The following is a 461,373-nucleotide window of genomic DNA, read 5'->3' as shown; positions in this document are numbered from 1 at the left end:
GGTCTGCACGATCGCGCCGAATGTGCGCGTGCACCTTTGCCCGAAGCAGGCCTTTCCGAACACCGCCGGTCGGACCTACCGCGTTGAGATCGTCGGCTACCCGACCGAGGCTGCGGGCGGGCAGATCTGCCTCGACATGATCGGCTTCAATGCCGACTATGCCGGCGCGGGGCTGAACCTGACGGGCGAATATGGCCGCCCGGTGCAAACGCCGCTGACCAGCTACAAGCTCGACTATACCTGCGATGGAAGCCGCGCGCTGCTGCGGCCGCGGTTGGTCTGCTATGACGATCGCCGGGGCAGCTTCAACGTCGTGTCGTTCACGATCGAGGACGTGACCAGCGAGAAGGCCGCGGGCAACTCCGCCACGGCCGCCTCGACGTCGGCGGCCTCGGCCGCGGCATCGAACGACCAGGCGGGGCAGAAAGCCAGTGCCGCAAACCAGAGCGCGACCAACGCTGCGACCAGCGCCGGCAATGCCAGCACGTCGGCAGGGCAGGCCGCGACCAGCGCGTCGACCGCAGCCGGCTCGGCCAATTCGGCGACCTCGAGCGCGAACCTTGCCGCCAGCGCCCAGAGCGGCGCCGTAGGAGCCCTGCAATCGCTGCGACCGACCTCGCTCGCGCCCGACGCGCGCAGCGCCTGGTCCTACAACGGCAAGATCGTTGGTCCCGATAGCAACTGGCCGACGCCGTATCTCACGCAGGTCGACTCCGGGCAGCAGAACTTCGAGAGCTATGTGCGGCCGAACAAGCCGCTGCCGAACGTACCCGGCCGTACCTATCGCCTGACCGCCTATGTCTTTTCCTATGGGACCAACGTGCGCTTCTCACTGGCCGGCTATGACGGTCCGAATGAGGCGACGATCAACGGTTTCATGGGCTTTGCGGCTGGCGCCGAGCAGTCCGTTACGCCGCAGTCGACGGGCTTCCGCAAGATCACTGGCGAGCTGACGGTCAGCGAGGCCAACCAGGCGTGCATCTGGCCGAGCGTCGTCATCAACTGCGACGGTGGACCGAACAACGGGGCCTATCATTGCGGCGTTCTCGAGATCGTCGATATCACCTCGGAGAAAGCCGCGCAGGGTGCCGCCAACGCGTCTGCGTCGAGCGCCTCCGCTGCGCAGGCGTCGTCGACGAGCGCCGGTCAATCGGCCTCCTCGGCGACGCAAAGCGCGAACACCGCCACCACGGCAAACGGGCAGGCGCAGCAGGCGGCATCGGCGGCTCAAGGCTCTGCCGCGGCAGCCAACGCCAGCGAGGCGTCGGCGCGCACCTTCTCGACGATCGCCTCGAGCTATTCGGCCAACTCGAGCAATAAGAACGACAAGTTTGCCGCATGGCCGGACGGCGCTGCCAATCCTGATTCCTGGAGCACATGGGTTGCCGAGGGGAATTACCGTACCGCACGCCAGGCCGGGATCGGCAGCCAGTATGCCATCCAGACACTGAACGACACGCAGGATGCGGCAAGCGGGTTTGTGCAGAGCGTTCCGGTGTACGACGGCTATTGGATGATCGAAGCGACGGTCCGCCTCGACGCGAACGTCTGGGTCGGCGCCGGCGTCACGCTGTCCGGGGTGCCCGGCCTCAGCCTCAGCTTCTCGACCGAGGTCGACAGCAACCAGGTGATCCGCGCCGATGGGCAGGGGATCACGCGCAGCTGGTCCAAGATGGTCAAGATCAGCGGGCAGACCACGTTGAGCCTGCACGGCATGCATGGCTGGGGCGGCTTCGGCGTCGGTATCGCCGCCAAATATCTGACGTGGTTTCGTCTGAGCCTGCGGCCGGCCAATGCCCAGGAGATCGCAGCCGGTCGCGCGCTCGATCTCGCCAACGCCAACACGGCCGCGATCTCGCAGGAGGCCAGCACCCGAGCGGCGGCAGATAGTGCCGCCGCAATCACCGTGCAGAACCTCACCGCGCGGGCCAGCGGCCTTGAGGGACGTATGACGACGACCGAGGGCGTCGCGGCCGATGCCGCGCGGAAGGTGTCGTCCGCCTGGTCGGAAAAGACGGCGAGCGTTCCTGGCGCCACGGCCGCGCTGATCTTGCGGGCATTGAACGACAACGGCGTTGCGACTTCGGACGTCGCGCTGGTGGCGTCGCAGATCGCGCTGCTCAACGTTGCCAACGGCAAGGTCATCCCGGCGCTCGCGGTACGCGACGGCAACATCTACATCGCCAACGACCTGATCGGCGGCGCCGGCCGGATCGTCATGAAGTCGGCAACGCACATGAAGGTGATCGGTACGGGGTTCGGATCGAGCAACCAGTTCGTCGAGTGGTTCGGCCCGGTGAAGAACAGCCTGGCGGAATGCACCGAGGCGCAAGCGATCTCCTATCAGCGCACTGACGGGCAGGAATATCGCGGCGGCCTGGTCGGCGAGGGCCAGCTGCGCAGTCAGAAGACGACGTTCGACACCGGCTTGTCACAGGTGGCGATCGGGCCCTTCGTGACCAACGGCAAGCAACGGTTCTTCGTCGTCAGCATGTCGTTCCAGAGCAGCGGTACCCGCACGTCGAGCTATCAGGACAGCGGCGCGGCCACTGCCAGTTTCATCCTGGAACGCCTCAAGTCGGATGGCACCTGGACGTCGCTCGGCACGGGGCAGCTCGGCGGATACCGCTACGAAAGCGGCAACAACGGCTATGCCAGCGCCAGCGAGCCGGCGACTTTTACGAAGAGCGCAACCGGCACGATCCAGATCACCGACACGACGGGCGGCACCGATCCGATCCAGCTGCGCACCCGCATCACCGCCATCAATACCCCCGGCGTGACGGGTACCGCCCCACGCGCCGACCAGGTCACGCAGATCCTCCAAATCACCAGCTACGAACCGTGAAGGAAAAAGACATGGCTGACGCACAGAACGACATGGTCATCACCTCTGACGAGCAGGCGGCTGCAATGGAGCGCGCTGCTGCGGCATACCGTGCCGAGAAGGCCGCGGCGGAAAAGGCGGCTCGCGACGACAAGCTCGCACCGCTGCGCGCGATTGTGAATGGCGACGGCTATGCGGCCGTCGTCGACGGGCTGGCCGCGATCGTGCGCGCCGGCACGTTCGCGGACGACGCCTCGATCGACGTCCACCTGCGCGCCGTCGCGCAGATCATGCCGAACCTGAAGTCGGCGGTAGCCTGAGGTGAGCCGCAACCGTGACCGCGAGGGCCTCGACCTGAACGACATCGCGTCGCTCATTGCCGCTACTCGCCCGCCTACCGCCCATGTTGAGGAACGCGGACTGGCAAAACACGCAGCGACGATCGTCGTCGCGATCATCCTGGCGCTATGCCTTTGGGTCGGCGCCAGCGTCAGCTCGCTCGGCACGATCGTGACGCGCATGTCGGCCAATGTCGACGCGCTGCAAAAGGGTATTGCCGACCTCCAGGCGAGCCAGGGTTCGGCATCGCTCCAGCTGTCCGATACCAAAGCGACCAATGCGCGCCAGGACGCCCGCGCAGATGCCATGGAAGCCGACGTCGTTCGTGTGAAGGAACGCGTCCGGATGCTCGAAGGCCAGCGGCCAATTCATATTCCGGCGCCGAACGCCGAGTAGTCCGCCGGCGGCCGGCTGCCGCCATCTCCGGAGAATATCATGAACCTGATTCCGAACTGGCGCCATGCGTGGCGCCTGGCGTCGGTGCGCGTCGCCGCGATCGGCGCGATTGCAACCTCCGCTGCGGCCGCTTCGCCCGATACCGCGCTGTCGATCTGGCAGTCGTTGCCCGAGGAGCTCCGGGCGATCGTGCCGGGCCCGGTCAGCCGGTGGGTAACGCCGGCGCTCTTCGTCGCGACGCTCGTCGCACGGATCCTCAAGAAACGGGATGCTACCGATGGCGAATAAGAAAACGCTCGCCAGCGTGATCGGCTCGGTCGTCGCGGCCGCGGCGCTGTTCGTCTCGATCCCGGCTGAGGAGAGCGGCCGCAAGGTTGAGGCGACCGTGCAGAAGGACGGCTCGATTGCGGTCCGCCACATAGCCGGTCGCCAGTATCTGAAGGCGTATCTCGACATCGTGAAGGTGCCGACCGCGTGTGACGGGGTCACGAAGGGCGTTCGGATGGGCATGACCTTCACGGAAGCGCAGTGCAATGCGAAGCTCGAGGAGGAGCTGATCGCGCACGCCGAGCCGATCATCAAGTGCATCCCCAAGCTCTACGGCCGATCGAACCAGACAATCGCGGCGGTCGGCCTTGCGTACAACATCGGTACGGCCGGCGTCTGCGGATCGAGCATCGCGAAGCTTTGGAATGCCGGCCAATGGCGCGCGGGCTGCGAACGCTTCCCCTTGTTCGTGAAAGCCGGCGGGCGGGTAGTCGCCGGTTTAGTGAAGCGCCGCGAGCGTGAGCGGGTAATCTGCCTGAAGGGGTTGCCCGCGTGATTCTGGCCGTGGCATAGCTCGGGCGCTGCTCCGAGCATAGGTTAGCTGATCATCCGCAACAGGTCTGCGCGATCAGCTTAGTGCTTTGACTCGGAAAACCCCGCCATCTTCGTGCTTTCGGGTATGAAGGGGCGGGGTATCGCCTACCTAAAATCGGGGTACATGCCCCGCCGAAACTCGCGGAAATGCGTCGTTGCGGCGGAGGGTTTCTCCGCCGCGGCAATGTCTCATCTTGGTGGCTAGCTGCCGTCCGTGAACAGTGGCTTGTCGGCAGAGAAAGGAACCATGCTTCGGGGTTCAGCTCCCTCTGACCTACGCTGATACTCTTCTGCCATATCTGCGTGGATTTTGCGTATCGCCGGGTCTGATGCTTCGGAAGCCGATATGCGTTCCGTCGCGGCACGTCGAGCAAAGTAGGCGCGGTCCTGGGCATCGAACATGGTAACCTCCTAACACCCAAATTTCACCATTGCGGTCAGTCTGTTGTCAAGAGGCCCTCCGGAGCGGGCATTCTGGCCGCTTTTGGGCGAAAGCCGCCGGGGTATCGACCGGTCAAATCGGAGGTATCGTCGCGGTTAGAACCGGCAGGATAGCGTCACTGCGGCGGAGGGAACCTCCGCCGTCATCAAGCTTTGGCCTGTTTCGGATTAATCGGGCGAAGCAGATCCATAATTTCGTGTAAACGAGCAGCGACGAGCTCCATTTCTAACCTATCGGCTTCTACGGCACCGCTCTCAAGGATACTTAAAAGCTTGGCTGCTCGTGACAAAGGCGTTCTTTCCATCAGCGCTTCTCACTGTTTACACTTGATCCGTCGACAACCGTTATGGGTCGTCAAAATACAACCTGTGTTAAACTGAGCCACAATTACGGGTCGACCACCTATCGCCGAGTTGGCCGGTGCGAGCGGCGAAGCGTTCGACTCAATGCAAGCTAGTAGAGCGTTTGTCGTCGTCGACCGCAGAGCTCAAGGCGTCCAGCATGAGCGGAAGCACTCGCTTCATCTCTGAGATTAGAGCGGCGTCAGCGCGATCCTGGCTATGCGGCGATCCGCTCATGATCATGGCGATGGGGTGATCGCCGCTATCATCGGCGTCGATATAGATCGTGCCATCAACTTCCGCGACAGCCCAATCGCCGGGCGTAGCTGCGCTCAATAGATCCCGCAGGCGCTTGATTTGCGGTCCTAACTTTTTCCTGTCTACCATCGGAGCCTCCTATGCTGACCAACGCCGCGGTGAAAGCCGCGCGGCCGCGCGCGGCCGCCTACAAGCTGTTCGACCAGGGCGGCCTGCACCTCTACGTCGCGCCGACAGGCCGGAAGTCTTTCCGGATGAAGTTCCGCCTCGGCGGGAAGGAGCAGCTGCTGACGATCGGCGCGGTGCCCGAGGTGACGCTCGATGCCGCCCGGGCCCGGTGCAACCAGGCGCGCGAGCAGCTCGGCCGCGGCGAGGATCCCCGGACCTGCGATGTTGCGCAGATCGGCAAGGCTCGTGCTTTCGAGCACGTCGCGCGCCAGTGGCACACCCACATGCGCCCGCGTTGGACGGAAGTGCATGCCGGCGACGTCCTCGGCAGCCTAGAGCGTGACGTGTTCCCGGCGATCGGCGCGATGCCGATCGGCGCCGTCACCGTGCCCGTGATTCTGAACGCGCTGCGCGTCATCGAGGAGCGCGGCAGCCTGGTCACCACCGGTCGCGTACGTCAGCGAATCTCGGCCGTGTTTGCCTATGCGATGGCGGAGGACCTGGTCGACCAAGATCCGGCGGCGATCGTCAGCCGCGCGCTCACCCCGCCCGCGCCGGCACAGCATCATCCCGCGTTGCTCGAGATCGAGGACGCGCGCGCGCTGCTCGCCGCGGCCGAGCTGGTCGACGTCGCTCCGGTGGTGAAACGTGCGTCGCGATTCCTGGCATTGACCGCGGTCCGTTTCGCCGCGGTACGCGGCGCACGCTGGGAGGAGATCGAGGATCTCGACGGCGCCGCGCCGCTTTGGCGGGTACCGGCCGCGCGGATGAAGCTGGCGGCAGCAAAGAAGCTCGATGCGAAGAATGATCATTTGGTGCCGCTGTCGCGCCAGACGGTCGAGCTGCTGCGCGAATTACGCGGGGATATGCATCAGGGCGGCGAGAATATGTATCAGCGCGATGCAAATATGCATGATCTGATCTTCGATTGCGGCGGGGGGCGGATGATCGGCGAGAAGTCGATTGGCGCCCTCTACGATCGCGCGGGGTTCGAGGGGCGGCATGTCCCGCACGGCTGGAGGGCGTCGTTCTCCACGATGATGAACGAGAAAGGGGCAGACGGCGCCGATATCGAGCGGGCTCTGGCGCATACGCCGAAGGACAAGGTCAAAGCGGCGTATGATCGAAGCGCTCGCCTTCAGCGACTGCGCGACCTGTTCCAGGAGTGGGCGGATCTGTTGGTCGACATTTGATCAGCGCCGCATACGCAACGCAAGAAAAGAACAACGGCTTTCGTTCACTCCCCCCTCGACAGCCCGGGGCGGCGCAAGCCGCCACGTTCCGACAGCCGGGTCTTGGCGGTCGGGTCTTTGAGCCATGCCGTTTCGGCTTTGGGGGAGAACAAATTTACGCCGGCTTCGCGTTCAGCGAAGACGTTCCTTGTTCATTATAAACCTAGAAGCTTTCATACTCGGGCACGATGTCCGTCTGAAGCAAGAAGGGAGGCGCCGAAGCCGGCAATAGTGCGGCGAAGTTCAGCGACGTCCTTTGACGGAGCGGGCTGCACGGCCTGCTCAGGCTTGGCAGCGGCCTTGGTGATCCCGAACCGCAGGCGCCGTCGATCGCGCAACTGGACGAAGCGCTGGTAGACCCGTTCGGCCATCCGCTTCTTCAGGTCGAGAAAATACGCGTGGCTGGTTTGCATCCGCTGCTTCACCGCGGGATCGCTCCGCCGCGACTTCGTAGTGCTGCGGCTGATCCAGGCGAGCAGGCCGTGATGCCCGAGGCGGCGCAACGCGCGACCGACGCTCTTCTCACAGCACCGCGCGGCGTGCGCGATCTTCGCCCAGGACGGAAACCAACGTCCCGAGCCCGCGAAGCACAGGAAGTTGAAAACCGCCTCGTACACCGCAACGTCAGTTCGGGTGATCCCAAGCGAATGCTTCTCGAGGTCCGCCTTTATCGCGGCCAGCGCGATCCGGATAGCGGCGGGGCGGCCGATCGGACGATCGGCGGCGGGGCGGCCCATCAATTCCTCCAGCTCAGCTGATAGCATCTTACGATCATGCTTGAGCTTCTGCTTCGTGCCCCGTGGAAATTCCGCGGCATGTTCCGCCTGCAACTCCTTCGCTACCGCCACCAGGGACTCGACGGTCGAGATCCTTTCAGCGGTCGACCCGAATCGGTTGCGCTCCCACGGTTGCGCTGCTGGCGCTGCCTCATCGACGCAGCCGCGGCGAACCTGCGCGTCGGGTCCGCGATCGCGGACTGATCCGTCCGCAGCTTTGGCGATGGTGCCTGCGATCTGGCCGAAGCCCCGCAGCGTAGGTGTGGAAGAGAAGGTAAGCGACATCGTGTCGGCTCCCGATGGGAAGTCGATGGGCGCACGAAAGCGCCAGCTGAATCGGTGTTCTCAGCCGCGCGGACGTGTTTTGGGGTGGTGGTGCGCCCGTCAGAACGGGCGCTGGAGCCTCATCGGGCTGGCCATCGGAGGGCGGAGCACGCGCGACCCGACGGCGCCGTGCTGTGGCACGACGGCGGAACGGGCGGAGAACAGAATGTGCCGCCGACTGTGTCGGGGCGAACCGTGGCTTGTCGCGCGTTTCGCGCTTTGCGTAGGACCAGTTTTTGGCGGAAATCCGCGGAAAAGCTGGTGCCCCCGGCGAGATTTGAACACGCGGCCTACGGTTTAGGAAACCGTCGCTCTATCCGGCTGAGCTACGGGGGCATCGGGTCGCGCAATACCGCGGTCGTTGGCGACTATCAAGCGTGGGGCAAGCTTGGGGATCGCGCGGACGTTAAACCGGGCGCGAGTTGGTCAGGGTCGGATCGACCCGGTATCAAGGGCGGCGGGTATCGCGTGAATCCCCGCCGCCGCTTGTCGTGCAGTGCCGGCGGTTAGGCCTTGACGTGCTGCGAGATGTACTTGTTCATCTCGAACATCGTGCACTTGTCACGCCCGAAGACCTTCTTCAGCTTCTCGTCCGCGAGGATCTCGCGCTTGTTCTCAGGGTTCTGGAGGTTGTTGGCCTTGATGTAGACCCACACCTTGCTGATCACTTCGCTGCGCGGCAGCTTGTCGTTGCCGACGATCTCGCCGAGCTCGGGAGAGGGCTGAACGGGGGCGTGGATGCCGCCGGTCTTGGGAGCTGTAGCCATAAGCATTCCTTCCTGTTGCGCGCGTGCGTTTGGCACTGCGCGCGTGGTCACGCCTTGGAGAGCGCGTCCGCCTTGTGCGCTGCCTTGCCGCCCTTGTCACTCTTTACGATGAACTGCGGCTCCTCCTTGGAGGCCTTGACGGTGTGGCCCTTGATCGTCGTGTCGCTGGTCTGTTTCTTTTCGACGGTGCCGTGCGCTTCGCCGCCGTGCGATTTCCAGGTCACCTCGTCGCCCTTCTTTGGATCCTTCATCGTCGCATCTCCTTGATTTGCAACGATCAACCGCGGGACTGCGTGATTGGTTGCATCGGCGGCGGGTTGCGAAGGGGCGAGCCGCGGGGCATCAGGGCGGCAATCAAGGAGACCGACCGATGAAGACCCGCGCCGCCGTTGCGTTCGAGGCAAAAAAACCGCTCGAGATCGTCGAACTCGACCTCGAGGGACCGAAATCCGGCGAAGTTCTCGTCGAAATCATGGCGACGGGCATCTGCCACACCGACGCCTACACGCTCGACGGGCTTGATTCGGAAGGGTTGTTTCCGAGCGTGCTGGGCCATGAAGGCGCCGGCATCGTGCGCGAAGTGGGCGCGGGCGTGACCAGCGTCGCGGTCGGCGATCACGTGATCCCACTCTACACGCCCGAATGCCGCCAGTGTAAGTCGTGCCTCAGCGGCAAGACCAATTTGTGCACCGCGATCCGCGCGACGCAAGGCAAGGGCCTGATGCCCGACGGCACGACGCGGTTCAGCTACAAGGGCCAGCCGATCTTCCATTACATGGGCTGCTCGACCTTCTCGAACTTCACCGTGCTGCCCGAGATCGCGGTCGCCACGATCCGTACCGACGCGCCGTTCGACACCAGCTGCTATATCGGCTGCGGCGTGACGACGGGGGTCGGCGCGGTCGTGCACACCGCCAAGGTCCAACCGGGCGATACCGTCGTCGTGTTCGGGCTCGGCGGGATCGGGCTGAACGTGATCCAGGGCGCCAAGCTGGCGGGCGCCGGGATGATCGTCGGTGTCGACATCAACCCCGACCGCGAGGAATGGGGCCGGCGCTTCGGCATGACGCATTTCGCCAACCCGAAGGAGGTGGGCGATATCGTCCCTCATATCGTCGCGCTGACCGACGGCGGTGCGGACTTCACCTTCGATGCGACCGGCAACACGACCGTGATGCGCCAAGCGCTCGAGGCGTGCCATCGCGGCTGGGGCACGTCGATCGTGATCGGCGTGGCCGAGGCGGGCAAGGAGATCTCGACGCGGCCGTTCCAGCTCGTCACCGGGCGCAACTGGCGCGGGACCGCGTTCGGCGGCGCGCGCGGGCGGACCGATACGCCCAAGATCGTCGACTGGTACATGAACGGCATGATCGAGATCGACCCGATGATCACGCACCGTCTGACGCTCGACGAGATCAACAAGGGCTTCGACCTGATGCACGCCGGCGAGAGCATCCGCTCCGTCGTGATCTACTGAGGAGCGGCCATGTTCACGCACATCATGCTCGGTGCCGACGATATCGCGGCATCGAAGGAGTTCTACGACGCGGCACTCGGCGCGCTGGGCGTGCCGGCGGGTGTTACCGACGAATGGGGGCGGGTGATCTACGCGCATGACGGCGGCCGCTTCCTGCTGACCAGGCCGATCAATGGCCAGCCGGCCAGCCACGGCAATGGCAGCACGATCGGGTTCGCCGCGGCCTCGACCGACGCGGCGGACGCGTGGCACGCGGCCGGCCTCGCGCATGGCGGTACCGCCTGCGAGGATCCGCCGGGCGTGCGCGAGGCGACCGGCGGGCGGAAGCTGTATCTGGCGTATCTGCGCGATCCGTCGGGCAACAAGATCTGCGCGCTGCACCGGGTCGCGTGATGAAGACCGTCTCCACCAGCAAGGCCTATGGCGGCACCCAGGGCGTGTACCACCACGCCTCGACCGCGACCGGCACCGACATGACATTTGCCGTCTACGTCCCGCCGCATGACGACGGCGCGCGGTTGCCGGTGCTGTGGTTCCTGTCGGGGCTGACCTGCACGCATGCCAACGTCATGGACAAGGGCGAGTATCGCCGCGCCTGCGCCGAGCTCGGCGTGATCCTGGTCGCGCCCGATACCTCGCCGCGCGGCGACGACGTGCCTGACGACGAGGCGTATGACTTCGGCAAGGGTGCTGGTTTCTACGTCGACGCGACTGAGGCGCCCTGGGCGGCCAATTTTCGGATGCGGTCCTATGTCGAAGACGAACTGCCCGCGCTGATCGCGGCGCAGTTTCCGATGGCGGATATGGGTCGGCAGGGGATCATGGGGCATTCGATGGGCGGCCACGGCGCGCTGACGATCGCGCTGCGCAATCCGGATCGGTTCAGGAGCGTCTCCGCGTTCGCGCCGATCGTGGCGCCGTTGCAGTGTCCGTGGGGCGAGAAGGCGCTTGGCGGGTATCTTGGGCCGGATCGGATGGCGTGGCGATCGTATGACGCGTGCGCGTTGATCGCGGATGGCGCGCGGGTGGCGGAGATCCTGGTCGATCAGGGGGACGCGGATGGTTTCCTTGTCGAGCAGCTCAAGCCGGAGTTGCTGGCGGACGCGTGCGCGGCGGCGGGGATCGAGCTGACGCTTCGAATGCAGCCGGGCTATGATCACAGCTACAACTTCATCTCGACGTTCATGGGTGAGCATGTTGCCTGGCATGCCGAGCGGTTGGCGTAGCGGCGGGTCGGGCTGAGGGCTTGGGGTAGTCCTCGGGCCATTTGCAGCCCCACTCCGTCATCCTGACGAAAGTCAGGATCCAGAGCCAAGCAGCGCAGCATGCGTAACCCTGGATCCTGACTTTCGTCAGGATGACGAGGAGGCAGTGGCGTAAATCCTCCCCCGCCAGGGGGAGGTGGCTGGCTCTTGCCAGACGGAGGGGGAGGGTAGGGAAACCCCCGTTGCGTGTCCGCCCCCTCCGTCGTTTCGCGCCACCTCCCCCTGCGGCGGAGGATAGTCAGCGGTTTGAGCGGTTGCTCCCTCCCACTCCGTCGTCCTGACGAAAGTCGGGATCCAGAGCCAAGCAGCGCAGCATGTGTAACCCTGGGTCCTGACTTTCGTCAGGATGACGAGGGGGCGGTGGCGGATGATCCTCCCCCGCTAGGGGGAGGTGGCTGGCGCTTGCCAGACGGAGGGGAGGGCAGGGAAACCTGCGTTGCGTGTCCTCCCCCTCCGTTGCTTCGCGCCACCTCCCCCTGGCGGGGGAGGATTGTTAGAGCCGCAGCCGGCGGGCTTGCACCGTCAGAACTTGAACCCGGCCGCTACGCCATACCGCCGCGGTTCGATCGTGAAGATGTTGGTGAACAGGCCGGCCGACTGGTCGGTGACATATTGGCCTGTCGTCGCGTTGTTGTTCGCCAGGTTCTGCACGAAGCCGCGGACGTAGAACCGGTCTTCGCGCGCGTTGAGCTGGATCTGCATGTTGACCACCGCATAGCCCGGGATGCGATCGACCGCGGTGTTGAAGATGCTCGCCGCGAATCCGCCCGTATAGTTGAGGTCTGCACGCGGGACGAGGTTCACGCCGTTGGCGAAGTCGATCGTGTACTGCGCGCCGACCGACCATTTATAGGTGGGCGCCTGCGGCAGGCGGTTGCCGCGGATGTTGGTGGTCACGCCGTCGAGCACCGATACGCCGCTCGCCGCCGCATTGGCCTGCAACACGCTGCAGATGCCGAACGCGCCGGTCGCCGCGACCGTCGGGATCGCGGTGGGTGCGCGCAGGCCGACCGCGCGATTGACCACCGCGACATAGCCGTTCGACAGCGCTGCATTGCCCGCCACGTTGGGCACGACGACGCAGTTCGATGCGTTGGTGATGTCCTTGATGATCACCGCGTCCGCACGCCCGCCCGATACGTCGCGCGGGTTGACGAGGAACTTGTCGCTCGACACCTTCGAATGCAGGTAGCTCGCATTCATGTTGACCACGAACGCCGGGATCGGGCTCATGATCGCCTCGGCTTCGACACCGTAGATATCGGCGTTGACGTTGTCGTTGACCGAGGTTCGCGCGACGATCCGGCTCAGCTGCAGGTTCTTATACTGGTAATAGAAGCCGGTGAGGTTGAGCCTGAACTGGCCGCCGCCAAAGGTGTTCTTCGAGCCGATCTCGTACGCGTTGACCTGTTCCGGCTCGAAGGTGCTGCTGACGTTGAACAGCGGCAGCAGCGGCGGGTTGATCCCGCCCGATTTATAGCCGCGCGAATAGGACGCGTAGAGCAGGTTGTTCTCGGTGATCCGGTAGTCGAGCACCGCACGCCCGGTCAGCCGCGAGAAGCTGACCTGCGCATTGGCGAATTCCTGCCGGCCGGGCAGGTTGGGGTCGAAATCGACCGTGCCGTAATTCAGACCCTGCTCGATGCCGGTAGCGCCGATCGGCGTCAGCACGTTGAGCGCGAGGTTGCGCGCCTGGTCGGTCTTCTTGTCGTGATTGTAGCGCAGGCCGACGGTCAGCTTGAGCGCGTCGGTGAACTTGAAATAGGTCTCGCCGAAGATCCCGTACGACTTCAGGCGGAACTCGGTATCGCTGTTGCGGTAGAACGGCGTCGACAGGAAATAGCCGTTGCCCGCGGGCAGCCCGAGCCCCGCGGCGTTCGCCGAGCCGAGGATGCCCGAGGCGTAGTCGAGCCCGAAGGCGTTGACGAAATAATCGGTGTTGGTCGATTTGCTGTCGACATAGATGCCGCCCAGCAGGAAGTTGAACATCCCGTCGAAGCTGCTGTCGAGATGCGCCTCGGCCGAATATTGGCGGTTCTTCTGTCGCGAGCGATCGAAGTCGAGGCTCTGGGCGTAACAGCCGATCGAATTGCCGCCATAGACGCCGACATTATCGGGGTCCGCCGCCGACTGGCAGACGCCGCCCGCGGGGCCGTTGGGGATCAGCGTCTGCCGCACGCCGTTGAGGAACGCGAATGGCGAGCCGGTGCGGGCGAGCGCGTTCAGCGTGGCGAGCCCGGCATTGTTGGTGAGCGAGTTCTCGACCGCAAGGTTGTAGTCGGTGCCGCTGTCAACGACGTTGCGCGTATAGCCGCCGGTGAAGTTCAGGCTGACCGGGCCGAAATCGTGGAAGATCTTGGCGGTATATTGCTCCTCCTCGGCGAAATAGGTCGGGCTGTAGTCGAGCGATACGGTGCGGACGTCGGCCGGGTTGACGACGCCGGCATAGGTATCCTGGCCGTAGAGGCTCTGCAGGCCGAAGCGCGCGAGCGCGGGGTTGTTGACCGCGAAGAACTCGCTCGAACTGAGCACCGCGGCGAGCGTGGCATTGCCGTTGGCGGTTTCGTTGGCGAGCCGGTCGGGCAGGCAGCCGAGGATCCCGGTCGGGTCGCGGTGGCACAGCTGCTTCTGCAACCGCGAGCGATCGTCCTTCTCGCGGAAATACGACCCGATCAGGTCGATCCGGGTCGCGCTGGTCGGCTCCCAGGACAGCGTACCGCGGACCGAATAGAGATCGCGCCCATCGATGTCGCGGCCGTCATACAGGTTCTTGGTATAGCCGTCGCGGTTGAGATAGGTGCCCGCGACGCGGATGCCGAGCGTGTCGGTGAAGGGCAGGTTGAACATCGCCTTCACGCGCTTCGAATCATAATTGCCATATTCGAACTCGGCCGCCGAATGGATCGCGGAGAGATCGGGCTTGGCGGAGATGAAGTTGACCACGCCCGAGGTCGCGTTGCGGCCGAACAGCGTGCCCTGCGGCCCGCGAAGGACCTCGATCCGTTCGAGATCGAAGAACTCGCTTTCGAACAGGCGGGTCGTCACCAGCGGCATGTCGTTGACGTGGATCGCGGTCGCGGTGTCGCAGGTCGCGCCGGTGCACAGGTCGCCGATCCCGCGGATCGTGAAGCTCGACGTGGTGAAGTTGGTCTTGGTGAAGGTGATGTTGGGCAGCGTCTGCTGGAGCGCGCTCGGGTTGACGATCTGCTGCTTGGCGATGTTGTCCGCGGTAAAGGCACTCACAGCAATCGGAACGTCTTGCAGACGCTGCGATTGGCGTTGCGCGGTAATCACGATATCCTGCGAGGCGTAGGCGCTGGATGGGGTGTCGGCCGGGGCGGTCTGCGTGGAGGGGGCTTCCTGCCCCGGACCGTTGGTGGGCGCGGTGTTTTCAGCGGACGTGGTGGTCGCGGTCTGCGCCATTGCCGGCGCAATCGACAGGAGTATCATCGCCGATGCGGCGAGCAATTCGAACTTTGCCATGGCAGTCCTCTCCCCGATCGTGCCGGTCTTTGCCGATTCACGATTTAGTTTTTCAGGTATGGCGAAGTAACGACTAAAAAAATCAGCCGTCAACGCTTTTTGAGGCCTGTTTTACGGGTATTTACGCGGCGTTGCTCAAATGAAACAGTTGCAAAAGAGGACCCATTTTCCGATGTTTGGGTATGTAGATAAAGGGTGTTGCGATGCGGGATGAAACGGACGGGACGGAGGATTGGTCCGCAGTCGCCGGCCAAGTCGGTCCCGATGGCAAGCCGATTGTGCCCGAAGACGTAGCGTCGGCGATCCGCACGCTCATCCGCTGGGCGGGGGACGATCCGACCCGCGAGGGGCTGCTCGATACGCCGCGGCGTGTTGCACGTGCGTGGAAGGAATATTGCGCGGGCTATGGCGATGATCCCGCCAGGCATCTCGAACGCGTGTTCGAGGAAGTCGGCGGCTATGACGAGATCGTGCTGCTCAAGGACATTCCGTTCCAGTCGCATTGCGAGCATCACATGGCGCCGATCATCGGCAAGGCGCACATCGCGTACCTGCCGAAGAACCATGTCGTCGGCATCTCGAAGCTCGCGCGCGTGCTCCACGGCTTTGCGCGGCGGTTGCAGGTGCAGGAGCGGCTGACCGCGGAGGTCGCGGATTGCATCTGGGACAATCTGAAGCCGCAGGGCGTCGCGGTGGTGATCGAGGCGACACATGCGTGCATGGCCGCGCGCGGGGTGCGGACGCCGGGGGTGACGATGGTCACGAGCCGGATGATGGGCGTGTTCCGCGACGATGAGCGCAGCCGCAAGGAAGTGCTGTCGCTGATGGGCGCGCGCGCGTGAGCCGAACCGTCTTGGTGACGGGCGGGGCGAAGCGGCTGGGCGCGGCGATCGCCCGGCGGCTGGCGGCGGACGGGCATGCGGTGGTCGTGCACCAGGGGCATTCGCCTGGCGAGGCTGCGGCGCTGGTCGACGAGATCGTCGCGACCGGCGGGCGGGCGGCGGCGGTCGAGGGGGATCTGGGCGATCTCGGCGCGATCGGCGACCTGTTCGCGGCGGCGCGGGGTGCGATCGGGGGGCCGATCGACGGGCTGGTGAACTGCGCGTCGAAGTTCGAGTTCGACCGGCCGCCGGCGGTCGATCCGGTGCTGTTTGCGGAACTGGCCGCGATCAACTGCGGGGCGCCGGTGCTGCTGGCCTCGGCGTTGGCGTCGCAGGAGGACGTGCGCGACGGCGCGATCGTGAATTTGCTCGACCAGAAGGTGGCGAATCTCAATCCCGACTTCTTCTCCTATAGCTGCGGCAAGATCGCGCTGGAGGGGGCGACGGTGATGCTGGCGCAGGCGCTGGGGCCGCGGATCAGCGTCAATGCTGTGGCGCCGGGGCTGACCTTGCCGAGCGGCGACCAGACCGATGCCGAGTTTACGGCGGTGGCGAGCGACAATCTGCTGCGGCGGCCGGTCGGTGCGCAAGCGGTGGCGGACGCGGTCGCGTGGTTGCTGGGCGCGCAGGGCGTGACCGGGCAAACGGTGTTCGTCGATTGCGGCCAGCGGTTTCTGGTGCGTGATGGCGACGTGATGTTTGAGGGGCGGCATGGCTGAGTTCACGACGATCCTCGACGGGCTCGAGGTGATGATGCGGCTGGGGATTCATCCGCACGAGGTGGCGCCGCAGCGCGTGGTCGTCTCGGTCGAGATGACGGTCGTGTATCCGGGGCCGCTCGGCGAGGATACGATCGGCGAGGTGCTCGATTATGATTTCGTCCGCGAGGGGATCCTGGCGATGGCGGCGGAGCGTCCGTTCGCGTTGCAGGAGACATTGTGCGAGGCGATCGCGGCGCTGTGCCTTGGTGACTCGCGGGTGAGGCGGGTCGAGGTCGAGACGATGAAGACCGATATCTACCCCGACGCCGCGATCGGGTGCAGGATCGTGCGGGAGCGCGCGATCTAGTCGAAGCGATAGTCCCACGACCGGACGTATTTGGTTTCGGTGACCGGCGCCGATCTCAGGGCCGGTTCGTTCCCTCCCCATACCCCCCCTTATCCGGAGACTTATGGTGAACATTCTCGTCGTTCTCACCTCGCATGCCGATCTCGGCGATACCGGCCACAAGACCGGATTCTGGCTCGAGGAGCTTGCCGCACCCTATTACGTGTTCAAGGACGCGGGCGTTGCCATCACGCTCGCCTCGCCGGCGGGTGGCCAGCCTCCGCTCGATCCGAGCAGCGCGAAGCCCGACGCGCAGACCGATGCGACTCGGCGGTTCGAGGCGGATGCGGAGGCCAGCGCGGCGCTCGCCGACACGCGGAAACTGTCCGAGATGAAGATCGCCGATTTCGACGCGGTATTCTATCCGGGTGGTCACGGCCCGCTCTGGGATCTGGCCAACGACCCGGCGTCGATCGCGCTGATCGAGACGACCATCGACGCGGGCAAGCCCGTCGCGCTGGTCTGTCATGCGCCCGGCGTGTTGCGCGACGTGAAGGCGGCCGATGGCTCGCCGCTGGTGAAGGGGAAGACGGTCACCGGCTTCACCAATACCGAAGAGGCGGCCGTCGGGCTTAGCGATATCGTGCCGTTCCTTGTCGAGGACATGCTCACGCAGCAGGGTGGCCGCTATTCGAAGACCGCGGACTGGGGCGTGCATGTCGTCGAGGACGGCTTGTTGATCACCGGGCAGAACCCCGCCTCGTCGGAAGACGCGGCAAAGACGTTGCTGGCGAAGCTCGTCTGAGAGAACGGCCACCGGCTTGCCCGGTGGCCGCCTTTCTGGGTGTCAGGCGCGGTTGGCGGCGCTGAGGACGGCGCGGACCGAGGCGGTCGCGATGTCGGTGTCCATGCCGACGCCGAACACCGTTTTGCCAGCCGCGGTCCGGCATTCGACATAGGCTGCAGCCTGCGCATCCGCGCCGTGGCCGATCGCGTGCTCGTTGTAATCCACGACGTCGAGCGTGGGACCGGTCGACTCGGCGATCGCCGCGATCACGCCCGAGATCAGGCCGTTGCCCCGGCCGGAGATCGACCGTTCCTCGCCATCGATCGCGACGCGGCCGATGAAGACGCGCTGGCCCGCGGTGCCGCTTTCCTCGTAATCGCGCAAGGTCACCCGGTCGTCAGCCTGCGGCATGTAGGTGCGCTCGAACAAGCCCCAGATGTCCGCCGCGTTCAGTTCGCGGCTGGTCTCGTCGGCATAGGCCTGGACGTGGCGGCTGAAGTCAGCTTGGAGGCGCTTGGGCAGTTTCAGCCCCTTGTCCTGCTCGATCACCCAGGCAACGCCGCCCTTGCCCGACTGCGAATTGACGCGGATCACCGCCTCGTAGCTGCGTCCCAGATCGGCGGGGTCGATCGGGAGGTAGGGGACTTCCCACAGCGTGTCGTTCTTCGCCTCCTGCGCGGCGAATCCCTTCTTGATCGCGTCCTGGTGCGACCCCGAAAACGCGGTGAAGACGAGGTCGCCCGCGTAGGGCGTGCGCGAGTGGACGGGGATGTTGGTGCAGTAGTTGACCGTGTTCACGACGCCGTCGATGTCCGACAGGTCGAGCTTCGGATCGACGCCTTGCGTGTACATGTTGAGCGCGACGGTCACGAGATCGCAATTGCCGGTGCGCTCGCCATTGCCGAGCAGACAGCCCTCGACGCGGTCCGCGCCCGCCATCATGCCGAGTTCGGCGGCGGCGACGCCGGTGCCGCGGTCGTTGTGCGTGTGCAGGCTGATTGCAACTGAATCGCGGTTGCGGATGTGGCGGCCGAACCATTCGATCTGGTCGGCATAGATGTTCGGCGTCGCGCACTCGACGGTGGCGGGCAGGTTGAAGATGATCGGGTTCTCGGGCGTCGGCATCAGCACGTCCATCACCGCCTCGCAGACCTCGAGGCTGAACTCGAGCTCGGCGGTCGAGAAGGTCTCGGGGCTGTATTCGAACTGCCAGCGGACGTTCGGCTGTTTGGCGGCCTCATCGCGGAGCACCTTGGCGCCGTCGATCGCGATCTGCTTCACCTGCGCGCGGTCCATGCCGAACACGATCTTGCGCCAGGCCGGCGAGACCGCATTGTAGAGGTGGACGATCGCGGTCTTCGCGCCGACGAGGCTGGCAAAGCTCGTCTCGATCAGGTCGCGGCGCGACTGGGTCAGCACCTGGATCGATACGTCGTCGGGGATGCGGCCGGTCTTCACCAGGCCGGAGATGAAGTCGAATTCGGTCGCGCCGGCGCTCGGGAAGCCGACCTCGATCTCCTTCAGTCCAACCTTGCAGAGCAGGTCGAAGAAGCGCGTCTTCTTCTCGGCATCCATCGGGTCGATCAGCGCCTGGTTGCCGTCGCGAAGATCGGTCGACAGCCAGCGCGGCGGCTTGACGATGGTCTTCGACGGCCATTGGCGGTCGGGCAGGTCGATTTGCGGGAAGGGTCGGTATTTGGTCGATGGGTCGCGCAGCATGGCTCGTGTCTCTCGTGATCGGGAGCGTTCGGGTCAGCCCTTAGGCGCGAGGCGCGGGGGCTGGCCACCACGCAAACGATCGGCGCGCCTAAGGGCGCGTAAGTCGAAGCAGCAGGAGGCGACCGTGAGACATTGCGTCTTCCCTATCGCGCGGACACGCTAAATGTCCAGCGCGATAGGGCAGGGTTACGTATTATTGCGCAGCGAAGGCCGCGTTGATCGTCAGGTCGACCCGGTCCGACACCACCGGGGCATAGGCACCGATGTTGAAGTCGCTGCGCTTGATCGAGGTGGTCGCACGGAAGCCGAAGTTCAGCTTCTTGTTCATCGGGTTGGCGCCTGCGCCGACGAACGTCGCCTGCAGCACGACCGGCTTGGTGACGCCCTTGAGCGTGAGGTTGCCCGTGATGGTCGCCTTGTCGCCGGCCGCGACGACCTTGGTCGAGACGAACTTGGCGGTCGGATAGGTCGCGGCGTCAAAGAAATCCTTCGACTTCAGATGGCCCGCGAACGGCGCCGACGTGACCGACAGCTGGTCGATCGCGAAGTTGACTTCGACCTTGGTCGCGTTCGGCTTGGCGGGATCGATCGTGATGCTGCCGCCCGACGCGCCGAACTGCCCTTCGAGCATCGAGAAGCCCATGTGGTTCACCTGCCACGTCACCTGCGTGTGGTTCGGGTCGACTGCATAGGTGCCGGCGGTGACGCGTGCCTTGACGGGAGCGCCGGGGACGGCGGCGGTCTGCGCCAAGACTGGCGCGGCGGTGAGGGCGAGGATCGTGGCTAGGACTAGGCGCATGCGGGGTCTCCTGTTTGATGCGCGATGCTGGCCGAGCGGCTGCGCTGCGTCAAACGGCGTTATGCCAACGCTGTGTTTCGGATTTGGGTCGGTGGGGGGGGGAGCTTGTTCCCCCGCGGATGCGGGGGCCCAGCTAAACCACGATCACCGTCCGAGACCCTGGGCCCCCGCCTTCGCGGGGGAACTAGAGTGCCTGGGGAAGAGGGTAGCGGGAGCGAGGGTAGCAGGGAACGGGCGTGGTGTAGGAGGAGGCGGAGTGCAGGAGCGGGAGTGGTGGGGGAGAGGAGCGCTTACCCCCAAAACGCCACCACCCCGGCGAAGGCCGGGGCCCAATTGGGGGACGTCGGTAACGGAGGATCATTCTCCGTTACTACAACCTTTCCAATTGGACCCCGGCCTTCGCCGGGGTGGAGTGAGGGTCTTGTGGCGAGCAAAGCGCGTTCTCCACGCCCGCCCGTCGGCCACGGCGAGGCCGCGCCCTGTGGGCGGGCTCCGTCGTGCCGGCCGCGCTCACGCGCTATCGCGCGTTCGCGTTAGTTCTTCGCCTTGTCGACCAGAGCATTCTTCCCGATCCACGGCATCATCCCGCGCAGCTCGCTGCCGATCTTCTCGATCGGATGCGCCAGCGCCTGCTTGCGCGCCGCCTTCAGCTCGGGCTGGCCGGCGCGGTTGTCGAGGATGAAGTTCTTCACGAAGCGGCCCGACTGGATGTCGGCCAGCACGCGCTTCATCTCGGCCTTGGTCTCCGAGGTGATGATCCGCGGGCCCGTGGTGATGTCGCCATATTCAGCGGTGTTCGAGATCGAATAGCGCATGTTTGCAATGCCGCCCTCATAGAGCAGGTCGACGATCAGCTTGGTCTCGTGCAGGCACTCGAAATAGGCCATTTCGGGCGCGTAGCCGGCTTCGGTCAGCGTCTCGAACCCGGCCTGGATCAGGTGCGTGATACCGCCGCAGAGCACCGCCTGCTCACCGAACAGATCGGTCTCGCATTCCTCACGGAAGTTGGTCTCGATGATGCCCGAGCGACCGCCGCCGACGCCCGACGCATAGGCGAGCGCGATGTCGTGCGCGTTGCCCGACTTGTCCTGGTCGATCGCGATCAGGCAGGGGACGCCGCCGCCGCGGACATATTCGCTGCGCACGGTGTGGCCGGGGCCCTTGGGTGCGATCATGATGACGTCGAGATCGGCGCGCGGCTCGATCAGGCCGAAATGGACGTTGAGGCCATGAGCAAAAGCAATGGTCGCACCCTGCTTGAGGTTGTCGTGCAGGTCGGTCGCGTAGATCGTGGCCTGATGCTCGTCGGGCGCGAGAATCATGACGATGTCGGCCCAGGCCGCCGCCTCGGCGTTCGACTTGACCGCGAAACCCGCCTCGATCGCCTTCTTGGCGGTCGGCGAGCCTTCGCGCAGCGCGATCGCGACGTCCTTGACGCCCGAGTCGCGCAGGTTCTGCGCATGCGCATGCCCCTGCGAGCCGTAACCGACGATCGCGATCTTCTTATCGGTGATCAGGTTCAGGTCGGCGTCGCGATCGTAATAGACACGCATTGGGAGAGTCCTTTCTTGAAGCGTTGCATTGGGAAGCGTCGACGCCCGCACATCCGTCATACCAGCGAACGCTGGTATCTCATGCGGCTCTTGGGGGACAGGAGCCGCATGAGACCCCAGCTTTCGCTGGGGTGACGGAGTGGGGGCGGCGCGCTTCGGTAAAACTCGTGGGGTAAATTCAGGCCGGTTCTTTGCCGCGGGCGATCGCGACGATGCCGGTGCGGGCGACTTCGATCAGACCGACTTCGCCCATCAGCTCGACGAACTTGTCGATCTTGTCGATGCCGCCGGTAACCTCGAACACGAAGCTCGACGTCGTCGCGTCGACCACGCGCGCGCGGTAGACGTCGGCGAGGCGGAGCGCCTCGATCCGATGGTCGCCGGTGCCGCGCACCTTGACCAGCGCCAGCTCGCGCTCGACATGCGCGCCCTGTGCGGTCAGGTCGGTGACCTTGTGGACGGGGACGAGCCGGTCGAGCTGCGCGAGGATCTGCTCCATCGTCGCGGGCGACGCGCTGGTGACGATCGTGATGCGGCTGACCGCCTTATCGGCGGTGATCTCCGACACGGTCAGGCTCTCGATATTATAGCCGCGTGCGGTGAACAGCCCGGCGATCCGGGCGAGGATACCTGGTTCGTTGTCGACGATGACGGCGAGCGTATGCCGCTCGGCCTTTTCTTGGGAAATATGCATGGTTTAGTCTCCCCCCCTACCGCTTGCGGGAGGGGGTAGGGGGTGGGCCCGCAGATGACCGCAAGCGATGCCGGTCGGGGTTGAGCGCGAGCCCACCCCCGGCCCCTCCCGCATGCGGGAGGGGGGAAGAAGTGACCCCGCCATCACACCAGCGCCTTCGCTTCGTCGTCCATCGTGCCCGACACTTCGTTCGCCTGCAGGATCATGTCGGTATGCGCAGCCCCCGACGGAATCATCGGGAAGCAGTTGGTCAACTGCGACACGCGGCAGTCGACGATCACCGGGCCGTCAGAGGCCAGCATCTCGGCAATCCCGCTGTCGAGCTGGTCGCGCGTCTCGATTAGGATGCCCTTCCAGCCATAAGCCTCTCCCAACCGGACGAAATCGGGCAGCGAATCCGAATAGCTCTCGGCATAACGGCTCTCATAGGTGAGCTCCTGCCACTGGCGGACCATGCCCATATACTGGTTGTTGAGGATGAAGATCTTCACCGGCAACCGGTATTGCGAGGCCGTCGCCAGCTCCTGGATGTTCATCTGGATCGACGCTTCGCCGGCGATGTCGATCACCAGCGCGTTCGGGTTGCCGAGCTGCGCGCCGATCGCGGCGGGCAGGCCATAGCCCATCGTGCCGAGACCGCCGCTGGTCAGCCACTTGTTCGGCTTTTCGAAGCCGAAATGCTGCGCGGCCCACATCTGGTGCTGGCCGACCTCGGTCGTGATGATCGGGTTGCGCGCGTGCGTCGCGTCGAACAGCGCCCGGATCGCGCGCTGCGGCATGATCTCGTTCGGGTCGTTCTCAGGGAAGTCGAGGCACTTGACCGCACGCCAGCCGGCGATCCGCCGCTGCCAGTCGGTGGTGTCGGGCTTGGGATGCTGACGGCTCTTCCAGATCCGCACCATGTCCTCGAGCGCATGGCCGACGTCCGCGATGATCCCGAGATCGACGCGCACGGTCTTGTTCACCGACGAGCGATCGATGTCGATATGCACTTTTCGCGAGTTCGGGCTGAACGCGTCGAGCCGGCCGGTCACGCGGTCGTCGAAGCGGCTGCCCAGCGCGACGACCAAGTCGGCTTGGTTCATCGCCATATTGGCCTCGTACGTGCCGTGCATGCCGAGCATGCCGAGCCACTGCTCGCCGCTCGCCGGATAGGCGCCGAGGCCCATCAGCGTCGACGTCACCGGTGCGCCGGTGATGCGGACGAGTTCGCACAGCAACTGGCTCGCGGCGGGGCCCGAGTTGATGATGCCGCCGCCGGTGTACAGGACCGGGCGTTCGGCCGCGGCGAGCATGTCGACGAGCTGCTCGATCTGGCTCTGGTCGGCCTTCACCTGCGGGCGATAGGTCTTGTGCTGGATCGGGCCGGGCTTGGTGTAGCGCGCGGTGGCGACCTGCACGTCCTTGGGAATGTCGACGACCACCGGCCCCGGGCGCCCCGAGGTGGCGATGTGGAACGCCTCGTGGATCACGGCGCCCAAGCGGGCGGGGTCCTTCACGAGATAATTATGCTTCGAGCAATGGCGCGTGATGCCGACGGTATCGGCCTCCTGGAACGCATCGGTGCCGATCAGCGCGGTCGGCACCTGGCCGGTGATCACGACCATCGGGATCGAATCCATCAGCGCATCGGTGATCCCGGTGACCGCGTTGGTCGCGCCGGGGCCCGAGGTGACGAGCACCACGCCGGGCTTGCCGGTCGAGCGGGCATAGCCCTCCGCCGCGTGCGTCGCAGCCTGTTCGTGGCGCACCAGGATGTGCTTGATCCGGCCGCTGCGAAACAGCGCGTCGTAGATCGGCAGCACGGCACCACCCGGATAGCCGAAGACGACCTCCACGCCGAGATCGCACAGCGCCTCGATCAGGATATCGGCTCCACTCTTCTCGGTCATCACGTCAAAATCCTTTCGAATGCGCCGCCTTTAGCGCCTCGTGGAGGGGGCGGCTACCGATATAAAAGATGCGTGTCAAACATCATATGAGCAATATAGTTTCAAATTGCTGCAGGCGCGTTGGAAAATCGAGTGCCTCGGTGCGCGTCCAGCCGGCCGGGGGCTGGTGTCGGAGCCACGTATATTGGCGCTTGGCGTAGCGCCGCGTGGCGAGTGATCCGGCGGTGATTGCGTCGGTCTCCGACGTCTCGCCGCGGACGAGCGCGGCGATCTCGGGGACGCCGATCGCGCGGCGGATCGGCGCGTCCTGCGGGATGTCGGTGCGGGCGAGGAGTGCGGCGACTTCCGCTTGGCTGGTCTCGGCCATCTCGGCGAACCGCTGGTCGATGCGCGCGTTCAGCCAGTCGCGGTCGGGGATGAGGATGAGCGCGCGGACGTCGAGGCGGTCGCCGATCCCGCCAACGCGTTCGGTCTGCCAGTCGGCGAGCGTGCGGCCGGTGCCGCGGACAACTTCGAGTGCGCGGGCGACGCGCGTGGTGTCGGCGGCGTTGAGTCGAGCGGCGGCGGGCGGGTCGAGCTGCGCGAGCGCGGCATGTGCCTCGGCGACGGGGAGCGCGCGGATCTGCTCGCGAAGGGCCGGATCGATTGCGGGGACGGGGGCGATGCCGTCGAGCAGCGTGCGGACGTAGAGGCCGGTGCCGCCGACCAGGATCGGCAGTCTGCCCTCGGCGAGCGTGGCGTCGATCGCGTCCGTCGCCTCGGCGCCCCAGCGCGCGGCGGAATAGCTCGCGTCGGCGGCGTCGACATGGCCGAACAGGCGGTGCGGGGCACTCGCCTCCTCTTCGGCCGAAGGACGCGCGGTGAGGATGCGGAGATCGGCATAGACCTGCGCGGAATCGGCATTGATGACGACGCCGTCATGGCGCGCGGCAATGGCGAGCGCGAGCGCGGACTTGCCGCTCGCGGTCGGCCCTGCGATGAGCGCGACCTTCGGGAGATTATTCATGTTCACGGCAACGCTTATAGCCTCGGGCACGCTGACCGCAGGCGATATTTCGACCGCGATGGACCGGCTGCGCGATGCCGGCTGCGCACCGGGCGCGAGCGGCTGGATCGACGAGGGCGATGCCGCCGACCTGATCTTCGGGATGGCGCCGGATGCGGCTCGCAGCGCGCTCGAGGGGGCGTTCGCGAAGACCGATGTCGTCGTGCAATCCAGCCTCACGCGGACCAAGACGCTGCTGGTCGCCGACATGGATTCGACGATGATCACCGTCGAGTGCATCGACGAACTCGCGGATTATGCCGGCATCAAGCCGCAGATCGCGGAGATCACCGAACGCGCAATGCGCGGCGAGCTCGATTTCGAGGCGGCACTCGATGCGCGCGTGGCGCTGCTCAAGGGGCTGGCGGAAAGCGACATCGAACGGTGTCTCGCCGAGCGCGTGACGATCATGCCGGGCGCCAAGGCGCTGGTGCGGACGATGCGGTCGCGCGGGGCGCTGGCGGTGCTGGTGTCGGGCGGGTTTACGCGGTTCGCGGAGCCGGTGGCCAAGGCGATCGGCTTCGACCGCGCGATCGCCAATGTGCTCGAGGTTGCGGATGGCGTGCTGACGGGGACGGTGACGAAGCCGGTCGTCGGGTCGGCCACGAAGCTGACGACGCTCAACGCGGCGATCGCGGAGCGGGGGATTGCGGTGGAGGAGTCGCTCGCGGTGGGCGACGGCGCGAACGATCTGGCGATGATCGGGGCGGCGGGGTTGGGCGTCGCGTATCACGCGAAACCGATCGTCGCGGCGGCGGCGGCGGCGCGGGTGGATCATGGCGATCTCACCGCGCTGCTCTTTGCGCAGGGTATCGCGCGGCGGAACTGGATTGTGGACTGAGGCCGGTCATCCTGACGAAAGTCAGGATCCAGAGCCACGGACGAGGTGCTGCGTGGCTCTGGATCCTGGGTCGAGCCCAGGATGACGATAGAATGATGCGTCAGTGCTGGGTATCGGCGTTAGTCAAGAACGCCGATTACATGGCCTCAACCCTTGGCCAGCGGCGTGCCGCTTGCTGCGCAGACATAGGTCGCCAGTTCCTCGCGCAGTGGCAGGCCCTTGATCGGGCGTAGCGGGCCGTCATGCGCGATGTTGGTCTCCACCAGCGCGCGGTTCGGGCCGACTCCGAGGACGTGGAACAGGCGGTTTGCACAATCGGTCTCGGTCCGCGCATAGGCGACCTTGCCGTCATGCTCCTGGCGCAGGATCGCGATGATCGTGCCGCTTGCCGCTTTCCGCTCGCGCAGCAGGAAGTGGCGCGACGTCGGGTCGGACGGGGTGGGGATCAACCGGCCCTTGACCGTCAACTGCTCGGGCTTGGGGACCGCGACGTCGGTGTCGGCGAGGTTGCGCAGCGAGACGCCATTGTCCGCCAGTGTGTCGGTATTGGTCGTTGCAGACTGCTGGCCAGAACAGGCGGCCAACAGAGTTGCGCCGGCAAGTGCCAGCGCCAAGGTCTTCGAAATCATCCATCTAGCTCCCGGTCGATGTCGAAACGAAACGACCGGTTCGGCTATTTGATCCCTGCCACGGCGTATCCGACTTTGGCCTCGGGGGGCCTTCGGGCTTTCTCAGCGCGCTTTCTTGTCGGTGGTTCGGTCCGGACGCGCCGGGCTTCTGGCCGGCACGCAGATGCGGCGCGTCGACTGGCAGGCGATGCCCACCGTCGAGCAGGCGCCCGCGCTCCCGCCGGTCGGGCAGGCGCGACATTGCTGCTTGATATCGGTGCAGGTCGGCGACGCGGACGCCAGGGCCAAGATCAGGAACAGCATGCGGACATCCTCATCAGGAGCAGTCGGCTACGCGACCATGCGCCGGTCCTGGCGCTTGCAGGTCAGGGCGCGATGATCACGCAAGGGACGCGTGCTGCCGAGCAGGCGCGTGTAGCGTCCGCCTTGGAGGCGAACCCGCCGGCCTGTAGCCGAGTCACGCCGCCGGCCTTGGGGTAGAAGGGCTGGGCGCCGCGAAGCTTGCCGCGGACCGTGTTCCACAGCGTCTCGGCATTGTTCTGATCGCGGAATGCGCCGAGCTGGACTCGCCAGTTGCCGGTGGCTTTGACGGGGGCAGGCTTGGGGGCGGGCTTTGCCGCGACCACCTTCGCGGGGGCTGGCTTTGCGGGAGTTGGCTTGGCTGGCACAGGCGTCGCACTCGGCGACATGCGCGTCGGCCGCGGCGTCTCGGCGATCCGCGAGGGGGGCACGTCGATCCGTCCGCTCGCCTGTCCACCGGTCTTCGCCGCCGTCTCGCGCGGCGGCGTGGCCGAACTTGCCTGCAACGCGTAGCGCTGCGCGAGCGCGGTGCCCTTTTCGCGATCGGTGGGCGAGATATACTGGTCCATCTGCGCCAGCGTCTGCGCGGCGGATTGCAGGCCCGATGCCGAGGCGCGCGTCATCAGCGCATAGGCGCGGGGGAAATCGCGCGGGATGCCGTCGCCGTTGAACAGCATCGTGCCGAGCACCAGCTGCGTGCGCGGTTCGCCGCGTGCCGCGGACTTTTCGAGCCAGGGCAGCGCATCGGTCTTCTTGCCTGCCTGGAACAGCGCGAGGCCGTAATTGTCGCCGGCCTGGAGATGGCCCTGCAACGCGGCCTTGCGGAACCAGCTTTCCGCGAGCGCGGGATCGAGCGGAACGCCGCGGCCGAGCTTGTACGCCTGCGCCAGGTTGAACTGCGCATCGGGATCGCCGGCGATCGCGAGCGGGCGCCATTCGGTGATCGCACGCGGGAAGTCGCCCTTGGCCCAGGCGTCGACGCCGGCCTTGACGTCGGCCAGCGCGGGAGGGGCGACCAGCGCCCCCGCCACCGCGATCGCACCCAGGAAAAGCTTGCCAACCGTCATCATTCCAACCCCATCGCGCCCGCCGCCATCAACTCGTCCACACCATGCCGTCGTTCGTCGCGCAAGGCAAAGGTCACGGCACGCTCAAGAACAGACGTGGGTATCGCGACGCCGTCCTACCGAGACACCGCCGCGCGCACATCATGAAGCGCCGTTAACCGGTTCTTAGACCACCGCATGGCACATATGCGTCGATTGCCAGGGGGTTGGGGACTTATGCGCGTTCTAGCGTTCGCATCGCAGAAGGGGGGATCGGGGAAGACGACCCTGACGGGTCATCTCGCCGTCCAGGCGGAGCGGGCGGGGCATGGACCGGTGGTGCTGATCGACATCGATCCGCAGGGCTCGCTGTCCGACTGGTGGAACGAGCGCACCGCCGAGGAGCCGGCGTTCGCGCAGACCACCGTCTCGCGGCTCGCGGCGGATCTCGAAATCCTTCGGCAACAGGGCTTCAAGCTGGCGATGATCGATACGCCGCCTGCGATCACGATGGCGATCCAGAGCGTGATCCAGGTCGCCGAGCTGATCGTCGTGCCGACCCGCCCGTCGCCGCACGACCTGCGAGCGGTCGGTGCCACCGTCGACATGTGCGCGCGCGCCGGCAAGCCGCTGATCTTCGTCGTCAACGCGGCGACACCCAAGGCGCGGATCACCGCCGATGCGACGCTGGCCTTGTCGCAGCACGGCACCGTCGCACCGGTGATCGTCCACCAGCGCACCGACTTCGCGTCGTCGATGATCGATGGCCGGACGGTCATGGAGCTGGACGCGAGGAGCAAGTCGACCGCCGAGATCGAGGCGCTGTGGACCTATGTGTGCGACCGGCTCGAGAAGAATTTCCGCCGGACCGTGTTCAGCGTGCCGACCGCGGTCGGGCAGCGGCCTGCCGCCGGTGGGTTCGGCCGCCGCGTGGTCGGCTGACGTCATGGCGCAGCCCAAACGCACCGTGTCGCTGACCTCCTCGCTGCTGGCGCGAAAGGGCACTGCGCGCCCGGCGATGCGGCCGCAGGACCTGACCGTGCCATCGACCGATGCGCTCGACGATCTTGGCTGGAACGACATGGGCGCTGCGCCGCCGCCGGTGCTGGTCGAGCGCGCCGCGCTGAAGGTCGAGATCGAGCGCCCGGTGGCGATCGCGCCCGTGTCGGCGGCGACCGCGGCACGGATCGGGCGCGAGAGCCTGGCCAAGGCCAAGGGCGCGAAGGTGGCGTTCACCTTGCGGCTCGAGACCGAGCGGCATCTCCGGCTGCGGCTGGCGAGCGCGGTCACCGGCCAGTCTGCGCAATATCTCGTCACGCAGGCGCTCGACGCCTTTCTGAACAGCTTGCCGGAGGTCGATGCGCTGGTTGCGCAGCTGCCGCCGGCCAAACGCAAATGTTGAAACAGGGATACTCCGCGATGAACACGCGCGCACTTCTCCTCGGCGGTATCTCCGCCCTTCTCCTCGGTGGGACGATGGTCGGCTGCGCCGCCAATGGCGGCAGCCTCGCCTCGGCCGGCGACCGCAGCGGCGTGGCGGCGGCCAAGGGCGCGGCGACCAACGCGGGCAAGGCACAGACCGCGCTCGCGCGGCGCGATGGCGGTGCGGCGATCGGCTATGCGGAAGGCGCGGTGGCGCTGATGCCGCAGTCGGCGGAGTATCGCATGCTGCTCGGCCAGAGCTATCTGCAGGGTGGGCGGTTCGCGTCCGCCTCGCAGGCGTTCGCCGATACGCTCGCGCTGTCGCCGACCAGCGGCAAGGCGGCGCTGAACCTTGCGCTGGCACAGGTCGCGACCGGCGACTGGCAGGCGGCACGACAGACGCTGGCGACGCAGGCGGCGATCATCCCGGCGCTCGATCGCGGGCTCGCGCTGTCGCTGGCGGGTGACACCGCGGGCGGGATCGCGCTGCTGACCGAGGTCGCGCGGTCGCCCGAGACGAGCGTGAAGGTGCGGCAGAATTTGGCGCTGAGCTTCGCCCTGGCGGGTCGCTGGCAGGAGGCGCGCGTGGTCGCGGCGGCGGACATGGCGCCGGGGGATGTCGATGCGCGGCTCGAGCAATGGGCGCTGTTCGCGCAGCCGGCCGCGGCATCGGACCAGGTGGCGAGCCTGCTCGGCGTGCGGGCGGCGGCGGATTCGGGGCAGCCGGTGGCGCTGGCGCTGAATGCGGCGCGGGTCGCACCGGGCGTTCCGGCGCAGGCTTTGGCGTCGGCGGATCCGGTCGAAGCCGCCCCGGTCGAGCTCGCCTCGGCGCCGGCCGCGGGCTTTTCGAAGGTGACGTTCGGACCGCGGCAGGAGGTCGTCCAAGCGCTGCCGGCGATGATGCTTCGCCCGGCTGGGGGGGCGATCAAGCTCGCAGCGACGTCCGCGCCGGCGGCTGCCTATCCGGTGAAGGCGCAGGCGACCGGCAGCTGGTACGTGCAGCTCGGCGCATTCGAGAGCGCGGGCGTGGCGAAGGATGCGTGGGGCCGCGCGTCGCGCCGGTTCGCGGTGCTTGCCGGCCATGCGCCGAACGGGATGAGCTTCAAGGCCAAGGGCGAGGATTTCTACCGCCTGTCTGTCGGTGGATTCAGCCGTTCGGCGGCGGACTCGATGTGCCGTCAGTATCGCGCGAAGGGCGGGTCGTGCTTCGTTCGCCAGGGCGCGGGTGACATGATGGCGCAGTGGCTGCGCAGGCCGGGCGTGCAGATGGCTTCGCGGTAAGCGGGGGCGGACATCCGGTCCAGAGCTACCACCCCGGCGAAGGCCGGGGTCCAAGTGGAAAGGTCGGCGTGACGGAGGGGAGCGCTAAGTCGGCGACGTTTCCCAATTGGGCCCCGGCCTTCGCCGGGGTGGTTGGGGTAAAAGACTAGCGCCTTACCGAACCTCGCGCCCACCCTTCCACAATCGCAGCACGCGGCCCTGCACGGGCAGTCCGTCGAACGGCGTATTGCCCGCCTCGGCCTTGAAGTCGTCGCCGACGATCTGCCACGGCGCCTGGCTGTCGAACAGCATCAGGTCGGCGGGCTTGCCCACCTCCAGCGTCCCCGTATCGAGTCCCAGCACCCGCGCCGGGTTGCACGCCAGCAGCGCGAACAGCCGTTGCAGCGTCAGATGCTCGTCGCGCACTAGCATCAGCGCGAGCGGCAGCAGCGTTTCCGCGCCCGCCATGCCGCTGGTCGCGTCGGTGAACGGCAGCCTTTTCTCCTCCGGCCCGCGCGGTTCGTGGCCCGAGCACAGCACGTCGATCGTCCCGTCGGCGATGGCGTCCAGCGCCGCGCGGCGATCGCTGTCCGCGCGCAGCGGCGGCGACAGCAGCGCGAACGAACGGAAATCGCTGACCGCGATCTCCGACAGATGCAGATGCGCGGGCGTGATCCCGCACGTCACGGCGACGCCGCGGCGCTTGGCCGCGCGGATGAGGTCGAACCCGGCGGCGGTCGTGACCCGGCGGATGTGCAGCCGCGCGCCGGTATCCTCGGCGAGCATCAGGTCGCGCGCGATCGCCAGCGCCTCGGCGACCGCGGGCGCGGCGGGCAGGCCGAGCCGCGTCGCGGTCTCGCCCTCGGTCGCGACCGCGCCGGCGGTGAGCCCGCCATCCTCGGCATGCGTGACGACCGTCACGTCGAGATCGCGCGCATAGGCGAGCACGCGCCGCATCACGCCGCTGTCGGCGATCCAGTGCCGTCCGGTGCCGACCGCCTTCGCGCCCGCCGACAGGCAGATCGCCATTTCGGCAAGGTCGTGGCCTTCGAGGCCGCGCGTGGCGGCGGCGATCGGGTGGATCCAGAGGTCGGGCTTGCCGATCAGCGCGGCGCGCTGGACGATGCCGGGATCGTCGAGGACGGGCGACTGGTCGGGCATCAGGCCGATCCGGACGATGCCGCCCGCGCGGAACGCGGCGCGATCGACCTTCGCCACGCCGAGATCGACGATTCCCGGCGCGACGGTCTTGCCGCCGCAGTCGACGACTTCGGCATTGGAGGGGACGTCGACGATCCCGGTCGCGACGATCACGCCGTCGCGGACCAGCAGAGTGCCCGTCGTCACGCCGCCGACCGGGCAGGCGAGCGTGGCGTTGGTGAGCGCGAGGATCATGCCCAACCCTCCACGCCGCGCGCTCTTCGCGTCAGCACGTCGAGGCACGCCATCCGGACCGCGACGCCCATCTCGACCTGTTCGGTGATCGCCGAGCGCGCATGATCGGCGACCGCCGAGTCGATCTCGACGCCGCGGTTCATCGGGCCGGGGTGCATCACCAGCGCATCGGGCGCGGCCTTGGCCAGCCGATCGAGCGTCAGCCCGTAGCGCAGCCGGTATTCGCGCGTGGAGGGAACGTACGCGCCGTCCATCCGCTCGTTCTGGAGCCGAAGCATCATCACCACGTCCGCCCCCTCCAGCGCCGCGTCGAAATCGGTGAAGGCGGTGACGCCCATCCGCTCGATCATTGCCGGCATCAGCGTCGATGGCGCGCAGACGCGGACCTCGGCGGCCAGTGCGGTGAGCGCGAGGATGTTTGATCGCGCGACGCGGCTGTGCAGCAGGTCGCCGCAGATGACGACGCGCTGGCCGGCGATCGCACCCTTGCGCCGCCGGATCGTCAGCGCATCGAGCAGCGCCTGCGTCGGATGCTCGTGGCGTCCATCGCCCGCGTTGAGCACCGGGCAGCCGACCTTGTCCGCGATCAGCCGCACCGCGCCCGACGACATATGCCGGATGACGATGACGTCGGCGCGCATCGCGTTGAGCGTCATCGCGGTGTCGATCAGCGTCTCGCCCTTCTTCACGCTGGACTGCGCGGCGTGCATGTTGACGACGTCGGCGCCGAGCCGCTTGCCCGCAATCTCGAACGAGAGGAGCGTGCGCGTGCTGTTCTCGAAGAACGCGTTGATCTGCGTGAGCCCGGCGAGCCGCTTGTCGGGCGTTGCATGCGTGCGGTTCGCCTCGACCCAGGTTTCCGCCTCGTCGAGCAGGAACGCGATCTCGTGCGGCTGGAGCCCGTCGATACCGGTGAGGTGCCGGTGCGGGAAGACGGCGCCGCCTTCGATGAGGGCGGCGGGGCGGTGATCTGAGGTGCGCATTAAAAGCGCGGAATAGTGGCGGCGGGGGCGAGGGGCAAGCGTCCCGCCACACTTCGCGTCGAACCACATGGTTAACCTGAATTTAGCGCGGCCATGCGATGCCCTTTGCGGACAGGGGGAACGATGTACGAGGCGGGAGCGAAAACGGTAGACTGTCAATGGTGGGAAACGCCGTGGTTTGCCCTGGTGATGATCCTTGCCGCCGCCGTCCCGCTGCTGTGGCCGGCGCTGCCACCTCTTAGCGACCTGCCGGGGCACATGGGCCGGTGGCACATCGCTACGGCGTTGCCGACGTCCCCCGATCTCCAGCTTTATTACGCCTATCAATGGGCGCTCGTGCCCAATCTCGGCATGGATTTGCTGGTCCCGGGGCTGGCGCGATGGCTCGGCCTCGAACCGGCGACCAAGGTAGCGGTGACTGCGATCCCAATGCTGACGGTCGCCGGACTGCTGTGGACGGCGCGCGAAGTGCACGGTCGGATACCGCCGACCGCGATCTTCGCGCTCCCGCTCGCCTACGCATGGCCGTTCCAGTTCGGCTTCGTGAATTTCGCGCTGTCGCAGGCGTTGGCGTTCTGCGCGTTCGCACTGTGGATACGCCTCGGGCGACAGAATCGAGTGCTGCCGAAAGCGGTCCTGTTCATGCCGATCGCCTTCGTGGTGTGGATCGCGCACAGCTTCGGCTGGGGCATGCTTGGACTGATGGCTGCAGCGGCGGAACTGGCGCAGATTCGCCGCGACGGACGGCGCTGGCTCCCTGCGTTGGTGACGGTGGCGGTTCGCTGCCTGCCGCTGGCGTTGCCGTTGATCGTCATGATCGTCTCGGCATTGCAGGCACCTGCCGGGGGCGGAGCGGTCGGGCTGGGTGCGGCCAACTGGTTCGACGGAACCGCCAAGCTGCTTTGGGCAATCTCGATCCTGCGAGATCGCTGGCTGCTGTTCGATGTCGCCTCGGTCATGCTGTTCGTCGCGGTCTTGTATGTCGCGGCACGTAGCCCGAAACTGAGCTTTTCCTCGGTACTCGGTTGGCCGGCGCTTGCGTGCCTCGCGGCGTTCGCGATACTGCCGCGACTGATGATGGGCGGCGCCTATGTCGATATGCGAATGGCCCCCGCGGTAGTAATGTTGGCCGTTCTCGCCATCATGCCGCCAACCGGCGACTTGCGATTCGCGAAAGCGCTGGCGATCGCCGGAACTGCATTCCTGGCGCTACGGCTGGTTGGCACGACCGTTAGTTTCGTCGAGCGATCGGGCGAGCAGCAGCGCGAACTCGCGGCGATCGCGCGTATACCGCACGGAGTGGCGGTCCTTTCGCTGGTCCAGCGGCCGTGCGGTAATATGTGGTCGGATCTGCGACGCGACGCGCTGCCGGGCATGGCGATCGTCCGCCGCGACGTCTTCACCAATGCGCAATGGGCGTTGGAGGGGCAGCAACTCCTTCACATCCGCTACGTACCGGCCGCGCCGTACCTCGCTGATCCCTCGCAGATCGTGTTGCCGAAGCCGTGCCGCACGTTCGGATCCGATTTCGACGCGGCCATCGCCCGTTTTCCACGCGACGCGTTTTCGTATGTGTGGACGATCGGCTTTCCGCCTGGCGCGGCGAAGGCTTCCGACTTGCGCGTGTCATGGACCAACGGCGAGTCGACGCTCTACCGGGTGGTACGCTAAATCTGCGCGGTTACCAGCGCATCGATTGCGCCCTGGAGGATGTACGCCGCCGCCATCTTGTCGACGAGTTCGGCGCGCTTGGCGCGGCTGGCGTCCTGTTCGATCAGCGTGCGTGTGACGGCGACGGTCGACCAGCGTTCGTCCTGGAGCAGGATCGGCAGCCCCATGTCCTTGAGGTTCTGCGCGAACGCGCGCGTCGATTGCGAGCGCGGGCTTTCGCTGCCGTCGAGGTTGATCGGCAGGCCGATGACTAAGCCGACGACGGCCTGCGCCTTGATGATCTCGGCGAGCGCGGCCTTGTCCTTCTGGAACTTGGTGCGGCGGATCAGCAGCGCGGGGCTCGCGAACGACCAGCCCGCGTCGCACAAAGCGGTGCCGATCGTCTTGGTGCCGACGTCGAGGCCGATCAGCCGGCCGCCATCGGGAAGCGCGTCGCGGAACTGCGCGGCGGAGAGCGTGATCATTGCGCGAAGGCCTTCAGGCGGCGGTTGGCATCGGCGCGGACGTTCGCCCAGAACAGGCTATAGTCGTAGACGTGGTAATTGTTGCCCGGCAGCACATAGGGCCCGAGGTTCGGGCCGTCGCCGATCAGCAGGAAGCCGCGGTCGGCGCACCGTGCGGGCACGCTGCCGACCGCCATCGTCGCGGTCGCGAGATCGGCGGCGGGGACCAATGTGCCGAGGTTGGCGGTCGCGGGTGCGGCGGCGTCGGCGGTGCCGGTCAGCGGGTTGGTGCAGACGATCGGCGTGCCCTTGCGCGGGCGGCCGTCGAACCCGATCGTCGCGTCATAGGCGTCGACGATCAGCGATGGGTCGGCGGGCTCGGCGAAGCTTTCCCAGGACAGGATGCAGCCGGTCTGCTCGGCCGTGCGGCATTCGGGCAGGCCCATGCGCGGCAGGTCGGTGGTGCGCGAGACGGGCCAGCCGACGACATAGGCCGCGACGATCCGTGCACGCAGTGTCGGGTCGGTGGCGATCCGGTCGCGGAGCAGGCGGGTGAGGTGCGCGCTACCCTGGCTATGGCCGGCGAGGATGATCGGGCGCGTCGGGCCGACTTCCTTGAGGAAGCGGTCGAATGCCGCCGACACGTCGCCGTATGCGAGCGCGAGCGCGCGTTCGCTCTCGGCGGCGCTGGTCAGGAACGCGCCGAACGTCGCCTGGCGATAGCGCGGCGCCCAGATGTCGCCGGCTTCGTTGAACGCGCTCGCCTGGCCGCGGAGGAAGAGTTCTGCGCGCGCGTTGGTCTCCGGATCGTCGATCGGCGCGTTCCAATGGTCGCGGTTGATGTACGATGTCGGGTGGATGAAGAAGATCGCGGCGCCGGTGCCGCGCGGGCCGGGCGCGTAGCCGGGGGGCGTCCAGAGCGCGGGGTTGCCGGGCTTGTCGGGGCGCGCGAGCCACAGGATCTTGCGCGCATAGATGTTGCGCGGGGCTTCGCTTTGCGCCTCGAACGACGCGCGCGGGACCATCGCCATGCGGATCATGTCGGTCCCGAACAGGCGGTAGGCGAGCAGCGCGGCGATCGCGAGGACGATCATCACGGCGACGAAATAGAGGAATTTGCGGGCCAAGCGGGACCTTCCGTGCAGGCGGTGTGGCTCCCGTGCCGCAAGCCGGGGGCGGTTGCAACGGGCGCGTTTCGTCGAAGTCCGCGGTTCCCCCGCGGAGGCGGGGGCCCAGGGTCTCGAGCGGCGGCGCCCGTAATCCTGGACCCCCGCCTCCGCGGGGGAACTAGAGGGCGATCAATCCTCCCCCGCCAGGGGGAGGTGGCAGGCGGTAGCCTGACGGAGGGGGAGGAAAGGGAAACGCCTGTTGCGTGTCCGCCCCCTCCGTCGCTGCGCGCCACCTCCCCCTGGCGGGGGAGGATTAGATCTCGCACGGGAAACATATTGCGCGTCCGCGCCGCGCGGTGCTAGCCGAGCGGCATGTCCGTAGATACTGCAACCGTGAAGCGGATCGCGAGCCTTGCGCGCATCGCGATCACCGACGAGGACGCCGCCCGCATGGCGCCGGAACTCGGAAACATCCTTGGCTGGATCGAGATGCTGGGCGAGGTCGATACGACCGGCGTCGAGCCGATGACCGCCGTCATCCCCAACACGCTGCGGCTGCGCGACGACGTCGTCAACGCCGACCCGCTGACCGGCGGCAATATCCGCGAGCAGGTCCTGGCCAACGCGCCCGTAGCTGAACACGGCTTCTTCGCCGTGCCCAAGGTGATCGAATAATGACCGACCTTACCGATCTCGGCATTGCCGGCATCCGCGACGGCGTGCGCGACGGCAGCTTCACGGCGCGCGACGTCGCCGACGCGTTCATCGTCAAGGTGAGCCAGGCCAAGGCGCTCAACGCGTTCCTGGTCGAGACGCCCGAGCATGCGATCGCCGCCGCCACCGCCGCCGATACCGCGCGCGCCGCCGGCGAGACGCTCAAGCCGCTGGCCGGCGTGCCGATTGGCATGAAAGACCTGTTCTGCACCAAGGGCGTCACGACGACCGCGGCGAGCCATATCCTCGAAGGCTTCACGCCGACCTATGAGTCGACCGTCTCTCAGAACCTGTGGGATGCGGGCGCGGGGATGCTCGGCAAGCTGAACATGGACCAGTTCGCGATGGGGTCGTCGAACGAGACCTCCGCGTTCGGCAACGTCATCTCGCCGTGGAAGCGCAACGATGGCGGCAACGCCTCGCTCGCACCCGGCGGGTCGTCGGGTGGCTCCTCGTCGGCGGTCGCCGCACGGCTGTGCCCCGGCGCGACCGGCACCGACACCGGCGGCTCGATCCGCCAGCCCGCCGCCTTCACCGGCATCAGCGGCATCAAGCCGACCTATGGCCGCTGCTCGCGCTGGGGGACGATCGCGTTCGCCTCGTCGCTCGACCAGGCCGGGCCGATGGCGCGCGACGTGCGCGACTGCGCGATCCTGCTCGAGGCGATGGCCGGGTTCGATGCGAAGGACGGCACCTCGCTCCAGCTCGACGTGCCGAAATGGGAAGCGGGTCTGTCGGCCAGCCTCGCCGGCCTGCGCGTTGGTATTCCCAAGGAATACCGCGTCGACGGCATGCCCGAGGAGATCGAGGCGCTCTGGCAGAAGGGCATCGACTGGCTGAAGGATGCCGGCGCGACGATCGTCGAGGTCTCGCTCCCGCACACCAAATATGCGCTGCCCGCTTATTACATCATCGCACCCGCCGAGGCGTCGTCGAACCTCGCGCGCTATGACGGCGTGCGCTACGGCATCCGCGACCTGCCCGCGGGCTCGGGGCTGCAGGACATGTACGCCGCGACCCGCGCCGACGGCTTCGGCCCCGAGGTGAAGCGCCGCATCATGATCGGTACGTACGTGCTGTCGGCCGGCTACTACGACGCGTACTATACGCAGGCGCAGAAGATCCGGACGCTGATCGCGCGCGATTTCGAAAAGGCGTGGGAGACGTGCGACGTCCTGCTCACCCCGACCGCGCCTTCCGCGGCGTTCGCGCTCGGCGAGAAATCGGCCGATCCGATCGCGATGTATCTGAACGACGTCTTCACCGTGCCGTCGTCGCTGGCGGGTCTGCCGGCGATGTCGGTGCCGGGTGGTCTCGACAAGCAGGGGCTGCCGCTCGGCTTGCAGATCATCGGCAAGCCGCTCGACGAACAAGGCGTGCTGAACGCAGGGCTCGCAATCGAACAGCGGGCAGGATTTACGGCACGGCCAGAGGCTTGGTGGTAACATGAGCGATTACAGAATCCAGGGCGAAACCGGCGAGTGGGAGGTCGTGATCGGCCTCGAAGTCCATGCGCAGGTGACGTCGAACGCCAAGCTGTTCTCGGGCGCGGCGACCGCGTTCGGGGCTGAGCCCAACACGCAGGTCAGCCTCGTCGATGCGGCGATGCCCGGCATGCTGCCCGTCCCGAACCGTGAGTGCATCCGCCAGGCGGTGCGCACCGGCATGGCGATCGAGGCGCAGATCAACAAATGGTCGCGGTTCGACCGTAAGAACTATTTCTACGCCGATCTGCCGCAGGGCTATCAGATCAGCCAGCTCTATCATCCGATCGTCGGCGAGGGCGCGATCGATATCAGCCTCGACGAGAAGAACCCCGATGCCGCGGGCAAGCGGATCGGCGTCGAGCGCATCCATGTCGAGCAGGATGCGGGCAAGCTGATGCACGACCAGCATCCGACGCAGAGCTATGTCGACCTCAATCGCTCGGGCGTCGCGCTGATGGAGATCGTGTCGAAGCCCGATCTCGCATCGCCGGCGGAAACGGGCGCGTATCTGCGCAAGTTGCGGTCGATCCTGCGCTATGTCGGATCGTGCGACGGCAACATGGAAGAGGGCTCGATGCGCGCCGACGTCAATGTCAGCGTGCGCAAGCCCGGCGACGAACTCGGCACGCGGACCGAGACGAAGAACGTCAATTCGGTGCGCTTCGTGATGGCGGTGGTCGAGCAGGAGGCCAAGCGCCAGGTCGAGGTGCTCGAGGCCGGCGGCAAGATCCAGCAGGAGACGCGGCTCTACGATCCCGACCGCAACGAGACTCGCTCGATGCGATCGAAGGAAGATGCGCATGATTACCGCTACTTCCCCGATCCGGACCTGTTGCCGCTGGTGCTCGACGATGCGTTCCTCGAGGAATGCCGTGCGTCGCTGCCCGAACTGCCTGACGCAAAGCGGGCGCGGTATGAATCGCTCGGGATCACGGCGTATCAGGCAACGGTGCTGACCGCCGAGGTCGAGGCGGCGCGCTGGTTCGATGCGTTGCTCGATGCGGGCGTGAAGCCGGCGGCGGCGGCGAACTGGACGACGTCGGAGCTGTTCGGTGCGCTCAACCGGACGGGCAAGGATATCGCCAACTCGCCGGTGTCGCCTGCGCAGGCGGCGGAACTGCTGGGGCTGATCGCCGACGGTACGCTGTCGGGTAGCCTTGCCAAGCAGGTGTTCGAGGTCATGCTCGAGACCGGCGATGGCGCGGCGAAGGTCGTCGAGGATCGCGGGTTGAAGCAGACCAGCGATACCGGCGCGATCGAGAAGGTCATCGCCGAAGTGATGGCCGCGAATGCGGACAAGGTCGCCGATTACCGTGGCGGCAAGGACAAGCTGTTCGGATTCTTCGTTGGGCAGACGATGAAGGCGATGGGCGGCAAGGCGAACCCTGCCGTGGTGAACGAGGTGCTGAAGAGCGCGCTCGGGGAGTCGGTGGCGCCGTAAGGCCTCTGTTCTCCCGCGAAGGGGGGAGCCCAGGGTAACGGCGCGCAGCGCTGCTTGATTCCTGGGCCCCCGCCTTCGCGGGGGAACGAGAACGTTCGGGAGCGTCAACAATGCCACCACCCCGGCGAAGGCCGGGGCCCAGTTGGGGGACATTGCTGGTCAGGGCGGTGCGTCCCGTTACCTCGACCTCCCAACTGGACCCCGGCCTTCGCCGGGGTGGTATGGTCGTAAGCGTTACACGCCCACCTTCTGCGGATGATGCGGGACGAGGATCAGGACATTGTCTTCGACCCGCCACGACGCGAGTCGCGACAGGAAGTTCATCCCCAGCACGTTCGTGTCTCCAAACGCAGGCGACACCACCACCTGCAGGTCGCGCGCGACGATCGCGCCGAGCTTCAATTCGCGGATCCGGCCCGATTGCGCGGGGATCGCGCCATTGGCGGTCTGGAGCACGATCGGCACGACGCTGGTCCGCGCATCGATCCCTGCCGCGTCCGCCGTCTTCGTCGACAGCGCGGTGATCGTCGCGCCGCTGTCGATCAGCAGCCGGCGTTCGATGCCGTCGATCCGAGCCCGCGCCCAGAAATGGCCGTCTGCCGCCATGCGGATCCGGACCTCGCCGCCGACGACCTGCTGGTCCTCGATCCGCAGCAGTTTGGCGATCTTGCCGAGATAGGGATCGAACTGGCTGCGCTGGCCAATCGCCACGAAGAGCAAGCCGACGAGCACCAGCGTCATCGCGAGATTGACGAGCGTCCGGACGATCGGGATCCGCTGCGCGATGACGAACACCAGTACTGCGACCCCAAGCGCCACGTACAGAGTCTGATGCTGGGCCAGGTCGGGGAGCAGCTCCGAAAGCGGGGTGCCGGCGGGCGTGGAAATGGGCGGTTCCTGCAGGAAGGGGGTGGACAGCCTATGCTATCCGCCCCCGGATTTATGGTTGCTGACCGGTGCTGCTTACTGAGCGTCGCCGTCCTGGTTTTTCGTTACGCCACCCGTGCCGCCGACGCCGTCCGGCATGCCCGTATCGGTAAACGTCTGGGGCTCGTCACCGCCTTCGCCGCGCTCGACCGCATCGGAGCGCGACTGCACCGCCTGCTCAATGTCGCTGCGCGGGTCCGCGTCACGATCCTCGGGACGCGTTTCGGGATTGGTGCCTGCATGGGGATCGCTCATCGTCACACCTCCGGCTGGATGGGAGCGGGATCGGTCGAGGGGCCGCTCGGATCGGGATAATCCACGTCGGGTGCGGGCGGATTAAACTCCGGCGGGGGCGTCGTCGGCTCGGCAGGCGACGAGGGCGTCGGGAATTCTGCGGGGGGTTGGGTAGCCATGATGCTCTCTCCTTCTCCCGCATCAACGCGTGCGATCACGTGTAGTTGCCTTGCGTGCTTGCCCCGGCATACAACGTTGGTATAGACGCGCCCGCTACGGCGATGTCCTGTGCGGGCGTGGCGGAACTGGTAGACGCAGCAGGTTTAGGTCCTGCCATCGCAAGATGTGGGGGTTCGAGTCCCTTCGCCCGCACCACTCCGCCGCTCGGGCGGGGCGACACCCAGACGAATTTTTCCCGAATGCTCTTTTAGACAAAGGCCGGACATGCAGACTGTCGAGACGTTGAACGAGGGCCTCAAGCGCGCCTACACCCTCACCATCACTGCGAAGGATATCGATGCGAAGGTCGATGTCGAGCTGAAGCGCCTCGCGCCGCAGATGAAGATGCCGGGCTTCCGTCCGGGCAAGGTGCCGGCGAACCTCATCCGCAAGATGCACGGCCCGGCGCTGACGCAGGACGCGGTGAACGCGGCGATCCAGGAGGGCGTCCAGACGCTCGTCGCCGAGAAGCAACTGCGCCCCGCGATGCAGCCTTCGGTCGAGCTGGAAGACGGCTACGACATCGGCAAGGATGCGGTCGTCAAGGTCGAGCTGGAAGTCCTCCCGCAGGTGCCGGCACCCGCGATCGACGGCCTGAGGCTCGAGCGCCTGACCGTGCCCGTCGCCGACGAGGCGGTCACCGAGCAGCTCCAGAAGTTCGCCGACCAGCAGAAGAAGTGGGACGACGCCGCTGACGATTACGTCGCGCAGATGGGCGATCTCGTCACCGTCGATTTCGTCGGCAAGACCGCCGACGGCGTCGCGTTCGACGGCGGCACGGGCACCGACATGGGCGTCGAGCTCGGCGCAGGGCGTCTGATCCCCGGCTTCGAGGATCAGCTCGTCGGCGTGAAGACCGGCGACGACAAGGTCCTGAACGTGACCTTCCCCGAGGAGTATCAGGAGAAGTCGCTCGCGGGTCAGCCGGCCACGTTCGACATCACCGTCAAGTCGGTAAAGACCGCGGGCGAGAGCGCGATCGACGAGGATCTGGCCAAGTCGCTGGGTCTCGAGAGCCTCGAGCAGCTCACGGGCCTGCTCAAGGGTCAGATCGAGCAGGAGCATAACGGGCTCACGCGCACGCACATGAAGCGCAAGCTGCTCGACCAGCTCGCCGAGGGTCACGACTTCGAGGTTCCGCCGTCGATGGTGGAAGCCGAGTTCAACCAGATCTGGCAGCAGCTCCAGCACGAAGCCACGCACGAAGCCGATCCCGAGGCCGCAATGGCCGAGATGGAAGGCGAGCGCGACGATTACCGCAAGATCGCCGAGCGTCGCGTGCGTCTGGGCCTGCTCCTGTCCGAGATCGGCCAGGCGAACGGCGTCGAGGTTTCGAACCAGGAAATGCAGCGTCTGCTCGCGCAGGCTGCGCAGCAGTATCCGGCCGAGCAGCGTCAGCAGTTCATGCAGTATGTGCAGTCCGAGCCGATGGCCGCTGCCCAGCTGCGTGCGCCGCTGTACGAGGACAAGGTCGTCGACTTCCTGTTCGAGAAGGCCGAGATCACCGATCGCGAAGCCACCCGCGAGGAGCTGGAAGCTGCGATCGAGAGCGAGGATGGTTTCGCGAGCGGCACGCACGTGCATGACCACGACAACCACAAGCCCAAGAAGAAGGCGGCTGCCAAGAAGGCCAAGCCTGCGTCTGACGACGCTGCTGCGGACGAGACCGTGACGGACGAGGCGCAGGTTTCGGACGCGGCGGACGAGGCCAAGCCCGCCAAGAAGGCGCCTGCCAAGAAGAAGGCGGCACCGGTCGAGGCCGAGACCGCGGTGACCGAGTCGTCGCCGGTCGCGGCCGAGAATGCCGAGGGCACCGAAGCCGCCGACGCACCGGTAAAGAAGCCGCGCGCCAAGAAGGCGCCGACCAAGACCGAGGCGTAACGCCGATCGGAGTGCCTCGTCGCTGAGGCACTCGCCCCGTTTTCGGGACACCTCCCCGGCGGAGGCCGGGGTCCAGTTGGAAAGGCTACTATAACGGCGCGTAAAGCTCCGTTATGGACCTTCCCCGACTGGACCCCGGCCTCCGCCGGGGATTTGCGTTTCAGGGGGTTCGGTGGCCGAAAATAGCATCTGCAAGGCAGCCTCCGGCACGATAGGGCAGGGCATGACCGAACCGAGAATCGCCGTCCTGCTGCCGTGTTACAACGAAGCGGCGGCGATCGCGCAGACGGTGGCCGGGTTCCGCGCCGCGCTGCCGGGCGCCACCATCTACGTGTACGACAACAACAGCGCCGACCAGACGGTGGAGGTCGCGCGCGCGGCGGGTGCCGTGGTGCGGACCGAGCGGATCCAGGGCAAGGGCGCGGTCGTCCGCCGCATGTTCGCGGATATCGACGCCGACATCTACGTGATGGCCGATGGCGACGCGACCTATGACGCGGCCTCCGCCCCGGCGCTTGTCGCACGTGTGCTCGACGAACAGTTGGACATGGTGGTCGGTTCGCGTATCAGCCAAGTGCAGGAGAGCTACCGCCGCGGCCACCGGTTCGGCAACGCACTGCTGACGGGGATGCTCGCGCGGCTGTTCGGGCGCAGCTTTACCGATATCCTGTCGGGCTACCGCGTGTTCTCGCGGCGGTTCGTGAAGAGCTTCCCCTCGCTCTCCGCCGGGTTCGAGATCGAGACCGAGATCAGCGTCCACGCGCTTGAGCTCAAGATGCCGATCGGCGAGGTCGAGACGCCCTATTATGCGCGGCCCGAGGGATCCGAGTCGAAGCTCAGCACCTATGGCGATGGGTGGCGGATCCTGCGGACGATCATGACGCTGTACCGGATCGAGCGGCCTTTGTGGTTCTTCGGGGTGATCGGCGGCGCGTTTGCGATGCTCGCGCTGATCCTCGGTATCCCGTTGGTACTGACCTATATCGAGATCCACCAGGTCCCGCGCTTCCCGACTGCGATCCTGATCACCGGCCTCGGCATCTTCGCCGCGCTGAACGTCTTTACGGGGCTGATCCTCGATACGGTCGTCCGGGGGCGGCGCGAGGTGCGTCGGCTGGCGTATCTCGCCTATCCCGCACCGGGGATCTGAGTCCCTCTCCCCATCGGGGAGAGGGAAGGAGGAGCCGTAGGCGACGGGAGGGTGAGGGGCGGTTGGCGGATCCCAACTGCCCCTCACCCTCCCACCCGCAAGTGCGTGTGGGCCCCTCCCTCTCCCCGGAGGGGCGAGGGGAAGCGTCGGATGGGCTTGAACTCCCCGTTGCGAGCGCCGATGTTGGCGGCTCACTGGGGCATAAGAGAGATTTCCATGCACAATCCGTTCGAGACCGGCGACTTTGCTAGCCCATTGGCCAGCGCCGGGCTCGGCCTGCAGCAGACGCAAGCAGGCCTGGTTCCCATCGTCATCGAGCAGTCGAACCGCGGCGAGCGCTCGTTCGACATCTTCTCGCGCCTGCTCCGCGAGCGCATCATCTTCGTGACCGGTGGCGTCGAGGACGGCATGGCCTCGCTGATCACCGCACAGCTGCTCTTCCTCGAGTCCGAGAACCCGAAGAAGGACATTTTCATGTACATCAACTCGCCGGGCGGTGTCGTCACGGCGGGCATGGCGATCCATGACACGATGCGGTACATCCGCCCGCGCGTCGGCACGGTGTGCATCGGCCAGGCCGCCTCGATGGGCAGCTTCCTGCTCGCGAGCGGCGAGCCCGGCATGCGTGTCGCGATGACCAACGCACGCATCATGATCCATCAGCCATCGGGTGGTGCACAGGGCATGGCCAGCGACATCGAGATCCAGGCGCGCGAGATCCTGCGGATCCGCAAGCGCATGAACGAACTGTACGCGCAGTATACCGGCCAGCCGATCGAGGAGATCGAGCGCCGGATGGACCGCGATACGTTCCTCGAAGCAAACGAAGCGAAGGATTTTGGCCTGGTCGACGAGGTGTTCGACAAGCGTCCCGCCCCTGCGGACGACACGGCGAAACCTGCGTAAAGCCCGCTCAAGCGGGGCCGGCACGGGGCGAATCGTAAATCCCGCCGGTTTATTTGATTGTAGGAACTCCGGGGTACGTTACGGTAGCGGCCCCGGAAACGGCACGTGCACCGACATGCGCGAGAGGTGATTGAATGACGAAGCTGAGCGGTGGCGACTCGAAGAGCACCCTCTATTGCTCGTTCTGCGGCAAGTCGCAGCACGAGGTCCGCAAGTTGATCGCCGGGCCGACGGTCTTCATCTGCGACGAGTGCGTCGAGCTATGCAACGACATCATCCGTGAGGAGACGAAGTCGGCGCTGGTGTCCAAGAAGGACGGCGGCGTGCCGACTCCGCAGGAGATCTGCGACGTCCTTGACGATTACGTTATCGGCCAGAAGCGGGCCAAGCGCGTCCTGTCGGTGGCGGTGCACAATCACTACAAGCGGCTCAACCACGGCGCCAAGGGTGCCGATGTCGAGCTGTCCAAGTCTAACATCCTGCTCGTCGGGCCGACGGGTTGCGGCAAGACCCTGCTCGCGCAGACGCTCGCTCGCATCCTCGATGTGCCGTTCACAATGGCCGATGCGACGACGCTGACCGAGGCCGGCTATGTCGGCGAGGATGTCGAGAACATCATCCTCAAGCTGCTCCAGGCGTCGGACTATAATGTCGAGCGGGCGCAGCGCGGGATCGTCTATATCGACGAGATCGACAAGATCAGCCGCAAGGCCGAGAACCCGTCGATCACGCGCGACGTGAGCGGTGAGGGCGTGCAGCAGGCACTGCTCAAGCTGATGGAGGGGACGACCGCTTCGGTTCCTCCGCAGGGCGGTCGCAAGCATCCGCAGCAGGAGTTCCTGCAGGTGGATACGACGAACATCCTGTTCATCTGCGGCGGCGCGTTCTCGGGTCTCGAGAAGATCATCGGCGATCGTCTGCAGGGCAAGTCGATCGGCTTTGGCGCCTATGTCGCCGGGCCGGACGAGCGCAAGACGGGCGAGACGTTGAAGTCGGTCGAGCCTGAGGATCTGCTCAAGTTCGGTCTTATCCCCGAGTTCGTCGGTCGTCTGCCGGTGATCGCGACGCTCGAGGACCTCGACGTCGACGCGCTGGTGAAGATCCTGAAGGAGCCGAAGAACGCGCTGGTTAAGCAGTACCAGAAGCTGTTCGAGATGGAGGACGTCGCGCTCGGTTTCACCGACGACGCGCTAGTCTCGGTCGCCAAGAAGGGCATCGAACGCAAGACCGGTGCGCGCGGGCTTCGTTCGATCCTCGAGAGCATCCTGCTCGACACGATGTTCGACCTGCCCGGCATGGACGGCGTCGACGAGGTGATGATCGACAAGGACGTAATCGAGGGCCGCAAGGAGCCGATCCGCGTCTATGCCGAGAAGAAGAAGACCGGCGACGCGGCTTAAGGTTTAGTCGGTTCGAGATTGGGAAAGGGCGTCGAGCGATCGGCGCCCTTTTTCGTTTGGGGTGAAACTCGCCGCTTAAACCCCCTCCCGTCATCCTGACGAAAGTCAGGATCCAGAGTACCGAGCGTCGGTCTTTGGGCTCTGGATCCTGACTTTCGTCAGGATGACGGTGGGGGCAATGGTGGTGAATCGGACCCTTACCGCCTTGGAAAGGGTGGGGACGGGTTGGCCGCTAGGGTTGCGTGGCCAGCAGCCGGATCCGCTCATAGTCCTTCGGACGCCCGAACAGCCTGAGTATCTTGGCCAGTTCCACGCGGTCCGGCACATAGATGGTGGCCTCTTCCACCTCGATCGGCACGCGCGTTTTCGGAAGCACCTCCGTCCACCCCGCCGGGGTCGCGACATGAAACCCCGCCATGATCTCGACCATGAGTGGCGGCGCCGTCCACTGGCCGAACACCGTGGAACGGAACATCGGGCTGGCCGACTGCTTCGCCGGCCCCACTCCCACTCGTGTCATCGTGCGCCGAGCATCCGCGATGCTCGTCACCACGTCGACGTCGGCGACGGTGATCGGCACCACCCCGTGAAGCGCGACCGCCGCGCTGGAAATCACCCACCACGGATCGCGTGCGTCGCGCATCGCCTGCGCCACCATGACGAGCGTTTGGCGGAGATCGGGGGGCAGCATCCGGCCAATCTACCCGAACCCGGCCCCTGCACAATCGCCCGCACTCGGACCCTTATCGGCCGTCACGCATTCGTTGGGTAAGTGAAACGAGGGAGCTTGCATGACGATCGAAGTGGCCGACCGACCGAACGCAGACGTGACGGAGACGATGCCCGACCGTCTGGCGCTCCCGATCTGGACGCTCGTCGCGCCGGGGCTGGGGCTCGTCGCGATCCTCGTCGGGCTGGCCAAGATGGGCGCGCTCGGCACGGCCGCCGCGGTGATCGTGCTGATCGGCAGCGTGCTGGCGGCGGTGCATCATGCCGAGGTGATCGCGCACAAGGTCGGCGAACCGTTCGGCACGCTCGTCCTGGCGATCGCGGTCACGGTGATCGAGGTGTCGCTGATCGTCTCGTTGATGCTGTCGAATGCGGGCGACGCGACGACGCTCGCGCGCGACACGGTGTTCGCGGCGATCATGATCATCCTGAACTTCATCATCGGCCTCTGCCTGCTGGCGGGCGCGGTGCGGCATCACGAGCAGCGCTTCACGCTGAAGGGCATGACCGCCGCGCTCGGCGTGCTCGCCGCGATGGCGGTGCTGTCGCTGGTGCTGCCGAACTACACCTCGTCGACCTCGGGTCCGACCTATGCGGCGTCGCAGCTGATGTTCGTCGCGGTCGTCTCGCTGATCCTCTACGGGACGTTCGTGCTGGTGCAGACGGTACGCCACCGCGACTATTTCCTGCCCTCGACCGACGACAAGGACGATCACGCCGCGCCGCCGTCGCGGCGTGCGACGGGGATCGCGTTCGCCGCGCTGCTGGTGGCGCTCATTTCGGTGGTGCTGCTCGCCAAGACGCTGTCGCCGACGATCGAGGCGGCGGTGCTCGGGGCCGGCCTGCCGCTGACAGTCGTCGGCGTAGTGATCGCCGCGCTGGTGCTCGCACCCGAGAGCCTGGCCGCGTACAAGTCGGCGCGGCGCAACCGGTTGCAGACCAGTCTCAACCTCGCGCTCGGCTCTGCGCTGGCGACGATCGGGCTGACGATCCCGAGCGTGGCGATCGTGTCGCTGGTGCTCGACCTCCCGCTCGCGCTGGGGATCGACGCGAAGAGCATGACGCTGCTCGCGCTGTCGCTGTTCGTCGCGACGCTGTCGCTCGGCACGGGGCGGACGACGGTGTTGCAGGGCGTCGTCCATCTCGTGATCTTTGCCGCGTATCTGTTCACGACCGTGGTGCCGTGATGCGTCAGGGCCCCTGCGTCGCCAGATAGGCGATGACGTCGGCGCGGTCCTTCGGGTCGGCGAGCCCCGCGAACCCCATCGTCGTGCCGGGGACCATCCGGCGCGGGTTGGCGAGCCATTGGTCCATCCGCGCCGCGTCCCACGTTCCGCCGAGCGCCTTCAGGCCGGCGGTATAGGCGAAGCGCGGGCGGCGCTCTCCGACGGGGCCGCCGAGTACGCCGTAGAGATTGGGGCCATCGGTATCGCCTGCATAGCGCCCGATCGTGTGGCACGCGGTGCAGCGGCGGAAGACGCGCTCGCCGCGCGCGATCTGGCTGGTCGAGGGCGCATCCGGCGTTGACCCGCATCCTGCGAGCGCCAGCGCGAGCAAGGACCAGCCCGCGGTTCTCATGGTCTTTGCCGTGCCGCCAAGGCGAGGCCGGCGGCGATCTGCACGACCGCATAGAGGCGGCGACGGCCGGGGCGGTCCACGAAGGGCGACACCAGTTTTTCGGTGCCTAGCGCATCGTCTTTCCAGAGATCGACGTGGCGGCGCGGCTGGAGCAGGCCGATCAGGCCGTCGCCGACCATGAAGATCGCAGCCATCTCTGCCGCGCGGGCTGGCCAGATGTTCTCCTGCGCACGCAGGAGCCCAGGGTCACGCGCGTTGGCGTCTGTGAGCCTAGGGGCCCCGCCTTCGCGGGGGAACGCGTTCTGGTCGGTCATTGCGGTTTGCCCTTTGCGGCTTGCGCGGCTTTCCAGGCGGCCACGTCTTCGAGCGCGAGACTGCGGCGGAGGACCAGCGCGTCCGGGTCGATCACGACATGCGCACCCGCCGGGACCGACAGGCTCGCCTTCCCGCCGGTCATCGGGAGCGTCCGGACCTTGCCGTCGACCTGTACCTCGACCGGCAGCGGGAACGCGCCGTTGCCCGGCACCTTCCACGCCAACGTCAGCATGGTGCCGGTCCGCGTCTCGACCAGGTCGGGGAGGGCCGCCTGGCGCAGATACACTTCGAAGAACCAGCCGTAATTCTTCCCCGTCACTTTGCGGACGAGCGCTTCATACTCCTTCGTCGACCCGAACCGCGGCTTGAAATTCCCCGGCTTGGGGTCCGCTCGCCCGTATACCGCCAGCCGCGTGACATCGAAAAACGCCTTGTCGCCGATCAGCGACCGCAGCGTGTGGAGCATCCACGAGCCCTTATAGTAAATGTCCTGGCCCGCGCCGCCCTTGTCGAGTTCGTACACCTCCTCCTCGGTGGTGACTCGCTGCTGCGTGATGGGCTTGAGGTTCATGATCGAGGTCCGCTCGCCCTGCATCATCGCCGCATAGCGCGCACGCCCCTCGCGCCATTGGCCGTAGAGCGGCTGCATGTACGTGCCATAGCCCTCGTGCAGCCAGTAATCGTCCCAGTTCGCCGCGGTCAGCTGATTGCCGAACCACTCATGCGCGAACTCGTGCTGGAACAGCCAGTCGAACCCCTCGGGTGCCTTTGCGTATTCGTTGCCATAGGCATTGATCGTCTGGTGCTCCATGCCCTTGTGCGGGGTCTCGACCACGCCGAGCTTCTCGTCGCCGAACGGGTAGGGACCGATCATGCTCTCGAAGAAGTCGAGCGTCGGCGCGAATTCGGCGAACAGCTTTTCCGCCTGCGCTTTTTCGCCCGGCAGGTACCAGTAATGCATCGGGATGCTGTTGCCGTAGCGGCTCTTGTACGTGTCGCTGATCTCCTCATACGGCCCGACGTTGAGCGCGATGCCATAGGTATTGGGATGCTTGGCGCGCCAGTTCCACGTCGTCCGGCCGTCGGCCAGCGTATCGACGCCGAGCAGCACGCCGTTCGACGGCGCCTTCAATCCCTGGGGCACGGTGATGTGCAGCGTGACCAGCGCAGGCTCGCCGGTCGGGAAATCGAGGCACGGCCAGAACAGGTCGCAGCCATAGCCCTCCGCGGTCGTCGCGAACCAGGTGCGGCCATCGGGCGTCTTCGACCAGACCATCCCGTCGTCCCACGGCGCCTTCACCGCGACATGCGGCGTGCCGCCATAGGTGATCTTCGCGGTGACCTTCCCGCCGGCCCCGACCGGCCTGGGGAGCGTGATCGTCAACCGCCCCTCGGGATTGGTCCAGGCCGAGGGCGGCAACGGAGTCCCGTCGATCATGATCGCGCTGACGGGCAGGTTGCGGTCGAGGTCGATCGGCAGGCGGGTGAGAGGGGCCTTCGCGGTGAAGACCAACGTGGCGACGCCGTTCAGGCTCTGCGTATCGGGAAGCACCTCGAACGCAAGGTCCGCGCTGTCGAAGGTGAGCGCGGTCTGCTCGGCGGTCAGCACACCGCCGGACCGCTGCGTCTGCGCGGTGATCGCCGGTTCGCCCTTCTTCGGGAGCGGCGCGGCGGCGAGGAGCGCGGTGGCGCTGGCGGCGAGTAGAAGACGCGAAATCATCCGTCACTCTCGCGCCGGACGCCGTCCGTTACAACCCCGCGGGCCTGGGCAGCGTGATGCGACGGAGGGCTAAGGTCAGGCTTACGTGCGCGATGTTCGTGGCTCCGGCCGTCCGCGCTTGCGCGAAATGCCCGGACTTGGCGCGAAGCGACACCGCTTAACCGCACCAACCAATTGATGGACGCTTCATCCTCACCATATAAGACTCAATAATGCCCTCCATGCAGGCACCCACCGGAGCGTTCATGACCCAGTACCCCGTCCTTCCCCTTCGCGACATCGTCGTCTTCCCGCACATGATCGTGCCGCTGTTCGTCGGTCGCGATAAGTCCGTTGCCGCGCTCGAAGCGGCGATGGCGGCGGACAAGGAGATTTATCTCGTCGCGCAGGTCGATCCGGCCGAGGACGATCCCTCGCGTGACGACCTGTACTCGATGGGCGTCACCGCCACCGTGCTGCAGCTGTTGAAGCTGCCCGACGGCACCGTTCGCGTGCTCGTCGAGGGCAAGCAGCGCGCGACGCTGGAGACGCTGGACGAGAGCGGCGAGTTCCTGACCGCGACTGTCGAGCCGGTCGCCGATGCCGAGGTCGAGGGCGCCGAGGTCACCGCGCTGATGCGCTCGGTCGTCGACCAGTTCGAGAATTACGCCAAGCTCAACCGCAAGCTCGCGTCTGAGACCGCGGTGCAGATGTCGGAGATCGAGGACGCGTCGAAGCTGTCCGACGCGGTCGTCGCAAACATCGCGATCAAGGTCGCCGAGAAGCAGGCGATGCTGCTCGAGACCAACCCGTCCAAGCGTCTCGAAATGGCGATGACGGCGATGGAGGGCGAGCTAGGCGTCCTGCAGGTCGAGAAGAAGATCAAGAGCCGCGTCAAGCGCCAGATGGAGAAGACGCAGCGCGAATATTACCTCAACGAGCAGTTGAAGGCGATCCAGCGCGAACTCGGCAACGAAGATGGCGAGGGCGAAGGCGACGAGATCGCCGAGCTGACTCAGAAGATCGCGACGCTCAAGATGAGCAAGGAAGCGCGCGGCAAGGCGACCGCCGAGCTGAAGAAGCTCAAGACTATGGCACCGATGAGCGCCGAGGCGACCGTCGTGCGCAACTATCTCGACGTGCTCCTCGGGCTCCCCTGGGGCAAGAAGTCGAAGATCAAGAAGGACATCGCCGCCGCGCAGGGGACGCTGGACGAGGATCATTACGCGCTCGAGAAGGTCAAGGACCGGATCGTCGAGTATCTTGCGGTGCAGGCGCGCACCAACAAGCTGAAGGGGCCGATCCTGTGCCTCGTCGGCCCTCCCGGTGTCGGCAAGACCTCGCTCGGCAAGTCGATCGCCAAGGCGACGGGGCGCGAGTTCATCCGCCAGTCGCTCGGCGGCGTGCGCGACGAAGCCGAGATCCGTGGCCATCGCCGCACCTATATCGGCTCGCTGCCGGGCAAGATCGTGACGAACCTGAAAAAGGCCGGCACGTCGAACCCGCTGTTCCTGCTCGATGAGATCGACAAGCTCGGCCAGGATTTCCGCGGCGATCCGGCATCGGCGCTGCTCGAGGTGCTCGATCCGGAGCAGAACGGCAAGTTCCAGGACCATTATCTCGAGGTCGATATCGACCTGTCGGACGTGATGTTCGTGTGCACCGCGAACTCGCTGAACCTGCCGCAGGCGCTGCTCGATCGCATGGAGATCATCCGTCTTGAGGGGTATACCGAGGACGAGAAGGTCGAGATCGCCGAGCGCCATCTGGTCGAGAAGCAGATCGAGGCGCACGGGCTGAAGCCGGGCGAGTTCACGCTGACGCAGGCGGGGCTTCGTACGCTCATCCAGCAGTACACGCGTGAGGCCGGTGTCCGTACGCTCGAGCGCGAGATCGCCAAGCTGTGCCGCAAGGCGTTGCGCCAGATCCTCGAGAACAAGACGACGAGCGTCACGATCACGCCTGAGAATGTCGGTGAGTATGCCGGCGTGCAGAAATATCGTCACGGCCTTGGCGAGACCGAGAATCAGATCGGTGCGGTCACCGGGCTCGCCTGGACCGAGGTCGGCGGAGAATTGCTGACGATCGAGAGCGTGACGGTCGCGGGCAAGGGCCAAGCCAAGCTCACCGGCAAGCTCGGCGACGTGATGAAGGAATCGATCGAGACCGCATTCAGCTTCGTCAAGGCGCGCGCGCCGAGCTACGGGATCAAGCCGAGCCTGTTCGCGCGCAAGGATATCCATATCCATCTGCCCGAGGGTGCGGTGCCGAAGGACGGCCCGTCGGCGGGGATCGGGATGGTCACGTCGATCGTCTCGACGCTGACCGGCGTGCCGATCCGGCGCGAGGTGGCGATGACCGGCGAGGTCACGCTGCGCGGCCGCGTGCTGCCGATCGGCGGCCTTAAGGAGAAGCTGCTGGCCGCGCTGCGCGGGGGAATCGAGACGGTGCTGATCCCGGCGGAGAACGAGAAGGACCTCGCGGAGATCCCGGCGAACATCAAGGAAGGGCTGAAGATTATCCCCGTTTCGCATGTCGACGAAGTGCTGCGTCTTGCGCTGACCGAGCCGCTTGAGGCGATCGAGTGGACCGATGCGGACGAGCTTGCGGCACTGCCGCCGGCACCGATCGCACCCGTCGGGGGCAGCCTGCACCACTAATCCATGTTTGGATTCTCTGCGGTGATGCGGCGGTTTCGTTTGACAGCAGACGAGGCCGCCGCATTATTGCGCGCTGACTGCGGCCGTGATTCTATCGCGGCCGAATTGTGACTTTCTCGGGGGATTTTATGAACAAGCAGGAGCTGATCGCGACGGTCGCCGACACGTCGGGGCTCGTCAAGGCCGACGCAGTAAAGGCGGTCGAGGCGGTGTTCGACGCGATTGAGGCATCGCTGAAGAAGGGCGACGAGGTTCGCCTGGTCGGCTTCGGCACGTTCTCGATCTCCAAGCGCAAGGCGTCGACGGGCCGCAACCCGCGCACCGGCGAGCCGATGACGATCAAGGCCTCGACCCAGCCGAAGTTCAAGGCCGGCAAGGGCCTCAAGGACGCGGTCAACTAAAGCCGTCTTTGATCCGCTCCCGTGAGGAGCAGGATCGAAAGGGCTGGACAGGCGGGCGCTGTCTGCCTAAAGGCCCGCTTCCGAACGAGTTTCGGGCGCGTAGCTCAGCGGTAGAGCACACCCTTCACACGGGTGGGGTCACAGGTTCAATCCCTGTCGCGCCCACCAGATTTACGCCGGTTTCTTCGCAGAAGAGGCCGGCGTTTCTGTTTTTGGCGACCATCCGACGTCGCGATGTTCCCGCACGCGGTAATCCAAATACGCTGGCATCCTGACGAAAGTCAGGATCCAGAGCCACGCAGGATCAAGGCTGATTACCCTGGATCCTGACTTTCGTCAGGATGACGGCTCGCGGGTGATAGCTAACGGATGACAGCGGGCGGCAGCGATTTGGTACGTGTCGCAGATCATGACGTTTTGTTCATTAGGCCCGTTCGTTCGATCGAACTAAACGCCGCCGCGTGGTCCAGTCCCGACTCCTAGACATCGCGATCAGCGAATTCGGCGCCAAGGGCCTCGAAGGCGCCAGCACGCGCGGGATCGCCGCGGCTGCCGGCACTGCGATGTCGTCGATCACCTATCATTACGGCGGCAAGGAGGGGTTGTACCTCGCCGCCGCCGACCGGATCGCCGAGCGCATGGCTGCGGTGATGGGCGAGCCGATCGACCTGTCGCCAGAGATCGCCACCGACGACGCGGCCGGTGCGCGCGCGCGGATCCACCGCATTCTCGGGCGGCTGGCAGACAAGATGGCGAGTGCCGAGAGCGCCGACTGGACGCTGTTCGTGCTGCGCGAACAGATGAAGCCGAGCGAGGCGTTCGAGCGGATCTATGGCGGCGTGATGGGCCAGATGGTCCGTCAGCTCGGCGATCTCGTGTGCATCGTCACCGGGCACCGCAACGTCCGCTCCGCGCGGATCGCGACGATCACGCTGCTCGGGCAGGTCGTGGCGCTGCGATCGAGCCGCGCGACCTGCCTCAAACTGCTCGAGCGCGACACGCTCGAGCCTTCCGACATTCTCGATATCAAAGCGCGGATCGACGCCAATATCGACGCCATTCTCGATTCGATGCGTGCTGAAGAACAGGGCCAGGCATGACCGACCAGACGAACCATTCCGACACCGACCATGACGACGAGGACCGCAAGCGCGATCCGAACGGCGAGGATCAGCAGTCCGATACCGAACAGCAGGATGAGTCCGACGAGTCCGACGACGACAAGAAGCCGTCGGTGTTCCAGAAGCCGCTGTTCTGGATCATCCTCGTCATCGTCGTCGGCGCGCTGATCATCGGCGGCGTGTGCTACTGGCTGCATGCGCGGCAGTTCGAATCGACCGACGACGCGTTCGTCGACACGCACATCGTCCGGCTCGCGCCACAGGTTGCGGGGACGCTGGTGCAGGTCGCCGATATCGACAACCGTCATGTCGAGGCCGGCCGGCTGCTCGCGGTGATCAAGGCGTCGGGTCGCGACGCACAGGTCGCCGAGGCGCAGGCCAACGAGCAGCAATCGCGCGCGCAGTTCGCGCAGGCGCAGGCGCAGGTCACCGCCGCCGAGGCGCAACGCCAGCAGGCAGCAGCGCAGGCCCGCGTGCCGATGGCGGCCGCGGTAAAGGCGCAGCAGGATCTCGCGCGCTACGAAGCGTTGCTGCGGCTGGATCCGAGCGCGGTCGCAGGCCAGCAGCTCGATCAGGCACGCGCCACCGCCCGCCAGACCGCGGCGGATGCAGCACAAGCCCGCGAGCAGATCGATACCGCGACCGCGCAGATCACGGTCGCGCGGAAACAGGTCGGCGCGGCGAAATCGGTGATCGACGCCAAGCGTGCGCTGGTCGATCAGGCGAACGTCAGCATCAGCGACCTCCGCCTGACCGCGCCGGTCGCGGGGCAGGTGGTCAACCGCTCGGTCAATATCGGTTCCTATGTCGCGCCGGGCACGCAGCTGATGGCGATCGTTCCGGACACGATGTGGGTGACGGCGAATTTCAAGGAAACGCAGCTGACGCTGATGAAGATCGGCCAGCCCGTCGATATCAAGGTCGACGCGTATCCGGGCGTTGAGTTTAAGGGCCATATCGATTCGATCCAGCGCGGCGCAGGCCAGGCGTTCGCGCTCCTCCCGCCACAGAACGCCACCGGCAATTACGTGAAGGTAGTCCAGCGCGTCCCCGTGCGGATCGTGTTCGACGTCAAGAACGGCCCCGATCCGAAGCGCTATCCGATCGGCCCCGGCATGTCGGTGGTGCCGACCGTCAAGGTCCGCTGAAGTGGCAAAGGCCGCTAAGGTCGATGCGGGCGGCGGTCACACCTGGTCGCCGAGCCGGTCGGCGGCGGGCAAGTACAGCCCGTGGCTGATCGTCGCGATCATCTCGATCCCGACCTTCATGGAGGTGCTCGACACCTCGATCGCCAACGTCGCGCTCGATCATATCTCGGGCGGGCTGTCGATCACCACCGATCAGGCGACCTGGGTGCTGACCAGCTATCTCGTCGCCAACGCGATCGTCATCCCGATCTCGGGCTGGCTGTCCGACGCGATCGGGCGGAAACGCTATTTCCTGCTCTCGATCGCGCTGTTCACCTTCGCCTCGCTGCTCTGCGGCCTGGCACCGAACATCGGGACGCTCGTCGTCGCGCGCGTGCTGCAGGGCATAGGCGGCGGCGGCCTCGCGCCGGTCGAGCAATCGATCCTCGCCGATACCTTCCCGCCCAAGCAACGCGGCATGGCGTTCGCCGCGTTCGCGATCGTCGTGGTCGTGGGGCCGGTGCTCGGGCCGACGCTCGGCGGGTACATCGTCGAATATTCGAGCTGGCACTGGGTGTTCCTGATCAACGTGCCCGTCGGCATCCTCGCCTGGTTCCTCGTCGAGGCGCTGGTCGACGAGCCGGACCAGGTGAAGAAGGACCGCGACGAGCGCTTCAAGCACGGCCTGACGATCGACTATATCGGCGTCGCACTGGTCGCGCTGGGTCTCGGCTTCCTCGAACTCACTTTCGATCGCGGCGAGCGCGAGGACTGGTTCGCCAGCGGCTTCATCGTCATGTCGGCGATTATCGCCGCGGTGTCGCTGATCAGCCTCGTGGTCTGGGAATTGAACCACAAGGACCCGGTGATCGACCTCAAGCTGCTGAAGAACCGCAACTTCGCGCTGACGATCGGCGTGATGGGCGTCACCGGCATGATCCTGTTCGGCACGACTCAGCTGATCCCGCAGATGCTGCAACAGGTTCTCGGCTACAGCTCGCTCGACGCCGGGCTCGCGCTGACCGCGGGCGGTCTGGCGACGCTCGTCATGGTGCCGTTCGCGGGGCGGTTGAGCGGGCTCGTCGACGTTCGCCTGCTGCTGTTCCCGGCGTTGCTCGTCCAGGCGTTCGCGCTGTGGAACATGAGCCATCTGAGCGCGGACATCGCGTTTTCGGATGCGGCGTTCGCGCGGCTGTTCCAGGCGATGGCGCTGCCGTTCCTGTTCGTGCCGATCAACGCGATCGCCTATGTCGGGCTCAAGCAGACGCAGACCGCGCAGGCGTCGAGCCTGCTCAACGTCTCGCGCAACCTCGGCGGGACGATCGGCATCTGCTTTGCGCAGACGCAGCTTGCGGGCGGGTTGCAGCGGCACCAGTCCGAACTGACGCAGACGCTCAACCCGCTCGATCCGAACTACAACGACTGGATGCAGAAGGCGGCGGGCGCGTTTGCGGGGCAGGGCGATCCGTCCACCACGCCGCTCGCGGTGCTCTACAGCCAGATGCAGCGGCAGGCGACGATGCTCGCTTTCCTCGACGTGTTCCGCGCGATGATGGTGGTCGTGCTGTGCGTCGCGCCACTGGTATTATTCATGCGCTCCGGCAAGACCGGCGGCGCCCCCTCGGGAGGGATGCATTGATGCGTGCGCGGTTCATGGTGGTTGCGGTCGCGGCCCTGCTCGCGGGGTGCACCGTCGGCCCGAATTACGTCGCGCCCGAGATGGCGGTGCCGCCGGCGTTCGTCAGCCCGCAAGCCACGGTCGGTGCGACCGTCGATCCAGCGCGCTGGTGGTCGGCGTTCGGCGATCCGCAACTCGATGGCCTCGTCGAGCGCGCACTGAAGGGCAACCCCGACATCGCGATCGCCGCCTCGCGCGTGCGCCAGGCGCGGTTACAGGAGATCGTCGCGCGGTCTCAGGGGCTGCCGAGCGTCAATGCGAACGCCAGCCCGAGCCATGTCGAGTTCAGCAAGAATGCGGGCCTCTCGCAGATCGCACGCGCGTTCAGCGGCGGCACGGGGGCGGGCGGGACCGGCTCGACCGGTGGCATCGCGTTGCCCGGTAGCGGGATCACGACCTATTCGGTTGGGTTCGACGCGAGCTGGGAGCTCGACCTGTTCGGCGGCGTCCGGCGCAGCACCGAGGGTGCGCGGGCGCGGACCGAGGCTGCGGTCTGGTCGAAGCGCGACGCCGCGGTGACGCTGGCGGCCGAAGTCGCACAGGCCTATTTCGCGCTCCGACTCGACCAAGTGCAGATCGCGACGATCGAGAGCGAGATCGCCAACCAGCGCCGTGCGCTGACGATCGCGGGCAACATCGCCAAGGTCGGCCTCGTTCCGCCGATCGACGTGACGCGCCAGCGCGCGTCGATCACCTCGACCGAGGCGCGCGCCGAGCCGGTCCGCGCCGATGTCGATGTCCGCATGCACGCCTTGGCGATCCTGCTCGGCGAGCCGCCCGCGACGTTGATGGCCGAACTCGCTGCACCGTCGGTTGCGCCACTGGGCGTGCCGACGATTCCCGCGGGCTTGCCATCGGAGCTGCTGCGCCGCCGCCCCGACGTCCGCGCGGCGGAGCGCGATCTCGCGGCCTCGACCGCGGATATCGGCGTCGCGGTGGCGGACATGTATCCCAGGTTCAGCCTGACCGGGATGGGCCAGCTGATCTCGACCGCGCTCGGCAATCTGTTCTCGGGCGACAGCCTGCAATTGACCGCGAGCGGTGCGGCGCAGTTTCCGCTGCTCGACTGGGGCCGCCGCAAGGCAACTGTGAAATCGCGCGAGGAGGACCGCGAGCAGGCGTATCTGCGCTATCGCTCGACGGTGTTGCAGGCACTCCGCGACGTCGAAGACCCGCTCGCGCAGATCGCCGCCGAACGCCGCCGGAACGCAGCGCTGCAGCGCGCGGTCGTCGATGCGCAGAGCAGCGCGCAGGCCGCGCAATCGCAGTACCGGACCGGGTTCGTCGCGCAGGATACCGTGCTGAACACGCAGACCGACGTGCTCGCCGCGCGCGAGCAGCTGGTAGCGAGCGATGCACAGCTGCGGCAGCTGACCGTGGCCTTGTTCAAGGCGCTCGGCGGGGGCTGGGACCAGGCGGAGTGACGGGGGTCGACCTCGGGCGTAGCTTCCTCCCGACGCGGCGCGCCAACCTGCATTAAATTATCGTCACGTCCGTTCCGACATATCGCTGCAACATATCGGCGCGAAAGAGAGTGCGTCGCCGCCCCTCTCCCCCTGTGGTCGGCGACCTGACCGGGTCTCCCCTGTCCCGGTCTTCTCCCTGAACTACGGGGCGACCATCGAGGTCGCCCCGCCTTTTTCGGTTCGGGAATAGCGCGCCACGTGCCGCGCGGGGATCAGTCTCGAATATCGCCGTCCAACCGATCCTCCCCCGCCAGGGGGAGGTGGCAGGCACTTGCCTGACGGAGGGGGAGGTTAGGGAAACCGCCGGTCCGTGTCCGCCCCCTCCGACGCCTCCGGCGCCACCTCCCCCTGGCGGGGGAGGATCCAATACACGTCATCCCAGCGAACGCTGGGATATCCCTCGTGGTGGGCGACATGGGCCTCACGGGGATATCCCAGCTTTCGCTGGGATGACGGTAGTGTTGGGACGTCGGTAAAGCTGGGACGTCGGTAGCTTGGGTCGCTGAAGGCAGCCCCGTCGTCCCGGATCGCTCCGGGACGACGCCAGTCGCTTACGCGGCCAGCTTGCGCAGGACGTACTGGAGGATGCCGCCGTTGAGGAAATATTCCAGCTCGTTGACGGTATCGATCCGGCACTTGGTCTCGAACGTCTCGCTCGTACCGTCTGCGCGGGTCATCTTGACCGTCACGTCCTGACGCGGGCGGATGCTCGCCACGTCGAGGATCGTGAACGTCTCCGAGCCGTCGAGGCCGAGCGTCTTGCGATCGGTGCCCTCGGCGAACTGGAGCGGCAGCACGCCCATGCCGACCAGGTTCGAGCGGTGGATACGCTCGAAGCTCTCGGTGATGACTGCGCGCACGCCGAGCAGGTTGGTTCCCTTGGCCGCCCAGTCGCGCGACGAGCCGGTGCCATATTCCTTGCCCGCGACGATCACGAGCGGCGTGCCGTCCTGCTTGAAGCGCATGGCGGCGTCGTAGATCGCCATGACCTCGCCGTCATACTTCGACATGCCGCCTTCGACGCCGGGGACCATCTCGTTCTTGATGCGGATGTTCGCGAAGGTGCCGCGCATCATCACGTCATGGTTGCCGCGGCGTGCGCCATAGCTGTTGAAGTCGGCCTTGCTGACCTGATGCTCCTGGAGGAAGCGGCCGGCGGGGCTGTCGGCCTTGATCGAGCCTGCGGGCGAGATGTGATCGGTGGTGATCGAATCGCCGAGGATCGCGAGCGGCTTGGCGTCGATGATGTCCTGCACGGGGGCGGGGGTCATCGACAGGCCGTCGAAGTACGGCGGGTTGGCGACATAGGTCGACCCTGCACGCCACTGGTACGTGTCCGACCCCGTGACGTCGATCCCGCGCCACTTCGAATCGCCCGCATAGACGTCGCCGTAGCGTGCGCCGAACATCGACGCGTCGATATTGGCGTCCATCGTGCTGCGGACTTCCTCGTTGGTCGGCCAGATGTCGCGCAGATACACGTCCTGGCCGTCGGAGCCCTGACCCAGCGGCGTCTCGATCATGTCGGTCGTGACGGTGCCCTTGATCGCATAGGCGACGACGAGCGGCGGCGAGGCGAGGAAGTTGGCGCGGACGTCGGGCGAGACGCGGCCCTCGAAGTTGCGGTTGCCCGAGAGGACCGAGGCAGCGACGAGGTCGTTCTCGTTGATCGCCGACGAGATCGCCGGCGCCAGCGGGCCCGAATTCCCGATGCAGGTCGTGCAGCCATAGCCGACGAGGTTGAAGCCGAGCGCGTTCAGGTCGGCGGTGAGGCCGGCCTTGTCGAGATAGTCGGTAACGACCTGCGAACCAGGCGCCAGCGACGTCTTCACCCAAGGCTTCGACTTGAGGCCGAGCGCGTTTGCCTTGCGGGCGACGAGACCGGCGGCGACGAGCACCGACGGGTTCGACGTGTTGGTGCAGCTGGTGATCGCGGCGATCACGACGTCGCCGTCGCCGATGTCATGCTCACGACCCTCGACTGCAACGCGGGCGGGCTGCTCCTTGTGGTACAGCTTGTGGAGGTCGCTGTTGAACACCTCGTCGACCTTGTTGAGGCTGACGCGATCCTGCGGGCGCTTCGGACCGGCGAGCGATGCGACGACCGAACCCATGTCGAGCTCGAGCGTGTCGGTGAAGACGGGGTCCTCGGCATTCTCGTCGCGCCAGAAGCCGTTGGCCTTGGCGTACGCCTCGACCAGCTCGACATTCTCGTCCGAGCGCGCGGTGAGGCGCATGTAATCGAGCGTCTTGTCGTCGATCGGGAAGAAGCCGCAGGTAGCGCCATATTCCGGCGCCATGTTGGCGATCGTCGCGCGATCGGCGAGCGTCATCGACGACAGGCCGGGGCCGAAGAACTCGACGAAGCGGCCGACCACGCCCTTGGCGCGCAGCATCTGCGTGACGGTGAGCACGAGATCGGTGGCGGTGATGCCCTCGTTCAGCGCGCCCGTCAGCTTGAAGCCGACGACTTCGGGGATCAGCATCGACACGGGCTGGCCGAGCATCGCGGCCTCGGCCTCGATCCCGCCGACGCCCCAGCCGAGCACGCCGAGACCGTTGATCATCGTCGTGTGGCTGTCGGTGCCGACCAGCGTGTCCGGATACGCGATCATCGTGCCGTCGCCATGGTCGCCCGAGCTAGCCGACGACCAGACGGCCTGGCCGATATATTCGAGGTTCACCTGGTGGCAGATGCCGGTGCCGGGGGGGACGACCTGGAAATTGTCGAGCGCCTTGCTGCCCCACTTCAGGAACTCGTAGCGCTCAATATTGCGCTCATATTCGAGGTCGACGTTATCCTCGAACGCCTTGGGCGTGCCGAACTCGTCGACCATCACCGAGTGATCGATGACGAGGTGGACGGGGACCTGCGGGTTGATCTTCTCGGGGTTGCCGCCGAGCTTGGTCATCGCATCGCGCATCGCGGCGAGATCGACGACGCAGGGCACGCCGGTGAAATCCTGCATCAGCACGCGCGCGGGGCGATACTGGATCTCGCGGTCGCTGCGACGCTCCTTCTGCCAGTCGACGATCGCCTGGATGTCGTCGCGCGTGACGGTCACGCCGTCCTCGAAGCGCAGCAGATTCTCGAGCAGCACCTTCATCGAGAAGGGCAGGCGGCTGATATCGCCAAGCTGCTCGGAGGCCTTGGCGAGGCTGTAATAGTCATACGACTTGCCGCCGGTGGAGAGGCTCGTGCGGGTCTTTAGGGTGTCCTGGCCGATGGCAGTCATAGGGGTCCTTCCCGTGGGCGTCGGGCCACCGGGCGCCGAGGGGAAAGCGGCCATATAGGCCACGCGGGCGCACCGGGAACCGAGCAAAAAATGCTGTTACCGAGGGGGCCTTAGCAAGGGGGAGCGGATCGGGGAAGGGCGCGGGTGGCCCGGCGGCGCGGATAACTGCGATTGCAGCCGGCCGGGACGGCGCAGGTCGACCAAATCCGCCTGTCGCGGTCGCCGGAACAGGGTAAGACGGACGGATGACGAACCCCGATCCCGACCTTCGCGCTGTCCGCCCCGCAGCCGCCCGGCTCTTTGTCGGTACCTATGCCGGCGGTGGCGGCGAGGGGCTGTATCCGCTCAACCGCGACGCCGATGGCGGGGAATGGGCGATGCATGCGGCGGACGGTGCGGGGCAGAACTGCTCGTTCGGCGTCTATGCCGGGCGGACCGGTCTTCATTATCTCGTCGACGAGCATGGCGGATCGGTCGGGGTGTTCCGCGACAGTGGCGACGAAAACGACGGCTGGACGTGTCTTGCGCGATGTCCGGCTGGCGGTGCTGCGCCCTGTCACATCGCGCTCGATCGCAGCGAATCCTGGTTCGCCGTCGCCAATTACGCGGGTGGCAGCATCATGCTGCAGCGGCTCGATCCGCAGACGGGGTTGCCGCTCGATGCGCCGATCGTACGCGCCAATGCCGGGTCGGGGCCGAATCCCGATCGGCAGGAGGCGCCGCACGCGCACTGGGTCGGGTTCAGTCCGGACAATCGCTGGCTGTATGCGACCGATCTGGGCACCGACCAGGTGCTGGCCTTTGCCTTCGATGCGGGAAACGGCACGCTCGGCCCGCCGATCCTGGCGTTCGACGCGCCGCCGGGATCGGGGCCACGCCATCTGCTGTTGCATCCGCATCGGCAGGGGTTGGCCTATCTCGCCTGCGAATTGACGAGCGAGCTGATCCTGCTCGATGTCGCAGGTCCGGCGTTCGTCGCGCGGACGATGGTGTCGACTCTTCCTGCCGACGCGGCGGCGGGGTCGATCGTGGCGCATATTGCCGCCAATGCCGCGGGCGACCGGGTCTATGTTTCGAACCGGGGTGACGACAGCATCGCCGTCTTCGCGCTCGATGATCGCGGCGAACCGCGTCTGATGGAGCATGTCGCCAGCGGCGGTGCGTCGCCGCGCTTCTTTCTGCTGCTCGAGGACGAGAAGCAGATGGTCGTCGCGCATGAACGCGATCACCGCGTGACCCGGCTCGATATCGGGCCGGACGGTACGCTGTCGCCTACCGACACCGGAATCGTGGTTCCCGGCGCGGCCTTCGTGCTCGACGCGCGGCCTCGGTCGCGCGTCGAGCCAGCAGTCGGCTAGCTCACGCTGGCGATCAGCAGCGTCAGTTCTTCACGAACCGGGTTCCGCTCGATCCGGATCGGCCGAATGGCGCGGCGCTTGCCCGGATAGGCGGCGCGGACGGCTTCGCACAGGTCACTGACGGGGACGCGGATGCACGCCCCTTCGTCGCAAACGAGTCGCGGCCTGACGGCGGCGGTGCCGCAAACCGGCCCCTCGCCGGCGAACGCCGGTGCGGTAGTAAGGAAGAGACATGCGGCTGCAATCCGCAAAACGGGTGTAGTATTCTTCATAGGTCTGGCCCCCCACAGGCGTTTGAACTTGGTAAGTGGATCGTTAGGCTCAAAAAGTTTCGGTATCGTTTCGATCGCGGGCCGGTCGACACGAAAGCCGCGGAGGATCCGCGACCCCCGCGCCCCTGGCCGATTGTAAGGGTCAACTATTGGCCCCTCTCGGGCGCTCCGCGTAAGATTAAAACCAACATGATCTTAATGGAGATGCTGTCCGGCAAATGATGAGTTGCCGAAGGGTGCCGGATCACGTCTGCGATACTGTCATAGGTGACGGCAGTTGAAGCATCGCAATACTTTAAATCGCGCTGGGGGGCGGGGTGATGACGGGGCTGCTGAAGGGGGAGGCGCGAATACTGCCGTTGTCGCGGACCGCGGCATCCGCACTTCGTACGCTGGCGATCACGTCGGAAGGGCTCGAGGCGCTGTTCGACCGCTTCGGTGACGGCCCGTTTCGCGATGCCTTCGAACGGCTGGTGCAGCAGATCTATCGGCTCCGCGGGCGCGTGATCGTCACGGGCATGGGCAAGAGCGGGATCATCGGCCGCAAGCTGACCGCGACGCTCACCTCGACCGGCACCCCCTCGATGTTCCTGCACCCCGCCGAAGCGGGGCACGGTGATCTCGGCATGATCACCGACAAGGATCTGGTGCTGATGATCACGCTCTCAGGCGAGAGCGCCGAGCTTGCCCCGATCATCACCTATTGCAAGCGGTTCGGTATTCCGACGGCGGCGATCACCTCGCGTGGGCAGAGCATGGCGGGGCGGGCGGCTGACGTGCTGCTCAACCTGCCGGCCGTCCGCGAGGCCTGCCCGATCCAGCTGACGCCGACCACTTCGACGATGCTGCAACTCGTGCTGGGCGATGCGCTGGCAATGGCGCTGGTCGATCTGCGCGGATTTTCGGCGGACGACTTCTACAAATTCCACCCCAATGGCCGGCTCGGCGCGCAATTGCTCAAGGTGCAGGACTTGATGTCGACCGGCGCGGACGTGCCGAAGGTCCGCCGCGACGCGACGCTGCTCGATGCCACCACCGAAATGACCCGCGCACGGTTCGGCGGAACCGCGGTCGTGGACGCAGACGACCGGCTGGTCGGCGCCTTTACCGATGGCGATCTGCGGCGGACGATCACCGGTGGCGGCAACATGGGCGCGCGGGTGGGGGCGTGGATGACGCCCAACCCGATCGAAATCGCCCCGAACGAGCTCGCGTCCGAGGCGCTTCGCAGGATGCAGGCAAACAGCGTGACGATGATGTTCGTCGTCGAAGCGGGCTATCTCCTTGGCGTCATCCACATGCACGATACGTTGCGCGCGGGGATCGCCTGACTATCCTGGTCGCCATTCCGGCCCGCGGCGGCTCCTCGCGGCTGCCGATGAAGCCGCTGCGGACGATCGCCGGTCTCAGCCTGCTCCATCGGACGATCGGGCTCGCCCGCCGTGCGATCGCGCAGCTGGACGATGTCGCGCTGGTGGTCGCGACGGATACGCCGGAAATCGCGGCGCATGCCCGCGCAATCGGGTGCGAGGCGGTGATGACGCGGGGGGCGATCACGTCGGGATCGGGACGCGCGCTCGCCGCCGCGCTGGCCGCACGGCCGCGGGGGAGGGGCCGGCCCGGAATCGTCGTCAATCTCCAGGGTGATGCGCCGTTTCAATCGCCCGGCTCGGTGGCCGCGGTCGTATCCGCGCTGTCGGCGGGCAGCGCGGATATCGCGACCTCGGTGGTGCGGCTCGACTGGTCCGCGCTCGATGCGCTGCGTGTGCACAAGCGCACCGCGCCGTTCAGCGGCACGACCTGCGTCCGGACGGCCGCGGGGCGCGCGCTGTGGTTCTCGAAACAGATCCTGCCCGCGATCCGCGACGAAGCGACGGTGCGGTCGCAATCGACGGCGCTCTCTCCGGTGTGGCGTCATACCGGGCTCTACGCGTACCGGCTCGCGGCGCTGCAGGCGTTCGAGGCTGCGGCGCAGAGCGATCTCGAACGCTATGAAGGGCTTGAGCAGCTGCGGTTGCTCGAGCTTGGCCTGACGATCGACGCGGTCGAGATCGCGCCCGCGCGGTTCGACATATCGGGGATCGATACCGAGGCCGATATCGTCCGGGCCGAGGCGCTGATCGCGGCGCATGGCGACCCGCTGGATGATCCATGATGGCGCGCGTCTTCGTCGTCCGGCATGGCAATACGTTCGCCGCGGGCGATGCGCCGCGGCGGATCGGCGGTCGTACCGATCTGCCGCTGGTGGTCCACGGCCGGGATCAGGCGCGCGCGCTCGGCCAGGATTTTGCGCGGCGGGGGATCGTCTTCGACCGCGTGGTCTGCGGTCCCTTGCAGCGGACCCGACAGACCGCGGACATCCTGTTGGCGGCGGCGGGGCAGAAGTGCGCGGTGACGATCGCTGAATGGCTCCGCGAGATCGACCATGGTCCCGACGAGGATCGCTGCGAGGCAGCGGTCGTTGCGCGGCTCGGGCAGCGGGCGCTCGATGCGTGGAAGACGGATGCGATCCCGCCCGCCGGCTGGCGGGTCGATGCCGATATGCGGCGTACCGCCTGGCGCGAGACGCTGGCGAAGGCCGTCGGCACGCTGCTGATCGTCACCAGCAACGGCAGTGCGCGGTTCGCGCTGCCCGACGCCGCACCACTGCGCACCGGTGCCTATGGAACGATCGCGGTCGCGGCGCATGCCCCGCCGGTGGCGATCGCGTGGGACGTGCGTCCGTAGCGCGGCTAGCCCTTCACGACCGCGTCGATCGCGACCAGCTTGGCCAACAGCGGCGCGATCCACTCGAGCGGCAGCATGATCGCGCCGTCCGACGGCGCGTTGGCGGGATCGTCATGCGCTTCGGCGAAGATCGCGGCGACCCCCGCCGCGACGGCGGCGCGTGCGAGCACTGGCGCGAAGCTGCGGTCGCCCCCGGAGGAATCGCCAAGGCCACCGGGCGCCTGTACCGAATGAGTCGCGTCGAACATCACCGGATAGCCGGTCCGCGCCATGATCGGCAGCGCGCGCATGTCCGACACGAGCGTGTTGTAGCCGAAGCTTGTGCCGCGGTCGCACAGGACGATCCCGGTGTTGCCGGTCGACTCGATCTTCGCCGCGACTGCGGTCATGTCCCACGGGGCGAGGAACTGGCCCTTCTTGACGTTGATCACGCGCCCCGTTCGCCCCGCCGCGAGCAGCAGGTCGGTCTGCCGGCACAGGAAGGCGGGGATCTGGAGGATGTCGACCACGTCCGCCACCGCGGCGACCTGATCAACCGCGTGGACGTCGGTGAGCACCGGGCAGCCAAACGTGTCGCGAACATCGCCAAGGATGCGGAGTCCCTCGTCGAGGCCGATGCCGCGCCGGCCGAGCCCCGAGGTTCGATTCGCCTTGTCGTAGGATGCCTTGAACACGAACGGTACGCCGGCGGTTCGCGTCGCGGCGGCCAGATGCTCGGCGAGCCGCAAGCTGTGGTCGCGGGATTCGATCTGGCACGGTCCGCTGACGAAGACGAACGGAAGGTCCGCAGCGAACGTCACCCCGCCGACGGTCACACGCCGGGCTGGAAGCGCTGCGGTCATCACGATGGTGCCTTCACGAAGCGCCGCAGCATCTGCCCGCGCCAAAGCCAGCAACCTGTATGGTAGTTGAAGAAAAACCAACCAAAGCCGAGACATACGATCAGTGTCGGAAGCGCCATCGGGTCCTCCTGCTCGCGCATTCTTCGGTAAAGTGCAGTATCGGCAGCCCAACGAACCCGTTCACTACCGCCTCCGGCAATACCATACGCATTGTCGTGCAATTGGCAGCTGCGATTGCGATTATATTTGCGGTGGTCCAGGAAGTGGCAATAGTTTCGCTCGGGCGGTATCTGGTCGGTCGGCATACGGGAAGTAGGCGGCGATCGTGACGACATTCAAGCGTAAAGTCTTTTACCTAGGTGGGTTTGACCCGCGCGGTGTGCGATTTTATTACAATCTCGCCAAGGAACAGCTTGGTCGCTACGCCGACAAGACCGGCGAGACCGTCATTGTCTCACCGCGCAGCAAGTCGTCGCCGATCCGCAGCGACTGGACGGTGCGCAACGACACCGCGGACGTGACCACCGACTATAGCGTCCTGCGGTGGGAGGACATCGTCCGGCAGGCGTGGATCCGCAATCCTGTGCAACTCGGGATCCGTGCCGCGCGCGTGTACCGCGATCACGCACGGCTGTACGATTTCGCGACTGTCAGGGCGCTGGCGATCGGCCCGTTGGTAACGATGCTGTATCCGCCGATCCTGAGCTTGGTGTTGCCGCTGCTGCTCGCGCTGCCGGTGGTCCTGGTCGCGCTGGTCTGGCTGCCGTGGTGGCTCGCGCTCGGTCTTGGCCTCGTCATCGGCGGTGCGGGTGCGATCCCGGTGCTCGACGCGATCCGCGCGCCGTGGCTGCTGCGGTTCGCCGTGTTCAACGGCGAGTTCGGCGACGGCGAGGGCAGCCCCGCGCTCCAGGCACGGCTCGATGCATTCGCTGACGAGATCGCACGCGATCTACACGCTGATCATCACGAGGTGCTGCTGGTAAGCCACAGCAACGGCTCGATTCTCGCGATGCTGCTGATGGCGCGGCTGCTCGAACGCCATGGCGGTACGCTGCCGGCGAATTTCGTGCTCGTCACCTATGGCCACTGCATCCCGCTGATCGCCTGCCGCCGCGATGCGACGGGGTTCCACGCAACGCTCCGCTATCTGTCGGCGCAGGATTTCCGCTGGATCGACATCGGCTCGCCACCCGACGGGGCGGCGTTCTTCGGCGCGAACCCGCTGCTGCTGGTCGGCCCGTCGCCGCGCCCGCGGATCGAAATGCTCAGCCCGCGCTTCCACCGCTTCTACACGCCCGAAACCTATCACAAGGGCTGGCGCAACAAATACGAGATCCACTTCGATTACCTGCGCGTCGGCGATCGGGTGAGCCCGCTCGACCTGCCGAGTCTCACCGCCTCCGCGCGCGGCATCGAGGCCTCGGTCCTTGCCTTCCGGGCGATCGTATGACGGTCCGCTTCACGCCGCCCTATCCGCAGCCGCACGCCACCCGATCCTCGCTGCTCAAACGCTTCCTGCGTGGCTGGAATTCGTGGATCCACGTGCTGTTCGACAAGAGCTACACGATGAAGATGGGCGAAATGCATCTGCCCGCGCTATCGTTCTACATCGCTAACGAGCCGCCGCTGGTCCGCCGCATCCTCGAGACCGATGCGGAGATATTTCCCAAGCACGCCTTTCTCCACGACCTGCTGGATCCGCTGATCGGCAATTCGGTGTTCTCGTCGAACGGGCAGGACTGGCACGACCAGCGGGCGATGGTGAACCCGGCGTTCAGCCATACCGCGCTGAAGCGCGTGTTCCCGATGATGGCCGCGGCGGTCGACGATCTGCTCGCGACGATGCGCGCGCTCGATCTGTCGCAGCCGGTCGCGATCGACCCGTTGGCGACGCATGTCGCGGCTGACGTGATCTTCCGGACGATGTTCTCGCGTAAGCTGGATGCCGATGGTGCGCGCGAGATCTTCGATGCGTTCCACGAGTATCAGAAACAGGCGCAGCGCCATTCGATGCTCCGGCTCTATCGCCTGCCGGGGCTCGGCTATCAGGGCCGGGCGCGTCGCGCCGCGCGACGGATCCACGCGGTATTCGCGGGGATCGTCGCCGCGCGCTATGCCGCGACGCACGAGCGGGGCGAGGATATCCTCCAGTCGCTGATCGATGCGCGCCATCCACAGACCGGTGCGGCGTTCACCGAGCGGGAGGTGATGGAGCAGATCTCGACGATCTTCCTCGCCGGGCACGAGACCGAGGCGAGCGCGATCACCTGGGCGTTGTACCTGCTCGCGCGCGACCCTGCCTTGCAGGACGCAATCCGCGCCGAGGCGGGCGATACACCGCTGACCTACGACTCGCTCAAGGGGCTGACCGTCACGCGCAACGTCTTCCGCGAGACGTTGCGGCTGTATCCGCCGCTCAGCTTCCTCGTGCGCAGCGTCACTTGTCCGGTCGACATGCGCGACAAGCATCTCGAGCCCGGCGCGATGCTGGTCGTCTCGCCGTGGCTGGTGCAGCGCAACCGCGACAATTTCCCCGAACCGCACGGCTTCGATCCGGATCGGTTCGACGACCCGGCGCAGGCGCAGGCCTGTCGGCATGCCTATCTGCCGTTCGGCAAGGGCCCGCGCGTCTGCATCGGCGCGGGGTTCGCGCAGCAGGAGGCGCTGCTGACGCTGGCGGGGATCGTCGCCAGCTTCGATCTGGCGACGATCCCCGGCGACGATCCCGAGCCGATCAGCCGGCTGACGCTGCGCGCGGGCAACGGCGTGCGGCTGCGGCTGACCCGGCGATGACCCGCCTCAGTCCGCCGCGATCGGGCCCTTGGGCGGATCGGGCCGGCGGGTGAACCAGACCAGCACGATCAGCGCGAGGCACAGCCATGACGACAGCCGGAACAGGTCGGTCGAGGCGAGCAGATAGGCTTGCCCGACCATCTGCCGGGTGATGACCGCTGCCGCTTGCACTTCGGTCAGCCCCATCCGCGCAAGCCCCTCGCGTGCCATCTGATAGGGCGACGCTGCGCCGACCGCGTCCGACAGCCGGCTCTGGTGCAGAGTCTCGCGACGGTCCCAGGCGGTAGTGATCAACGATGCCGCGAAGCTGCCCGCGGTGATCCGGACGAAGTTCGAGATGCCGGTAGCCGACGGGAGCCGTTCGGCCGGGATGCGATCGAACGAGATCGTCAGCATCGACAGGAAGAAGGTGCTCATCGCGATCCCCTGCACCAGCATCGGCAGCATCAGATCGTAGAAGCTCGCATAGGTGGTGTAGCCCGAGCGGAGGTAATAGGAATAGCCGAACGCCGCGAACGCCACGCTGGCGAGGATGCGCGCGTCGAACTTGCCCGCGAGCTTGGCGACGAACGGCGTCAGGATCACCGCGACCACGCCGCTGGGCGCCGCGACCAGCCCGGCCCAGGTCGCGGTATAGCCCATCTGAGTCTGCAGCCAGAGCGGCAGCAGCAGCGTGTTGGCGAAGAACACCGCATAGCCGAGGCAGAAGGCGGTGGTGCCGATCGCGAAGTTGCGGTTCTTGAACAGCGACAGGTTCACCGCGGGGTTGGCATCGGTCAGCTCCCAGATCAGCCAGCCGACAAAGCCGATAGCGGCGACGATCGTCGCGATGACGATCCGGTCCGCGGCGAACCAGTCGTCGTTCTTGCCGAGATCGAGCACGATCTGGAGCGCGCCCACCCACACCACCAACAGGATCAGCCCGACCTGGTCGATCGGCAGCTTCCGCGTCGGCGTGTCGCGCTTGCCCAGCTTGTTCCAGCACACGAAGCCGCAGAACATCCCGAACGGCACGTTGATCAGGAAGATCCAGCTCCAGTGATAATTGTCGGAGATGTAGCCGCCGAGGATCGGCCCCATGATCGGCGCGACCAACGTCGTCATCGACCAGATCGCCAGCGCGGTGCCGCGTTTGTGCGCGGGGAAGATCGCGATCAGCAGCGCCTGGCTGCCCGGGATCATCGGCCCGGACACTGCACCCTGCAACACGCGAAAACCGATCAGCGAGGGCAGGTCCCACGCGATGCCGCACAGGAACGAGGCGATCGTGAACAGGACGACCGAGGTGCAGAACGTCTTCACGACGCCGAACCGGCCCATCAGCCACCCGGTGAGCGGTACCGCGACGCCATTGGCGACTGCGAAGGCGGTGACGATCCAGGTCGAATTGTCGCTGCTGACGCCGAGATTGCCCGCGATCGTCGGCAGCGACACGTTGGCGATCGTGGTGTCGAGCACCTGCATGAACGTGCCGAGCGCCAGCGCGAACGCGGTCAGCGCGAGCGATCCGCCGACGAGGGGGGCGGGGCCGCTGGTGGAGGGGGCGGCCATTAGTTGGCGGTCCGTAGGGCGGAAAATAGTCCCACCAAGGCACCACCCCGGCGGAGGCCGGGGTCCAGTTGGGAAACGTTGCTAATGGGGGACAGCACGCTGTTACGACCACCTCTCCATCTGGCCCCCGGCCTCCGCCGGGGTGGTGTTAAACAACCACTCCGGCGCTCCCCCATGGCCCTACCTAACCCCGCGATCATCACCGGTTCGCCGCGATGATCTGGCGGATCTTCGCCTCGACGGCGGCGTCGCCGGTGCCCGTCGCGAGCCCCTTGTACGCAGCCTTGGCGGGCCGGCCGACCATCGTGCCGGACGTGTCCGCGGTTTCGACCGTCGCGGTCACCGACAGTCCGACGCGCAGCGGGTTGCGGCGCAGTTCGCCCTTGTCCAGCGCGATCCGGACCGGCACACGCTGCGTGATCTTGATCCAGTTGCCGCTCGCATTCTGCGGTGGCAGCAGCGCGAACGCGTTGCCGCTGCCAGCCCCCAGGCCGACGACATGACCGTGATAGACCAGATCGTCGCCATACATGTCCGCGGTAACCGTCGCCGCCTGTCCGATCCGCAGATCGCGTAGCTGCGTCTCGCGGAAGTTCGCATCGACCCATACCCGGTCGAGCGGCACGACCGCCATCAACGGCATGCCCGCCGACACCTGTTGGCCGAGCTGCACCGTCCGCTGCGCGACCACGCCGTCGATCGGCGCGACGACATGCATGTGGCTGCGCGTGATCGCCGCGCGACGATAGGCCGCGATCGCCGCCATCACCGCGGGGTTGTTCGACACGGTGGTGCCCGCGACGCCGCTGCGCGACTGCGCCTGCTGGCTGCGCGCGAGTTGCAGCGTGGCCGCGGCCACCTTCACCTGATCCGCCGCATGGCTCAGCTCCTCGCCCGAGATCGCGCCCTCGGCCGCCGCACCCCGCCTGCGCGAAAGGTCGTTGCGCGCGCGCGCCAGCTCGGCCTCGGCCTGCACGACCGCGGCCCCGGTCTCGTTCACCCTCGAAAAGTCCGACCGGGTCGAGCGCACCGCGCGGGCGAGCTCCGCCTCTGCCGACGCGACGCCGACGTCCGCGGTTGCCGCGTCGAGGTCGATCAGCGGCTGGCCCGCCTTCACGACCTGCGTGTTGTCGGCATGGATCGCGGTCACCTGGCCCGGATCGCGCGCGGTGATCGCGACGACGTCGCCCGCGATATAGGCGTCGTCGGTCTCCTGCTCGGGTGCTGCGAGCAGGAAATGGAACACCGCCCACACCATCGCGCCGATCGCCACGATCACGCCGAGGATCGTCAGCGCGCGCTTGCGGCCCTGCGGATTGCCGGAGGGCGCATGCTCGGGGGCAGGGGTCTGCGTATCGGTCATCGTGTCATATCCTGAAAATCAAAGCCGCCGCCCAGCGCGAGCACGAGCTGGACCCGCTGTTGCGCGGCATCCGCGGCAAGATCGGCATCGGCCTGTTCGGCTGCGAGCAACCGCACGTCGTTGTCGACAAGGTCGAGCCGGCTATCGAGCCCGCTCGACACGCGGATCGCGTTCAGCCGCCCGGTCTCGGCATAGCCGCGCACGACCTCGCCTTGCCGCGCGCGATCGGCGTCCAGCGCGCCGATCCGCGCCACCGCATCCGCTGCCTCGCGCACCGCGCCGACCACGCGGTCGTTGTAGCTCGCGGTGGCGAGATCCAGTGCGGCGGTCGCGCCCGCCAGATCCGCCTTCAGCCGGCCATTGTCGAACAGCGGCAGATGGATCGCGGGTCCGACGCCGATCGTCCCCGCATCGAGCGACAGCAGGTTGCCGAGCCCGACCGCTTGAAACCCCGCCAGCGCGGCGAGATTGACGTTGGGATAGAAGGCGCGCCGCGCGACCTGGCGCCCGGCCGCCGCCGCCTCGATCCGTGCCTGCGCCGCCGCGATGTCGGCGCGGCGCGCGAGCAGGTCGGCGGGCACCGTGGCGGGCAACGGCAACACCGCATCGAGCTTCAACGCGGTCGCGTGGATCGTCGCGGGATAGTCCACGCCCCGGCCCGCCAGCGCAGCGAGCGCGTTCTTGGCGAGCACTTGCCCGGCCTGCGCGCGCAGCAACGCTTGGCGCGCCTGTGCGAGCAATGTCGTCGCCGCCTGCGCATCGAGCTTGCTGCCGAGCTTGTTGCGGATCCGCACGTTGACCAACCGAAGCGTATTCTCACGCGTTGCGATCGTCCGCGTGGCGATCCCCGCCTGCGCTTCGGCGCGTTCGAGATCGATATAGGTCTGGACCACCGCGCCCGCGAGCGCGAGCCGCGCCGCCGCCACATCGAGCGCCGCCGCGCGCACCGACGCGCGTGCGCCCGCGATCGCCGCCTTTTGTCGGCCGAACAGATCGAGGTTCCATGACAGGTTCGCCGCCGCGGTGCCGACGAACCGGGTTGTCCCGGCATAGGGCGGCGGGATTGTGTAGCGCCCGCTCAACCGCGCGACCTGGGCCTGCGCGTCGAGCGTGACATCGGGTCCTAAGTCCGCCCGGTTGGTCGACAGCACCGCCTGCGCCTGCGTGACCCTTGCCAGCGCGGCATCGAGCGACGGGTTGCCCGCCACCGCATCCGCGACCAGCCGGTCGAGCTGCGGATCGCCGAACCCTCGCCACCAATCCGCGGCGATCACCGTCGGGCGGGGATCGGACAGGCCAAGCGCCGGCGCTGCGATCGGCGTTACCGTCGTTTGCGACGCGGGCACGGCACAGCCGGCGAGCAATCCCGTCGCGACCAATGCGGCCGTCGTCGTCGCGGTATGCGGTTTCATGCGGATCATGCCCCTCGGTCCTCGATCGCTGCCGATTCGAGAGTCCCGCGCAGCTTCTGCATCAGCGCGATCAACGTCTCGACGTCGCTGCGATCCCAGTCCGCCAGCACGCGGTTCCAATAGTCGATCGCCAGATCGCGACACTCCAGCGTCACCGCCGTGCCCGCGGGGGTCAGCATCAACTTGACGACGCGCCGATCGTCGGTCGCGCGGGTGCGGGTGAGCCAGCCCTGCTGTTCGAGCGTATCGACGAGCCGGGTCGTCGCCCCCGGATCATGCGCGAGGTCGCGGGCCAGGTCCGCGCTGGTGCTCGCCCGTCCGAACCAGATCGACACCATCGCCGACCACTGCGTCATGGTCGGCCCGGCCTCGGCGAACAGCGGCTCGAGTGCGCCCTGTACGCCTTGGTGCAGACGCCGGGCGAGAAACCCCAGCGAGCAGTCGGGGCCGAATGCCTCTTTCGTGTAAAAGTCCATATCACTGCATTGGCAATGATTGCCTAGGCAGTCAATATCGCGCCGGTTCCGGTAAGGATCACACGCTTGCGCAACCTTCCGCCACAGCTATGGTATCGGCGGGGGTGTAGCGCTGGCCGGCAACCGTCTCACCGGCCTGATCGGACACGCGGGGGCGGGAAGGCCTGACTATCGGAGCGTTCCGGACCGGCCGGAACCGCGCGCGTGCGAGTTCGACCGCCTCATCATCTGCGCCACCAAGAGGCCATCCGAACTATGACCGTCGAGACCATGTTTATCGATTCCGGCGTCGTCGTCGCCGGCAAGATCGTCCTGACTGGGTGGACGGTGGGCGAGGACGATCCGGTGACCTTTCGCTTGGAGACCAGCGATGGTCGCGTCGGCGAGGCCAGGGTCGAATGCTGCGTCCGGTTCGACCGCGCCGACGTCGCCGAGCTTTACGGCCATGCGGCGATCGATGTCGGTTGCGCGATCGGTATCGCGGTCGAGCCGTTCGCGGGGCTCGATCTGTTCGCGGCCCCACTGACGCTGACGGTGCTAGATGCAGCGGGCGACGTCGTCCACGTGCAAGCGTTCGCGATGGCGAGGCTGGTGGTGGGGGCTGATGGGGTCGCTGCCGACCAGCGTTGGCCGATCGACCTCGTCATCGGCGGCGCGCTGTTCGCGCCCGCCGTCGCGCGCGCGCTGCAATGGGGACTGGACGGCGGTAGCGCGGTCGAAACGCCGCATGCCTTCCTCGATAGCTGGGCGCGGGTCGGTGGCGGCGTGATCGTCAGCGGCTGGATCGAGAATGCCGGCACGCGGCAGCTCGTCGTCGTCACCGACACGCTCGACGCGGCACGCGCGGGCAGCGATCTGGCGACCTTCGACCGTCCCGACGTCGCGGACGCGATGCGACGCCGTGGGGCGGCGGTCGAGACCTCGCATCACGGGTTCCTGACGACCTTGCCGCTGGTGGATCGCGAGAACGCGCGGCTGTTCGTGCTGTCCGACGATGGTGGAAGGACGCACCCGCTCGGCGCGCTCGCGCTGGGCGCCGATCGGATCGACAGCGTCGAGAACGCCTTGAACAATTTCACCACCCATTTCGGCGGCGGCGCGCTGCCGTCGCCCGCGGTGATGGTGCGGCATGTCAGGCCGTTGCTGACGGGCCAGTCTGCCCCGGCCGTCACGCATGAGGTGCTGTGCCTGCGCGAACCGACCGAGCTGCCGCGGCTGTCGGTGATCGTGCCTCTATACGCGCAGCCGTTCCTGCTGCGCGCGATCCTCGCCAACCAGGCCGCCTATCCGGCGGGCACCGAGTTCATCTATGTCAGCGACGATCCGCGCCAGCATCTGGTCGTCCGCAATTACCTGGTCGACCGACGGGGCCTGATCGATCGACCGACGACGCTGGTCATCAACGGCGGCAATTACGGGTTTTCGGTCGCCAACGCGATCGGCGCCAGAGTCGCGTCCGCGCCGCTGCTGCTGTTCCAGAACTCCGACGTGTGGATCGAGGACGGGCAGGCCCTGATGGTCGCCGCCGCCGATCTGGACGAGGGACGATTCGGGATCGTCGGGTTCCGCCTGCTATACGAGGACGATACGCTGCAACATGACGGGATGGTCGTGCGCAGGGGGCGCCACGTGCATGACCTGTTCGCCGCCGAACATCTGGGCAAGGGATTGCCGCCCGAGCCGATCGCGGCGGACGCGGCGATGACGATCGGCGTACCCGCGGTCACCGGGGCGATGATGATGATCGCGCGGGACTGGTATGATGCGCTAGGCGGGTTCGATCCGGGCTATGTCCGCGGCGATTTCGAGGATGCGGATTTGTGCCTGCGGTCCGTCGCGGGCGGTCGTCCGGTCGGTCTGGTCCGGACCGGTGGGATGCGGCACCTCGAACGCCAGTCGCTCGTCCACAGCGGCGGCGACGCGCTGCGCAGCGCGATCACCTATCTGAACTGCATCCGCTTCAACGCGCGCTGGCACGAGGATCTTGCAGCGTGACGATGCGTGTATTGATCCTCGCGCACGGGTATCCCGCCTTCTCCACCGGCGGCGGCGAACAGGCCGCGCACGCGCTGTATGCACGCCTGCTGGAACGCGACGACGTTGCGCCGGTGCTGGTCGCGCGCGCACCGCGCAGCGCGATCGGTCACGATGCGTCGTTCGGGGCGTTTCAGGGCAGTCCGACCGAGATCCTCGCCGATCCCCCCAAGCAGGACCATTTCTCGCTGGAAAGCACGCAGTTCGCGGTGCTGGAGGCGATGGTCGGGCAGTTGCTCGAGCGCTTCCGCCCCGACCTCGTCCATATCGAGCATCTCGCCTATTGGAGCATCGACATCGTTGAGCTTCTCGCGCGGGCGGGCGTGCCGATCGTGCTGACGCTGCACGAATTCCTGCTGATCTGTCACCATGACGGGCAGATGATCAAGACCGACGGCCGGCTCTGCAGCGCCGAGTCGCCAGCGGCATGCGCGGCCTGTTTCCCGCACCACAGCGCGGGCGAATTCTATCTGCGCAAGCGGATGATTCTCCAGCGCCTCGCCCCTATCGCCAGGTTCGTGTCGCCGAGCGCGTTCCTTGCCGACCGCTTCGTCGCCTGGGGTCTCGACCGCGCGCGCATCACGGTCATCGACAACCCGCTCTCGCCCGATGTGATCGCCCAAGGCAACGCGCCCGATCGCGGGGTGGCGGATGACGAGAATCGCCCGGCGATCCGGGTCGGGTTCTTCGGACAGGTCAATCCCTACAAGGGGTTGGACGTGCTGCTTGGCGCGGTCTCGCAGATCCCCAAGCCGCTGCGCGCGTCGCTGTCGGTCGGGATCCACGGCGCGAACTTCGATGCACAGGGCGGCAATTTCCGGGCGAAGATTGCCGCATTGCTCGAGGCGAACGCCGACGTGGTGGCTAATGAGGGGCGCTACGCCAATGGCGATGTCGTCGCGTTGATGCGCCAATATGACTGGATCGTGGTGCCCTCGATCTGGTGGGAGAACTCCCCCGTCGTGATCCAGGAGGCACTGGTGGCGCGCCGACCGATCCTGTGCAGCGCGATCGGCGGGATGGCGGAGCGGGTCGCGCAGGGGGTCGGCGTCACGTTCCAGCCGGGCAGTGCGGTCGATCTCGCGCGGACTCTCGTCGCGATCATCACCGGGCGGATCGTCGCGCCCGATATGACGGCGGCCTATGCGCCCGACGCCGAGGAAGCGCGTGTCTCCCAATATGTTTCGTTGTTTGCGACGGCACTCGCTGCAGGACACGCGCCGGCGGAGTGAAGGGGACGGTCGTGCGGAACGCCACGTTCCCATCCTCCCCCGCCAGGGGGAGGTGGCTGGCTCTTGCCAGACGGAGGGGGTGGTAAGCGACGTCCAGCGTTGCTCTGAAGGTGGCACGCGGCGTCCGGTGTTGCACGTCCTCCCCCTCCGTCGCCTTCGGCGCCACCTCCCCCTGGCGGGGGAGGATGGGTGCTCGTCTCGACCAAACACGCAAAAAGGGCCGGGATCGCTCCCGGCCCTTTTCGATTTCAGCGGCGGGACCGGAGTAAATCCCGTCCTCGTCGGTCGCGGTTGCCCGCGCCGGCCGGCCTGTCGCCGCACGTGGCTAGCGTTCGCTAGCCACGTGCGGCTCGGGCTCAGGCGCCAGCCACTTCGGTCGTGTCGACCTTGATGCCTGCACCCATGGTCGACGAGATCGCGACCTTCTTGACGTACTTGCCCTTAGCGCCGGTCGGCTTGGCCTTGACCACCGCGTCGACCAGTGCGTCGAAGTTCGCGCGCAGATCTTCCGCCGGGAACGACGCCTTGCCGATGCCCGAGTGGATGATGCCGGCCTTTTCGACGCGGTATTCGATCTGACCGCCCTTGGCAGCTTCGACCGCGGCGGCGACGTTCATCGTCACCGTGCCGAGCTTCGGGTTCGGCATCAGGCCCTTCGGACCCAGCACCTTACCGAGGCGACCGACGATGCCCATCATGTCCGGGGTCGCGATGCAGCGATCGAAATCGATCGTGCCACCCTGGATGGTTTCCATCAGGTCTTCCGCGCCGACGACGTCTGCGCCAGCGGCGAGCGCCTCTTCAGCCTTCGCGCCGCGGGCGAACACGCCGACGCGGACGGTCTTGCCGGTGCCCTTGGGCAGCGTGACGACGCCGCGGACCATCTGGTCGGCGTGACGCGGATCGACGCCCAGGTTCAGCGCGACTTCGATCGTCTCGTCGAACTTCGACGTGGCGCCCGACCGTGCGAGACCGATAGCCTCGTCGATGCCGTGCAGCTTGACGAGGTCGACCGTGATGGCCTTCTGCTTCTTGCTCAGCTTAGCCATGATCTCAGCCCTCCACCACTTCGAGGCCCATTGCGCGGGCGCTGCCTTCGATGATCTTCGTCGCAGCGTCGATATCGTTGGCGTTGAGGTCCTTCATCTTCGTCGTGGCGATCTCGCTCAGCTGCGAGCGCTTGATCTTGCCAGCGACGACCTTGCCCGGCTCCTTCGAACCCGACTTGAGACCAGCGGCCTCCTTGATCAGGTACGAGGCAGGCGGGGTCTTGGTCTCGAACGAGAACGAGCGATCCGCATAGACCGTGATGACGGTCGGGATTGGCATGCCCTTCTTCAGTTCGCTCGTGCCGGCGTTGAACGCCTTGCAGAACTCCATGATGTTCACGCCGCGCTGACCCAGCGCAGGCCCGATCGGCGGCGCGGGCTTTGCCTCGCCTGCAGGCACCTGCAGCTTGATGTATCCGGTAATCTTTTTAGCCATGTCACTCTCTTTATGTGAGCCTAGCGGTGATGGCGGCCATCTCGCGACAGCCTCCCGCAATTCCAACAGTGAAGGTGGAAGCCGGCGCGCATAGCCGAAAACGTGCGGAGCGGCAACACCCTCCTGCGCCGCTATCCCGTAGTGATACCCGCCTAGTGATACCCAATCGTCACACGCCGTCGCACAAATTAAAACTGTAGCGAAACGGTCACCCGACTGTCGCCGCGCCGCCATAGGTGCCGCCCCGGGGAGTGATGATCGACCGATCTCGCTAGGGGTTTTCAAGAATGACGATGTTTTCTCGTACCGCCGCACGGCTGTTGTGTGGCGCTGTCGGCCTGGTCGCGGTCGGGTTCGTACCGGCCGCCGTGTCGGCGCAGTCGCTGGTCGCCAAGGACGCCGAGCCCGGCTCGCCCGCGCCGGTCGCCGCGCCCGAGCCCGTACCGGCCGCCGGTCAGGACGACACGATCGTCGTCACCGGTACCGCCACGCGCTCGGTCGCGCAGATCAGCGGCGTCGACATGCAGAAGATCCTCCCCGGCGTCAGCCCGCTCAAGGCGTTGCAGACTCTGCCGGGCGTGACGTTCCTGACCGCCGATCCATGGGGCAACAACGAACAGAACATCTCGCTGTTCGTCCACGGCTTCAACGCGCAGCAGCTTGGCTACACGCTAGACGGCCTGCCGCTGGGTGATCAGAATTACGGCAATTACAATGGCCTGTCGCCGCAACGTGCGATCATCTCGGAGAATGTCTCGCGCGTGACGCTCGCCAGCGGCGCGGGCGATCTGGGCACCGCATCGACCAGCAACCTCGGCGGCACGATCGACACCTTCTCGAGCGATCCGCGCAAGGACCTCGGCGTGCAGGTCGACCAGACGCTCGGCAGCCATTCGACCTCGCGGCTGTTCGCGCGGATCGACAGCGGCACCTTCGGCAACGGCAACAGCTTCTACATCTCGGGCTCGCGGCAGAAGGCGAAGGCGTGGGATTTCGACGGGATCCAGGGCGGGTATCAGGCCAATGCGAAGTTCGTCCATGACGATTCCAACGGCAAGCTGACGCTCTACGCGGCCTATTCGGACAAGACCGAGCCGAACGAGGATTCGACCGTCATCACCACCGCGACGCAAGCCACCGCGCCGTATGTCCGTCCGTTCAAGTTCCCCGATTTCCAGGGGATGCTCAATTACCTGAACTCGGGCGCGTACAAGGCCGACGGCTCCAACTACAGCAACTATTACGGCGTCGCCGCGCGGACCGATTATCTCGGCTACGTCAAATATGACTGGAACGTCAGCGACCGCGTGAGCTTCTCGAACCAGGCCTATTACCATCACAATGACGGCGTTGGGATCATCGGCGGCCCGATCGACGTCGCCGGCCTGCCCAAGCTGTTCTCCTTCTATTATCCCGGGCAGAACCTGACGACGGTGTTCGGCGGATCGGGCCTGGCGACGCGCACGACCGAATATCGCATCGCCCGCGGTGGCCTGGTGTCGACGGTCGGCATCGATCTCGGTGCGCATCACATCGAATTCGGCGCCTGGTACGAGCATCAGAGCTCGTCGGCCTATCGCCGCTGGTATGCGTTCCCGGTCAACGACCCGACCACGCCCTATCAGCGCCCCCGCGACTCGCTGACTCCGCTGATCACGCAATATCATAGCGAAGTGCGCGTCGACGAATATCAGGCGCACATCCAGGACAGCTGGAAGGTGCTGCCGACTCTCACGCTCCAGGGCGGCGTCAAGAGCACGTTCCAGAACGCGTCGCAGCGCGTACCGACGCAGCCGATCCCGGGCTCGTTCACCGGTTCTGTCGCGCTGCCGGTCGGCAAGATCGACACGCACAAATATTTCCTGCCGCAGCTCGGCGCGCTGTGGGATGCGACCGACACCGAGCAGGTGTTCGTCAACGTCCAGAAGAACATCCGCCAGTTCCAGACCAGTGCCGCCGCCGGCCTCTCGCCGTTCGCGCTCGGCAGCCAGGCCGCGTTCGATCTGTTCAAGGACGATGTCGAGCCCGAGACGAGCTGGACGTACGAGGCGGGCCTGCGCTCGCATCACGCGCTCAGCCTTGGCCCGATCACCGGGTTCGAGGGCCAGATCAGCGTGTATCACGTCGATTTCAGCAACCGCCTACTCGGCATCAGCCCGACGCCGGTGGTCACCGCGGTCGTCAGCGGTGCGGCGATCATCCAGAATGTCGGCGCGGTGAAGACGGACGGCGTCGATGTCGCGGGCACGATCCGGTTCGGCCCGCACTTCTCGTTCTACGATGCGCTGTCGTACAACAACTCGCGCTACGAGCAGGACTATGTCAGCGGCACGACCACGGTCGGCACCGCGGGCAAGAAGGTGCCGGGCAGCCCGGATTGGCTCAACAAGTTTACCGCATCGGCCAATTACGACATTTTCGACGCGCAACTCATCGGCGATTATATCGGCAAGCGGTATGCGACCTATACCAACGACCTTTCGGTAAAATCCTACTTCACGCTGTCGGGCCGGATCGCCGCGCGCGTGCCCTTGTCGGAAGGGCAGATCGTCAAGACCGCGACGGTCAGCCTCAACGTGACGAACATCACCAACAAGCGCGCCGCCTCGACGCTCAGCATCGGCGCGGCGAGCGGGACGTTCAACCAGTTCCCGGTCGCCCCGCGCCAGGTGTTCGGCACGATCAGCGTCGGCTTCTGATCCCGGTCGAGTCCTCCCCGGGGCGGGGAGGGCTCGACACTGCGGTGCAGCCGCGGCGGGTCGATCACGAGGTCGCAGAGGCGTGCCGGTCATGGGGGCATGACACCGGCAGGTATCGATCAAACCCGATCCAATAATCTCCGAGTGCGAGCCATATTGTCGGCTAGCATCGACCGCGATCGGATCGAGCATCCGACGATATCGGGGGGATCATGCTCAAACCATTTCGCACGCTGCTTGCCGCGTTGTGCCTGTCGCTGCTCGCCGTTGCGCCTGCCTTTGCGCAGGAGAAGACCGGTGCGAAGCCCGGCTTCGTGCTCAAGCCCGGCACTGCGCGAATCGTGCTGATGCGGCCGTCGATCCGGGTCGGCGCGCAGTCGACGGGTGGGATGTTCGAACCCAATGCCGACTGGACCGATCAGGCGAAGGAAAACCTCGCCGCCGCGCTCGCCACCGCGCAGACCGGGCTCGGCAACAGCGTAGTCGCCTATGCAGAGCCGGTCGGTGCGGACTCGGCGCGGGTGGCGGAGTATCAGGAGCTGTTCGACGCGGTCGCGTCGTCGGTGATCGAGTATCAGTTCTTTGCGGGAAACCGCCTGCCGACCAAGAAGCGCAAGGACCAGTTCGAATGGGGACTCGGCCGCGCGGTCGGCGCGCTGCCCGGCCTGGCCAATGCGGACTATGCGCTGTTCATCTCCACCGAGGATCATTTCGGTTCGACCGGGCGAAAGGTCTTGCAGGTCTTTGCCGCGATGGCGCGCATCGGCGTCACCGCGGGCGTGCACAAGGGGTTTGCCGGGCTCGTCGACCTGCGCACCGGCGACCTCGTCTGGCTGAACGCCGACATGCAGATGGGCGGCGACGTCCGCGATGCTGCGGGCGCGGGAAAGCGTGTCCGGCAGTTGCTCGAAGGCTTTCCGGGCAAGCCGGTGGAGGCGCCCGCCGCCGCCGACCCCGCTGCGGTCCGCTGATATGCGCGCTCTCATGGCAGCGCTGCTGCTAGGCGCGACGGTTTTCGCGAGCGGCGCTGGCGGCGCGGCGGTCGCCGGCGAGACGGGGCGGCTTGCGCTGCCGACCTATTCGCAGGCCTATGCCCCGACCACGGTCGATGAACGCGGGGCCTGGATGGAGGCGGACGAGGACGAGCGAAGGTTGCGCGAATCCCCATCGGTTATCAGGGATCCAGCGCTCAACGCCTATGTCCGCGGGGTGCTGTGCCGCACCGTGGGGGACGATCGCTGCCGGTCCGTGCGGATCTATATCGAGCGGGTTCCCGCGTTCAACGCATCGATGAGTCCGAACGGGACGATGATCGTCTGGTCGGGGCTGCTGCTCCGCGTGCGGAACGAAGCCGAGCTCGGCGCCATTCTGGGCCATGAATTCGGCCATTTCGAGCTGCGGCATAGCGTGCTGGGCTTCAAGAACCAGCGGAGTGGCACCGATCTGATGGCATGGGCGTCGATCCTCATCCGCAACAGCGGCGACATCCAGTACGCGACGATCGGCCAGATCTACGCCTTCAATCGCGCGCAGGAGCGCGAAGCCGACCTGATCGGATTCCAGTATCTCGCGCGGTCTTGCTATCCGGGCTCGGCCGCGGCCGACGTCTGGGACCATATCATGGGCGAGTCCGACGCGACCGCGCTGGGGCGCAAGGGCAGGGCGCAGCACAAATATGTCGCGGGCTTCTTCGCCTCTCACCCGACCGAGCTTGCGCGGGCCACCTATCTGCGCGCTGCATCGCTTGCCGTCGCCGAGGCCAAGCCCGTCGTCGTCGATGCGCATCAGGCGGCGATGGCGGCGTGGTTGCCGATTTTCCTCAACGACCAGATCAAGCTCAACGATTTCGGCGGCAGCGAATATATCCTGGCGAACCTCGCCGCGGGTAGCGGCTGGACGACGCCGCTGCTCTACGCGCGCGGCGAACTGTACCGTGAACGCGGCAATCCCCGCGATCTCGTCAGCGCGGCGCAATTCTACCAGGAGGCGATCGGTCGCGGCGATGCTCTGGCCGAAGCGTATCGCGGGCTCGGCCTCGCGCTGCTGCGCAACCAGCAGTCCACCGAGGGGCAGGCCGCGCTCGCCACCTATCTCCGCCTAAAGCCGGCTGCGCCCGACGCCGCGCTCATCGCCACCCTGGTCTCGCAATGAGGAAGATCATGTCCATCACGCATCGCACCGCGCTCGCGGCCCTGGCCGTGTTCGCGTTCGCCGCCCCCGCCATGGCCGGCAACACGCTCATTCCACCTGGCGCGCGAGTCGCGGTCGCCAAGTCCGCGATGACAGTGGTGCCGAGCATCGAATGGAACAAGCTGGGCGCGCGTCCGGGGCGCAATTCGGAAAGCTGGACGCAGGACGGCGACGATTTGAACGACCTCACCTTCTACGGCGGGATCGAGGCCGGCCGGCCGCTGTTTCGCGAGATCGACAAGAAGAACCAGCCCCTGCCGAAGGTGTCGGCGACGATGCTGATCACCGACATCCCGGTGCTGCTCGAAAACAGCTACCGCGTCGCGCTGGGTGCGGCGTCGTTCAAGGTCGACCTCGTCGAGCCACTGGCCTTTGCCGGCAGCAAGGGGGTGCGTTTCACCTACAGCTTTTCGAAGCAGAACGAGACGCTCCAGCGCCGTGGCGAGGCGCGCGGGGCGGTGATCGCGGGCAAGCTTTACCTGATCACCTATGAGGCGCCGGGGCTCTATTATTACGATCGCAGCGCCGCGGCGTTTCGGGCGGTGGCGGAGAGCGTGAGGCTGTAACGGGCCGGGTCGAGGCGGCCTGGTGCGGCCCGCCTACTAAGGCCCTATTGGCGCGGCCCCCAGACGTGCCGGCAGTACCATCCGCTCTGTAGCTAACTGCGGACTACTCGGCGCGCATCCCGCCTCCCGTCATCCTGATGAAAGTCAGGATCTCAAGCAGTTAGGGACGGTGTCAGAGGTGCAGGTATGTACTGAGCCGCGCCGCGAGCGACAACGCCCGACGCGGGAGTAAATCCCGCGTCGTCGGCCGGGCCGTTGGCCCGCCGGCTGGTCGAGGCCGTCTCAGGATTAGCTCGCGCCGATCCTGGGCGGCCGCAAGTAACGCTTTGCGCGTTACTTGCTTCTTTCGACCTGCTCGAACTCGAGCTCGACCGGCGTCGCACGACCGAAGATCGACACCGACACCTTGACTCGGCTGCGGTCGAAATCGAGTTCCTCGACCAGGCCGTTGAAGGTCGCGAACGGACCGTCGAGAACCTTGACCTGATCGCCGATCTCGTAGTCGACCTTGACCTTCTGCTTGGGCGCCGCGGCGGCCTCTTCCTTGCTGTTGAGCATCCGCGTAGCTTCCGCCTCGCTGATCGCCTGCGGCTTGCCCATGCTGCCGAGGAAGCCGGTGACCTTGGGCGTGTTCTTGACGAGGTGATACACGTCGTCGTTCATGTTCAGCTTGGCGAGCACATAGCCCGGCATGAACTTGCGCTCGACCGCGATCTTCTTGCCGCGGCGGGCCTCGGTCGTGGTTTCGGTCGGGACTTCGATCTGCTCGACGAGCTGTTCGAGACCCATGCGGGTCGCCTCGGCCATGATCGAGTCGCGGACCTTGCCCTCGAAGCCCGAATAGGCGTGAATGATGTACCAGCGCGCCATGACGGAACCTTGCTTACTGAGCGAGTTTGAGGAGGGCGGAGACGATCGCTTGCAGGATCGAGTCGACGCCCAGGAAGAACAGCGCGAGGATCGTCGTCATGATCACCACCATCACGCCGGTCATCACCGTTTCGCGACGCGTCGGCCACGTGACCTTCGCGGTCTCGTTGCGGACCTGCTGGATGAATTCGAGAGGGGACGTTTTCGCCACGATGTTCTTCGAACCCGCTGATTGAGGAAATTGAGATGCGAGACATAGACCCACTAGCCGCTCCCTGTGAAGGGACGCGGCGGCAGGTCCGTCCTCGCTGTCGGAAGCGCCGCAGATAGCTTTGGTGGGCGGGTAAAGCAAGGGTGGGCCGGGAGAGGGCTATAGCACCTGCCGCGAGACCCTGAGATGAACCGGTTGGGCGGCGGCTGGAGAAGTGGCGGGGGAGAGCGCTTGGGTCGCTCGATCCCCCGCACGATCGTCTTGCCGGTGCCGGTTTCACCGGCGGCTCCGCTCCCACGGTTTCTATTTATCGTTCGGCCCGACGACAGCGTCCGATGTGTACGCGTAACGCAGGCGAAAAAAAAGGCCGGTACGAGACCGGCCATGAAAGTTTTTAGGAGAGGATGCCTGAAAGGCCTGATCGTTGTGCATCGCAGCACTCGATAGGGCAAATGCGAAAATTGCATTATCAAATGCAACTTCTGCAATCGTAGCGGACGCAACAAAGCGCCGGTCAGGACGCTGCCGGTGTTCAGACGATCAAATTCGAATTTAAAGGGGGTGGCAGGAGTGCTCGGATTCGAACCGAGGGCCTTCGGTTTTGGAGACCGACGCTCTAACCAACTGAGCTACACTCCTACGCGGTCGCGCCCCATACCCAGCGGTTTCGAGAAGGGCAAGCGTCTTGCGCGGATTTCGTCGACATAAGGATGATACATTGCGTCCCGTGGCGCGGGCCCGGTATCTCGCCCGCTAGGCCTTGGCCAACCAAGTGCATGTTAGAAAGCGTAATGATATGAAGGCAGGACTGTTGCTGGCGCTTCCCATCGCCGCGCTCTTGATGGGGGCGGGCCCCCTCCCGCAGGTGCCCGATCTTGGCCCGCAGCTCGAACGCTTCACCTATCCCTGGCCCGTGCAGACGATGGAGGTCGATATCGTCGGCGCGCCCGCACAGATGGCGTTCATGGACATCGCGCCGCAACGGCCCAACGGACGCACCGTCGTTCTCCTGCACGGCAAGAACTTCTGCGGCGCGACCTGGGGCAGCACTGCGCGGGCGCTAAGCGAGACCGGCTACCGGGTGATCGTTCCCGACCAGATCGGCTTCTGCAAGTCGTCCAAGCCGCGTGCGGCGCAATATAGCTTCGAGATGTTGGCGACGTTCACCAGGCGCCTGCTCGAATCGCGCGGCATCACGCGGGCGACGATCGTCGGGCATTCGATGGGCGGCATGTTGGCGATGCGTTATGCAATTCTCTATCCTGCGTCGGTCGAGAGGCTGGTGCTGGTCAACCCGCTTGGCCTGAAGGATCGCGGTGAGGAAGGTGTGCCCTACACCGATGTCGACACGCTATGGGCGAACGAGAAGAAGACGAGCTACGCGTCTATCAAGGCGTACCAACTCGAGAATTACTATCACGGCGTGTGGAAGCCATCCTATGATCGCTGGGTCTGGATGCAGGCGGGCATGTATCAGGGGGCAGGGCGCGATACCGTGGCGCTCGCGCAGGCCAAGACCAGCGAGATGATCAAGACTCAGCCGGTCGCACACGAGCTCTACCGGATCACCCCGCCGACGACGCTGATCGTCGGGACGCTCGACAAGACCGCCTTCGGCCGCGCGCAGGCCCCGGCGAACTTGCGCAAGTTTCTTGAACCGGTTCCGATGGTCGCGCCGCGGGCGGTAAAGCAGATGCCGAATGCGACGCTCGTCATGCTCGACGGGCTGGGTCATTCGCCGCAGGTAGAGGATCCCGCTCGATTCGAGAGGGCGTTGCTGGCGGCGATCGGCCCGCGACCGCGCTAACGGGGGGGCGCCGCAAACCGATTCCGGCCCGTTGACCCGAGCCGCGTCCTGGCATATAGGCGCGCCCTGTTCTTCGGGAGTCTTTCCCGCCGGGCATGCTTGAACATTGCTGGATGCATTCCAGGGCCTGAGGAGCGGTTTCGCTTCCTAGGGTCCTTTTTGTATTCTCAGGCGCCTCAATGGCTCCAGCAAAGTAACCACTTGAAAGGTGAAGGCTTCAATGCCGACGATCAACCAGCTGGTCCGCAAGGGCCGCGATCCGCAGAAGGCCAAGTCGAAGGTCCCTGCGATGGAAGCAAATCCGCAGAAGCGTGGCGTTTGCACGCGCGTCTACACGACGACCCCGAAGAAGCCGAACTCGGCTCTGCGCAAGGTGGCCAAGGTTCGCCTGACCAACCAGCGCGAAGTCATCAGCTACATCCCGGGCGAGGGCCACAATCTTCAGGAGCATTCGGTTGTCCTGATCCGTGGCGGTCGTGTCCGCGATCTTCCCGGTGTTCGCTATCACGTCCTGCGCGGCGTGCTCGATACACAGGGTGTGAAGGACCGGCGTCAGTCGCGTTCCAAGTACGGCGCCAAGCGTCCGAAGTAAGCCGGTCGATGCCAACCGACGCAAGTCGGCACTGGTATGATTCGATCACTAAGGCTGAAGTTTAGAAGGAATATAAAATGGCACGTCGTCGTCGTCCCGAAAAGCGGGTCATCCTGCCTGATCCCAAGTTCGGGGATGAGGTTCTGTCGAAGTTCATGAACAGCGTCATGCTGGACGGCAAGAAGTCCGTCGCAGAACTGATCGTGTACGGTGCATTCGAAACCGTCGAGCAGCGTGCCAAGCGCGACCCGATCGGCGTTTTCCACGATGCGCTGAACAACGTGAAGCCGGGCATCGAAGTCCGTTCGCGTCGCGTCGGTGGTGCAACCTACCAGGTTCCTGTCGAAGTGCGTCCCGAGCGTGCACAGGCGCTGGCGATCCGCTGGCTGATCGGTGCGGCACGTTCGCGCAGCGAGAACACGATGGCCGCACGGCTGTCGGGCGAGCTGATGGATGCTGCCAACAACCGCGGCAACGCGGTCAAGAAGCGCGAAGACACGCACCGGATGGCCGAAGCCAACCGTGCATTCTCGCACTACCGCTGGTAAAAGCGGGCTTCGAAGCCTAGCATTGGTAACCGTGTCACGGGTGGTCTTTCGCCCGTAACGCAAACACCTATATATTGGGGAGCCGGCACGTTCGGCTCCCCATATCCTTAAGGAAGCACGATCATGGCCCGCAGCCATCCGCTCGACCGTTACCGCAACATCGGCATCATGGCGCACATCGACGCCGGCAAGACGACGACGACCGAGCGCATCCTCTATTACACCGGCAAGTCCTACAAGATCGGCGAAGTGCACGAAGGCACCGCGACGATGGATTGGATGGAGCAGGAGCAGGAGCGCGGGATCACGATCACGTCGGCTGCAACCACCTGCAAGTGGCGCGCCGAAGAAGGTAAGGGCGAAGAGCACCTTATCAACATCATCGACACCCCGGGCCACGTCGATTTCACGATCGAAGTCGAGCGTTCGCTGCGCGTCCTCGACGGCGCGGTCGCGTGCTTCGACGGTGTTGCCGGCGTCGAGCCGCAGTCCGAGACCGTGTGGCGTCAGGCCGACAAGTACGGCGTGCCGCGCATGTGCTTCGTCAACAAGCTCGACCGCACCGGCGCCGACTTCTATTTCTGCGTCAACTCGATCATCGATCGTCTCGGCGCGCGTCCGGCGGTCCTGTACCTGCCGATCGGCATGGAAGGCGGCTTCAAGGGCCTCGTCGACCTCGTTGAGAACCGTGCGATCATCTGGCTTGAAGAGAGCCTGGGCGCGAAGTTCGAATATGCCGAGATCCCCGAGGACATGGCCGAGAAGGCTGCGAAGTATCGCAGCGAGCTGATCGAGATGGCCGTCGAGCAGGACGATGCTCTGATGGAAGCCTATCTCGAGGGTAACGAGCCGAGCGTCGCTGACCTCAAGAAGCTGATCCGCAAGGGTACGCTCAGCATGGCGTTCGTGCCGGTTGTCTGCGGTTCGGCGTTCAAGAACAAGGGCGTCCAGCCCCTGCTCGACGCCGTGGTCGACTATCTGCCTTCGCCGCTCGACGTTCCCGCGATTCAGGGCCTGAAGCTCGACGGCGTGACGCCGGACGAGCGTCCGTCGTCGGACGAGGTTCCGTTCTCGGCACTGGCGTTCAAGATCATGAACGATCCGTTCGTGGGCACGCTGACCTTCGCCCGCATCTATTCGGGCAAGCTGGAGACCGCATCGCAGGTCACCAACTCGGTCAAGGACAAGAAGGAAAAGGTCGGCCGCATGCTGCTTATGCATGCGAACAGCCGTGAGGACATCCAGGAAGCCTTTGCTGGCGACATCGTCGCGCTCGCAGGCCTCAAGGATACCACGACGGGCGACACGCTCTGCGCGATGAACGCGCCGATCATCCTCGAGCGGATGGAATTCCCCGAGCCCGTGATCGAGCTGTCGGTGGAGCCGAAGACCAAGGCCGATCAGGAGAAGATGGGCGTCGCGCTCAATCGTCTTGCACGCGAGGACCCCTCGTTCCGCGTGTCGTCGGACCCCGAGTCGGGCCAGACCATCATCAAGGGCATGGGCGAGCTCCATCTCGAGATCCTGGTCGATCGCATGAAGCGTGAGTTCAAGGTCGAGGCCAATGTCGGCGCTCCTCAGGTCGCGTATCGCGAGTATCTGAAGAAGCCGGTCGACGTGGACTACACGCACAAGAAGCAGTCGGGCGGTACTGGCCAGTTCGGTCGCGTGAAGGTCAAGGTCACGCCGGGCGAGCGCGGTTCGGGCATCACGTTCAAGGACGAGATCAAGGGCGGCAACATTCCGAAGGAATATCTGCCGGCGATCGAGAAGGGCTTCCGCGAAACCGCTGCGTCGGGTTCGCTGGTCGGCTTCCCGATCATCGATTTCGAGATCGTGCTGTATGACGGCGCGTATCACGACGTCGACTCGTCGGCACTGGCGTTCGAAATCTGTGCACGTGGCGCCATGCGCGAAGTGGCACAGAAGTCGGGCATCACGCTGCTCGAGCCGGTCATGAAGGTTGAGGTTGTCACCCCGGAGGATTATCTGGGCGACGTCATCGGCGACATGAACAGCCGTCGTGGCCAGATCCAGGGCACCGACAGCCGCGGCAACGCGCAGACCGTCGAGGCGATGGTGCCGCTGGCCAACATGTTCGGTTACGTGAACTCGCTCCGCTCGTTCACGCAGGGCCGTGCGCAGTACTCGATGCAGTTCTCGCATTACGACGAAGTGCCGCAGAACGTCGCCGACGAAGTGAAGGCGAAGCTGGCCTAAGGCGCACGGAGCCAGGGCAACCTGGCTCCGAGACGCCGAAAGGCCGGCCGGCTTCGGTCAACGACCGAAGTCCGACGACGCGGAATTTACTTCCGCGTCGGCCTCTCCGTAAGGCAGGGGCTGGCGCAACGCTTTAACAGCCGCTATTGGGCCGCGTTCGCGCGGTTCCCGGGGTGGCACCGGAATACGAATCAGAAGGTAGGAAACAATGGCCAAGGCAAAATTTGAGCGGAACAAGCCGCATCTCAACATCGGCACCATCGGTCACGTCGATCATGGCAAGACGTCGCTCACCGCTGCGATCACGAAGGTTCTGGCAGAGACGACCGGCGGTACCGCTGTCGACTTCGCCAACATCGACAAGGCTCCCGAGGAGCGCGAGCGCGGCATCACGATCTCGACCGCACACGTCGAGTACGAGACGGCCAACCGTCACTACGCGCACGTCGATTGCCCGGGCCACGCCGATTATGTGAAGAACATGATCACCGGCGCAGCTCAGATGGACGGCGCGATCCTTGTCGTTTCGGCGACCGATGGCCCTATGCCGCAGACCCGTGAGCACATCCTGCTCGCACGCCAGGTCGGCGTGCCTGCGATGGTCGTGTTCATGAACAAGGTCGATCTGGTCGACGACGAGGAAATCCTCGAGCTGGTCGAGATGGAAATCCGCGAGCTGCTCAGCTCGTACGACTTCCCGGGCGATGACATCCCCGTCATCAAGGGTTCGGCAACCTGCGCGCTGTCGGGTTCGAACCAGAAGCTCGGCGCCGACGCCGTCACCGAGCTGATGCAGGCTGTCGATGACTACATCCCGCAGCCCGAGCGTCCGCTCGATAAGCCGTTCATGATGCCGATCGAGGACGTGTTCTCGATCTCGGGTCGTGGTACGGTTGTCACCGGCCGCGTCGAGACCGGCATCGTCAAGGTTGGCGAGGAAGTCGAGATCGTCGGTATCCACCCGACCGTTCGCAAGACCACGGTCACGGGCGTCGAGATGTTCCGCAAGCTGCTCGACCAGGGCCAGGCTGGCGATAACGTCGGCGCGCTGATCCGCGGCGTTGCACGCGACGAAGTCGAGCGTGGCCAGGTGCTCTGCAAGCCGGGCACGATCAAGCCGCACACCGACTTCAACTCGGAAGTGTACGTGCTGTCGAAGGAAGAGGGTGGCCGTCACACGCCGTTCTTCGCCAACTACCGCCCGCAGTTCTACTTCCGCACGACGGACGTGACCGGCACCGTCGAGCTGCCTGAGGGCACCGAGATGGTCATGCCAGGCGACAACGTGTCGCTCGGCATCAAGCTGATCGCCCCGATCGCCATGGACGTGGGCCAGCGCTTCACGATCCGCGAAGGCGGCCGTACCGTCGGTGCAGGCGTCGTGAGCCAGATCGACAAGTAAGCATCTTCTCCCTCGGGAGATGATCAAAAAGAGCCCGGCTTCTCGCGAGAGAGGCCGGGCTTTTTCGTGTTTGGAGCGGGGCGGATAGTCAGACCATGCCGGTACCAACCGCTACGCCAGCTTGCCAGCATCCTCCGTAGTCTTAGGCGACGCGAACCGAACCGTGCTGATTGAGAGGCTCGTGAGCGTGCGGAAGCGCTGGGAGTACCTAATCAGGGTCTGTTTCCCACCCGAGCGCTGCCGTCCTTCCGACTGCTGGCGCGTTGTGGCATAAGGTCGATGGAGAAAGCATCATGGCATCCATCAAGATATCCCTGCCCGAATCGGTGCACGACTATGTGCAGGCGCGGGTCGATCGTGGACAATACGCCAGCGCCAGCGAATATGTTCGGGATCTGATCAGTCGCGATCAGGGGGGCGTCGAGAATGAACAGCGCTGGTTACGTGAGTTAGACCTGTCGGTATCCGATACGCTTGCGGAGATGAACGCGGGCGGGGGCGTCGACCTGGATACGGCGTGCGATGCTGCATGCGCCGACATCGGTGGGCTGGCAAGGTCGTCTCGCGTTTGAAGGTCGTTCTGTCGTCGCGTGCCGCGGACGATCTCAAGCAAATCTCCGGCTTTATCGCTTGCGACAAGCCGGTCCGTGCCGTCTCTTTCGTTGGCGAACTGCGCGAGGTCGCATTGCGACTCGCTGACATTCCTCTCGGCTACCCCTTGGTCCCTCGTTACGAAGTGCACGGTATCCGCCGACGATCATGGAAAGGGTACGGGATACTGTACTCTGCCTTGCCAGGCCGTGTGTTCGTCCATCGCATCCTCGGCCCCGGTCAGGATTATGACCGCGCGTTGAGCTTGGTCTGATCTGATTGGGGTGGGGAGGGGCGGGCACTATCTGTGCGCGTATGTTGCACCCGGTCTCCGAAAACCAGCAACCGCCGGTTGCATTTCACCCGACTCTCCCGTAATGGCCCGCCTTCGGTTTAAACATCAACCAGCAAGAGCCCGGAAACGGGCCCGCTCTTTCGCATCGGTAGGGACTATGGACAGCAATATCCGCATTCGTCTGAAGGCGTTCGATCACCGTGTGCTCGATCAGGCCACTGGCGACATCGCCGACACCGCACGCCGCACCGGCGCGCTCATCCGCGGTCCGATTCCCCTTCCGACGCGCATCGAAAAATTCACCGTGAACCGCGGCCCGCACATCGACAAGAAGTCGCGCGAGCAGTTCGAGGTGCGCACGTACAAGCGTATGCTGGATATCGTCCAGCCGACGCCGCAGACGGTCGATGCGCTGATGAAGCTGGACCTCGCCGCTGGCGTTGACGTCGAGATCAAGCTCGCCTAAGGGCGAGCGCGGCGCGGTCGACCGGTAACGGTCCCGCGCCGTTCGACATTGGGATACCGCCGTCGGTGCAAACCGACGGGGCAGCGTCCCCCGTCACGCTCCCGCATTCGCAGGAGCACCAGCCCGGGACGGGGGCGTTTCGTATTTACCGGGTTGATCCGACTCCATTCAGGGCTTTGGCCGGGAATGGGGTCAGGTGGATGCATCATGGAGCTTGCTCCGGACATGGTCCGCAAGCCCCCGAGGAATAGTCCGACGGGGCCTCTGTCTAGGAAGGGACAAGATCATGCGTACTGGCGTGATCGCGAAGAAGATGGGGATGACCCGCCTGTTCCAGGAAGATGGTCGGCACGTGCCGGTCACCGTTCTGGCACTCGAAGGCAATCAGGTCGTTTCTGTTCGCGAAATGGATCGTGACGGCTACACCGCCGTCCAGCTTGGTGCAGGTGTTGCCAAGTCGAAGAATGTCGCAAAGCCGCAGCGCGGCCATTTCGGCAAGGCCGAAGTGGAGCCCAAGGCTGTCGTCCATGAGTTCCGTGTGAACGCGGACGGCCTGCTCGACGTTGGCGCCGAGATCTCGGCCGACCATTACGTCGCAGGCCAGATCGTCGATATCCAGGGCAAGACCCAGGGTAAGGGCTTCCAGGGCGGCATGAAGCGTTGGGGCTTCGGCGGTCTGCGGGCAACCCACGGCGTGTCGGTCTCGCACCGTTCGCTCGGTTCGACCGGTCAGCGCCAGGATCCGGGCAAGGTCTTCAAGAACAAGAAGATGGCCGGCCACATGGGCGACAAGTATCGCACCCAGCAGAACCTCGAGATCGTATCGACGGACGTCGAGCGTGGTCTCCTGTTCGTCAAGGGTTCGGTTCCTGGCTCCAAGGGTGGCTGGCTCTTCGTCAAGGACTCGGTGAAGGTCGCGCGCCACGCCGACGCACCGTTCCCCGCCGGTCTCAAGACCACCAACAGCAACACTGCAGCAGACACGCCGGCCGAAACGACCGACGCACCTGCGGCCGACGGCCAGGAGGGCTGAGCGTGAAGATCAAGGTTTCATCTTTCGCCGGTACCGACGCTGCGGACATCGAGCTCAACGACGAGGTCTTCGGCCTCGATCCGCGCGCCGACATCCTGCACCGTGTCGTCACCTGGCAGCTCGAGAAGCGTCGCGAGACGGCTCGCGGCACCCGTGAGCGCGCAGACGTTGCGCGCACCGGCAAGAAGTTCGGTCGCCAGAAGGGCGGCGGTACGGCTCGTCACGGCGATCGTCGCGCACCTGTGTTCATCGGTGGTGGTAAGGCACACGGCGCCCGCGTCCGTGACTTCAACCCGTCGCTGAACAAGAAGGTTCGCGCGCTCGGTCTGCGGATGGCGCTCAGCAGCCACGCCAAGGCGGGTTCGCTGGTCATCATGGACAGCCTGGCTGTCGAGGGTGGCAAGACCAAGACGCTGCTCGGCGATCTCGCCAAGCTCGGCTTCGGCAAGCGTGCGCTCGTCATCGACGGCGACATGGTCGACACCAGCTTCGCATTCGCTGCGGGCAACCTGTACGAAGTGAACGTGATGCCGGCAGCCGGCGCCAACGTTTACGACATCCTGAAGCATGACACGCTGGTGCTGACGCGCGCCGCTGTCGAAAAGCTGGAGGCGCGCTTCCATGGCTAAGAAGCAGAAGGCGGGCATCGATAATCGTCATTACGACGTTATCCTGGCCCCGCACATCACCGAGAAGACGACGACTCTGTCGGAGCACAACGCGGTGGTGTTTAAGGTGTCCAACGACGCCACGAAGCCCGAGATCAAGGCGGCCGTCGAGGCGCTGTTCGACGTGAACGTCGTCGGCGTGAACACGCTCGTCCAGAAGGGCAAGACCAAGAAGTGGAAGGGCACGAACTACTCGCGCTCGGACATGAAAAAGGCAATCGTGACGTTGAAGGACGGTCAGTCCATCGACGTGACGACGGGGATCTGAGGCCATGGCACTCAAGCATTATAATCCGACATCGCCGGCACGCCGCGGTCTCATTCTGGTCGACAAGTCGTCGCTCTGGAAGGGTCGCCCCGTCAAGGCGCTGACCGAAGGTAAGCACAAGACCGGCGGTCGTAACAACAAGGGCCATGTGACCTCGCGCGGCATCGCCGGCGGTCACAAGCAGAAGTACCGCTACATCGACTTCAAGCGTCGCAAGTGGGACGTCGAAGGCACCGTCGAGCGGATCGAGTATGATCCCAACCGCACCGCGTTCATCGCCCTGGTCAAGTACCCGGACGAAGAGCTCGCCTATATCCTGGCGCCGCAGCGTCTGGCGATCGGCGACAAGGTGATCGCGGCCAAGAAGACCGACGTGAAGCCAGGCAATGCCATGGAACTCGGTCAGATGCCGGTCGGCACCATCGTCCACAATGTGGAGATGAAGCCGATGAAGGGTGGCCAGATCGCCCGTTCGGCCGGCACGTATGTGCAGGTCGTCGGTCGCGACAAGGGCATGGTGATGGTCCGCCTGAACTCGGGCGAGCAGCGCTACATCCGCAGCGATTGCATGGCGACGGTTGGCGCGGTCTCGAACCCCGACAACCAGAACCAAAACCTGGGTAAGGCCGGTCGTTCGCGCTGGATGGGTATCCGTCCGCTGACGCGCGGCGTCGCCAAGAACCCGGTCGACCATCCGCACGGCGGTGGTGAAGGCCGTACCTCGGGTGGCCGTCATCCGGTTACGCCTTGGGGCAAGCCGACGAAGGGTGCGCGTACGCGTCACAACAAATCGACCGACAAGATGATCATCCGGTCGCGTCATTCGACGAAGAGGAAGGGCTAACATGGCTCGTTCAGTCTGGAAGGGCCCCTTCGTGGACCTTCATCTGCTCAAGAAGGCAGAAACCGCCCAGGACACCAACGCGCGTTCGCCGATCAAGACCTGGTCGCGTCGCTCGACGATCCTGCCGTCGTTCGTGGGCCTCACGTTCAACGTGTATAACGGCCGCAAGTTCGTGCCGGTCTCGGTCAACGAGGACATGGTCGGGATGAAGCTCGGTGAGTTCGCGCCCACGCGCTACTTCCCCGGCCACTCCGCCGACAAGAAGGGCAAGCGCTGATGTCTAAGCAAGTCAGCCCGCGCAAGGTCGCGGACAACGAGGCGCTTTCGGTCGGTACGCAGATCCGCGGTTCCGCTCAGAAGCTCGGCCTCGTCGCTGCGCTCATCCGTGGCAAGAAGGTCGGCGATGCGATGAACATCCTCGCCTTCTCGACCAAGGGCATGGCGATCGAAGCCCGCAAGGTGCTGGCCTCGGCCATCGCCAATGCAGAGAACAACCACAACCTCGACGTCGACTCGCTGGTCGTCGCCGAGGCATCGGTTGGCAAGTCGATCACGATGAAGCGCTTCGCTACCCGCGGCCGCGGCAAGTCGACCCGCATCCTCAAGCCATTCAGCCGTCTGCGCATCGTCGTGCGCGAGCAGGAAGAAGCATAATGGGTCAGAAGAGCAACCCCATCGGTCTGCGTCTGCAGATCAACCGTACCTGGGATAGCCGCTGGTACGCCGAAGGCGCCGACTATGGTCGGCTCCTGCTCGAGGATCTCAAGATCCGCGCATTCATCATGAAGACGCTGCCGCAGGCCGCGATCTCCAAGGTGGTCATCGAGCGTCCGGCCAAGCTGGCCCGCATCTCCATCTTCGCTGCACGCCCCGGCGTGATCATCGGCAAGAAGGGTGCGGACATCGAGAAGCTGCGTTCGACGATCGGCAAGATGACGTCGTCGACCGTGTCGCTGAACATCGTCGAGATCCGCAAGCCGGAAGTCGATGCGCGTCTCGTCGCGCAGGGCATCGCCGATCAGCTCGAGCGTCGTATCGCTTTCCGTCGCGCCATGAAGCGTGCGGTTCAGTCGGCGATGCGTCTCGGTGCCGAAGGCATCCGCGTGAACTGCGGCGGCCGTCTTGGCGGCGCCGAGATCGCACGGTCGGAGAGCTATCGTGAGGGTCGGGTTCCGTTGCACACGCTGCGCGCGAACATCGATTATGCCGAGGCTACGGCGCACACGTCTTACGGCGTTTGCGGCGTGAAGGTCTGGGTCTTCAAGGGCGAGATTCTCGGCAACGATCCGACGTCGTACGACCGCATCATGATGGAGGCTCAGACCTCCGGCGTGCGGCCGCAGCGCGACGATCGTCGCTAAGGGGCAGGAACAGACATGCTGCAACCAAAAAAGACCAAGTTCCGGAAGGCCTTCAAGGGCAAGATTTCGGGCGATGCCAAGAGTGGCTTCTCGCTCAATTTCGGCTCTTACGGCCTGAAGGCCATGGAGCCCGACCGGATCACCGCACGTCAGATCGAGGCGGCTCGCCGCGCGATCACGCGTCACATGAAGCGCCAGGGGCGTTTGTGGATCCGCATTTTCCCAGACCTTCCGGTCTCGGGAAAGCCAGCCGAAGTCCGCATGGGTAAGGGCAAGGGCGCGCCGGAATATTGGGCCGCTCGCGTCAAGCCGGGTCGGATCCTGTTCGAGCTCGACGGCGTCGACGGCAAGATCGCCGCCGAGGCGTTCGAGCGGGCGGCCATGAAGCTGCCGATCAAGGTAAAGGTCGTTGCCCGCCTGGGCGACACCTCGCATCTGGGAGGCGAGTAAGATCATGGCTCGTATCGACGACATGAAGACCAAGAGCGACGACCAGCTGTCGGAGTCGCTCGGCGAACTGAAGCGCGAGCAGTTCAACCTGCGCTTCCAGGCCGCCACGAACCAGCTCGAAAAGCCGAGCCGCGTTCGTGAGGTCCGCCGCGACATCGCTCGCATCAAGACCCTGCAGGCTCAGCGCACCAGCGCTGAAGCCGCGAAGTAAGGAACACATCATGCCGAAGCGCGTGCTGACCGGTCTGGTCGTGTCCGACAAGGGCGACAAGACGGTGGTCGTGAACGTCGAGCGTAAGGTGAAGCACCCGCTCTACGGGAAGATCATCCGTCGCTCGAAGAAGTATCATGCTCATGACGAGAGCAACGAGTTCAAGCAGGGCGAGACCGTGCGGATCGAAGAGACCGCACCGATCTCCAAGCTGAAGACCTGGAAGGTGATCGAGCGGGTCAACACCCACGCGACGCCGGAACGGGCTTCGGCCGAGGGCTGAATCAAACATGAGGGCAGGGGGGCAACTCCCTGCGCTCTTGTTTTCGTAAACGGGAACGGCTAAGCGGCCGCTCCTCCCCGTTGCGGTTCTGCCGCGGCGGGGTGATTTTTTAGGCGGGGTTCGGTCGGTATCGACCCCAAAGAGAGAAGGGATACGGATCCATGATCCAGATGCAGTCCAATCTCGACGTCGCTGACAACAGCGGCGCGAAGCGGGTGCAGTGCATCAAGGTGCTTGGGGGTTCCAAGCGTCGTGTTGCAGGCGTTGGCGACATCATCGTCGTCAGCATCAAGGAAGCGCAGCCACGGGGCCGTGTGAAGAAGGGCGACGTTCACCGCGCGGTGATCGTGCGTACCGCCAAGGATATCCGCCGTGCAGACGGTACGGTCATCCGCTTCGACGGCAACGCCGCGGTGCTGGTCAACAAGAACGAGGAGCCGATCGGCACCCGTATCTTCGGCCCAGTCGTTCGCGAGCTGCGCGGCAAGAAGCACATGAAGATCATCAGTCTCGCGCCGGAGGTGCTGTAATGGCTAGCCAGCGTATCAAGAAGGGCGACAAGGTCATCGTCCTGTCCGGTAAGGACAAGGGCAAGACCGGCGAAGTCACCATGTCGATGCCGAAGGCCGACAAGGTCGTCGTCTCGGGCGTCAACATCGCCGTGCGCCACACCAAGCCGACTCAGGGTGACCCGCAGGGTGGCCTGATCCGCAAGGAAGCACCGATGCACGTTTCGAAGGTCGCGCACGTGACCGTCGACGGCAAGCCGACCCGCGTCCGCTTCGAGGAGCAGGACGGCAAGAAGGTCCGCGTGGCCGTCAAGACCGGGGAGAAGATCAATGGTTGATCAGAACACTGGCGCTGAGAACACCGGCACCGAGGTCGCCTACACGCCGCGCATGCGGAAGATGTACGACGAGACGATCATCAAGGCGATGGTCGACAAGTTCGGCTACAAGAACGTCATGGAGATCCCGCGGATCGACAAGATCGTTCTGAACATGGGCGTCGGCGAGGCCACGCAGGACAAGAAGAAGGTCGACCAGGCTGCTTCCGAAATGGAGCTGATCGCCGGCCAAAAGCCTGTCGTGACGAAGGCCAAGAAGTCGATCGCGCAGTTCAAGCTGCGCGAGGGCATGCCAATCGGCGTGAAGGTTACCCTTCGCCGTGAGCGCATGTACGAGTTTCTCGACCGTTTCATCACGATCGCTCTTCCCCGCGTCCGCGATTTCCGCGGGCTCAACCCGAAGAGCTTCGATGGCCGTGGCAACTATGCCTGCGGTATCAAGGAGCAGATCGTGTTCCCAGAAATCAGCTATGACCGGGTCGACAAGGTCCGCGGCATGGATGTGATCGTGACGACGACCGCAAAGACCGACGACGAGGCTCGCGAGCTTCTGCGTCTGTTCGGTTTCCCGTTCCCGATCGAAGACGACGCTGCCGACGAGAAGAAGGCAGCTTAACTACCAACCGCCGCCCCTGACCTCGTGTCACGGGCGGCGCTTCAGGAAAGAAAGAACTTAAGTCGATGGCGAAACTGAGTTCAGTCAACAAGAACGAGCGCCGCAAGCGCATGGTCAAGCAGTATGCCCCGAAGTACGCGGCACTGAAGGCAATCGCAGCGGACAAGACGCTCGACGATGGTGAGCGTCTGATCGCTCGCCTCAAGATGGCGGCACTGCCGCGCAACGCGAACCCGACCCGCATCCGTAACCGGTGCGAGCTGACCGGTCGCCCGCGCGCTTATTACCGCAAGTTCCGGCTCTGCCGTATTCAGCTGCGCGATCTGGCCAACAAGGGCCTGATCCCCGGCGTCACGAAGTCGAGCTGGTAAGGACTAATCATGGCAGTGACCGATCCCCTGGGTGATTTGCTCACCCGTATCCGTAATGGCCAGCGCGCGAAGAAGGACTCCGTCCTGACTCCGGCGTCGAAGCTGCGCGTCCGCGTGCTCGACGTTCTGCAGCGCGAAGGCTATATCCGTGGCTATAGCGAAGAGCAGATGGGCCCCGCGGCCGGCCTTCGCATCGAGCTGAAGTATTTCGAGGGCCAGCCTGCGATCAAGCATGTCGCGCGCGTCTCGAAGCCCGGCCGTCGCGTCTATTCCGGCTCGCAGGAACTCCCTCGCGTCCGTAACGGCCTCGGCATCACCATCGTCTCGACGCCCCGCGGCGTGCTTTCGGATTCCGAAGCACGCGAGCAGAACGTCGGCGGCGAAGTCCTCGCGGAGGTGTTCTGATGAGCCGTATTGGTAAGAAGCCGGTTTCGGTACCGGCCGGCATCACGCCGACCATCGCGAACAAGCAGCTGACCGTGAAGGGCCCCAAGGGCACGCTCACGATGCCGCTGCGCGAAGAGATCAGCTACACGATCGAAGACGGCGGCATCTCGGTGCAGCCGGCCAACGATACCAAGCGCGCGCGCGCGTTCTGGGGCATGCAGCGTACGATGGTGCAGAACCTCGTCACGGGCGTGTCGGAAGGCTTCACCAAGAAGCTGCTGATCACCGGCGTCGGCTACCGTGCCGCTGCCCAGGGTCGTAACCTCAAGCTGCAGCTCGGCTACAGCCATGACGTGAACATCGACGTGCCGGAAGGCATCGAGGTGAAGACCCCGGACAACACCACGGTCGAGATCTCGGGTTCCGACAAGCAGAAGGTCGGCCAGCTGGCCGCCGAAATCCGTCAGTGGCGCAAGCCCGAGCCTTACAAGGGCAAGGGTATCAAGTACGACGGCGAGTTCATCTTCCGTAAGGAAGGGAAGAAGAAGTAATGACCAAGGGTCTCTCTCTTTTCGCAAAGCGGCGTCGCCGCAATCGTACCGCGCTCCGCGCACGTGCAGGCACCCGTCCGCGGTTGTCGGTGCATCGCTCGGGCAAGCACATCTATGCCCAGGTGATCGACGATGCCGCTGGCACGACGGTCGCTTCGGCCTCGACGCTGGAGAAGGACGTGCGCGGCACGTCCGGCGCCAACATCGACGCGGCGACCTCGGTCGGCAAGCGCGTCGCCGAGGCTGCCAAGGCAGCGGGCGTGACTCAGGTCGTGTTCGATCGCGGCGGCTTCCTCTACCACGGTCGCGTGAAGGCTCTTGCCGATGCCGCGCGCGAAGCCGGATTGGAGTTCTAAGACATGGCTGACGAAAACAACACGCCAGCGGTAATCGCACCCGAGACGACCGCACAGGACGTCACGGCTCAGAACGTGCCGCAGAGCACCGGGTACCAGGGCAACAACGGCGGTGGCCGTGGTCGTCCCGGCGGCGGCGGCGGTGGTCGTGGTGGCCCCGGTGGCGGTCGCAGCGGTGGCCCGGGTGGCAACCGCGGCGGTCGTGACGGCGGTCGCGGTGGTCGTGACAATCGTGGCGGTCGTCCGGGTTCGGACGATGGCGGCGAAGAGCTGATCGAGAAGCTGGTGCACATCAACCGCGTCTCGAAGACGGTCAAGGGCGGCAAGCGCTTCGGCTTTGCAGCACTCGTCGTCGTCGGCGACGGCAAGGGCCGTGCAGGCTTCGGTCATGGCAAGGCGCGCGAAGTGCCGGAAGCCATCTCGAAGGCGACGGCTGCTGCAAAGAAGAAGATGGTTCGCGTTCCGCTCAAGGACGGTCGCACGCTGCATCATGACGGCAACGGTCACTTCGGTGCCGGCAAGGTCACGCTGCGGTCGGCGCCTCAGGGTACGGGCATCATCGCCGGTGGCCCGATGCGCGCCGTCTTCGAGTCGCTGGGCGTTGCAGACGTCGTGACCAAGTCGGTCGGCACGTCGAACCCCTACAACATGATCCGCGCAACGTTCGAAGCCCTTGGCGAGCAGACCTCGCCCAAGGCCGTCGCACAGCGTCGCGGCAAGAAGATCGCCGACCTGCTCGGCCACGGTGGGTCGAAGACCCCCGAGGCAGACGCAGCTGCGATCACGGAGTAAGCGATCATGGCTACCATCAAGATCACGCAGACCGGTTCGCCGATCCGCCGCGAGAAGGACCAGCGCGCAACGCTGGTCGGTCTCGGCCTCAACAAGATGCACAAGACCCGCGAGCTGGAAGACAGCCCCGAGGTCCGCGGTATGATCCGCAAGGTGCAGCACATGGTGTCGGTCGAAGGCTGAGTCTTCACGACCCACGTGACAAATACGGGAAAGGGGGCTAACGGCCCCCTTTCTTATTCCAGAATCCGTTTCCACAGCGCGTAACAAGCGAAAGCGAGTGCATTACCATGAAGCTCAACGAACTCCGCGATAACGAAGGTGCCCGTAAGTCCAAGATGCGCGTCGGACGCGGCATCGGCTCGGGCAAGGGCAAGACCGGCGGCCGCGGCCAGAAGGGCCAGAAGAGCCGCGAGGGCGTGTCCATCGCCGGCTTCGAGGGCGGGCAGATGCCGCTCCACATGCGTCTGCCTAAGCGCGGCTTCAACAACATCTTCCGCAAGGACTTCGCAGAGGTGAACCTCGGCGCGATCCAGCTTGCGGTCGATGCCGGCAAGATTGAGGCGAACGCCACGCTCGACCACAACGCGCTGAAGGCCGCTGGCCTGGCACGCGGCGGCAAGGACGGCGTCCGCCTCCTCGCCAAGGGCGAGCTGACCACGGTCCTCTCGTTCACCGTCGACGGCGCGTCGAAGGGCGCGATCGAAGCGGTCGAGAAGATCGGCGGCAAGGTCGAGGTGATCCACTTCGTCCCCGCGGCCGAGAAGGCTGCCGCCAAGAAGGGCGTGAAGTACAAGGAGCGTGCGGCGCACAAGGCGTCGTTCAAGGCCTGACTTTGAAAGGGGAGGGGGCGCCAAGTGCGCTTCCTCCCTTTTTCGTAGCTCGACCCCCTTCGTCTTCCGTTCGCCCTGAGCGAAGTCGAAGGGTGCTTCCTTCTCGGCGATGTCCTTTGACTTCGCTCAGGACGAACGGGATAGGTGGCGACCGGGATCTTGTTGGGCTCCGATAACCACGTCTCCATTAGACAAGCGCGCTCCTGCGCCTATATGAGCGGCGGGGGCGGTCATAACGCATCCCGCCTTCTTTGTTTCCAGGACGATCACACGCATGGCATCCGCAGCCGACCAGATGGCGCAAAGCATCAGCCTTTCGAAATTCGCGAAGGCGACCGACCTCAAGAAGCGGTTGTGGTTCACGATCGGTGCGCTGATCATTTTCCGCCTGCTCAGCTACGTGCCGCTGCCGGGTGTCGACCCGACCGCGCTCGGCCTGCTCTCGCAGCAGACGCAGGGTGGCGTGCTCGATTTCTTCAACACCTTCTCGGGTGGTTCGCTCAGCCGCATGTCGCTGATCGCGCTCGGCGTGATGCCCTACATCACCGCCTCGATCGTGGTGCAGCTCGCGACCTCGCTGTCGCCGACGCTCGCCGCCATCAAGAAGGACGGCGAATCGGGCCGCAAGCGCCTCAACCAGTACACGCGCTACGGCACCGTCGGCCTGACCGCGGTGCAGGGCTATTTCATCGCCGTCGGCCTTGAGACGCTCGGCGCGGCACAGGGCATCCAGGCGGTCATCGAGCCCGGCATGATGTTCCGCGTCGCGGCCGTCATCTCGCTGATCGGCGGTACGATGTTCCTGATGTGGCTCGGCGAGCAGATCACCAGCCGCGGCATCGGCAACGGCGTCTCGCTGATCATCATGGCGGGCATCGTCGCGCATCTGCCCGTCACGCTCGTCAACCTGCTCGAGGGCGGCCGTTCGGGTTCGCTCGATCCGATCAAGTTGATCGGCATCGTCGTCGCGGTGGTCGTGCTGATCCTCTTCATCTGCTTCATGGAGCGCGCACAGCGCCGCATCCTGATCCAGTATCCCAAGCGCCAGACTCAGCGCGGCATGCAGGCCGATCGCAGCCATCTGCCGCTTAAGATAAACACGGCAGGCGTCATCCCGCCGATCTTTGCGTCATCGCTGCTGCTAATGCCGCTGACGATCTCGCAGTTCGCGGGCCAGCGCGTCGCGGGTGAATCGAAGTGGGGCGATTTCATCATCACCCTCAACCAGTATCTGCAGCACGGCAGCCCTGTGTACATGCTGCTGTACGGCGCCGGCATCATCTTCTTCTCGTTCTTCTACACCGCGGTCGTCTTCAACCCCGAGGAAACCGCCGACAATCTGAAGCGCAATGGCGGGTTCATCCCCGGCATCCGCCCGGGCAAGAACACTGAGAATTACTTCGATTACGTGCTGACTCGCATCACCGTCATCGGTGCGGCGTATCTGACGATCATCTGCCTGTTGCCCGAATATCTGGTGACCGCGTTGCAGATCCCGTTCTACCTTGGCGGCACCAGCCTGCTGATCGTCGTCAACGTGACGATGGACACGGTGACGCAGATCCAGTCGCATCTGCTGGCCCACCAGTATGGCGACCTGATCAAGAAGGCGAAGCTCAAGGGCAATCGACTTCGTTAAGTTGCGGGGCTAACCCGGTTTAATTCCTGCACGAACGAGGGGAGTGCGTTTCGTGAATATCATCCTTCTTGGACCGCCTGGCGCGGGCAAGGGCACCCAGGCCGCCACGCTCGTCAGCGAGCGCGGCATGGTGCAACTTTCGACCGGCGACATGCTGCGTGCAGCGGTCGCCGCCGGAACCCCGGTCGGTCTTCAGGCGAAGTCGGTGATGGAATCGGGCGGTCTCGTTTCGGACGAGATCGTGTCGGGCATCATCGGTGAGCGGCTCGACCAGCCGGATACCGCGAACGGCGTCATCTTCGACGGCTATCCACGGACTGCGGCGCAGGCCGAGGCGCTCGACGGCCTGCTCGCCGATCGTGGCCGCACGCTCGATTACGTGATCGAGCTGGGCGTCGACGAGGCTGCGTTGATCGACCGCGTCGTGGGCCGCTACACGTGCGCCAAGTGCGGCGCGGGCTATCACGATCGGTACAAGAAGCCGGCCGTTGCGGGCGTGTGCGACGTGTGCGCTTCGACCGAGTTCAAGCGTCGTCCCGACGACAATGCGGAGACCGTCCACAACCGCATGTCGGAATATCGCGCGAAGACGGCGCCGATCCTGCCGATCTATGACGCGCGGGGGCTGGTCCACCGTGTGGATGGCATGGCCGATATCGCGCATGTCGGTGCGGCGATCGCGGGAATTCTCGACCGCAAGTGATCTGTTTCCCCGCGAAGGCGGGGGCGCAGACTGGGGTCCGGCCTTCGTGGGGGAGCAAGACGTCTGGGTCGGCGATCTAAATCGACCTGACGCCTGCCGGTCGGGTTAACGCCTCCGCCTGCTAGCGTCCCCCCCCTCCGTCATCCCGGCGAACGCCGGGAGCCACGGACGCGGCGGACCAGGCGAGGGCGTACAATCACCACCTGCTCCGCAACCATGGGTCCCGGCGTTCGCCGGGATGACGGAGGAGGGTGTGTATGGGTATCTCCACATTGCCCTGGAAGATGCGTGAGTCCCGTGCGCAAGCTTGGCTTCCGCTCTCCGTTGCGCTCATCACGAAACCCACACCAACATGACGCAATTGTCACCCGTCGGTCATCGCGCTGACCCCTGCCAGATCCTAGAAAGACCCCGTGGTCAGCAACGGCCGCGCGACTTTCCAGAGATCGGTGCCCGTCACTCCCGGGGGTACCGTGGGGGCCGGCGGGAAGACTTCTTTCCGCCGGCCTTTCCGTTTATGAGGACAGGAGATAGTGACCGATTTCGGTGGCAGGGAAGGTGATAGCGCGTTGAGCCGCAAGATTTTAATCGTCGAAGACGACGCCTCGACGTCCGCCTATCTTGCCAAGGGCCTGGCCGAAGCCGGTCACGCGATCGAAGCATGCGCCGACGGCCGTGACGGCCTGTTCCTCGCCAGCGAAGGCATCTTCGATCTCATCATCGCCGATCGGATGCTGCCCGGGCTCGACGGCTTGTCGATGGTCAGCGCGATCCGCGCCGCCGGCATCGCCACCCCGGTCCTGATTCTTTCCGCACTCGCCGCGGTCGACGACCGCGTCGATGGGCTGAAAGCCGGCGCCGACGATTATCTGTGCAAGCCCTTCTCGTTCGCCGAACTCTCCGCGCGAATCGAGGCGCTCGTCCGCCGCTCGGACCGCGCCGCAACCGAGCCGCAAAAGACCAAGCTGTCGGTCGGCGATCTCGAAATCGACCTGCTCGCCCGCGCCGTCTCGCGCGCCGGTCGCTCGATTCCGCTCGGCGCGCGCGAATTCAACCTGCTCGAATTTCTAGCGCGTCATGCAGGGCAGGTCGTCACGCGGACGATGATGCTCGAGAAGATCTGGAACTATCATTTCGACCCGGGCTCGAACGTCGTCGACGTGCATATCGGCCGCCTCCGTCGCAAGCTCGAGGACGGGTTCCCGACGCCGATCCTCCACACCGTCCGCGGTGCCGGATATCGTCTCGCCGTTGAGAACTGATTTGGCGGCGTGATTCGCCTTTCGGTCACGGCGCGGATCGCGCTGCTCTCGATCTCGCTCGCGCTGGTGTCCAACCTCGCGCTGGTCGGCTTCGTCTGGAAGACCACCAGCGCCGACGCGATCTACGCGATCCGGCGAGAGACGACCGAACAATCCGAAGCCTTGCGTGCGGTGTGGCGCAATGGCGGCCTCCCCGCGGTTCGGCAGGCGATCGATAGCGCGGTGGTGCCCGGCGACGTCTCGCTGGTGCTCGCGGTGATCGATCCCAAGGGCCGCGCGGTCGTCGGCATCTCGCCCGCGCGACTCGCCGTACCGCTGCGCGTCACGCAGTTCCGGATTGCGCGGCTTGGTTCGGACGAACTCTGGTCCGCGCGCGAGACGGGCTATGCGCTGCACCCGCTCGGCGATTACTGGCTCCTCACTGGTCGCAACCTCGACCTGATCGCGGCGGAAGAACGCGCGATCGAGCGCGCGCTCGCGGTCGCGGTCTTCCTCTCGCTAGCGCTCGGCGTGTTCGGCGGGCTCGTGCTGACCCGCTATGTCGGGCGCCGCCTCGACGGCATCGCCAAGGCGATCGAGGCGGCGGGCGAGGGCGACCTCTCCCGGCGCGTCGATATGGTGGCTGGCGGGGGTGACGCTTTCGACCGCCTTGCCGCACGGCTCAACGTCATGCTCGGCAAGCTCGAAGGCGTGATGGCGGAACTGCGGATCGTCACCGACAGCCTGGCGCACGACCTGCGTTCGCCTTTGGCCCGCTTGCGCACCAAGACCGAGCAGGCGGTGCTCATCTCCGACCCGGACGCGCGCGAGGCCGCGCTGGGCGGACTGCTCGTCGAGACCGATCTCGTCATGCGGATGCTGACGATGGTGATCGAGATCAGCCGCTCGGGCTCGGTCTCGCGCGATCGCTTCATCGAGGTTTCGCCGGCCAATCTACTTGAGGAAATTGGCGAACTCTACGCCCCCGTCGCCGAGGATGCCGGGCTCGTCTTCACGATCGCGATCGACGATCGCCCGCCGCCGATGAAGCTCCACCGTGAGCTTATCAGCCAGGCGATCACCAACCTGATCGACAATGCGCTACGCCACGGCGCCAGCGGTGGCGAAGTCACGCTGCGGATCGTCCACCGCACCGACGGCGTCGCGATCCAGGTCGAGGACCGCGGCCCCGGCATCGCCACCGCCGACCGTGCGCAGGCGCTGAAACGATTCGGCCGCCTCGACAGCGCGCGCTCCACCCCTGGTGCGGGCCTCGGCATGGCGCTGATCGAAGCGGTCGCGCGGCTGCATGACGGGCATTTCGAGCTGGCGGACAACGCGCCGGGCCTGGTCGCGCGGATCGTCCTCCCGATCTGATCCTCCCCCGCCAGGGGGAGGTGGCTGGCACTTGCCAGACGGAGGGGGAGGTCCGCGAAACGCCTGTTCCGTATCCTCCCCCTCCGACGCCTGCGGCGCCACCTCCCCCTGGCGGGGGAGGATTGGGGGCGGCAATCGGTTGACCGCAATCGTCGGTGCGGCGATGCCGTGCAGATGACGACCTTAGCCTCCAACCGCCGCATCCTCGCCGCCAGCCTGGTCGGCACCGCGGTCGAGTTCTACGATTTCTACATCTATGCGACCGCCGCCGCGCTCGTGTTCGGGCCGTTGTTCTTTGCCGGGCAGTCGGACTCCGCGCAGTTGCTGCTGAGCTATGCGACGTTCGGGCTCGCCTTCGTCGCACGCCCGGTGGGGGCGATCGTGTTCGGGCATTTCGGCGACCGGGTCGGGCGCAAGTCGACGCTGGTCGCGTCGCTGCTGCTGATGGGCGGATCGACCGTCGGGATCGCCTTCCTGCCGACCTATGCGCAGGTCGGCTGGATCGCGCCGGCGTTGCTGTGCCTGATGCGGCTGGGGCAGGGGCTCGGCCTCGGGGGCGAATGGGGCGGGGCGGCGTTGCTCGCAGTCGAGAACGCGCCGCCGCACCGCAAGAACACGTGGGGGATGTTTCCGCCGCTCGGGGCGCCGGTCGGCTTTCTCGCGGCGAACGGGCTGTTCCTGGTCATCGGCCTCGTGCTCGACGAAGCGCAGTTCGTCGCATGGGGCTGGCGCATCCCGTTTCTGTTGAGCGCGATCCTCGTCGGGCTGGGGCTGTGGGTGCGGCTGAAGCTGACCGAAACGCCCGCCTTCCTGGAGGCCGAAGCGACCGAAGCGCTGCCCAAGGTGCCGATCGCGACGTTGCTGACGCAGCATCTGCGCGCGACGCTGGCGGGGACGTTCGGGGTCATCGCGTGCTTCGCGCTGTTCTACCTCGCGACCGCGTTCGCGCTCGGCTACGGCACCAAGACGCTGGGCTATTCACGCGAGGCGTTCCTGGCGGTCGAACTGGTCGCGATCTGGTTCCTCGCGGGTGGCGTGATCGTCGCGAGCGTGCTGGCGGACCGCCATTCCGCCGCGCGGATGCTGGCGATCGGGTTTGCCGGATGCATCGGCGTCGGTGCGCTGATGGGGCCGATGCTGGGTTCGGGATCGCTGTTCACGGTGTGGCTGTGGCTGTCGGGCGCGCTGTTCGTGATGGGGTTCGCATACGGCCCGCTGGGTGGCTGGTTGCCGAGCCTGTTCCCCGCGGGGGTGCGCTACACCGGCGTGTCGATGACGTTCAACCTTGGCGGCGTGCTGGGCGGTGCGCTCGCGCCGATCGTGGCGGAGGCGCTGGCGCCGCGTGGCCTGTGGCTGGTCGGCGGGTATCTGATGGCGGCGGGCGTCTTGAGCCTTGGCGGACTGCTGATCCTCGGCCGCATGCCACACCGATAGAAATGTTCTCCCGCCTCCACGGGAGAACACCGGATCAGAGCGGACGGAGCAGGGTCAGTCGCGCCTTGCCGTGGACGCGAGTCGCGTCGACCTCGAAGCCCGCCAGTTCGACGACCTCGGCCTTGGCCGTTTCGAGGCTGATCCACGTCGCGGGACCGACCCAACCCAGCCGCGACAGCTTGTCGAGCGCAACCAGCCCGGCGCCGGTGTTGTACGGCGGGTCCATCAGGATCACGTCGAGCGGTGCGGGCGCGGGCCCGAGCGCCATCACCGAGGTTGCACGGACGTCGCCGCGAATCTCCAGCTTGGCGAGGTTGGCCTTCAGCGCATCGACCGCCAGCTTGTCCGATTCGACGAACATGCACGTCGCCGCACCGCGCGACAGCGCCTCGATCCCGAGCGCGCCCGAGCCCGCGAACAGATCGGCGACCGCGAGGCCCTCGAAGCTGCCGACGCGGCTGGTCAGCATCGAGAACAGCGTCTCGCGCATCCGGTCCGCGGTTGGACGGGTGGAGTCACCCTTGGGCGCGACGATCGGGCGTCCGCGCCATTGGCCTGCGATGATCCGCATCAGCGTTTCCCTCCCCGTGGTGCACGGGGCGGATGACCGCGCCCTCCCGACGGACCCTTGCCGGGTGCGGCGGGACGCGTGCCGCGTTCAGGCCGGGCGGGCGCATCGCGCATCGGCCGCGGCTCTGCGCCGGGACGACCGGCAGCACTGCGCGCGGCGCGCTTGTCGAGCGATCCGCGACCGCGCGAATCATCCGCCTGAGGACGGAAGCCCCGCGGCTGTTCCTGACGCTGCGGCGTATCGGCGCGGCGCGGCGTGGTCACCCCACCAGCCCCGACCCGTGACGGCGCGGCACGGTCGCGCGGCGGCTTGGCGGCGCGGAAATGCTTGATCTTGGGGCTGGTGCTTAGCTCCTCGCCGCGATCTGCCCGCTCCTGGCGCGCATAGGGCTTGGACGTCTCGCCGCTGGTGGGTCGGGCGTGATACGTCCCCGTCGGCCGAGCGGCATTGCGCAAATCCGGCCGCGCCCAGGGATCGTTGACATCACCGCGCTGCATCGCCGCGGTCGGGCGGATCCGCTCGGGCCGTGCAGGCCGCGACGAGCGCTCGGCCGGTGCGTTGGTGCTGGCGAAACCCGAACTCGCAGGCGCGCTGTACGGGGTGCGGGCAGGCGTACGCGCGCCGCCGGGCGCAGGCCGTGCGCCAAATGCCGGCCGCCCCGTCGACGCGGAATGCCCCGTCGATGCAGGACGGGCGGCGTTGCTCCCGCGCTGGCTCGATCGCGCACCGATCCCGGCCCCCGCGCCGGCACTCGCGCTGATCCCGATATTCGCCCGCGCGCCTGGACCCTCCGGGCGCCCCTTGGCGAGCTCCTTCTGGAACGCGACGACGTCATGCTGGAGCACCTCGCCGATCTGGCCGGGGGGCAGGTCGCCGAGTACGAACGGGCCATAGCGGGTCCGGATCAGGCGCGAGACCTGCAAGCCCAGATGCTCGAGCACGCGGCGGACTTCGCGGTTCTTGCCCTCGGTCAGGATCATCTCGATCCATACGTTGGCACCGGTCCGACGCTCGATATTGGCGTTGATCGAGCCATAGCGCACGCCCTCGATCTCGATTCCCTCGATCAGTTCCTCGAGCTGCGGCTGCGTGATGTTGCCATAGGCACGTGCGCGGTAGGCACGCTCGACACCGGTCGCGGGCAGTTCGAGCTGGCGCTTGAGCCCCCCATCGGTGGTCATCAGCAACAGTCCCTCGGTGTTGAGATCGAGGCGACCGACCGGCACCAGCCGCGGCAGATCCTGCGGGAGGCGATCATAGATCGTCGTGCGGCCGGCAGGATCGCGCTCGGTCACCAGCAGTCCAGTCGGCTTGTGGTAGAGGAACAGCCGCGCCGCGCTGGGCGCCTCGACGGGATCGCCGTCGACCGTCACCCCGGCAAGATTGCGCAGGATCGTCGCGGGTGTATCGAGCGTCGAGCCGTTCAGCGCGACGCGGCCCTCGGCGATCATCCGCTCGATATCGCGGCGCGAGGCGATCCCTGCGCGGGCGAGCAGCTTGGCGATGCGGTCGCCCTTTACCGGAGTGGCGGGGGTTGCAGGCGCGTCGTTCGACGGGCTGGCAGTCGGGTTATCGTCTTTTGAAGTCGTCATGGCGGGGCTGATACTATGGATCGGCCGCCAGCGCGAAAATATTTGCGACCGTTCGTGCACCGGCGCGTTAGGACCCGAGAGCGTAACGACCATTTCGCGCGCGACCGGGGGCCTTTCGGTAATGTTGTTCGGTAAGAAGAAGCGGCAGATCGTCCGGCTCCTCGTGGTCGAGGACGAGCCATTGGTAGCGTTCGACACCGAATATTTCCTGGCAGAGGCAAAATTCACGATCGTCGCGACGATCGACCGGGTGGCCGACGCGCTGCCCATCCTCGCCAGCGACACGGTGATCGATCTCGTGCTGGTCGATGTGAACCTCGCGGACGGTTCGGGGATCGACGTCGCGCGCGCAGCGCAGGCGCGCGGCGTGCCGGTGATGTTCGTGACGGGCAGTTGCCCGGTCGAGGCGACGACTCTCGCCGCCGGATGCCTGTCGAAGCCCTATGCCCCACGCGACCTGATTGCGGCGATCGAGGCGATCGAGGCCACGCGCGGCGGCATCACGCCGAAGCGCGTGCCCTACGGGTTCAAGTTGTTCGACGCGAAAGTCTGAGGTTTCCGACGGTCCATCGCCTGACGGGTAGCGCGTTTGCGATTTCCCGTTAGGGTTCGCGCAAGCGAGTGGGAGCGTAGGTGTAATGGATCGAACCGAAGACAAGCGGTGGAGCGACGGGTTCCGGCCGTATGTCGAGAAGGCGCCGCTGGCCGCTCTCGCGCTCGGCATCTCCTCGGGATTCCCGTATGCGATGATCGGCGCGACGCTCACGACGCGGCTGGCGGCGAGCGGTATCGACAAGAAGACGGTCACGGCGTTCAGCCTCGCCTTCCTTGTCTATAATCTGAAGTTCTTGTGGGCCTGGGTCGTCGATGGTGTTCGCCTCCCCGTGATCGGGCGGCTCGGGCAGCGCGTGTCGTGGCTGATCGTCACCGCCGCGCTGGTGGTCGCCGCGGTCGTCAATCTCGCCCTGGTCGATCCTGCGGCCAGCATCGCTGCCACCGCGACCGCTGCGATCCTAGTCGGCGCGGCGGGCTCGACCTTCGACATCGTCATCGACGCATTCCGCATCGAGACGCTCGAACCGCGCCAGCTCGGCGTCGGCTCGGGGATGAGCCAATATGGCTGGCGGATCGGGTCTGCGGGCGCCGGCGCACTCGCGCTCGTCGTCGCGGAACGCGCGGGCTGGAGCACTGCCTATCTGGCCTGCGCCATCTTCGCGCTGCCCGCGGTACTGGCGGGGCTGGTACTGGGTGAGCCCCAGCGCCGCCGCCCGCCGATCGAGCGCCGCGGTCTTGCGGAGGGGTTCCGGGCAATTTCGGGTCCGTTCGTCCAGTTCTTCTCGCGCGAAGGGGCGTTTGTCGTTCTCGCGTTTATCCTGATCTTCAAGGTCGGCGATACGCTCGCCAACCTGACGTTGCGACTATTGTTCGACGACCTCGGCTTCACCGGCGACGAGATCGCGTTTTACGATGTCGGGATCGGCTTCTTCGCGTATCTGGTCGGGATCTTCATCGGCGGCATCCTGTATGCGAAGATGGGGATGAAGCGCTCGGTGCTGTTGTCGCTCGTCCTGATGGGCGTGTCGAACCTGTCGTTCGCGGCGCTGGCGGCGGCGGGGCACTCGAACTTCGGGATGGCGGCGGCGATCGGCTTCGAAAACGCTGCCAGCGGGTTCGGCGGCGTTGTCGTGATCGCGTATTTCTCCGCCTTGTGCGATCTGCGCTTCACCGCGGCACAGTTCGCGCTGATCTCCGCCGCGGCGAGCATCGTCGGACGGATCGTGACGGGCACCACGGCCGGCGCCTTGATCGAGGCGATCGGCTATGTCGACTTCTACCTGCTGACGACCGTGCTCGCGCTGCCCGGCGTCGTGCTGTTCTGGTGGATGAGCCGGTCGGGAATGATCGATCGCTCGATCGGCAGTGCGGGCGTCGAGGGGGAAGGCGACGCCCGCGCCGGGGATCCGGTTTAACAGCGCGGCTACATCGTGACCGGTCGTCCTTCGTCGGCAAACGCGGCGGCGAGCGCCGCGGCGCTGGCGAGGACGCCATCGACCCGGCGAACGCCAAGCAGATCGACCATCAGATAGCGTGCGGTCTCGGGCGCGGTCTCGATCCGGGCGAGGATCGACAGCATCGCCGATTCCGCGGGCGTCATCCGGGCGCAGCAGCACGGCGCGATCGCGATCGTCCCTGCCGAGGTGGCCGCAAGGTCCGCCATCAACGCGCGCAACAGGACCAGCGGGCGGCGGAAGCTCTGCCCGAACGCGGTGAACATCGTGTGCGCCGCGCGCGCATCGGCAAGGCCGTTCGCGCCCATGCGGCGCATCGCGAACAGCGCGATCCGCGCGTTTTCACAAGGCGGTAGCGGATGCGGCAGCAGCGTCGTTGCGCTGGTGAGCGCATGGGCCGAGGCGGGCGTCGAACTGGGGCGGGTATCGGTCATTCACGCGACTCCGTGGTGGTGCCCACAAACTCGCCTGTTGGTTATTGATAGTCAATAGCAATAAGAAGTCAGTCCGGCGGCTGGTCGTTCGCGGCGAGCACTTCACCGGCGAGGTAGAGCGATCCCGCGATCAGCACGAGATTGGGCTGGTCGCTGCCGGCCGCGATCCGGTCGAGCGCGTCCGCCGGGGAGGGCGCGGTGTCCGCGGTCGTCCCGCAGCTCCGCGCGATCGCGGCCAGCGCCTCGGGCGCATGATGCGCGTGGCCCGGCACCGGGATCGCGATGACATGCTCGATCGAGGGCGAGAGGATCCGGATCACCGCGTCCGCATCCTTGTTGGCGAGCATCCCCAGGATCAGCGTCACCGGGCGGCGCTTCGCCAGCGTCCGCAGCGCGCGCGCGACGGGTTGCGCGGCGTTGGGGTTATGCGCGCCGTCCAGCCAGAGCTCGCTGCCACGCGGCAACCGCGCAAGCAGCGGTCCGTCGGACAGGCGCTGCATCCGCGCCGGCCAGTGCGCCCAGTCGGCGGCGGCGCGCATCGCGGCTTCGGGGACGTGCAGCGCGCCCTGATGCCGCAGCATCGCGATCGCCAGCGCAAGGTTGCGCGACTGGTGCGCGCCGACCAGCCGGGGGCGGTTGCTGACAAGCGAGAAACCCTGGTCCGCATAGCGCATCGTCGACCGCGCGGTCTCGCTGGTCCACGCCGCGCCGCGCGCAACGACAGGCGCACCGGCCGCCGCGGCGACCGCGGCGATCTTCGCGCGCAAGGCCTTGGGGTAATCCATCGTGACGAGCGGTACGCCGGGCTTGGCGATCCCCGCCTTCTCGCCGGCGATGTCCAGCAGCGTGTCGCCGAGGAACGCCTGGTGGTCGATCCCGAGCGCGGCGATACCGGTGACGACCGGGTTGGGGATCACGTTGGTCGCATCGAGCCGCCCGCCGAGGCCGACCTCGACGATCGTCGCGGCAGCGGGCGTGCGCGCGAACGCGAGGAAGGCGGCGGCGGTCGTGACCTCGAAGAAGCTCGCCTGCAGGTCGGCGGCGTGGTCGAGCACCTCTTCCAGCAACGCGGCGAGCAGGTCGTCCTCGATCAGCGATCCGGCAAGGCGGATGCGTTCGTTGAAGCGGACGAGGTGTGGGCTCGAATAGACGTGGACGCTGTGGCCGGCCGCCTCGATCGCAGCGCGCAGGAACGCGCAGGTCGAGCCCTTGCCGTTCGTCCCCGCGACGTGGAACACCGGCGGGAGCGACAGATGCGGATCCCCGAGGCGGCTCAGGAGCGCGCTGATGCGCTCGAGGCCGAGGATGTCAGCGCCGGGCGACAGCATGGTCAGCCGGTCTAGCTGAGCTTGTACGGCGGGCGAGGAGGAAACGGCGTGGTCGGGCATGCTAGCTCCCTCTCCCCTCCGGGGAGAGGGCTGGGGTGAGGGGCTGTTCCAGGCGCAGCATGGCTGGGCGGGGGGGGGGGGGGCCCCCCCCCCCCCCCCCCCCGCCGGGGGGGGGGGGGGGGGGGGGGGGCCCTGTTCCAGGCGCAGCATGGCTGGGCTGCCCCTCACCCCGACCCTCTCCCCAAAGGGGAGAGGGGGCAGAGATTACGCCGCTTCGCGCGCGCTCAGATAGCCGATGACGGTGCCGAGCTGCTCGCGCAGGTCCTTTCGGTGGACGACCATGTCGATCATCCCGTGCTCGAGATAATATTCCGACGTCTGGAAATCCTCGGGCAGCTTCTCGCGGATCGTGCTCTCGATCACGCGGCGGCCGGTGAAGGCGAGCGTCGCCTTGGGCTCGGCGATCTGCACGTCGCCGAGCATCGCATAGGCCGCCATCACGCCGCCCGACGTCGGATCGGTCAGCACGACGATGTAGGGCAGCCCCGCATCGTGGAGCATCTGGATCGCCACCGTGCTGCGCGGCATCTGCATGAGGCTGAGAATACCCTCCTGCATGCGCGCGCCGCCGCTCGCGGTGAAGATCACGTAGGGCACGCGGTCCTCGATCGCCGCCTCGACGCCGCGGACGAAGGCTTCGCCGACCGCGAGGCCCATCGAGCCGCCCATGAAGCCGAAGTCCTGCACGCCGACGACGACACGGTGGCCGTCGATCGCGCCGCGAGCGTTAATCAGCGCATCCTGCTCGCTATTGTCGGTGCGCGCGGCCTTGAGGCGATCGGTATAGCGCTTCTGGTCGCGGAACTTGAGCGGGTCCTCGGGGACCTTCGGCGCCGGGAGTTCGCTGCAACTGCCCTCGTCGAATAGCTGCGCGAAGCGGACCTTCGGCCCGATGCGGTCGTGATGATCGCATTTCGGGCAGACGTAGAGATTGTCCTCGAGCTCCTTGGTGAAGACCATCTGCCCGCAGCCCTTGCACTTGTGCCAGAGATTCTCGGGCGTCTCGCGCTTCGCGACGAAGGGCAGGACGTTGCGGACGCTGTTGAGCCAGCTCATGCGGGAACCTTTCGGGCCGAACCGACGGCGTCGGCGAGGGACTTGATATAGGCGCGGACGGGCTCGGCCGCAGCGGTGCCGTGCTGCGCGACGAGTTCGACGATCGCCGAGCCGACGACGACGCCATCGGCGACGCGCGCGACGTTGGCGGCCTGTTCGGGCGTGCGGATGCCGAAGCCGACCGCGACCGGGATGTCGGTCTGCGCCTTCAGCCGCGCGACGGCGTCCTCGATCGAGCCCTGCTGCGCCTGTTGCAGCCCGGTAATCCCGGCGACCGAGACGTAATAGAGGAACCCGCTGGCGCCATCGAGCACGGTCGGCAAGCGTGCGGCGTCGGTCGTCGGCGTGGCGAGGCGGATCAGGTCGATCCCCGCGGCGCGCAACTGCGGTCCGAGCGCATCGTCCTCCTCGGGCGGTACGTCGACGCAGATCACGCCGTCGACTCCGGCGGCGGCGGCGGCCTGCGCGAACCAGTCCGCGCCGCGGCGGAGCATTGGGTTGCCATAGCCCATCAGCACCAGCGGCACGTCCGGATGCCGCGCGCGGAACGCGGTGGCGATCGCCAGGATGTCCGCGGTGCGGGTCCCTTGCGCGAGGCTGCGGATGTTCGCGGCCTGGATCGCGGGGCCGTCGGCCATCGGATCGGTGAACGGCATGCCGAGCTCGATCGCATCCGCGCCGCCCGCGACGAGCGCGTCGAGGATCGGGGCGGTGGCGGCGGTCGAGGGATCACCCGCGGTAACGAACGCGACGAGCGCGGCGCGGCCGGACGCTGCGGTGCGCGCGAAGGTGGCGGCGAGGCGGCTCAAATCGCCACCCCGAGCGCTTCGGCGACGGTGAAGATGTCCTTGTCGCCGCGGCCGCACAGGTTGGCCAGGATGATCTGGTCCTGCCGCATCTCGCGCGCCTTCTTCGTCACGGTGGCAATGGCATGCGATGGTTCGAGCGCGGGGATGATGCCCTCGGTCCGGCACAGCAGCTGGAACGCGTCGAGCGCCTCGGTGTCGGTCGCGCTGTCATATTGCACGCGGCCGATGTCGCGCAGCCAGGCATGCTCGGGGCCGATCCCCGGATAGTCGAGCCCGGCCGAGATCGAGTGCGCCTCGGTGATCTGGCCGTCCTCGTCCTGCAACAGATAGGTCTTGTTGCCGTGGAGCACGCCGGGGAACCCGCCCGCCAGGCTCGCCGCATGTTGCTTGTCGAGCCCGTGGCCCGCCGCTTCAACGCCGAGCATCTGCACGTCGGCATCGTCGAGGAACGGATGGAACAAGCCGATCGCATTCGATCCGCCACCGATCGCCGCGACCAGCATGTCGGGCAGGCGACCGGTCCGCGCGAGCACCTGCGCGCGCGCCTCGGTGCCGATCACGCTCTGGAAGTCGCGGACCATCTCGGGATAGGGATGCGGGCCCGCGGCGGTACCGATGATGTAGAAGGTGTCGTGGACGTTGGCGACCCAGTCGCGCATGCCCTCGTTCATCGCGTCCTTCAGCGTGTGTGCGCCCGACGTCACCGGGCGGACTTCGGCGCCGAGCAGCTTCATGCGGAACACGTTGGGCGCCTGACGCTCGACGTCCTTGGCGCCCATGTAGATCACGCAAGGGAGGCCGAAGCGCGCGCAGACGGTCGCGGTCGCGACGCCGTGCTGGCCCGCGCCGGTCTCGGCGATGATCCGCGTCTTGCCCATGCGGATCGCGAGCAGAATCTGGCCGATGCAGTTGTTGATCTTGTGTGCGCCGGTGTGGTTCAGCTCGTCGCGCTTGAACCAGATTTGCGCGCCCATCCCCTCAGGGGCGGATTCACGCAGGGCCTCGGTGAGGCGTTCGGCGTAATAAAGCGGGCTCGGGCGGCCGACATAATGTTCGAGCAAATCGTCGAACTGCGCCTTGAACGCAGGGTCGGCCTTGGCGGCGCGGTAGGCCTCGTCGAGTTCGAGGACGAGCGGCATCAGCGTCTCGGCGACATAGCGTCCGCCGAAGTCGCCGAAATGGCCGCGCTCGTCGGGCTGGGCGCGGTAGGAATTGGGGGCGAGGGGAGCGTTCATGACTGGGCGTTTAGCACTTCCGAAATCGCTGTCACCCCTTCGGTTTCCGATACCTACCCCCGCGGCGAAGGCCGGGGCCCAAGTGGGAAGGTTTTAGTGACGGAGGGAAGGGGCAGTCACGGCCGTCTCCCAATTGGGCCCCGGCGTTCGCCGGGGTGGTGCTAGCGCGTGGCGACAGCCTTCAGGAACGCCGCGATCTTGGTTTCATCCTTCGTGCCGGGCGCGCTTTCGACGCCCGAGGATACGTCGATCAACGCCGCCCCCGTCCGCCGGATCGCCTCCGCGACGTTCGCCGGATCGAGCCCGCCCGACAGCGCCCAGGGCAGGGGGTGCTTGAACCCGTCGAGCAGGTCCCAGTCGAACCTGAGCCCCATGCCGCCGGGCAGTGCGGCCGAATCGGGCGTCTTCGCGTCGTAGAGAATGCGGTCGGCGATCCCGGCAAACCCGTACGCGGCGTCGAGGTCGCCGCGCGTGCGGACCGCGACCGCCACCCAGGTCTCGATCCCGAACTTCGCGCGGATCGCGGCCGCGCGCGCGGGCGTCACCTTGTGGAGTTGCAGCACATCGAGCGCCGCCGACTCGACCGCCTGTTCGAGCATCTCGTCCTCGGGATCGACGAACACGCCCACCTTGGCGACGTGACCTGGCACGCGGGCGGCGAGTTCTGCGGCCTTCGCGAACGTCACGTGGCGCGGCGAGGCGGGGAAGAACACGAAGCCGACATGGCTCGCCCCATGGCGGATCGCGGCGTCGAGCGTTGCGGGGGTGGAGAGGCCGCAGATCTTGGCGGTGGTCATGATGTTCCTTTGATGCTCTCTGCGAAGCCGGCGCAAGCTTTCCCCGCAACCCATCCGTCATCCTGACGAAAGTCAGGATCCAGAGTAACAAACGCCAACCTTTATGGCCCTGGATCCTGACTTTCGTCAGGATGACGGTGAGGGGGGCAGCCCGTCAGGACGGCGCGTCCCTACAGCGTCGCGCCGATCGCGCGGGCGGCGGTGTCGGGGTCTTCGGCTTGCGTGATCGGGCGGCCGACCACGAGGATCGAGGCCCCCGCGTCGAGCGCCTGGCGTGGCGTGACGACGCGCTTCTGGTCGCCGATCTGTCCGTCGGGCAGCCGCACACCGGGCACCACGAAGAATCCCTTGGGCCAGATCGCCTTCGCCGCCGCAACCTCCGCACCCGAGCACACGATGCCGTCGACGCCCGCCTCGCGCGCGAGTTCGGTCAGGCGAGAGACCTGGTCGTGCGCGCTGCCGGTAATCCCGGTGGCGGCGAGATCGGACGCGTCGAGGCTGGTCAGCATCGTCACCGCGATCACCTTGGTGCCGATCGGTGCTGCTGCCTTGGCGTCCTCGAGCATCGCCTGCCCGCCGCTCGCATGTACCGTGAGGATCGCCGGTTTCAGCGTTCCGAGCGCCTGCACCGCCTTGGCGACGGTATTGGGAATGTCATGCAGTTTGAGATCGAGGAAGATCGGCAGGCCGAGCTCGGCCATCGCATGGACGCCGGCCTGGCCGTGCGCCGAGAAGAATTCGAGCCCGAGCTTGATCCCGCCGACATGATGGCGAACGCGCGCGGCGATCGCCTTGGCGCGCGCCAGATCGGGCGTGTCGAGCGCGACGTAGATCCGGCTGCTCATGACGCGATCCCTGCCGGTGCGACGACGGGCGTGACGGGCACCGTCATCGGCGACGTCACCGATGGCTCGGCAGGCGCGACCGCAACTGGCTCGGGCCGTGGCGTCCGCAGTTCGGCCAGTTCGCGCTCGCACGTCGACAGGCGTTGCCGCAGCCGCCACCGGATCGCGTGATTGTACAGCATCGTCGGCACGAACCCGATCAGGAAGGTGACGAACAGCAGCAGCGGCAGGTTCACATCGGCGATCAGGCCGCCCCAGAGCTGGATCTGCACGGCATTCCAGTTCGAGATCGTGAAGACTGCGGCGATGAACGCCGACAGACACCAGAACAGGATTTTCAGGAACTGCATGCGGCCACCTCTATCGTCTCCCCCGATGCCGAAGCGCCGATGGGTGTGCCAGAGCTACCGCCAAGCGGCCGGTTTGGCCAGTCTTGTGCAGAACAAGCGCAGCGTCAGCCGATTTCGGTCCTGATCTGCGCGATCAGCGGGAGGATCGCGGTCAGCCGGGGCTCCTCCTCGTCGAGGATCGCGAGGAACGCCGCGCGCTTGATCGCCGCGACCCGCCCCGGCTTCATCCGCACGGTCTGCGGCAGCGTGGAGACGGTGATGTCGATCATCCGCTCCGCCCCGTGCAGCCGCCCCCAGAGATAGTCGTTCTCGCGATAGGCGCGGCTGAAGAACGCGCCGAACGTACCGAACTGGATCCCCTTCAGCGTCGCCTCCGCGCCCCCCGACCGGATCGCGGTCGCATCGTCGGGCGCTATCCGGTCGACCTTGATCGGATCGAACTCGTCGAGACCCTCGCCCTGCAACAGCGGCAGCGTCGCGGTGTCGAAATAGGGGAAGCCGAGATAGGCGAGCAGCAATGCGCGCCGTGCGGGTTTGGCCAGCGCGGCGAACGCGTCCGCCAGCCGCTGGTCGGTCTCCGCATCGAGCTGTTCGAGCGCGAACGTCTCGCCGAGCGTTTCGAGCACCGCGGTTGCATCGCCCTTCATCGCGCGCACCGCGTCGTGCATCCCGGCGTGCATCTCTCCGCGCAGCCGATCGAGATAGGGCGACAGCGATTCGTAGATCGCGTCGCGCATCGGGGCGAGTTCAGGCTCGTCGGCGGCGGTCTCGACCTCCGACAGGCGCCGCGCCATCAGCCGCAGCCGGCGGATGCGAAAGCCGATGTCGAACGTCCGCAGGAACGCGATCGACGCGGGACTGGCGCCGCCTGCAAACCCCGAACCGAGGCCGTCCGCGCCCGTCGCCACGACCCGCGCGACGATCGCGGCGCGGATCTGCACCAGTCGCCGCGGACTGTGATGCCGCCCCGCCTCGTAGAGAAGCGCTGCGATCGTCTCGATCACCGCACTGCGTTTGAGATGCCCATAAGCGACGAAGCCATAGCCCGAACTCGCCGCGGCAGCCTTTTGTGCGCGCCGACGCCAAGCGATCAGCCGCGGCGCGGTCGGCCGGTCGAGGAACAGCGTGTGGCCGAACAGCGATTCGACATCGGCCTCTACCTCGGGACGGATCGCGGTGACGATCCCGCGCATCCGGTCGATCCGGGCAGAGCGTTCGGCGATCGCCTCCAGATTGTCGCGGATCGGTTGCTGGCGCGGAATGTCGCTGATCGCGCCGATGATCGTCTGGAAGAATCCGGGCGTGCCTTCGGCGCGGTTGAGCCGCAATTTGATCCCGGGGGAGGGGTCGATATAGATGAAACGCCGGTCGATCTGGCGGCGCGCAGGGCGGTCCTTCAGCGCGTCGAGCGCGGGGCGGAACGGCGCGTTGGCGAGCACCGACCCATCGATCAATACTGCGCCTTCGGCCGCGTTCGCCGCGGTATGGCGGGGCAGCACCCGCGCCAGGAACCCGCTGCGTCCCGGCCACACGATCTTGCGTTGCGCCAGGACGCCGTCGAGTTCGGCGACGGTGAACGGCGGGAACGCGCCCGGAAAGCTCGACGTCGCGCGCGCCGCGAAGGCCAGTTCCGCAGGCGGCGCCAGCGTGTCGCAGGCGCTGCTATTCTCGGTGAAGTCGACCACCAGCCGGTGCTCGGTCTCGACGACTTCGGCGGGCGAATTGAGCTGAAGGCGCTCGGGATGCCCCGAAAAATCGGTCACCGTCACGAACAGGTCGAGCGGCTGGCCCGGCGGCAACAGCCGCGGCCCGCGCTCGCTCGCCGCCATCGCGTCGAACGCGTCGAGCAGCAGGTTGGTAAAGGTCTTCCCCCCGAACGGCGGCTCGAACCAGCGCGAGCGGATGAAATGCGACAGCTTGGTGCGCACCTCCTCGCGAGTCGGATCGTCGAGCGCGTCGACCTTGTCGGTGCTGCGTCCCGCGGCCATCCACGCCAGCGGCATCGCCCAGGCCTTCGAGAAGCGCGATTTGGGTGCCGCCTCGGTATCGATCAGCGCCTCGACATCGGCGGACGTCATCCACAGGTCGGTCAGCGGATCGAGGCTCTGGCCGGTCGCGATCGCCTGCGCGAGGAAGATGCCGTTGATCCCGCCCGCGCTCGCACCCGCGACGATATCGGCGAGCACGCGAACGCGGATCGCCGCGTGCGTCTCGATCTCCTGGAGCAACGCGTGATACACGCCCTCGCTGCCGGTCTTCGGTGCTTCACCATCGTGGAACGCCCGGCTCGCACAGACCAGCCGCCAGATCTCCTTGGTAATCCCGTGCATGTAGACCGCCAGGCTGATCCCGCCATAACAGACGAGCGCAAGGCGCAGCTCCTTCTCGCGCATTCTACATCCCGTCCTGCATTGTCGTTGCGGCGATTATGCGGTTTCCTCGATCATCGGCTCCAGCATAGCCCAGATCGGCAGATGATCCGATGCCTTGCGCGCCGCCGGGCTCGTATGCACGCCGCATTCGACCACGCCGAGCTCGCGCGACACCATGATCCGGTCTAGCCGTGCGATCGCGCGCCGTGAGTGAAAACTCGGCCCCGTCTCGGCAAACGCATAGTCACGGCCGAAATCGCGCAGGCAGCCCGAGCCCGCGCTCCATTCGTTGAGATCGCCCATCATCACGGTCGGATGCCGGTCCGCGCAGGTATCGACATGCGTCATCACCGCCGCCGCCTGCTTGCGTCGCCACAGCCCCGACAGGTCGAGATGCATGCCCAGCACGCGGATCGTGCCGCCCCGCAGCCTTACGTCCGCCATCACCGCGCCGCGCGGTTCGAGCGCGGGCAGGTGGATCGCGGTGCACCCCAGGATCTCGGCGGATTTGCGGACGAGGATGACGTTGCCGTGCCAGCCCATGCTGAGCGAGCGCAGGCCGAAATCGACCGGGACCCAGTCGCTATGCTCTTCGAGAAGATGGTGCGGGAGGACGCACGCCTTGGCGCCGAACCGGCGATCGGCCTCCTGCAAGGCAATGACATCCGCGTCGATCTCGCGCAGCACTTCGACCACGCGCTCGGGGTTGCGCCGACGGTCGAGCCCGATGCCCTTGTGGATATTGTAGCTGGCGACCTTGATCATGCGTGCGGCCTATAACGCCGCGGGGCGATCCCGGTTGCGGCCGGGCCGTTTATGGCCGGTCATTCGCTGCCGATCGAGCAGGCACGTATCAGTTGGCGTAGCATTTCTGCATGTTGACCATGCGGCCGCGGCCATCGGTGTGCGTCGCGTCGCCGGGAAAGTCGCGCATCGTCGCGCCGAGCTTGGCCAGATCGTCGGGCGACAGCCAGCCCTGGATCTTGCCCTGCTCTACCGCCCAGCAATCGGCGGCGGCCTCGCCCGGACCGAAGATCTGGTGCGCGCATTCATGCGTGTACCAGAACAACTGCTGCGCGCGCGGCAGGTTGAGAACGCGCGGGTGGAGGATGATCCGGCCCTTATAGGCAGCGGCAATATCGTCGATCGGCTGGATCATCGTATCGACCGGGCCACAGGTCGCGCGGTAGCCCGCGAGCAGCAACGCGCCGGGGAGGATGAGGCGCTGGGCAGCGGCCGGTTGCGGAACGAGGGCGAGCAGCGACGCCGCAGCGCCTGCGAGAATATTTTTGAACATGGAGATCCTGGCCCCGCGAAACGCGAGGACGAGCAAGAGTGTTGCGCGACGATCGGTCGCGAACTGGTCAGTGGCGCGGCGGGCTATGCCGGTGGGCGCCGCTACCCGAAATACAGGTACAGGAGGCCGACCCAGATCAGCGCCGACACGAGTGCCGCGGCCGCTGTCAGGCGTGGTGCATGATCCGGGCCGTACAGGGCGGGGGTCAGAGCGAGGCTCAAGGCAAAGGGGTTCGGATGCATGGTCTGTCTCCGCCGATATCGGTCAAATCGCGTCATTCGGTGCGCTCGCCGGCAGCGGCGCAGGGAATGTTTCCGAACTCTTTGGCTTGGTGCGACTTAGCGCATCCAAAAAAGCGGGGTGGTGGCGAAATTCGCTCAACCGAGCCTAACCTATGTTGGTCGTACTTGATATACGCATGATAGGCGATAAGGATGCGTCAACTAAAGATATAAACCTAGGATAAGTTTCTTATTTTCGGATACTATTGGCCCGGATGAACGAAGTGACCAAAATATGTCTGAATTTCTAGATACTGGCGCCTGGTCGACCGGCGGAACGCAAACCGCTCCGCCGCAAGCACCATCCTTGTCCGCGCTCGATTTGCGCGACGGCTATATGGAAGCATTGGGGCGTTCCGACTCCGCGGCGCGGGTTCGCGAACGGATCGTGCACTATCCCGGCGCCGTCCGGATCCCGGCAAGCGATGTCGAGCTCTACATCGTCCGCAACTTCCTATCGCTCGAGGAATGCGCGGCGCTGGTCGCGCTGATCGATGCCGATCGCGTGCCGTCGCCGGTCGTCGCCGACGACCCCGTGCCGTCCTATCGGACGAGCGAGACCTGCTATCTCTACCCCGGCCCCGATGCGGTGGCGGTGGTGGAAAGCAAGCTCGACGAACTCACCGGGATCGAATCGATCTTTGGCGAGCCGCTGCAGGGGCAACGCTATGCGGTGGGGCAGGAATTCAAGCCGCATCACGATTTCTTCGACACCACGCAGCATTACTGGCGAAACCAGGTGCCGATCGGCGGGCAAAGGACGTGGTCGGCGATGACGTTCCTCAACGAACCCACCGAAGGCGGTCGCACGAATTTCCCGACCGCCGGTGTGGTGATTGCGCCCAAGGCGGGCAATCTGGTGATCTGGAACAACATGGATGTGCTCGGCCGGCCAAATCCGGGCTCGCTGCATCAGGGCATGCCGGTCGAGCAGGGTGTCAAATACGTGCTGACCAAATGGTATCGCGAGCGGCCCTGGGGCTAGTGCCGATCCGCGGCTGAGCGCCTGAGTCTATCCGCTCGCTCCGTCTAGTTCGCGGCACCCGTCGGGATCGCGAAGACGCTGCGCAACGGCTTGGTCTCGGGCAGGATGTAGACAATCCCGACCGTGCCGGTGAAGAGCGGCTTGACCACGCCGTCATAGAAGCTGGGTGGCACGTTGACGCAGCCATAGGAGATCCGGTTGTCGCTCGGCGTCGGCGAGGCGAGCCGTCCCGCGCGGTTGTCGACCCGACGGCCGACGATCACCCGGTGGAGCGACAGCGCGGCGTCATAGTCGATCCACAATATGTCCTGCTCGAAATCATGGCCGAGCGAGGCCTTGAACCGACCCGCCGGGGTGGTGCGTTCCGCAGGCAGGATGGTGGCGAGCTTGCGCTGGCCGATCCCGGGTACGCTCGCATCACCGTGCGCCATGCCGAGCAGCGCGGGCGCCGTCCCGCGCAACCCGCCGCTGCCGTCAAACGCGAAGACGACCGCGTTGACCTTGTCGATGACGAGGAACGGCAGGCTTTGGTTGTCGTGCGACGTCGCCACCCAATCGGCGGTAGCGCGCGCGTCGTCGGAAACAATATGGGTCCCGAACCGTGCAGGCGTTGGCGCGGGGGCAGACGTGGGCGCGGGCGCAGACGTTGGCGCGGGAGCAGACTGGGCAGCGCCCTGGGACGTCGTTGCCAAGGCAACGAGTCCCATCGCCAGCGCCCTGCGCCACGGCCTACCGATCATATCAATGCCGCGCCTGCTTGCGGGGATAGTTGGGCACCGCCGGCGCATTGGGCGGTGTCGGCTGCACGAACGGACGATCGGGCACGGGCTGCACGGTCTGCGGCGGGACGGGAGTTTCGAAAACGGGTTGCACCGTCTCTGGCGTGCCCGGGTTCTCGACGATGACCGTGCCCGGACGGACGGGCGGCGGGAACAAGACGCCACCCTCGACGACATCGACCGGCGGCGGTGACGATACCCGCAGGGGAACGGGCGGCACCTCGAGGAACGGGCGCGCTGCGGTCGGCAGGTTGGGCACGGGTGTCGGCGTGACCACGATGGGCGTCGTAGGCGTCGGCGTAGGCGTCGGCGTCGGCGTTGGGGTTGGGGTTGGGGTTGGTGTTGGCGACGGTGACGGTGCCGGTGCTGGCGAGGGGGCCGGAGCCGGTGCAGGCGCTGGTGCCGGAGCCGGAGCGGGCGCTGGTGCCGGGGCAGGTGCCGGAGCGGGCGCAGGAGCCGGGGCAGGCGCTGGTGCCGGAGCGGGCGCTGGAGCCGGGGCAGGCGCTGGTGCCGGAGCGGGCGCTGGTGCCGGGGCAGGCGCTGGAGCCGGGGCGGGCGCTGGTGCCGGAGCGGGCGCTGGTGCCGGAGCGGGGGCAGGAGCCGGGGCAGGCGCTGGTGCCGGAGCGGGCGCTGGTGCCGGGGCAGGCGCTGGAGCCGGGGCGGGTGCTGGTGCCGGTGACGGAGCCGGCGCGGGTGCCGGTGAAGGCGCAGGTGCCGGAGCCGGTGCAGCGGTAATCGTCCCGGTCGTGCGGAACCCGGCGACGCAGCATGAGCTTGCCAGCGCATATTGGTCGGCGTTCGCGCCGGTCAGCGTGTAACCGCTATAGCTGACACCGATCCCGGAGCCGGCATCGGTGCTGTCGAACGTCGCGGTCGCGTTGGTGCCGGCGACCAGCGACACGCCCGTCGGGCTGCCCGAGGTGGACGTCGTGTTGAACCCGCTCAGCACCGCCGCATTGGTGCCGTCGGCCACCTTCTGCGCGGTCGGGAACAGCAGCATGCGCTGCGTGATCGCGGCGCCCTCGGTCAGGACGAACTCGGTCGAGAAGTCGGTGGGCGTGGTGTACGAGACGGGGTTGTAGTTGATCGACACCGGTGCCGCGGTCACCGTGGTCGGCGGCGACAGCGCGGAGAACACGATCGTGCCGCCGTTGACGCCCGGCCCGGTGCCGTCCGACCCGGCGATCAGCGTCAGCCCGACCGGCAGGCCCAGGCTCTGCGCGGGGATCGTCGTGCCGCGAGTGAGCGTCACCGCCGCGTCGATCATCACGTCGTGCCCTGCGCACAAGGCGATGTTGCCGTCGGTCGTCGTGATGGCGTGAAACACCTGCACGTTGCGCCCGGCGTTCAGCAGGATGCTGCCATTGGTCGTCGTCAGATCGGCGTTGACGTTCACGTCTCGGCCGCAGCACGCGACGATGTTGCCGTTGGTCGCCGTGATCGGCGCATTGATGTTGACGTCGCGGAAGGCGTTCATCGTCAGCGTCGTCGGCACGCCCGACGCGGTCCACGCGACCGCGTCGTTGACGAAGATATCGCCATTGCCCGTCGTCGTGTCACCCGCGGCGGGGATCGTGCTGATAGTGATGCTGGTTGTCACGAGCTGTGCCGACAACGTCGAGCCCGAGATGTTGCCGCCTGCACCGATCACGTAATCCTGCGGATCGATCAGCCACATGCCGGTCGCACCCGATGGTGCGAAGGTCGAGACCTGCGTGCCGTCGGCGACGTTGACAGTAGCGGCCGACGTCTCGACGAAGCCGCCATTGCCGCCCACGGGGGCGCTGGCGTCGAGCGTGCCGGCGAGGCTGAGCGTGCCGGTCTTCATGTCGCCTAGCAGCAGGATCGTGCCGCCGCGGTTCTGCAACGTGCGCGCCTCGACGATGCCGGTGTTGTTGACTGCGGTGTGGAGCAGGTCGCCCGCACCTTGCGCGGTCATCACGACCTTGCCGCCGTCCGCTCGGATCAGCCCGCCATTGCGGACCAGCGCGCCGACCGCGCCCTTGTCGACCGCGACGTTGAGCAGCCCGTCACCGGCCACGTCGAGCGTGATCGCCTCGCCGCCCGCCAGCACGACCGTGCCGAAATTCGCCTTGATCGTGCCGCCATTCCCGACGTTCGCGCCGAGCAGCGCGACATAGCCGTTCTTGGCGTTGATCGTGCCGTCATTCTGGACGCTCGCGCCGCTCGTGCCCGCAAAACTGTTTTTGCCGGCGAGGAAATTAGCATCGGAGATGTTCAGCGTCGAGGCGACCAGCCCGCCGACATTCACGTTCGCCGTCTGCCCAAACAGGATGCCATTGGCGTTGACCAGGAACACCTTGCCGTTGGCCGACAGGTTGCCGAGGATCACCGACGGGTCCGTGCCGAGCACGCGGTTCAGCGCGACCGAGCTGCTGGTCGGCTGGTCGAACACGACGCTCTTGCCCTTGCCGATCGAGAAGGACTGCCAGTTGATCGCCGCGCGGTCGCTGGTCTGCGTCACGGTCAGCGACTTGCCGCCGGTCGCGATGCTCGCCTGGCCCGCCACGACCTCGCCGCCGGTCGGCAGCGTCTGCGCTTCGACCGGACGAGTCGCCGCGGTGCCGGCCAGGCTGAACCCGATCAGCCAGGCGAACCGCGCAAGCCCGGTGGTGCCGAACAGACCGCCACGCCGCGTCCGCGAGATTGCGGGGACGGCAGGCGCCGATGCGGCCGCGGGTCGGCGGGTATTTCTGATCGATGACGGGATGGCGGTCATGGGCGGTATCCTCGGTAGCGGCGTCGGGCCGCAGAATTTGGTGTGGCCAGCAAACCTGGCAGCGCGGTCAGAAGCTTTTCGAAACCTGGAACCAGGCGCGGCCCGACTTGTCGGGCGCGGACGTCGCATCGGCATCGCCAAGCTTGCGCGCATAGGTTGCGCGGACCGTGAAGTCGTACGGTGCGCTCCACGCCAGGCCGGCGCCGTAGGCGCTGCGCTTCGCGTGGTTCGAGCCGGTGAAATACGGATGCTTGACGTAGTCGACCTCGCCGACATCGACGAAACCGAACAGCTGGAGCGCACCCGGCACGATCTGCGGCAAGGCCACCCGCGCTTCGGCGGTCGCGACATAGCCCTGGTCGCCGTAAGCCTCGCCCTCGGGATAGGCGCGCACGGCATAGGCACCGCCCAGCTCCATCCGCTCGGAGATGTCCAGGTTGCTGAACGCGATCTGCCCGCGCGCCGAGGCGAACAGCGAGAGCGGGCCAGCGATCGTCTGCAACCGCGCGAAGCTGAACTGCAGCTTCCCATAGCTGCCGTCGGTACGTGCGGTCAGCGCGTCGATCGACCGTTCATACGCACCGCGGATGTCGAGATTGCCGACCGAATAGCTCAGCGAATAGGCGCTCCAGCCGCCGCCAAGCAGCGTGTCGTGCTCGTCGCCGCTCAGCCCTGCGGTGATGACCTGCGCACGGCGATAGCTGGTCGTGTCGACGATGCCGATCCGATCGTCGAACCACTTCACGTCGCCGCCAACAGTCACGTACAGGTTGTTGTTGCGCGAGCGGATCAGCGGATAGCTTGCGTAGACGCTGGCGACATCGGCATTGCCGCTGCCGTCGAGGCTGTCGAATTCCTTGCCGAGCGAATATTCGAGATGCGCATAGGCGACGCCCAGCGTGACCTGGCCGATCGGCGCCTGATAGGCTGCGCGGCCATAGGCGAGGCCCGTGAACGACGTCAGCGCACGCAGGCTAAGCACGTCGCCCGAGCCGGTCGGGTTGTTCCAGTTGACCACGCCGCCGACGCGGTAGGCGCCAGTGTAACGGTTGCCGGCGTTGTCGGCATCGACGCTGCCGGTGATGCTGCGGCCTGGCGCGACGTTGACGAGCAGGTCGGATGTCCCGACCGCGGTGCCGGGGCTGAGTGTCGAGCCGACGCGCACGCCCGGCAGGTCCGACAGCATCAGCAGGCGGCGTTCGAGCGGCGCGGCCGCGACCGGATCGCCGACGTCGAGCCCGGCGAGGATTCCGTTCGCGACACGATCGGACAACCGCGATTCATTCTTCACGCCGATCGCGCCGAAACGCCCCTCGACGACCGCGAGCGTCACGGTGCCGCTCTGCACGTCCTGTTCGGGAAGATAGGCCTGCGCGACGAAATAGCCGCGGCTGGCATAATAGGCCGTGATCCGAGCGGCGAGCGTCTTGAGGTCGGCCAGATCGAGCTCGCTGTTCGGCGTGAATCCGGACGCAGCGATCAGGTCGGCTTCGGGAAACAGCGTCGCGCCGCTCACGCGGAGCGAGCGGACAAGCGTCTTGGGGCCGCCGGTTGCCGGAATCGCGACCGGCGTCTTGCGCTCGAACCCGAGTTCGGGCGCGGGCTTCTCGACGAGTGGAGTCGGCGGAATCTGCTGGAGCTGTCCGCCGGCACCGATGGGAACCTGCGCCTCCGCAGCCTGGGCCGAAACCATCAGGGCAGCCGGGCTCACAGCCGCAAGCGCGGCCGCCCATAGGGTCGACTTGAACATGAACACCTCGAAAGTCACCGCGGATGGAAGGCACGGGTCTCCCATCCGCAGCAGCGGGAGCCGTTAGAAGAAGGGTAGTGCGCCCGAAGCGAGGACGAAGCCTTAACGGATCGCAGCGGCCCGATCTGCGTCGAACTGCGCTGCCATCGAAATCAGATGGTCGAAGCGTGAATATCAGGCCCAAGCCCGTCGCGTTGAGTCGCGCTGGATAGGCTAACGTTGCGCGCTTAACCTATGTAAGTCTTCCATAATTAATACAAGATGGAAACATGCGATCGTTGTGAAAAAATCACACGTTAGCGGATATTTAACCAACTTAGTACCATATGTTACAGAGTAGCCCGCCGTGATGGATTCGCATGCGTGCGGTTTGACGGGTGAAACTGGATAACATCTTACGCCGTTACGATTATCTGTTCGGTGAAGACTCGCGCCGAGCCAGGCTGTTTCGAACCCGGTACGGATGGCATCATGGGTGCACCGAGCAGGCAATAGTTCGGCTAGGGGGCAGGGGGCGCCGGTATCCGCACTTGCTGTCCCGCATGTAGGTAATCCGCCGAGAAGCCGGCAATGTCGCGAAGGCCGTGCCAGTCCGCAAACCGGACGTGACGCCAGCTTCGCTCGACCAGCCCGGCGGTGTGGAGCGTCTTGAGCATCCGGTTGACATGGACTGCGGTCAATCCGGTCGCCTGCCCGATCTGCTCCTGCGACATCGGCAGTTCATAGCCGTCGTCGGGGGTACGGCCGGCGGCGTCGCTGCGTACCGCGAACTCGCAGAGGAAATGCGCGACGCGGCGTAGGCCGTCGCGCGCGCCGATATTGACCATCCATTCGCGCGTGATCGCGTGGCGGATCGCCTGATGGACCCCCAAAGCCTGCGCGATCGCCGGGCGGCGCGCGGCGATCTGTCGCACTACCGCCAGGGGAACGGTCGCGACGTCTACGGCGGTTAGCGCACGCGTGTCGTGATCTACCGTTCGCAAATAGAGATGCTCGAGCCCGATACTATCCCCGGTGATCGCCAGCGAGACGATCTGAGACTTTCCCTCGCCATCATCCTTCTGACCGTAGCAATATCCGTTCAGCACGATCGACAAGGCATCGCCCCGGTCGCCCTGGCGCATCAGATAGCTCGCGGCTGGATAGGTCTTCCGGGCGAACGGCAATTGGAACAGGTGATTCCGGTCGTCCTCATCTAGCGAGGCGCCGGTGGCAAGCGTGTCGAAGAAACGGGCAAGTGTCGTATCGATGTCGCAGTGTCTCTAAAACCAAGCAGGTTGGACTGACGGTCTAGATCGACGCCGCCACGCATATCCCGCCGAATTAGAGGCAGATACTGATCCTAATATTACGACATTACGGCTGTATTGGGAAGATAAGTTGTAAATATGTGCTTCGGGGGTAACGCTATGAATAGTTTACGTTTCCGTTTAGGTAAATGGCCGATGCGGGCATGATCGCCAGCGGATCTTGCGATCCGCCGGCTCGAATGCCGCGCCGTACCGCGCTACGATCTGGCTCGATCATGTCGCGGTACGGCCGTGCTCAGCTCGAGCGCGCCTGGCGTCCGTCGATCGCGATCGTACCGGCGCGCGCCTGCATGGGCACCGTCACCGTTGCGGTCGCTGCAGCGTCGTCGTTCACGACGGCGACGCGTGTCGTCTTCGCCGTCGCCGCGCCGGCGCCGGTCCAGTTATGAACGGTTACCGCGATGCTCTTCCACCAGGGCTTGAAGCCGCCCTCGGGCTTGGCGAAGTCGATCGACAGGCCGGTCGGCGTGATCGTGCAGCGCACCGTCTGGCGGAAATAGCCGCGGCGCGTGTAGGCCAGGCTTCGGCCATCGTCCTCGTAGAGCGTCCCCATGCAGTCCGCGCCGGGATAGACGTCGAGGCGCAGCGGACCGTTCGGGGTTTCGCTCGTGCTCTGGACCAGCGGCTGGCGGGGCAGGATCGTGCCCGCGCGCACGAACACCGGCAGGTGATCGAGCCGCGGCGTCTCGGTCACGCGGTCGCCGAGCGTCCGCGCGGTGGGTACCGCCTGCGTCGCCGACTGGATCGGCCCGGCGGCGGCGGGTTCGGGCGTGCCGACGCGCTGTCCGGTCCAATAGTCGTACCAGCCACCCGCGGGCAGGCAGACGTCATAGGTCTGCGGCGATTCGGGCTTCGGCGGCGGCGCGATCAACAGCGACTTGCCAAGCGTGAACGCCATCGACTGGTCGCACGACGCGGTTGCCGCTGCCGGATAGTCGTAGAAGACCGGGCGCATGATCGGATCGCCCAACCGCGCATTCTGATCCGCCAGCGCGTAGAAATACGGCATCAGCCGATAGCGCTCCTCGATGAAGCGGCGGCGGATCGCGAGATGGTCGGGGCCGTCGACCCAGGGCTCGACGCGCGGCGTGCCCGTCGCCGAATGGTTGCGGAACACCGGCGTGAACGCGCCGATCTCGGTCCAGCGCGTGAGCAGGTCGGGGCTGGGTCCGCCCGCAAACCCGCTGACGTCGGCGGCGCTGTAGCCGAAGCCCGACAGGCCGAGGTTGATGATCTGCTGCACCGACAGCTTCAGATGATCCCAGGTCGCGCTGTTATCGCCGGTCCAGGTCACCGCGTAACGCTGCCCGCCGGCGTAGCTGGCGCGCGTCATCACGAACGGGCGCTCGTCGGGGCGCAGCTTGAGCAGCCCGTCATACGTCGCGCGGGTGTTGAGCATGCCGTAGACGTTGTGCGCCTCGCGGTGATCGGTGATCCGGCCTGCGAAATCGTCGCTGTCGATCCGGTGGCGCGTGTCGAGCGGCATCGTCTTGGTCGGCGTCTCGAAGATCGCCGGCTCGTTCATGTCGTTCCAGAAGCCCGCGATCCCGGCATCGAGGAACCCCTTATACTGCTCGCCCCACCATGTCCGCGCGGCGGTCTTGGTGAAGTCGGGGAACACCGACGGGCCGGGCCAGACCGGCGCGACATAGGGGGTACCGTCCGCGTTCTTGATGAACGCATCGGCCTTCATGCCACTCTGGTACGGCGCATAGCCCTGCTCGACCGCGGCGATGTGCAGATCGGTGATCGCGACCAGCTTGATCCCGTCCGCCTTCATCTCGGTCGCCAGCTTGGGCAGATCGGGGAAAGTTTTGGCGTCGGTGGTGAAGGGGCGGTTGCGATCCTGATAGCCGATGTCGAGCCAGATCACGTCGGTCGGCACGCGGTCGCTGCGCAGGCGGGCGGCGATCTGGCGGACTTCGTCGGCCGAGCCATAGCTGTAGCGCGACTGCTGATAGCCGAGCGCCCATTTCGGCGCGAGCGGCGCATGGCCGGTCAGGTCGGCATAGCGCCGCGTGACCTCCGCCATCGAGGGGCCGGCGATGAAGTAATAGTCGATCGCGCCGTCGGGGCCGCCGAACGACAGCGTCTCGGCATCGCGGTGGCCGAAATCGAACCAGGTGCGATAGGTGTTGTCGAGCAGGATGCCGTAGCTGCCACCTGCACCGCCGCTGCCGATGAAGAACGGGATCGACTTGTAGATCGGATCGTCCGCGCTGCTGAACCCGAACGCATCGGTGTTCCAGTCGACAAAGCCGTGGCCGCGGCGGTCGAGCCCCTGAGTCTTGTCGCCGAGACCGTAGAAATGCTCGGTGATCGGCAGCGTCTTGGCGATCGTGAACGCCTTGCCGTCGGTGCTGACGGGGGCGGCATCGGCGGAGATGATCTTGCCGTCGAGCGTTTCGAACGTGATCGCGCCGCCCGCACCGATGCGGACGCGGACGCTGGCGGTCGTGAAGCCGTCGGGGGCGGCGGTCACCTTGGTTGCCTGCTTGCGGGTCGCAGCCGTCACCGCCCAGCTCGCATCCTCGGCGAACGCGCCGTTCTTGGCGACGCGCACGCGGACGAGCCCGTCGGTCATCGCGGTGATCCGCGTCGTCATCGCGCCGGCACGAACCTCGACGCCGTCATGGCGCGGGGTGAGCGTGCGGGCGGCGAGCGTGGTCGTCTGCGCCTGGACGGGGACGCTGCACAGGCCGGCGGTCGCGGCGAGCAGGAGGGCGAGATGTTTCATGCAATATCCTTGAGGTCCGCGAGGCGGAGACGAGAGGCGTGCGACCCGAAATTCATCGCGCATCGGGTCAGGAAATCGTCGATCCGGGTCATGTCGACCGGGTCGATATCCGCACCGGGCGGGATCAGCCGCGCAGGCTCGGGGAAGGTGCCGTAGCCCGCGAACAGGCAGTGCCAGCTGATCGCGGAATAATAGCGGGCAAGCCCGGCGCGATCGATCGCCGCGACCATGTCGGCGCCGGTGAACCAGGCGGACATCAGCGTCTTCAGGTCGTCGGACAGCGCTTCGATGCCGCGCGCTTGTGCCCAATAGCCGGTCGGATCGTCGTGGCGCTGGTTCAGCCGGTAATGCGCGACGATGTAATCGCGGACCCCGTCATAGCGTGCGGCGATCCGCGTGTTGAACGCGCTGCGCACCGCATCCGTCGCACCGCCCGCGTCCACCCCGTCGAGGAACGCCTCGACCGTCGCGATCACCAGATGCAGCGCGGTCGCCTCGAGCGGTTCGAGGAAGCCCTGCGCCAGCCCAACCGCGAGCGCGTTGTGCGACCAGCTGTCACGCACGCGACCGACGCGCATCTTGAGGTGGCGAGCTTCGCCGGCCTCGGTCCCGACATGCGCGCGCAGCTCGGCCTCGGCCTGCGCTTCGGTCAGGTGGCGGCTGGAATAGACATAGCCGTTGCCGTTTCGGCTGGTCAGCGGGATGTGCCACGCCCAGCCCGCCGACAGCGCAGTCGCGCGGGTCTGGCTGGGGATCGGCGCGCCGGGGGCGTGGGCGGTCGGCATCACCACCGCGCGGTCGTTGAGCAGCGCGTCGGCATAGCTAACGAACGGCACGTCGAGCGCCGCGAAGACCGTGCTGCGAAACCCGCTGGCGTCGACGAAGAAGTCCCCTTCGATCCGCAAGCCGTCGGTATCGATCAGCGCGGCGATTCTGCCGGTCGGGATGCGCTCGACGCTGGCGATCCGGCGCTGGAGATGGTCGACGCCGAGCGTCCCGGTCGCATGCGCGGCGAGGAACGCACCGACCTTGTACGCGTCGAAATGATAGCCGTAGCTCACCTCGAACGGGAAGCTCTCGGCGGGCTGTGGCGCGCAGTGCGCGGCGGCGAGGCGGGCGGGGAGCAGGAACCGGTCGGGATGCGCCTCGACATCGCGGCCCGTCCGAAGCGCGCGCGTGTTGTAGAAGAACTGCGACGCGGTGTGGCCGTCGAGCGCGGTGGGGAAGGGGTGGAAATAGCGCTCGTACCCCGCGCGGTCCGACCAGCCCTCGAACCCGATCCCGAGCTTGTAGGTCGCGTCGCACGCCGGCATCCACACGTCCTCGGCAATGCCCAGCGTGTCGAAGAAGTGCTTGAGTTGCGGCGTCGAGCCTTCGCCGACGCCGACGATGCCGATCTCCGGGCTCTCGACCAGCGTGACCCGCATGCCGCGCGCACGCCAGCGATGCGCGATCAGGCACGCGGTCATCCACCCGGCGGTGCCGCCGCCGAGGATGACGATGTGCTGGCCGAGCCCGTCGATCACCGCCGCAGCACCAGCCCCGACAGCGGCGGCAGGACGGTCGTGTCGGCGCCCTCGGTGGCGAACAGACAGTCGCCATCGGTCGCGATCCCGGTCGGCCAGTCGCGTGGCTGCTCGCCCAGATTGAACGCGCAGAGCAGGGTCTCGTCGTCGCATACACGCTCGAACGCGATCAGGACGTCGTCGCTGTGGACGATCCGCAGGTTGCCCGTCCGCAGCGCCGGATGCGCTTTCCGCGCCGCGATGAGTGTCCGCGTCCAGTGCAGCAGCGACGCCGTGTCTGCCTCCTGCACGTCGACTGCGATGGCCCGGTGATCCTCGCCGAACGGTAGCCAGGGCTGCGTGCTGCCGAATCCGAGATCCGCTGCCGCGCCGATCCATGGCATCGGCGTGCGCGCGCCGTCGCGCGACAGCGTCAGCGGCCAGTTGGCGATCGCCTCGGGATCGAGCAGGTCGGCAAACGCGATGTCGACCTGCGTGAGCCCCAGTTCCTCGCCCTGGTACAGGAAGATGTTGCCGCGCAGCGCGACCAGCAGCAGCATCTTCATCCGTGCGAACGCCTCGCGCCGGTCTGGCGTCGTCCAACGCGAGATCGCGCGCGGCGCGTCGTGATTCTCGAACGCCCAGCTCGGCCATCCGAGCCCAGGCGTATCGGGCCAGTTGCCGACCGCATCGACGATCAGCTCGGGCGTCAGCCGGTCCGCATACAGGAAGTCGAATCCGTATGCGCTGTTCAGCCGTCCGTTGCCGCCGGTGAACAGCTTCATCTCGCGGTCGCTGTCATCGCCGCCGACTTCGGCGACCGTGAACCCGGTGCCGTGTTCGTCGAGCATCGCGCGGATCCGCTCGATGAAGCCGACGATGTCGGGGTGGCTCTGGTTGTGCAGCTTCAGCTGGAAATCGAACGACCGCGTGCGCGCGCGATTGGTCGCGGGCGCGGGCGGATTGTCGGTCAGCGCCGGGTCGTGCATCGCGAAGTTGATCGCATCGAGGCGGAAGCCGTCGACGCCGCGATCCAGCCAGAACTTGGCCGTGCCGATCAGCGCGTCCTGCACCGCAGGGTTGTGGCCGTTGAGCTGTGGCTGGTCCTTGAGGAAATTGTGCAGGTAATATTGCCCACGCCTGGCATCCCAGGTCCAGGCCGGGCCGCCGAACACCGACTGCCAGTTCGACGGCGGCGTGCCGTCGGGCTTGGCATCCGCCCAGACATACCAGTCCGCCTTGTCGCTGCTGCGCGACGCGCGGCTCTGGCGGAACCAGTCATGCTCCTCTGACGTGTGCGAATAGACCTGATCGATGATGATCTTGAGGCCCAGCGCGTGCGCGCGCGCGATCAGCGCGTCGAAATCGTCGAGCGTGCCGAAGATCGGATCGACGTCGCGGTAATCCGACACGTCATAGCCGAAATCCTTCATCGGCGAGGTGAAGAACGGCGACAGCCACACCGCGTCGACGCCGAGTGCGGCGACATAGTCGAGATGCGCGGTGATGCCGTTCAGGTCGCCGATCCCGTCGCCATTCGCATCGGCGAAACTGCGCGGATAGATCTGGTAGATCGTGGCGCCCTTCCACCAGGGCGTCGTCGGTGTCTGGGTAGCGGTCATCGGTCTCGATCGTAGAAGGGGGGCGTCGGCGACGGTCATGCCGCAAGGCTCGGCGCGGCGGCGCAATGCTGGGCGACGAACGCCGCATGGTCCTGCATCTGGTTTGCCTCGCGCGCGTTCAGCTTGTCGATCGTGTCCATGAATTCGCCCAGGTCCGCGGTCGATATCGCGTCCGCCAGGGGGTGATGGCCGTCCGGCACGATGCCTTGCCCGGCCAGCACCTGCAGCCAGCCGACCTCGGTGAACAGCTCCTCATGCTCGCGCACGATGTGGCCGTTGCCGCGCCACAACGCGATCTTCGCGGCCAGCGTATCGGGCACAGCCATGTCGCGGCACTGGCGCCAGAACGGCGTGTCGTCGCGCGTCGTCGCCTTGTAGTGGAGGATGATGAAGTCGCGGATGCGCTCGTATTCGAAGTCGCTCTGGCGGTTGAACTCGGTACGATCGGCCTCGGCGATCACGCGGCCTGGCAGCAGCTTGAGCAGTCGCGCGATCGCCGACTGGATTAGGTGGATGCTAGTCGATTCGAGCGGCTCCATGAACCCCGCCGCCAGTCCGAGTGCGACGACATTGTGGTTCCACATCCGCTTGCGCCGACCGGTGCGGAACGTGATCGTGCGGGGATCGGCCATCGCCGGCGTGTCGAGCCCGCTCAGCAGCGTCGCGGTCGCCTCGTCCTCGCTCATATGCGCGCTCGAGAAGACGACGCCGTTGCCGGTCCGGTGCTGCAACGGGATCCGCCACTGCCAGCCAGCAGCGTGCGCGGTCGAGCGCGTGTACGGCGTCACCGCTTCACTCCGCGCCGACGGCACCGCGATCGCGCGGTCGCACGGCAGCCAGTGCGTCCAGTCCTCGTACCCCGTGCGGAGCGCCTCCTCGATCAGCAGCCCGCGAAACCCGGTGCAGTCGATATACAGGTCGGCGGCAACGGTCGTGCCGTTCTCGAGCACGAGCCCGGACACATCCCCGCTCTCGCCGTCGCGCGTCACGCGGACGATCTTCCCCTCGATCCGGTTGACGCCGCGCGTTTCCGCATACCGCCGCAGATAGCGCGCGTAGAGAGCCGCATCGAAATGATAGGCGTACGGCATCGACGCCAGCGCGCGGGACGTGCGTGCAGGCCCGCGCTGCATTCGCCCGGCCATCGCGGCATGCGTGTTGAGCGAGTAGGCACCCAGATCGCCGGCAAGCCCAAGCGACCGCGCGCGCAGCCAATATTGGTGGAACGGCAAAAGGCCGACGTCGCGCCCGACATCGCCGAACGCGTGCATGTAGCGATGTCCCGGCTTGAACCAGTCGACGAACTCGATGCCCAGCTTGAACGTGCCGCCGGTCGCGCGGAGGAACGCGTCCTCGTCGAGCCCGAGCGCGTCGTTGAACAGGTGGATCTGCGGGATCGTCGCCTCGCCGACACCGACCGTGCCGATCGCGTCGGACTCGATCAGGTCGATCTCGTATCCCGTCTCCAGGAAGCGGGCGAATGTCGCCGCCGCCATCCATCCGGCGGTACCGCCGCCGGCGATCACGATACGCAAAGGGTGATTGGCCATCGTCTGCGTCCCCGCCTCGAAACCGTCAGGTGCCGCCACTGCGGAGCAAGCGCGGGGCGGCATCAACCGCCCCGCAATCGGCATCAGAACTTGTAGGTGATGCCGACATAGTAATCGCGACCATAGCGCTGGTAATCGATAACCTGGCGCGGATCGTCGTTCTGGTACGTAACAAACGGCCGGTCGGTGAGGTTCTTCGCCTGCGCCAGGATCGCGAAGTTCGCGAGCGGCCCCGACTGGAACTCATAGCCGATCTGCGCATCCAGGATGCCCTCCGACCGCGCGGTGCGGTAGGTCGGGTTCGCCGACAGACCCGCGACCTCGGCGAGGAAGCTCGAGCGGTAGCGATAGTTCGCGCGCGCCTGGAAGCCCCATTTCTCGAAATAGATTGTGCCGCTGGCGGTGTATTTGGACAGACCGGGCAGCGTGATCGCCTCGGTCGGGTTGCTGCCATATTTGATCGTCGACTGCGTGTAATTGCCGCTCGCGAACATGCCGAACCCGTCGAGCGCGGACGTGATCGCCTTGAATGGCAGCGACAAGGTCGCCTCGACGCCGAGCACTTCGCCGCGACCGGTATTGGCGGGCGAGGAGACGTTGCCGGTCGTCTGGCCCGCCGCGATCACCTGCGCCTGCTGCGCCGCGGTCAGTGCGGGGAGCAGCGCCGAGAAGTCATAGGGCAGCGAGTTGTTCGGATCGACGAAGTCGGTCAGGTGCTTGAAATAGCCGGACAGCGCGACATAGCCGCCCCCTGCGAAATACTTCTCGAACGACAGATCGACGTTGGTCGACTGATAGGGCTTCAGATTGACGTTGCCGCCGGTCGAGGTGAACACCGGGAACAGGCCGGCAGGCGTCTGGCCAATATTGGTCAGGTTGATCGCGACGTCCTGCGTGACCCGCTCCTGATCGAGACGCGGACGCACCATCGTCTGCGACGCGCCGACCTTGACGAAGCCCAGCGGCACCAGTTCGACCGACATCGTCGCGGAGGGCAGGAAGTTGGTGTACTTCACCGACTGCGTCACCGGTGCGATCGTCACCGCGCCGCCGACGACGCTGGCGATCTGCCCGGTCGAGCTCTGGTCCGAATGCACCACCTGCGCGCCGATCGAGCCCTTGAGCGGTTTGTCGCCGACCAGGCCGTCAATCGTGACCTTGGCATAGCCGGTCCAGATCTTCTCGAGCACGACGTTGTCGCGGACGAGCGCTGAGGGACGGCCATCGAACGCCGAGGTCAGCGACTGGTTGTAGAGGTACAGCGGATCGAGCGTCAGCATCTGCGGGATGCCGAGATAGTCGAGCGCCACATTCGAGCCGAGCAGCGCCTCGCTGGGGACGTTGCCGCTGAGCGGCGTCCCGCTGGCGACGGTGCAGTTGGTGCCGCCGCCGCTCGGGCAGAGGAAGTACGAGGTGTACGCGCTGGTCTTCTTGCGCTGGCTGTAATTGGCGCCGGCTTCCCAGCCCTTGACGACGCTGTCCGAAAACTCGCCGTTGAGGCTGGCGCGCAGCGACTTCAGATCGTCCTTGAAGCTCGGCCGGTTGAGGAAGCCCGTCTGGACGACCGGCTGATTGCCGTTGTTGCCCCACCCCTGCGGATCGGTCAGCTTGAATATGTTGGTGTTGGTGTAGTCGAGCGTCGGCGCGAAGGTGTAGGTGCCATTGCCGTTCTGCTTGACCGTGACGGTGTCCGCCGCGCCGCTCTTGGCAAAGCCGGTGCCGGTGTTCGTTTCGAGCAGGAAGTCGGTGCGGTCCGCACGGCTCCAGCTCGCATCGACGTTGAGGTGGATCGTATCGGTCAGCTTGAGGTCGTTGTTCCAGCCGAACGAGTAATTGTCCGCCTTGCGCTGGTTATAGTCGTTGCGCTGCACCGCGAAGACGTTGCTGAACGTTGCATCCGTGGCAAAGCCGTTGCTGACGGTCACCCCGGACACGGTCGTGCCGTTAGGCGACGTCGGCGTCGTCAGCTGGCCAGCCAGCGGGAATTCGATGCCGCGCAGGATCTGCGTTTCCTCGAAATGCGAATACAGCGCGTCGAAGGTCGAATGGAACGTGTCGGACGGCTGCCACTCGATCGTGGCGACGCCGCCATAGCGCTTCAGCTTGTTCGACTGGACATAGGGCTTCGCGCCGTTGACGAGGTACGGGTCGCTCGCGGTGCCGGTGCCGCTATAGCCCCACGCATTGTAGCGCTCGTTCTGCGACGGCGTCTGCGTTGCGGATACGCCGATCGCGATGCCCAGCGTGTCGTTGGCGAACTTGTCGACATAGGTCGCCGACGCACGATAGCCGTAGCGCGTGCCGTCGGGATTGAGCTTGTCGATGCCGTTCATCTGCGCGCGTGCGCTGACCGCGATGACCCGGTGCGCCTGGTCGAGCGGACGCAGCATGCGCAGGTCGACCGTCCCGGCGACGCCCGCCGCGATCAGTGACGCATCGGCCGACTTGTAGACGTTGACGGTCTTGAAGAATTCCGACGGATACTGGTCGAACTCGACGCCGCGATTGTCGCCGGTCGTCACCTGTTCGCGGCCGTTGAGCAGCGTGGTCGAGAAATCGGGGCCGAGGCCGCGGATCGACAGGCGCTGGTCACGGCCTTCGAGCCGCTGCGCGGTCACGCCAGGCAGACGCGCGAGCGAATCTGCGATCGACACGTCGGGCAGCTTGCCGATGTCCTCGGCCGACACCGAGTCGACGATCAGGACCGACTGGCGCTTGATCTTGGCGGAGGATTCGAGGCCGGCGCGGATGCCGGTGACGACGATCTCGCCGCCGCCCGGTGCGTCGTCCTGCGCCACTGCCTCGGGTGCCGGTGCGTCCTGCGGGGCGGCCGGCACCGCGTCGGCGGGCTGCGGCGTCGGTTCGGCGGCGGTGGTCACCGCGTCGACCTGCGCTGCTGCGGTCGGGTTGGCGTTCGCAGTCCCCGGCGTCACGCTCGTCGGCGCGACCTGGGCGAAGACAGCCTGGCCGGGCAGGATCAGCGCGGCGGCGAGCGCGGTGGCGCTGACGCGGAGCGCAAGGCGCGTGTGCGTCGTCGGGCCGAACGTCGCGAGAGCGCGGTATGATTTAAAATTGCTCATGAAATCCCCTTCGGCGAGACGGGTCCCGCGCATCCTCAACGCTGTTTGTCAGTGTCCTCGACGTCGTTCAGGCGCGTCGATTGTCCTGGGGATGCTGTACCGCCCTCGGGGTCGTAACAGAAGAAACCAGCATACGTATTCACAGCGATGTCAGCGCTGTACGCGGCAGCGCTGCGCGTGACGTGGGCGCCCGCGCCCTCAGTCGTCGAACAGGAACAGGTTGAGCGTCAGCCGCCCCGCCAGTGGATCAGTGTGCAGCACGACCTCGGGCGGCAGATAGGCGCAGTGCAGGGTGTTCCCCGCATAGACGATCGCGCGATTGAAGACCGCGGGCTGCACCGCGATCCGTTCGTACAGCGGCGTATCGTCAGCGATATAACCTGCGTCGGGCAGACCGTGTGTCCGCACATCGGTATCGAGCGCGGCCCTGTACCGGTCGAGGCGCGATGCATCGACGGTCTCATAGCCCGTCGCGCGTTGCCGGTAGAAGGCGGTGCCGCCCTGTTCGCCGTGGCCGAGGAACAGTAGCACCGCGATGCGGCGCGGCTCGACTCCATCGAAATGCGGTAGCCGCTGGATCGGCGCGAGGTCGGCAGGGGCGGTGGTGACCAGCGAATAATAGCTTTCCGACACCGCCGGCGCGGGGTCGAGCGCGAAATGCTCGGCCAGCAGCGGCGCGATCCGCCGGCGCATCGTCTCCGCGAGGCGAGGCGGCACCGCCGCGCGGACGCCGGGATAATGCGGCCCGATGCTGGTCATGCGCAGGCTTGCGGCATCCTCGCGCAACGCTTCCGGATCCGGCCAGAAATCGTCGATGGCGATCAGCGGGCGTCGCTCGGTGCCCTGGTGGTGGATCGTGAACTTGGCGGCGTCGGTCATCGGCGTACCCATGCCGCTGTCGCCGGGCGAGGCAAGGGGGAAAGACGCAGTGCCGTCCCGTTCGCTGGCAACATCCGGACGGCATCGCTCGCCGCCGCGGTTCCAGCGTTGCGGCGGTGGCGAGCGTGGCCTAGATGTCAGAGGCTTAGCGACAATCGAGGCAGCCTTGACCGATACGACCGACACTGCTGCCCAGAACCCCCCGATCCTGACCGCCGATGCCGAGCGCATCGCGGCGCAGGTGCTGGGTCACGACGTCGGCACCGATCCGTTCGTCGCGGCGGTGCGGGCGACGCGGATGCCGATGATCATCACGAATCCGCGCTTGCCGGACAATCCGGTGGTGTTCGCCAATGACGCATTCTGCCGGTTGAGCGGTTATACGCGCGAAGAGATTCTCGGGCGCAACTGCCGGTTTCTCCAGGGGCCTGAAACCGACCCCGCGACGGTCGCCACGATCCGCGACGCCGTGCACCAGGTCCAGTCGCTCGAGATCGACATCCGCAACCACCGCAAGGACGGCGAACTGTTCTGGAACCGGCTGTTGCTGGCACCGGTCTACGATACCGAGGGCGTGCTCGCCTATTTCTTTGCGAGCCAGGTCGATGTGACGATCGAGCGCGACAAGATGCGCGGGCTCGAGACCAGCAACGCGTCGCTGATGGCGGAACTGACCGATCGACTGCGGCTGCAGAAGGAGCAGGAGCGCGAATTGTCGTTCACGCTCCGGGCGGCGCGGTTCGGCACCTGGACGCTCGACATCGTCAGCCACCAGTTGATCGCGTCGGAAACCTGCAAGGAGATCTTCGGCCGCCCGATCGACCAACCCTTCACCTATGAAGATCGGTTGCAGGCGATCCATCCCGACGACCGCGAGAAGAGTGCGGAGGAAGCGCGTCGCTGCATCGCCGAGGGCAATGACTATGACGTGGTCTACCGGATCCGCCGCCCGGACGGCGAGGTGCGCTGGATCGCGTCGCGCGGCCAGCCCTTCTACAATGCCAAGGGCGAGGCGTTGCGGATCGCGGGCGTCTCGACCGATATCACCGAACATCAGCGCAACGAGGTCATGCGCGCCGGGCTGGTCGAGCTGGGCGATGTGTTCCGCGATATCGACGAGCCCGACGACATCGCGTTCGCGGCGGCACGGATCATCGGCGGCACGCTGGAGGCCAGTCGCGCGGGCTTTGGCGAGATCGATCTGACCGCCGAGACGGTGACGATCGTTCGCGACTGGAGTGCACCGCAGGTCGCGCCGCTGACGGGTACCTTCGCGCTGCGCAGCTATGGGTCGTACATCGACGATCTGAAGCGCGGCGAGGAGGTGTGCGTCGAGGATGCGCGTACCGATCTCAGAACCGTCGCGACCGCAGCCGCGCTCGAGTCGCTCGACGCACGCGCGATCATCAACATGCCGGTTATGGAAAACGGCGCGCTCGTCGCGATGCTGTATATCGGCTCCGCCAGCGCGCGGCGGTGGCGGGCGGACGAAGTCGTGTTCATTCGCGAAGTCGCCGAACGGACCCGGATCGCGACGCAGCGGCGTCGATCGGAACGGGCGCTGAGCACGCTGGCCGCTTCGCTCGAACAGCAAGTCGCGGCGCGCACGAGCGAGCTCCAGACTGCGGAGGACGCGCTGCGCCAGTCGCAGAAGATGGAAGCGGTCGGCCAGCTGACCGGCGGCGTGGCGCATGATTTCAACAATCTGCTCACCGTGATTCGTTCGGCCACGGATCTTCTCAAACGCCCCGATCTCAGCCCCGAACGGCGCGAGCGGTATATCGACGCGATCTCCGATACCGCCGATCGCGCGGCCAAGCTTACCGGCCAGCTGCTCGCCTTCGCACGCCGTCAGGCGCTCCAGCCCGAGGTGATCGATGTCGGTCAGTCGTTGCGCGTCATTTCCGACATGCTAGGTACGCTGACCGGATCGCGGATCGTCATCTCGATCGATCTCCCCGAAACGCCGTGCTTTACCAGCGTCGACCCCAGCCAGCTCGATACCGCGCTCGTCAACATGGCGGTCAACGCGCGCGATGCGATGGACGGGGCCGGGCGGATCGATATCACGGTGCGCTCGACCGGGCTGATCCCCATGGTCCGCTCGCACCCCGCGGTCGAGGGCCGCTACGTCGCGATCGCGATATCTGACAGTGGCTCGGGGATCGAACCCGACGCGCTCGAGCGGATATTCGAGCCGTTCTTCACCACGAAGATGGTGGGGCAGGGAACCGGGCTGGGCCTCAGTCAGGTGTTTGGATTCGCCAAGCAATCGGGCGGCGACATCACGGTCGAGAGCGAGGTTGGGCGCGGTACGGTCTTCACGCTCTATCTACCCCAGGTCGATCAGGCGGCGCCGGCCGAGGTTGACGCTGCGGGCGAGGGCCTCGCCGATGGGCACGGCACCTGCGTCCTGGTGGTCGAGGACAATGCCGAGGTGGGCACCTTCACGACCCAGTCGCTCGCCGAGCTTGGCTACACGACGGTATGGGCGGCGGACGCGCAGGAGGCGCTCGCCGAACTCGCGGTCGATGCGACCCGGTTCGACATCGTCTTTTCGGACGTGATGATGCCGGGCATGAACGGCATCGAACTCGGCAAGGCGATCCGCGAGTCCCATCCGACGCTGCCGGTGGTGCTGACTTCGGGCTATAGCAGCGTGTTGGCGCAGGACGGCACGCACGGGTTTGAACTGCTGCACAAGCCCTATTCGGTCGAGCAGCTTTCGCGGATTCTCAGCCGGGCTGCGGGCTGATCGTCGGTGGAGATGCGGTGAACCGTCCCTAATCCGGATCGTTCGCGGATCGTAATGACGCCCGCGACGTTACCGACACGCTGCATCCCCGAACGAAGCTTTTCTAATCGAAGCTTTTTCGGCCCGTTAACATTCAAGGAGACGATCTATGAACACCGACACGCTCGCAGGCGCTGCAACCGATTTCGGCGGCAAGGCCAAGGAAACGCTCGGCACCGCAACCGGCGATACGGCGCTGAAGAGCGAAGGCGTCGCGGATCAGCTGAGCGGCACGGTTCAGAAGACCGTCGGCCAGGCCAAGGACGTCGTCGAAGAGAACGTTCGTCCGATGGTCGACTATGTCCGCCAGTTCTCCAAGGAGCGTCCGTTCGCGGCCGCTGCGGTCGCCGGCGTGCTCGGCATCGCGCTGATCAACACGCTTCGCGGCAAGTGATCGTGCGGCCGGCGGGGGATGTCCCTCGCCGGCCCGTTCGATACGTTAAAGACCGGTGATGCCGGGTGCCAGCGAGGCGCCGGACAATCGCCCTACCGCCGCGGAAAGAGGCCGCCCCGGATGGACTATAGCGACTACGACACGGAATTGGACGAACCCCGCCACCCGCGCGCCGACGAGGACTGGGAAGGCGTATGGGGCTCGGATGACCGCCCCCGCGAGCGGTCTCACGCGGCCGGATTGGCAATCGCGCTGGTCGTTGCCGCTGCCACCTTCGCGATATTGCGCACCGGATGGCGTGGCATGCCGTCTCGACCCGACCCCGTCGTACCCTCCGCGGCCGACATCTTCGTGCGGCCACCACCACCGCGTTGATCGCCGTTATGTCCCCGGGTTTTCATCCCGCACTGCGAGATCGGGATAGCGGTCGAGGATCGCGCTGGCGACGCCGTTGGTCCAGCCAAAGCCGTCCTGCACCGGATACTCGCCGCCGCCGCCGGGCGTGCGCTGTTCGATATTATATTTCTCCAGCATCTTGCCCGTCTCCGCATAGGCCGCGCCGACTGTGCCGATCCAGCGGCGCGCAATGTCCTTGGCGAGTGCCGGTTCGTCATTGGCGTCGAGCCCCGCGATCGCGATCCATTGCAACGGCGCCCAGCCATTGGGTTCGTCCCATTGCTGCCTGGTCTTGAGCGTCGTGGTGCGCAGCCCGCCTTCGGCAACCAGCGATCGTCGCACCGTCTTCGCAACCGCTTTGGCCTGCGCCGGTGACGCGAGCCCGACGAATAGCGGGTGCAGCATCGCGGCGTTGACGCTCGCGGTCGGCTTGCCGGTGGACAGGTCCCAGTCCGCATAGCGGGCGATCGTCGTCTGCCAGAGATAGCGGTCGATCGCGGTTCTGCGCTGAGTCGCGCGCGCTGTGAACGCGGTGGCGCACGCCACGTCGCCTGCGGTGCGGCAACGCACGGCGATCGCCCGTTCCATCGCGAACATCAGGCTGTTGAGATCGACGGGGACGATGTCGGTGGTATGGATTGTCGTCAGTGCCTGTGGATCGCGCAGCCAGCGCGAGCTGAAATCCCACCCGCTCTCCGCCCCGGCGCGAAGATCGCGCTGCGTTTCCGCGGCAGGGCGGGGTGCTGCCTTGGCGGCGGTTGCGACGTCCTCGGCATAGGATTCGTCGCGCGGCGTATCGCGGTCGTCAAAATAACGGTTGAGCACGCTGCCGTCGGGCATCCGCACGACGCGCAGGCATGCGCGCCTGCCGGTCGCGCAGGTTTCGCCCTTCATCCAGAAGGCGTATTCGGTGCGCAAGGCCGCCAGCCGCCGCTTCGCGATCGCCGGATCGGTGTTGGTCGAGAGATCGAGCATCAGCGCGTAATAAGGCGGCTGCGACCGACTGAGATAATAGGTCCGCGTCCCGTTCGGGATATGCCCGTACCGCTCGATCAGGCTCGTGAAATCTTCGAGCATCGATTCCACGAGCGGTTGCTGGCCATCGACCTTCAGCCCCAGCATCGTGAAATAGCTGTCCCAGTAATAGATTTCGCGAAAGCGCCCGCCGGGCACGACATAGGGGGCAGGCAAGGGCAACGCGGAGCTGCCCGCGACCGGTGCGACCGGATCGCGTACCAGTTGCGGCCAGAGCGCGCGGACATGCGTCCGTAGATCGCCCGAGCCGCGATCATTCTCGCCCGGCACGACGAAATTGGCGAGCACGAACGCCTTCAAGGCGGGGCCGTCAGGCTTGGCCCGCGCATAGGCTGCCATGATCGCGTCCGTTGCGCGCTTGGGCACGGCATCGACGAACGTCTTGCCGTCCGCGAAAATATGCTGCTGCTGCACCGCGCGGAACAGCGCGCCGTACACGTCCGCCGGTGATCGCGCGGTTGCAGTCTCCGCCGCAACCTTCGGTGCGAATACCGTCTGCGCCGGGGCCATCGCCGCGACCGAGGTGAGGGCGGCAAAACGGCAAAGAGTCTTTATCACGTCGCGATCATCCCGGGAGAGCGACCGATCTCGCCAACGCGGCGCGAACGATCGGCAAGGCGCATATCAGAAGTCGGTCGGGGTGCCGAACCCGATCGACCGTCCGCCGCCGTCAGCCGGCGACGGCGGTGCCATGGTCCGTTCCGGATCGGGCCGATACGCCAGTACGAAAGCGATCACCGTTTCGGCCGGCATCTCGCACGGGCGCAGCACCGGCCCGTCTGCCAGCCGATAGAGGTTGAAGCTCACCCGTCCGGTCCCGCCAAGCTGCTCGCCCCACAGCCAGCATCGCCGGCGATCCGCCGCCATGTCCAGCGTCACGCCCCAGCGATGCCCCGCATATCGGCCTTCGCTATAGCCGATCGGCAGCCGATCGAGCGCGGCGAGAAACTGGTCCACGGCGCTGTGCCTCCAGTCTCAGAGCGTGTCGAGCACACCGCCATCGACGCGCATCGCGGCGCCCGTGGTGGCGGAGGCGAGCGGCGAGGCGAGGTAGACGACGAGGTTCGCGACCTCCTCGACGGTCGCGGCGCGGCGGATGATCGAACTCGGGCGGTGCGTCTGCACGAACGCCGCGGCAACCTCGTCGATCGGTTTGCCCGTCTTTGCGCGTTCGTCCTCCAGCATCGCCTCGACGCCTTCGGACAGCGTCGGCCCCGGCAGCACCGAATTGACGGTGACGCCGGTGCCCGCCATCCGCTTGGCGAGACCGCGCGCCAGTGCGACGTCGGCCGTCTTGCTGACGCCGTAGTGGATCATCTCCACGGGCACGTTGAACGCGCTTTCGGACGACAGCAGCAGCAGGCGACCCCAGCCGTTTGTCGCCATGCCCGGCAGATAGGCGCGCGCCAGCCGCACACCGGCCATCACGTTGACCTGCCAGTGCCGATCCCAGGTCGCGTCGTCGACGTCGAAGAAATCGGCGGGCTGGAAGATTCCGAGATTGCTGACGACGATATCGGCGTTCGGCACCGCAGCGACGAGCGCGTCATGGCCCTCGACGTTGCCGAGGTCGGCCGCCACGCCGCGCGCATGCCCGCCGAGCTTTTCGACCGCCGCATCGACCTTCGCCTGGGTGCGGCCATTGACGATGACGGTCGCGCCCGCCTGCGCGAGCCCCTGCGCGATACCGAAACCGATGCCTTCGGTGGAGCCGGTGACGAGTGCGGTCTTGCCGGAAAGATCGATGAGCATGGCGAACTCCTGCTGCATGCGCACGCGTCGTGCGCGCGCAACTTGGCAATCAAATCCCCGAACGCGACAAAAGTGTCCGCGGGTGCCGCGCCAGCGCAGGGGTCAGGCCGGTGCCAACTCGACCATCACCACGTCGTGATCGCGCATCGGCAGGTCCAGCGTCGCCGTCCCGTCGGCACGGACACGCACCGTGCTGGTCATCAGCGGATCCAGCGTCGCCGCCTGCAGCCGCGCGAGTTGTGCCTTGGTCAGTACTGTCGGACGGCCCATCTCGAGATACGCGGTATAGGCGTCGTTCTGGCGAAAGCCCGTGCGGCGTACCGTCACGCGGTACGATCCGGGCTTCAGGCCGCGGACCTTCATATCGATCGGCGCCGCGCGCGCGGGAACGCGGACCTTGGAAAAGAACGGGCGATTGCTCACCGGCTGGTCGGGCAAAACGTCGCGCCACGCGAGCAGCTGGATCGTCCGCCCCTTGATCGCCGCGATGCTCTGGTCGTCGCCGGTCGGCAGCTCGCGGTCGCCCAGTTCGGCGAGGTATTTATACGCGAACCACGTCGCCTTGCGCACGCCCTGCGGCGTCATCAGCCCGAAGCCGCCCTCGAACGGTTTGGTCTGCGGGCCGGGTTCCTCGAACAGGTCGCTGAACGTCCAGTAGCTCATGCCCTGCGCGATACCTTCGGTCCGCTTCAGCTTGCCCAGGATATACGCCGCGCCGAGATAATCGTCGTGGATCGGATCGCGTGGATTGTAGCTGGTGCTCCACTCGGTGAAGAACAGCGGCAGCCCGGGCCGACCGGCGGCATCGATCTGCGCGCGCACCGCACGCACGTCCTTCACCACCGCATCGGGATCGCGTGACAGCTTGTTGTCGCCTTCGCCCTTCTCGTCGAGAAAACCGCCCTCGACGCCGTAGGTGTGCGTGCTGACGAAATCGACCGGCAGCGCCTGCGCCTTCGCATAGGCCAGGAATTCGGGGACCCAGGCGGCCCCCGCGGTCGAGGGGCCGCCGACGCGCAGCGCGGGGTCGATCGCCTTGATCGTGCGCACGGTCCGTCCGTAATAGTCGAAATAGGCGGCCTGGTCGCCATCCTGCCAGAAGCCGGCGAGATTGGGTTCGTTCCAGAATTCGAAATACCAGCTGCGGACTTCCTTCGCGCCGTAGCGGTCGACCAGATGTCGCGTGAACGCATCGACCAGCGCGGTCCATTTTTGGGGCTGCGGATGCGACGTATTGCCCTTCCAGTAGAAGATCGTCTGGTCGGACGTCTTCATCGCATCGGGCGTGAAGCCGAGTTCGATAAACGGCTTGAGGCCCAGCGCGAGCAGGCGATCGTACAGCGTGTCGATCTTGCGCCAGTCATAGACGGGCGCGCCGTTCACCTCGCGGTACACGCCCAGCTGGTCGGCGAACACGTTGTGGAAGCGGATATAGCAAAAGCGGAGTTCCTTCTGGACGGTGGCGAGTTGCGCCAGGCTGTCCTCGCGCTGCAGCGTGCCGGGGAAATCGGCACCGACCGACAGTTCCGCCATCCGGTCGCGCGGCGTGGTCGGCGCCTTCACATCGATCGTAATCGTCCGCGCATCGGCTGCCCAAACCGGGACGGTGATAATCGCGCTCAACGCTAGGGCCGCGGCATATCCGCATTTTGGTATCGACACCGTCATCCTCCCGCTCTTATCCATGTCTCTTGAGCGATAGCGCTACCAAGTGCAACGCGGAGGATGTCGGCAATGTCGTGGGGACCAGCAGGACCGGACCATCGTATGCCCGCGCCACCGCGTCGCTTGGCGGTCGACCGGCGCAGCGTCCTGATCGGCGGGCTGGCGATGATCGGCACCGCAGGACCGGGACTGGCGGCGGCGGCTCCGGCGGTCGTGCCGCGGATCACGCGGATGTCACCGGCGCTCGATCGGATCATCGCGCCCGACGCGGTGATCGAGACGATCGCCACCGGGATCCGCTGGGCGGAGGGGCCCGTGTGGGTGGAGGCAGGGGGGTATCTGCTGTTCTCCGATCCGGCCGCCAATATTGTCCGGCAGTGGCGCAAGGGCGGGCCTGCGACGTCGTTCCTCGATCCCTCGGGGGCCGCTGGATCCGATCCGGCCCGTGTCCGCGAGCCCGGCGCGAACGGGCTCGCGCTCGACCGCGAGGGCGGGCTGCTGATCGCCAACAGCGGCGGCCGCTCGATCGACCGCGTCGATCTCGTCACGCGGCGGCGCACCGTGCTGGTCGACCGGTACCGCGGTCGGCGGTTCAACAGCCCCAACGATCTGCACGTCGCGCGCAACGGCACGATCTACTTTACCGATCCGCCTTACGGGCTGGTCGGCGGCGATGCGTCCCCGGACAAGGAAATGGCCTTCAACGGCGTCTATCGCTGGACGCCGGGCGGCGGCGTCGACCTGCTCGACGACGGCCTCACCCGCCCCAACGGAATCGCGTTGTCGCCCGACGAAACCTGGCTCTACGTGTCGGTCTCGGACGAAGCGGCACCGCGCATCATGGTCTATGACCTGGAGTCCCGCACGCCCGACCTGTGGCTCGATCTCAAAGCGATGCACGCGCGGGGCGGCGCTGGCCTGCCCGACGGCATGAAGGTCGCGCGCGATGGCACGATGGTCTGTTCGGTGCCGGGCGGAATGATGATGCTGACGCCCGATGCCGAACCGCTCGGGCTGATTTCCACCGGGGCGCCGATCGCCAACTGCGCGTTCGGCGAGCAGGGGGGCGTGCTGTACTTGACCGCGAACGACCGTGTTCTCCGCCTGCCGTTACGCGCCGGCTGGCAGGGCTGAGTTCAGCGGCGAACCGGCAGCTTGGTGCCCAGCAGCACCAGTTTGCCACCCGTGATGCCGAACCAGTGCGGCACCCCTGCCGGGATCAGCATGACATCGCCGGGTTTGAGCGTCCGGGTCGTTCCGCCGATAATGCGGTCGCCCTCGGTCAGGTCCGGCTTGACGGGTTTCGCGGCGTCGAGCGTTCCGCCAGAGATCAACGTCCCCGCGCCGGCGATGACGATCGCATATTCGGCCTGATCGGGATGCACGGCCGGGCGCCCCGGTGCCTTCCAATATTCGAGCGCGGCGATCGTCTCGCCGTCGCGCACCAACGGGTGCCACGCAAAGCCTTGTCCCGGTTTCATCGCCTTCGCCATCGCCGCAACCTGCGCCGTCACGTCCGCACCCGACGCGAACGCGGTCGGATCGGTCGTCTGCGCCATCGCGGCGGTCGAACCGAACGCCAGCAGCGTCAAAAGCATCCGCGCGATCATGCGCGGCCATCCAGGCGAATGGTCCGTCCCTCACGCGCGGATCGATAGATCGCTTCGACGATCCGCATGTCGCGCAGACCCTCTTCGCCCGAAACGATCGGCTCGCGTCCGCTGTTCACGCATGTGGCAAGATGATCGAGCTGGCCCGCGAACTGTGTCTTGCCGGGGCCACCGGGCGGCAGGATCGCGCGCTCGCGGCCATCCTTCCCGACCCACATCTGGTTGCCGTTATAGCGCGTTGCCGGTTCAAGCTCGATCCGGCCCGCATCACCCATCAACAGGATGCGGTTCTGGTTGGCGCTGTACATCGACTGACACCCTGCCAGCGCGCCCGAGGGGAATTCCAGCGTCCAGTCGAGCATGTCCTCGACCTCGGTAAAGCGCGGATCCCTGCGGTCGGTAGATTCGCGCGCGGTCACCGCGATCGGCTCCTCGCCGATCATGTAGCGCGCCGCCTGTAGGCTATAGATGCCCATGTCCATCAGCGATCCGCCGCCGGACAGTGCGCGCTTCAACCGCCATTTCGCCGGGTCGCGTTGGACGAAGCCATGCTCGGACCGGACGTAGCGGATCTTGCCCGCCGCACCCGTGCGCGCCAGCCGCATCGCCTCCAGATTATAGGCTTCGAAATGGCAGCGATAGCCGATCATCAGCTTGCGGTTCGCAGCCTTGCACGCCGCGATCATCGCCTCGCATTCCGCGACCGAGACGGCCATCGGCTTTTCGCACAGCACGTGCTTGCCGGCCTTTGCCGCGCGGATCGTGTACGGCGCATGCAACGCGTTCGGCAGGCAGACATAGACGATGTCGATGTCGGGATTGTCGCGGATCGAATCGAATGTTTCGTAGGAATAGATCGCGCTAGCCGGCAGGCCATGCGCTGCGGCGACGCGGCGCGCCTTGACGGGGTCACCGCTGACGACCCCCGCCAGCCGGCTGTGCGTACAATTGGCGAATTGCGGAATGATGACGTCGAGCCCGTAAGACCCGAGCCCGACGATCGCATAGCCCAGCTTCCGATCGGGCCGGGTCGCGCCGAACGCCGCCGCGCTGCCCGCGCTAACTGCGAGAGCTGCGGCAGAGAGAATGAGGTCGCGTCGTGCAATGGTCATGGAGCGTGCCCCGGAATTAGAGAGTTGGAAATCCAGCATCAGAACCGTGCGCGCACGCCGATCCGATAGAATCGACCCAGTGTATCGTAGAGTGCAGGGTTTACGTCGAGCCCGGTATTGGTCTGCGGCGAAGGCTCGGGATCGTGATCGAACAGGTTGTCGACCTTGAAGAACATGCTGACCTGCTTGGTAACGTTCAACGCCCCGCCGATATCGAAGTAGAACGCGCCTTTCATCCTGTTGTAATCGATCGTCGGATTGTTGGCGGTCGACACCGGGCAGTTGCCGGCCTGGCAGACGAGATATTGGTGCCCGATCACGCCATCGCTGAACCAGCGCTGTTGGAGCGTGATGCTGAACCGGTCGGTGTCGTAGCTCTCGGTCGCAAGCCATTTCCAGTCGGGGGTCGCGCCGGAATTCGCGCCCGCCGTATCCACCGGAATCGTGCCGGGCAGGCCGGGATCGGTCACGAACTTGATGACGTGGGTGGCGAGTGCCCGGACCGAGAAGGTGCCGTCCATCCCCAGCGGCTGACGCCATTGATAGCTGCCCTCGATGTCGAAGCCTTTGGTCTTGATCGATGCCAGGTTGAAGGATTGCACGTTGACGAAGTTCGGTCCGGCCGTGTTTTGCAGATTGAACGCGCTGCAGGTGTCCGTATTGCCCTGAAAGCACAGGTTGACGATCTGCGCCGCCGACAGGCTGGACACGACGTCGTTCACCTTGATGTCGTAATAGTCGAACGACAGGCTGAGCCCCGGCAACCATTTCGGCCGCGACAATACGATGCCCGCCTCGGTGCTGCGCGCGATCTCGGGACGCAGCGCCGAATTGCCGATGGTGTTCTGGATGATCAGTACCTGCGTATTGCGGAACGGATCGGTGAAGTTGGGGACGGTCGTCGTGGTCGGTGCCGCAAACAGTTCCGACAGGTTCGGCGCACGGACGTCACGCGACGTCACCGCGCGCAGGCGGAACCCGTCGAGCGGCGTCTCCCATGTCCCGCCGACCTTCCACGCGTAGACGACACCCGAGGTCGAATAGCGCGTGGCGCGTCCCGCCCCATTGATGTTCGCGCGCCCCAGCGTTTCGGAATTGAGGATCGGAAGGTTGAGCTCGAGGAAGCTCTCGAGCACGGTGTATCGGCCCGTCCCGTTCTTGTAGTTGCCGGCGTACCAGTTGCTGCCGACGGTCGAGTTCAGGTTCGGATCGCTTGGATACAGCGCGGAATTCGGGCTGATGCTCGATACACCCGCGCCGTAGGGATCGGCGTTCACGCGGTAGAATTCGCGGCGCCATTCGATGCCGGCTGCCAGCGCGACGGGGCCTGCCCACAGCGTGACCGGTTCACCCGAGATGCTGCCGGCGGCGGCATCCTGCGTCTGCTTGGTATGCTGGAAGGGACCGGCCTCCGGCGTGATATACGCCAAGGCAGCGGCAGACGGCGTGGCGCCGCCGAAGATGTTGATCGGTTGGCAGCCGGCGGCACGTGCGACCGCATCGGCGCAGACGATCTGGCCGTTGAGACGCGTGGCATTGATCGCCTGGTTGTAGCGGCCGGTCAGGCTGACGTTATCGACGTTGATGTCGGTGATGTTGGTGCCGTGCTCGTAGGATGCATCATAGGTCCAGCTGGTCCCGATCAGATCGGCCTTGCCCTTCAGCCCCCCGACGAAGCGATATTGGCGGCGGTCGGTGTTGACCTGGATGTTCGGCAGGATCGCGTTGCTCAGGCCGTACTGGAACGTGGTGATGCCGTTCGCGGCACAGGCGGCCGATATCGAGGCGGGCAGATAGGGGTTCGTGCACTGGATCGTCAGTCCGGTCTTGGACGCGCCTGGGTTGGGCTGATTGTGCGTCTTCACCTGCGCGACGTTGGCGGTCATGTAGACCTCCATATCGGGCGCGACGTCATAGCTGATGCGGGTATAGCCGTTGAGGCGCTGGATCGCGGATTGCAGCGATGTGCCAGAGCCGACATGCCCCGACTGGTCGCCGCCGACGCAGAAGCCGACATAGCATCCCGTGACCGTCGCCGCCGCGTTCTTCGCGGGAACGCCGTTGGACCCGTATTGGAACGCGAAAGGCTGGCCGTTGGCGTCGAAGGCCGTGCCTTGCAGTGGCCCCGCGCTGATCAGGCCGTATTTGGTGTACTGATAGGCCTGGCCGTTGTCGCGGTACAGGAATTGGGGCGAACCATTGTTGCGGATGCCGGTGTCGACCAGGGTCGTCGCCCGGTACCAGTCCCGGCTGCCGGCAAGGTCTTCGCCGAAATTGCCGGGTCCGACACCTTGTTCCTTTGCATATTCGCCGCTCAGGATGACGTGCAACTTGTCGTTCGCGAAGCTCTTGCCGACCGCGGCCTGTACCAAGACCTGGCCATCGTCGCCATAGGTGGTCACGCCCGTCTGGACGTTGGCCTTGAACCCGGTGAACTTCGTGTCGGTGATGAAGTTGATCACGCCACCGACCGCGTCCGATCCATAGGAGGCCGAGGCGCCGCCGGTGACGATGTCGACCCGCTTGATGAGGAGTTGGGGGAACTGGCTGATGTCGGGAACGCCCGTCACATTGGCGCCGACGACGCGCTGGCCGTCGAGCAAAGTCAGCGTCCGGATCGTGCCGAGCCCGCGCAGAGAGAACGAGCTCAGCCCCTGCGACCCGCTCGACGTGCTGAACGTCCCCGTGCTGGCGCCGGTCGAGCCCTGGAGCGACGGCAACTGCGCCACCGTCGTGAAGATGTTGGGTTGCGCGTTCTTGAGGATCTGTTCCTCGCCGATCACCGTCGTCGGCGTCGGCGCGTTGAAGCCGCTCGATGTGATGCGCGTACCCGTGACGACGATGTCGCTGACGCTGGCCGGGGCAGGAGGGGGCGGCGTATCGGTCTGCGCGGTGGCCGGCGTGCACGCCAGGACCGTCGCAAGCGCCATCACGCTGACAGCGATACCATCCATCCGTCCGATAACCCGCCAGTCGCGTATGGCCCTCGTCATCCATCCATCCCCTGTGCGCATGATACGTGCCGGTTCTCCGGCTTTGTCCGTCCATCGTGTCGGCAGCGGTCTACGGCATTGTGATCCGCGCGGCATCTACGACCAAGGTCGCACTCCGCGCCGTATCGCCGCGTGCGGCCGTCTTTGGCGGTCGCGCGGGCTAGGACGACCGCGACAAAGGTCGTAATGGCCAAGCCCGCGCCGCCGCCCGATAGCGTTGGCGCGGAGCAGTCGATGAGGGCGCGTGGTGCAAGCAGAACGACATACTTCCGGAAACGCGCGCGGCATCGTCGTCATGGGCGTTAGCGGCAGCGGTAAATCGACGCTGGCGGCCTATCTGGCCGAGCGGCTCCACTGCCCTTTGCTGGAAGGCGACACGTTCCATGCGCCGGCCAGCATCGCCAAGATGCAGTCGGGTCATCCGCTCGATGATGCGGACCGGTGGCCTTGGCTCGATAGGCTTGGGATCGCGCTCGGCGACGCGGCGCAGACCGACAATGAAGGCCTTGCGGTGGCCGCCTGTTCGGCCCTCAAGCGCGCTTACCGCGAGCGTCTGGCAGCGGCCTCCGCTGTGCCATTGTCGTTCGTGTTGCTCGATACGATGCCAGCCGAGATTGCGCGCAGGCTTGCGACGCGGTCTGGGCACTACATGCCGCCAAGTCTGCTCGACAGCCAGCTCGCGACGCTCGAGCGGCCGACAGCGGACGAAAACGCGCTGACGCTCGATGCGGGCCGGACTCCGGATGCGTTGGGTGCCGAGGTTCTGGCGTGGCTGGGCATCGCCACCCCCGGGTCGGCGCGACCGCACGGCTGACGCGGCGTACCTGCACGCATCAGGGCATCAGGCGCTTGCGCCCTTGCGACAAATGCCAGCGCATCGCCAGCGCTGCCCCGTCTGCATCCTCCGCACGGATCGCCTCTACGATCGCGTCATGCTCCTCCATCATCGCACCGATCACTTCCGGCGGGCGCGAGCGCGAGATGTCGACGCCGGCGCGCAGGATCCGCATCACCTCTTCGTGGAGATGGTCGAACACCAGCAGGAACGCGGCGTTCGCGGTTGCCTCGACGATCGCGCGGTGAAGGATCCAGTCCTCGTCATGGGCGGGTGCATTCGACAGCAGCGCACCGCGCAGCGCCTCCAGCGCGCGCTCGATCGCGTCGAGTTGATGCTGCGATCGACGTGACGCCGCCAGCCGCGCGGCTTCCGCCTCCAGCACGAACCGCACCTCGTAGGTGCCGAGCGTCGTCGCGAGTGCATCCATCGGCATGTGCGTGCCGAGCCGCTCCGACGGGCGACGCTTGACGTACGACCCCGCGCCGCGCCGGGCCTGCGTGATCCCGTCCGACGCGAGCCTCGCCAGGGCTTCGCGGACTATGGTTCTGGAGATGCTGAACATTGTCGCAAGTTGCGCTTCGGAGGGGAGGCGATCGCCGACCGCCAACTTGTCGTCGGTGATGATCCGGACGATCGCCGTATAGGCGCGGTCCGCGAGCCGCAATTCGGTCATGAGCCACTCCTGGCTGAGTCAGACGACATGGCTGAGCGCCATCACGAGCGCGAGGCCGACGACCGAGATTGCCGTCTCGAGCAGCGACCAGGTGCGGAACGTGTCCGCGGTGCTGGTGCCGACATAGCTTTTCACCAGCCAGAAACCGGGATCGTTCACATGGCTGAAGAACACCGACCCCGCGCCGATCGCCAGCACGACGAGTTCGGGCAACACGCCGGAGCTTGCCACGACGCCGGGCATGATCCCGACCGCGGTGATCGTCGCCACCGTCGCCGAGCCCGCGGCGAGCCGGATCGCGACCGCCACAAGCCAGCCGAGCAGCAGCGGCGATATCGCGTACATCATCACCGTCCGCGCAAGCAGATCGGACAGGCCGGCGGTCACCAGCACCTGTTTCAACGCGCCGCCCGCGCCGATCGCCAGCAGGATCGCGCCGGCCGCGCCCATCGTCTCGTGCCAGACGGCCTCCTGGATCGCCGATTCGCGCAGCCGCCGGCCGAACAGCACCGGCAGCGCGAGGAGGTTGGTCAGGAGCAGCGCGACGACCGGATTGCTCGCCGCGACGAGGCCCGGTGCGCCCTTCCAGTCGGGGACCATCTGGCCGAGCTCGCCGGTGGCGATCAGCACGACCGGCAGCATCACGATCACCAGCGACAGCATCCGCGAGGGCGTCGCGATTCCGAGGCCCGTGTCGCGCAGGACGGGCGAGGCCAGCCGCACGCCGCGCGTCGTGAACTTCGCCAGCACAGGGCCCGCCACGATCGCGGTCGGGATCGCGATGAGGATCCCGTACAGCATCGTCAGGCCGAGATTGGCGCCCAGCGCCTCGACCGCGAGCAGCGGGCCGGGATGCGGCGGGACGAGCGCGTGCACCACGCCGAGCCCCGCGAGCGCGGGCATGATCAGCCGCAGCTTGGCCTGGTCGCGCGCGGCATCGCTCGTGCCTGCGGACATCGCCGACATTTCCTCCGCCGCCGCCACGACGATCGGCAGCAGCAGGACGAGCCCGGTTTCGAAGAAAAGCGGCAAGCCGATGACGATCGCGATGCCGAGCGTCGCCCAGGGCGCGGCGCGCGTGCCGGTCAGGTTCAGCGCGCCCCTGGCAAGCGACGCGGCGGCGCCCGAGAGATGCAGCATCGCGCCGAGCGACAGCCCAAGCGCGACGACCAGCCCCGTCCCGCCGACGATGTCGCCAACGCCCTTCTGCACAGCCTTGGCGACGTCCGGCAGCGGCAACCCGGCGAGCAACCCGACGGTGAACGCGCCGCACAACAGGCCGATGAACGGATGCAATCGCCCGCGGACGATCATCAGCACGGCGAGCAGGATTCCCGACAGCGCGGCAACGATCAGCCTCAGATCGCCGCCGATCATCGGCGCCTATCCCCAGTCCGTACGCGACGCTTGCATGGTGGCGACATCGACATCCTTCCCCGCGATCCGACGGCGTGTTCGCCTGTCGAGTAGAGTCAATCTGTAGGACAGCTATTCGTGAACTGCCATCAGAAAAGGCTTGATAGCGCTATAAAGAGCGGAGCATAGTATAAACCTGTCCAACCGAATCTGTAAAAAGCAGAATGGTGGATCGGGAGCTTGGACCTTGCTGTCGCGGCGTCAGACTGCGGAACGAAAAGCTGCGGCACGAGAGCCGAAACAGTGGAGGATGATCATGGAAGCGACTGTTCGGGATGCTTACCGACCCCTGCGCGCACATGCCGATACGGCGGCCGGGACGCGCGCCCCGGAACTGACCCCGACGCAGATCAAGGTTCTGCGCGGCGTGCATTCGGGGTTGCTCAACAAGCAGATCGCCTATGATCTCGGCATCGCCGAAGCGACGGTCAAGGCGCACATGACCGCGCTGATGCGCAAGCTGAACGTGCGCAATCGCACGCAGGTGGCGATCGTCGCCCAGACGCTGGTGCTGCGCTCCGCCTGAACGGCTCCGGCCACCGGACCTGCGACCGCTACATCGATTTTTCCGCAATCACCGCCCGCAATCCGGGGGACAGGATCACCATGACCATGAAATGGCTGCTGAGTGGCGCGGCATTGCTGCCGCTGATGTCTCCCGTCGCGGCGTTCGCGAAGACGAGTTCGGTCTATCTCACCCGCCCCGACGATCCGCGTGCGGTGACCGTCAAGGGCGTCGGCGACGGTCGCGCCGACGACAGCGTCGCGCTGCAGCAGGCGATCGACTCGGCGGCAGCCGGCGGGCAGGGGGGCGTCGTGTTCCTGCCGTCGGGACGGTACCGGATCAGCCGCACGATCTTCGTCAGGTCGGCGGTCCGGATCTTCGGCATCGGGCCGACTCGTCCCGAGATCGTCCTGGGCGATAACAGCGCGGGCTACGCATCGGGCGTCGCGGCGATGCTGAGTTTCACCGGCGAGGATCAATACAAGGTCGGCAAGGCGCCGGTTCCGCCCCCCACCAGCGTACCGTTCGATCCCGCGATCTTCGATGCAACCTCGAGCACCTTCTATTCCGCGCTGTCGAACATCGATTTCCGGATTGGCGAGGGCAATGCGGGCGCGGTCGCGGTACGCTTCCGCGTCGCGCAGCACGGCTATCTGCGGCACGTCGATTTCCACATCGGCTCGGGGCTTGCCGGGGTCTACCAGGCGGGCAACGAGTTCGAGGATCTGCGGTTCTTCGGCGGTCGCTACGGGATTATGTCCGAAAAGACCTCGCCCGCCTGGCAGTTCACGCTGATCGATTCCGAATTCCAGGGCCAGCGCGACGCCGCAATCCGCGAGCATGAGGTCGACCTGACTCTGGTCAACGTCGCGATCCGCGACACGCCGGTCGGCATCGAGATCGACCGCGGCTATTCGGATTCGCTGTGGGGCAAGAACGTGCGGTTCGAGAATGTCTCGCGGGCTGGCGTGATCGTCTCGGCGGAGAACAGCGTCTTCACGCAGATCGGTTTCGACAACGCCACCGCGGTCGATACGCCGACTTTCGTCCGGTTTCGCGAGAGCGGCAAGACGGTGGCCGGGGTCGGGCGGCGCTACCGCGTGGCGGATTTCTCCTATGGACTGAAACTTCCCGGGCTCGGCAAAATCGGCGAATACGCGACCGATGTGACGATCGCGCCGCTGGCACGCGTTCCGGCGCGAACCACGCCGGCGATCCGCGCGCTGCCGCCGGTCAGGGACTGGGCGAATGTCCGCGATCTGGGCGTGAAGGGCGACGACACGACCGACGACACCGCCGCGCTTCAACGCGCGATCGATACGCACCGCGTGCTCTATTTCCCCACCGGCCGCTACCGCGTGTCCGACACGGTGAAGTTGCGCGCCGACAGCGTGCTGATCGCGCTCCACCCCGGGCTGACGCATCTCTATCTCGTCGATCAGACGCCGGGCTATGCGGGGGTCGGCGCGCCCAAGGCGCTCGTCGAGAGCGCGCGCGGGGGCAATGCGATCGTCTCCGGGCTCGGCCTGTGGACCGGCGGCGTCAATCCGCGCGCGACCGCGTTGCTGTGGCGCGCGGGCGAGGCGTCGATGGTCAACGACGTCAAGATCCAGGGCGGCGGCGGCACCGCGCTGACCAAGGGCAGCCCGATCGGCTTCGGCGATCCGCGTGCGCGCTTCGACGGCCAGTCGCCGAGCATCTGGGTGACCGATGGCGGCGGCGGCACGTTTGCGGCGATCTGGTCGCCCAACACGCTGGCGTCGGCGGGCTTCCACGTGTCGAACACCAAGACGCCTGGGCATGTGTACCAGTTGTCTGCCGAGCATCATTACCGCGCGGAGATCGTCCTCGACCATGTCGAGAATTGGGAGTTCCTCGCGCCGCAGACCGAGCAGGAGGTGCGCGACGGGGTCGACGCGATCTCGACCGAGATCCGGGATTCGCGCAACATCCTGTTCGCCAATTACCACGCGTATCGCGTCACGCGGTCGATCAAGCCGATGGACGCCGCGGTGAAGCTGTACGGGTCGGGCGACATTCGATTCCGCAACGTGCACGTGAACGCCGAAAGCGGGTTTGCGAGTTGCGACGCGAAAGGCTGCGGCACGTATCTACGCGCGAGCAAATATCCGTTCGAAAACGCGATCAAGGACATGACCCGGCGGCAGGAGGTGCGCGAGCGCGAGTTTGCGCGGCTCGACGTGCCGCCGCTGCTCGCGAACGCTGCGCCCCTGTCCCCGCCGCCGGTGTCGCCGGGGATCAGGACACTCGCGGACGGCTTCTATTCGATCGGCGGGGGGTGTTGGTGGGGGAAGGACTTCTACTTCATCGACCGGCATTTCCAGCGGATCTACCGGTGGACCGACACGGGCGGGCTGTCGATCGTGGCGGATGCGCCGAGCGATGCGGTCAACCTTGCGGTCGATCGATCGGGACACCTGCTCGTGCTGTCGTCGGCCGGGCGCGATGCTACCGTCTATAGTCTCGATCCTGCCAGGCCGGACTCGATCCGGGTCATCGCGCCGACCGCCGTCTCGGGGATACCCGCGGCGACTTTGCTTCCGGGCAATGTGTGGGCGAACGGCGAATTCGCCGACCGGATCGATCCGGTGACCTATCACTATCCGACGATGGCCGAGCTGTTCGCGACCAAGATGGGCGAGGCCAAGCCGCAGGAATATCGCTCGCCCGACGGATCGCTGGCGCTGCCTGCGTTTCGCGTCTGGAACCAGGGGCCCGATGATCAGCAGGGTTGGCGCTGGTCGGACACGCTCGATGCCTATGGGCTGGTGTCGGCTGCGCCGGGGGCGCGCGTCGTCCTGACCAACGCGTCCGAGAACCGGACCTATGACGGTCTCGTCGGCGATCAGGGGCGAGTCACCGACCTGAAGGTCATCGCCGAGCGTGGCGGCGAGAGCGCGGTCCGCGACGGCAGCGGGCGGCTGTATGTCGCGAACGGGCAGGTGTTCGTCTATGCCGCGGACGGCACGCCGTTGCGCCGCATCGACATGCCCGACCGCCCGCTGCAGCTTGTCATCGGCGGCGAGGACGGGCGGACGCTGTATGTGCTGACGCATCACGCTTTGTATGCGGTGGCGATCTGAACAGCGCCAGCGGCACCGCCTCGCCCATCCGGCGATATCCGGCTTCGGAGGGGTGGAGGTGATCGCCCGAATCCACGGCGGGGTCGAGCCGGATGGGCTGCGCCGGATCGCGCATCACGCGGTCGAAATCGATCACCGCGTCGAACACGCCCGACGTGCGGACGAACGCGTTGACCGCCTGGCGATCGGCTTCGGTCGCGGGGCCGGGATGGTAATAGTCGTTGCCGCCAAACGGCATGATCGTCGCACCGATCACCTTGATGCCGTGCGCGTGCGCGCGCGCGACGAGTTCGGTGTAGCCGGCGGTGATCTGCGTCACGAGTGCCGCGTGAGCAGCCGGCGTGGCCGGGGCCTCGCGCGTTAGGACGCCGAGGTCGTTGACGCCTTCGAGCAGGATCGCCCAGCGGACGCCGCTGCGCGCGATGACGTCGCGATCGAACCGCGCCATGAGATTGGGGCCCAGCCCGTCGAGCAGGATGCGGTTGCCGCCGATCCCGGCGTTGACGACGCCGATGCCTCGCGACGCCGGCGCTTGGCGCAACCGTTCGGCGAGGACATCGGTCCAGCGTGTGTTCCGGTTCGGCTTGACGCCGTATCCGTCGGTGATCGAGTCCCCGATCGCGACGATCGCCGCTGCGTTTGCCGGGCCCGAGACTTCGAGATCGGCGAGCGCGTACCAGTGCGTGGTCTGCGCGGCGCCCGCCAGATCGGCGTCGGCGACGTGATCGCCCGCGAGCGTGTAGCTGATCGCGCGCGCGCCTGGATGGCCGGTCTGCGGCGCTGCGGCTTCGGGCAGATACAGGCTGATGGCGAGATCGGCGCCGGCCGCGAGCGGTAGCGCGACGGGATCGGAGTAGAGTTCGGCGCCTGCGGGAATGACGGCGTCGGCGCGGCCCGAGAAGGTCAGCCGCATGCCGCCGGCGATCTGGCTGGTCGCTGGCGCTACGCTCCGGGCGACGTGACCGGCGCCGATGACCAGCGGGCGAGTCCCGAACGCGTTGGACAGCCGGACGCGGATGCGAGTCCCGCCTGCGGAGAGCCGGATCACCTGGCGCAGCGTGATCGCGCGCGCGCGATCCGCGGGCAGCGCGTTGTCGCCGTCCGCGATCATCTGCGACGATCCCCAGCTTGCGATCCAGGGATGCGCGGTATCGCGCGCGTCCGCGCTGGCGGTCAGCAGGCAGGCGCTTAGAAGTGCTATCGTCCAGCGGCTCATCGGCGGTGTCCTAGGCCGTCGGCGACGGCGTTCGAGGGGGCCCGCATCGGGGCGGCGGCGAGCGCGGCGGCGATCGCCGCGTGCATGGGCTTGGCGACGAACCGGTCGTCATAGGGGCAGGGGCGTCGGCGCGCCTTGTCGGGGCGGGGCTCGAACCCCTCGATCCAGCTGTAGCGGTCGGACAGGCCCCATAGCAGGACGTCGCGGACCGAGGGGTAGGACAGCATCAGATCGAGATAATCGCGCGTGAAATCCGCCACCGCGCGGTCGCGTGCACCGATGTCGGCGGGGAGTGTGTTGTCGCGAACGTCCAACTCGGTGATGACGAGGCTGTACCCCATCGCGGTCACCGCATCGAGGAAACGACGCCATTCGCCCTCGAGCGCAGCCGTTGCCGCGCGCGTGTCGAGCCCCTGTGTGACGAGGTGCGACTGTACCCCGAGCGAGTCGACGGGGACGCCACGCCGCTTGAAGCCTTCGAGCAATGCCAGCACGCCGGCGCGGTGCTTCGCGTTGCCGGGTTCCCAGCTCATATAGTCGTTATAGACGAGTTCGGCGTGGGGGGCGGCGGTGCGCGCGGTGTGGAAGGCGAGGTCGAGCGTGGCTTCGGGCCCGCCCAGCGCGCGCGACAGCGCGGTCTGGTACAGCGTCGAGTCCGCCGGGTTCACCGCTTCGTTGACGACGTCGTAGCTGCCGATCCGCGTGCCGTAGCGACCGCAGACGGTGGTGATATGCTCGACGAGCAGCCGCGCCGCCGCCTGTGCGGGGTTCGCGCCGAAATCATGGTTCTCCTCCCAGCGCGGCATCCATTTCGGCTGATGCCATAGCAGGTTGTGGCCACGGACGGGCAGGCGCTTCGCCGCCGCCCAGGCCATGATCGCGTCCATATGGGTGAAGTCGAAGCTGGTCGCGCTGGGTCGGATCGCCTGCCACTTCATCTCGTTTTCGGGCACCAGCAGGCCGCAGTCGCGCGCCAGCAGCGCGGTATAGGCCGGGTTGGCGAACGATCCGCGATCCGCGCCCGGGCGGCCCCATGCGACGCAGGACCCGAGGCGCATGCCCTTGCTCGCGGCGATCGCCTGCAGGCCGGGCACGCTGCCGGCCTGCGCGAGCGCGCGCCCGGCGGTGCCCGCCGCGACGGCGAGCCCGCCCAGCATCGTCAACCCGTCGCGTCGCGTGATCTCCACCGAACTCTCCCTCTTCATAGTCGTCATCGTGGCTGTTCAGCGGCGGACGTCGAACCCGCCTTCACGGAACGTCGCCAGGTCGCGCGGCGTCGTTTCGCTCTGGTCGCCGGGCGTGGCGTGCTTGAGCACCGCCAGCGCGAGCCCGGTCTGCGCGGCGCGCTCCGCACCCTCGCCAAGGTCTGCAAGGACGCCCGCGGCGAAGGCGTCGCCGGTGCCGATCCGGTCGACGATCCCCGAGACCTCGATCGGATCGGTCTCGATGACGTCGGCCGGCGTGTCGATCCGCGCGCGCAAGATGTTGCATCCGGCGTCGCGGACCTCGCGCGACATCGAGGCGATGTGGCGCAGGTTGGGGAAGTGGTCGAACGCCGCCAACGCCGCGTCGCGACGGCCCTGCGGCGTGGTTCCGTCCATCGGGCGGCGCAGCAGCAGCGCGATGTCGCGGTGATTGCCGAACACCAGATCGGCGCGGTCGACGAGCGGGAGGAGGATGGCGGCGGGATCGTCGCACCATTTCGCCCACATGCTGGCGCGGTAATTGCCATCGAACGACACCGGCACGCCGACCGCGCGCGCCGCGGTCATCGCCGCGAGACAGACGTCCGCCATCGCCGGACCGATCGCCGGGTTGATCCCCGACAGATGCAGTCGCGCGGCGCCCCCCAGCAGCGCGTGCCAGTCATAGGCGGTCGCCGGGGTCGTCGCGAACAGGCTGTGCTGGCGGTCATAGACGATCGCCGAGGCGCGCAGCCCTGCGCCGGGCGCGAGATAATAGAGGCCCAGCCGTCCATCGCCGCGCAGGATCCGCGAGACGTCGACGCCGGTCCGGCGCAACGCATCGATCGCCGCGTCACCGACGACGTCGTCGGGAACCGCGGAGATGACTCCGCTGCCGATGCCGAGCCGCGCCAGCGCGACCGCGACATTGGCCTCCGCGCCGCCGAAATTCGCGTCCAGCCGCGCGTCCCGGAACAGGGGGCCATGCCCCGCCGGCGAGAGCCTGAGCAGCAGTTCGCCGAAACAGACTATCGGTCCATCGGTGCGTGTCATCGATCAGCCTTTCGCTCGGTCGCCGTGCATCCACTGGGCCGGCGGATCATTGCGGGTTGCCGGGTGCGTAGGGAAAGTGCTGCGCCTTGTACCAGGCCAGGTCGTGCGCGGGGGCTGCGGTGCCCGCGGGAAGCGGCAGGCCGTTGACCGACATCCAATAGGCGAGGCTCGCGTCGCGCCACCACTGCGCCTCGCGCTGCTGGACCGCAAGATAGGTCGCGGTCTTCGCCCAGCGCGCCGAGTCGATCGAGGGCTTCAGCGCATCCCATTGGCGGCGCATGCTCGCGACATAGCCCACCCCCTGATCATAGTCGCCGACCAGCTCCGCCCACAAGGTGCGACCCGAGGCCATCCGGCGATCCCATGCGACATGGTGGAACCAGAGAAGATCGCGTTCGGGGGTGGTCGCCGGGTTCGCGAGCTGGCGCGCCAGAGCGGGGCTGTACTGCGCGATCGCATCGCTGCCGGTCTTCGTGCGGTCGAAGCCGATGCCTGCCTTGTCGGCGCGGTGGTAATAGACCGGGTTCCATTCGGGGCGCTTGAGATTGGCCACCCAGGGCCCCGGACCATAATGATGGCCGGTCGCCATGACGTGCGCGAGCCCGAGCGGCGTCATGTAATCGACCACCGCCTCACGCGAGCCCATCATCATCGCGACGACCGGATCGACGATCTTAGGGGAGGGCGCGAAGGTCATCGCTGCCCATTCGCGCGCCACCGGGGCGGCACCGAGCGTCGGATCCCAGGCCATGCGGCCGAACGCATACCAGTTCGCCTGGTTGAAGGTGGAGCCCGCCCAATCGCGGTCGCGACCGATATTGGCGACTCCCGCCATGCCGGTCAGCGTATGATGCTCGACCGACCCGTCGACGACCTTGGCGACGGTCTCGCCCGGCGTCTGCATCGTCTCGCTGCCGAGCGTCTCGGCGAACATCGGCCCGAGATAGGCGAGGTGAGTCGCGAAGCCTAGATATTCCTTGGTGATCTGGAATTCGATCATCAGCGGGGTCTTGGGCATCGCACCGAACAGCGGGTGGAACGGCTCGCGCGGCTGGAAGTCGATCGCGCCGTTCTTGACCTGGACGATGACGTTCTTGGCGAACGTGCCGTCGAGCGGCTTGAACTCGGTATAGGCCTGTTTCGCGCGATCCTCGGGGTCGGTCTCGGCATAGACGAACGCGCGCCACATCACGATCCCGCCATGCGGCGCGACCGCGGCCGCGAGCATGTTGGCGCCGTCGGCATGGCTGCGGTGATAGTCGCGCGGGCCGGGCTGGCCCTCGCTGTTCGCCTTGACCAGGAAGCCGCCGAAATCGGGGATGCTCCGATAGATCTCGTCGGTCTTCGCCTTCCACCATGCCGCCACCTGCGGGTCGAGCGGGTCTGCGGTCTTGAGCCCGCCAAGCTCGATCGGGGCGGAGAAGCGCGCCGACAGATATACCTTGATCCCGTAGGGCCGGAACACGTCGGCGAGCGCGGCGGCCTTGGCGATGTACGGCGCGGTGAGGCTGTCCGCCTTCGCGTTGACGTTGTTGAGGACGGTGCCGTTGATCCCGATTGATGCGTTGGCGCGCGCATAATCGGTGTAGCGCGGATCGCGGAAATCGGGGAGCGTCCACCAGTCCCAGAGCGACGCGCCGGCATAGCCGCGCTCGACCACGCCATCCAGATTGTCCCAATGGTTGAGCACGCGCAGCTTGACGCGCGGGGTCGATGTCAGGTCGATCCGGTCGAGGCTGCCGCCGGTCTGGAGGTGACGCAGCAGCGCGAAGCTGCCGTAGAGCACGCCGCGATCGGTGTTGGCGGTGACGAGCAGGGTGCGGCCGTTGCCGAGCGTCACGTAGCCGACTCGGTAGCCCTCGTCGCCAAGCGCGGCGAGCGGGAGGTGGAGTGCGGCGACGTCGCGATCGGTGGCCGTCGCCAGCAGAATCGTCGGGGCTTTGGTGGCGAAGAGATTCGAGCGCCGCAATTCTTCGGCTGCCACGCGGAAGGTAGGCGTGTCGCCGCGTGCCTCGATCTTCAACGCACGGCTTGTCGTCGCGGGCGTCCGATAGCGCAGCCAGAGGTCGTAGCCGTCCTCGGCATGTGCCCGTCCGGTCAAACCAATTATCGCTGCACAGAGCAGCGCGAACTTACCGATCGATCGACCGAATGCCGTCATAATCCTCTCCCGCCGTTCCGCGCCACATTGACAGGATCGCGGATGATCAGCCATGTTATCGCTATCACGACGACGGCTTCGACAGCAATGCCGCGTTTAACATTAGGAGAGAAACGTGTCCGGCACGAAGACAATGACGACCGCGCCGGCCATCACGCCGACCCGCCGCGACCTTTTCGCACTGTTCGGATCGGTGTCCGTCGCGGGGCTTATCCCCGGTGTCGCGCAGGCCGCGGCCGCGCTCCCGATCTACCGTGATGCGCGCGCACCGGTCGACCTGCGCGTGCGTGACCTCATGGCGCGGATGACGCTGGAGGAGAAAGTTGGCCAGACCATTTCGCTATGGGCTACCAAGGCGGACGTGATGACGCCGGGCGGGCTCGAGTTCGATCCGGCGCGCGCAACGGCGGCGTATCCGGCAGGGTTCGGCCAGGTGACCCGGCCCTCGGACAAGCGCGGCGGCCCGGCGGTCGCAGCGGTCGCGGGCGGCACCGGCGCGCAGTGGCGCGGGTCGGCCTCGACGATCGCGTTCGTCAACGCGGTCCAGCGCTGGGCGCGTGGCACGCGGCTTGGCATCCCGGTGATCTTCCATGAGGAATCGCTCCACGGCTATATGGCGCCCGACGCGACGATGTTCCCGCAGGCGATCGGCATGGCGGGCGCGTTCGATCGCGACCTGATGCGGCGTGCGCAGGCGATCATCGGCCGCGAAGTGCGCGCGCATGGCAGCCACCTCTCGCTGTCGCCGGTCGTCGACATCGCGCGCGACCCGCGCTGGGGACGGATCGAGGAGACGTTTGGCGAGGATCCCTATTTGTGCGGCGAGATGGGCGTCGCCGCCGTCGAAGGATTGCAGGGCGACAGCCGGACGCTGGCGCCGGGCAAGGTGTTCGCGACGTTGAAGCACATGACCGGCCATGGCCAGCCGCAGGCGGGCAACAATATCGGCCCCGCGCCGATCGGCGAGCGCGAACTGCGCGAAAGCTTCTTCCCGCCGTTCCGGGCGGTCGTGACTCGCACCGGGATCGGCGCGGTGATGCCGTCGTATAACGAGATCGACGGCGTGCCGAGCCATGCGAACTACTGGCTGCTGGGCGACGTGCTGCGCGGCGAATGGGGATTCTCGGGCGCGATCGTCAGCGATTACGGCGCGATCGAGGAGCTCGACACGATCCACCATATCGCGCCCGACCTGGCCGGCGCCGCGCGGCTGGCGCTGGCGGCGGGCGTCGACAGCGCGCTGCCGGACGGGATCGCGTATCGGACGCTGCCCGCGCAGGTGCGTGCGGGGACGGTGCCGATCGCCGCGGTGGATGCCGCATGCTCGCGGATGCTGGCGCTGAAGTTTCGCGCGGGGCTGTTCGAGGAGTCGGCGGTCGATCCGCGCGTCGCGGCTCGATTGACCGGCAATGCCGAGGCGCGGGGCGTTGCGCTCGAGGGCGCGCGGAAGGCGCTGTGCCTGCTGACCAATGACGGCACGTTGCCACTGTCGCCCAAGGGCAGGATCGCGGTGATTGGCCCGAATGCGGCGATCGCGCGGCTCGGCGGCTATTCCGCGCCGCCGCGGCAGAGCGTCACGCTGCTCGACGGCGTGCGCGCGCTGGTCGGCAATGCGGCCACCATCGTCCATGCGCAGGGCGTCTTCATCACGCAGAGCGACGACCGGTCGCAGGACGCGGTGCTGCTAGCCGACCCGGCCAAGAACCGCGCGCTGATCGCCGAGGCGGTCGAGGTGGCGCGCGGGGCCGACACGATCATTCTCGCGATCGGCGATACCGAGCAGACCAGTCGCGAGGGGTTCTCGGCGAACCATCTCGGCGATCGCACGACGCTCGACCTGATCGGCGAGCAGAACGCGCTGTTCGAGGCGTTGCATGCGCTGGGCAAGCCGATCGTGGTGACCGCGATCAACGGGCGGCCGCCGAGCTGGCCGACTGTGATGGCGAAGGCGAATGCGGTGCTCGAATGCTGGTATCCGGGGCAGGAGGGCGGCACGGCGATGGCCGAGGCGCTGTTCGGGCGGATCAATCCGGGTGCCAAGCTGCCCGTCACGGTGGTGCGCGAAGTCGGGCAGGTGCCGTTCTACTACAACCGCAAGCCATCCACGCAGCGGGGCTATCTGTTTGCGGAGACCGCGCCGCTGTTCCCGTTCGGCCACGGCCTCAGCTACACGCGCTTCGAGGTCAGCGCGCCGCGGCTGTCGGCGGCGAAGATCGGCGTCGCGGGCAGCGTCGGCGTCGAGGTCGACGTCGCCAATATCGGGCAGCGCGCCGGCGACGAGGTCGTGCAGGTCTACGTGCGCGACCAGGTGTCGTCGGTGGCGCGGCCGGTGATGGAATTGAAGGGCTTCGAACGCGTGACGCTGGCGCCAGGCGAGCGGCGGACGCTGCGCTTCACGCTGGGGCCCGACGCGTTCGCGCTGTGGGACGTGGACATGCGCGAGGTCGTCGAGCCTGGTCTGTTCACGATCATGGCCGGCCCCGATTCGGCGCATCTGAAAACCGCCATCCTCGAAATCGCCTGAAGGACCCACGATGCCCAAGATCGTTTCCGCCCGCGTCATCGTCACCTGCCCGGGGCGCAATTTCGTCACGCTGAAGATCACCTGCGACGACGGTACGACCGGCGTTGGCGACGCGACGCTCAACGGCCGCGAACTGAGCGTCGCCAGCTATCTCACCGATCATGTCGTGCCGTGCCTGATCGGTCGCGATGCGCACCGAATCGAGGATGTCTGGCAGTATCTCTACAAGGGCGGCTATTGGCGGCGCGGGCCCGTGACGATGGCGGCGATCGCCGCGGTCGACACGGCATTGTGGGACATCAAGGGCAAGCTCGCCGGCATGCCCGTGTACCAGTTGCTCGGCGGTGCGGCGCGCGATGCGTGCATGGTCTATGCGCACGCCAACGGTACGACGATCGAGGACACGATCGCGGTCGGCAGGGCCGAGCAGGCTAAGGGCTATAAGGCGATCCGCTTGCAATGCGGCGTGCCGGGGCTCGCCTCGACATACGGCGTCGCCAAGCACGGTGCGCGCTACGAGCCTGCTGATGCCGACCTGCCGAGCGAGAGCGTGTGGTCGACCGAGAAATACCTCCGAATCGTCCCCGAATTGTTCAAGGCGGCGCGCGAGGCGTTGGGCTGGGACGTCCACCTGCTCCACGACATCCACCACCGGCTGACGCCGATCGAGGCGGGGCGGCTGGGCAAGGCGCTCGAGCCGTATAACCTGTTCTGGATCGAGGATCCGACCCCGGCGGAGAACCAGGAGGCGTTCAAGCTGATCCGCCACCACACCACGACGCCGATCGCGGTGGGCGAGGTGTTCAATTCGATCTGGGATGCCAAGGACCTGATCCAGAACCAGCTGATCGACTATATCCGGGCGACCGTGGTGCATGCGGGCGGGATCACGCATCTGCGCCGGATCGCTGCGCTCGCGGACCTGTACCAGGTGCGGACCGGCTGCCACGGCGCCACCGACCTGTCGCCGGTGGCGATGGCGGCGGCGCTGCATTTCGGTCTGTCGGTCCCCAATTTCGGCGTGCAGGAGCATATGCCGCATACGGAAGAAACCGATGCGGTCTTCCCGCATGCGTACAGCTTCGACGACGGCATGATGCATCCGGGCGACTCGCCAGGGCTGGGCGTCGACATCGACGAGGACCTGGCCGCAACCTACGACTATAAGCGGGCCTATCTGCCGGTCGCGCGTCTCGAGGACGGCACGCTGTGCAACTGGTGACCGCCGCCGCCGCGCCCGAGAAGCCTCGCGGGAAAGTCCGCTGGATCGTCTGTGCGCTGCTCTTCGCGGCGGTGGCGCTCAGCTATATCGACCGGCTCGTGCTGCCCGTGCTGAAACCCGAACTCCAGGCGCGCTACGCTTGGAGCGAGCAGGGCTATGCCGATCTCGCGATCGCATTCCAGGCGGCGTACGGCATCGCCTATGTGCTGTTCGGCCGGTTCGTCGACCGGGTAGGGGCCAAGATCGGCTACGCCGTCGCGGTGACGTTGTGGACGATCGGTCATGTCGCGCACGCGCTGTTCACCAGCGCCGGCATGATGATCTTCGCGCGCATCCCGCTGGCGATCGGCGAGGCCGGCGCCTTTCCCGCCGCGCTCGCTGCGGCCAATGAATGGTTTCCGCAACGCGAACGCGCTCTGGCGATCGGCATCTTCAACGCGGGCTCGAACGTCGGGGCGATCCTCACGCCGCTGATCGTGCCGGTGATCGCGGTGACGTTCGGCTGGCGGATGGCGTTCATCGCGACCGGCGCGCTGACGGTGATCTGGCTGGTCGCATGGCTCGCCTTCTACCGCACGCCGCGCAAGCACCGCCGCGTCACGCCTGAGGAACTGGCCTGGATCGAGGCCGACCCGGTACCCGGGGCCAAGCCCGTCCGCTGGCGCACGCTGCTACGGTTGAGGCAGACCTGGGCGTATATGCTCGGGCGGTTCCTGATCGATCCGGTGTGGTGGACGTTCCTGTTCTGGCTGCCCGATTTCTTCAACCGGCAGTACGGCGTGAAGATGCTCGATTTCGGGCCGCCGCTGGTCGCGGTCTATGTGCTGGCCGATGTCGGATCGATCGCGGGCGGCTGGTTCTCGTCGCGGCTGCTCAGCAAGGGCGCGACGCCGAACCGCGCGCGCAAGACCGCGCTGTTCGTGTGCGCGTTGTTCGCGCTGCCGATCATCTTTGCGGCGCAGGCCCCCGGGCTATGGTGGGCGGTCGCGGCGATCGGGCTGGCGTGCGCGTGTCACCAGGGCTTCTCCGCCAACGTCTATGCGATCCCCGGCGACCTGTTCCCGCGCGGGATGGGCGGATCGGTGATCGGTCTGGGCGGGCTGGCCGGCGCGTGCGGTGGCATGCTGATGGCCAAGTTCGCGGGCACGATCCTGGCCGGGGTCGGCAGCTATGGACCGATTTTCGCGGTTGCCGGCTGCGCCTATCTCGTCGCGTTGCTGGTTATCCACCTGCTCGTCCCGCACTACACCCCCGTCGATCCGGAACGCCTTGCATGACCCAGCCGCTACGCCTGCACCCAGACCGCCTTTTCCCCGCCGACGCCCGGACGCGCGACATTGCGCGCGCGCTGCATGCGGGCGTCAAGGACCTGCCGATCGTCAGTCCGCACGGCCACACCGACCCGCTGTGGTTCGCGCGCGACGAGGCGTTCAGCGATCCGGCATCGCTGCTGATCGTACCCGATCACTACGTGTTCCGCATGCTCTACAGCCAGGGCGTGCCGCTCGACGCGCTGGGTGTGCCGACAGTCGATGGCAGCCCTACGGAAAGCGATCCGCGGAAAATCTGGCGGATCTTCGCCGATAACTATCACCTGTTTCGCGGCACACCGTCGCGGATGTGGCTCGACTGGGTGTTCGCCGAGGCGTTCGGGATCGACGTCCGCCTCGAACCCGCGACCGCGGACCTGTATTTCGACACGATCGACGCCGCGCTCAAGACCCCCGAATTCCGCCCCCGTGCGCTGTTCGACCGGTTCGGGATCGAGCTGATCGCGACGACCGAAAGCCCGCTCGACCCGCTCGAGCACCATGCCGCGATCCGCGCGAGTGGGTGGCAGGGGCGGGTCGTCACCGCCTATCGCCCCGACCCGGTCGTCGATCCCGACACGCCGGGCTTTGTCGCCAACGTCCGCCGGTTCGGCGAGACCGCGAACGAAGACGTCGGCAGCTATGCGGGTTATCTGGCCGCGCACCGCTTCCACCGCGCGCGGTTCCGCGCGGCGGGCGCGACCTCCACCGATCACGGCCACCCGTCGGCGGCGACCGCGGATCTCACCCCCGCCGAAGCCGAGTCGCTTTATGCGCGCGTCATGGCAGACCCGACGGCTGCGGAGGCCGAACTCTTCCGCGCGCAGCTGCTGACCGAGATGGCGGCGATGTCGGTTGAGGACGGCATGGTGATGCAGCTTCACCCCGCCGTCTCGCGCAGCCACAATGCGCAGGTGCTGGCGCGGTTCGGCCGCGACAAGGGCGGCGACATCCCGCTGCCCGGCGAGTTCGTCCGCGCGCTGAAGCCTTTGCTCGACCGGTTCGGCAATGATCCCCGGCTCACGCTGATCCTGTTCACGCTCGACGAGGACACCTATTCCCGCGAGCTCGCGCCGCTTGCCGGGCATTATCCGGCGCTGCGGCTGGGACCGCCCTGGTGGTTCCATGACAGCCCGGAAGGGATGCGACGGTTTCGCGAGCGTGCGACCGAGACCGCGGGCTTCTACAACACGGTCGGGTTTAACGACGATACGCGGGCGTTCCTCTCGATCCCGGCGCGTCACGATGTCGCGCGGCGGATGGACTGCGGGTTTCTTGCGCAGCTGGTGGTCGAGCACCGGCTGGAGGAGGACGAGGCGCATGAGGTCGCGCGCGCGCTCGCCTATGATCTTGTCAAGCAGGCGTATCGGCTGTGAGGTTGTCGCAGGAGACGCTCGACCGGCTCCCCGCTGGCGTCGTCCGGCCCGGCTATGACCGGTCGCGCGTGACCCGCGGCGTCGTGCATCTGGGCATCGGCGCGTTCCACCGCGCGCATCAGGCGGCGGTGTTCGAGCAGGCGCTGGCGGCCGGCGACCTGCGCTGGGGAATCACCGGCGTGTCGCTGCGATCCGCGGGCGTGCACGATCAGCTCGCGCCGCAGGACGGACTCTATACGCTCGTCGTCCGCGACGGCGCGGGCGAGCGGTTGCAGGTGATCGGCGCGGTGATGGACGTGCTGGTCGCGCCCGAGGATCCGGCCGCGGTCGTCGCCGCCCTCGCGTCGGCGGACACGCATATCGTCACGCTGACGATCACCGAGAAGGGCTACAAGCTCGATTCCGCGACGGGGCTGTTGCAGGTCGGCGACGCTGACGTCGCGCACGACCTGGCCTCGCTCGATGCCCCGCGGACTGCGCCCGGGTTCCTGGTAGCGGGGCTGGCGGCACGGTACGCGGCGGGCCTCGGTCCGCTCACGATCCTGTCGTGCGACAATCTGCCGCATAACGGTACGCTCCTGCGCGATGCGGTGCTGGCGATGGCGGGGGCGCATGACCCGGCCTTGCGCGACTGGATCGCCGCTGCGGTGACGTTTCCGCAGACGATGGTCGACCGGATCGTGCCGGCCACGACGGCGGACGACATTGCTGCGACGCGCGCGACGCTGGGTGTCGAGGATCAGGCGATGGTGAAGGCGGAGCCGTTCACCCAGTGGGTGATCGAGGATCGCTTTGCGGGCGAACGGCCCGATTTGGCGGCGTTCGGCGTGCAACTGACCGACGCCGTGGCGCCGTGGGAGGATGCCAAGCTGCGGCTGTTGAACGGTGCGCATTCGGGGATCGCGTATCTAGGCGGGCTGGCCGGGTTCGATTTCGTGCACGAGGTGGTCGCGCGACCCGAGGGGCGGGCGTTTGTCGACGCACTGTGGGTTGAGAGCGCGGCGACGCTCGATCCGCCCGCGGGGCTCGACATCGCGCAGTATCGCGGGGCGCTGATGGCACGGTTCGCCAATCCGGCGCTCCAGCATCGCACGCGGCAGATCGCGATGGACGGGTCGCAGAAATTGCCGCAGCGGCTGTTGGCGCCGATGGCGGAGCGTTGCGCGGCGGGGCTGCCGGTCCAGGCGCTCGCGCTGGCGGTGGCTGCGTGGATGCGGTGGCAGTCGGGCACTACCGATGCGGGGGAGGTCTTTGCGATCGACGACCCGATGAGCGACCGGCTGGGAAAAGCGGTCCGCGATGCGGGGACGACGCAAGAGCGTGTCGACGGGCTGTTCGGGCTGCTGTCATTCAGGCCCGACCCGGAATTGCGCACGCTGGTTGTTGCCAAGCTGGCGGCGCTCGAAAGTTCGGGGGCGATGACGGCGATCAACGGGCTGCGCTGGGCGTAGCACCGTCGATCGGCGAAACGAAAATGGGCCGGGGTTACCGGCCCATTCGCTTAGTTGCTGTCAGAGTTGTTGTTGTCGTCTTCGTGATCGATGATCAGATAGGCGACGCCTGCGAGGATGCCTGCGCCGATGACGATCGGAACGATGCTCGACTCCTGGAGGCCGGCAAGCTTGCTCGACTTCGAGGTGGCGGTGCCGGCGCGCACCGACGACGCGACCGACAGCGACTGCGCGGGGTTTGCAGCAGGCGCTGCGTTGGCTGCGACCGGCAGTGCAGTCATAGCAACGGCGGAAACGCCGAGAATCCAAGATTTAATCATAAGTCACTCTCTCATGTATCAGCCGAAGCGGCTGCCCCTACTGCAACGGTTCGGAGTCGTGACCGTTCCCGCCGTCGATTCCGCGATGACGGGGAATCCGTAGGGGAAAGCGGGTAAGTGACTGTATTGGCTGCGAGTATTTGCTGCATTGCGGCATGAAATATTTTCCGCCGCCTACAATAGGTTGCGGGTCAGGTGCTGGGTTCGCGGGTGGCAAGCCCCGGTTTGGCGGGATCGATCGCGTCATGCTCTCGATCATCATGGTAGCGGACGGTCCATTGGGGATGTCCGGTCGGGCCCAGGACGATATCCGGCAGGCCGACCGGATCGCTGCCGGTCTCGACCCAGCCTGCGCCGTGGCACACATCGCAGGTCATGCGCCGGCAGCGGAAGCTGACGAGATCGATCTCGGTGTTCCATTGCCCGCGGCCGCGACAGACGGGACATGGTGCATCGAGTGTGCCGGTCCGTGGCTGGAGCGGGATCGTGTCAAACGCGTTGGGGCTGTCCGGACCGTCGCAAAAGACGATATTGCTGGCGTGGGGCATGCAACCTACTTGATCGAGAGGGGCCATTGGCGAGGCACCGCCGGACGGCAATCAGTCGCATCCATAGCAGCATTGTCCGGCAAGGCGCGGGGGATTGCCCCGCAGCCGTGCCGGACCAGGGTCATTTCTGTTATGCGGCGGACGCGATCAGCGCAGGCGTCTGCTGGTGCTGGACCACGCGCCATTCCTCGTGCTTGAGCCGGCGCATCGTCGTCGTGCAATAGGCGACATAGCCATCGGCGCCGTCGCGCTGTGCCTCGGCCTTGTAGGCAATCGCGATGAGTCCCTCTTGCGGACGCATGATCTGCTGCTCGCTGAACGTGACGCTCGACCAGCGCGGCGTCTTCGAGACTGCCTCGATCGCCTGCGCGCCGGTGAGGACGAAGGGCTGCTCCGGCAGCACCATGACGCACTCGTCGTCGATAAGTGCGTGATACTGGTCGGCGTCGCCCGTCCAGAGGCTCTCTTCGAAATTCCAAACCCGGTTGTCGTCCATCATGCGTCTCCTGTGTCGACTAAGGAGCGCCAGGGACTCGAATTCGTTCCTCGAACCGGACGAAAACACGCTTCAATGTAACGTAGGATAGCCGCGCGGTGTCGCCGAGACGTATCGGGGCGGCACACGGTGCTCGCTACGGCATAGCGCGAAGCTTATGCACACAAAATGCCGCCGGCACGCGAAGGGCGTGGGACGACAAGCGGGGGCGGATCGATGGATCCTGCCCCCGTCATTACATTCCCAGCGAGCGGCGAACCGCTCGGCTGCAGGACTTAATTGTCGCGTTCGGCCCGCTTGCGGTCTGCCTTGCGCGCACGGCTCACGGCAGCGGCATGCTCACGCGCGCGCTTTTCCGAGGGCTTCTCGTAGTGGCGGCGCAACTTCATTTCACGATAGACGCCTTCGCGCTGCAGCTTCTTCTTGAGAGCGCGGAGGGCTTGATCGACATTGTTGTCGCGAACGATGATCTGCATGGTAGAAAGGCTTTCGACGCGCAGCGGCGCAATGGTGAGTTGCCGTCGCTTTATGGCGCAGTGGCAAGGAAGCCAACCCCGGAAATGCATCGGAAAGCGCAGATAGGCGCTTCCGGGCACGATCCGACGCCCTCAATTCGGTAATTTCAGCGTTACCGGTCCCGCAATGGGCGGTCGCAGCCGATACCTGCTGGAACCCGAGTCGCCGATCCGAATCGGATCGGGCGCCGGTATCTCGCGGTTCTGCGTAATTCCCGAGGGGCACGTGGCCGATCGCGATCCGGTAGACCGGTCACGACTTTCCGAACTCCGATCCGCTGGTCGCCGCAGCGCGGGCGGAGCTTTCCTGCGAGGACGTTGCGATGATCGTCGATGAGCGAACTTCACCGGGCGGGGGCCATGCGGTGATCCTGTGCCACCCCGATCCGGCGAGCTTCAATCACGCGATCGCACGGACCTACCGCGATACGGTCGTCGCGGCCGGGCAGCGCGTCGTCCTGCGCGACCTGTATGCGATCGGGTTCGACCCCGTGCTGACGGCAGCGGAGCGCCTGACTTTGCCGAGCCCGGCCTGTCGCCAGGACGTGCTGGACGAGATCGCCGCGATCGACGGGTGCGACGTGTTCGTGCTGATCTACCCGATCTGGTTCGGGAGCGCGCCGGCGATGCTCAAGGGCTATGTCGAGCGGGTGTTCGGTGCGGGGGTGAAACCCGAGCCGATGCAGGGCCGGGTACGGACCGACCTGCTCGGGGGCCGGCGCCTGCTGAGCTTCTCGACGTCGGCGGCCAGCAAGACCTGGCTCGACGAACAGGGGCAGGGTCAGGGACTGAACGCTATCTTCGACCAATATATCGTCCACGCCTTCGGGATGCGGTCGCAGGAGCATCGGCGATTTACCCAGATCGTGCCGGGCCTGAACCCGTCTGCCGCCAGCCGGCACCTGCAGGACGTTGCCGCACAGGCGCGCCGGACCTGCGCGCAGATCGCGTTCGGCGACGAGGCGCTGTTGGCCGATCCGGGACTCGTCGCGCGCATCGCATGCTGAACTTCATGCCCATCAAAGGAAACCACATGGCCTACACATCGCGCTCCGCCGCCGATTGCGCGTCACGGCTGCGAAATCGGACATGAGCGATGCTGCAACGCTTGCGCCGACCAGGACTCACCCGCTGTCGCCCGACATGCTGCGCCGGATGGACGCCTATTGGCGCGCCGCGAACTATCTGTCGGTCGGGCAGATCTATTTGCGCGACAACGCGCTGCTCGAACGGCCGCTGACGATCGCCGACGTCAAGCCGCGGCTGCTCGGCCATTGGGGGACGACGCCGGGGCTCAACTTGCTCTACGTCCATCTCAACCGGCTGATCGTCGCGCACGACCTCGACATGATCAACATCATCGGGCCGGGGCATGGCGGTCCGGGGCTGGTGGCGAACACCTATCTGGAGGGCTCGTATACTGAGCGCTATCCCGCGATCGAGCGGAGCCGCAGCGGCATGCACCGGCTGTTCCGGCAATTCTCGTGGCCGGGCGGGATTCCGAGCCATGTCGCGCCCGAGACCCCGGGATCGATCCATGAGGGCGGCGAGCTCGGCTATTCGCTGGCGCATGCCTATGGCGCGGCGTTCGACAATCCGGACCTGCTGGTCGCGTGCGTGGTCGGCGACGGCGAGGCGGAGACGGGCGCGCTGGCGGCGAGCTGGCATTCGAACAAGTTTCTGAACCCCGCGCGCGACGGCGCGGTGCTGCCGATCCTGCATCTCAACGGCTTCAAGATCGCCAACCCGACGATCCTCGCCCGGATCGACGGGCATGAGCTCGACGCGTTGCTGCGCGGCTATGGGCATGAGCCCTTTTATGTCGGCGGCGGTGACCCCGCCGTCGTCCACCATCAGCTCGCCGCCGCGCTCGACAAGGCGCTGGCGAAGATCCACGCCATCCAGGCCGCGGCGCGTGTGCCCGGCGCGACGCCTGCGCGGCCGCGCTGGCCGATGATCGTGTTCCGCACGCCCAAGGGGTGGACCGGGCCGAAGATCGTCGACGGCAAGCCGGTCGAGGGCACGTGGCGCGCGCACCAGGTGCCGATCGCGGACTTCAAGAACCCTGAGCATCTGCGCCAGCTCGAGGACTGGATGCGCAGCTATCGCCCCGAGGAGCTGTTCGACGCGTCGGGCAAGTTCCTCGCGGACTATGCGTCGCTCGCGCCGACCGGGCACCGGCGGATGGGATCGAACCCGCATGCCAATGGCGGCGAGCTGATGGTGCCGCTGTCGCTGCCCGATTTCCGGGCGTATGCGGTGCCGGTCGAGGCGCCGGGCCAGGTGAAGGCCGAGGCGACTCGCGTGCTCGGCCGCTATCTGCGCGATGTGATGAAGCTCAACCTGGCGAGCGTGAACTTCCGCCTGTTCGGACCGGACGAGACCGCGTCGAACCGGCTTGCCGATGTGTACGACGTGTCGGGCAAGGTGTGGATGGCGGAGGTCGAGCCGGTCGACGAGCATCTTGGGCCCGATGGCCGGGTGATGGAGGTGCTGAGCGAGCATCTGTGCCAGGGCTGGCTGGAGGGGTATCTGCTGACCGGGCGGCACGGGCTGTTCTCGTGCTACGAGGCGTTCGTCCACATCGTCGATTCGATGGTCAACCAACATGCGAAATGGCTGAAGGTCACGCGCGGCATTCCGTGGCGGCGGCCGATCGCGTCGCTCAACTATCTGCTGACCTCGCATGTCTGGCGGCAGGATCATAACGGGCTGTCGCACCAGGATCCGGGGTTCATCGATCACGTCGCGAACAAGACCGCCGACGTCGCGCGGATCTATCTGCCGCCCGATGCGAACTGCCTGTTGTCGGTCGGCGATCACTGCTTGCGCAGCCGCGGCTATGTGAACGTGATCGTCGCGGGCAAGCAGCCCGAATGGCAATGGCTCGGGATCGACGCGGCGGTGCGACACTGCACCGCGGGCGTAGGGATCTGGGACTGGGCGGGCGACGATGCCGACCCCGACGTGGTGATGGCGTGTGCGGGCGACGTGCCGACGCTCGAGACGCTGGCGGCGGTGACGATGCTGCGCGCCTATGTGCCCGACATCCGGATTCGGGTGGTGAACGTGGTCGACCTGATGGTGCTGCAACCGCGGTCCGAGCATACGCACGGGCTCGACGAGCGCGAGTTCGATGCGCTGTTCACCACCGACAAGCCGGTGATCTTCGCGTTCCACGGCTATCCGGCGATGATCCACAAGCTGACCTACGCCCGCGCCAACCATGCGAACATCCATGTCCGCGGGTATAAGGAGATGGGCACGACGACGACGCCGTTCGACATGGTCGTGCTGAACGATCTCGACCGCTATCGGCTGGCGCTCGACGCGATCGAGCGGATCCCGCGGCTGCGCGATCGTGTTCCGCACGAGACCGCGCGCTATTGGACGACGATGGAGCGGCACAAGCTGCATATCGCCGAAGAGGGCGACGATCTGCCGGAGGTGCGTGATTGGCAATGGTCGCGCTAGTGGCGGGCGCGGTTGTCCTGGCGCTCAACAGCGGGTCGTCGTCGCTGAAATACGGGCTGTACGCGGTCGACGAGGCGGCGGTCCTGCAGGTCGGCGGGACGATCGAGACGACCGATGACCATGGCCATGTCTTCGACGCGATCGAGCGCGCGTTACGGGCGTGGCCGGCGCCGACGGTGATCGGCCACCGGATCGTCCATGGCGGGCCGCATCGTGACTCGCATTGCAGGATCGACGAAGCGGTGATGGCGGATCTGGCGATGGCGTGCGCGTTCGCGCCGTTGCACGAGCCGGCGTCGCTCGCGCTGATCCGCGCGGCGGCGGCGCGCTATCCTGGCGTGCCGCAGGTCGCGTGTTTCGATACCGCGTTCCATGCGGGGATGCCCGATATCGCCACGACGCTGCCGATCCCGTGCGTCTACCGGGCGAGCGGGATACGTCGCTATGGCTTCCATGGGCTGTCGTGCGAGTCGATTGTGAGGCAGCTCGGCGGCGAGCTGCCCGCGCGGTTGGTGATCGCGCATCTTGGCAATGGCGCGAGCGTGACGGCGGTACGCGATGGCCGCTCGATCGACACCAGCATGGGGCTGACCCCGACCGGTGGCGTGATGATGGCGACGCGGACGGGCGATCTCGATCCGGGCGTGCTGCTGCACCTGTTGCGCGAAACCGGGCTGGACGCGCCCGCGCTGGCGACGCTGGTCGATCATGCATCGGGCATGGCCGGGGTGTCCGGCGTGTCGGGGGACATGCGGGTCCTGCGCGCCACCGTGGCCGAGGACGCCGACCTCGCGATCCGGATGTTCGAGCGATCGGTGTGCAAGCAGGTCGCGGCGATGATCGCCTCGCTCGGGGGTGCGGACATGCTCGTGCTGACCGGCGGGATCGGCGAGCATGATGCGCCGACGGCGCGCGCGATCCGGGCGGGGCTGGCATGGGTGCCGGGGCTGGAAATTCGGATACTGCCCTCGCGGGAAGATGCGCAGATCGCGCGTCACGCCGCCACGCTCGCCTGACGAAACCCGGGGATTACGTGTTTTCCGATGCCCGACTCTATGGCCCACTCGCGATATTGTCTTGATGTGGATCAGCTCTCCAGACCCCGCATGGTGCGGCAGCGGGCGCGGACCAGCGGGGAATTTGCGATGAACGCTATCCAGACCGAGATGCTCTACGTCCAGCATCGCCTCGCTGCCACGCGCGCGATGGCCGATGCCGCGGCGGGGCCGTGCGCGCGTGCCGCACACGAGACGCTGGCGCGGCTGTATGCTGCGCGGCTCGACGCTCTGGCTGCAACGGTGCTGTGCCTGATCGCCGAGCCGGCGGTGGCGACCCCGCGGCGCGCGGTCTTGCCGGTCTTGGCACCGGCGTTGCGACGGGGGACGCTGCGGCCCCGGATGACGCTGAAGCTCGCCAGCTAGTCTACCCTCCGGGCCTCCTCACCGCGATCGAAGCGGCGATCGCGGTGAGGAGGGGGGCGTCGCCGGCGGCGCGGTCGAGCAGGCGGTCGCCATTGCGTTCGGCTGCGTGGACCAGTGCGGGCGCGGGGGCGGTGCCGAGCAGGATCGCCCCACCGCGCCAGCCCGATTGTCGCATCGCGTGGAGCGTGTCCATGCCGCTGCCGCCGATATCGACGACGATGCAGGCGACCGCGCGCGAGCGGGGATCGGCGAGCAGCGCCGCGCCGGTCGCATAGGAGCGCACGTCATAGGCTTCGGAGAGTAGCATGATCTGGCGCGCGCGACGGAGCGCGGGATCGCCGTCGACCAGCGAGACGACGATGCCGTCATGCGGCGGGATGGGGTAGTTTGTCATCGGGCGTCCTTGTCGGACCCTTCGATGCCATGCGCGTCCGCATACGTCTGTACGTAGTAGGCGAGGGGGTCAGCCAGGCTCGGCGGGATCGCCAAGCCCCGCCGCAAACGCGATGCGCAGGACATCCGACAGGCTGCGCGCGGCCAGCTTGTCCATCAGGTTGGCGCGGTGGACCTCGACGGTGCGCGTGGCGATGTCGAGGTCGAACGCGATCAGCTTGTTCGGGCGGCCGAGCACCATGCCGTCGAGCACGTCGCGTTCGCGCGGGGTGAGCGCGGCGAGCCTGATGCGCGCATCGACCGCGGCGAGTTGCTCCCGGTTCGTCCGTGCGGCATGCGCGAGCGCGGTCTCGATCGCGGCGAGCAGCGCGGTGCGCTCGAACGGCTTTTCGAGAAACTCGATCGCGCCCGCCTTGATCGCGCGGACCGCCAGCGTGACGTCGCCGTGCCCGGTCAGCATGATCACCGGCAGCGCGATGCCCGACTGGGCGAGCTGCGCCTGGACCTCCAGTCCGTCGAGATCGGGCATCCGCACGTCGAGCAGCACGCAGCCGCGAGTCTCGCGCGTGGCCGCCTTCAGGAACTGCGTGCCGCTGGGATAAATCTCGACCGCATAGCCGTCCTTGCGCAGGAGGAAGCCGATCGACTGGCGGATCGCCTCGTCGTCGTCGACGATGTGGACGATACGGGTCGGATCGGTCACCGGCGTTGCCCCTCGTCGGCTGTTTCAGAGGAATCCGGTCGGGCGGCGAGCGGCACGGTAAAGTGGAAGGCGGTGCCGCCGGTGGCGATGCCCTCCGCCCAGATCCGTCCGCCATGGGCCTCCACGATCGTCCGGCAGATCGACAGGCCGAGCCCCATGCCGTCCTCCTTGGTGGTCGCGAACGCTTCGAACAGGCGGGCGCGCACCCCGGCGTCGATCCCGGTGCCGGTGTCGGCGACGGTGATCTGCATGCAGCCGTCGCGTTCGGGCGCGGTGGCGATCGTCAGCACCTTGTCGGGCGAGGCCGCCATCGACTGGATCGCGTTGCGGATCAGGTTGACGAGCACCTGCTGGATCTGGATGCGATCGACCAGCACCATCGCGCCGCCCGGTGCGACGTGGGTGGAGACGGCGATCCCCGCCTCGCGCGCGCCGAGCAGGCCGAGGCTGGTCGCCTCCTCGACGAGCAGGTCGAGCCGTTCGTCGCGGAACCCGGTATCGCCGCCGTCGACGAACGCGCGGACCCGCCGGACGATCGCGCCGGCGCGCAACGACTGCGCCGCCGCCAGCTCCAGCGCCTCGGCGACGTCGGAAAGCACCGGGGCCGGTACCACGTCGTGGCTGTCGCCGATCATCGCCCGCGCCGCCTCCAGATAATTGGCGATCGCGGTCAGCGGCTGGTTGATCTCGTGCGCGAGCGTCGAGGCCATCGTCCCCATCGCGCTGACCCGCGAGACATGGACGAGCTCGGACTGCAGCTCCTGCAGGCGGCGTTCGGTCGCGTGGCGGTTGGTCAGATCGCGGATGAAGCCGGTGAAGATCCGTTCGCCGGCGATCGACGCCTCGCCGACCGCGAGCTCGATCGGGAAGGTCTCGCCGCCCTTGCGCATCGCGTGCTCGAGCCGGACGTTGCCGATCACGTGGCGCTCGCCCGTCTCGCGGTAGGTGCGCAGATGCCGGTCGTGATCGCGCGCCTCGGTCTGCGGCATCAGCATCGCGACGTTCCGGCCGATGACGTCGCTCGCCGCGTAGCCGAAGACGAGTTCGGCCGCGGCGCTGAACGACGAGACGATGCCGTTTTCGTTCATCACGATCATCGCATCGGGGACGGTGTTCAGGATCGAGCGGAGATGATGTTCGCGCCGCACGATCGCGGCCTCGGCGGCCTTGTCCTGCGTGATGTCGCGGATGACCTTGCCGAACCCGCGCAGCGCGCCCGCGTCGTCGTGGAGCGCGGTGATCGTCACGTGCGCGAGGAATTCGGAGCCGTCCTTGCGGACCCGCCAGCTCTCCTCCTCGATCCGTCCGCAGGCGTGCGCGCGTGCGAGGTCGGCGTGCGGCCTGCCCGCGGCGATATCGTCGGCGGGATAGAAGATCGCGAAGTCGCGGCCGATGATCTCCGCCTCGGCCCAGCCCTTGATCCGCTCGGCGCCGCGGTTCCAGATCGTCACGCGGCCCTGCGGATCGAGCATGTAGATCGCATAGGTCGTGGCGCCGTCGATCAGCAGCCCGAGCTCCTCCGCCAGCGTCGCATCGCCGCGCGCGACGGACTCCGGCGTCTCGTGACCCTGCCCAGATTGGGACGCGATCATGCGGGCGGTACGATTGCTCGTGGCGCGAGGCGGCAAGTCATTGAGCGATGGGCCCTGTTCGGCGAACGGTTCCGATCCGTCAGAACCCGATATCCCGGCCGCTGACATCGAAACATTACCCATGTTAGGCGAATTATCCACTATACGCCAATATTCCTTCGATCGCCGTAATCGCAAACAGGATCGTGCCGCCAATACCTAGTCTTGGATTTATTACTGCGAGCGTTCCCAGATACTTGCGGATTGCGCAGCGTGTCATCGCTCAATGCGACAACAGCGTGCAGCGCTGGCTGCGCAGCAGCAGGTCGCGCGTCACGCCGCCGAACGCCCATTCGCGGATCCGGCTGTGGCCATAGGCGCCGGCGACGACGAGGTCCGCCTCGACCTCGTCGGCGAGGGCTGCGAGCGTGTCGATGCTGGTGCCCTTCATCCGCGCGACGACCTTGTCCGCAGAGACGCCGTGGCGCGCGAGCCAGGCGGCGGCGTCGGCGATCGGCGCGCGCGCGTCGATCGCGTCGATCGCGACTTCGGCGATGACGACGCGGTCGGCGGCGCGGAGCATCGGCAGCGCATCGCTGATCGCGCGGCGGCATTCGCGCGTGTCGGTCCACGCGACCATGACGGTCGAGAAGGTCGCGGTGGCGGGACCGTCGGGAACGACGAGCACGGGACGGCCTGCGCGCAGGATCAGATCGCCGGTGTCGGCATGCGTCGCGAGGTCGGTCAAGCCAGGCCCGGCGCTGGTGATGACCAGATCGGCGGCGCGCGCCTGCTGCGCGACGACGTGCGCGAGGTTGGCGAGCGTCGGGAGCGACCGCCATTCGAGACTGTGCCGCGCGAGGCGCTCGTGCGCGTGGAACTCGGTCTCGGCGCGGGCGAGTTCGTCGGCGACCAGCTCGCGTTCGATCACCGCATATTCGCCGCCGAGATAGCCGTCGCACGTCGCGATCGGGATCGGTCGGCAGGCCGCGATACCGATCACCGCGGCGTCATACTGGTCGGCGAGCGTGGCCGCGACATCAAGCAGCGCGGCATTGGGGCGGCCACCATCGAGGTGCACCATCAGGGTCGAATAGGTCATGCGGGGTCTCCCTCCTTGCCGCCTTGTCGGCGATGGGGCGGGCGCGGAAAAGGATCGGGAATTACGCAAGGGGGCGATCTGCGTAGTTCCCGACACTGTCGGCTGACGACCGCGCCGATAGGATTGCGGGCATCGGTACGAGACTGCCCGTGCCGCGCTTTGGGAGAGTGTCATGTCGCACGACGCAAGACTGCAAAAGGCCGTGCTCGCCGAACTGAACTGGGATCCCAGCGTCCCCGCCGGGCATATCGGCGTGACCGCGAACAACGGCGTCGTCACGCTGAGCGGCCGTGCGGGCAGCTATGCGGCGAAATACGCCGCCGAACGCGCCGCGGCGCGCGTCGACGGCGTCAAGGCGGTGGTCGAAGCGATCGAGGTGCAGCTGGAGGACCGCTTCAAGCGCGGCGACGAGGCCATCGCCAGCGCGATCGTCGAGCGGCTGTCCTGGGATACGACGATCCCGCACGACAGCGTGAAGGCGCAGGTCGAGGATGGCTGGGTGAGCCTGCGCGGCGAGGTACGCTGGCATTTTGAGCGGGACGCCGCCGAGGCGGCGGTGCGGCCGCTGGCGGGCGTGGTCGGCGTGATCAACCACATCACGCTGAAACCGCGCGTCGACGTGACCGATGTCAGCAACGATATCCGGACCGCGCTGCACCGCTCGTGGTTCTTCGATGGTGACACGATCAAGGTGTCGGTGGATGGCGGCACGGTACGGCTGACCGGATCGGTCGACTCGCCGCACGACCGGATGGTCGCCGAGCGCACCGCCTGGGCGGCGCCGGGCGCGGTGAAGGTCGAGAACATGCTCGAGATCGTCTGAGGTGCGCGCGCTGTCGTCGCACCGCGAACGTCACGTCGCCGACCGGATCGGCTGGCTGCGCGCGGCGGTGCTCGGCGCCAATGACGGGATCGTCTCGACCGCGAGCCTGATCATTGGCGTCGCGGCGGCGTCGGTGCAGGCGGCCGGCCAGACGAGCGCCATCGTCATCGCCGGAACCGCCGGGCTGGTCGCGGGCGCGATGTCGATGGCGGCGGGCGAATATGTCTCGGTCAGCGCGCAGGCGGATACCGAGCGCGCCGAACTCGCGCGTGAACGGCGCGAACTGATCGACGATCCCCGCGGCGAACTGGCCGAGCTGGCGGCGATCTACGTCGCGCGCGGGGTGCATCCGGACACCGCCAACGCGGTCGCCACGCAGCTGATGGCCCGCGACGCGATCGGCGCGCATGCCCGCGACGAGCTCGACATCACGCCGGGTGCGCGGGCGCGGCCGGTGCAGGCGGCGTTCGCGTCGGCGGCCAGCTTCACGGTCGGCGCGGCGTTGCCGTTGCTGACCGTGTTCGTCGTGCCGCCGGGATCGCTGATCTGGGCGGTCGGCGCAGGGTCGCTGCTGTTCCTCGCGCTGCTCGGCGCGGTCGGCGCGAAGACCGGGCGCGCGACCGTCTGGCGCGGGACCGCGCGCGTGACCTTCTGGGGGGCGTTCGCGATGGCGGCGACCGCGGCGATCGGTCACCTGATCGGCGGCGCGGTGTGATCCGCGACCTTTAGCGCAGGTCTCCGGCCGGTGATTTCGCGACGACGCCGCGGTGCATGACGAAGGTCACGTGCTCGAGCTGCGTGACGTCGGTCAGCGGCGAGGTGGCGACGGCGATGATGTCGGCGGTCTTGCCGGGCGCGAGCGTGCCGATGTCGCTGCGGCCGAGCAGGTCCGCGGCGCCGACGGTCGCCGCGGCGATCGCCTGGGTCGGGGTGAGGCCGTTCTTGACCATCACCGCGAACTCGGTCGCGTTGTCGCCGTGCTTCGACACGCCGGTATCGGTCCCGAACGCAATCTTGACCCCGGCGGCGTAGGCGCGACGGTGGCTGGCGGCCATGGCTGCGGCGGCCTCCTCCGCCTTGACGATCGTCGCCGGCGGCAGCGCGCCGCTACGCGCCTGGGCGAGGGCGGCGACCGGCGCGATCTCGGTCGGCACGAGATAGGCGCCCTTGGTCTTGAACAGCCGGATCGTATCGTCGTCGAGGAACGTGCCGTGCTCGATCGAATCGACGCCCGCCTCCAGCGCTGCCCTGGTCCCCTCGGCCGCATGGCTGTGCGCGGCGACCTTGCGGCCCAGCGCATGCGCGGTCTCGATGATCGCGCGCATTTCCTCAGGGGTCATCGCGCGGCCCAGCCCGCCGCTGACGTTGGAGAGCACGCCACCGGTCGCGGCGAACTTGATGACGCGGGCGCCCATCGCCACCTGCGCGCGCACCGCACGGCGACAATCGTCGGGGCCGTCGCACAAATTCACTTCCTTGGCGTGGACCATCTCGGCGAACTCCTCGGCGAGGCCGTTGCCGCCATCGCCATGCCCGCCGGTCACCGAGATCATCTCGCCGGCGTTGGTGATGCTCGGACCCTCGACCGTGCCGGCGTCGATCGCGTCGCGCAGCGCGCGGATGCCGCGCGGGTCGCCGCCGAGATCGCGGACCGAGGTGAAGCCGGAGACGAGTGTCGTTCGGGCGTTGGCGACCGCGGTCATCTCGTCGTCGAACCGGTCGCGGTTGAGCGCCTCGAGCCGTGCGCGCAGCGGATCGCCGCCGATACCCCAGAGATGGACGTGCATGTCGACCAGCCCCGGCAGCACGAACGCGTTGCGCAGATCGACCAGCGTGGCGCCTGTTTCGGGGGCGACGAAGCCATCGCGCAGCGCGACGACCTTGCCGTCGCGAACGATAATCGTGGTGTTGCCGCGCGGCGTCTGGCCGGGCCGATCGAGCACGGATCCGGCGTGGATATAGGTGATCGTCGCGGGCTTGGCCTGGCCCAATGCCGGCATTGCGACGGTCATCGACGCGGTCATCGCAGCAGCGGCCAACAGACCGATCACACGTGCCTTCATGGTTATTCTCTCCCCCGTTTGCGCCATGGTTGCCGAAGCGCGACGCGGCCGCAAGGGGCGCGGGGAAGGTTAGGGGCCGTCCAGACGGGTGTTTCGACGAATAGTATGACAATCTGTCCTGCGGGCTGGGTCAGCGCGCCATCGCCAGCTTGGTGTCCTCCAGCGCGAGATCGACCAGCGTCCGCATCGCCGTGCTGGCCGCGTTCGCATCGCCCGCGGCGATCGCTTCATAGACCAGCATGTGATCGGGGAGCGGGTTGCGCGGGAGGGCGCGCCCGCGTTGCTTGAACTGCGTGGTCCAGTTGACTGCGGCGCCGATGCTGGCGCTCAACACGATCAGCGCATCGTTGCGCGTCGCGGTCAGCACCGCGTCGTGAAACTCGCGATCCGCCGCGCGGCCGGCTTCGGTGGCCAGCGTCAGCCGGCGCATCGCCGCGAGTGAATCCTTCATGACCTTCAGGTCGGTCCGCTCGCGACGTTCCGCGGCGAGCGCGGCGGCGGCGGGTTCGACGATCGCGCGCAATTCGAACAGCCCGCGCACGAAGGTGATGTCGGGTTCGCCCGCAAACGCCCAGGCGAGCACGTCGGGATCGAGCAGGTTCCACCGGCTGCGCGGCAGGACTCGCGTGCCGATCTTCGGGCGGCTTTCGACCAGCCCCTTGGCGGTCAGCACCTGGACCGCCTCCCGGTAGGCGCTGCGCGAAACGTCGAGCGTCTTGGAGAACTCGACCTCGCCCGACAGCGTGTCGCCGGGGGCATATTCGCCCGACAGGATCGCGGTGCCGAGCTTGTGCGCGACCGCGCCGTGAAGACGCCGTCCGGTGCCGCGGGGAACGCGCGCGATCGGCGTTTCGTCTGCGCCATTGCCCTCAATAATATCGATGTCCGTCATAGCGCGTGCTCCCTGAACTCGGCGTAACAGCCCCTGCGCAATCAAGGAACGACAAAGATTGCCAAAGCCCGGACGCGCTTATATGTCGGAGTATAAGGGCTTGGGGGCGACGGCGGCTCTGCTGCTTGACCGAAGGATCAAAGGCGAACCGTAACGACGGCGCGCTGCGGAGGAGAGACTGATGACCTTGCGCTTGTTGCAGCATGTTGGCGTCGACGGCGCGCGATCGGTGATCGCGGCCACCGAGACGGGGGCGGCGTTCGTCGCCGGCGTCGACAGCGTTCGCGCGCTGGCCGAGCGTGCGATTGCCGCCGGCAGCGATTTGGCCGCCGCGGTCGCCGCGTGCGGGACGTGGGCGAGCGTCGATATTGCTGCCGAGCTTGCCGCGGGGCGACTGACCTCGCCGATCGATCATGGCGATCCGGCGCATCTGATCATGACGGGCACGGGCCTGACGCATCTTGGCTCGGCCGAGGGGCGCGACAAGATGCACCGCGCCGCCGCGGACGCCGACAAGCAGACCGATTCGATGCGGATGTTCCTCGAAGGCGTCGAAGGCGGGAAGCCCGCCGATGGCGCGCGCGGGCAGCAGCCCGAATGGTTCTACAAGGGCGATGGCTCGGGGCTGGTCGCGCCGGGGGCGGCGCTGACGATGCCCGATTTCGCGCAGGACGGCGGCGAGGAGCCCGAGCTTGCCGGCATCTATCTGATCGGCCCGGACGGCACGCCGTTCCGCCTCGGCCTGTGCCTCGCCAACGAGTTCAGCGATCACGTGACCGAGCGGCACAATTACCTCTGGCTGGCGCATTCGAAGCTGCGCCAGGCGTCGCTCGGGCCCGAATTGCTGGTCGGCACGCCGCCTGAACATATCGAGGGTATGAGCCGGATCCACCGCGACGGTGCGCTGCTGTGGGAAAAGCCGTTCCTGTCGGGCGAGGCGAACATGTCGCACAGCATCGCCAATCTCGAGGCGCATCACTTCAAATACGATCTGTTCCGCCGTCCGGGTGACGTGCACGTCCATTTCTTCGGCACCGCGACGCTGTCGTTCGCCGACGGCGTGGCGACGCGCGAGGGCGATATGTTCGAGATTGAGGCCGCACCGTTCACGCTGCCGTTGCGCAACACGCTAACCAAGGCTGCGCCGCAGCCGGTCGTCGTGAAGGCACTGTGAGCATGGCCGCTATCCGCATCGCCGTTATCGGCATGGGCAAGATCGCGCGCGACCAGCATCTGCCGTCGATCGCGAGCAACGCTGATTTCGACCTCGTCGCGAGCGTCAGCCCGCGCGATCCGGGCGTCGACGGTATCGCCAATTTCACCTCGCTCGACGCGCTGCTCGCCGAGGGGCCGGCGATCGACGCGATCGCGCTCTGCACGCCGCCGCAGGTGCGGTACGAGCTGGCTTCGATGGCGCTCGCCAGACGCGTGCACGTCTTCCTCGAAAAGCCGCCCGGCGCGACGCTGGCCGAAGTCGACGCGCTTGAGCACCAGGCCGCCGAAACGGGAACGACGCTGTTCGCAGGGTGGCATTCGCGGTTTGCCGCTGGTGTCGCGCCCGCCAAGGCATGGCTTGCCGACAAGCGGATCGAGCGCGTGTCGATCGTGTGGCGCGAGGACGTGCGCGTCTGGCATCCGGGGCAGGCGTGGATCTGGGAGCCGGGCGGGCTGGGCGTGTTCGATCCGGGGATCAACGCGCTGTCGATCGCGACCGAGATCCTGCCGCAGCCCTTCTTCCTGACGTCCGCCACGCTGTCGACGCCCGCCAACCGCGCCGCGCCGATCGCCGCCGACCTGGCGTTCCGGACCGCTGCCGGCGCGCCGATGACGATGGATCTCGACTGGCGCCAGACCGGCCCGCAAAGCTGGGACATCGTCGTCGAGACCGATGCCGGCACGCTGAGCCTTGCCAAGGGCGGTGCGGTGCTGACGTTGCCGAGCGGCACGGTGCACAACGACGATGAGGAATATCCCGGCCTCTACACGCGCTTCGCCGCGCTGGTCCGCGATGGCCGAAGCGATGTCGACACGACCCCGTTCACACTCGTCGCCGACGCATTCCTGCGCGGCACCCGCAATTCGGTGGAGGCTTTCGATGATTGAGCCAAGAATGACCCGGACTCTGAAAAGCCTGGCGTGTGCGCTGCTGTTGTCGAGCGCGGGTATCGCCACCGCGCAGACGGCCGCCCCAGCTCCGGCCACCACGCTCACGGTGCACGCCGACACGCCCGGACCGACCTATGACCGGCGCATCTTCACGCAGTTCGCCGAGCATCTGGGCAACGGCGTCTATGGCGGGCTGTGGGTCGGTCCGAACTCGAAGATCCCCAACGTCCGCGGATTCCGCACCGACGTCGTCACCGCGTTGCGCGGGATCGCGGTGCCCGCGGTGCGCTGGCCCGGCGGCTGCTTCGCGGACGAATATCACTGGCGCGAAGGGGTCGGCCCCAGGGGCAAGCGCCCGGTCAAGATCAACACCAACTGGGGCGGCGTGACCGAGCCCAATGCGGTCGGCACGCACGAGTTCATGGACCTGGTCGAACAGCTCGGCGCGCAGGCCTATATCTCGGGCAATGTCGGCAACGGCACGCCGCAGGAAATGGCGGAGTGGGTCGAATACATGACCTCGCCCGCCGGGACGCTGGCCGACGAACGCGCCAAGAACGGCCACAAGGCGCCCTGGGCGGTGCCGTTCTTCGGGATTGGCAACGAGCTGTGGGGCTGTGGCGGCAACATGCGTGCGCCCTATGCCGCCGACGTGACGCGCCGCTATGCCACCTTCATCAAGGCACCGGCGGGGACCAAGGTCACCAAGATCGCGAGCGGCGCGAACTCGGCGGACTATGCCTGGACCGAGACGATGATGCGCGAGGCGGGCGATCAGGTCGATGCGCTGTCGATGCATTATTATACGGTCGCGGCGCCCTGGGAGCACAAGCTGTCGTCGACCGTGTTCGGCGAGGAGGAGTGGGCGCACGTCCTCGCCGAGACGCTGCGGATGGACGAGATGCTGACCAAGCACAGCGCGGCGATGGACAAATATGATCCGCAGAAGAAGGTATGGCTGGCGGTCGACGAATGGGGCACATGGTATGCGCCCGATCCGGGGACCAATCCGGGCTTCCTGCGCCAGCAGAACACGCTGCGTGACGCGATGGTGACCGCGGTCAACCTCAACATCTTTGCCAAGCATGCCGATCGCGTGAAGATGACCGCGATCGCGCAGATGGTGAACGTGCTGCAGGCGATGATCCTGACCGACGGCGCCAAGATGGTGCTGACGCCGACCTATCACGTGTTCGCGATGTACAAGCCGTACATGGACGGCACCGTCCTGCCGATCGACATCACGTCGCCCTGGTACAACAAGAACGCGTGGACGATGCCCGCGGTCAGCGCGTCGGCGGTGCGCGGCAAGGACGGCATCGTGCGGATCGCGCTGGCCAACCTCGATCCGAACAAGGCCACCAGCGTCTCGGCGACGCTGCCCGGCGTGACCGCGCAAGGCGTCACCGGACAGGTGCTGACCGCGTCGACGATGACCGCGCATAACAGCTTCGAGGCGCCCAATGTCGTCGCGCCGACGGCGTTCGACGGCGCGCGGTTGAGCGGCGGAACGCTGGCGGTGACGCTGCCGCCGATGTCGGTGGTGATGCTCGAACTGAAATGACCAGGCAGCGCCCGCCGGACTAGCCGGCGGGCGCTTGGCTAGCCCTATTGGCGCGCCGGCTTGAGAAGGTCGTGCATCGCCATCCAGCGTGTGAATTCGTCGAACCACCCCGTGCTCGTGGTCGTCTTGGGATACATGCCGAACCCGTGGCCGCCCTGCTCGAACAGGTGGAACTCGACCGGACGCTTCGCCGCGCGCCAGCTTTCGATCAGCCCGAACCCGCCGGTGCCGAAGAACGGATCGTCGGCGGCCAGCGCCACGAACATCGGGGGTGCGTCGGCGGGGACGGTCATCGCCGCGAGCGGGCCATAGATGTTGCCGATGAACGCGGGCTTGGCATCGCCGCCGGCGACCGTCGTCGCCATCGTCAGCATCGCGCCGGCTGAAAACCCGACCATGCCGATCCGCGCCGGGTCGATATGCCATTCGCCCGACCGGCGGCGCACCAGCGCGAAGGCCGCGCGCGCATCGGCGATCTGCGGCGCGAGGCCGGCGATCATCGCATCGGGGCGGAGGCGCGGCGGGCGGGCGCCGGGGGCGAACATCTCGGCCATCGACCGCTCGAACGCGGGCATCGCGACGGGCGTCGGGTTCAGCCGATATTTCAGGACGAACGCCGCCACGCCCTTGGCGGCAAGCGCGCGCGCGACGTCCCATCCTTCGTTCTGCATCGACAGCGTCTTGAATCCGCCGCCCGGCGCGACGATCACCGCGGTACCCGTCGCGGTCGCGGCATCGGGCAGGAACGGCGTCAGCGTGGCGAGCGTGACGTTGCGCGTGAATACGCTGCCATATTGACTGTGCCACGCTTCGGGCGCGGTCGCGTCGGGCAGTTTGCCGGTATCAAGTTCGATCGCATCGGGCTGCGCGGGCGCGGCGATCGGCACCATCTTGTCGTTTTGTGCGGAGACGGGCGCCGCCAGCAGCAGCGCGGCGGCAATCCCGATCCAGCCCAGCCCGGCGCGGGCATCCCGACCGGTCGCGGTGACTCTCATCGCACGAATCATGCTCGCTCTCCCTCGTGTTTTATTGTTGATGCGGACAATAAAGAGGGCGCTACCATTGTCCAATACTAAGCGTATCCGGCGCCAAACTCTTCCAGAATGAATGTGATTTCGGGATCCTGCTCTACGAGACCTCCATCAGAATGAAGAAGCGTGAAGAAATGGATGCATCTGCGCGTGGATGGTCCCAACCCGCGTGCAATGAGGCCTTACTGACCTAGGTGTGGAAGGCGGGGGCCATGTATTACCGTCAAGTATCGGACGACGTTCGTGCTGTTCCGGTCGACGGGGATAGTATCGCTATCGTCGGTATGGCGTGCCGCTATCCTGGCGGCTGTGACGATCCGGCGGGTTTGTGGCAGCTTCTCGATCGGCGTGGTTCGGCGGTACGGCCGGTGCCGGCGGGGCGCTGGCCAGAGACGCCCATCGCGACGAAGGACGTTGTGGGCCGGTTCGGCGGCTTCCTCGATGCGTCGTTTCCCGAACATTTCGATGCTGCGTTTTTCGATATGTCCCCGGCCGAAGCACGCGCGCTCGATCCGCAGCAGCGCCTGCTGCTCGAGGTCGGCTGGCGCGCGCTCGAAGCCGCGGGAATCGTCGCGGATCCAGAGGCCGGACGCGACATCGGCGTGTTCGTCGCGATCAGCACGGGCGATCAGCACGGGCGATCATCAGGGGCGCGGGTTATGGCATCCCGGCGCTGGTACCGATCCCTTTACCGCGACCGGGGCGTCGTTCGCGGCGGCGGCAGGGCGGCTGTCCTACAGCTTCGGTCTGACCGGGCCGAGCCTCGCGGTCGATACCGCCTGCTCCTCCTCGCTCGTCGCGCTGCATCTCGCGCGCCAGGCGATCCGCAACGCAGAGTGCGAGGCGGCGCTGGTGCTTGGCGTCAATGCCTTGCTGCGGCCCAATCTGTTCGCCTGCCTCGAAGCGATGAACCTGCTCGCGCCCGACGGCGTCTGCCGCGCATTCGATGCGGCCGCCAGCGGCTATGTCCGCGCGGAGGGAGCGGGTGCGCTCGTGCTCAAGCCGCTCGACGCGGCGCGGCGCGATGCGAACGCCGTGCTGGCGCTCTATCGCGGATCGGCGATCAACCAGGATGGCCGCACGGCAACGCTGACCGCGCCGAGCAGCGTTGCCCAAAGCCGGGTCATCGCCCGCGCGCTCAGGGACGCCGGGCTCGACGCCGACGATATCGACTATGTCGAGGCGCATGGGACGGGAACGCCGTTGGGCGACGCGATCGAACTCAAGGCGCTGACCGAAAGCTATGCGAAGACCCGCGATCCGGCGACGCCGCTGCTGATCGGATCGGTCAAGACCAATATCGGCCATCTCGAAGCGGGGGCCGGGCTGGCCGGCGTGATCAAGAGCGTATTGGCGCTGGAGAAGGGTGTGGTCCCCGGTCACCCGCACCTCGATGACCCCACGCCGCATGTCGACTGGGCGACGGTCGCGATGCGGGTCCCGTCGACGACGATGGATTGGCCCGCGCGCGATCGACCGCGCCGCGCGGGCGTCAGTTCGTTCGGTTTCAGCGGTACGAACGCGCACATCATCCTCGAACAGGCGCCGCCCGCACCGAACCGGGATGCCGCGGGGATGGCGGGGGTGGTGATCCTGCCGCTTTCGGCGCGAACACCCGCCGCGCTCTCGGCGATGGCCATCGCGATCGCAGACTGGCTGGAGGCGGCGCCGCGGACGTTGGTCGACGCGGCGTTCACCTTGGGGGCGGGGCGCACTGGCTTCCCCCATAGGTGGGCGGTGATTGGCGACGATGTCGCGGCGATCGTAACAACGCTGCGTGAGGGGGCCACGCAATCGCATGCTCAACCGGGGGAGGATCGCGCGCCGCTGGAGGGGCGGTTGCGCGCGCTCGCACTGGCTTGGGAGGCCGGGGATGCGGTCGACTGGCGACGGTTATATCAACCGCTGGGCGCGCGGTTCGTCGCGATGCCGGGCCACCCCCTGGATCCGCAGCGTCACTGGATCGATCTAGCGGGCGAAACCGCGCGCGCGCCGATGGTGGAGCGCCAGCCCGGGGATGGACCTGCCGGGTTGCCCGATCGCATCGACGACTGGCGGGCGCTGGTACGCGATCATGCGCGCACGGTGCTTGGCGGTTCCCCGGCGCTGGAGGAGGACGTGCCGTTGCAGGAGCAAGGCTTTACCTCGTTGCTGGGGGTCGAACTGCGCCGCCAGCTGGAGCGCGCGACGGGGCGGACGCTGCCGGTCGGGTTGCTCTACGACTATCCGACGCTCGCCCGGATCGCGGGGTTGCTTGCGGGCGAGGCACGCCCCGCCGCTACGCGCCGCGCCTTCGTCGCGCCGCCGGCCCAGCCCGATCGCGATTTCGAGTTTCTGGACGCGCTTTCCGCCGATGACTTGGCGGCCCTCATCGATCGTGAAGTGGACAGGCTATGACGGACATGACCGCCCAAGACACCAACGTCGACACGCTCAAGAAGACGTTCATCGCGCTCAAACGTGCGCAGGCGCGTGTCGCCAGCCTGGAGGCCAGACACGCGGAGCCGATCGCGATTGTCGGGATTGCGTGCAGGTTGCCGGGGGGGGCCAACGATCCCGATGCGCTGTGGTCGCTCCTGTGCCGCGGCGAAGACACCGCGGGTCCGATCCCCGCCGATCGCTGGGATGAATCGCAATTCTACAGTGCGGCGGCGGATACCCCGGGGCGGACGCATGCCGCGCAGGCCAATTTCCTGGACATCGCGGTCGATGCCTTCGACGCGCCGTTCTTCGGCGTTTCTGCGAAGGAAGCGCTGAGCATGGACCCGCAGCAGCGCTTGCTGCTCGAACTGGGGTGGGAAGCGCTCGAAGATGCGGGCGTCGACCCGGCCAGTCTGCGGGGCAGCGCGACCGGGGTGTTCGTCGGGATATCGAGCGACGATTATGCGCAGGCGCATCGTCATTCGGGGCGGCTCGAACTGATCGACGGCTATTCGTTGACGGGGACCTGCATGGCGCCCGCCGCGGGCCGTATCTCGTACACGTTCGGTTTCGAGGGGCCGAGCCTGGCGGTCGACACCGCCTGCAGTTCCTCGCTCGTCGCGGTCCACCTCGCATGCCAGAGCCTTCGCGAAGGCGAAAGCGACGTCGCGCTGGCGGCGGGGATCAACCTGATGCTGTCGCCGGTCTTCCACATCGCGTCGTCGAAGCTCGGCACGATCTCGCCCGACGGCTTGTGCAAGACCTTCGATGAGTCGGCGGACGGCTATGGTCGCGGCGAAGGCGGGGGCATGGTGGTCCTCAAGCGTCTCGCCGATGCACAGGCCGATGGCGATCGCATCCTCGCGGTGATCCGCGGGTCCGCCGTGAACCAGGACGGCAAGAGCAACGGGCTGACGGCACCCAATGGCCTGGCGCAGGAGCGCGTCATTCGCGAAGCGCTCGATCGCGCCGGACTGATGCCGGTCGATATCGATTATATCGAGGTGCACGGTACCGGGACGTCGCTGGGCGACCCGATCGAGGTCGAGGCGATCGGCCGGGTGATGCTCGACCGCCCCGTCGATCGCCCCGTGGTGCTGGGCACGGTCAAATCGAATATCGGGCATCTAGAGGCAGCCGCCGGGATCGCGGGGCTGATCCACGCGGTGCAATGTCTTCGCCACGGGGAAATTCCTGCTCACCTCCATCTCGACCGGCCGAGCCCGCACATCCCCTGGGGTCGCTATCCCTTCAAGGTCGTCACCGAGCGGACCGCCTGGTCGCTCGGCGATCGGCCGCGGCGCGCGGGGGTCAGCTCGTTCGGGTTCAGCGGCACCAACGCGCATGTGATCCTTGAAGAGGCGCCTTTGTCGGCGGACAAGGCCGGCGCCGTTCCGGACGTGGGCGATAGCGGGGGCGTGGGCGAGGCGCTGATCCTGCCGCTGTCGGCGCGCACCGCGGAAGGCCTGGTGGCGCTTGCAACGCGCTGGCGGGAATGGCTGTCGGCACCGACCGCGCCCATCGCGGCGGCTGCGGCGACCGCGGCTGCGGGGCGGCACCATATGGCGCAGCGCGTGGCGGTCGTCGGGCGCGATGCCGACGAGTTGATCGCCGGGCTGACCGCGTTCGTCGAGGGCAAGCCGGACCGCGCGGTCGCTACCGGGAGCGGTGGGGCGCGGCCGCGGATTGCGGGGCTCTTCACGGGGCAGGGATCGCAATATGCGGGCATGGGACGTGGTCTCTATGCCGGCGAACTGGTGTTTCGGGCGACGATCGACGCCTGCGACGCGGCGGTGGGGGATCGCCTCGGCCGGCGGCTGGTCGATCTGCTCTATGGCGATGGCGCGAGCGATGCCGAGCTTCAGCAGACGGGGTTTGCGCAGCCGGCGCTCTTCGCGGTCGAGCTCGCGCTGTATCGGCTCTGGGAATCCTGGGGCGTCGTGCCGCAGGTCGTGTGCGGTCACAGCATCGGCGAATTCGCCGCGGCGCACGTCGCCGGCATCCTGTCGTTCGACGCCGCGATCGAGATGGTATGCGCGCGGGGCTGGCTGATGCAGGCACTTCCCGACGGCGGCGCGATGGCCGCGGTCTTCGCCAGCGAAGACATGATCGCGCCGTTCCTCACATCCACCCCAAACGTTTCCCTCGCCGCGGTCAATACGCCCGACGATGTCGTCGTTTCCGGCCCGGCCGAGGCGGTGCGCGCGCTGCTCGCGGAGTTGGAGCAGCGCGGCATCCGGGCGCAGCAGTTGCGCGTGTCACACGCGTTCCATTCGACGCTGATGCAGCCGATGGTCGCGGACTTTGCAGGCGTCGCCGCGCGACCGTTCGGGAGCGCGAGCATGCCGATCGTCTCGACCGTCACGGGCCGCCGCGCTGGTCCCGACGAGATGGCGTGCGCCGACTATTGGACCGGGCAGATCGGCGCACCGGTGCGCTTTGCCGCCGCCGCCGCCGCGCTGGCCGAAGACGGCGTGTCGCATTTTCTCGAATATGGCCCGGCGCCCGTGCTGGCCGGGCTCGCGCAGCAATCGATCGATCCGGAGGGGCGTCAGTTCCTGGGGACGCTCGTGCGGGGGGCGGACGATGACCGCCGCTCGACGTTGCAGAGCCTGGCGCGGCTTTACGTCAGCGGCGTCGATATCGACTGGAAAGCGGTCTATCACCGCCATCGCGCGCGGGTCGCGGTGCCGACCTATCCCTTTCAGCGGACGCGTTACTATCGCGCGCCGATCGTCGATGCCGGACGCCATGCGCCGATCGTGAGTGCGGGCCATGCGCACCCGTATCTCGGGCAGCGCATCCATTCGCGACTCTTGCCGAGCGGGGCTGCGCTCTATCAAGCGCTGTTCACGGCTGAGGCGCCGTCGTTTTTGGTGGAGCACCAGATCTTCGGTGTGATCATCTCCCCTGCCGCCGCGCATTTGTCGATGGCGTTTGCCGCGGCGGGGCATGGTCGCGGGTTGGAGGATGTGTCGTTTACCGCGCCCCTCGTCATCGAGGCAGCCGCGTCGCGACTGGTCCAGCTTGGCATGACCGGGGACACCGCGCCGGTGTACACCGTGGCCAGCCAGGCCGTGGACGCACCGGGAGACGTATGGACCGTCCACTCGGAAGGCCGCATGACGGCGATGCCGGGCAGGTCCGATCGGGTCGACCTGGACGCGATCCGCCGCCGTTGCACCGCGCAAATGGCACCCGCGGACTTTTACGCGCTGATCGAGACGCTCGGCTACAAGACCGGCGAGAATTTCCAGTGTATCCGCGAGATCGCCAAGGGGGATGGCGAGGCGCTGTGCCGGATCGCCGCACCCCAGCCGATCGATGGCGAGGCGATCCATCCGGGATTGATTGATTCGATGCTGCAGACCGTTCTGCCGGCGTGTGAGCGATCCGCCGGCCATCTGCTCGACGGCGAGAGCGTGCTGATCCCGCTGCACATGGCCCGGGTCGGCCTGTACGGCAGCCTGGACCAGCCGCTCTTCTGCCACAGCCGGGTCGAGGTGGGCGGCGAAGTGGTCAAGGCCGAGATCCTGGCGTGCACCGCGCACGGCGAGGCGGTGCTCGCGATCGAGGGGTTCCTGCTCAAGCGGACCGATCGCGCGACGCTGTACCAGGAGATGCGCGACGACAACCGCGAGCGTGTCCAGCGGATCGCGTGGCAGCCGATCACCGTCACCGCCGACGCCGACCTGCACGGGACCGGCTGGATCGTCCTGTCCGGGGGCGACGCCGGCAATGCATGGGGTGGCGCATTGGCGGCGCATATCGTCGCATCGGGCGGCGAATGCCTCATCCTGGCACCGGGTGCCGATTTTGCGCGTGCCGTCGAGACATGGCTGGCGCGGCGGGCGCTGGCGCGGGTGACGCTGGTGTTTGCCGCGGAGGAGTCGGGCGCCGATCCGGTGGCGGAGACGCGTGCGACGTTCGCCGCGGTGCTGCCCGTGGTGCAGGCGCTCAACCGTGGCGCGATACCGGTGGAGGCGCGGTTGTGGCTGCTGAGCCGGCAAGCGCAGGCGGTGGTTCCGGAGGATGGGGGTGCGACCCGGCCGACGCTCCCGGGTGCCGCGCTTTGGGGCTTCGGACGCGCGATCGCGTCGGAAATGCCCGAATTGTGGGGCGGGCTGATCGACGTCGACCCGCGACCCAACGCCGCCGGCATCGCTGCGTTGGCGGCACTGGTCGCGCATCCCGGCGGGGAAGACCAGCTTGCGATCCGCCGCGGTGGGCAGGTCTTTGCCGCGCGGCTGGTGCCGTCCACGGATCGTCGGCAAGATACGCTGCCGAAGCTTGCCGACGGGCAGAAATACAGACTCGATCGGGGGCCGCTCCGGACGCTCGACGATCTGCGGTTTGCGCGGCTTGCGCGCGCGGCGCCCGGCAAGGACGAGGTCGAGATCGAGGTTCTCGCCGCCGGCCTCAACTTTCGCGACGTGCTGAACGCGCTGGGGCAATATCCCGGCGAAGCAGGGCTGCTGGGCTTCGAGGCGGTCGGCAGGATCGTTGCGCTGGGGAGTGCTGCGGGCGGACTGGCACTGGGCGATACCGTGATCGCGCTGGCGGCGCCGGGCTGTATCGGCAGCCATGTCACGGTCAACCGCGCGCTGGTCGTGAGAAAACCCGCGGACATGTCGGCGGTGACCGCGGTGGCGCTGCCCGCCGCGTTGCTGACCGCCTATTATGCGCTGCATCATCTGGGTGGCATGCAGCGGGGTGATCGCGTGCTGATCCATGCGGCGGCCGGTGGCGTCGGGATGGCGGCGGTGCAGCTCGCGCTGGCGGCCGGGGCCGAGGTGTTCGCGACGGTCGGCTCGCCCGAGAAACGCGCGGTGCTCGAAGCCATGGGCGTCACGCATATCATGAGCTCGCGCACCCTGGATTTCGTCGAGCAGATCCGACTCGCGACCGACGGCCGCGGGGTGACGATGGTGCTCAATTCGCTGAGCGGAAGCTTCATCGGGGCCAGCTTCGACGTGCTCGCACCGGGCGGGCGTTTCCTCGAAATGGGGAAGATCGGCATCTGGGACGAGGCGCAGGCGCAGGCGCGCGACCCGCACGCGCTGTATCGCCCGTTCGACCTCGCCGCGGTTGCGCTCGAGGATCCGGCGAGTCTGGTCGCGATGTTCGAGCAGCTTCTCGTCGAGGTGGCGCAGGGGCGGCTGGAGCCGTTGCCGGTCACGGTCTTCCCGATGGCCGAGGCGGAGGACGCGTTCCGGTTCATGGCGCAGGCGCGGCATATCGGTAAGATCGTGCTGAGCCGCGAAGACGAAGCCCGCCGCATGCGGCTGGCGCGCGACGGGGTTGTGCGCGGCGATGCGCAGTATCTGATCACGGGCGGGCTCGGCGCGCTTGGCCTGTACGTGGCACGGTGGCTGGTCGAATCGGGCGCGCGCCATCTGGTGCTGACCGGGCGCCGCGGCCCGACCGATGCGGCGCGGGCGGCGATCGAGGCGCTCGAGGCGGAGGGCGCGCAGGTGACGATCGTGGCGGGTGACGTCGCTGTGGCGGCGGATGTCGAGCGGATGGTGGCGGCCGCGGCGCACCCGCCACTGGCCGGGGTGTTCCATGCGGCCGGGCTGCTGGAGGACGGGATGATCGCCGACCTCGATCGCGCGCAGCTCGACCGGATCCTCGCGCCCAAGGTGACCGGCGGGTGGCTGCTGCACCAAGCGACGCGGCATCTCGATCTCGACCTGTTCGTATGCTTCTCCTCGGTTGCCGCGATGATCGGCAATCTCGGCCAGGGCGGCTATGCCGCGGCCAATGCCGGGCTCGACGGTCTCGCGCTGTATCGGCGACGGCGGGGGCTGGCGGCTGTCAGCGTGAACTGGGGGCCATGGGCGGAAGCCGGCATGGCCGCGACGCTGGAGACCGATCGCTTCATCCTGCAGGGCATCCACCAGATCGCGCCCGCGCAGGCGCTGCGGACGATGGCGCGGCTGCTCGCCGATCCACCCGTCCAGGCCGTCGTCGCGGATATCGACTGGGGGGCGTATGGGCGCGCGCACGGGCTCGACGATAGGGCCGGGCTGTTCGCGGCTCTGGTCGGCGCCAAGGAGACGGCAACGGTGCATGCGGCCGAGGACGCGGTCGCGCGCGATATCATCGCCGAGCTGGAGGCGGCGCTGGCCGGCGAACGCGAGGAGATGATGCGCCGCTACCTGCAGGACCTGGCGCGCCAGACGCTGGGGTACGCGCATGGCGAGCCGATCGCCGCGGACAAGCCGCTGGCCGACCAGGGGTTCGACAGCCTGATGTCGGTCGACATGCGCAACCGGCTCAATCGCGGGCTGGGGCGGACGCTGCCGGCATCGCTGCTGTTCGACTATCCGACGCTCGACCGGATCGGACGGCATCTGCTGGAGACCATGCTGCCGGTCGCGACGACGGCGCCGCCGTCCGCGCCGGCTGCCAGTGCCGAAGACATACTGGACGAGATCGAGAGCCTGATCGGGGCGACGCCTACCTACGAACCAGCAGCGGAATAGCCCTTGCCCACCACTCTTTTTGCCCTGCTGGCGCGGGAAGCGGCAGGGTCGCGGCGTGATATCTTCCTCGCCGTGCTGGTCTCGGCGGCGGCGAATACCGCGATCCTGGTCATCATCAACAATGCCGCCGCGGCGCTCGGCAAGGGGGCGCCCGATCTACGCGACGTCGGCCTGTTTCTGGTGGCGCTGGCGCTCTACGTGCTTGGCCTGCGCTACACGTTCGATTCGGCGACGCGCATCTTCGAGCAGATGCTGGCGACGATCCGGATCCGGCTGATGGCGCAGATCGGCCATGCCGAGCTGATGGCGCTGCAAAAGGTCGGCCGCGCGCGGATATTCCAGGCGATCACGCAGGACCTGGTGATCATTTCGGAGTCGCAGGGCTTGCTGGTCGCCGCCGCGCATTCGGCGGTCATGGTCACCTGTACCGGCCTGTACGTGCTGACGCTGTCCATGCCCGCGTTCCTGATCATCGTCGGCGTCATCGGCGCGGGCGTGCTGCTGTATCTGTCGCGCATGGCGGAGCTCAACCGCCTGATCACCGCGAGCACGACCGAGGAAATCGGCTTTATCGGCATGATGTCGGACCTGATCGACGGCGTGAAGGAAGTGAAGCTGAGCCATGCGCGGCGCGAGGCCCTGTTGGCCGAGATCCGCAGCATCGCGGTGCGCTTGCGCGATATCAAGATGCAGACGACCAGCGTCTACAACAGCACGGCGCTGTTTTCGCAGTCCTTCTTCTACATGCTGCTTGGCCTGATCGTGTTTGCGCTGCCATCGCTGGTGACCGGATTTGCCCAACATGCGCCGGAGATGGTGGCGACCGTACTGTTCATCTTCGGACCGCTGTCGACGGTGATTACGGCGGTGCCGGCGATCAGCAAGGCGGATCGCGCCGCGGGATCGCTGATCGCGCTGGAAGGCGAGGTCAGTCGGATGGTGACCGTGCCCGAGTCGATCCAGCCCCCCGCGCCGCTGCCCTTCCGGCGGACGCTGACGTGCAAGGCGATCGAGTTCAGCTATCCGGGCGAGGCGGGCGAGACCTTCCATATCGGTCCGATCGATCTGACCATCCGCCAGGGTGAGATCACGATGTTCGTCGGTGGCAATGGCAGCGGCAAGACGACGTTGCTCAAGGTGATGGCGGGCCTCTATCCGGCGCTGGCGGGGGCGCTACTGATCGACGGGAAGCCGGTGGCGCCCGGGCGTCGACCGAATTTGCGCGAGCTGTTCGGCGGCATCTTCAGCGACTTCCACCTGTTTTCGAAGCTCTACGGGGTCACGCCCGATACCGACGCGATCGCGGCGCATCTCGACCGGATGCGGATCGCCGACAAGGTGGGTTATGACGACGGCTTCACGACGCGCGACCTGTCGACCGGGCAGCGCAAGCGGGTCGCGATGCTCGTGACGTTGCTCGAGGATCGGCCCGTGTTGGTGTTCGATGAATGGGCGGCGGAACAGGACCCCGAATTCAGGCACTATTTCTACGAGGAACTGCTCCCCGAATTGAAGGCGGCAGGCAAGACCCTGCTCATCGCCACGCATGACGACCGGTATTTCGGCGTGGCCGATCTGGTCGTGAAGATGGAGATGGGCGTCGTCGCCTCGACCAGGCGACGGAAGGCCATGGCATGAGCGTCGACTCGATACGCCTGAACATCCTGCGCCTGCCCGGTCTGCCGCCGGCGCCGGCGATCGACGTGGCCGAGGCGCCTGCCGCGCCGGCAGGACTGTCCGCCTATTTCGGCATGTCGCGGCGACGGTTCCGGACGCTGCTCGGCGGGTTGCTCGCGCTTTTCCTGCTGCTCGTCCTGTGGCGCGATATCTTCATCCCGGTCGGGTCGGGCAATGCCGGGGTGTTGTGGTCGCGGTTCGGCGGCGGGACGGTGATGGACCGGCGCTATGGCGAGGGGGATCACGTCATTTGGCCGTGGGACCAGATGACGGTGTACGACCTGCGGCTGCAGGAGATGCATGGCGCGGTCCCGCTGCTGACCAGCGACGGGCTTCAGGTCTCGATGCGCGTCACCGTTCGCTATGCGCTCCGGCCGAACGCGCTGACCGTGCTGCACCGCGACGTTGGGCCCGGCTACCGCGCGACGGTGGTCTGGCCCGATATGGTCGCAGCGGCACGTCATATCGTCCGCCAGTTCAAGCCCGAGGATTTGAGCGTCGTGGGCGAAGCCGAACTGGCGGCGCGCGTCGAGGCGGCCGCGCGGTCCGCCGTCGCGCGCCACTGGGTGACGCTCGACCGGGTCCTGATCACCGAGATCACGCTGCCACCGCGGGTGCAGGCGCAGATCCAGGAGAAGCTCGCCGATGAGCAGAAGGCGCTCGCGGGTCCGTTCCTGCTGCGCCAGGCCGAGCTGAAGCGGCAGGCCTGGGCGATCGAGGCCGAGGGCGTCCGCGCGTTTGAACGGCGCGCGGGTGTATCGCTGGTGAAATGGCGCAGCGTCGATGCGATGGACAAGCTCGCCCAGTCCCCCAACAGCAAGATCGTCGTGCTGGGTGGCGGCGCGAACAGCCCGCTTCTGCTGGATCCGGGCCGCGACGATTCAGGCGCGGTCGGGCAGGCCAAACGCGTCGAGAAATAGTCCGAAGGTCAGCACCAGCATAAGGACGTCGGTGTCGAAGGTCGCGTTCGGGCGAGCGCCGCCCGACAGTTGCTGCGCGCGCAGGCGCTGGACGGCATCGGCATCGAAGTAATTCTGGCGGCGCAGGCGATCCGGCGAGAGCAGGTCTTCGACCCAGTCGATCTTCTGCTGCAACAGATAGGCGGCGCCGGGCGCGACGAACCCGAATTTCTCGCGCCGGGCGAGTTCGGGCGGTAGATAGCGCGCCGCCACCTGCCGCAGCAGCCATTTTTCGCTGTTGTTGCGGACCAGCAGGCCCGGGGGGATCGTCCGCACGAAATCGATCAGTTCGGCATCCAGGAACGGATAGCGCGCCTCGACCGAATGCGCATAGGCGACCCGGTCGCCATGATCGGCGAGCAGATGATCCGCCATCCGCAGCTTGAAATCGGCATAGGAGCGTTGGTGCAGTTTCGCGCGCCCCACTATCCGGCGGTGGTCGACCGCCGTCTCGCGCGTCGCATCGAACGTGGCGAGACCGGCGGCGAGCGTGGGGGCGTAGAGTCCGGCCTTTGCGTCGCGGAACAGGCAATAGTCGCGCTCGTAGAAGAAATTGGGATCGCCCCATAATCCGGCGCGCAGCTCCTCCTCGAGCAGCGCCTCGATGCCGTCGGTGACGCCGCGTGGCGATCCGCCCGCCGCGTCGAGCCGATAGCCGACATAGCCGCCGAACAGCTCGTCGGCGCCTTCGCCCGTCAGCACCACCTTGTGTCCAGCCTCGCGCACCAACGCGGAGAGCGCGAGCGAGCAGGTATTATAGGATTCCTTGAGCGGTGCCTCCGCCGCGATCACCGCATCGCGAAGTCGCCGGGCGATGTCGTCGGGCGAAAACTCGATCTCGTGATGTCGCGTTCCGAGATCGGCGACCATCCGGCGTTGCTGCGCGCGCTCGTCGATCGCGGCATCGGGAAAGGTGATCGAGAAGGATTCGAAGCGATGCCCCGGCGCGGCGCGCTTCGCGAGCGCGCCGATGAGGCCCGAGTCGAGCCCGCCGCTGATATAGAGCCCGACCGCTACGTCCGCCTGCAGCCGCCGCTCGACCGAGGCGAGCAATATCGTCTCCAGCCGATCGACATAGGGGGCCGGATCGGACTCGCGCGTCGTCGCCGCCTCGGGATAGACGAGATCCCAATATTGCGTGACCGCGATGCCGCTGCCGTCTGCCACGAGCAGGTGGCCAGGCGGGAGCGCGTGGATGCCCTCGAACATCGTCGTCGGGCTGCGCAGGCCGGGGAAGGTCAGGATCTGGTCGAGGCCGCGAAGATTGACCCGGCGTTCGACGCCCGGATGCGCGAGCAGCGCCTTGATCTCCGACCCGAACACCAGGGCGCCGCCCACCTGCGTGTAGAAAAGCGGCGCGATGCCGGTCTGGTCGCGTCCCAGGATCAGGCGGTGACGCGTGGAATCATAGACCGCGAAGGCGAATTGGCCGTTGAGACGGTTGGCGAGCGCGGTGCCGTCCTGTTCGTAGAGATGCACGAGCACCTCGACGTCGCACTGGCTGCAGAAGCGATGGCCATGCGCGGCCAGCTCCGCGCGCAGCGCCTTGTGGTTGTAGATCTCGCCGTTGCAGACCGAAACCACGCTCTCATCTTCGTTGCTATGCGGTTGGTTGCCGCCGCCGAGATCGATGATCGACAACCGCGTGAAGCCGAGCGCGACGCCGGGCGCGGTGAAGCTTCCAGCGTCGTCGGGGCCGCGATGGCGCAGCGTCGCGGCCATTGCCGCGCATGCCGTGCCATCGACGGACCGGGTGCGGTCGGCGTTGAAGATCCCGGCGATACCGCACATGCGCCTATCGTCTCACTTTGCCCGGAACGACCATGTCGGGCCGATCACGAGCTTGAGCGGCTGGCCGGGCGATGCATGCGTATCGACCCGCCAGTAATAGGTCGCGCCCGGCTTGACCGGGATCGTGGCGGTGACGTCGGTCACGGTCTTGCGCTGGACGCCGGCCTGACCCGATGCGCTCGCGGTCGTCACCGCGCGGGCGTTGGTGCCCCAATAGACATCGTAGCTGTCGCCATAAATGCGACCCGCCTGCCAGCGCAGGCGGACTTGCGCGCCCTTGACGCTGGCGGCGTTGGTGGGGCTCGGCGTGCTGACCGCCGAACTGACCATCGGCATGATCTGGTCGAGCAGGTTGACCTCATACTCCTGGTCCCAGTTGTTGATCGCGAGCACGAACGACGTCTTCTGGTCGTAGAAGTAATAGAGCAGCGTCTTGTAGCCGGGGAAGGCGCCGCCATGGCCGCGGGCGGTGCCGTAAGCGCGTTCCGGCTGCATCAGCCCGCCGACGCCATATTGCATGACTTCCCAGCCGGGATGGATGTCCGACGACACGAAGGTGAACCATTTGTTCTTGGAGCCGGCGTTGAGCAGATCGTCGCGCTCGAACATCGCATCCTCGAACTTGAGCAGATCCCACGGCGTTGAGACGATCGCCCCCGCGGTCCAGGCATAGCTTGGGTTGATCTGCGTCACGTCGCACAGTTCCTTGTACACCGGATGGGGGTACGGGATCGCGCCATATCGCGTGTAACCGTGCATCTGCGGCAGCATCTTGTCGGTGGTCGCGAAATAGGTGTCGTCCAGCCCGACGGTGTCGAACACCAAGGATTTCAGATATTTCTCGGGCGGCATGCCGGTGATCTTCTCAGCGATCATGCCGAGAAGGATGTAGCCGGAATTGGTGTAGGTCCATGCCGGATAGGGGGCCGGTTCACCCTGCGGCGAAGGCCAGGGCAACGGGTTCTGCGGAAAATTCGGATTGAGCACGCTGAGCCAATAGGGATTGGGATAGGTGGTGCCGGGGGCAAAATCCGGGCTGAGGGCCGGCGGCTTGCCCGAAAGATCGGCCATCAACTCAGACGGGGTGAAGGCGCGGCTCGGCGTGATCTGCGGCGAGAAGCCGATATTGGTGCCTTCGAGATAGTTTTTGATCCCCGAATTCATCTGCAACAAGTGCTTGACGGTGACCTTGTCGATGTCGGGAATGCCCGCCACGACCGGGTTGTCGCCGAGATATTTCAGTACCGGGTCGGTCAGGCGCAGCTTGCCCTGCTGCTCCAGTCGCAGGATCGCCTGGGCCAGGAACGCCTTGCTGACGCTGCCGACGCGGAACTGCATGTTGGGCGAGACGGGCGTGCCGGCGACGATGTTGGCCTTGCCCGCCACGCCCAAGCGGACGCCCCAATCGGGGGATTTGACGATGATGACGCCGCCCGGAATCTTGCCCTCGGCGACGTACGAGTCGAGCACGGCCTGCCATGTCGCGGGAAACGGGCTGTTGGGGAGCGCGTTGCGCGACTGGCCGCGCGGCGGCGATGCCGGGGGCGGGGGCGACTGGCATTTTGCCGGAGGATAGCCGGGGGGCGGCGTCCCTGCCGACGCCTGCGCAGAGACCAGGGGTGGCTGAAGCTTGCCCAGCAGCGGGCGGTTGGAATCGGCCCGACCCATTGGGGTCAGCTGCGCATCGGCCGCGAACGGCGTGAGCGTCATGGTGCTGGCAGTCAGTAGAATAGCGGTGCGGAATAACGGTGACGAACGGCGGGCCATGTCATGTTCCTTCCAATAGGCTCTCTGACGGCAGGAATACTGGCGCTGCCGCGCCTACATGGGTGATCGCGTCCAACAGCGTCTGCATGCGCGACGGCGTGTCGAGGTGCGGGGCGTAGCGGAGCGCGACGTGCAGCCTGCCGCTCGCCTGATGCGCTTCGATCTCGATGCGGCGAGTCCGGCGCAGGCCGCGGGTGGTGACGCCCGGCAGCATATCGCTGACGACCAAGTCGCTGTCGGCCGCAATCGTAATCTCGCCGAGATAATTGACGCTGATGGCGGGCTCGGCAGGGCTGGGCGGGGTCGCGGACAACCAGCGCAACACCATCCATCCGATACCGTGCGACGGGACGGCCGCGAGCGCTGCCGCGATCTCGGCGGCATCTGCGGCGGCGGCGACGATGAACGGATATTCGACGGAAAACCAACCGACGGTGCGACTGACGTCGATGGCGGGGACGAGCGCGTGGCGGCCATGGCCGGTGAGCGTGACGGCGACCGTGGCGCTGCCTTCGATGGCCGACAGTGCGTTTGCGATCCGCGCGAGCAGTGTCGCCAGGACGGCGCGGTCCGAGGTTCCGGCGGGGACCGGGCCGAGGTCGGCCGTCAGCAGCGCGGTGTCGTCATAGCCGTGCGGCGCAACCGCGTGGAGCTGCGGCATTGCGGCGATGACGGTTTGCCAATAGGGGCGTTCTCGCTCGGCGGCGGCAAGCGACGCTGCGCTGGAGAGCGTTCGAGCCCATTCGGCATAGCTGGCGGCGGGTGCGGGCAAGCGCGGCGGTGCGCCGGTGGTCGCTTGGGCCAGCGCCTGTTCGAGATCCTCGAGCAGCACGCGCCACGACACGGCATCGACCAGCAAGTGATGCGCGGACAGCAGAAGCAGGTCGCCCTTGTCGTGCTGGAAATGCGTGGCCGAGAGGAGCGTTTCGCCCGAGGCGGCGGGGGGAGGCTGGTGCGCGACGGCATCAACGGCGATCAGCGACGACGGGTCGGCCGCCGTGGCAAGATCGACCTGTCGATAAGGGGGCGCGGCTGTCGCTTCGGCGATCTCCGCGTGCCAGTCGTCGTCCCGTCCAAAGCGAAGCCGCAGCGAATCATGGCGCTCCCAGAGCGCGATGAGGGCCGTGCGGACGGCCGCCGGATCGAATGTACGGCCGGTTTCGAGAAGGACATGGTGGTTGAACCGGGCGGTACCATCCGGATCATTGGCGAAGTATCCGCGCTGGATCGGCGTCAGCGGCACGCGTCCATGGGCCGGGGAGGTGTCGCGGTCTTCGGAAGGGAATGCCATGCGTGCGATCGCGGCGACGCTGTCGGCGGCGAGCAGGTCGTTCAGCGCGATCGCCAGTCCGGCGCGGCGGAGCCTACCCATCAGGCGAATGGCACGCAGTGAATCCCCGCCGAGCGCGACGAAACCGCTGTCTCGCCCGACCGTCTCGCAGCCCAGCACCGCCTTGAACGCTTTGGCCACCATCGCCTCGATCGCGTCGAGCGGCAGGCCCGTCGCGACATCGGCCTTCGTACCCGCGAGCAGCGCGCGCCGATCGATCTTGCCGGCGATCGTTACGGGCAATTCCGTCAGCGGCGTGATCGATGCCGGGACCATCCATGCCGGCAAGACCTCGGCGAGACTGCGGCGTACCGCGTCGAGGTCGAGCGGCGCACGCGGCACGACGAACGCTGCCAGTCTCGGGGGATTGGCGGCGATCAGGACGACCGCCTGCGCCACGGCCGGGTGATCGCGCAGCCGCTGCTCGATCTCACCGAGTTCGATGCGGTGGCCGTTGAGCTTGGCCTGGGAATCGATGCGCCCGAAATACAGCATCTCGCCATCGTCCCGCAGCAAGCCGATATCGCCGGTGCGGTAGAAGCGCTCGTTATCGCGGGTCGGGAAACGGTCGGCGGTCAGGGCGGGCTGGCCGACATAGCCTTCCGCGAGGCCGGCGCCCGACAGCCAGATCTCTCCCATCGCGCCGAGCGGCATTCGTCGCCCGTCGCGATCCCGGATGCTCATCGCGGTATTCGCGATCGCGCGGCCGATCGGGATGCCGGCTGGATAGTCGCCATCGGGCGCGACACGGTGCCAGCTGGCGCAGACTGCATTCTCGGTCGGGCCATAGGCGTTGAACAGAGCAAGGCGGCGCGCATAATGACGGGAATCGGCGAGGTCGGGGGCTTCGCCCGCGGTGATCAGGACGCGTAACGGTTCCAGCTTGGCGTGCTCGAGCGCGCGCAGATAGGAGGGCGGCAGCGTGGCGATGGTGATGCGCTCGTCCGCGATCAGCCGCAGCAGCGCGTCGCCGTCGCGGATCGCGCTTTCGGGCGCTATGATCAGGCAGGCGCCGCGTAGCAACGCCATGAAGATCTCCGACAGCGAGGCGTCGAACGAGCTGGAGGCGAACTGGAGCACGCGATCGCCCGGTTCGATTCCGAAGCCTTCGATCTGCGCGAGGATCATGTTGACGAAGGCGTGATGCGCGACCGCGACGCCCTTTGGCCGTCCCGTCGAGCCCGAGGTGTAGATGATATAGGCCGTTGCATCGGCCGTCGCGCCGCTTGGGGCCCGATGTGTGATGGCGGGGGCCGCTAGGTTTTCGCCGATGGGCCCCTGGATCGCCTGAGTCCGCACCAGTCCGTCGGCGTCGGCGAGGACGCGCCGACAGGCCGAGTCCGCGATCATGTCGGCGATGCGGCGATCGGGCAGGGACGGGCTTATCGGCAGGTATGTCGCCCCGGCCTTGAGGATGCCGAGCAGCGCGACGAGCCGGTCCGCGCCGCGGGCAGCCAGTATGCCGATCACGTCGCCGTGCCCGATGCCGTTGCGCCGCAGACGGTCGGCAACGCCCTCGGCCCTCTGGTCGAGCATCGTGTAGCTGAGCCGGACGGCACCCGCGACCAGGGCAGGCGCGTCGGGGGTCCGGTCCGCCTGCTCATGCCATAGGTCGACCAGAGTTGCCGCGGGGGCGCGCTGGACGCGCGGACCGTGTTCGAGCGCCGCGAGGATGCGCTGCTCCGCGACGGGCAGCAGGTCGATCGCCGAGAGCGGATCCTCGGGCCGAGCGATCAGCGCGTCGATCAGCGTTCGCCACTGCGCCTCCAGCCGTTGCAGCATCGCAAGCGGCATGCGCGCCGGGTCGTGCTGGATCGTGAATTCGAGCCCGTCGCCGGATTGGACGATGATCCCGAAATCGTAATTCGCCCGCTCACGCGCGGTCGTGGCGGTGACGACGAACCCGGTCGTACCGACGTCGCTGGAAGCTGCCGGGAAGTTCTCGAAGACGAGCAGATGGTCGAACACCCCGGCCGGTAGCGCGGACTTGGCGTGGATCGCCGCCAGTCCGAGATGGTCGTGCTGCGCCGCGTCGAACGCCTGGCGTTGGAGTCGCGCCAGCAGCGTGCCGAGCGTGTCCGTCCGGCTCCAGGTCGCGCGAACCGGAATGGTGTTGATGAACATGCCTACCAGTCGATCGATGCCGCGCGCGGCGACCGTGCGACCCGAGGTCACGATACCGAAGACGACGTCGTCGCGTCCGACCCACCGCGCCAGGATGATCGCCCACAGCGCCTGCAGCACGATCCCCAACGTGGTGTCGTGCGTCGACGCCAGCGTGGCAAGTCGCTCGACCGGTGCCTGCGCGATGTCGAAGCGATAGCTCGCGAGATCGGGGGCAGAGTCCGATGCGCGCCGCGGCAAGGACGCAACCTCCTCATATCCCGCGAGCAACTGGGTCCAGTAGCGCGTGGCGGCGTCGTCATCGCGTGCCGCCAGCATCGCCATATAGCTGTCGGGGTCTGGCGCGGGGGGGAGCTGCGGCGGCACTTGAGCCCGCGCCCCCGCGTAGAGGGCGGTGAATTCTTCGGCCAGGATCGCGCCCGACCAGCCGTCGATCAGGATGTGGGGGTGCGTCCACACCATCTCAAAATGCGCCGGCCGGACCCGGAACAGCGCGACCCGGATCAGGCAGTCGCGCCGCAGATCGAAGCCGCGTGCGGCATCGGCGTGGCACCATGCCGCGATGCGGGCGGCCGCGTCGCAGTCTGCCAGATCCTCGGCGTGGAATTCGATCGTCCGGGTCTTCAGGATGATCTGCAGCGCCTGGTCCGTGCGCTCGTAATCGAACACCGCGCGCAACAGGGGGTGGCGGGCGAGCAGGCCGTTCCAGGCTGTCTCGCAGGCCTGCGCATCGACCTCACCCGAGATGGTGAAGGTGACTGCGCGGTAATAGGTGGCGACTCCCGGGGTCAGCAGGTCATGGAACAGCATGCCGGCTTGCAGCGGGCGCACGCGATAGACGCGTTCGACCGTCGAACGGTCGAGCTTTGGCGCGGGGCTAGCCATGACCGAAGAGCGCCTCGACATCTGCCAGATCGACGCGTGCGCTCGGCGCGGCGGCATCGGGGGCCTCGGCGAGCAGCGCGGCGATGCCGGCGACGCTCGGGTAGGTTAGGAACGCGCGCATCTCGATACCATGGCCGCTGGCGAGAAGCCGACCGATGACCTGGATCGCGCGGATCGAATCGCCACCGACCGCAAAGAACCGGTCGTGTCGGCCGAACTCGCTATGGCCGAGCACGCCGACCCACGCGGCGGCGACCAGCGCCTCGCGCGGGTCGTCGAAGGCGGTGCTTGGCGTGGGTCCAGCGGGCGTGTCGACGAGGGCCGCATAGTCGACCTTGCCGTTGGGCATCATCGGCAGGTCGGCGAGCGGCACCCAGCGGCTCGGCAACATTGCCGCAGGCAGGTGCTGCGCCAGTGCGTGTGACAGCGCGGCGGTATCGACGTGGCCATCGGGGATGACGAATGCGACCAGCTCGTCGTTGCTCGGGCCTGGGCGGAGAGCGACCGCCACCGCCGCAACGCCCGGCAGGCGCAGGATCGCGCGCTCGACTTCGGCGAGTTCGATCCGATGTCCGCGCAGCTTGACCTGGCGGTCGCGCCGCCCGGCAAAGCAAATCGTGCCATCGGTATCGACGATGCCGCGGTCACCCGTGCGGTACAGTCTTTCGCCGGGCGCGAAGGGATGGTCGACAAAGGCGGCGCGCGTGAGATCGGGGCGGTCGTGATAGCCACGCGCGAGCCCTGCGCCCCCGATATGGAGTTCGCCCGCAACGCCCAGCGGGGCGAGGTTGCCGAAGCGATCCAGCACGATCACCACGGCGTTCGCGATCGCACGCCCGATCGGGATCGCGCGGCTCGCATCGAGTCGGGCATCGACATGATGCCAGCTTGCGCAAACCGTCGTCTCGGTCGGGCCATAGGCGTTGACGACCCCCATCCGCCGCGCGAGCCGGGCCGCGCGTGGCGCGTCGGGGGCTTCGCCAGCAGTGATCAGGAGGTCCAGCGGCGCCAGCGCGGCATCGTCGAGCGTGGCGAGATAGGAGGGCGGCACCGTCGCGACGGTCACGCGAGTCTCGGCAAGACGGCGGGCGAACGCGCGCGGATCCCTGATCTGGTCGATCGTCACCACCACCAGGCAGGCGCCGTTCAGCAGCGCCATCACCATTTCCCACACCGATGCGTCGAAGCTCGACGGTGCGAACTGGACGATGCGATCCTCGGGTTCGATCTGTAGGCCGTGGCGTTGCGCAAGCGCGAGGCTGACCGCACCGCGATGTTCGAGCAGAACGCCTTTGGGTCGCCCGGTCGATCCCGACGTGTAGATGAGATAGGCCAGATCGTCCACCGCGGGTGGCTCGGGTTCGGCATTGCGATCGTCGCCGAGCGCGCGGATATCGAGAATCTCCAGCGCTTGCGTTGCCGGGGAATCCTCGACGTGCCCCTCGGTCAGCACCACGCGCGCCCCCGAATCCTCGAGCATGAACGCGATCCGTTCGGGCGGGTAGTTTGGGTCGAGCGGGAGGTAGACCGCGCCCGCCATCAGCACGCCCAGAAACGCCACGACCAGCATTTCGGAACGATCGAGCAGGGCCGCGACGACATGACCTTGCCCGATGCCGCGTCCGGCGAGCGCGCGCGCCAGTGCGTTCGCCCGGTCGTCGAGATCTGCATAGCTCAGGGTCGTGCTCAGCCCGATAACCGCGGCCGCGTCGGGATGCCGTGCGACCCAGGCTGCGAACTGGGCCGGAACCGTCGCGGGCTCGGGCAGGGCGATCATCTCGACGGGCGGCATCAGCATGTCGCGTTCGGCGGCGTCGAACAGGTCGAGCGTCGTTACCTTTGCGGTGGGATCGGTGACGGCGGCCTTTGCCAAATTCGCAAAATGCCGCGCCATCCGTTCGACCCGCGCGCGATCGAACAGGTCGGTGGCATATTCCACGTTGAGCGTGATGCCATCGTCGCGCTCGACGAATTCGAAGCTGAGCGGATATTTAGCGATTCCGGGATCGCGGCCGAAGGGCGTGACCGTCACCCCGTCAAAGGCGAAGACACGCTGCCCGGCGTCCTGGAACACGACCGCGACGTCGAAGACCGGCGGTCGACCGTCGTCCGTCGTCAGGTGAAGCTCCTCGACCAGCCGGTCGAACGGATAGGCGCGGTGGTCGATCGCGGCGGCGATCGTCGCGCCGGCATGCCGGACGAGCCCGGCGACATCGTGCCGATCGTCGAGTTCGAGGCGCAACGGCAGCAGGTTGACGTAGAAGCCGACCTGGCGTTCAAAGTCCGCATCGTCGCGGCAGGCGACGGGCATACCGAGCATCAGCGCGTCGCAGGCGGTGTGCCGCTGGAGCAGCGCCGCGACCAGTGCCACCAGTCCACCGAACACCGTCGTGTCCGCCGCGCGCGCCACGGCGCGCAGCGCGTCGACGGTGACGGTATCGATCATCACCGACACCCGGTCGCCGTCATAGCTGGGCATGGGGGGCGGGAGGCGATCGAACGGCAGGTCGAGCCGGTCGGGCATGGCGTGGAGCTGGGCGTGCCACCAATCGCGCGTTGCGGTCGCTGCCGGTGTCTGCAGCCACGCGGCTTCGGCGGCAGCCTGTTCCTTGAGCCGGAGGCGGAGCGGTGGCAACGCGGCGCCGCGGGCGAGCTGGACGATCTCCTCGACCATGATCGTCACCGATTCCGCGTCGCTGACGATGTGGTGCACGGCGAAGAGCAGGACGTGCCGGTCGGGCGCCAACGTTAGGAGCGTTGCGGCGAGCAACGGGCCGGTCGCGAGATCGAACGACCGCGCGGCATTGGCTTCGGCGAGTGCCAGCGCGGCCTGTTCGGGGTCTGCGGCCTCGGTCAGATCGGCGGTCGCCACCTCGAACGAAAGATCGGCGAGCGGGCGCTGGCGAACGCCGTCGGGGGTCGAGAGGAACACCGTCCGCAGCGCGTCATGCCGCATCGGCAGCGCCTCTATCGCCGATATCAGCGCGTCGGCCGCCAATGCTCCGTCGAGACGATAGGCGGCGGACAGGACATAGGCAGCGGGGTTGCCGCCGAGTTGCGCCAATACCCAGAGCCGGCGCTGCGCGTGGGAGACGGGATAGTCTTCGGCAAGCGGGACGATCGGAATCTGCGCGGGGGCTTTTGACGTGGGGGCGAGCGCGGCGGCCATCGCGCGCACCGTCGGCGCGGTGAAGAAGGCACCGATGCTGAGCGCTGCGCCAAACTCCGCGTTGATGCGCGTCAGCACGCGGATGGCCCGCAGCGAATCGCCGCCAACCTCGAAAAAGGGCGTGGTGGCGCCGATCCGCTTCAACCCGAGGACCTCGCTCCAGATCGTCGCGACGCGCGTTTCCACGGCTCCAGCGGGTTTGACGTGCGCGATACGGCCGGTGACGAGTTCCTCCGGCTTTGGCAGCGCGCGCCGGTCGACCTTGCCGTTCACGCCCAGCGGCAGCGCGTCGAGCGGGATGAGGAAGTGCGGCATCACCGGTGCAGGCAGTTCGAGCGCGAGCCGCGCGCGCAGCGCCGCCGCGTCGAGCGGGCGCTTGAGCGTGTAGTAGCAGGCGAGCGACAGTTCGCCGTCTTCGCGCTTGTGGGCGATAGCGACGGCGGCATCGACTTCGTCGCTCGCCATTGCGGCTTGCTCGATCTCGCCCAGCTCGATGCGCACGCCATTGACCTTGACCTGCCCGTCAAGGCGTCCGCAGACCTCGATTGCCCCGTTGGCGAGCGAGCGTCCGAGATCGCCGGTGCGGTAAAACACCCGTTCGCCCCATTCGGCGCGCGTGATGAAATGCTCCGCGGTCTTTTGGGTGTCACCGAGATAGCCGAGCGGCGCGAACGGCGGGGCGATATACAATTCCCCGATCGCGCCGGGTGCCGCCAGTCGATCATCCTTGACGATCAGCACCTGCGTGCCCGGCAGCGGGGCGCCGACCGGGATCGCCCGCGCGGGCGCAACGGGACCGTCGATCCGGTAGCAGCATTTGGCGAGAGTCGTTTCGGACGGACCGTAGAGATTGCGCAGCGTCACTGTGTCTCCGAGCGTGGCGCGCGCGCGCTCGACATCGGCGCCCCACAGCATCTCGCCGCCGAACAGCAGATGACGCAGGTCCGGGAGTGCGGTGGGGGCCTCCTCGATCGCTTTCAGCGCGAGGCGGAAGATGCTGGGCACGACATGCGCGACCGCGATCTTCTCCGACGATAGCCAGGCGACGAGCGCTGCGCCGTCGCGGCGGACGGCGCGGGGCGCGATGCAGGCGGTTCCCCCCGCCGCGAGCGGGAGGAAGATGTCGCGGAGTGACACGTCGAAGGTCGGCAGCGCGAGATTGGCAGCGCGGATGCCTGCGCCAATACCGAGTTCGGCGATCTCCCAATCGATGAAGTGGCGCAGACCGGCGTGGCTCGCGAGGATGGCCTTCGGGGTTCCGGTGGAGCCCGAGGTGAACATCACATAGGCGGCGTCGGTCGGCGTCGGGTGCAAGGCAGGGAGGTCGGCATCGGCGGCGGCCGGGACGGTGCCATCGGCGACCCAGGCTATGATGCGGTCGGCGGGCAGGTCGCTCGAGCCGGCAATGCAGTCCTTGAGTGGCTCGGTCGTCACCAGTGCGGCCGGTGCGATCTGCGCGACCAGATGCGCGAGGCGGCGCGCTGGTGCATCGATATCGAGCGGCACGAAAACTGCGGCGCATTTCCACACCGCGAGCATCGTCGCGATATGATCGGCTCCGCTTGGCAGGAACGCGGCGACCCGGTCGCCGCGACGGACCCCAATCCCGACAAGCGCCCTCGCGAGTGCGTCGGCGCGGCCGTCGAGCGCCCGGTAGCTGAGCGTGTCGGTGCCGTCGTCGACCGCAATAGTTTCGGGGTGATCCGCCGCCTGCTTCGCGAACAGGTCGAGCACGGTTCCAGCGGACGGCGCGGAGAGAGCGAGCTCGACCGCACCGCCCACGTCAATCGACCCGAGCGGTTGATCGGGTGCCTCCAGCAGCGCCGCCGCCAGCGCGCGCCATTGCGTTTCGATCCGGTCGATCTCGGCGGCATCGAGCGCGTGCCGATTATAGGTGAGCTTGATTTCCAGCGTGTCGCCCGGTTGCACGACCAGGCTGAAATCGAAATGCATCTGTTCGACTGCGCGCACGTCGCCAATGTGCAGCACGCCGTTCGATCCGTCCGCGAACGGATAGTTTTCGAACACCAGCACATGATCGAACACGGCACGGCGCGTGCCCCCTAAGCGCTGCATCGCGGCCAGCGGAAAATAGTGAAAGGGCGCGGCGTCGTTGGCGTCACGCTGCAGCCGTTGCGCGAGCGTGGCGATCGTATCGTCGGGGGCGATCCGGGCCCGCACGGGAATGGGCTGGAGGAACAGGCCGACCATCCGCTCGACATCGGCAAGATCGGCGGGGCGCCCCGACGCGATCGCCCCGAAGATGACGTCGTCGCTCCCGTTGAACCCCGCGAGCAACGTGGCCCACATCGCCTGGACCAGCGTGTTCAGCGTGATGTCCTGGCTCGCCGCCAGCGAAGCCAGGCTCCGGGTGGTCGATGCGTCGAAGGCGAAGGCCTGCTCGGCCATCGCGTAGCTGCGGCCGTCACCGGGGCGGATGCCGGGAATGGTCGAGGGCGAAGGCGCTTCGTGGAGGCGGGCGCTCCAGAACCGCCGCGCCGCCTGCTCGTCCTGCGCAGCGAGCCATGCGATGTGCCGCGACAGGGGCGGGGCGGGCGGCAGATCCGCGACCTGCCCGTCGACCTGCGCGCGGTAGAGCGCCAGCAGCTCGCCCATCATCACGCCGAGCGACCAGCCGTCCGAGATGATGTGGTGGAGCGTGAGGATGACGTCGGTTTCGGCTTCGCCAAGGCGGACGAGGACGATGCGGACGAGCGGATCGTGCGCGAGATCGAAGCCGGTGCGTTCCGCTTCGGCGAGCGCGGTGACGGCGGCGATGCGCCTGGCCTTGCTCAGCCGACGGACGTCCTCGTGCCGGATCGGGATCGGCCGGTCCTTCAGGATCAGCTGGCGCGGGGCGTCTCCAGGGGCGGCGGCGATCGCGGCGCGCAACGCCTGGTGGCGCGCGGTCAGCTGCTGCCAGGCGACGGCATAGGCGGTGTGATCGAGCGGACCACGGATGCGATAGGTGAATTGCTGGAGATAGGCGTGGCGGTCCCCGGTCGCGGCGTGGAAGTACATGCCCTCCTGCAGCGGGGATAACGCCAGCACCGTCTCGATCGCCGCCGGTGTCAGGTCCGCCGCGGCCAACAGCGCGGGGGACGCGATCTCGTGCGCGGCGGATGGGCTGAGCGCCTCCCGCATCGCGGCGGCGAATCGCTCGATCGTGGCGCGCGCGTGCAGGCGTTCGCCATAGCCGATCGCCATTTCGAGGCACCCGCCGATGATCGCGGCTTCGATGTCGAGCAGTTCGGGACGGCGCAACGTCGGCGCAAGCAAGCCGCCGGTCGGCTCGTCCGCCAGGTGGAAACCGCCCCCCAGCGCGGTGTCGAAATGACCGAGATAGTTGAAACCCAGCTCAGGCGTGGGGCCGAAGACCAGTCCAGCGCGGGCCGACGCGGGCGCCAGATAGCGCAACAGGCCATAGCCGATGCCCTTACGCGGGATGGCACCAAGCATGGCGGCGACATGGCGGGCGGCGCTCGACCGATCCTCGGCGGTGCCGATGTCGACGAGCGCGGGAAACAGCGTGGTGAACCACCCGACCGTCCGGCTCTGGTCGAGCGCGGGTGCGATCTCGGCGCGTCCATGTCCTTCCAGCCGGATGCGTAGCCGATCGAGCCCGAAGCACGCGCGGCACGCCAGCGCGGTGGCGGCGAGCAGGTGCGCAGCCATGCCCGATTCGTCTGCCGATGCGGCAGCCACGAGCCGGGCGGTGGCGGCCGCGTCGAGCGTGATGCGGACGGTCCGCGCGTCGCCGACGGCGTTGCGATCATCGTCGAAATCGCACGGGAGCGGCGCGATCTCCGTGGTTTCGATGGCTTGCCAATAGGCGACCTCGTCCAGCAGCGCGGGATCCTGCGCGGCCTCGGCAAGCGCTGCGCTCCACTCGGTCCAGCGACCAGCGCGGGGAAGCGCGATCGGCGCGCCCGTGCGCGCGGCGGTGTAGGCGCGGAGCAAGTCCTCGATCAGGATCCGCCAGGATACGCCATCGATCACAAGGTGGTGGCACAGGATCAACAGTCGTTCGGCATTGGGCAGGCGGTAGTGGACGAAGCGCAGCAAGGGTGCGTGCGCGACATCGAACCGGGTCTGCGCATGGGCGGCGTGCGCGGTGAGCTCCGCGGCGCTGGCGACGGTGATTTGCTCGATCGGGACGGCCATATCGCGGGCGAGCCGCACGCGCGGCGGCGTGACCGAGAGGTCGAGCGTCTGGTGCAGTCCTTCGTGCTGCGCCGTCACGGCAGCGACCGCCTTTGCCAGGGCATCGGTGTCGATATCGTCGGCGGCGAGCAAAGCGGAGTTGTTGAAATGGCCGCTGGCCCCGTGCGTTTCGACGAACCAATGCTGGATCGGCGTCAGGGACGCGCTGTCGCTGCTGGCCGCCACGTCAGCTTGGGGGCGGCTGCGCGCCACGATGGTGGCGAGTACCGCGACGGTCTTGGCGTTGAGCACCTGCGCCACGGTGGTGGCGACGCCGGCCTGGTGCAGCCGGCTGACGATCTGCAGCGCCTTGATGGAATCGCCGCCAAGCGCGAAATAGTTCTGGTCGATGCCGATCGTGGGGGGCCTGAGGACGTCCGCCCAGACAGCTGCAATCGTCGTTTCCATCGCGGTCGTGGGGGGCCGGATCGCCAGGCTCGGGATAGCCGATGCGGCGTCGGGGACGGGCAGGGCGGCGCGGTCGAGCTTGCCATTGGCGGTCAGCGGCAAGGCGGGGAGCGACACGAACTGCGCCGGGATCGCGTAGCCGGGCAGATGGTCGCCGAGATATGCGCGCAGCATGTCGGGTGCGAGATCAGCTGCGACGACGATATAGGCGACGAGCTGCGTGTGTCGGTCCGCATCCGCGTGCGCAATCACCACGGCCTGTTCGATGTGCGGATGCAGGACCAGCCAGTGCTGGATGCCCGCGAGCTCGATGCGATGGCCGCGCACCTGCACCTGGTGATCGTTCCGCCCGATATACGCGATGGCGCCATCAGCGGTTCGCCGGCCGATATCGCCGCTGCGATAGCGGCGTCCGCCGGGGGTATCGACAAAGCGCTCCGCGGTCAGGTCGGCCCGATTGCGGTAGCCGAGGCAGACCCCGCCGCCGCCGATCCACAATTCGCCGGGTACCCCGATCGGGGAGGGCAGGCCGTTCGCGTCGACCACCTCGATCGTGGTTTCGGGAAGCGGTCGTCCGATGATGCTGCGGCCCTGGTCGAGATCGGCGGTGGCGATGCGGTGCCAGCTGACATGCACCGTTGTTTCGGTAATGCCGTACATGTTGATCAAGGCGATGCGGTTGAGCGGATAGAGCGCCGCCCAAGGGCGCAGATAGCCGAATTCGAGCAGGTCTCCGCCGAAGATGACCGCGCGCAGATGTGAGGCCAGATCGGGGACCGGCGTGGCGCGGACGGCGTCGACGAAGCCGTAGAACGCCGCCGGGGTCTGGTTGAGGACCGTCACGCGATGCGCCTGGACGAGATCGAGCAGCAGCCTGGGATCGCGCGCGGTTTCGCCATCGGCGATCACCACCGATCCGCCATGCGCCAACGCACACCAGATTTCCCAGATCGAGAAGTCGAACGCGAAGGAATGCACGCACACGCCGACATCGTCGGGTCCGAAGGCGATCACGGGCCGGTCATTGGCGAGCAGGCGAACGACGTTGCGATGCGTGACGAGGCACCCCTTGGGCAGACCGGTCGAGCCTGAGGTGTAGATGCTGTAGGCCACGTCATCGGACGCGCAAGCGGGGCGGGGCGGGGCGTCTCCGGTGGCGGCATGGTCCAGCGCAAGCGCCCGGTGCGCCTCGGGCAGCAACGCTGCCGTCGTTGCTTCGGTGATCACCACGGCACAGGCGCTGTCGCGGAGGATATGGTCGAGCAGAGCCGCGGGTGCGCGCGGATCCAGCGGGACGAAGACGCACCCTGCGCGCAGGATCGCAAGCTCGGCGACGACGCACGCTTCCGACCGGGGCAGGAGCATGCACACGGACGCTCCGACGGGTGCGCGGTCTGCGATCGCCGCGGCGAGCGCCGCCGATCGCCGATCCAGGTCGGCATAGCTTAGCCGCGTGTCGCCGAAGATCACCGCGGTGCGCTCCGCATGGCGCGTGGCGCTCGCCGTGAACAGGTCTGCGAGCGTGACTTCGGGATAGCGTGCGGCGGTGGCGTTGACCTGCGCGATCAGGCTGCGCTCGCCGGGCGTCTGGAGGTCGATCCGGCCGAGCGGGCGATCGGGATCGTCGGGGAGCGCATCAAGCATCTGCAGGAAGGCATCGGCCCAGTGCTCGATCGTGCCGCGATCGAACAACGCGGTCGCAAAGGCAAAGCGAAGGGTCAGCGCACCGTCGAGCTCCGCGACGTCGAGCGCGAGATCGAACATTGCGGCCGTGATCGGCATATCGTGGCTGGTGAAGACCAGGTCGTCGATCCGGAAGGCGCGCGCGGTGGTGTTCTCATAGGACAGCATCGTGTCGAACAGCGCGTTGCGACCGGCTTCCGGACTGGGGGCCATCGCCGCCATCGCCTCGAACGGAAAGTCGCCATGATCATAGGCGGCGAGCGCGGCGGCGGTGACGGCGGCGAGATGCTGCGTGAACGGCATGTCCGCGCGCGGCCGGGTGCGGAACAGGATCGTGTTGACGAACATGCCGACCGCGGAGGCGGCGGCGACGGTCTCGCGCCCTGAACTCGCGCCGCCGATCATGATGTCGTCCTGGTCGGTCAGGCGGTGGAGGAACCCGCTCCACGCCGCCAGCAGCACGATGTACAGCGAATTGCCCGACGTCTTGGCGAGTGTCTTCAGCAAGGCGACGCGGTCGGCTGACAGAGCGCGGACCACGACGTCGCCGTTGAAATCGCGGTCGCGCGGGCGTGCGCGGTCGGTCGGCAAATCCAGTGTCGGCGGATCGGCAAGCTGGTCGCGCCAGAAGGCCGCATTCGCCGCACCACGCGCGCCCTCGCCGCCGGCATCGACCGCACGCCGCGCCGCGCGCGCGTCATACGCAACGGGCGCCAGCGCGCGCCCTTCATAGGCCGCCATCAAGTCCCCGGCGACGATATCGAACGACAGGCCGTCGACCGCGATGTGATGCGCATCCGCCATCAACAGGTGCCGGTCCGGCGCGAGCGTCGCGACCCCGACTCGCATCAACGGCGCCTCGGCGAGGTCGAACGGCCGGATGAAGCGCTGCAGGCAGCTATCCACCGCGGACGCGTCGATCGTCTCGCGCGCGATCGCAAAGCGCGGCTCCGCGATGCGCTTCGCCAGCGGTTCGCCGTCGATCGTCACGAACGCGGTGCGCAACGCTTCGTGACGCCGGATCACGGTGCGGAACGCCTCTTCGAGCCGGTCGATATCGAGGGGGCCGTCGATGACGAAGGCCTGCGGCAGATGATAGGGCAAGTCGCCGCCATCGCGCTGGGCGAGCGCATACATGCGCCGTTCGGGGGAACTGAGCGGCGTGAACTGCGGATCGGGATAGGCATCGATCGACCAGGCGAAGCCGCGCGCGCGGATTTCCTCGATCGCGGCGGTGATCACGGCGAACACGATCGCGATGTCCGCCTCGCTATGCGCGGTCGAGAAGAAGGAGATTCGCCGCTCCCACGTATAGACCCCGCGGACCATCATCGAGAGGTAGAGCAGCTCGAGTTCTATCGGCTCGCGATCCTGTACGCCGACGGGGACGATCCGCCATTGCGACGAGAAATACCTGGCGCGCAACGGCACGCGCTCGCGCTCGAACCAGTGGTTGAGGCGGTCGCAAAAGGCGGTGGTGCGCGCGGTCGTGCGCGCCTGCAGCGCCGGACCCTCGGCATGGAGGTGCGCCAGCGCGGCGTGCGTGGTGACCATCGTCGCCGGGTTGCGGCAGAAGGTGCCGCCGAAATAGATCATCGCCGATTGCGGGCCCGAACGATCCCCGTACGCCCAATCGCCGCCATCGATATAATCGAGGAACCGCGCCTTCCCCGCGATCACGCCGATCGGCATCCCGCCGCCGACGATCTTGCCGTAGAGCGCGATGTCGGCATCCACGCCGAACCATTCGCGCGCGCCGCCGGGCGCGATGCGGAAACCGTTGATCATCTCGTCGAAGATCAGCGCGGTGCCGGATCGCGTCGTGAGCTTGCGCAGCGCCTTGAGGAACCCCTGCGGCTGCAGATCGGGGTTGCGGCTTTGCACGGGCTCGACCAGCACGGCGGCGAGATCGTCGCCATGCGCGCGGATATAGTCGAGCGATGCGGGGGAATCGTAGGGCAGGATGACGAGGTCCTCGATCATCCCCTCGGGCGTGCCGAGCCCGATCGGCACGCGCTCGCCATCCTCCTCGGTCGCCAGGACGCCGTCGAAGATGCCGTGATAGGAATTCTTGAACAGCACTACGGTCTTGCGGCCGGTCGCGGCGCGCGCCAGCCGCAGCGCGACCATCACCACCTCCGATCCGGTATTGCTGAACGCTACCCGTTCGGTGCCGGTCAATGCGGTCAGCAACAGTGCGGCCTTGCTCGCGAAGGGCGTTTGCGTCCCCAGCTCGATGCCCAATTCGAGCTGCTGCCTGAGCGCGTCATGGATGAAATCGGGGGCGTGGCCAAAGAAATGGACGCCCATCCCCATCGCGATGTCGATATAGACGTTGCCGTCGATATCGGTGACGCGCGCGCCCTTCGACGCTGCCGAGACGATCGGGAACTTGGCCTCCTTCAGCTGCCCCCAGAAGGACAGAGTGTGCTTCCAGTCGGCAAGCACGTGGCGGCTGTCGCGCGTTATCGCTTTGGAGCTGCCGGCGCGGGCCAAGTGGCGGGTGATCAACTCATCGACGAACCGCTGCTGTTCCTCCGTCAGCCGGGCGCCTGCGAGATTGATGCCGCGGATTTGCGCGACCGGGATCGGGGCGGGGATGTTCGGGCGTGGCGGCGCGGGGGCTGCGACCGATGGCCTGGGCGCAACCACACTCGGCTGGGCGGGCGCGGGCGCGGGCTGCGCGGTGGCGCTGGCGAGTTGCAGCCGGGACAATTCGGCCAGGCCCCGCAGATGCTGCGCGGCGAGGTCGGTCATCGCCTGCAACTGTTGCTGGAACAGCCCCGACTCCGAACCGTGCGTGGCGAGGGGCGGCAGCGGGGCGGAGACGGCCGCGACCGGTAATGCGACGACGGGATCGGGCGCTGTGGCCGCCAGTGCGCCTTCGGGCTGGCGGGTCGCGCGGCCGGCAAGATAGCGGGCGATGTCGTTGAGCGTGCCGAGTTCGTTGAACAGCTGGCTCATCTTCAGCTCGACGCCGTAATCGCGCTCGACCGCCTGGCCGAGTTTGAGCAGCATCAGCGAATCGAGGCCCATGTCGGTGAGATGCTGGCTCGGGTTGATCTCGGCGCGATCGAACCCGGCGACCAGCGCCAGCGTCGTGACCAGATGATCGACAATAGGTGCGCGCGTCTCCATCCGATGTCCCTCCGTCTGCGTCGCAACGCCGGCCTGTTGCTGCTGCTGTTGCTGATCCGACCAGGCGGGCGGCCGCAACGGCCCGACCTCCAGCCAATAGGGTTTGCGCTGGAACGGATAATGCGGGGCGCCGACCGCGCGCGTGGGTTTGCCGTTGCGCGCCGACCAGTCGACCGCCACGCCGTCGCTCCACAGTGTCGCCGCGGTCGTCGCCATTTGCGTTGCGGCGTCGGTTCCGCGCCGCAGCGAGGCCAGCGCGAGGCGGGCGCCTGCCTGGCGCGCAAAGCCGGCCACGACGTCGCCCGGGCCGATCTCGAGAAATCGGTCGAACCCGTCGGCCTGCAACGCCGCCACCGCGTCTGCGAAGCGCACGGGGGCCGAGATCTGACGGACCCAGTAGTCGGCATCGAGCGGCGTGTCCGGCGCAAGCCGGGCGCCGGTCACTGTCGAGTAGACCGCGATGGTCGCCACCGCCGGTTTCTCACTCATCGCGGCAGCCCGGAACCCGGGCAGCATCGGCGCCATCAGCGGCGAATGAAACGCGTGGGAGACATCGAGACGGATGGCCTCGATTCCCGCCTGATGCAGCGCGGCGAGCACGGTTTCCAGCGCTACTGCGTCGCCCGACACCGTGACTGCGCCGGCGGCATTGATTGCGGCCACCGCCACTCGGTCTCCTTGCGAAGCCAGTGCCGCGCGCACCGTGCCGACATCGGCAAAGACGGCGGCCATCGCGCCACCGGTGGGCAAGGCCTGCATGCCCGCGGCGCGTGCGATCACCAGCCGCATCGCGGCTTCGGGAGACAGCACGCCGGCGACCGTTGCTGCCGCGAACTCGCCGATGCTGTGCCCGGCGACGGCATCGGGCAGCACGCCCCAGCTCGCCCAGAGTTCGGCCAGCGCCCATTGCAACGCGAAGGTCGCAGGTTGCGCAAACCCGGTCTGCGACAGTGCAGGGGCATCGTCGAGCAGGCCGAGCAACGACCCGCCTAGCAGGGCATCGGCAACGGCGGCACAGCGATCGAAGGCCGCGCGGAATATTGGCTCGGCCGCGTGGAGCGCTTGCCCCATCCCCGCATAATGGGCGCCTTGCCCGCTGAACAGGAAGGCGAGCCGCGGTCCTGGTGCCGGCGAATCCGGGTGCGGCGCTTCGATTGCGGCGAGTGCCTGCGCCAGCGCAGCGCGATCCGCCCCAATCGCCACGGTGCGGTGCGGGAGCGGGGTGCGGGCGGCGGCGGTGGCGGTGAACTCGGCAAGCGTCTCGGGATCGGCCAGGGCGATCGTCTCCGCCCATCGCGCCGCAGCCGCCGTCAGCGCAGCGGGGGAGGCGCCAGACAGCGGCACGACATAGGGGCGGCGAGGCGAGGGGGGCGCCCGCTCGGATACGGGTGCGGCGGTGACGATCACATGTGCGTTGGTGCCGCTGAGCCCGAACGAACTGACGCCGACGGCCGGATCATGATCGGTTTCGGGCCAGGCTGTTGCCGTCGCGACGACGGACAGCGTCGATCGGGCCCAGTCGATGTGGCGATTGGGCGTGTCGAAGTGGATGCTGGGCGGCAGCGTGCGATGGCGGATCGCCAGCACCGCCTTGATCACCCCCGCAATCCCCGCTGCCGCTTCGGTATGGCCGATATTCGTCTTGACCGAACCCAGTCGCAAACCCCGTGCGCGCGGCCGGTCCCCGAAGACCGCATCCAGCGCGCCGAACTCGATCGGATCGCCGAGCGGCGTGCCCGTACCGTGCGCCTCGACATAATCGATCCGGTCGGGGGTGAGCCCGGCATCCGCGAGCGCCGACCGCAGCACCGCCTGTTGCGCCAGTCCGTTGGGGGCGGTAAGCCCGTTGCTGCGACCATCATGATTGACCGCGGACCCGGCGAGGACGCCGTGGATGAGGTCGCCATCGCGCACCGCGTCGCTCAGTCGCTTGAGCACGACCAGCCCGCAGCCTTCGCCACGGCCATAGCCGGTGGCGGCATCGTCGAACGCCCGGCTGCGGCCGTCCGCGGCCAGCGCCTTGACCTTGCACAAGGCGACGCTGCTGTCGGGCGACAGCATCAGGCTGACGCCCCCGGCCAGTGCGACGTCGCAGTCCCGCTGGCGCAGCGCCGTGATCGCGGCATCGAGCGCGACCAGCGACGAAGAACAGGCGGTGTCGAGCGTTATGCAGGGGCCGCGCAGGTCGTAGAAATAGGACAGGCGCCCCGCCGCGGTGCTGAACATCACCCCGCTGCCCGAATAGGCGGTGATACGCGTGGGGTCGCCCGAATGGACGTGCGCCTGGATGTAATCATAGTTCGACAGGCCGATAAACACGCCGGTGCGACTGCCCGCGAGCCGACGGACGTCGATCGCGGCGTCTTCGAACGCTTCCCAGCTGACTTCGAGCAGCAGGCGTTGCTGCGGGTCGAGCGCTTCGGCTTCGGCTGGTGTGATCCGGAAGAAGCCGGGATCGAAGCTGCGGACGTCGTCGATCAGCGCGGCGTCGCGGGCGTAGATCCGGCCTGGCGCATCCGGGTCCGCGCTCCACCAGCGATCGAGATCGAACCGGTCCGCGGGTATCCCTGCCACGGCATCACCGCCGCGTTCGAGCAGGGCCCAGAATCGTTCGGGATCATTGGCGCCGCCGGGAAAGCGGCAGCCCATGCCGACGATCGCGATCGGCCGCTCCAGCGCGCACGCGGCTTGGTCCGCCGTCAGCGCCCTTATGTGCGCCGAGGCTTTGCGCAACGCTTCGACATAGTGATCGCGGCTCGCAGCATCCATGGCGACACAGCCCCTCCCTGAGACAAGGATCGATTCGGTGATCGGGCCGGTGCTTGACCGGGGTGCGAAAGGTGAAAGCGGGCTAGGCGCGCGATCGTCAGCCTAGCTGCGATCAAGGCCATGGGCTCTTCCTAGGTGGTGAGCCGTCCTACCCTGGCCAGCGCGGTCGATGCTACCGGCCAGGGGCAGGGGGGGCATTAGTTCGCCGTCTTGGGCGCGGTGCCGGGGTTCTTGGGCGCGTCGAAAGACGGCATGATGTCCCGGACGCTCGTCATCATGCTCGTACCGGTGGTCGCCAGCTTGTACGAGTTGATCCGCAGGCCGATGGCGGCGAGGCCGGCGAGAAGGGGGGAAAGCGGTGCGAGAACCGCGATCGCGACACCGGTGCCGACCAAGGTTCCGAGACCCGCGCCGATATTCCCAGCGATGATGTTGCTGGTGCCCGGAATCAGGACTTCCCCGGCAACCAGAGCAGTCCGCGCCAGGGCTGTGTTACCGTCCATTGTTTGCGTGCTAGCCATTTGCTGTCCTTTCAATAGGATAAACGCGACATATAACGATTCCAGCAACCGTAGCGGCTACTAATGACTTCGTATCATCGCGCTTCGAAGATGGCAGCATGAGTCGCAGTCAAAATAGATCGAAACGCCGCAGATATGGATGAACCAACGTGGGAAGTACTTGTGAATAGGGATCAAGTGCTACGTCTGCCACGCAAAATCATACTCACTTGAAAGTGACGGTGCCGAGCGGGCCTTCTGCGACCAATGCAGCCCTGTAGTCTGCCTCGCGCCACGTCATTACCGACCAGCGCCGTGCTGCTGAATCGTCATCCGGGTCACGTATCGTCTCGGCGCCGCCAAGCAATGCGCTGCATTCCAACAATGTCGGGGAGCGGGCGAGGCCTTCGCCCAGTGCCTTGAGATAGGCCTCCTTGCGAGTCCATGCGCCCAGGAAGAACGCGAGCCGATCGTCCGGCGTGCAATCCGTGAAGACGCGGTGTTCGGCCGGACTGAGAACGATCGCCGCGACCCCGTCGAGATCGTGCATCGGACGGACATGCTCGATATCGATGCCTACGGCGCGCTGCCGGGTAACCGCGACGAGCGCATGCTGCCCCGAATGCGCCACGTTGAACTGAACGCCGGTTAGGTGGCAGGGCGCACCCAGCTGGGGTTTGCCGAATGTGCCGGTGCAGAGCGGCACCCGATCCGCGGGGAGGCCGACATATCCTGCGAGGATATGGCGCAGCGCCGCGCGCGCGATCGTGAACGCGGTGCGGTCGCGCTCGAAGACGAACCGCGCGGCGCGCGCACGCTCCGCTGCGTCAAGCACGGCCGCTGCCGCAACGAGATCTGCACTGCCTGCGTCGAGCGATATCGTCCAGACGTCGATGGCGGAGAGTGCTTGTCCCGCCGCATCGGCGAGGATTGCGGCGCCAGGGGCGGGTGGCCGGAACGGCGTTGCGGATCGAAGCATACGCCGTCGCCCCTCTCAGTCCCCGCCCCGCGATAGGACGTCCTGCCGATGATGCCGCCAAGCTACAGGCGGCTGCATCGCAGAGTCTAGCCTGCCGGCACGGTATCGGTCCTGATTCATGCGGTGCCTACACCGTGCCGCTACCCCGGGTCACGATCGACGCGAACCATGGCGGCGAGTGCGAGTACGGCCCGACTGTCCGATCGACCCACCGACTGTTTCGTGAGAATTGAGGTAACGGCTTTCGGGTAGCCGTTCGCACTTGGGCGCGCGCGCCCTACGCTGGACGGGGGGCTGCACGTAGCAACCGCTCGGTAATTCATCGTTTAAGGAGAATGGTGGACGCACTTGGGCTCGAACCAAGGACCCGCTGATTAAGAGTCAGCTGCTCTACCAACTGAGCTATGCGTCCATTCCGGGGCGGTTTTTAGTGGCGCCCTGGTGTGGCGCCCCGCTGCTGGAGGCGCGCTGTTAGCAGACTCATCGGGGGCCGCAACCCCTTTTTCGTCGATCCGAGTCCGTTTTCGTCAAACTCGGCATATTTTTGCAGATTAAGCCGATTTTCGCGTCACCAGCCGACCGTTTTACGATTCTGCCGATCGATCGACATCAGGATGCCCAGGCACAGCAGCACCGTCATCTGCGCCGAGCTGCCGAAACTGACCAGCGGCAGCGGGATGCCCACGACGGGGGCGAGGCCCATCACCATCATCAGGTTGATCGCGACATAGAAGAAGATCGTCGTCGACAGCCCCGCCGCGGTCAGCCGGCCGAAGCGGGTCTGCGCGCGCTGGCCGACCTCGATGCCCCAGCGGATCACCAGCAGGAAGGCGAGGATGAGCAGGCAGCCGCCGACCAGCCCCCATTCCTCCGCCATCGTCGCAAAGACGAAATCGGTATGGCCCTCGGGGAGGTAGTCGAGATGGCTCTGCGTACCCTGGAGGAAGCCCTTGCCCCAGATCCCGCCAGACCCGATCGCGATCTTCGACTGGCTGATGTGATAGCCGGTGCCGAGCGGATCGCTCTCGGGATCGAGGAAGATCAGGATGCGGTTGCGCTGATAGTCGTGGAGCAGGAAGTTGATCGACAGCGGGATCGCGATGGCCGCGGTGATCGCGCCGCCGACGAACAGGCGCAGCGGGATGCCGGCGAGGAACATGACGGTCGCGCCGCCCGAACAGATCATCAGCGCGGTGCCCAGATCGGGCTGCTTCATCACGATCGCCGCGGGGACGCCGATCAGCAGCGCCGCGGGCCAGACGCCGCCGAACCGCCGCGTCTCGCCGGGCGGGAGCATGTCGTAGAATTTCGCAGCGGCCAGCACGATCGCGGGCTTCATGAATTCGGAGGGCTGCAAGCGGATGAACCCGAGATCGAGCCAGCGCTGCGAACCGCCCGAAACCTTGCCGAGGATCTCGACCGCGATCAGCGACAGCACGATCAGCGCATAGGCAGGCAGCGCCACCGCCTTCCAGCTGCGCTCGGGGATGTAGGAAAGGCCGATCGCGCCGGCGAGCAACACGAAGAAGCGGATCCCCTGCGACAGCGCCCAGGGCCGCAGCGAGCCGCCCGCGGCGGAATAGAGCACGACCTGCCCGAAACAGCCGATCGCGACGACCAGCAGGATGACGAGCCAAGGCAGCTTTGCGAGCGGTTCAGGGACGATCCGGTTCATCGGCGGCTGGTCATGGCTGGCGGTCCCTCGAATCGTCTTCGGCCACGCTCGCGCCGGGGGCGGTGAGCGCTTCCTGCGTCGCGTTGGCCAGGTCGGTCGCGTTCGCGACCGCGGGCGCGTCGCTCGGCACGATCGCGTCGGTCTTGGTGGCGATCGCCGCGGGCGGCGCGGACTGCGCCTTGCGATAGGTCTCGGCGGTCGCGGCCATGCGCGTGCGGATATCGCCGCCCCAGGTCGGTTCGACGTCGGCGAGCGATTTCAGCGCACGCTCGCGGTCGAGCATATACGTCATGATGTCGCGGCCGATCATCGGCGTGTCGAGATTGCGCACGGTATGGCCGTTATGCTCGAGCACCACCGCCAGCGCATAGCGGGGATTGTCGGCGGGGGCGAAACCGATAAACAGCGCGTGGTCGCGCATCTTGAACGGCAGCTGCCCGTTCTTGAGCACGCCCGAGCGTCGTTCGGCCATCGTGATGCGGCGGACCTGCGCGGTGCCGGTCTTGCCCGCGATCGCGACGCCGGGGATGAGCAGTTTCGCCGCACCACCGGTGCCGCCCTGGTTGATCACCCCGAACATCGCATCGCGGACGCGCGCGAGATGCTCGGAATCGATCGCGAGGGCAGGGGAGTCGCGGTGGACATGGTCGGCAAGGATGCTCGGCTGCAACGCGCGCCCCGAGGCCAGCCGCGCCGCCATCACCGCGAGCTGCAACGGATTGGCGAGCACATAGCCCTGGCCGATCGAAGCGTTGAGTGAATCCGCAACGGTCCAGTCGTGCTTGTACTTCTTCAGCTTCCACGCCGGATCGGGGACGGTGCCGTAACGCTGCGTCGAGAAGGGCAGGTCGAACTTCTGGCCGAGCCCCAGCGTCCGCGCGACGGGCGCGATCGCGTTGTAGCCGACCCGCCGCGCCATCTCGTAGAAATAGATGTCGCAGCTCTGCATGATCGCGTTCTTGAGATCGAGCGGGCCGTGGCCGCTTTTCTTGTGGCAATGGAACACGCTGGTCCCGAGCCGCATCGCGCCCGAACAATTGACGCGCGCCGAAGGATCGACGCCCGCGTTCATCAGCGCGAGGCCGTTCATCGGCTTGACGGTCGAGCCGGGCGGATAGAGCCCCTGCGTCACCTTGTTCATCAGCGGCACGTGATCGTCGTCGCTAAGCATCTGCCATTCGAGATGGCTGATCCCGTCCGAAAAGCTGTTCGGATCATAGGCTGGCATCGACACCATCGCGAGCATCTCGCCGGTGCGGCAATCGATGACCACGACCGACCCGGAGTTGGTGCCGAGACGCCGTGCGGCATATTCCTGAAGCCCTACGTCGATCGTCAGCCGCGCGGTCTTGCCCGGCACGTCGGGCTTGGTCGCGAGTTCGGCGACCAGCTTGCCGCGCGCGGTGACCTCGACCCGCTTGGCGCCGGCGACACCGCGCAGCTCGGTCTCGAGCATCTTCTCGAGCCCGTCCTTGCCGAGCTTGAAGCCGGGCGTGACGAGCAGCGGGTCGCGCGTCTTCTTATACTGCTCGGCATTGGGCACGCCGACATAACCGGTCAGATGCGCGACCGCGGCGCCCGCGGGATAGCTGCGTGCGAAGCCGCGGGTCGGCGCGACGCCGGGGAGTTCGGGCAGGCGGACGCTGACCGCGGCGAACCGCTCCCAGTCGAGATTTTCGGCGACCTGGACGGGCTGGAACCCAGCGGCGTGGTCGAGATCGATCGCGATCCGTTCGACCTCCTCGGGCGGCAGCTGGAGGATGCGGCCGAGCAAAGGCAGCACGCGCTCCTTGTCGCGCAGGCGATCGGGGATGATGTCGACGCGGAAATCGGTGCGGTTGTTGGCGATCGGCACGCCGTGGCGGTCGACGATCCAGCCGCGCCGCGGGGGCAGCAGCGTCATGTTCACGCGGTTGCTCTCGGACAGCATCGTGTAGCGCTCGTTCTGCGCGATCGAGAGCCACGCCATCCGCCCTGCAAGAAGCAGCCCGACGCCGCCCTGCGCCGCGCCCAGCATCCAGGCGCGCCGCGAAAAGCTGTATGCCTGCGACATCTCGGTGACGATCCGCGGCGTGCTCCTCATTCGGCACCGCGCTTGTTCTGGATCGCCGCGACGATGCGCGCGGCCAGCGGGAAGGTGAGGATGGTGACGGCGATCTGCGCGATCAGGATCGTGTCGACATGCGCGCCGACCGGGACCGCGATGAACCGGCCGACGATGATGCACAGCGCGATCAGCCCGCTCGCGATCAGCCAGTCCTGCCAATGGTCCCGAAAGGCGAGGCGCTGTTCGAGCATGTCGATCGCGACGAACGCGAGCGACCACATCAGCACCGCGCTGCCGAGCGGTTGGCCGCTGACGAGATCGTCGAAAAAGCCGAGCGGTGCCGCCGCCCAAGGACGGAACGCGAACCGTGCGAGCAGCCGCCAAGCCAGCAGCATGACGAACCCGAACGGGGGAAGCAGCGGGATCGTCGCGACCACCGGGATGATCGTGATCAGCGATCCCGCCATCACCGTCGCCCAGGGGATGACGCGTGCGCGGCTGGCCGGCAGCTTGGTCTCGAACGGCTTGTAATCGACGCTGTCGACGACGCGGGGGCGGCTCATCGCTCGGCGCTCACTGTTGTGCGATCGGGCGGGGCGGGGGGACGGGCATGAACACGTTCTCGACCAGCGCGAAATCGAGCGTGTCGGGATCGGCGAAGGTCCGTGCCATCACCGAATCCGAGCCCGCCTTGGCGACGCGGGCGACGGGTACGCCGGGACCGTAGATGCCGCCGGTGCCGGTCGTCACGAACAGGTCGCCCGCGTTGAAGCGCACGTTGGTCGCGTTGACCGAGCGGATGTCGACCATCCCGTCGCCGCGCCCGGCAGCGATCGCTGGCAGGCCGTCGCGCGTGCGGCGGACAGGGACGATGCTGTCGCCGTCGCTGAGCAGCAGCACGCGCGCGGCGTTGGGGCCGGTCTCGACGACGCGACCGATCAACCCGTCGGGGCCGCGCACGGGCATGCCGGGCTTCACGCCGCTCCACCGGCCCGCGTTGAGCAACGCGTAACGCCGACCGCTCGACGCACTCGAGCTGACCAGCCGCGCGGTCACGACGGGTTCCGCCGCGCGGTCGCGGATCGCGAGCAGGCTGCGCAGCCGGCGATTGTCATAGGCGATCGTCCGCGCGCGTATCAGCAGCGCGCGAGTCCGGTCGCGGTCCGCCCGCAGCGCGACATTCTCCTGCTTCACGAAGAAATACTGGCCGATCGCCTCGGGGATGCCGGCGATGCCCGAGCCGACCGTCGCAAGCCCCGTCGACACCGGCGCCGTCACGCCTGCGACCCCCATCCGCAGCGCGGAGAAGGCGGGCGGATTGAAGGTCGACGCGACAAGCAGCACCAGGCCCACCACCGCACCAGCGACGGCGAGCACATAGCCCATGAACACACCATATTGCCGGCGCCGGGAAAACCCCGTGCGCCGGTCGCGGGCTGGCGCCATGCGCCTGTCCCCCTGTCTCGGGCGCCGCCGAAGCGCGAAAGGATTTCCCCCCGCGACTCGGACGGCGCGATTTCGTGTCCGCGTGTCTTAAAGCAAAACCAACCTCTTAGCCGCTCATCAGTACGCCGCGGAACAACGGATCCTCGAGCGCGCGACCGGTGCCGAGCGCGACGCAGGTCAGCGGGTCCTCGGCGACCGTCACGGGCAGGCCGGTTTCGTCGCGCAGCACCTCGTCGAGCCCCTGCAGCAGCGCGCCGCCGCCGGTGAGCACGATACCCTGGTCGACGATGTCCGCAGCGAGCTCGGGCGCGGTGTTCTCGAGCGCGACGCGGACGCCCTCGACGATCGTCGCGACGGGCTCGCTGAGCGCCTCGGCAATCTGGCCCTGGTTGATCTGGATCTCTTTCGGCACGCCGTTGACGAGATCACGGCCCTTGATCTGGATGATCATGCCGATGCCGTCGACCGGTGGCTTGGCGATGCCGACCTCCTTCTTGATCCGCTCCGCGGTCGCTTCGCCGATCAGCAGGTTATGGTTGCGGCGGACATAGGAGACGATCGCCTCGTCCATCTTGTCACCGCCGACGCGCACCGACGTCGTGTAGGCGAGGCCGCGCAGCGAGAGCACCGCGACTTCGGTCGTGCCGCCGCCGATATCGACGACCATCGAGCCGATCGGCTCGGTAACGGGCATGTCCGCGCCGATCGCCGCCGCCATCGGCTCCTCGATCAGCCAGACCTGCGATGCGCCCGCGTTCGACGCGGCATCGCGGATCGCGCGGCGCTCGACCTTGGTGGAGCCCGACGGCACGCAGATCACGATCTCGGGCCAGCGCGCGAACTTGCGCGGCCCGTGCACCTTCTGGATGAAATATTTGATCATCTGCTCGGCGACGTCGATGTCCGCGATCACGCCGTCGCGCAAAGGCCGGATCGCCTCGATGTTGCCCGGCGTCTTGCCCATCATCATCTTGGCATCGTCACCGACCGCCTTGACGCGCTTGATCCCGTTGATCGTCTCGACGGCGACCACCGACGGCTCGTTCAGGACGATGCCGCGGCCACGGACGTAGACGACGGTGTTCGCGGTGCCGAGGTCGATCGCCATGTCGTGCGACATGAACTTGAAGAAACGCGAGTAGAAGGCCATTCAATCAGGGTCCCGTAATCCTGGCCGCCGGACGGGCGGCATTTCGCACACATCATCTCGCGGGACCCGCCGGTGGTTTCGAGCACCGGGTGCCTAAATAAGCGGGCGTTTGCGGGTCGCGGGATGCCGTCGCTTGGTCTAGACGGAAACCCATGTCAATACGGCGCCTCCCCGAGCATCTGGTCAATCGCATCGCCGCCGGTGAAGTGGTGGAAAGACCCGCCAGCGCGTTGAAGGAGTTGGTCGAAAACGCGATCGATGCAGGCGCGGGGCGGATCGCGATTCTCCTCGTCGAAGGGGGGACGTCGCGGATCGAAGTCGCCGACGATGGCTGCGGGATGACGCCGGCCGACATGGCGCTGGCGCTCGAGCGGCATGCCACCTCCAAGCTGCCCGACGAATATATCGAATCGGTCGTAACGCTCGGTTTTCGCGGCGAGGCGTTGCCCTCGATTGCGAGCGTCGCAAGGCTAACGATCGAAAGCCGGATCCGCGGCGCCGAGGGCTGGGCGCGGACCGTCGACAATGGCCAGGTCACGCGCGAAGGCCCCGCCGCGCTGCCGCCCGGCACGCGCGTCGTGGTCGAGGACCTGTTCGCGCGCGTGCCCGCGCGGCGGAAATTCCTCCGCTCGCCGCGCGCCGAATATGCCGCCTGCCTCGACGTCGTCCGCCGGCTCGCGATGGCCAGGCCCGATATCGGCTTCACGCTGGAGCATGACGGCCGCCGCGCGCTGTCGGCGGTGCAGGTCGAGGATCGGCCGGGCAGGGTGGCCACGCTCACCGACCGCGCGCTTGTCGACAATGCGGTCGCGATCGATTTGGAGCGCGAGGGCGTGGTGCTGGGCGGCGTCGCGAGTCTGCCGACCTACAACCGCGGCATCGCCGACCACCAATATCTCTTCGTCAACGGCCGGCCCGTGAAGGACCGCCTGCTGATGGGCGCGATCCGCGGCGCCTATGCCGAGATGCTCCCGCGCGATCGCCATGCGGTGGTGGCGCTGTTCCTCGACATCCCGACCGACCAGGTCGACGTCAACGTCCACCCCGCCAAGACCGAAGTCCGCTTCCGCGACCCCGCCATGGTGCGCGGCCTGATCGTCTCGGGCCTTCGCCGCGCGCTGGACGCCGCCGGCCATCGCAGCCAGCGCGCCTCCGAGTCCGCCCTCTCGATGTGGCAACAAGAAAACTCCTCTCCCCCCGGGGGAGAGGAAGGGGCCCGTCCGCAAAGCGGATGGGAAGGTGAGGGCACGCCCCAAAGGCTGCCCCTCGAAAACCGCCACTACGGCGCGGTCAACGATTCGCGCCCGACCTTCTTCGCAGCCCCCCCGCAAGCGCGTGCCGAGCCCGCCTGGACACCCCCGCCACAAACCGCATCCTTCCCGATGGGCGTCGCCCGCGGCCAGGTCGCCAAGACCTATATTGTTGCCGAGGCCGAAGACGGCCTCGTCCTGATCGACCAGCACGCTGCGCACGAACGCCTCGTCCTCGAGCGCATGCGCGCGGCGTTGATCGGGGGCACGATCGCGAGCCAGGCGCTGCTGATCCCCGAAGTCGTCGAACTGGACGAATCCGCCTGCGACCGTCTCGAAGCGCGCGCCGAGGAACTGTCGGACTTCGGCCTCGACCTCGAACGCTTCGGCCCGCACGCGATGCTGGTGCGCGCCACCCCCGCCTTGCTCGGCCAAAGCGATCCCAAGGGGCTCGTCACCGACCTCGCCGACGAACTCGCCGCCTTTGACGAGGCCTTGTCGTTGAAGGAGCGCCTCGACGCGGTGGCAGGGACGATGGCCTGCCACGGCTCGGTCCGCGCCGGTCGCATCCTGTCGGTTACCGAAATGAACGCGCTGCTCCGCGAGATGGAGATCACGCCGCACTCCGGCCAATGCAACCACGGGCGCCCGACCTGGGTAAAGCTCGCGCATGGCGATATCGAGAAGCTGTTCGGGCGGAAGTGAGGAGAAAGACGACGTGTGGCGTCGACGGTCGGGTGGCGTGAGGCGTGGCCGGTCGCTGACGGATCGCCGGTCCTATAGCGTTGCGCGCCCGACATGGCGTTTGCCGCCGGTTCGGGGCATGGGTCGGATATGGATGCTCTCTCGTTATTCGGTCTAGCCGCGGTCTCGTTCACCTTGCTATGCTATGCCAAGGAAGCCGGTTCGCACTGGTGGACGCTCGGCTTCGCGTTCGGGTGCGTGCTGGGGTCTATCTACGGGTTCCTCCAGGGCGCCTGGCCGTTCGGGGTGGTCGAGATGATCTGGACGATCGTCTCGTTCCGCCGCTGGCTCAAGATGCGTCGTACGTCCGCCCACGGAGCGGAACCGCTCGCTTGACAGCGCGTTGGCGCGCGCTTATTCGAACCCTCCCCGACACGACGGTTCCGGCGGCGCTTGTTTGCGTTCGTCGCTATCGTGCGTTCGGATCATCGCTAAGAGATGGGCTTCGTGCAGCCATGCCGAAGCTCGTGGAGCAGGAGAACCAAGTTCATGGCACGTATCGCGGGTGTTAATATCCCGACCAACAAGCGCGTGGTGATCGCGCTGACCTATATCCACGGCATCGGTTCGACCAAGGCCAAGGAAATCATCACGAAGCTCGGCATCGCCGATACGGCGCGAGTCCAGGACCTGACCGACCAGGAAGTCCTGCACATCCGCGAGACGATCGACGCCGATCACACCGTCGAGGGTGATCTGCGCCGCCAGACCTCGATGAACATCAAGCGCCTGATGGATCTCGCCTGCTATCGCGGCCTGCGTCATCGCAAGGGCCTCCCGGTCCGCGGCCAGCGTACGCATACCAATGCGCGCACTCGCAAAGGCAAGGCCAAGCCGATCGCCGGCAAGAAGAAGTAATCCACTTTTTTAATGGATTACTCCGCCGGCGCTGGTCCCAACGGGCCGCCCGGCGTCACGCAGATACAGGTCAGGAAATACACCATGGCACGCGAACCTCAGCGCATTAAGCGGCGCGAGCGCAAGAACATCACCTCTGGCGTCGCTCACGTGAATGCCAGCTTCAACAACACCATGATCACGATCACCGATGCCCAGGGCAACGCGATCTCGTGGTCGTCGGCCGGCGCAATGGGCTTCAAGGGCTCGCGCAAGTCGACTCCGTACGCGGCGCAGGTCGCAGCGGAAGACGCCGGCAAGAAGGCCGCCGAGCACGGCGTCCGCACGATCGAAGTCGAGGTCAAGGGCCCCGGTTCGGGTCGCGAATCGGCACTGCGCGCGCTGCAGGCTGTCGGTTTCCAGATCACGTCGATCCGCGATGTGACCTCGATCCCGCACAACGGCGTTCGTCCTTCGAAGCGTCGCCGCGTCTGATTCTCCGCCTCCCGTGCGCGGTTGATCGCGCCGCACGGGTGTATTTTCATGGTCGGCGGACACACCCGTTCGCCGGCCCCCAAATTAGGGGAAGCAAGTGTCTGTCAACGCAAAGAACTGGCAGGAACTCAAGAAGCCCAGCGGCCTGGAGAAGAAGGCCGGTGGCGACACCAAGCGCAAGGCGACCTTCGTCGCCGAGCCGCTCGAGCGTGGCTTCGGCCTGACGCTCGGCAACGCGCTGCGTCGCGTGTTGCTCTCGTCGCTGCAGGGCGCGGCCGTCACCTCGATCAAGATCGAGAACGTGCTGCATGAGTTCTCGTCTCTGGCAGGCGTCCGCGAGGACGTGACCGACATCGTCCTCAACGTGAAGCAGATCGCGATCCGCATGCAGGGCGAGGGGCCCAAGCGCCTCCAGCTGTCGGCAACGGGTCCGGGTGAAGTCAAGGCCGGCGACATCGCCGTCTCGGGCGACATCGAGATCATGAACAAGGATCTCGTGATCTGCCACCTCGATGAGGGTGCGACGCTCAACATGGAGCTGACCGCCGACATCGGTAAGGGTTACGTGCCCGCGACCGCAAACCGCCCGGCCGATGCGCCGATCGGTCTGATCCCGGTCGATGCGCTGTACTCGCCGGTACGGCAGGTGTCGTACAAGGTCGACCCGACCCGCGTCGGTCAGGACCTGGATTACGACAAGCTGACGCTGACGATCGAAACAGACGGCACGATCACCCCGGAAGACGCAGTCGGCTATGCCGGTCGCATCCTCCAGGACCAGCTCGCGCTGTTCGTCCACTTCGACGATTCGTCGGTGACGCGTTCGTCGGCCCCGATCGGCCAGGCAGCACCCGCTGCCGGTGGTGCGGAGCCCGCAGGCGACACGCAGCAGATCAATCGTTATCTTCTCAAGAAGGTCGACGAGTTGGAGCTGTCGGTGCGGTCGGCGAACTGCCTCAAGAACGACAACATCATCTATATCGGCGATCTGGTCGGCAAGACCGAAGCCGAGATGCTGCGTACGCCTAACTTCGGCCGCAAGTCCTTGAACGAGATCAAGGAAGTGCTGTCGTCGATGGGTCTTCGCCTGGGGATGGAAATCCCGGGCTGGCCACCTGAGAACATCGAAGAGATGGCCAAGAAGCTCGAGCAGGAAATCATGGGCTGATCTGGCACCGGTGCAGCCACGCTGCACCGGAGACCAGACAGCCCGGCCGGCGGGTCGGTTTCGACCGACCCATCCGACGACACGGCTTTGCCGGGTCGCCACTCGGCTGGAGAGAAAGCGGGCAAGGCGCGGGTTTCGTGATTGACGGAACCCGTCCTTGTCGTCTTTACGAAGGCATCGGTCGCCGGCCTTAACGGCGACCAGCTCCCGGGTACCTCATACGGCCCCTGAACGAACGAAAAGGTATTAAACATGCGCCATCGCGTAGGCGGCCGTAAGCTTCAGCGGACCTCGGCCCACCGTCTTGCTCTGTTTCGCAACATGAGCGCCGCGCTCATCAAGCACGAGCAGATCACCACCACCGTCGCCAAGGCGAAGGAACTGCGTCCCTACATCGAGAAGCTGATCACGCTTGCGAAGAAGGGTGGCCTGTCCAACCGTCGTCTCGCGCACGGCCGGTTGCTCGACGACGCGCAGCTGATCAAGCTGTTCGACGTTCTGGCGACCCGTTATGCGGATCGCAACGGCGGCTACACCCGCGTCATCAAGGCTGGTATCCGTATGTCGGACGCCTCGCCGATGGCCGTCATCGAGTTCGTCGATCGCGACGTCTCGGCGAAGGGCCAGGATTCGGGTCCGGTGATGTCGGACGAGGATTACAACGAAGCGGCATAATCCCCGCCTCTTGTTAGTCGAATTGCAGGCCGCGTTTCCCATCCGGGAGGCGCGGCCTCTTTCGTTACGGCCTCCATCCGGCTATGCGCCCGACATGGAGCACCCAGACAGCATTCTCATCGTCGATTTCGGCAGCCAGGTAACCCAGCTTATCGCCCGCCGCGTGCGCGAAGCTGGCGTCTATAGCGAGATCGCCCCCTTCCAGTCCGCCGAGGCCGCGTTCGACCGGATGCAGCCCAAGGGAATCATCCTCTCGGGTGGCCCCGCCTCGGTCACCGCTGAGAACTCCCCGCGCGTGCCGCAGCGCTTCTTCGAGGCGGGGATCCCGATCCTCGGCATCTGCTACGGACAGCAGGTCATGTCCGCACAGCTGGGCGGCAACGTGATCGTCTCGGGCGATGGCGGCGAGTTCGGCAGCGCGTTCATCGAGGTCAAGTCGGCCTGCGCGCTGTTCGACGGGCTGTGGGCCGAGGGCGAACGCCACCAGGTCTGGATGAGTCACGGCGACAAGGTCGACGCGATCCCGCCGGGTTTCACCCCCGTCGCCACCTCGACCGGCGCGCCCTATGCGATCGTCGCCGACGAGACGCGCCGCTTCTACGGCGTGCAGTTCCACCCCGAGGTCGTCCACACGCCCGATGGCGGCAAGCTGATCGCGAACTTCGCGCGGCACGTCTGCGGGCTCAGCGGCGACTGGACCATGGCCGAGTTCCGCGAGACCAAGATCGCCGAGATCCGCGCGCAGGTCGGCACGGGCCGTGTCATCTGCGGTCTGTCGGGCGGCGTCGACTCGGCGGTTGCGGCGGTGCTGATCCACGAGGCGATCGGCGAACAGCTCACCTGCGTCTATGTCGATCACGGGCTGATGCGCGCGGGCGAGAGCGAGCAGGTCGTCAGCCTGTTCCGCGGCGCCTACAATATCCCGCTGATCCATGTGAATGTCGAGGAGCTGTTCCTGAGCGGTCTCGCCGGGATCACCGACCCCGAGCTGAAGCGCAAGTTCATCGGCAAGACCTTCATCGACGTATTCGATGCCGAGGCGAAGAAGCTCGGCGGGGCGGAGTTCCTCGCGCAGGGGACGCTGTATCCCGACGTGATCGAGAGCGTCAGCTTCACTGGCGGTCCGTCGGTGACGATCAAAAGCCACCACAATGTCGGCGGTCTGCCCGAGCGCATGAACATGAAGCTCGTCGAGCCTTTGCGCGAGCTGTTCAAGGACGAGGTCCGCGCGCTGGGTCGTGAGCTGGGGCTGCCGGAGATCTTCGTCGGCCGTCACCCGTTCCCCGGACCCGGCCTCGCGATCCGCATCCCTGGCGAAGTCACGAAGGAGCGCTGCGACATCCTGCGCAAGGCGGATGCGATCTATCTTGAGGAGATCCGTGCGGCGGGGCTCTACGACACGATCTGGCAGGCGTTCGCAGTGCTGCTGCCGGTGCGCAGCGTCGGCGTGATGGGCGACGGGCGCACCTATGACAACGTGCTGGCGCTGCGCGCGGTGACGTCGACCGATGGGATGACCGCGCAGGCGTTCCAGTTTCCCGGCGATTTCCTCCCGCGCGTCGCGACCCGGATCATCAACGAGGTGAAGGGCATCAACCGGGTGACGTACGACTACACCTCGAAGCCGCCCGGCACGATCGAGTGGGAATAAGCGGGTAAGGTAGACGGGCATCTGATCCTCCCCCGCAAGGGGGAGGTGGCGCCGACGGCGACGGAGGGGGAGGATACGAAACCAATGGTAGCGCTGACCGCCCCCTCCGTCAGGCTGCGCCTGCCACCTCCCCCTGGCGGGGGAGGATCATGGCGCTTTCCCGTCAGATCCTTGATTGGCGCGCTTGGCATCGCCGCGACTGCTCCGCTGCTGCTCGGCGCGGCGGATCCGCCCGCCTGGACTCGGCCGCAGGCGCCGTTCGCGATTGCCGGTCCGATCACCTATGTCGGCAGCGAAGGGATCGCGGCCTATCTGATTAAGACGAGCGCGGGCGCGATCCTGATCGACGGGACGCTTGCCGAGAATGCGGGGATGATCGCGCGCAACATCGTCGCGGCGGGCGTCCGCCTGCGCGACGTGAAGCTGATCCTCGTCACGCACGCGCATTTCGATCATGCAGCGGGCGTGGCTACGCTCAAGCGCGCGACCGGCGCGCGCGTCGTTGCGGGCATCGGCGATGTCCGCGCGCTCGAAACCGGGATACCGCCGGGCGAGACGAACTACGGCGTCATCCGCTTCCCCGCGGTCGCCGTCGATCGCGGCGTTCGCGATCGCGACACGGTGACGCTCGGCAACGTCACGCTGACCGCACGCGCGACGCCTGGCCATACCCCCGGCTGCACGACCTGGACGATGAGGATCCCCTCGCGGCCGCGTGCGCTCGACGTGGTCTTTCCGTGCAGCGTCAGCGTTGCGGGCAATCGGCTGATCGGCAACCGCGCCTACCCCAGCATCGTCGACGACTATCGCCGCAGCATAGCGATGCTCGGCACGCTGCACGCCGACATCGTCCTGCCGTCGCATCCCGAACTCGCGGACGTGATCGCCCGCGGCCGGCGCCGCGCGGCGGGCGACGCGACCGCGTTCGTCGATCCAGCGTTGCTGCGCAGGATCGTCGCGAAGGCCAAAGCCGGGTTCGACGCCGATCTCGCCAAGCAGGCGCGCTAGAACGCTATGTTGGTCCTGTGCGGTATAGTGGTGATCGTTGCGGGCTTCCTGCTCCGGTTCAACCCGCTGCTCGTGGTCGCAGTCGCCGCGCTGGTCACGGGCCTTGCCGCGGGGATCGCGCCGCTCGCGATTCTCGCGGCGTTCGGCAAGGCGTTTAACGAGAACCGCTACGTCACCGTGATCTACCTAGTGCTGCCGGTGATCGGGATGCTCGAACGCCACGGATTGCAGGAGCGCGCGCGGCTCGCGATCGGCAAGCTCAGAGGCGCGACGGTCGGGCGGCTGCTGATCGGCTATCTGCTATTTCGCCAGTTGACCGCGGCGCTCGGTCTGACGTCGATCGCCGGCCCGGCGCAGAGCGTCCGCCCGCTCGTCGCGCCGATGGCCGAGGCCGCCGCCGAGGCGCAAGGCCTCCCGCCGGGCGGCGACCGCATACCGGCGATGGCCGCGGCGACCGACAATATCGGGCTGTTCTTCGGCGAGGACATCTTCATCGCGATCGGTTCGATCCTGCTGATGAAGGGCGTGCTCGAGGGCTATGGCATCGTCATCCAGCCGCTGCATCTGTCGATGTGGGCGATCCCGACCGCGATCGCCGCGTTCGGGATCCATGGGTTTCGCCTCTGGCTGCTCGATCGCCGACTGGCGCGCGCGGCGTGATCGGCACCGGCTTCATCTACGCGGTGGCGGGACTGATGTTCGCGGCGTTCGCAGTGCTGAGCGCGACCGATCGCACCAATCCCAAGCGCCTTGGCAATGCGGCGTTCTATGCGGTGCTGGCGATCAGCTTCCTGCTCGGCGGGCGGCTGGGCGATGTCGGCAATGGCGTCCTCGTCCTGGCGCTCGTCGCGATCGCAGGCTCGGGCGCGATGGGGCGGGGCGGGCGGCCGACCACCTCGCTCGACGCGCGACGGGACTACGCCGCGCGGCTCGGCAACCGGATATTCCTCCCAGCGCTGATCATCCCGGCCGCGGCGCTGGGCGGCACCGTACTGTTCCGCGCGGTCCCGAGCCTCGTCGATCCCAAGCAGGCGACGCTCGTCGCGCTGACCTGCGGCGTCCTGATCGCGCTGATCGCGATGCAGGCCTGGTTCCGCCCGCGGCTCGCCACGCCACTTGGCGAAGGCCTGCGGGTGATGGATGCGATCGGCTGGGCGGCGGTGTTGCCGCAGATGTTGGCGAGTCTCGGCGCGGTCTTCGCGCTGGCGGGCGTGGGGGACGTCGTCGGCGGGCTGGCCGGCCATGCGATCCCCGATAACAGCCTGATCGGTGCGGTGCTCGCCTATACGCTCGGCATGGCGCTGTTCACGATGATCATGGGCAACGCGTTCGCGGCGTTTCCGGTGATGGCGGCGGCGATTGGGATCCCGCTGCTCGTCCGGCACTATGGCGGCGACCCCGCCGTCGTCGCCGCGATCGGGATGCTCAGCGGGTTCTGCGGCACGCTGATGACGCCGATGGCGGCGAACTTCAATCTCGTCCCCGCCGCGCTGCTCGACCTCAAGGACAAGAACGCCGTCATCCGCGCGCAGGTGCCGACCGCGCTGCCGTTGCTCGCGGTCAATATCGGCCTGCTCTACTGGCTGGGCTTTCGCTGAGGCGTCAGCCCAGTTTCCAGTCCCAGCCGAGCGGATCGCCGTCCATGACCTCGACGCCCGCCGCCGCCAGTTCGTCGCGGATCGCATCGGAACGCGGGAAATCCTTCGCCGCGCGCGCCGCTCGTCGCTCGTCGAGGCGATCTGCGATCGTCGCCTCGTCGAGCGTCGCCGATACCGGGCGAACGCGCAGGTCCTCGCGGCGGATCGTCGCGAGATCGAGCCCCAGCACCGCGTCAAAATCGATCAGCGCAGTCAGCCGGTCCGCGGGCGCGACACGCTTGTCGCCGAGCATCTCGTCGAGGATCGGCAGCGCGCGCGGCGTCGACAGATCGTCCGACACCGCGGCGTCGAGCCGGTCGCGATAGGCAAACGCGCTGCCCGATGGGCCGCCCGCGGGCCGGCTGCGCAACGCATCGACCGTGATCGCCAGTCGCTTCAGGCGGGTTTGCGCCGCGGCAAGATTCTCCCACGAGAATTCCAGTTCGCTGCGATACTGCGCTTGGAGGCACATCAGCCGGTAGGCGAGCGGGTGGAAGCCCCGGTCGACCAGCGTCTTGAGCGTGGTGAACTCACCGCCCGACTTGGACATCTTGCCCGAGCGTTCGACCAGGAAGTTGTTGTGCATCCACAGCGTCGCGCCGGTATCGCCACAGTCGCAATGCGCCTGGTTCTGCGCGATCTCGTTGGGATGGTGGATCTCGCGGTGATCGATCCCGCCGGTGTGGATGTCGAACGTCGCGCCGAGATACTTCTTGCTCATCACCGAGCATTCGAGATGCCAACCGGGCGCACCGCGACCCCAGGGCGAGTCCCATTCCATCTGCCGGTTCTCGCCCGGCGCCGACGTCCGCCAGATCGCGAAGTCCTGCGGATGGCGCTTGCCCTCGACCGGATCGATCCGGCTCTCACCCGTGTCGTCGTGCGACCGGGCGAGGCGACCATAATCGGGCACCGTCGTCGTATCGAAATACAGGCCGTCGGGCAGGACGTAGCAATGCCGCTCGGCGATCGCCTCGGCAAACGCGATCATCTCGGGGATGTGATCGGTGGCGAGCGGAAAGCGGGTGGGCGCGCGGATGTTCAGGTCGACGAGGTTCTGCTTGAACGCGTCGGTATAGTGTTTCGCGATCGCCCAGATATCCTGCCCGCTCGCACGCGCGGCCGCCTCCATCTTGTCGTCGCCGACATCCGCATCCGACGTCAGATGCCCGACATCGGTGATGTTGATGATGTGCGTGAGCGGATACCCCTTCCACGTCAGGACTCGGCTGAGCGTGTCGGTGAACACATAGGCGCGCAGATTGCCGATATGCGCATAGTTGTAGACCGTGGGCCCGCATGAATAGATGCCGACATCGGCCGGATCGATCGGCCGGAAGGTCTCGAGTTCGCGCGAGAGACTGTTGTAAAGCGTGAGGGGCGTGCGGGTCATCCGCTGCTCCTAGCGGCACGTCACGCCACTCGCAAACGCGGCGATTCTGCCGGGCTGCGGAGGGCGCAGGGTTGAAACCGGGCCGATGCGCTGTTAGGGGGCACGGTTCATACGGCGCGGACCTGTTCGCGACGGCTAAACCCATTCGACCGGAGCTCAACGGATTTATGCAGATCATCGTACGCGACAACAACGTCGACCAGGCCCTTCGCGCGCTCAAAAAGAAGCTGCAGCGCGAAGGCGTGTATCGCGAGATGAAGTTGCGCCGTCACTACGAGAAGCCGTCCGAGAAGCGCGCGCGTGAGCGCGCCGCCGCGATCCGTCGCTCGCGCAAGATGGACCGCAAGCGCGCAGAGCGCGATGGCGCCCGCTAAGGGATGACCGGTCCCGCGGATCGATCGTCCTGGGATGATCGGCGCGGGATCCTTTGAGGTTCGGGGTTGCGATGGTCGCAGCCCCGGAATGATCCAGTCGCAAGACTTTACAAACGGCACGCGCGGCGCTCCGGCGTGACCAGATGACCGGGGCCTGATCCGATGTCGACCGTCACCGCCGTGCCGCTGCAGCCCACCAAGCGCAGCTATCTTGTTTATCTCTGGGTCGGGATCGCGCTCGCGTTGATCGCGGCTGTCGCGCTGGCGCGGCAGGGCGATGATCCGCTGGCGCGCAACGCGCGGGCGCGCGGCGTCGTCGTGACCGCGTCCGGCCTGCAGTACAAGGTCATCGCACCGGGCAAGCCGGGTGCCGCCAAGCCGACCGACGCCGACGTTGCGCTCGTCAATTACGAGGGCAAGCTGTTGAACGGCACGACGTTCGACAAGTCGCAGCAGCCGACTCCGATGCCCGTCACCGGCGTCGTTCCGGGCTTCTCGGAAGCGCTCAAGCTTATGCCGAAGGGCGCGAAGTATCGCTTCTGGATGAAGCCGTCGCTCGGTTATGGCGACAAGGCGACCGGGCCGATCCCGGCGAACTCGACGCTGATCTTCGACGTTGAGCTGCTCGACTTCCTGCCGCAGAGCGTCGTTCAGCAGATGCAGGCGCAGGCCCAGATGCAGCAGCGCGGCATGCCGGGCGGCGCACCGGGTGCACCCGGCGCAGTTCCCGTCCGTCCCTGACCGCGAACGGCCCGGTACGGTCCCGCCGTCGCGTAGGGTGAAGATCGGTACTGGGCCTGCTAGGGTCTTCTAGGGTCGACCGCGATACGCGGTCGAACGCGACGGGAGCTGTGATGATCTCGGGTAAATTTCTGCTCGGCCGGGGCCGGCACGAACTCAGCGACGAAGAACAGCGCGTCCTGGAGGACAGCATCGTATCGGTGCGGCATGTCGCCGCGCGCAAGCAGATCGTACGCGCCGGCGTGATCATCGACACGAGCACGCTGCTGCTCGAAGGGTTTGTGTGCCGCTACATGGACGACCGCGACGGGCAGCGACAGCTTGTCGCGGTCCATGTGCCGGGCGATTTCGTCGATCTCCACGCGTTTCCGATGCGGCGCCTCGATCACGACATCGCCACGCTCGGCCCGGTCAAGATCGCCTGTTACGATCACCAGACGCTCGAGACGATTACCGAACGCTATCCGCATCTCACGCGCAAGCTGTGGTTCAGTACGCTGCTCGACGCGGCGATGCACCGCGAGTGGATTTTCCGGCTTGGCCGCCTTGGCGCCGAGGGCCGGGTCGCGCACCTGTTCTGCGAGCTCAACGAACGGCTCGAGATGGTCGGGCTGGCGGCCGATGGGCGGTATATGCTGCCGATGACGCAGCCGGACATTGCCGAGGCCAGTGGGTTGACCGGGGTGCATGTCAACCGCGTGCTGCGCTCGCTCCGCGAGAAGAACTTGCTGACATTTAAGGCAAATGAGGTGTGCATCCTGGATCGTAAGGCGCTCGCAGCCGTTGCCGAGTTCGAACCACAATATCTGTACGGTTCCAACGGCTCCTGACTGCGACGCGGCAATTGGGCACGGGAAGCAGGGCGCGACCGGGAGTGTGATCATGTTAAGGCCCGAAACCATCGCAGGCGTCGCGGCGGCGCAAGACGGCTTCGTCACGCTCGACGGACGCGACGGACTGGCGATCACGATGACGCCAGAGGCAGCGGCGGAAACGGGCCGGCGATTGATTGCGGCCGCCGAGCTCGCGGCGCTTCAGCCGACCAAGGAACCGCCGCTGGAGTGAGCCGCCGAGCAGTCGGGCAGGGGCGCGTGGCGACCTAAATGGCCTGCACGCCTTCCTCTGTGTGACTTTATCTCTATGCTACCCGGGACATCGACCGGGAGATCCATGTGAAGTTTCTATACCTCGCCGCGAGCGCCGTCGCGCTGATGGCGTCTACCTCCGTCGTCGCGCAGACCGCGCCGGCCGCTACGCCTGCCGCCAATCCCTTGCTCGCCGACTGGATCGGCCCGATGGGCGGAGTGCCGCCATGGGACAAGGTTCGCCCCGAGCTATTCCCGCAGGCGTTCGAGACGACGCTCGCCGAACGCGCCGCGGAATACCGCAAGATCGCCGACAATCCGGCCAAGCCGACCTTTGCCAACACGATCCTGCCGATGCAGCTGGCGGGCAAGCGCTATGGTCGGGTGATGACGCTGTTCGGCGTGATGACGGGCAACATGAACACGCCCGCCTATCAGAAGCTCGATCGCGAATGGTCGCCCAAATTCTCTGCCGCGTCGGACGCGATCACCTTCGACAAGCCGCTGTTCGCACGCATTCAGGCGATCTACGACACGCGCAATTCAAGTGGGCTGACCGCGAAGCAGATCCGGCTCGTGACTCGGATCTACGACAGCTCTGTGCGGCAGGGCGCCAAGCTGAACGATGCGCAAAAGGCGCAGCTCTCGCAGTATAACCAGCAGCTCGCGACCGCCTTCTCGACCTTTGGCGAGAAGCTGTTGGCCGATGAGAGCAAGGCGATCTCGGTCACCGACGAAGCGCAGCTGGCCGGGCTTCCCGACAGCGTGAAGGCGGTGGCCAAGGCCGCCGCGGCCGAGCGGAAGCTGCCGGGCTTCGCGATCGTCAACACGCGCTCCGCGGTCGATCCGGTGCTGACCTACGCGACCGACCGTGGCTTGCGCGAGAAGGTATGGCGCGCGTTCGTCAACCGTGGCGACAACGGCGATGCCAACGACACGAACGCGACGATCGCGCAGATCGTCAAGCTGCGTGCCGACCGTGCGCACCTGCTCGGGTTCAAGACGCATGCCGATTGGCGGATGCAGGACACGATGGCCAAGACGCCCGCCGCGGCGATGGACCTGATGATGCGCGTCTGGCCCGCCGCCCGCGCGCGGGTCGTCGAGGAAGTCGCTGATATGCAGAAGGTCGCGGGCACGACGCTGACGATCGAGCCGTGGGATTACCGTTTCTATCAGGAGAAGGTGCGCAAAAGCCGGTACGACCTGGATCAGGCGCAGCTGAAGCCGTATTTCGAGCTCGGCAACATCATCCAGGGATCGCTTTACGCCGCCAACCGGCTGTATGGGCTGAACTTCAAGGAGATCACCGGCACCGTTCCCGTGTTCGAACCGAACATGCGGGTGTGGAGCGTGACGGACAAGGCCGGCAAGGATGTCGGGCTGTTCTACCGCGACGACTTCGCGCGGACCGGCAAGCGGTCGGGCGCATGGGCGAACACCTATCGCGGCCAGCGCGGCCTTGCCCCGGCGCAGCTCGTGCTGTCGTCGAACAACAACAATTTTGCCAAGGGCGCACCCGGCGAGCCGATCCTGATCAGCCTCGACGATGCGCAGACGCTGTTCCACGAGTTCGGCCATGCCATCCACGCGATGCTCCAGAATGTCGAATATCCGGGGCTCGCCGGCACGCCGCGCGATTTCGTGGAATATCCAAGCCAGGTGAACGAGCATTGGCTGCTGACCCGCGACGTGCTCGACAAATATGCGCGGCATTACCAGACCAAGGCCGCCATGCCTCAGGCATTGCTCGACAAGATCGAAAAGTCGCGGACGTTCAACCAGGGGTTTGCGACCACCGAATATCTGTCGTCGGCGATCGTCGATATGAAGATCCACACGGTACCGGACGGCGTGATCGACCCCGACAAGTTCGAGGCGGCGACGCTCGCCGAGATCGGTATGCCCAAGCAGCTGGTGATGCGCCACCGCGTTCCGCAGTTCCAGCATCTGTTCGCGTCGGACAGCTATTCGGCGGGCTATTACAGCTATCTCTGGTCCGAGACGATGGACGCCGACACCTTCGCGGCGTTCGAGGAAGCAGGCAGCCCGTGGGATAAGGCGACCGCGGAGAAGTTCGCGCGCGTGCTGCTGTCGACGGGTAACGAGACCGATCGTGCCGAGGCGTATCGCGCCTTCCGCGGTCGCGACCCCGATGTGAACGCGCTGCTCAAGAAGCGCGGGTTCGCCCCTACTCCAGCGACGCAGGACGTGAAGTAATGGCACCCGATCAGAAGACACGCCTGAAAGCGATCATCGGCGGATCGACCGGCAACCTCGTCGAATGGTTCGACTGGTACGTCTATTCCGCGTTCACGCTGTATTTCGCGCCGCATTTCTTCCCGTCGACGGATCGTACCGCGCAGCTGCTCAGCGCGGCGGCAATCTTTGCGGTGGGCTTCCTGATGCGGCCGATCGGCGCGTGGATCATGGGGGTCTATTCGGATCGCCACGGTCGCAAGGCCGGGCTCACGGTCGCGGTCACGCTGATGTGCGCTGGCTCGCTGATCATCGCCTGCACGCCGGGGTACGAGACGATCGGCGTGTTCGCGCCGATCATGCTGGTGATCGCGCGCCTGATGCAGGGGCTGTCGGTCGGCGGCGAATATGGTGCGTCGGCGACGTATCTGACCGAGATGGCGGGCAAGGATCGCCGCGGTTTCTTCTCGTCGTTCCAATATGTGACGCTGATCTCGGGCCAGCTCCTCGCGATCTGCGTGCTGCTGGTGCTGCAGTCGACGATGAGCGAGGCGGCGCTCGATTCCTGGGGCTGGCGCATTCCGTTCGCGATCGGGGCGGTGCTGGCCGTGGTCGTGTTCTACATCCGCCGCGGGCTCGCCGAGACGCAGAGCTTCGAGAATGCCAAGTCCGAGGCGGGCGACGGCAAGCCGAAGTCGGGCTTCCTCCAGCTCGTCACCAAGCATCCGCGCGAGACGATGACGGTGATGCTGCTGACTGCGGGCGGTACGCTCGCCTTCTACGCCTACTCGATCTACATGCAGAAGTTCCTGGTCAACACCAGCGGGTTCAGCCGCGAAGTGGCGAGCCAGATCAACGCGGCCACGCTGTTCGTGTTTATGCTGTTGCAGCCGGTCGCGGGCGGTCTGTCGGACCGGGTCGGGCGGAAACCGCTGATGGTCGCGTTCGGCATCGCCGGCGTGTTGTTCACCTATCCGATCTTCACCGCGCTCGAGACTGCGACCAACCCGATCTATGCCGGGTTGCTGGTGATGGCGGCGCTGGTGATCGTGACGGGCTATACGTCGATCAACGCGGTCGTGAAGGCGGAGCTGTTCCCGGCGCATATCCGCGCGCTGGGCGTCGCCTTGCCCTATGCGCTCGCCAACACGCTGTTCGGCGGGACCGCCGAGGTCGTCGCGCTCAAGTTCAAGGACGCCGGCTTTGAACGCGGCTTCTACTGGTATGTAACCGCGATGATCGCGGTGTCGCTGGTGGTGTATCTGATGATGAAGGATACGCGGACGAACAGCCAGATCCTCGAGGATTGACCATTCTGCTCCTTCTCCCCGCTGGGGAGAGGGAGCAGACAGACCTAGCGCGGCAGCTCGATGATCGCGTCGAGCCCGCCGCCCACGCGGTTGACCAGCCGGATCTCGCCACCGGCCTCGCGCACGATCGCTTGCGCCAAGGCCAGCCCCAGCCCGATCCCGCCCGTCTCGCGGTTGCGCGAACTCTCCAGCCGCGTGAACGCGTCGAACACGTCGCCCATCCGGTCCTGAGGAATGCCTGGGCCCTGATCCGCCACGACGATCGCGACCGTCTTCGCACCCGCCTCGACCCGCACCTCCGCCGCGACGCCGTATTTCACCGCATTCTCGATCAGGTTGCGCACCGCGCGCCGCATCAGCGACGGCCGCAACCGCATCCGCAACCGGTCCGCCTCGACGAAGCTCACCTCGCAGCCGAGATCGCGGAAATCCTCGACCACCGCATCGACCAGCGCGGCAAGGTCGACATCGGTCGGCGGCTCGCTCGGGCGCCCGAGCCGTGCCAGCGAGAGGATGTCGTCGAGCGTCCGGTTCATCTCCGCCACCGTGTCGATCATCTTGGCGCGGTCAAGATCGTCCTCGACCGACTCGATCCGCACGCGCAACGCGGCAAGCGGCGTGCGCAGGTCATGCCCGATCGCGCCGAGCATGCGATCCTTCTCGTCGAGCATGCCCGTCACGCGCAGCCGGAGCGCGTTGAACGCCGCGATCAGCGCGACGACGTCGTCGGGCCCGTGTGGTGGCACCGGCGCCCCCGGGTCGCCCGGCCGAAAGCTCTCCGCCGCATGCCGCAGATCCTGGAGCGGGCGCGAGATCCGGCGCACGATCCACAGCACGGGCAGCAGCACGATGATGTACAGGATCGCCGTCTGCGTCAGCGCCGCGAGCAGCAACCGCCAGCCGGGTTGCGGCCAGGGCGCGCTGATCGCCAGCCAGCCGCGCCCGGGCTGCTCGATCGCGATCAGCAGCGTAGGGCCTTGCCGGTCACCGCGGCGCAGTCCGTCGCGGCGATGCGCGTCGCTCGTTTCGTCGATTGCAGGGCGCAGTCCGGTATCGATCCGCCCGACGGTCAATCCCAGATCGGCGAATTGCCGGCGCAGTTCGGCGGCCACCTCGGGATGGCGCTCCATGATCGACCGCGCGATCGGATTGGTCGGCGTTCGCCGGACGCGACCGCGATCCGCAGTCAGCGGACGGCCGCCATGCGCCTCGCGGTCGAGCGCATCGGCGATCCGCGTCGCGACCGGTCGGGTGGCCTGGACGAGCCGGAATTCGGAACGATCATGCAGGATCATGCCGAAGTTGATCGCCTGCGCGACGAACAAGGCAAGCGCGATCAGCAACGCCATCTGACCCGCCAGACTGCGCGGCCAGGGGCGTGTCACAACCGCGTGACTTCGGCGGCCAATGTGTAGCCGCCACCCCAGACCGTCTTGATCAGTTCCGGCGTCTTGGCATCCGCCTCGATCTTGCGCCGCAGCCGGCTGACCTGATTGTCGATTGCGCGATCGAACGCGGCCGCCTCGCGCCCCTGCGTCAGGTCGAGCAGCTGGTCGCGCGTGAGCACCTGGCGCGGCCGCGTGACGAGCGCCAGCAGGAGGTTATATTCGCCCGTCGACAACGGCACCGAAACGCCCTCGCGATCGACCAGCGCGCGCTCGCCCGATTTCAGCACCCAGCCGGCAAAGGCATAGGCGTTCGCTTCGGGCGCATGCTGGCGCGCACCGCCCGCGGTCGCGCGCCGCAGGATCACCTTCACGCGTGTCGCGAGTTCGCGCGGCGAGAACGGCTTCACGACATAATCGTCGGCACCCATTTCGAGCCCGATGATCCGGTCGGTCTCCTCGGTACGCGCGGTCAGCAGGATCACCGGCACGTCGCTGGTCGCCGCGATATGCCGGCACAGCGACAGCCCGTCCTCGCCCGGCATCATGATGTCGAGGATGACAAGATCGATCGCATACGCCGTCAGCCGCGTCCGCGCGCTCTCCGCATCGCCCGCCTGCGTGACGCGGAACCCCTGTTTGGTGAGGTACGCGGCCAACGGCTCGCGGATCGAGCGCTCGTCATCGACGAGCAGCAGATGCGGCATGTCTCCCATCGGGGCAGTGTCTAGCATGGCGGCTGTCCAGGGGAAGCATCGGGGTTCGTCCGATGCTCCCCGTCTTCGCGTTATCGGGCGGGCGCGGGCGGGGTGGCGCCCTGGCGGCGTTCGCGCCGGTCGACATGGCGCATCTCGGCGGCATTCGCGCGCTCGGTCGCATCGATCATGCCGTCATGATTGGCGTCGATCCGGTCGAACCGCTTGAGTGCGCGCGCCTCGAATTCCTCGCGCGTGACGCTGCCGTCGCCGTTCGGATCCATCCGCCGGCCCATCCCGTCATGCTTGGCGCCACCCGGCGGCGGGACGGGGACATCGCGACCGCTCGCCACCATCCGGTCGTGCAGCGCGGTACGATAGGCGCGCATCTCGCCGGCGGTGACCCGCCCGTCACGGTCGGTATCCATCTGCGCAAAGCGCGCGTCGGCCTGCGCGATCGCCTCGGCGCGTGTCGCGACACCGTCGCGGTTCGCGTCCTGGCGGATCGGCGGGCGCGGGGGCGCGGGGGCAGGGTTGGTCTGCGCGGCGCCCGCCACGGAGGCGATCGCGCTGGCGGCGAACAGGAGTGGTGGGACGATCTTGCGCATGTCGGTCTCCGGCGGAGGGGTAAGAATTCCCATCGAATGCCGCTGGTCTACGCCTCGCTTGTCGCAGGGCTTTGCCGCCGCGTCGCGAATATGTCGCAAGATATGTCGGGCTCAGGCGAAGATCGCGACGCTCTGCATCTGTTCGGCGACCGGCGTGCCGTCGGCGTTCCAGATCGCCATCTGCTGGCTCGAACTGCCCTCGCGCGTGTAATCGGTGGTCGCGCGGAGCAGCCACCAGCCGTCGCGCGTCACCGGCCGGGGCCCGAGGATATTGAGCAGCCATGTCATCGAACTGAGCGGGGCAGGGCCGCCGAGCAGCTTGAGCGCGGCAGGTGGCAGGCAGTCGGCGATCGCGATTAGCTCGACCATCGGATCGAGCCCGTCGCGCTCCGCCAGCCGCGCCCAGCGCAGCCATTCCGACGGCCCGACGCCGTCGTCGCGGCGATCGAGCAGGTCGAAGTTGCGCGAGAACGCGACCGCGCTGTGACCGCGGAACGTCTGCGTGTCCGGCCCCGGCATCGGAAACTCCGGCGCGCCGCCGGTCTGGTGATCGACGCGCGAGGCGACCGGACCCATGAACACGAACGTCGCGCGCAGCCCGAGCCCGGCTGCGCTCTCGACGTCGACCTGGACGAACGCGGCGTTGCGCCCGCGCCGCAGCCGCTGCGCGCGGATCGTGATCTCGCCCGACAGCGGCCCGATGAACGACACCTGCGCGGACCGCAGCGGCGGCAGGTCGGTGTCGGACCGCTGCGCGGCGTGGAGCGCGAGCGCGGCGGAGAAGCCACCATAGGCGGTGCGCCCTTGCGTCCAGTTCTCCGGCACCGTCCCGCGCCAGCCGCCTTCGATCGGCTCCAAGGCGTCGATTGCCTGTTTGAGACTGGTCATCTTGGTCCTTTCATCCTCCGTCATCCTGGGGGCGACCCAGGATCCAGAGCCAAGGGGCGGAGCATTCGTGCTTCTGGATCCTGACTTTCGTCAGGATGACGGCGGGGGCGGGGGCGGGGATAGCGGAGACGCGCCGAGCCGGTCGCGCAGTTCGCGCTTAAGGACCTTGCCGATCGCGCTGCGGGGCAGCTCGTCGGCGAAGTGGAGCGCGGACAAGCGCTGCGTCTTGCCGAGTTGCGCGTTCGCCCAGGCCAGAATCGTCGCCCCGACGTCGGTCGCACCCGCCCGCGGCACGTAGAAGCCGACCGGCGTCTCGCCCCACGCTTCGGACGGCACCCCGACCACCGCGCAGTCCGCAACCGACGAGTGCTGCGCGAGCACCGCCTCGAGATCCGACGGATAGACGTTGAAACCGCCCGAGATGATCAGGTCCTTCTTGCGATCCATCAGCGTCAGGAACCCGTCCGCATCGAACCGGCCGACGTCGCCGTGGCGGATGTAGCGGTTGCCGTCCGCATCGTGCCATTCGGCCTCGCGCGTAGCCTGCGCGCGGCCGTGATAGCCGTTCATCATCGCCGGGCTGCGACCGACGACTTCGCCCATCTCGCCCGGCGCGACCTCGTTTCCCTCGTCGTCGATCAGGCGGATCTCGTGGCCGGGCATCGGCTGGCCGACGGTGTGCAGCTTGGTCGCATTGGCGGTGGCGTTGAGCGCGCAGCTCGCGCCGCCCTCCGTCATCCCGTAAAATTCGACGAGCACACCCGGCCAGCGCGCGACCACGTCGGCCTTCAGCGCGGCGGAGAAGGGCGCGCTGGTGCTGGTCTTGAAGCGGAACGCCGACAGGTCGAAGTCGTCGAAATCGGGGAGTGTCATGATCCGCTGATACTGCACCGGCACCAGCATCGTGTGCGTCGCGCGGTACCGCTGCGCCAGTTCGAGATACGCGCGCGCGTCGAATTTCCCCATCAACACGACGGTGCCGCCCCAGCCCAGAGTCGGCAGGAAGCTGACCAAAGTCGTGTTCGAATAGAGTGGCGTGGCGATCATCGTGACCGCGGTGTCGAACCCCGCGGCGGTATTGCGCGCGATATGCGCCCAGCGCATCGCGTGGCTCTGGACGATGCCCTTGGGCGTGCCGGTGGTGCCCGACGAGTAGATGATGTTGAACGGATCTTCGGGCGCGATGGTAACGGGGGTGGGCTTGGCGCCATCGGGCGAGAGCCATTGACCAAAAGCTTGTTCCCCCGCGAAGGCGGGGGCCCAGGCTGGGCTCCCGCCTTCGCGGGAGAACAAGACCACGCGCGCGGTAAGATGCTGACCCTCCAACGCCCGTGCATTCTCGACATCAAGGAGCACGATCGGCGCGCCGCTATCGGCGATCATCGCTGCGATCGCCGCCGGCGTGGCGGACGGCGCGATCGGCGTTGCGACGCAGCCGGCGCGTACCGTACCAAGGAATGCGGCGGCATAGTCGGTCGTCGGCGCGGCGACGATTGCCACCGCCGTGCCCGGCGCCACGCCATCGCGTTGCAGTGCCGCCGCGACGCGGTCCATCATCGCATCGAGCATCCGATAGTCGATGCTGCCCTGGGCGTCGGCTACCGCGACACGATCGCCGCGTTCGAGCGCGTGGGCGCGGATCAAATCGGGCAGGGTGGCGAAGCTCGTGGCGAGCATGTCTGCGGCGGTCGTCATCGCTGCATCGCTAGGCGAACGTCGCGGGCAATGCCATACGGTATATTCGAAAATCGATATCGAGGAGATGCCGATGCTGTTCTACGATAGCGCGCTGCCCGCGCCCAACCCGCGCCGCGTTCGCATCTTTTTGGCCGAAAAGCATGTCCGCGTGCCCATGGCGCAGATCTCGATCCCCAAGGCCGAGCATAAGTCGGACGCGTTCCTGTCGGTCAACGCGCTCGGGCAGACGCCCGCGCTGGCGTTCGACGATGGCCGCGTGCTGACCGAAAGCGTCGCGATCTGCCGCTATTTCGAGGTGCTCCACCCCGAACCACCGATGTTCGGGCATGGCGCACATAACATCGCCGAGATCGACATGTGGACCCGGCGGATCGAATTGCGCCTGATGACCCCGCTATCGATGGTCTGGCAACATACGCATCCTTGGACCGCGCGGATCGTGAGGCCGCAATATACCGAATTCGGCGAGAGCCAGCGGCCGCGCGTGCTGGCCGCGATGGCGGAGTTCGATTCGGCACTCGACGGTCGCGACTGGCTTGATGGCGAACGCTACACGATTGCCGACATCGTCCTGCTGACGACGATCGATTTTGCGACGTTTGTTGGTGTGCCGATGCCCGAGACGCTGACGCATTTGCGTGCGTGGCATGTACGGGCCTCTGCGCGGCCGAGCGCTGCCGCGTAGTCGAGTTCCGATCTGAATAGGTCGGCTCGGCCGTCGGCTATCGCGGCGGGGGACTTGTCGACGCCTGGCAACGGTCGGGCGGACGTTTTCAGGGTAAGTCGGTATTGCACGTAAAAGACGCTTTGCAATGTCGCGAATCTATGCGAGGGAGCCCGCATACCCGGTATTCAGATTGCCCGGGCGGTTCGCTGACTTAGAGATTGCGGACATGCGCCAGGCTACGACGTTGGAGAGGGGATAAGGCGGAAGAGCGACCCGAGCGAGGACGCATCTTCCGCCGTCCTTCTCACGATCCCCGGTCATACCCTTAAAATTACGAAACCGAGCTGTGCGGCGGCAATCGCGGTGCATCATGATCTTTGATCGATGCAGCTTTCGCTTGTCTGGTACGTCCGCCCTGTCCTAGCTTAGAGCCTGTTTCGATTTCGAGGTATTGTCGATGGCCACAGCGTATCAGTCCCATCCCGAGATCGCCGACACGCTGTCGATGAAGCGACGAGGCCTGACGCTCGCGCTGCTCACCTTCACGTATTTCTTCAGCTATATGGACCGCCAGATCCTTGCGATCCTGCTGGAGCGGATCAAGGCGGATCTGGTGCTGACCGATACGCAGCTCGGATTGCTGTCGGGGTTGGTGTTTGCGATCTTCTACGCGACGCTCGGCATCCCGGTCGCGCGGCTGGCGGATCGGACGAACCGGCGCAACATCATCGCCGCCAGCCTGACGATCTGGAGCGCGATGACCGCGCTGTGCGGGCTCGCGCAGAATTTCACGCAGCTGATGCTGTTCCGGATCGGTGTCGGCATCGGCGAGGCCGGATCGAGTCCACCCAGCCATTCGATCATCGCCGATCTCTATCCCCCCGAAAAGCGCGCGAGCGCGATGGCGGTCTATTCGCTCGGCGTGGTGCTCGGTGCGGGCTTCGGTACGCTGATCGGCGGGGTCGTGGCGCATTCCTATGGGTGGCGGATCGCGATGATGACCGTCGGACTGCCGGGAATCGCGCTCGCCATCCTCGTCCGGCTGTTCATGGTCGAGCCGCGCCGCGGGCTGTCCGACGCTGCCCGCGCGGCCGAGGCGACGCCGATGCCGAGCGTCGGCCAGGGCTTCGCGTCGATGTGGGCGAGCGCGCCGGCGCGGCATCTGGTGGTCGGCGTGACGCTCACCTCGATGATCGGCTATGCGCTGACGGGCTGGGGGCCGAGCTACATGCAGCGGTCGCTGGGCGTGTCGATGCTCGATATCTCGCGCTATATCGCGTTGCCGGGCGCGTTGTTCGGCGCGGTATCGGCGCTGGCCGGCGGCAAGATCGCCGACATGCTCGCCAAGCGCCACGGGCTGCATGTGCAGGCGTGGGTGGTGCTGGCGATGAAGGGGCTGTCGCTGCCGTTCGCGCTGGCCTTCTACCTGATCGACGCGCCCGCGATCGCGATCGGCAGCTATTTCGTGTCGCTGATCTTCGCGAATTCCTACCTCGGGCCGAGCTTTGCGCTGATCCAGCATCTGGCGCCGTTGCAGATTCGCGCGATGTGGGCCGCGATTACGTTGCTCGTCATCAACCTGGTCGGGTTGGGGCTCGGGCCGACGATGGTCGGCTGGCTCAGCGATCTGCTGAAGCCTGGGTTTGGTGAGGATTCGCTGCGCTATGCGCTGGTGATCATCGCGCTGATGACGCCCTGGGCGCTGTTTCATTACTGGCGCGCTGGGGTTCTTCTCAAGCGGGCGGAGGACGCGGTCAGGTAGGCGCGCCGTCGTCGTGGCGACCTTCGGGTGGTATCGCGAGGGCGGCGTTCGGAACCCTGGGTCCTGACTTTCGTCAGGATGACGGAAAAAGGGGGGGGGGCGTGCAGCGGCACAGGGCCCTTTGCGTCAGTGCGGCGCTGCGGCTGGCCCGTCCAGTATCCACGCGAGCGCGGTCGCGCGGTCGTCGAATACCGCCATGTCGTCGCGGACCGAGGCGATCCGCTTGACCTGCAATCGCGCGAGCTTGCCTTCGGTGTAGAGCGCCACCTTGCGCGACTTCAGCGGCATCGACACCGCTACGCGTTGCAGCATCGAGATCACCTCCTGCGGCTGGATCGCGGACTTCGAGAAGTTGCACAGCAGCAGGTGGCGCTTACCCGTCGCCAGCACGCGGCGCGCCTCGCGGTCCAGGTCGCGCAGGAAATTCTCGACATGCGGGATCGTCCAGAAACCCGATGCCTCGACCTCGATGATGCCCGTGTCGAGATCGGTCGTGATACTATGCATGGCGCCCTCCGTGGAGCGCCGGAATCGGCGGCAAGCCGTTAACGCGACGTAACCAATCCGATCCGGCTGCGAATGTGCGCCGATCCGGGGTCAGTCAGGTTTCACGCCTTGGCCACCTGATCGTCGAACAGCCCGAACATAAGCGTCGAGGCATACATCGCCACCGCGCGCTCGCGCGGCATCGTTGACGCCCATTTGCGCATGTCGAACGCCGCGTTCTGTAGCGCCATCAAAGCCTGCGCCGCGATCAGCGCATCGACGGCGCGGATCGAGCCCTCGCCGATCCCGTCCATCATCATGCCCGCATAGCGGCGCGCGATGCCGTTCGAACGATCGACCATCGCGTTGCGCACACCGACCGGCAGGCCGCTGAGTGCGGTGGTGCGCAGCAGCGGCCCGCGCTCGGCGAACTGCACGTCAAGCAGCGTCGCGACCGTGCTCGACAGCTTGTGCCAGTAACTCCCGCCCTCGGCCTCGCCGCGGCTTTGCGCATCGGCGATCGTGTCGAAGCTGCGCTGGTAGCAGGCGATGACCAGATCGTCCTTCGCATCGAGATGATGGTAGAAGCTGCCCTTGGTCACGTTCAGCTCGGATGCGATCTTCTGCACCGACGCGCCGCGATAACCGAGCTCGTTGATCAGCCGGGTGGCGGCCAGCAGGAACGCTTCGCGTCCCGGCTCAGCCTCGTCATGGCTGAGGTCGAGCAGCGTCGGCGACCATTTGGCGGCCTTGCCTGCGATGCCGTGCGCGAACACGTCCATCAGCCGCTCCTCGACGCGGCCATATTGGTCGGGCTCATACCGGGTCAGCCAGATCGGCAGCCAGAAGGTGTTCTCAAGCAACACGTGTGCGCGTGCGCCGTTGAGATCGGTCTGCGCGCGCGACGACGCTGGTCCCCAGAGCAGCCGCGTCCGCCGGAACACCTCGCGCCAGCCCGCCATCAGCCGGCCGCGCATCGGTTCCTCGGTGGCGCGCAGATCGGACAGGACCGCGAACGCCTTCTCCTCGCCGCGCTGGATCCGGTTCAGCCGATCCATGTTGAGCGCGAGATAGCGGCGGACGCGCGCCTCGGGCGTCGCCTCTTCCATCGCCACATCGAGCATCGCGACCAGGGATTCGAGCGTGTTCTCGAACGCCGCCGCCGCGAGGTCTTCCTTGCGCTTGAAATAATAGGTAACGCTCGTCGTGTTGAGCCCGACGCGCCGCGCCACGTCCGCGAACGTCATGCCCTTGGCACTCTGCTCGTTGATCGCTTCTGCCGCCGCGGCGAGGATCGCATCACGCTTCGCACGGAAGCGCTTGGTACCCTGTTCGCTCTCGTCGCTGGCCTCTGCCGGAACCTTCATCGAAACACCCTAACAGCTTCGATTTGAAGATACAGTGCTTTTTAGGCGCTTTCAGGGCGGACTTGAAAACATGCTTTCGGGGGCCCTCCACACGCTTTACCGAATACGCGGTATGGTTTAACCCGCGTCCAAAGCGATGACGAATGGAGAGCCCGCATGGATTTCAGCCTCACCGAACGAGAGACGTATTTCCGGGATCGGGTGCGCGATTTCATCGATCAGAATATCCGCCCGCGCCAGGCCGATTACGACGCGCAGGAGCATGAGGGAGAGCGCTGGAAGGTGCTCCCGGTGATCGAGGAGATGAAGGAAAAGGCCAAGGCCGCAGGGCTCTGGAATTTCTTCATGCCGCCGCATTCGGGGCAGACGCATGTCGACGATTCGTTCGAGTTCGAGGGGACGCAGCTCACCAATCTCGAATATGCGTTATGTGCCGAGGAGATGGGCAAGATCGGCTGGGCGAGCGAATGCTTCAACTGTTCCGCGCCCGATACCGGCAACATGGAGGTGTTCCACCGCTATGGCACGCGCGCGCAGAAGGAGGCGTATCTGGGGCCGCTGATGCGTGGCGAGATCCGGTCGGCGTTCCTGATGACCGAGCCGGCGGTGGCGTCGTCGGATGCGACCAATATCGAGACGTCGATGGTGCGGGACGGCGATCACTATGTCATCAACGGGACGAAATGGTGGTCGAGCGGCGTCGGCGACCCGCGCTGCAAGATCGCGATCGTGATGGGCAAGACGTCGTTCGAGGGATCTCGCCATCAGCAGCAGAGCCAGATCCTCGTGCCGCTCGATACGCCGGGCGTGACGATCAAGCGGATGTTGTCGGTTTATGGCTATGACCACGCGCCGCATGGTCATGGCGAGGTCGTGCTCGAGAATGTCCGCGTACCAGTCGAGAACGTGCTGCTGGGCGAGGGGCGCGGGTTCGAGATCGCGCAGGGTCGGCTCGGGCCGGGCCGCATCCATCACTGCATGCGCACGATCGGTGTCGCCGAGACCGCGATCGAGGCGATGGCCAAGCGGCTGCTGACCCGCGTCGCATTCGGCAAGCGGATCGCCGACTTCTCGGTCTGGGAAGAGCGCATCGCCACCGCGCGGATCGATATCGAAATGACTCGCCTGCTGTGCCTGAAGGCGGCGGACATGATGGACAAGGCGGGCAACAAGGCCGCGCAACTCGAAATCTCGATGATCAAGGTGGCGGCGCCCAACATGGCGCTCAGGATCCTGGACGACGCGATCCAGGCGCATGGCGGCGGCGGCGTGTCGGGCGATTTCCGGCTGGCACACGACTGGGCGGCGATGCGGACGCTGCGCTTCGCCGATGGTCCGGACGAGGTCCACAACCGCTCGATCGCGCGCAACGAGTTCGGGAAATACGGGGACTTTCGAAAGGGCGGCCTGTCGAGTGGGGATATCGGGGTGAGCCGGTAATTTCCCATTAGACCTGGGCCAAATTTCTCCCCTCCACGCCCGTCACCCCAGTGTAAGCTGGGGTATCCCAGTTGGCTGATGCCGCGACCCGGAACGGGGAGATCCCAGCTTTCGCTGGGATGACGGGTTGGGGGGGGCTCACCTCAAAGAAGCGAAAGGCAGACATGAAAGCCGCCGTCCTTTTCGAAGCCAACACTCCGCTCAGCATCGAGGACGTGACCGTCTCGAAGCCCGGCCCGCGCGAAGTCCTGATCCGGACGATGGCGGTGGGCGTCTGCCGCTCCGACCTGCATTTCGTCGACGGCGCCTATCCGCACGCGATGCCGACGATCCCCGGCCATGAGGCGTGCGGTGTCGTCGAGGCGGTCGGCGACGAGGTCGGCATGGTCAAGGTTGGCGATCATGTCGTCACCTGCCTGTCGGCGTTTTGCGGCCACTGCGAATTCTGCGTCACCGGCCGGATGGCGCTGTGCATCGACAGTTCGGTGCGCCGTCCCAAGAGCGCGCCGCCGCGGCTCATGCTTGGCGACCGGCCGATCGCGCAGATGCTCAACCTGTCGGCCTATGCCGAGATGATGCTGGTCCACGAACATGCGTGCGTCGCGATCGACCGCGACATGCCGATGGACCGCGCCGCGTTGCTCGGCTGCGCGATCACCACCGGGGCGGGGGCGGTGTTCAACACCACCGACGTGACGCCGGGCGAGACGGTGTGCGTGGTCGGGTGCGGCGGGATCGGCCTCGCGGCGGTCAACGCGGCCAAGATCGCGGGCGCGGGCAAGATCATCGCGCTCGATCCCGTTCCCGAGAAGCGCGCGATGGCGGAGAAGCTCGGTGCGACGCACAGCTTCGACGCGTTGTCGGACACGGCGGCGGACGAGGTCGTCGCGCTGACCAAGGGCGGCGTGCACCACGCGATCGAGGCGGTCGGGCGCGCGCAATCGGCGGCGACCGCGGTCAAGGTGCTCCGGCGCGGCGGCACCGCGACGATCCTGGGCATGATGCCGCTCGGCGAGAAGGTCGGGCTGTCGGCGATGGACCTGCTGTCGGGCAAGAGGTTGCAGGGCGGGTTCATGGGCTCGAACCGGTTTCCGGTCGATATTCCGCGGCTCGTCGACTTCTATATGCGCGGGCTGCTCGATCTCGACACGATCATCGCCGACCGGATGCCGCTCGAGCGGATCAACGACGCGTTCGACGAGCTCCGCCGTGGCGATACGACGCGCAGCGTGATCACCTTCTCGTGACCAACAGCATGGAGGGCACGATCGCGGTCGGCGACAAGGACCGGCTCGATCTTGATGCACTAGGCGCGTGGATGACGGCCAACGTGCCGGGCTTTGCCGGGCCGCTGACCTACGCGAAGTTCGCCGGCGGCCAGTCGAACCCGACCTATCGCCTCGATACGCCCGGCCGCGCCTATGTGCTGCGACGCAAGCCGTTCGGCCCGATCCTGCCCTCCGCGCACGCGGTTGACCGCGAATATCGCGTGATCGCCGGGCTCCACCCGACCGGCTTTCCCGTCCCGAAACCCTATGGGCTGTGTGAAGACCCCGGCGTCATCGGCGCGGCGTTTTATGTCATGGAGATGGTGGAGGGCCGGACGATCTGGGACGGTGCGATGCCCGACGCGTCACCGGCCGAGCGCACCGCGCATTACGAGGCGATGGTCGACACGCTCGCCGCGCTCCACACCACCGACTATGCGGCGGCGGGGCTCGGCGATTACGGCAAGCCCGGCAATTATTTCGAGCGTCAGGTTGGTCGCTGGACCAAGCAATATCGCGCCGCCGAAACCGAGCGCATGGAGTCGGTCGAGCGGTTGATCGAATGGCTGCCGCGCACGCTGCCCGAACAGACGCGGACCTCGATCGTCCACGGCGACTACCGCATCGACAACATGATCTTCGCGCCTGCGGAGCCGAAGGTGGTTGCCGTGCTCGACTGGGAGCTGTCGACGCTTGGCGATCCGCTCGCGGACTTCTCGTACCTGCTAATGAGTTGGGTCACCGAGCCCGAGGGGCGCTCGGGCGTCCTCGGGATGACCGGGCCGGAGACGGGGATCCCGACGATCGAGCAGGTCGTCGAACGCTATTGCGCCGCGACGGGTCGCGACGGCGTGCCCGACCTGAACTGGTATTTCGCGTACAACCTCTTCCGGCTGACCGGGATCGTCCAGGGCATCAAGAAGCGGATCATCGACGGCACCGCATCGAGCGCGCAGGCGGAGAAGACGGTGGCGAAGATTCACGGGCTTGCGGATGCGGCGTGGGGCTTTGCGGTGAAGGCGGGGGCGTGAGCAACGCTGTCGCTCCGGCCCTATCCGTCATCCCAGCGAAAGCTGGGATCTCCCCGTTGGAGTCGCGGCGCCAGCCAACGGGGAGATCCCAGCTTTCGCTGGGGTGACGGTATTGATGCGGGGGGAGTAGAATGACGCAGTTCGACCTGACCGGAACGGTCGCGATCGTCACCGGATCGTCGCGGGGTATCGGCCTCTCGTCCGCGCGCGAACTCGCCGAGCATGGCGCGAAGGTCGTGATTTCCAGTCGCAAGCAGGACGCGTGCGATACCGTCGCCGCTGAACTCAACGCCAAGCATGGCGACGGCACCGCGATCGCGATCGCGGCCAACATCTCCGACAAGGCGGGCTTGCAGAGCCTGGTTGACCAGACACGCGCGCGGTTCGGGCGGATCGACACGCTGGTCTGCAACGCGGCCTCCAACCCCTATTACGGTCCGCAGGCGGGAATTGCCGATGAGCAGTTCCGAAAGATTCTCGACAACAACATCGTCTCCAACCACTGGCTGATCCAGATGGTCGCGCCCGAGATGATCGCGCGGCGGAGCGGCAGCATCGTCATCATCTCGTCGATCGGTGGCTTGCGCGGCTCGCCGGTGATCGGCGCCTATTGCATCAGCAAGGCCGCCGACATGCAACTCGCGCGCAATCTCGCGGTCGAGTTCGGCCCTGCGAACGTCCGCGTGAACTGCATCGCGCCCGGCCTGATCAAGACCGACTTCGCGCGCGCGCTGTGGGAGGATCCCGATCGTATCGAGGCCGCCAACACGCGCGTGCCGCTGCGGCGGATCGGCGAACCCGAGGAGATCGCGGGCGCGGTCGTCTTCCTCGCCTCGTCCGCGAGCGCGTTCATGACCGGCCAGACGATGGTCATCGACGGCGGCGTCACGATCTAACCGGAGAACCCCCATGCGTTTCGAGAACAAGTCGATCATCGTCACCGGCGCAGGCTCGGGCATCGGCCGCGCGGCGGCGCTGTTGTTCGCGGCCGAGGGTGGCCACGTCATCGTCGCCGACAGGACCGAAGGCGCGGACGAGACCGCGCATCTGATCACGCAAGCAGGCGGCACCGCAAAGGCGATCCGCATCGACGCCGGGATCGAGGACGATGTGATCCGCGCGGTGACGCTCGCGTGCGACAGTTTCGGCGGGCTCGACGTGATGTTCGCCAATGCGGGCATCTCGGGCGGGATGGCGAACCTGTTCGATACCGACGTCGCGCTGATCACCGAGGTGCTGCGGGTCAACCTGATCGGCCCGTTCCTCGCGATCAAGCACGCCGCGCCGCGCATCGCCGAACGGGGGAGGGGTGCGATCGTCCTGACCGCCAGCGTCGCCGGGATCCGCTCGGGCGCGGGATCGCCCGCCTACTCCGCGTCGAAGGCGGGTGTCATCAATCTGGCCGCCGTCTCCGCGCAGCAGCTCACTGGCTCCAACGTCCGAGTCAACGCGATATGCCCGGGGCTCACCGAGACCGGCATGACCAAGCCCGTCTTCGATTATGCGCGCGAGGCCAACAAGATGGACCGAGTCGGCCGTCTCAACCCGCTCCAGCGCGGTGCACAGCCCGATGAACTCGCCAAGGTCGCGCTGTTCCTCGCCTCCGACGATGCGAGCTACGTCAACGGGCAGGCGATCGCGGTCGATGGCGGGCTGTCGTCAAGCCACCCCGTGACCCGCCAAGACTATGGCAGGACCGCGGCCTGATGGCGCGAGAAGCCCCGCTGTCGACGCCGGACGGGCGGTATATCGTCGTTCGCGGGCGGCTGTGGCGCAAGGCGAACCCAGGATTGTCGGACTCGGAGCGGGAGTCCTTCGTACATGATCTGATGAATGCGCGCCGGGCGGTTGGCCAGGCTCGACGTAGCGGCGATGAGTCCGCCGAGCACGCCGCGCATGCGGCGGTCGACATAGCGAAGCGCAAACTCGGCGAAAGAGGTCCGGTATGGTGGACGGACGGCGCCCCCGATCTGAACCGGCATATGGCGCGAACGACACCCTATGCGGCGTGGTTCTCCACAATAGACGCGTCGTGAAGATTTGGGGCCGACTCGCGTAACTCTCTACAGTCCGGCGATATTAACTGTAGCGCATTGGCAAATATCACCCCTTGTCGCGGCCGTAATCGCCTTAACCCACGGCAATGGGCGGAACACGCGGCGCCGCAAAGCGTCCTTGGTCCCATGGAAATCCAGCACTCATCCCTATTCCCCTGGCGCCACAAGGATCAGGACACGCACGTCGCGCTGCTCCGCGATCACATCGCTGAGGCCAGTTTCCCATGCGTCGGCGCCAAGGCCGCGGTCGCGAAGGGGACGCTCGAGGTGCTGTCGTGCAACCGGATCGATAGCGCGTGGGACGATGTGCGGATCCATGACGGCCTGCTGACCTTCGCGGCCGCGTATCGCGAGGATCCCGCGTTGTTCCGGAGCTTTGCCGTCGTGTTCGACGAACCCGTCACGTTCGACGAACCGACGTTCGAGCGGCATCTCTGGAACCGTATCCAGTCGCTGTCCGACAAGGATGTCTGGCGCGGCCAGGATTACGACGCGCGCGTGAGTGCGGATCCCGATAGCCCGCATTTTTCGCTGAGCTTTGGCGGCGAGGCGTTTTTCGTGGTCGGGCTGCATCCCAATGCGAGCCGCCCGGCGCGACAGTTCGCGCGTCCGACGATGGTATTCAATCTCCACGACCAGTTCACGATCCTGCGGGCGCAGGGCCGGTATGAGACGATGCGCGAAAAGATCATGGTGCGCGACGAGGCGATCGCAGGGTCGCGCAACCCTATGCTCACGCGTCACGGCGAACTGAGCGAGGCCCGGCAGTATAGCGGGCGCTCGGTGGACGAAGTCTGGCGTTGCCCGTTCTCCTACCAGGGATCATCGCAGTGAGTGGCATGATGCAGGCACCGACGATCCACGAGATCCCCGAGCGGAGTGGGGCCGCATTCCGGCTGGCGCGCGGCGAGATCCTGACGGTGATCGATCCCCGCGGCGAGCAAGTCGCCGATCTGCTCGCCTTCGCGGCGGACGATATGGATGAGGTGATGTCGTCGGGCCGAACGCTTGATTATGCCGAGACGATCTATCTGACGACAGGGCATAAACTTTATTCGAACCGGTCGCGGCCGATGTTGGAGATCGTTGCGGACGACGTCGGCCGGCATGATTTCCTGCTCACGCCGTGCTCCCACGATACGTTTCACCACTTCTATCCGACGCTCCCGCCGCATCGGGGCTGCTTCGGTAATCTGGCTGCGGCGCTCGAGCCGTACGGCGTGGTGCCCGACCGGATACCCACGGCGTTCAACTGCTTTATGAACGTGCCGATCGACGCCGAGACGGGGAAGCTTCGCGTGCTGCCGCCGATCAGCAAGGCGGGCGATCAGATCGTGTTCCGCGCGGCGATGGACCTGGTGATCGGCTTGACGGCGTGCTCGGCGCCGGACTCGAACGGCGGTACGTTCAAGCCGATCCACTATACAGTCGGCCCTAACCCGCGGCTCGACTAGGCATGGGTCGGGCGCGGGTTCCGCCGACCGTACGCTTGCGTAACGACTTTGTGGGGACCATTTGGGGGCCGCGGGCGTTTGACGTCCGACCCCATTCACGAAGGAGACTCCTGATGGCTTTCGAACTTCCGCCGCTGCCTTACGCCTATGACGCGCTCGAGCCGGTGATCGACCAGGAGACGATGAAGTTTCATCACGACAAGCATCACGCCGCCTATACCAACAAGCTGAACGAGGGCGTCGAGAAGGACCCCGCGCTGGCTGGCAAGACGATCGAGGACATCCTCGGCATGATCTCGTCGCTGCCGCCGCTGGTCCGCAACAATGGCGGCGGCTTCTGGAACCACGACTTTTTCTGGAAGACGATGGCGGCCAAGAGCGGCCAGGCGCCGTCGGGTAAGCTGGCCGAGGCGATCGAGCGCGATTTCGGCGGTCTCGACAAGCTGAAGGACGAGTTCAACACCAAGGGTGCGGGCCAGTTCGGGTCGGGCTGGGCATGGCTGATCGCCGACGATAGCGGCAAGCTGAAGGTCACGAGCACGCCGAACCAGGACAACCCGCTCATGGACGACGCCAAGGAGCCGGGCACGCCGTTGCTGGGTAACGACGTGTGGGAGCACGCTTATTACCTGACGTACAAGAATGATCGTCCGGGCTATCTGAAGGCTTGGTGGGACATCGTGAACTGGGACGTCGTCGGAGAGCGCTACGCAAAGGTCGCGGGCTGACTGTGACTTCCCCTCCCGCTTGCGGGAGGGGCTAGGGGAGGGGGCTACGTACGTACTGGCGTCCAGTGCGTTGGGTCAGGCCCTCCCCCAACCCCTCCCGAGCGGGAGGGGAGAAGTAGGATCACCCTTCGGGCGGCAGGTCGGTCACGGCTTTGTCGCCCGTTTGCAATCCGTGCTTCAGCAGCATCGGAATGTTCGCGAACGCGAAGATCAGCGTCAGCGGGATCGCGCCCCACAGCTTGAAGCCGACCCAGAAATTCCAGCCGGCGTCCTTGCCCCACGCCGCCAGCGTGTAGCGCCAGACGAATTCGTTCAGCAGCGCCATGAAGATGAAGAACACGACCCAGTTGCGCGTCAGCTTGTGCCATCCTTGCGCAGTAAGGCCGGGATAGGCGCTTTCCAGCAACGACTGTAGCAGCGGGCGCCCGGTCAGCAGCCCGAACAGCAGGATTGCGGCGAACATCGTGTAGATGATCGTCGGCTTCATCTGGATGAAGCGCTGGTCATGGAAATAGATCGTCAGCCCGCCGAACACGATGATCAGCGCGCCCGACATCCACAGCATCGGCGAGATGTGCCCCGCCTTCACCTTCGACACGATCATCGCCGCGACCGTGGCGATGATGAACGCGGTGGTGGCAGCGATCACGCGCGCGATCGGTACGCCCGGCGTGAGGAAGTTCACCGCGAAGAACACCGCGAGGGGGCCATAGTCGATCGCCATGCGGAGACCGGGGGACAGGAGGGATTTGGTGGAGGTCACGAGGTCAATCCAAAATACCGTTCGTCCTGAGCGTAGTCGAAGGACATGCCACAAACGGGCCAGTCCTTCGACTACGCTCAGGACGAACGGACAAAAGAGGGGCAGGGCAAAACCGGTCGCGTTACTTTCGAACGCTCTCCACGCCCGCGATGATCCGGCTCACCTCGTTCGCGTCGAACGGGCGCAGGTCGGTCATGCCTTCGCCGATGCCGATCGCATGGATAGGGAGGCCGTATTTCTCCGCCGCCGCGACCAGCACGCCGCCGCGCGCGGTGCCGTCGAGCTTGGTCATCACCAGGCCGGTGACGCCCGCGACCTCCTTGAAGACCTCGATCTGCTGGAGCGCGTTCTGGCCGGTGGTCGCGTCGAGCACGAGGACGATGTCGTGCGGGCTCTCGGGGTTGATGCGGCCGAGCACGCGGCGGATCTTGGCCAGCTCGTCCATCAGTTCGCGCTTGTTCTGGAGGCGGCCCGCGGTGTCGACGATCAGCACGTCGATGCCCGTCTCGGTCGCCTTCTTGACCGCATCCCACACCACGCCCGCCGCGTCGCCGCCCTCGGGGCCGGTGACGATCGGCACGCCGACGCGCTCGGCCCAGGTGCGCAGCTGGCCGATCGCGGCCGCGCGGAACGTGTCGCCCGCCGCCAGCATCACGCCGTAATCCTGCTCCATCAGCAGATGCGCTAGCTTGGCGATCGTTGTTGTCTTGCCCGAGCCGTTGACGCCGATCACGAGGATCACCTGCGGGCGCGGGAAGGCGTCGATCTCGATCGGCTTGGCGACCGTGGCGAGGACCTTCTCGACCTCCTCGGCGACGATCACGCGGATGCCGAGCTCTTCCATGTTGCGCTCGAAACTGCCCTCCGAAAGGCGATGGCGGATCCGGCCGGCGGTCTCGGGGCCGAGATCGGAGGCGATCAGCGCCTCCTCGATATCGTCGAGCGTCGAGTCGTCGAGCCGTGCGCCGCCGAGGCCGGCGAGGTTGCCGACGAGCCGGTCGGACGTGCGCTTGAAGCCGCCGATCAGCTTGTCGTGCCAGGTTGGGGTGGTGCTCATGTCAGTTCCCGTGTTGCGCGGAGGCGGTCATTGGTCGCGCCGGTGATCGTGATGCGGACGATGTCGCCGGGTATGGCGGGTTCGTCCAGTAGGACTTCGGCGAAATTGCAGATATGCCCGCGATCGCCGGGGCGCTCGACGAGCAGGTCCTGGCGCGTGCCGACCAGCGTCTGCAGCCAGCGCGCGCGCGCTGCCTCACCGGCTTGTCGAAGGATCGCGGCGCGATCGCGGCGTATCTCCGGATCGACCTGCGGCATCCGCGCGGCGGGGGTGCCGGCGCGGGGTGAATAGGGGAAGATGTGCGGGTGGACGATCTGGCAGTCGTCGATCAGCGCGCGCGTGTTGGCGAACATCGCCGCGTCCTCGGTCGGGAAGCCGGCGATCAGGTCCGCGCCGATCGCGATGTCGGGCCGTGCGGCCTTGAGGCGGTCGACCAGTGCGACGCTGTCGGCGCGCGAATGCCGCCGCTTCATCCGCTTGAGGATCATGTCGTCACCTGCCTGGAGCGAGAGGTGGACGTGCGGCAGGATCCGTCGCTCGGTCGTCAGCAGCGCGAACAGCCGATCGTCGATCTCGATGCCGTCGAGCGACGACAGGCGCAGGCGTTCCAGCGCAGGCACGTGGTGGAGGATGCGCTCGACGAGGTGGCCGAGCGTCGGCGCGCCGGGCAAATCGGGGCCGTAGCTGGTCAGGTCGACGCCAGTGAGGACGATCTCGCGGTGGCCCGCATCGACGAGCCCGGCGATCCGCTCGACGACCGCACCCGCTGGCACCGACCGGCTCGGGCCACGACCGAACGGGATCGCGCAGAAGGTGCAGCGGTGGTCGCAGCCATTCTGCACCTCGACGAACGCGCGAGCATGGGCGGAGAAGCTCGCGGCGAGATGCGGCGCGGTTTCGCGGACCTGCATGATGTCGCTGACGAGCACCGGGGCGGGGGCGTCCCACGCGGCGCTAGTCAGCTTGTCGGCGTTGCCGATGACCCGGTCGACTTCGGGCATCGCTGCGAAGCTGGTGGGGTCGATCTGTGCCGCGCACCCAGTGACGACGATCTGCGCCTCGGGGTGGTCGCGTTTCGCACGGCGGATCGCGACGCGCGTCGCCTTCACCGCGGCGTTGGTGACCGCGCAGCTGTTGACCACGACCATGTCCCGCCCGGCGACGAGCGCGCGGATGGTCTCGCTTTCGGCGATGTTGAGGCGGCAGCCGAGGCTGATGACCTCTGGCGCGGGGGCGGGTGACATGCGCGCGATTTAGGAGCCGGCGGGTGCGAAGTCCACGCCTTGCGTTCGGGGGCGGGTGCGGACGGTCAGCTGGCCAGTCGTGGCGCGATGCCGCGAGGCGGTGGCGAGTCGCGGTCCGGCCGCTGCGCCAACAGCCGCTTTTCCGCGAGCAACCGCCGGACCTGCGCCGCGCCGAGCGGTCGGCCGTAAAAATACCCCTGGCCCTTTGCGCAGCCGATGCCGCGCAGTCGCTCCTCGACCGCGGCATCCTCGATGCCTTCCGCGGTCGTCGGCAGGTTGAGGCTGTCGCCCAGCCGGACGATCGTGTTGACGATCGCCATGCTCTCGGGATTGTCGAGGATCGAGCTGACGAAGCTCTTGTCGATCTTGATCCGGTCGAACGGCAGCGCGCGCAGATGCGCGAGGCTCGAATAGCCGGTACCGAAATCGTCGAGCGCGAGACGGATACCCTGGTTCTTCAGGCTGCCGACGATCGACTGCGCGAGCGGAAGATTGTCGAACAGCGCGCTTTCGGTGATCTCGATTTCCAGCCGGCTGGCGGGAAAGCCGGTCTCGACCAGCGTCTTGATGATCTTCTGTGCAAGCCACGCGTCGCGCAGTTGCAGCGGCGAGACATTGACCGACAGGCTGAGCCCCGCGTCCCAGTCGCGCGCGGCGGCGAACGCCTGGCGCATGATCGACAGCGACAGCTCGCCGATCACGCCAATCTCTTCGGCGATCGGAATGAATATGTCGGGCGCGATTGAGCCCCTGGTCGGATGGTCCCAGCGGGCGAGCACTTCGAACCCGGTGATGCGGCCGGTGGTCAGGTCGATCTGCTGCTCGAAATAGGGAACGATCTCCTGCGCAGGAATCGCGTTGCGCAGGCCCGCCTCGAGTTCGCCGCGCAGTTTCAGCGAGCGTTCCATGGAATTGTCGAACCAGGCATGGCGCCCACGCCCGCCGGTCTTGGCGGCGTGGAGCGCGATATCGGCATTGCGCAACAGCGAGTCGACCGAGGTGCAGTCGACGTCCGACCGGGCGATGCCAATCGACACGCCCATATGGATATCGACGCCGTTGGTACGGAATGGGAGCGCGAGGCCCGCCACCAGGCGCTCGGCGATCCGGTCAGCGACACTCCGATGTGCGGAATCGAACACGAACGCGCAGGCGAACTCGTCGGCCCCGAGCCGCGCGAGCAGGCTAGTGCTTGGTGCGATCGCCGCGATCGTCTCGGCGACATAGGCGAGCAGCAGGTCGCCGATCGCATAGCCGTGCAGGTCGTTGACGCTCTTGAAATGGTCGATGTCGATCGTCAGCATGGCCATCGCCTTGCCGCGGCGGCGCGTACTGGCGAACAGAGTCGCGCCTTCCTCGGACAGGCTGCGGCGGTTGAGGAACCCGGTCAGCGGATCGCGCTGCGCGAGCGCCTGGGCGCGGCGACCGGCCTCGGTCAGGTCGCTCAGTTCGACCGCCAGCGCGCGATAGCGGAACCAGCCGAACAGGATCAGCGAGACGTTGAGCAGCATGGTCGCGATCAGCGTACGGTCGATCGTAGCGCCGCTGCCGTGCAGATGCGCCAGCGCCTTGACCAGTACCGTACCGCCGGTGCCAACGAACAGCAGGATCGCGGCACCCGTGGCGGCACCGGTCATGAATTCCCGACTGATGTTGCGGGGCGCACGCGTCGCCGCCGGCTTTGCGATCATGAGGGGTGTCCGGTCCTTGATTGGTATGTGGTGTGCCATGCGAGAGGTGTAGGAGATGTTAAGGCCGCGTTTAGCCGCGACGGGGCGTGGCTGGCGCGCGATTGGTTGCACAAGATTGGCTGCGGACTCGGGTCCGGTGAAGGATTGCCCTGCATCGAACGCTCGCTCGGATGGTCTGCTGCCACGAACGGCTCATGGCCCATCTTGCATCCGGTGCGGCATTCCAGTAGTGGGCGACCCACGTTCCGTTACGGGGCGCATATGACGAGCATCCAAGGATGCACGCTGGCCGGCGAGGTTTCGCCCGCCGGCGCTTTTGCGTTTGGTGGCGGTAATTGGGAGTATTTCGATGTTCGAAAGCCTGAGCGATCGACTTGGCGGAGTCTTCGACCGCCTTCGCGGCCGGGGTGCGCTGACCGAAGCGGACGTGCGCGCAGCGATGCGCGAGGTGCGCGTCGCGCTGCTCGAAGCCGACGTCGCGCTGCCCGTCGCGCGCGAGTTCGTCGAGAAGGCGACCGAGAAGGCCGTCGGCCAGAACGTGCTCCGCTCGGTCACGCCGGGGCAGCAGGTCGTCAAGATCGTCAGCGACGCTCTGGTCGAGATGCTCGGTGCCGAGGCCTCCGAGCTCGAACTGGGCGTCACGCCGCCCGCGGTCATCATGATGGTCGGGCTTCAGGGCTCGGGCAAGACGACCACCACCGCGAAGATCGCCAAGCGGCTCGCGGCGGGGCAGTCGGCGATCGGCGGCAACGGGCGCGAGCGCAAGAAGGTGCTGATGGCGTCGCTCGACGTCAATCGCCCGAACGCGCAGGAGCAGCTCGCGACGCTCGGCACGCAGATCGACGTCGCGACTCTGCCGATCGTGCAGGGCCAGCAGCCGGTCGACATCGCGCGGCGCGCGATGCAGGCGGCCAAGCTGCAGGGCTATGACGTCCTGATGCTCGACACCGCGGGTCGACTCCATGTCGACCAGGCGCTGATGGACGAGATGAAGGCGGTCGCCGACGTCGCGAACCCGGCCGAGATCCTGCTCGTCGTCGATTCACTGACCGGGCAGGACGCGGTCAACGTCGCGCAGAACTTCTCCGACCAGGTGCCGCTGACCGGCATCGTGCTGACCCGCATGGACGGCGATGCGCGCGGTGGTGCGGCGCTGTCGATGCGCGCGGTCACCGGCAAGCCGATCAAGTTTGCGGGCACCGGCGAGAAGCTCGACGCGCTCGAGGCGTTCCATCCCGAGCGTGTCGCCGGTCGGATCCTCGGCATGGGCGACGTCGTCAGCCTGGTCGAGCGCGCCGCGGAGTCGATCCAGGCCGAAGACGCCGAGCGGATGGCCGCCAAGATGGCCAAGGGTCAGTTCGACATGAACGACCTGCGCGCCCAGCTGGCGCAAATGCAGCGGATGGGCGGGCTCGGCGCACTGGCGGGGATGATCCCCGGCATGAAGAAGGCGCAGGGCGCGGTTGCTTCGGTCGGTGGCGAGAAGGTCCTCGTCCATATGGACGCGATGATCGGATCGATGACGATCAAGGAGCGCAACAAGCCTGAGCTGATCAACGCCAAGCGCAAGATCCGCATCGCCAAGGGCTCCGGCACCACGGTGCAGGAGGTCAACAAGCTGCTCAAGATGCACCTCGAAATGTCGACCGCCATGAAGAAGATCAAGAAGATGGGCGGCATGAAGGGCATGATGGCGATGCTCGGCAAGGGCGGCATGGGCGGCGGTCTCGGCGGCATCGGTAATGCGATCGGCGGACCGCAGATGGGCGACATGCTCAACAAGGCCGGCGCAGGCGGGCTTCCGGGGGGTAACTCCGGGGGGGGGCTGCCGGGTCTGGGTGGCAAGATGCCGCAGCTGCCGGCCAGTTTCGACGATTTTCTGAAGAAGAAATAACCCTCCGCGCCCCACCGTCATCCCAGCGAACGCTGGGATCTCCCGGCGAGAGTGCGGAACCTATCAACCCAAAGACCCCAGCTTTCGCTGGGGTGACGTTTAGATCCAGAAGGAAAATATCATGGCAATCAACATTCGCCTCGCGCGCGGTGGCTCCAAGAAGCGTCCCTATTACAAGATCGTCGTCGCCGATGCGCGCAGCCCGCGTGACGGCCGCTTCATCGAGAAGATCGGCAACTACAACCCGCTCCTCGCCAAGGACAATGAGCAGCGCGTGCAGCTCGACGCCGATCGCGCGAAGCATTGGCTGAGCGTCGGCGCGCAGCCGACCGACCGCGTCGCACGCTTCCTCGACCAGGCCGGCGTTCTCGAGCGTTCGGCACGCAACAACCCGAACAAGGGCAAGCCCGGCGAGAAGGCCACCGAGCGTGCTGAAGAGCGTGCGACCAAGGCGGCCGAAGCTGCCGAGGCCGAAGCAGCTGCAAAGGCGGCACCTGCCGAAGCAGAGGCACCCGCTGCCGAGACCGAAGAAGCCGCTTCGTAAGACTGCGGATGGGTCGGCTCCGATGGGGCCGATCCGTCTTTCTGCCGTCATTCCAGCGAAGGCTGGGATCCAGAGCCAAGGGCGGCAACGTCTGTGGCTCTGGATCCTGGGTCTAGCCCAGGATGACGGTTTGGGGGCGGCGACGTTCGCACCCGAATGGCGGTTCATGCGTTCTTTGTCGGTCTGTCACCCTCAAGGAGCGCATGATGACCCCCGATCCAGATCCAAGAACAGCCCCCGCACCCGAGGACATCGAAGATGCCAGCAATGAAGGCGTCTCCGCCGAAGACCCCGCCGAAGGCGCCGACGACAGCCCCGGACCCGACACCGGCTCCGCGCAAGGATAAAGTCACGCTCGCCGTCGTGATCGGCGCGCACGGCATCGGCGGCGAGGTGCGGCTGAAGGTCTTTGCCGAGAATTTCGGGGCTTATAAAAGCTTCAACGATGGCGCGCTGACGCTGAAGTCGGCGCGGGCTGGCAATAACGGCACGATCGCGCGCTTCGCCGAGGTTGCCGATCGCAATGCGGCCGAGGCGATGCGCGGGACCGAACTGACCGTGCCGCGATCGTCGCTGCCGCCGCTCGACGACGGCGAATATTATCATACCGACGTGATCGGGCTCGCGGTTGTCTCGACCGACGGCGAGGTGATCGGCCAGGTCGTCGCAATCGACAATTTCGGCGCGGGCGACGTGATCGAGATCGAGCGGCCCGCCGTGGACGAAAAGCCCGGCAAGCGGTTCATGGTGCCGATGCGTGTCGAGGCGGTGCCCGAATGGGATTCCGAGCGGCTCGTGGTCGAGGCGTCTTTCGCTACCGAATAATGCCCCCGGGGCTGCTTGTTCTCCCGCAAAGGCGGGAGCCCAGTCTGGGTCCCCGCCTTCGCGGGGACATAGGCAACGCTAGCGCCGGATCGGGCGCTGTTCCGACAGCATGTTGCGGATCGTCGTGGCGGCTACGCCGGCTTCGCCCATCGCGTGGCTGATCTGGTCGAGCCCCTTCACGACATCGCCTGCTGCGAACAGCCCGGGGATCGAGGTGCGTTGATGGTCGTCGACCTCGAGACACCCTTCGTCCGTCGCGCGTGCGCCGGCAGCGACGGCGAGTTCCGAGCGGATCACCGAGCCCAGTGCCGGATAGACACTGTCGAACGACAGCCGCGCCTCGACCGTGTCGAGGGCGAACCGGTCGCCTTCGATCGCATAGTTGCCGCAGGGGCCGCCGACACGGACGATCCCGGCATCGTCCAGCGCCGCCTCGCAGGCCGGATCGAGATCGTGGCCGCCGTCTGGCGCGATCAGCGTCACGTCCTTAGTGTAGCCGCGCAGGAACAGCGCCTCACGCATGCCGTGGTCGCCGGTGCCGATTACGCCGACACGCTTGTCCGTCACCTCATAGCCATCACAGATCGGGCAATAGCGGAACAGGCCGGCCTCGAGCGCTGCGTCATGGACCGCGTCGGGCATGGCGGGGCGGTTGTTCACCACGCCGGTCGCGAGCAGGACGCTCCGCGCGCGGGCACGGCGGTCGCCGAGGCGCACGGTGAAGCCGTCGTCCTCCACCTCGATCGCGTCGACGCGGACGCCTTCGCGGACCGCCCCATAGGTTTCGGCCTGCGCCAGCATGCGGGCGAGCAAGTCCGTCCCGCGGATCCCCTCGGGATAGCCGGCATGGTTGTGCGTGCACGGGATCAGCGCGGCACGGCTGCTGCCGCAGTCGAACAGCCGGATCGAGAGGTGGAACCGCGCGAGATAGATCGCCGCGGTCAGGCCTGCCGGACCGGCGCCGATGATGATGCAATCGTCCATCCCGCTATCCATCCGGGGCGAGCGTTTCGCCAGCGTAATTGTTCCGCCGGGCCGATCCGTATAAGTGCAGGGCGTCTTCGAGGACGCGCGCTGGCGCAAACGGATAGAGAATTGGACGCTGTGACCTTCGCTGCCACGATATTGACGTTGTACCCCGAAATGTTTCCAGGGCCGCTCGGCACCTCGCTCGCCGGGCGGGCGCTGGGGGAGGGGCGGTGGTCGTGCTCGCCGGTGCAGATTCGCGACTTTGCGACCGACAAGCATCGCTCTGTCGACCATACGCCGGCGGGGGGCGGGGCTGGGATGGTGCTGCGGGCCGACGTGGTGGCCGCGGCGGTCGACAGCGTCGCCGATGGCCGCCCCGTGCTCGCGATGACGCCGCGGGGGCGGCCGCTGACCCAGACGCGCGTGCGTGAACTGGCGCAGGGGCCCGGCGTCACGATCCTGTGCGGCCGGTTCGAGGGGTTCGACGAGCGGCTGTTCGAGGCGCGTGCTATCGAGGAGGTGTCGATCGGCGACTATATCCTGTCGGGGGGCGAGATGGGCGCGCTGGTGCTGCTCGATGCTTGCATTCGGCTGCTGCCCGGCGTAATGGGCGCGGCTTCTAGTGGGGATGACGAGAGCTTCGAAACGGGGCTTCTCGAATATCCGCATTATACCCGACCTCAGATATGGGAAGGGCGCGCGATCCCGCAGGTGCTGCGATCGGGGGATCACGCGAAGATCGATGCATGGCGCAAACGCCGCGCGGAGATCGATACACGGTCACGGCGACCGGACCTTTGGGAACGCCATGAGGGCGTTCGGGTCCAGTCGCCCTCTGGCGCGCAGCGACACGAGGACTGATTATGAACCTGTTGCAGACGATCGAAGCCGAGAACATCGCGAAGTTCCTGGCCAACAAGACGATCCCCGATTTCCGCCCCGGCGATACGCTGAAGGTCGGCGTGAAGGTCGTCGAAGGCGAGCGCACGCGTATTCAGAACTATGAGGGCGTGTGCATCGCGCGCTCGAACAAGGGCATGGGTTCGAACTTCACCGTGCGCAAGATGAGCTTCGGTGAGGGCGTCGAGCGCGTTTTCCCGCTCTACTCGCCGAACGTCGATTCGATCGAAGTCGTCCGCAAGGGCGCCGTGCGTCGCGCCAAGCTGTATTACTTGCGTGGCCGCACCGGCAAGGCAGCGCGTATCGCCGAGCGTCGCGACATGCGCCCCGCCAAGGGCACTGCCGCCGCCGAGTAATCGCGCGGCCCGGGTCTCCGGGTTGAGTTTGGAAAAGGGCGCGGGGGCGATGGTCCCCGCGCCCTTTTTCGTTGCGCGCGGGGCGGGGGAGGGGCGCCGCGCGCATGGCGTTGGAATGCGGCGGTTTATTCGGTCGCGGCGCGGATGCTCCCGGAGTGAAGTATAGGAAGTATAGACGCACGTGCGGCATTTTGCCGCGGGGGCGGCGCGCGCCTGTGCGTGCGGTATCGCGGACGAGGGGGCGGGTGCCAGCATGCGGGGACGGTGCGCTCGGGACGCGGTGTAGGACAGCGATCCGTGCTTCGGGGCGTGGCGGTGGTCTGTTCGCGTTCCCGTTCGAAAGGGCGGTTCTCCCGATCGGAGCTGTCAGCGTTAGTTACCGCAATCCCTGTCGCTTCCTTGTTCTCCCGCGAAGGCGGGAGTCCAGTCTGGGTCCCCGCCTTCGCGGGGAAACAGGCACGTTCGGGAGGACTCATCGTTCGTTGTGGATGCGGCGTAGCCGAGATTGGATTCACGCGAAGGCGCTAAGGCGCGAAGAGAAGGCAGCAGGGGCGGGAGCCAGGCCGGCGACGTCTCTTCGCGCCTTAGCGCCTTCGCGTGAACACCCCCTTCTCTCGTCATCCTGACGAAAGTCAGGACCCGGAGCCACAGGGGGCGCCGCTCGTGACCCTGGGTCCTGACTTTCGTCAGGATGACGGTGTGGGGAGGGCGGCGTTACGCTCGCCATCGCCAACGCTGCTCGTCCGAGGTGGGTAGCCGTAGGGTGTACGCGCTCCAGCTGGCTCGCACGCCGCCGTCAGCCCGCCGCGACCGCCCGTCAGGCGTCGCGCCACGTTCCGGGCGCCAGATCGGCCAGCGTCCACTCGCCGATGCTCCAGCGGACGAGCCGCAGCGTCGGGTGGCCGATCGCCGCGGTCATGCGGCGGACCTGGCGGTTGCGGCCTTCGCGGATCGTGATGCGCAGCCAGCAATCGGGGATGCTCGCGCGCACGCGGATCGGCGGGACGCGCGGCCAGAGACCGGGCGCGGCGATCCGTTCGACCTCGGCGGGGCGGGTGGGGCCGTCCTTCAGCACGACGCCCTCTCGCAGCCGGTCGAGCGCGGCCTCGTCGGCATCGCCCTCGACCTGCACGAGATAGGTTTTGGCCAGCTTGAACTTGGGATCCGCGATCCGCGCCTGGAGGCGACCGTCGTCGGTCAGCAGCAACAGCCCTTCGCTGTCCCGATCCAGCCGCCCCGCCGGATAGACGCTGGGTACGTCGACGAACTGCGACAGCGTCGCGCGCGGCGTCGGCGAGCCCGCGTCGGTGAACTGGCTGAGGACGTCGTAGGGTTTGTTGAAGAGGATCAGGCGGGGCATGGCGGGGCTTTAGAGGGATTGTCGGCCGGGCAAAACCAAGGGCATGGATGCGGGGGGCTGCCTGGTGGAGCCGAGGGGGATCGGTTAAAATCCCCGTAAGTACAGAAAAGCAAAGGATAATTATTTCGGCGTCGGGACCGTTGTGTTAGCCCTTTGTACTAGCTTAGGCAAGGATTTTACTTCTCCCACGATGGCGGCAATCTCACTCTCTAGGAGCGCCTCAGCGGCAGCTAACTCTTTCCTTGCCATGTCTTGATCGAGTATTTGCAGGATCGCCGCCTTCACCACCGGGAAATATTTCCTACACGTTTCCTCGTCCAAGCCATGAATTCCGATGCTCAGGATACTGTAGACCTTACGGTGCTTTACAAGCGCCGGAGGCAATACCGAAGCCAGTCCCTTAATCTTATCGTCCATATGAAGGCCGTCAAAATTAGGCACTGGCGTTCCCGCGTTTGCTAATGCTTGATGATGAACCGATATAAGCCGTTCAAAAATGCGCCGTAAGTAGACAAACGATCCAATCCCTATGCCGTGGGCAAAAAGACCTGAAGCCCTCTTCAATTCTGCGTAGTCAGCTTTACTAAGAAACTTTCGATATTTAACCAGATCGGCTGATCCGATATCTTCTAGCGAAGGATACTGACCTATTTTGGAAAAGCTCAGATTGGTTAGTAGGAAATAATACGTATACGACCGTGAGCAACGAACACAGCTTGCATTAAGGCCGAAATATCCCGGGTCAAGCGACGTAGATTGCCGAGATGCTCGACTCTCAGAAGCAATAGATTTTGGCACAGTATTAGATATAGAACGAAATGTCTTAAATATTGAGGCAGCGTTGCAATATATACAAAACGCGTCGATTTGGAAGTTTCCGCGTCGTAACGTATCGATTGCCTCAAGATCATCTTCGTTGACTGGCATGGCATCATACAAGGATCGATCTAGAAGAATTTCCTTTATGGAAGGCAGCGCAGTGATCGGCATATTCTCGTTAGTAGCTATCTCGTTACCTGCCACATCATCACCCTATGGTAGCCGTTCACGACCTAATTTTGATACAGATACGCGAGCGGGCAATCCAGACAAGGGTGAGCGCGGTTCTCCCCGTATGCCCGGTCCGCCCCTCACACGATTGGGACACGCCTAGCGCGACCTGCATTATCGCGCGCGGTTCTCCATCCCCGCATGACGCCTCACAGTCGCCAAACGATCCTCCGCTGTCACTGTCCAGCATAACCTAACGAGGTTCAGACGAAGGCTGCTAGGGCGCTGTTGCGCTTTCGACGCGTAGCGCGGTGTAAATGCCAACCTAAATTGGACGCGCCTAGCCGATAAAAAAGGCCGCGGTGTTTCCACCGCGGCCCGTTCGTTCTGTCAGGAATTCCGCAACCCTTACTGGTCGAGGAAGCTCCGCATTTTCCGGCTGCGCGACGGATGCTTCAGCTTCCGCAGTGCCTTCGCCTCGATCTGGCGGATGCGCTCGCGGGTCACCGAGAATTGCTGGCCGACTTCCTCGAGCGTGTGGTCGGTGTTCATGCCGATGCCGAAGCGCATGCGCAGCACGCGTTCCTCACGCGGGGTCAGCGACGCCAGCACGCGCGTGACGGTTTCCTTGAGGTTGGCCTGGATCGCGGCGTCCACCGGGATGATCGCGTTCTTGTCCTCGATGAAGTCGCCGAGATGCGAATCCTCCTCGTCGCCGATCGGCGTTTCGAGGCTGATCGGCTCCTTGGCGATCTTCATCACCTTGCGGACCTTCTCGAGCGGCATGGAGAGGCGCTCGGCCATCTCCTCCGGGGTCGGCTCGCGGCCCTGCTCGTGGAGGAACTGGCGGCTGGTGCGGACCAGCTTGTTGATCGTCTCGATCATGTGGACCGGGATGCGGATCGTGCGGGCCTGGTCGGCGATCGAGCGCGTGATCGCCTGGCGGATCCACCAGGTGGCGTAGGTGCTGAACTTGTAGCCGCGGCGATACTCGAACTTGTCGACCGCCTTCATCAGGCCGATATTGCCCTCCTGGATGAGATCCAGGAACTGCAGGCCGCGGTTCGTGTACTTCTTGGCGATCGAGATCACGAGCCGCAGATTCGCCTCGACCATTTCCTTCTTGGCGATACGCGCCTCGCGCTCGCCCTTCTGGACCATGTTGACGATCCGGCGGAACTCGGTGAGCGCCATGCCGGTCTGCTGCGTGATGTCGGCGATCTCGGCGCGGATGCGCTCGACCGCCTCGCTCTCGTTGGCGACGAACGCGGTCCACTTCTTGTCGACCTTGTTGACCGTCGCCAGCCAGTTCTCGTCGATCTCGTGACCGATATAGCGATCGAGGAAGTCCTTGCGCGGCACCTTGTGGCGCTCGGCGAGGCGCAGCATCTGGCCGCCCAGCGCGGTCAGGCGACGGTTATAAGCATAGAGCTGATCGACGAGATATTCGATCTTGGCGTTGTGGAACTGGACGCTCTCGACCTCGGCGGTGAGTTCTTCGCGCAGCTTCTGATACTTGCGCTCGTCGGCGGCCGAGAACTCGCCGCCGATGCCCATCGCGTCGACGCGCGATTGCTGGATCTTGCTGAATTTCTTGTAGAGCGCGGTGATGTTGGCGAACCGCTCGAGCGCGATCGGCTTCAGCTGCTCTTCCATCTGCGCGAGGCTGAGGGTGTTGTCCTCCTCCTCGTCGTCCGACGCGCGCGGGGTGCGGCGCTCGCCGTCCTCGTCCTCGTCGGCGGACGGCTCTTCGGGCTCGGCCTCTTCCTTGAACGAGGGCCCGGCATTCTTTTCGCTGATCTCGCCGTCGTCGGCCTCGCCGTCCTCGGCCATCGCTTCGGGCGCGGGGTCCTTCGAGAGCATCGCGTCGAGATCCATGATCTCGCGCAGCTGCATCGTGCCCTCGTTGAGCGCGGTCGACCAATCGATGATCGCGTTGAAGGTGATCGGCGATTCGCACAGACCCAGGATCATCGTGTCACGACCCGCCTCGATCCGCTTGGCGATGGCGATCTCGCCCTCGCGGCTGAGCAGCTCGACGGCGCCCATTTCGCGCAGGTACATGCGGACCGGATCGTCGGTGCGATCGACGGTCTCCTTCTTCTTCTCGATCGCGGGGCCGGTATCGGCATCCGCGTCGGTGCTCTCCGCCTCGTCCTCATCGTCCTTGGCGGGCTCGGTCTCGCCGTCTTCGCCGGCTTCGTCGTTCTCGACGATGTTGATGCCCATCTCGGACAGCGCGGCGCTGATGTCCTCGATCTGGTCGGACGACATCTCGCCCTGCGGCAGCGCTTCGTTGAGCTGCTCATAGGTGATGTAGCCGCGCTTCTTGGCGCGCGCGATGACCTTCTTGATCGACGCATCGTTCATGTCGATCAGCGGCGCATCGCCGGTTTCGTTCGTCTCGGCGGGTTCCGCCATGTTCGCCTTAGCCATCAATCGCCCTCGGTACCCAACGCTCGGGCGTCTTCGTTCGACTGTACAAGATTTGCAAGTCGGACTTCCAACGCCTGTTTCTCTCTTACCATAGCCACTTGTCGTTCGAACGCATCTTCGGTGAAGTGCGTCTGCATCGCCGCGGTCGCCTGTTTCAGCGCCGCGTCGACTTCCGGGCGTGCGACCATGATCGCGATCGCCTCGTCTAGGTCGGCGCGGACGCGGGCTGGATCGGCCGTGGTCTGCGTGAACGAGTAGGGCATCGTATCGGCTCTCAACAGGTCACTCGCGACTGAATTGAAACCGGACCTCGCCAATATGGTGAGAAGTCGCCCGCTATCAAGCTTCTGGTCCTCAAGTGCAACATCCACGACCGCTTCGAACAACCGGCCGAGCGCACCGTCGATGAGTTGCAGGGGGCCGAGCACCTCCATGTGCCGCGCGATCTCAACGGGATGGCGGATCAGGCCGGCGAGGACGGCCTTCGCCAGCACGCGGTCGATTCCAGTCGCGAGAAACGCTTTTGCGTCCTCGGTGACGGGGGCGGCGGGGGGCTTCCAGCCGCCTTTGGGGCGTTCTCCGCGGGGGACGAACGGCGCTCGGACGGGTTTGAAGTGCTTGTAGAAGCGGTCCTTGAACTCGGACTGGTATTCCTGCTTCACCGACGCGTCGGCGATGCCTTCCGCGAGCTCGTGGAGGCGGCGCTTGAGGCCGGCGCGCTGTTCGGGGGTGTCGAGTGCCTCGGCGGCGACTTCGGAGGCCCAGAGGCGCTCGACGAGCGGTTCGGGGTTCTTGAGCAGCGCCTCGAACGCGGCGGGGCCGCCCGAGCGGACGAGGTCGTCGGGGTCCTGGCCCTGCGGGAGCGTGACGAAGGCGAGGCTGCGGCCGGGGGCGAGCAGGGGGAGCGCGCGGTGGGCGGCGCGGAGGGCTGCCTTCTGGCCGGCGCCGTCGCCGTCGAAGCAGAGGAGGGGGACGTCGACCATGCGCCATAGCCGTTCGAGCTGCGCTTCGGTGAGCGCGGTGCCGAGCGGGGCGACTGCTTCGCTAAAACCCGCCTGGGCGAGGGCGATGACGTCCATATAGCCCTCGACCACGAGGACGCGGCCCGATTTGCGCGAGGCGGGGGCGGCCTTGTCGAGGTTGTAGAGCGTGCGGCCCTTGTCGAAGAGCGGCGTATCCGGGGAGTTCAAATACTTCGGCTCACCGCCGTCGAGCACGCGGCCGCCGAACGCGATCGTCCGGCCGCGCGGGTCGCGGATCGGGATCATCAGCCGGCCGCGGAACCGGTCGTACGGGTCCTTGCCCTCGACGTTGATGAGCATGCCGGATTCGACCAGCATGGGGTCGCCGTATGTTTTCAGCGCGGTCTTGAGTTTGCCGCGGCTGTCGGGGGCGAACCCCATGCCGAACGCGCGGGCAGTCTCGGGCGTGATCCCGCGGCGGTCTAGCAGCGCGCGGGCGTCGGCGCCGGGGAGGCCGTTGAGTTGCTCGGTGAACCAGTCGGCGGCGTCGGACATGACCTCGTGCAGGCCCTTGGCGCGTTCGGCCTTGGCGGCGGACTGGCGGTCCATCGCGGGCATGTCCATCCCGGCGGCCTGGGCGAGTTCCTTGACCGCATCCATGAACGGCAGGCCGCGCTGGTCGGTCATCCACTTGATCGCGTCGCCATGCGCCGAGCAGCCGAAGCAGTGGTAAAAGCCCTTGTCGTCGTTGACGTAGAACGATGGCGTCTTCTCGTTGTGGAACGGGCAGCAGCCCTTGTGCTCGCGGCCGGCCTTGGTGAGCTTGGTGGTCTTGCCGACCAGGGCGGACAGCGAGGTGCGGCCGCGGAGTTCGTCGAGGAATTGTGGGGTCAGGGCCATGGGGTGGCTTTTTCCGGCGTGGGGTGTGCGGCGCTGCCCTCCCCCGACCCCTCCCGCGAGCGGGAGGGGAGGAGAAGAGTTGCGCTCGCCTCGGCTGCGACGGTGTCCCCCTTCCGCTTGCGGGAGGGGTTAGGGGAGGGGCGTTCCGCAAGGACGCGCGCGATCTCGGCCACCACGCCTTCCAGCCGCTCCAGCACGTCGTTGTTCCAGAACCGGATCACTCGGTAGCCTTGGTTTTCGATGAAGCGCGTCCTTCGCGCATCGTCGTCGGATTGCCAGTCATGCTGCCCGCCATCGACTTCTATCACGAGCCTGGTGGCGCGCGAGACGAAATCACAGATGAACGGGCCGATAGGGACCTGGCGATTGAACCTGACGCCGGACGTCCGGCGCGCCGCGAGGTGTTGCCATAGCGCGCTTTCGGCGCGGGTGGGGGTGGCGCGGAGGGCTCGGATGCGGGTGCGTTGTTCCAATGCTCCGTCTCCTTTGTGGCGCTGCCCTCCCCCGACCCCTCCCGCAGGCGGGAGGGGAGCAGAAATTACGAGAGCGCCGCCTTTACCAGCCCGCTCGCCTTGCTCATGTCGAGCTCGCTCGCGTGGCGCGTCTTCAGTTCGGCCATCACGCGGCCCATGTCCTTCATGCCGGTCGCGCCGAGCTCGTCCTTGATCTTGAGGATCGCCGCGGTCGTCTCCGCCTCGCTCAGCTGCGCGGGCAGGAAGCGTTCGATCACGGCGACCTCGGCCGACTCCGCGTCGGCGAGTTCCTGGCGGCCGCCGTTCGAAAACATTTCGATCGACTCGCGGCGCTGCTTGACCATCTTCTGGAGGACTTCGACGACCAGCGCGTCGTCGCTCTCGGGGGCCTTGCCGGTGCGCGCTTCGATGTCGCGGTTCTTGATCGCGGCCTGGATCAACGAGATAGCGTTGCGGCTCTGCTTGTCGCCGGCCTTCATGGCGGTCAGCTGCGCAGCCTTGATGTCGTCGCGAATCATGTACTGGTCTTTCAGGCGGTTCGGGATAGCCCGACGGGATAGCGCGTCCGCCGCCCGTTTAACAGATTGACGCTGCGGCACGCCGGCCTTAGCGGACACCACTTAGCGACATCGTCAACGTAAAGAGAGTGCCCAGCCTGATGGCCGACGCCCAGCCTACACCCATGTCTTCGGCAAAGCCTGCCGGCGCCACCGGCGTGCTCGTCCTCGCCAATGGCGACGTGATCTGGGGTCGCGGGTTCGGCGCAGAGGGCCAGGCGGTCGGCGAAGTGTGCTTCCACACCGCGATGACCGGCTATCAGGAAGTGCTGACCGATCCGTCCTTCGCCGGGCAGATGATCTGCTTCACGTTTCCGCATATTGGGAACGTCGGCGCGAACCCCGACGATATCGAGGCGGACGACCCGCATGCGCTGGGCATCATCGTCCGCGAGGACGTGACGAGCCCCTCGAGCTTCCGCGCCGTCGAGGGACTCGATGGCTGGATGAAGCGGCATGCGCGGATCGGCCTGTCGGGGATCGACACGCGCGCGCTGACGCGGCGGATCCGGGTGGCGGGCGCGCCGAACGGGGTGATCGCGCATGCGGCGAACGGTGAGTTCGATATCCCGGCGCTGCTCGCGATGGCGCAGGGCTGGCCGGGGCTGGAGGGCATGGACCTCGCCAAGGACGTCTCGACCGAGATGCATTATGGCTGGGGCGACAAGGGGCCCGGCGGCACGTGGCGGCTGGGGTTTGGCTATGGGGCCTCGCAGGCGGAGGGCGGCGAACCTGCTCCCCTCCCGCTTGCGGGAGGGGAGCAGAAGACGGCGCGCCCGCATGTCGTCGCGATCGATTACGGCTCGAAGCGCAACATCTTCCGCAACCTCGTCGCGGCGGGTGCGAAGGTGTCCGTCGTGCCCGCCACTGCGAGCTTCGAGCAGGTGATGGCGCTTGCCCCCGACGGCATCTTCCTGTCGAACGGCCCCGGCGATCCCGCCGCGACCGGCGACTATGCGGTGCCGGTGATCCGCGAGCTGCTGGAGACGGGCAAGCCGCTGTTCGGCATCTGCCTCGGCCACCAGCTGCTCGGCCTCGCGGTCGGCGCGACCACGACCAAGATGTTCCAGGGCCACCGCGGCGCCAACCATCCGGTCAAGCGCCTGTCCGATGGTGCGGTCGAGATCACCAGCATGAACCACGGCTTCTCGGTCGAGCGCGACAGCCTGCCGGCGAACGTCCGCGAGACGCATGTGTCGCTGTTCGACGGGTCGAATGCGGGGCTCGAGCTGACCGACAAGCCGGCGTTTTCGGTGCAGTATCATCCCGAGGCCAGCCCGGGGCCGCAGGACAGCCTGTATCTGTTCGAGCGGTTTGTGGGTCAGCTGAGGAACGCATAATGCAGGCGCTCCCCCCTCCAGCTTACCATTGCGTGCAAGCGGCGGACGTAAAATCAGGGTCATCATTCCTAATAGTAAGCGGTGACCCGGCTCAGCTCTCTGCGTTTCTGACCGAAGCGAAGAAGCAGCCGCAATGGACGGTAGAGGCGGACGCTACTGCCAAAGGTATTCGGTTCGCCAGACTGCGCGCTGGTATAAACATTCCCTACCGATCTGTCGGTGGCCTGATCTATTCCGCCCAAACGCGTCATTTGGCCGTAGCGATGACCACTGACCCGCTAATTTGCGAGAATGAAGAGAAATAATGCCAAAACGCACCGACATCTCCTCGATCCTCGTCATCGGCGCAGGACCCATCGTCATCGGCCAGGCGTGCGAGTTCGATTATTCGGGCACGCAGGCGATCAAGGCGTTGAAGGAGGAGGGTTACCGGATCGTCCTCGTCAATTCGAACCCCGCGACGATCATGACCGATCCCGAGCTGGCCGACGCGACCTATGTCGAGCCGATCACGCCCGCGATCGTCGCCAAGATCATCGAGAAGGAGCGTCCTGACGCGATCCTGCCGACGATGGGTGGCCAGACCGCGCTCAACACCGCGCTCGCGCTGTTCCATGACGGTACGCTCGAGAAGTTCGGCGTGACGATGATCGGGGCGGATGCCGATGCGATCGACATGGCCGAGGACCGGCTGAAGTTCCGCGACGCGATGGACCGGATCGGCCTGGAAAGCGCGCGCTCGGTGATCGCACATACTGTCGAGGAAGCGCTGGAAGGTCTTGAGAAGACGGGGCTTCCGTCAATCATCCGGCCGAGCTTCACGATGGGGGGCTCTGGCGGCGGCATCGCGTATAATCGCGAGGAGTTCATCGCGATCGTCCGCAACGGGCTCGACCTGTCGCCGACCACCGAGGTGCTGATCGAGGAATCGATGCTCGGCTGGAAAGAATATGAGATGGAGGTGGTGCGCGATCGCAACGACAACGCGATCATCATCTGCTCGATCGAGAATGTCGATCCGATGGGCGTCCATACCGGCGACTCGATCACGGTCGCGCCGGCGCTGACGCTGACCGACAAGGAATACCAGATCATGCGCAACGCATCGATCGCGGTGTTGCGCGAAATCGGTGTCGAAACAGGTGGTTCGAACGTACAGTTCGCAGTGAATCCGAAGGACGGTCGCCTGATCGTCATCGAGATGAACCCGCGTGTCTCGCGGTCGTCTGCGCTGGCGTCGAAGGCGACGGGCTTCCCGATCGCCAAGGTCGCGGCGAAGCTCGCGGTCGGCTACACGCTCGACGAGATCGAGAACGACATTACCGGCGCGACGCCGGCGAGCTTCGAGCCGACGATCGATTACGTCGTGACGAAGATTCCGCGGTTCGCGTTCGAGAAGTTCAAGGGCGCGTCGAGCACGCTGGGCACCGCGATGAAGTCGGTCGGCGAGGTGATGGCGATCGGCCGCAACATCCATGAATCGATGCAGAAGGCGTTGCGCGGGCTTGAGACGGGGCTGAGCGGGTTCAACCAGGTCGATCATCTGGTCGGCGCGCCGCGCGCGGAGATCGAGGCGGCGCTGGCCATCGCGACTCCCGACCGACTGCTGGTCGCGGCGCAAGCGTTGCGTGAGGGCTTCACCGTCGCCGAGGTGCACGCGATCGCGAAGTACGATCCGTGGTTCCTCGAGCGGATCGCCGAGATCATCGCGGCCGAGGCCGAGGTGATGAAGGACGGGCTGCCGATCGACGCGACCGGCATGCGCCGGTTGAAGAGCATGGGCTTCAGCGACAAGCGGCTTGCGTGGCTGGCGCTGCAATCGGTCAATCTGCGCGGCATGAACCGCGGGATCGCGCGCAGCTCGGGGCTGATCCATGAGGTCGTCAAGGCGATGACCGGCGGCGTGACCGAGGAGGAAGTGCGCGAGCACCGCGTGAAGCTGGGCGTGCGGCCGGTGTTCAAGCGGATCGACACGTGTGCGGCGGAATTCGATGCGAAGACGCCGTATATGTACTCGACCTACGAGGCGCCGAGCTTCGGCGAGCCCGAGAACGAGTCCGAGCCTACTGATCGCAAGAAGATCGTGATCCTGGGCGGCGGGCCGAACCGGATCGGGCAGGGGATCGAGTTCGATTATTGCTGCTGCCATGCGTGTTTCGCGCTCGCGGATGCGGGCTATGAGACGATCATGGTCAACTGCAACCCGGAGACCGTGTCGACCGATTACGACACATCGGACCGGCTGTATTTCGAGCCGCTGACCGCCGAGGACGTGCTGGAGATCCTGCATGTCGAGGCGTCGAAGGGCGAGCTCGTCGGTGTGATCGTGCAGTTTGGCGGGCAGACCCCGCTCAACCTCGCGCGAGCCTTGGAAGCCGCCGGGATTCCGATCCTGGGGACGACGCCGGATGCGATCGATCTGGCGGAGGACCGCGAGCGGTTCGCGGCGCTGATCACCAAGCTGGGGCTGTTGCAGCCCGCCAATGGCCTCGCGCGCAGCCGCGACGAGGCGGTCGCTGCGGCGGAGCGGATCGGTTATCCGGTGCTGATGCGGCCGTCCTATGTGCTCGGCGGGCGCGCGATGGAGATCGTCGACACGCTTGGGCAGCTTGAGCATTATATCGCGACCGCGGTGCAGGTGTCGGGCGACTCGCCGGTGCTGATCGACCAGTATCTGCGCGATGCGATCGAGGTCGATGTCGACGCGATCTGCGACGGCACGGATGTCGTCGTCGCGGGCGTGTTGCAGCATATCGAGGAGGCGGGCGTCCATTCGGGCGATAGCGCGTGCTCGATCCCGCCTTACTCGCTGTCGGCGGAGATCATCGCCGAGATCGAGCGGCAGACGGTGGCGCTTGCGCATGCCCTGTCGGTCGTCGGCTTGATGAACATCCAGTTCGCGGTGAAGGACGGGCTGGTCTACCTCATCGAGGTGAACCCGCGCGCATCGCGCACCGTGCCGTTCGTCGCCAAGGCGATCGGTGCGCCGATCGCCAAGATCGCTGCACGCGTGATGGCGGGCGAGCAGTTGAAGGACCTGCCCAAGGTCGACCGGCATATTGATTATTACGCGGTGAAGGAGGCGGTGTTCCCCTTCAACAAGTTCCCCGGCGTCGACCCGGTGCTGTCACCGGAAATGAAGTCCACCGGCGAAGTCATGGGAATCGATCCCGATTTCACGATCGCGTTTGCAAAAGCGCAGCTCGGCGCGGGGACGATCCTGCCGACCAAGGGCAATGTCTTCGTCAGCGTGAAGGACGGCGACAAGGCGATGATCGTCGAGGCGGTGAAGGCCTTGGTCGACACCGGCTTTGCGATCGTCGCAACCGGCGGCACCGCGGATCACCTCGCACGCGCGGGGCTTCCGGTGGAGAAGGTCAACAAGGTCGCGCAAGGCCGGCCGCATATCGTCGACCGGATCAAGGACGGCGATATCGCGCTGATCTTCAACACGACGGAAGGGTGGCAGAGCCTGAAGGACTCGCAGCCGATCCGCGCATCGGCGCTGGGGCAGCGCATTCCGTATTTCACGACCGCGCCCGCTTCGCTCGAGGCGGCCAAGGCGATCGCCAAGCTTTCGACGCACAGCCTTGAAGTACGGCCCTTGCAATCCTATTATTCGCAGTCGCACAACTGATCCCGACATGAGCGTGATGTGTGGGCGGGGCTGGTACAGGGCCCCGCGCGGGGAAATGGATTTGGGGACGAGATAATGGCGACCGTCGAAAAGATGCCGATGCTTCAGGAAGGCTATGAGACGCTGACCGCGGATCTCAAGCGCCTGAAGGCCGAACGTCCGACGATCGTCGACGCGATCGAAGAGGCGCGCGCGCATGGCGATCTGAGCGAGAACGCGGAATATCATGCCGCGAAGGAGCGTCAGGGCCAGGTCGAGGCATCGATCTCCGACATCGAGGACAAGCTGAGCCGCGCGCAGATCATCGATCCGAAGGACCTGTCGGGCGACAAGGTCGTGTTCGGCGCGACGGTGACGTTGCTCGACGAGAACGACAAGCCGATCAAGTATCAGATCGTCGGCCAGACCGAGGCGAACGCCAAGACCGGTCGCATCTCGTACAACTCGCCGCTGGGCCGCGGGTTGATCGGGCGCAAGCTCGACGAAGAGGTCGAGGTCACGGTGCCTGCCGGCGAGCGTTATTACGTCGTCTCCAAGATCGAGTTCATCTGAACCCCATGAATTTTTTCGAGACGCGGGCGACGGCGATCATCACGATCGTGACGGTCATCGTCTCGGGATTTCTGGTGCTGAGCGGGTCGCTGCCCTATTGGGCGGTGAATGCCGGGTTCATTCCGTTGCGGATGACCGAGTTCGGCATTCCGAGCGATCATATGTTCGTGATCCCTGCCTGGGCGACGCCGCTGACCGCGACGCTGATCCATGGCGGCTGGGCGCACATCGCGCTGAACCTCGTGATGCTGGTGTATTGCGGCCAGTTCGTCGAGCGTGCGCTGGGGAAGGTCGGGTTGGTCGTGCTGTACGGGCTTGGCGCGTACGCGGCCGCCGCGGGGCACTGGGCGTTTGGGCCTGAGTCCGTTTCGCCGATGATCGGTGCCAGTGGGGCGATCTCGGCGGTCGTTGGTGCGTATGCACTGCTCTATGGCGAGCGCCGTGCCAAGGCGATCGGACCGGTGCCGGCTGGCGTCGTGCATGTCGTCTGGTTGGCGGCGGCCTGGATCGGTATCCAGTTGTTGATGGGGCTGGCCGGATTTGGTTCGTCGATTGGCGCCAACGGGCCGATCGCGATCGGCGCGCATATTGGCGGGTTCCTAGCGGGGCTGGTTTTGGCTCGGCCGCTGTTATTGTGGCGGTACCGCGCGGCCTGAAGCATTTGATGCGCTGCAGATTGCCCCGATACGCTCGTCATCCTGACGAACGTCAGGATCCAGGGTTGCTGGCGGTGTCGCTCTTGGCTCTGGATCCTGACTTTCGTCAGGATGACGGGGTGGGGTGGTCACGCGTGCGTCGATCGCACGACGTGGGTTTTACGCGGCGGTCTGGCCGGGCAGCGTTGGTTCGAGCATGCGCTGCAGTGGCACGACCACGAACTTCATCTCGGCATCGTCCACCGTGCGCTGCGCTGCAGCACGCCAAGCCTTTTCGGCGGTGGCATAGTCGGGGAAGACGCCGACGAATTCGATCCGGTTCAGATCGTTGAAATCGAGGGTGCGCGGGTCGCTGACGCGGCCGCCGAATACGAGGTGGAGCTTGCTCATGCGCTGCTTGTCCTTGGGAGGGAGGTTGCAGGTGCCCTAGCGTGTTCGACCCGCGCTTTGAACCCTTTGCCCGTGTCTTTTAGACAGCCGGCTTTTGCGAAACGGCCTTCGCACCTGCGGTACCCGCGGTGGTCAGTGCCTTGACGATGCCGTCGAGCAACCCGCGTGCCTGGCCGCGCGCATTGTCCTTGGTGAGTCCGAGCTCGCCGAGTTCCGACTGGCCCGCAGCCTTGGCAGCGGCAGTCGCGGCGACGACGGTCTCGCTCAGGCGCTTGCCGACGGGGGCGAGCAGTTCCTTCTCACGCGCCGAACGCGGGATCAGGGCACCGGCGATCGCGCCGACGGCAAGACCGCCGACGAGGATGCCGAGGGGGTTCGATTCGAGGTTGTTGACGACGCGCTTGGTCTTCTCGCGCGAGACTTCGAGGACCTCGGAGGCCTTGTCGCCGGCGTCGTGATATACCTTCGACGCGGTCTCGCGTACGGTGTCGAGACCTTCGCGGACGCGATTTTCGGTATCGTGAATGGTGGTCTTTGCGTCGGTCATGGGACGGTCCTTCTAATGGCAAGCTGCTCGTCTTTAAACGCGAGCCGGGACTTCATGGTTTCAAGGCTTTCAGCGGCCGCGGCGAAACAGGCCGACGATCCGGTGACGGGCGAGGAACAGCCCGGCGACTGCGGCAAACCCCGCGGTCGGGCCAGGATTGCGCCGCACCGTCTCGACACCCGCGTTCAGGGCGGCGGTGCCGACATCGGCGACATCGCGGCTGGCGTTGAGCGCGAGCTTCCGGGGATTGAGCCGATCCTGCAACTGCCCGAGCGTCATCATGACGCGCTGGCGGGCGAGGGCGGACTCGATCTCTGCGGCGGCGACTTTGGCGGATGTCATGATACGGGCTCGCTCTTGGTCTGAAGCTTCGACTTGCCGATCATCGCGAGGATGCCGGCGAGTGCCAGCACCGCCACGACGACGATCGCGGTCGACCATCCAGGCCCCATCACGGTTGCCAGCGTCAAGATCGCACCGACCAGCAGTGCGATCAGCGCGGCCAGCGCCAACACGCCGGCGACGGCGAAGAACATCGCCGCCGACTTGTACGCGCCCGCCGTCTCGCCGAACTTCGCCTTGTAGACAGCCACTTCGGCAGTCGCGAGGCTGCGCGTTTCGCTGGCCAGTCGGCTGACGATCGCGGACAGGCTCTCCTCCTCGCCGGTCAGCGTCGCCGGCTCGGACAGGATCGGCTTGGTCAAGGCCTCAGACCTTCGGGTTCGCGTCGACGCCCGACTGCACCAGTCGCGCGACGACGAACCCGATGGCAGCGGCCGCGCCGACTGCGATCGCGGGCGACTTGCGGACGAGTTCGCGTGCGTCGTCGAACAGCTCGTCGATATCCTTGGCCTTCACCTGATCGGCAAAGCCGGACACGCTGTCGGCCGCGTTGCGCGCGTAGCCGCCATATTGCGACCCGAGCTTCTCGTCGACCTGGCCGGCCGCGTCGGTCAGCAGCTGGGCGATCTGCTCAAGTGCGCCGCTTGCACGTGCCTTGCCGTCCTCGGCGAAGGTGCGCGCCTTGTCGGCGGCCTGTGCGCTGTACTTGCTGGCGCCATCCTTGATCGCCTGCTTGGCATCGGTGGTCTTGCCCGACAGGGTATCGGCCTCGGACTCGACGGTCTTGGCGAGCTCGTTGCCGACCTGGGTCGTGGTCGTTTTCAGGTCGTTGACGGTATCGTTTACGCTGGAGTCGGCCATGACGGTCCCTTTCAGAATTGTTACGCCCTCAACACCGCCGTCGAAGCGGGGTTCCCGATTCGTCGCGCGATTGCACGACACTGTCCCGGGCCAGTCGCCGGGCCCGGCTGTGGGGCAGTCGCGCGATTGCCCGGAATGGCGCGAGGCGATAGAGGCAGCGCGAACGACCCCGCCCCGGGATTTGTAGGAGCATCGTTACGTGACCGCAATCATCGACCTTCATGCACGCCAGATCCTCGACAGCCGGGGCAATCCCACGGTCGAAGTCGACGTTCTTCTCGAAGACGGCAGCTTTGGTCGCGCGGCGGTGCCGTCGGGCGCCTCGACCGGCGCACACGAGGCGGTCGAGCGTCGCGACGGCGACAAGACCCGCTGGGGCGGCAAGGGCGTCGACGGCGCGGTCGACGCGGTCAACGACGAGATCACCGATACCGTGCTGGGCATGGACGCGGAGGACCAGTCGGACCTCGATCGCGCGATGATCGAGCTGGACGGCACCGAGAACAAGGGCCGGCTGGGCGCGAACGCGATCCTCGGCGTCAGCCTCGCGGTCGCAAAGGCGGCGGCCGAAGCGCGCGGCCTGCCGCTGTATCGTTATATCGGCGGCGTGCAGGCGCATCTGCTGCCCGTGCCGATGATGAACATCATCAATGGCGGCGAGCATGCCGACAACCCGATCGATTTCCAGGAATTCATGATTGTGCCGGTCGGCGCGTCGAACATCCTCGAGGCGGTGCGCTGCGGCTCGGAAATCTTCCACACGCTCAAGAAGGGCCTGAGCGAGAAGGGCCTGTCGACCAGCGTCGGCGACGAGGGCGGTTTCGCACCGAACATCGGCAGCACGACCGAGGCTTTGGACTTCATCATGTCGAGCATCGAGAAGGCGGGGTATAAGCCGGGCGAGGACGTGATGCTCGCGCTCGATTGCGCCGCGACCGAGTTCTACAAGAACGGCAAGTACGACATTTCGGGCGAGGGCAAGATCCTCGAGAGCGGCGAGATGGCCGAGTATCTCGCCGACCTCACCCGCCGCTACCCGATCTTCTCGATCGAGGACGGCATGGGCGAGGACGATTGGGAGGGCTGGAAGATGCTCACCGACCTGATCGGCGACAAGGTCCAGCTGGTCGGCGACGATCTGTTCGTGACCAACCCGAAGCGCCTGAAGCGCGGCATCGACGGCGGCTATGCCAATTCGCTGCTCGTGAAGGTCAACCAGATCGGCACGTTGACCGAGACGCTCGAGGCGGTGTCGATGGCGCAGCGCGCGAAGTACACCGCGGTGATGTCGCATCGTTCGGGCGAGACCGAGGATTCGACGATCGCCGACCTCGCAGTCGCGACCAACTGCGGCCAGATCAAGACGGGCAGCCTGGCGCGGTCGGACCGGTTGGCCAAGTACAACCAGCTGATCCGTATCGAGGAAGAGCTGGGCGACGCGGCGCGCTACGCAGGCCGCGACATCCTGATCGGCGGCTGATACGCTCACTCCCGCGGAGGACGACATGGCACGCGTGACGACGAAGACCAGCAAGCTGCGGAAGACGATGCGCAAGGCCGCCTGGCCTGCGCTGGGGCTGACGCTGATGGCCTTTTTCGGCGCGTATGCCGTGCTCGGGCCTAACGGGATGTTCGCTTATGGCGATTACAAGCGCCAGCTTGCGAAGCGCGAGCAGGACTATGCCGCGCTCGATCGCAAGCGCGAGGTGTTGAAGAACCGGGTGGCGTTGCTCAACCCGGATCACGCGAACCCCGACATGGTCGACGAGATGGTCCGCAAGGAGCTGAACGTCGCGCATCCGGACGAGGTCATCGTTCCTCTGGGGAATTGAGACGTCGTCATCCTGGACTTGATCCAGGATCCAGAGCCACTCGCGATATCGCTTGTGGCTCTGGATCCTGACTTTCGTCAGGATGACGAGGGCGGATTACCGGCCCAGGAACGTCAGCAGGTCGTTCGTGAAGCGGTCGCTTTCGGTGATCGTCAGGCCGTGCGGTGCGCCGTCATATTCGACCAGTTGCGAGCCCGCGATGCCCTTTGCCGCGGCGCGGCCGGTGGCGTCGATCGGCACGGTCTTGTCGCTCGTGCCGTGGACGACCAAGGTCGGCACGCGGAACGCGGCTAGGTCGCCGCGGAAGTCGGTGTGGCCGAACGCTTCTGCACAGCGCAGCGTCGGATGCAGACCCGCCTGCATCGCCAGGCCCCAGGCCCAGTCGACGACCTCGTCGCTGACCGGCGAGGTGATGAACCCGACGCCGAGGAATTGCTGGAGGAACGTCTTGAAGAAGGCCGGGCGGTCGTCTTCGATCCCCGCGCCGATCCCGGCCAGCGTCTCTTCGTCGACGCCATCGGGATTGTCGTCGGTCTTGAGCATGTACGGCACGACCGAAGAGATCAGCCCCGCGGCGACCACGCCCTTGCCGTCGTAGCGGCTCATGTAGCGGGCGATCTCGCCGCCGCCCATCGAGAAGCCGACGATCGTCGCATCGGTGTTGGCGCCGGTGGCTTCCATCACGTCCGCGAGATCGTCGGTGAGCGTGTCATAGTCGTAACCGCTCCAGGGCTGGGCCGAGCGGCCGAACCCGCGGCGGTCATAGGCGATCGCGCGGAAGCCCGCCTGTGCCAAGGCCATCGCCTGCGCGTCCCAGCTGTCGGCGTTGAGCGGCCAGCCATGCGTGAGGATTACCGGACGTCCGGTGCCCCAGTCCTTGACGTAAATATCGGTACCGTCACGGGTTTTTATGTAGGGCATGAAGCTATCCTGTCTCTCGGGGGAGGTGTCCTTTCAACGGCTCATCGCGCGGGCCGTTCCGCATGCTGGTGTACCGACGCTTCGACTGGCAGCATAGCGCAGACGAATCGGGATTGGAGACAGGATGCGGATCGGACTTCTGACGACGGCGCTGGGCGTTGTACTAGCGCTCGACGCGTGTGGGCCTGCGCAGACCACGTCGAATACGCAGGCGGTGGCGCCTGCACCGACGCGGCTTGCGAAGAGCGACTGGGCCGGGTTCCGCGATGGCTTTATCGACGGTTGGTTCAAGATCGATCCGGCGAACGCGGTCTATCAGGGCAAGCACGATTATGACGGCGGGCTCGGCGACTGGAGTGCCGCGGGGCTAAAGCGGCAGGCGGACTTCCTACACGCTGCGATCGACAAGGCGGGGGCGTTCAAGGACCTGAAGCCGACCGAGGCGTTCGAGCGCGACTATCTGGTGCAGGTCGCCAAGGGCAAGCTGTTCTGGCTGGAAGACGCGGATCAGCCGCATCGCAACCCGGCCTGGTATGTGAGCGCCGGCCTCGATCCGAACGTCTATATCGCGCGCAACTATGCCGATGCGCCGACGCGGATGAAGGCGCTGACCGCGTTCCTGCAGAAGATCCCGGCGGCGACGGGCAACATCAAGGCAAACCTCAAGACGCCGATGCCGCTGAGCTTCGTCAATTATGGCGCGGCGGCGTTCAACGGCTTTGCGGACTATTATTCGGGCGACGCGGTGAAGGCGTTTGCGAGCGTCAAGGATGCCGCGGCACAGAAGCAGCTGAGCGATGCGGCGCAGGCGGCGTCGAAGGCGATGCGCGATCTGGGTACGTGGACCGAGGGGCAGCGCGCGACCGCAACTCAGGATTTCGCGCTGGGGGCTGAGAAATTCGCGCGGATGGTTTCGATGACCGAGGGCGTCGATACGCCGCTCGACCAGCTCGAGGCGGCGGGTGTCGCCGACCTGAAACGCAACCAGGCGGCGCTCGCGCAGGCGTGCGGGGTGTTCGCCAAGGGGCAGACGATCCTCGCGTGCATGGACAAGATGAACGCGAACAAGCCGGTCGGCGGGCCGGTCGCGGAGGCGCGGCGGCAGATCCCGAGCTTGCGCAAGTTCGTGATCGATCATGATCTGCTGACGATTCCGGGGACCGAGCAGGCGCTGGTCGAGGAATCGCCGCCCTATAACCGGCAGAACTCGGCGTATATCGATCCGCCCGGACCGTTCGAGACGGGCGTGCCGTCGATCTATTACATTTCGCCGCCCGATCCGAGCTGGACCAAGGCGGTGCAGGATGCGTTCGTGCCCGGCAAGAACGACCTGCTGTTCACCTCGGTCCACGAGGTCATGCCGGGGCATTTCGTCCAGTTCCTCCACGCGAACCGGTCGCCGTCGCTCTTCGGGCGGTTGTTCGTCGGCTATGCGTTTGCCGAAGGCTGGGCGCATTATGCCGAGGAGATGATGTGGGAGGCGGGGCTGAATGAAGGGGACCCGGAGACTCACGTGGGGCAGATCTCGAACGCGTTGCTGCGTGATTGCCGGTATCTGTCGGCGATCCGGATGCACGCCAAGGGGATGACGCAGGAGCAGTCGTTCCGGATGTTCGTCGACGACTGCTATCAGGACGAGGGCAATGCCCGGCAGCAGGCGGCGCGCGGGACCTATGATCCGGCGTATCTGAACTACACGATGGGCAAGCTGATGATCCGCAAGCTGCGCGCCGACTGGACCGCGAGCCGGGGTGGGCGGAAGGCGTGGAAGGCGTTCCATGACCAGTTGCTGAGCTATGGTGGTCCGCCGATCCCGTTGTTGCGCAAGGCGATGATGGGGGAGGCGAAGGCTAGCGCTGCTTTCTGATTTTGGCGCGTGCGGTTATCTAGCACCACCCCGGCGGAGGCCGGGGTCCAATTGGAAAGGTCGTCGTAACAGCGGACTTCGCTACGTTACCACCGTCCCCCAATTGGGGCCCGGCCTTCGCCGGGGTGGGGTGTGCGTTTTGAGCGAACGCGCCGCCAACCAAGCCTGTGTCCCCGCGAAGGCGGGGACACAAACTGGGCACCCGCCTTCGCGGGTGAACATACTACTGCTCCCGCTTCCCGCCGGGAAGAGGGAGACGCGGTCACCGCGTCTGTTGCGCGGGTTGCACGTCCTGCGTTTCCTCGGTCGGCGGATTGCGGATCGAGGGGCGGAGGCGGCTTAGGCTGCAGAGGCCAGCCACGAGCGCCAGCCCGGCGGCCACCAGCGGCGGCGTCGTGCCCGCGCCTACGCCCATGGCCAGCAGCGCTGCCACCAGCGTCGCGCCGGTGGTCTGCCCCACCAGCCGCACGGTCGAGACCAGCCCGCCCGCCGCCGCCGCGCGTTCGCGGGGGGCGGACCCGATGATCAGCCGCGCGTTCGGCGCCATGAACATCCCGAACCCCGATCCGCACAGCGCCATCCGCCACGCGATATCGAAATAGCCCGGATCCGCGGGCATGAACGCGAGCAGCAGCAACGCGCAGATCGACACGCCCATCCCGATCCCGCCGAGCAACCCCGCCGGATAGCGATCCGACAGCCATCCCGACAGCGGCGCGACGACCATGTTCGCGAGCGGCCACGGCGCGATCGCCGCACCGACCTCTGCCGCACTGAAGCCGTAGGCGTGCGTCAACCGGAAGGGAGTCGACAGCAGCAGCGTCATCTGCGCGATGAACGCGGTGTACGCGCCGATCGCCGACAGCGCGAGGACGGGCCGCGCGAGCAGGTCGATCGGCAGGATCGGATTGGCCTCGCCGCGCTCGCGCCGGACGAACACCCAGCCGATCCCGATCCCGGTAAGGACGATCGCGGCGGATACGATCGGGCTATCGCCGTGCACCGCGCTCTCCGCGCCGCCGATGACGAGCCCGATCATCGCCGCGCACATCACCGCGCCGAGCACGTCGAACGGCGCGTCCTGTGGGCGCGGCTCGGGCAGCGCGCGGCCGAGCACGAGGCTGAGCACCGCGAACGGCACTGCGCTGGCGAACACCCAGGGCCAGGGTGCGATCGCCAGCACGAGCCCGCCGATCGTCGGCGCGAGCGCGGCCGAACTGGAGACGACGACGCTGTTGATGCCGAGCCCGCGGCCGAGCTGCTTGGCCGGATAGATCGACCGGATCAACGCGGACGAGACGCTGAGCGCCGCCGCCGCGCCCAGCGCCTGCGCGGCGCGGACGACGAGCAGGAAGGGCAGGCTCTTGGCGAAGAAGCAGAGCAACGTGGCGAGCGTGAAGATCAGCTGGCCATATTGATACATGCGTTTCAGGCCGATCCGCCCGCCGAGCCCGGAAAAGGGGAGCAGCGCCATCGCGAGAATCAGCTGATAGACCGTGACGACGGTGACCACCGCGCTGCTGCCGACGTTCAGGTCGCGTGCGATCGTCGGCAGCGCGACGGTGGCGATGCCGCCATCGATGATCGTCAGCGCGGTGCCCGCCGAGATCGCGGCGATGGCGATGAAACGGCGGGGTTTGGGCAGGCCGTCGGCGGCCGATATCTGGTCCGGTTGCATTGCGCCCCGCGATAGACCCCGGCATGTAGCACGCCAAGCAAATCAGGGAGATACGGTGATGCGGGTTCTGGCTTCGATGCTGGCGGCGACGATACTCAGCGGGGGCGCCGGCCTTGCGAGCGGCACCGCGCTTGCCCAAGTCGCACCGATGACACAGACGAACACCGCCGCCGACCCCTATATCTGGCTCGAGGACAAGGATGGCACCAAGCCGCTCGCCTGGGTCGAGGCGGAGAATGCGAAGACGCTCCCGCGGCTCCAGAACGATCCGCGCTACAAGACCTTCTACGCCGAGGCGCTGGCAATCGCGTCGGCGAAGGATCGCATTCCGATGCCGAACCAGATGTTCGGGCGGATCTACAATTTCTGGCGCGATGCCGATCATCCGCACGGTCTGTGGCGCTGGACGAGCGCGGCCGACTATGCGTCGGCCACGCCGCACTGGACGACCGCGCTCGACCTCGACGCGCTCGGCAAGGCCGAGGGCAAGCAGTGGGTGTGGAAGGGGGCGACCTGCCTCGAGCCCGAGCAGCGGCTGTGCCTCGTCGCGCTGTCGGAAGGCGGCGAGGATGCGGTGACCTATCGCGAATTCGATCTGCAGACGGGTGCGTTCGTCGCCAACGGGTTCACGCTGCCCAAGTCGAAGCAGGATGCGACCTGGGTCGACAAGGATACGCTGCTGGTCGCGCGCGACTGGGGGGCGGGGACGACGACGCAGTCGGGCTATGCGTTCGTGATGAAGCAGTTGAAGCGGGGACAGCCGCTCGACGCCGCGACCGAGGTGTATCGGGGGGCTGCGACCGACCAGGGCGGTACGGCGGCGAACGTGCTGACGGACGAGAAGGGCAACCGCCTGATCGTGATCCAGCGCCGGAAAACCTTCTTCGGTGCTGACAAGCTGGTGTGGACACCAGCCGGCGCGCGACCGCTCGCCTTGCCCGACCGGACGTTCCCGGCGGGGATGATCGACGGGCAGGTGATCTTCTCGACGAGCGATCCCTGGGGCAAGATTCCCGAGGGCGCGATCGCGTCGGCACCGCTTGCCGAGGTGGAAAAGGGGGCGATCAACCCGACGATCGTGTTCGCGCCGGGGCCGCGCCAGTCGGTCGACGGCATGGGGCTGACGAAATCGAAGCTTGTGCTGGTGGTGTCGGACAATGTCCGCGGCCGCGCGTCGGTCTATACGCACGGCGCGGGGGGCTGGACCGCCAAGCCGATCGCTTTGCCCGACAACGCCTCGATCGACGTCGCGAGCACGACCGATCGTAGCGACGACGCCTATCTGACGGTGACGGGGTTCCTGACGCCGACGTCGCTCTATGCGCTCGATGCGGCGTCCGGCGCTGCACCCAAGCCGATCAAAACGCTGCCGCCGAAGTTCGATGCGTCGAACGACGTGGTCGAGCAGTTCGAGGCGACCTCGACCGACGGGACGAAGGTGCCGTATTTCGTTGTCCAAAAGAAGGGCATTACGCTCGACGGGACCACGCCGACGATCATGACCGCTTATGGCGGCTTCGAGGTGTCGATGACGCCGAGCTATTCGGGGAGCACCGGCAAGCTGTGGCTGGAACGCGGCGGCAGCTACGTGCTCGCCAACATCCGCGGCGGCGGCGAGTTCGGGCCGAAATGGCACGACGCGGGCCGCAAGACGAAGCGGCAGGTGATCTATGACGACTTCGCCGCGGTCGCCAAGGACCTGTTCGCGCGCAAGCTGACGAGCCCGGCCAAGCTCGGCATCTATGGCGGGTCGAACGGCGGGCTGCTGATGGGCGTCGAGTTCAACCAGCATCCAGAGTTCTGGAAGGCGGTGACGATCCAGGTGCCGCTGCTCGACATGATCCGCTACGAGGGGATCGCGGCGGGCGCGTCCTGGGTCGACGAATATGGATCGGTGAGCGTGCCCGAGGAAAAGGCGTTCCTCGAAAAGATCTCGCCCTATCAGAACATCAGGAAGGGCGTCGCCTATCCCGAGCCCTATATCTGGACGACGACCAAGGACGACCGCGTCGGGCCGCAGCATGCGCGCAAGTTCGCCGCGCGGTTGAAGGAATATGGCCTGCCGTATCTATATTATGAGGATACCGCGGGCGGGCATTCGGGCGATGCCGATATCGAGCAGGGGGCCCGGTTGCAGGCGTTGCAGATGACCTATTTCACGCAGAAGCTGGTCGGGCCGGCGAAGTAGGGGGCTGAGGAACCCCGTCATCCTGGACTTGATCCAGGATCCAGAGCCGCAAGGCTTAACGCCTGTGGCTCTGGATCCTGACTTTCGTCAGGATGACGGGGCGGGACGCCTCAGCGGCAGCGGACCTGGCTGTTGCTCTGGTCCACCGCGCGCCCGGCCAGGCCGCCCGCGGCCGCACCCAGCAGCGAGCCGACGATCCGCGAACGGCCGCCATCGATCACGTTGCCGAGGATACCGCCGCCAGCGGCGCCGATGATGAGCCCGGTCGTGCCGTCGTTGCGCTTGCAGTAATAGCGGCCATCCTGCCCGGCATAGACACGGTCGTTGGTCGCCAGCGTGCGCTCCTGATAGTTCGGCCCTGCGCGATAATAGCGCGAGGGGTCGTAATTGCCCTCGTCACGCTCGTCGGGATAGGCTTCCTGATACCCGCCGCTGCGATCGGGCGCCTGGCGATACCCGCCCTGCGGTGCATAGCCGCCGCGATTGCCGCGCACCGACTGGTAGCGATCGAATTCGGTACGGAAGATCTGCAGTTCGCTGTCGAGCCGCGCCTGGGCGGCGGCGAAGCGCGCATCGTCGGCACTGCTCTGTGCGACGGCTGGGGTGGCGACGGACAGGCAGGTGGCGGCGATCATCGCAGCCGTGCCGAGAAAACGCTTCATGATCAGGATCCTTTCAGGGTGTCACGACGAGGGCGGGCGGCAATATGCGACTGCCGCCCGCCCGATATCAACGGTCTATCTCAGCGGCAGATCTGCACGCGGCGGTGGTTGCGCCACTCGGTGCGGCAGCGACGGCTGTTGTTCCAGTTGCGACGGTCGTTGCCGCGGCCGCGATAGCGCCGGTCGTCATGGCGATCGCCACGATGATCGTTGCCGCGGAAACCGTGACGGTCGCCGCGATGATCGCCACGGGGACCGCCATGGGGGCCGCCACGAGGGCCATTGTCGTGCTGGCTATAGCCACGATCGCGCTGCGCTTCGGCCGGTGCGGCGGCGCCGAGGCCGAGAGTCGCAAAGGCGAGCCCTGCGGCGATGAGATGCGTAAACTTCATGGGACGTCCTCTCGAACCCGAGTATCGGGCTGCCACGCTGATACGGCTATCGAGAGACATGGTTCCTGAACGCGATTGTCGGCTCCCGTACAGGTACGCCGACGCGGGGGTATTAGGGCGTCAGCGTCACGAAGCTGTCCATCACGCGCTTGCGGCCCGATTGTTCGAAGTCGATCTCGAGCTTGTTGCCCTCGATCTCGGCGATGCTGCCATAGCCGAACTTCTGGTGGAACACGCGCATCCCGAGCGACAGGTCGTCGCGGCCCTTGTTGCCGAGGCTGATCGCGCTCGCGCGGCTTTCGACGACGCGCGCGGGTTTCGTCGAGAAGCCGCCGCCGGGCGTGGCCGCGCGCTGCCAGCCGGGGCCGCGGCCGGTGCCGCGCGCGACGTCAGCGAACGGGTCGGCGCGGTCGGACCAGTTGGCCTGCCACAGGCTCGCGCCGCCCGACATCGTCGTCTCGGTGTCGGTGTGTTCGGCGGGGAGTTCGGCGACGAAGCGCGAGGGGATCGACGAATTCCACTGGCCGTAGATGCGACGATTGGCGGCGTGGAGAATCACCGCCAGCCGCCGTGCGCGCGTGATCGCGACATAGGCGAGGCGGCGTTCCTCCTCGAGGCTCTTCACGCCGCCCTCGTCGAGCGAACGCTGTGACGGGAACAGCCCTTCTTCCCAGCCGACGCAGAAGACGGTGTCGTATTCGAGGCCCTTGGCGGCGTGGATCGTCATGATCGTGACCTGCGGATCCTGCGCGCCGCCCTCATTGTCCATGACCAGCGAGACATGTTCGAGGAACGCGCCGAGCGAAGCATACTCCTCCATCGCGCGGACGAGTTCGCTCAGATTCTCGAGCCGGCCGGTCGCCTCGACCGATTTCTCGGCCTGGTACATCGCGGTGTAGCCGCTCTCGTCGAGCAGCTGCCGCGCGAGTTCGGCGTGCGGCAGGGTGGTCGCCATGTCGCGCCAGCGGGCGATGTCGCCGACGAGGCGGCCGAGCGACTTCTTCGCCGCCCCGGTCAGCTCGTCGGTGTCGAGGATCCGCGCGGCGGCGGTGGTCAGCGGTGTGCCGGTGGCGCGCGCGAGCTGGTGGATGCGCGCGACCGCCTTGTCGCCGAGGCCGCGCTTGGGGACGTTGACGATGCGTTCGAAGGCGAGGTCGTCCGCGGGCTGGTTGACGACGCGGAGATAGGCGAGCGCGTCGCGGATCTCGGCGCGTTCGTAGAAGCGGAAGCCGCCGACGATCTTGTACGGCATGCCGATCGCGATGAAGCGATCCTCGAACTCGCGCGTCTGGTGCTGCGCGCGGACGAGGATCGCGATCTCGTCGAGCGATTTGCCCGAGCGGCGCACCGACTCGATCTCCTCGCCGACGCGGCGCGCTTCCTCGGGGCCGTCCCAGACGCCGATGACCTTGACCTTCTCGCCGACGTCGAGCTCGGTCCAGAGCTGCTTGCCGAGGCGGCCGCCATTGTTCGCGATCACGCCGCTCGCGGCGCCGAGGATGTGCGGCGTGCTGCGATAATTCTGTTCGAGCCGGATGACCTTCGCGCCTGGAAAGTCGCGCTCGAACTTCAGGATGTTCTCGACCTGCGCGCCGCGCCACGAATAGATCGACTGGTCGTCGTCGCCGACGCAGGCGATGTTCTTGCGCTCCTGCGCGAGCAGCCGCAGCCAGAGATACTGCGACGAGTTGGTGTCCTGATACTCGTCGACCATGATGTATTTGAAGCGCTGCTGATACTGCGCGAGCACGTCGCGGTGCGTCTTCAGGATGACGAGCATGTGCAGCAGCAGGTCGCCGAAATCGCACGCGTTGAGCGCGCGCAGCCGGGTCTGATATTGCTCGTAGAGCTCGCCGCCGCGGCCATTGGCGTAGCGCTCGCTCTCGCCCGCATCGATATCGGCGGGGACGAGGCCCTTGTTCTTCCACTGGTCGATCAGCCCGGCGAGGCTGCGCGTCGGGAAACGCTTCTCGTCGATGTCCGCGGCGAGGATGAGTTGCTTGAGCAACCGCAACTGGTCGTCGGTGTCGAGGATCGTGAAGTTCGATTGCAGCCCGACCAGCTCGGCATGGCGGCGTAGCATCTTGGCGGCGATCGCGTGGAAGGTGCCGAGCCAGGGCATGCCCTCGACCGCGTCGCCGACGAGTCGGCCGACCCGCTCGCGCATCTCGCGCGCGGCCTTGTTGGTGAAGGTGACGCTCAGGATCTCCGACGGCCAGGCCTTCTTGGTGAAGATCAGGTGCGCGAGTCGCGCGGTCAGCGCCGCGGTCTTGCCGGTGCCTGCGCCGGCGATGATCAGGACGGGGCCGTCGGTTGTCAGCACCGCCTCGCGCTGCGGCGGATTGAGGCCGCGGAGATAGGGGGGCTCTGCTTGCGGCGCGGACGTTTGGGCGATCTGGTTCACCGGTGAACAGGTAGGGAACGGGGCGCGGTGGGGCAAGCTTGGAAACGTCGCCGAACCGTCGCGTGGGCGTCATGATCCGCGACTAGGGGATGCGCAGCGACGTGGTTCGTCGTCGGAGACTCCGCACGCAGAACGGCGTCCCGATGCGCAAGCGCCGTCGCCCGCAGGCCAATGCCTGCGGACCGCAGGACCATATGAGGACCATCATCATGAAGATTTTCATCAGCGTCGCTTCGGCGGCGATCGTCGGCGCGTGCCTGTTCTCGACGGCCGCATCGGCAAGTCCCGTGCGTGAGCCCGTATCCGTACGCGTCTCGCATGCGGGGCTCGACCTGACCAGCGTCGCGGGGCGGACTCTGTTCCAGCGCCGGCTGCAATCGGCGATCGCCAAGGCGTGTGAGCCGCGCACGAGCGGTCTCGATGCGTTCGCCGACGCGCATCGCTGCCGCCAGGAGATGACCGCCGACGCGAGCGTCAAGATGGCCGCCCTCCTTCGTCGCGACGGCACGCAGCTTGCCAGCATCAACGGCGCGCGCTGACCTGTCGCGCTAGTCCGGGACATCGGCGTCGACCGATCCTTCCCCGCAAGGGGGAGGTGACTGGCGCATGCCAGACGGAGGGGGAGGGGAGCGTAACCTCGGTTGCGTGTCCGCCCCCTCCGTCGCCTTCGGCGCCACCTCCCCCTGGCGGGGGAGGATCGTTATGGGGGCGTCCCGAATCAGGCCTGTCGATCGCTTGATTTACATCTGTCATAAGATTGTCATCGTAAGGGCCGACTGCACCTCCATGGCTACCTCCACATTTGCACCCGACGCGCTGACGGCTGATTCGAGTGCTATCGCCTCGGCGCCGCGTACTGGCCCCAAGCTCGATCACGCGCTGCATCCGGCGGGGCGGTGGATATTCCTCGCCGTGCTGATCGGCGGGCTGGCCTATGCGGGGTTCAGCATCGCGTTCGACACCGCGCAGGTCGGCGAGAGCCTGGCGGGCGGTGCGTTCGCGTTCCTCGCGCTCGCGCTGCTGATCGCGCTCGGGTTCGAGTTCGTGAACGGCTTCCACGATACCGCCAACGCGGTGGCGACCGTCATCTACACGCATTCGATGCCCGCGCCGCTCGCGGTGGTGTGGTCGGGGTTCTTCAACTTCCTCGGCGTGATGCTGTCGTCGGGCGCGGTGGCATATTCGATCGTCACGTTGTTGCCGGTCGACCTGATCCTCAACGTCGGCAGCGTCGGCGGGTTCGCGATGATCTTCGCGCTGCTGCTCGCGGCGATCGTGTGGAACCTCGCGACCTGGGCGGTCGGCCTGCCCAATTCGTCGAGCCATGCGCTGATCGGCTCGATCCTCGGCGTCGGCCTTGCGAACCAGCTCATCCGCGGCGGCGCGGACGGGACGTCGGGCGTCGACATGGCGCAGGTCTGGAAAGTGCTGTCCGCGCTCGCGTTCAGCCCGATCGTCGGCTTTGTCGGCGCGCTCTTGCTGTTGCTCGTGATGAAGCGCTTCCTGCGCGACAAGGCGCTGTACGAGGCGCCCGAGGGCCAGACGCCGCCGCCGCGCGGCATCCGTGCGCTGCTGATCGGCACCTGCACCGCGGTCAGCTTCGCGCATGGCAGCAATGACGGGCAGAAGGGGATGGGGCTGATCATGCTCATCCTGATCGGCTGCGCGCCGACCGCCTATGCGCTCAACCGGACGATGCCAGAGAGCGCGACACCCGCGTTCGTGCAGACCGCACAGGCCGCCTCCGCCGCCTACCGCGCGCACGCCAATGGCGCGCCGGCGGGCGTCGGCGCGGCGCGCGCGCAGGTCACGCAGGCTTTGAAGACCAAGCAGGTCTCGGATCCGGTCATCTATGGTGCGCTGGCGACTCTGTCGGACGACGTGTCGAGCCGGATCGCGGGCTATGGCTCGCTCGGCAAGGTGCCCGCCGCGGCGACGCCCAACCTGCGCAACGACATGTACCTCGTGCTCGACACGACCAAGCTGATCGCCGCCGACACGTCCGCACAGCGCCGCTTCACCGCGCAGGAGATCACGACGCTCAAGAGCTATAACAGCGGGCTCGAACAGGGCACGCGCTACATTCCGACCTGGGTGAAGGTGACCGTCGCGCTGGCGCTGGGGCTGGGGACGATGGTCGGGTGGAAGCGGATCGTCGTCACGGTGGGCGAGCGGATCGGCAAGACGCACCTGACCTATGGGATGGGCGCGTCGGCCGAGCTGGTCGCGGCGTCGACGATCCTGCTGGCGGTGAATTTCGGGATGCCGGTGTCGACCACGCACATCCTGTCGTCGGGCGTCGCGGGCGCGAGCGTCGCCAACGGCGCGGGGTTGCAGCGTCGGACGGTCATGAACATGGCGTTGGCGTGGGTGATGACGCTGCCGGTGGCGATGCTGCTGTCGGGCGGGCTCTACTGGCTGTTGCTGACGCTGGCGCATTCGCTGGGGTATTGAGCGCAAATCGGTACCGCGTCCCTTTCTCGTCATCCTGACGAAAGTCAGGACCCAGGGTAACAGGTGAGGCGTGCGTGGCTCTGGGTCCTGACTTTCGTCAGGATGACGGGTGTGGGTTGGGGCAGGGTGTCTTGGCCAACTGACCCCGCGCCGCACGGGAACCGCGCCGCATGGGAACCGCGTCCCCGCGCTACGGGTTGCGCGCATTATGCACATACGATGTTCGATCTGCGGAAACTGGGACTGGATCGCGCGCGAGGCTTGGTCCGAATGTAGCCATTGCCGCCTGCTGGTACGCGATGTGGCCGAGGTCGGCGCGGTGGCACGCGACATCGTCGCCCGGCTTGAAAGCGGCACGGTCGATCTGGAGCGCGACCCGGCGGACCGCTGGACGCTCGACCCGGCCGGACTGCGCAACGCCGCGTGGCGCTTCGGCTTCGAGGTCGAGCCGATCGCCGTCGCGCCCGATGCCGTCCGCTTTCCGCCGGATGACTCTCCCGCCCGCGCGCGCTCGACCCCTGCGACATCGGTGCCGCACCAGATCGGGCTCGGCATCATGGCACGTCCCGCCGATGCGGCCGACATCGTCGCGATCGCCACCGAGTTTCGAGACGCGTTCACCCGGATCGTCGTGCTGCTCGACGGCACGGCGGACGACGCCGCTGCGCTGGCCGCGCGGCTCCCGTGGATCTCCGTCCTCCACCATGGGCTCGCCGGCGATTTCGCCGCGCAACGCAACCGTCTTCAGGACGCGATGCAGACCCGATGGGTGTTGCAGATCGATACCGACGAGCGGCCCGATGCCGCCTTGCTCGGCGCACTCGGCTGGCTGGTTGCGGCGGCGGACCGCGACGGCCTGCGCTCGCTCGGCCTGCCGCGCCGCAACCTCGTCGACGGCGTGCAGTCCGCCTCCTATCCCGACATCCAGTACCGCCTCAACCGCAGCGACATCCGGTTCGCGGGCCTCGTCCATGAGCGCCCTGTCGTGCCGTTCGTCGAGAGTTCGCTGGCACTGGCGGGCGCGCTCGAACACCGGCTCGACGGTGCGCGCGTGCGCGAGCGGACCCGGATCTACGAGGCGATGTCGACCGGCGCGGGGCGGCCCGAGGACGAGGCGCTGCTGCTCGCGCCGTTCGATTCCGCGGCGGTGCGATAGGCCGCGATCGTTTCCGCAGCCAGCGTGTCGCGCGTGAACATGCCCGATGCGCGGCGGCTCGCCTCGGCATGGTGCGTCCGCAGCCCCGTATCCTCGATCAGCCGCTGGACCTGCGTCGCGAGATCGTCGCCGGTGCAGCGCCTGGCGAGCAGACCCGCACCGCTCGCACCGATGAACAGCCGCGCGCTCGGATCCTCCGCGCATGCCACGACGGGGCGGCCGAACATCATCGCCTCCTGATAGACCAGTCCGAAGCTCTCGTAGCGCGACGGCGCGACGATCACGTGCGCGGCCTCCATCAGGTCGTGGAGCATGGCCTCCTCGACGCGGTGGTAGCAGGTCAGCCGCGCACGCGCCGATCCGGGGATCGCGCCGACATCGTCCGCATGCACGCCGACGATCGTGAGCCTGAAGTCGCGCATCCCCGCATCGGCACGGCGCGAGAGGATCCGGTGCGCCATGATCAGCGCGTCGAACCCCTTGCGATGCTCGTCGCGGCCGACGAACAGCAATTGGATCGGCTCGCCGGTCGGATAGGTTGCCGCAGCGCCGCGCGCGACGATCTCGGGGGGCAGGCTGAGCCCGATCACCGCGTGCCGGCCATCCTCGCCGGGTGCTGCGACACCGTACAGCGCTGCGATCTTCTCGCCGTGAAGCTGCGTGTTCGAGATCAGCGCCTTGCTGCGGCGCGCGGCGATCCGCTCCACCAGCATCGCGGCCCGACGATCGATCCGGTCGCGCAGGCTGGTCACGGTCGCCGCCGACGTCGCCGCCGGCGTAGAGTTGCGCGTCACCAGCGGTGCCGGACCGGCGAGCGCGATCGCGAGCCCGGGCGCATACCAGTTGGTCGCCTCGACAACGTCGAAGGGCGCGCGGCGATGTTCGCGTGCGACCGCGCGACGGAACGCGATCGGCGCGACGAGATGGCCGATCGCGACGATCTTGCGCAGCCGAGCGGCGAGCGATCCCTCGCGCAGCCCGCATCCAATCACCGAAACCCGACCGTCGCGGCTGTCCTCGCGTCGGTCCATCGCAAATACGGTCACATCGTTGCCGGCATCCGCCAGCGACTGCGCAATCTCCCGCGCCGCGCGCGTAAGTCCGCTTTTTTCAGGGGGATAGGCCCAGGTGAGCAGCGCGTTCCTCATATCGGATGGCGACAGGCGCGGCCGCGCGCCGGAACGAACGTAGTAACTTGCGTCAATACAAGGGTTTTAACTGGCATTCGCCCGGAACTCGCAACCGCGCGGACGGTTCCTTGGCTGAATTATAGATGAACGGGGGAAGGGTGTTCGTACTTCATATCGCGTTGCAGGGGTGCTTACGCGCAACCGACGTTGAATACGGGATCACCGCCGACACCGGAGGCCATATCCGGTATTTGCTCGATCTGGTCGCCGCCAGCGGACGCAATCCGGCGATCGACCGGATGGAAATCGTCACCCGCGCGTTCCACCATGCCGCCTATGCCGAATGCTATGCCGAGCCGATCGAGACGATCGACGGCGCCACGCGGATCGTCCGCCTGCTGTCCGCCTCCGACGCGTATCTGGTCAAGGAAGAGCTGTGGACCGAGCATGACAGCCTGGTCGAGGCGCTCGTCGCGCACATCGCCACGCTCGATCGCGTGCCCGATGTGATGCACGCGCATTACGCCGATGCCGGGCTGATCGCAGCGCGCGTGTCGGCGCGTACCGGTATCCCCTATGTCTTCACCGCGCATTCGCTGGGCCGGGTGAAGCTGGCCGCGTTCGATCGCGACTGCGCCGAGACCGCCGGGCTCGATCGCCGCATCGCGATCGAGGAGGAGGCGATTGCCAATGCGGCCGCGATCATCGCCTCGTCGCGCGACGAGGCCGAGGTGCAATATGCCGATTACACGGCCTACGATCCTGGCCGGATCCGCGTGTTCGCGCCCGGCAGCGACCTGAAGCAGTTCGCGAACTGCGCCACCGACGCGCGCGTCGATGCGCTGATCAATCGGTTCCTCGACGATCCCGACAAGCCCGTGATCCTCGCGATCGCGCGCCCCGTGACCAAGAAGAACCTCGCCGCGCTGGTTCATGCCTATGGCCGCTCACCCGCGTTGCAGGCGGCGGCGAACCTCGCGATCCTCGCGGGCACGCGCGACGACAGCACGACGCTCGAACCCGAGATCCGCGACAACATCGCCGAGCTGCTCCAGCTGATCGACCGCTACGACCTGTACGGCAAGGTCGCCTATCCCAAGCAGCATCGCCCCGACGACATCGCCGCGGTCTATGCGCATGCCCGCACCCGGCGCGGCGTCTTCGTCAATCCCGCGCTCAACGAACCGTTTGGGCTGACGTTGCTCGAGGCGGCGGCGAGCGGGCTGCCGGTGGTCGCGACCGACAGCGGGGGGCCGAACGACATCGTCGAGACGTGCGGCAATGGCATCCTCGTCGACCCGCGATCGCCGACCGCGATCACCGATGCGATCCTCGGCATCCTCGACGATGCGGCGCTCTGGTCGCGCTATTCGGCAGCGGGGTCGGTCGCGATCCGCGCCTATGACTGGGATCGCCACGTCCAGCTCTATGTCGGGCTGCTCGAGGAGGTCGTCCGCACGCCCGAGGTCGCGGAGCGCGACCCCGCAGTGCTGCTCGTGTCCGACATCGACGGGACGCTGATCGGCTGTGCGCAGGGCGTCGACGCTTTCGCGGCGTGGCACGCGGCGCAGACCGACGTGGCGTTCGCGATCGCCACCGGGCGCAGCTTCCACAGCGCGATGGCGGTGCTCGGCCAGCACGACGCGCCACGCCCCGAGATCCTGATCACCTCGGTCGGCTCGGAGATCTATTACCGCGCGGTGCAGGGTGCGGTGTATGATCGCGACACCGAATGGGACGGGATCATCGCCGCGGGCTGGGATCGTGACGCGGTCGCCGCGCTGGTCGGGCGTTATGCCGGGCTGACTCCGCAAAGCCCGCTCGAACAGCGCCGGTTCAAGCTCAGCTATTTCGCGGACGGCGACATGGCGGCGGCCGAGCGAGTCCGCGCGTTGCTTGCGGAGCACGGGCATAGCTGCTCGATCATCCAGAGCCATGGCCGCTATCTCGACATCCTGCCGCACGCCGCGTCGAAGGGGACCGCGGTCGAGCATGTCCGCCGCCGCCTCGGCCTCGAACCGCGGCAGGTGATCGTCGCGGGCGACAGCGGCAACGATATTGAGATGCTGCGCTCGTCGCGGCATGCGATTATCGTCGGCAATTATTCGGACGGTTTGGGCTCGCGCGCCGACCTCGCGCACGGCTATGTCGCGATCGGCCATCACGCGCGCGGCGTGATCGAGGGCGTCGCGTATTTCCGTGAGGCCGCAGCGTTCGAGCCCGTCAGGCGGCGTGTCTCGTGAGCGTCAGCGTTCTCACCTTGGTGCGCGGCCGTCGTGAGCATCTCGTGAACCTGATCGCGGGATTGAACGCATCGCTGCGCCAGCCCGACGAGCTGGTGATCGCATATATGCAGCCCGAGGCGCATGCGGATCTGCCCGCGACCGGTTTTCCGATCCGCGAGGTGTTCGTTGCAGGCGACGAGATGCCGCTCGCGGCGGCGCGTAACCGTGCCGCGGCGGCCGCGTCGGGCGATCAGCTCATCTTCCTCGATGTCGATTGCGTGCCGTCACCGACTTTGGTCGGGCGCTACGCCGAAACCGCGGTCCAGCCCGGTGGGATCCGGTTGGGGGAGGTGCTGTACCTGCCCGCGGGGGCCGTCGCCGATGGGATCGATTTCGCCGCGCTCGACCGGATCGGCGAGCGCCATCCCGACAAGCCGGCGATCGCACCCGACGAGATTCGTCCGACGCCAAGCCATGGAGAACTCTGGGGCCTGTCGTTCGCGATCGCCGCGGCGGACTGGAGGCGAGCAGGCGGGATGGATGAGCGCTATATCGGCTATGGCGGCGAGGAAACCGACTTCGCCGCGCGGCTTGAGCAGGCGGGCGTCGCGATGTGGTGGGTCGGCGGCGCGCGCGCCTATCACCAGCACCACGTCGTCCACACGCCAGCGTTCCAGCACTTCGACGCGATCATCCGCAACGCGCGGCTGTTTCGTGCGACCTGGGGCCGGTGGTGCATGCAATATTGGCTCGGGCAGTTCAGCGAGCGCGGCCTGATCGGCTGGGACGACGAGGCGATCACCATTCTGCGGCAGCCGACCGCGGAGGAGATCGCCGGTTCAAAGATGTCGCCGGAAACCTTGTTCAGCTAGTCCGCCGCCCATAGCGACACCGCCAGCCCCTCGAGATAGTCCGCCGCGACTTTCGCCGCGTCGTCGTCATAGAGCCCGGCCAGCGCCGCGGGATCGAGCGCCTTGGCCGCGTCGAGGATGCCGCGCCACGGCGCCAGCGCGCCCGGCCATGTCGGCAGCGCGACCGCCGCGCCCAGTTCGGCCAGCCGCTCGGCCTTGCGAGTCTGCTCGCCGAAATAGCGCCATTCGGGTGCGCAGACATAGGGCCGCCCGACTCGCGCGATCTCGTGCACCGTGTTGTCGCCCGCCGACGCGATGACCACGTCCGCAGCGGCGATGTGATCGGTCACGCCCGGCACCCAGCCAAGCTCGACCAGATTGCCGAAATCGGTCTCGTGCCCCTCGCGGTGGACGGGACCCAGCACCAGCCACAGCGCGTCGGGCACCGCGCGGGCGGCCATCGTCAGCGGTGCGTAGGGCGTGCCGGCACCACCGCCGCCGGTCAGCACGACGACGATCTCCTGATCCGGATCGAGGCCGAGCTTCGCGCGCGCCTCGGCCTTGCTCGGCACCGGATCGACCGTCGTGCACAGTCCGCCGGCATAGCAGGTGTTCGCGCGCGCCCAGTCGGGCGTGTCGCCCTGCTCGAGCGCGGCGCCGAACGGTGCGAGCAACCCGACGCTCGCCTGATACGCGCCGAGATGCCCCGGATCGAGCCGGTCGCCGTGCATCCGGATGCTGATCGCGGGCACGCTGGCGATCCGTGCGAGCAGCGCGATCTCGGCGGACACGTCGACCACGAACAGCGCCGGATCGACATCGTCGAGATGGTCGATGATCGTCCGCATCGTCGCCCGCGTCTTCGCCACGCCGAGCGGGACGCAGTGCATCACCTCGGGCGTGGCCTGCGCGAACAGGCCCGGGGTCGGTACCGGCGCACCGATCATGTCGGGTAAAGCTGCGATCGTGATCGGCCGCTCGAACCCGTCGAACAGCGACGGCTTGGCGGTCAGGATCGTCACCGCGCGCTCGGCCGGCAGTTCGCGGATGATCGCCATCGCGCGGTTCGCATGGCCGCGGCCCTGATGGTGGATGAAGAAGGTGATCGGCTGGCTCATGCGGCGGTCTGTACCGAAGCCGCCGGCGAAGGCGATTGATGTCGATCAGCATGGTCGGCGCTCAGCCCGAACGCGGCCTCGACTGCGGGATCGAGCCAGGCGGCGATATGCTCGGCGTCGGCCGGTGCCAGAGCGGGATAGGGCGTCGGCACATAGGGTGCATAGCCTTGCCCCTTGTAGCTGGTGATCGGCACGTAGGACTCGTGGCGCGCGATCCCCGTCGCCTCCTCCAGTGCCGCTACGAACGCGGCCGGATCGCGCGTGAACGCGTCATAGCCGAGCAACGCGACGTTGTGCGCGCGGTTCGTCAGCGACGACCAGTGCCGCAGCTTGGCGGTCCGCTTGGCGATGCAGTTGGCGAAGCGCTCGCCCGTCTCGGGATCGCGTTCGTGCAGCATCTCGTCACCGTACATCGGGTGGCCCGGCTCGATATGGCCGAAATGATCGTCCCAATAGCTGTGCCAGTGGCTGCGGATGAACGCGTCGAACGGCTTGGCCTTCAGCTCGGGATGCGCGTGCCAGGGCTGGCGGTGGAGGCTGCGCGCCCAGTCATAGGCATTGCGCGCGACGACCAGCACCAGCGTGTCCTTCACGAACAAAGTCTGCGGCGGCACGAACCAGTGCTTGAACCCGAACGCCTCGGTGATCTCGGCTTCCGGCATATTCGCCTCGATCGCGCGCGTGACGAGGTTGGTCCCGCTGCACCGCTGCCCATAGATCTGCACGCGCGTGATCGGCACGTCGCCGCGTGTCAGGATCCGCAACCCGGGCAGGGGTTGCTGCCAGTTCAAGGGCTTGGCGGGCGAGGGGAAGGGGATCGACATGGTAGGACGCCGCTAGCGCCGCACGGGCCTGCGCACAATCACATCGTTTAGGGACTTGCCGTCACAACCCGATCACGAGGCGCAGCGTGATCGTCCGCGGCCGGATCGGCACGGTCTGCGTGGTCGTCGACAGCGTGAACGGATTGCCGAACCCGAAGCTGTTGCCGCGGCCGTCGAGCACATTGTCGACCGCGATCGACCATTGGCGCCGCCCGTCATCGAGCGTCGCGCCCGCGTCGAGCGTCGCATAGTCGCCCGCCGGTCGGTCGAGCAGCGGATCGAAGCTCAGCCGGGTCTGGCCGATATAGCGCGCGGTCACATACCCGCTCGCCGGCTTCCCGATCAGCGCGAACCGCCGCGAGAGACCCAGCCGGGCGGAATAATCGGGAACGACGGGCAGGCGGCGATCGTCCTCCGGACCGCGATCATTGGCCGGCGACGTCAGCCGCGCGCGCTGGATCGTCGTACCAAAATCGATCCCGTAGGGCGCCGCGTCGAACCGCCCGCCAAACTCGATGCCGTAGTTGGTGGCGTTCCCCGCATCCACCGTCCCCAGCAACCCGTCCGATCCGACGACGTCGCTGCGAAGATGCTCCCAGGTCGAGCCGAAGATCGCGCCGTTGAGCGTCAGCCGGTCGCCCATCCCGCGGATGCGCCAGCCCAGTTCGATGCTCTGCAACTCGTCGCCGGGGATCCGCCGCTCGGTGTCGACCGACGCGCGCGTGACGCCGGCGGGACGGATCGCGCTGGCGTAGCGCAGCCAGATCAGCCCGATATCGTCGCGGTGCCAGCTCAGCGTGCCGCTCGGCGTGACGCCCAGCTTGGTGGTGCTCTGTTCGTCGGGGCCGCGCTGTTCGATGTCGTTGACCGTCACGAAGCCGCGCAGGCCGATCTTCAGGTCGAGTGCGGACGACAGGCGTTGCGTTCCTTCCGCGAACATCGCCGCCTCGAACACCGCCTCCTTGTCGTCGCGCGCGAGCGAGCTGGTCGAGTCCGATTCGAAGCGTCCTTTGAGGCGCGTGGTCGCGTGCAGGACGGACGCGCCGACGATCCAGGGATGGCGCGCGGTCGGGTCGCTCAGCCTAATCTCCTGCGTGACCAGCCGGATCGCGCGATCCTCGACATAGGCGATCGGCGCGGTCCTCCCGAGCGCTGTCGCCATGATGCTTGCATCATAGGTGCTGCCGAACTCGTGCGAGACGATCGCGGTGGTCGACTGCGCGTCCAGGCTGCCGATCGGCCCGTGGACATCGAGCGACCCCGACAGGAAGTCGTTGTCCTGCGGCTCGGCGATCGCGGTCGCGCGCGACAGGCCCCTGGTCGCATATTGGCTGTCGCGGGCGTTGATCCACTGGCCGATGCCGCTCGCGGTCGCGGTCCAGCCGCCTCCGATCGCCCAGCGCAACGCGGCACGGCCACCGCTGCGGCCGGTGCGGTTGACGTCGCGCGAGCCGCGGCCGGTATCGTCGATCCAGCCGGGCATCGTCTCGGCCCAGCCCGACGCGCGCAGCGCCAGCGTGCCGGTCACGATCGGCAGGTTCAGCGTCCCCTCGAACGCGCCGCCGAACGCGCCGTTGTTGGTCGCGGTCACGTCGCCCGCAACCCTGCCCGACACCTGGTCGAGATCGGGCGCGGTGGTGACGATCCGGATGACTCCGCCCAGCGCGCCGGTGCCGTAGAGCGTGCCCTGCGGGCCACGCAGGATCTCGACCCGGTCGATATCGACCATGCGCAGATCGGGATCGGGCGACGAATAGCCGATCCGCGCGTCGTCGAGATACAGGCTGACGAGCGACTGGCTGGTGCCGTTGAACGCGCTGTCGGCGACGCCGCGCAGGAACACGCGGTCGCGGCCGGGGCCGAGATTGGTCGAGAACGCGCCGTCGGTGGTCGCGAGCAGGTCGACCAGCCCGCGCTTGCCGGCGAGGTGGTCGAGCGCCGGGCCGCCGAGGATGCTGATCGACGCGGACAGGTCGGAGAGGCGTTCGTGGCGCTTGCTGGCGGTGACGATGATGTCGCCGCCCTCGACGATCGGCGGCGGGGTGCGGGGCGGGCGGACCCGGATCGGTGCGGCGGGCAGGGGCTCGATCCGCCACGTCGTCGTATCGACGCGGACCGCGCGCAGGCGAGTCCCTGCCAGCACCCGCTGCAGCGCCTGCGCGACGTCGCGCGCGCGGACGGTTTTCCGCGTTGACGTAGCGGGCAGGATCCCCGCCATGCCGATCGAGATACCCGTCTGCCGCGCCAGCGAATCGAGTGCGGTTCGCAGCGATCCGGCGGGTATGACGATTTCGCGGGGCGGCGTAGCGCCCGTCCTCTCAGCGTAGGCTGGTGCGCTCGATATGGACGACGCCATCAGCGCGACGCAGGCGCAGTGGCAGGACCGCGCGAAGCTGATCGAGAAGCCGCGAGCCGTCGCCAATCGTCAAAACCCCGGAAAAACGTAATCCGGCGGCGGACGGATCGACCACCAGCGGGGTGCGAGTATATCGCGATATGTCGGCGACAACCAGCGGCAACGGTGCGCCGTCATAATCGAGCCGGCCGTCGGTCCAGTCCGCCACCGATGTCGGCGCGACCGCGCGGCGCTCGGCGATCCCGGCGGCGGGGTCGATGTCGATGCGTTGCCCCGCGATCAGCGTCGTCGGCGTACTGCCGTCGGCGGTCTGCGGCGCGACGCTGACGCTGCCCTGCGCGACGGCGACCGAAATGCGTCCGCCCGCGCTGACCACCGCAAAGCGGGTGCCGATGTCGCGGACGTCATAGCCGCCCGCGCGGACGATCAACGTGCGCGACGGATCGTGCCGTACGGAGAAGCTCGCGGCGCCGTCCGCGACTTCGATCAGCGGCGTGCTGCCGCCCGAAACCGAGACGCGCGACCCGCGATCGAGCTGCATCGCGCTGCCATCGGCGAGCGTGATCGCGCGCGTCTCGCCGGGGCCGGTCGCATAGGTCTGCACGCCGCTATCGCCAGGGGTGACCGCCGGCGCGACCAGCAGCAATGCGAGGCCCGCGGCGAGCGCGCCGCCGGTGCCCGCCGCCATCCACCGCCACCTCGTCGGGCGCGCGACCGCACCCGGCTCGGCATCGGCAATGCCGTCGTCGTTCGCCGGCAGCAACGCCGCGATCGCCGGGGCGGCCACGCCGATCTCGGCATCGAGCAGCGCGATCGAGTCATATGCGGCACGGTGCGACGGATCGGCTGCGAGCCAGTCGCCGAAGCCGGCCCAATCCATGTCGGGCGAATCGATCCGCGCGTGCCAGGCGGCGGCGGTATCGATCGGGTCCTGGGTCGTTGCGTCCATCACGGCACCCTCGTTCCGAGCGGATGCCCCCCGCTCGTGTCATGGACGCCGCCAATCGCCCGCCACCGCAGTCCGGCGTAAAAATCAATCATCGAGCGCCTTTCTGAGATGGCGCAGCGCCACGGCGATATGTTTCTCCACCGCGCTGCGGCTGATGCCGAACTCGGCGGCGACCTCGGCGTGCGACAGCCCGTCGATCTTGTGCCGGCGAAACACGCGCATCGCACCCTCGGGCGGGCCGGCGAGCACGGCGGCGAGTTGCGCCATCCGCTGGCGCCCGGCGACCGCGTCGAACGCCGATGGCGTATCGTCGATGCTCTCGCCGCCGACCACCGAGACCGTCGCCTCGACATAGCCGCCGTCGCGCCGCACCCGCCGGCCGCTCGCGCGCACGCGGTCGAGCACGATGTTCATGCCGATGCGGTGCAGATAGGCGAGCGGGTTGGCGATCGGACCCGCCACTGGCGTCGCGATGTGCAGCCAGATGTCCTGCACCACGTCCTCGGCCTCGGCGACGCTGCCTGTCCGCCCGGTGAAGAAGCGGACGAGTTGCGGCCGATGGGTCGCAAGCACGGCGGAAAGCCCGGCAGGCTGGCCAGCGTGGGCGGGGTCGGCGTCGGCTACGGCACATCTCCGGCAATCATGCCACTCTCGAAGCCGAGCCTTGTGCACCCGTCAAAACCGGAAGTCGCCCCCGAAATCGCGTCGGACGATCGGCCTCGTTTGGGGACGTCTCGGTCAGCCCAGCCGCACGCCCGTAACCATGCGCCAGATCAGGAGCATCGCGACCGCCATGAGCAGCACTAGGCCCGCAAGGAACGACAGGTAGAAGAGCGGCGCGCGCCACGGCGACGCGGGCGCCTCTGCGATGCCGTGCTGCACCGGCGCCGGGATGCGCGGGCGCTCGGTGACGGCATGGGCTATGCGTGGTGCGATCGCGGTCATCGTCCCGTTCCTTGCTGGTATCGAGGCTGCGGATGCTGCGTTGCGTAGAGCGAGAGCAACGCGTCGAAATGATCGTCCATCGTTCGGATCGGGCGGTCGCGGCGGCCCGACGGCCCGACATCGGCCGACCCGGCGACCGCCAGGATCGCCTCGGCCGCGTCCTGAGCATCGCCCGATCGGTATACCGCGCCGTCGTTCGCGCAGGCGAGGTCGGCGGCGCCGCCGCGGTCGGGCGCGATCACCGTCAGCCCCGACGCGATCGCCTCCGCGGCGACGAAGCAGAAGGTCTCCGCCTCGCAGCCATGGATCAGCGCATCGGCGCTCGCCATCAGCCGCGCCAGCGCCGCGCGGTCGCCGACCGGATCGAGCAACCGGACGTGCGGATTGTCGCCGATCGCGTCGATCACGCGGCGCTGGCGCGCGCCGCCACCGATGATCAGCAGCCCGACCGGCATGTGCGTGCCCGCGATCGCCGCCGCCTGCGCGACCATGTCCCAGCGTTTCTCGGGGGCATGCCGGCCGACGCCGATCAGCAACAGCGCATCCTCGCCCAGCCCGCACAGCGCGAGCATCTCGCGCCTAAGGTCGGTATCACGCAGCCGGGGCGAGAACTGGCCGGGCTCGACCCCCATCGGATCGGTCATCACCTTGCGCAGTCCACCCTCGCGCAGCCGCTCGGTCAGGCTGGCGCTGGCGCTGACGACATGGTCGAACTGCGCATCGAGCCGGCGGAGATGCCGCCAATACCAGTCGAACGCGCGGTCGATCGCCTGGGTGGAGGCGACATTGCCGAACCAGCGATAGGCATAAGCCGACAGCGGATCGGCATGCGCGATCAGCGACAGCCGCGCGCGCGATCCCGATCGCACCCGCCAGTCCGCGACCATCGACGCGCTGCGCCACGGCGACGAGACCTCGACGACATCGGCATCCTCCGCATCGAGCACCGCGTGCAGCGCCGCGCGGTCCGCGAAATAGCGATAGGACCGGTCGAGCGGAAACCGCGGCGAGCGCAGCCAGCGGACGCGCGCGCGCGGGCCACGCTGCTCCTCACGGTCGTCCTCACCGGGCGCGATCACGACGATCTCGTGCCCCCGCGCGGCGAGCGCGACCAGCTTGCGATCGATATAGGTCCGCACGCCGCCACCGGTCGGCGTGTAGAACGCACAGACGTCGACGATCTTCATGCCGCTACCGGCTCGGCAAGCAGATCGGCATAGCGCGAGACGGTGCGGCGCTCGGCCAGCGTGCGCAGCGTCCGGTCGATGCTGGTCAGCAACGTCTCCTTGGTCACGTCGCCGGGATGCACCGCGACCCGCATCGTCGGGATCCAGTCGGGCAGCGCGCGCGCCGCGGCTGCGACGGCGAGCGAACTGGCGGTCCGCGCCGCCGACCGGCTGGCCCAGGTCACGACCGGGCCCCGCGCGACGATCCGGCCGGTGGTCGGTTGCCAGACCCGGAAATGATCTTCGGCCAATCCGATGCCGCATGCCTTGAGCGCCGCGTGCGCGCCCGGGCCGTACAGCCAGGCGGGGGCGATGAACCCCGCGATCGGCCGTCCGATCGCCTGTTCGACCATGTCGCGACCGGCGCGCATGCGAAGCTCCGCCTCGATCGCGTCCAGCCCGAGGAATTCGCCTTCGCCCGCGGTCATGTAACGTGCCTTCAGCGCGGTGGCGGCGCCGCGATGTGCGGTCGAGTCTCGGTGGAACCAGCCGTGCAGGAACATCTCGACGCCCGCATCCGCCCAGTCGCGCAGCCGCCGCTCGAACGCCGGTGCACGGTCGAGCCGTGCAGCGCCCCAGTGATCGGGCACCACCAGCATCGCGAACCGCGCGCCGCCGAGGATCCGGTCGATCCGCTCGGCAAGCATCGCGATCGGCACGGCAAAGGTCGGCGCCACGTCGTGGATGGCGACCACGAGGCGCTTCTCGGGCGGGTGCTGTTCGGGGGCAGGCAGGTCCGGGCCGTCGCGCCGGGTCGGCGCCCTCTGGATGGGATTGGCAAAGTCGGTTCGCGCCATCGTCTCGCTCTCGTTCGTCATCGGATCGCTCGTGACGGGACGGCACCGCCAGCCTGCCTCCGCAGTCCCATCCGATGCTTGCCAGAAAATTATTTCACCGCGGCGTCAGCCATGGCTGCGGCGCGGCGATGGCGGCGGCGTCGTTCGGGCATGATCCCACCTGGTATCCCCGTTTCGACGCCCGCCACCGCGCGGATCCAGAGCGGGCCGAGATCCCGCTTTCCCGAAAGGAGCGCTGCATGAGCGACATGCCGCTGACGCTGGCGCGTGTGCAATTCCCGCCGCTGACCCCGACGATCATCCGCAAGAACTTCCTCTCGCGCTGGCTGGCGCCGCTGCTGTCGGCGGCGATCCTGGTCGCCGCGCTGTGGCAGCTTCGCGGGCTCGACGTGCGGGCCATGCTCCACATGGTGCCGCGCTCGCCGCTGTTCTGGACGATCTTCGCGCTCGGCTATCTGGTCACGCCGTTCAGCGAATGGGTGATCTACCGGCGCCTGTGGCAGTTGCCGCCAAGCGGCATGCTCGCGCTGCTGCGCAAGCGGATCAGCAACGAGATCGTGCTCGGTTATTCGGGCGAGCTGTATTTCTACGGCTGGGCGCGCAAGCATGCGACCATGGTCGGCACGCCGTTCGGCGCGATCAAGGACGTGTCGATCCTGTCCGCGGTCGTCGCCAATGTCTGCACGCTCGCGCTCGCGTTGGTGAGCTGGGAGGCGCTCGGCGCGCTGCACCTCGGCACCGATGCGAAGGTGATGACGGTATCGGCGGCGAGCATGGCGATCCCGTCGCTCGTCACGCTCGTCCTGCGCAAGAAACTGCTGACGCTGCCCCGCACCGAACTCGGCCGGATCGCGGTCATCCATTTCGTCCGGATCGTTGCCACGACGCTGTTCGCCGCATTGCTGTGGGCCGCGGTGATGCCCGCCGCGCCGCTCGCCTGGTGGCTGGCGCTGGCGACGCTGCGCCTGCTCGTATCGCGCCTGCCGTTGCTGCCCAACAAGGACATCGTCTTCGCCGGGCTGGTCGCGTTCACCGTCGGCCGGAATTCGGACGTGACCGCGGTCATGACGATGATCGCCGGGCTCTGGCTCGTCACCCATCTGCTGCTCGGCGCCGCGCTGACCGCCGTCGAACTCGTCACCATGGAGCGTATGAAGTGATCCTGCTGGCCTTGCTGACCCTTGCCGTGACTCCGCCGTCGACCCCCGCCTTAGGCACCGCCGAAGCGCGCTGCCGCCCGCATGAGACCGGGCCTGCGCTGATCGTCGAGATCGACGGCCTGAAGGACCGGGTCGGCATCCTGCGCGCCGAGCTCTATCCCGCGCGCGACGGCGATTTCCTCGCCGACGACAATGTCCTGATCGGGCAGGGCAAGACCTTCCGCCGCGCGGTCGTCACCGTGCCCAGCGCGGGGCCGGTGTCGTTGTGCCTGCGCGTGCCGGCGCCCGGCACCTATGCGCTGAGCGTGGTCCATGCGCGCGACGGCGGCCACGGGTTCAGCCTGCTCCATGACGGCATCGGCTTTGCGAGCAATCCCAGGCTCGGCCATTCCAAGCCGCATGCCGATCAGGCGAGCGTCGCGGTGCATGAGGGGCTGACCACCACGCATGTCGTAATGAACTATCGCAGCGGGCTGTTCTCGTTCGCGCCGATCAAGCGCTGATCCACCACCACCAATCAGGACGATCCCATGCTTCGACCCCTGGCGGCGCTTGCCGTCGCTGCCCTGCTGTCCGGTGCGCCGGCCACTGCGACCCCGCTGTCGGGGCGCGACGTGACGCTGATGACCTACAACGTGCACGGTCTGCCCTGGCCGATCGTCGAGGATCGCTCGGCGGCGCTGGCGGCGATCGGCGATCAGCTGAGGGCGATGCGCAGCCACGCCGGCGCGCCCGAGATCGTCGCGGTGCAGGAGGCGTTTGTCGACGACGCCAAGGCGATCGGGCGCATCGCGGGTTATCGCTACGCCGCGTTCGGTCCGGCGGAGGATGCCCCCGCGATGGTGCCGCACGTCGATGACGGGTTCGTCGCGGATGGCAGCCGGATGGTCGGCGAACGGCTTGGCAAGCATGTCGACAGCGGCCTAGCGATCTTCTCCGACTATCCGATCCTCGCGGTCCGGCGCATGGCCTACCCGACCTGCGCGGGCTATGATTGCCTCGCCAACAAGGGCGCGCTGGCGGCGCTGATCGCGATCCCCGGTGTCGCGACGCCGGTGATCGTGGTCGACACGCATCTCAATTCGAACGGCGCGTCGGGCACACCCTCGACGCGGGCGATCCAGGCCTATCGTGGCCAGATCGATCTGCTCGCGGCGTTCATCACCAGCCTCGGCGCCGGCGCGCGTCCGGTTCTGGTGGCGGGCGATTTCAACGTCGGTCGCGATCTCGCGCGCCGCGCGCAGTTCGACATGCGGATGCTCGGCGGCAGCGCCGCGCTGCAGGCGGCGGTGGCGACGTGCCGCGTGGCGCCCGAATGTCCCGTTGCCGAGCCCGCGGGGATCGCCGAATCGATCGCGCGCGGTAAGGATTGGCTGATGTACCGCTCGTCGCCGCGCGTTGCGATCACGCCGACCGGTCTCGCCGCCCCGTTCGGACGGCGTCCGGACGGGACGATGCTGTCGGATCATGTCGGCATCGAGGTCCGCTACCGGATCGCGACCCACGGCGCTGTGGCCGGCGTGCCGATGACGACCGCCAGCCGCTGACCCCCGCCGCCGGGTTCAGCCCGACCTGAGCCATTGGCGGAGCACCGCGGTGACTTCGCCCGGGCGTTCCATCGGTGCCAGATGCCCGCAGCCGCGCAGCAGGTGGAACCGCGCACCCGCGATCCGCAGCGACAAGGCGAGCGCGTCGTCGGGGGTGCAGATCCGGTCGCGATCGCCGACCGCGACCAGCGTGGGCACGGCGATCGCGGCGATCGCCTCGCTGATGTCGGGGCGAGCCAACAGCGCGCGCTGCTGGCGTTCGAACACGACCGGGCCGACGCGGTCCGCCATCGCCTGCGCCGGGCCGCTGACATTGGCGGACAGGCGGGGATCGGCGGCGGGCGCGGTGGCGAGCATCCCTTGCCCCGCGACGGTCCGCGGGCGGACGTCCATCGATCCGCGCGTGCCGAACAGCGCGATCCGCGTGACTCGCTCGGGCGCCTGGCGGACCATCTCCATCGCGACATAGCCGCCCAGGCTGACGCCTGCGACCGCGAACCGCGGCGGTGCGCTCTCCAGAACGCGGGCGGCCATCGCGGACAGCGTATCGTCCTGCGACAGGTCGCCGAATTCGACCTGCGCTAGCCCGGCGAGATCGACGATCTGCCGTGCCCATAATTGCCCGTCGCACCCCATCGCGGGGAGCAGCATCAGCGGTGTACGCGATCGGACCATGCGAAATCTCCGGAAGCGGCGGGTTGCGGGGATGCTCACCTCAGGCGACGAACGGGAAGGCGAGCGCGATCATGCCGACGACGGTCATCACCGTGCAGACGAGGATCGCGGGGACGAGCGTGAAGCGCTGGTGATCGGCAAGGTCGATCCCGACCAGGCTGACGAGCAGATAGGTCGACGGCACCAGCGGGCTGAGCAGATGGACCGGCTGGCCCATCAGCGACGCGCGCGCGATCGCCTCGGGCGACACGCCGTAATGCGCGCCGGCCTCGGCGAGGATCGGCAGCATCCCGAAATAGAACGCATCGTTCGAGATGAAGAAGGTGAACGGCATGCTCAGTAGCGCGGTGATCGGCGCCATGTACGGCCCGAGCGCGGGCGGGATCACGCCGACCACGGCCTTGCTCATCGCCTCGACCATGCCGGTGCCGCCGAGGATCCCGGTAAAGATGCCCGCGGCGAAGATCAGCGAGACGACCGCCAGCACGTTGCCGGCATGCGCGGAGATGCGCTCCTTCTGGTCGGCGACGCCGGGATAGTTGACGATCATCGCGATCGCGAAGGCCAGCATCATCAGCACCGACAGCGGCAGGATGCCCCAGACGAGCAGCGTCAGCAGCGTGATGACCAGCGCGGCGTTGAACCAGATCAGCTTGGGACGGCGTGCCTCGGGATATTGCGAGACCGCCATGCCGGTGAACTCGGTGTCCGCAGTGATACCCGCTTCACCCATCCGCGCGCGTTCCTTGCGCCCGAAATACACCGCGAGACCGATCAGGAAGGCGAGGCCGGCGATCATGCCGGGGATCAATGGCAGGAACAAAGTCGCCGGATCGATCTTAAGCGCGCTTGCGGCACGCGCGGTCGGCCCACCCCACGGCGTCAGGTTCATGATGCCGCTCGTCGTCATCAACAGGCAGACGAGGTACAGCCGGTTCATGTTGAACCGCTTGTAGAGCGGCAACAGCGCGGCGATCGTGATGATGTAGGTGGTCGACCCGTCGCCATCGAGGCTGACGAGCGCGCAGAGCACGACCGTCCCGATCAGGATCCGCATCGGATCGCCGTGGACCATCCGGATCAGCCGCCCGACCAGCGGATCGAAGAGCCCTGTATCCGTCATTGTCGAGAAGAACAGGATCGCGAACAGCAGCATCACGCCGGTCGGCGCGAGGTTCTTGATCCCGTCGATCATCATCGGGCCGAGACCCGCGGCCTCGCCGGCGAACACGCCGAAGATCGACGGGATCACGATGAGCGCGACCAAAGGCGTCATCTTCTTGGTCATGATCAACGTCATGAACGTGGCCACCATCAGGAAGCCAAGCAGGGCAAGGTTCATCGCATCGTCCTAGGAAAGGGCGTGAAAAAGGGGGGTGGGGGCGGTGGTAGCAAAACCACCGTCATTCTGACGAAAGTCAGGATCCAGAGCCAAGCAGGGCAGCATGCCGTAACCCTGGATCCTGACTTTCGTCAGGATGACGGGACGGTCGAGACCGGAGACGGCGCGCCGCATCAGAAGGTGACGCCGACGCGGGCGCTGAGCGTCTGGCCGCTGTCGTTGCCGGTGAACGTGCCCGAGCGGTTGTCGGTGTCCCACTGGATCGCGTTCACCTGGAAGCGGGTGAAGCTGTTGAGGTACCAGTTGACGCCGACGGTCGCCGCCCAGCCTTCGCCGCCGGTCAGCAGGTCGGTGTAATCGAGGCTTTCGTAGCGCGCCGTCAGTTCGATCGCGCCGACGCCGCCGTCGAAGGTGGGCTTCAACACCTTGGGCTGGCCGAAGCTGCCGAGGCGCGGGTTGTATGGCGGCAGGTCGCCGGTCAGGAACAGACCGCCCGACACGCTCCACGCCTTGCTGACGAAATCGGGACGCCCGCCGTCGAGCCGCGCGTTGCGGCGGCCCGCTTCGCCCATCACCCACAACGGCCCGCGATAGCCGCCGAGCTCGACGCCGTAGCCGGTCGTGCCGGTGCCGCCGGTCAGCGGCCCGCTCGACACGCGCAGCGCGCCGTTGAAGCGGCCGCCGATCACCGTGTTGCGCGTGAGCGTCCCCGCGACCGACGACAGCGACTCGTCGAAGCCCCAGGCGCCGATGTGGAGCACGCCGGTATCCGACTTGATCGGGTTCCAGTGCGCGCGGCCGAGCACGGTGCGGCTGTCGCCGACGGTCTGCGTCCCGTCGATCCGGTCGCCGGTGACGGTGAGCGACGCATGGCCCGTCTTCCAGAACACGCGCGGCATCACGCCGATGCCGTAGAAGCCGCGCTGCGGGATGATCGCGGTGGCGACCGTCGTACGCTCGAGGAACGGTGTCGAATCCGACCCCGTCGAGCCTTCGAACCCGCGATCGTTAAACAGATGCCCGGCGCGGACGTCGTAATCGAGGCCCGGCTTGATCTTGTTGCGCCAGCCGACGAACGCGGTGACGACGTCGACCTCGTTCTCCGAGAAATCGCTCTCGAACTGGTAGAAGAAATGCGTGCCGACGCCGCCTTCGAGGCCGAGGCGCAGCGCGCGCATCCCCGTCGTCGTAATGTTGCGGCCGTCATATTTGGAGCCGAAGCTCGAGCTGACATCGGTCAGGATGCGGCCGCGCGGCTTGAACGTGTACACGCCGTCGGCCGAGTGGAAGACGGGCAGGCCGGCGCCCCATTCGGTCGTCACGCCCGACGGATTGTCGCGCGCGGCCAAGGCTTGCGCGACGCTGCGATCGGCCGGCCCTGGCGGCGCAAGCTGCGGCGCGAACGGGACCGTGCGGCGTGGCTCGTTGTTCTGCGCGACGGCCTGCGGTGCCACCTGGATGGGCGCGACCGGCGCGGACGCCTGCGCGACGGCCGTGGCATTCTCAAGCCGGTCGAGCCGCGATTTGAGCGCCGCGATCTCGGCCGCCTGCGCGCGGACCAGCGTGGCGAGGTCGGCGTCGCTCGGAGTCTGCGCCAGCGCCGGGGTTGCTGCAATCAAGGCGAGTGCGGCGCACCCGGTACGGAAAAGGGTCATTGGGCTTTGGCTCCGGTGGCGAGAATCGCGGTCCAGTCGCGCAGGAAACGCTGGCGCTTGACGCGGTCGAGGTTGACGAGAAGTTGCGGGCCGACACGGATCGGCCGGGCCTGTGCGGTGGGAAGACGGCGTGCCGCGACATCGGTGCGGACCGGCCACAGGCTGCGCCTGGCGAGCAGCGACTGCCCCTCGCGCGACAGCAGGAAATCGAGGAAGAGTTTCGCCGCCGCCGGGTGCGCGGCCTCGCGCGCGATGAACGCGATCCGCGACGTGACCAGCGTATAGTCCTGCGGAAACACTACGCCGATGCGGCGGTCGGTGCGCGCGCGTTCGAGCGCATAGGAGCCGATGACGTTGTACGCGATCGCCTGCCGCCCCTCGGCGACACCGCGGAGCATCGGCTCGGTGGTGAGCGACAGGACCGGCTTCGTCGCGGCGATCGCCTCCAGCAGCGAGCGCGTGTCGCGCGTCGTCGCCATGTCCTGCGTCAGGTACAGATAGCCGGTGTTCGAGCGCGCGGGGTCGAACGTCGTCACCTTGCCGGCGAACGCGCGCCCGTTCTGCCGCAGCATCGCCTCGAGCGCGGCATGCGTCCGGGGTACGCGCGCGGCGGGGATCAGCCGCGTGTTGTAGACGATCCCGATCGGCTCGGCGGTGACGCCGAAGCCCATGTTCTTCCACACCGATACCGGCGGCAGCGCCGGCTTTTCGGGGCTGGCATAGCCTTGCGCGAAGCCGTCGTTGATCAGCTTGACCTGCAAATCCATCGCCGACGACCAGACGAGATCCGCGGACCGCCGCTTGGCGCGAGTTTCCGCGACGAAGCGGCGATACATCTCGGTCGAGCCAAGATCGGCGTACAGGACGGTGATCCCCGGATAGCGATTCCGGAACGCAGCGACCACCGGCAGCAACTCGGCGCGATCGGCATTGCCGTAGATCCGCACCTGCCGCTCGGCGCGCGCATCGCTGATGATCTGATCATAGGAGCGCGGATAGTTGGCGGGACGCTGCGCCACGAGCGGAGTCGCGGCGACCGTCGTGGCCAACACTGCAATCCTCAGAAAAATTCGGGCCATCATCACTCTCCTCGCCTTCCGTCTCTGTGTTCGGATAGACTGCATTCGTGGAGTACGAACCGAAGCTGTCACCAACCTTTCACGGGTTTTCATGCGCATCCTGGTGATCGAGGACGACGCCGCGCTCGCGCGCAGCATCGCGGCGTTGCTGCGCGCGGGCGGCAACGCGGTCGATCATGTCGCGACCGGCGAGGATGCGCTGGCGGTGGTCGCGGGCGAACCCTATGCGCTGGTGATCCTCGATGTCGGGCTTCCCGGGATCGACGGCTTCACCGTGCTGGAGACGCTGCGGCGTCGCGGCGAGCGGGTCCCCGTGCTGATGCTGACCGCACGCGACGCGCTCGACGACCGGGTGCGCGGGCTCGATCTCGGCGCCGACGATTATCTACGCAAGCCGTTCGAGCCCGAGGAGCTCGAGGCGCGGGTGCGGGCGCTCGGCCGGCGACGCGGCGGCGATCCGCTGCCGATGCTCAGCGTCGGCACGCTGACCATCAACCGATCGACCGGCGACGCGGACATTGCCGGCCGCGCGCTCGACCTGCGTCGCCGCGAACGCGCGGTGCTGGAGGCGTTGGCGACGCGCGCCGGCCGGGTCGTGCCGCGCGAATTGCTGATCGGCGAGGTGTTCGGCTTCGACGAACCCGTCGGCGGCAACGCGATCGAGGTGCATGTCACGCGCCTGCGGACCAAGCTCGCGCCCGACGGTCCCGGCATCCGCACCGTCCGCGGCGTCGGCTACATGCTCGATGCCGGCTGAGACCGTTGTCACCGATCGGGGTGCCCCGGCGCTGCGAACGCGGCTGCTGGTCGCGGTGCTCGGGCCGTTGCTGGCCGCGGCGATCCTGATCGGCGTGGTCGGCGCCGCGCTGATCGCCGACGTCGTCCGCCGCACCAACGACCGCGTGCTCGCTGGCGCGCTCGGCGCGATCGCGGAGACGGTGCAGGTCGAACGCGGCGAAGTGACGCTGGACCTGCCCGCCGCCGCGTTCGGGATGCTGGAGAACACCGAACGCGACAATGTCTATTACCGGGTCGCGGTCGGCGGCGATCTGCTGACCGGCTATGCGGACCTGCCTGCGCCCGATCCCGCGACGCTCGCGGTCGACGTGCCGCGCTACCGCTTCGCCCGCTACCGCGACCAGCCGATCCGCATCGCCGAGGTGCGCCGGTCGCTGCCGCGCATCGACAAGCCCGTCATCGTCCAGATCGCCGAGACGCTCGACAATCGCGGTGCGCTCACCCGCCGGCTGATGCTCGCGCTGCTGATCGGCGAATGCGTGCTGGTAGGCGCCGCCGCGCTGTTGCTCCGGCCTGCGCTCGGCTGGTCGTTGCGCCCGCTCTCACGCCTGCGCGGCGCGGTGGAGGCGAGGGACAAGCGCGCTAGGCCCGATTTCTCGCCGCTCGACACTGGTCCGCTGCCCAGCGAACTCCGCCCGCTCGCCGGCGCGTTCGACCGTCTCCTCGCGCAGCTCGACACCGCCACCGTCGGCGTCCGCCGCTTCACCGCCGACGCCTCGCACCAGATGCGCACGCCGCTGTCCGTCCTGAAGGTCCAGGTGGCGCTCGCCCGCCGGGGATCGGAGGCCGAACGCCGCGACGCACTCGACGAGATCGCCGATGTCGCGGTCCGGCTCGAACGCCTCGTGACGCAGCTGCTCGCGCTCGCCCGCGCCGAGGAAGCGGGCGTCTCCGCGCCGCTCGAGACGGTCGACCTGCGCGAGGTCGCCGCCGCGGTCATCGCGCGGCAGATCAACCAGGCGATCCGCGCCGGCGTCGACCTGATCCTCGAGGGGGATGCGGAGACGCGCTACACCGTGGCGGGCCACCGCACGCTGATCTTCGAGATCCTGTCGAACCTGATCGACAACGGTATTCGCTACAACCGGCGCGGCGGGACGGTGTCGGTCTCGTTGCAGGCCGACGACGCGCGGATCGCGGTCGTCGTCGCCGATGACGGCCCGGGGATCATACCGGCTTACCGCGAAAAGGCGTTCGACCGCTTCGTCCGGCTGGGCCCCGCGAACAGCCCGGAGGGGAGTGGGCTTGGTCTGGCGATCGTCCGCTCGGCCGCGACTCGGCTGAACGCCACCGTCGGGTTCGTCGATGTCGATCGCGGCACGGCGATCATCCTGCGGTTCGCTCCGTCGCTCTCCTGATTGCCGTTTCAGTGTCCCGTCGAGCGGCGCGCGCGACGCTCGACGGGACCGATCGTCAGCCGATCACAGCACGCGGTTGATCAGGTTTTCGATCCGCTCCTGCTGGCCCGAAACCGGCTTCGGATCGATGCCGCGCTCGACCGCCAGGTCGGCGATGCCGGCAAGGTCCAGCCCGCCGATCGCGCCGCCGAACTCGCCGTCCCAGCCCGCATAGCGCTTGGCCTTGATCGCATCGATCCGGCCGTCCTCGATCAGCTTGGCCGCGTTCAGCAGGCCCTTCGCGACGACGTCGATCGCGCCGACATGGCCATAGAACAGGTCCGCCGGGTCCATGCTCTGGCGCCGCACCTTGGCGTCGAAGTTGAAGCCGCCGGTCGTGAACCCGCCTGCGCGGATGATCTCGAGATTGGCGAGCGTCAGTTCCTCGACCGAGTTGGGGAATTGATCCGTATCCCAGCCATTCTGCGGATCGCCGCGATTGGCATCGATCGACCCGAAGATCCCGAGCGCCGCCGCGGTCGCAATCTCGTGCTCGAAGGTGTGGCTGGCCAGCGTCGCATGGTTCGCCTCGATGTTCACCTTGACCTCGTTCTCCAGGCCATAGCGCTTGAGGAAACCGTACACCGTCGCGGTGTCGAAGTCGTACTGGTGCTTGGTCGGCTCGAACGGCTTCGGCTCGATCAGGATCGTGCCCGTGAAGCCGATCTTGTGCTTGTGCTCGACGACCAGGCTCAGGAAGCGGCCGAAATTGTCGAGCTCGCGCTTCATGTCGGTGTTGAGCAGCGTCTCATAGCCTTCGCGACCGCCCCACAGCACATAGTTCTGGCCACCCAGCCGGTGCGTCGCCTCGAGCGCGTCGCGCACCTGCATCGCGCCGAACGCGAACACTTCCGGATCCGGATTGGTCGCGCCGCCGGCTGCGAAGCGCGGGTGGCTGAACAGGTTGGCGGTGCCCCAGAGGAGCTTGCGACCCGAGCTGGCCTGGAGCTGCTCGAGATGGTCGACCGCTTCGGCGAAGAATTTGCGATGCTCGGTGATGTTGGCGGCGTCGGCCATCACGTCGACGTCGTGGAAGCAGTAATAGGGCACGTCGAGCGTCTTGAAGAAGTCGAACGCGACCTCGCGCTTCATCGCCGCGGCGGCGCTGTCATTGGCACCGCGATGCCAGGGCCGATCGAACGTGCCGCCGCCGAACACGTCGGAGCCGGGCCAGCAGAAGGTATGCCAGAAACACGCGGCGAACCGGAGATGATCCTCCATCCGCTTGCCAAGGAGCATCTTGTCCTTGTCGTAGAAGCGATAGGCCAGCTCGTTGGTGCTGTCGGGGCCCTCATATTTGATCTGGGGGATATCGGCGAAGAAGTCGGACATCGGGATTCCTACGATTTTGGAGTGATGCGGGAATAGGCTTGGCGGAACGCGGCCTTCTTTTCGGCGAGCGCCGAGACGAGGGCAGGGTCGGGGACGATGCTGTGCGAGACGGGGGGCGTGACGCAGACGCCGGCGGGGTCGCCGCCGTCGACGCCGAGCTGGGCAAGCCGTGCGGCGCCCAGCGCGGGGCCGACTTCGCCGCCCTGGAGATAGACGAGTTCGACCTCCATCGCCGCCGCGATCACCTCGCCCCAATAGCGAGAGCGTGCGCCGCCGCCGATGACCGCGAGCCGCTCGACGACGGTGCCCGCCTCGCGCAGCACGTCGAGACCGTCGGCGAGCGCGAACGCGACGCCTTCGAGCACTGCCTGCGACAGGCGACCGGCATCGGTGTCGTTGTCGAGACGGAGGAACGCACCGCGAACTTCGGGGTCGTTGTGCGGCGTGCGCTCACCCGACAGATAGGGGAGGAAGAGTTCGGGGCCGCTGGCGGGGCCGGCGGCTTCTGCCCGTGCGAACAGGTCGGCGGCGCCGGCGGCACCGGTGATCCGCGCGACCCAGTCGATGCACGACGCGGCCGACAGGTGCACCGACATCTGGTGCCACAGCCCCGGCAGCGCATGGCAGAAGGCATGGACCGCGCGATCGGGATTGGGGCGGAAGTCGCTGGTCGCGACGAAGATCACCCCCGACGTGCCGAGCGACAGCAACGCATCGCCGTCCGCGACCACGCCGACACCGACCGCGCCCGCCGCATTGTCGCCGCCGCCCGCCGCGACCGGCACCTGCCGCATCCCCCAGAGCTCGGCGACCGCGGCGGTCAGCGTGCCGGTGATCTGCGTGCCCTCGTACAGCCGCGGCATCTGCGCCTGTGTCAGTCCGCACGCGCCGAGCAGCGCGTCGCTCCAGCAGCGGCCACCGACGTCGAGCCACAAAGTGCCCGCGCTGTCGGACAGGTCCGAGGCCTTGTCGCCGGTCATCAGCAACCTGACATAATCCTTGGGCAGCAGCACGGTGGCGATCTTCGCGAAGACGTCCGGTTCATGCTCGCGCACCCACAGCAGTTTCGGCGCGGTGAAGCCTGGCATCGCGATGTTGCCCGCAATCGCGCGCAGGTCGGGAACGGCACGCTCCAGCGCGGCGCATTGTGCAAAGCTGCGGCCATCGTTCCACAGGATTGCCGGGCGCAGCGGACGGTCGTCGGCATCCAGCAGCGTCGCGCCGTGCATCTGGCCTGCGAGGCCGACACCGCGCACCGCGCGGCGGACGCTCGGGTCGATCGCCTGGACCGCCGCGGTGGTCGCCTGCCACCACGCATCGGGATCCTGTTCGGACCAGAGCGGGTGCGGCCGCTGCACGGTCAGTGCGGCCGTGCCCTGGCCGACCACGCTGCCATGCGAGTCGAGCACCACCGCCTTGACACCCGAGGTGCCGATATCGATTCCCAGGAACATCAGTTGACGAACGGATCGATGGTCGGGATCGAACCGTCGGCGGCGAACTTGAGCTCGGTCACCTTGACGTTGCGGAGGTGGTTTTTGTTGCTCAGCTGCGTGTCCGCATAGAACAGCCACCATTTCTTGTTCCATTCGACGATCGAATGGTGGCTCGTCCAGCCCTGCACCGGCTTCAGGATATGGCCCCGATAGGTGAACGGGCCATAGGGGTTGTCGCCGGTCGCATAGTTCAGGAAGTGCGTGTCGCCGGTCGAGTAGGTATAGTAATATGTGCCGCCGCGCTTGAAGACCCAGGATGCCTCGAAGAAGCGCTTCTCATGGTCGCCGCCGAGGACGGGCTTGCCGGCCTCGTCGAGGATCTGGACGTCGCGCGGCGTCTCGGCAAAGCTCTTCATGTCGGGGTTGAGCTTGGCGATCTTGCCCGACAGCGCGGGCTGGTCGTCCTTGCCGAGGTCCGTGTCCGAGCCGTTGGCGTCGAACTTGCCGTCCTTCCAGCGCTGGAGCTGGCCGCCCCAGATACCGCCGAAATACATGTAGCTGGTGCCGGTCGTATCGGTGAATACCGCCGGATCCATCGAGAAACTGCCGGCGATCGGCTTGGGATCGGCCTTGAACGGGCCGGTCGGGCTTTTCGAGGTCGCGACGCCGATCCGGAACGTGCCGAGGCCGTTCTTGTCGAGCTGCTTGTCGCGGACCGGGAAGTACAGGAAATAGGTGCCGTTCTTGTAGGCGGCATCGGGCGCCCACATCTGCTTCGATGCCCAGGGCACGTCCTTCACGTCGAGCGCGACGCCATTGACCTTCACCGGGCCGCCGATGCGGTCCATGCTCAGGACGCGGTAGTCGCGCATCGCATATTGGTTGCCGAGATCGTCGTCGCCGATGCCCGCATCGATGTCATGGCTGGGATAGACGTAGATCTTGCCGTTGAACACGTGCGCCGACGGATCGGCGGTATAGATGCTGCTGACCAGCGGCTGCGACAGATAGCGCTTGCCGTCGGGGCTGCGCGGCTCGCTCTTCGCAGTCCCTGGCGCGGACGGGGCGGTGGGCGCGGCGGTCTGCGCCAGCGCGACGCTGCCGGCGAGCAGCAGTGGCAAGCTCGCGGCGAGGGTGGGTAGACGAAGCTGCATGACCGTTCGATCCTTCCTAATGTGGGCGATCTTCTGCGAGATCTGCCATCCGCCTTATGGCGGAAATAGCGCTACCATAACAGCCCGTTCGGGCTGGGCAAGTGGACTTTGATGGTTGCGTTGCCGCGGATCGCTGCCGCCGTCGCGTGTAGGGAATGCCGGTCGCGACAGTCCAACGAGGGTCGAACGCCGAGGGCCATTTCCTGCGACGGGCGGTTGCGCTAACGCTACGCCAGATGGACACCATTCCCCCTCCCACGATCAGGCCGTCACGTCGCGCGGGCGGCGCACCCACGATCAGCGACGTGGCGCGTCGCGCCGGCGTTTCACCGATGACGGTGTCACGCGTCATCAATGGCGAAAGCAACGTCCGTCCGGTCACGCGCGACGCGGTGAACGCCGCGATCACCGCGTTGAACTATGCGCCCAACCCCGCCGCGCGCAGCCTCGCCGGGGCAGGGCAGACTCGGATCGGCCTGCTCTACAGCAACCCGAGCGCGGGCTTTCTCAGCGAGTTCCTGCTCGGCAGTCTCGATCAGGCGGCGCGCAGCGATGTCCAGATCATCGTCGAGAAATGCGACCTGGGCGAGCATGAGCTCGAGGTGACTCGGCATCTGATCGCCGGCGGGATCGACGGTATCGTCCTGCCGCCGCCCTTGTGCGAGGCCGAGGCGATCCTCGACCTGCTCGCCGAGGCGCGGATCCCGACGGTGTCGGTCGCCAGCGGCCGGCCATCCGACGATGTCCTGGCGGTCCGGATCGACGACCGCGAGGCGGCGCTGACGATGACCCGCCACATCATGGCGCTCGGCCATCGCCGGATCGGCTTCATCACCGGCAATCCCAATTTGTCGGCCAGCGCGCGTCGCCTCGAAGGCTATGGCGCCGCGTTGCAGGAAGCGGGGATCGCGGTCGACGAGACGCTGATCCAGCCCGGGCTCTACACCTACCGGTCGGGGCTCGACGCTGCCGAGGCGCTGCTCGCGCTGCCCGAGCCGCCGACCGCGATCTTCTCATCCAACGACGACATGGCCGCCGCCACCGTCGCGGTCGCGCATCGCCGCGGGCTCGACGTTCCGGGCGACCTGACCGTGTGCGGGTTCGACGACACGATCATGTCGACCGCGATCTGGCCCGAACTCACGACGGTCTATCAGCCGATCGCGGACATGGCGCGAATCGCGGTCGAGATGCTCGTCGCCGCGATTCGTCGCCCGGCCAGCGTTGCGACCGCCGATCGCCACCGGCTGCTCGATTACACGCTGATCCGTCGCCAGTCGGACGCCGCACCGCGGCGGCGGCCGCGCGCGGACCAGGCGTGATCCGCGTCCGAAAAGCGCGATAGACCGATGCTCGATGCCGACGTAGCGCGCTTGACGTCGGCAGTGAAGATGGTAGCGATACCAGTATTAACGTGCGCCGACTGATCGGCGACGGCCCAGCAGGAGAGTTTCGCGTGCAACGGCAACCGGTTCGGCCCTTCCGATCGCGTGACTGGTTCGCGGACCCCGCGCGCTCGGACATGACCGCGCTCTATCTCGAGCGATTCATGAACTACGGTCTTACCCCGGCGGAACTCCGCTCGGGACGGCCGATCATCGGCATCGCGCAGACCGGCAGCGATCTGTCGCCGTGCAACCGCATCCACCTCGATCTCGCACGCCGCGTCCGCGACGGCATCCGCGACGCAGGCGGGATCGCGATGGAATTCCCCGTCCATCCGATCTTCGAGAATTGCCGCCGGCCGACCGCCGCGCTCGATCGCAACCTTGCTTATCTCGGCCTCGTCGAGACGTTGTACGGCTATCCGATCGACGCGGTCGTGCTCACCACCGGCTGCGACAAGACCACGCCGTCGGGGATCATGGCGGCATCGACCGTGGATATCCCCGCGATCGTGCTGTCGGGCGGGCCTATGCTCGATGGCTGGCACGAGGGCGAGCTGGTCGGGTCGGGCACCGTCATCTGGCGATCGCGGCGCAAGCTCGCGGCGGGTGAGATCGACGAGGAGGAGTTTCTCCAGCGCGCCACCGACAGCGCGCCGTCGGCCGGCCATTGCAACACGATGGGCACCGCCTCGACCATGAACGCGGTCGCCGAGGCGCTTGGGCTGTCGCTCACCGGCTGCGCGGCGATCCCCGCGCCGTACCGCGAACGCGGCCAGTTCGCGTATGAGACCGGGCGGCGGATCGTCGACATGGCGTATGAGGACCTGCGCCCCTCGCGGATCCTCAGCCGCGAGAGTTTCCTCAACGCGATCCGGGTCGTCACCGCGATCGGCGGATCGTCGAACGCGCAGCCGCACATCCATGCGATGGCCAAGCATGCGGGAATCGAGATCACCGCCGCCGACTGGTCAGACTACGGCTACGACCTGCCGTTGCTGGTCGACGTGCAGCCCGCCGGGCGCTTCCTAGGCGAGCGGTTCCACCGGGCCGGTGGCGTGCCCGCGGTGCTGAGCGAGTTGCTCGCGGCGGGCCGGCTCGACGGCGATTGCCTGACCGTGACCGGCCGGACGCTGGCCGAGAACATCACCGGCCGAGTCGCCACCGACCGCGAGGTGATCCGCGCCTATGACACGCCGCTGAAGGAACAGGCGGGCTTCCTCGTGCTCTCGGGCAATTTGTTCGACGTCGCGATCATGAAGACCAGCGTGATCTCGCCCGCGTTCCGCGCGCGCTATCTGGAGCGCACCGGCGCCGAGGACGTGTTCGAATCGCGTGCGATCGTGTTCGAAGGGTCGGACGATTATCATCACCGGATCAACGATCCCGCGCTCGACATCGACGAGGATTGCATGCTCGTCATCCGCGGGGCGGGGCCGATCGGCTGGCCCGGCTCGGCGGAGGTCGTCAACATGCAGCCGCCCGATCATCTGATCCAGCGCGGCATCATGACGCTGCCGACGCTCGGCGACGGGCGCCAGTCGGGCACGTCGGACAGCCCGTCGATCCTGAACGCCAGCCCGGAGAGCGCGGTCGGCGGCGGCCTGTCCTGGCTGCGGACCGGCGACATCATCCGCATCGACCTCAAGGCGGGGCGGTGCGACGCGCTGGTCGACGCGGACGAGATCGCGCGGCGGCGCGGCGAACCGGCGCCGCCGATACCGCCGAGCAATACGCCTTGGGAGGAGCTGTACCGCGAAAAGACCGGACAGCTCGCCGATGGCGCGGTGCTCGATTTCGCGGTCAAATATCGCGGCATTGCGGCGCGCACGCCGCGCCATAATCACTGACCGCTTCGACTACCAAAACCAAGACAGACGACACCAGGCCGCAACGGTCGGCGCACAGGAGAGGAACAACATGGCGAATATGCACAGTGGAGATCCGGGAGCGGGATTGCAGGGGAACGCCGCGGTCAACCACGGCTTCATCGCCGCGATCGTCGCGGTGGCGACGATCGGCGGGTTCATGTTCGGCTATGACTCGGGTGTCATCAACGGCACGCAAAAGGGTCTCGAAGCCGCCTTCGGCCTCGGTCGGCTCGGGATCGGCGTCAATGTCGGCGCGATCCTCGTCGGCTCGGCGGTCGGTGCGTTCGGCGCCGGGCGGATGGCCGACGCGATCGGCCGTCGCAACGTCATGATGCTCGCCGCCGCGCTGTTCCTGTTCAGCGCGCTGCTGGCCGGGGCTGCGACTGGCTCCGGTATCTTCATCTTCGCGCGCATCATCGGCGGCCTGGGCGTCGGCGCGGCCAGCGTCATCTCGCCGGTCTACATCTCGGAGGTCACGCCGGCGTCGATCCGCGGCCGCCTGTCGAGCGTCCAGCAGGTCATGATCATCTCCGGCCTGACCGGTGCGTTCGTCGCCAACTTCGCGCTCGCGCGCTATGCCGGCGGCTCGACCGCCGATTTCTGGCTCGGCTATCCCGCCTGGCGCTGGATGTTCTGGCTGCAGGCGATCCCGGCCGCGATCTATTTCCTCGCGCTGCTCGTGATCCCGGAAAGCCCGCGCTTCCTGGTCGCCAAGGGCCGCGAAGCCGAGGCGCATGTCGTGCTCACGCGGCTGTTCGGTACCGCCGAGGCGGACCGCAAGGTCGTCGAGATCCGCAATTCGCTCGCCGCCGATCATCACAAGCCCAAGCTCAGCGACCTGGTCGACAAGACCACGGGCAAGATCCGGCCGATTTTGTGGGCCGGCATCGGCCTCGCCGTGTTCCAGCAGCTCGTCGGCATCAACGTCGTCTTCTATTACGGTGCCGTGCTGTGGGAAGCGGTCGGCTTCACCGAAGACAACGCGCTGCAGATCAACATCCTGTCGGGTGTCCTGTCGATCGCCGCCTGCCTGTTCACGATCGCGACCGTCGACCGGATCGGTCGCAAGCCGCTGCTGCTGGTCGGCTCGGCGGGCATGGCCGTCACGCTGGCCGTGGTCGCCTATGCGTTCTCGACCGCGGTGACGGGGGCGGACGGCGCGGTGTCGCTGCCCGGCCATAACGGCATGATCGCGCTGGTCGCGGCCAACCTGTACGTCATCTTCTTCAACGCGAGCTGGGGCCCGGTGATGTGGGTGATGCTCGGCGAGATGTTCCCGAACCAGATCCGCGGATCGGGTCTGGCGGTATCCGGCTTCGCGCAGTGGATCGCCAACGCCGCGATCTCGGTCAGCTTCCCTGCACTCGCGCTGTCGCCCGGCCTGGCGGTGACCTATGCCGGCTACGCGTTCTTCGCCGCGATCTCGTTCTTCTTCGTGAAGGCGCTGGTCAACGAAACGCGCGGTCGCGAACTCGAGGACATGACCGGCTGATCGTCGCTCCTCCCCCGCAAGGGGGAGGTGGCTGGCACTTGCCAGACGGAGGGGGAGGGAAGGGCGACAGCCGTTCGGTGTCCTCCCCCTCCGCCACCTTCGGTGCCACCTCCCCCTGGCGGGGGAGGATCGGATAGGGCCAAACGAAAAAGGGCACCGCGGATCGATCCGCGGTGCCCTTTTTCGTTCGACGGCGCCGTTTCGGTCAGGCGATGCGGCGGCCCGCTATCGTCGCGACACGGTGCGCCGGCTGGCCTGCCACCCCCGCATCGAACGCGAACACGTCGCCCGCATAGGGCTGGAGCGCACGGTGCTCGTCCGACAGGCCCTTGGCCGCCGTGGTCGCATAGGCGGTGCGGCCATTGGGGCCACCGATCGCGATCTTGGTGACGTTGGAGACGGGCAGGCGGATCTCGGCGACCTGTTCCCCGTCGGGTGCATAGCGTCGCACGCACCAGCCGCCATAGAAGGACACCCAGACATGGCCCTCGGCATCGACGATCGGTCCGTCGGGATAGCCCTGCGTCGCGACGTCGACCGCCGCGAAGATGCGCGTGTCGGCAAGGCTGCCATCCTCGCGGATCGTGCAGGCGTGGATCGTGCCCGCCAGCGTGTCGCAGTGATACAGCGTGGCGCCATCGGTGGAGATGGCGGGTCCGTTGGTGATCACGATGCCGTCGACGACCGGCGCCACGCCATCCGCATCCGCGCGGTAGATCAGCCCGGACGCCGCGCTCTCGCCATCGTCCATCGACCCGAACCAGAGCCGCCCCGCGGCATCGACGGTCGAATCGTTCAGGCGGTTGCCAGGCGAGTCCGGCTCGACGACGTGGAGGTGCGTGAAGCTGCCATCGGCGGGGTCGAACCGGTGCAGCCCGGTCTGCAATCCGGCGAGCATGCCGCCGTCCGCCATCGGCTGGACCCAGCCGACCTGCGCGGGGGCGGTCCATGTCGCGTGATCGCCGGTCGCGGGCGTGAAGCGGTGGACGCGGTGCTGCTTGATGTCGACGAACCAGAGCGCATCGTCGAACCACAACGGCCCTTCGCCCAGCATCGCGCCGACGCCCAGCACGCGTTCCACGCCACCGGTTACATCGCCGATTACCGCCATCCTGCATCCACCCAATAATTATGTCCCGTGCACATACGCGCATCGTCGGACGCGAGAAACAGCGCCATCGCGGCGATGTCCGACGGCTGGATCCGGCCGTCGATGCATTGCGCGTCGACGATCGCGGCCTCGCCCTCGGGCGTGTACCATTTCTCCTGGCGCGGCGTCTGGACGTTGCCGGGGATGATCGCGTTGACGCGGATGCAGTCGCGGCCGAGATCGCGTGCCAGGCTGCGCGTGAGCCCCTCGATCGCTGCCTTGGCGGTCTGGTAGAGGATCAGGTCCTTCATGCCGAGGTGCCAGCTGATCGATCCGAAATTGACGATGGCGCCGCCACCGGCTGCCTTCATCGACGGCACCACCGCCTGCGCGGCGAAGAACAGATGCCGCAGATTGACGTTCATCCGCTGATCCCAATAGGCCGGGGTCACCTCGTCGATCGTGTGGCGGTCGTCATTGGCCGCGTTGTTCAGCAGGATGTCGACCCCACCGAGCTGGTCGATCATCGTCTTGAACGTGACGTCCAGCGCGTCGATGTCGGTCAGGTCGAGCGGGTGGAAGATCGGGGCATGCTCCGCCCCGGCGGACAGGCGCTCGACCAGCGCCATGCTGTCGGCCTGCGCCACGTCGACGAACGCGACCCGCGCGCCTTGCGCCACGAATCCCTCAACCAGCCCGGCACCGATGCCCGACCCGCCGCCGGTGATGATGACTCGCTTGTTCCTGAGCGATGGGTAGACGGCGCCTTCGTGGCGACCGGCGGTTTTCTGCAGCACGCTGTTCTCCGAATGGGTCATGCCGACAACAGCCCGCGTGCGGCGAGGTTGCGCATCAGCGCTACCAGGCCGAACTCCCAGGGCGCTGCGGCCTTCGATGTGGTGACGGTGTTGATGAGGCGGCCAAGCCCGGGCGCGGCGATCGCGACGGTATCGCCCGACTTGTGCGTGAAGCCCCGACCGACATCGTCGCGATCCTTGGTCGGCGCGAACAGCGTGCCCAGAAACAGGACGAACCCATCGGGATATTGGTGCTCGCTCAGCGCCTGTCGGACGAGCTCCTCGGGATCGCGGCTGATCTGGCTCATCGAGCTGGCACCGTCGAGGACATAGCCGTCGGTGCCCTCGATACGCAGCGCGACTTCGGCGCGGCGGACATCGTCGATCGTGAAGGAGTCGTCGAACAGGCGCATGAACGCGCCGAGCGAGCAGGACGCGTTATTGTCCTTCGCCTTGCCGAGCAGCAGTGCGGAACGCCCCTCGAAATCGCGCAGGTTGACGTCGTTGCCGATCGTCGCGCCGACGATGCGGGCATCGGGCGCCACCAGCAGCACGATCTCGGGCTCGGGGTTGTTCCAGGTCGAATCGGAGCGCACGCCGATGTCCGCGCCCCAGCCGACCGTCGACAGCGACGGCGCCTTGGTGAAGATCTCCGCATCCGGGCCGATCGCCACCTCGAGATATTGCGACCAGAGTCCCTCCTCGATCAGCGCGGTCTTCAGCGCCGCCGCCTCGGGCGTGCCGGGCACGACGCGCGCCAGTCCGCCGCCGATCCGGTCCTCGAGCCGCGCGCGCACCGCGGTCGCCGCCCCCGCATCGCCGCGCGCCTGTTCCTCGATCACGCGTTCGAGCGCGGATACCGCGAAGGTGACGCCGGCAGCCTTGACGCACTGCACATCGATCGGGCTGAGCAGCCGCGGCACGCCGCCGACCGACAGGCCGAGCGTATCGAGATCGCCGATCGCTTCGCCGGCAGTCGGATCGAGCAGGTCGCGCGCGACGAGTTCGGCGACGGTCGGTGCGACCTTGCTCATGTCGAACACGATGCCGCCGGCGACGATAACGGGCGTGGGGCCTTCGCCGCGGTCGATCCGGCCGATCCAGCGCGCGGTGCGCCAGTCGGGTCCAAGGGCGTCGAGGGTATCGAAAGCGAATGTCACGGCAACATCTCCGGCAGGGCTGTATCAGGCGAAAAATCGGTGGTCAGGTGGCACGGACATGCCTCCGTCACGTAGCTTTGGTCGACGTGCCAACGTCACCGCGCGATGCGGCAGATCGGTAAAGTCCTCTCCTCCGCCGGTTATTGGCGGTAGCGGTACCATTACCGATACACCGGCGTGTTTTGCAAGGTCGTCCAACTGCTCGCCGCGCGGATCCGACTGCCGCGGGTGTTCCAGGCAGCGTGATGCGCCGGCAGCCTGGACGATCAGCACGCATCGCGTTTCTCCTTCGTGTCACGTCAGGGCAGCGCGATCTCGAACGGCCCCACCGGCAGCTGTGCGTCGTCGGCCAGGTTGACCACCGGGCTGTCCGCCCAGCCATAGCGGACTCGGACAACCGGCTTGCCGTCCGTGGCGAGCGTCACGCGGTCGCCTTGCGCGATGCCGTCGGCATAGCGGCAGCTGCCGACCTCTGCCCCGCAGAGTTCGAACCCGATCGGCCCGCGTGCGGCCTGCGCGTGCAGCGCGCCGGTCACGCCGGTGAAGCGCAGCGTCACGCTGCCATCGGGCATGCGGCTTGCCGATGCGATGCCCGGCCCGGCCGGCGCGCGCGCGCCATACGCCAAAGGACGCAGGACGCGCGCGAGCCGCTGGCCCACCGCATGCTTCTCGCCCGGATGGATGTCGAGCGGATCGCCCAGGTCGATCGTCACCGCGACACCGGCATGCCCGTCGCGGGCGGCCATCAGCCGCTGCGCCTCGCGGACCTCCGCCCAGCCGCTCTCGCCCGGCGCGATCGGCGGCGTGCCGTAATTGGCGAGCTGGGCGATCGCCAGCGGGATCGCCGGCCCGCCGAACTGCTGGCGCCAGCCGCGCGTCATCGCCGTCAGCCGCGTCTCGTATCCGGGCAGCCCGGTGTCGGATTCGCCCTGGTACCACGCGATCCCCGCGAGCGCGGTCGCCCCGATCGGCGCGATCATCCCGTTGTACAGCGTGCCCGCGCCGTTGATGTCGTCCCATGGTGACCGCGGGGCATTGCCCGCCACGCGCTTTGCGATCGCGTAGCGCCAGCCGTCGCCGATCGGCACCGCGCTACCGTCCGCCAGCGTCAGCATCATCGCCGCCGCCGGCCCGGTCATGCCGCCATAGGCATAGACGTCGTCGTCGTTGACGGTGATGACGTTGCGCCCCGCCTTCAGCAGCCCCGCGGGTAGCGGATAGACGCGCGCGCGGCCGGCGTTGCTGTTGCCGCCGACGCCGATCCCGTTGACCCAGGTGCGATCCGCGTCGTCGACCACGCCGATCGCCAGCGTCGCCGCGCCGCGCGCCTGTTCCGCGGTCAACGTCACGACGCGCTGATACCAGACCATCCCGTTATAGTCGGCGAGCGCGGGGACGCCCCATTGCTCGAAATTGCCGATGTGCGGCACCGGTTTCCAGTCGATCGTCGAGTCGGGCTGCCAGGGCTCGCGTCCCGGCGCATCGCCGGTGCCGCGTCGCCACCAGTCTTCCCAGATCGTCGACGCGCCGCGCTCGGCCGCGACCGGATCCGTCGCGTGCAGCGCGAGCAGGTCCGCCGCGCGCGCCAGCCCCGCGGATCGCAGCGCAGTGTCGCTCATCCATGCGCTGATCCGCGATCCGCCCCAGCTTGCGTGGATTGCACCGATCGGTACCCGCTCGCTCCGCCGGAGCGCCTGCACCATGTAGAAGCATGCCGCCGAGAACCCCGGGACCGTATCCGGCCCGGCCGCCGCCCACTGCGGCATCGCGGCGAACCGTGCGAGCGGAGTCTCGCTGGTCGCCTTGGCGATCGTGACGAGGCGGAGCTGGTCGTCGAGCGCTGGATGCGCATCGGGGATCAGGTCCTGCGCGGCATTGACGGGCAATTCCATGTTGCTCTGGCCCGAACACAGGAACACGTCGCCGATCAGCAGGTCGCGGATGGTCGTCACGCCGGCGGATGCCGTCAACGTCAGGTCGTAGGGACCGCCCGCGGCAAGCGGTTCGAGGCGCAGCGTAAACCGACCGTTGCGATCCGCCGTAGCGGTCGCGGTGCGCGTGCTCAGCCGCGCGGTGACCGGCCGGCCCGGCACGCTCCGCCCGCGCAGCAGGATCGGCTGGCCCCGCTGCACGACGCCGTGATCGCCGACCAGACCGTCCAGGCTGGGGGCGGTGTCCGGAGCCGCAGCGACCGCCGCGGCGGCCAAACCGATCGTAACGAAGGATGCGGTGATCCCGGACAGGACGGTCGACGCAGCCCTGGTCGTCGATTGATAGCCTATCATCCTCACTCTCCCCCTGCGCGCCCACCGCCCCGACGTTCGGCGGGAAGGCGTTTCGAGCGATCCATTCTTATCGGCACTCCGTCATGCATCGCACACCGGCAGCGCCATGGTATCGCTCACACGAATTTTATACTCCGACAAAGGTCCGCGGCAACTCTTTTCTACCGATGCCTGCCTTGCCGGGTCGGACCAGATTGCCGCCCCTGACATAGAAGAAGAGCGAGCGGTGCCGAGGGTCCGTCACGACGATCTGACAGGGGAGGGCTACTGTTTTCCCCGACCGTCGAGCGTAACCGAGTCGATGTCGAGATACCCGCCACGACCGGCCGGATTGTAGCAGAATAGGCTGAACTGCTGGCCCTGGAACGTGCCGGTTTGCCAGTCGAAAGCGAGCGGGAAGCGCGGGCCGAGCGGCGTGAACGTCGTGCCGTCGGTGCTGTACGCCACTGCGCCGGTGTCATCGCCAAAATCCATCTCGGTCCGCAGCGTTAGCTGGGTACCGCGGACGGTCACGACTGGGCTCTCCCGGACGATGCGCTGGATCGTCGCCTTTGCAGGGCCGGCGACATCCTCGATAATGCGCATCGACACCGTCAGTCGTCCCTGCGCGTCGCGGCCGAGCGCGATGCCGCCGCTATATTTGCCGAAGACGCCCGCCCCGCATTGATCGCCGTGCGCGATGTGACTGGCGTCGAGCCGGACCGTGGTACGGCTCCACGGTGCCTGCCCCTTCTGGAGCAGCGTGTTGCGTGCGGTCCAGACCGATCTGCCAGGCGCTGCATTCAGCCGCAGGAAGCCGGGTCTGGCGGTCAGCGACCAGCGGTCGGGGAGGGGGTTGTGATTCCACTGCCATTGCAGGCCGAGCCTGGTCTGCGCGAAATCGTCGGAGGCGGCGGGCGTTTCCACAGGCATGCCCTGGATCGGCTTGCGTGCGGTGGCGGGGACCCGGTTCGGCGCCTCGGGCGTGCCCCAGATCGGCCAACCGTCGCGCCAGTGGATCGGGCTGATGTTCGTCGTTCGCCCGATCGCGCCCGCGTCGATCATCACGAACCCGTAATCGCTGCCATCGGCGAGATCGACGATCGCGCCCTGATGCCCGCCGCTGGTGTCGTCGATCTGGTTGCGCGTCTCCCACGGCCCGGCCAGCGCGGTGGCGCGCGACACCGTCAGCCCCAGCCGATGCGGGATCGCGTTGAACAGGTAGTAATATTTGCCGCGCCGGACGAGCTTCGATCCTTCGGCGCCCTTGCTATAGTGGATCACGCGCCGGGCGGTGATCCGCCGCAGCGTTGGGTCGAGGCTGAGAAGCGTCTCGGTCCCGTCGCTGCTGCTCGCGGTCGCGATATAGGCAGATCCGTCATCGTCGAAGAACAGCCCCGGATCGAACGCGGCCTCGCTCAGCCGGTTCATCGTCCAGGGCCCGCGGACGTCGCGGGCACGGTAGATCCGAGTCGGCTCGCCGACCGGCGTGACCGCGACATAGAACATCCCGTCGTGATGCCGCAGGCTGGGGGCGAAGATACCGCGGCGGTACGACCCGCCGGCCTGCAGGTCATATTCCGGGCGGCCGCTCAGCGTGTCGACGACATGCGACGCGAACCGCCAGTTCACCAGATCCCGGGAGGTCAGGATCGTCAGCCCCGGCACGTCGGCAAACGTGCTCGTGATGAAATAGAAGACGTCGCCGACGCGGATGATGTCGGGATCGGGATAATCGGCGTTCAGCGGCGGGTTGGCGAAGGTCCCGTCACCGCGATCGGATTGCCACGCCTGCGCCGCGGCGATCATCGGGGATGCGATCAGCGCCGCCGCTATCAGCCAAGCGCCCGTGCCACGCATCCTCATGAGGTTCCGGCGGCCGGATCATAGACATAGGGCCCGACCACCGTCCCGACAAAGCCACCCGCGCGCGCGGTGGTCAGCAGCGTCGCATCGAAGTTCGACAGCAGCGTGCGGCGGCCGGCCCGCGTCTGATAGTCGAACGCCATCACGCCCTTGTCCGCCCGGATCGTCAGCGTCACCGGCCCCGACGGATCCACCGGCGCGGACGTGACGAGCGTATCGGCCTGCGCCTTGTCGCGGGCATACAGTGCCACGACGGGCTTGCCCGCGATCCGCGTGATCCCGAAGAACAGGAATGACTCGTCGTTCTGCACCGCGGCAAGGCCCGCGCGGGCGCCATCGGTCCGGGGCGCGAACGTCACGCGCGTCGTGATCGTCGCGATGTGATGCTGTTGGCGACGGCCGAGGAACGCCGGCACGCCCTGTCGATCGCCCAGCGCGGCGCGCGATCGCAGCGTCAGTCCACCCGCACCCAGCGTATGGAACGGCGTGGCGGGCGCGCGGATACCGATCCATTGCATCGCCAGGCTCTTGCCGTCGAACGCATCGCTATACGCGAAATCGCCGGTGACGGGGGTCGTCGGCCGGGGCTGTGCGGGCAGCTCGGGCTTGGTGGGGGCGAACGGGATCGGGGTCTTCGGCGCCAAGATATGCGGCCAGCCATCGGACCAGGTCACGGGCAGCAGGAAGGTCTCGCGGCCGATCGCATAGCGTTCGGGCGCATAGGGCCGCGTCGCGAGAAACGTCGCCCACCAATCGCCATTCTGCGTCTGGACGAACTTGGCGTGGCCGGCCGATGTCACCGGGTTCGCGCGATCCGCGGCAAGCCCGCGCTGCGTGAGGATCGGATTGTCGGGGTAGGGGACGAACGGCCCCGTCAGGCTCTTCGACCGGAACACGACCTCGGAATGATTGTCGCCGGTGCCGCCCTCCGCCGCGATCAGGTAATAGAAATCGTCGTGCCTGATCAGGTGAGGCCCCTCGATCCACACCGGCTTGGTCGCAAGGTCGACACCGCCATTGACGATCTGCGTGCTCGGCCCGACCATCTTGCCGGCGCGCCAGTCATATTCCTGCACCCAGATCGCCCTGTGCCCGTCATAGCGCGGCGGCTCGTCGGGCGCGCGATTGTTGACGATATAGGCCTTGTCGCCTTCCCAGTAGATCGATGGATCAATCCCCTCGAACGGCAGCCAGATCGGGTCGGACCAGGGCCCGGCCGCGTCCTTCGCGGTGATCACGAAATTGCCTTTGCACTGCACGCAGGTGTTGACGATGTAGAACACGCCCGCGTGCCACGAGATGTCGGGGGCGAACACCGCTTGCGACAGCCCGCGCCCGGCAAGATCAAGCTGGCTCGGCCGCGAGATCGCGTTGCCGATCTGGACCCAGCTTACCAAGTCCTTCGATTTGAAGATCGGCAGGCCCGGAAAATGCGCGAAGCTCGAATTGACGAGGTAATAGTCGTCGCCGACGCGCGTCACCGACGGATCGGGGTAATAGCCCGACAGGATCGGATTGCGGTATTGGTTCGGCGCCAGGACGACGCGCTCCTGCGATCGCCCGTCATAGCTGAAGCGGTCGAACCGCGCGGTTTGCGCAACTGCCGCCTGGGCAAGCACCAGCGCGGACAGCGTCGCCGCGATGCGCGGTAGGGATCGGGTCATTGATGCTCCTGGTCTGAACGGATCCGTACCGCGCTGGGCGTACTCAGTGGTTGTCGCGCGGCAGGCCCATCGTCTGGGCGATCCGCTGATACTTCTCGGCGCCTTCGAGGATCGCGCCGGTTTCCATCTGGCCGACGGTAGCGCGCTGGATTTCCTGCCACGGGGTCTGCGAACGCGGAAAGGCATAGCCCCCCGCTTCGGTCAGCGCGCGGCGGCGTTCGGCGAGGTCTTCGTCGGCGATCAACACGTTGGCGGATCCCTTGCCGAGATCGATGCGGACGCGGTCGCCGGTGCGGATGAGTGCGAGACCGCCCATCGCCGCGGCTTCGGGCGAGGCGTTGAGGATCGAGGGCGAGCCGGAGGTGCCCGACTGGCGACCGTCGCCGATGCAGGGCAGGGCGTGGACGCCTTCGCGGATCAGATACGCCGGCGGCCGCATGTTGACGACCTCCGCGGCCCCCGGATAGCCGATCGGCCCGGCGCCGCGCATGAACAGCAACGTGTCCGTGGTGATGCCGAGCGACGGATCGTCGATCCGGTGGTGGTAATCCTCCGGCCCGTCGAACACGACCGCGGGGCCCTCGAACGCCTCGGGATCGTCCGGGTTGGACAGATAACGCGCGCGAAATTCGGGGCTGATCACGCTGGTCTTCATGATCGCCGAATCGAACAGATTGCCGCGCAGGACGATGAAGCCGGCATCCTCCAGCAACGGCGTCGCGAACGGGCGGATGACGCGTTCGTCCTCGATCGTCGCGGTCCGGCAATTGTCGCCGATCGACTTGCCGTTCGCGGTCATCGCGTCCTCGTGGATCAGCCCCTGCTTCATCAGCTCGGACACCACCGCGGGGACGCCGCCCGCATGATAATAATCTTCGCCGAGATACTCGCCAGCGGGCTGAAGGTTGACCATCAGCGGCACCTTGTGGCCGTGCGTCTGCCAGTCGTCGATCGGCAGGTCGACGCCGATGTGGCGCGCGATTGCGGCAAGGTGGATCGGCGCGTTGGTCGATCCGCCGATCGCCGAATTGACGACGATTGCGTTGTGGAAGGCCTCCTTGGTCATGATGTCGGAGGGCTTCAGATCTTCTTCGACCATAGCGACGATGCGCTTGCCGGTCTTGTACGCGACCTCCTGGCGGTCGCGATACGGCGCGGGGATCGCGGCCGATCCGGGCAGCTGCATGCCGAGCGCTTCGGCAAGGCTGTTCATCGTCGTCGCGGTGCCCATCGTGTTGCAATAGCCGGTCGACGGCGCCGACGAGGCGACGAGCTTGATGAAGCCCTCATCGTCGATCGCGCCGGTCGCGAGCAGTTCGCGCGCCTTCCACACGATCGTGCCCGAGCCGGTCCGCTCGCCCTTGTGCCAGCCGTTGAGCATCGGCCCCACCGACAGCGCGATCGCCGGGATATTGACGGTCGCCGCCGCCATCAGGCAGGCGGGCGTCGTCTTGTCGCAGCCGATCGTCAACACGACGCCGTCGAGCGGATAGCCGTAGAGTACCTCGACCAGCGCGAGATAGGCGAGGTTGCGGTCGAGCCCAGCGGTCGGGCGCTTGCCGGTTTCCTGGATCGGATGGACCGGGAATTCGAGCGCGATGCCGCCCGCCTCGCGGATGCCCTCGCGCAGACGCTCGGCGAGCACGAGGTGGTGGCGATTGCAGGGGCTCAGGTCGCTGCCGGTCTGCGCGATGCCGATGATCGGCTTGCCCGAGCGCAGTTCCTCGAGGCTCAACCCGAAGTTCAGATACCGCTCCAGATAGAGCGCCGTCATGTCGATATTCTCGGGGTTGTCGAACCACGCACGGCTGCGGAGTTTGGGCATGTCGGTCATCGAAAGGGGCTTTCTGGGGATCGGATATCAGCGGACGACGGAGAGGCGATAGATCATGGCGTGATGATAGGGCTTGCCCGGATCGACGCGTGCCGACACGAAGCTCGGCTTGTTCGGCGCGTCGGGGAATTTCTGCGGTTCCAGCGCGATGCCGTCCCCCATCCGGTACAGATGGCCTTGCTTGCCGACAAACGTGCCGTCGAGGAAATTGCCGGTATAGAATTGCACGCCCGGCTCGGTCGACAGCACCTCGAGCACGCGACCCGACAGCGGATCCTCCAACCGCGCGGCCAGTTCCGGCTTCGCGGTCAGGCCCTTGTCGAGCGCGAAATTATGGTCGTAGCCATGGCCATAGCGGATCTGCTGGTCGCGGCCGTCGCGGATTCCCTCGCCGACGATGCGGCCGCCGCGGAAATCGAAGACGGTGCCGGCGACGGGTTGCAGCGCGCCGGTCGGGATCAGCGTATCGCCGACCGGGGTGATCGCCTTGGCGGGGATCGTCAGCCGGTGGCCATAGGTGCCCGCCGCCGATCCTTCGCCACCCAGATCGAAGATCGCGTGGTTGGTCATGTTGACGATCGTCGGCTTGTCGGTCTTCGCGTCATAGCTGATGCCGAGATTGCCGGCGTCGTCGAGCGTGTACGTTACCGTGACGTCGAGCGTGCCGGGATAGCCCGAATCGCCGTCGAGGCTGCGATGGCCAAGCACCAGCGTCGCGGTCGGGCCACTCTTGGCGGAGACGATCGTCCAGGCGACCTTGTCGAAGCCGTTGCCGCCGCCGTGCAGCGTATTGGTCTTGTCGTTGAGCGGAAGCTGGTAGGTCTTGCCGTCGAGCGTGAAGCGGCCATCCGCGATCCGGTTGGCGAAGCGGCCAACCGTCACGCCGAAGAAATTGGGATGATCGACATAGGAGGCGAGGTCGTCATAGCCGAGCACCACGTCGGCGATCTTGCCGTTGCGGTCGGGGCCCATCAACGATTGCAGCGTCGCGCCGTAGGACAGGATTCGCGCGGACACGCCGTGCGCGTTGCTCAGCGTCACCGCCTCGATCGCGGTGCCGTCCTTCAGGGTACCGGCGGGGGTGCGCTTTACGTCAGCCGCGTCGGCCGCCTGCGTCGAAAGCGCTGCGAGCATGGTTGCCACGATGATCCCCGTCTTCCTGATTGCTCGCATGCCCGCTCCCTCCGTGTTCGCGACGCCGTTGACGCGCCTTGCTCGGCTATATAGTCAGACAATATATTTCTGGGCAAGCCATGCGGGAAAAGACTGTTTTTCAGTCGCCGACACGGCACGGAGGATGAACGATTATGGCGATGCCGATACAGACGCACACGCATACACCCGCGCGCGCCGCGCCGGTCGGAGCGGCGGGAAGCGGGGGCTACCGCTCCGCGCTGACGCTGCTGGCCAGCCTGTTCTTCATGTGGGGCTTCATCACGGTCATCAACAACACGCTGCTGCCGCACCTGCGCAGCGTGTTCGACCTCAGCTATACACAGACAACGCTGATCGAGAGCGTCTGGTTCATCGCCTATTTCTTCGCCTCGATCCCCTCGGCCAAGCTGATCGAGCGGGTCGGCTATCAGCGCGCGATGGTGTTCGGGCTTGGCCTGATGGCGGTCGGCGCGCTGATGATGGTGCCCGCCGCGCGGCTGCCGAGCTACGGCGTGACGCTCGTCGCGCTGTTCGTGATCGCCAGCGGCATCACCTTGTTGCAGGTCGCGGCCAACCCGTATGTCGCGGTTGTCGGACCGCCCGAGACCGCGTCGGCGCGGCTCAACCTGGTGCAGGCGTTCAACTCGGCGGGGGCCACGCTCGCGCCATTGTTCGGCGGCTACCTGATCCTCGGTCGTTCGACCTCAGGTACGGCGGTCGCCGGCTCGACCGCGGTGCTGACCCCGGCCGAGCGGCTTGCCGATGCGCAGTCGGTGGTGCTGCCCTACCTGATCGTCGCGGGGGTGCTGGTCGTCCTCGCGGTCGTGATCGCGCGCTTCCCGCTGCCGGCGATGGGGGCCGCGACGCAGCGGTCGGCGAAGGCGGACCGCAAGGGCCTGTCGCTCTGGTCGCACCGCAACCTCGTCTTCGGCATCCCGGCGATCTTCATCTACCTGATCGCCGAGATCGGCGTCGCCAACCTCTTCATCAATTTCGTCAGCCAGCCGCAGATCGGCAACCTCAGCCACGAGCAGGCCTCGCACTACCTCTTCATCCTGTGGGGCGGGATGATGGTCGGCCGGCTGGTCGGCAGCGTCGTGATGCGCACCATCCCCGCCGAGCGAGTGCTGGCGGTGGCGAGCATCGGCGCGTTTCTCGTCATGCTGATCGCCACCTTCACCACCGGCCATGTCGCGATGTGGGCGCTGATCTCGGTCGGGCTGTTCCACTCGATCATGTTCCCGACGATCTTCACGCTCGGCATCCGTGGCCTGGGGCCGCTGACCGAGGAGGGATCGGGGCTGCTGATCATGGCGATCGCGGGCGGTGCGCTGGTGATCGTCCAGGGCTGGCTCGCCGATACCTATGGGCTGCAGATCTCCTTCCTGCTGACCGCGGCGTGCGAACTTTATATCCTGTTCTATGCGCTCTGGGGATCGCGCGTGACGGACGCGCTACCGGATCCCGTCGCCGTCCATTGAAGGAGCGGGCACGACGATCGCTGCCAAGGCGATCGTCGCTGCTCGGAGTAATTCGACGGGGCGAGTGAGCCGATGATCAGGACGTGGTGAACGCGTCGATCAAGTCGAAGTGGCGTTAGTTTTTTCCGCCAGAACAAGAACATCGGCCAGATACGCGCCGATCAGCGTTTCGCCCTGCGTGTCTGCGAGCAGAAGCGCCCGCGCTATTGCGGCATGCAGCGACATCGCGTCAGGATCATCGGGTTTCTCCATCCGCCCATCGAAGGCATTTCGGCGTTCGCTGACAATGGCAATAATTAAAAATCGACGGACATATGTTGTGGAAGCTGTCCCCGAGCCGGGCATGTACTTGCGTATGTTTGGTGACCGCGACCGCAGCAAAGCCGCCCAAGCCATTCTGGCAGCAAGGGCATTCCGGAAAAGACTTTTTCCCAGCGAGATCTTCGATGACCATGCCTGGGGTATGCTTCTGATTCTCTTCATCGCATTTGCCGATGGCGAGGTGATATCGGAAATCGCGCTGCTGGAACGTGTGGGCCTTAGCGTAACCGCAGGACGCCGCTGGATCGCGCATCTCGTCGGCGAGGACCAGATCGAATTGCGCGAAGACGGCGGCGGGGTGACGCTCTCCGAAAACGCACTCACCAAGTTGCGCATCTTCCTCGACGAGGCCTGCGATGTCTCAAACTGGTTCGTAAGCGTCCGGCATTGATGGCGGCCCGCCGACCCGCTGTGCCGGAGAGGCGAGCGCCGGCTTTCAAGCGCAGACACAAAAATGGGCGACCGCAGCCGCCCAAGGGAATGGTGTCGAAGGGGGCCAACGACACGCAATATTTGGGTTAGTCTAGCTGTCCAATTATTGCAAGCCTTAGCCTAGCTTCGAGCAAGCGACCGGGTCATTCCGCCGAAGTTTCCAGATCGCTTGCATGGCGTGTGTCTAAATCTGCAGTAGCGTTGACGCGACGTTTTTCGTCCTCGTAACTGGCCACGTGTGCCCTTTTGTCTCCGCCGCTTGAGTTGTCGATTGCCGTGGACAAACGTCAGCGTGCCCCGAGAAACTGCCGGTCAGATACTCGAGACGTTGGGTCCACTGGATGGCAAGTCGAGTCCGAAGCTGCAGCGCAAGACCACGGTGCCACACCAAATGCGCCGAAGCGGGGCTCGGGTGCGCTTCTACAAACGCTAATCACGCATTTGCGACTGGTGACCGCCGAAGGCGTCCCCTCACACGCGATGAGCGGGCAAATGCGAAAGCGGCCGGCATTCACGCGGGAACAGCAGAAACAGAGAATATTTGATGAAGGCGGGGCACTGCCACCGGCCAATCTTGCCACAAACCGGAGGTTTGTGCGGCTTAAAAATGGCTCCCTGAGTAGGATTCGAACCTACGGCCACTCGATTAACAGTCGAGAGCTCTACCGCTGAGCTATCAGGGAACGTTGCCGGAGGCGGCTCTATAAACGGCCAGTCGGGCGATGCAAGCGGGTTTCTCGTAAAAAGTGAACTTCGGCTGGAAATCGGCGGTCAGGCGACGAACTGTTCCATCGTGATGCGATCGTCGAGCGCGTGCTCAGGGTCGAACAGCAGGGTCAGCTCGCGTGCGCGGTCCATGCAGATGTCGACGCGCGCCACGTCGCGGATCTCGCGCTGGTCGGCGACCGCGGACACTGGGCGCTTGCCGGAGTCGAGCACGCGGATGCCGATGCGCGCCTTGTCGGGCAGGATCGCGCCACGCCAGCGGCGTGGGCGGAACGGGCTGATCGGAGTCAGCGCGATCATGCCCGAGCCGAGCGGCAGGATCGGGCCATGCGCCGACAGGTTGTACGCGGTCGATCCCGCCGGCGTGGCGACCAGGATGCCGTCACAGGCGAGTTCGGGCAGGACGATGCGGTCGTTCACCGTCACCTCCAGATTGGCGGTCTGGCGGGTCTCGCGCAGGAACGACACCTCGTTGATCGCGGGCAGAGTGTGCGTCCGGCCATCGACGCCGATCGCGGTCATGCTGAGCGGGATTACCTTGAACGGCTTCGCGCGCTCCAGCCGGTCGCCGAGCCCGTGGTGGCGCCATTCGTTCATCAGGAAACCCACGGTGCCCAGGTTCATCCCGAACACGGGTACGGGCGGCTTGCGGCGCTCCAGCATCGCGTGGAGCGTCTGGAGCATGAACCCGTCGCCGCCCAGCGCGATGATGACGTCGGCGTCCTCGACCGATACCCACTCGCCCATATCGGCGAGTTCGGCCTCTGCGGCACGAGCGGACGGGGTATTGGACGCAACCAGCGCCCGCCGCTCGTACCGACTCATCCGCCGGTGACGCTCATGTGGCGCGCGACGGCGGGGCCTTCGCCCTGGCCGATGCGGAAGTCGTGCGCCTTTGGCTTGGCGAACAGTCCTGCGTCGATCGCTGCGTCGAGACCGGCAGTACCGCCATCGCGCAAGGCTGCCTTGAGATCGACCTGATCGTCATGGCCTAGGCACATGTACAGCTTGCCCTCCGTCGTCAGGCGGACGCGGTTGCAGCCATCGCAGAAATTGGCGGTCAGCGGCGAGATCAGCCCGAGCCGAGTACGCGTGCCATCGACGTTCCAGTAGCGGGCGGGGCCGCCAGTCTTGTGCGCATCGCGTGCGAGCGTGAACTGCTGCCCGAGTTCGTCGAACACCTTGGTGAGCGGCAGGAAGCGATCGGTGCGATCCTCGTCGATCGCACCGAGCGGCATCGTCTCGATCAGCGAAAGGTCGAAGCCCTCGTCACGGCACCATGCCAGCATCGGCGCGATCTCGTCCTCGTTGAAGCCTTTTAGCGCGACCATGTTGATCTTGATGGCGAGGCCGGCATCGCGCGCAGCGTAGATCCCGCCAATGACCTGCGCGACATCGCCGTGGCGCGTGATGTAGCGGAAGCGATCGGGATCGCGGCTGTCCATGCTGACATTGACTCGGCGGATGCCGGCATCGACCATCGCCTCGGCATGCTGCGCGAGGCGCGTGCCGTTGGTCGTCATCGTCAGTTCTTCGAGGCCGGAGCCGATATTGTGGCCGAGCCGCTGGACGAGTTCGGCAACGTCGCGGCGCACGAGCGGCTCGCCCCCCGACAACCGGATCTTGGTCACGCCGCGCGCGATGAAGCGTTCGGCGATGATCGCGATCTCCTCCAGGCTCAACAACTTCGACCGCGGGAGGAACGTCATCTGCTCGGACATGCAGTAGCGACACCGCAGGTCGCAGCGGTCGGTCACCGAGATCCGCAGATACTTGATCGTGCGGCCATGCGTATCCTGCAACGGCTTTTGCGTGAGGGATGGCGCGAGCGTCATGGCATCAGAGCTAGGACGTGACTGCTCCGGTAACAAGGCCGGAGCGGGCGCAGCACGTGTTGCAAATGCATTGGCGGGGGGCGATGCGCCAGCTAAGCTCGCACCGATGGGGGAGGGTGCGACGGATATGGAAGACATGCAGACAGCAACGACGCTGTTCGCGGTATCGTTCCGTCAACGCGGTGAAATCGCGGAGATTCTCGCGCGCGCGGGGGCGGGTGCGGACTGGCAGGCGGCGGTGTTTGGCGATGCCGTCGCGATCGAAAGCCGGTTCCTCGCGAGCGGCGCTGCCGTCGCGTTGATCGATGCGCGCGGCGACCTGGACGAGGGGCTGGCGGCGACGCTCGCGCTGGGCGGACTGGTCGCCACCAATGGCGCGGCGCTGCTCGTGCTGGTGTCGCGCGGTGACGTCGAAGCGATCGGCGAGTTCTTCGATGCAGGCGCCACGCAGTTCCTCACCAGCCCGGCGACCGATGGCGAACTGGTCCAGGCGCTGCGGTTCGCCGGGCGGCATGCGGTGCGCAGCGCGGGCAGCGCGATCGATCGCCGCCGCATTCCCGGCGCATCGCTGTACGACCGCGAGACCGGCGACGTCCGCCGCTGGATCATCGGCCGGATCGCCGCCGATTGCCCGGTCGCGGTGGTGCTCGTGTCGTTGTCGCGGCTCGACATCGTCAACGCCGCGCATGGCCGCCCTGCCGTCGACGCGCTGATCGAGACGGCAGTACGACGGACCGAACGCGTCGCGCACGCTGCGATCGGGGTCGATTCGATGGTCGCGCGGCTCGGCGGCTCCGAATTCACGCTGGTGCTGGAGGCGTCGGGGGCCGCGGTGACGGCGGCGATCACCGCGCTGGATGCGGCCCTCGCACGGCCGTTTCGCGTGGCGGATACGCGCGCGGTGCTCGGGTGTCGGTTCGGGGTGGCGCAGCGCCAGCCGGGCGACGACGCTGCGGCCCTGCTGCGCCGGGCGAGCGAGGCGCTGGCGGAGGCCAAGGCGAGCGACGGGTCGGTGCTGCACGTGGCGTTGCCCGACGGGGTCGCGCCGATCGATGCGCTGGCGATCGACCTGCACCACGCGATCGAACGCGACGAGATCGATCTGCGCTGGCAGCCGCAGGTCGAGATTGCGGGCGGCCGGATCGCCGGGGTCGAGGCATTGGCGCGGTGGAACCACCGGACGCTCGGGCCGCTCGGCGCGGATACGCTGTTCGATGCGGCCGACCGCGCGGATCTGGGCATCGCGTTGTCGGATCACATCCAGCGCCTCGTGCTGGCGCGGGCGGTGGCGTGGCCCGCCGCGCTGGGGACGTTGCGCGTGTCGCTGAACCTGACCGCGGCGGATATCTCGCGGCCCGGTTTCGCGGCGCTGTTCCTCGCGCGGGTCGACGCTAGCGGCTTTCCACGCGGCCGCCTGACCGTCGAGATCACCGAGACCGGGTTGATAGAGGATCTCGCCGTGGCATCGGCGTTGCTGGCCGAACTGCGCGGGGCAGGGTGCCGTGTCGCGATCGACGATTTCGGCACGGGCTATTCGAGCCTCGCCTATCTCAAGTCGTTGCCGCTCGATTACGTCAAGATCGACAAGTCGCTGGTCCGCGATATCGACGGCAGCGCGCGCGACCGCGTGGTGGTGGCCGGCGCGATCACGATGGCGCGATCGCTGGGGCTCGCGGTGATCGCGGAAGGCGTGGAGACTCCGTCGCAGCTCGAGCTGCTGACCGCGGGCGGCTGCGGCCTGTACCAGGGCTTCCTGTTTTCGGAGCCGGTCGACGAGGCGGTGCTGCTGGATCTGGTGGAGAGAGAATGATGCGCCAACTGATGCTGCCGGTCGCGATGATGGCCATGGCGGCGGCACCGGCGCCGGTATCGGCCCAGATTTCGGCCCAGACTCCCGCGGCGACCGCGATCCGCCAGGCGATGGAGGCGAGCGCCGCCGGGTGGAATGCGGGCGATCTCGCGCGGTTCATGGCGGTCTATGCCGATGATGCGGTGTTCGTGACGCCCAAGGGGTTGCTGCGCGGCAAGGAGGCGATCTCCGCCAAATACCGGCCGAGCTTTCGCGGTGTCGGCAATGCGCGCGGCGCGCTTTCGTTCGCGTTCCTCGAGATGCGTAGGATCGACGCGCGCCACGCGATGCTGTTCGCGCGCTGGACGCTGACCGGGCCGTCGACCGTGGAAAGCGGCATGACGACCCTCGTCTTCGAACGGCGCGGGACCGCGTGGCAGATCATCGCCGATCACAGCAGCTGATCCGCCCGCGGGCTTACCGTGATTGACGCTCGGCCCCGGCCGCACGCACCTCGGCGATTGTCGGATACCCGTTGACCGCCATCAGCAGGTCCGCCTCCGCGAGCAGGCATTTGAGGACGTGCGCCGCCCCCTCCGCGCCGCCGAGCGCGAGGCCATAGGCATAGGGCCGTCCGACGCCGACCGCGGTCGCCCCCAGTGCCAGCGCCTTCACCATGTCGGTGCCCGATCGGATGCCCGAATCGAACAGCACTGGCGTGCGCCCCGACGCGGCGACGACGGCGGGCAGCATGTCGATCGCGGCGATGCCGCCATTCGCCTGCCGCCCGCCATGGTTCGAGCAGTAGATCGCGTCGGCGCCAGCATCGATCGCGCGGCGCGCATCGTCGGGGTGGCAGATGCCCTTCAGCACCAGCGGCAATTTGGTCAGCGAGCGCAGCCACGGCATGTCCGCCCAGGTCAGCACCTTGCCGAACACGCCGGCCCAGGCTTGCACCGCCGCGGCCTTGTCCTCCTCGGGCGTCCGGTCGAGCAGACCGCGGAACACCGGGTCGCTGAAGTAATTGGCCAGCACGTGCCCGCGCAGCTGCGGGAAGTTCGCCGCATTCAAGTCGCGCGGTCGCCAGCCCGTCACCCAGGTGTCGAGCGTCACGACGATCGCCTTGTACCCGGCGGCTTCGGCACGGCGGACGAGGCTCTCGGTCAGTGCATCGTTCTTCGGCGTGTAGAGCTGGAAGAAACCGGGCGTCTCGCCGAGCTGTGCTGCGACGTCCTCGAGCGGATCGTTCGACAGCGTCGACTGGCAGAGCGGCACGCCGGTGATCGCCGCCGCCCTGGCCGCCGCGAGGTCGCCATGCCCGTCCTGCGTGCAAATGCCGTTGATGCCCACCGGGCTCATGAACAGCGGGGTCGGCAGCGTCATGCCGAACAGCTCGACCGACAGGTCGCGACGCGAGCAATCGACCATCATCCGCGGCGTCATGCCCCAGTGCGCAAAGGCATCGGCATTGTGGCGCTGGGTATGCTCGTCGCCGCACCCGCCCTGCAGATAGGCAAGCGTCGCCGGGGGCAGCGCGGCGGCGGCGCGCGCCTCCAGCGTCGCGAAGTCGACCGGCACCCCCGGCAGCACGCCGTTCAGCCCCGCAAAGTAGATCGCGTTCTGGTAATCGCCGAACTGCGGCGGACGCTTCGGTGGCACGGCCATCATCCTCTCCTTCTGTTTTGCGGCCCTTGTACGCTGCGGCGCATGACGAAGTCATTCCTTCTGCCTAAGGGATGGAAGACCGTTTACAGAAAGTCCGACGATGTCCCTTCGCTCGCCTCTCTTCCTGCTGCTGGCACTCTCCACGAGCGCGGTCGGCCAGACGCCCGCCGCGGACCCGAATGCGTATCTCGAGGATATTCACGGTAAGCGGGCGCTCGACACGGTCGCCGCGTGGAACACGCGCTCGCTGGCGACGCTCGAGGCGAAGCCCGGCTATGCGGACTATCGTCGGCGCGCGCTCGACCTGTTGCAGGCGGATCGGCAGATCGCCAACCCCGACCAGATCCTCGGCGATCAGGTGCTCAACCTGTGGCAGGACAAGGCGAACGTGCGCGGGCTGTGGCGGGTCGCGTCGCTCGCGTCGTTCACGCGCGGCAAGCCCGTGTGGCGGACGCTGATCGACGTCGATGCGCTGGGCAAGGCCGAGGGCAAGAGCTGGGTCTGGAAGGGCGCCACCTGCCGCTCGCCATCCTATGATCGCTGCATGGTGGCGCTGTCGAACGGCGGCGGCGACGCGGTGGTCGAGCGCGAGTTCGATATCCCGTCGGGCAAGTTCGTCGCCGACGGTTTCTCCGTGCCGATCTTCAAGACGCGGCTGAGCTGGGCGGGCCCTGACGCCCTGTACGTCGCGACCGATTTCGGCGCGGCCAGCCTGACCAAGTCGGGTTATCCGCGCACCGCCAAGCTCTGGCGGCGCGGCACGCCGCTCGGCGCCGCAACCGAGATCGCGAGCGCGACGCAGGATGATGTCGGGATCAACGTCAGCGTGTTTCCTGATGGCGACCGCACCTTTCCGCTGGTCGTGCGCGACGTTGATTTCTTCCATTCGAAGCGCAGTCATGTCGCCGACGACGAACGGCTGGTGGCGACGCCGTTGCCCGACGATGCGGTGATCAATACCGTGCTCGACGGCCGACTGATCGCCACGCTCGCGTCCGACTGGCGCGGCGTGCCGAGCGGATCTGTGGTGGCGTACAGCATCGCCGACGTGCTGGCGGGGCGGGCACCGACGATCGAGCGCGTGCTGGTGCCGACTACGACACAGGCGGTCGAACAGGTCGATTCGAGCCGATCGGTCCTGTGGGTCAAGATGCTCGACGACGTGTCGGGGCGGCTCGTGTCGTTGACGCGCGGTGCCGACGGCGGCTGGACGCAGTCGGTCGCAGCCTTGCCCGCCGCATCGACGATCCATCTCGACGCCACCGCGGGCAAGGACGATGTCGCCTTTGCCACGGTCGAGAGCTTCCTCAGCCCGCCCGCGCTCTATGCGGTCCACCCGGGCGCACAGCCGGTCACGGTCGATACGCTGCCCGCGCGGTTCGATGCGTCGACGATGCAGGTAGACCAGCGTTTCGCGACATCGAAGGATGGGACGAAGATCCCGTACTTCCTGGTGCGCAAAAAGGGCACGAGCGGGCCGATGCCCGCTTTGGTCCACGCCTATGGCGGTTTCCGCAATGCGCAGACGCCGACCTATCTGGTCGACCAGCCCTATCGTTCGGGCCCGGCCGGGCTGTTCTGGGTCGAGGAGGGCAATGCGTTCGTGCTCGCCAACATCCGCGGCGGTGGCGAATACGGCCCGCGCTGGCATCAGATGCCGCTGCGCGAGAACCGACAAAAGGCCTATGACGATCTCCACGCGGTCGGTGACGATCTGGTCCGCACCGGCGTCAGTGCCAAGCGCAAGATCGCGGTGTCCGGGCGTTCCAATGGCGGGCTGCTCGTCGGCGTCGCGATGGAACAACGCCCCGATCTGTACGGCGCGATCGTGATGGGATCGCCGTTGCTCGACATGAAGCGTTATTCGCATCTGTCCGCAGGCGCTTCGTGGATCGGTGAATATGGCGATCCCGACAAACCGGCGGACTGGGCGTTCATCTCGAAATATTCGCCCTACCAGAATCTGAAGCGCGGCGTGCGCTACCCTGCGCCGTTCATCTACACCTCGACGGAAGACGACCGCGTCCACCCCGGCCACGCGCGCAAGTTTGCCGCGCGGCTCGAGGCGTATGGCGATCCGTTCTTCTATTACGAGAACCCTGAAGGCGGCCACGCCGCGGGTGCCGACAAGATCGAGGACGCCAAGCGCGCCGCGCTCGTCACCGTCTATCTCAACACGCAGCTCGGCACCGTACCGCAGCGCTGATCGTCAGGAATTCATGATGCGTAAACTCCGCCTGCTCCTCGGCGCCGCGATCCTGGCGCTCCCCGTCTCGTCGATGTCCACCCCCCTGCTCGCCGCGCAGGCTGCGCAGGGCAGCGCGTTCGCGGCGCTGTCGAAGCGCTATGTCGACGGCCTCGCGCGGCTCAATCCGTCGTCCGCGACCGCGCTCGGCGATCACCGCTTCGACGCGCAGATCACCGACATGTCGGCGGCCGGTCGCGCCAAGCGCGCGGCGTTCTCCAAGGCGATGCTCGCCGATCTCCAGCGGATCGACCGCAAGGCGCTCCCGCGCGAGGAGCAGGTCGATGCGGCCTTGCTCGACAACGCGCTGCGCTACGACATCTGGGATGCCGAGACGCTCGGCGGCTGGGCGTGGGATCCGCAGGTCTATAACGACATTGCCGGCAGCTCGCTCTACGCGCTCGCCGCGCGCGATTTCGCCCCCTGGCCGCAGCGCCTGAACGCCGCGACCGCGCGGATGGCGGCGCTGCCCGCGTTGCTCGCTCAGGCGCGTGCGAACATCGTGCCGGCGCGCGTCCCCTCGATCTACGCAACGACGGTCGCCAAGCAGAATAGCGGCATCGTCGACATTGCCGAGAGCATGCTCGCGCCGCATCGCGACACGCTGTCGGCAGCCGACGCCAAGCGGTTCGACGCGGCGCTGGCCACGCTGAAGACCGCGGTGGCCGAGCATCAGCTCTGGCTCGACAAGACGCTGGTGCCGGCCGCGAAGGGCGATTTCCGGCTGGGCGCGGCGCTGTACGACAAGAAGCTCGCCTTCGCGCTGCAATCCGACCTGACCCGGCCCGAGATCAAGCGCCGTGCGCAGGCCGCGATCGTCGACACGCGCGCACAGATGTACGCGATCGCGCGTCAGATATTCGGCGCAAAGCCCGGCGCGCTGCTGCTTCCCGACAAACCGAACGACGCGCAGCAACAGGCTGCGATCCAGGCCGCGCTCGAACTCACCTACGCCAAGCGTCCGCCACGCGACGGCATGATCGACGCCTCGACCAAGGCGCTCGCGCAGGCGACCGCGTTCGTCCGCGACAAGGGCCTGGTCGGCATGCCCGACGGCCCCGTGAAGATCATCACGATGCCCAAGTTCCAGCAGGGCGTCGCGGTTGCCTATTGCGATTCCCCCGGCCCGCTCGAGAAGAATCTCGGCACGTTCTTCGCCGTCTCGCCGATCCCCGACGACTGGACCGAGGCGCAGGCGACGTCGTTTCTCAGCGAATATAATGATTACATGATCCACGACCTCGCGGTGCACGAGGCGATGCCGGGTCATTATCTCCAGCTCGCGCACGCCAATGCGGCGCAGTCGACGCTGCGCGCGGTGCTCGGCTCGGGGCCGTTCGTCGAGGGCTGGGCGGTGTATGCCGAGGGGATGATGGCGGACCAAGGCTATCTCAACGGCGATCCGCTGTTCAAGCTGACCGTGCTCAAGATGCGGCTGCGGTCGATCTCGAACTCGCTGCTCGACATCGGCATCCACACCGAAGGCATGACGCGCGACCAGGCGATGCAGCTGATGACGCACACCGCCTTCCAGCAGGAGCGCGAGGCGGCGGGCAAATGGGTCCGCGCATCGCTCGGCTCGACGCAGTTGCTGAGCTACTTCACCGGCTATTCGGAGCATATGGCGCTGCGGGACGAGGCGAAGAAGCGGCAGGGCGCGGCGTTCGATCTCAAGCGCTACAACGACGCGCTGCTCGCGCATGGTTCGCCGCCGGTGCGCTACGTCCGCGAATTGCTGTTCGACCTGCCGATCGGGTAACTGCCGGTCGCTTGACCCGATCTGCGAATGCTGTGACGCTGCTCCGATAAAAGGCCATCGGAGAGGCGTCATGGCGGCAGGACATCTTCGTCGCGATCACCGCGGCGGTATCGGGCTGCGGCGATGAGCGGGCCGCTTGGCGGGATCCGGATCGTCGAGCTTGCCGGGATCGGGCCAGCGCCGTTCGCCTGCATGATGCTCGCCGATCACGGTGCGGAGGTGATCCGGATTGAACGACCGGACTCGAGAAAGGGCGGACCGGGTGGCGATCCCACCAAGGACATCCTGCTGCGATCGCGCAAGGTCATCGCGGTCGATCTCAAGTCTGCCGACGGGATCCGCGTGGTTCGCGATCTGGTCGCGTCGGCGGATGGGGTCGTCGAGGGATTTCGGCCGGGTGTCGCCGAACGGCTGGGGCTCGGGCCCGACGTGCTGCTGGAAGCCACGCCGCGCCTCGTCTACGGCCGCATGACGGGCTGGGGGCAGGACGGCCCCTATGCGCAGGCGGCGGGGCACGACATCAACTATATTGCGCTGGCGGGCGCGCTGCATGCGTTCGGGCGCGCGGGGGAGAAGCCCACGCCGCCGATCAACATGGTCGGCGATTTCGGCGGCGGCGGGATGATGCTGGCGTTCGGGATGGTCAGCGCGTTGCTGCATGCGCGGACGACCGGGCAGGGGCAGGTGATCGACTGCGCGATGACCGATGGCGCGGCGCTGCTGATGAGCATGATCTGGAGTTTCCACGGCCAGGGCCTGTGGCGTGACGCGCGCGGCGTGAACCTGCTCGATACCGGCGCGCATTTCTACGACACCTATACCTGCGCGGACGGCGAATACGTAGCGATCGGCGCGATCGAGCCGCAGTTCTACGCGGTGCTGCGCGACAAGGCCGGGCTTGCCGCCGACCCGGCGTTCGACCGGCAGATGGACCCGCGCAGCTGGCCGGCGCTGAAGGAGAAGATGGCGGCTATGTTCGCCACCAAGACCCGCGACGAATGGTGCACGATCCTCGAACATGGCGACGCGTGTTTTGCGCCGGTGCTGTCGATGCGCGATGCGCCGAAGCATCCGCACAATGTCGCGCGGGGAACGTTCGTCGAGGCGGGTGGGGTGGTCCAGCCGGCCCCTGCGCCACGCTATTCCCGAACTCCAACCACCACGCCGCGAATGGCGGGCGAGGACGCAGATATGGAGGATGTGCTGGCGGGGATCGGCTACGCGACGGACTCGATCGCCGCACTAAAGGCTGGCGGCATCGTCGCCTGATCTATGGTCTGAGGATGTGGGCCGGTGCTTGCACACCGGCCCGGTAGATTAGTTGCTGTCCGAATTGTCGCTATCGCCATCGATGGCAAGATACAGACCACCGCCAACGGCAACCGCGGCGAGTGCGACGATGATCAGGCCACCTTGGCCGGCGATCTTGCTCTTCTTGGCGACTGGCGAGCCCGTGCGAACGGCCTTGCTGACCGACAGGCTGGATGCCGGGCTTACCGGTGCGGCACTGGCGACGACCGGTGCAGCAACGAGCGTGAGGCCAGCGGCCGCCATGGCGAAGGATTTGATAAACATTACAGATTCTCCTGAAAGTACGGCAAACATCGCCGCAACTGTCAAAAACGTTCCTGCAGGGTATAATGTTCACAAAGGTTAAAGATGAGGCCTTTGATCTTTACGAAATCACGGCCAGTCGAAATGGCGGGCGGTTTTGTTGCGGGCGTGCTCACGGTTGGATCATCGGCGCACGCCGATTCTTCTCCATGATTTCCGCGGGATACGCGGTGCCATCGGACTTCTCAACCGATTGCGGGGCTTCCAGGCAGACACAGTGAAGTTGCGGGGCCAAATTCTGGAAGTTGGTGGGCCCGGCAGGAATCGAACCCGCAACCTAGCCGTTATGAGCGGCCAGCTCTAACCGTTGAGCTACAGGCCCCACCGGCGCCTGCGTTAGCGCACGCGGGCATTTGGCAAAAGAGTGCAACGTGGTTGGCACAAATAAAAAAAGGGCGCTCCCGAAGGAACGCCCTTTTCCGACAATAAAACCCTATCGAGCGCGAACGCCCGAAAGAATTTTAGTTCATGTTGTCGGTCTTTTCGTCGGCAGCGTCACGGACGTTGTCGGCAGCAGCGTTCATGTTGTCAGCTGCGTTCTCGAGCACGTCGGTAGCGACTGCGTTCGAGGTGTTGTCCGCCATCGCGTCCATGTTGTCAGCCTGCATTTCCATGTTGTCAGCCAGCATGTCCGCGTTGTTCTCAACGGCGGCGGCTTCTGGCGACTTGCTGCAGGCTGCGACGGACATCAGGCCGGCGGCAGCAGCGATCAGAACGATCTTCTTCATTCGAATGCTCCCAAGCATAGTTTCACTCGCGGCCGACCCGATTGCCGTCGCGAAGTCACGTCAAATAGCGGACCCCGGCGGGGGGTCAATCCGCTAAATTCATCTCTCCGCAAGCTTTGCGGCAGAACGATGACGTTTCGGTTGCTGCAACTGGTCACTTTTCGAGCACGATCGGGCCGATTTCTTCGGATGCATTGGCCACCGTTGCGATCATTGCGGTCCACGCCGCGACGTTCTGGCGAAGCTGTTCGGGGTCGATCCGATCGAGCGTATCCTCGGGCGTGTGATGATAGTCGAAGTAGCGCAGACCCGACTGGTTGAGGTCGATTCCGGCAACGCCTGTCGCGATCGTCGGGCCGACATCGGTGCCGCCGTGCGGGACACCGGCACCGCGGATGATCCCGAGCGGCGCGAGCGCGACCGCGAGGCGATCGACCACCGGCTTGGCGGTGTCCGGCAGGCTGCTCTCGAACCGCCAAACGCGATCGGCGCCGAAGTCCGATTCGGCGGCGGTGGCATGACGCTCGCCGGCATGCGCCTTGGCATAAGCGGCCCCGCCGAAGCCGCCGCTCTCCTCATCGCCGAACCAGACGACGCGGATCGTCCGCCGTGGACGCTGGCCGCTGTCCATCACGATCTTGGCGGCGGCGGCGGTGATCGCGACGCCCGATGCGTCGTCGATCGCGCCGGTGCCGAGATCCCAGCTGTCGAGATGGCCGCCGACGAGGACGATGCCGGCCTTGGGGTCCGTGCCCGGAACCTCGGCGACGACGTTGCCGGAGTCGCGCATGCCGACCTGCTTGTCTTCCAGCACCAGCTTCATCGTCACGGGCTTGCCGAGCTTTACCAGTCGCTCGACATGCTCGGCGTCCGCCACCGACAGCGCCGCCGCGGGGATCGGCGTTACGCCCGCGTCGAAATTGGTGTTGCCCGCGTGCGGCCCGCGACCATGATCGGTGCCGATTGACCGGATCACGATCGCCGCCGCACCCTTTCTGGCGGCGACGTTCGGCCCGAAAAAGCGCGCAGTGCCTTGCGATCCATAGCTCGACCCGTCCTGGGTCGGCTGCATCGCGTTCGAAACGAAGGCGATCTTGCCTTTCAGGCTGCCGTCGGCGGCGAGCGCCAGGTCATTATAGGTTGCGAAATACACGATCGGCAGCGTCAGCCCGCCCGCCGGTGTCGCGCCCGAATTGCCGAGGCCGACCAGATGCAGTGTCTGCGCATAGGGTGCGACCAGGTCGCCACTCTCCGTTCCGCGCGACCAGACGGGCAACTGGTATGTCTCGACCCGGACATTCTTGAACCCGAGTGCTTTTAGCTTGGCGACCGACCAGGCGCGCGCCCGTGGTGCTGCCTCGGTGCCGGTCATCCGCGGGCCGACCTCGGTCGTGATTCCCTCGACGATCTTGTACGCCGTGTCGTCGGTCAGCGCCTTGTCGCGCAGCGCGGCGACCTTCGCGTCCGCTGCGGTCGCAGGCGCGGCGGCACGTTGCGCCGCTAGAGGAGAGGTGAGGGCGGACGCGGCCAATACCGCGAGCAGGGTGCGTTTCATCATGGGGGCAGCCTATGGTGCTGCTCCCCGTTTGCCAACGGCTCGCCGCATCGCTATCTGCGCACGTCAAATCCCGCCTCATTCAAGCATGGAGCTCGGCACCCACATGGCCGTCCAGTATACCTACGTCATGAAGGGTCTGTCGAAGACCTTCCCCGGTGCCAACAAGCCCGTTCTCAACAACATCCATCTGCAGTTCATCCCGTCGGCCAAGATCGCGATCATCGGCCCGAACGGCTCGGGCAAGTCGACCTTGATGAAGATCATGGCGGGCATGGATCCCGATTTCACCGGCGAGGCCTGGGCGGCCGAAGGCGTCAACGTCGGCTATCTCGCGCAGGAGCCGCAGCTCGATCCGACCAAGGACGTGATGGGCAACGTCAAGGACGGCGTGCGTCCCGTCGCCGACCTCGTCGACCGGTTCAACGCGATCTCGGCCGAGATGGGCGATCCGCAGGACGACACCGACTTCGACGCGCTGATGGAAGAGATGGGCGAGCTTCAGGCCAAGATCGACGCGGTCGACGGCTGGGCGCTCGACAGCCAGCTCGAACAGGCGATGGAAGCGTTGCGCTGCCCGCCGGGCGATGCGTCGGTGGTGAACCTGTCGGGCGGCGAGAAGCGTCGCGTTGCTCTGTGCAAGCTGCTGCTCGAGAAGCCGCAGATCCTGCTGCTCGATGAGCCGACCAACCATCTCGACGCCGAAAGCGTGTCGTGGCTCGAAAACTACCTCAAGGAATATACCGGCAACGTCATCCTCGTGACGCATGACCGCTACTTCCTCGACAACGTCGTCAACTGGGTGCTCGAGCTCGATCGCGGCCGCTATTACACCTACGAGAGCAACTATTCGGGCTATCTGGAGAAGAAGGCGCAGCGCCTCAGCCAGGAAGAACGCGAAGAGGCAGGCAAGCAGAAGGCGATCGCCGACGAGCTGGCGTGGATGCGCCAGACCCCCAAGGCGCGCCAGACCAAGTCGAAGGCACGTATCCGCGCATTCGACGAGCTGATGGAGAAGCAGGAGAACCGTGTCGCCGGCAAGGCCGCGATCCTGATCCAGCTGCCCGCGCGCCTCGGCGGCAAGGTGATCGAGGCGAAGGGCCTGACCAAGTCGTACGGCGACAAGCTGCTGTTCGATGGTCTCGACTTCACGCTGCCCCCGGGCGGCATCGTCGGCGTGATCGGCCCCAACGGCGCGGGCAAGTCGACCTTGTTCAAGCTCATCACCGGCCAGGAAACGCCGGACGAGGGCACGATCGAGGTCGGCTCAACCGTCAAGCTCGGCTATGTCGACCAGAGCCGCGACGATCTCGATCCGAACAAGAACGTCTGGCAGGAAATCTCCGACGAGCTCGAGATCTTCCGCTTCGGCAAGCAGGAGATGGGCACGCGTGCGTATGTCGGCGCGTTCAACTTCCGCGGGCCCGACCAGCAGAAGAAGGTCGGCCAGCTGTCGGGCGGTGAGCGCAACCGCGTCCACATGGCCAAGATGCTCAAGGAGGGTGGCAACGTCCTCCTGCTCGATGAGCCGACCAACGATCTCGACGTCGAGACGCTGCGTGCGCTCGAAGAGGCGCTGGAGACGTTTGCGGGCTGCGCGGTGGTCATCAGCCATGACCGCTTCTTCCTCGATCGCCTCGCGACGCACATCCTCGCCTTCGAGGGCGACAGCCATGTCGAGTGGTTCGAGGGCAATTACGCGTCGTACGAGGAGGACAAGCGTCGTCGCATGGGCGATGCCGCTGATCGCCCGACTCGCCTGGCGTACAAGAAGCTGACGCGCTGAGGGAAATGCCGGTCATCGAACACTCCCCCGGCGGCGACACCCCTCCTGGCGCAGGCGAGCTTCAATATCGCCTGCGCCAGCAGTCCATTCTTGCCGATTTCGGGATCGAGGCGCTGCGCGCACGCGATCTCGAACCAATGCTGCAGCGGGCGACCGAGCTGTGCGGCGAGGGGATGCGTTCGAAATATTGCAAATTCCTGGAGTATCGCCCCGAGCAGAACAGCTTGCTGGTACGCGCGGGGATTGGCTGGGCGCCCGGCGTGGTCGGGTCGACCGAGATGCGCACCGATCTCGCCTCGCCCGCGGGGTTTGCGCTGGAGACCGGCGAGCCGGTAATCTCGAACCATCTCGAGAATGAGGACCGTTTCCGCACGCCGGCGTTCATGGCCGAGCACAAAATCCGCCGCGCGATCAACGTGCTGGTCGAGACCTCGGGCAAGCGGTTCGGCGTGCTCGAGGTCGACAGTCCCGACGAGGGCAAGTTCGAGCCCGCCGATCTCGCCTTCATGCAGGGCTTTGCCAACCTGATCGGCGTCGCGATCGAGCGACAGCAGGCCGAGCAGCGACTGAGCGATGCGATGGAGCATCAGGAACTCCTCACGCGCGAGGCTAGCCACCGCGTCAAGAACAGCCTCGCGCTCGTCTCCGCGATGCTCAACCTGCAGATGCAGGAGGATGACGATCCGCGGATCACGCGGCTGCTCGGTGATGCGCAGGCGCGGATCACCGCGATCGCGCAGACGCATGACCAGCTCTGGCGTGGCGAACAGGTCGGTATCGTCGCGCTCGACGATCTGGTTTGCGGGATCGCCACGGGGTTGGCCGAGCAGGCACCTAACCACCGCATCGAGTGCGATATCGACGCGATCCTGATCAGCGCGGACACGGCGATCCCCGTCGGGCTGCTCGTGACCGAGCTCGTCACCAACGCGATCAAATATGCCTATGACGACGCCGGCGGCGCGATCGCGGTGACGATCCGCAGCGTGGACGGACGGATCGTGCTGACGGTTTCGGATACGGGCGCGGGACTGCCGGCGGATTTCGATCTGAAGGCCGCGTCGCGGCAGAGCCTGGGGATGCGGATGATCGGCAGCCTCGCGCGGCAGCTGCGCGGGACGATCGTGATCGAGAATGGCGTGGTCGGGACGTGCGCCACGCTCGATATACCCGATCCGCGGGTGACCTCGGCCGCCTAACGTATCGGGCTACCGAACTCCCGTTAGCTACGACCCTTGTGTCCCCGCGAAGGCGGGGCCCCAGACTGGACTCCCGCCTTCGCGGGAGAACAAGGAGGAGGGTGCCTCGCTTCGGATCAGGCCGGCGCCATCACCCGGATAATTCCCGCCGCCACCTTCGCCGTCACCGGTGTACGTGCCAGCACCTCGCCATCGATCGAGATCGGCAGCGGCGGAATGGTGTTGATCTTCAGGCTCTTGCCGCGAAAGTCTCGGACCTTCTCGTGACGCGATTGCAGCCGGAAGACGCTGGAGACCCAGTTCTGCACCAGCCGGCGCTTCACATGCCCCATCACCGCCTGCACGACGATCTCGCCCGAATCGACCGCCGCCGCATCGACTAGTTCGGTGCCGCCATGATAGGGCCCGTTCGAGATCCGCACCTCGACGACGCGGATCTTCACCGCGGTCGGGCCTTCGCCGACGATCAGCGTGAACGGGCGGAAGCGGAGATATTGATACGCCGCCCAGCTGAGATAGCCGACCTTGCCGAGCATCTTCTTCAACCCGTGCGGCACCGTCTCGGCGATCTTTGGACTGATGCCCATCGCGGCGCAGTTCGCGAAATAATCGCCGTCGATCATCCCCAAGTCGATCCGGCGCGGCTTGCCGGTGCGGATCACCTCGACCGCCCCCTCGATCGTCAGCGGGATGCCCAGCGTGCGTGCGAAGCTGTTCGCGGTGCCCAGCGGCAGCACGCCCAGGATCACGTCGTGGCCGACCATCAGGTCGACCAGTCCGCTGACCGTGCCGTCCCCGCCACCCAGGATCAGCAAATCGGGCTTCTTGGCGAGCGCGCGCAGCACGGTCGCCTCAAGGTCCTTCGGATCCTCGACCGCGTGTGCGTCGACCTCATAGGGAAGTCCCGACATCGCCGCGCAGGCGCGCTTGAAGAGCTTTTGTCCCTTGCGGGACTTGGCATTGACGACGAGCGCGGCAGAGGTGATCGTATCGTTCGACATAGGGCTCCCAAACGCACGACAGGCGGTTCCGCACGCGTAACGCCTGTGGGGTAACGCTTGATCCGTCCGCGGTCATCCCGCAAAGCCCCAAACATGACCGCAAGCTATCCCGCGCTTCGCCTCCGTCGCACCCGCGCCTCCGCCTGGAGCCGCCGCCTCCATGCCGAGACCGTGCTGACTCCCGCCGACCTGATCTGGCCGCTGTTCGTCGCGGACGGCGAGGGCGTCGAGCAACCGATCGCCAGCCTGCCCGGCGTCTCGCGCTGGTCGGTCGACGGCATCGTCGCGCGCGGCCGTGAGGCGCGCGACCTGGGCATCCCGTGCATCGCGCTGTTTCCCTACACGCAACCCGAACGCCGCACCGATGACGGGCGCGAGGCGCTCAACCCCGACAATCTGATGTGCCAGGCGATCCGCGCGCTCAAGGACGCGGTGCCCGAGGTCGGCGTGCTGACCGACGTCGCGCTCGATCCCTATACCAGCCACGGCCATGACGGGCTGGTCGACGCGGCGGGCTATGTCGTCAACGACACGACCGCCGAGATGCTCGTCGCGCAGGCGCTCAACCAGGCGAATGCGGGCGCGGACATCATCGCGCCGTCGGACATGATGGACGGTCGGATCGGCATGATCCGCAGCGCGCTCGAGGCGGACTCGCACCACAATGTCCAGATCATGTCCTACGCCGCCAAATATGCCAGCGCGTTCTACGGCCCGTTCCGCGATGCAGTCGGCAGCCGCGGATTGCTGAAGGGCGACAAGAAGACGTACCAGATGGACAACGCCAACGCAGAGGAAGCGCTGCGCGAGGTCGCGATGGACCTGGCGGAGGGCGCCGACACGGTGATGGTCAAGCCTGGCCTGCCGTATCTCGACATCATCGTCCGCGTCCGCCAGGCGTTCGAGGTGCCGGTGTTCGCGTACCAGGTGTCGGGCGAATACGCGATGATCGAGGCTGCGGTCGCCGCTGGGGCCGCGGAGCGCGACGTCATGGTTCTCGAAACGTTGATGTCGTTCAAGCGCGCGGGCTGTTCGGGCGTGCTGACCTATCACGCAGCGCATGCGGCGAAACTGCTCGGCGGATGATCGAGACCGAGCGGCTGACCTTGCGCGGCTGGCGTGACGACGATGCCGCCGCGCATCACGCGATGTGCGCCGATCCGGCGGTGATGGCGTATCTCGGGCCGCCGCCCTCGCCGGCCGAGTCTGCGGCAGTGGTGGCGCGTCAGATTGCGATCCTCGCCGACTATGGCGCGTGTTTCTGGGCGCTCGAGCGGCGCGATACCGGTGCGTTCATCGGCTGGTGCGGGATCAAGCCCGGCCCGGTCGGTACGCCGATCGAAGATAAGCCCGAGATCGGCTGGAGTCTGGTCCGCGATGCGTGGGGGCAGGGGTACGCGCGCGAAGCCGCCAAGGCGGCGCTGGCCTGGGGCTGGGCCCGGCTCGACCTGCTGACGATCTGGGCGATGACCGTGCCGGCCAATCGGTCGAGCCGAACGCTCATGGACCGGCTCGGCATGACCCGCGTGGTCGACGGCGACTTCGATCACCCCAAGCTCGCCGAAGACGACCCGCTTCGCCGCCACATCCTCTACCGGATCGACCGTCCCGCCTATGTCCGATAACTCCTTGGGCGCGCATCGTCCGTTGATGGCACGCTGGTGCCGGACGATGTTCGTCGCGACGATCCTGACGGGATCGTTCCTGCTGTTCCTCGTCCAGCCGATGGTCGCGCGGATGGCGCTGCCGCGGTTGGGCGGCGCGCCGGCGGTGTGGAATTCGGCGATGCTGGTGTACCAGGCGCTACTGCTCGCGGGCTATGCCTATGCGCATTTGCTCGGCCGGGTGCGGCCGCGGGCGCAGGCGGCAATCCATCTCGGCGTGCTGATCGTCGCAGCGCTGTGGCTGCCGATCGGGCTGGTCGCGATGGCGCCGTCGGCAGAGGCGCAGCCCGCGCTCTGGGTGCCGTGGCTGCTCGGGCTGTCGATCGGGCCGCTGTTCTTTGCGGTCTCCGCGCAGGCGCCGTTGATCCAGCGCTGGTTCAGCGATGCGAGCGGGGGCGGCGATCCGTACGCGCTGTATGCCGCCTCGAACCTCGGCAGTTTCGCCGGGCTGATCGCCTACCCGCTGCTGGTCGAGCCGCTGATGGCGGTTCGCGGCCAGAGCCTGTTGTGGAGCGGCGGCTATGTCCTGCTGATCGTGCTGGTGCTCGCCTGCGCCACGCGGCTGCCCAAGACCGCGGCGGTCGACCATGTCGCCGCGACCAGCGCGCCGCCGGGCGCCAAGCGGATCGCGCACTGGATCGCGCTGGCGCTGGTGCCGTCGGGGATGATGCTGGCGACCTCGACCTATATCACCACCGATATCGTCGCGATGCCGCTACTGTGGGTGATCCCGCTCGGGCTGTATCTGCTGAGCTTCAGCGTGGCGTTTGCGAACGATCGCTGGCTCGCCGACCTGTTGACCCGGATCGCGCCCATCACGATCCTGCTGTTCGGCGGGATCATCATGGGCGGCGTGAACGAGCGGCCGTTCTTCAGCGCGGGGATCGCGCTGCTGCTGCTGTTCATGATCTCCGTCGCGTTGCACACCGCGTTGTACCGAAAGCGCCCCGCACCCGACCGGCTGACCGGCTTCTACCTGGCGATGTCGGCGGGCGGGGCGCTTGGGGGCGTGTTCGCCGCGCTGGTCGCGCCGGTGGTGTTCGACTGGACCTACGAATATCCGCTGCTGATCCTGGCCGCGGGCGCGCTGGTGCCGCAACTCTATCTGGTCGAGCAGGTCCGGCGCCTCTGGACCGCGGAGGGGCTTACCAAGTGGATCGCGCTCGCGGCGATGGTCGTCGTGGTGGCGGTCGTCGCGGGGCTGCGCATCACCGACCCGACCGGCGCGTTCGGCGAGAGCCGGCAGGGTGTCGACTTCCTGGTCATCGCGACGCTGGGCCTGGCGGCGATCGGCGCCCGCGTGCCCTACATGATCGTGCTCGCCGGCGCGCTGATCCTGTTCGGCGGGTATCGCAGCCTCGAACTCTCGATCGAGTCGGGCGCGCGCGTCCGCAGTTACTTCGGCGTGTATACGGTGCGAGACGAGCCGGGCCCAAATGGCGGTACGCGCGAACTCGATCACGGCACGACCGTCCACGGCATCCAGCTGCGCGGATCGCCCGCGCGCGAGCGGACGCCGACGACCTATTACGCGGTCGGTTCGGGCGTGGGGCAGGCGATGCTCGCGGCGCCTGCACTGTACGGCCCCGGCGCCCGGATCGGCGTCGTCGGGCTGGGGACGGGGACGCTGTCCTGTTACGCCCGGCCCGGCCAGCGCTGGCGGTTCTACGAGATTGACCCGGCGATCGTCCGCATCGCGCGCGATACCGGCCAGTTCACCTATCTGTCGCGCTGCCAGCCCAATCCCGAGATCCGGCTGGGTGATGCGCGGATCGCGCTGGCGCATGATGCGGCCGACAGCCTCGATCTGCTCGCGCTCGATGCGTTCTCATCCGATTCGGTGCCGATGCATTTGATGACCCGGGAGGCGTTCGCGACCTATGGCCGGGTGCTGGCGCGCGATGGCTTGCTGCTGGTGCATATCTCGAACCGGTTCATCGATCTCGAACCGGTGATCGCGGCGGCGGCACGGGAGGGGGGCTGGATCGCGGTCGAGATGAAATATCGCCCGCCGAGCCTGCTTGTCGACCGTGCCTCGGCATCCGACTGGGTGGCGCTGTCGCGCGAGCCGCGCGCGATCGCAGCGCTGCGCGCGACCGATCTCGACTGGAGGCCGCTACGGCCGCGCAAGGGGTTCACGGGGTGGACCGACGACTACTCGACGATCCTGCCGCTGTTGAACGGGTTATAAGCCTTCTTCTCTCCGTGGCGGGGGAAGGGGGAAGGCGTGCTCAGGCCGCGGGCATGCTCGCCTGGATTCGCGCGATCGTCGCGGTTTGGCGATCGGTCTCGGCTTGTGCCTTTGCCCGGATAGCCGCCAGCGCGGGATAGTCGGGCTGCAGCTTGGCCGCCCGATCGGTCGCGCGCGCCTCGATGTCGGTCACCAGCGACGAACTTTGCGCGCGCCAGTCGTCGAGCCCCGCCAGCGCGCTCTGCGCCGCGATCCACGCGTCGCTGCCGACCGCCGCGCCGCGCGCCGACCGCGCCAGCGTCTCCGCCTTCCCCGCATCGCGCGCGAAACCCGTAGAGATCGCGGCGAGCTTGCCGGCGATCGTGGCGATGTCCTTATCGAGCGCCGGATCGGGCGCCGCCACCGCCGTCTTTACTTCGGGCTCGGCGAATCCCAGCTTCTCGACCGGCCGCAGACCGAGCGAGGGATAGCTGTTCGTATCCGCACTGCACGCCGCCGTGGCGAGGGCGGCGAGGACGGCGGCGAACGGCGCAAGGCGAGGCGAGGGGGCGTGTTTCATGCTTGCCGCTCTATGCCGCCAACGCTTTGCACACAACTTTCTCGCGGCAGACCCTTGCGCCCCCGAAAATGCCTGCTATCAGCGCCCCTCCAGTGCACCCATAGCTCAGCTGGATAGAGCATCAGACTACGAATCTGAGGGTCGGGCGTTCGAATCGCTCTGGGTGCACCAGGATTTTCCGCTTTACAGCGGCGCGGCCGAGCCATGATGGCAAGGCGATGCACCCATAGCTCAGCTGGATAGAGCATCAGACTACGAATCTGAGGGTCGGGCGTTCGAATCGCTCTGGGTGCACCATTCTTCCTCACCGGTTTTCGAGCCACGCGGCGATGCGATCTAGCAGCCGTGACGTGGCGTCGGTGTGCCCGCCCAGCTGCAGGACCGCATGGATCATCCCGTCGATTCGGTGATGATCGACCGCGACGCCCGCCTCGCGCAACCGCCGGCCATAGTCTTCGCCTTCGTCGCGCAAGGGATCGTTCTCGCACGTCACGAGCATCGTCGGGGGGAGCGCGGCCAGATTGTCCGCAAGGACCGGTGATACGCCCGGATTAGCGCGGTCGGCGTCCGAGGCGAGATACAGGTCGATCTGGCGCTTGAGCGACTCCGCATCGATGATGTTGCCGTCTTCGCTCTTCCGCGACGGATAGTCGGCGCCGCGGCGTAGGTCGGTATTTGGATATAGCAGGATCTGCCCATGCAGCGGCGGGCCGTTCTCGGCCACGGCCCGCGCCGCCAGCGCAGTCGCCAGCGTCCCGCCGATGCTGTCGCCGGACACGACGATCCGTGACAGATCGATCGCTAGCGCCTCCGCGCGGGTGCTCAGCGCCGTCAGTGCGATCCAGCCATCGTCGAGCTGCGCAGGGAAGGGGTGTTCGGGGGCAAGTCGATAGGCGGGCGCAGCGACCAGCCAGCCGGTGCGGTTGGCCAGCGCGCGCAACGCCGGGTCGTGCCCGTCGATCGATCCGGCGATCGCGCCGCCGCCATGGATGTGGAGCAGCAGCGGCAGCGGACCGGGCTTGGGCCGATACAGGCGGATCACCAGCCTCCCGGCCCCGGACGGCACCAGTAGGTGCGTGATCGCGTGCACCGGCTCCGGATCGCCGGAAAACGTCTTCAACAGCGTGGTCTGGTAGCGAAAATTGGCCAGCCACGTAGCGTCATCGGTTTCCGCAGCGTCGCTCGCGTCCGGCGCAAGCGTGGCGATCGTCTCGAGTATCGTTCGGGCCTGTGGATCCACCGGCGCATCTCCTTCGCAGGTCGGACGTTCGACGCGGGGACGGGTTCCGCGGTAGATGCGCTGCGACTTTGGACAAGGCCGCGCGTTCGGCGCACAGAGACGATGAAGGAGACGGTGATGAAGCGGACGAGCAAGGGGTTGATCGGTGGTGCGCTGTTCACGGCGGTATCGGGGCTCGCGCTATCGATCTATTCGAGCCGGATCGCGCGCCGCGCGGAGGAACTGGTCCCTGCGGACGGCAGGTTCCTCGACGTCGCTGGCGCACGGCTGCATTATATCGACGTCGGCAGCGGCCCGACGATCGTCATGGTCCACGGTCTTGGCGGGCAGTTGCGCAACTTCAGCTATGCGCTCGTCGATCTGCTGAAGGACGATTACCGCGTGATCGTCGTCGACCGGCCGGGATCGGGTTATTCGACCGCGACGGGCGCGATGCCGGGGATCGTCGGGCAGGGCGCGATCATCTCCGACTTCATCCAGAAGCTCGGGCTCGATCGTCCCTTGCTGGTGGGGCATTCGCTCGGCGGCGCGATCGGGTTGGCGGTCGGGCTCGACCATCCGCACCTGATCCGCGCGCTCGCGCTGATCGCGCCGCTGACCGGGCCGCAGGAGAGCGTCCCCGAAAGCTTCCGCGGGCTCGCGCGCGTGCCCGCGCGCGCACGGCTCGGGTTCGCGCAGGTCCTCGGCACGCCGCTCAGCCGGCTGACGTCGGCCAAGACGCTAGAGGGCATTTTTGCACCCGAGGCGGTGCCGGAGGATTTCGCGACTCGTGGCGGTGGTGCGCTGTCGCAGCGGCCGATCGCGATCGCGGCGGCGGCGGCGGATCTGGGCGGCGTCAACGACGATCTGACGCCGATGGCCGAACGTTATGGCGAGATCGGCGTGCCGACGCGCATCCTGTTCGGGCGACAGGATGCGATCCTCGATCCGGCCTATAACGGTCACCGGACTGCGGCTGCGATCCCGGGCGCGAAGATCGACACGATCGAAGGCGGCCACATGATCCCGATCACCGCACCGGAGGCCTGCGCCCGGTTCGTCCGCGCGGCGTTTGCGGCGGGGTGAGGGGCTGACACCTTCGAGCGTCGGTACCGCACCACTCCGGCTAAGGCCGTGGTCCAGTTGGGCAACGATGGTAACGGCGCGGGGGTAACGGCGCGAGGCGTCCGAACACCGTCGGCTTTGCCAACTGGAGCCTAGCCTTCGCCGGGGTGGTGGTTTGTGGAGGATGGCGAACGCGGCTGAAGGTGCCGCGGCCGAGTGGACCGCCGGCTACACTCAAGCATGCGGCGTCGGTAACCCGCACCGCTATGCCACGATCGAACACCAGCTCTCGCGTCCTTGGTCTCCCGCGAAGGCGGGAGAACAGACTAGGTCCCCGCCCTCGCGGGGAAACCTGGCTTTGGCTGGGCTTACCCCGCGACGGGGAGTTTGACCTTGCCCGTGTCGTCGCGCTCCAGCGGGCCGTAGGAGAGCACGGTTTCGAGCAGCAGCGGGCCGCCATAGATGTGCGGAAACAGCTGGCCGCCGCGAGATTCTTCCCACGTCACGTCGTCGCCGATCGCTTCGAGATCGATGGCGGCGACGTGCAGGTCCGACTGGCCAGCGAAGTGCTTGTCAACCGTCTCGGTCAGCTGTTCCGCGGTCGAGAGGTGAATATAGCCATCGGCGATATCCACCGGCGCGCCGGCGAAGCTGCCGCTTTCCAGCGTCGCCAACTGCTCGCCCGTCAGCACCTTGTAGGCGATCGGATCGCGGGTCATTCTGCGTCCCCCTGGCCTTCGGTCGGATCGCCGGCCGCAGTATCTTCGCCGATCGTGGCACCGGTGTCGGGTGCCAGTTCCGGCGTCGCGTCGGCGAGGTTGACTGCGGCGTCCTCCTCGGTTTCCTCGATCCGCGCCGCGGAGACGACATGCTCGCCCTTTGCCACGTCGAACAGCTTCACGCCCGCCGAGTTGCGGCTGATGACGCGCAGGCTGGCCAGCGTCGTGCGGATCAGCTTGGCCTGGTTGGTCACCAGCATCAGCTGATGGCCCTTGGCTGCGGCAAAGCTCGCCACGACCGGACCGTTGCGGCCGATATTGTCGATGTTGGTGATGCCCTGACCACCGCGACCCGTGCGACGATAGTCGTACGCGCTCGACAGCTTGCCGTACCCGTTCTCGCAGACCGTCAGGATGAACTGCTCGCGGTCCTTGAGATCGTTGTAGCGCTCGTCGCCCATCCCGTGATCGCCCTCGCGCTCGCCCTTCCAGGGGGCGAACTTCAGGTACGTCTCGCGCTCCTCGGGGGTCGCGCCGACACGGTGGAGGACCGACAGCGAGATGACCTCGTCGTCGCCCTTCAGCGTCACGCCGCGCACACCCGTCGAGGTGCGGCTCTGGAACTCGCGGACGTCGTCGCCGGCAAAGCGGATCGCCTTGCCGAGCCGCGTCGCGAGCAGCACGTCGTCATGCTCGGTAAGCAGCGCGACGCCGATCAGCTTGTCCTCGGAGCCCTCTTCGAAGCGCATCGCGATCTTGCCGTTCGACGGCACGTTGGTGAATGCATCCATCGCGTTGCGGCGGACGAGCCCGCGCTGCGTCGCGAACATCACGTGGAGGCGGCTCCACTCGCTCAGATCCTCCGGCAGCGGGAGCACGGTCGAGATCGTCTCGCCCGGCGCCAGCGGCAGCAGGTTGATCATCGGCCGACCGCGCGTGGCGGGGCCACCCTCGGGCAGGCGCCAGACCTTGTAGCGATACACCTTGCCGAGGTTCGAGAAGAACAGCACCGGCGTGTGCGTCGAGGTGACGAACAGCTCGGTGACGACATCCTCGTCCTTCGTCGACATGCCCGCGCGGCCCTTGCCGCCGCGTGCCTGCGCGCGAAACGTGTCGAGGCTGGTGCGCTTGATATAGCCCTGCATGGTCACGGTGACGACCATGTCCTCGCGCTCGATCAGATCCTCGTCGTCGATGCCGTTGGCGGCCGCGGCGATCTCGGACCGGCGCGGCGTGGCGAATTCGTCGCGGATCGCGATCAGCTCGCCGCGCATCACTTCGTACAGCTTGGCGCGGTCACCGAGGATGTGGAGCAGCTCGGCGATCGAGGCCGCCAGCACCTTCAGCTCGTCGCCGATCTCGTCGCGGCCAAGCGCGGTGAGGCGGTGGAGGCGCAGATCGAGGATCGCGCGGACCTGCGGCTCGGATAGCTTGTAGATGCCCTCCTGCTGCTTGTCCTCGACCGCCTCGACGAGCGCGATGTACGGCGCGATCTCCGCGACCGGCCATTCGCGCGCGAGCAGCTTGCCGCGCGCTTCGGCGGGGCTCGACGACCCGCGGATGATGCGGACGACCTCGTCGAGGTTGGTGACGGCGATGACGAGGCCGAGCAACAGATGCGCGCGCTCACGCGCCTTGGCGAGCTCGAACTTCGAGCGGCGCGTGATGACCTGTTCGCGGAACGTGATGAACGCGCCGATGATGTCGCGCAGGTTGAGCAGCTCGGGGCGGCCGCCGCGGATCGCGAGCATGTTGGCGGGGAAGCTCGACTGCGCAGGCGTGTGGCGCCAGAGCTGGTTGAGCACCACGTCGGGGGTCGCGTCGCGCTTCAGGTCGATGACGATGCGCACGCCCATGCGGCTCGATTCGTCGCGAATGTCGCTGACGCCTTCGATGCGCTTGTCTTTGGCGGCTTCGGCGATCTTCTCGACCAGGCCGTTCTTGCCGGTCTGGAACGGGATTTCGGTGAGGACGATCGAGCGACGGTCGCCCTTGCCCTCCTCGACGACGTGGCGCGAGCGGACGATGATCGAACCGCGGCCGGTCTCGTAGGCGGACTTGGCGCCTGCACGGCCGAGGATGATCGCGCCGGTCGGGAAGTCGGGACCGGGGACGATCTCGAACAGTTCCTCGGTCGTGATCGCGCCGTTGTCCATGTAGGCGAGACACGCGGCGATCACTTCGCCGAGATTGTGCGGCGGGATGTTGGTCGCCATGCCGACCGCGATGCCGCCGGCGCCGTTGACGAGCAGGTTGGGGAAGCGCGCCGGCAGCACCGACGGCTCGCGCTCCGACCCGTCATAGTTCGGCGTGAAATCAACGGTATCCTTGTCGAGATCGCCGAGCAGCGCATTGGCGACCTTGCCGAGGCGGGCCTCGGTATAGCGCATCGCTGCGGGCGGATCGGGATCCATCGAGCCGAAGTTGCCCTGACCGTCGATCAGCGGCACGCGCATCGACCAGTCCTGCGTCATGCGGGCCAACGCGTCGTAGATCGAGCTGTCGCCGTGCGGGTGATATTTACCCATCACGTCACCGACGATGCGTGCCGACTTGCGGTAGGGCTTGCCGGCGACGAAGCCGCTTTCGTGCGCGCCGTAGAGGATACGGCGATGGACGGGCTTCAAGCCGTCGCGGACGTCGGGGAGCGCGCGCGCGACGATGACGCTCATCGCATAGTCGAGATAGCTCGACTTCATCTCGTCGACGATCGAGATGGTGGCAATGCCGGCCGGCTCGCCGCCGGTGGGTTCGGCGAGGATGGTCTCGTCGGTCAAATCTGAAGGCTTTCCGGTTGTGTCGGTATGATGACACACCTTAGCCGAGGGGCGTACGCCTTACTACCCCCGCGCACGCGTACGCACGCGAGGGAGAAGGGTTTCATCGCTAATTCAGGGGTTATTTGCAGGCAGCCTTGGTCTTGTTGCCGGCGAGCGAGCAATTGTACGTGACGGTCTTGCCGTTCGCGAGCTTGGCGCTGACCATCCGGCCCTTGGCGACCGTCGTGGTGCGCTTGGCGACGCGGGTGTTGCCCATCGGCGTGGTGGTCTTGGTCGTCGTGGTGTGCGTCGCGACGGTCTTTGGCTGCGCGGTCTTGGCTTGCGTCGCGGCGATCGCGGCCGTGCCGGACAGGAGCGCGGCGCCGGCGAGGATCGCGAGGGGGAGGGACTTCGTCATCGGGGATATCCTCTCTGTTTCGACCTTGGTGGACGATGCGCAGAGAGTGGGCGCGGGGACCTGAACGCAGGGTGGCGGACAGGTGAAATCCGCGTCATCGAGCAGGGAGGGGTGGCGATCCTCCCCCGCCAGGGGGAGGTGGCGCCGAAGGCGACGGAGGGGGCGGACACGGCGCGGCGGTTGTCCCTTACCTCCCCCTCCGTCTGGCAAGCGCCAGCCACCTCCCCCTGGCGGGGGAGGATTGCGCGCGGTCAGGGCGTGACCTCGACCCCGTCCCATGCGAAGAGCTTGCCGCTGTCGGGTGCGCGCAGGCCGTCGATCACGTCGAGCAACTGCACCGCCGCCCGGTCCGCCTTGAACAGGTTGCCCGGGGTCACATTGCCCTGGAACGGCGCCGACAGCCCGGTGTCCACCGTCCCCGGATGCAGGCCCACGACGATGCCGCTCGAATTGCGCCGCTTGTCCTCGATCGCAATCGTCTTCACGAGCTGGTTCAACGCCGCCTTCGACGCGCGGTAGCCGTACCAGCCGCCGAGCCTGTTATCGCCGATGCTGCCGACCCGCGCCGAGAGCACCGCGAACACGATGCGGCCCGTCTTGGGCATCGTCGGCAGGAAATGCTTGGCCACCAGCGCCGGCCCGATCGCGTTGATCGCGAAGTTGCGCGCCATCCACACCGGGTCGAGTTCGCGCATCGCCTTTTCGGGGCCCTTGTCGCCGTCGTGGAGCAACCCCGTCGCGACCACCACCAGCGTCGGTGATCCCACCCGCGCGGCGGCTGCCGCGATGCTCGCCTCGTCCTCCAGATCCAGATGCCGGTCGCCGCTCTCGGAGCGTGCGAACCCGAACACGGTGTCGAACGCGCCTTCCTCTATCAGCGCCTCTTCGAGCGCCTTGCCGATCCCGCCCGAGGCGCCGATGACGACCGCGCTGCTCACTTGCGCACGAACCGGAACTGCGCGTCGGTGCTGCCCGCCGCGTCATAGGCATAGCCGTCGCTGTCGAACCCCTTGATCCCCTCGATGTCGTCGATCCGGTGCTCGACCAGCCAGCGCGCGACCATCCCGCGCGCCTTCTTGGCGTGGAAGCTGACGAACTTCTGCGCCTCGCCCTCGCGGAAATCGATCGCCACGACGCGGATCGAGGCGGGCAGTTTCCCTTGCGCCGCCGCCCAATATTCCTGGCTGGCCAGGTTTAGGATCGTCCCCGATCCCTCCGCCTCGACATCGTCCACAAGCAGCTTGGCGATCCGGTCGCCCCACCAGTCGGTGAGCTTCGTCTTCCGCGGCGCCCAGCGCGTGCCCATCTCCAGCCGATAGGGGCGCATCAGGTCGAGCGGCCGTAGCAGGCCGTACAGCCCCGACAGCAACCGGACATGATCCTGTGCGTAGTCCACCGCCGTCTCGTCGAGCGTCTTGGCTTCCAGCCCGGTATAGACGTCGCCCGCGAACGCGAACATCGCCGGCCGCTCGGGCAGCGTGTCGAAATCGCGGAACCGGTCCGCGTTCAGCTTGGCCAGCGCGGGCGAGATATGCATCAGCTCGGCCAGCTTCTTCTGCGTCAGATGCGCGGCGGCATGCGCCAGCGTCGTCGCCTCGGCGGCAAAGCGCGGCGTCGTCGGCTCGAGCTTGGGCAGCGCGCTCTCGTAATCGAGCGTCTTGGCGGGCGATAGGACAGCGATCATCGCTGCGATCTAGCGGGCGCGGGGAGTGCGTTCAATCGACGTTCACCCGCTAATTTGCAGGGGGCTAATTTGCAGACGGGGGATCCGGACCGCTTGCTTGAACGTATGCACCACGGACCATATAGCGTCGCGGCGCGCCACCGAGGTGAGCGGGCCGACGCAGAGGGAGAGTTTCCGCATGAAGACCATTTCCAAGCTAGCACTGGTTGCGGCGTTCGCGACCGGCGCCAGCAGCATGGCGCTCACCACGCCCGCCTTCGCCAAGGACAAGAAGGCCGACGCCGCAGCGACCGTGAAGCTGAGCCCCGAAGTGCAGAAGCCAGGGCTTGCCGCACAGACGGCGCTGACCGCCAAGGATTATGCGACCGCGCAGACCGCGATCGACCAGGTCGATGCCGCCGCGAAGACCGATTACGAAAAGTATATCGGCGCCGCGCTGCGCTATCAGCTCGAATCCGAGAAGCTGGTTGCGGCACAGACCGCAAACCCGAACGCGCCGATCAACGAGACGACGCTGGCGACGCCGCTCGACGCGCTGATCGCCAACCCGGCGACACCGGCTGCCGATCGCGGTCGCTATGCCTATCGTCGCGGCGCGCTCGCCTTCAACGGCAAGCAGTACCCGATCGCGCTCCAGTATTTCGCAAAGGCCAAGGAGCTCGGCTACTCCGATCCGAACCTGCCGCTGCAGATCATCAAGGCAAAGATGGATAGCGGCGATGTCGCCGGTGCCACCGCCGATCTCGACGCCTCGATCACGCAGATGAGCGCGTCGGGTCAGAAGGCGCCCGAGGAATATTACCGTTACGCGATCGCCAAGTCCTATGCCGCCAAGCGCAAGCCCGAGACGATGGCATGGCTGAAGAAGTGGATCACTGCCTATCCGTCCGCCAAGAACTGGCGCGACGTGCTGATCCTGTCGGGCATCCAGAAGGACGCGCTGATCACGCTCGACGAGCCGCAGAAGGTCGACATCTTCCGCCTGATGCGCGCGACCAACTCGCTCGCCGATCAGACCGATTATCTGCAGTATGCGGATAGCGTGAACCGTCGTGGCCTGCCGAGCGAAGCGCAGGCGGTGATCAAGGAAGGTCTGGCATCGGGCAAAATCCCGGCCGCGAACACGATGGCAAAGGGCCTGCTGGCGGATGCGACCAAGAACATCGCAGCCGACGGTCCGCTGTCGGGTCTGGAAAAGCGCGCCGCGACGGCACCGAACGGCAAGCTCGCCGCCGGTACCGCCGATGCGTATCTCGGCCAGAACAACTATGCCAAGTCGGTCGAGCTTTATCGTCTGGCGCTGACCAAGGGTGGCGTCGATGCCGACGACGTGAACCTGCATCTGGGTATCGCGCTCGCACGCTCGGGCGACAAGGCCGGCGCGGCGACCGCGTTCTCGGCGGTCAAGGCATCGCCCAAGGCGGATATTGCGGGTCTGTGGACCACGTGGCTCGGCGCACCGGCTGCCTAAACGGCACGGAGACTTGTTGAATGGAAACGGGGCGGCAGCGATGCCGCCCCGTTTTCGTTTGGGGGATCAGTGTCCTCGCCCGCCAAAGGGAAATGGTGCCGGAGGCGACGGAGGGGGAGGGCGCGGAACGGCGGTGTCCGGTTCCACGTCAGCCTCGCCAGCCCTTCCTCGAAGGGATCCGCCAGGGTCGTAAAGTCAGCAAGCAGGCGCCCAGCGACGAAGCGTCAGTCCACCACCACCGGGATCCCCGACAGCGCCTTGGCCGTCCGGATCGTCAGCGACGTCTTGACGCTCGCCACGTTCGGCGCGGGCGTCAGGTGCGTCGTCAGGATCTCCTGGAAGCTCTTGAGGTCCGCCGCGACGATCTTGAGGATGAAGTCGATTTCGCCGTTGAGCATGTGGCATTCGCGGATTTCCGGAATGTCGGCGATATGATGCTCAAACGCGGCAAGATCATGCTCGGCCTGGCTGCGCAGCGACACCATCGCGAACACCGTGATGGGAAAGCCCAACCGGCTCGCATCGAGATCGGCGTGATAGCCGCGGATCGCCCCTGCTTCCTCCAGCGCGCGGACGCGGCGCAGGCATGGCGGTGCCGTCAGGCCCACCTGGTCGGCCAGGTCGACATTGGTCATCCGACCGTCGGCCTGCAACAGCGACAGGATCTGCCGATCGATCCGGTCAAAACTCATTTCACGCAACTCCCGATAGGCATCGCAAACCAAGCGATTCATTCCTCATAGCGATAAGATTGTTGCGGCGAAACGCAATTGTCCCACTATGCGACGAACGTCTTCTGTCACGCAAATGCGCTGTTCCGTCGTTTGGCCGGCGGCGTTAAGGAATCGGTACGGAGAGCGTGGTACGCCCACCCAAACCGGGGAACGATGTGCGGTTCGACGATAGCCTAAAGACGATCCTCGCTGCCGATATGGCCACCGGCTTCGGCGCGCAGTCCGCATGGCGGCAGCTCGTCGACCTGATGGGGCGCGGTCGCGCGGCGGTCGACGAGCCGGCGATCGCGCGGTTGCGCCTGCTGCGTCAGGCGGTGCCGGTCGAGGTCCGTGCCGCCAGCGCGCGTGCGCTCGCCTTTGCCCGCCCCGATGCGAAGCTGGTCGGGTTCTTCGCGGAGGACACGCTGGCGATCGCCGCGCCAGTGTTGCGGACCGCCATGCTCGAGTCCGACGATTGGCTGGCGATCCTGCCGCGGCTAACTCCCGCGAGCCGTTCGGTGCTGCGCCATCGCCGCGATCTGCCCGCGGAGGTCGAGCGCGGCTTGCAGAGCTTCGGACCGGTCGACTTCGTGTTGCCGCAGCCCGATCCGCCGATCGTGGCGGAAGCGATCGTCGTCGAACCGATCGCCCCGGAGCCGGTGGTCATCGAAGAGCTGGCTGTTGAAGCGGCGGTCATCGAAGAGCCACTCCTCGCAGAGCCCGCGATTGCGGAGTCTGTCGTCGAGCTGCCGGCACCGCGTCGTCTCGCTGGTGAAGCGTCGCTCTACAGCGCGCCGCTCAGCGAGACCCCGTTCATGGCGCTCGGCGCGGTCGCGCGCGGCCTGCCGTTCGTCGCGGAGGCGTTTCGTCATGCCGAGATGGCCGAGGCCGAGCCGACGGTCGCACCTGCCGGCGCATCGCCCGCGGACCGGTTCGAGATTTCGGATCTCGTCGCGCGGATCGAGGCATTCAACCGCGACCGCACCGCCGAAGCCGCCACGCCGACGCCGGCCGCTGCCGAGATCGAGAGTTTCCGGTTCGAAACCGACGCGCAGGGCGTCATCCGCATGATCGACGGCGTCGCCCGCTCGGCGCTGATCGGCGTGTCGCTCGCCTTTGCCGCGAAACAGGGCGAGGCGCAGCTCGACGGCGTCGCGGCAGGTGCGTTCCGCCGTCGCTCGCGGTTCAGCGACGCGCGGCTCGAAGTCGGCGGGTTGTCGGATGCGTTCGGATCGTGGCGGCTGTCGGGGGTGCCTGCGTTCGAACATGCGTCCGGTCGCTTCATCGGCTTTCGCGGTACCGCCCGCCGTCCGCGCCGCGACGAGGTCGCGCAGCCGGTGCGCGCGACGTCGCCCGTTGCGGATTCGCTGCGCCAGCTCGTCCATGAACTGCGCACGCCGACCAACGCGATCGCGGGGTTCGCCGAACTGATCGAGACCCAGCTGCTCGGCCCCGTGTCGCCCACCTATCGCGATCGCGCGACCGCGATCCGGACGCAGGCGGGCGACCTGCTGTCCGCGATCGACGATCTCGATACCGCGGCGCGGATCGAGGGGCATGCGCTCGACCTGCGGCCGACGACGGTGCCGGTCCGGGCGTTGCTCGACCGCGTCGTGCGCGATCTTCAGCCGCTCGCTACGTTGCGCGGCGCGAGCCTGGCGGTGGCGATGCCCGCGGGGGACTGCGATATTCTCGGCGACGATCGTGCGGTCGAGCGACTGGTCGGCCGGCTGCTCGCCGCGCTCGTCTCGGCGGGGCGTCAGGGCGAACAGCTCGGGATCGTCGTCCTGCCCGTCGGCGACACGGTCACGATCGCGTTCGACCGGCCAGCCGCACTTGCGGCGCATGCGACCGACGTGCTGCTCAGCATCGACGCCGAACAAGCGGGCGAGGACGGTGCGCCGTTGCTCGGCACGGGCTTCGCATTGCGGCTGGCGCAGAACCTCGCGGTCGAGCTGGGCGGCGTGCTGACGATCGGCGCGGATCGGCTGACGTTGCAGCTGCCTGCTGCCGACGTCGTGCAAGCGGAGCGCGCCGCCGACGATCAGCGGTGACGTACCGCCCGCCGCAGCCGACCGAGGCGCAGCGCGTGGCCTGGCCCGACGCGTTCGGAACCCGCTTTACCGTCTTCGTGGACGTCGAAGAGGAATTCGACTGGCGCGCGCCCCTCAGTCCCCGCAATCGCGCGACGACCGCGATGGCGGCCTTTCCCGACGCGCACGCCCGCTTCGCCCACCGCGGTGTCTCGCTCAACTGCATGATCGACCACCCGATCGTCACCGACCCAGCCTCGGTCGCGATTCTGTCGCGAGTCGTCGAGGATGGCCGGTCCGAGATCGGTACGCAGTTGCACGCCTGGGTGAATCCGCCGTTCGAGGCGCCGCTGACAGCCACCGAGAGCTATGCCGGCAATCTGCCGCGGGCGCTGGAGGCGGCCAAGCTCGAGACGCTCACGACGATGATCGCCGGGGCGTTCGGGACGTCGCCGCGTGCGTACAGGGCCGGGCGATACGGGATCGGCCCCAACAGCTTCGGGCTGCTGGCGGCGCTCGGCTACCGGATCGATAGTTCGGTGCGCCCCGGCTATGATTATAGTGCCGATGGCGGCCCGGACTTCACGATGGCGAAGGCGGCGGCATTTCGGACGGGCGGCATCGTCGAACTGCCATTGACGACCGTCTTTACCGGCCACGCGCGTCGGGGCGGCGGCGGGTTATATCGAGCGCTTGGCCACCTACCCAAGGCGCGCGGGCTGTTCGCGCGCACGCGGTTGCTGTCGCGGATCGCGCTTACGCCCGAGGACATGCCGATCGCGGCGGCGCTGGAGGCGGTCGCGGTTGCGGCCGGCGAAGGGCTCAGGCTGTTCAACCTGTCCTTCCATTCGCCGTCGCTTATGCCGGGCCACACGCCCTATGTCCGCGACGCTGCCGACCTGCGGCGGTTTCACCACTGGTGGACGACGATGCTCAACGCGTTCGATCGCCGCGGGATTCGCAACGCATCGCTCGACGAGATCCTGACCGCGCTGGACTAGGCGAGCGCGGTCCCTGCTCAAGATACAGAAAGGGCGGCCCGTTGCCGGACCGCCCTTCTGATACGCAGATACTGAAAGCGAGTTTTAGCGCTTCGAGAACTGGAAGCTACGACGGGCCTTCGCCTTGCCGTACTTCTTACGCTCGACGACGCGGCTGTCGCGGGTCAGGAAGCCTGCCGACTTGACCGTGGCGCGCAGCACCGGCTCGAAGCGGGTCAGTGCCTGGCTGATGCCATGCTTGACCGCGCCGGCCTGGCCCGAAAGACCACCACCCTTGACGGTGCAGACGACGTCATACTGACCTTCGCGCTCGGTGATACCGAACACTTGGTTGATGACGAGACGCAGCGTCGGACGTGCGAAATACACTTCCTGGTCACGACCGTTGATCGTGATCTTGCCGGTGCCGGGCTTGACCCAGACGCGCGCGACGGCGTCCTTACGACGGCCGGTCGCATAGGCGCGGCCCTGCTTGTCGAGGATCTGCTCGCGCAGCGGCATAGGCTCGCGGACGGGCTCGTTCGAGACCGGCGCTTCGATATCGCCTTCGCTGGTCGGCAGCGTCTGTGCGGCGGGGGCGGCCGGCGCGGGCTGGTTGGTCAGGCTCGCGAGATCGGCGAGCGACTGGCGGTTGTCGGACATTATGCGCCCACCTTGTTCTTGCGGTTCATGCTGCCGATGTCGAGCACGGCAGGGTTCTGTGCCTCGTGCGGATGCTCGGTGCCCTTGAAGATACGCAGGTTGCGCATCTGCTCACGACCCAGCGGGCCGCGCGGAATCATGCGCTCAACAGCCTTTTCGAGAACGCGCTCCGGGAAGCGGCCGTCGAGGACCTTGGCAGCAGTGATGCCCTTGATGCCGCCGGCGTAACCGGTGTGCTTGTAATAGATCTTCTTCGCCGCCTTGTTGCCGGTGAAGCGGATCTTGTCAGCGTTGATCACGACGACGTTGTCACCGCAATCGACATGCGGGGTGAACGACGTCTTGTGCTTGCCGCGCAGGACGTTGGCGATGATCGATGCGGCACGACCGACGACGAGACCTTCCGCGTCGACGATATGCCACTGCTTCTCCACCTCGTGCGGCTTGGCCGACTTGGTGGTCTTCATGAGCGCCTTCATGGGCGTTGGACCTTCCAGATTGAATGCAAGCGCGCCGCAGGTTGCCCCGCAGCGCGAATGCCGGCCTAATGCTGAAACGGGCTCTTCAAGTCAAGCTTTCCGCCGGTTTGCTGACGGGTATTATGATACCCGACGTGCGCTGCCGACCGCGTGGGCGGCGAACATGGCAGCGATAAGCAGCAGCGCAGCGTTGCCCTGGTGCGCCACTGCGACATCGATCTGGACGCCGGTCATCAGCGTGGCGATGCCCAGCATGATCTGAAGCGTGACGAGCCCGACGACGAAGAAGCCTGCCCGGCTGCCGGCCTTGGTCGCGATGACCGCCAGCCAGACAAGCCCGGCAGCCGCGGCGAACGCGAACCAGCGGTGGATGAACTGGACGACGATCGGATTGTCGACCGCGTTGCTCCACGCCGGGTTCACCATCGGGACGTCGGCGGGGAACAACCCGTCGCCCATCAGCGGCCAGCTGGCGAAGGCGTAGCCTGCGTCGAGCCCCGCCGTGAACGCGCCGTACACCAGTTGCACGAACAGCAACGCCAGCGCGACGATCGCGACGGGTGCGAGACGGGCAGGGGCCGCGAGCGGATTGCGGTGCAAGGCGGACAGGTCGAGCGCGGTCCATATGATGCCGGCAAGGATCGTCAGCGCCGTCAGCAGGTGCACCGCCAGCCGGATATGGCTGACGTCGGTCCGCACCGACAACCCCGACGCGACCATCCACCAGCCGATCGCCCCCTGGAACGCGCCCAGCGCGAGCAGTGCCGACAGCCGCCAGCCATAGCCCGCCGGGATCCGCTTGCGCACCGCGAACCAAAGTAGCGGGACGGCGAAGGCGATGCCGATCAGCCGGCCCCACAAACGGTGGAGATATTCCCAGAAGAAGATCGCCTTGAACCCGCCCAGCGACATGTCGGCGTTGAACGCGGCATATTCGGGGATGCGCTTGTAGTTGGCGAACTCGGCCTGCCACTGCGTGTCGTTCAGCGGGGGAATGATGCCGCTGATCGGCTTCCACTGCGTGATCGACAGCCCCGACTCGGTCAGCCGCGTGATGCCGCCGATGACGACCATCGCGACGATCAGCCCCGCGACACTATAGAGCCACAGGGCGACCGCGCGCGGGCGGGCTTTGGTGAGAAAGGCGGCGCTGGGTTGAAGCATGTCGGCGCAAATACTCCACACGGGCGCGCGGCGCCATCGCTTCGTGTCGGCCGTGCAACGCCGATCAATTCGGGTGGAAAAATCTGTGATGTAATGTTGTATCCTGTCAATCGTGCGGCTATATTCCTGGCACGATGACGCCTTCCGCCACGCATACCCACCGCTTCGCCGGGCTCGACCGCTATGCGATCGGCCTATCTGGCCTGTGCATGGTGCATTGCCTGGCGACCTCGGTGCTCGTGGCATTGATGTCGACCGCGGGCGGTTTCCTGCTGGATCCGATCTTCCACGAGGTCGGGCTGACGATCGCGATAGGCTTGGGAGCGCTCGCGCTCGGCCGCGGCGTGCTGCATCATGGCTATATGATGCCGGCTGCGATGGGCGCGCTTGGGCTCGGGATCATGACGGGCGCGATGACGCTGCCGCACGACAGCGGTGGCGGCGAGACGCTGTGGACGATCATCGGGGTCGGCCTGCTCGCGTTCGGGCACGATCTCAATCGTCGGGCGGAGACCTGAGCGGCTTGCTGGAACTGCTCCGGCATCCTACCTCGTACGCCATGGCGCACGCCCACACCCACACCGAACCGCAAGGCGCCGATCTCACCGTCGCGGCGCAAACCACGCTCGAAAAGGCGGGGGAGCAATGGACGGCGATGCGCGCAAGCGTGTTCGCGGCACTTGCGGGGTTCGACAAGCCCGCCTCGGCTTATGACATTGCCGAAGCCGTGTCGAAATCGGAAGGGCGTCGGGTCGCGGCGAACAGCGTGTACCGAATCCTCGACCTGTTCGTCGGCGCGAACCTCGCTCGCCGGGTCGAAAGCGCCAACGCGTACGTCGCCAACGCGCACCCCGACTGCCTGCACGATTGCATCTTCCTGGTCTGCGACTCGTGCGGCCAGACGACGCATCTCGACAATGATGTGATCACGCGGGGCGTCCGCAATGCCGCAGAAGCTGCCGGCTTTGCCCCTGTTCGTCCGGTAATCGAGGTACGAGGCCGCTGCGCAGACTGCGAAGCGAAGTAAGGCGCTCGTACCCGAACCTACTCTATTCTCCGCCGCCAGGGGGAGGATCGTATCTACCGCAAGGCCTTCCCCATCCGGATCATCGGCACAGGAACATCGCCCGGCGTTTCGATGCGCTCGATCGGCTGATAGCCACACGCCCGGTACAACGGCTCACCAGCAAGCGTTGCCATCATCTCCGCTCGCGCGAACCCGGCGTCGCGCGCTGCCGCTTCGCATACCGACAGCACCAGCCGGCCGACACCGCGCCGCACGAAATCGGGATCGGTATACATCGCCCGGATTCGCGCGGCATCCTGGCGTGGATCAAGTAGCGCGGCATCACGCAGTGACGTGCTGTGGTCGCCGCCATACAGCGTCGCGCGCCGGCTCCAGCCACCGCAGCCCGCCAGGCGTCCGTCGCCGGCATGGACCAACAGATACGTCCCGTCCGCGATCAACTGCGTATCGAGCCCCATCACCGCCCGGCTTGCCGCGACCTGCGAGGGCGTGAGGAAATCCCCCTGCAACGCCCCGATTGCGCGCACCATCAGCGCAGAGATCGCGGCAATGTCCGGTTCGCGGGCGAAACGATGCGTAAAGTCCATGGCGGTGCAGTTCCCGAGCAATTTCAGCGCGAATGCTACGCCATGACACGGTAACAATCGACACGATAGGCGGGCTGCATTAAGCGAGGATGATGGCCGATCTTCCCGCGACCCCGCTGCTCGACACCGTTTCGACGCCCGACGACCTCCGCAAGCTGCGCCCGGACCAGCTCCGCCAACTCGCCGACGAACTGCGGACCGAGACGATTTCCGCGGTCGGCACCACCGGCGGGCATCTCGGCTCGGGGCTCGGCGTGGTCGAACTGACGACCGCGATCCACTATGTCTTCGACACCCCGCGGGATCGGTTGGTTTGGGATGTTGGTCACCAATGCTATCCGCACAAGATCCTCACCGGGCGGCGCGACCGGATTCGCACGCTGCGCCAGGGCGGCGGGCTCAGCGGCTTCACCAAGCGTAGCGAGAGCGAATACGACCCGTTCGGCGCGGCGCATTCGTCGACGTCGATCTCGGCCGCACTGGGTTTCGCGGTCGCCAACAAGATCGCGGGCACGCCCGGCAAGGGAATCGCGGTCATCGGCGACGGCGCGATGTCCGCGGGCATGGCCTATGAGGCGATGAACAACGCCGAGCAGGCGGGCAATCGCCTGGTCGTCATCCTCAACGACAACGACATGTCGATCGCGCCCCCGGTCGGCGGGCTGTCGGCGTATCTGAGCCGAATCGTATCGAGTCGCGAGTTCCTCGGCATCCGCGAACTCGCCAAGAAGCTTGCGCGCCGCCTGCCGCGCCCGTTCCACAATGCCGCGCGCAAGACCGACGAGTTCGCCCGCGGCATGACGATGGGCGGCACGCTGTTCGAGGAACTGGGCTTTTACTATGTCGGCCCGATCGACGGTCACAACCTCGAACACCTGATCCCGGTGCTCGAGAATGTCCGCGATGCCGAGGAGGGCCCGATCCTCGTCCATGTCGTGACCAAGAAGGGCAAGGGCTATGCCCCCGCCGAGGCCGCCGCGGACAAATATCACGGCGTCCAGAAGTTCGACGTCATCTCCGGCGTCCAGACCAAGGCCCCCCCGGGCCCGCCGCAATATCAGAACGTCTTCGGCGCGCAGCTCGTCGCCGAAGCCGCCAAGGACGAGCGGATCTGCGCGATCACCGCGGCGATGCCGTCGGGCACCGGGCTCGATGCGTTCGCCAAGGCCTATCCCGACCGCTTCTTCGACGTCGGCATCGCCGAACAGCACGGCGTGACGTTCGCCGCGGGACTTGCCGCGCAGGGCCTGCGCCCGTTCTGCGCGATCTATTCGACCTTCCTCCAGCGTGCCTATGACCAGGTCGTCCATGACGTCGCGATCCAGAACCTGCCGGTCCGCTTCGCGATCGATCGCGCGGGCCTCGTGGGGGCGGATGGCGCGACTCATGCGGGGTCGTTCGACGTCACCTATCTGGCCACGCTGCCGAACTTTGTCGTGATGGCGGCGGCGGACGAGGCAGAGCTGGTGCACATGACGCACACCGCGGCGCAGTATGACGCAGGCCCGATCGCTCTGCGCTATCCGCGCGGCAACGGCACCGGCGTCGCGTTGCCCGAGGTTCCGGAACTGCTCGAGATCGGCAAGGGCCGTATCGTGCGCGACGGCAAGACCGTGGCGATCCTGTCGCTCGGCACACGGCTCGAGGAGGCGCTCAAGGCGGCCGAGATCCTCGAGGCGAAGGGGCTGAGCACGACCGTCGCCGATCTCCGCTTCGCCAAGCCGCTCGACATCGACCTGATTCGCAAGCTGCTGACGACGCACGAAGTCGCGGTGACGATCGAGGAGAATTCGGTCGGCGGGTTCGGCGCGCACGTGCTGACGCTGGCGTCGGACGAGGGGCTGATCGACGGCGGGCTCAAGCTGCGCACGCTGCGCCTGCCCGACACGTTCCAGGACCAGGACAAGCCCGACGTCCAATATGCCGAGGCGGGGCTCGATTCGACCGCGCTGGTCGACACCGTCCTCAAGGCGCTGCGGCACAATTCGGGCGGAGTCGCCGAAGCGCGCGCATGACCGGTCCGACCAAGGGCATCGTGATCATCGCGCTCGCGGTGATCGTGATGGTGTCGCTGAACATCGCGATGTGGCGACGGATGCGCGGCGGCCTCGCGGCGGCGAAGGCCGAGCAGGCCGCGAACCCCGAACGGTTCGATGAGGACGGTTCTCGGATCCCGTAACGGAGCACCACCCCGGACTCGGCCGGCGTGGTGTACCGTTTGTCATCCGCCCAGATAATGCGTCTGGGCGGCATCCGTGGCGTTCACCGCCAAAATCGAGCGCGCCCGGCTTGGCGGCAGTGGCTGCCCCCGGCCATCGCCGCTCGCCGCGATGACGCGTTCGAGCAGGTCCTGACCTTCGCGCCACCAGCCGATCCCGCTGGCCGCGTTCAAATGCCCTTGCGGCCCGGCTTCGACGAAGTGGCTGCCCCAGTCCGCGGCCATGCTGTGCGCACGCTCGGGGCTGACCCAGGGGTCGTCGCTGCTCGCTACGACGATCGAGGGGAAGGGCAGCGGCGTGCGCGGCGTGGGTGAAAAGCCCTTCAGCTCGGCTTGCGCGCCGCCACGATCGACGTCGGCGGGTGCGACCAGCAGTGCGCCCGCGACCGGCCAGCCATAAGGCTGCGGGCTCAGTTCGGCCCACCACGCGACTGCTAGGCACCCCAGGCTGTGCGCGGCGAGGATCACCGGTGCATCCGCCCGGCGTATCGCCTCGTCGAGTCGCGTGACCCAGGCGTTGCGGTGGGGCGTGTTCCACATTCCCAGTTCGACTCGGACGGTATCGGGCCGCGCGTCTTCCCACAGCGTCTGCCAGTGCGAAGGGCCGGACCCGCCGAGCCCCGGCACGGTGAGGATGGTCGGTTGGACGGACTCATACGGTGCGAAATGACCCACAGCGCTTCTCCTTCTCCGGACCCCTTTTTGCAGGGTGGGAGCGTAGCCGAACGACGCTCTAGGGGACGCCGTGCGGCCACGCTCTCCAACGATGAAGATACTCCCACCAATTCGGTAGGCAATGACATTGCGGCGAAAGGAAGGCAGCTTGCGATGACCGGACGGCGCGACGATAGGCTCTCGGATGGCAAGGATATCGGCATGGTGAAGATACGCGCGGACCAGATGCTGGTCGACCGGAGGCTCGTCGAGTCGCGCACGCGCGCGCAGGCGCTGATCATGGCGGGGCTGGTGTTCGCGGGCACGAAGAAGGTCGACAAGCCCGGCCAGACTCTACCCGACGACGTGGTGCTCGACGTCCGCGGCCGCGATCATCCCTGGGTGTCGCGCGGGGGGATCAAGCTTGCGCACGGCCTCGCGCATTTCGGCTGGGACGTTGCGGGCCTGGTCGCGATCGACGTCGGATCGTCGACGGGCGGCTTTACCGACGTGTTGCTGAAGGGCGGCGCGACCAAGGTCTATGCGGTCGATAGCGGGACCAACCAGCTCGCATGGTCGCTGCGCCAGGACGACCGCGTCATCGTCCACGAGCAGACCAGCGCGCGGATCCTGACGCCTGTGCATATCCCCGAACCCGTCGACCTGATCGTTTGCGATGCGAGCTTTATCGGGCTGGCCAAGGTGCTCGAACGCCCGATGTCTTTTGCCAGGTCGGGGGCGCGGCTGATGGCGCTGGTCAAACCGCAGTTCGAGGCTGGCCGCGAGGAAGTGGGGAAGGGGGGCGTCGTCCGCGACCCCGCGATCCACCGGCGCGTCTGCGACGAGGTCGCAGCGTGGCTGACCGCGCAGGGCTGGCACGTCGAGGGTGTGGTCGAGAGCCCGATCACCGGCCCCGAGGGCAATGTCGAGTTCCTGATCGCCGCGCGGCAGGGGGCGGACGCGACGGTCGACGACGGGACGGCCGTGCCGGAATGAACCACTAGCGGAACGATTATCGCCCGATCACGGTTTACCGATCGCGAAATGCGCGGCAGGACGTGCCCGCGTGAAGACGGAAGGATGTGTGTGGGCGGTATCGCTTCGAAGGGCCAGTTGAGGATGTCGTTCCTCCGCTGGGCGGTCGTGACCGTGCCCCTGGTCCTGCTGCTCGGCTTCGTGTCGGGACGCTCGGTACCCGTCGGCAGCGAGAATGGCTGGTACATGGCGCTCGCCAAGCCGGCGTTGAACCCGCCGGGCTGGGTATTCCCGGTCGTCTGGACGACGCTCTACGTCATGATCGGGCTTGCGCTGGCGATGATCCTCAACGCGCGTGGCGCTCGCCAGCGCCCCCTAGCCGTGGGCCTGTTCGCGGCGCAATTCGTGCTCAACCTCCTCTGGACGCCCACATTCTTCGGCGCGCACAGGATCGGTGCTTCGGTGCTGGTGATCGTCGCGATGCTGATCCTGTCGATCGCCGCGACCGTCGTCTTCGCGCGGATCCGGCCGGCGGCGGCGTGGCTCATGGTGCCCTATATGGTGTGGATCAGCTTTGCCGGCGTACTCGCGTTCAGCATCGGGCAGTTGAACCCCGACGCCGAAACCCTTGCGCCGGCCAGCCATACGTCCCAAATGCTGTAACGCAGCAATCTGTTGAGGTTTTGAAGCAATGCAGTCCGAAAACCGCGTGTTCGACGATATCGTCAAAGTCTTGAACGGTGCGGCCGGGACGCTTGCAGGCGTTGGTCGCGAAGCCGGATCTGGTGCGCGGGAACGCGCGCGCGAATGGCTGGGCGGGCTCGACTTCGTCAGCCGCGAAGAATTCGATGCGGTCAAGGCGATGGCAGCCGCAGCGCGTGACGAAAACGATGCGCTCAAGGCGCGACTCGATGCGCTCGAAGCAAAATCGGCCGTCACGGCGCCGCTCGGGGCGTCGGTCGACTGACTTTTCCACAGTTTTCCGCAGAATTGGGACCGATGGGGTTGTCGGGGCGTTTTTGCCTCGGCACCCTTTGTCGTGCGATAAGGACCGCCAGGACCCTATGATGCTTGAACACGCCGACCACGACCACGAAGATGCCGCCCCGATCGACATGCTCGAAAGCTATTACGCTGCGCATGGGTGGGAGCATGAGCGTCACGACGATGAGATCGTCGCGACCGTAAAGGGCAGCTGGACGACCTATGAACTGCGCGCCTTGTGGCGCGAAGACGATAGCGTCCTGCAATTCCTCGCTTTTCCCGACATCAAGGTGCCCGACGATCGGCGCCAGGCGGTGTATGAGACGATCGGGCTGGTCAACGAGCAGCTCTGGATCGGCCATTTCGAATTGTGGTCGTCGAGCGGCATCCTGCTGTTCCGGCATGCGGCGATGGTCGATGGCGGCGAGGAGGGGACGATGTCGCTCGACGCCGCCGAACTGCTCGTCGAATCGGCGATCGAGGAGTGCGAGCGCTTTTATCCCGTGTTCCAGTTCGTGCTGTGGGGCGGCAAGAGCCCCAAGGACGCACTGGCCGCGGCGCTGATCGAAACGCACGGCGAGGCATGAGTTTTCCGGCGGGGCCGCTATGGCTGATCGGCTGCGGCAATATGGGCGGGGCGATGCTGCGACGGTGGCTGGCGGCTGGCTTGGATCCCGCGAGCGTTACGGTGATCACGCGGAGCGGCACGGGCGCACCCGCTGGCGTCCGCTCGTTGACCGCGCTCCCCGACGAGGCCGCACCAGCCACGTTGATGCTCGCGCTCAAACCGCAGCAGATCGACGCCGCGCAGGCGCTGCTGGCCCCGCTGGACGGGCAACCGCATCTGTTGCTGTCGATCCTCGCCGGCGTCGATCATGCTGCGCTGTCGGCGCGGTTCGCGGCGGATGCCATCGTCCGTGCGATGCCGAACCTGCCGGTTGCGATCGGCAAGGGGGTTACGTCGCTCTACACCTATGCCGGGTCGCAGGACGCGATCGCGGCCGCGGAAGCGTTCGCCGCGCCGCTCGGCCATTATGAATGGATCGCGGCCGAGGCGCATTTCGATGCGGTGACGGCGCTGGCCGGATCTGGTCCGGGATTCGTGTTCCGGTTCGCCGATGCGCTGGCCAAGGCGGGCGCTGCGCTGGGCCTACCGGCCGATCAGGCGGCGCGTCTAGCGATGGCGACGCTGGAGGGCTCTGCGATCATGGCGGCCGCGGCGGATGTGTCGCCCGCGGCGCTGGCGGACCGGGTCGCGAGTCCCGGCGGATCGACTCGCGAGGGGCTGAACGTGCTCGACCGCGACGACGCGCTCCTCACCCTGTTGACTGAGACGCTTGCGGCGTCCGAACGACGCAACGCCGAGATGGCCGCCGCCGCCCGCTAGGACGACCGCGGCGTCCGGGTGATGCTAGCCGCGTAACGCGATCACCTGCGACCGGTCCTCCTCGGGGACGAGGCCCTCCAGGACGGCCCAGAACCCAGAGACCGCATTCTGCCCGGCACTGACATAGGCCGCCGACATGCGTAGGCGTGCCGCCTCGAACAGCTCGCTCTCCATCTTCGCCCCCGCGGCGGTTAGCCGCAGCAGCCGCTGGCGGCGGTCACGCTCGCCGGGGCGCGTCTCGACCAGCTTGCGGTCCGCCAGTTCGTTCAGCACGCGGCCGAGCGACTGCTTGGTGATCGCCAGCAGCGAAAGCAGTTCGCTGACCGTCATGTCGGGCTTGCGTGCGATGAAATAGAGTGCGCGGTGATGCGCGCGCCCCAGGCCCTCGTCGGCCAACCCCTGGTCGATCGAGCGGGTGAGGTGGCTGTATCCGAAGTATAGTAGCTCAAGCCCGCGCCTGAGTTCGGTCTCGCGGAGAAACAGGGGTGATGCGGTCGATGCTGTGGCAGCCATGTTGACCGGTTTAGACATCGCCCGTAGTCGTCGGCAACCCGCCTTGAGAGAGAAATTCGATGCCTGCTCCAGCTTCTACGTCGCCCTTCGCGTTTCGCCACGAGCCGAATGCGACTCCGGTCGAGGCGAACGAGCGCGCCAAGCGGCTGATCGACCCCGGTTTCGGGCGAGTCTTCACCGATCACATGGCGATGATCCGCTATAGCGAGACCGAAGGCTGGCATGATGCGCGGATCACCGCGCGTGCGCCGCTGACGATCGATCCGGCATCGTCGGTGCTGCATTATGCCCAGGAAATCTTCGAGGGGATGAAGGCCTATCGGCTGGCGGACGGCGGCACCGCGCTGTTCCGCCCCGAGGCGAATGCGCGCCGGTTCCAGGATTCGGCGCGCCGGCTCGCAATGCCCGAACTGCCTGAGGAGCTGTTCCTCGAATCGGTCGAGCGGCTGGTCAAGGCGGATGCGAACTGGATCCCGGAGAGCGACGGCGGCGCGCTGTACCTGCGCCCGTTCATGTTCGCCTCCGAAGTGTTCCTCGGCGTGAAGCCGTCGGCGGAATATCTGTACATGGTGCTGGCATCGTCAGTCGGCGCCTATTTCAAGGGCGGCGCACCGACCGTGTCGATCTGGGTGAGCCAGCAGTACACGCGCGCCGCACTGGGCGGCACGGGTGCTGCCAAATGCGGCGGCAACTATGCCGCCAGCCTGCTCGCGCAGTCCGAGGCGATCCGCAACGGGTGCGACCAGGTGGTGTTCCTCGACGCGGCCGAGCGCCGCTGGGTCGAGGAGCTCGGCGGCATGAACATCTTCTTCGTGTTCGACGATGGCAGCATGGCGACCCCGGCGCTGACGGGTACGATCCTGCCCGGCATCACGCGCGACTCGATCCTGACGCTCGCGCGGGCGCAGGGGATCGAGGTCCGCGAGGAGGGCTATACGATCGACCAGTGGCGTGCCGATGCGGCGAGCGGCCGGCTCGTCGAGGCGTTCGCGTGCGGCACTGCCGCGGTGGTGACGCCGATCGGCACGGTCGCCAGCCCAGAGGGGCGCTTCACGATCGGCAGCGGTGCTCCGGGTACGCTGACGATGCGGATGCGCGACGCTTTGGTGTCGATCCAGCGCGGCACCGCACCCGACGCCAACAACTGGCTGCATCATCTCGCCGATTGACGTCGTCAGGGGCTTTTCACGCGGCGCGGCCCCGCTATAAGGCCGCCTCTGTTGGGGCGTCGCCAAGTGGTAAGGCAGCGGCTTTTGATGCCGCCATGCGCAGGTTCGAACCCTGCCGCCCCAGCCAATCTCGATCAGTAATTCGCAGTGCGTGGGGCGGCCGGAGCAACCCGCTTCGTCGATCGTTCGTCCGGCATGCGTCAAGCCACCACAATTCTCACGATCGACACGAGCGGGCAGGGTCTCGTTGATGTCACCGCGCAGGTCCAGCGATGGACCCGCGACCAGCGTATGGCGGAAGGCCTGTTGACGGTGTTTTGCCGTCACACCTCTGCGTCGCTGTTGATTCAGGAGAATGCGTCGCCCGATGTCCGCACCGATCTGGAGGCGTATTTCGCGCGGATTGCGCCGGAATCGCGCGCGTATCTGCATGACGACGAGGGGCCGGACGACATGCCCGCGCATTTGCGTACGGCGTTGACGCAGGTGCAGCTGACGATCCCGCTGATCGACGGGCGACTGGCGCTCGGGACGTGGCAGGGCGTGTATCTGTTCGAGCACCGGCGGCGCCCGCACCGGCGTACGCTGGCGCTGCACCTGATCGGATCATGAAAAATGCGTCAGCGAGGTGGCGCATTGGAGCGATCCCGTTCATCAACCGTTCCACCACTGACGGCTAATAAGCGGCGTTTCGCCGCATTCGCCGCGAACGGAGACGACACCATGTTGATGAAACCGGGTCGCAAGGTCGCCCTCGCAGCGCTCGCAACGGGCGCGCTGCTGCTGGCCGGATGCGCGACCGAGACCACGTATCGGCCTGCGACGGGCCAGGGGTTCAGCCGCACCGGCTATAGCGATCGCCAGGTCGAGCCGGGCCGGTTCCTCGTCAGCTTCGCAGGCAACAGCGTCACGTCGCGCGATACCGTCGAACGCTACCTGTTCTTCCGCGCGGCCGAGCTCACGCTGCAGAACGGCTATGACTATTACCTGATGGCCGACCGCGACACCAACCTCCAGTCGCGTACCTATTCGACGCCGGGGCTTGGCGGCGGGTTCGGCTATGGCGGGTTCGGCGGCTATTGGGGCCCGTCGTGGCGCTATTACGGGCGCGGCTTCGGCTGGCGCGACTGGAGCCCCTATGGCGGCTTTGGTGGTGGTTTCGGCGGCGGCTTTGGCGGCGGTCCTTGGGGCAACGACTTCGATATCCGGACGATCGACCGGTACGAGGCAACCGCGGAGATTGTGATGCGCAAGGGGCCGATTCCGCGGGATAATATCCGGGCGTTCGATGCGCGGAAGGTTGTCGACAGCATTGGGCCGAGTGTCGTGCTGCCGAAGTAAGCGTTGGCTTTCTAGGTGCTGAAAAGGCCGGGCTACCCCAAGGGCAGTCCGGCCTTTTTGTGTGCTGCTCCCTCTCCCCTGCGGGGAGAGGGCCGGGGTGAGGGGCTGTTGCGCAGGGCATCGCTTGCGGCGCCCCTCACCCAACCCTCTCCCCGGAGGGGAGAGGGCTAAGAAGCAGCTTACCCCGCCGCCTTTGCCAGGCCCTTGGACAATTGCAGCGCGCCGTGCAGGCGTGCCTTCGGGTCGCCCCAAGCGCGTTGGAGGACGAGCTTGCTGTCGGGGCGCAGTCGCGCGACGCCGTTGAGGCGTTCGACATAGGCGAGCAGCTTGTCGATGTTGGGCGGCTTGTCGTCGTGAAACGACACCAGCACGCCGCGCGGGCCGACGTCGATCTTCGACACGCAGGCGCGCTTTGCGTTGAGCTTGATCTCGATGACCTTGATCAGATTCTCGGTCGCGTCGGGCAGTGGGCCGAAGCGGTCGATCATCTCGGCGGCGAACGCCTCGATCTCCTGGCTCTCGTCGAGTTCGTTCAGGCGGCGATACAGCCCCATCCGGAGGTCGAGATCGGGCACGTAGTCCTCGGGGATGAGGATCGGCGCGTCGACCGTAATCTGCGGCGAGAAGTCCTTCGGTCGCGCAGAGGCGAGGCCGCCGGACTTGGCGTCCATGATCGCCTCTTCGAGCATCGCCTGGTAGAGTTCGAACCCGACCTCCTTGATGTGCCCGGTCTGCTCGTCGCCCAGCATGTTGCCCGCACCACGGATGTCGAGATCGTGGCTCGCCAGCTGGAACCCGGCGCCCAGCGAATCGAGATCGGACAGCACCTTCAGCCGCTTCTCGGCGGTGACGGTCATCTGCCGCTCGGGCGGCGTCACCAGATAGGCGTACGCGCGCGTCTTCGATCGGCCGACGCGTCCGCGCAGCTGATAGAGCTGGGCGAGGCCGAAGCGGTCGGCGCGGTGGACGATCATCGTGTTGGCGGACGCGATGTCGATCCCGCTCTCGATAATCGTGGTCGAGACGAGCACCTCGAACTTCTTGTCGTAGAAGGCGGACATGCGCTCCTCGACCTCGGTCGGCGACATCTGGCCGTGCGCGACGACGAAGCGGATCTCGGGCACCTGTTCACGCAGGAACTCCTCGATCTCGGGCAGGTCGGCGACACGTGGGGTAACGACGAAGCTCTGCCCACCGCGGTAATGTTCGCGGAGCAGCGCCTCGCGCAGGACGACGGGGTCGAACGGCATGATGTAGGTCCGCACCGCGAGGCGATCGACCGGCGGGGTCTGGATCACCGACAGCTCGCGGATGCCCGACATCGCCATCTGCAGCGTGCGTGGGATCGGCGTCGCGGTCAGCGTGAGCATGTGGACATCGGCCCGGAGCGCCTTCAGCCGCTCCTTGTGCGTAACGCCGAACCGCTGCTCTTCGTCGACCACGACGAGGCCCAATCGCTTGAAGTCGATATTCTTCGCGAGCAGCGCGTGCGTGCCGATGACGACGTCGATCGTGCCGTTCGCCAGCCCCTCCTTGGTCGCCTTGGCCTCGCTCGCGGTGACGAGCCGCGAGAGGCGGCCCATGTTCATCGGGAAGCCTTCGAAGCGGCTGACGAAGTTGTTGTAGTGCTGGCGCGCGAGCAGCGTCGTCGGGCAGACGATCGCGACCTGCTTGCCGCCCATCGCCGCGACGAACGCGGCACGCAGCGCGACCTCGGTCTTGCCGAAGCCGACATCGCCGACGACGAGCCGGTCCATCGGCTTGCCCGCGGACAGATCGGCGAGAACCTCCTCGATCGCGCGGTCCTGGTCCTCGGTTTCCTCATAGGGGAAGCGATCGACGAAGCTGGGGTAACCGCTCGAATCGGGTTCGAGCACGTCGCCGGGATGCAGCGCGCGTTCGGCGGCGGTCGCGATGAGCTCGCCGGCAATCTCGCGGATCCGCTCCTTCATCTTCGACTTGCGACGCTGCCAGTTTTCGCCGCCGAGCTTGTCGAGCGATGCGCCTTCCTCCGACGAGCCGTAGCGCGAGAGGACGTCGATATTCTCGACCGGCACGTAGAGCTTGTCGCCGCCGGCATAGCTCAGCGCGACGCAGTCGTGCGGGCTCTGGCCGACCGGGATCGAGGTGAGCCCCTCGTAGCGGCCGATGCCGTGCTCGGTATGGACGACGAGGTCGCCGGGCGTCAGCGTCGCCAGTTCGGCGAGGAACGCGTCGGCCGATTTCTTGCGCTTCTTGCGGTGGACGAGGCGATCGCCGAGCATGTCCTGCTCGGTGAGGACGGCGACGCCGGGCGCGGTGAAGCCGTGATCGAGCGGCAGGACGATCAGCGCGACACCGAAGCTCTTGGCGGTGTCGGCGACGCCGAGCGCCTCCTGCCATGTCTCGGCGTGCTTGCCGCCCTTCAGCCCGTGGTCGGCGAGCAGGCTCCCCAGACGTTCGCGCGCGCCGATCGAGTAGCTGGCGAGGATCGGCTTGCGACCCTGCTTTCGGAGCTTCTCGACGTGATCGGCGACGGCTTCGTAGATATTAGACTGTGCGGCGCGCTCGGGGCCGAAATCGCGCGGGCCGTCGACGGCGAAGTCGAGGACGGTCGCGCTTTCCGGCTCGTGGAAGGGCGAGGTGATGTGTGCGGCGAATGCCTCGGTCGCGCCCGACCAGTCCTGCGCGTCGAGATAGAGCGCCTTGGCGGGCATCGGGCGGTAGCTGCCGGGTTGCGCGGCCTCGGCGCGCTTGCGGTTCTCGTAATAGTCGACGATCGATTCGAGCCGGCTTTCCGCCGCCGCGGCGACACCGCTGTCGCGGACCAGCACGTCGTCGGCGCCGAGATGGTCGAACAGCGTCGCCATCTTCTCTTCAAACAGCGGCAGCCAATGCTCCATGCCTGCGATCCGCCGGCCCTCGGAGATCGCCTGGTACATCGGATCGCCCGTCGCGGTCGCGCCGAACGCGTCGCGGTAGCGCGTGCGGAAGCGCTTGATCGAGTCCTCGTCGAGCAGCGCTTCGGAGGCGGGGAGCAGGACGAAGCCGTCGATCCGGCCGGTGGTGCGCTGGTCGGCGGCATCGAAGGTGCGGACGCTCTCGATCTCGTCGCCGAAGAAGTCGAGACGCAGCGCGTGGTCCTCGCCCGACGGATACAGGTCGACGATGCCGCCGCGCACTGCATATTCGCCCTGATCGTGGACGGTGTCGGTGCGGACATAGCCGTTCGCCTGGAGCAACGTGGCGAGCTTGTCGCGCCCGATCCGCTCGCCGGGGGCGAGCCGCGCGACGAGCTGGCGGATGCGGAACGGGGTGAGGACGCGCTGTGTCGCGGCGTTTGCGGTGGTCAGGAGGAGCTGCGGGCCCTTGGGCTTGCCTTGAAGGCGTTGCAACGCTGCCACTCGCTCGGCCATGACGCGGAGCGTTGGCGAGGCGCGGTCATAGGGGAGGCAATCCCAGGCGGGGAAACTCAGTATCTCGAGATCGGGCGCGAAGAACGCCGCGGTCGAGGCGATCGCGCGCATCGCCGCATCGTCGGGCGCGATGAACACCGCGCGCGTCTTCGCGGCGCGCGCGAGGTCGGCGAGCAGCGACGGCTGGAATCCCGACGGCACGCCCGACAGCGTCAGCGGGGTCTTCGCGGAGAGGATACTGTTCAGATCTGGCATATTACCTCCCCGGCGAAGGCCGGGGTCCAATTGGAGAGGTGGTCGTAACGGCGGACTGCGGTCGATCACGATCGCCCACCATTTGGGCCCCGGCCTTCGCCGGGGACGTGCTGTACGGCGTTACTTGACGACCGTGACGTAGTTGATGTCGCGCATCGCCTGCATCATGGGGCCGTTCCATTCGGGCGGGCAGGGGATCGAGCCGATTGCCCAGCCCATGATGTCGACGTCCTGCTCCTCGAGCAGTGCCTCGAACCAATCGAGCTGCTCGGGCGTCCACGTCCGGCCATAGGTTTCGAAGAAGCCGCCGATCATCATGTCGGCTTCGCGCGTGCCGCGGTGCGAGCTGCGGAAGCCGAGGCGCTTGAGGCGGGTTTCGTGGTCCATCATATCTCCAACGCCAATAGACCGGCGACCGCTGGCGGCGGGCGTCGGCTGGGCTATAGGGAGCAGATAGTCATGCGACCCGAAATCCTCAATCCGCTGTTCGCCGAAACCCTCGTCCTGAAAGGGGTGGGGCCTGCGCTCGCCAAGCCGCTCGACCGGCTCGGGCTTGCGCGCGTCGTCGACGTCGCCTTCCATCTGCCGACCGGCTATGTCGATCGCCTGCCCCGCACCGAGCTGATGGCGAGCGATGCCGGGCGGATCATCGTGATCACGCTGACCGCGCGCGAGCACCGCGTGAGTTCGGGCCGGGGCCCGACGCGCGTGCAGGCGACCGACGAGCATGGCAACTATGTCAGCCTCGTCTTCTTCGGCGGCAGTTCGGGCTGGGCGAAGAAGCTGCTGCCGATCGGCGAGGCCAAGCGCGTGTCGGGGCGGCTCGACGAATATGGCCAGGAACTCCAGATCGTCCATCCCGATATCGTCGAACCCGACGAGGAGTTGCGCGAGCGCGAGCCGATCTATCCGCTGTCGGAGGGGCTGACCTCGCGGCGGCTGGCGGCGCTGACGGCGCAGGCGGTCGCGCGTGCGCCCGATCTGGCCGAATGGATCGAGCCGGGGCTTAAGGCGAAACGCGAATGGCCGGGCTGGCATGATTCGCTTGCGCGCATTCACGCCGACCCCTCGGACGCCAAGGCGCGCGAGCGGCTGGCCTATGACGAAGTGTTCGCCAACCAGCTCGCGATGACGCTCGTCCGTGCCGATACGCGCAAGCGGCGTGGTAGGGCGCTGCACGGCGACGGGCGGCTGCGCGGCATGCTCAAGCTGCCCTACACGTTGACCGGCGCGCAATCGCGGACGGTGGGGGAGATCGAGGGCGATCTAGGGCAGACCGCGCCGATGCTGCGGCTGCTGCAGGGCGATGTCGGCTCGGGCAAGACTCTGGTCGCGGCGATGGCGATGCTGATCGCGGTTGAGGCGGGTGCGCAGGCGGCGATGCTCGCGCCGACCGAGATCCTCGCGCGCCAGCATTACGAGACGCTCAGGAAGACGCTCGCCGGCCTGCCGATCGAGGTCGGCGTGCTCACCGGGCGCGACAAGGGCCGCGTGCGCGAGGCGACTCTGATGGCGCTCGCGAGCGGCGAGATCGACATCCTTGTCGGCACGCACGCGATCTTCCAGGACGCGGTCGCGTATAAGGACCTCGCGCTGGTGGTGGTCGACGAGCAGCACCGGTTCGGCGTCGCGCAGCGGATGACGCTCCAGGCCAAGGGGATCGCGCCGCCGCACCTGCTGGCGATGACCGCGACTCCGATCCCGCGGACGCTGACGCTCGCGCAGTACGGCGAAATGGACGTCAGCCGGCTCGACGAGATGCCGCCGGGCCGCCAGCCGATCGAGACGCGGGTGATCTCGGAGGACCGGCTCGACGACGTGGTCAACGCGCTTGGCCGGCATCTGGCGGACGGGGGGCAGGCCTATTGGGTGTGCCCGCTGGTCGAGGAGAGCGAGAAGAGCGATCTCGCCGCCGCCGAGATGCGTGCCGAGGTCCTTCGCGCGCGCTTTGGCGACAAGGTGGCGCTGGTCCATGGCCGGATGAAGCCCGCCGAGAAGGACGCGGTGATGGCCGAGTTCTCCGCCGCGCGCACCGCCGTGCTGGTCGCGACGACGGTGATCGAGGTCGGCGTCGACGTGCCCAACGCGACGCTGATCGTGATCGAGCATGCCGACCGCTTCGGCCTCGCCCAGCTCCATCAGTTGCGTGGGCGCGTGGGGCGGGGCACCGGCCGGTCGATCTGCCTGTTGATGCGCGGCTCGTCGCTGAGCGAGACGTCGCGCGCGCGGCTGGCGCTGATGCGTGAGACGAATGACGGGTTCCGGATCGCCGAGGAGGATCTGCGGTTGCGCGGCGCGGGTGAGTTGCTGGGCACGAAGCAGTCGGGCGAGATGGCGTTCCGGCTCGCGACGCCCGACATGATGGCCGACCTGCTGCAATGCGCGCACGACGATGCGCGGCTGCTGATCGACCGCGACGGCGGGCTGGAGGGGAAGCGCGGTCAGGCGGCGCGGACCGCGCTCTATCTGTTCGATCGCGACGCCGGCGTGGCGCTGCTGCGATCGGGGTGAGGCGTCAGCTGTGGCGGGCCATCAGCGTGAGCATGGTGTAATACTCGCCGAGCGGGATGGTCCGTTCGAGCTCGCAGCCTATCCGCCCGCCCAGCGACCAGCGGACGACGGCATCGACGGGGCCCTGGATCGGCAGGCGAATCTGCAATCGGTCGCCCGCGGCCGGATCGCCGTCGCACCGCGCCATCAGCCCGTTTGCCGACATGTTGACCAGCACCAGCTTGACCGTCTGCCCATCCGCATCGAGCGCATGCGTGCGATGCATCACCTCGTCACGGGGCTCACCGCGCGCATCTCGAACAGCTGTCGCGTAGCGTGGCATCGATCGTCCCCCGGGTGTGGCCATGCAGCCAACCTACCCGGTGCACGATGAACCCGCTACAAACAGTGATGCTTAACGCGATCGTCTTCGAAACGATAATGCGTCTATTATGAGGGGGTTAGCATCCCATGTCGCTTCTTCCCGAGGCTGAGCCTGACGGGGGACGTGACGGGGAGGGACGTCGTGGGCTCGCGCACGGGCTCGCCATCGACGCGCACCGCACCCTCGGCCAGCTTGCGCCGCGCTTCGCCGTTCGAGGCGACGAAGCCGAGGCCGACCAAGGCCTCGACGATGCCGATCGCACCACCGGGAACGGCGAGGCTCGGCAGAGAATCGCCCGACGCGCCTTCCTCGAATGTCTTGCGCGCAGTCTCGGCGGCCTGTTCGGCGGCGTCGCGGCCACGGCACATCGCGGTCGCTTCGTTCGCGAGCACGATCTTGGCGGCGTTGATCTCCGCGCCTTCGAGCGTCTCGAGCCGCGCGATTTCGTCAAGCGGCAGGTCGGTGAACAGCCGCAGGAAGCGGCCCACGTCGCGGTCGTCGGTGTTCCGCCAGAATTGCCAGTAATCGAAATGGGGCAGCTGGTCCTCGTGCAGCCAGACCGCGCCCGACATCGTCTTGCCCATCTTGCCGCCGTCCGCGGTCGTGATCAGCGGGGTGGTGACGCCGTACACCTCGGTGCCGTCCATCCGGCGCGACAACTCGATGCCGTTGACGATGTTGCCCCACTGGTCCGATCCGCCCATCTGCAACCGGCACTCGGCGCGACGCGACAGTTCGAGGAAGTCGTACGCCTGGAGGATCATGTAGTTGAATTCGAGGAAGCTCAGCGACTGTTCGCGGTCGAGCCGAAGCTTGACCGAATCGAACGCGAGCATCCGGTTGACCGAGAAATGCTGGCCGACGTCGCGCAGGAACGGGATATATTCGAGCGCATCGAGCCACTCGGCGTTGTCGAGCATCACCGCGTCGGTCGGGCCGTCGCCGAACGTCAGGAAGCGTTCGAAGATGCGGCGGATCGAGGCGACGTTCGCCTTGATGCCATCCTCGCCGAGCAGCTTGCGCGCTTCGTCCTTGAAGCTGGGGTCGCCGATCTTGCCGGTGCCGCCGCCCATCAGCACGATCGGCTTGTGCCCCGTCTGCTGGAGCCGACGGAGCAGCATGATCTGGACGAGGCTGCCGACGTGGAGCGACGGCGCGGTCGGATCGAAGCCGATATAGCCGGGCACGATTTGCTTGCCGGCGAGCGCATCGAGCGCGGTGGCATCGGTCGTCTGGTGGACATAGCCGCGCGAGGTCAGCGTGGTGAGCAGGTCGGACTGGTAGGTCATGGATGCGCGACTAGCATGCGCCTCCCGGTCCGTCATCCCGGCGAAAGCCAGGATATTCATGGGCGGGTGCTGCGGCTCGAACGGGGAGATCCCAGCGTTCGCTGGGATGACGGTCAGGGGGAAGGACGGAATCAGCTCCGCGGCAATTGCGAGGTCGGGTCGACGGGGGTCCGCCCCTTGCGCAGTTCGAAGTGGAGTTCGGGGCGGTCGGCGAACCCGGTGTCGCCCGACAGCGCGACGGTCTGGCCGCGCTTCACGCTCTGCCCGCGTTGCACCAGCAGCTTCGATGCGTGGCCGTAAACGCTGGTCCAGCCGCCGCCATGCTTGATGATCACCAGCCCGCCGAGCGCGGCGATACCGTCGCCGACATAGGCGACGACGCCGTCCGCGGCCGCGTGGATCGGCGTCGAGATCGGCACCGCGATCTTGATGCCGTCGTTGCGTTCGCCGCTCGCACCCGGGCCAAAGCGCTTCACGACCCTGCCGTCGACCGGCCACAGGAACCCGCCGCTTGCGAGGCGCGCCGGCGCGGTGACGACGGCGTTCGAGGGCAATATGCGGCGCGGCGTCGCGATCGGCCTGGCGGGCGCCTGGTTGCTGGCAAGCGCGGGCTCGCCGCCGGTCAGGATGTCGTCGATGTCGAGCGAGAAGGCGCGGGCGCGTTCCGCCGCGCTCGGCCGGCCGCCACCGGGCGCATCGGGGATCAGCACGCGCTGGTCGGCGCGCAGGACATAGGGCTCGACGAGCGCATTGACGGAGACGATCCGCGACCATTCCACGCCGTAGGCGCGCGCGATCGCGATCCCGGTCTCGCCGCGACGGACCTGGTGGTAGCGGCCGCCGGGGATCGTCAACCGCTGGCCGGTGCGGATCGTGTAGGGCGTGTCGAGACCGTTCGCGCGCGCGATGGCCTCGAGGCTCGCACCGCTGCGATCGGCCACGCGGCGCAGCGTGTCGCCGGGCTGCACGACATAGGTCGAATCGGGGATCGTCTTGGCATCGGCGCTGACCGGACGCGCTTCCCAGGCGGGGCGCGGGGCGGGGAGGGTGGTGACCTCTCCGGTGTCGCGGCCCGGTATGTCCTGCGGCGGCGTATCGTCACGGCGCGGCGGCGGATCGTCGCGGCGCGCAGGCGGCACGCGATACGGGCGCGTCGGCGCGGTGCCATAGCCCGCGGGACGATCGGCATGCGGAATGCACGCGGCCAGCCCCAGCAACGGCAGCGCCGCTGCCGAGACGAGCGCACGCGCACATCGCATCAACGATAGGCCCGTTCGAGCAGGTCCATCGATTCGAAATGCGTCAGGTCGAGATGCAGCGGCGTCACCGAGACATAGCCGTCGGCAACCGCCTCGAGATCGGTCGCATGCGCGGGCGTCTCGACCGTGGCGGACAGCGCGAACCAGTGATACTCATAGCCCCGCGGATCGGTGTTGGTGACGATCTGCAGACGGCCGTAATCGCGCAGGCCTTGGCCGACGACTCGCACGCCCTTGACCGCATCGGCGGGACCGGCGGGGAAATTGATATTGACCAGCGTCCGCGGTGCGAGCGGCGCGTCGAGCAGCGGCCGCAGCACCCGCTCGCCCCACGTCTTTGCCGCTTCGAACGGTACGCTGTCGCCCATGCCTTCGCGGCTGTAGAGCTGGCTCAGCGCGATCGAGCGGACGCCGGCCAGCGCGCCCTCCATCGCCGCCGACACCGTGCCCGAATAGGTCACGTCCTCGGCAAGGTTCGCGCCGCGGTTTACGCCCGAGAGGATCAGGTCGGGCGGGCTGTCCTTCATGATCTTGGCGAGCGCCATCATCACCGCATCGGTCGGTGTGCCCGCGACGGCGTAGCGCTTCTCGCCATGCTTGCGCACGCGGATCGGCCGCGACAGAGTCAACGAATGGCCCGCGCCCGATTGTTCGTCGGCGGGCGCGACCACCCAGATATCGTCGGACAGAGTCGCGGCGATCGCCTCCAGCACCTTCAGCCCGGGCGCGTGATAGCCGTCATCGTTGGTGAGGAGGATCCGCATCAGCGCGTCGGCTCCAACAGCGTCAGGCCGCCGAGATAGGGCTGGAGCACCGCGGGGACGGCGACCGAACCGTCTTCCTGCTGGTAATTCTCCAGCACCGCGACGAGCGTGCGGCCGACCGCCAGCGCCGAGCCGTTGAGCGTGTGGACGAACCGCGTGCCCTTCTCGCCCTCGGGACGATAGCGCGCGTTCATCCGGCGTGCCTGGAAATCGGTGCAGGTCGAGACGCTGCTGATCTCGCGATAGCGCGCCTGGCCCGGCAGCCAGACTTCGAGATCATAGGTGCGTGCAGCGGTGAACCCCATATCGCCGGTGCATAGGAGCATCCGCCTGAACGGCAGCTGCAACGCGTCGAGCACGCCTTCCGCACAGGCGGTCATCCGCTCATGCTCGGCTTCCGACATGTCGGGGGTGACGATCGAGACCATCTCGACCTTGTCGAACTGATGCTGGCGAATATAGCCGCGCGTATCGCGACCGGCCGCGCCCGCCTCGGAGCGGAAGCACGGTGTCAGCGCGGTGAAGCGCAGCGGCAGTTCGGTCTCGCTCAGGATCTGCTCGCGGACGATATTGGTAAGGCTCACCTCGGCGGTCGGGATCAGCCAGCGACCATCGGTGGTGCGGAACAGGTCCTCCGCGAATTTGGGGAGCTGGCCGGTGCCGAACACCGCCTCGTCACGCACCAGCAGCGGCGGCGAGACCTGTTCGAAGCCCGCCTCGGCGACATGATCGAGCATGAACTGGCCGAGCGCGCGTTGCAGCCGGGCGGCTGGCCCGCGGACCAGCGTGAACCGCGCGCCCGACATCGCCGCGCCGGTCTCGAAATCGAGGCCGAGGGCAGGCCCGATCGCATCGTGCTCGCGCGCCGCGAAGGCGAAGCTCGGGGGCGTGCCGCGGGTGTGGACGAGCGCGTTGTCGTCCTCGCCACCGCCTTCGGGAACGTCCGCAGCGGGCAGGTTCGGGATCGCCGCGAGCAGGTCGCCGAGTTCGCCGGTCAGCCGCGCCTCGTCTGCTTCCAGCGTCGGCAGCGCCTCTTTCAGGCTCGCGACTTCGGCCATCAGCGCCTGCGCCCTGGCCTCGTCCTTCTGCGCCTTGGCCTGGCCGATCGCCTTCGACAGTTCGTTGCGACGCGTCTGCGCGGTCTGCGAGTCGGCGATCGTCGCGCGGCGCTGTTCGTCCAGCGTCACCAGCGATGCGGACTGCGGTGCGACACCACGCTTGGCAAGGGCGGCGTCGAAGGCGGCGGGATCGTCGCGGATCAGGCGTATGTCGTGCATGGCGCAGGCTATGCCGAGGCGGGTGCGCAGGCGCAAGACGGCTCCATCCTGCCGGTACTCCCCCGCCAGGGCGAGGGGCGCAGGCAACCTCCGCGCGACGCGGCGCGTTCATCCACCATACGCAACGCGAAAAGGAGATATCGCATGCAGCTTCCTCACAACGCCGTAGTGCTCGTCGCCGATGGTCGGAAAATGCTGTTCCTGCGCAACGAGGGCGACAATGCGTTCCCCAATCTGATCGTCGAGGAAGCGCAGGAGCAGGACAATCCCGCGACGCGCGATCAGGCGACCGACTCGGCCGGGCGCGCCTCGTCACCGCAGGGCGGCGTGCAGAGCTCGGTGGAGCCGACCGACTTCCACCAGATCGAGGAAGATCGCTTCGCCGCCGACGCCGCCGCGATGCTCAAGAAGCGCGCCTTAGCGAACGATTATGAGACGCTGATCGTCGTCGCGCCGCCCAGGACGCTCGGCGAATTGCGCAAGCATTATCACAAGGAAGTCAGCAATCGTCTTGCCGGCGAACTCGATAAGGACCTGACCGGGCACCCGATCAAGGACATCGAGAGGGCGCTCAAGAACGCCTGACCGAACGTAAAAAAGGCCCCGCGGGATATCTTCCGCGGGGCCTTTTTCTTTGCCTGGTGTCAGCGCTTACGCGGCGACGGCCTTTCGGGTAGCGAAGCGCCGGCGCGCCACGAGCGCGGCGGCGGCGGCGCCGAAGAGCAACACCATCGGCGGTGCGGGCACCGGCGCGGGCTGTCCGCCGCTCGATCCGGTGCTGCCACCCGAACTTCCGCTGCTTGCGCTCGATGCGCTGCTGGCACTCGACGCGCTGCTGGCGCTCGATCCGCTGGCGGACGAGGCGCTGCTGCCCGACGAGGCGGAACTGCCCGACGATCCGTTCGAGCTCCAGCCACCGGTCGAGTTCCAGCCGCCGCTCGATCCCCAGCCCTTGCTGCTCGAGCCATAGCTCGATCCGTCATGGCCGGGCTCGCCGCCCGACGAACTGCCGCTGCTGGCAGACGATGCGGAGGAGGCCGACGAGGCCGACGACGCGCTGCTCGACGCGGACGATACGTTGCCGCTTGACGAGGACGAGACGTTGCCGCTCGAACCACCCGAGGCAGAGGAGACATTGCCGCTCGACCCGCCGGAGGACGACGAGACGTTGCCGCTCGATCCACCCGAGGCAGAGGAGACGTTGCCGCTCGACCCGCCGGAGGACGACGTGCTCGATATCTCGGCACCGCCGGTGCTGCTCGACGAGCCGCCGGTCGAGGTCGACCCACCGCTCGACGCGGACCCGCCCGTTGACGTCGATCCGCCGCTCGAGGTGGAGGAGATCACGATGCTGCCGCTCGAGCCGCCGCTGCCGCCAAAGCCGCCGCCGAACCCGCCACCAAAGCCACCGCCGAACCCGCTACCGAAAAAGCCGCCGCTGCCGCCCACGGCCAAAGGTGCGGCACCCGCACCGCCGCCGCCGATATACCCGTCGCCGACCGGCGCGGGAATCGGGACCGGGGCGGCATTGGCCACCGTCACGACGGTGGGGGCGCAGGTCGTCCGCGTCGTCGTCGTCACGCGTCGTACGCGCGGCCGGTGAACCGCGGCGACCTGAGGGCGGGCAACGCGCTTGACGAGCATGCGCTTGGCATCGGCGGTTCGATTGGAGCTTTCCGCGACATGCACCGCGCCGCCGCCGATCAGGGCACCGCCACACGCACAAGCGCACAATTTGGCCAAGGCCATCCTCACCGACATATCGTCACTCTTTCGTTGCCGGCACCCTCGTGTTGCCGGATCCCCGTGTGCAATGTTTACGGCATCGCCATGCAGACTAACTGCAAAACAAACCGTTAAGTGCAAGAGCATTAACCATATCTGTGCGGGTTAATCACCTATTTACGTCGGCTAGTTCGCCGGGTTCACCCTTAACGTGCCGCCATGGGACATAAGTGACGCGGGCGTTCGTCCAGCGTTTGCCGGCTGGCAACGGCGCGTTTCCTCGGCGTGCGTGAAACCGCAAAATGAATTGGCGTAATATAATGTCGGATCTGGTTGTTTTTGCGCAAGCCGGGTCGCTTGTGATGATCTTCGCGCGCGACTATAGGCGCATTCACCATTTGGGGGCGGTCCTCGGAGATCAGCGTGGTTGATCCGACGGGGCCAGAGGGAGAGTGGTATGGCGACCGTAATGAATCGTATGGACGATACCGGGACTATCAATCGAAACGCTGCGAACGACAGCGACGACGAAAGCTATCGGCCCGATGCCGACGAACCCTTTATGAGCCTGAAGCAGCAGGCCTATTTTCGCGGAAAATTGCAGGCCTGGAAGGATGCGATCCTTCGGGAATCGCAGGAAACGCTGTCGCAACTGCAGGTCGATTCGCTGCGCGAGGCCGATCTCACCGATCGGGCGTCGAGCGAGACGGACTGGTCGATCGAACTGCGCACGCGCGACCGGCAGCGCAAGCTCGTCTCCAAGATCGAGGCGGCGATCCGCCGGATCGACGAGGGCGAATATGGCTATTGCGAAGTCACCGGCGAGCCGATCAGCCTCGCCCGGCTCGAAGCGCGGCCGATCGCGACGATGACGGTCGAGGCGCAGGAGCGGCATGAGCGCAACGAGAAGGTCTCGCGCGAGGATTGATCCGCACGATCTCGCATGCACGCATTACCAGGGTCGCATCGGTTGCCCGTCGTCGTTAAGCCATTTGGCAGGCTTTGGGGCCTAACAGGTGAACCGGGCCACGATCATGCGGCCCCGATGACGCGGGACGATGATGGACAGGTGCGATCATATGACTGGCGGGGACCGGACTGTAGATAGCATTGCGCCGGATTCGGCGTCGGCCGCTTCGACCGCGGGCAAACGGGCACTGCCGCGCGACAGTCTCCTGCTGGTCGGCCAGTGCCGACTCGGCGACGAGCCGGGCGTGCACGAGGTTCGCGTCCGCAATCTGTCCGAGGCCGGGCTGATGATCGAACTCGACATACCCGCCGACGTCGGCAGCCATGTTTGGCTCGACCTGCCCGGAATCGGAGAGACCAGCGGGACAGTGGCGTGGTGCGCGGCTGGGAGAATGGGGATCGCACTCGACGGGACAATCGATCCCAGGCGCGCGCGGTAGTCGGATTTAGCAACCACGCTGCTTATCGTTGCGTGAGGCGTAGGATGGGCAGCGCTTGGGCCGGACGGATGGGCGACCATTCCCCGGTCTTGTATCCGGGGCGTGGCCGCCTGGTATCCGCCGTTCAGCGCGTTACAGGCTGACGATCTCTTCCTTGAGTCGCAGTTTCTGCTTCTTCAGCTGCGCGAGGATGGCAGCGTCGGGCAAGGGGCGGTGCGTCTCCGCTGCGATTCGCTGATCAAGCACGGCATGCTTGGTTTCCAAGGCTGTCTGATGCGTCGTCTGCACGATGGAGTACCTCCTGCATTCGGGTTGGGGGACGGAGTAAACCACCACGTCATCGAAATGTCTTTATCGGAAATGGACCAAATCGATTGGCCGACCGATTTGATGCGACGACCCGTGTGTTCGACGCATGCTACCCATGATGCGGCGCTTTAGCGCTCGCCAGCGCGCCCCCATTTGCTAAGGACGCCGGTGACGGAGGATCGGCATGTATCTCAGGGACAGCGTGGACGAGGCTCAGATGCGGGTACGGCTGGACGGGATGCGGGTTGAGCATCGCGACCTCGACGATGCGATCGCCGCGCTCATCCTGTCGCCGGTCCCCGATCAGTTGCAGATCGCCCGTCTTAAGCGGCGCAAGCTGAGGCTCCGCGACGAGATCGCCGCGTGCGAGGACATGCTGATCCCGGATATCATCGCCTGAACGACGAAGGCCGAGCGCTATCCTGAAGGCGTGTCGCAAGCCGATCGACCGCGCCGTTTGTCGGGGACCAGCCGGGCTAGATGCCTCATTTTGATACGTTTCGTACAATCGGCATCGCGTCACGGCTGTCATCACGCTGGGCTGCACCAAGCGGCTATGCCATCCCGGCGCGATGAGTGGTCTGTATGAATCGCAACTGCATCGGCGATTGGTCGATGCGCTGTACAGCGAAGCGATGGTGTTGGCGGATGAAGCGCGCACCTATTTCGACGAAGCGGGGCGGGGGGAGCGGGAAGCGCTGGACGCGATGATCCGTGTGAGTTTCAGCTGCGAGTCGCTGAAGGTCACGACGCGGCTGATGCACGTCATTGCGTGGCTGCTGACGCAGCGCGCGGTCGAGGCGGGGGAGTTGCAGCCGCGCGACGCGCTCGATCCCGTTCGGCGGCTGGGCGATGCGCCGGTGACGGACCAGGGCCTGCTCGACATGCTGCCGGTGCGGGCGCGGGCGCTGATCGAGGCGAGCAGCGATTTGCACCGCCGGGTCGGCCTGCTCGACCGGGGGCTCGACGAGGTCGATATCGTCAGCCCCGTGCTGACCCTGCAGGGCCGCCTCGAACGCGCTGCGTTCTAGGCGGCCCTCGCCTCAGAGTCCGAGGCGCGCGCGGGCGGCGCGATATTCGCGTTCCAGACGATCGACTCGGTCGGCGACGCTCTCGACCTTGCTAACGGCGCCGATGCCCTGGCCCGAACCCCAGATGTCGCGCCAGGCCTTGGGCTTCGATCCGTTGCCGCCGCCGAAGTCCATCGTCTTCAGATCGCCCTCGGGCAGATTGTCGGGGTCCATGCCCGCAGCCTCGATCGACGCGCGCAGATAGTTGCCGTGCACGCCGGTGAACAGGTTCGAATAGACGATGTCAGACGCCTTGCCCGCGACGATGCCATCCTTGTACGCCTGATCGGCATTGGCTTCGGTGGTGGCGATGAACGGCGAGCCGATATAGCCGAAATCGGCACCCATGGCCTGTGCCGCCAGCACCGCGTCACCCGTCGCGATCGAGCCCGACAGCGCGAGCGGGCCATCGAACCATTGGCGGATTTCCTGGATGATCGCGAATGGCGAAAGGCGACCGGCATGACCGCCAGCGCCGGCCGCGACCGCGATCAGCCCGTCGGCGCCCTTTTCGATCGCCTTGCGCGCGAACCGGTCGTCGATCACGTCGTGGAGCGTGATCCCGCCCCAGCCATGCACCGCGGTGTTCAGGTCTTCGCGCGCGCCGAGCGAGGTGATGACGATCGGTACCTGCCACTTGGCGCAGGTCGCGAGGTCGCTTTCGAGACGGTCGTTCGACTTGTGGACGATCTGGTTGACCGCGAAGGGGGCGGCGGGCCGGTCGGGATTGGCGCGGTTGTGCGCGCTCAATTCCTCGGTGATCCGGTGCAGCCATTCGTCGAGCAGCGCCTGCGGCCGCGCGTTGAGTGCCGGGAAAGACCCGACGATCCCCGCCTTGCACTGCGCGATCACCAGTTCCGGTCCGGAAATGATGAACAGCGGAGACCCGATGACGGGCAGGCGGAGGTTTTTTAGAATGGCGGGTACGGTCATGCCGGTTTTCTAGCGCAACCCAATCGCGCGCGCCAGAGCCGGTTTTGCCCTCCATCCGGCCGATGCTCAGGCCGGATGGAGGGCAGGGTATCAGACCATCTTGCCGATCACCTTGTCGAGCGTCAGCGGATATTCGCGGACGCGAACGCCGCACGCATTGTAGACCGCGTTGGCGATCGCTGCGCCGACGCCGCACAGCCCGAGCTCACCGATGCCCTTGGCCTTCATCGGCGAGGACTTCTCGTCCAACTCGTCCATGAAGAACACGTCCTGCATCGGAATGTCGGCGTGCGCGGGGACGTGATATTCGGCGAGGTCGTGATTGACGAAATAGCCGAAGCGCGTGTCGACGATCGCGTCCTCCATCAACGCCGCGCCGACGCCCATCGTCATCGCACCGATGACCTGGCTGCGCGCCGATTTCGGATTGAGGATACGCCCGGCGGCAAACGCACCGCTCATCCGGCGGACGCGGATCTCGCCGGTCGCCGAATCGACTCCGACCTCGACGAAATGCGCGCCGAACGTGGCCTGTGCATAGGTCTTGGTCAGATCGCCGAACTCGATCGTATCCTCGGCGGAGAGGCCGGCATCGCCCGCAGCTTCCGACAGCGAGACGCTGCGGTTGCCCGACTTTACCTTGCCGTCCTCGAACACGACGTCGTCCGAATTGAAGCCGAGCTTACGCGCGACCGAGTCGCGCAGCGCCATGCAGGCTGCATAGACACCCGCGGTCGAGCTGTTGCCGCCCCACTGGCCACCCGATCCCGACGAGGCCGGGAAGCTGCTGTCGCCGAGCAGCACGATGACCTTGTCCATCGGCACGCCCATCATCTCAGCGACGGTCTGGCCGATGATCGTGTAGCTGCCGGTGCCGATATCGGTCATGTCGGTGGCGACCGTCACCATGCCCTTCTTGTCGATGCCGACGCGCGCACCCGACTTCATCGTCACGTTGTCGCGGAACGCCGACGCCATCCCCATGCCGACCAGCCAGCGGCCGTCACGGACCTGGCCGGGTACGGGATTGCGCTTGTTCCAGCCGAAGCGTTCGGCGCCGGTCTTCAGGCAGCCGACCAGATCGCGCTGCGAGAACTGGCGCGACGGCTTTTCGGGGTCGACCTGCGTGTCGTTGACGATCCGCAGCTGGACCGGGTCCATCTTCAGCTTCTCGGCCAGCTCGTCCATCGCCGCCTCGAGCGCGAGCAGGCCGACCGCCTCGCCCGGTGCACGCATCGCATTGCCCTCGGGAAGGTCGAGCACGGCGAGACGAGTCGCGGTCATGCGGTTGGCGCCGGCGTACAGCAGACGAGTCGCATTCGGCGCGGTCTCGGGTCCACCGCCGGGCAGGTCGCCCGACCAGCTCTCATGCGCGATCGCAGTGATCTTGCCGTCCTTCTGCGCACCGATGCGCAGGCGCTGGATCGTCGCGGGGCGATGCGTGGTGTTGTTCATCACCTGCGGACGCGCGAGCGCGAGCTTGACTGGCCGGCCACCGATCGCGCGCGAGCCGAGTGCCGCCATCACCGCATCGCTGCGGATCCACAGCTTCGACCCGAAGCCACCACCAACATAGGGCGACATCACATGGATGTTGTCCTTCGGGATCAGCAGCGTCTCGCTCATGTCGCCGACCGCCCAGGCGATCATCTGGTTCGACGTCCACAGCGTCAGCTTGTCGCCCGTCCACGCCGCGGTCGTCGAATGCGGCTCCATCATCTGATGGCTCTGGTCGGGCGTCGTGTAGCGCTCGTCGACCTTCACCGCCGCCTTGGCGAACGCGCCAGCGAAGTCGCCGACGGCCGTGTCGGGGGTGCCGCTCTTGGGCTTGGTTGCCGAGCCCTGCGACGCGGCGAGATCGAAATTGCCCTTCGCCCGCGCATAGGTAATGCGCAGCAGCTTGGTGGCGGCGCGCGCCTGCTCGAACGTCTCGGCGACGACGACGGCGACGGCCTGGTCGTAGTGCTGGACGTCGGGGCCCGCGAGCATCCGTGCGGTGTGGTTCTTGGCCTTGCCGATCTTGCCGGCATTCTCATAGGTGACGACCGCGAGCACGCCGGGTGCCGCCTTGGCGTCGGCCATGTCGATGCTCTCGATCCGGCCCTTGGCGATCGAAGACCCGAGAATGTAGCCATAGGCCGCGTTCGGTGCGGCGTCGCTCCGCTCATAGGCGTAGTGCGCGGTACCGGTCGTCTTCAGCTTGCCGTCGATGCGATCGATCGGCTTGCCGATCACCTTCATCCGGTCGGTGGGATTGGCGGTTGCGGGGGTATTGAATTTCATGGGCGTCAGGCCTTCGCGTCTTCGAACACGGCGCCGATGGTGCGTTCGACCAACGGCAGCTTGAACGCGTTCTGTGAGGTGGTGCGGGCGCCGGCGAGAACCGCCGCTGCGGTGGCCTTGGCGCCGTTGGGCATCTGCGCCTCGGCGGACTCGACGCGCCAGGGCTTGTGCGCGAGGCCACCAAAGGCGAGCCGTCCACGACCGCCGGGCTGGATCACGGCCGCGACCGAGATCAGCGCGAAGGCGTAGGACGCACGGTCGCGCACCTTCTGGTAGATGTGCGTGCCGCCGATCGGCTTGGGAAGCGTTACCGCGGTGATGAGTTCGCCTGGCGCCAGCGACGTCTCGATGTTCGGCGTCGCGCCGGGCAGCCGGTGGAAGTCGGCGATCGGGATCGCGCGGGTCGCGCCGGCGGCGTTCACCGTCTCCACGGTCGCGTCGAGCACGCGCATCGCGACTGCCATGTCGCTCGGGTGCGTGGCGATGCACGCCTCGCTCGTACCCATGATCGCGAGGTTACGGTTGAACCCGCCGATCGCGGCGCAACCGCTGCCCGGCTGGCGCTTGTTGCAGGGTTTGGTGGTGTCGTAGAAATAGGGGCAGCGCGTGCGCTGGAGCAGGTTGCCCGCGGTCGTCGCCTTGTTGCGGAGCTGGCCGCTCGCGCCGGACACCAACGCGCGGCTGAGTACGCCGTAGTCCTTGCGCACGCGCGCGTCGGCGGCGAGATCGGTGTTGCGGACGAGTGCCCCGACGCGGAGGCCACCGTCGGCGGTCGGCGTGATCTTGTCGAGACCGAGGCCGTTGACGTCGATCAGATGCTGCGGCGTCTCGATCTGCAACTTCATCAGGTCGAGCAGGTTGGTGCCGCCCGCGATGAACTTGGCGCCCGGCATGCGGGCCGCGGCGCTCGCGGCCTCCTTGGCCGAGGTGGCGCGCTCATAGGTAAAGGCCTTCATGCCGTGCGCTCCGTGCCCGCGACGTCGTGGATCGCGTCGATGATGTTGGCATAGGCGCCGCAGCGGCAGATGTTGCCGCTCATCCGCTCGCGCAGTTCGTCGGTGCTGACGGTCGGCTGCGCGGCGATGTCGCCGGTGACGTGGCTGGGGATACCCGCCTTGATCTCGCCGAGCGTGGCGACTGCCGAGCAGATCTGGCCTGGCGTGCAATAGCCGCACTGGTAGCCGTCATGCTTGACGAACGCGGCCTGCATCGCGTGGAGCTTCTCGGGCGTGCCGAGGCCTTCGATCGTGGTGATCTCCTCGCCTTCGTGCATCACCGCGAGCGTGAGGCAGCTGTTGATCCGGCGACCCTCGACAATCACCGTGCACGCGCCGCACTGGCCGTGATCGCAGCCCTTCTTGGTGCCGGTGAGCTTAAGATTCTCGCGCAGTGCGTCGAGCAGCGTGGTCCGCGTGTCGACGTTGATCTTGGTCGTGCGGCCGTTCACCTTAAGCGTGACCGGCATCGTCGGCGGCGCGGGCTGCGCGCTGCCCTGAACCTGGGCCTGCGCAGCGGGTGCCGCGGCCAGCGTGGCCGACGCGACACCACCGGCGATCACGCCACGGCGCGATACCGGAAAACCTTCATCCTGATGCATATAAACCCCTGTATCTGCTAGCGTAACTCGCGAGGGCAGCCAAAGTTGCGCTGGTGCGCATTTGGTTCCGTGAATTCTCGGTCATGTGGTTTGCGATAGGGTGTTGTAATGCGGACGATTTCTTCCGGTGTGTCGGTCCGGCTCTATCATCTCGACGATAGCGGAGAGGGCGGAGCGGCGACGACGTTGTTCTATGGGCCGCTGGACGAGGCGCTGGGGATCGCGGCGCGGCAGGAGGAGGATGTGCAGGCTGGGTTGTATCTGGCGACGGAAAATGATGTCGTCGCGTATCTGGATCTGGAGGGGTAGCTCGCCAATGCGCCTTCGCCGATTTCACCACCCCGGCGAAGGCCGGGGCCCAATTGAGGGCGCTTAGTAAAGACGAGCCGTGCTTCGTTACGACCACCTTTCCAATTGGGCCCCGGCCTTCGCCGGGGTGGTACAGTGACCGCGCCGCCTTACGTCCCCGGCGTGAAGCCGTCATCGCGATCGGGCGGCGTTGGCGCGTGCACCTCGGCGCAGATCGAGCGGAGCGCATCCTTCATCCCCTCCTCGAACGTCGGATGATAGAAGGGCAAGTCGAGCACCTCGGTCGCGGTCCAGCCGCTTTGGATCGCCCAGGCGATCAGGTGCGCGCTGTGCTCGACCGCGGGCCCTGCCATCGTCGCACCCGTCAGGCGGCCGTCGCGGCGGTCGGCGTAGAAGCGCACCAGCCCGGCATTGCACGCCTCGACCTTCGCGCGGCCCTGATCGTCATAGGAGGCGGTGCCGATCACGCTGTCCGCGTCGTCGTCCTTGGCGATCTTGCCGATCACTGCGACATTGGGGTGTGTGAAGGTGATCGCGAACGGGACGGAGCGCTTGCCCGGCGTAACCTCGGGATAGCTCGCCGCATTGCGCCCCGCGATCATGCCCTCCGCCGACGCCTCGTGCAGCACCGCGCGATCGTGATCCGCGTCGCCGGCGATGAAGATCGGCGCGCTGCCGCACTGCATCGTGTCGGGGTCATAGTCGGGCATGCCGTGGTCATCGAGCGCGAGCCCGGTCGTCTCGAGCCCGATGTCCTTGATCCGCGGCGGCCGGCCCGTCGCGACGAGCAGATAGTCGAAGCGCTTGCTGCCCGACTCCGAGCCCGTCCAGGAGAGTGCGACGCCGTCGCCTTGGGGTTCGGCCTTGAGCTCGACGCCGAGCAGGATCGGCATCTCGCGCGACAGGATCGCGTGATACGCCTCGGCGACATGGGGATCCTTCAGCCCACCGATCGTCTCGCCCATGTCGAACACCATCGTTTCGACGCCGAGCCGCGCCATCGCCTGCGCGAGTTCAAGCCCGAGCGCGCCTGCGCCGACCACGCCGATCGAGCCGGGCAGGTCCTCCAGCTCGAAGATACTTTCGTTGGTCAGCACGCGGTCGCGCACGGCGTCGAACATGTCGGGGATCGCGGGGCTCGATCCGGTCGCGATCACGACGGATTTCGCATGGACCTGACGCCCGTCGCTGAGCGCAAGGATCGTCGCGCCTGCGAATTTTGCGCGTGCCTCGATCTTCACTTCGTCGGGCAATTTGTCGATCGATTTTTCGACGCCGGCGACGAACGCATCGCGCTCCTTGCGGACTCGCGCCATCACCGCGACGCCGTCGACCTTGGCCGATGCCTCGACGCCGAAGACCTTGGCCTGGTTGACCGCGTGCATCGCATTGCCTGCCGCGATCAACAGCTTGGAGGGCATACATCCCACGCTGGCGCAGGTCGTGCCGCCAAAGCCTTCGTCGATCAGCAGCGTCTTGGCGCCGTTGCGGCGCGCGCTGCGCTCGGCGGCGAGGCCGGCGGTGCCCGCGCCGATGATCGCGACATCGCAGGTCAGGTTGGTCATCATGGTCTCCGTCGCCGGAGGATTCCGGGGGTGCGGTCAACGAAACCTTCGATGCCGCCCAGCCGTTCCGAGGGGCAGCACATTCCCGTATCGAAGGACGCTTATGTTAACGCTGCACCATCTGAACTACTCGCGGTCGATCCGCGTGATCTGGCTGCTCGAAGAGCTCGGGATCGAATATGACCTCGTCAAATATGAGCGCGACGCGAACTTCCGTGCGCCGCCCGAACTGAAAGCGATCCACCCGCTCGGCAAGGCCCCCGTGCTGGTCGATGGCGACCTGACGCTGGCCGAGAGCGCGCCGATCCTGGCGTATATCGACGAGCGGTATGGCGAGCGCCGCTTCTCGCCGCCGATCGACAGCGATGCGGCGGCGGTGCACGACGAGTGGCTGCAATATGTCGAGAGCTCGGCCGCGCTGCCAATCATGATGACGTCGCTTGGCAAGCGGATGGGCGGGCTGCCCGATGGGCTCGCCAAGTTCACCGGTCCCGAAGTGACCAAGACGCTCGACTATATCGGTGCCGGGGTCGGCGAGGGGCCGTATCTGATGGGCGAGCAACTGATGCTGGCCGACATCCAGATGTGCTACATCCTCGCGATCGCGGAAAGCGCCGGGCTGCTGGGCGATCATCCGGACGTCGCGGCGTATCTCGACCGCTTGCGCGCGCGCCCGGCCTTTGTCGCTGCAACCGAGATCGGCGGTCCGCTGATGGCACCCCGTCGATGAGGGGCGCTCCGTCATCCCGGTCGGCCCGGGATGACGGTGCCACCGTCGCCCAGACGGAGCGGTGCATACGTATTCAGGCTGTAGGGTACCGGTACCACCTTGGTTCTGTGGCTGTTTTGCCACGCTCGGCAGGGTGGCGATGTTGACGCCCGCGCGGATCTGGCGTGATGCTGACCCACGGCCATCCCACGCGCAGAGGGGCCCTGGACCCCGAGGATGCTGGAGGACCCAATCGTCGTGAATGCCGCTGCCAAGTCTTCCAGCCGATCCGGCGGCAAGCCGGCGGGCAAACCGACCTCGTTTGACATCGCGCAGCTCGCCGGCGTTTCGCAACCGACCGTATCGCGCGCGCTGCGGGGCAGCTCGACGGTCAACCTGGCGACGCGGCAGCGGATCGAGGCGATTGCGCGGCAGCTCAACTACACCGTCGATCGCAGCGCCTCGAACCTGCGCAACGGCACGACCAAGACGATCGCGCTGCTGCTGTTCCGCGATCCGACTCCAGACGAGACCGTGGTCAATCCGTTCTTCCTCGGCATGCTCGGCGCGATGATGGCGGCGTGCGGGTCGCATGGCTACGACCTGCTCGTGTCGTTCCAGCAATTTTCGAGCGACTGGCATACCGATTACGAGGACAGCCACCGCGCCGACGGGCTGATCCTGCTCGGCTATGGCGATTATGCCGACTATCGGTCCCGGCTCGAGACGCTCGTCGCGCAGGGGACTCACTTCGTACGCTGGGGCTCGGTCCAGCCGGGGCAGCCGGGGCTGACGATCGGGTGCGACAATATCGCGGGCGGCGCGGCGGCGGCGCGCCACCTGCTCGATCGCGGGCGGCGGCGGATCGCGTTCCTGGGCAGCGCGACCGATCATTATCCCGAGTTTCACGACCGGTATCGCGGCTATGTCGCGGTGCTGGGCGAGCATGGCATCGCGGCGGATCCGCAGCTGCAGGTCGAGACGATATCGACCGAGGAGGATGCGACGCAGGCGACGCGCGAGCTGCTTCGCCGCGGCGTGCCGTTCGATGCGATCGTCGCGGCGAGCGACCTGATCGCGCTGGCGGCGATGCGTGTGCTGGCGGGGGCCGGGATCAACGTGCCCTATGACGTCGCGATTGTCGGGTTCGACGACATCCCGGCCGCCAGCCTTGCCAATCCACCGCTGACGACGATCGCGCAGGATAGCGGGCTGGCGGGGCGGCGGCTGGTCGAGATGTTGCTCGCGCGAATCGGCGATCAACCGGTCGAGAGCACGGTGCTGCCGACGCAATTGGTGATCCGGCGATCATCGGGTGAAGGGCGCTGAATGACCGTAATGGGTAGGGAGAAACCACGTCAGGGCTTCTGGGGGCTGTGGAACATCTCGTTCGGATTCTTCGGGATCCAGATCGGCTTTGCGCTGCAGAACGCCAATGTCAGCCGCATCTTCCAATCGCTCGGCACATCGGTCGACGATCTGGCGTTCCTGTGGATCGCCGCGCCGCTGACCGGGCTGCTCGTCCAGCCGGTGATCGGGCATTATAGCGACCGGACCTGGGGGCGGCTCGGGCGTCGGCGGCCCTATTTCCTGGCCGGGGCGATGCTCGCGACGTTCGCGCTGCTGGCGATGCCGAACGCGCCGGTGCTGTGGGTCGCGGCCGTGCTGCTGTGGATGCTCGACGGATCGCTCAATGTCGCGATGGAGCCGTTTCGCGCGTTCGTCGGCGACATGCTCGGCAGCCGGCAGCGCACCGCGGGCTTCGCGTTCCAGACCGGCTTTATCGGCGCGGGCGCGGTGATCGGCAGCCTGGCACCGATCATCCTGACCGACGTGTTCCAGGTCGCGAACACCGCGCCAGCGGGTGGGATACCGCCGTCGGTGCAGTATGGATTCTATATCGGCGCGCTCGCCTTGTTCTTCGCGGTGCTGTGGACCGTGCTGACGACCAGCGAATATTCGCCCGCGGAGATGGCCGCGTTCGAGGACGAGGGCCCGGTTGCGCCGCGCGACACGGTCGTCCGGTCGAGCGCAAGGCTCGCGCCGGTCTGGATCGCGCTGGGTGCGATCGTGATCGCCGCGGTGGCGCGGTTCGGGCTCGACAAGCCGGTCTATCTGCTCGGTGGCGGGCTGATCGCGTTCGGCGCGGCGTTGCTGGCGAGCGCCGCCCTGGTGCGATCGGGCAGGGAATCAAATGTTCTTAGCCAGATCGTCGGCGATCTTGGCACCATGCCGCAAACGATGAAGCGGCTCGCGCTCGTCCAGTTCTTCACCTGGTCGGCGCTGTTCATCATGTGGATCTACACGACGCCGATCGTCACGCAGCATGTGTTCGGCACGACCGACACGACCAGTGCGGCGTATAACGAGGGGGCGAACTGGGTCGGAGTTCTGTTCGCGGTGTATAACGGCGTGGCGACCTTATGGGCGTTCGTCATGCCGGCGCTGGCGGCGCGGATCGGCCGGCGCGACGCGCATATCCTCGGGCTGCTGTGCGGGGCGGCGGGGTTCGCGTCGTTCCTGGTGGTGCGCGACCAATATGTGCTGATCGGGTCGATGGTGCTGATCGGCATCGCCTGGTCGTCGATCCTGACGATGCCCTATGCGATCCTGTCGAACGCGCTGCCCCAGGCCAAGCTCGGCGTCTATATGGGGCTGTTCAACATCTTCATCGTGTTACCGCAGCTGATCGTGTCGTCGGTGATGGGGCAGGTCGTGCGGACGTTCTTCCCAGCCGACGCGGTATGGGCGATGCTGATCGCGGCGGGGGTGATGGTCGTCGCTGCGCTGGCGATGCTGCGGGTTGAGCGGAGCGCGTGACCGGGCTTAAGATCCTCCCCCACTAGGGGGGGGGGAGGATTGGCCTCAGCCGCCGAAGCCGCGGCCGCCGAAGCCGCCGCCGAACCCGCCGCGCGAGATCACCGAACTGCGTGTCTGGACTCGCGCAGGGGCGCGCGCGGTCGTCGGGGTGAACGCATCCGAGCCGACGCGCGTGCGGCCGGTCACATAGTCGCGGTTGATCCGGCCGCCGGCGCCACCGTAATAATTGCCCTCGCGATCGCGGTACATCGGCGCGCCGCGATTGCCGAACCCGCCGTTGAGCGCCTGCCCGACGAGGAAGCCGGTCAACAGCGGCGTGAAGAAGCTGCCGCCATTGCCGTTGTTGCGTGGTTCGCACTGCGCGGCGCCGAACTGCTCCTCGCAGGTATGCTTGTCCTCGAACCGCGGCGCGGTCTTCGCCGCATCGGTCTTGGCCTGTTCGAACGCGGTGTCGCATTGGACCGCGGACAGCGCGCCGGCTGCGCGGCACTCGGCGACGGAGGCGTAGCTCTGCGCCTCGACCGGCTTGCCGCCGACATCGCCATCGCACGCGGTCAGCGAGATGCCCGAGCCTGCGATCAGGCTGGTGAGGACGATCGATCTGGAACGCTTCATGGGTGCTTCCTCAGTTCGTCATGCAGGCGGCGTTGAGGATGCCGACGCACAGCGAGATGCTTGCCATATAGGTCGCCGCCGCGATTTCGCCGCGCTGGATCCGCGCGTTGAAATCGCGCATCACGAGACGCTGGACGACCAAAGCCGTGACGATCTGGATGACGCCGGCGAGCAGCGCCCAGACCGCGAATTCGACCAGCGAGACGGTATGCGTCAGTGCCGAGGCAAGCGGCAGGACATAGCCGAGCAACGCCGCGCCCAGCGTGATCGCGGCGGCGGTGTTGCCCTCGCGGATCAGCGACTTCTCGTGATAGGGCGTCGCCACCTGATAGATGATCTTGAACGCAATCGTGAACACGCCCGCCGCGACGAACGCGATCAGGAAGGCGAGCGCGCTGGCGCCGAAGCTGTATTGGTCGATCATGGCAAGTCCCCCGGAGCCGTTCGCTCGTGACGCTAGGCCCTGAACTCGCCGAGTTCCAGTGCCACGCCCAGCATGATCTCGAACGAGACCTCGCCAGCCTCGTTCTCCTGGTCGATCGCGAGCAGCAGTTCGCGGCCGTCGTCGCCCGGCAGGTCGCGGCCGAACAGCATGCAGGTCTGGAAGATGCGACGGTCGACGATGCCGTCGCGGTCGTCGTGAAGATCTTCCCAGAACGTCACCGGTTCCTGCTCGCTCGCTTCGGGGCCGAACCAGAAGCGTCCATATTCGGGTAATCCCTCGGCAGTGAAGGTGCGCGCCTTGAGGCGGCTCTTCCACGCCGGGCGCTCGGCGGACGAGGACGGGTAGGCGCTGTCCCACGGCGCGAACAGCGTGACGTCGGTCACGTCCTGGCCGGCGCGGTCGTTCGACACCGCCTGGAACATGATGTCGTCGTCGGAGTAGAAACGGTGGACGAACCCGCCCTCGTTGAGGTTCACCAGCCCCTGCGCGACGATCACCAGCGTATCGCGGTCGAACGGGAACAGGAGTTCCGATCCGAACCGCCGCCATGCGAGCGGGTCGACCGTCACCGTGCGCCCCAGCGTCACGTTGCGGACGACGGGCAGGGCGTTCTCGTCAAGCGCTGGCTTGCGGCCGAACAGGCGATCGAACATGCAATCCTCGTATCTTTGTTGACGGCCTGCATAGGGCAAAGCGGCCGGGCGAGCAAAGCGCAACCCCCCGTCATCCTGACGAAAGTCAGGACCCAGAGCCACACCCGTCGCGCTTCGTAACCCTGGATCCTGACTTTCGTCAGGATGACGGGAAACGGTGGGGTGGCGGAGTGGGGAGCGGGGATGGCAAGGGTTCGCGACACGTCCTATGTGTGCGTGACGCGACAAGCACGGGAGTTCTTGCATTGACCGACATCTGGACCGTCCGCAGCCTGAAGGCCGCGCTCGACACGTCAGGGCCCGCAAAGGCGGGAGAGCTCACCGCGCGGATCCTGGAAGGCGCGGACCCGGTATTGCTCGTGACGATGCATCAGCACGGCGACCTCGAGCTGTTCGTCAACGTCAGCGAGGCGCAGATCGCGTGCTCGACCTTGCTCTGGCCGTGCGACGAGCAGGAGGACCAGCAGGCGTTCAACACCTTCCTGCTGAAATCGCAGAAGCTGGTGCCGCTGTCGAACTTCGGGATCGGCACCGTCGACGGCCGCGATTATTACGAGCTGTTCGGCGAACTGGCGACGTCGAGCCCGCTCGATACCGTCGTGATCGAGCTGCGCACCCTCGCCGAGAATGCGATCGATGCGGCCACCGACCTGCGCCACGCGCAGATTCCCGCCGCCTGACATCATCGCCTGATTTAGATACCAACGGAGAGACTGGCATGGCCATCTGGAGCAAGCTTTTCACCCTCGGTCGTGCCGGAGCGCACGAAGCCGGTTCGGCGGTGGTCGATGCGAACGCGCTGCGTATCCTCGACCAGGAAATCCGCGATGCGGACAAGGCGCAAGGCAAGGCCCGCGACGATCTCGCCGGGCTCGTTGCGCGGCGCCGGATCCTCGAGACCGAGGTCGAGAGTTTTCGCGCGCAGGCCGCCAAGTATGAGGCGTCGGCGCGCGTCGCGGTTGAGAAGGGCAATATGGATCTCGCGCGGCAGGTCGCGCAGCGGATCGCCGATCTCGAACAGGATATCGCGCTGAAGACCCCGCAGGTCGAGGACATGCGCGCGGCCGAGGAGCAGATCCACACCGCCGTCGCGCAGACCGACCGCAAGATCGAGCAGCTCCGCCGCGAGGTGGAGGTCGTCAAGGTCAACGAGTCGGTGCAGAAGGCGCAGGCCTCGGTCGCGTCGGGCAGCATGGGGGCGGGCAACAAGCTCGGCTCGGCCGCCGACAGCCTCGCACGGATCCGCGAACGCCAGGCGATCCGTGGCGAGCGGATCAAGGCGGCGGGGGAGTTGGAAGACCGTCGCACCGGCGCCGATCTCGACGAGAAGCTGCGGCTGGCGGGTATCCTGCCGGGCCAGTCCTCCGCCGACGACGTACTCGCGCGGCTGACCGCGCCCAAAACGCCGCAGGTTGGCCAGACGCTCCAGATCGGCCAGCGCGACGATAGCAAGGACAACTGATGCGCCGGATCGCGGTCGACCCGCGCAGCGACTGGCGTGAGCGGGCGGACGCGATCGGGTTCGTCTATCATGACACCGACGGCGAGCCGTACTGGGACGAGGGTGCGGCCTATGCCTTCACGCTGGCGGAGATCGAGGATGATCTCGAGCCCGCGGCGGAGACGCTGCACGCGATGTGCCTCGATCTGGTCGACGAGGTGGTGCGCGACCAGGTGCTGATGGAGCGCCTCGCGATCCCGCGCGAGCAGTGGAACTATGTCGCGGAAACGTGGCGGACGCGGCAACCTTCGCTCTACGGGCGGTTTGACTTCGCCTATGACGGGACGGGGCCGGCCAAGCTCTACGAATATAACGCCGATACGCCGACATCGGTGTTCGAGTGCGCGACGTTCCAGTGGATGTGGCTTGAGGACTTGCTTGCGAGCGGCGCGTTGCCGGCGGGGACCGACCAGTTCAACAGCCTGTTCGACAAGCTGCGCGAGCGATTCCGTGCGCTGTTTCCGAGCGGTGGGTTCGTCCACTTCGCGGCGGATGCTTCGGCGATCGAGGATCGGCAGACCGTCCGCTTCTTCGAGGATCTGGCGAGCCAAGTCGGGATCGAGCCCAAGTTTGTCGAGATGAAGGATATCGGGCTCGCCGCCGATGGGCGCTTCGTCGATACCGACGGCTATGAGGTGCAGGCGGCGTTCAAGCTGTACCCGTGGGAGTTCATGCTGCGCGAGCCCTACGCGCCCAATCTGTCGCGGGCGGACGTACGCTGGATCGAGCCGGCGTGGAAGTCGATCCTGTCGAACAAGGGCATCCTGCCGCTGTTGTGGGAGCGGCATCCCGAGCATCCGAACCTGCTGCCGGCGTTCTTCGACGACGATCCCGCCGCGAAGATCCTGGGGCCGAAATTTGTACGGAAACCGCTGTTCTCGCGCGAGGGTGCGAATGTCGAGGTGATCGGGGACGCAGCGCATGCGGTGCTCGATCAGGGCTATGGTGCCGAGGGGGCGATCCGGCAGGCCTATGCGCCGCCGCCGGTGTTCGACGGGCGGCATCCGGTGATCGGCGCGTGGATGGTCGGCAACGAAGCCGCGGGGATCGGCGTTCGGGAGGATGACACGGTGGTGACGCGCAATCTCGCGCGGTTCGTGCCGCATATCATCGAGGCCTGACATGACCGACGCGCGCGAACTCCCCCCCTTGCCGCCGATGGAGCGGCTGGTTGAACTGCTGTTCGATGCTGCGCGGATGGGGCGGGACGAGATGATCCCCGCGCTGTTGCAGGCGGGCGTCGATATCGAGGTGACCGATGCGAAGGGCTACACGCCGCTCGTGATCGCCAGCTATAACGGCAATGTCGAAGCCACCGTCGCTTTGCTTGCAGCAGGCGCGAAGGTCGATGGCGCGGCCGACGCGCGCGGCAACACGGCGCTGATGGGGGTGTGCTTCAAGGGTTACGCGGAGATCGCACAGGTCCTGATCGACGCGGGGGCGGATGTGAACCGGCGCAATGGTGTTGGCCAAACGGCGCTGATGATGGCGGCGCTGGTGGGCAAGACCGCGATTATCGACCTGTTGCTGGAGCATGGGGCGGACCCGGCGATCGTCGATGCCGCCGGCAACAGCGTGCATTCGCTGGCGCTGTCGCAAGGCAACACGGCGTTGGCCGCGCGGTTCGCTGCCCCAAGTCCGTCATCCTGACGAAAGTCAGGATCCAGGGTAACGCGCGCTACGTCCTTGGCTCTGGATCCTGACTTTCGTCAGGATGACGGGGAGGGGGTGTGGTGGTCGTCGGTCCCGTGAGTCTTGGGGAGTACCGCCCCGACATGGGTTTCGCCGCGGGCTTGGGCCAGGCGCACCTGGCGTTCGCGCTCGGCATAGCCCGCCCGCTGGGACTCGTCGCGCGCGTCGTGGCAGGCCGGGCAGCTGATCCCCTCGACATAGAGCGGCGATGTGCGATTGGCGACGCTGACCGGCATGCGGCAGGCGTGGCACAGCACGTGGCTGCCCAGCACGAGCCCGTGGCCGACCGCGACGCGCTGGTCGAAGACGAAGCATTCGCCCTCCCAAAGGCTCTCCGCTTCGGGCACCGTCTCGAGATATTTGAGGATGCCGCCTTTGAGATGATAGACCTCGTCGAGCCCCTCGGTCTTGAGGAACGCGGTCGATTTCTCGCAGCGGATGCCGCCGGTGCAGAACATCGCGATCTTGGGCGGCGGGCCGTTGCCGACCAGCTCTTCGCGATGCGCGCGAAACCAGGCCGGGAAGTCGCGGAAACTGCGCGTCTGCGGATCGACCGCGCCGGCGAACGTGCCGACCGACACCTCGTAATCGTTGCGCGTGTCGATCAGGATCGTCCCCGGCTCGGCGATCAGCGCGTTCCAGTCCGCGGGCTCGACGTAATGGCCGACGCCGCTCAGCGGATCGATCGCGGGTTCGCCCATCGTCACGATCTCGCGCTTCAACCGCACCTTCATGCGGTGGAACGGCATCGTCTCGGCGCGTGACTCTTTCACGTCGAGGTCGGCGCACCCCGGCAACGCCCGGATATGCGCGAGAACGGCATCGATCCCCGCCTCGGACCCGGCGATCGTCCCGTTGATCCCCTCAGGCGCGAGCAGCAGCGTCCCCTTCACTCCGTTCGAACAGCATGCGAGCGCAAGCGGCGGCTGGATCGCGGCGATGTCGGCGAACGGCGTGAAGCGATACAGCGCCACAACGCGGATGGGGAGATTTTGGGTCATCGGTTCATCGTGCAGGGGAGGAGGTGCGCTCCCTTAGCGTACCGCACCCGCCGCGTCAGCCTGTGGTGACGATCATCCCGTCGACCACCGCAACCGGCCACGGTGTCAGTCGCGCTCCGCCGCAAGGCCCTCCAACACAGACGCCGGTGTCGATCGCGAACAGCGCGGAGTGCCAGCTGCACGCGATGAGGTCACCGCGCGGGGTGAGATAGTCGTCGAGCACCTGCGCCAGCGGCAGGCCCATATGCGGGCAGCGATCGACATAGCCGACGACCGCGTCGTCCTTGCGCACGACGAACCCGTGGAAGCGACCGGCGCGCATCTGCACGACGAAGTTGCGCGCCTTGCCCTCGGCGACCGAGTCGAGCGGCGCGAGCTTGATCCCGGCGGGCGTGGCGGTGAGCCGTTCGCCGTCGCTCATGCGCGATCCGCGTCCGGTTGCCGGTCGGGGTGCGCGGCGGCGAAGGCGGGCAGGGCGCGGGCCGTGTCGGCGGCGGCCTTGAGGTGCGGGTAGGGCGTCAGATCGACACCGAACCGTTCGGCGGAATAGACCTGCGGCACCAGGTGGCAGTCGGCGATCGTCGGCGTCTCGCCAAATGCGAAGCCGTTGCCATGACGCGCGATCATCACCTCCAGCGCGGCGAACCCCTCGCCGATCCAGCGCGCGATCCACCGCTGGATGGCCGCCTCGTCCGCCCCGAACTCGCTCCGCAGCGCGTTGAGGATGCGCAGGTTGTTCACCGGGTGGATATCGCACGCGATCGTCGCGGCCATCGCGCGGACGTTCGCGCGACCTTGCGCGTCGGCGGGAAGCAGTGGTGGATCGGGATAGGTCTCGTCGATCCATTCGAGGATCGCGGGGCTCTGCGTCAGGACCGCGTCGTCGGTTTCGAGGGCCGGCACGAGTGCCTGCGGATTGAGCGCGCGGTAGCCGGCCTCGCGCTGCGCGCCGGTGCGCAGGTCGTGCGTGACCTGAGCATAGTCCACTCGCTTGAGGCCGAGCGCGATGCGGACGCGATAGGCGGTGGTCGAGCGCCAATAGCCGTGAAGCGTCGGGGTCACCGCGGCAGGATCGCCTTGGGGAAATCTGACCAGACCGCGTCGTAATCGAGCTGCGCATGGTCCAGCGCATAGGCTGTCGGTGCGTAGGGCCAGCAACTCTCCAGCATGAACGCCATCGTCCCGTCGATCTTGTGCGGCTTCAGGTCGGCCGCGCTCGCGCCCTGCCAGCTCGCCAGATCGGGGCCATGGCCCGACATCAGATTGTGTAGCGAGATGCCGCCCGGCGCGAACCCTTCGGCCTTGGCATCATAGGCGCCGGTGATCAGCCCCATCGCCTCGGACATGATGTTGCGGTGGAACCAGGGCGGGCGGAACGTGCCCTCCGCCACCATCCAGCGCGGCGGGAAGATCACGAAATCGGCGTTCGCGCGGCCGGGCACGTCGCTGGGCGAGGTCAGCAGCGTGAAGATCGACGGATCGGGGTGATCGAAGCTGACCGTGTTGATCGTGTTGAACCGCGACAGGTCGTAGCGCCAGGGGGCGAGGTTGCCATGCCACGCGACGACGTCGAGCGGCGAATGATCAAGCGTGGTGGTCCACAGCGACCCCATGAACTTCTGGACGACCTCGACGGGTTCGTCACGGTCCTCGAACCAGGCGACCGGCGTCTCGAAGTCGCGCGGGTTGGCGAGGCCGTTGGCGCCGATCGGGCCGAGATCGGGCAGGCGGAACAGCGCGCCGTTGTTCTCCGCGACATAGCCGCGCGCCTCGCCATCGGGGAGCTCGGCGCGGAAGCGGACGCCGCGCGGGACCAGGGCGATCTGGCCGGGGGCGATGTCGATCCGCCCTAGCTCGGTCAGAAGCCGCAGCCGGCCCTGTTGCGGCACGAACAGCAGCTCGCCGTCGGCATCCATGAACACGCGGTCGGTCATGTCGGAATTCGCGGCGTAGACGTGGAGTGCGACGCCCTCAAGGTCGGCGGGATCGCGGTTGGCGAGCATCGTCGTCATGCCGTCGATCAGGTCGGTGCCGGGGGCGGGGGCCTCGATCGGATCCCAGCGCAGCCGGTTGGGCGCGAGCGGCGCGTCGGTGGTGCCGGGCGCGAACCGCTTGGCGCCGGTGTAGCGCTCGAACGGCGGATGCTCGGCGGTCGGACGCATCCGGTAGAGCCAGCTGCGGCGGTTTTCGTGGCGCGGCGCGGTGAAGGCGGTGCCGGAGAGCTGCTCGGTATAGAGGCCGAACGCGGGGCGCTGTGGCGAATTGCGGCCGATCGGCAGTGCGCCGGGGACGGCTTCGGTCGATACATGGTTGCCGAAACCGGGGAGGTACTCGCTCTGGCCGGCGGTCTCGCCTGCGGCGGTGGTCGGCTGGTGGATTGTCATGGCTTCCTCTCCGTCACCTGTTCCGATCAACGCCCGGACCGCCGGCCGTTCAAACTCTTAGCCCTCTCCCTCTGGGGAGAGGGAGGGAGACGCGCGCTTGCGCGGCGGAAGGGTGAGGGCACGCGCTGGCGTTTCGCGTGCCCTCACCCTCGGCGCTGGCGCGCCTTTCCCTCTCCCCTGAGGGGAGAGGGTTTCAGCGATCAGGCGTCGACGGTCACCACACCACGGCGGATCTGGTCGAGCTCGATGCTCTCGTACAGCGCCTGGAAATTGCCGTTGCCGAAGCCTTCATTGCCCTTGCGCTGGATGATCTCGAAGAAGATCGGCCCGAACATGTTCTCGGTGAAGATCTGGAGCAGCAGGCCCTCCTCGCCGACATTGCCGTCGATCAGGATGCGGTTGCGGCGCAGACGTTCGAGGTCGTGGCCGTGGTTCGGCACGCGCTTGTCGACGAGCTCGTAATAGGTCTCGATCGTGTCCTGCAGCTTGACGCCGCGCGCGCGCAACTTCTCGACCGTCTCGAAGATATCGTCGGTGGTCAGCGCCAGATGCTGGATGCCCTCGCCGTTATAGTCCTTGAGGAACTCCTCGATCTGGCTCTTGTCGTCCTGGCTCTCGTTCAGGGGGATGCGGATCGCGCGGTCGGGCGCGATCATCGCCTGGCTGAACAGGCCGGTCGCCTTGCCCTTGATGTCGAAATATTTCTGCTCTTCGAACCCGAAGATCTGGCCGTAGAATTCGGCCCAGGTCCGCATCTGGCCACGCTTGACGTTGTGCGTGAGGTGATCGAGCAGGTCGAGGCCGACATTGTTGGCGGCTTCGGCTTCGGCGGCGCCGGGAACCTGGTTCCAGTCGTCGTACAGGCTGCCGGCCGCGCCGTGCTTGTCGACGAGATACAGCAACGAGCCGCCGATCCCTTCGAGCACATAGCTGTCCTCGCCGAGCGCGCCCATGCTGGCATCGGCTGCCTTGGCACCGCGCGAGAGCGCTGCGTCGAACGCCGACTTCGCGTCATGGACCCGGAACGCCATGCCGTTTGCCGACGGGCCGTGATCGGCACGGAACGCGGCGGCTTGGCCGCCGTCCTCGCGGTTGAGCAGCAGGTTGATGCGGCCCTGTTTGTAGCGCGTGACAGCCTTTGTGGGGTGGGTCGACGCGGCGACGAAGCCGAACTGCTCGAGCTGTGCCGCCATCCGGTCGGGATCGGGCGAGGTGAATTCGGCAAACTCGAAACCGTCCAGTCCCATCGGGTTTACGTCCATATGGTCCATCGCTCGATCCTTACTTGGTATCCGTTGTTACCAATCTGCTCTGTTGAACAACTGGTGTCAATCGTTACGATCTCCGCATGGCTGACCGCGCGCTCGTTCTGGACGATTTCATCCCGTATCGCTTGTCGATCACCTCGAACCTCGTCAGCGCGGCGGTCGCGAACACCTATGAGGCGCTGTTCGGGCTGACGATTCCGGAATGGCGGCTGGTGACGGTGGTCGCAGAGGCGGGCGGGATCACGCAGCAGCAGATCGGCCAGCAGACCCGGATGGACAAGGTCACCGTCAGCCGCGCGGCGATCGCGCTGGTCGAGCGCGGGCTGATGCAGCGTCATGCGAACCCCGACGATCGTCGCTCGCATCTGTTGCGGCTGACCGAGGACGGGCAGACGCTGTATGCGTCGGTCGCGCCCAAGGCGTTGGATCTCGAACGGCGCATCTTCGCGGGGTTTTCTGGTGCCGAGGTGGCGCACTTCGTCGCGATGCTGCGGCGGATCGATGCGGTGGCGATCGATCTCGTTCAGGAATCCCATGGCGGGGACGGCGACCAGAGCCCGCGCAGATAATCCAGCAGCGCGCGTGTGCCCGACGGAACGGGGCCGGGCGCATGGACCGCGAAGATCCCGATTTCCGCCGATCCGGCCAAGTCGGGCAGCACCCGGACCAGCCGGCCGCCGGCCAGATCGGCGCTGACGTCCCAGAGCGAGCGCAGCGCGATGCCGACGCCCGCCAGCGTGAGTTCGCGGACGACCTCGCTCGAATTCGTCGCGACGTAGCTGGGGCGGTCGATCGTCAGCGTACCGTCGGGGCCCGTGAGCCGCCACGGCATCTGCCCCTTGGCCGCCAGCAGGCGGTGCCCCGCGAGCGCGGCGGCATCGCCGGGCTGGCCGTGCTCCTCGACATAGCGCGGTGCCGCGCACAGCACGCGGCGGCTGTCGGCGAGGCGGTAGCCGGTCAGCGCGGTGGGGATGGCGGGCGCGATCCGGATCGCCAGGTCGAGCCGGTCGCCGATCACGTCGGAAAAGCCGTCCGACAGATCGAGATCGAGCGCGATCGCGGGATGCGCATCGAGAAACGGCTTGAGCTGCGGCGCGATGTGGAGCCGCCCGAACGAGGTCGGCGCGCTCACGCGCAACGGCCCCGCGGGCGCGTCGGCACGATCCGCGACACGCGCCTCGGCCTCGCGGATCGCCGCGAGGATCTCGATCATGTCGCGGTGATAGACCGCGCCGCGCGCGGTGAGGTCGAGCCGCCGCGTGGTCCGGTTGAGCAGCCGCACGCCGAGCCGCGCCTCCAGCCGCGCGATCCGCTTCGACACCATCGCCGGCGAGATGCCGAGCGATCGCCCCGCCGCGCTGAGGCTGGCGGTGCGGACGACTTCTGCGAACAGGACGATATCGGGATCCATTCGTTCCTCTGGCGATCAACAGCTTTCGGTTTACGACGTCTAGTGGAGAAGGTGAGCAGCGTCTATCGTGCGCGGCAGAGCAGAAGGAGAGCAGCATGGCCGACAGGATCGACAAGGCGGGTCTGAAGATCGCCGAGCCGCTGGTGACGTTTATCGAGACGCGGGTGCTGCCGGGGACCGGCCTCGATGCCGCAAAGTTCTGGCAGGGGATGGCGGACATCTACCAGCGGTTCGCGCCCGAGAATGCGGCGCTGCTCGACGTTCGCGACGACCTTCAGGGGCGGATCGATGCGTGGCACGACGCGCAGGCCGGCACGCCGATCGATCAGGGCGCGTACCAGGCGTTCCTTCGCGAGATCGGCTATCTGGTCGACGAGCCTGCGCCGTTCGCGGTCGCGCCGACCAACGTCGATGCCGAGGTCGCGCTGCTTGCCGGGCCGCAGTTGGTGGTGCCGATCCTGAACGCGCGGTTCCTGCTGAACGCCGCCAATGCGCGCTGGGGCAGTCTGTACGACGCGCTGTACGGCACCGATGCGATTCCGGGCACGGCTGCTCCCGGCGGCTACGACGCAGCCCGCGGCGCGCAGGTGATCGCCTGGGCGAAGGGGTTCCTCGACGAGGCGGTACCGCTCGCCAATGGGTCATGGACCGACTGGACCGGTGGCACGCCCGATCTTGCCGATCCGGGCCAGCTCGTCGGGCATGCCGGCGACACGATCCTGTTGCGACACAACGGCTTGCACATCGAACTTGTGATCGATCGCGAGCATCCGATCGGCCGCAGCGACCCCGCGGGCCTTGCCGATGTGGTGCTCGAATCCGCGCTGACCACGATCGCCGATCTCGAGGATTCGGTCGCCGCGGTCGATGCCGAGGACAAGGTCGCCGCCTATGCCAACTGGCTCGGGTTGATGCTCGGCGACCTGACCGCAAGCTTCGAAAAGGGCGGGAGGACCCAGACTCGCGCGCTCGATCCGGGTCGCTGCTACACTGCACCCGATGGCAGCGCTTTCACGCTGCCTGGCCGCAGCCTGATGTTCGTCCGCAACGTCGGGCATCTGATGACGACGCCCGCGATCCTGCTCCCCGATGGCAGCCTGGCGCCAGAAGGGATCCTCGACGGGATCGTCACGTCGCTGATCGCGCTGCACGATCTGAACGGCGCAGGCGCGCTGCGCAACAGCCGTGCGGGGTCGATCTACATCGTCAAACCGAAAATGCACGGGCCCGACGAGGCCGGGTTCACCAACCGGCTGTTCGACGCGATCGAGGATCTGCTCGGGCTCGCGCGTCACACTATCAAGGTCGGCGTCATGGACGAGGAGCGGCGCACCTCCGCCAACCTCGCCGCGTGTATCGCCGCGGTGAAGGACCGCGTGGTGTTCATCAACACCGGCTTCCTCGATCGGACCGGCGACGAGATGCACACGTCGATGCGCGCGGGGCCGATGATCCGCAAGGGCGAGATGAAGGGCGCCAGCTGGATCAAGGCGTATGAGGATCGCAACGTCCAGATCGGGCTCGCCTGCGGTCTCGGTGGCAAGGCGCAGATCGGCAAGGGGATGTGGGCCGCCCCCGACCGGATGGCGGACATGCTCGACCAGAAGATCGGGCATCCGCAGACCGGCGCGTCGACCGCCTGGGTGCCGTCGCCGACCGCGGCCACGCTGCACGCCACGCATTACCACCGGGTCGACGTCTTCGCGCGACAGGCCGAGCGCAAGCGCGAGGGCGTCGCGTCGCTCGACGCGCTGCTGACCGTGCCCGTCGCGACCGGCCACAACTGGCAGCCGGACGCGGTGCGCGAGGAGCTGGAGAACAACGCGCAAGGCATCCTCGGCTATGTCGTGCGGTGGATCGACCAGGGCGTCGGCTGTTCGAAGGTGCCCGATATCCATGACGTCGGCCTGATGGAGGATCGCGCGACGCTGCGGATCAGTTCGCAGCACATGGCGAATTGGCTGCTCCACGGCATCGCCACGCCCGACGCGGCGGATGCGGCGCTGCGGCGGATGGCGGCGAAGGTCGACGCGCAGAATGCCGGCGACCCGCTCTACCGGCCGATGGCGGGGCATGAGGACGACAGCCTGGCGTTCCAGGCGGCGCGTGCGCTCGTGTTCGACGGCCTCACCCAGCCCAACGGCTATACCGAGCCGCTGCTCCACGCCTATCGCGCACGCGTGAAGGCGCAGGACGCCTGATGCCCCGCTATGCGATCGAGGGAAAACGCCCGACGGTGGCGGCCGATGTGTGGATCGCGCCGTCCGCCGACGTGATCGGCGACGCGCGACTGGGGCAGGGCGTAAGCGTCTGGTTCGGCGCGGTCATCCGCGCGGACAACACGCCGATCCTGGTCGGCGCGCGGACGAACATCCAGGAGGGCGCGATGCTGCATTCCGATCCCGGCGCGCCGCTGAGCGTGGGCGAGGGGTGCACGATCGGCCACCACGCGATCCTCCACGGCTGCACGATCGGCGACAATGTGCTGGTCGGCATGGGCGCGACGATCCTCAACAACGCGGTGATCGGCGACGATTGCCTGATCGGTGCGAACGCGCTGGTGACCGAGGGGAAGGTCTTCCCCGCCGGCAGCCTGATCGTCGGCGCGCCGGCAAAGGCGGTGCGGGACCTCCCGCCCGAGGCGATCGCGACGCTGAAGCTGTCGGCCGCAGCCTATGCGGCGCGGCAACGCGTATATGCGGAGGGGCTCGAGCGGATCGAGGACTAGGAGCCGGCGACGCGTCGCCGGCTCCCGTCAGGTCAGAGGCCGAAGCGCAACGTCGCGCGGAAATCGCGGCCGGCGAGCGGGGCGAAGTCCTTGAGGAAGCTCGTCGCGCGGCGCGCATTGACGTCGAACAGGTTGTTCGCGCTCAGCAGCAGCGTCGTCTTCGAATCCTTGCCGAACGGGCTGAGGCCGATCGAGGCGTTGACCATCGTATAGTCGTTGGTCTTCGTCTCGAACGCGGCGATCCGGTTCTGGTCGAACACGTGCTCGACCTCGACTCGGCCGTTGATCCGGTCGCCCTGCGCCTCGATCCCGCCGAGCACGCGCATCGGCGGGATGCGCGGAACGGGGCCCTGGTCGACGATGTTGGCATGGACGTAATCGCCCAGCACATCGGCGTTGACCGCATAGCCGCCGATCTGCGCGACCTTTACCGACGCATCCGCCTCGAACCCGTAATAGCGCGCATCGGCCTGCTGATACTGGAAGCAGGGTAGATCGACGGTGCGCCCCGAGGGATTGGCGGCCGCCTGGCAGACCGACGATGCGACCTGGTTTTCCGAGATGTAGTTCGAGAACCAGTTGTAATAGGCCGATGCGTCGAAGCTGAAGCCGTCGCCATGCGCATGCAGCGTGCCTTCGAGCCCCCACGACTTCTCGAGCCTGAAGTCCGGGTTGCCGAGTTCGTAGGCCTGCGTGCCGGCATGCGCGCCGTTCGCGAACAGCTCCTCGCCCGATGGCGCGCGCTCGGTGCGCGATCCGTTCAGCCCGACCCGGATGCTGTCGGTGAGCGCATAGGAGGCGCCGAGCGACCCCGACACCGAATGATAGCTCTGGCTGCCGCGGAAGAAGCGCAGATCGTCCTCGGGCGTGCGTGCGGCGAGATCGGTGATCTCGTAGCGCAGCCCGCCCTCGGCGCGGAACTTGCCGGATTCATACTGCTGCAGCGTGAAGAGCCCGGTCTGGTTGGTCTCGTTCTTCGGCAGGAAGGCCTCGTCGCCGACCACGTTGAAGATCCGGTTGTAGAACTGCACGCCCGAAGCGCCCTGCCAGCCGCCGCGGTTCGCCTGGACGACTTCGAGGCGCCCTTCGAGGCCCTTGTTGTAGAACGCGGTGCCGACCGAGTTGTCCTCTTCGAGCTCGAAATGGCGATAGCTCGCCTGCCCGACGCGGACGCGGATCTTGCTGATGACGTCGCCACCGGTCTCGATCTCGCCGCGCAGGTCGACCCGGTTCTGGACGACGTCGAGACGCGGCGCTTCCTGCTCCTGGCCGACTTGCGTGGCGTAGCGGATCGGCACGCCGTACAGGCTGTCATAATGGCTGTACGACACGCCGAGGCTGCCGGTGTCGGTGATGATCGAGGCGCCCGCGCCCGCCGTCCAGGTCTCGGCCTGTGTGTTGGGGAGCTTGCCCTTGAGCTGCGCCGATGCGGCAAAGTCGATCGGATCGGCGGCGTTGGGATCTGCCGGCTGCGCGGCGGCGGCGAGCGCCTGTGCGCGGGCGTCGCGCGACAGGATATAGCCGCCGGTGCGCAGGTCGCCCGACTTCAGATAGGATCCATCGGCGTGGAGGACGAGATGCGGGCCGACCGCGACGTCGCCCGCCATCCCGCCGGACCGCTCATTGGCGGCCGAGCCGTAATTGGCGATGCCGTTCACGCGGTAGCCGTTCTCGGGCACGGTGCGTGGGATGCGCGTGTCGATGACGTTGACGACACCGCCGACCGCCGAGGATCCGTACAGCAATGCGCTCGGCCCGCGGAGGATCTCGATCCGCTCGGACAGCAACGGGTCGATGATGACGGCGTGGTCGACCGAGGTGTTCGATACGTCGATGGAGCCGATCCCGTCGGTCAGCACGCGGATCCGGTCGCCCTGGAAGCCGCGGAGGATCGGACGCGAGGCGCTCGGCCCGAACGAGCTGGCGGAGACACCCGGCTGCCGTGCGAGCGTCTCGCCGATCGACGGGCGCAACTGGCGCGTGAGTTCCTGGCCGGTGAGGACGGTGGTGCCCTGCAACACGTCGCGCTCGCTCGTCTGGAGCGGCGCGGTGACGATGATGTCGCGCTGGTTGGTCGAGCCGACCGATGTCTGGGTGGAAGCGGGGGCGGGGGGCGGAGCGTTCGGATCGGCAGGTGCGGTCTGCGCGTAAGCGGGCGTCGAGAGGAGCGCAGCCAGGGCGGTGGCGCCGAACAGAATCGTCTTCATGAAATTCCCTTGTGTCGTCCCTGTACGGCATCCGGGTAAATTTGATGATACATCATATCAAGTGACAATATTGCCATGTGCGGCAATGGGTGGAACCTGTTACCGCAATGCAACACGCGGCGGCCTACGGATCCAGCGCGTGCCGCGCACTGGCGCGACCGGACGTGTCCGCGCTCAGGCCGGCTCGAATCCACACGTGGTGGCCGCGGTCGGCAAAAGCCTTGCGAGCCGGTTCGCCCAGGCTTCGCAGCCGGCTGCGTCGCCGAGCAGGTCCTGGCGAACCTCGATCTCGGCGTAGAGCCGCCGGTCGGGATAGGCGTGGCGCGGGATGGTATAGTCGATCAGGTCCATCCGGTAGGGCTCGTTGTCGCCCACCACGAGGTCCGGCTCATCGCGCAGGACGTCGAGCAGCGCGTGGGCGAACGCGGTGTCGCCGCCATCGTGCAGGATGCCGATCTGCCAGGGGCGATCCTGGTCCCGCAGCGCGCCCTTCATCGCCGGCGTGAAGCTGTGCAGTGCGACGATCAGTGTCGTCATCCCCGCCGCGTCACGCCGCGCGATCTCCGCCGCGATCGCCGCGTGATAGGGGTCGTGGATCTCGGCGAACCGCGCCGCGCGGTCGGTGTCGGACAGTCCGGCGTTGCCGGGGATAACCGTCGCGTCGCTCGCCCCGGCGATCACGTCGGGCTGGCTGGGGCTGCGATTGCAGTCGATCACCAGTCGTGAATAGGTCTGGCGGATGAACACCGCGTCGAGTCGTTCGGCGAGCAGCGCACCGAGTTCGCCGATGCCGATATCCCAGCCGATGTGCCGCGACAGTTCCGCGTCGTCCAGGCCCAGCGACCCCAGCGCCTTCGGCACGACATTTCCCGCGTGATCGCCGATCAGCAGGAACGATGACGCGCCTTTGGGGTTGATCGTTGTGACCGGTGCGGCATCTTCGGTCCCTAGCAGCGATAGGCTGGCAGTGCTGTTCATGCGACGTGGATCCTCGATGCCATCTCTAACGCTTTCTCATGTAACCAAATACTCGTATCGCCAACCGGTTGCGTTCGGCGAGCACCGGATCATGGTCCGGCCGCGCGAAAGCTACGACCAGCGGCTGATCGACACGCAGCTGACGATCACGCCCGAGCCCGCCGAGGTCCGCTGGCTACACGACGTGTTCGGCAATGCGGTCGCGATCGCCACTTTCGACAAGCGCGCCAAGGACCTCGTGATCGACAGCCGGGTCCGGCTCGACCACAGCCCCGCCGAACTGCAGAACGTCGATATCGAACGCTATGCGCGCTTCTATCCGTTCACCTATTCGTCGGAGGACATGCCCGACCTGCTCCGCTCGATCGAGCGCCAGCATCATGATCCGTTGCGCCAGATCGACAGCTGGGCGCGCCGCTTCGTCGCGCCGGGCGGGCAGACCGATACACTGGCAATGCTGTCCGAGATGACCGCGGCGATCAAGCGCGAGTTCACCTATGTCCAGCGCCCCGAAAAGGGCACGCAGTCGCCGATCGAGACGCTCGCCCGGCGCAAGGGCACGTGCCGCGATTATGCGATGCTGATGATCGAGGCGGTCCGCGCGCTGGGGTTCGCGGCGCGGTTCGTCTCGGGCTATGTCTACAATCCGACGCGTCGGGAGAGCCGGACGGGCGGCGGCAGCACGCATGCCTGGGTGCGCGTCTACATTCCCGGCTCGGGCTGGGTCGAGTTCGATCCGACCAACGGCATCGTCGGCAATCGCGGGCTCATCCGCGTCGCGATCGCACGCGATATCTACCAGGCGGTCCCCGTGTCCGGCACCTGGAGCGGCTTTCCCGGCAGCTTCCTCGACATGACCGTGTCGGTCGACATCACTGTCGACGAGGATGAGACGGTTATGCAACATCCATCGCTAACAGCTTGAACAGGGGGACATCGATGCTGATCCGGGCCGGCTATGACATACGTTTCGAAACCGACGTCGACACGCCGATGCTGGCGATGCTCAGCGTGCATCCGTCGCGCAACAAGGATCTGGTGACCCCGCACCGGATCGCTGCCAGCCCAGACGTGCCGACCTATGACTATCTCGATGCGTTCGGCAACGTGTGCACGCGGTTCACCGTGCCGAGCGGCGGGCTGACGCTGTCGTGCGACTTCACGATCGAGGATAGCGGCCTGCCGGATTCGGTAACCCCCGACGCGGTCCAGCATGCGGTCGCGGATCTGCCCGACGACATCCTGATCTACCTGCTCGGCAGCCGCTATTGCGAGACCGATCGCCTGTCCGAGACTGCCTGGTCGCTGTTCGGTCACGTCCCCGCGGGCTGGCAGCGAGTCCAGGCGATCGTCGACTTCACGCATAATCACGTCGAGTTCGGCTATCACTTCGCGCGGTCGACCAAGACCGCGTGGGACGTCTACCAGGAACGCCAGGGCGTCTGCCGCGACTTCGCTCACCTTGCAGTCACCTTGTGCCGCTGCATGAACATTCCTGCGCGCTATTGCACCGGCTATCTGGGCGACATCGGCATCCCGCCGGTCGACGCGCCGATGGATTTCTCCGCCTGGTTCGACGTGTATCTCGGCGGCACGTGGCACACGCTCGACGCGCGGCACAATCGCCCGCGGATCGGCCGGATCCTGATGGCGCGCGGCCGCGACGCGACCGATACCGCGCTCACCACCAGCTTCGGCCCGGCGCGTCTGGTCGGCTTCGACGTGCACACCGATGCGCTCGAATCCACGGGCCAAACCGGCTAAGGCGTCAAGTTAGGCCTTGTCGCCCGTGTCGCGTTCGGCCTAACGCCACCGATCCTTCAACTTATGCTGCGATGCACAACATGACCTCGACTCCAGACCAGTCCGCCCCGTCCAACGCCAACGCGCTGCTGCTGCAGGCGATCGCGCTGCGTAAATGCATCACCGCGACGTATAACCGGATGGTCTGCACGCTGGCCCCGCACATCCTCTACACCAAGCATGACGACGTCTTCGTCGACGCGATCACGCTGGAGCGCGACGGTCAGCCACCCAAGGAGATCAAGCTCGGCACGTTCAAGCTCGCCGGGCTGAAGGATATCGAGGTCACCGACCGCTCGTTCGTCCCCGACGCGATCTTCAATCCCGGGGATATCAAGTATGACCGGGTCACGCTGTTCGTCGTCGACCGCACCTGAATCCGAGATCCTCCCCCCGGCGGGGGAGGATTAGGGTCGGCTCAAACCGCGGGCGGTAGCCAGGCGGTCTCGATCTCACCGTAGCGATCGGTGAACCCCGTCGCCGCGACCAGTGCAGCCTCGTTGACGATCCGGACCCGGCGCCCGGTCCGTTCGATCACGCCCGACTTTTCGAGCGCGCGGATCGTCCGGTTGACGTGGACCTTGGTCAGACCCAGCGCATCGCCGATATCGGTCTGCGTCAACGGCAGGTCGAACGAGTCGACGATCCCGCCTGCGGTTACGCGCAGCCGCGCCATGATGTCGAGCAGCAGAGTCGACAGGCGCTCGCTCGCTCCCATCCGCCCGATGGTCGTCAGCCGGTCGCTCATCGCGACATTCTCGGCCGCGGCGATCGCGTAGAGCAGCCCGGCGATCCGCGGCTGCGCGCGGAACAACAGGCCGAGCTCAGTCTTGGGCAGATCGATCACGATGCAGTCCGAGATCGCGGTCAGCGTGGCGGCGGCCTGCGACCAGGCCATGCTCGACGTCCCGATCAGGTCGCCCGCATAATGGAAGCGCAGGATCTGCCGTCCGCCCGTGACCAGCTTGGTCGACGAATGCAGCCAGCCCTGGCGCACGACGTACAGCGCGTGGCTTTCGCCACCTTCCGCGACCAGGACATCGCCCGCACGCAACCGCCGTTCGCCACGTTCGGCATGCAGGATCGCCTCGCGCTCGGCGTCGGTGAGATCGAGATGTCGCCCCAGCCGCGCGATCAAACCGCTCAATTGCATCCGTGTCCCTTTTCCCTGTTACCCGCGCGCCGCCCTTGCCGGTCATAGTGCGGAGTCATCATTGCCCGCGTCGTGATCCGCGCGCTCGTCTCGAAGCCTGTCGACGTCGGTGCCATTGCACCGCCGTCAGCGTGGCCGTCCTAACGCGCTTTCGACCACGGGTGCAACGCGGGCGGCGATGCGGTCCACGCCGGTCCGATTGGGATGGACGCGGTCCGCCTGCATCAACCGGCCGTCGCCGATCACGCCGTCGAGGATGAACGGGTAGAGCGCAGCGTCATAGCGCTTGGCAAGATCGGGCCAGATCGCATTGAACGCACGTGTATAATCCGGGCCGAGATTCGGCGGCGCCATCATGCCGGTCAGCATCACAGGGATCGCGCGGCGCTTCGCCTCGTCCATTATTGCCGTCATGTTGGCGCGCGTCTCGTCCGGCGAGATCTGGCGAAGAACGTCGTTGCCGCCGAGCCCGATCAGGATGAGGTCGGGTTTACGAGCCATGTTGTCGAGCGCGAACGCGAACCGCTGTCGCCCCGCGGCACTCGTATCGCCCGACACACCGGCGTTCACGATCGTCGCGTTGATCCCGTCCTTGCGCAACCGCGCCTGCACCGCGTCGGGCAGGCTCTGCCCTCGGTCGAGGCCATAGCCCGCATACAGGCTGTCCCCGAAGGCGAGGATCAGCCGCTGCGGTCCCTTTGGCGCGGGCGTTGCGGCGACCGGCGCGACCAGATTGGTCGCAGGCGGTGGGGCAGGGGGCTCGGCTGTCCGGTCGCAGCCGGCCAGCAACCCCGCTTGGAGAAGCGCCAGTCCGCCCCCATAAAGAGGCCAGCGTCGCATTTTTCTCTCCAAGATATTGGTCTCCATGTCCGAACCTGCTTCCGCCGATATGGTGATCTCGGCCCGCGATGTCACGCTGACACTCGGCGCATCGACCGCCGCCACCGCGATCCTGAAAGGCATCGATCTCGACGTCGTTCGCGGGACCAGCGTCGCGCTGCTCGGGCCGTCTGGCTCGGGCAAGTCGTCGCTGATGGCGGTATTGTCCGGCCTCGAGCGCGCGAGCGGCGGCCGGGTCGAGGTGGCGGGGCTCGATTTCGGCACGCTCGACGAGGATGCGCTGGCGCGGGCGCGGCGCGGGCGGATCGGGATCATCCTCCAGGCCTTCCACCTGCTGCCGACGATGACCGCGCTCGAGAATGTCGCGGTGCCGATGGAACTGGCGGGTATGCCCGACGCGTTCGCGCGGGCCGAGGCTGAACTCGCCGCGGTCGGGCTGTCGCACCGGATCGGCCATTATCCGACGCAGCTTTCGGGCGGCGAGCAGCAGCGCGTGGCGATCGCCCGCGCGCTCGGACCGCGTCCGCCGCTGGTGTTCGGCGACGAGCCGACCGGCAACCTCGATGCCGCGACCGGCGCATCGGTCATGGACCTGCTGTTCGACCGCCGCGCCGCGACCGGTGCCACGCTGATCATCATCACGCACGACCCCGTGCTCGCGGCGCGCTGCGACCGGATCGTTGAACTCGCCGACGGCCGGATCGCCGCGGATCGTTTGCGGTGAGCGAATGGCGACTGGCGTGGCGGCTTGCCCGTCGCGAGCTCGATCTTCGGTTTCGCGGGCTGCGGCTGCTGCTTGCCTGCCTGTTCCTCGGCGTCGGCGCGCTGGCGGCGATCGGCAGCCTGACTCAGTCGATCGACGGCGAGCTTGCCGCACGCGGCAGCGCGATCCTGGGCGGCGACGTCGAGTTCGGCACGTCGCAGCGCGCGGCGACGCCGGACGAGCGCGCCGCGATGGCCCGGCTCGGTACGGTATCCGAAACCGTGCGGATGCAGGCGACCGCGATCCGCGGCACGAACAGCGTTCCCGTCCAGCTCAAGGGCGTGGATGCGGTGTATCCGCTCTACGGCACGCTTGCGATACAGGGCGGATCGGCCGCGAAGGTCCGCGATGCCAGCGCCATCTGGATTGTCCCCGCGCTCGCGCAACGGCTCGGCATCGGTCGCGGCGCGACCGTGCGGCTGGGCATCGCCGAGTTCACCGTCGCGGGCGTGATCGCGAGCGAACCCGACCGGCTAGGCGAGGGCTTCACGCTCGGCCCGGTCGCGATCGTGTCGATGGCCGGCATCGCGCGAACCGGACTCGTCCAGCCCGGCAGCCTGTACGAAACCAAATACCGCGTTCGACTGTCGCCCGGTGCCTCGCCCACCGCCGCGGTCGACCGGTTCAAGGCCGCGTTCCCGACCGGCGGCTGGGAAACCAAGACGCGCGATCGCGCCGCGCCGGGTGCCGAACGCTTCGTCGACCGGATGGGCCAGTTTTTGCTGCTCGTCGGCCTGTCCGCGCTGGTCATTGCCGGGATCGGCGTCGGCAACGGCGTCTCCTCCTATCTCGCCGCTCGCCGCAGCAGCATTGCGGCGTTGAAGGTGCTGGGCGCCACCTCCGGCCTGATCGCGAAGATCTATCTGCTCGAGGTCGCGGTCGTCGCGGCGATGGGGATCGTTGCCGGGCTGGTCGCGGGCGCCGTGACGGTGCCAATGATCGTCTGGCTCGCGGGCGACGTCCTGCCGGTTGCGCCGAGCTTCTCGCTCCAGTTCGGCCCGCTAGCGCTTGCGGCGGCCTATGGCATGCTGATCGCGCTGGCCTTTACCGCGCCACCCCTGATCGAGGCGGGCAGCATTCCCGCGGCGGGGTTGCTGCGGGGGGTGTTCGGCAATCGCCCCGTCCCGTTGCGTCGGACCTTGCCTTGGGTCGTCAGTGCTGGTGCCGCGATCGTTGCGCTCGCGCTGTCGACTGCGGAACAGCCCGGGTTGAGCGCGGGATTCCTGGCGGCGGTGGCGGGCGTGCTGTTGGTGCTCGCCGCGTTCGGCTGGGCGATACGCCGGATCGCGGCATCGCTGCCCCGCTCACGGCGGCCGCTGTTGCGGCTCGCGATCGCCGGGCTCCACCGTCCGGGTGCGCGCACCGGCACGCTGGTTGTCGCGCTTGGGCTCGGCCTGACGCTGTTCGTCCTGCTGGCGGGTATCCGTACGAGCATCGATGCGAATATCGCACTCACCGTGCCGAAGCGCGCGCCGGCGTTGTTTGCGCTCGACGTGCCGCCCGATCGAGAAGCCGACTTCCGCCGGACCATCGAGCGGATCGCGATCCACCCGGTGATCCGGACGGTGCCGGCGATGCGTGGCACGATCACCGGCTATGGCACGACGCGCGTCGCGGACCTGAAGACCTTGCCCGAAGGCGCCTGGGCGTTGCGCGGGGAACGCGGCATCACCTTTTCCGCGACCCTGCCCGAAGGCAGCGAACTGACCGCCGGCCGCTGGTGGCCGCGCGAGTATCGCGGGGCGCCCCTGGTTTCGATCGACGAGCGGCTGGCGAAGGCGCTCGACCTGAAGATCGGCGATCCGCTCAGCTACACGCTGCTCGGCGTGGAGCGGACCGCGCGGATCGCGTCGTTCCGCCGGATCAGCTGGGACACGCTCGGCTTCAACTTCGTGATGGTCTTCTCGCCCAACGCGATCGAAGATGCGCCGCACAATCTCGCCGCGACGATCGATCTCGCACCCGGCGAGGAATCGATGGTGATGCGCGCGTTGCTCCCGCGCTTTCCGTCGGTGTCGGTGATCGAGGTGCGCGGCGTGCTGGGGCAGGTCCGCGATATCGTCTCGCAGATGGCGACCGCGATTACCGCGGCGGCGTCGGTCGCGATCCTGGCGGGGGTCGCGGTATTGATCGGCGCGATCGCCGCTGCACGCGAGGCGCGGACCTATGACGGGGTGATCCTGCGCACGCTCGGTGCGACGCGGCGACAGGTGCTGGCGGTACAGGCGCTCGAATATGCGTTCCTGAGCGTCATCCTGTCGGTGCTGGCGTTGCTGCTCGGCCTTGGCGGCGCATGGTATGTGATCACGCAGCTGTTCAGCTTCGAATGGCGACCCGATTACCCGACCATCATGGCCACGCTGCTCGGCGGGGCGGGGCTGACGATGGGGATCGGGTTGATCGGGGCCTGGCCGATCCTCGGCGCTCGGCCCGCGCAGGCGTTGCGGCAACTCTGAGGGCACGTTTGCGTGCGCGCGGCGTTGGGCCGGAACGTACGACGACCAAGGGGCAAGACGCTGAGCAAGATCGAACCACGAGACCAGAACACCGCGAGCAGTCCCTGGTCGATGTCGTGGCGCGACTGGTGGAAGGTCCTCAAGCGGACCTGGGCCGAGGCTGGCGACGACAATATCGGGCTGATCGCGGCGGGGACTGCATTTTACGGGTTCGCCGCGATCGTCCCGCTACTCGCGTCGGTGGTGCTGATCTACGGGCTGGTGGCAGATACCGCGACGGTGGTCGCCAACATCCGCGCGCTGTTCAACGTGCTCCCCGACGACGCGGCGCGAGTCATCGCCGACCAGCTGGCGACGGTGGTCGGCACGTCGGAGGGCAAGAAGGGGTTCGGCCTCGTCGTTGCGCTCGGCATCGCCTTGTATGGCGGCACCAAGGGGGCGTCGTCGATCGTGACCGCGCTGAACATCGCCTATGAGGAGCGCGAGACACGCGGTTTCATCCGCCTCAATCTGCTCGCCTTCGCAATCACTGCGGGCGCGGTCGTGCTCGCGCTGGTCGCCGCGCTCTCGATGGCGGCGTTCGCGCTGCTCGACAGCTTGATCCCGGGGGCTCCGGACATCGTGCTGCTGGCGATCCGGCTGGTGAGCTACACGGTTCTCGCCTGTTTGGGCGTCTCGGCGGCGGCGTGCCTGTATCGGTTCGGCCCCAACCGGCATAAGGCCAAATGGGCGTGGCTGACGCCCGGATCGCTGGCGGCGACCGTGGTGTGGATGGCGGCGACGATCGGGTTCGGCGTGTATGTATCGCGCTTCGGCAATTATGGCGCGACCTATGGTTCGCTGAGCGCAGTCGTCATCCTGCTGACGTGGTTGTGGCTCTCGGCCTATGTCTTCCTGCTCGGCGCGGAGCTGAACTCGGAACTCGAGCACCAGACGACGCGCGACACGACGACGGGCGAGGCAGCGCCGATGGGCCTGCGTGGCGCAGCGGTCGCGGATACGGTCGCTAAGGCCGATACGCCCGCGAAAGCTCCATCCCCCGCGGCAACCGGCGGGGTAGGGGTATTGGCAGCGGCGCATCTGGGCGGCGTGCATGGCGGGGTCCCCGCTTCGCTGCTGGCGCTCGCCGGTCTGCGCTCGATCCGTCGTGGTTCGCCGGTCGCCGGGCTCGGCCTGATCGCCGTGGGCGCAGTTCTCGCCCACCGGAAGGCACCTGCGCCAAGTGAGGCGGTGCCGATCATACAGGCGGAAACCTGATGGCGGTGCTGCCGATCAAGCTGTTCTTTGACGGCGGGTGCCGACCCAATCCCGGCAAGATCGAGGGTGCCGTCGTCCGCAAGGGCGTCGTCCATTACCGCCATGATCTCGGCACGGGCGATAACAGCGACGCCGAGTGGCTGGCCGCGATCCACGCGCTGGAGATCGCCGCGGATCATGGAGACCGCGATGTCGTGCTGCTCGGCGACTCAACGCTTGTTGTCACGCAGGCCAATGGTCGTGCGCCATGCCGTTCGGCCACGCTTAGGGAGCACCGAACCAGGTTCGCGGAACTGACGCTCGGCTTCGACCGCGTTCGTCTGCGCCATATCGGGCGCGCGCAGAATCTAGCCGGGATCGCACTTGCCCGGCTGCATCCGTGATGACCGGGGCCCGCAGGGGACCAGAGGAGGCGTTGTCGGGCTGAGATTCGAAAAGTGACCCCGAACTGTCAAAAACCGTTTGACGGGCATGTGGGGTGGCCGTAGAGGGGTGTCACCGCAGCGGACGGCCACACGGTCTGGTTGCAGCGGTCGCAAAAAACCAGATGCTGCAAGCTTCCTGCTAGGGAGGTTATGCGAGTGTCGGTATTTTTGTCGGCTCTTTGACATTGTAGGTTTAGATGAAGGGAC

General features: G+C 66.8%; 408 protein-coding genes and 10 tRNA genes (1 of these 418 only partly in view). 216 read left to right on the top strand and 202 right to left on the bottom strand.

Going from position 1 to position 461,373, the window contains the following annotated elements; genetic code table 11:
* The 5 genes in view from EV283_RS02220 to EV283_RS02200 are tightly spaced (at most 39 nt apart) and all read left to right on the top strand, a layout consistent with a single transcriptional unit that may run on beyond the window.
* A protein-coding gene (locus EV283_RS02220; RefSeq protein ID WP_130322312.1) for a hypothetical protein crosses the window boundary here: on the top strand, positions 1-2,848 show its end. It extends 4,100 nt beyond the left edge of the window; 2,848 of the gene's 6,948 nt are visible here — the last part of the coding sequence; the start codon falls outside the window, past its left edge; the stop codon is at positions 2,846-2,848.
* A gap of 11 nt (positions 2,849-2,859) precedes the next feature.
* The gene (locus EV283_RS02215) at positions 2,860-3,147 is read left to right on the top strand and encodes a hypothetical protein (protein ID WP_130322310.1); all 288 of its coding nucleotides are present in this window, start codon (positions 2,860-2,862) and stop codon (positions 3,145-3,147) included.
* A gap of 1 nt (position 3,148) precedes the next feature.
* Entirely contained in the window at positions 3,149-3,562 is a 414-nt protein-coding gene (locus EV283_RS02210; protein WP_130322308.1) for a hypothetical protein, read from the top strand.
* Positions 3,563-3,601: 39 nt separating this feature from the next.
* Positions 3,602-3,850: a hypothetical protein gene (locus EV283_RS02205; protein ID WP_130322306.1), complete on the top strand. Its 249-nt coding sequence runs from the start codon at positions 3,602-3,604 to the stop codon at positions 3,848-3,850.
* Positions 3,840-4,385, top strand: coding sequence for a lysozyme (locus tag EV283_RS02200; protein ID WP_130322304.1), 546 nt, complete (start codon positions 3,840-3,842; stop codon positions 4,383-4,385). The genes EV283_RS02205 and EV283_RS02200 overlap by 11 nt, the downstream gene beginning before the upstream one ends.
* A gap of 923 nt (positions 4,386-5,308) precedes the next feature.
* Here the strand turns inward: EV283_RS02200 and EV283_RS02195 are convergent.
* Entirely contained in the window at positions 5,309-5,593 is a 285-nt protein-coding gene (locus EV283_RS02195) for a hypothetical protein (RefSeq protein ID WP_130322302.1), read from the bottom strand.
* Between the two features lie 11 nt (positions 5,594-5,604).
* Between EV283_RS02195 and EV283_RS02190 the strand changes: the two genes are divergently transcribed.
* Positions 5,605-6,825: an integrase arm-type DNA-binding domain-containing protein gene (locus EV283_RS02190; RefSeq protein ID WP_130322300.1), complete on the top strand. Its 1,221-nt coding sequence runs from the start codon at positions 5,605-5,607 to the stop codon at positions 6,823-6,825.
* Positions 6,826-7,037: 212 nt separating this feature from the next.
* On the opposite strand, the gene EV283_RS02185 is transcribed toward EV283_RS02190, so the two are convergent.
* The 4 genes from EV283_RS02185 to EV283_RS02170 form a co-directional block, all read right to left on the bottom strand.
* Entirely contained in the window at positions 7,038-7,925 is an 888-nt protein-coding gene (locus EV283_RS02185) for a hypothetical protein (protein ID WP_130322298.1), read from the bottom strand.
* Positions 7,926-8,223: 298 nt separating this feature from the next.
* Positions 8,224-8,300, bottom strand: a tRNA-Arg gene (locus tag EV283_RS02180).
* A gap of 170 nt (positions 8,301-8,470) precedes the next feature.
* On the bottom strand, positions 8,471-8,731 hold the full coding sequence (locus tag EV283_RS02175; protein WP_056411383.1) for an SWIB/MDM2 domain-containing protein: 261 nt from the start codon (positions 8,729-8,731) through the stop codon (positions 8,471-8,473).
* 47 nt (positions 8,732-8,778) lie between these two features.
* Positions 8,779-8,982, bottom strand: a complete 204-nt coding sequence (locus EV283_RS02170) for a DUF2945 domain-containing protein (protein ID WP_130322296.1) — start codon at positions 8,980-8,982, stop codon at positions 8,779-8,781.
* Between the two features lie 119 nt (positions 8,983-9,101).
* On the opposite strand from EV283_RS02170, the gene EV283_RS02165 reads away from it, so the two are divergent.
* From EV283_RS02165 to fghA, 3 genes are read left to right on the top strand one after another with little or no spacing between them, the layout of a single operon-like run.
* Entirely contained in the window at positions 9,102-10,208 is a 1,107-nt protein-coding gene (locus EV283_RS02165) for an S-(hydroxymethyl)glutathione dehydrogenase/class III alcohol dehydrogenase (RefSeq protein ID WP_130322294.1), read from the top strand.
* 9 nt (positions 10,209-10,217) lie between these two features.
* Entirely contained in the window at positions 10,218-10,601 is a 384-nt protein-coding gene (locus tag EV283_RS02160; RefSeq protein ID WP_130322292.1) for a VOC family protein, read from the top strand.
* On the top strand, positions 10,601-11,434 hold the full coding sequence (gene fghA, locus EV283_RS02155) for an S-formylglutathione hydrolase (protein WP_130322290.1): 834 nt from the start codon (positions 10,601-10,603) through the stop codon (positions 11,432-11,434). The genes EV283_RS02160 and fghA overlap by 1 nt, the downstream gene beginning before the upstream one ends.
* A 561-nt stretch (positions 11,435-11,995) precedes the next feature.
* Here the strand turns inward: fghA and EV283_RS02150 are convergent.
* Positions 11,996-14,956: a TonB-dependent receptor gene (locus EV283_RS02150; RefSeq protein ID WP_130322288.1), complete on the bottom strand. Its 2,961-nt coding sequence runs from the start codon at positions 14,954-14,956 to the stop codon at positions 11,996-11,998.
* 203 nt (positions 14,957-15,159) lie between these two features.
* On the opposite strand from EV283_RS02150, the gene folE reads away from it, so the two are divergent.
* The 4 genes from folE (at position 15,160) to EV283_RS02130 (ending at position 17,689) form a co-directional block, all read left to right on the top strand.
* Positions 15,160-15,798 carry a GTP cyclohydrolase I FolE gene (gene folE / locus EV283_RS02145; protein ID WP_242615746.1) on the top strand — a complete coding sequence of 213 codons (639 nt, stop codon included), beginning with the start codon at positions 15,160-15,162 and terminating at the stop codon, positions 15,796-15,798.
* Positions 15,795-16,556 (top strand): SDR family NAD(P)-dependent oxidoreductase, encoded by a 762-nt coding sequence (locus EV283_RS02140; protein WP_130322286.1) that lies wholly within the window; start codon positions 15,795-15,797, stop codon positions 16,554-16,556. Before folE ends, EV283_RS02140 begins: the two co-directional genes overlap by 4 nt.
* Positions 16,549-16,905 (top strand): dihydroneopterin aldolase, encoded by a 357-nt coding sequence (locus tag EV283_RS02135; RefSeq protein ID WP_130322284.1) that lies wholly within the window; start codon positions 16,549-16,551, stop codon positions 16,903-16,905. Before EV283_RS02140 ends, EV283_RS02135 begins: the two co-directional genes overlap by 8 nt.
* A 106-nt stretch (positions 16,906-17,011) precedes the next feature.
* The gene (locus EV283_RS02130) at positions 17,012-17,689 is read left to right on the top strand and encodes a type 1 glutamine amidotransferase domain-containing protein (protein WP_130323852.1); all 678 of its coding nucleotides are present in this window, start codon (positions 17,012-17,014) and stop codon (positions 17,687-17,689) included.
* A 42-nt stretch (positions 17,690-17,731) separates the two neighbouring features.
* Here the strand turns inward: EV283_RS02130 and leuA are convergent, their stop codons facing one another.
* The 6 genes from leuA to miaA all read right to left on the bottom strand — a co-directional run bounded on the left by leuA (position 17,732) and on the right by miaA (position 25,334).
* A complete protein-coding gene (leuA, locus tag EV283_RS02125; RefSeq protein WP_130322282.1) occupies positions 17,732-19,390 on the bottom strand; it encodes a 2-isopropylmalate synthase in 1,659 nt (552 codons plus the stop codon).
* A 193-nt stretch (positions 19,391-19,583) separates the two neighbouring features.
* A complete protein-coding gene (locus tag EV283_RS02120; protein WP_130322280.1) occupies positions 19,584-20,189 on the bottom strand; it encodes a YceI family protein in 606 nt (201 codons plus the stop codon).
* A 533-nt stretch (positions 20,190-20,722) separates the two neighbouring features.
* Positions 20,723-21,742: a ketol-acid reductoisomerase gene (gene ilvC, locus EV283_RS02115; RefSeq protein ID WP_130322278.1), complete on the bottom strand. Its 1,020-nt coding sequence runs from the start codon at positions 21,740-21,742 to the stop codon at positions 20,723-20,725.
* Between the two features lie 178 nt (positions 21,743-21,920).
* Entirely contained in the window at positions 21,921-22,436 is a 516-nt protein-coding gene (ilvN, locus tag EV283_RS02110) for an acetolactate synthase small subunit (protein WP_031395186.1), read from the bottom strand.
* Positions 22,437-22,579: 143 nt separating this feature from the next.
* Positions 22,580-24,328: an acetolactate synthase 3 large subunit gene (locus EV283_RS02105; protein ID WP_130322276.1), complete on the bottom strand. Its 1,749-nt coding sequence runs from the start codon at positions 24,326-24,328 to the stop codon at positions 22,580-22,582.
* 82 nt (positions 24,329-24,410) lie between these two features.
* Complete coding sequence (miaA, locus tag EV283_RS02100; RefSeq protein ID WP_207223021.1) at positions 24,411-25,334, bottom strand: tRNA (adenosine(37)-N6)-dimethylallyltransferase MiaA; 924 nt, start codon at positions 25,332-25,334, stop codon at positions 24,411-24,413.
* Between miaA and serB the strand changes: the two genes are divergently transcribed.
* On the top strand, positions 25,333-26,214 hold the full coding sequence (gene serB, locus EV283_RS02095; protein ID WP_130322274.1) for a phosphoserine phosphatase SerB: 882 nt from the start codon (positions 25,333-25,335) through the stop codon (positions 26,212-26,214). The two genes, miaA and serB, sit on opposite strands and share 2 nt — an antisense overlap.
* 146 nt (positions 26,215-26,360) lie before the next feature.
* Here serB and EV283_RS02090 read toward each other — a convergent pair whose 3' ends face one another.
* The 3 genes from EV283_RS02090 to EV283_RS02080 form a co-directional block, all read right to left on the bottom strand.
* Positions 26,361-26,843 carry a hypothetical protein gene (locus tag EV283_RS02090; protein ID WP_130322272.1) on the bottom strand — a complete coding sequence of 161 codons (483 nt, stop codon included), beginning with the start codon at positions 26,841-26,843 and terminating at the stop codon, positions 26,361-26,363.
* A 102-nt stretch (positions 26,844-26,945) separates the two neighbouring features.
* Positions 26,946-27,146 carry a hypothetical protein gene (locus EV283_RS02085; RefSeq protein ID WP_130322270.1) on the bottom strand — a complete coding sequence of 67 codons (201 nt, stop codon included), beginning with the start codon at positions 27,144-27,146 and terminating at the stop codon, positions 26,946-26,948.
* Between the two features lie 62 nt (positions 27,147-27,208).
* Positions 27,209-28,213 carry an SPOR domain-containing protein gene (locus EV283_RS02080; RefSeq protein WP_347400193.1) on the bottom strand — a complete coding sequence of 335 codons (1,005 nt, stop codon included), beginning with the start codon at positions 28,211-28,213 and terminating at the stop codon, positions 27,209-27,211.
* Positions 28,214-28,426: 213 nt separating this feature from the next.
* Between EV283_RS02080 and EV283_RS02075 the strand changes: the two genes are divergently transcribed.
* From EV283_RS02075 to EV283_RS02065, 3 genes are read left to right on the top strand one after another with little or no spacing between them, the layout of a single operon-like run.
* A complete protein-coding gene (locus EV283_RS02075; protein WP_056411350.1) occupies positions 28,427-29,131 on the top strand; it encodes a ParA family protein in 705 nt (234 codons plus the stop codon).
* Between the two features lie 4 nt (positions 29,132-29,135).
* Positions 29,136-29,591, top strand: coding sequence for a hypothetical protein (locus EV283_RS02070; RefSeq protein WP_130322268.1), 456 nt, complete (start codon positions 29,136-29,138; stop codon positions 29,589-29,591).
* A 17-nt stretch (positions 29,592-29,608) separates the two neighbouring features.
* Positions 29,609-30,892 carry a tetratricopeptide repeat protein gene (locus EV283_RS02065; RefSeq protein ID WP_130322266.1) on the top strand — a complete coding sequence of 428 codons (1,284 nt, stop codon included), beginning with the start codon at positions 29,609-29,611 and terminating at the stop codon, positions 30,890-30,892.
* A gap of 153 nt (positions 30,893-31,045) precedes the next feature.
* On the opposite strand, the gene EV283_RS02060 is transcribed toward EV283_RS02065, so the two are convergent.
* Positions 31,046-32,266 carry a dihydroorotase gene (locus EV283_RS02060; protein ID WP_130322264.1) on the bottom strand — a complete coding sequence of 407 codons (1,221 nt, stop codon included), beginning with the start codon at positions 32,264-32,266 and terminating at the stop codon, positions 31,046-31,048.
* On the bottom strand, positions 32,263-33,249 hold the full coding sequence (locus EV283_RS02055; RefSeq protein ID WP_130322262.1) for an aspartate carbamoyltransferase catalytic subunit: 987 nt from the start codon (positions 33,247-33,249) through the stop codon (positions 32,263-32,265). Before EV283_RS02055 ends, EV283_RS02060 begins: the two co-directional genes overlap by 4 nt.
* A 189-nt stretch (positions 33,250-33,438) precedes the next feature.
* On the opposite strand from EV283_RS02055, the gene EV283_RS02050 reads away from it, so the two are divergent.
* Positions 33,439-34,920, top strand: a complete 1,482-nt coding sequence (locus tag EV283_RS02050; RefSeq protein WP_130322259.1) for a hypothetical protein — start codon at positions 33,439-33,441, stop codon at positions 34,918-34,920.
* Here EV283_RS02050 and ruvX read toward each other — a convergent pair.
* Both ruvX and EV283_RS02040 read right to left on the bottom strand, forming a co-directional pair.
* Positions 34,917-35,384 (bottom strand): Holliday junction resolvase RuvX, encoded by a 468-nt coding sequence (ruvX, locus tag EV283_RS02045; RefSeq protein ID WP_130322257.1) that lies wholly within the window; start codon positions 35,382-35,384, stop codon positions 34,917-34,919. The two genes, EV283_RS02050 and ruvX, sit on opposite strands and share 4 nt — an antisense overlap.
* The gene (locus EV283_RS02040) at positions 35,381-36,490 is read right to left on the bottom strand and encodes a DUF3089 domain-containing protein (RefSeq protein WP_130322256.1); all 1,110 of its coding nucleotides are present in this window, start codon (positions 36,488-36,490) and stop codon (positions 35,381-35,383) included. Before EV283_RS02040 ends, ruvX begins: the two co-directional genes overlap by 4 nt.
* A gap of 354 nt (positions 36,491-36,844) precedes the next feature.
* Here EV283_RS02040 and gatC point away from each other — a divergent pair, with 354 nt between their 5' ends.
* Genes gatC through gatB form a run of 3 tightly spaced genes read left to right on the top strand, consistent with a single transcriptional unit; the run spans position 36,845 to position 40,114 of the window.
* Positions 36,845-37,147 carry an Asp-tRNA(Asn)/Glu-tRNA(Gln) amidotransferase subunit GatC gene (gene gatC / locus EV283_RS02035; RefSeq protein ID WP_031396405.1) on the top strand — a complete coding sequence of 101 codons (303 nt, stop codon included), beginning with the start codon at positions 36,845-36,847 and terminating at the stop codon, positions 37,145-37,147.
* Positions 37,147-38,631: an Asp-tRNA(Asn)/Glu-tRNA(Gln) amidotransferase subunit GatA gene (gatA, locus tag EV283_RS02030; RefSeq protein ID WP_130322254.1), complete on the top strand. Its 1,485-nt coding sequence runs from the start codon at positions 37,147-37,149 to the stop codon at positions 38,629-38,631. The genes gatC and gatA overlap by 1 nt, the downstream gene beginning before the upstream one ends.
* 1 nt (position 38,632) lies before the next feature.
* Complete coding sequence (gene gatB, locus EV283_RS02025) at positions 38,633-40,114, top strand: Asp-tRNA(Asn)/Glu-tRNA(Gln) amidotransferase subunit GatB (protein ID WP_130322252.1); 1,482 nt, start codon at positions 38,633-38,635, stop codon at positions 40,112-40,114.
* Positions 40,115-40,348: 234 nt separating this feature from the next.
* Here gatB and EV283_RS02020 read toward each other — a convergent pair whose 3' ends face one another.
* The 3 genes from EV283_RS02020 to EV283_RS19035 form a co-directional block, all read right to left on the bottom strand.
* On the bottom strand, positions 40,349-40,933 hold the full coding sequence (locus EV283_RS02020) for a TIGR02281 family clan AA aspartic protease (RefSeq protein WP_242615745.1): 585 nt from the start codon (positions 40,931-40,933) through the stop codon (positions 40,349-40,351).
* A gap of 144 nt (positions 40,934-41,077) precedes the next feature.
* The gene (locus tag EV283_RS02015) at positions 41,078-41,296 is read right to left on the bottom strand and encodes a hypothetical protein (RefSeq protein ID WP_130322250.1); all 219 of its coding nucleotides are present in this window, start codon (positions 41,294-41,296) and stop codon (positions 41,078-41,080) included.
* Between the two features lie 2 nt (positions 41,297-41,298).
* The gene (locus EV283_RS19035; RefSeq protein ID WP_165391673.1) at positions 41,299-41,454 is read right to left on the bottom strand and encodes a hypothetical protein; all 156 of its coding nucleotides are present in this window, start codon (positions 41,452-41,454) and stop codon (positions 41,299-41,301) included.
* A 111-nt stretch (positions 41,455-41,565) separates the two neighbouring features.
* On the opposite strand from EV283_RS19035, the gene EV283_RS02010 reads away from it, so the two are divergent.
* From EV283_RS02010 to clpX, 5 genes are all read left to right on the top strand, one after another.
* Positions 41,566-41,650 (top strand) — tRNA-Leu (locus EV283_RS02010).
* A 69-nt stretch (positions 41,651-41,719) separates the two neighbouring features.
* Complete coding sequence (gene tig, locus EV283_RS02005) at positions 41,720-43,375, top strand: trigger factor (protein ID WP_130322248.1); 1,656 nt, start codon at positions 41,720-41,722, stop codon at positions 43,373-43,375.
* Positions 43,376-43,598: 223 nt separating this feature from the next.
* Positions 43,599-44,525, top strand: a complete 927-nt coding sequence (locus EV283_RS02000; RefSeq protein WP_130322246.1) for a glycosyltransferase family 2 protein — start codon at positions 43,599-43,601, stop codon at positions 44,523-44,525.
* Between the two features lie 216 nt (positions 44,526-44,741).
* Positions 44,742-45,431, top strand: a complete 690-nt coding sequence (locus tag EV283_RS01995; protein WP_056411324.1) for an ATP-dependent Clp protease proteolytic subunit — start codon at positions 44,742-44,744, stop codon at positions 45,429-45,431.
* A 134-nt stretch (positions 45,432-45,565) separates the two neighbouring features.
* Positions 45,566-46,831: an ATP-dependent Clp protease ATP-binding subunit ClpX gene (gene clpX / locus EV283_RS01990; protein ID WP_056048170.1), complete on the top strand. Its 1,266-nt coding sequence runs from the start codon at positions 45,566-45,568 to the stop codon at positions 46,829-46,831.
* A gap of 232 nt (positions 46,832-47,063) precedes the next feature.
* Here clpX and EV283_RS01985 read toward each other — a convergent pair whose 3' ends face one another.
* On the bottom strand, positions 47,064-47,522 hold the full coding sequence (locus EV283_RS01985; RefSeq protein WP_130322244.1) for a hypothetical protein: 459 nt from the start codon (positions 47,520-47,522) through the stop codon (positions 47,064-47,066).
* A 100-nt stretch (positions 47,523-47,622) separates the two neighbouring features.
* Here EV283_RS01985 and EV283_RS01980 point away from each other — a divergent pair, with 100 nt between their 5' ends.
* Positions 47,623-48,747, top strand: a complete 1,125-nt coding sequence (locus tag EV283_RS01980; RefSeq protein WP_130322242.1) for an ionic transporter y4hA — start codon at positions 47,623-47,625, stop codon at positions 48,745-48,747.
* Between the two features lie 4 nt (positions 48,748-48,751).
* Here the strand turns inward: EV283_RS01980 and EV283_RS01975 are convergent, their stop codons facing one another.
* From EV283_RS01975 to EV283_RS01965, 3 genes are read right to left on the bottom strand one after another with little or no spacing between them, the layout of a single operon-like run.
* Entirely contained in the window at positions 48,752-49,138 is a 387-nt protein-coding gene (locus EV283_RS01975) for a c-type cytochrome (protein WP_130322240.1), read from the bottom strand.
* Complete coding sequence (locus tag EV283_RS19370; protein ID WP_242615744.1) at positions 49,135-49,452, bottom strand: hypothetical protein; 318 nt, start codon at positions 49,450-49,452, stop codon at positions 49,135-49,137. The genes EV283_RS01975 and EV283_RS19370 overlap by 4 nt, the downstream gene beginning before the upstream one ends.
* Positions 49,449-51,173: a M1 family metallopeptidase gene (locus EV283_RS01965; protein ID WP_130322238.1), complete on the bottom strand. Its 1,725-nt coding sequence runs from the start codon at positions 51,171-51,173 to the stop codon at positions 49,449-49,451. Before EV283_RS01965 ends, EV283_RS19370 begins: the two co-directional genes overlap by 4 nt.
* A gap of 245 nt (positions 51,174-51,418) precedes the next feature.
* Between EV283_RS01965 and lon the strand changes: the two genes are divergently transcribed.
* The 7 genes from lon to EV283_RS01930 all read left to right on the top strand — a co-directional run bounded on the left by lon (position 51,419) and on the right by EV283_RS01930 (position 59,563).
* Positions 51,419-53,812 (top strand): endopeptidase La, encoded by a 2,394-nt coding sequence (gene lon / locus EV283_RS01960; RefSeq protein WP_130322236.1) that lies wholly within the window; start codon positions 51,419-51,421, stop codon positions 53,810-53,812.
* Positions 53,813-53,940: 128 nt separating this feature from the next.
* Positions 53,941-54,213 (top strand): HU family DNA-binding protein, encoded by a 273-nt coding sequence (locus EV283_RS01955; RefSeq protein ID WP_056048186.1) that lies wholly within the window; start codon positions 53,941-53,943, stop codon positions 54,211-54,213.
* Between the two features lie 93 nt (positions 54,214-54,306).
* A tRNA-Val gene (locus EV283_RS01950) sits at positions 54,307-54,381 on the top strand.
* Positions 54,382-54,674: 293 nt separating this feature from the next.
* A complete protein-coding gene (locus EV283_RS01945; RefSeq protein WP_130322234.1) occupies positions 54,675-55,313 on the top strand; it encodes a CerR family C-terminal domain-containing protein in 639 nt (212 codons plus the stop codon).
* A complete protein-coding gene (locus EV283_RS01940; RefSeq protein ID WP_130322232.1) occupies positions 55,310-56,482 on the top strand; it encodes an HlyD family secretion protein in 1,173 nt (390 codons plus the stop codon). Before EV283_RS01945 ends, EV283_RS01940 begins: the two co-directional genes overlap by 4 nt.
* A 1-nt stretch (position 56,483) precedes the next feature.
* Positions 56,484-58,100: a DHA2 family efflux MFS transporter permease subunit gene (locus EV283_RS01935; protein WP_130322230.1), complete on the top strand. Its 1,617-nt coding sequence runs from the start codon at positions 56,484-56,486 to the stop codon at positions 58,098-58,100.
* Positions 58,100-59,563, top strand: coding sequence for an efflux transporter outer membrane subunit (locus EV283_RS01930; protein WP_130322228.1), 1,464 nt, complete (start codon positions 58,100-58,102; stop codon positions 59,561-59,563). The genes EV283_RS01935 and EV283_RS01930 overlap by 1 nt, the downstream gene beginning before the upstream one ends.
* Before the next feature lie 593 nt (positions 59,564-60,156).
* On the opposite strand, the gene acnA is transcribed toward EV283_RS01930, so the two are convergent.
* On the bottom strand, positions 60,157-62,841 hold the full coding sequence (gene acnA / locus EV283_RS01925) for an aconitate hydratase AcnA (protein WP_130322226.1): 2,685 nt from the start codon (positions 62,839-62,841) through the stop codon (positions 60,157-60,159).
* A 245-nt stretch (positions 62,842-63,086) separates the two neighbouring features.
* Here acnA and EV283_RS01920 point away from each other — a divergent pair, with 245 nt between their 5' ends.
* Positions 63,087-64,199, top strand: a complete 1,113-nt coding sequence (locus EV283_RS01920) for a lactonase family protein (protein WP_130322224.1) — start codon at positions 63,087-63,089, stop codon at positions 64,197-64,199.
* Here the strand turns inward: EV283_RS01920 and EV283_RS01915 are convergent.
* Positions 64,196-64,471, bottom strand: a complete 276-nt coding sequence (locus EV283_RS01915; protein ID WP_130322222.1) for a hypothetical protein — start codon at positions 64,469-64,471, stop codon at positions 64,196-64,198. The two genes, EV283_RS01920 and EV283_RS01915, sit on opposite strands and share 4 nt — an antisense overlap.
* A gap of 320 nt (positions 64,472-64,791) precedes the next feature.
* On the opposite strand from EV283_RS01915, the gene EV283_RS01910 reads away from it, so the two are divergent.
* Genes EV283_RS01910 through EV283_RS01900 form a run of 3 tightly spaced genes read left to right on the top strand, consistent with a single transcriptional unit; the run spans position 64,792 to position 67,198 of the window.
* Positions 64,792-65,802, top strand: a complete 1,011-nt coding sequence (locus EV283_RS01910) for a KpsF/GutQ family sugar-phosphate isomerase (protein WP_130322220.1) — start codon at positions 64,792-64,794, stop codon at positions 65,800-65,802.
* 5 nt (positions 65,803-65,807) lie between these two features.
* Positions 65,808-66,626, top strand: coding sequence for a 3-deoxy-manno-octulosonate cytidylyltransferase (gene kdsB, locus EV283_RS01905; RefSeq protein WP_130323844.1), 819 nt, complete (start codon positions 65,808-65,810; stop codon positions 66,624-66,626).
* Positions 66,623-67,198, top strand: coding sequence for a histidine phosphatase family protein (locus EV283_RS01900; RefSeq protein ID WP_347400192.1), 576 nt, complete (start codon positions 66,623-66,625; stop codon positions 67,196-67,198). Before kdsB ends, EV283_RS01900 begins: the two co-directional genes overlap by 4 nt.
* Before the next feature lie 5 nt (positions 67,199-67,203).
* Here the strand turns inward: EV283_RS01900 and kdsA are convergent, their stop codons facing one another.
* Together kdsA and EV283_RS01890 are read right to left on the bottom strand one after the other, a co-directional pair.
* Positions 67,204-68,040, bottom strand: a complete 837-nt coding sequence (gene kdsA, locus EV283_RS01895; RefSeq protein ID WP_130322218.1) for a 3-deoxy-8-phosphooctulonate synthase — start codon at positions 68,038-68,040, stop codon at positions 67,204-67,206.
* On the bottom strand, positions 68,040-68,345 hold the full coding sequence (locus tag EV283_RS01890; RefSeq protein ID WP_130322216.1) for a hypothetical protein: 306 nt from the start codon (positions 68,343-68,345) through the stop codon (positions 68,040-68,042). Before EV283_RS01890 ends, kdsA begins: the two co-directional genes overlap by 1 nt.
* Before the next feature lie 20 nt (positions 68,346-68,365).
* Between EV283_RS01890 and EV283_RS01885 the strand changes: the two genes are divergently transcribed.
* Together EV283_RS01885 and EV283_RS01880 are read left to right on the top strand one after the other, a co-directional pair.
* Complete coding sequence (locus tag EV283_RS01885) at positions 68,366-69,490, top strand: histidine phosphatase family protein (RefSeq protein ID WP_130322214.1); 1,125 nt, start codon at positions 68,366-68,368, stop codon at positions 69,488-69,490.
* Positions 69,487-70,833 carry a cytochrome P450 gene (locus EV283_RS01880; RefSeq protein ID WP_130322212.1) on the top strand — a complete coding sequence of 449 codons (1,347 nt, stop codon included), beginning with the start codon at positions 69,487-69,489 and terminating at the stop codon, positions 70,831-70,833. The genes EV283_RS01885 and EV283_RS01880 overlap by 4 nt, the downstream gene beginning before the upstream one ends.
* 6 nt (positions 70,834-70,839) lie before the next feature.
* On the opposite strand, the gene EV283_RS01875 is transcribed toward EV283_RS01880, so the two are convergent.
* The 4 genes from EV283_RS01875 to EV283_RS01860 all read right to left on the bottom strand — a co-directional run bounded on the left by EV283_RS01875 (position 70,840) and on the right by EV283_RS01860 (position 75,635).
* Positions 70,840-72,384 carry a DHA2 family efflux MFS transporter permease subunit gene (locus EV283_RS01875; RefSeq protein WP_130322210.1) on the bottom strand — a complete coding sequence of 515 codons (1,545 nt, stop codon included), beginning with the start codon at positions 72,382-72,384 and terminating at the stop codon, positions 70,840-70,842.
* Between the two features lie 199 nt (positions 72,385-72,583).
* Positions 72,584-73,747 carry an efflux RND transporter periplasmic adaptor subunit gene (locus EV283_RS01870; protein ID WP_130322208.1) on the bottom strand — a complete coding sequence of 388 codons (1,164 nt, stop codon included), beginning with the start codon at positions 73,745-73,747 and terminating at the stop codon, positions 72,584-72,586.
* A complete protein-coding gene (locus EV283_RS01865) occupies positions 73,744-75,168 on the bottom strand; it encodes an efflux transporter outer membrane subunit (protein WP_242615742.1) in 1,425 nt (474 codons plus the stop codon). Before EV283_RS01865 ends, EV283_RS01870 begins: the two co-directional genes overlap by 4 nt.
* Positions 75,165-75,635, bottom strand: a complete 471-nt coding sequence (locus tag EV283_RS01860; protein WP_130322206.1) for a MarR family winged helix-turn-helix transcriptional regulator — start codon at positions 75,633-75,635, stop codon at positions 75,165-75,167. The genes EV283_RS01865 and EV283_RS01860 overlap by 4 nt, the downstream gene beginning before the upstream one ends.
* Before the next feature lie 270 nt (positions 75,636-75,905).
* Here EV283_RS01860 and EV283_RS01855 point away from each other — a divergent pair, with 270 nt between their 5' ends.
* Positions 75,906-77,630: a glycosyltransferase gene (locus EV283_RS01855; RefSeq protein ID WP_130322204.1), complete on the top strand. Its 1,725-nt coding sequence runs from the start codon at positions 75,906-75,908 to the stop codon at positions 77,628-77,630.
* A gap of 2 nt (positions 77,631-77,632) precedes the next feature.
* Positions 77,633-78,901, top strand: coding sequence for a glycosyltransferase family 4 protein (locus tag EV283_RS01850; protein ID WP_242615828.1), 1,269 nt, complete (start codon positions 77,633-77,635; stop codon positions 78,899-78,901).
* A 356-nt stretch (positions 78,902-79,257) separates the two neighbouring features.
* Here the strand turns inward: EV283_RS01850 and rplA are convergent, their stop codons facing one another.
* The gene (gene rplA, locus EV283_RS01845) at positions 79,258-79,950 is read right to left on the bottom strand and encodes a 50S ribosomal protein L1 (protein ID WP_056411270.1); all 693 of its coding nucleotides are present in this window, start codon (positions 79,948-79,950) and stop codon (positions 79,258-79,260) included.
* A 4-nt stretch (positions 79,951-79,954) separates the two neighbouring features.
* Positions 79,955-80,386 (bottom strand): 50S ribosomal protein L11, encoded by a 432-nt coding sequence (gene rplK / locus EV283_RS01840; RefSeq protein ID WP_031392847.1) that lies wholly within the window; start codon positions 80,384-80,386, stop codon positions 79,955-79,957.
* A gap of 287 nt (positions 80,387-80,673) precedes the next feature.
* Between rplK and EV283_RS01835 the strand changes: the two genes are divergently transcribed.
* The 4 genes from EV283_RS01835 to EV283_RS01820 all read left to right on the top strand — a co-directional run bounded on the left by EV283_RS01835 (position 80,674) and on the right by EV283_RS01820 (position 85,841).
* Positions 80,674-83,085, top strand: coding sequence for a TonB-dependent receptor (locus EV283_RS01835; protein ID WP_347400191.1), 2,412 nt, complete (start codon positions 80,674-80,676; stop codon positions 83,083-83,085).
* 212 nt (positions 83,086-83,297) lie between these two features.
* Positions 83,298-84,056 carry a hypothetical protein gene (locus tag EV283_RS01830; protein WP_130322200.1) on the top strand — a complete coding sequence of 253 codons (759 nt, stop codon included), beginning with the start codon at positions 83,298-83,300 and terminating at the stop codon, positions 84,054-84,056.
* A 13-nt stretch (positions 84,057-84,069) separates the two neighbouring features.
* The gene (locus EV283_RS01825) at positions 84,070-85,236 is read left to right on the top strand and encodes a M48 family metallopeptidase (protein WP_130322198.1); all 1,167 of its coding nucleotides are present in this window, start codon (positions 84,070-84,072) and stop codon (positions 85,234-85,236) included.
* 8 nt (positions 85,237-85,244) lie between these two features.
* Positions 85,245-85,841 carry a hypothetical protein gene (locus EV283_RS01820; RefSeq protein WP_130322196.1) on the top strand — a complete coding sequence of 199 codons (597 nt, stop codon included), beginning with the start codon at positions 85,245-85,247 and terminating at the stop codon, positions 85,839-85,841.
* Between the two features lie 333 nt (positions 85,842-86,174).
* Here the strand turns inward: EV283_RS01820 and nusG are convergent, their stop codons facing one another.
* From nusG to EV283_RS01805, 3 genes are all read right to left on the bottom strand, one after another.
* Positions 86,175-86,711 carry a transcription termination/antitermination protein NusG gene (gene nusG, locus EV283_RS01815; RefSeq protein ID WP_055872668.1) on the bottom strand — a complete coding sequence of 179 codons (537 nt, stop codon included), beginning with the start codon at positions 86,709-86,711 and terminating at the stop codon, positions 86,175-86,177.
* A 13-nt stretch (positions 86,712-86,724) separates the two neighbouring features.
* Complete coding sequence (secE, locus tag EV283_RS01810) at positions 86,725-86,922, bottom strand: preprotein translocase subunit SecE (RefSeq protein WP_056047594.1); 198 nt, start codon at positions 86,920-86,922, stop codon at positions 86,725-86,727.
* A 562-nt stretch (positions 86,923-87,484) separates the two neighbouring features.
* Positions 87,485-87,561: transfer RNA gene (locus EV283_RS01805), tRNA-Trp, on the bottom strand.
* Between the two features lie 157 nt (positions 87,562-87,718).
* Between EV283_RS01805 and EV283_RS01800 the strand changes: the two genes are divergently transcribed.
* The 33 genes from EV283_RS01800 to EV283_RS01640 all read left to right on the top strand — a co-directional run bounded on the left by EV283_RS01800 (position 87,719) and on the right by EV283_RS01640 (position 111,108).
* The gene (locus EV283_RS01800) at positions 87,719-88,729 is read left to right on the top strand and encodes an alpha/beta hydrolase (RefSeq protein WP_130322194.1); all 1,011 of its coding nucleotides are present in this window, start codon (positions 87,719-87,721) and stop codon (positions 88,727-88,729) included.
* 220 nt (positions 88,730-88,949) lie between these two features.
* On the top strand, positions 88,950-89,321 hold the full coding sequence (rpsL, locus tag EV283_RS01795) for a 30S ribosomal protein S12 (protein WP_010164594.1): 372 nt from the start codon (positions 88,950-88,952) through the stop codon (positions 89,319-89,321).
* A gap of 77 nt (positions 89,322-89,398) precedes the next feature.
* On the top strand, positions 89,399-89,869 hold the full coding sequence (rpsG, locus tag EV283_RS01790; protein ID WP_055872660.1) for a 30S ribosomal protein S7: 471 nt from the start codon (positions 89,399-89,401) through the stop codon (positions 89,867-89,869).
* Between the two features lie 123 nt (positions 89,870-89,992).
* Positions 89,993-92,089 (top strand): elongation factor G, encoded by a 2,097-nt coding sequence (gene fusA, locus EV283_RS01785; protein WP_130322192.1) that lies wholly within the window; start codon positions 89,993-89,995, stop codon positions 92,087-92,089.
* Positions 92,090-92,297: 208 nt separating this feature from the next.
* On the top strand, positions 92,298-93,491 hold the full coding sequence (gene tuf, locus EV283_RS01780) for an elongation factor Tu (RefSeq protein WP_031393767.1): 1,194 nt from the start codon (positions 92,298-92,300) through the stop codon (positions 93,489-93,491).
* Between the two features lie 293 nt (positions 93,492-93,784).
* Complete coding sequence (locus EV283_RS01775; protein WP_130322190.1) at positions 93,785-94,063, top strand: type II toxin-antitoxin system ParD family antitoxin; 279 nt, start codon at positions 93,785-93,787, stop codon at positions 94,061-94,063.
* The gene (locus EV283_RS01770; protein WP_207223020.1) at positions 94,060-94,356 is read left to right on the top strand and encodes a type II toxin-antitoxin system RelE/ParE family toxin; all 297 of its coding nucleotides are present in this window, start codon (positions 94,060-94,062) and stop codon (positions 94,354-94,356) included. The genes EV283_RS01775 and EV283_RS01770 overlap by 4 nt, the downstream gene beginning before the upstream one ends.
* A gap of 178 nt (positions 94,357-94,534) precedes the next feature.
* Positions 94,535-94,843, top strand: a complete 309-nt coding sequence (rpsJ, locus tag EV283_RS01765; RefSeq protein WP_007406109.1) for a 30S ribosomal protein S10 — start codon at positions 94,535-94,537, stop codon at positions 94,841-94,843.
* Between the two features lie 286 nt (positions 94,844-95,129).
* The gene (gene rplC, locus EV283_RS01760) at positions 95,130-95,876 is read left to right on the top strand and encodes a 50S ribosomal protein L3 (RefSeq protein WP_055872654.1); all 747 of its coding nucleotides are present in this window, start codon (positions 95,130-95,132) and stop codon (positions 95,874-95,876) included.
* A gap of 2 nt (positions 95,877-95,878) precedes the next feature.
* Positions 95,879-96,505 carry a 50S ribosomal protein L4 gene (gene rplD, locus EV283_RS01755; RefSeq protein WP_055872651.1) on the top strand — a complete coding sequence of 209 codons (627 nt, stop codon included), beginning with the start codon at positions 95,879-95,881 and terminating at the stop codon, positions 96,503-96,505.
* Positions 96,498-96,812, top strand: coding sequence for a 50S ribosomal protein L23 (locus EV283_RS01750; protein WP_031393763.1), 315 nt, complete (start codon positions 96,498-96,500; stop codon positions 96,810-96,812). The genes rplD and EV283_RS01750 overlap by 8 nt, the downstream gene beginning before the upstream one ends.
* Positions 96,813-96,816: 4 nt before the next feature.
* Positions 96,817-97,656 carry a 50S ribosomal protein L2 gene (rplB, locus tag EV283_RS01745; RefSeq protein ID WP_056411252.1) on the top strand — a complete coding sequence of 280 codons (840 nt, stop codon included), beginning with the start codon at positions 96,817-96,819 and terminating at the stop codon, positions 97,654-97,656.
* Between the two features lies 1 nt (position 97,657).
* Positions 97,658-97,933: a 30S ribosomal protein S19 gene (gene rpsS / locus EV283_RS01740; protein ID WP_031393761.1), complete on the top strand. Its 276-nt coding sequence runs from the start codon at positions 97,658-97,660 to the stop codon at positions 97,931-97,933.
* The gene (gene rplV / locus EV283_RS01735) at positions 97,933-98,310 is read left to right on the top strand and encodes a 50S ribosomal protein L22 (protein ID WP_037529220.1); all 378 of its coding nucleotides are present in this window, start codon (positions 97,933-97,935) and stop codon (positions 98,308-98,310) included. The genes rpsS and rplV overlap by 1 nt, the downstream gene beginning before the upstream one ends.
* Positions 98,310-99,017, top strand: coding sequence for a 30S ribosomal protein S3 (gene rpsC, locus EV283_RS01730; protein ID WP_055872646.1), 708 nt, complete (start codon positions 98,310-98,312; stop codon positions 99,015-99,017). Before rplV ends, rpsC begins: the two co-directional genes overlap by 1 nt.
* Positions 99,018-99,032: 15 nt before the next feature.
* Positions 99,033-99,467, top strand: a complete 435-nt coding sequence (rplP, locus tag EV283_RS01725; RefSeq protein WP_031393758.1) for a 50S ribosomal protein L16 — start codon at positions 99,033-99,035, stop codon at positions 99,465-99,467.
* Positions 99,468-99,471: 4 nt separating this feature from the next.
* On the top strand, positions 99,472-99,678 hold the full coding sequence (gene rpmC / locus EV283_RS01720; protein WP_055872644.1) for a 50S ribosomal protein L29: 207 nt from the start codon (positions 99,472-99,474) through the stop codon (positions 99,676-99,678).
* A 10-nt stretch (positions 99,679-99,688) separates the two neighbouring features.
* The gene (gene rpsQ / locus EV283_RS01715) at positions 99,689-99,961 is read left to right on the top strand and encodes a 30S ribosomal protein S17 (RefSeq protein WP_031393756.1); all 273 of its coding nucleotides are present in this window, start codon (positions 99,689-99,691) and stop codon (positions 99,959-99,961) included.
* Between the two features lie 161 nt (positions 99,962-100,122).
* A complete protein-coding gene (rplN, locus tag EV283_RS01710) occupies positions 100,123-100,491 on the top strand; it encodes a 50S ribosomal protein L14 (protein WP_031393755.1) in 369 nt (122 codons plus the stop codon).
* Positions 100,491-100,808: a 50S ribosomal protein L24 gene (rplX, locus tag EV283_RS01705; RefSeq protein ID WP_130322186.1), complete on the top strand. Its 318-nt coding sequence runs from the start codon at positions 100,491-100,493 to the stop codon at positions 100,806-100,808. The genes rplN and rplX overlap by 1 nt, the downstream gene beginning before the upstream one ends.
* Positions 100,801-101,424, top strand: a complete 624-nt coding sequence (gene rplE / locus EV283_RS01700; RefSeq protein WP_200910207.1) for a 50S ribosomal protein L5 — start codon at positions 100,801-100,803, stop codon at positions 101,422-101,424. The genes rplX and rplE overlap by 8 nt, the downstream gene beginning before the upstream one ends.
* A gap of 65 nt (positions 101,425-101,489) precedes the next feature.
* Positions 101,490-101,795: a 30S ribosomal protein S14 gene (gene rpsN / locus EV283_RS01695; protein ID WP_056015537.1), complete on the top strand. Its 306-nt coding sequence runs from the start codon at positions 101,490-101,492 to the stop codon at positions 101,793-101,795.
* A gap of 9 nt (positions 101,796-101,804) precedes the next feature.
* A complete protein-coding gene (gene rpsH, locus EV283_RS01690) occupies positions 101,805-102,200 on the top strand; it encodes a 30S ribosomal protein S8 (RefSeq protein WP_031393751.1) in 396 nt (131 codons plus the stop codon).
* Complete coding sequence (rplF, locus tag EV283_RS01685) at positions 102,200-102,733, top strand: 50S ribosomal protein L6 (protein WP_130322184.1); 534 nt, start codon at positions 102,200-102,202, stop codon at positions 102,731-102,733. Before rpsH ends, rplF begins: the two co-directional genes overlap by 1 nt.
* The gene (rplR, locus tag EV283_RS01680; RefSeq protein ID WP_031393749.1) at positions 102,733-103,089 is read left to right on the top strand and encodes a 50S ribosomal protein L18; all 357 of its coding nucleotides are present in this window, start codon (positions 102,733-102,735) and stop codon (positions 103,087-103,089) included. Before rplF ends, rplR begins: the two co-directional genes overlap by 1 nt.
* Positions 103,090-103,092: 3 nt before the next feature.
* Positions 103,093-103,881: a 30S ribosomal protein S5 gene (rpsE, locus tag EV283_RS01675; RefSeq protein ID WP_130322182.1), complete on the top strand. Its 789-nt coding sequence runs from the start codon at positions 103,093-103,095 to the stop codon at positions 103,879-103,881.
* Between the two features lie 6 nt (positions 103,882-103,887).
* Positions 103,888-104,064, top strand: coding sequence for a 50S ribosomal protein L30 (gene rpmD / locus EV283_RS01670; protein ID WP_031393747.1), 177 nt, complete (start codon positions 103,888-103,890; stop codon positions 104,062-104,064).
* 107 nt (positions 104,065-104,171) lie between these two features.
* Positions 104,172-104,714, top strand: a complete 543-nt coding sequence (gene rplO / locus EV283_RS01665; RefSeq protein WP_031393746.1) for a 50S ribosomal protein L15 — start codon at positions 104,172-104,174, stop codon at positions 104,712-104,714.
* A 274-nt stretch (positions 104,715-104,988) separates the two neighbouring features.
* A complete protein-coding gene (secY, locus tag EV283_RS01660; protein WP_055872627.1) occupies positions 104,989-106,353 on the top strand; it encodes a preprotein translocase subunit SecY in 1,365 nt (454 codons plus the stop codon).
* 52 nt (positions 106,354-106,405) lie between these two features.
* Positions 106,406-107,056 carry an adenylate kinase gene (locus EV283_RS01655; protein ID WP_130322180.1) on the top strand — a complete coding sequence of 217 codons (651 nt, stop codon included), beginning with the start codon at positions 106,406-106,408 and terminating at the stop codon, positions 107,054-107,056.
* Between the two features lie 569 nt (positions 107,057-107,625).
* Complete coding sequence (locus EV283_RS01650; protein ID WP_056411241.1) at positions 107,626-108,318, top strand: response regulator transcription factor; 693 nt, start codon at positions 107,626-107,628, stop codon at positions 108,316-108,318.
* A gap of 9 nt (positions 108,319-108,327) precedes the next feature.
* The gene (locus EV283_RS01645; protein ID WP_165391672.1) at positions 108,328-109,674 is read left to right on the top strand and encodes a HAMP domain-containing sensor histidine kinase; all 1,347 of its coding nucleotides are present in this window, start codon (positions 108,328-108,330) and stop codon (positions 109,672-109,674) included.
* Between the two features lie 174 nt (positions 109,675-109,848).
* Positions 109,849-111,108, top strand: coding sequence for an MFS transporter (locus tag EV283_RS01640; RefSeq protein ID WP_130322178.1), 1,260 nt, complete (start codon positions 109,849-109,851; stop codon positions 111,106-111,108).
* A gap of 34 nt (positions 111,109-111,142) precedes the next feature.
* Here EV283_RS01640 and rsmD read toward each other — a convergent pair whose 3' ends face one another.
* Positions 111,143-111,679 carry a 16S rRNA (guanine(966)-N(2))-methyltransferase RsmD gene (rsmD, locus tag EV283_RS01635; protein ID WP_130322176.1) on the bottom strand — a complete coding sequence of 179 codons (537 nt, stop codon included), beginning with the start codon at positions 111,677-111,679 and terminating at the stop codon, positions 111,143-111,145.
* A complete protein-coding gene (locus EV283_RS01630; RefSeq protein ID WP_130322174.1) occupies positions 111,679-113,271 on the bottom strand; it encodes a pseudouridine synthase in 1,593 nt (530 codons plus the stop codon). Before EV283_RS01630 ends, rsmD begins: the two co-directional genes overlap by 1 nt.
* A gap of 121 nt (positions 113,272-113,392) precedes the next feature.
* On the opposite strand from EV283_RS01630, the gene EV283_RS01625 reads away from it, so the two are divergent.
* A complete protein-coding gene (locus EV283_RS01625) occupies positions 113,393-113,824 on the top strand; it encodes a response regulator (RefSeq protein ID WP_130322172.1) in 432 nt (143 codons plus the stop codon).
* Between the two features lie 85 nt (positions 113,825-113,909).
* Positions 113,910-115,241: an MFS transporter gene (locus EV283_RS01620; protein ID WP_130322170.1), complete on the top strand. Its 1,332-nt coding sequence runs from the start codon at positions 113,910-113,912 to the stop codon at positions 115,239-115,241.
* An 8-nt stretch (positions 115,242-115,249) separates the two neighbouring features.
* On the opposite strand, the gene EV283_RS01615 is transcribed toward EV283_RS01620, so the two are convergent.
* From EV283_RS01615 to EV283_RS01565, 11 genes are all read right to left on the bottom strand, one after another.
* Complete coding sequence (locus EV283_RS01615; RefSeq protein ID WP_242615741.1) at positions 115,250-115,714, bottom strand: DUF6628 family protein; 465 nt, start codon at positions 115,712-115,714, stop codon at positions 115,250-115,252.
* 68 nt (positions 115,715-115,782) lie between these two features.
* Positions 115,783-117,102, bottom strand: a complete 1,320-nt coding sequence (locus tag EV283_RS01610) for a bifunctional folylpolyglutamate synthase/dihydrofolate synthase (RefSeq protein ID WP_130322168.1) — start codon at positions 117,100-117,102, stop codon at positions 115,783-115,785.
* Between the two features lie 204 nt (positions 117,103-117,306).
* Positions 117,307-118,158: an acetyl-CoA carboxylase, carboxyltransferase subunit beta gene (accD, locus tag EV283_RS01605; RefSeq protein WP_130322166.1), complete on the bottom strand. Its 852-nt coding sequence runs from the start codon at positions 118,156-118,158 to the stop codon at positions 117,307-117,309.
* A complete protein-coding gene (trpA, locus tag EV283_RS01600) occupies positions 118,155-118,967 on the bottom strand; it encodes a tryptophan synthase subunit alpha (protein ID WP_130322164.1) in 813 nt (270 codons plus the stop codon). The genes accD and trpA overlap by 4 nt, the downstream gene beginning before the upstream one ends.
* Positions 118,964-120,202 (bottom strand): tryptophan synthase subunit beta, encoded by a 1,239-nt coding sequence (trpB, locus tag EV283_RS01595; protein WP_130322162.1) that lies wholly within the window; start codon positions 120,200-120,202, stop codon positions 118,964-118,966. Before trpB ends, trpA begins: the two co-directional genes overlap by 4 nt.
* A 161-nt stretch (positions 120,203-120,363) precedes the next feature.
* Entirely contained in the window at positions 120,364-121,002 is a 639-nt protein-coding gene (locus tag EV283_RS01590) for a phosphoribosylanthranilate isomerase (RefSeq protein ID WP_130323832.1), read from the bottom strand.
* A 167-nt stretch (positions 121,003-121,169) separates the two neighbouring features.
* Positions 121,170-121,844, bottom strand: coding sequence for an orotidine-5'-phosphate decarboxylase (pyrF, locus tag EV283_RS01585; RefSeq protein WP_130322160.1), 675 nt, complete (start codon positions 121,842-121,844; stop codon positions 121,170-121,172).
* Positions 121,841-122,194 carry a LapA family protein gene (locus EV283_RS01580; RefSeq protein WP_130322158.1) on the bottom strand — a complete coding sequence of 118 codons (354 nt, stop codon included), beginning with the start codon at positions 122,192-122,194 and terminating at the stop codon, positions 121,841-121,843. The genes pyrF and EV283_RS01580 overlap by 4 nt, the downstream gene beginning before the upstream one ends.
* 104 nt (positions 122,195-122,298) lie before the next feature.
* Positions 122,299-124,587: a patatin-like protein gene (locus EV283_RS01575; RefSeq protein ID WP_130322156.1), complete on the bottom strand. Its 2,289-nt coding sequence runs from the start codon at positions 124,585-124,587 to the stop codon at positions 122,299-122,301.
* A gap of 33 nt (positions 124,588-124,620) precedes the next feature.
* The gene (locus EV283_RS01570; protein ID WP_130322154.1) at positions 124,621-125,331 is read right to left on the bottom strand and encodes an endonuclease/exonuclease/phosphatase family protein; all 711 of its coding nucleotides are present in this window, start codon (positions 125,329-125,331) and stop codon (positions 124,621-124,623) included.
* Between the two features lie 88 nt (positions 125,332-125,419).
* Positions 125,420-125,863, bottom strand: coding sequence for a hypothetical protein (locus EV283_RS01565; RefSeq protein WP_130322152.1), 444 nt, complete (start codon positions 125,861-125,863; stop codon positions 125,420-125,422).
* Positions 125,864-126,451: 588 nt separating this feature from the next.
* Here EV283_RS01565 and EV283_RS01560 point away from each other — a divergent pair.
* Positions 126,452-127,129 (top strand): 2OG-Fe(II) oxygenase, encoded by a 678-nt coding sequence (locus EV283_RS01560; protein WP_165391670.1) that lies wholly within the window; start codon positions 126,452-126,454, stop codon positions 127,127-127,129.
* A gap of 44 nt (positions 127,130-127,173) precedes the next feature.
* On the opposite strand, the gene EV283_RS01555 is transcribed toward EV283_RS01560, so the two are convergent.
* The 10 genes from EV283_RS01555 to EV283_RS01505 all read right to left on the bottom strand — a co-directional run bounded on the left by EV283_RS01555 (position 127,174) and on the right by EV283_RS01505 (position 145,081).
* Positions 127,174-127,680 carry a L,D-transpeptidase gene (locus EV283_RS01555; RefSeq protein WP_242615740.1) on the bottom strand — a complete coding sequence of 169 codons (507 nt, stop codon included), beginning with the start codon at positions 127,678-127,680 and terminating at the stop codon, positions 127,174-127,176.
* A gap of 190 nt (positions 127,681-127,870) precedes the next feature.
* Positions 127,871-130,648 (bottom strand): filamentous hemagglutinin N-terminal domain-containing protein, encoded by a 2,778-nt coding sequence (locus tag EV283_RS01545; protein WP_242615739.1) that lies wholly within the window; start codon positions 130,646-130,648, stop codon positions 127,871-127,873.
* 67 nt (positions 130,649-130,715) lie between these two features.
* Positions 130,716-132,398: a ShlB/FhaC/HecB family hemolysin secretion/activation protein gene (locus EV283_RS01540; protein ID WP_130322146.1), complete on the bottom strand. Its 1,683-nt coding sequence runs from the start codon at positions 132,396-132,398 to the stop codon at positions 130,716-130,718.
* 500 nt (positions 132,399-132,898) lie between these two features.
* Positions 132,899-133,564, bottom strand: a complete 666-nt coding sequence (locus tag EV283_RS01535; RefSeq protein WP_130322144.1) for a Crp/Fnr family transcriptional regulator — start codon at positions 133,562-133,564, stop codon at positions 132,899-132,901.
* 379 nt (positions 133,565-133,943) lie between these two features.
* On the bottom strand, positions 133,944-136,445 hold the full coding sequence (locus EV283_RS01530) for a TIM-barrel domain-containing protein (RefSeq protein ID WP_130322142.1): 2,502 nt from the start codon (positions 136,443-136,445) through the stop codon (positions 133,944-133,946).
* A complete protein-coding gene (locus tag EV283_RS01525; protein WP_130322140.1) occupies positions 136,442-137,971 on the bottom strand; it encodes a tryptophan halogenase family protein in 1,530 nt (509 codons plus the stop codon). The genes EV283_RS01530 and EV283_RS01525 overlap by 4 nt, the downstream gene beginning before the upstream one ends.
* The gene (locus EV283_RS01520; protein ID WP_130322138.1) at positions 137,968-139,572 is read right to left on the bottom strand and encodes an alpha-amylase family glycosyl hydrolase; all 1,605 of its coding nucleotides are present in this window, start codon (positions 139,570-139,572) and stop codon (positions 137,968-137,970) included. Before EV283_RS01520 ends, EV283_RS01525 begins: the two co-directional genes overlap by 4 nt.
* Positions 139,573-139,607: 35 nt before the next feature.
* A complete protein-coding gene (locus EV283_RS01515) occupies positions 139,608-141,122 on the bottom strand; it encodes a tryptophan halogenase family protein (RefSeq protein ID WP_130322136.1) in 1,515 nt (504 codons plus the stop codon).
* 83 nt (positions 141,123-141,205) lie between these two features.
* Positions 141,206-144,202: a TonB-dependent receptor gene (locus EV283_RS01510; protein WP_242615738.1), complete on the bottom strand. Its 2,997-nt coding sequence runs from the start codon at positions 144,200-144,202 to the stop codon at positions 141,206-141,208.
* 198 nt (positions 144,203-144,400) lie between these two features.
* Positions 144,401-145,081 (bottom strand): DUF6445 family protein, encoded by a 681-nt coding sequence (locus tag EV283_RS01505; RefSeq protein WP_130322133.1) that lies wholly within the window; start codon positions 145,079-145,081, stop codon positions 144,401-144,403.
* A gap of 166 nt (positions 145,082-145,247) precedes the next feature.
* Between EV283_RS01505 and EV283_RS01500 the strand changes: the two genes are divergently transcribed.
* On the top strand, positions 145,248-147,836 hold the full coding sequence (locus EV283_RS01500) for a PAS domain-containing protein (protein WP_242615737.1): 2,589 nt from the start codon (positions 145,248-145,250) through the stop codon (positions 147,834-147,836).
* Between the two features lie 148 nt (positions 147,837-147,984).
* Positions 147,985-148,269, top strand: coding sequence for a CsbD family protein (locus EV283_RS01495; RefSeq protein ID WP_130322131.1), 285 nt, complete (start codon positions 147,985-147,987; stop codon positions 148,267-148,269).
* Positions 148,270-148,496: 227 nt separating this feature from the next.
* Here EV283_RS01495 and EV283_RS19020 read toward each other — a convergent pair whose 3' ends face one another.
* The 5 genes from EV283_RS19020 to EV283_RS01475 all read right to left on the bottom strand — a co-directional run bounded on the left by EV283_RS19020 (position 148,497) and on the right by EV283_RS01475 (position 153,075).
* The gene (locus EV283_RS19020) at positions 148,497-148,670 is read right to left on the bottom strand and encodes a hypothetical protein (RefSeq protein WP_165391669.1); all 174 of its coding nucleotides are present in this window, start codon (positions 148,668-148,670) and stop codon (positions 148,497-148,499) included.
* The gene (gene treF, locus EV283_RS01490) at positions 148,651-150,210 is read right to left on the bottom strand and encodes an alpha,alpha-trehalase TreF (RefSeq protein ID WP_130323826.1); all 1,560 of its coding nucleotides are present in this window, start codon (positions 150,208-150,210) and stop codon (positions 148,651-148,653) included. Before treF ends, EV283_RS19020 begins: the two co-directional genes overlap by 20 nt.
* Before the next feature lie 114 nt (positions 150,211-150,324).
* Positions 150,325-150,657, bottom strand: a complete 333-nt coding sequence (locus EV283_RS01485) for a hypothetical protein (protein ID WP_130322129.1) — start codon at positions 150,655-150,657, stop codon at positions 150,325-150,327.
* An 18-nt stretch (positions 150,658-150,675) separates the two neighbouring features.
* Positions 150,676-151,452: an SDR family oxidoreductase gene (locus EV283_RS01480; protein WP_130322127.1), complete on the bottom strand. Its 777-nt coding sequence runs from the start codon at positions 151,450-151,452 to the stop codon at positions 150,676-150,678.
* A gap of 102 nt (positions 151,453-151,554) precedes the next feature.
* On the bottom strand, positions 151,555-153,075 hold the full coding sequence (locus tag EV283_RS01475) for a cellulase family glycosylhydrolase (RefSeq protein WP_347400189.1): 1,521 nt from the start codon (positions 153,073-153,075) through the stop codon (positions 151,555-151,557).
* A gap of 144 nt (positions 153,076-153,219) precedes the next feature.
* On the opposite strand from EV283_RS01475, the gene EV283_RS01470 reads away from it, so the two are divergent.
* Entirely contained in the window at positions 153,220-154,251 is a 1,032-nt protein-coding gene (locus tag EV283_RS01470) for an SMP-30/gluconolactonase/LRE family protein (RefSeq protein ID WP_130322125.1), read from the top strand.
* A gap of 2 nt (positions 154,252-154,253) precedes the next feature.
* Here EV283_RS01470 and EV283_RS01465 read toward each other — a convergent pair whose 3' ends face one another.
* From EV283_RS01465 to EV283_RS01455, 3 genes are read right to left on the bottom strand one after another with little or no spacing between them, the layout of a single operon-like run.
* Positions 154,254-154,727, bottom strand: a complete 474-nt coding sequence (locus EV283_RS01465; protein ID WP_242615736.1) for a cupin domain-containing protein — start codon at positions 154,725-154,727, stop codon at positions 154,254-154,256.
* Complete coding sequence (locus tag EV283_RS01460) at positions 154,724-155,839, bottom strand: Gfo/Idh/MocA family oxidoreductase (protein WP_130322123.1); 1,116 nt, start codon at positions 155,837-155,839, stop codon at positions 154,724-154,726. The genes EV283_RS01465 and EV283_RS01460 overlap by 4 nt, the downstream gene beginning before the upstream one ends.
* A gap of 38 nt (positions 155,840-155,877) precedes the next feature.
* Positions 155,878-158,793 carry a TonB-dependent receptor gene (locus EV283_RS01455; RefSeq protein WP_242615735.1) on the bottom strand — a complete coding sequence of 972 codons (2,916 nt, stop codon included), beginning with the start codon at positions 158,791-158,793 and terminating at the stop codon, positions 155,878-155,880.
* Between the two features lie 334 nt (positions 158,794-159,127).
* Here EV283_RS01455 and EV283_RS01450 point away from each other — a divergent pair, with 334 nt between their 5' ends.
* The gene (locus EV283_RS01450; protein ID WP_130322119.1) at positions 159,128-159,646 is read left to right on the top strand and encodes a gluconokinase; all 519 of its coding nucleotides are present in this window, start codon (positions 159,128-159,130) and stop codon (positions 159,644-159,646) included.
* A 19-nt stretch (positions 159,647-159,665) separates the two neighbouring features.
* Here EV283_RS01450 and EV283_RS01445 read toward each other — a convergent pair whose 3' ends face one another.
* Positions 159,666-160,343: an FCD domain-containing protein gene (locus EV283_RS01445; protein ID WP_130322117.1), complete on the bottom strand. Its 678-nt coding sequence runs from the start codon at positions 160,341-160,343 to the stop codon at positions 159,666-159,668.
* Positions 160,344-160,361: 18 nt separating this feature from the next.
* On the bottom strand, positions 160,362-161,720 hold the full coding sequence (locus EV283_RS01440) for a gluconate:H+ symporter (protein WP_130322115.1): 1,359 nt from the start codon (positions 161,718-161,720) through the stop codon (positions 160,362-160,364).
* Between the two features lie 295 nt (positions 161,721-162,015).
* Here EV283_RS01440 and EV283_RS01435 point away from each other — a divergent pair, with 295 nt between their 5' ends.
* Entirely contained in the window at positions 162,016-162,285 is a 270-nt protein-coding gene (locus EV283_RS01435; RefSeq protein ID WP_242615734.1) for a LuxR C-terminal-related transcriptional regulator, read from the top strand.
* Between the two features lie 80 nt (positions 162,286-162,365).
* Positions 162,366-165,368: a glycosyl hydrolase family 28-related protein gene (locus tag EV283_RS01430; protein WP_165391668.1), complete on the top strand. Its 3,003-nt coding sequence runs from the start codon at positions 162,366-162,368 to the stop codon at positions 165,366-165,368.
* Here the strand turns inward: EV283_RS01430 and EV283_RS01425 are convergent.
* Genes EV283_RS01425 through EV283_RS01410 form a run of 4 tightly spaced genes read right to left on the bottom strand, consistent with a single transcriptional unit; the run spans position 165,298 to position 170,982 of the window.
* The gene (locus EV283_RS01425) at positions 165,298-166,584 is read right to left on the bottom strand and encodes an SGNH/GDSL hydrolase family protein (protein ID WP_130322113.1); all 1,287 of its coding nucleotides are present in this window, start codon (positions 166,582-166,584) and stop codon (positions 165,298-165,300) included. The genes EV283_RS01430 and EV283_RS01425 overlap by 71 nt on opposite strands.
* Positions 166,581-167,771 (bottom strand): endo-1,4-beta-xylanase, encoded by a 1,191-nt coding sequence (locus EV283_RS01420; protein WP_242615733.1) that lies wholly within the window; start codon positions 167,769-167,771, stop codon positions 166,581-166,583. The genes EV283_RS01425 and EV283_RS01420 overlap by 4 nt, the downstream gene beginning before the upstream one ends.
* Positions 167,772-167,807: 36 nt before the next feature.
* On the bottom strand, positions 167,808-168,821 hold the full coding sequence (locus tag EV283_RS01415) for a sugar kinase (RefSeq protein ID WP_130322111.1): 1,014 nt from the start codon (positions 168,819-168,821) through the stop codon (positions 167,808-167,810).
* 46 nt (positions 168,822-168,867) lie between these two features.
* Positions 168,868-170,982, bottom strand: coding sequence for an alpha-glucuronidase family glycosyl hydrolase (locus EV283_RS01410; RefSeq protein WP_130322109.1), 2,115 nt, complete (start codon positions 170,980-170,982; stop codon positions 168,868-168,870).
* A 133-nt stretch (positions 170,983-171,115) separates the two neighbouring features.
* On the opposite strand from EV283_RS01410, the gene EV283_RS01405 reads away from it, so the two are divergent.
* From EV283_RS01405 to EV283_RS01385, 5 genes are read left to right on the top strand one after another with little or no spacing between them, the layout of a single operon-like run.
* Complete coding sequence (locus EV283_RS01405) at positions 171,116-173,506, top strand: glycoside hydrolase family 3 N-terminal domain-containing protein (RefSeq protein ID WP_130323814.1); 2,391 nt, start codon at positions 171,116-171,118, stop codon at positions 173,504-173,506.
* 10 nt (positions 173,507-173,516) lie between these two features.
* Positions 173,517-174,728: a D-mannonate dehydratase ManD gene (gene manD, locus EV283_RS01400; RefSeq protein WP_130322107.1), complete on the top strand. Its 1,212-nt coding sequence runs from the start codon at positions 173,517-173,519 to the stop codon at positions 174,726-174,728.
* A complete protein-coding gene (locus EV283_RS01395) occupies positions 174,725-176,005 on the top strand; it encodes an MFS transporter (protein WP_130323812.1) in 1,281 nt (426 codons plus the stop codon). Before manD ends, EV283_RS01395 begins: the two co-directional genes overlap by 4 nt.
* A complete protein-coding gene (uxaC, locus tag EV283_RS01390) occupies positions 176,002-177,414 on the top strand; it encodes a glucuronate isomerase (RefSeq protein ID WP_130322105.1) in 1,413 nt (470 codons plus the stop codon). Before EV283_RS01395 ends, uxaC begins: the two co-directional genes overlap by 4 nt.
* Positions 177,411-178,865, top strand: a complete 1,455-nt coding sequence (locus tag EV283_RS01385; protein ID WP_130322103.1) for a mannitol dehydrogenase family protein — start codon at positions 177,411-177,413, stop codon at positions 178,863-178,865. The genes uxaC and EV283_RS01385 overlap by 4 nt, the downstream gene beginning before the upstream one ends.
* A gap of 50 nt (positions 178,866-178,915) precedes the next feature.
* On the opposite strand, the gene EV283_RS01380 is transcribed toward EV283_RS01385, so the two are convergent.
* The 4 genes from EV283_RS01380 to rpsU (EV283_RS01365) all read right to left on the bottom strand — a co-directional run bounded on the left by EV283_RS01380 (position 178,916) and on the right by rpsU (EV283_RS01365) (position 180,705).
* The gene (locus EV283_RS01380; protein WP_130322101.1) at positions 178,916-179,146 is read right to left on the bottom strand and encodes a hypothetical protein; all 231 of its coding nucleotides are present in this window, start codon (positions 179,144-179,146) and stop codon (positions 178,916-178,918) included.
* 230 nt (positions 179,147-179,376) lie between these two features.
* Entirely contained in the window at positions 179,377-179,733 is a 357-nt protein-coding gene (locus EV283_RS01375; RefSeq protein WP_242615732.1) for a hypothetical protein, read from the bottom strand.
* A 130-nt stretch (positions 179,734-179,863) separates the two neighbouring features.
* Positions 179,864-180,232 carry a DUF4440 domain-containing protein gene (locus EV283_RS01370; protein WP_242615731.1) on the bottom strand — a complete coding sequence of 123 codons (369 nt, stop codon included), beginning with the start codon at positions 180,230-180,232 and terminating at the stop codon, positions 179,864-179,866.
* Between the two features lie 272 nt (positions 180,233-180,504).
* Entirely contained in the window at positions 180,505-180,705 is a 201-nt protein-coding gene (gene rpsU / locus EV283_RS01365) for a 30S ribosomal protein S21 (RefSeq protein ID WP_031393196.1), read from the bottom strand.
* A gap of 362 nt (positions 180,706-181,067) precedes the next feature.
* Here rpsU (EV283_RS01365) and EV283_RS01360 point away from each other — a divergent pair, with 362 nt between their 5' ends.
* From EV283_RS01360 to EV283_RS01345, 4 genes are all read left to right on the top strand, one after another.
* Positions 181,068-181,751 carry an NAD(P)H-dependent oxidoreductase gene (locus EV283_RS01360; RefSeq protein ID WP_130322098.1) on the top strand — a complete coding sequence of 228 codons (684 nt, stop codon included), beginning with the start codon at positions 181,068-181,070 and terminating at the stop codon, positions 181,749-181,751.
* A gap of 82 nt (positions 181,752-181,833) precedes the next feature.
* Positions 181,834-184,218 (top strand): phosphoketolase family protein, encoded by a 2,385-nt coding sequence (locus EV283_RS01355; RefSeq protein WP_130322096.1) that lies wholly within the window; start codon positions 181,834-181,836, stop codon positions 184,216-184,218.
* Entirely contained in the window at positions 184,206-185,234 is a 1,029-nt protein-coding gene (locus EV283_RS01350) for an acetate kinase (RefSeq protein WP_130323808.1), read from the top strand. Before EV283_RS01355 ends, EV283_RS01350 begins: the two co-directional genes overlap by 13 nt.
* Positions 185,235-185,363: 129 nt before the next feature.
* A complete protein-coding gene (locus EV283_RS01345) occupies positions 185,364-185,639 on the top strand; it encodes a hypothetical protein (protein WP_130322094.1) in 276 nt (91 codons plus the stop codon).
* A 1-nt stretch (position 185,640) separates the two neighbouring features.
* Here the strand turns inward: EV283_RS01345 and EV283_RS01340 are convergent, their stop codons facing one another.
* The 4 genes from EV283_RS01340 to EV283_RS01325 all read right to left on the bottom strand — a co-directional run bounded on the left by EV283_RS01340 (position 185,641) and on the right by EV283_RS01325 (position 189,408).
* Positions 185,641-186,033: a hypothetical protein gene (locus tag EV283_RS01340; protein ID WP_130322092.1), complete on the bottom strand. Its 393-nt coding sequence runs from the start codon at positions 186,031-186,033 to the stop codon at positions 185,641-185,643.
* A gap of 69 nt (positions 186,034-186,102) precedes the next feature.
* Complete coding sequence (locus EV283_RS01335) at positions 186,103-186,735, bottom strand: response regulator (RefSeq protein WP_130322090.1); 633 nt, start codon at positions 186,733-186,735, stop codon at positions 186,103-186,105.
* On the bottom strand, positions 186,732-188,327 hold the full coding sequence (locus tag EV283_RS01330) for a PAS domain S-box protein (protein ID WP_165391667.1): 1,596 nt from the start codon (positions 188,325-188,327) through the stop codon (positions 186,732-186,734). The genes EV283_RS01335 and EV283_RS01330 overlap by 4 nt, the downstream gene beginning before the upstream one ends.
* A 262-nt stretch (positions 188,328-188,589) precedes the next feature.
* On the bottom strand, positions 188,590-189,408 hold the full coding sequence (locus EV283_RS01325) for a universal stress protein (protein ID WP_130322088.1): 819 nt from the start codon (positions 189,406-189,408) through the stop codon (positions 188,590-188,592).
* 172 nt (positions 189,409-189,580) lie between these two features.
* Here EV283_RS01325 and EV283_RS01320 point away from each other — a divergent pair, with 172 nt between their 5' ends.
* Positions 189,581-190,231: a BON domain-containing protein gene (locus EV283_RS01320; RefSeq protein ID WP_130322086.1), complete on the top strand. Its 651-nt coding sequence runs from the start codon at positions 189,581-189,583 to the stop codon at positions 190,229-190,231.
* A 1-nt stretch (position 190,232) separates the two neighbouring features.
* Positions 190,233-190,946, top strand: coding sequence for a VIT family protein (locus EV283_RS01315; RefSeq protein ID WP_130322084.1), 714 nt, complete (start codon positions 190,233-190,235; stop codon positions 190,944-190,946).
* Between the two features lie 10 nt (positions 190,947-190,956).
* On the opposite strand, the gene EV283_RS01310 is transcribed toward EV283_RS01315, so the two are convergent.
* Together EV283_RS01310 and EV283_RS01305 are read right to left on the bottom strand one after the other, a co-directional pair.
* Positions 190,957-192,294 carry an amidohydrolase family protein gene (locus EV283_RS01310; RefSeq protein WP_130322082.1) on the bottom strand — a complete coding sequence of 446 codons (1,338 nt, stop codon included), beginning with the start codon at positions 192,292-192,294 and terminating at the stop codon, positions 190,957-190,959.
* Between the two features lie 130 nt (positions 192,295-192,424).
* Positions 192,425-193,186 carry an FCD domain-containing protein gene (locus EV283_RS01305; RefSeq protein ID WP_130322080.1) on the bottom strand — a complete coding sequence of 254 codons (762 nt, stop codon included), beginning with the start codon at positions 193,184-193,186 and terminating at the stop codon, positions 192,425-192,427.
* Between the two features lie 181 nt (positions 193,187-193,367).
* On the opposite strand from EV283_RS01305, the gene araD1 reads away from it, so the two are divergent.
* Genes araD1 through EV283_RS01290 form a run of 3 tightly spaced genes read left to right on the top strand, consistent with a single transcriptional unit; the run spans position 193,368 to position 196,856 of the window.
* Entirely contained in the window at positions 193,368-194,360 is a 993-nt protein-coding gene (araD1, locus tag EV283_RS01300) for an AraD1 family protein (RefSeq protein ID WP_130322078.1), read from the top strand.
* 2 nt (positions 194,361-194,362) lie between these two features.
* Positions 194,363-195,289 (top strand): Gfo/Idh/MocA family oxidoreductase, encoded by a 927-nt coding sequence (locus tag EV283_RS01295; RefSeq protein WP_130322076.1) that lies wholly within the window; start codon positions 194,363-194,365, stop codon positions 195,287-195,289.
* A gap of 7 nt (positions 195,290-195,296) precedes the next feature.
* Positions 195,297-196,856 (top strand): alpha-L-arabinofuranosidase C-terminal domain-containing protein, encoded by a 1,560-nt coding sequence (locus EV283_RS01290; protein WP_130322074.1) that lies wholly within the window; start codon positions 195,297-195,299, stop codon positions 196,854-196,856.
* A gap of 44 nt (positions 196,857-196,900) precedes the next feature.
* Here EV283_RS01290 and EV283_RS01285 read toward each other — a convergent pair whose 3' ends face one another.
* Entirely contained in the window at positions 196,901-197,863 is a 963-nt protein-coding gene (locus EV283_RS01285) for an alpha/beta hydrolase (RefSeq protein WP_130322072.1), read from the bottom strand.
* Positions 197,864-198,352: 489 nt separating this feature from the next.
* Here EV283_RS01285 and EV283_RS01275 point away from each other — a divergent pair, with 489 nt between their 5' ends.
* From EV283_RS01275 to EV283_RS01260, 4 genes are read left to right on the top strand one after another with little or no spacing between them, the layout of a single operon-like run.
* Positions 198,353-200,284 (top strand): beta-ketoacyl synthase N-terminal-like domain-containing protein, encoded by a 1,932-nt coding sequence (locus EV283_RS01275; RefSeq protein ID WP_130322070.1) that lies wholly within the window; start codon positions 198,353-198,355, stop codon positions 200,282-200,284.
* A 5-nt stretch (positions 200,285-200,289) separates the two neighbouring features.
* Entirely contained in the window at positions 200,290-206,796 is a 6,507-nt protein-coding gene (locus EV283_RS01270; RefSeq protein ID WP_165391666.1) for a type I polyketide synthase, read from the top strand.
* Positions 206,797-206,799: 3 nt separating this feature from the next.
* Positions 206,800-208,434 carry a cyclic peptide export ABC transporter gene (locus tag EV283_RS01265; protein WP_130322066.1) on the top strand — a complete coding sequence of 545 codons (1,635 nt, stop codon included), beginning with the start codon at positions 206,800-206,802 and terminating at the stop codon, positions 208,432-208,434.
* Positions 208,431-209,393 carry a prohibitin family protein gene (locus tag EV283_RS01260; protein WP_130322064.1) on the top strand — a complete coding sequence of 321 codons (963 nt, stop codon included), beginning with the start codon at positions 208,431-208,433 and terminating at the stop codon, positions 209,391-209,393. The genes EV283_RS01265 and EV283_RS01260 overlap by 4 nt, the downstream gene beginning before the upstream one ends.
* Here the strand turns inward: EV283_RS01260 and asnB are convergent.
* From asnB to EV283_RS01200, 12 genes are all read right to left on the bottom strand, one after another.
* Complete coding sequence (gene asnB / locus EV283_RS01255) at positions 209,355-211,223, bottom strand: asparagine synthase (glutamine-hydrolyzing) (RefSeq protein WP_130322062.1); 1,869 nt, start codon at positions 211,221-211,223, stop codon at positions 209,355-209,357. The genes EV283_RS01260 and asnB overlap by 39 nt on opposite strands.
* Before the next feature lie 12 nt (positions 211,224-211,235).
* The gene (locus tag EV283_RS01250) at positions 211,236-212,990 is read right to left on the bottom strand and encodes a serine hydrolase domain-containing protein (protein ID WP_130322060.1); all 1,755 of its coding nucleotides are present in this window, start codon (positions 212,988-212,990) and stop codon (positions 211,236-211,238) included.
* A 1-nt stretch (position 212,991) separates the two neighbouring features.
* On the bottom strand, positions 212,992-217,329 hold the full coding sequence (locus tag EV283_RS01245) for a non-ribosomal peptide synthetase (protein ID WP_165391665.1): 4,338 nt from the start codon (positions 217,327-217,329) through the stop codon (positions 212,992-212,994).
* Entirely contained in the window at positions 217,322-232,699 is a 15,378-nt protein-coding gene (locus EV283_RS01240) for a hybrid non-ribosomal peptide synthetase/type I polyketide synthase (protein WP_130322056.1), read from the bottom strand. Before EV283_RS01240 ends, EV283_RS01245 begins: the two co-directional genes overlap by 8 nt.
* Positions 232,700-232,896: 197 nt before the next feature.
* Positions 232,897-233,220: a hypothetical protein gene (locus EV283_RS01235; protein ID WP_130322054.1), complete on the bottom strand. Its 324-nt coding sequence runs from the start codon at positions 233,218-233,220 to the stop codon at positions 232,897-232,899.
* Between the two features lie 205 nt (positions 233,221-233,425).
* Entirely contained in the window at positions 233,426-234,178 is a 753-nt protein-coding gene (locus EV283_RS01230; RefSeq protein ID WP_130322051.1) for a 4'-phosphopantetheinyl transferase superfamily protein, read from the bottom strand.
* A gap of 336 nt (positions 234,179-234,514) precedes the next feature.
* Positions 234,515-234,590 (bottom strand) — tRNA-Lys (locus EV283_RS01225).
* A gap of 156 nt (positions 234,591-234,746) precedes the next feature.
* Positions 234,747-235,853 (bottom strand): rod shape-determining protein RodA, encoded by a 1,107-nt coding sequence (gene rodA / locus EV283_RS01220; protein WP_056411114.1) that lies wholly within the window; start codon positions 235,851-235,853, stop codon positions 234,747-234,749.
* 10 nt (positions 235,854-235,863) lie between these two features.
* The gene (gene mrdA / locus EV283_RS01215) at positions 235,864-237,936 is read right to left on the bottom strand and encodes a penicillin-binding protein 2 (protein ID WP_130322049.1); all 2,073 of its coding nucleotides are present in this window, start codon (positions 237,934-237,936) and stop codon (positions 235,864-235,866) included.
* Positions 237,933-238,463: a rod shape-determining protein MreD gene (locus tag EV283_RS01210; RefSeq protein ID WP_130322047.1), complete on the bottom strand. Its 531-nt coding sequence runs from the start codon at positions 238,461-238,463 to the stop codon at positions 237,933-237,935. The genes mrdA and EV283_RS01210 overlap by 4 nt, the downstream gene beginning before the upstream one ends.
* 10 nt (positions 238,464-238,473) lie before the next feature.
* On the bottom strand, positions 238,474-239,346 hold the full coding sequence (mreC, locus tag EV283_RS01205) for a rod shape-determining protein MreC (RefSeq protein ID WP_130322045.1): 873 nt from the start codon (positions 239,344-239,346) through the stop codon (positions 238,474-238,476).
* Between the two features lie 106 nt (positions 239,347-239,452).
* On the bottom strand, positions 239,453-240,496 hold the full coding sequence (locus tag EV283_RS01200) for a rod shape-determining protein (protein ID WP_055878614.1): 1,044 nt from the start codon (positions 240,494-240,496) through the stop codon (positions 239,453-239,455).
* Positions 240,497-240,648: 152 nt separating this feature from the next.
* On the opposite strand from EV283_RS01200, the gene mutL reads away from it, so the two are divergent.
* The 10 genes from mutL (at position 240,649) to EV283_RS01150 (ending at position 249,922) form a co-directional block, all read left to right on the top strand.
* Complete coding sequence (gene mutL / locus EV283_RS01195; protein WP_130322043.1) at positions 240,649-242,451, top strand: DNA mismatch repair endonuclease MutL; 1,803 nt, start codon at positions 240,649-240,651, stop codon at positions 242,449-242,451.
* Positions 242,452-242,580: 129 nt separating this feature from the next.
* Positions 242,581-242,826, top strand: a complete 246-nt coding sequence (locus tag EV283_RS01190) for a hypothetical protein (RefSeq protein ID WP_130322041.1) — start codon at positions 242,581-242,583, stop codon at positions 242,824-242,826.
* A 153-nt stretch (positions 242,827-242,979) separates the two neighbouring features.
* Positions 242,980-243,348 (top strand): 30S ribosomal protein S13, encoded by a 369-nt coding sequence (gene rpsM / locus EV283_RS01185; protein WP_055878599.1) that lies wholly within the window; start codon positions 242,980-242,982, stop codon positions 243,346-243,348.
* Positions 243,349-243,432: 84 nt separating this feature from the next.
* Entirely contained in the window at positions 243,433-243,822 is a 390-nt protein-coding gene (gene rpsK, locus EV283_RS01180; protein WP_031395237.1) for a 30S ribosomal protein S11, read from the top strand.
* Between the two features lie 97 nt (positions 243,823-243,919).
* Positions 243,920-244,990: a DNA-directed RNA polymerase subunit alpha gene (locus EV283_RS01175; protein WP_130322039.1), complete on the top strand. Its 1,071-nt coding sequence runs from the start codon at positions 243,920-243,922 to the stop codon at positions 244,988-244,990.
* Positions 244,991-245,242: 252 nt separating this feature from the next.
* On the top strand, positions 245,243-245,665 hold the full coding sequence (gene rplQ, locus EV283_RS01170) for a 50S ribosomal protein L17 (protein ID WP_055878595.1): 423 nt from the start codon (positions 245,243-245,245) through the stop codon (positions 245,663-245,665).
* A 94-nt stretch (positions 245,666-245,759) separates the two neighbouring features.
* A complete protein-coding gene (gene guaA, locus EV283_RS01165) occupies positions 245,760-247,316 on the top strand; it encodes a glutamine-hydrolyzing GMP synthase (RefSeq protein WP_055878592.1) in 1,557 nt (518 codons plus the stop codon).
* A 171-nt stretch (positions 247,317-247,487) separates the two neighbouring features.
* Complete coding sequence (gene bla, locus EV283_RS01160) at positions 247,488-248,324, top strand: subclass B3 metallo-beta-lactamase (RefSeq protein WP_242615730.1); 837 nt, start codon at positions 247,488-247,490, stop codon at positions 248,322-248,324.
* 6 nt (positions 248,325-248,330) lie between these two features.
* Positions 248,331-248,984 carry a DUF969 domain-containing protein gene (locus EV283_RS01155; protein WP_130322035.1) on the top strand — a complete coding sequence of 218 codons (654 nt, stop codon included), beginning with the start codon at positions 248,331-248,333 and terminating at the stop codon, positions 248,982-248,984.
* Complete coding sequence (locus EV283_RS01150; protein WP_130322033.1) at positions 248,981-249,922, top strand: DUF979 domain-containing protein; 942 nt, start codon at positions 248,981-248,983, stop codon at positions 249,920-249,922. Before EV283_RS01155 ends, EV283_RS01150 begins: the two co-directional genes overlap by 4 nt.
* Positions 249,923-249,926: 4 nt before the next feature.
* On the opposite strand, the gene cysS is transcribed toward EV283_RS01150, so the two are convergent.
* The gene (gene cysS, locus EV283_RS01145) at positions 249,927-251,354 is read right to left on the bottom strand and encodes a cysteine--tRNA ligase (RefSeq protein ID WP_130322031.1); all 1,428 of its coding nucleotides are present in this window, start codon (positions 251,352-251,354) and stop codon (positions 249,927-249,929) included.
* Positions 251,355-251,521: 167 nt separating this feature from the next.
* Here cysS and rpsU (EV283_RS01140) point away from each other — a divergent pair, with 167 nt between their 5' ends.
* The 6 genes from rpsU (EV283_RS01140) to EV283_RS01115 all read left to right on the top strand — a co-directional run bounded on the left by rpsU (EV283_RS01140) (position 251,522) and on the right by EV283_RS01115 (position 257,063).
* The gene (gene rpsU / locus EV283_RS01140; protein ID WP_056411089.1) at positions 251,522-251,728 is read left to right on the top strand and encodes a 30S ribosomal protein S21; all 207 of its coding nucleotides are present in this window, start codon (positions 251,522-251,524) and stop codon (positions 251,726-251,728) included.
* A gap of 162 nt (positions 251,729-251,890) precedes the next feature.
* The gene (locus EV283_RS01135; RefSeq protein WP_056411086.1) at positions 251,891-252,469 is read left to right on the top strand and encodes an FKBP-type peptidyl-prolyl cis-trans isomerase; all 579 of its coding nucleotides are present in this window, start codon (positions 251,891-251,893) and stop codon (positions 252,467-252,469) included.
* Positions 252,470-252,582: 113 nt separating this feature from the next.
* Entirely contained in the window at positions 252,583-253,299 is a 717-nt protein-coding gene (locus tag EV283_RS01130; protein ID WP_130322029.1) for a Crp/Fnr family transcriptional regulator, read from the top strand.
* A 52-nt stretch (positions 253,300-253,351) separates the two neighbouring features.
* Complete coding sequence (locus tag EV283_RS01125) at positions 253,352-253,534, top strand: hypothetical protein (RefSeq protein WP_130322027.1); 183 nt, start codon at positions 253,352-253,354, stop codon at positions 253,532-253,534.
* A gap of 107 nt (positions 253,535-253,641) precedes the next feature.
* Positions 253,642-255,774: a M3 family metallopeptidase gene (locus EV283_RS01120; protein WP_130322025.1), complete on the top strand. Its 2,133-nt coding sequence runs from the start codon at positions 253,642-253,644 to the stop codon at positions 255,772-255,774.
* Positions 255,774-257,063 carry an MFS transporter gene (locus EV283_RS01115; protein WP_130322023.1) on the top strand — a complete coding sequence of 430 codons (1,290 nt, stop codon included), beginning with the start codon at positions 255,774-255,776 and terminating at the stop codon, positions 257,061-257,063. Before EV283_RS01120 ends, EV283_RS01115 begins: the two co-directional genes overlap by 1 nt.
* Before the next feature lie 44 nt (positions 257,064-257,107).
* Here the strand turns inward: EV283_RS01115 and EV283_RS01110 are convergent, their stop codons facing one another.
* The 5 genes from EV283_RS01110 to EV283_RS01090 all read right to left on the bottom strand — a co-directional run bounded on the left by EV283_RS01110 (position 257,108) and on the right by EV283_RS01090 (position 262,334).
* Positions 257,108-258,412 carry a HAMP domain-containing sensor histidine kinase gene (locus EV283_RS01110; RefSeq protein WP_130323804.1) on the bottom strand — a complete coding sequence of 435 codons (1,305 nt, stop codon included), beginning with the start codon at positions 258,410-258,412 and terminating at the stop codon, positions 257,108-257,110.
* A 32-nt stretch (positions 258,413-258,444) separates the two neighbouring features.
* Complete coding sequence (locus EV283_RS01105; protein ID WP_056411068.1) at positions 258,445-259,164, bottom strand: response regulator; 720 nt, start codon at positions 259,162-259,164, stop codon at positions 258,445-258,447.
* Between the two features lie 71 nt (positions 259,165-259,235).
* Positions 259,236-259,751 carry an EF-hand domain-containing protein gene (locus EV283_RS01100; protein ID WP_165391663.1) on the bottom strand — a complete coding sequence of 172 codons (516 nt, stop codon included), beginning with the start codon at positions 259,749-259,751 and terminating at the stop codon, positions 259,236-259,238.
* A gap of 111 nt (positions 259,752-259,862) precedes the next feature.
* Complete coding sequence (locus EV283_RS01095) at positions 259,863-260,639, bottom strand: thioesterase family protein (RefSeq protein ID WP_130322019.1); 777 nt, start codon at positions 260,637-260,639, stop codon at positions 259,863-259,865.
* A gap of 90 nt (positions 260,640-260,729) precedes the next feature.
* Positions 260,730-262,334 carry a class I adenylate-forming enzyme family protein gene (locus EV283_RS01090; protein ID WP_130322017.1) on the bottom strand — a complete coding sequence of 535 codons (1,605 nt, stop codon included), beginning with the start codon at positions 262,332-262,334 and terminating at the stop codon, positions 260,730-260,732.
* Positions 262,335-262,407: 73 nt separating this feature from the next.
* Here EV283_RS01090 and EV283_RS01085 point away from each other — a divergent pair, with 73 nt between their 5' ends.
* Together EV283_RS01085 and EV283_RS01080 are read left to right on the top strand one after the other, a co-directional pair.
* Positions 262,408-263,022 carry a glutathione S-transferase N-terminal domain-containing protein gene (locus EV283_RS01085; RefSeq protein WP_130322015.1) on the top strand — a complete coding sequence of 205 codons (615 nt, stop codon included), beginning with the start codon at positions 262,408-262,410 and terminating at the stop codon, positions 263,020-263,022.
* Positions 263,023-263,461: 439 nt separating this feature from the next.
* Positions 263,462-264,766: an MFS transporter gene (locus EV283_RS01080; RefSeq protein WP_130322013.1), complete on the top strand. Its 1,305-nt coding sequence runs from the start codon at positions 263,462-263,464 to the stop codon at positions 264,764-264,766.
* Positions 264,767-264,892: 126 nt separating this feature from the next.
* On the opposite strand, the gene EV283_RS01075 is transcribed toward EV283_RS01080, so the two are convergent.
* Positions 264,893-265,273 (bottom strand): hypothetical protein, encoded by a 381-nt coding sequence (locus tag EV283_RS01075; RefSeq protein WP_130322011.1) that lies wholly within the window; start codon positions 265,271-265,273, stop codon positions 264,893-264,895.
* A 101-nt stretch (positions 265,274-265,374) separates the two neighbouring features.
* Entirely contained in the window at positions 265,375-266,619 is a 1,245-nt protein-coding gene (locus EV283_RS01070) for a TetR/AcrR family transcriptional regulator (protein WP_130322009.1), read from the bottom strand.
* 156 nt (positions 266,620-266,775) lie between these two features.
* On the opposite strand from EV283_RS01070, the gene EV283_RS01065 reads away from it, so the two are divergent.
* The 9 genes from EV283_RS01065 (at position 266,776) to EV283_RS01025 (ending at position 274,597) form a co-directional block, all read left to right on the top strand.
* Positions 266,776-268,059 carry an acyl-CoA dehydrogenase family protein gene (locus EV283_RS01065; protein WP_130322007.1) on the top strand — a complete coding sequence of 428 codons (1,284 nt, stop codon included), beginning with the start codon at positions 266,776-266,778 and terminating at the stop codon, positions 268,057-268,059.
* Between the two features lie 164 nt (positions 268,060-268,223).
* Positions 268,224-269,306, top strand: a complete 1,083-nt coding sequence (locus EV283_RS01060; RefSeq protein WP_130322005.1) for a Zn-dependent alcohol dehydrogenase — start codon at positions 268,224-268,226, stop codon at positions 269,304-269,306.
* Positions 269,307-269,314: 8 nt separating this feature from the next.
* Positions 269,315-270,358: a phosphotransferase family protein gene (locus EV283_RS01055; protein ID WP_130323802.1), complete on the top strand. Its 1,044-nt coding sequence runs from the start codon at positions 269,315-269,317 to the stop codon at positions 270,356-270,358.
* A gap of 131 nt (positions 270,359-270,489) precedes the next feature.
* Positions 270,490-271,254 carry an SDR family oxidoreductase gene (locus EV283_RS01050; RefSeq protein ID WP_130322003.1) on the top strand — a complete coding sequence of 255 codons (765 nt, stop codon included), beginning with the start codon at positions 270,490-270,492 and terminating at the stop codon, positions 271,252-271,254.
* Positions 271,255-271,267: 13 nt separating this feature from the next.
* Positions 271,268-272,065, top strand: coding sequence for an SDR family oxidoreductase (locus EV283_RS01045; protein ID WP_130322001.1), 798 nt, complete (start codon positions 271,268-271,270; stop codon positions 272,063-272,065).
* Positions 272,065-272,394, top strand: coding sequence for a hypothetical protein (locus EV283_RS01040; RefSeq protein WP_130321999.1), 330 nt, complete (start codon positions 272,065-272,067; stop codon positions 272,392-272,394). Before EV283_RS01045 ends, EV283_RS01040 begins: the two co-directional genes overlap by 1 nt.
* A 147-nt stretch (positions 272,395-272,541) precedes the next feature.
* Positions 272,542-273,249 carry a guanitoxin biosynthesis heme-dependent pre-guanitoxin N-hydroxylase GntA gene (gene gntA / locus EV283_RS01035; RefSeq protein WP_056411032.1) on the top strand — a complete coding sequence of 236 codons (708 nt, stop codon included), beginning with the start codon at positions 272,542-272,544 and terminating at the stop codon, positions 273,247-273,249.
* Positions 273,250-273,254: 5 nt separating this feature from the next.
* The gene (locus EV283_RS01030) at positions 273,255-273,869 is read left to right on the top strand and encodes an urea carboxylase-associated family protein (RefSeq protein ID WP_242615827.1); all 615 of its coding nucleotides are present in this window, start codon (positions 273,255-273,257) and stop codon (positions 273,867-273,869) included.
* 113 nt (positions 273,870-273,982) lie between these two features.
* Positions 273,983-274,597, top strand: a complete 615-nt coding sequence (locus tag EV283_RS01025; RefSeq protein ID WP_130321997.1) for a superoxide dismutase — start codon at positions 273,983-273,985, stop codon at positions 274,595-274,597.
* Positions 274,598-274,718: 121 nt separating this feature from the next.
* Here EV283_RS01025 and ispZ read toward each other — a convergent pair whose 3' ends face one another.
* The 4 genes from ispZ to EV283_RS01005 form a co-directional block, all read right to left on the bottom strand.
* On the bottom strand, positions 274,719-275,321 hold the full coding sequence (ispZ, locus tag EV283_RS01020) for a septation protein IspZ (protein ID WP_130323798.1): 603 nt from the start codon (positions 275,319-275,321) through the stop codon (positions 274,719-274,721).
* A 160-nt stretch (positions 275,322-275,481) separates the two neighbouring features.
* Positions 275,482-276,417, bottom strand: a complete 936-nt coding sequence (gene ftsY, locus EV283_RS01015; protein ID WP_055878512.1) for a signal recognition particle-docking protein FtsY — start codon at positions 276,415-276,417, stop codon at positions 275,482-275,484.
* Positions 276,414-277,661, bottom strand: coding sequence for a tRNA (N(6)-L-threonylcarbamoyladenosine(37)-C(2))-methylthiotransferase MtaB (gene mtaB / locus EV283_RS01010; protein WP_130321995.1), 1,248 nt, complete (start codon positions 277,659-277,661; stop codon positions 276,414-276,416). The genes ftsY and mtaB overlap by 4 nt, the downstream gene beginning before the upstream one ends.
* Positions 277,662-277,726: 65 nt before the next feature.
* Positions 277,727-279,352: an EAL domain-containing protein gene (locus EV283_RS01005; protein ID WP_130321993.1), complete on the bottom strand. Its 1,626-nt coding sequence runs from the start codon at positions 279,350-279,352 to the stop codon at positions 277,727-277,729.
* 349 nt (positions 279,353-279,701) lie between these two features.
* Between EV283_RS01005 and ffh the strand changes: the two genes are divergently transcribed.
* From ffh to rimM, 3 genes are all read left to right on the top strand, one after another.
* A complete protein-coding gene (gene ffh / locus EV283_RS01000; protein ID WP_130321991.1) occupies positions 279,702-281,246 on the top strand; it encodes a signal recognition particle protein in 1,545 nt (514 codons plus the stop codon).
* Positions 281,247-281,367: 121 nt separating this feature from the next.
* On the top strand, positions 281,368-281,790 hold the full coding sequence (rpsP, locus tag EV283_RS00995; protein ID WP_056411016.1) for a 30S ribosomal protein S16: 423 nt from the start codon (positions 281,368-281,370) through the stop codon (positions 281,788-281,790).
* Between the two features lie 267 nt (positions 281,791-282,057).
* Complete coding sequence (rimM, locus tag EV283_RS00990; protein ID WP_130323796.1) at positions 282,058-282,615, top strand: ribosome maturation factor RimM; 558 nt, start codon at positions 282,058-282,060, stop codon at positions 282,613-282,615.
* A 78-nt stretch (positions 282,616-282,693) separates the two neighbouring features.
* On the opposite strand, the gene EV283_RS00985 is transcribed toward rimM, so the two are convergent.
* A complete protein-coding gene (locus tag EV283_RS00985; protein WP_130321989.1) occupies positions 282,694-283,599 on the bottom strand; it encodes an NAD(P)/FAD-dependent oxidoreductase in 906 nt (301 codons plus the stop codon).
* A gap of 120 nt (positions 283,600-283,719) precedes the next feature.
* Between EV283_RS00985 and trmD the strand changes: the two genes are divergently transcribed.
* Complete coding sequence (trmD, locus tag EV283_RS00980) at positions 283,720-284,445, top strand: tRNA (guanosine(37)-N1)-methyltransferase TrmD (RefSeq protein ID WP_130321987.1); 726 nt, start codon at positions 283,720-283,722, stop codon at positions 284,443-284,445.
* A gap of 2 nt (positions 284,446-284,447) precedes the next feature.
* On the top strand, positions 284,448-284,840 hold the full coding sequence (rplS, locus tag EV283_RS00975) for a 50S ribosomal protein L19 (RefSeq protein ID WP_031395442.1): 393 nt from the start codon (positions 284,448-284,450) through the stop codon (positions 284,838-284,840).
* Between the two features lie 817 nt (positions 284,841-285,657).
* On the opposite strand, the gene EV283_RS00970 is transcribed toward rplS, so the two are convergent.
* From EV283_RS00970 to EV283_RS00945, 6 genes are all read right to left on the bottom strand, one after another.
* Positions 285,658-286,200, bottom strand: a complete 543-nt coding sequence (locus EV283_RS00970) for a pseudouridine synthase (protein ID WP_130321985.1) — start codon at positions 286,198-286,200, stop codon at positions 285,658-285,660.
* Between the two features lie 120 nt (positions 286,201-286,320).
* A complete protein-coding gene (locus tag EV283_RS00965) occupies positions 286,321-287,223 on the bottom strand; it encodes a hypothetical protein (RefSeq protein ID WP_130321983.1) in 903 nt (300 codons plus the stop codon).
* A 375-nt stretch (positions 287,224-287,598) separates the two neighbouring features.
* Positions 287,599-289,626, bottom strand: coding sequence for an RNA polymerase sigma factor RpoD (rpoD, locus tag EV283_RS00960; protein ID WP_056411003.1), 2,028 nt, complete (start codon positions 289,624-289,626; stop codon positions 287,599-287,601).
* On the bottom strand, positions 289,626-291,488 hold the full coding sequence (gene dnaG, locus EV283_RS00955; protein ID WP_130321982.1) for a DNA primase: 1,863 nt from the start codon (positions 291,486-291,488) through the stop codon (positions 289,626-289,628). The genes rpoD and dnaG overlap by 1 nt, the downstream gene beginning before the upstream one ends.
* Positions 291,479-291,961: an endonuclease domain-containing protein gene (locus EV283_RS00950; protein ID WP_130321981.1), complete on the bottom strand. Its 483-nt coding sequence runs from the start codon at positions 291,959-291,961 to the stop codon at positions 291,479-291,481. Before EV283_RS00950 ends, dnaG begins: the two co-directional genes overlap by 10 nt.
* Before the next feature lie 65 nt (positions 291,962-292,026).
* Entirely contained in the window at positions 292,027-292,479 is a 453-nt protein-coding gene (locus EV283_RS00945; protein WP_130321980.1) for a GatB/YqeY domain-containing protein, read from the bottom strand.
* 140 nt (positions 292,480-292,619) lie between these two features.
* Here EV283_RS00945 and carA point away from each other — a divergent pair, with 140 nt between their 5' ends.
* From carA to EV283_RS00925, 4 genes are all read left to right on the top strand, one after another.
* A complete protein-coding gene (carA, locus tag EV283_RS00940; protein ID WP_130321979.1) occupies positions 292,620-293,858 on the top strand; it encodes a glutamine-hydrolyzing carbamoyl-phosphate synthase small subunit in 1,239 nt (412 codons plus the stop codon).
* Between the two features lie 304 nt (positions 293,859-294,162).
* Positions 294,163-297,495, top strand: a complete 3,333-nt coding sequence (carB, locus tag EV283_RS00935; protein WP_130321978.1) for a carbamoyl-phosphate synthase large subunit — start codon at positions 294,163-294,165, stop codon at positions 297,493-297,495.
* Between the two features lie 75 nt (positions 297,496-297,570).
* Complete coding sequence (gene greA, locus EV283_RS00930) at positions 297,571-298,047, top strand: transcription elongation factor GreA (protein ID WP_055878474.1); 477 nt, start codon at positions 297,571-297,573, stop codon at positions 298,045-298,047.
* A 5-nt stretch (positions 298,048-298,052) separates the two neighbouring features.
* On the top strand, positions 298,053-298,703 hold the full coding sequence (locus EV283_RS00925; RefSeq protein WP_130321977.1) for a rhomboid family intramembrane serine protease: 651 nt from the start codon (positions 298,053-298,055) through the stop codon (positions 298,701-298,703).
* Positions 298,704-298,862: 159 nt separating this feature from the next.
* Here EV283_RS00925 and EV283_RS00920 read toward each other — a convergent pair whose 3' ends face one another.
* From EV283_RS00920 to EV283_RS00900, 5 genes are all read right to left on the bottom strand, one after another.
* Positions 298,863-299,093, bottom strand: coding sequence for a DUF4170 domain-containing protein (locus EV283_RS00920; protein ID WP_056410981.1), 231 nt, complete (start codon positions 299,091-299,093; stop codon positions 298,863-298,865).
* Between the two features lie 79 nt (positions 299,094-299,172).
* Positions 299,173-299,640 carry a hypothetical protein gene (locus EV283_RS00915; protein WP_056410977.1) on the bottom strand — a complete coding sequence of 156 codons (468 nt, stop codon included), beginning with the start codon at positions 299,638-299,640 and terminating at the stop codon, positions 299,173-299,175.
* Between the two features lie 69 nt (positions 299,641-299,709).
* Positions 299,710-299,982: a phosphatase gene (locus tag EV283_RS00910; RefSeq protein ID WP_130321976.1), complete on the bottom strand. Its 273-nt coding sequence runs from the start codon at positions 299,980-299,982 to the stop codon at positions 299,710-299,712.
* Positions 299,979-300,344, bottom strand: a complete 366-nt coding sequence (locus tag EV283_RS00905) for a phage holin family protein (protein ID WP_056410971.1) — start codon at positions 300,342-300,344, stop codon at positions 299,979-299,981. Before EV283_RS00905 ends, EV283_RS00910 begins: the two co-directional genes overlap by 4 nt.
* Before the next feature lie 4 nt (positions 300,345-300,348).
* Positions 300,349-300,843 carry a hypothetical protein gene (locus tag EV283_RS00900; protein ID WP_130321975.1) on the bottom strand — a complete coding sequence of 165 codons (495 nt, stop codon included), beginning with the start codon at positions 300,841-300,843 and terminating at the stop codon, positions 300,349-300,351.
* Positions 300,844-301,042: 199 nt separating this feature from the next.
* On the opposite strand from EV283_RS00900, the gene eno reads away from it, so the two are divergent.
* Both eno and EV283_RS00890 read left to right on the top strand, forming a co-directional pair.
* Positions 301,043-302,323, top strand: a complete 1,281-nt coding sequence (gene eno, locus EV283_RS00895; RefSeq protein ID WP_130321974.1) for a phosphopyruvate hydratase — start codon at positions 301,043-301,045, stop codon at positions 302,321-302,323.
* Between the two features lie 25 nt (positions 302,324-302,348).
* Complete coding sequence (locus EV283_RS00890) at positions 302,349-302,675, top strand: septum formation initiator family protein (protein WP_055878455.1); 327 nt, start codon at positions 302,349-302,351, stop codon at positions 302,673-302,675.
* A gap of 96 nt (positions 302,676-302,771) precedes the next feature.
* Here the strand turns inward: EV283_RS00890 and EV283_RS00885 are convergent, their stop codons facing one another.
* Positions 302,772-303,596: an alpha/beta hydrolase gene (locus EV283_RS00885; RefSeq protein ID WP_130321973.1), complete on the bottom strand. Its 825-nt coding sequence runs from the start codon at positions 303,594-303,596 to the stop codon at positions 302,772-302,774.
* Positions 303,597-303,720: 124 nt separating this feature from the next.
* Here EV283_RS00885 and EV283_RS00880 point away from each other — a divergent pair, with 124 nt between their 5' ends.
* Positions 303,721-305,463 carry a DUF885 domain-containing protein gene (locus EV283_RS00880; RefSeq protein WP_130321972.1) on the top strand — a complete coding sequence of 581 codons (1,743 nt, stop codon included), beginning with the start codon at positions 303,721-303,723 and terminating at the stop codon, positions 305,461-305,463.
* Positions 305,464-305,725: 262 nt separating this feature from the next.
* Here EV283_RS00880 and EV283_RS00875 read toward each other — a convergent pair whose 3' ends face one another.
* Positions 305,726-307,141 (bottom strand): MFS transporter, encoded by a 1,416-nt coding sequence (locus EV283_RS00875; RefSeq protein ID WP_130321971.1) that lies wholly within the window; start codon positions 307,139-307,141, stop codon positions 305,726-305,728.
* Between the two features lie 58 nt (positions 307,142-307,199).
* Between EV283_RS00875 and EV283_RS00870 the strand changes: the two genes are divergently transcribed.
* Positions 307,200-309,329 carry a prolyl oligopeptidase family serine peptidase gene (locus tag EV283_RS00870; RefSeq protein ID WP_242615729.1) on the top strand — a complete coding sequence of 710 codons (2,130 nt, stop codon included), beginning with the start codon at positions 307,200-307,202 and terminating at the stop codon, positions 309,327-309,329.
* Positions 309,330-309,439: 110 nt separating this feature from the next.
* Here the strand turns inward: EV283_RS00870 and EV283_RS00865 are convergent, their stop codons facing one another.
* The 3 genes from EV283_RS00865 to EV283_RS00855 all read right to left on the bottom strand — a co-directional run bounded on the left by EV283_RS00865 (position 309,440) and on the right by EV283_RS00855 (position 312,778).
* Positions 309,440-309,991, bottom strand: a complete 552-nt coding sequence (locus EV283_RS00865; protein WP_056410942.1) for a glycine zipper 2TM domain-containing protein — start codon at positions 309,989-309,991, stop codon at positions 309,440-309,442.
* A gap of 80 nt (positions 309,992-310,071) precedes the next feature.
* Entirely contained in the window at positions 310,072-310,383 is a 312-nt protein-coding gene (locus tag EV283_RS00860) for a hypothetical protein (protein WP_130321970.1), read from the bottom strand.
* 112 nt (positions 310,384-310,495) lie between these two features.
* On the bottom strand, positions 310,496-312,778 hold the full coding sequence (locus EV283_RS00855; protein WP_130323792.1) for a UvrD-helicase domain-containing protein: 2,283 nt from the start codon (positions 312,776-312,778) through the stop codon (positions 310,496-310,498).
* Positions 312,779-312,996: 218 nt separating this feature from the next.
* Here EV283_RS00855 and EV283_RS00850 point away from each other — a divergent pair, with 218 nt between their 5' ends.
* The 3 genes from EV283_RS00850 to EV283_RS00840 all read left to right on the top strand — a co-directional run bounded on the left by EV283_RS00850 (position 312,997) and on the right by EV283_RS00840 (position 316,397).
* Entirely contained in the window at positions 312,997-313,326 is a 330-nt protein-coding gene (locus EV283_RS00850) for a UrcA family protein (RefSeq protein WP_165391661.1), read from the top strand.
* A 247-nt stretch (positions 313,327-313,573) separates the two neighbouring features.
* Positions 313,574-315,241, top strand: a complete 1,668-nt coding sequence (locus tag EV283_RS00845; protein WP_130321966.1) for an inorganic phosphate transporter — start codon at positions 313,574-313,576, stop codon at positions 315,239-315,241.
* 208 nt (positions 315,242-315,449) lie between these two features.
* Positions 315,450-316,397 carry a hypothetical protein gene (locus EV283_RS00840; protein WP_130321964.1) on the top strand — a complete coding sequence of 316 codons (948 nt, stop codon included), beginning with the start codon at positions 315,450-315,452 and terminating at the stop codon, positions 316,395-316,397.
* Here the strand turns inward: EV283_RS00840 and EV283_RS00835 are convergent.
* A complete protein-coding gene (locus tag EV283_RS00835; protein ID WP_130321962.1) occupies positions 316,313-317,545 on the bottom strand; it encodes a glycosyltransferase family 4 protein in 1,233 nt (410 codons plus the stop codon). The two genes, EV283_RS00840 and EV283_RS00835, sit on opposite strands and share 85 nt — an antisense overlap.
* Positions 317,546-317,685: 140 nt before the next feature.
* Between EV283_RS00835 and EV283_RS00830 the strand changes: the two genes are divergently transcribed.
* Entirely contained in the window at positions 317,686-319,770 is a 2,085-nt protein-coding gene (locus tag EV283_RS00830) for an HAD-IIB family hydrolase (protein ID WP_130321960.1), read from the top strand.
* A complete protein-coding gene (locus tag EV283_RS00825) occupies positions 319,767-320,624 on the top strand; it encodes a galactosyltransferase-related protein (RefSeq protein ID WP_130321958.1) in 858 nt (285 codons plus the stop codon). Before EV283_RS00830 ends, EV283_RS00825 begins: the two co-directional genes overlap by 4 nt.
* Here the strand turns inward: EV283_RS00825 and EV283_RS00820 are convergent.
* The 8 genes from EV283_RS00820 to EV283_RS00785 all read right to left on the bottom strand — a co-directional run bounded on the left by EV283_RS00820 (position 320,621) and on the right by EV283_RS00785 (position 328,839).
* Complete coding sequence (locus tag EV283_RS00820; protein ID WP_130321956.1) at positions 320,621-321,721, bottom strand: glycosyltransferase; 1,101 nt, start codon at positions 321,719-321,721, stop codon at positions 320,621-320,623. The genes EV283_RS00825 and EV283_RS00820 overlap by 4 nt on opposite strands.
* A complete protein-coding gene (locus tag EV283_RS00815) occupies positions 321,718-322,545 on the bottom strand; it encodes a hypothetical protein (protein ID WP_130321954.1) in 828 nt (275 codons plus the stop codon). The genes EV283_RS00820 and EV283_RS00815 overlap by 4 nt, the downstream gene beginning before the upstream one ends.
* 61 nt (positions 322,546-322,606) lie before the next feature.
* Positions 322,607-324,967, bottom strand: coding sequence for a TonB-dependent receptor (locus EV283_RS00810; RefSeq protein WP_242615728.1), 2,361 nt, complete (start codon positions 324,965-324,967; stop codon positions 322,607-322,609).
* Positions 324,864-325,850 carry a FecR domain-containing protein gene (locus EV283_RS00805; protein WP_130321952.1) on the bottom strand — a complete coding sequence of 329 codons (987 nt, stop codon included), beginning with the start codon at positions 325,848-325,850 and terminating at the stop codon, positions 324,864-324,866. The genes EV283_RS00810 and EV283_RS00805 overlap by 104 nt, the downstream gene beginning before the upstream one ends.
* A gap of 84 nt (positions 325,851-325,934) precedes the next feature.
* On the bottom strand, positions 325,935-326,423 hold the full coding sequence (locus EV283_RS00800) for an RNA polymerase sigma factor (RefSeq protein WP_242615727.1): 489 nt from the start codon (positions 326,421-326,423) through the stop codon (positions 325,935-325,937).
* A 165-nt stretch (positions 326,424-326,588) separates the two neighbouring features.
* Positions 326,589-326,795: a hypothetical protein gene (locus tag EV283_RS00795; RefSeq protein ID WP_130321948.1), complete on the bottom strand. Its 207-nt coding sequence runs from the start codon at positions 326,793-326,795 to the stop codon at positions 326,589-326,591.
* Positions 326,792-327,982, bottom strand: coding sequence for a glycosyltransferase (locus EV283_RS00790; RefSeq protein WP_130321946.1), 1,191 nt, complete (start codon positions 327,980-327,982; stop codon positions 326,792-326,794). Before EV283_RS00790 ends, EV283_RS00795 begins: the two co-directional genes overlap by 4 nt.
* Positions 327,979-328,839, bottom strand: a complete 861-nt coding sequence (locus EV283_RS00785; protein ID WP_278044174.1) for a polysaccharide deacetylase family protein — start codon at positions 328,837-328,839, stop codon at positions 327,979-327,981. Before EV283_RS00785 ends, EV283_RS00790 begins: the two co-directional genes overlap by 4 nt.
* A gap of 218 nt (positions 328,840-329,057) precedes the next feature.
* Here EV283_RS00785 and EV283_RS19365 point away from each other — a divergent pair, with 218 nt between their 5' ends.
* Genes EV283_RS19365 through EV283_RS00775 form a run of 3 tightly spaced genes read left to right on the top strand, consistent with a single transcriptional unit; the run spans position 329,058 to position 331,525 of the window.
* A complete protein-coding gene (locus EV283_RS19365) occupies positions 329,058-329,978 on the top strand; it encodes a hypothetical protein (RefSeq protein WP_242615726.1) in 921 nt (306 codons plus the stop codon).
* Positions 329,975-330,481 (top strand): DUF2141 domain-containing protein, encoded by a 507-nt coding sequence (locus EV283_RS19360; protein WP_242615725.1) that lies wholly within the window; start codon positions 329,975-329,977, stop codon positions 330,479-330,481. Before EV283_RS19365 ends, EV283_RS19360 begins: the two co-directional genes overlap by 4 nt.
* A 27-nt stretch (positions 330,482-330,508) precedes the next feature.
* Positions 330,509-331,525 carry an endonuclease/exonuclease/phosphatase family protein gene (locus EV283_RS00775; protein WP_130321944.1) on the top strand — a complete coding sequence of 339 codons (1,017 nt, stop codon included), beginning with the start codon at positions 330,509-330,511 and terminating at the stop codon, positions 331,523-331,525.
* Positions 331,526-331,540: 15 nt separating this feature from the next.
* On the opposite strand, the gene EV283_RS00770 is transcribed toward EV283_RS00775, so the two are convergent.
* From EV283_RS00770 to EV283_RS00755, 4 genes are all read right to left on the bottom strand, one after another.
* Positions 331,541-332,200, bottom strand: a complete 660-nt coding sequence (locus EV283_RS00770) for an alpha/beta fold hydrolase (protein ID WP_130321942.1) — start codon at positions 332,198-332,200, stop codon at positions 331,541-331,543.
* A gap of 40 nt (positions 332,201-332,240) precedes the next feature.
* Positions 332,241-333,542, bottom strand: coding sequence for a CitMHS family transporter (locus EV283_RS00765; protein WP_130321940.1), 1,302 nt, complete (start codon positions 333,540-333,542; stop codon positions 332,241-332,243).
* A 173-nt stretch (positions 333,543-333,715) separates the two neighbouring features.
* Positions 333,716-335,197 (bottom strand): porin, encoded by a 1,482-nt coding sequence (locus EV283_RS00760; protein ID WP_130321938.1) that lies wholly within the window; start codon positions 335,195-335,197, stop codon positions 333,716-333,718.
* Entirely contained in the window at positions 335,194-336,276 is a 1,083-nt protein-coding gene (locus EV283_RS00755) for an ABC transporter substrate-binding protein (RefSeq protein ID WP_130323774.1), read from the bottom strand. Before EV283_RS00755 ends, EV283_RS00760 begins: the two co-directional genes overlap by 4 nt.
* Before the next feature lie 91 nt (positions 336,277-336,367).
* Between EV283_RS00755 and EV283_RS00750 the strand changes: the two genes are divergently transcribed.
* Positions 336,368-337,033, top strand: coding sequence for a response regulator transcription factor (locus EV283_RS00750; protein WP_207223018.1), 666 nt, complete (start codon positions 336,368-336,370; stop codon positions 337,031-337,033).
* On the top strand, positions 337,023-338,432 hold the full coding sequence (locus EV283_RS00745) for a sensor histidine kinase (protein WP_130321936.1): 1,410 nt from the start codon (positions 337,023-337,025) through the stop codon (positions 338,430-338,432). The genes EV283_RS00750 and EV283_RS00745 overlap by 11 nt, the downstream gene beginning before the upstream one ends.
* A 63-nt stretch (positions 338,433-338,495) precedes the next feature.
* Here EV283_RS00745 and xylA read toward each other — a convergent pair whose 3' ends face one another.
* From xylA to EV283_RS00730, 3 genes are read right to left on the bottom strand one after another with little or no spacing between them, the layout of a single operon-like run.
* On the bottom strand, positions 338,496-339,803 hold the full coding sequence (gene xylA / locus EV283_RS00740) for a xylose isomerase (RefSeq protein WP_130321934.1): 1,308 nt from the start codon (positions 339,801-339,803) through the stop codon (positions 338,496-338,498).
* 8 nt (positions 339,804-339,811) lie between these two features.
* Positions 339,812-341,257: a xylulokinase gene (gene xylB / locus EV283_RS00735; RefSeq protein ID WP_130321932.1), complete on the bottom strand. Its 1,446-nt coding sequence runs from the start codon at positions 341,255-341,257 to the stop codon at positions 339,812-339,814.
* Positions 341,257-342,393, bottom strand: a complete 1,137-nt coding sequence (locus tag EV283_RS00730; protein WP_130321930.1) for a glycoside hydrolase family 43 protein — start codon at positions 342,391-342,393, stop codon at positions 341,257-341,259. The genes xylB and EV283_RS00730 overlap by 1 nt, the downstream gene beginning before the upstream one ends.
* Before the next feature lie 236 nt (positions 342,394-342,629).
* Here EV283_RS00730 and EV283_RS00725 point away from each other — a divergent pair, with 236 nt between their 5' ends.
* The 3 genes from EV283_RS00725 to EV283_RS00715 all read left to right on the top strand — a co-directional run bounded on the left by EV283_RS00725 (position 342,630) and on the right by EV283_RS00715 (position 347,141).
* Positions 342,630-343,715, top strand: a complete 1,086-nt coding sequence (locus EV283_RS00725; RefSeq protein WP_207223017.1) for a LacI family DNA-binding transcriptional regulator — start codon at positions 342,630-342,632, stop codon at positions 343,713-343,715.
* Positions 343,716-343,849: 134 nt separating this feature from the next.
* The gene (locus EV283_RS00720; RefSeq protein ID WP_107958655.1) at positions 343,850-345,628 is read left to right on the top strand and encodes an IlvD/Edd family dehydratase; all 1,779 of its coding nucleotides are present in this window, start codon (positions 343,850-343,852) and stop codon (positions 345,626-345,628) included.
* A 70-nt stretch (positions 345,629-345,698) separates the two neighbouring features.
* The gene (locus EV283_RS00715; RefSeq protein WP_082444987.1) at positions 345,699-347,141 is read left to right on the top strand and encodes a sugar porter family MFS transporter; all 1,443 of its coding nucleotides are present in this window, start codon (positions 345,699-345,701) and stop codon (positions 347,139-347,141) included.
* 205 nt (positions 347,142-347,346) lie between these two features.
* Here EV283_RS00715 and EV283_RS00710 read toward each other — a convergent pair whose 3' ends face one another.
* From EV283_RS00710 to EV283_RS00675, 8 genes are all read right to left on the bottom strand, one after another.
* Complete coding sequence (locus tag EV283_RS00710; RefSeq protein ID WP_130321928.1) at positions 347,347-348,252, bottom strand: SMP-30/gluconolactonase/LRE family protein; 906 nt, start codon at positions 348,250-348,252, stop codon at positions 347,347-347,349.
* A complete protein-coding gene (locus EV283_RS00705) occupies positions 348,243-349,049 on the bottom strand; it encodes an SDR family oxidoreductase (protein ID WP_130321926.1) in 807 nt (268 codons plus the stop codon). The genes EV283_RS00710 and EV283_RS00705 overlap by 10 nt, the downstream gene beginning before the upstream one ends.
* Positions 349,046-350,188, bottom strand: coding sequence for a fumarylacetoacetate hydrolase family protein (locus EV283_RS00700; protein ID WP_130321924.1), 1,143 nt, complete (start codon positions 350,186-350,188; stop codon positions 349,046-349,048). Before EV283_RS00700 ends, EV283_RS00705 begins: the two co-directional genes overlap by 4 nt.
* A gap of 299 nt (positions 350,189-350,487) precedes the next feature.
* Positions 350,488-352,473, bottom strand: coding sequence for a sialate O-acetylesterase (locus EV283_RS00695; RefSeq protein ID WP_130321922.1), 1,986 nt, complete (start codon positions 352,471-352,473; stop codon positions 350,488-350,490).
* 264 nt (positions 352,474-352,737) lie between these two features.
* Positions 352,738-354,312 carry a glycoside hydrolase 43 family protein gene (locus EV283_RS00690; protein ID WP_242615723.1) on the bottom strand — a complete coding sequence of 525 codons (1,575 nt, stop codon included), beginning with the start codon at positions 354,310-354,312 and terminating at the stop codon, positions 352,738-352,740.
* Between the two features lie 2 nt (positions 354,313-354,314).
* Entirely contained in the window at positions 354,315-355,982 is a 1,668-nt protein-coding gene (locus tag EV283_RS00685) for a glycoside hydrolase family 43 protein (RefSeq protein WP_130321918.1), read from the bottom strand.
* 43 nt (positions 355,983-356,025) lie between these two features.
* The gene (locus EV283_RS00680) at positions 356,026-357,816 is read right to left on the bottom strand and encodes an IlvD/Edd family dehydratase (RefSeq protein WP_130321916.1); all 1,791 of its coding nucleotides are present in this window, start codon (positions 357,814-357,816) and stop codon (positions 356,026-356,028) included.
* 27 nt (positions 357,817-357,843) lie between these two features.
* Positions 357,844-358,989, bottom strand: coding sequence for an aldose epimerase family protein (locus EV283_RS00675; protein ID WP_130321914.1), 1,146 nt, complete (start codon positions 358,987-358,989; stop codon positions 357,844-357,846).
* A gap of 134 nt (positions 358,990-359,123) precedes the next feature.
* On the opposite strand from EV283_RS00675, the gene EV283_RS00670 reads away from it, so the two are divergent.
* Positions 359,124-360,452, top strand: coding sequence for a sugar MFS transporter (locus EV283_RS00670; protein ID WP_242615722.1), 1,329 nt, complete (start codon positions 359,124-359,126; stop codon positions 360,450-360,452).
* A 99-nt stretch (positions 360,453-360,551) separates the two neighbouring features.
* On the opposite strand, the gene EV283_RS00665 is transcribed toward EV283_RS00670, so the two are convergent.
* Entirely contained in the window at positions 360,552-360,797 is a 246-nt protein-coding gene (locus EV283_RS00665; RefSeq protein ID WP_130321912.1) for a hypothetical protein, read from the bottom strand.
* A gap of 10 nt (positions 360,798-360,807) precedes the next feature.
* Between EV283_RS00665 and EV283_RS00660 the strand changes: the two genes are divergently transcribed.
* Positions 360,808-361,164, top strand: a complete 357-nt coding sequence (locus tag EV283_RS00660) for a hypothetical protein (RefSeq protein WP_130321910.1) — start codon at positions 360,808-360,810, stop codon at positions 361,162-361,164.
* 649 nt (positions 361,165-361,813) lie between these two features.
* Here the strand turns inward: EV283_RS00660 and EV283_RS00655 are convergent.
* From EV283_RS00655 to moaA, 3 genes are all read right to left on the bottom strand, one after another.
* Positions 361,814-361,888, bottom strand: a tRNA-Asn gene (locus EV283_RS00655).
* 88 nt (positions 361,889-361,976) lie between these two features.
* The gene (locus tag EV283_RS00650) at positions 361,977-362,756 is read right to left on the bottom strand and encodes an NAD kinase (RefSeq protein WP_130321908.1); all 780 of its coding nucleotides are present in this window, start codon (positions 362,754-362,756) and stop codon (positions 361,977-361,979) included.
* Positions 362,753-363,766 (bottom strand): GTP 3',8-cyclase MoaA, encoded by a 1,014-nt coding sequence (gene moaA, locus EV283_RS00645; protein WP_130321906.1) that lies wholly within the window; start codon positions 363,764-363,766, stop codon positions 362,753-362,755. Before moaA ends, EV283_RS00650 begins: the two co-directional genes overlap by 4 nt.
* 136 nt (positions 363,767-363,902) lie before the next feature.
* Here moaA and EV283_RS00640 point away from each other — a divergent pair, with 136 nt between their 5' ends.
* A complete protein-coding gene (locus EV283_RS00640) occupies positions 363,903-365,576 on the top strand; it encodes an EAL domain-containing protein (protein ID WP_347400186.1) in 1,674 nt (557 codons plus the stop codon).
* Entirely contained in the window at positions 365,573-366,019 is a 447-nt protein-coding gene (locus EV283_RS00635; RefSeq protein ID WP_242615720.1) for an SgcJ/EcaC family oxidoreductase, read from the top strand. The genes EV283_RS00640 and EV283_RS00635 overlap by 4 nt, the downstream gene beginning before the upstream one ends.
* 13 nt (positions 366,020-366,032) lie before the next feature.
* On the opposite strand, the gene EV283_RS00630 is transcribed toward EV283_RS00635, so the two are convergent.
* Positions 366,033-367,214 (bottom strand): alpha-hydroxy-acid oxidizing protein, encoded by a 1,182-nt coding sequence (locus EV283_RS00630; RefSeq protein ID WP_242615719.1) that lies wholly within the window; start codon positions 367,212-367,214, stop codon positions 366,033-366,035.
* A gap of 106 nt (positions 367,215-367,320) precedes the next feature.
* Here EV283_RS00630 and EV283_RS00625 point away from each other — a divergent pair, with 106 nt between their 5' ends.
* The 3 genes from EV283_RS00625 to EV283_RS00615 all read left to right on the top strand — a co-directional run bounded on the left by EV283_RS00625 (position 367,321) and on the right by EV283_RS00615 (position 372,493).
* Positions 367,321-369,426, top strand: coding sequence for a prolyl oligopeptidase family serine peptidase (locus EV283_RS00625; RefSeq protein WP_130321904.1), 2,106 nt, complete (start codon positions 367,321-367,323; stop codon positions 369,424-369,426).
* 13 nt (positions 369,427-369,439) lie between these two features.
* Positions 369,440-371,224 carry a DUF885 domain-containing protein gene (locus tag EV283_RS00620; RefSeq protein ID WP_207223016.1) on the top strand — a complete coding sequence of 595 codons (1,785 nt, stop codon included), beginning with the start codon at positions 369,440-369,442 and terminating at the stop codon, positions 371,222-371,224.
* A 123-nt stretch (positions 371,225-371,347) separates the two neighbouring features.
* A complete protein-coding gene (locus EV283_RS00615) occupies positions 371,348-372,493 on the top strand; it encodes a CaiB/BaiF CoA-transferase family protein (protein ID WP_130321902.1) in 1,146 nt (381 codons plus the stop codon).
* A 48-nt stretch (positions 372,494-372,541) separates the two neighbouring features.
* Here EV283_RS00615 and EV283_RS00610 read toward each other — a convergent pair whose 3' ends face one another.
* From EV283_RS00610 to EV283_RS00595, 4 genes are all read right to left on the bottom strand, one after another.
* Positions 372,542-372,799, bottom strand: a complete 258-nt coding sequence (locus EV283_RS00610) for a hypothetical protein (RefSeq protein ID WP_242615718.1) — start codon at positions 372,797-372,799, stop codon at positions 372,542-372,544.
* 285 nt (positions 372,800-373,084) lie between these two features.
* Positions 373,085-373,160, bottom strand: a tRNA-Ile gene (locus EV283_RS00605).
* Positions 373,161-373,299: 139 nt separating this feature from the next.
* On the bottom strand, positions 373,300-373,566 hold the full coding sequence (locus EV283_RS00600) for a hypothetical protein (protein WP_031393308.1): 267 nt from the start codon (positions 373,564-373,566) through the stop codon (positions 373,300-373,302).
* 154 nt (positions 373,567-373,720) lie between these two features.
* A complete protein-coding gene (locus EV283_RS00595; protein ID WP_130321900.1) occupies positions 373,721-375,124 on the bottom strand; it encodes a M20/M25/M40 family metallo-hydrolase in 1,404 nt (467 codons plus the stop codon).
* 103 nt (positions 375,125-375,227) lie between these two features.
* Between EV283_RS00595 and ettA the strand changes: the two genes are divergently transcribed.
* Together ettA and EV283_RS00585 are read left to right on the top strand one after the other, a co-directional pair.
* Positions 375,228-376,907 carry an energy-dependent translational throttle protein EttA gene (gene ettA, locus EV283_RS00590; protein ID WP_055880597.1) on the top strand — a complete coding sequence of 560 codons (1,680 nt, stop codon included), beginning with the start codon at positions 375,228-375,230 and terminating at the stop codon, positions 376,905-376,907.
* 5 nt (positions 376,908-376,912) lie between these two features.
* On the top strand, positions 376,913-378,106 hold the full coding sequence (locus EV283_RS00585) for a histidine kinase dimerization/phosphoacceptor domain -containing protein (protein ID WP_130321898.1): 1,194 nt from the start codon (positions 376,913-376,915) through the stop codon (positions 378,104-378,106).
* Between the two features lie 116 nt (positions 378,107-378,222).
* Here EV283_RS00585 and EV283_RS00580 read toward each other — a convergent pair whose 3' ends face one another.
* Positions 378,223-379,107, bottom strand: coding sequence for a diacylglycerol kinase family protein (locus tag EV283_RS00580; protein WP_130321896.1), 885 nt, complete (start codon positions 379,105-379,107; stop codon positions 378,223-378,225).
* 93 nt (positions 379,108-379,200) lie between these two features.
* Here EV283_RS00580 and hemB point away from each other — a divergent pair, with 93 nt between their 5' ends.
* The 3 genes from hemB to EV283_RS00565 are packed head-to-tail and all read left to right on the top strand — an operon-like array spanning position 379,201 to position 382,962.
* Positions 379,201-380,193 carry a porphobilinogen synthase gene (gene hemB, locus EV283_RS00575; RefSeq protein ID WP_130321894.1) on the top strand — a complete coding sequence of 331 codons (993 nt, stop codon included), beginning with the start codon at positions 379,201-379,203 and terminating at the stop codon, positions 380,191-380,193.
* A complete protein-coding gene (locus EV283_RS00570) occupies positions 380,190-380,732 on the top strand; it encodes a GNAT family N-acetyltransferase (RefSeq protein WP_130321892.1) in 543 nt (180 codons plus the stop codon). Before hemB ends, EV283_RS00570 begins: the two co-directional genes overlap by 4 nt.
* Positions 380,722-382,962: a fused MFS/spermidine synthase gene (locus tag EV283_RS00565; protein WP_242615717.1), complete on the top strand. Its 2,241-nt coding sequence runs from the start codon at positions 380,722-380,724 to the stop codon at positions 382,960-382,962. The genes EV283_RS00570 and EV283_RS00565 overlap by 11 nt, the downstream gene beginning before the upstream one ends.
* A 40-nt stretch (positions 382,963-383,002) precedes the next feature.
* On the opposite strand, the gene EV283_RS00560 is transcribed toward EV283_RS00565, so the two are convergent.
* The gene (locus EV283_RS00560; RefSeq protein WP_130321888.1) at positions 383,003-383,521 is read right to left on the bottom strand and encodes a hypothetical protein; all 519 of its coding nucleotides are present in this window, start codon (positions 383,519-383,521) and stop codon (positions 383,003-383,005) included.
* A gap of 94 nt (positions 383,522-383,615) precedes the next feature.
* Between EV283_RS00560 and EV283_RS00555 the strand changes: the two genes are divergently transcribed.
* Positions 383,616-383,692 (top strand) — tRNA-Arg (locus EV283_RS00555).
* A gap of 49 nt (positions 383,693-383,741) precedes the next feature.
* Positions 383,742-383,818, top strand: a tRNA-Arg gene (locus EV283_RS00550).
* Positions 383,819-383,825: 7 nt separating this feature from the next.
* On the opposite strand, the gene EV283_RS00545 is transcribed toward EV283_RS00550, so the two are convergent.
* A complete protein-coding gene (locus EV283_RS00545) occupies positions 383,826-384,761 on the bottom strand; it encodes an alpha/beta hydrolase (RefSeq protein ID WP_165391659.1) in 936 nt (311 codons plus the stop codon).
* A gap of 117 nt (positions 384,762-384,878) precedes the next feature.
* Between EV283_RS00545 and EV283_RS00540 the strand changes: the two genes are divergently transcribed.
* Positions 384,879-385,826, top strand: coding sequence for an alpha/beta hydrolase (locus EV283_RS00540; protein ID WP_130321884.1), 948 nt, complete (start codon positions 384,879-384,881; stop codon positions 385,824-385,826).
* Positions 385,827-386,173: 347 nt separating this feature from the next.
* Here EV283_RS00540 and EV283_RS00535 read toward each other — a convergent pair whose 3' ends face one another.
* From EV283_RS00535 to yaaA, 5 genes are all read right to left on the bottom strand, one after another.
* A complete protein-coding gene (locus EV283_RS00535) occupies positions 386,174-386,524 on the bottom strand; it encodes a DUF952 domain-containing protein (RefSeq protein WP_130321882.1) in 351 nt (116 codons plus the stop codon).
* Positions 386,521-389,301 (bottom strand): DNA gyrase subunit A, encoded by a 2,781-nt coding sequence (gene gyrA, locus EV283_RS00530; RefSeq protein WP_130321880.1) that lies wholly within the window; start codon positions 389,299-389,301, stop codon positions 386,521-386,523. Before gyrA ends, EV283_RS00535 begins: the two co-directional genes overlap by 4 nt.
* A 121-nt stretch (positions 389,302-389,422) precedes the next feature.
* Positions 389,423-389,701, bottom strand: coding sequence for a hypothetical protein (locus EV283_RS00525; protein WP_130321878.1), 279 nt, complete (start codon positions 389,699-389,701; stop codon positions 389,423-389,425).
* A gap of 251 nt (positions 389,702-389,952) precedes the next feature.
* A complete protein-coding gene (locus EV283_RS00520) occupies positions 389,953-390,639 on the bottom strand; it encodes an SDR family NAD(P)-dependent oxidoreductase (RefSeq protein ID WP_130321876.1) in 687 nt (228 codons plus the stop codon).
* Positions 390,636-391,385 carry a peroxide stress protein YaaA gene (gene yaaA, locus EV283_RS00515; RefSeq protein ID WP_130321874.1) on the bottom strand — a complete coding sequence of 250 codons (750 nt, stop codon included), beginning with the start codon at positions 391,383-391,385 and terminating at the stop codon, positions 390,636-390,638. Before yaaA ends, EV283_RS00520 begins: the two co-directional genes overlap by 4 nt.
* Positions 391,386-391,563: 178 nt before the next feature.
* Here yaaA and EV283_RS00510 point away from each other — a divergent pair, with 178 nt between their 5' ends.
* Positions 391,564-392,856, top strand: coding sequence for a hypothetical protein (locus tag EV283_RS00510; protein WP_130321872.1), 1,293 nt, complete (start codon positions 391,564-391,566; stop codon positions 392,854-392,856).
* A 224-nt stretch (positions 392,857-393,080) separates the two neighbouring features.
* Here EV283_RS00510 and EV283_RS00505 read toward each other — a convergent pair whose 3' ends face one another.
* Entirely contained in the window at positions 393,081-393,548 is a 468-nt protein-coding gene (locus EV283_RS00505; protein WP_055880606.1) for an Lrp/AsnC family transcriptional regulator, read from the bottom strand.
* A 197-nt stretch (positions 393,549-393,745) separates the two neighbouring features.
* Here EV283_RS00505 and EV283_RS00500 point away from each other — a divergent pair, with 197 nt between their 5' ends.
* Both EV283_RS00500 and EV283_RS00495 read left to right on the top strand, forming a co-directional pair.
* Positions 393,746-395,623: a HAMP domain-containing sensor histidine kinase gene (locus EV283_RS00500; protein WP_207223015.1), complete on the top strand. Its 1,878-nt coding sequence runs from the start codon at positions 393,746-393,748 to the stop codon at positions 395,621-395,623.
* Complete coding sequence (locus EV283_RS00495) at positions 395,620-396,603, top strand: WalW protein (RefSeq protein ID WP_130321870.1); 984 nt, start codon at positions 395,620-395,622, stop codon at positions 396,601-396,603. The genes EV283_RS00500 and EV283_RS00495 overlap by 4 nt, the downstream gene beginning before the upstream one ends.
* A gap of 84 nt (positions 396,604-396,687) precedes the next feature.
* On the opposite strand, the gene rpsI is transcribed toward EV283_RS00495, so the two are convergent.
* From rpsI to EV283_RS00480, 3 genes are all read right to left on the bottom strand, one after another.
* Positions 396,688-397,245, bottom strand: coding sequence for a 30S ribosomal protein S9 (gene rpsI, locus EV283_RS00490; RefSeq protein ID WP_082444975.1), 558 nt, complete (start codon positions 397,243-397,245; stop codon positions 396,688-396,690).
* Positions 397,245-397,724, bottom strand: coding sequence for a 50S ribosomal protein L13 (rplM, locus tag EV283_RS00485; RefSeq protein WP_082444974.1), 480 nt, complete (start codon positions 397,722-397,724; stop codon positions 397,245-397,247). The genes rpsI and rplM overlap by 1 nt, the downstream gene beginning before the upstream one ends.
* Positions 397,725-397,844: 120 nt before the next feature.
* Positions 397,845-398,888: a COX15/CtaA family protein gene (locus EV283_RS00480; protein ID WP_130321868.1), complete on the bottom strand. Its 1,044-nt coding sequence runs from the start codon at positions 398,886-398,888 to the stop codon at positions 397,845-397,847.
* 134 nt (positions 398,889-399,022) lie between these two features.
* On the opposite strand from EV283_RS00480, the gene EV283_RS00475 reads away from it, so the two are divergent.
* Together EV283_RS00475 and EV283_RS00470 are read left to right on the top strand one after the other, a co-directional pair.
* Positions 399,023-399,406, top strand: a complete 384-nt coding sequence (locus EV283_RS00475) for a MerC domain-containing protein (protein ID WP_130321866.1) — start codon at positions 399,023-399,025, stop codon at positions 399,404-399,406.
* A 41-nt stretch (positions 399,407-399,447) separates the two neighbouring features.
* A complete protein-coding gene (locus tag EV283_RS00470; protein ID WP_056410624.1) occupies positions 399,448-399,915 on the top strand; it encodes a transcriptional repressor in 468 nt (155 codons plus the stop codon).
* 53 nt (positions 399,916-399,968) lie between these two features.
* Here EV283_RS00470 and EV283_RS00465 read toward each other — a convergent pair whose 3' ends face one another.
* Complete coding sequence (locus EV283_RS00465; RefSeq protein WP_130321864.1) at positions 399,969-400,502, bottom strand: GNAT family N-acetyltransferase; 534 nt, start codon at positions 400,500-400,502, stop codon at positions 399,969-399,971.
* Positions 400,503-400,594: 92 nt separating this feature from the next.
* Between EV283_RS00465 and dxs the strand changes: the two genes are divergently transcribed.
* Positions 400,595-402,517 (top strand): 1-deoxy-D-xylulose-5-phosphate synthase, encoded by a 1,923-nt coding sequence (gene dxs / locus EV283_RS00460; RefSeq protein WP_056413070.1) that lies wholly within the window; start codon positions 400,595-400,597, stop codon positions 402,515-402,517.
* Positions 402,514-402,681 (top strand): hypothetical protein, encoded by a 168-nt coding sequence (locus EV283_RS19015; protein WP_156359463.1) that lies wholly within the window; start codon positions 402,514-402,516, stop codon positions 402,679-402,681. The genes dxs and EV283_RS19015 overlap by 4 nt, the downstream gene beginning before the upstream one ends.
* A gap of 42 nt (positions 402,682-402,723) precedes the next feature.
* On the opposite strand, the gene EV283_RS00455 is transcribed toward EV283_RS19015, so the two are convergent.
* Positions 402,724-403,395 (bottom strand): alpha/beta hydrolase, encoded by a 672-nt coding sequence (locus EV283_RS00455; protein WP_130321862.1) that lies wholly within the window; start codon positions 403,393-403,395, stop codon positions 402,724-402,726.
* A 201-nt stretch (positions 403,396-403,596) separates the two neighbouring features.
* Between EV283_RS00455 and EV283_RS00450 the strand changes: the two genes are divergently transcribed.
* From EV283_RS00450 to EV283_RS00430, 5 genes are all read left to right on the top strand, one after another.
* Complete coding sequence (locus EV283_RS00450) at positions 403,597-404,370, top strand: TlyA family RNA methyltransferase (RefSeq protein ID WP_130321860.1); 774 nt, start codon at positions 403,597-403,599, stop codon at positions 404,368-404,370.
* An 84-nt stretch (positions 404,371-404,454) separates the two neighbouring features.
* On the top strand, positions 404,455-405,012 hold the full coding sequence (locus EV283_RS00445) for a TspO/MBR family protein (protein ID WP_242615716.1): 558 nt from the start codon (positions 404,455-404,457) through the stop codon (positions 405,010-405,012).
* A gap of 28 nt (positions 405,013-405,040) precedes the next feature.
* Positions 405,041-405,316: an accessory factor UbiK family protein gene (locus tag EV283_RS00440; RefSeq protein WP_056410610.1), complete on the top strand. Its 276-nt coding sequence runs from the start codon at positions 405,041-405,043 to the stop codon at positions 405,314-405,316.
* Between the two features lie 97 nt (positions 405,317-405,413).
* Positions 405,414-405,920: a YbjN domain-containing protein gene (locus tag EV283_RS00435; RefSeq protein WP_056410608.1), complete on the top strand. Its 507-nt coding sequence runs from the start codon at positions 405,414-405,416 to the stop codon at positions 405,918-405,920.
* Positions 405,917-406,720: a pyrroline-5-carboxylate reductase dimerization domain-containing protein gene (locus EV283_RS00430; RefSeq protein ID WP_130321858.1), complete on the top strand. Its 804-nt coding sequence runs from the start codon at positions 405,917-405,919 to the stop codon at positions 406,718-406,720. The genes EV283_RS00435 and EV283_RS00430 overlap by 4 nt, the downstream gene beginning before the upstream one ends.
* Before the next feature lie 24 nt (positions 406,721-406,744).
* Here EV283_RS00430 and EV283_RS00425 read toward each other — a convergent pair whose 3' ends face one another.
* Positions 406,745-407,233, bottom strand: a complete 489-nt coding sequence (locus tag EV283_RS00425) for a MarR family transcriptional regulator (protein ID WP_130321856.1) — start codon at positions 407,231-407,233, stop codon at positions 406,745-406,747.
* 59 nt (positions 407,234-407,292) lie between these two features.
* On the opposite strand from EV283_RS00425, the gene EV283_RS00420 reads away from it, so the two are divergent.
* The 4 genes from EV283_RS00420 (at position 407,293) to EV283_RS00405 (ending at position 409,743) form a co-directional block, all read left to right on the top strand.
* Positions 407,293-408,402, top strand: coding sequence for a branched-chain amino acid aminotransferase (locus EV283_RS00420; RefSeq protein ID WP_056410599.1), 1,110 nt, complete (start codon positions 407,293-407,295; stop codon positions 408,400-408,402).
* A gap of 52 nt (positions 408,403-408,454) precedes the next feature.
* A tRNA-Gln gene (locus EV283_RS00415) sits at positions 408,455-408,529 on the top strand.
* A 68-nt stretch (positions 408,530-408,597) separates the two neighbouring features.
* Positions 408,598-409,014: a secondary thiamine-phosphate synthase enzyme YjbQ gene (locus EV283_RS00410; RefSeq protein WP_130321854.1), complete on the top strand. Its 417-nt coding sequence runs from the start codon at positions 408,598-408,600 to the stop codon at positions 409,012-409,014.
* 117 nt (positions 409,015-409,131) lie between these two features.
* Positions 409,132-409,743, top strand: coding sequence for a hypothetical protein (locus EV283_RS00405; RefSeq protein ID WP_207223042.1), 612 nt, complete (start codon positions 409,132-409,134; stop codon positions 409,741-409,743).
* A gap of 179 nt (positions 409,744-409,922) precedes the next feature.
* On the opposite strand, the gene mfd is transcribed toward EV283_RS00405, so the two are convergent.
* On the bottom strand, positions 409,923-413,393 hold the full coding sequence (gene mfd, locus EV283_RS00400) for a transcription-repair coupling factor (RefSeq protein ID WP_130321852.1): 3,471 nt from the start codon (positions 413,391-413,393) through the stop codon (positions 409,923-409,925).
* Positions 413,394-413,513: 120 nt separating this feature from the next.
* Positions 413,514-413,780, bottom strand: a complete 267-nt coding sequence (locus EV283_RS00395; protein WP_056410591.1) for a succinate dehydrogenase assembly factor 2 — start codon at positions 413,778-413,780, stop codon at positions 413,514-413,516.
* 72 nt (positions 413,781-413,852) lie between these two features.
* On the opposite strand from EV283_RS00395, the gene recG reads away from it, so the two are divergent.
* Positions 413,853-415,904 (top strand): ATP-dependent DNA helicase RecG, encoded by a 2,052-nt coding sequence (gene recG / locus EV283_RS00390; RefSeq protein WP_130321850.1) that lies wholly within the window; start codon positions 413,853-413,855, stop codon positions 415,902-415,904.
* Between the two features lie 4 nt (positions 415,905-415,908).
* Here the strand turns inward: recG and EV283_RS00385 are convergent, their stop codons facing one another.
* The 5 genes from EV283_RS00385 to serS form a co-directional block, all read right to left on the bottom strand.
* Positions 415,909-416,226 (bottom strand): PilZ domain-containing protein, encoded by a 318-nt coding sequence (locus EV283_RS00385; protein WP_130321848.1) that lies wholly within the window; start codon positions 416,224-416,226, stop codon positions 415,909-415,911.
* A 107-nt stretch (positions 416,227-416,333) separates the two neighbouring features.
* Complete coding sequence (gene tyrS / locus EV283_RS00380; protein WP_130321846.1) at positions 416,334-417,557, bottom strand: tyrosine--tRNA ligase; 1,224 nt, start codon at positions 417,555-417,557, stop codon at positions 416,334-416,336.
* 131 nt (positions 417,558-417,688) lie between these two features.
* Complete coding sequence (locus tag EV283_RS00375; RefSeq protein WP_130321844.1) at positions 417,689-418,816, bottom strand: M23 family metallopeptidase; 1,128 nt, start codon at positions 418,814-418,816, stop codon at positions 417,689-417,691.
* Positions 418,816-419,580, bottom strand: coding sequence for a 5'/3'-nucleotidase SurE (surE, locus tag EV283_RS00370; RefSeq protein ID WP_130321842.1), 765 nt, complete (start codon positions 419,578-419,580; stop codon positions 418,816-418,818). Before surE ends, EV283_RS00375 begins: the two co-directional genes overlap by 1 nt.
* Entirely contained in the window at positions 419,580-420,857 is a 1,278-nt protein-coding gene (serS, locus tag EV283_RS00365; RefSeq protein ID WP_130321840.1) for a serine--tRNA ligase, read from the bottom strand. Before serS ends, surE begins: the two co-directional genes overlap by 1 nt.
* A gap of 144 nt (positions 420,858-421,001) precedes the next feature.
* On the opposite strand from serS, the gene EV283_RS00360 reads away from it, so the two are divergent.
* The 5 genes from EV283_RS00360 (at position 421,002) to EV283_RS00340 (ending at position 423,991) form a co-directional block, all read left to right on the top strand.
* A complete protein-coding gene (locus EV283_RS00360) occupies positions 421,002-421,442 on the top strand; it encodes a host attachment family protein (protein WP_130321838.1) in 441 nt (146 codons plus the stop codon).
* Positions 421,443-421,491: 49 nt separating this feature from the next.
* Positions 421,492-421,827 (top strand): hypothetical protein, encoded by a 336-nt coding sequence (locus tag EV283_RS00355; protein ID WP_130321836.1) that lies wholly within the window; start codon positions 421,492-421,494, stop codon positions 421,825-421,827.
* 108 nt (positions 421,828-421,935) lie between these two features.
* Positions 421,936-422,460, top strand: a complete 525-nt coding sequence (locus EV283_RS00350) for a hypothetical protein (protein WP_242615714.1) — start codon at positions 421,936-421,938, stop codon at positions 422,458-422,460.
* 579 nt (positions 422,461-423,039) lie between these two features.
* Positions 423,040-423,510, top strand: coding sequence for an RNA polymerase-binding protein DksA (dksA, locus tag EV283_RS00345; RefSeq protein WP_056410556.1), 471 nt, complete (start codon positions 423,040-423,042; stop codon positions 423,508-423,510).
* Between the two features lie 151 nt (positions 423,511-423,661).
* Positions 423,662-423,991 carry a PilZ domain-containing protein gene (locus EV283_RS00340; RefSeq protein WP_165391658.1) on the top strand — a complete coding sequence of 110 codons (330 nt, stop codon included), beginning with the start codon at positions 423,662-423,664 and terminating at the stop codon, positions 423,989-423,991.
* Positions 423,992-424,123: 132 nt separating this feature from the next.
* Here the strand turns inward: EV283_RS00340 and EV283_RS00335 are convergent, their stop codons facing one another.
* The gene (locus tag EV283_RS00335; RefSeq protein ID WP_082445084.1) at positions 424,124-424,279 is read right to left on the bottom strand and encodes a YdcH family protein; all 156 of its coding nucleotides are present in this window, start codon (positions 424,277-424,279) and stop codon (positions 424,124-424,126) included.
* A gap of 238 nt (positions 424,280-424,517) precedes the next feature.
* On the opposite strand from EV283_RS00335, the gene EV283_RS00330 reads away from it, so the two are divergent.
* Together EV283_RS00330 and EV283_RS00325 are read left to right on the top strand one after the other, a co-directional pair.
* Positions 424,518-424,700, top strand: a complete 183-nt coding sequence (locus EV283_RS00330; protein ID WP_107958962.1) for a DUF465 domain-containing protein — start codon at positions 424,518-424,520, stop codon at positions 424,698-424,700.
* A 172-nt stretch (positions 424,701-424,872) separates the two neighbouring features.
* On the top strand, positions 424,873-425,331 hold the full coding sequence (locus tag EV283_RS00325; protein ID WP_130321830.1) for a DUF1465 family protein: 459 nt from the start codon (positions 424,873-424,875) through the stop codon (positions 425,329-425,331).
* 12 nt (positions 425,332-425,343) lie between these two features.
* Here EV283_RS00325 and EV283_RS00320 read toward each other — a convergent pair whose 3' ends face one another.
* The 4 genes from EV283_RS00320 to paoA form a co-directional block, all read right to left on the bottom strand.
* Positions 425,344-426,303: a nitronate monooxygenase family protein gene (locus EV283_RS00320; protein WP_130321828.1), complete on the bottom strand. Its 960-nt coding sequence runs from the start codon at positions 426,301-426,303 to the stop codon at positions 425,344-425,346.
* A gap of 90 nt (positions 426,304-426,393) precedes the next feature.
* A complete protein-coding gene (paoC, locus tag EV283_RS00315; RefSeq protein WP_130321826.1) occupies positions 426,394-428,586 on the bottom strand; it encodes an aldehyde oxidoreductase molybdenum-binding subunit PaoC in 2,193 nt (730 codons plus the stop codon).
* Positions 428,587-428,591: 5 nt separating this feature from the next.
* A complete protein-coding gene (locus EV283_RS00310; protein ID WP_130321824.1) occupies positions 428,592-429,542 on the bottom strand; it encodes a xanthine dehydrogenase family protein subunit M in 951 nt (316 codons plus the stop codon).
* Positions 429,539-430,183, bottom strand: a complete 645-nt coding sequence (gene paoA, locus EV283_RS00305; protein ID WP_130321822.1) for an aldehyde dehydrogenase iron-sulfur subunit PaoA — start codon at positions 430,181-430,183, stop codon at positions 429,539-429,541. Before paoA ends, EV283_RS00310 begins: the two co-directional genes overlap by 4 nt.
* Positions 430,184-430,291: 108 nt before the next feature.
* Between paoA and EV283_RS00300 the strand changes: the two genes are divergently transcribed.
* Positions 430,292-430,492: a hypothetical protein gene (locus EV283_RS00300; protein WP_130321820.1), complete on the top strand. Its 201-nt coding sequence runs from the start codon at positions 430,292-430,294 to the stop codon at positions 430,490-430,492.
* Positions 430,493-430,641: 149 nt separating this feature from the next.
* Here the strand turns inward: EV283_RS00300 and EV283_RS00295 are convergent, their stop codons facing one another.
* Positions 430,642-432,060: a dihydrolipoyl dehydrogenase gene (locus EV283_RS00295; RefSeq protein WP_242615713.1), complete on the bottom strand. Its 1,419-nt coding sequence runs from the start codon at positions 432,058-432,060 to the stop codon at positions 430,642-430,644.
* Positions 432,061-432,160: 100 nt separating this feature from the next.
* Here EV283_RS00295 and EV283_RS00290 point away from each other — a divergent pair, with 100 nt between their 5' ends.
* From EV283_RS00290 to EV283_RS00280, 3 genes are all read left to right on the top strand, one after another.
* A complete protein-coding gene (locus EV283_RS00290) occupies positions 432,161-432,787 on the top strand; it encodes a glutathione S-transferase (protein ID WP_130321818.1) in 627 nt (208 codons plus the stop codon).
* 216 nt (positions 432,788-433,003) lie between these two features.
* The gene (locus EV283_RS00285; protein ID WP_130321816.1) at positions 433,004-434,095 is read left to right on the top strand and encodes a LacI family DNA-binding transcriptional regulator; all 1,092 of its coding nucleotides are present in this window, start codon (positions 433,004-433,006) and stop codon (positions 434,093-434,095) included.
* Between the two features lie 9 nt (positions 434,096-434,104).
* Positions 434,105-435,586, top strand: coding sequence for an MFS transporter (locus EV283_RS00280; protein ID WP_130321814.1), 1,482 nt, complete (start codon positions 434,105-434,107; stop codon positions 435,584-435,586).
* Between the two features lie 45 nt (positions 435,587-435,631).
* Here the strand turns inward: EV283_RS00280 and EV283_RS00275 are convergent, their stop codons facing one another.
* Genes EV283_RS00275 through EV283_RS00265 form a run of 3 tightly spaced genes read right to left on the bottom strand, consistent with a single transcriptional unit; the run spans position 435,632 to position 437,299 of the window.
* Positions 435,632-436,201 (bottom strand): DUF1190 domain-containing protein, encoded by a 570-nt coding sequence (locus EV283_RS00275; RefSeq protein ID WP_130321812.1) that lies wholly within the window; start codon positions 436,199-436,201, stop codon positions 435,632-435,634.
* A gap of 10 nt (positions 436,202-436,211) precedes the next feature.
* Positions 436,212-436,625: a DUF350 domain-containing protein gene (locus tag EV283_RS00270; RefSeq protein WP_107958861.1), complete on the bottom strand. Its 414-nt coding sequence runs from the start codon at positions 436,623-436,625 to the stop codon at positions 436,212-436,214.
* Between the two features lie 32 nt (positions 436,626-436,657).
* Positions 436,658-437,299, bottom strand: coding sequence for a DUF2491 family protein (locus tag EV283_RS00265; RefSeq protein ID WP_130321810.1), 642 nt, complete (start codon positions 437,297-437,299; stop codon positions 436,658-436,660).
* Between the two features lie 245 nt (positions 437,300-437,544).
* Between EV283_RS00265 and EV283_RS00260 the strand changes: the two genes are divergently transcribed.
* The 4 genes from EV283_RS00260 to EV283_RS00245 are packed head-to-tail and all read left to right on the top strand — an operon-like array spanning position 437,545 to position 440,450.
* Complete coding sequence (locus EV283_RS00260; protein WP_130321808.1) at positions 437,545-437,979, top strand: YjfI family protein; 435 nt, start codon at positions 437,545-437,547, stop codon at positions 437,977-437,979.
* 38 nt (positions 437,980-438,017) lie between these two features.
* On the top strand, positions 438,018-438,761 hold the full coding sequence (locus EV283_RS00255) for a PspA/IM30 family protein (protein ID WP_130321806.1): 744 nt from the start codon (positions 438,018-438,020) through the stop codon (positions 438,759-438,761).
* Positions 438,761-439,921: a glutathionylspermidine synthase family protein gene (locus tag EV283_RS00250; protein ID WP_130321804.1), complete on the top strand. Its 1,161-nt coding sequence runs from the start codon at positions 438,761-438,763 to the stop codon at positions 439,919-439,921. The genes EV283_RS00255 and EV283_RS00250 overlap by 1 nt, the downstream gene beginning before the upstream one ends.
* 1 nt (position 439,922) lies before the next feature.
* Positions 439,923-440,450: an ankyrin repeat domain-containing protein gene (locus EV283_RS00245; protein ID WP_130321802.1), complete on the top strand. Its 528-nt coding sequence runs from the start codon at positions 439,923-439,925 to the stop codon at positions 440,448-440,450.
* A 59-nt stretch (positions 440,451-440,509) separates the two neighbouring features.
* Here the strand turns inward: EV283_RS00245 and EV283_RS00240 are convergent, their stop codons facing one another.
* The 5 genes from EV283_RS00240 to hppD all read right to left on the bottom strand — a co-directional run bounded on the left by EV283_RS00240 (position 440,510) and on the right by hppD (position 445,148).
* Entirely contained in the window at positions 440,510-441,493 is a 984-nt protein-coding gene (locus EV283_RS00240) for a rhodanese-related sulfurtransferase (RefSeq protein ID WP_130321800.1), read from the bottom strand.
* A 55-nt stretch (positions 441,494-441,548) separates the two neighbouring features.
* Positions 441,549-441,914 carry a Rieske 2Fe-2S domain-containing protein gene (locus EV283_RS00235; protein WP_130321798.1) on the bottom strand — a complete coding sequence of 122 codons (366 nt, stop codon included), beginning with the start codon at positions 441,912-441,914 and terminating at the stop codon, positions 441,549-441,551.
* Positions 441,911-442,555 carry a maleylacetoacetate isomerase gene (gene maiA / locus EV283_RS00230; protein ID WP_130321796.1) on the bottom strand — a complete coding sequence of 215 codons (645 nt, stop codon included), beginning with the start codon at positions 442,553-442,555 and terminating at the stop codon, positions 441,911-441,913. Before maiA ends, EV283_RS00235 begins: the two co-directional genes overlap by 4 nt.
* Positions 442,552-443,877: a homogentisate 1,2-dioxygenase gene (hmgA, locus tag EV283_RS00225; RefSeq protein ID WP_130321794.1), complete on the bottom strand. Its 1,326-nt coding sequence runs from the start codon at positions 443,875-443,877 to the stop codon at positions 442,552-442,554. Before hmgA ends, maiA begins: the two co-directional genes overlap by 4 nt.
* 200 nt (positions 443,878-444,077) lie before the next feature.
* On the bottom strand, positions 444,078-445,148 hold the full coding sequence (gene hppD, locus EV283_RS00220) for a 4-hydroxyphenylpyruvate dioxygenase (RefSeq protein WP_130321792.1): 1,071 nt from the start codon (positions 445,146-445,148) through the stop codon (positions 444,078-444,080).
* Positions 445,149-445,225: 77 nt separating this feature from the next.
* Between hppD and EV283_RS00215 the strand changes: the two genes are divergently transcribed.
* Positions 445,226-445,714, top strand: a complete 489-nt coding sequence (locus EV283_RS00215; protein ID WP_207223014.1) for a MarR family winged helix-turn-helix transcriptional regulator — start codon at positions 445,226-445,228, stop codon at positions 445,712-445,714.
* On the opposite strand, the gene EV283_RS00210 is transcribed toward EV283_RS00215, so the two are convergent.
* Positions 445,669-446,556, bottom strand: coding sequence for a LysR family transcriptional regulator (locus EV283_RS00210; RefSeq protein WP_130321790.1), 888 nt, complete (start codon positions 446,554-446,556; stop codon positions 445,669-445,671). The two genes, EV283_RS00215 and EV283_RS00210, sit on opposite strands and share 46 nt — an antisense overlap.
* A gap of 95 nt (positions 446,557-446,651) precedes the next feature.
* Here EV283_RS00210 and EV283_RS00205 point away from each other — a divergent pair, with 95 nt between their 5' ends.
* Positions 446,652-448,757, top strand: a complete 2,106-nt coding sequence (locus EV283_RS00205; RefSeq protein ID WP_130321788.1) for a malate synthase G — start codon at positions 446,652-446,654, stop codon at positions 448,755-448,757.
* A complete protein-coding gene (locus EV283_RS00200; RefSeq protein WP_130321786.1) occupies positions 448,757-449,284 on the top strand; it encodes a gamma carbonic anhydrase family protein in 528 nt (175 codons plus the stop codon). Before EV283_RS00205 ends, EV283_RS00200 begins: the two co-directional genes overlap by 1 nt.
* Positions 449,285-449,316: 32 nt before the next feature.
* Here the strand turns inward: EV283_RS00200 and EV283_RS00195 are convergent, their stop codons facing one another.
* Positions 449,317-451,491, bottom strand: a complete 2,175-nt coding sequence (locus tag EV283_RS00195; protein WP_130321784.1) for a TonB-dependent receptor — start codon at positions 451,489-451,491, stop codon at positions 449,317-449,319.
* Positions 451,492-451,665: 174 nt separating this feature from the next.
* On the bottom strand, positions 451,666-452,469 hold the full coding sequence (locus tag EV283_RS00190; RefSeq protein WP_130321782.1) for an N-formylglutamate amidohydrolase: 804 nt from the start codon (positions 452,467-452,469) through the stop codon (positions 451,666-451,668).
* 16 nt (positions 452,470-452,485) lie between these two features.
* Between EV283_RS00190 and EV283_RS00185 the strand changes: the two genes are divergently transcribed.
* From EV283_RS00185 to EV283_RS00175, 3 genes are all read left to right on the top strand, one after another.
* Entirely contained in the window at positions 452,486-453,394 is a 909-nt protein-coding gene (locus tag EV283_RS00185) for a transglutaminase family protein (protein ID WP_056410468.1), read from the top strand.
* A gap of 14 nt (positions 453,395-453,408) precedes the next feature.
* Positions 453,409-454,233, top strand: coding sequence for a transglutaminase family protein (locus EV283_RS00180; RefSeq protein WP_130321780.1), 825 nt, complete (start codon positions 453,409-453,411; stop codon positions 454,231-454,233).
* Positions 454,234-454,313: 80 nt separating this feature from the next.
* On the top strand, positions 454,314-454,649 hold the full coding sequence (locus EV283_RS00175; protein ID WP_056413054.1) for a hypothetical protein: 336 nt from the start codon (positions 454,314-454,316) through the stop codon (positions 454,647-454,649).
* A gap of 41 nt (positions 454,650-454,690) precedes the next feature.
* Here EV283_RS00175 and EV283_RS00170 read toward each other — a convergent pair whose 3' ends face one another.
* Positions 454,691-455,419, bottom strand: coding sequence for a Crp/Fnr family transcriptional regulator (locus EV283_RS00170; protein WP_165391657.1), 729 nt, complete (start codon positions 455,417-455,419; stop codon positions 454,691-454,693).
* 132 nt (positions 455,420-455,551) lie between these two features.
* Positions 455,552-456,265: an arylesterase gene (locus EV283_RS00165; RefSeq protein WP_130321776.1), complete on the bottom strand. Its 714-nt coding sequence runs from the start codon at positions 456,263-456,265 to the stop codon at positions 455,552-455,554.
* Positions 456,266-456,290: 25 nt separating this feature from the next.
* Here EV283_RS00165 and EV283_RS00160 point away from each other — a divergent pair, with 25 nt between their 5' ends.
* The 4 genes from EV283_RS00160 to EV283_RS00145 are packed head-to-tail and all read left to right on the top strand — an operon-like array spanning position 456,291 to position 461,124.
* The gene (locus EV283_RS00160) at positions 456,291-456,989 is read left to right on the top strand and encodes an ATP-binding cassette domain-containing protein (RefSeq protein ID WP_056410451.1); all 699 of its coding nucleotides are present in this window, start codon (positions 456,291-456,293) and stop codon (positions 456,987-456,989) included.
* On the top strand, positions 456,986-459,484 hold the full coding sequence (locus EV283_RS00155) for an FtsX-like permease family protein (RefSeq protein WP_207223013.1): 2,499 nt from the start codon (positions 456,986-456,988) through the stop codon (positions 459,482-459,484). Before EV283_RS00160 ends, EV283_RS00155 begins: the two co-directional genes overlap by 4 nt.
* A 12-nt stretch (positions 459,485-459,496) precedes the next feature.
* Positions 459,497-460,741, top strand: a complete 1,245-nt coding sequence (locus tag EV283_RS00150) for a YihY/virulence factor BrkB family protein (RefSeq protein WP_242615712.1) — start codon at positions 459,497-459,499, stop codon at positions 460,739-460,741.
* Positions 460,741-461,124 (top strand): reverse transcriptase-like protein, encoded by a 384-nt coding sequence (locus tag EV283_RS00145; RefSeq protein ID WP_130321772.1) that lies wholly within the window; start codon positions 460,741-460,743, stop codon positions 461,122-461,124. The genes EV283_RS00150 and EV283_RS00145 overlap by 1 nt, the downstream gene beginning before the upstream one ends.
* The last annotated feature ends 249 nt before the right edge of the window (positions 461,125-461,373 follow it).

This window comes from Sphingomonas sp. BK036 (genome assembly GCF_004216825.1).
Taxonomy (GTDB): Bacteria; Pseudomonadota; Alphaproteobacteria; order Sphingomonadales; family Sphingomonadaceae; genus Sphingomonas.
This window is presented reverse-complemented; position numbering and strand designations above follow the sequence as displayed.

Bases quoted from the DNA above. Each gene is read 5' to 3' on its own strand.
- EV283_RS02215 (WP_130322310.1), top strand. From the start codon at position 2,860: ATGGCTGACGCACAGAACGACATGGTCATCACCTCTGACGAGCAGGCG.
- EV283_RS02205 (WP_130322306.1), top strand. From the start codon at position 3,602: ATGAACCTGATTCCGAACTGGCGCCATGCGTGGCGCCTGGCGTCGGTG.
- EV283_RS02200 (WP_130322304.1), top strand. From the start codon at position 3,840: ATGGCGAATAAGAAAACGCTCGCCAGCGTGATCGGCTCGGTCGTCGCG.
- EV283_RS02195 (WP_130322302.1), bottom strand. From the start codon at position 5,593: ATGGTAGACAGGAAAAAGTTAGGACCGCAAATCAAGCGCCTGCGGGAT.
- EV283_RS02190 (WP_130322300.1), top strand. From the start codon at position 5,605: ATGCTGACCAACGCCGCGGTGAAAGCCGCGCGGCCGCGCGCGGCCGCC.
- EV283_RS02185 (WP_130322298.1), bottom strand. From the start codon at position 7,925: ATGTCGCTTACCTTCTCTTCCACACCTACGCTGCGGGGCTTCGGCCAG.
- EV283_RS02175 (WP_056411383.1), bottom strand. From the start codon at position 8,731: ATGGCTACAGCTCCCAAGACCGGCGGCATCCACGCCCCCGTTCAGCCC.
- EV283_RS02170 (WP_130322296.1), bottom strand. From the start codon at position 8,982: ATGAAGGATCCAAAGAAGGGCGACGAGGTGACCTGGAAATCGCACGGC.
- EV283_RS02165 (WP_130322294.1), top strand. From the start codon at position 9,102: ATGAAGACCCGCGCCGCCGTTGCGTTCGAGGCAAAAAAACCGCTCGAG.
- EV283_RS02160 (WP_130322292.1), top strand. From the start codon at position 10,218: ATGTTCACGCACATCATGCTCGGTGCCGACGATATCGCGGCATCGAAG.
- fghA (WP_130322290.1), top strand. From the start codon at position 10,601: ATGAAGACCGTCTCCACCAGCAAGGCCTATGGCGGCACCCAGGGCGTG.
- EV283_RS02150 (WP_130322288.1), bottom strand. From the start codon at position 14,956: ATGGCAAAGTTCGAATTGCTCGCCGCATCGGCGATGATACTCCTGTCG.
- folE (WP_242615746.1), top strand. From the start codon at position 15,160: ATGCGGGATGAAACGGACGGGACGGAGGATTGGTCCGCAGTCGCCGGC.
- EV283_RS02135 (WP_130322284.1), top strand. From the start codon at position 16,549: ATGGCTGAGTTCACGACGATCCTCGACGGGCTCGAGGTGATGATGCGG.
- leuA (WP_130322282.1), bottom strand. From the start codon at position 19,390: ATGCTGCGCGACCCATCGACCAAATACCGACCCTTCCCGCAAATCGAC.
- EV283_RS02120 (WP_130322280.1), bottom strand. From the start codon at position 20,189: ATGCGCCTAGTCCTAGCCACGATCCTCGCCCTCACCGCCGCGCCAGTC.
- ilvC (WP_130322278.1), bottom strand. From the start codon at position 21,742: ATGCGTGTCTATTACGATCGCGACGCCGACCTGAACCTGATCACCGAT.
- ilvN (WP_031395186.1), bottom strand. From the start codon at position 22,436: ATGCATATTTCCCAAGAAAAGGCCGAGCGGCATACGCTCGCCGTCATC.
- EV283_RS02105 (WP_130322276.1), bottom strand. From the start codon at position 24,328: ATGACCGAGAAGAGTGGAGCCGATATCCTGATCGAGGCGCTGTGCGAT.
- serB (WP_130322274.1), top strand. From the start codon at position 25,333: ATGTTCACGGCAACGCTTATAGCCTCGGGCACGCTGACCGCAGGCGAT.
- miaA (WP_207223021.1), bottom strand. From the start codon at position 25,334: ATGAATAATCTCCCGAAGGTCGCGCTCATCGCAGGGCCGACCGCGAGC.
- EV283_RS02090 (WP_130322272.1), bottom strand. From the start codon at position 26,843: ATGATTTCGAAGACCTTGGCGCTGGCACTTGCCGGCGCAACTCTGTTG.
- EV283_RS02085 (WP_130322270.1), bottom strand. From the start codon at position 27,146: ATGCTGTTCCTGATCTTGGCCCTGGCGTCCGCGTCGCCGACCTGCACC.
- EV283_RS02080 (WP_347400193.1), bottom strand. From the start codon at position 28,213: ATGATGACGGTTGGCAAGCTTTTCCTGGGTGCGATCGCGGTGGCGGGG.
- EV283_RS02075 (WP_056411350.1), top strand. From the start codon at position 28,427: ATGCGCGTTCTAGCGTTCGCATCGCAGAAGGGGGGATCGGGGAAGACG.
- EV283_RS02070 (WP_130322268.1), top strand. From the start codon at position 29,136: ATGGCGCAGCCCAAACGCACCGTGTCGCTGACCTCCTCGCTGCTGGCG.
- EV283_RS02065 (WP_130322266.1), top strand. From the start codon at position 29,609: ATGAACACGCGCGCACTTCTCCTCGGCGGTATCTCCGCCCTTCTCCTC.
- EV283_RS02060 (WP_130322264.1), bottom strand. From the start codon at position 32,266: ATGATCCTCGCGCTCACCAACGCCACGCTCGCCTGCCCGGTCGGCGGC.
- EV283_RS02055 (WP_130322262.1), bottom strand. From the start codon at position 33,249: ATGCGCACCTCAGATCACCGCCCCGCCGCCCTCATCGAAGGCGGCGCC.
- EV283_RS02050 (WP_130322259.1), top strand. From the start codon at position 33,439: ATGATCCTTGCCGCCGCCGTCCCGCTGCTGTGGCCGGCGCTGCCACCT.
- ruvX (WP_130322257.1), bottom strand. From the start codon at position 35,384: ATGATCACGCTCTCCGCCGCGCAGTTCCGCGACGCGCTTCCCGATGGC.
- gatC (WP_031396405.1), top strand. From the start codon at position 36,845: ATGTCCGTAGATACTGCAACCGTGAAGCGGATCGCGAGCCTTGCGCGC.
- gatA (WP_130322254.1), top strand. From the start codon at position 37,147: ATGACCGACCTTACCGATCTCGGCATTGCCGGCATCCGCGACGGCGTG.
- gatB (WP_130322252.1), top strand. From the start codon at position 38,633: ATGAGCGATTACAGAATCCAGGGCGAAACCGGCGAGTGGGAGGTCGTG.
- EV283_RS02015 (WP_130322250.1), bottom strand. From the start codon at position 41,296: ATGAGCGATCCCCATGCAGGCACCAATCCCGAAACGCGTCCCGAGGAT.
- EV283_RS19035 (WP_165391673.1), bottom strand. From the start codon at position 41,454: ATGGCTACCCAACCCCCCGCAGAATTCCCGACGCCCTCGTCGCCTGCC.
- tig (WP_130322248.1), top strand. From the start codon at position 41,720: ATGCAGACTGTCGAGACGTTGAACGAGGGCCTCAAGCGCGCCTACACC.
- EV283_RS02000 (WP_130322246.1), top strand. From the start codon at position 43,599: ATGACCGAACCGAGAATCGCCGTCCTGCTGCCGTGTTACAACGAAGCG.
- EV283_RS01995 (WP_056411324.1), top strand. From the start codon at position 44,742: ATGCACAATCCGTTCGAGACCGGCGACTTTGCTAGCCCATTGGCCAGC.
- clpX (WP_056048170.1), top strand. From the start codon at position 45,566: ATGACGAAGCTGAGCGGTGGCGACTCGAAGAGCACCCTCTATTGCTCG.
- EV283_RS01985 (WP_130322244.1), bottom strand. From the start codon at position 47,522: ATGCTGCCCCCCGATCTCCGCCAAACGCTCGTCATGGTGGCGCAGGCG.
- EV283_RS01980 (WP_130322242.1), top strand. From the start codon at position 47,623: ATGACGATCGAAGTGGCCGACCGACCGAACGCAGACGTGACGGAGACG.
- EV283_RS01975 (WP_130322240.1), bottom strand. From the start codon at position 49,138: ATGAGAACCGCGGGCTGGTCCTTGCTCGCGCTGGCGCTCGCAGGATGC.
- EV283_RS19370 (WP_242615744.1), bottom strand. From the start codon at position 49,452: ATGACCGACCAGAACGCGTTCCCCCGCGAAGGCGGGGCCCCTAGGCTC.
- EV283_RS01965 (WP_130322238.1), bottom strand. From the start codon at position 51,173: ATGATTTCGCGTCTTCTACTCGCCGCCAGCGCCACCGCGCTCCTCGCC.
- lon (WP_130322236.1), top strand. From the start codon at position 51,419: ATGACCCAGTACCCCGTCCTTCCCCTTCGCGACATCGTCGTCTTCCCG.
- EV283_RS01955 (WP_056048186.1), top strand. From the start codon at position 53,941: ATGAACAAGCAGGAGCTGATCGCGACGGTCGCCGACACGTCGGGGCTC.
- EV283_RS01940 (WP_130322232.1), top strand. From the start codon at position 55,310: ATGACCGACCAGACGAACCATTCCGACACCGACCATGACGACGAGGAC.
- EV283_RS01930 (WP_130322228.1), top strand. From the start codon at position 58,100: ATGCGTGCGCGGTTCATGGTGGTTGCGGTCGCGGCCCTGCTCGCGGGG.
- acnA (WP_130322226.1), bottom strand. From the start codon at position 62,841: ATGACTGCCATCGGCCAGGACACCCTAAAGACCCGCACGAGCCTCTCC.
- EV283_RS01920 (WP_130322224.1), top strand. From the start codon at position 63,087: ATGACGAACCCCGATCCCGACCTTCGCGCTGTCCGCCCCGCAGCCGCC.
- EV283_RS01915 (WP_130322222.1), bottom strand. From the start codon at position 64,471: ATGAAGAATACTACACCCGTTTTGCGGATTGCAGCCGCATGTCTCTTC.
- EV283_RS01910 (WP_130322220.1), top strand. From the start codon at position 64,792: ATGACGGGGCTGCTGAAGGGGGAGGCGCGAATACTGCCGTTGTCGCGG.
- EV283_RS01900 (WP_347400192.1), top strand. From the start codon at position 66,623: ATGATGGCGCGCGTCTTCGTCGTCCGGCATGGCAATACGTTCGCCGCG.
- kdsA (WP_130322218.1), bottom strand. From the start codon at position 68,040: ATGACCGCAGCGCTTCCAGCCCGGCGTGTGACCGTCGGCGGGGTGACG.
- EV283_RS01890 (WP_130322216.1), bottom strand. From the start codon at position 68,345: ATGCCGACCGACCAGATACCGCCCGAGCGAAACTATTGCCACTTCCTG.
- EV283_RS01880 (WP_130322212.1), top strand. From the start codon at position 69,487: ATGACGGTCCGCTTCACGCCGCCCTATCCGCAGCCGCACGCCACCCGA.
- EV283_RS01875 (WP_130322210.1), bottom strand. From the start codon at position 72,384: ATGGCCGCCCCCTCCACCAGCGGCCCCGCCCCCCTCGTCGGCGGATCG.
- EV283_RS01870 (WP_130322208.1), bottom strand. From the start codon at position 73,747: ATGACCGATACGCAGACCCCTGCCCCCGAGCATGCGCCCTCCGGCAAT.
- EV283_RS01865 (WP_242615742.1), bottom strand. From the start codon at position 75,168: ATGATCCGCATGAAACCGCATACCGCGACGACGACGGCCGCATTGGTC.
- EV283_RS01860 (WP_130322206.1), bottom strand. From the start codon at position 75,635: ATGGACTTTTACACGAAAGAGGCATTCGGCCCCGACTGCTCGCTGGGG.
- EV283_RS01855 (WP_130322204.1), top strand. From the start codon at position 75,906: ATGTTTATCGATTCCGGCGTCGTCGTCGCCGGCAAGATCGTCCTGACT.
- EV283_RS01850 (WP_242615828.1), top strand. From the start codon at position 77,633: ATGCGTGTATTGATCCTCGCGCACGGGTATCCCGCCTTCTCCACCGGC.
- rplA (WP_056411270.1), bottom strand. From the start codon at position 79,950: ATGGCTAAGCTGAGCAAGAAGCAGAAGGCCATCACGGTCGACCTCGTC.
- rplK (WP_031392847.1), bottom strand. From the start codon at position 80,386: ATGGCTAAAAAGATTACCGGATACATCAAGCTGCAGGTGCCTGCAGGC.
- EV283_RS01835 (WP_347400191.1), top strand. From the start codon at position 80,674: ATGACGATGTTTTCTCGTACCGCCGCACGGCTGTTGTGTGGCGCTGTC.
- EV283_RS01830 (WP_130322200.1), top strand. From the start codon at position 83,298: ATGCTCAAACCATTTCGCACGCTGCTTGCCGCGTTGTGCCTGTCGCTG.
- EV283_RS01825 (WP_130322198.1), top strand. From the start codon at position 84,070: ATGGCAGCGCTGCTGCTAGGCGCGACGGTTTTCGCGAGCGGCGCTGGC.
- EV283_RS01820 (WP_130322196.1), top strand. From the start codon at position 85,245: ATGTCCATCACGCATCGCACCGCGCTCGCGGCCCTGGCCGTGTTCGCG.
- nusG (WP_055872668.1), bottom strand. From the start codon at position 86,711: ATGGCGCGCTGGTACATCATTCACGCCTATTCGGGCTTCGAGGGCAAG.
- EV283_RS01800 (WP_130322194.1), top strand. From the start codon at position 87,719: ATGAAGGCAGGACTGTTGCTGGCGCTTCCCATCGCCGCGCTCTTGATG.
- rpsL (WP_010164594.1), top strand. From the start codon at position 88,950: ATGCCGACGATCAACCAGCTGGTCCGCAAGGGCCGCGATCCGCAGAAG.
- rpsG (WP_055872660.1), top strand. From the start codon at position 89,399: ATGGCACGTCGTCGTCGTCCCGAAAAGCGGGTCATCCTGCCTGATCCC.
- fusA (WP_130322192.1), top strand. From the start codon at position 89,993: ATGGCCCGCAGCCATCCGCTCGACCGTTACCGCAACATCGGCATCATG.
- tuf (WP_031393767.1), top strand. From the start codon at position 92,298: ATGGCCAAGGCAAAATTTGAGCGGAACAAGCCGCATCTCAACATCGGC.
- EV283_RS01775 (WP_130322190.1), top strand. From the start codon at position 93,785: ATGGCATCCATCAAGATATCCCTGCCCGAATCGGTGCACGACTATGTG.
- rpsJ (WP_007406109.1), top strand. From the start codon at position 94,535: ATGGACAGCAATATCCGCATTCGTCTGAAGGCGTTCGATCACCGTGTG.
- rplC (WP_055872654.1), top strand. From the start codon at position 95,130: ATGCGTACTGGCGTGATCGCGAAGAAGATGGGGATGACCCGCCTGTTC.
- EV283_RS01750 (WP_031393763.1), top strand. From the start codon at position 96,498: ATGGCTAAGAAGCAGAAGGCGGGCATCGATAATCGTCATTACGACGTT.
- rplB (WP_056411252.1), top strand. From the start codon at position 96,817: ATGGCACTCAAGCATTATAATCCGACATCGCCGGCACGCCGCGGTCTC.
- rpsS (WP_031393761.1), top strand. From the start codon at position 97,658: ATGGCTCGTTCAGTCTGGAAGGGCCCCTTCGTGGACCTTCATCTGCTC.
- rplV (WP_037529220.1), top strand. From the start codon at position 97,933: ATGTCTAAGCAAGTCAGCCCGCGCAAGGTCGCGGACAACGAGGCGCTT.
- rpsC (WP_055872646.1), top strand. From the start codon at position 98,310: ATGGGTCAGAAGAGCAACCCCATCGGTCTGCGTCTGCAGATCAACCGT.
- rplP (WP_031393758.1), top strand. From the start codon at position 99,033: ATGCTGCAACCAAAAAAGACCAAGTTCCGGAAGGCCTTCAAGGGCAAG.
- rpmC (WP_055872644.1), top strand. From the start codon at position 99,472: ATGGCTCGTATCGACGACATGAAGACCAAGAGCGACGACCAGCTGTCG.
- rpsQ (WP_031393756.1), top strand. From the start codon at position 99,689: ATGCCGAAGCGCGTGCTGACCGGTCTGGTCGTGTCCGACAAGGGCGAC.
- rplN (WP_031393755.1), top strand. From the start codon at position 100,123: ATGATCCAGATGCAGTCCAATCTCGACGTCGCTGACAACAGCGGCGCG.
- rplX (WP_130322186.1), top strand. From the start codon at position 100,491: ATGGCTAGCCAGCGTATCAAGAAGGGCGACAAGGTCATCGTCCTGTCC.
- rplE (WP_200910207.1), top strand. From the start codon at position 100,801: ATGGTTGATCAGAACACTGGCGCTGAGAACACCGGCACCGAGGTCGCC.
- rpsN (WP_056015537.1), top strand. From the start codon at position 101,490: ATGGCGAAACTGAGTTCAGTCAACAAGAACGAGCGCCGCAAGCGCATG.
- rpsH (WP_031393751.1), top strand. From the start codon at position 101,805: ATGGCAGTGACCGATCCCCTGGGTGATTTGCTCACCCGTATCCGTAAT.
- rplF (WP_130322184.1), top strand. From the start codon at position 102,200: ATGAGCCGTATTGGTAAGAAGCCGGTTTCGGTACCGGCCGGCATCACG.
- rplR (WP_031393749.1), top strand. From the start codon at position 102,733: ATGACCAAGGGTCTCTCTCTTTTCGCAAAGCGGCGTCGCCGCAATCGT.
- rpsE (WP_130322182.1), top strand. From the start codon at position 103,093: ATGGCTGACGAAAACAACACGCCAGCGGTAATCGCACCCGAGACGACC.
- rpmD (WP_031393747.1), top strand. From the start codon at position 103,888: ATGGCTACCATCAAGATCACGCAGACCGGTTCGCCGATCCGCCGCGAG.
- rplO (WP_031393746.1), top strand. From the start codon at position 104,172: ATGAAGCTCAACGAACTCCGCGATAACGAAGGTGCCCGTAAGTCCAAG.
- secY (WP_055872627.1), top strand. From the start codon at position 104,989: ATGGCATCCGCAGCCGACCAGATGGCGCAAAGCATCAGCCTTTCGAAA.
- EV283_RS01640 (WP_130322178.1), top strand. From the start codon at position 109,849: ATGACGACCTTAGCCTCCAACCGCCGCATCCTCGCCGCCAGCCTGGTC.
- rsmD (WP_130322176.1), bottom strand. From the start codon at position 111,679: ATGCGGATCATCGCAGGCCAATGGCGCGGACGCCCGATCGTCGCGCCC.
- EV283_RS01630 (WP_130322174.1), bottom strand. From the start codon at position 113,271: ATGACGACTTCAAAAGACGATAACCCGACTGCCAGCCCGTCGAACGAC.
- EV283_RS01625 (WP_130322172.1), top strand. From the start codon at position 113,393: ATGTTGTTCGGTAAGAAGAAGCGGCAGATCGTCCGGCTCCTCGTGGTC.
- EV283_RS01620 (WP_130322170.1), top strand. From the start codon at position 113,910: ATGGATCGAACCGAAGACAAGCGGTGGAGCGACGGGTTCCGGCCGTAT.
- EV283_RS01615 (WP_242615741.1), bottom strand. From the start codon at position 115,714: ATGACCGATACCCGCCCCAGTTCGACGCCCGCCTCGGCCCATGCGCTC.
- EV283_RS01610 (WP_130322168.1), bottom strand. From the start codon at position 117,102: ATGCCCGACCACGCCGTTTCCTCCTCGCCCGCCGTACAAGCTCAGCTA.
- accD (WP_130322166.1), bottom strand. From the start codon at position 118,158: ATGAGCTGGCTCAACAGCGTCCGCAACGTCCTGCCCTTCGTCGCGAAG.
- trpB (WP_130322162.1), bottom strand. From the start codon at position 120,202: ATGAACGCTCCCCTCGCCCCCAATTCCTACCGCGCCCAGCCCGACGAG.
- pyrF (WP_130322160.1), bottom strand. From the start codon at position 121,844: ATGAGCAGCCGGATCTACGTCGCGCTCGACACGCCCGATCTGGCGCGC.
- EV283_RS01580 (WP_130322158.1), bottom strand. From the start codon at position 122,194: ATGCAGTTCCTGAAAATCCTGTTCTGGTGTCTGTCGGCGTTCATCGCC.
- EV283_RS01575 (WP_130322156.1), bottom strand. From the start codon at position 124,587: ATGCGCGAGAAGGAGCTGCGCCTTGCGCTCGTCTGTTATGGCGGGATC.
- EV283_RS01570 (WP_130322154.1), bottom strand. From the start codon at position 125,331: ATGATCAAGGTCGCCAGCTACAATATCCACAAGGGCATCGGGCTCGAC.
- EV283_RS01565 (WP_130322152.1), bottom strand. From the start codon at position 125,863: ATGTTCAAAAATATTCTCGCAGGCGCTGCGGCGTCGCTGCTCGCCCTC.
- EV283_RS01545 (WP_242615739.1), bottom strand. From the start codon at position 130,648: ATGACCGCCATCCCGTCATCGATCAGAAATACCCGCCGACCCGCGGCC.
- EV283_RS01540 (WP_130322146.1), bottom strand. From the start codon at position 132,398: ATGTTCAAGTCGACCCTATGGGCGGCCGCGCTTGCGGCTGTGAGCCCG.
- EV283_RS01530 (WP_130322142.1), bottom strand. From the start codon at position 136,445: ATGAAACATCTCGCCCTCCTGCTCGCCGCGACCGCCGGCCTGTGCAGC.
- EV283_RS01520 (WP_130322138.1), bottom strand. From the start codon at position 139,572: ATGACCGCTACCCAGACACCGACGACGCCCTGGTGGAAGGGCGCCACG.
- EV283_RS01515 (WP_130322136.1), bottom strand. From the start codon at position 141,122: ATGGCCAATCACCCTTTGCGTATCGTGATCGCCGGCGGCGGTACCGCC.
- EV283_RS01510 (WP_242615738.1), bottom strand. From the start codon at position 144,202: ATGAGCAATTTTAAATCATACCGCGCTCTCGCGACGTTCGGCCCGACG.
- EV283_RS01505 (WP_130322133.1), bottom strand. From the start codon at position 145,081: ATGACCGACGCCGCCAAGTTCACGATCCACCACCAGGGCACCGAGCGA.
- EV283_RS01495 (WP_130322131.1), top strand. From the start codon at position 147,985: ATGAACACCGACACGCTCGCAGGCGCTGCAACCGATTTCGGCGGCAAG.
- EV283_RS19020 (WP_165391669.1), bottom strand. From the start codon at position 148,670: ATGAAAACCCGGGGACATAACGGCGATCAACGCGGTGGTGGTGGCCGC.
- treF (WP_130323826.1), bottom strand. From the start codon at position 150,210: ATGGCCCCGGCGCAGACGGTATTCGCACCGAAGGTTGCGGCGGAGACT.
- EV283_RS01480 (WP_130322127.1), bottom strand. From the start codon at position 151,452: ATGCTCATCGATCTTTCCGGCAAGACCGCACTCGTCACCGGCTCCACC.
- EV283_RS01470 (WP_130322125.1), top strand. From the start codon at position 153,220: ATGCCCGCGCCACCGCGTCGCTTGGCGGTCGACCGGCGCAGCGTCCTG.
- EV283_RS01465 (WP_242615736.1), bottom strand. From the start codon at position 154,727: ATGATCGCGCGGATGCTTTTGACGCTGCTGGCGTTCGGTTCGACCGCC.
- EV283_RS01460 (WP_130322123.1), bottom strand. From the start codon at position 155,839: ATGACCATTGCACGACGCGACCTCATTCTCTCTGCCGCAGCTCTCGCA.
- EV283_RS01455 (WP_242615735.1), bottom strand. From the start codon at position 158,793: ATGGATGGTATCGCTGTCAGCGTGATGGCGCTTGCGACGGTCCTGGCG.
- EV283_RS01450 (WP_130322119.1), top strand. From the start codon at position 159,128: ATGGGCGTTAGCGGCAGCGGTAAATCGACGCTGGCGGCCTATCTGGCC.
- EV283_RS01445 (WP_130322117.1), bottom strand. From the start codon at position 160,343: ATGACCGAATTGCGGCTCGCGGACCGCGCCTATACGGCGATCGTCCGG.
- EV283_RS01440 (WP_130322115.1), bottom strand. From the start codon at position 161,720: ATGATCGGCGGCGATCTGAGGCTGATCGTTGCCGCGCTGTCGGGAATC.
- EV283_RS01435 (WP_242615734.1), top strand. From the start codon at position 162,016: ATGGAAGCGACTGTTCGGGATGCTTACCGACCCCTGCGCGCACATGCC.
- EV283_RS01430 (WP_165391668.1), top strand. From the start codon at position 162,366: ATGACCATGAAATGGCTGCTGAGTGGCGCGGCATTGCTGCCGCTGATG.
- EV283_RS01425 (WP_130322113.1), bottom strand. From the start codon at position 166,584: ATGAGCCGCTGGACGATAGCACTTCTAAGCGCCTGCCTGCTGACCGCC.
- EV283_RS01415 (WP_130322111.1), bottom strand. From the start codon at position 168,821: ATGACACGCACCGATGGACCGATAGTCTGTTTCGGCGAACTGCTGCTC.
- EV283_RS01410 (WP_130322109.1), bottom strand. From the start codon at position 170,982: ATGACGGCATTCGGTCGATCGATCGGTAAGTTCGCGCTGCTCTGTGCA.
- EV283_RS01405 (WP_130323814.1), top strand. From the start codon at position 171,116: ATGACGACCGCGCCGGCCATCACGCCGACCCGCCGCGACCTTTTCGCA.
- manD (WP_130322107.1), top strand. From the start codon at position 173,517: ATGCCCAAGATCGTTTCCGCCCGCGTCATCGTCACCTGCCCGGGGCGC.
- uxaC (WP_130322105.1), top strand. From the start codon at position 176,002: ATGACCCAGCCGCTACGCCTGCACCCAGACCGCCTTTTCCCCGCCGAC.
- EV283_RS01380 (WP_130322101.1), bottom strand. From the start codon at position 179,146: ATGACTGCACTGCCGGTCGCAGCCAACGCAGCGCCTGCTGCAAACCCC.
- EV283_RS01375 (WP_242615732.1), bottom strand. From the start codon at position 179,733: ATGCCCCACGCCAGCAATATCGTCTTTTGCGACGGTCCGGACAGCCCC.
- EV283_RS01370 (WP_242615731.1), bottom strand. From the start codon at position 180,232: ATGATGGACGACAACCGGGTTTGGAATTTCGAAGAGAGCCTCTGGACG.
- rpsU (WP_031393196.1), bottom strand. From the start codon at position 180,705: ATGCAGATCATCGTTCGCGACAACAATGTCGATCAAGCCCTCCGCGCT.
- EV283_RS01360 (WP_130322098.1), top strand. From the start codon at position 181,068: ATGATCGTCGATGAGCGAACTTCACCGGGCGGGGGCCATGCGGTGATC.
- EV283_RS01355 (WP_130322096.1), top strand. From the start codon at position 181,834: ATGAGCGATGCTGCAACGCTTGCGCCGACCAGGACTCACCCGCTGTCG.
- EV283_RS01350 (WP_130323808.1), top strand. From the start codon at position 184,206: ATGGTCGCGCTAGTGGCGGGCGCGGTTGTCCTGGCGCTCAACAGCGGG.
- EV283_RS01345 (WP_130322094.1), top strand. From the start codon at position 185,364: ATGAACGCTATCCAGACCGAGATGCTCTACGTCCAGCATCGCCTCGCT.
- EV283_RS01340 (WP_130322092.1), bottom strand. From the start codon at position 186,033: ATGACAAACTACCCCATCCCGCCGCATGACGGCATCGTCGTCTCGCTG.
- EV283_RS01330 (WP_165391667.1), bottom strand. From the start codon at position 188,327: ATGATCGCGTCCCAATCTGGGCAGGGTCACGAGACGCCGGAGTCCGTC.
- EV283_RS01325 (WP_130322088.1), bottom strand. From the start codon at position 189,408: ATGACCTATTCGACCCTGATGGTGCACCTCGATGGTGGCCGCCCCAAT.
- EV283_RS01320 (WP_130322086.1), top strand. From the start codon at position 189,581: ATGTCGCACGACGCAAGACTGCAAAAGGCCGTGCTCGCCGAACTGAAC.
- EV283_RS01310 (WP_130322082.1), bottom strand. From the start codon at position 192,294: ATGAAGGCACGTGTGATCGGTCTGTTGGCCGCTGCTGCGATGACCGCG.
- EV283_RS01305 (WP_130322080.1), bottom strand. From the start codon at position 193,186: ATGACGGACATCGATATTATTGAGGGCAATGGCGCAGACGAAACGCCG.
- araD1 (WP_130322078.1), top strand. From the start codon at position 193,368: ATGACCTTGCGCTTGTTGCAGCATGTTGGCGTCGACGGCGCGCGATCG.
- EV283_RS01295 (WP_130322076.1), top strand. From the start codon at position 194,363: ATGGCCGCTATCCGCATCGCCGTTATCGGCATGGGCAAGATCGCGCGC.
- EV283_RS01290 (WP_130322074.1), top strand. From the start codon at position 195,297: ATGACCCGGACTCTGAAAAGCCTGGCGTGTGCGCTGCTGTTGTCGAGC.
- EV283_RS01285 (WP_130322072.1), bottom strand. From the start codon at position 197,863: ATGATTCGTGCGATGAGAGTCACCGCGACCGGTCGGGATGCCCGCGCC.
- EV283_RS01275 (WP_130322070.1), top strand. From the start codon at position 198,353: ATGCTGCGTTTTTCGATATGTCCCCGGCCGAAGCACGCGCGCTCGATC.
- EV283_RS01270 (WP_165391666.1), top strand. From the start codon at position 200,290: ATGACCGCCCAAGACACCAACGTCGACACGCTCAAGAAGACGTTCATC.
- EV283_RS01260 (WP_130322064.1), top strand. From the start codon at position 208,431: ATGAGCGTCGACTCGATACGCCTGAACATCCTGCGCCTGCCCGGTCTG.
- asnB (WP_130322062.1), bottom strand. From the start codon at position 211,223: ATGTGCGGTATCGCCGGGATCTTCAACGCCGACCGCACCCGGTCCGTC.
- EV283_RS01250 (WP_130322060.1), bottom strand. From the start codon at position 212,990: ATGGCCCGCCGTTCGTCACCGTTATTCCGCACCGCTATTCTACTGACT.
- EV283_RS01245 (WP_165391665.1), bottom strand. From the start codon at position 217,329: ATGGCTAGCCCCGCGCCAAAGCTCGACCGTTCGACGGTCGAACGCGTC.
- EV283_RS01240 (WP_130322056.1), bottom strand. From the start codon at position 232,699: ATGGATGCTGCGAGCCGCGATCACTATGTCGAAGCGTTGCGCAAAGCC.
- EV283_RS01235 (WP_130322054.1), bottom strand. From the start codon at position 233,220: ATGGCTAGCACGCAAACAATGGACGGTAACACAGCCCTGGCGCGGACT.
- EV283_RS01230 (WP_130322051.1), bottom strand. From the start codon at position 234,178: ATGCTTCGATCCGCAACGCCGTTCCGGCCACCCGCCCCTGGCGCCGCA.
- rodA (WP_056411114.1), bottom strand. From the start codon at position 235,853: ATGAACCGGATCGTCCCTGAACCGCTCGCAAAGCTGCCTTGGCTCGTC.
- mrdA (WP_130322049.1), bottom strand. From the start codon at position 237,936: ATGAGGAGCACGCCGCGGATCGTCACCGAGATGTCGCAGGCATACAGC.
- EV283_RS01210 (WP_130322047.1), bottom strand. From the start codon at position 238,463: ATGAGCCGCCCCCGCGTCGTCGACAGCGTCGATTACAAGCCGTTCGAG.
- mreC (WP_130322045.1), bottom strand. From the start codon at position 239,346: ATGGCGCCAGCCCGCGACCGGCGCACGGGGTTTTCCCGGCGCCGGCAA.
- EV283_RS01200 (WP_055878614.1), bottom strand. From the start codon at position 240,496: ATGGCCTTCTACTCGCGTTTCTTCAAGTTCATGTCGCACGACATGGCG.
- mutL (WP_130322043.1), top strand. From the start codon at position 240,649: ATGTCAATACGGCGCCTCCCCGAGCATCTGGTCAATCGCATCGCCGCC.
- EV283_RS01190 (WP_130322041.1), top strand. From the start codon at position 242,581: ATGGATGCTCTCTCGTTATTCGGTCTAGCCGCGGTCTCGTTCACCTTG.
- rpsM (WP_055878599.1), top strand. From the start codon at position 242,980: ATGGCACGTATCGCGGGTGTTAATATCCCGACCAACAAGCGCGTGGTG.
- rpsK (WP_031395237.1), top strand. From the start codon at position 243,433: ATGGCACGCGAACCTCAGCGCATTAAGCGGCGCGAGCGCAAGAACATC.
- rplQ (WP_055878595.1), top strand. From the start codon at position 245,243: ATGCGCCATCGCGTAGGCGGCCGTAAGCTTCAGCGGACCTCGGCCCAC.
- guaA (WP_055878592.1), top strand. From the start codon at position 245,760: ATGGAGCACCCAGACAGCATTCTCATCGTCGATTTCGGCAGCCAGGTA.
- EV283_RS01155 (WP_130322035.1), top strand. From the start codon at position 248,331: ATGTTGGTCCTGTGCGGTATAGTGGTGATCGTTGCGGGCTTCCTGCTC.
- cysS (WP_130322031.1), bottom strand. From the start codon at position 251,354: ATGACCCGCACGCCCCTCACGCTTTACAACAGTCTCTCGCGCGAACTC.
- rpsU (WP_056411089.1), top strand. From the start codon at position 251,522: ATGCAGATCATCGTACGCGACAACAACGTCGACCAGGCCCTTCGCGCG.
- EV283_RS01135 (WP_056411086.1), top strand. From the start codon at position 251,891: ATGTCGACCGTCACCGCCGTGCCGCTGCAGCCCACCAAGCGCAGCTAT.
- EV283_RS01130 (WP_130322029.1), top strand. From the start codon at position 252,583: ATGATCTCGGGTAAATTTCTGCTCGGCCGGGGCCGGCACGAACTCAGC.
- EV283_RS01125 (WP_130322027.1), top strand. From the start codon at position 253,352: ATGTTAAGGCCCGAAACCATCGCAGGCGTCGCGGCGGCGCAAGACGGC.
- EV283_RS01115 (WP_130322023.1), top strand. From the start codon at position 255,774: ATGGCACCCGATCAGAAGACACGCCTGAAAGCGATCATCGGCGGATCG.
- EV283_RS01110 (WP_130323804.1), bottom strand. From the start codon at position 258,412: ATGGCGTTGCTGATCGCGCTTGCCTTGTTCGTCGCGCAGGCGATCAAC.
- EV283_RS01105 (WP_056411068.1), bottom strand. From the start codon at position 259,164: ATGGGAGACATGCCGCATCTGCTGCTCGTCGATGACGAGCGCTCGATC.
- EV283_RS01100 (WP_165391663.1), bottom strand. From the start codon at position 259,751: ATGCGCAAGATCGTCCCACCACTCCTGTTCGCCGCCAGCGCGATCGCC.
- EV283_RS01095 (WP_130322019.1), bottom strand. From the start codon at position 260,639: ATGACCAGTCTCAAACAGGCAATCGACGCCTTGGAGCCGATCGAAGGC.
- EV283_RS01090 (WP_130322017.1), bottom strand. From the start codon at position 262,334: ATGACGACCGCCGCAGACATGCTCGCCACGAGCTTCGCCACCCTGCCC.
- EV283_RS01085 (WP_130322015.1), top strand. From the start codon at position 262,408: ATGCTGTTCTACGATAGCGCGCTGCCCGCGCCCAACCCGCGCCGCGTT.
- EV283_RS01080 (WP_130322013.1), top strand. From the start codon at position 263,462: ATGGCCACAGCGTATCAGTCCCATCCCGAGATCGCCGACACGCTGTCG.
- EV283_RS01075 (WP_130322011.1), bottom strand. From the start codon at position 265,273: ATGCATAGTATCACGACCGATCTCGACACGGGCATCATCGAGGTCGAG.
- EV283_RS01070 (WP_130322009.1), bottom strand. From the start codon at position 266,619: ATGAAGGTTCCGGCAGAGGCCAGCGACGAGAGCGAACAGGGTACCAAG.
- EV283_RS01065 (WP_130322007.1), top strand. From the start codon at position 266,776: ATGGATTTCAGCCTCACCGAACGAGAGACGTATTTCCGGGATCGGGTG.
- EV283_RS01060 (WP_130322005.1), top strand. From the start codon at position 268,224: ATGAAAGCCGCCGTCCTTTTCGAAGCCAACACTCCGCTCAGCATCGAG.
- EV283_RS01055 (WP_130323802.1), top strand. From the start codon at position 269,315: ATGGAGGGCACGATCGCGGTCGGCGACAAGGACCGGCTCGATCTTGAT.
- EV283_RS01050 (WP_130322003.1), top strand. From the start codon at position 270,490: ATGACGCAGTTCGACCTGACCGGAACGGTCGCGATCGTCACCGGATCG.
- EV283_RS01045 (WP_130322001.1), top strand. From the start codon at position 271,268: ATGCGTTTCGAGAACAAGTCGATCATCGTCACCGGCGCAGGCTCGGGC.
- EV283_RS01040 (WP_130321999.1), top strand. From the start codon at position 272,065: ATGGCGCGAGAAGCCCCGCTGTCGACGCCGGACGGGCGGTATATCGTC.
- gntA (WP_056411032.1), top strand. From the start codon at position 272,542: ATGGAAATCCAGCACTCATCCCTATTCCCCTGGCGCCACAAGGATCAG.
- EV283_RS01030 (WP_242615827.1), top strand. From the start codon at position 273,255: ATGATGCAGGCACCGACGATCCACGAGATCCCCGAGCGGAGTGGGGCC.
- EV283_RS01025 (WP_130321997.1), top strand. From the start codon at position 273,983: ATGGCTTTCGAACTTCCGCCGCTGCCTTACGCCTATGACGCGCTCGAG.
- ispZ (WP_130323798.1), bottom strand. From the start codon at position 275,321: ATGGCGATCGACTATGGCCCCCTCGCGGTGTTCTTCGCGGTGAACTTC.
- ftsY (WP_055878512.1), bottom strand. From the start codon at position 276,417: ATGAGCACCACCCCAACCTGGCACGACAAGCTGATCGGCGGCTTCAAG.
- mtaB (WP_130321995.1), bottom strand. From the start codon at position 277,661: ATGTCACCCGCCCCCGCGCCAGAGGTCATCAGCCTCGGCTGCCGCCTC.
- EV283_RS01005 (WP_130321993.1), bottom strand. From the start codon at position 279,352: ATGATCGCAAAGCCGGCGGCGACGCGTGCGCCCCGCAACATCAGTCGG.
- ffh (WP_130321991.1), top strand. From the start codon at position 279,702: ATGTTCGAAAGCCTGAGCGATCGACTTGGCGGAGTCTTCGACCGCCTT.
- rpsP (WP_056411016.1), top strand. From the start codon at position 281,368: ATGGCAATCAACATTCGCCTCGCGCGCGGTGGCTCCAAGAAGCGTCCC.
- rimM (WP_130323796.1), top strand. From the start codon at position 282,058: ATGAAGGCGTCTCCGCCGAAGACCCCGCCGAAGGCGCCGACGACAGCC.
- EV283_RS00985 (WP_130321989.1), bottom strand. From the start codon at position 283,599: ATGGACGATTGCATCATCATCGGCGCCGGTCCGGCAGGCCTGACCGCG.
- rplS (WP_031395442.1), top strand. From the start codon at position 284,448: ATGAACCTGTTGCAGACGATCGAAGCCGAGAACATCGCGAAGTTCCTG.
- EV283_RS00970 (WP_130321985.1), bottom strand. From the start codon at position 286,200: ATGCCCCGCCTGATCCTCTTCAACAAACCCTACGACGTCCTCAGCCAG.
- rpoD (WP_056411003.1), bottom strand. From the start codon at position 289,626: ATGGCTAAGGCGAACATGGCGGAACCCGCCGAGACGAACGAAACCGGC.
- dnaG (WP_130321982.1), bottom strand. From the start codon at position 291,488: ATGGCCCTGACCCCACAATTCCTCGACGAACTCCGCGGCCGCACCTCG.
- EV283_RS00945 (WP_130321980.1), bottom strand. From the start codon at position 292,479: ATGATTCGCGACGACATCAAGGCTGCGCAGCTGACCGCCATGAAGGCC.
- carA (WP_130321979.1), top strand. From the start codon at position 292,620: ATGGCCGACGCCCAGCCTACACCCATGTCTTCGGCAAAGCCTGCCGGC.
- carB (WP_130321978.1), top strand. From the start codon at position 294,163: ATGCCAAAACGCACCGACATCTCCTCGATCCTCGTCATCGGCGCAGGA.
- greA (WP_055878474.1), top strand. From the start codon at position 297,571: ATGGCGACCGTCGAAAAGATGCCGATGCTTCAGGAAGGCTATGAGACG.
- EV283_RS00925 (WP_130321977.1), top strand. From the start codon at position 298,053: ATGAATTTTTTCGAGACGCGGGCGACGGCGATCATCACGATCGTGACG.
- EV283_RS00920 (WP_056410981.1), bottom strand. From the start codon at position 299,093: ATGAGCAAGCTCCACCTCGTATTCGGCGGCCGCGTCAGCGACCCGCGC.
- EV283_RS00915 (WP_056410977.1), bottom strand. From the start codon at position 299,640: ATGACCGACGCAAAGACCACCATTCACGATACCGAAAATCGCGTCCGC.
- EV283_RS00910 (WP_130321976.1), bottom strand. From the start codon at position 299,982: ATGACATCCGCCAAAGTCGCCGCCGCAGAGATCGAGTCCGCCCTCGCC.
- EV283_RS00900 (WP_130321975.1), bottom strand. From the start codon at position 300,843: ATGGCCGACTCCAGCGTAAACGATACCGTCAACGACCTGAAAACGACC.
- EV283_RS00890 (WP_055878455.1), top strand. From the start codon at position 302,349: ATGGCACGCGTGACGACGAAGACCAGCAAGCTGCGGAAGACGATGCGC.
- EV283_RS00885 (WP_130321973.1), bottom strand. From the start codon at position 303,596: ATGCCCTACATAAAAACCCGTGACGGTACCGATATTTACGTCAAGGAC.
- EV283_RS00880 (WP_130321972.1), top strand. From the start codon at position 303,721: ATGCGGATCGGACTTCTGACGACGGCGCTGGGCGTTGTACTAGCGCTC.
- EV283_RS00875 (WP_130321971.1), bottom strand. From the start codon at position 307,141: ATGCAACCGGACCAGATATCGGCCGCCGACGGCCTGCCCAAACCCCGC.
- EV283_RS00870 (WP_242615729.1), top strand. From the start codon at position 307,200: ATGCGGGTTCTGGCTTCGATGCTGGCGGCGACGATACTCAGCGGGGGC.
- EV283_RS00865 (WP_056410942.1), bottom strand. From the start codon at position 309,991: ATGAAGCGTTTTCTCGGCACGGCTGCGATGATCGCCGCCACCTGCCTG.
- EV283_RS00860 (WP_130321970.1), bottom strand. From the start codon at position 310,383: ATGAAGTTTACGCATCTCATCGCCGCAGGGCTCGCCTTTGCGACTCTC.
- EV283_RS00850 (WP_165391661.1), top strand. From the start codon at position 312,997: ATGAAGATTTTCATCAGCGTCGCTTCGGCGGCGATCGTCGGCGCGTGC.
- EV283_RS00845 (WP_130321966.1), top strand. From the start codon at position 313,574: ATGGCTACCTCCACATTTGCACCCGACGCGCTGACGGCTGATTCGAGT.
- EV283_RS00840 (WP_130321964.1), top strand. From the start codon at position 315,450: ATGCACATACGATGTTCGATCTGCGGAAACTGGGACTGGATCGCGCGC.
- EV283_RS00835 (WP_130321962.1), bottom strand. From the start codon at position 317,545: ATGAGGAACGCGCTGCTCACCTGGGCCTATCCCCCTGAAAAAAGCGGA.
- EV283_RS00820 (WP_130321956.1), bottom strand. From the start codon at position 321,721: ATGAGCCAGCCGATCACCTTCTTCATCCACCATCAGGGCCGCGGCCAT.
- EV283_RS00815 (WP_130321954.1), bottom strand. From the start codon at position 322,545: ATGTCGATCCCCTTCCCCTCGCCCGCCAAGCCCTTGAACTGGCAGCAA.
- EV283_RS00805 (WP_130321952.1), bottom strand. From the start codon at position 325,850: ATGGACGCAACGACCCAGGACCCGATCGATACCGCCGCCGCCTGGCAC.
- EV283_RS00795 (WP_130321948.1), bottom strand. From the start codon at position 326,795: ATGACCGCGATCGCACCACGCATAGCCCATGCCGTCACCGAGCGCCCG.
- EV283_RS00790 (WP_130321946.1), bottom strand. From the start codon at position 327,982: ATGAAGATCGTCGACGTCTGTGCGTTCTACACGCCGACCGGTGGCGGC.
- EV283_RS00785 (WP_278044174.1), bottom strand. From the start codon at position 328,839: ATGACGAACGAGAGCGAGACGATGGCGCGAACCGACTTTGCCAATCCC.
- EV283_RS19365 (WP_242615726.1), top strand. From the start codon at position 329,058: ATGAGCGACATGCCGCTGACGCTGGCGCGTGTGCAATTCCCGCCGCTG.
- EV283_RS00775 (WP_130321944.1), top strand. From the start codon at position 330,509: ATGCTTCGACCCCTGGCGGCGCTTGCCGTCGCTGCCCTGCTGTCCGGT.
- EV283_RS00770 (WP_130321942.1), bottom strand. From the start codon at position 332,200: ATGGTCCGATCGCGTACACCGCTGATGCTGCTCCCCGCGATGGGGTGC.
- EV283_RS00765 (WP_130321940.1), bottom strand. From the start codon at position 333,542: ATGAACCTTGCCCTGCTTGGCTTCCTGATGGTGGCCACGTTCATGACG.
- EV283_RS00760 (WP_130321938.1), bottom strand. From the start codon at position 335,197: ATGACCCTTTTCCGTACCGGGTGCGCCGCACTCGCCTTGATTGCAGCA.
- EV283_RS00755 (WP_130323774.1), bottom strand. From the start codon at position 336,276: ATGGCCCGAATTTTTCTGAGGATTGCAGTGTTGGCCACGACGGTCGCC.
- EV283_RS00750 (WP_207223018.1), top strand. From the start codon at position 336,368: ATGCGCATCCTGGTGATCGAGGACGACGCCGCGCTCGCGCGCAGCATC.
- EV283_RS00745 (WP_130321936.1), top strand. From the start codon at position 337,023: ATGCCGGCTGAGACCGTTGTCACCGATCGGGGTGCCCCGGCGCTGCGA.
- xylA (WP_130321934.1), bottom strand. From the start codon at position 339,803: ATGTCCGACTTCTTCGCCGATATCCCCCAGATCAAATATGAGGGCCCC.
- xylB (WP_130321932.1), bottom strand. From the start codon at position 341,257: ATGTTCCTGGGAATCGATATCGGCACCTCGGGTGTCAAGGCGGTGGTG.
- EV283_RS00730 (WP_130321930.1), bottom strand. From the start codon at position 342,393: ATGCAGCTTCGTCTACCCACCCTCGCCGCGAGCTTGCCACTGCTGCTC.
- EV283_RS00725 (WP_207223017.1), top strand. From the start codon at position 342,630: ATGGACACCATTCCCCCTCCCACGATCAGGCCGTCACGTCGCGCGGGC.
- EV283_RS00715 (WP_082444987.1), top strand. From the start codon at position 345,699: ATGGCGAATATGCACAGTGGAGATCCGGGAGCGGGATTGCAGGGGAAC.
- EV283_RS00710 (WP_130321928.1), bottom strand. From the start codon at position 348,252: ATGGCGGTAATCGGCGATGTAACCGGTGGCGTGGAACGCGTGCTGGGC.
- EV283_RS00705 (WP_130321926.1), bottom strand. From the start codon at position 349,049: ATGACCCATTCGGAGAACAGCGTGCTGCAGAAAACCGCCGGTCGCCAC.
- EV283_RS00695 (WP_130321922.1), bottom strand. From the start codon at position 352,473: ATGATAGGCTATCAATCGACGACCAGGGCTGCGTCGACCGTCCTGTCC.
- EV283_RS00690 (WP_242615723.1), bottom strand. From the start codon at position 354,312: ATGCGTGGCACGGGCGCTTGGCTGATAGCGGCGGCGCTGATCGCATCC.
- EV283_RS00685 (WP_130321918.1), bottom strand. From the start codon at position 355,982: ATGACCCGATCCCTACCGCGCATCGCGGCGACGCTGTCCGCGCTGGTG.
- EV283_RS00680 (WP_130321916.1), bottom strand. From the start codon at position 357,816: ATGACCGACATGCCCAAACTCCGCAGCCGTGCGTGGTTCGACAACCCC.
- EV283_RS00675 (WP_130321914.1), bottom strand. From the start codon at position 358,989: ATGCGAGCAATCAGGAAGACGGGGATCATCGTGGCAACCATGCTCGCA.
- EV283_RS00670 (WP_242615722.1), top strand. From the start codon at position 359,124: ATGGCGATGCCGATACAGACGCACACGCATACACCCGCGCGCGCCGCG.
- EV283_RS00665 (WP_130321912.1), bottom strand. From the start codon at position 360,797: ATGCCCGGCTCGGGGACAGCTTCCACAACATATGTCCGTCGATTTTTA.
- EV283_RS00660 (WP_130321910.1), top strand. From the start codon at position 360,808: ATGTTTGGTGACCGCGACCGCAGCAAAGCCGCCCAAGCCATTCTGGCA.
- EV283_RS00650 (WP_130321908.1), bottom strand. From the start codon at position 362,756: ATGAGTCGGTACGAGCGGCGGGCGCTGGTTGCGTCCAATACCCCGTCC.
- moaA (WP_130321906.1), bottom strand. From the start codon at position 363,766: ATGACGCTCGCGCCATCCCTCACGCAAAAGCCGTTGCAGGATACGCAT.
- EV283_RS00640 (WP_347400186.1), top strand. From the start codon at position 363,903: ATGCAGACAGCAACGACGCTGTTCGCGGTATCGTTCCGTCAACGCGGT.
- EV283_RS00635 (WP_242615720.1), top strand. From the start codon at position 365,573: ATGATGCGCCAACTGATGCTGCCGGTCGCGATGATGGCCATGGCGGCG.
- EV283_RS00625 (WP_130321904.1), top strand. From the start codon at position 367,321: ATGTCCCTTCGCTCGCCTCTCTTCCTGCTGCTGGCACTCTCCACGAGC.
- EV283_RS00620 (WP_207223016.1), top strand. From the start codon at position 369,440: ATGATGCGTAAACTCCGCCTGCTCCTCGGCGCCGCGATCCTGGCGCTC.
- EV283_RS00615 (WP_130321902.1), top strand. From the start codon at position 371,348: ATGAGCGGGCCGCTTGGCGGGATCCGGATCGTCGAGCTTGCCGGGATC.
- EV283_RS00610 (WP_242615718.1), bottom strand. From the start codon at position 372,799: ATGTTTATCAAATCCTTCGCCATGGCGGCCGCTGGCCTCACGCTCGTT.
- EV283_RS00600 (WP_031393308.1), bottom strand. From the start codon at position 373,566: ATGAAGAAGATCGTTCTGATCGCTGCTGCCGCCGGCCTGATGTCCGTC.
- EV283_RS00595 (WP_130321900.1), bottom strand. From the start codon at position 375,124: ATGATGAAACGCACCCTGCTCGCGGTATTGGCCGCGTCCGCCCTCACC.
- ettA (WP_055880597.1), top strand. From the start codon at position 375,228: ATGGCCGTCCAGTATACCTACGTCATGAAGGGTCTGTCGAAGACCTTC.
- EV283_RS00585 (WP_130321898.1), top strand. From the start codon at position 376,913: ATGCCGGTCATCGAACACTCCCCCGGCGGCGACACCCCTCCTGGCGCA.
- EV283_RS00580 (WP_130321896.1), bottom strand. From the start codon at position 379,107: ATGTCGAACGATACGATCACCTCTGCCGCGCTCGTCGTCAATGCCAAG.
- hemB (WP_130321894.1), top strand. From the start codon at position 379,201: ATGACCGCAAGCTATCCCGCGCTTCGCCTCCGTCGCACCCGCGCCTCC.
- EV283_RS00570 (WP_130321892.1), top strand. From the start codon at position 380,190: ATGATCGAGACCGAGCGGCTGACCTTGCGCGGCTGGCGTGACGACGAT.
- EV283_RS00565 (WP_242615717.1), top strand. From the start codon at position 380,722: ATGTCCGATAACTCCTTGGGCGCGCATCGTCCGTTGATGGCACGCTGG.
- EV283_RS00560 (WP_130321888.1), bottom strand. From the start codon at position 383,521: ATGAAACACGCCCCCTCGCCTCGCCTTGCGCCGTTCGCCGCCGTCCTC.
- EV283_RS00540 (WP_130321884.1), top strand. From the start codon at position 384,879: ATGAAGCGGACGAGCAAGGGGTTGATCGGTGGTGCGCTGTTCACGGCG.
- EV283_RS00535 (WP_130321882.1), bottom strand. From the start codon at position 386,524: ATGACCCGCGATCCGATCGCCTACAAGGTGCTGACGGGCGAGCAGTTG.
- EV283_RS00525 (WP_130321878.1), bottom strand. From the start codon at position 389,701: ATGACGAAGTCCCTCCCCCTCGCGATCCTCGCCGGCGCCGCGCTCCTG.
- yaaA (WP_130321874.1), bottom strand. From the start codon at position 391,385: ATGATCGCTGTCCTATCGCCCGCCAAGACGCTCGATTACGAGAGCGCG.
- EV283_RS00510 (WP_130321872.1), top strand. From the start codon at position 391,564: ATGAAGACCATTTCCAAGCTAGCACTGGTTGCGGCGTTCGCGACCGGC.
- EV283_RS00505 (WP_055880606.1), bottom strand. From the start codon at position 393,548: ATGAGTTTTGACCGGATCGATCGGCAGATCCTGTCGCTGTTGCAGGCC.
- rpsI (WP_082444975.1), bottom strand. From the start codon at position 397,245: ATGTCCGACAACCGCCAGTCGCTCGCCGATCTCGCGAGCCTGACCAAC.
- rplM (WP_082444974.1), bottom strand. From the start codon at position 397,724: ATGAAGGCGCTCATGAAGACCACCAAGTCGGCCAAGCCGCACGAGGTG.
- EV283_RS00480 (WP_130321868.1), bottom strand. From the start codon at position 398,888: ATGCTTCAACCCAGCGCCGCCTTTCTCACCAAAGCCCGCCCGCGCGCG.
- EV283_RS00475 (WP_130321866.1), top strand. From the start codon at position 399,023: ATGACGCCTTCCGCCACGCATACCCACCGCTTCGCCGGGCTCGACCGC.
- EV283_RS00470 (WP_056410624.1), top strand. From the start codon at position 399,448: ATGGCGCACGCCCACACCCACACCGAACCGCAAGGCGCCGATCTCACC.
- EV283_RS00465 (WP_130321864.1), bottom strand. From the start codon at position 400,502: ATGGACTTTACGCATCGTTTCGCCCGCGAACCGGACATTGCCGCGATC.
- dxs (WP_056413070.1), top strand. From the start codon at position 400,595: ATGGCCGATCTTCCCGCGACCCCGCTGCTCGACACCGTTTCGACGCCC.
- EV283_RS19015 (WP_156359463.1), top strand. From the start codon at position 402,514: ATGACCGGTCCGACCAAGGGCATCGTGATCATCGCGCTCGCGGTGATC.
- EV283_RS00450 (WP_130321860.1), top strand. From the start codon at position 403,597: ATGGTGAAGATACGCGCGGACCAGATGCTGGTCGACCGGAGGCTCGTC.
- EV283_RS00445 (WP_242615716.1), top strand. From the start codon at position 404,455: ATGTGTGTGGGCGGTATCGCTTCGAAGGGCCAGTTGAGGATGTCGTTC.
- EV283_RS00440 (WP_056410610.1), top strand. From the start codon at position 405,041: ATGCAGTCCGAAAACCGCGTGTTCGACGATATCGTCAAAGTCTTGAAC.
- EV283_RS00435 (WP_056410608.1), top strand. From the start codon at position 405,414: ATGATGCTTGAACACGCCGACCACGACCACGAAGATGCCGCCCCGATC.
- EV283_RS00430 (WP_130321858.1), top strand. From the start codon at position 405,917: ATGAGTTTTCCGGCGGGGCCGCTATGGCTGATCGGCTGCGGCAATATG.
- EV283_RS00425 (WP_130321856.1), bottom strand. From the start codon at position 407,233: ATGGCTGCCACAGCATCGACCGCATCACCCCTGTTTCTCCGCGAGACC.
- EV283_RS00420 (WP_056410599.1), top strand. From the start codon at position 407,293: ATGCCTGCTCCAGCTTCTACGTCGCCCTTCGCGTTTCGCCACGAGCCG.
- EV283_RS00410 (WP_130321854.1), top strand. From the start codon at position 408,598: ATGCGTCAAGCCACCACAATTCTCACGATCGACACGAGCGGGCAGGGT.
- EV283_RS00405 (WP_207223042.1), top strand. From the start codon at position 409,132: ATGAAACCGGGTCGCAAGGTCGCCCTCGCAGCGCTCGCAACGGGCGCG.
- mfd (WP_130321852.1), bottom strand. From the start codon at position 413,393: ATGCCAGATCTGAACAGTATCCTCTCCGCGAAGACCCCGCTGACGCTG.
- EV283_RS00395 (WP_056410591.1), bottom strand. From the start codon at position 413,780: ATGGACCACGAAACCCGCCTCAAGCGCCTCGGCTTCCGCAGCTCGCAC.
- recG (WP_130321850.1), top strand. From the start codon at position 413,853: ATGCGACCCGAAATCCTCAATCCGCTGTTCGCCGAAACCCTCGTCCTG.
- EV283_RS00385 (WP_130321848.1), bottom strand. From the start codon at position 416,226: ATGCCACGCTACGCGACAGCTGTTCGAGATGCGCGCGGTGAGCCCCGT.
- tyrS (WP_130321846.1), bottom strand. From the start codon at position 417,557: ATGACCTACCAGTCCGACCTGCTCACCACGCTGACCTCGCGCGGCTAT.
- EV283_RS00375 (WP_130321844.1), bottom strand. From the start codon at position 418,816: ATGCGATGTGCGCGTGCGCTCGTCTCGGCAGCGGCGCTGCCGTTGCTG.
- surE (WP_130321842.1), bottom strand. From the start codon at position 419,580: ATGCGGATCCTCCTCACCAACGATGACGGCTATCACGCGCCCGGGCTG.
- serS (WP_130321840.1), bottom strand. From the start codon at position 420,857: ATGCACGACATACGCCTGATCCGCGACGATCCCGCCGCCTTCGACGCC.
- EV283_RS00360 (WP_130321838.1), top strand. From the start codon at position 421,002: ATGCAGCTTCCTCACAACGCCGTAGTGCTCGTCGCCGATGGTCGGAAA.
- dksA (WP_056410556.1), top strand. From the start codon at position 423,040: ATGGCGACCGTAATGAATCGTATGGACGATACCGGGACTATCAATCGA.
- EV283_RS00340 (WP_165391658.1), top strand. From the start codon at position 423,662: ATGACTGGCGGGGACCGGACTGTAGATAGCATTGCGCCGGATTCGGCG.
- EV283_RS00330 (WP_107958962.1), top strand. From the start codon at position 424,518: ATGCGGGTACGGCTGGACGGGATGCGGGTTGAGCATCGCGACCTCGAC.
- EV283_RS00325 (WP_130321830.1), top strand. From the start codon at position 424,873: ATGAGTGGTCTGTATGAATCGCAACTGCATCGGCGATTGGTCGATGCG.
- EV283_RS00320 (WP_130321828.1), bottom strand. From the start codon at position 426,303: ATGACCGTACCCGCCATTCTAAAAAACCTCCGCCTGCCCGTCATCGGG.
- paoC (WP_130321826.1), bottom strand. From the start codon at position 428,586: ATGAAATTCAATACCCCCGCAACCGCCAATCCCACCGACCGGATGAAG.
- EV283_RS00310 (WP_130321824.1), bottom strand. From the start codon at position 429,542: ATGAAGGCCTTTACCTATGAGCGCGCCACCTCGGCCAAGGAGGCCGCG.
- paoA (WP_130321822.1), bottom strand. From the start codon at position 430,183: ATGCATCAGGATGAAGGTTTTCCGGTATCGCGCCGTGGCGTGATCGCC.
- EV283_RS00300 (WP_130321820.1), top strand. From the start codon at position 430,292: ATGCGGACGATTTCTTCCGGTGTGTCGGTCCGGCTCTATCATCTCGAC.
- EV283_RS00295 (WP_242615713.1), bottom strand. From the start codon at position 432,060: ATGATGACCAACCTGACCTGCGATGTCGCGATCATCGGCGCGGGCACC.
- EV283_RS00290 (WP_130321818.1), top strand. From the start codon at position 432,161: ATGTTAACGCTGCACCATCTGAACTACTCGCGGTCGATCCGCGTGATC.
- EV283_RS00285 (WP_130321816.1), top strand. From the start codon at position 433,004: ATGCTGGAGGACCCAATCGTCGTGAATGCCGCTGCCAAGTCTTCCAGC.
- EV283_RS00280 (WP_130321814.1), top strand. From the start codon at position 434,105: ATGGGTAGGGAGAAACCACGTCAGGGCTTCTGGGGGCTGTGGAACATC.
- EV283_RS00275 (WP_130321812.1), bottom strand. From the start codon at position 436,201: ATGAAGCGTTCCAGATCGATCGTCCTCACCAGCCTGATCGCAGGCTCG.
- EV283_RS00270 (WP_107958861.1), bottom strand. From the start codon at position 436,625: ATGATCGACCAATACAGCTTCGGCGCCAGCGCGCTCGCCTTCCTGATC.
- EV283_RS00265 (WP_130321810.1), bottom strand. From the start codon at position 437,299: ATGTTCGATCGCCTGTTCGGCCGCAAGCCAGCGCTTGACGAGAACGCC.
- EV283_RS00255 (WP_130321806.1), top strand. From the start codon at position 438,018: ATGGCCATCTGGAGCAAGCTTTTCACCCTCGGTCGTGCCGGAGCGCAC.
- EV283_RS00250 (WP_130321804.1), top strand. From the start codon at position 438,761: ATGCGCCGGATCGCGGTCGACCCGCGCAGCGACTGGCGTGAGCGGGCG.
- EV283_RS00245 (WP_130321802.1), top strand. From the start codon at position 439,923: ATGACCGACGCGCGCGAACTCCCCCCCTTGCCGCCGATGGAGCGGCTG.
- EV283_RS00240 (WP_130321800.1), bottom strand. From the start codon at position 441,493: ATGACCCAAAATCTCCCCATCCGCGTTGTGGCGCTGTATCGCTTCACG.
- EV283_RS00235 (WP_130321798.1), bottom strand. From the start codon at position 441,914: ATGAGCGACGGCGAACGGCTCACCGCCACGCCCGCCGGGATCAAGCTC.
- hmgA (WP_130321794.1), bottom strand. From the start codon at position 443,877: ATGACAATCCACCAGCCGACCACCGCCGCAGGCGAGACCGCCGGCCAG.
- hppD (WP_130321792.1), bottom strand. From the start codon at position 445,148: ATGGACCATATGGACGTAAACCCGATGGGACTGGACGGTTTCGAGTTT.
- EV283_RS00215 (WP_207223014.1), top strand. From the start codon at position 445,226: ATGGCTGACCGCGCGCTCGTTCTGGACGATTTCATCCCGTATCGCTTG.
- EV283_RS00210 (WP_130321790.1), bottom strand. From the start codon at position 446,556: ATGGATCCCGATATCGTCCTGTTCGCAGAAGTCGTCCGCACCGCCAGC.
- EV283_RS00205 (WP_130321788.1), top strand. From the start codon at position 446,652: ATGGCCGACAGGATCGACAAGGCGGGTCTGAAGATCGCCGAGCCGCTG.
- EV283_RS00200 (WP_130321786.1), top strand. From the start codon at position 448,757: ATGCCCCGCTATGCGATCGAGGGAAAACGCCCGACGGTGGCGGCCGAT.
- EV283_RS00195 (WP_130321784.1), bottom strand. From the start codon at position 451,491: ATGAAGACGATTCTGTTCGGCGCCACCGCCCTGGCTGCGCTCCTCTCG.
- EV283_RS00190 (WP_130321782.1), bottom strand. From the start codon at position 452,469: ATGAACAGCACTGCCAGCCTATCGCTGCTAGGGACCGAAGATGCCGCA.
- EV283_RS00185 (WP_056410468.1), top strand. From the start codon at position 452,486: ATGCCATCTCTAACGCTTTCTCATGTAACCAAATACTCGTATCGCCAA.
- EV283_RS00180 (WP_130321780.1), top strand. From the start codon at position 453,409: ATGCTGATCCGGGCCGGCTATGACATACGTTTCGAAACCGACGTCGAC.
- EV283_RS00175 (WP_056413054.1), top strand. From the start codon at position 454,314: ATGACCTCGACTCCAGACCAGTCCGCCCCGTCCAACGCCAACGCGCTG.
- EV283_RS00165 (WP_130321776.1), bottom strand. From the start codon at position 456,265: ATGCGACGCTGGCCTCTTTATGGGGGCGGACTGGCGCTTCTCCAAGCG.
- EV283_RS00160 (WP_056410451.1), top strand. From the start codon at position 456,291: ATGTCCGAACCTGCTTCCGCCGATATGGTGATCTCGGCCCGCGATGTC.
- EV283_RS00145 (WP_130321772.1), top strand. From the start codon at position 460,741: ATGGCGGTGCTGCCGATCAAGCTGTTCTTTGACGGCGGGTGCCGACCC.